General features: G+C 71.4%; 352 protein-coding genes, 4 tRNA genes and 7 pseudogenes (1 of these 363 cut by a window edge). 195 read left to right on the forward strand and 168 right to left on the reverse strand.

Annotated elements, in window-relative coordinates:
* The 5 genes from ACGFZS_RS08365 to ACGFZS_RS08385 all read left to right on the forward strand — a co-directional run.
* Positions 1-349: the 3' portion of a hypothetical protein gene (locus ACGFZS_RS08365; protein WP_393794443.1), read on the forward strand. Its footprint begins 113 nt before the window's first position; the window shows 349 of its 462 coding nt (coding positions 114-462); the start codon falls outside the window, past its left edge; its stop codon occupies positions 347-349.
* 188 nt (positions 350-537) lie between these two features.
* Positions 538-1,986 (forward strand): amino acid permease, encoded by a 1,449-nt coding sequence (locus ACGFZS_RS08370; RefSeq protein ID WP_393794444.1) that lies wholly within the window; start codon positions 538-540, stop codon positions 1,984-1,986.
* On the forward strand, positions 1,983-2,660 hold the full coding sequence (locus ACGFZS_RS08375) for an HAD hydrolase-like protein (protein WP_393794445.1): 678 nt from the start codon (positions 1,983-1,985) through the stop codon (positions 2,658-2,660). The genes ACGFZS_RS08370 and ACGFZS_RS08375 overlap by 4 nt, the downstream gene beginning before the upstream one ends.
* On the forward strand, positions 2,657-3,433 hold the full coding sequence (locus tag ACGFZS_RS08380; protein ID WP_393794446.1) for a cyclase family protein: 777 nt from the start codon (positions 2,657-2,659) through the stop codon (positions 3,431-3,433). Before ACGFZS_RS08375 ends, ACGFZS_RS08380 begins: the two co-directional genes overlap by 4 nt.
* 98 nt (positions 3,434-3,531) lie before the next feature.
* Positions 3,532-3,969 carry an Lrp/AsnC family transcriptional regulator gene (locus ACGFZS_RS08385; RefSeq protein ID WP_362337645.1) on the forward strand — a complete coding sequence of 146 codons (438 nt, stop codon included), beginning with the start codon at positions 3,532-3,534 and terminating at the stop codon, positions 3,967-3,969.
* Here the strand turns inward: ACGFZS_RS08385 and ACGFZS_RS08390 are convergent.
* Genes ACGFZS_RS08390 through ACGFZS_RS08400 form a run of 3 tightly spaced genes read right to left on the reverse strand, consistent with a single transcriptional unit; the run spans position 3,953 to position 7,888 of the window.
* Complete coding sequence (locus ACGFZS_RS08390) at positions 3,953-5,365, reverse strand: aspartate ammonia-lyase (RefSeq protein ID WP_393794447.1); 1,413 nt, start codon at positions 5,363-5,365, stop codon at positions 3,953-3,955. The two genes, ACGFZS_RS08385 and ACGFZS_RS08390, sit on opposite strands and share 17 nt — an antisense overlap.
* Positions 5,362-6,786 (reverse strand): aldehyde dehydrogenase family protein, encoded by a 1,425-nt coding sequence (locus ACGFZS_RS08395; RefSeq protein WP_393794448.1) that lies wholly within the window; start codon positions 6,784-6,786, stop codon positions 5,362-5,364. The genes ACGFZS_RS08390 and ACGFZS_RS08395 overlap by 4 nt, the downstream gene beginning before the upstream one ends.
* Positions 6,779-7,888: a homoserine dehydrogenase gene (locus ACGFZS_RS08400; RefSeq protein ID WP_393794449.1), complete on the reverse strand. Its 1,110-nt coding sequence runs from the start codon at positions 7,886-7,888 to the stop codon at positions 6,779-6,781. Before ACGFZS_RS08400 ends, ACGFZS_RS08395 begins: the two co-directional genes overlap by 8 nt.
* Positions 7,889-8,093: 205 nt before the next feature.
* Here ACGFZS_RS08400 and ACGFZS_RS08405 point away from each other — a divergent pair, with 205 nt between their 5' ends.
* The 3 genes from ACGFZS_RS08405 (at position 8,094) to ACGFZS_RS08415 (ending at position 10,673) form a co-directional block, all read left to right on the forward strand.
* The gene (locus tag ACGFZS_RS08405) at positions 8,094-8,903 is read left to right on the forward strand and encodes an IclR family transcriptional regulator C-terminal domain-containing protein (protein WP_393794450.1); all 810 of its coding nucleotides are present in this window, start codon (positions 8,094-8,096) and stop codon (positions 8,901-8,903) included.
* A 253-nt stretch (positions 8,904-9,156) separates the two neighbouring features.
* A complete protein-coding gene (locus tag ACGFZS_RS08410) occupies positions 9,157-9,747 on the forward strand; it encodes an RNA polymerase sigma factor (RefSeq protein ID WP_393794451.1) in 591 nt (196 codons plus the stop codon).
* Positions 9,744-10,673, forward strand: a complete 930-nt coding sequence (locus tag ACGFZS_RS08415; protein WP_393794452.1) for a hypothetical protein — start codon at positions 9,744-9,746, stop codon at positions 10,671-10,673. The genes ACGFZS_RS08410 and ACGFZS_RS08415 overlap by 4 nt, the downstream gene beginning before the upstream one ends.
* A 137-nt stretch (positions 10,674-10,810) precedes the next feature.
* Here the strand turns inward: ACGFZS_RS08415 and ACGFZS_RS08420 are convergent, their stop codons facing one another.
* A complete protein-coding gene (locus tag ACGFZS_RS08420) occupies positions 10,811-12,814 on the reverse strand; it encodes an FtsX-like permease family protein (RefSeq protein WP_393794453.1) in 2,004 nt (667 codons plus the stop codon).
* Positions 12,815-12,960: 146 nt separating this feature from the next.
* Positions 12,961-13,629: pseudogene (locus ACGFZS_RS08425) on the reverse strand (ABC transporter ATP-binding protein); the annotation flags it as partial.
* A 119-nt stretch (positions 13,630-13,748) separates the two neighbouring features.
* Between ACGFZS_RS08425 and ACGFZS_RS08430 the strand changes: the two are divergent.
* Together ACGFZS_RS08430 and ACGFZS_RS08435 are read left to right on the forward strand one after the other, a co-directional pair.
* Positions 13,749-15,068, forward strand: a complete 1,320-nt coding sequence (locus tag ACGFZS_RS08430; RefSeq protein ID WP_393794454.1) for a sensor histidine kinase — start codon at positions 13,749-13,751, stop codon at positions 15,066-15,068.
* A complete protein-coding gene (locus ACGFZS_RS08435) occupies positions 15,065-15,754 on the forward strand; it encodes a response regulator (RefSeq protein ID WP_393794455.1) in 690 nt (229 codons plus the stop codon). Before ACGFZS_RS08430 ends, ACGFZS_RS08435 begins: the two co-directional genes overlap by 4 nt.
* A 7-nt stretch (positions 15,755-15,761) precedes the next feature.
* On the opposite strand, the gene ACGFZS_RS08440 is transcribed toward ACGFZS_RS08435, so the two are convergent.
* On the reverse strand, positions 15,762-16,100 hold the full coding sequence (locus ACGFZS_RS08440; RefSeq protein WP_393794456.1) for a DUF4333 domain-containing protein: 339 nt from the start codon (positions 16,098-16,100) through the stop codon (positions 15,762-15,764).
* A gap of 449 nt (positions 16,101-16,549) precedes the next feature.
* Between ACGFZS_RS08440 and ACGFZS_RS08445 the strand changes: the two genes are divergently transcribed.
* Positions 16,550-18,544, forward strand: coding sequence for a protein kinase (locus ACGFZS_RS08445; protein WP_393794457.1), 1,995 nt, complete (start codon positions 16,550-16,552; stop codon positions 18,542-18,544).
* 17 nt (positions 18,545-18,561) lie between these two features.
* Here the strand turns inward: ACGFZS_RS08445 and ACGFZS_RS08450 are convergent, their stop codons facing one another.
* The 4 genes from ACGFZS_RS08450 to ACGFZS_RS08465 form a co-directional block, all read right to left on the reverse strand.
* Complete coding sequence (locus tag ACGFZS_RS08450; RefSeq protein WP_393794458.1) at positions 18,562-19,164, reverse strand: hypothetical protein; 603 nt, start codon at positions 19,162-19,164, stop codon at positions 18,562-18,564.
* Positions 19,151-19,654: a sigma-70 family RNA polymerase sigma factor gene (locus tag ACGFZS_RS08455; RefSeq protein ID WP_393794459.1), complete on the reverse strand. Its 504-nt coding sequence runs from the start codon at positions 19,652-19,654 to the stop codon at positions 19,151-19,153. The genes ACGFZS_RS08450 and ACGFZS_RS08455 overlap by 14 nt, the downstream gene beginning before the upstream one ends.
* Before the next feature lie 45 nt (positions 19,655-19,699).
* Positions 19,700-20,104, reverse strand: a complete 405-nt coding sequence (locus tag ACGFZS_RS08460) for a hypothetical protein (RefSeq protein ID WP_393794460.1) — start codon at positions 20,102-20,104, stop codon at positions 19,700-19,702.
* Positions 20,105-20,524: 420 nt separating this feature from the next.
* Positions 20,525-21,787, reverse strand: a complete 1,263-nt coding sequence (locus ACGFZS_RS08465) for an MFS transporter (protein WP_393794461.1) — start codon at positions 21,785-21,787, stop codon at positions 20,525-20,527.
* Positions 21,788-22,100: 313 nt separating this feature from the next.
* Between ACGFZS_RS08465 and ACGFZS_RS08470 the strand changes: the two are divergent.
* Positions 22,101-22,483 (forward strand): annotated as a pseudogene (locus ACGFZS_RS08470) (IS630 family transposase); the annotation flags it as partial.
* Here the strand turns inward: ACGFZS_RS08470 and ACGFZS_RS08475 are convergent.
* Positions 22,484-22,654 carry a hypothetical protein gene (locus ACGFZS_RS08475; protein WP_393794462.1) on the reverse strand — a complete coding sequence of 57 codons (171 nt, stop codon included), beginning with the start codon at positions 22,652-22,654 and terminating at the stop codon, positions 22,484-22,486.
* Between the two features lie 357 nt (positions 22,655-23,011).
* Here ACGFZS_RS08475 and ACGFZS_RS08480 point away from each other — a divergent pair, with 357 nt between their 5' ends.
* Positions 23,012-25,915: a SpoIIE family protein phosphatase gene (locus ACGFZS_RS08480; RefSeq protein ID WP_393794463.1), complete on the forward strand. Its 2,904-nt coding sequence runs from the start codon at positions 23,012-23,014 to the stop codon at positions 25,913-25,915.
* A gap of 88 nt (positions 25,916-26,003) precedes the next feature.
* On the opposite strand, the pseudogene ACGFZS_RS08485 reads toward ACGFZS_RS08480, so the two are convergent.
* Positions 26,004-26,153: pseudogene (locus tag ACGFZS_RS08485) on the reverse strand (DNA-binding response regulator); the annotation flags it as partial.
* 202 nt (positions 26,154-26,355) lie between these two features.
* Entirely contained in the window at positions 26,356-26,793 is a 438-nt protein-coding gene (locus ACGFZS_RS08490; RefSeq protein WP_393794464.1) for a cupin domain-containing protein, read from the reverse strand.
* Positions 26,794-27,415: 622 nt separating this feature from the next.
* Here ACGFZS_RS08490 and ACGFZS_RS08495 point away from each other — a divergent pair.
* From ACGFZS_RS08495 to ACGFZS_RS08505, 3 genes and pseudogenes are all read left to right on the forward strand, one after another.
* Positions 27,416-27,649: pseudogene (locus ACGFZS_RS08495) on the forward strand (conjugal transfer protein TraS); the annotation flags it as partial.
* Between the two features lie 1,056 nt (positions 27,650-28,705).
* Entirely contained in the window at positions 28,706-29,278 is a 573-nt protein-coding gene (locus ACGFZS_RS08500; protein WP_393794465.1) for a SigE family RNA polymerase sigma factor, read from the forward strand.
* A 68-nt stretch (positions 29,279-29,346) separates the two neighbouring features.
* Entirely contained in the window at positions 29,347-29,790 is a 444-nt protein-coding gene (locus ACGFZS_RS08505) for a hypothetical protein (RefSeq protein ID WP_393794466.1), read from the forward strand.
* Between the two features lie 742 nt (positions 29,791-30,532).
* Here the strand turns inward: ACGFZS_RS08505 and ACGFZS_RS08510 are convergent.
* Together ACGFZS_RS08510 and ACGFZS_RS08515 are read right to left on the reverse strand one after the other, a co-directional pair.
* A complete protein-coding gene (locus tag ACGFZS_RS08510) occupies positions 30,533-32,320 on the reverse strand; it encodes an ATP-binding protein (RefSeq protein ID WP_393794467.1) in 1,788 nt (595 codons plus the stop codon).
* Entirely contained in the window at positions 32,310-33,011 is a 702-nt protein-coding gene (locus ACGFZS_RS08515) for a response regulator transcription factor (RefSeq protein WP_393794468.1), read from the reverse strand. The genes ACGFZS_RS08510 and ACGFZS_RS08515 overlap by 11 nt, the downstream gene beginning before the upstream one ends.
* A 92-nt stretch (positions 33,012-33,103) precedes the next feature.
* Here ACGFZS_RS08515 and ACGFZS_RS08520 point away from each other — a divergent pair, with 92 nt between their 5' ends.
* The 12 genes and pseudogenes from ACGFZS_RS08520 to ACGFZS_RS08575 all read left to right on the forward strand — a co-directional run bounded on the left by ACGFZS_RS08520 (position 33,104) and on the right by ACGFZS_RS08575 (position 42,249).
* Positions 33,104-33,649 carry a hypothetical protein gene (locus ACGFZS_RS08520; protein ID WP_393794469.1) on the forward strand — a complete coding sequence of 182 codons (546 nt, stop codon included), beginning with the start codon at positions 33,104-33,106 and terminating at the stop codon, positions 33,647-33,649.
* A 1-nt stretch (position 33,650) separates the two neighbouring features.
* Positions 33,651-34,958: a hypothetical protein gene (locus tag ACGFZS_RS08525; RefSeq protein ID WP_393794470.1), complete on the forward strand. Its 1,308-nt coding sequence runs from the start codon at positions 33,651-33,653 to the stop codon at positions 34,956-34,958.
* Positions 34,955-35,665, forward strand: coding sequence for an ABC transporter ATP-binding protein (locus ACGFZS_RS08530; protein WP_393794471.1), 711 nt, complete (start codon positions 34,955-34,957; stop codon positions 35,663-35,665). The genes ACGFZS_RS08525 and ACGFZS_RS08530 overlap by 4 nt, the downstream gene beginning before the upstream one ends.
* Positions 35,662-36,909, forward strand: a complete 1,248-nt coding sequence (locus tag ACGFZS_RS08535) for an ABC transporter permease (RefSeq protein ID WP_393794472.1) — start codon at positions 35,662-35,664, stop codon at positions 36,907-36,909. The genes ACGFZS_RS08530 and ACGFZS_RS08535 overlap by 4 nt, the downstream gene beginning before the upstream one ends.
* A 104-nt stretch (positions 36,910-37,013) precedes the next feature.
* A pseudogene (locus tag ACGFZS_RS08540) lies at positions 37,014-37,301 on the forward strand (hypothetical protein); the annotation flags it as partial.
* Positions 37,302-37,378: 77 nt separating this feature from the next.
* The gene (locus ACGFZS_RS08545) at positions 37,379-37,807 is read left to right on the forward strand and encodes an arsenate reductase ArsC (RefSeq protein WP_393794473.1); all 429 of its coding nucleotides are present in this window, start codon (positions 37,379-37,381) and stop codon (positions 37,805-37,807) included.
* A gap of 268 nt (positions 37,808-38,075) precedes the next feature.
* Positions 38,076-38,720 (forward strand): RNA polymerase sigma factor, encoded by a 645-nt coding sequence (locus ACGFZS_RS08550; RefSeq protein WP_393794474.1) that lies wholly within the window; start codon positions 38,076-38,078, stop codon positions 38,718-38,720.
* Positions 38,717-39,790 carry a CU044_5270 family protein gene (locus ACGFZS_RS08555; protein ID WP_393794475.1) on the forward strand — a complete coding sequence of 358 codons (1,074 nt, stop codon included), beginning with the start codon at positions 38,717-38,719 and terminating at the stop codon, positions 39,788-39,790. Before ACGFZS_RS08550 ends, ACGFZS_RS08555 begins: the two co-directional genes overlap by 4 nt.
* Positions 39,791-39,847: 57 nt before the next feature.
* The gene (locus ACGFZS_RS08560; RefSeq protein WP_393794476.1) at positions 39,848-40,006 is read left to right on the forward strand and encodes a hypothetical protein; all 159 of its coding nucleotides are present in this window, start codon (positions 39,848-39,850) and stop codon (positions 40,004-40,006) included.
* A gap of 177 nt (positions 40,007-40,183) precedes the next feature.
* Positions 40,184-40,758: pseudogene (locus tag ACGFZS_RS08565) on the forward strand (flavodoxin family protein); the annotation flags it as partial.
* Positions 40,759-41,620: 862 nt separating this feature from the next.
* A complete protein-coding gene (locus tag ACGFZS_RS08570; RefSeq protein WP_393794477.1) occupies positions 41,621-41,842 on the forward strand; it encodes a type II toxin-antitoxin system VapB family antitoxin in 222 nt (73 codons plus the stop codon).
* Positions 41,839-42,249 (forward strand): PIN domain-containing protein, encoded by a 411-nt coding sequence (locus tag ACGFZS_RS08575; protein ID WP_393794478.1) that lies wholly within the window; start codon positions 41,839-41,841, stop codon positions 42,247-42,249. The genes ACGFZS_RS08570 and ACGFZS_RS08575 overlap by 4 nt, the downstream gene beginning before the upstream one ends.
* A 159-nt stretch (positions 42,250-42,408) precedes the next feature.
* Here the strand turns inward: ACGFZS_RS08575 and ACGFZS_RS08580 are convergent, their stop codons facing one another.
* From ACGFZS_RS08580 to ACGFZS_RS08590, 3 genes are all read right to left on the reverse strand, one after another.
* A complete protein-coding gene (locus tag ACGFZS_RS08580; RefSeq protein ID WP_393794479.1) occupies positions 42,409-42,855 on the reverse strand; it encodes a hypothetical protein in 447 nt (148 codons plus the stop codon).
* A gap of 104 nt (positions 42,856-42,959) precedes the next feature.
* On the reverse strand, positions 42,960-45,689 hold the full coding sequence (locus ACGFZS_RS08585) for a hypothetical protein (RefSeq protein ID WP_393794480.1): 2,730 nt from the start codon (positions 45,687-45,689) through the stop codon (positions 42,960-42,962).
* Between the two features lie 357 nt (positions 45,690-46,046).
* Positions 46,047-46,120: transfer RNA gene (locus ACGFZS_RS08590), tRNA-Gly, on the reverse strand.
* A 271-nt stretch (positions 46,121-46,391) separates the two neighbouring features.
* Here ACGFZS_RS08590 and ACGFZS_RS08595 point away from each other — a divergent pair.
* The 3 genes from ACGFZS_RS08595 to ACGFZS_RS08605 all read left to right on the forward strand — a co-directional run bounded on the left by ACGFZS_RS08595 (position 46,392) and on the right by ACGFZS_RS08605 (position 47,772).
* Positions 46,392-46,559: a hypothetical protein gene (locus ACGFZS_RS08595; RefSeq protein ID WP_355710238.1), complete on the forward strand. Its 168-nt coding sequence runs from the start codon at positions 46,392-46,394 to the stop codon at positions 46,557-46,559.
* A 126-nt stretch (positions 46,560-46,685) separates the two neighbouring features.
* A complete protein-coding gene (dcd, locus tag ACGFZS_RS08600) occupies positions 46,686-47,261 on the forward strand; it encodes a dCTP deaminase (protein WP_355710236.1) in 576 nt (191 codons plus the stop codon).
* A 10-nt stretch (positions 47,262-47,271) separates the two neighbouring features.
* A complete protein-coding gene (locus tag ACGFZS_RS08605) occupies positions 47,272-47,772 on the forward strand; it encodes a phosphoribosyltransferase (protein WP_393794481.1) in 501 nt (166 codons plus the stop codon).
* A 76-nt stretch (positions 47,773-47,848) separates the two neighbouring features.
* On the opposite strand, the gene ACGFZS_RS08610 is transcribed toward ACGFZS_RS08605, so the two are convergent.
* The 7 genes from ACGFZS_RS08610 to ACGFZS_RS08640 form a co-directional block, all read right to left on the reverse strand.
* A complete protein-coding gene (locus tag ACGFZS_RS08610) occupies positions 47,849-48,886 on the reverse strand; it encodes a Yip1 family protein (RefSeq protein ID WP_393794482.1) in 1,038 nt (345 codons plus the stop codon).
* A gap of 80 nt (positions 48,887-48,966) precedes the next feature.
* The gene (locus ACGFZS_RS08615; protein WP_393794483.1) at positions 48,967-50,391 is read right to left on the reverse strand and encodes an FG-GAP and VCBS repeat-containing protein; all 1,425 of its coding nucleotides are present in this window, start codon (positions 50,389-50,391) and stop codon (positions 48,967-48,969) included.
* A 2-nt stretch (positions 50,392-50,393) separates the two neighbouring features.
* Positions 50,394-51,842 (reverse strand): FG-GAP-like repeat-containing protein, encoded by a 1,449-nt coding sequence (locus ACGFZS_RS08620; RefSeq protein WP_393794484.1) that lies wholly within the window; start codon positions 51,840-51,842, stop codon positions 50,394-50,396.
* 50 nt (positions 51,843-51,892) lie between these two features.
* A complete protein-coding gene (locus ACGFZS_RS08625) occupies positions 51,893-53,362 on the reverse strand; it encodes an FG-GAP-like repeat-containing protein (protein WP_393794485.1) in 1,470 nt (489 codons plus the stop codon).
* A 162-nt stretch (positions 53,363-53,524) separates the two neighbouring features.
* A complete protein-coding gene (locus tag ACGFZS_RS08630) occupies positions 53,525-55,003 on the reverse strand; it encodes an FG-GAP and VCBS repeat-containing protein (RefSeq protein WP_393794486.1) in 1,479 nt (492 codons plus the stop codon).
* 161 nt (positions 55,004-55,164) lie between these two features.
* Positions 55,165-55,698, reverse strand: coding sequence for a GNAT family N-acetyltransferase (locus ACGFZS_RS08635; RefSeq protein ID WP_393794487.1), 534 nt, complete (start codon positions 55,696-55,698; stop codon positions 55,165-55,167).
* Between the two features lie 241 nt (positions 55,699-55,939).
* The gene (locus tag ACGFZS_RS08640; RefSeq protein WP_393794488.1) at positions 55,940-56,458 is read right to left on the reverse strand and encodes a hypothetical protein; all 519 of its coding nucleotides are present in this window, start codon (positions 56,456-56,458) and stop codon (positions 55,940-55,942) included.
* Between the two features lie 184 nt (positions 56,459-56,642).
* Between ACGFZS_RS08640 and ACGFZS_RS08645 the strand changes: the two genes are divergently transcribed.
* A complete protein-coding gene (locus tag ACGFZS_RS08645) occupies positions 56,643-56,966 on the forward strand; it encodes an antibiotic biosynthesis monooxygenase (protein ID WP_365679201.1) in 324 nt (107 codons plus the stop codon).
* A 14-nt stretch (positions 56,967-56,980) separates the two neighbouring features.
* Here ACGFZS_RS08645 and ACGFZS_RS08650 read toward each other — a convergent pair whose 3' ends face one another.
* From ACGFZS_RS08650 to ACGFZS_RS08665, 4 genes are all read right to left on the reverse strand, one after another.
* Complete coding sequence (locus ACGFZS_RS08650) at positions 56,981-57,478, reverse strand: DUF1877 family protein (RefSeq protein ID WP_393794489.1); 498 nt, start codon at positions 57,476-57,478, stop codon at positions 56,981-56,983.
* Between the two features lie 31 nt (positions 57,479-57,509).
* On the reverse strand, positions 57,510-58,712 hold the full coding sequence (locus ACGFZS_RS08655) for an NAD(P)/FAD-dependent oxidoreductase (protein WP_393794490.1): 1,203 nt from the start codon (positions 58,710-58,712) through the stop codon (positions 57,510-57,512).
* Positions 58,713-58,896: 184 nt separating this feature from the next.
* Entirely contained in the window at positions 58,897-59,841 is a 945-nt protein-coding gene (locus tag ACGFZS_RS08660) for an RNA polymerase sigma-70 factor (protein ID WP_393794491.1), read from the reverse strand.
* A 59-nt stretch (positions 59,842-59,900) separates the two neighbouring features.
* Positions 59,901-62,471: a tetratricopeptide repeat protein gene (locus ACGFZS_RS08665; protein ID WP_393794492.1), complete on the reverse strand. Its 2,571-nt coding sequence runs from the start codon at positions 62,469-62,471 to the stop codon at positions 59,901-59,903.
* A 172-nt stretch (positions 62,472-62,643) separates the two neighbouring features.
* Between ACGFZS_RS08665 and ACGFZS_RS08670 the strand changes: the two genes are divergently transcribed.
* Complete coding sequence (locus ACGFZS_RS08670; protein ID WP_393794493.1) at positions 62,644-63,198, forward strand: hypothetical protein; 555 nt, start codon at positions 62,644-62,646, stop codon at positions 63,196-63,198.
* 15 nt (positions 63,199-63,213) lie between these two features.
* On the forward strand, positions 63,214-63,639 hold the full coding sequence (locus ACGFZS_RS08675; RefSeq protein WP_393794494.1) for an HIT family protein: 426 nt from the start codon (positions 63,214-63,216) through the stop codon (positions 63,637-63,639).
* Here the strand turns inward: ACGFZS_RS08675 and ACGFZS_RS08680 are convergent.
* Positions 63,636-64,409 (reverse strand): SDR family NAD(P)-dependent oxidoreductase, encoded by a 774-nt coding sequence (locus ACGFZS_RS08680; protein WP_393794495.1) that lies wholly within the window; start codon positions 64,407-64,409, stop codon positions 63,636-63,638. The genes ACGFZS_RS08675 and ACGFZS_RS08680 overlap by 4 nt on opposite strands.
* A 76-nt stretch (positions 64,410-64,485) precedes the next feature.
* On the reverse strand, positions 64,486-65,859 hold the full coding sequence (locus tag ACGFZS_RS08685; protein ID WP_393794496.1) for a pyridoxal phosphate-dependent decarboxylase family protein: 1,374 nt from the start codon (positions 65,857-65,859) through the stop codon (positions 64,486-64,488).
* Between the two features lie 152 nt (positions 65,860-66,011).
* On the opposite strand from ACGFZS_RS08685, the gene ACGFZS_RS08690 reads away from it, so the two are divergent.
* From ACGFZS_RS08690 to ACGFZS_RS08705, 4 genes are all read left to right on the forward strand, one after another.
* Complete coding sequence (locus ACGFZS_RS08690; protein WP_393794497.1) at positions 66,012-66,503, forward strand: MarR family winged helix-turn-helix transcriptional regulator; 492 nt, start codon at positions 66,012-66,014, stop codon at positions 66,501-66,503.
* A gap of 81 nt (positions 66,504-66,584) precedes the next feature.
* Positions 66,585-67,274 carry an RNA polymerase sigma factor gene (locus ACGFZS_RS08695; protein WP_393794869.1) on the forward strand — a complete coding sequence of 230 codons (690 nt, stop codon included), beginning with the start codon at positions 66,585-66,587 and terminating at the stop codon, positions 67,272-67,274.
* Positions 67,271-68,365 carry a CU044_5270 family protein gene (locus ACGFZS_RS08700; protein WP_393794498.1) on the forward strand — a complete coding sequence of 365 codons (1,095 nt, stop codon included), beginning with the start codon at positions 67,271-67,273 and terminating at the stop codon, positions 68,363-68,365. The genes ACGFZS_RS08695 and ACGFZS_RS08700 overlap by 4 nt, the downstream gene beginning before the upstream one ends.
* A gap of 103 nt (positions 68,366-68,468) precedes the next feature.
* A complete protein-coding gene (locus tag ACGFZS_RS08705) occupies positions 68,469-70,865 on the forward strand; it encodes a SpoIIE family protein phosphatase (protein WP_393794499.1) in 2,397 nt (798 codons plus the stop codon).
* A 1-nt stretch (position 70,866) separates the two neighbouring features.
* On the opposite strand, the gene ACGFZS_RS08710 is transcribed toward ACGFZS_RS08705, so the two are convergent.
* Positions 70,867-71,277: a hypothetical protein gene (locus ACGFZS_RS08710; RefSeq protein ID WP_393794500.1), complete on the reverse strand. Its 411-nt coding sequence runs from the start codon at positions 71,275-71,277 to the stop codon at positions 70,867-70,869.
* A 417-nt stretch (positions 71,278-71,694) separates the two neighbouring features.
* Between ACGFZS_RS08710 and ACGFZS_RS08715 the strand changes: the two genes are divergently transcribed.
* The 3 genes from ACGFZS_RS08715 (at position 71,695) to pip (ending at position 75,738) form a co-directional block, all read left to right on the forward strand.
* A complete protein-coding gene (locus tag ACGFZS_RS08715; RefSeq protein ID WP_393794501.1) occupies positions 71,695-73,647 on the forward strand; it encodes a BTAD domain-containing putative transcriptional regulator in 1,953 nt (650 codons plus the stop codon).
* Positions 73,648-73,690: 43 nt separating this feature from the next.
* Entirely contained in the window at positions 73,691-74,608 is a 918-nt protein-coding gene (locus tag ACGFZS_RS08720) for a peptidoglycan-binding protein (protein WP_393794502.1), read from the forward strand.
* Positions 74,609-74,724: 116 nt separating this feature from the next.
* Positions 74,725-75,738 carry a prolyl aminopeptidase gene (gene pip, locus ACGFZS_RS08725; RefSeq protein ID WP_393794503.1) on the forward strand — a complete coding sequence of 338 codons (1,014 nt, stop codon included), beginning with the start codon at positions 74,725-74,727 and terminating at the stop codon, positions 75,736-75,738.
* 58 nt (positions 75,739-75,796) lie between these two features.
* Here the strand turns inward: pip and ACGFZS_RS08730 are convergent, their stop codons facing one another.
* On the reverse strand, positions 75,797-76,672 hold the full coding sequence (locus ACGFZS_RS08730; protein ID WP_393794504.1) for an LLM class flavin-dependent oxidoreductase: 876 nt from the start codon (positions 76,670-76,672) through the stop codon (positions 75,797-75,799).
* A gap of 22 nt (positions 76,673-76,694) precedes the next feature.
* Entirely contained in the window at positions 76,695-77,714 is a 1,020-nt protein-coding gene (locus tag ACGFZS_RS08735) for an aldo/keto reductase (protein ID WP_393794505.1), read from the reverse strand.
* 144 nt (positions 77,715-77,858) lie between these two features.
* On the opposite strand from ACGFZS_RS08735, the gene ACGFZS_RS08740 reads away from it, so the two are divergent.
* Positions 77,859-78,434, forward strand: coding sequence for a TetR/AcrR family transcriptional regulator (locus tag ACGFZS_RS08740; protein ID WP_393794506.1), 576 nt, complete (start codon positions 77,859-77,861; stop codon positions 78,432-78,434).
* Between the two features lie 48 nt (positions 78,435-78,482).
* Here the strand turns inward: ACGFZS_RS08740 and ACGFZS_RS08745 are convergent, their stop codons facing one another.
* From ACGFZS_RS08745 to ACGFZS_RS08775, 7 genes are all read right to left on the reverse strand, one after another.
* Positions 78,483-79,181: a 2'-5' RNA ligase family protein gene (locus ACGFZS_RS08745; RefSeq protein ID WP_393794507.1), complete on the reverse strand. Its 699-nt coding sequence runs from the start codon at positions 79,179-79,181 to the stop codon at positions 78,483-78,485.
* Positions 79,178-80,566, reverse strand: coding sequence for an extracellular solute-binding protein (locus ACGFZS_RS08750; RefSeq protein ID WP_393794508.1), 1,389 nt, complete (start codon positions 80,564-80,566; stop codon positions 79,178-79,180). The genes ACGFZS_RS08745 and ACGFZS_RS08750 overlap by 4 nt, the downstream gene beginning before the upstream one ends.
* A gap of 156 nt (positions 80,567-80,722) precedes the next feature.
* Positions 80,723-81,535, reverse strand: coding sequence for a carbohydrate ABC transporter permease (locus ACGFZS_RS08755; RefSeq protein ID WP_393794509.1), 813 nt, complete (start codon positions 81,533-81,535; stop codon positions 80,723-80,725).
* Positions 81,532-82,374 carry a carbohydrate ABC transporter permease gene (locus ACGFZS_RS08760; RefSeq protein WP_393794510.1) on the reverse strand — a complete coding sequence of 281 codons (843 nt, stop codon included), beginning with the start codon at positions 82,372-82,374 and terminating at the stop codon, positions 81,532-81,534. The genes ACGFZS_RS08755 and ACGFZS_RS08760 overlap by 4 nt, the downstream gene beginning before the upstream one ends.
* Positions 82,375-82,546: 172 nt before the next feature.
* A complete protein-coding gene (locus ACGFZS_RS08765) occupies positions 82,547-83,527 on the reverse strand; it encodes a LacI family DNA-binding transcriptional regulator (protein ID WP_393794511.1) in 981 nt (326 codons plus the stop codon).
* 28 nt (positions 83,528-83,555) lie between these two features.
* On the reverse strand, positions 83,556-84,293 hold the full coding sequence (locus ACGFZS_RS08770) for an HAD family hydrolase (RefSeq protein ID WP_393794512.1): 738 nt from the start codon (positions 84,291-84,293) through the stop codon (positions 83,556-83,558).
* Between the two features lie 173 nt (positions 84,294-84,466).
* A complete protein-coding gene (locus ACGFZS_RS08775) occupies positions 84,467-85,060 on the reverse strand; it encodes a TetR/AcrR family transcriptional regulator (protein ID WP_393794513.1) in 594 nt (197 codons plus the stop codon).
* 138 nt (positions 85,061-85,198) lie between these two features.
* On the opposite strand from ACGFZS_RS08775, the gene ACGFZS_RS08780 reads away from it, so the two are divergent.
* The 3 genes from ACGFZS_RS08780 to ACGFZS_RS08790 all read left to right on the forward strand — a co-directional run bounded on the left by ACGFZS_RS08780 (position 85,199) and on the right by ACGFZS_RS08790 (position 87,332).
* Positions 85,199-85,630 (forward strand): 4-oxalocrotonate tautomerase family protein, encoded by a 432-nt coding sequence (locus ACGFZS_RS08780; protein ID WP_393794514.1) that lies wholly within the window; start codon positions 85,199-85,201, stop codon positions 85,628-85,630.
* Positions 85,623-86,636 (forward strand): zinc-binding dehydrogenase, encoded by a 1,014-nt coding sequence (locus ACGFZS_RS08785; RefSeq protein ID WP_393794515.1) that lies wholly within the window; start codon positions 85,623-85,625, stop codon positions 86,634-86,636. Before ACGFZS_RS08780 ends, ACGFZS_RS08785 begins: the two co-directional genes overlap by 8 nt.
* Positions 86,637-86,702: 66 nt before the next feature.
* Positions 86,703-87,332 (forward strand): TOPRIM nucleotidyl transferase/hydrolase domain-containing protein, encoded by a 630-nt coding sequence (locus ACGFZS_RS08790; RefSeq protein WP_393794516.1) that lies wholly within the window; start codon positions 86,703-86,705, stop codon positions 87,330-87,332.
* A gap of 300 nt (positions 87,333-87,632) precedes the next feature.
* Here the strand turns inward: ACGFZS_RS08790 and ACGFZS_RS08795 are convergent, their stop codons facing one another.
* Complete coding sequence (locus tag ACGFZS_RS08795; RefSeq protein ID WP_393794517.1) at positions 87,633-88,484, reverse strand: LLM class F420-dependent oxidoreductase; 852 nt, start codon at positions 88,482-88,484, stop codon at positions 87,633-87,635.
* 286 nt (positions 88,485-88,770) lie between these two features.
* Between ACGFZS_RS08795 and ACGFZS_RS08800 the strand changes: the two are divergent.
* Positions 88,771-89,859: pseudogene (locus ACGFZS_RS08800) on the forward strand (right-handed parallel beta-helix repeat-containing protein); the annotation flags it as partial.
* 61 nt (positions 89,860-89,920) lie between these two features.
* Here ACGFZS_RS08800 and ACGFZS_RS08805 read toward each other — a convergent pair.
* Positions 89,921-90,970: a chitinase gene (locus ACGFZS_RS08805; protein WP_393794518.1), complete on the reverse strand. Its 1,050-nt coding sequence runs from the start codon at positions 90,968-90,970 to the stop codon at positions 89,921-89,923.
* Positions 90,971-91,216: 246 nt separating this feature from the next.
* On the opposite strand from ACGFZS_RS08805, the gene ACGFZS_RS08810 reads away from it, so the two are divergent.
* Positions 91,217-92,257, forward strand: a complete 1,041-nt coding sequence (locus ACGFZS_RS08810) for an NlpC/P60 family protein (protein WP_393794519.1) — start codon at positions 91,217-91,219, stop codon at positions 92,255-92,257.
* On the opposite strand, the gene ACGFZS_RS08815 is transcribed toward ACGFZS_RS08810, so the two are convergent.
* Positions 92,258-92,923: a response regulator gene (locus ACGFZS_RS08815; protein ID WP_393794870.1), complete on the reverse strand. Its 666-nt coding sequence runs from the start codon at positions 92,921-92,923 to the stop codon at positions 92,258-92,260. It abuts the gene before it with no gap.
* Between the two features lie 7 nt (positions 92,924-92,930).
* Positions 92,931-94,190: a sensor histidine kinase gene (locus ACGFZS_RS08820; RefSeq protein ID WP_393794520.1), complete on the reverse strand. Its 1,260-nt coding sequence runs from the start codon at positions 94,188-94,190 to the stop codon at positions 92,931-92,933.
* A gap of 179 nt (positions 94,191-94,369) precedes the next feature.
* Here ACGFZS_RS08820 and ACGFZS_RS08825 point away from each other — a divergent pair, with 179 nt between their 5' ends.
* Genes ACGFZS_RS08825 through ACGFZS_RS08835 form a run of 3 tightly spaced genes read left to right on the forward strand, consistent with a single transcriptional unit; the run spans position 94,370 to position 97,877 of the window.
* On the forward strand, positions 94,370-94,603 hold the full coding sequence (locus ACGFZS_RS08825; protein ID WP_393794521.1) for a hypothetical protein: 234 nt from the start codon (positions 94,370-94,372) through the stop codon (positions 94,601-94,603).
* Positions 94,600-95,361 carry an ABC transporter ATP-binding protein gene (locus ACGFZS_RS08830; protein WP_393536361.1) on the forward strand — a complete coding sequence of 254 codons (762 nt, stop codon included), beginning with the start codon at positions 94,600-94,602 and terminating at the stop codon, positions 95,359-95,361. Before ACGFZS_RS08825 ends, ACGFZS_RS08830 begins: the two co-directional genes overlap by 4 nt.
* A 5-nt stretch (positions 95,362-95,366) precedes the next feature.
* Positions 95,367-97,877, forward strand: coding sequence for an FtsX-like permease family protein (locus ACGFZS_RS08835; RefSeq protein WP_393794522.1), 2,511 nt, complete (start codon positions 95,367-95,369; stop codon positions 97,875-97,877).
* 121 nt (positions 97,878-97,998) lie between these two features.
* On the opposite strand, the gene gndA is transcribed toward ACGFZS_RS08835, so the two are convergent.
* The gene (gene gndA, locus ACGFZS_RS08840; protein WP_393794523.1) at positions 97,999-99,438 is read right to left on the reverse strand and encodes an NADP-dependent phosphogluconate dehydrogenase; all 1,440 of its coding nucleotides are present in this window, start codon (positions 99,436-99,438) and stop codon (positions 97,999-98,001) included.
* A gap of 174 nt (positions 99,439-99,612) precedes the next feature.
* Between gndA and ACGFZS_RS08845 the strand changes: the two genes are divergently transcribed.
* Together ACGFZS_RS08845 and ACGFZS_RS08850 are read left to right on the forward strand one after the other, a co-directional pair.
* On the forward strand, positions 99,613-100,413 hold the full coding sequence (locus ACGFZS_RS08845; RefSeq protein WP_393794524.1) for a M23 family metallopeptidase: 801 nt from the start codon (positions 99,613-99,615) through the stop codon (positions 100,411-100,413).
* Positions 100,307-101,206, forward strand: a complete 900-nt coding sequence (locus ACGFZS_RS08850) for a glycoside hydrolase family 26 protein (RefSeq protein WP_393794871.1) — start codon at positions 100,307-100,309, stop codon at positions 101,204-101,206. Before ACGFZS_RS08845 ends, ACGFZS_RS08850 begins: the two co-directional genes overlap by 107 nt.
* Here ACGFZS_RS08850 and ACGFZS_RS08855 read toward each other — a convergent pair.
* From ACGFZS_RS08855 to ACGFZS_RS08915, 13 genes are all read right to left on the reverse strand, one after another.
* A complete protein-coding gene (locus tag ACGFZS_RS08855) occupies positions 101,203-101,499 on the reverse strand; it encodes a hypothetical protein (RefSeq protein WP_393794525.1) in 297 nt (98 codons plus the stop codon). The two genes, ACGFZS_RS08850 and ACGFZS_RS08855, sit on opposite strands and share 4 nt — an antisense overlap.
* 69 nt (positions 101,500-101,568) lie before the next feature.
* A complete protein-coding gene (locus ACGFZS_RS08860; protein WP_393794526.1) occupies positions 101,569-102,894 on the reverse strand; it encodes an NADase-type glycan-binding domain-containing protein in 1,326 nt (441 codons plus the stop codon).
* Positions 102,891-103,451: a phage tail protein gene (locus ACGFZS_RS08865; RefSeq protein WP_393536349.1), complete on the reverse strand. Its 561-nt coding sequence runs from the start codon at positions 103,449-103,451 to the stop codon at positions 102,891-102,893. Before ACGFZS_RS08865 ends, ACGFZS_RS08860 begins: the two co-directional genes overlap by 4 nt.
* Entirely contained in the window at positions 103,448-105,409 is a 1,962-nt protein-coding gene (locus ACGFZS_RS08870; RefSeq protein ID WP_393794527.1) for a putative baseplate assembly protein, read from the reverse strand. The genes ACGFZS_RS08865 and ACGFZS_RS08870 overlap by 4 nt, the downstream gene beginning before the upstream one ends.
* Positions 105,410-105,415: 6 nt before the next feature.
* Positions 105,416-105,859, reverse strand: a complete 444-nt coding sequence (locus ACGFZS_RS08875) for a GPW/gp25 family protein (RefSeq protein ID WP_355721196.1) — start codon at positions 105,857-105,859, stop codon at positions 105,416-105,418.
* A 40-nt stretch (positions 105,860-105,899) separates the two neighbouring features.
* Entirely contained in the window at positions 105,900-107,810 is a 1,911-nt protein-coding gene (locus ACGFZS_RS08880; protein ID WP_393794528.1) for a VgrG-related protein, read from the reverse strand.
* A complete protein-coding gene (locus ACGFZS_RS08885) occupies positions 107,810-108,532 on the reverse strand; it encodes a LysM peptidoglycan-binding domain-containing protein (protein ID WP_393794529.1) in 723 nt (240 codons plus the stop codon). Before ACGFZS_RS08885 ends, ACGFZS_RS08880 begins: the two co-directional genes overlap by 1 nt.
* A gap of 26 nt (positions 108,533-108,558) precedes the next feature.
* Positions 108,559-108,981 carry a phage tail protein gene (locus tag ACGFZS_RS08890; RefSeq protein ID WP_393657582.1) on the reverse strand — a complete coding sequence of 141 codons (423 nt, stop codon included), beginning with the start codon at positions 108,979-108,981 and terminating at the stop codon, positions 108,559-108,561.
* Positions 108,982-109,036: 55 nt separating this feature from the next.
* The gene (locus ACGFZS_RS08895) at positions 109,037-109,429 is read right to left on the reverse strand and encodes a hypothetical protein (RefSeq protein WP_393794530.1); all 393 of its coding nucleotides are present in this window, start codon (positions 109,427-109,429) and stop codon (positions 109,037-109,039) included.
* Between the two features lie 2,904 nt (positions 109,430-112,333).
* On the reverse strand, positions 112,334-112,501 hold the full coding sequence (locus ACGFZS_RS08900; RefSeq protein ID WP_355721179.1) for a DUF6760 family protein: 168 nt from the start codon (positions 112,499-112,501) through the stop codon (positions 112,334-112,336).
* A complete protein-coding gene (locus ACGFZS_RS08905; RefSeq protein ID WP_393794531.1) occupies positions 112,498-112,965 on the reverse strand; it encodes a hypothetical protein in 468 nt (155 codons plus the stop codon). The genes ACGFZS_RS08900 and ACGFZS_RS08905 overlap by 4 nt, the downstream gene beginning before the upstream one ends.
* Positions 112,965-113,408 (reverse strand): phage tail protein, encoded by a 444-nt coding sequence (locus ACGFZS_RS08910; protein ID WP_355721173.1) that lies wholly within the window; start codon positions 113,406-113,408, stop codon positions 112,965-112,967. The genes ACGFZS_RS08905 and ACGFZS_RS08910 overlap by 1 nt, the downstream gene beginning before the upstream one ends.
* 64 nt (positions 113,409-113,472) lie before the next feature.
* Positions 113,473-115,053, reverse strand: a complete 1,581-nt coding sequence (locus ACGFZS_RS08915) for a phage tail sheath subtilisin-like domain-containing protein (RefSeq protein WP_393794532.1) — start codon at positions 115,051-115,053, stop codon at positions 113,473-113,475.
* Positions 115,054-115,290: 237 nt separating this feature from the next.
* On the opposite strand from ACGFZS_RS08915, the gene ACGFZS_RS08920 reads away from it, so the two are divergent.
* From ACGFZS_RS08920 to ACGFZS_RS08930, 3 genes are all read left to right on the forward strand, one after another.
* A complete protein-coding gene (locus tag ACGFZS_RS08920; protein WP_393794533.1) occupies positions 115,291-117,363 on the forward strand; it encodes a DUF4157 domain-containing protein in 2,073 nt (690 codons plus the stop codon).
* Between the two features lie 89 nt (positions 117,364-117,452).
* Positions 117,453-118,907 (forward strand): hydrolase, encoded by a 1,455-nt coding sequence (locus ACGFZS_RS08925; RefSeq protein WP_393794534.1) that lies wholly within the window; start codon positions 117,453-117,455, stop codon positions 118,905-118,907.
* Positions 118,904-120,346 (forward strand): RICIN domain-containing protein, encoded by a 1,443-nt coding sequence (locus tag ACGFZS_RS08930; protein ID WP_393794535.1) that lies wholly within the window; start codon positions 118,904-118,906, stop codon positions 120,344-120,346. The genes ACGFZS_RS08925 and ACGFZS_RS08930 overlap by 4 nt, the downstream gene beginning before the upstream one ends.
* Positions 120,347-120,434: 88 nt before the next feature.
* On the opposite strand, the gene ACGFZS_RS08935 is transcribed toward ACGFZS_RS08930, so the two are convergent.
* From ACGFZS_RS08935 to ACGFZS_RS08945, 3 genes are all read right to left on the reverse strand, one after another.
* Complete coding sequence (locus tag ACGFZS_RS08935) at positions 120,435-122,396, reverse strand: ATP-binding protein (protein ID WP_393794536.1); 1,962 nt, start codon at positions 122,394-122,396, stop codon at positions 120,435-120,437.
* Positions 122,393-123,052, reverse strand: a complete 660-nt coding sequence (locus ACGFZS_RS08940) for a DUF4255 domain-containing protein (RefSeq protein WP_355721157.1) — start codon at positions 123,050-123,052, stop codon at positions 122,393-122,395. The genes ACGFZS_RS08935 and ACGFZS_RS08940 overlap by 4 nt, the downstream gene beginning before the upstream one ends.
* A 124-nt stretch (positions 123,053-123,176) precedes the next feature.
* Entirely contained in the window at positions 123,177-123,779 is a 603-nt protein-coding gene (locus ACGFZS_RS08945; protein ID WP_355721154.1) for a response regulator transcription factor, read from the reverse strand.
* A 489-nt stretch (positions 123,780-124,268) separates the two neighbouring features.
* On the opposite strand from ACGFZS_RS08945, the gene ACGFZS_RS08950 reads away from it, so the two are divergent.
* Positions 124,269-126,992: a LuxR C-terminal-related transcriptional regulator gene (locus tag ACGFZS_RS08950; RefSeq protein ID WP_393794537.1), complete on the forward strand. Its 2,724-nt coding sequence runs from the start codon at positions 124,269-124,271 to the stop codon at positions 126,990-126,992.
* 28 nt (positions 126,993-127,020) lie between these two features.
* Here ACGFZS_RS08950 and ACGFZS_RS08955 read toward each other — a convergent pair whose 3' ends face one another.
* On the reverse strand, positions 127,021-128,256 hold the full coding sequence (locus ACGFZS_RS08955; RefSeq protein WP_393794538.1) for an amidohydrolase: 1,236 nt from the start codon (positions 128,254-128,256) through the stop codon (positions 127,021-127,023).
* 149 nt (positions 128,257-128,405) lie between these two features.
* Here ACGFZS_RS08955 and ACGFZS_RS08960 point away from each other — a divergent pair, with 149 nt between their 5' ends.
* Positions 128,406-128,627, forward strand: a complete 222-nt coding sequence (locus ACGFZS_RS08960; protein WP_355721146.1) for an antitoxin — start codon at positions 128,406-128,408, stop codon at positions 128,625-128,627.
* A gap of 13 nt (positions 128,628-128,640) precedes the next feature.
* On the opposite strand, the gene ACGFZS_RS08965 is transcribed toward ACGFZS_RS08960, so the two are convergent.
* The 3 genes from ACGFZS_RS08965 to ACGFZS_RS08975 form a co-directional block, all read right to left on the reverse strand.
* The gene (locus ACGFZS_RS08965; RefSeq protein ID WP_393536319.1) at positions 128,641-129,579 is read right to left on the reverse strand and encodes an MIP/aquaporin family protein; all 939 of its coding nucleotides are present in this window, start codon (positions 129,577-129,579) and stop codon (positions 128,641-128,643) included.
* A 129-nt stretch (positions 129,580-129,708) separates the two neighbouring features.
* A complete protein-coding gene (locus tag ACGFZS_RS08970) occupies positions 129,709-130,374 on the reverse strand; it encodes an SDR family NAD(P)-dependent oxidoreductase (protein WP_359211214.1) in 666 nt (221 codons plus the stop codon).
* Positions 130,375-130,500: 126 nt separating this feature from the next.
* A complete protein-coding gene (locus ACGFZS_RS08975) occupies positions 130,501-131,169 on the reverse strand; it encodes a hypothetical protein (RefSeq protein ID WP_393794539.1) in 669 nt (222 codons plus the stop codon).
* Positions 131,170-131,285: 116 nt separating this feature from the next.
* Here ACGFZS_RS08975 and ACGFZS_RS08980 point away from each other — a divergent pair, with 116 nt between their 5' ends.
* Positions 131,286-132,245 (forward strand): formylglycine-generating enzyme family protein, encoded by a 960-nt coding sequence (locus ACGFZS_RS08980; RefSeq protein ID WP_393794540.1) that lies wholly within the window; start codon positions 131,286-131,288, stop codon positions 132,243-132,245.
* Between the two features lie 13 nt (positions 132,246-132,258).
* Here ACGFZS_RS08980 and ACGFZS_RS08985 read toward each other — a convergent pair whose 3' ends face one another.
* From ACGFZS_RS08985 to ACGFZS_RS08995, 3 genes are all read right to left on the reverse strand, one after another.
* A complete protein-coding gene (locus ACGFZS_RS08985; protein WP_393794541.1) occupies positions 132,259-132,690 on the reverse strand; it encodes a hypothetical protein in 432 nt (143 codons plus the stop codon).
* Positions 132,691-132,738: 48 nt separating this feature from the next.
* On the reverse strand, positions 132,739-133,479 hold the full coding sequence (locus ACGFZS_RS08990) for a DUF4232 domain-containing protein (protein WP_393794542.1): 741 nt from the start codon (positions 133,477-133,479) through the stop codon (positions 132,739-132,741).
* A gap of 151 nt (positions 133,480-133,630) precedes the next feature.
* Entirely contained in the window at positions 133,631-134,359 is a 729-nt protein-coding gene (locus tag ACGFZS_RS08995; protein ID WP_393794543.1) for a DUF6445 family protein, read from the reverse strand.
* Positions 134,360-134,629: 270 nt separating this feature from the next.
* On the opposite strand from ACGFZS_RS08995, the gene ACGFZS_RS09000 reads away from it, so the two are divergent.
* Positions 134,630-135,382 (forward strand): DUF4142 domain-containing protein, encoded by a 753-nt coding sequence (locus tag ACGFZS_RS09000; RefSeq protein ID WP_393794544.1) that lies wholly within the window; start codon positions 134,630-134,632, stop codon positions 135,380-135,382.
* Position 135,383: 1 nt separating this feature from the next.
* Here ACGFZS_RS09000 and ACGFZS_RS09005 read toward each other — a convergent pair whose 3' ends face one another.
* Complete coding sequence (locus tag ACGFZS_RS09005; protein ID WP_393794545.1) at positions 135,384-137,030, reverse strand: glycoside hydrolase family 13 protein; 1,647 nt, start codon at positions 137,028-137,030, stop codon at positions 135,384-135,386.
* A gap of 285 nt (positions 137,031-137,315) precedes the next feature.
* On the opposite strand from ACGFZS_RS09005, the gene ACGFZS_RS09010 reads away from it, so the two are divergent.
* Positions 137,316-138,269 (forward strand): LAETG motif-containing sortase-dependent surface protein, encoded by a 954-nt coding sequence (locus ACGFZS_RS09010; protein WP_393794546.1) that lies wholly within the window; start codon positions 137,316-137,318, stop codon positions 138,267-138,269.
* A 114-nt stretch (positions 138,270-138,383) separates the two neighbouring features.
* Here the strand turns inward: ACGFZS_RS09010 and ACGFZS_RS09015 are convergent, their stop codons facing one another.
* Together ACGFZS_RS09015 and ACGFZS_RS09020 are read right to left on the reverse strand one after the other, a co-directional pair.
* Complete coding sequence (locus tag ACGFZS_RS09015) at positions 138,384-139,364, reverse strand: nucleoside hydrolase (RefSeq protein WP_393794547.1); 981 nt, start codon at positions 139,362-139,364, stop codon at positions 138,384-138,386.
* 153 nt (positions 139,365-139,517) lie between these two features.
* Positions 139,518-140,408: an SDR family oxidoreductase gene (locus ACGFZS_RS09020; protein WP_393794548.1), complete on the reverse strand. Its 891-nt coding sequence runs from the start codon at positions 140,406-140,408 to the stop codon at positions 139,518-139,520.
* Between the two features lie 95 nt (positions 140,409-140,503).
* Here ACGFZS_RS09020 and ACGFZS_RS09025 point away from each other — a divergent pair, with 95 nt between their 5' ends.
* Both ACGFZS_RS09025 and ACGFZS_RS09030 read left to right on the forward strand, forming a co-directional pair.
* Positions 140,504-141,076, forward strand: a complete 573-nt coding sequence (locus ACGFZS_RS09025) for a TetR/AcrR family transcriptional regulator (protein ID WP_393794549.1) — start codon at positions 140,504-140,506, stop codon at positions 141,074-141,076.
* A gap of 126 nt (positions 141,077-141,202) precedes the next feature.
* Entirely contained in the window at positions 141,203-141,988 is a 786-nt protein-coding gene (locus ACGFZS_RS09030) for a hypothetical protein (RefSeq protein ID WP_393794550.1), read from the forward strand.
* Position 141,989: 1 nt separating this feature from the next.
* Here ACGFZS_RS09030 and ACGFZS_RS09035 read toward each other — a convergent pair whose 3' ends face one another.
* From ACGFZS_RS09035 to ACGFZS_RS09050, 4 genes are all read right to left on the reverse strand, one after another.
* Positions 141,990-142,769 (reverse strand): TIGR03943 family putative permease subunit, encoded by a 780-nt coding sequence (locus ACGFZS_RS09035; protein WP_393794872.1) that lies wholly within the window; start codon positions 142,767-142,769, stop codon positions 141,990-141,992.
* Complete coding sequence (locus ACGFZS_RS09040) at positions 142,766-143,770, reverse strand: permease (RefSeq protein WP_393794551.1); 1,005 nt, start codon at positions 143,768-143,770, stop codon at positions 142,766-142,768. The genes ACGFZS_RS09035 and ACGFZS_RS09040 overlap by 4 nt, the downstream gene beginning before the upstream one ends.
* A 142-nt stretch (positions 143,771-143,912) precedes the next feature.
* Positions 143,913-145,520: an amidohydrolase gene (locus ACGFZS_RS09045; RefSeq protein WP_393794552.1), complete on the reverse strand. Its 1,608-nt coding sequence runs from the start codon at positions 145,518-145,520 to the stop codon at positions 143,913-143,915.
* Between the two features lie 433 nt (positions 145,521-145,953).
* Positions 145,954-147,297, reverse strand: coding sequence for a tetratricopeptide repeat protein (locus tag ACGFZS_RS09050; protein WP_393794553.1), 1,344 nt, complete (start codon positions 147,295-147,297; stop codon positions 145,954-145,956).
* A gap of 112 nt (positions 147,298-147,409) precedes the next feature.
* Here ACGFZS_RS09050 and ACGFZS_RS09055 point away from each other — a divergent pair, with 112 nt between their 5' ends.
* The 3 genes from ACGFZS_RS09055 to ACGFZS_RS09065 all read left to right on the forward strand — a co-directional run bounded on the left by ACGFZS_RS09055 (position 147,410) and on the right by ACGFZS_RS09065 (position 150,724).
* On the forward strand, positions 147,410-147,583 hold the full coding sequence (locus ACGFZS_RS09055; protein ID WP_393794554.1) for a hypothetical protein: 174 nt from the start codon (positions 147,410-147,412) through the stop codon (positions 147,581-147,583).
* 215 nt (positions 147,584-147,798) lie between these two features.
* Positions 147,799-148,563, forward strand: coding sequence for an NPP1 family protein (locus ACGFZS_RS09060; protein ID WP_393536283.1), 765 nt, complete (start codon positions 147,799-147,801; stop codon positions 148,561-148,563).
* A 190-nt stretch (positions 148,564-148,753) separates the two neighbouring features.
* A complete protein-coding gene (locus ACGFZS_RS09065; protein WP_393794555.1) occupies positions 148,754-150,724 on the forward strand; it encodes an Ig-like domain repeat protein in 1,971 nt (656 codons plus the stop codon).
* Between the two features lie 7 nt (positions 150,725-150,731).
* Here ACGFZS_RS09065 and ACGFZS_RS09070 read toward each other — a convergent pair whose 3' ends face one another.
* Positions 150,732-151,787 carry a hypothetical protein gene (locus ACGFZS_RS09070; RefSeq protein ID WP_393794556.1) on the reverse strand — a complete coding sequence of 352 codons (1,056 nt, stop codon included), beginning with the start codon at positions 151,785-151,787 and terminating at the stop codon, positions 150,732-150,734.
* Positions 151,788-152,168: 381 nt separating this feature from the next.
* Complete coding sequence (locus ACGFZS_RS09075) at positions 152,169-153,290, reverse strand: PP2C family protein-serine/threonine phosphatase (RefSeq protein ID WP_393794557.1); 1,122 nt, start codon at positions 153,288-153,290, stop codon at positions 152,169-152,171.
* A gap of 115 nt (positions 153,291-153,405) precedes the next feature.
* Between ACGFZS_RS09075 and ACGFZS_RS09080 the strand changes: the two genes are divergently transcribed.
* The 3 genes from ACGFZS_RS09080 (at position 153,406) to ACGFZS_RS09090 (ending at position 155,918) form a co-directional block, all read left to right on the forward strand.
* Positions 153,406-153,846: a hypothetical protein gene (locus ACGFZS_RS09080; RefSeq protein ID WP_393794558.1), complete on the forward strand. Its 441-nt coding sequence runs from the start codon at positions 153,406-153,408 to the stop codon at positions 153,844-153,846.
* 398 nt (positions 153,847-154,244) lie between these two features.
* Positions 154,245-155,213, forward strand: coding sequence for a hypothetical protein (locus ACGFZS_RS09085; protein WP_393794873.1), 969 nt, complete (start codon positions 154,245-154,247; stop codon positions 155,211-155,213).
* A gap of 114 nt (positions 155,214-155,327) precedes the next feature.
* Entirely contained in the window at positions 155,328-155,918 is a 591-nt protein-coding gene (locus tag ACGFZS_RS09090) for an HAD family acid phosphatase (protein WP_393794559.1), read from the forward strand.
* Here the strand turns inward: ACGFZS_RS09090 and ACGFZS_RS09095 are convergent.
* Positions 155,897-157,513 (reverse strand): PLP-dependent aminotransferase family protein, encoded by a 1,617-nt coding sequence (locus ACGFZS_RS09095; protein WP_393794560.1) that lies wholly within the window; start codon positions 157,511-157,513, stop codon positions 155,897-155,899. The genes ACGFZS_RS09090 and ACGFZS_RS09095 overlap by 22 nt on opposite strands.
* 92 nt (positions 157,514-157,605) lie before the next feature.
* Here ACGFZS_RS09095 and ACGFZS_RS09100 point away from each other — a divergent pair, with 92 nt between their 5' ends.
* Positions 157,606-158,394, forward strand: coding sequence for an alpha/beta fold hydrolase (locus ACGFZS_RS09100; RefSeq protein ID WP_393794561.1), 789 nt, complete (start codon positions 157,606-157,608; stop codon positions 158,392-158,394).
* Positions 158,395-158,508: 114 nt separating this feature from the next.
* Complete coding sequence (locus ACGFZS_RS09105; protein ID WP_393794562.1) at positions 158,509-160,455, forward strand: FUSC family protein; 1,947 nt, start codon at positions 158,509-158,511, stop codon at positions 160,453-160,455.
* A gap of 49 nt (positions 160,456-160,504) precedes the next feature.
* Here the strand turns inward: ACGFZS_RS09105 and ACGFZS_RS09110 are convergent, their stop codons facing one another.
* Positions 160,505-162,580 (reverse strand): PhoX family protein, encoded by a 2,076-nt coding sequence (locus ACGFZS_RS09110; protein ID WP_393794563.1) that lies wholly within the window; start codon positions 162,578-162,580, stop codon positions 160,505-160,507.
* A 254-nt stretch (positions 162,581-162,834) separates the two neighbouring features.
* Here ACGFZS_RS09110 and ACGFZS_RS09115 point away from each other — a divergent pair, with 254 nt between their 5' ends.
* The 4 genes from ACGFZS_RS09115 (at position 162,835) to ACGFZS_RS09130 (ending at position 169,096) form a co-directional block, all read left to right on the forward strand.
* A complete protein-coding gene (locus tag ACGFZS_RS09115) occupies positions 162,835-164,607 on the forward strand; it encodes a VWA domain-containing protein (protein ID WP_393794564.1) in 1,773 nt (590 codons plus the stop codon).
* A gap of 135 nt (positions 164,608-164,742) precedes the next feature.
* Positions 164,743-166,464, forward strand: coding sequence for a methionine--tRNA ligase (gene metG / locus ACGFZS_RS09120; RefSeq protein ID WP_393794565.1), 1,722 nt, complete (start codon positions 164,743-164,745; stop codon positions 166,462-166,464).
* A gap of 143 nt (positions 166,465-166,607) precedes the next feature.
* Entirely contained in the window at positions 166,608-168,098 is a 1,491-nt protein-coding gene (locus ACGFZS_RS09125; protein WP_393794566.1) for a polysaccharide pyruvyl transferase family protein, read from the forward strand.
* A gap of 74 nt (positions 168,099-168,172) precedes the next feature.
* Positions 168,173-169,096, forward strand: coding sequence for a hypothetical protein (locus ACGFZS_RS09130; RefSeq protein ID WP_393794567.1), 924 nt, complete (start codon positions 168,173-168,175; stop codon positions 169,094-169,096).
* Positions 169,097-169,120: 24 nt separating this feature from the next.
* Here the strand turns inward: ACGFZS_RS09130 and ACGFZS_RS09135 are convergent, their stop codons facing one another.
* Together ACGFZS_RS09135 and ACGFZS_RS09140 are read right to left on the reverse strand one after the other, a co-directional pair.
* On the reverse strand, positions 169,121-170,464 hold the full coding sequence (locus tag ACGFZS_RS09135) for a polysaccharide lyase family 1 protein (protein ID WP_393794568.1): 1,344 nt from the start codon (positions 170,462-170,464) through the stop codon (positions 169,121-169,123).
* 216 nt (positions 170,465-170,680) lie between these two features.
* Positions 170,681-171,805: an RNA-guided endonuclease InsQ/TnpB family protein gene (locus ACGFZS_RS09140; RefSeq protein WP_393794569.1), complete on the reverse strand. Its 1,125-nt coding sequence runs from the start codon at positions 171,803-171,805 to the stop codon at positions 170,681-170,683.
* 220 nt (positions 171,806-172,025) lie between these two features.
* Between ACGFZS_RS09140 and ACGFZS_RS09145 the strand changes: the two genes are divergently transcribed.
* Positions 172,026-172,502, forward strand: coding sequence for a hypothetical protein (locus tag ACGFZS_RS09145; RefSeq protein WP_393544542.1), 477 nt, complete (start codon positions 172,026-172,028; stop codon positions 172,500-172,502).
* A 70-nt stretch (positions 172,503-172,572) separates the two neighbouring features.
* Here the strand turns inward: ACGFZS_RS09145 and ACGFZS_RS09150 are convergent, their stop codons facing one another.
* From ACGFZS_RS09150 to aspS, 3 genes are all read right to left on the reverse strand, one after another.
* The gene (locus ACGFZS_RS09150; RefSeq protein WP_393794570.1) at positions 172,573-173,532 is read right to left on the reverse strand and encodes a dioxygenase; all 960 of its coding nucleotides are present in this window, start codon (positions 173,530-173,532) and stop codon (positions 172,573-172,575) included.
* A 189-nt stretch (positions 173,533-173,721) separates the two neighbouring features.
* Positions 173,722-174,663 (reverse strand): intradiol ring-cleavage dioxygenase, encoded by a 942-nt coding sequence (locus ACGFZS_RS09155; RefSeq protein ID WP_393794571.1) that lies wholly within the window; start codon positions 174,661-174,663, stop codon positions 173,722-173,724.
* A 140-nt stretch (positions 174,664-174,803) separates the two neighbouring features.
* Positions 174,804-176,567: an aspartate--tRNA ligase gene (gene aspS / locus ACGFZS_RS09160; RefSeq protein WP_393794572.1), complete on the reverse strand. Its 1,764-nt coding sequence runs from the start codon at positions 176,565-176,567 to the stop codon at positions 174,804-174,806.
* A gap of 157 nt (positions 176,568-176,724) precedes the next feature.
* Here aspS and ACGFZS_RS09165 point away from each other — a divergent pair, with 157 nt between their 5' ends.
* Positions 176,725-178,851, forward strand: coding sequence for a SpoIIE family protein phosphatase (locus tag ACGFZS_RS09165; RefSeq protein WP_393794573.1), 2,127 nt, complete (start codon positions 176,725-176,727; stop codon positions 178,849-178,851).
* On the opposite strand, the gene ACGFZS_RS09170 is transcribed toward ACGFZS_RS09165, so the two are convergent.
* The 4 genes from ACGFZS_RS09170 to ACGFZS_RS09185 all read right to left on the reverse strand — a co-directional run bounded on the left by ACGFZS_RS09170 (position 178,848) and on the right by ACGFZS_RS09185 (position 183,920).
* Complete coding sequence (locus ACGFZS_RS09170) at positions 178,848-179,879, reverse strand: AI-2E family transporter (RefSeq protein ID WP_393794574.1); 1,032 nt, start codon at positions 179,877-179,879, stop codon at positions 178,848-178,850. The genes ACGFZS_RS09165 and ACGFZS_RS09170 overlap by 4 nt on opposite strands.
* Positions 179,880-180,180: 301 nt before the next feature.
* On the reverse strand, positions 180,181-181,158 hold the full coding sequence (locus ACGFZS_RS09175) for a pirin family protein (protein ID WP_393794575.1): 978 nt from the start codon (positions 181,156-181,158) through the stop codon (positions 180,181-180,183).
* A gap of 113 nt (positions 181,159-181,271) precedes the next feature.
* The gene (locus ACGFZS_RS09180) at positions 181,272-183,218 is read right to left on the reverse strand and encodes an Ig-like domain repeat protein (protein ID WP_393794576.1); all 1,947 of its coding nucleotides are present in this window, start codon (positions 183,216-183,218) and stop codon (positions 181,272-181,274) included.
* Positions 183,219-183,437: 219 nt separating this feature from the next.
* Positions 183,438-183,920 (reverse strand): SseB family protein, encoded by a 483-nt coding sequence (locus tag ACGFZS_RS09185; RefSeq protein WP_390971809.1) that lies wholly within the window; start codon positions 183,918-183,920, stop codon positions 183,438-183,440.
* A 176-nt stretch (positions 183,921-184,096) separates the two neighbouring features.
* On the opposite strand from ACGFZS_RS09185, the gene ACGFZS_RS09190 reads away from it, so the two are divergent.
* The 4 genes from ACGFZS_RS09190 to ACGFZS_RS09205 all read left to right on the forward strand — a co-directional run bounded on the left by ACGFZS_RS09190 (position 184,097) and on the right by ACGFZS_RS09205 (position 188,842).
* Positions 184,097-185,923: an acyl-CoA dehydrogenase gene (locus tag ACGFZS_RS09190; protein WP_393544557.1), complete on the forward strand. Its 1,827-nt coding sequence runs from the start codon at positions 184,097-184,099 to the stop codon at positions 185,921-185,923.
* Positions 185,924-186,016: 93 nt separating this feature from the next.
* Positions 186,017-187,315: a M18 family aminopeptidase gene (locus ACGFZS_RS09195; protein WP_365679005.1), complete on the forward strand. Its 1,299-nt coding sequence runs from the start codon at positions 186,017-186,019 to the stop codon at positions 187,313-187,315.
* Between the two features lie 219 nt (positions 187,316-187,534).
* On the forward strand, positions 187,535-188,641 hold the full coding sequence (locus tag ACGFZS_RS09200; RefSeq protein WP_355714092.1) for a glycosyltransferase family 2 protein: 1,107 nt from the start codon (positions 187,535-187,537) through the stop codon (positions 188,639-188,641).
* A 42-nt stretch (positions 188,642-188,683) separates the two neighbouring features.
* Positions 188,684-188,842, forward strand: coding sequence for a hypothetical protein (locus ACGFZS_RS09205; RefSeq protein ID WP_294008171.1), 159 nt, complete (start codon positions 188,684-188,686; stop codon positions 188,840-188,842).
* A gap of 43 nt (positions 188,843-188,885) precedes the next feature.
* On the opposite strand, the gene ACGFZS_RS09210 is transcribed toward ACGFZS_RS09205, so the two are convergent.
* Positions 188,886-190,748: an NHL domain-containing thioredoxin family protein gene (locus ACGFZS_RS09210; protein WP_393794577.1), complete on the reverse strand. Its 1,863-nt coding sequence runs from the start codon at positions 190,746-190,748 to the stop codon at positions 188,886-188,888.
* Between the two features lie 66 nt (positions 190,749-190,814).
* A complete protein-coding gene (locus tag ACGFZS_RS09215; protein ID WP_359211342.1) occupies positions 190,815-191,207 on the reverse strand; it encodes a cupin domain-containing protein in 393 nt (130 codons plus the stop codon).
* A 53-nt stretch (positions 191,208-191,260) separates the two neighbouring features.
* On the opposite strand from ACGFZS_RS09215, the gene ACGFZS_RS09220 reads away from it, so the two are divergent.
* Together ACGFZS_RS09220 and ACGFZS_RS09225 are read left to right on the forward strand one after the other, a co-directional pair.
* Positions 191,261-192,259, forward strand: coding sequence for a GlxA family transcriptional regulator (locus ACGFZS_RS09220; RefSeq protein ID WP_393794578.1), 999 nt, complete (start codon positions 191,261-191,263; stop codon positions 192,257-192,259).
* Positions 192,256-192,750, forward strand: coding sequence for an LURP-one-related family protein (locus tag ACGFZS_RS09225; RefSeq protein WP_359211348.1), 495 nt, complete (start codon positions 192,256-192,258; stop codon positions 192,748-192,750). Before ACGFZS_RS09220 ends, ACGFZS_RS09225 begins: the two co-directional genes overlap by 4 nt.
* A gap of 18 nt (positions 192,751-192,768) precedes the next feature.
* Here the strand turns inward: ACGFZS_RS09225 and ACGFZS_RS09230 are convergent, their stop codons facing one another.
* Positions 192,769-193,566: a carbon-nitrogen family hydrolase gene (locus tag ACGFZS_RS09230; RefSeq protein WP_393794579.1), complete on the reverse strand. Its 798-nt coding sequence runs from the start codon at positions 193,564-193,566 to the stop codon at positions 192,769-192,771.
* A 182-nt stretch (positions 193,567-193,748) separates the two neighbouring features.
* Between ACGFZS_RS09230 and ACGFZS_RS09235 the strand changes: the two genes are divergently transcribed.
* Positions 193,749-194,573 (forward strand): maleylpyruvate isomerase family mycothiol-dependent enzyme, encoded by an 825-nt coding sequence (locus ACGFZS_RS09235; RefSeq protein WP_393794580.1) that lies wholly within the window; start codon positions 193,749-193,751, stop codon positions 194,571-194,573.
* A 56-nt stretch (positions 194,574-194,629) separates the two neighbouring features.
* Positions 194,630-195,394 carry an SAM-dependent methyltransferase gene (locus tag ACGFZS_RS09240; RefSeq protein ID WP_393794581.1) on the forward strand — a complete coding sequence of 255 codons (765 nt, stop codon included), beginning with the start codon at positions 194,630-194,632 and terminating at the stop codon, positions 195,392-195,394.
* Positions 195,395-195,533: 139 nt separating this feature from the next.
* On the opposite strand, the gene ACGFZS_RS09245 is transcribed toward ACGFZS_RS09240, so the two are convergent.
* Both ACGFZS_RS09245 and ACGFZS_RS09250 read right to left on the reverse strand, forming a co-directional pair.
* Positions 195,534-196,835 (reverse strand): nitrate/nitrite transporter, encoded by a 1,302-nt coding sequence (locus ACGFZS_RS09245; RefSeq protein ID WP_393794582.1) that lies wholly within the window; start codon positions 196,833-196,835, stop codon positions 195,534-195,536.
* Positions 196,832-197,482, reverse strand: a complete 651-nt coding sequence (locus ACGFZS_RS09250) for a GntR family transcriptional regulator (protein ID WP_393794583.1) — start codon at positions 197,480-197,482, stop codon at positions 196,832-196,834. The genes ACGFZS_RS09245 and ACGFZS_RS09250 overlap by 4 nt, the downstream gene beginning before the upstream one ends.
* Before the next feature lie 196 nt (positions 197,483-197,678).
* Between ACGFZS_RS09250 and ACGFZS_RS09255 the strand changes: the two genes are divergently transcribed.
* Together ACGFZS_RS09255 and ACGFZS_RS09260 are read left to right on the forward strand one after the other, a co-directional pair.
* The gene (locus ACGFZS_RS09255) at positions 197,679-198,578 is read left to right on the forward strand and encodes a D-alanyl-D-alanine carboxypeptidase family protein (protein WP_393794584.1); all 900 of its coding nucleotides are present in this window, start codon (positions 197,679-197,681) and stop codon (positions 198,576-198,578) included.
* Between the two features lie 175 nt (positions 198,579-198,753).
* Positions 198,754-199,710 carry a Bro-N domain-containing protein gene (locus tag ACGFZS_RS09260; RefSeq protein ID WP_393794585.1) on the forward strand — a complete coding sequence of 319 codons (957 nt, stop codon included), beginning with the start codon at positions 198,754-198,756 and terminating at the stop codon, positions 199,708-199,710.
* Positions 199,711-199,807: 97 nt separating this feature from the next.
* Here ACGFZS_RS09260 and ACGFZS_RS09265 read toward each other — a convergent pair whose 3' ends face one another.
* The 3 genes from ACGFZS_RS09265 to pdhA (ACGFZS_RS09275) are packed head-to-tail and all read right to left on the reverse strand — an operon-like array spanning position 199,808 to position 203,425.
* Complete coding sequence (locus ACGFZS_RS09265) at positions 199,808-201,232, reverse strand: dihydrolipoamide acetyltransferase family protein (RefSeq protein WP_393794586.1); 1,425 nt, start codon at positions 201,230-201,232, stop codon at positions 199,808-199,810.
* Between the two features lie 10 nt (positions 201,233-201,242).
* Positions 201,243-202,220 carry an alpha-ketoacid dehydrogenase subunit beta gene (locus ACGFZS_RS09270; RefSeq protein ID WP_359211374.1) on the reverse strand — a complete coding sequence of 326 codons (978 nt, stop codon included), beginning with the start codon at positions 202,218-202,220 and terminating at the stop codon, positions 201,243-201,245.
* Positions 202,221-202,222: 2 nt separating this feature from the next.
* Positions 202,223-203,425 carry a pyruvate dehydrogenase (acetyl-transferring) E1 component subunit alpha gene (pdhA, locus tag ACGFZS_RS09275; RefSeq protein WP_393794587.1) on the reverse strand — a complete coding sequence of 401 codons (1,203 nt, stop codon included), beginning with the start codon at positions 203,423-203,425 and terminating at the stop codon, positions 202,223-202,225.
* A 510-nt stretch (positions 203,426-203,935) separates the two neighbouring features.
* Here pdhA (ACGFZS_RS09275) and ACGFZS_RS09280 point away from each other — a divergent pair.
* Positions 203,936-204,979, forward strand: coding sequence for a phosphotransferase (locus ACGFZS_RS09280; protein ID WP_393794588.1), 1,044 nt, complete (start codon positions 203,936-203,938; stop codon positions 204,977-204,979).
* A gap of 52 nt (positions 204,980-205,031) precedes the next feature.
* Here ACGFZS_RS09280 and ACGFZS_RS09285 read toward each other — a convergent pair whose 3' ends face one another.
* Positions 205,032-206,618, reverse strand: a complete 1,587-nt coding sequence (locus ACGFZS_RS09285) for a protein kinase (protein ID WP_393657399.1) — start codon at positions 206,616-206,618, stop codon at positions 205,032-205,034.
* A 330-nt stretch (positions 206,619-206,948) separates the two neighbouring features.
* Between ACGFZS_RS09285 and ACGFZS_RS09290 the strand changes: the two genes are divergently transcribed.
* Positions 206,949-208,592: a protein kinase gene (locus ACGFZS_RS09290; RefSeq protein ID WP_393794589.1), complete on the forward strand. Its 1,644-nt coding sequence runs from the start codon at positions 206,949-206,951 to the stop codon at positions 208,590-208,592.
* Between the two features lie 109 nt (positions 208,593-208,701).
* Here ACGFZS_RS09290 and ACGFZS_RS09295 read toward each other — a convergent pair whose 3' ends face one another.
* The gene (locus tag ACGFZS_RS09295) at positions 208,702-209,244 is read right to left on the reverse strand and encodes a bacterial proteasome activator family protein (protein WP_355714143.1); all 543 of its coding nucleotides are present in this window, start codon (positions 209,242-209,244) and stop codon (positions 208,702-208,704) included.
* 185 nt (positions 209,245-209,429) lie between these two features.
* Here ACGFZS_RS09295 and ACGFZS_RS09300 point away from each other — a divergent pair, with 185 nt between their 5' ends.
* Positions 209,430-209,975, forward strand: a complete 546-nt coding sequence (locus tag ACGFZS_RS09300) for a hypothetical protein (protein ID WP_393794590.1) — start codon at positions 209,430-209,432, stop codon at positions 209,973-209,975.
* Positions 209,976-210,052: 77 nt separating this feature from the next.
* On the opposite strand, the gene ACGFZS_RS09305 is transcribed toward ACGFZS_RS09300, so the two are convergent.
* The 7 genes from ACGFZS_RS09305 to pdhA (ACGFZS_RS09335) form a co-directional block, all read right to left on the reverse strand.
* Complete coding sequence (locus tag ACGFZS_RS09305) at positions 210,053-211,033, reverse strand: NAD(P)H-quinone oxidoreductase (RefSeq protein WP_393794591.1); 981 nt, start codon at positions 211,031-211,033, stop codon at positions 210,053-210,055.
* 25 nt (positions 211,034-211,058) lie between these two features.
* Complete coding sequence (locus ACGFZS_RS09310) at positions 211,059-212,156, reverse strand: potassium channel family protein (protein ID WP_393794592.1); 1,098 nt, start codon at positions 212,154-212,156, stop codon at positions 211,059-211,061.
* Positions 212,153-213,565, reverse strand: a complete 1,413-nt coding sequence (locus ACGFZS_RS09315) for a molybdopterin molybdotransferase MoeA (RefSeq protein WP_393794593.1) — start codon at positions 213,563-213,565, stop codon at positions 212,153-212,155. The genes ACGFZS_RS09310 and ACGFZS_RS09315 overlap by 4 nt, the downstream gene beginning before the upstream one ends.
* Positions 213,562-214,518, reverse strand: a complete 957-nt coding sequence (locus ACGFZS_RS09320; RefSeq protein ID WP_393794594.1) for an NTP transferase domain-containing protein — start codon at positions 214,516-214,518, stop codon at positions 213,562-213,564. The genes ACGFZS_RS09315 and ACGFZS_RS09320 overlap by 4 nt, the downstream gene beginning before the upstream one ends.
* Positions 214,519-214,614: 96 nt before the next feature.
* Positions 214,615-215,922, reverse strand: coding sequence for a dihydrolipoamide acetyltransferase family protein (locus tag ACGFZS_RS09325; RefSeq protein WP_393794595.1), 1,308 nt, complete (start codon positions 215,920-215,922; stop codon positions 214,615-214,617).
* The gene (locus tag ACGFZS_RS09330) at positions 215,922-216,926 is read right to left on the reverse strand and encodes an alpha-ketoacid dehydrogenase subunit beta (protein WP_359211407.1); all 1,005 of its coding nucleotides are present in this window, start codon (positions 216,924-216,926) and stop codon (positions 215,922-215,924) included. The genes ACGFZS_RS09325 and ACGFZS_RS09330 overlap by 1 nt, the downstream gene beginning before the upstream one ends.
* The gene (gene pdhA, locus ACGFZS_RS09335) at positions 216,926-218,107 is read right to left on the reverse strand and encodes a pyruvate dehydrogenase (acetyl-transferring) E1 component subunit alpha (protein ID WP_393794596.1); all 1,182 of its coding nucleotides are present in this window, start codon (positions 218,105-218,107) and stop codon (positions 216,926-216,928) included. Before pdhA (ACGFZS_RS09335) ends, ACGFZS_RS09330 begins: the two co-directional genes overlap by 1 nt.
* Before the next feature lie 175 nt (positions 218,108-218,282).
* Here pdhA (ACGFZS_RS09335) and ACGFZS_RS09340 point away from each other — a divergent pair, with 175 nt between their 5' ends.
* On the forward strand, positions 218,283-218,786 hold the full coding sequence (locus ACGFZS_RS09340; protein WP_390971779.1) for a winged helix-turn-helix transcriptional regulator: 504 nt from the start codon (positions 218,283-218,285) through the stop codon (positions 218,784-218,786).
* A gap of 12 nt (positions 218,787-218,798) precedes the next feature.
* On the opposite strand, the gene ACGFZS_RS09345 is transcribed toward ACGFZS_RS09340, so the two are convergent.
* A complete protein-coding gene (locus ACGFZS_RS09345; RefSeq protein ID WP_365678958.1) occupies positions 218,799-219,386 on the reverse strand; it encodes a TetR/AcrR family transcriptional regulator in 588 nt (195 codons plus the stop codon).
* The gene (locus tag ACGFZS_RS09350) at positions 219,383-220,897 is read right to left on the reverse strand and encodes a 3-hydroxyacyl-CoA dehydrogenase (RefSeq protein WP_393794597.1); all 1,515 of its coding nucleotides are present in this window, start codon (positions 220,895-220,897) and stop codon (positions 219,383-219,385) included. The genes ACGFZS_RS09345 and ACGFZS_RS09350 overlap by 4 nt, the downstream gene beginning before the upstream one ends.
* A 148-nt stretch (positions 220,898-221,045) precedes the next feature.
* Between ACGFZS_RS09350 and paaN the strand changes: the two genes are divergently transcribed.
* Positions 221,046-222,737 (forward strand): phenylacetic acid degradation protein PaaN, encoded by a 1,692-nt coding sequence (gene paaN / locus ACGFZS_RS09355; protein ID WP_393794598.1) that lies wholly within the window; start codon positions 221,046-221,048, stop codon positions 222,735-222,737.
* 98 nt (positions 222,738-222,835) lie between these two features.
* On the opposite strand, the gene ACGFZS_RS09360 is transcribed toward paaN, so the two are convergent.
* The 4 genes from ACGFZS_RS09360 to pepN form a co-directional block, all read right to left on the reverse strand.
* Positions 222,836-223,570, reverse strand: coding sequence for a TrmH family RNA methyltransferase (locus tag ACGFZS_RS09360; RefSeq protein ID WP_393794599.1), 735 nt, complete (start codon positions 223,568-223,570; stop codon positions 222,836-222,838).
* Entirely contained in the window at positions 223,567-224,778 is a 1,212-nt protein-coding gene (locus ACGFZS_RS09365) for an HTTM domain-containing protein (RefSeq protein ID WP_393794600.1), read from the reverse strand. The genes ACGFZS_RS09360 and ACGFZS_RS09365 overlap by 4 nt, the downstream gene beginning before the upstream one ends.
* A complete protein-coding gene (locus ACGFZS_RS09370) occupies positions 224,775-225,557 on the reverse strand; it encodes a DUF5819 family protein (protein ID WP_393794601.1) in 783 nt (260 codons plus the stop codon). The genes ACGFZS_RS09365 and ACGFZS_RS09370 overlap by 4 nt, the downstream gene beginning before the upstream one ends.
* A gap of 487 nt (positions 225,558-226,044) precedes the next feature.
* Entirely contained in the window at positions 226,045-228,480 is a 2,436-nt protein-coding gene (gene pepN / locus ACGFZS_RS09375) for an aminopeptidase N (RefSeq protein ID WP_393794602.1), read from the reverse strand.
* A 196-nt stretch (positions 228,481-228,676) separates the two neighbouring features.
* On the opposite strand from pepN, the gene ACGFZS_RS09380 reads away from it, so the two are divergent.
* On the forward strand, positions 228,677-229,810 hold the full coding sequence (locus ACGFZS_RS09380; protein WP_393794603.1) for an acyl-CoA dehydrogenase family protein: 1,134 nt from the start codon (positions 228,677-228,679) through the stop codon (positions 229,808-229,810).
* 97 nt (positions 229,811-229,907) lie between these two features.
* Here the strand turns inward: ACGFZS_RS09380 and ACGFZS_RS09385 are convergent, their stop codons facing one another.
* The 5 genes from ACGFZS_RS09385 to ACGFZS_RS09405 all read right to left on the reverse strand — a co-directional run bounded on the left by ACGFZS_RS09385 (position 229,908) and on the right by ACGFZS_RS09405 (position 234,840).
* A complete protein-coding gene (locus tag ACGFZS_RS09385; RefSeq protein ID WP_359211640.1) occupies positions 229,908-230,237 on the reverse strand; it encodes a rhodanese-like domain-containing protein in 330 nt (109 codons plus the stop codon).
* 39 nt (positions 230,238-230,276) lie between these two features.
* Positions 230,277-231,089, reverse strand: a complete 813-nt coding sequence (locus tag ACGFZS_RS09390) for a hypothetical protein (protein WP_393794604.1) — start codon at positions 231,087-231,089, stop codon at positions 230,277-230,279.
* A gap of 101 nt (positions 231,090-231,190) precedes the next feature.
* Complete coding sequence (locus tag ACGFZS_RS09395; RefSeq protein ID WP_393794874.1) at positions 231,191-232,588, reverse strand: DUF2252 domain-containing protein; 1,398 nt, start codon at positions 232,586-232,588, stop codon at positions 231,191-231,193.
* A gap of 312 nt (positions 232,589-232,900) precedes the next feature.
* The gene (locus ACGFZS_RS09400) at positions 232,901-233,584 is read right to left on the reverse strand and encodes a response regulator transcription factor (RefSeq protein ID WP_393794875.1); all 684 of its coding nucleotides are present in this window, start codon (positions 233,582-233,584) and stop codon (positions 232,901-232,903) included.
* Positions 233,584-234,840 (reverse strand): sensor histidine kinase, encoded by a 1,257-nt coding sequence (locus tag ACGFZS_RS09405; protein WP_393794876.1) that lies wholly within the window; start codon positions 234,838-234,840, stop codon positions 233,584-233,586. The genes ACGFZS_RS09400 and ACGFZS_RS09405 overlap by 1 nt, the downstream gene beginning before the upstream one ends.
* 220 nt (positions 234,841-235,060) lie before the next feature.
* Between ACGFZS_RS09405 and ACGFZS_RS09410 the strand changes: the two genes are divergently transcribed.
* The 3 genes from ACGFZS_RS09410 (at position 235,061) to ACGFZS_RS09420 (ending at position 240,908) form a co-directional block, all read left to right on the forward strand.
* The gene (locus tag ACGFZS_RS09410) at positions 235,061-235,948 is read left to right on the forward strand and encodes an ATP-binding cassette domain-containing protein (RefSeq protein WP_393794605.1); all 888 of its coding nucleotides are present in this window, start codon (positions 235,061-235,063) and stop codon (positions 235,946-235,948) included.
* A complete protein-coding gene (locus ACGFZS_RS09415; protein ID WP_393794606.1) occupies positions 235,942-238,449 on the forward strand; it encodes an FtsX-like permease family protein in 2,508 nt (835 codons plus the stop codon). Before ACGFZS_RS09410 ends, ACGFZS_RS09415 begins: the two co-directional genes overlap by 7 nt.
* A 191-nt stretch (positions 238,450-238,640) precedes the next feature.
* Entirely contained in the window at positions 238,641-240,908 is a 2,268-nt protein-coding gene (locus ACGFZS_RS09420; protein WP_393794607.1) for a SpoIIE family protein phosphatase, read from the forward strand.
* A 41-nt stretch (positions 240,909-240,949) separates the two neighbouring features.
* Here the strand turns inward: ACGFZS_RS09420 and ACGFZS_RS09425 are convergent, their stop codons facing one another.
* Entirely contained in the window at positions 240,950-241,882 is a 933-nt protein-coding gene (locus tag ACGFZS_RS09425) for an NAD(P)H-binding protein (RefSeq protein WP_393794608.1), read from the reverse strand.
* A gap of 202 nt (positions 241,883-242,084) precedes the next feature.
* Positions 242,085-242,171, reverse strand: a tRNA-Leu gene (locus ACGFZS_RS09430).
* A gap of 386 nt (positions 242,172-242,557) precedes the next feature.
* Between ACGFZS_RS09430 and ACGFZS_RS09435 the strand changes: the two genes are divergently transcribed.
* The 6 genes from ACGFZS_RS09435 to pknB all read left to right on the forward strand — a co-directional run bounded on the left by ACGFZS_RS09435 (position 242,558) and on the right by pknB (position 250,723).
* Positions 242,558-243,433 (forward strand): FhaA domain-containing protein, encoded by an 876-nt coding sequence (locus ACGFZS_RS09435; protein ID WP_393794609.1) that lies wholly within the window; start codon positions 242,558-242,560, stop codon positions 243,431-243,433.
* 10 nt (positions 243,434-243,443) lie between these two features.
* Complete coding sequence (locus ACGFZS_RS09440; protein ID WP_046727648.1) at positions 243,444-243,965, forward strand: FHA domain-containing protein; 522 nt, start codon at positions 243,444-243,446, stop codon at positions 243,963-243,965.
* Positions 243,966-244,063: 98 nt separating this feature from the next.
* Positions 244,064-245,623 (forward strand): Stp1/IreP family PP2C-type Ser/Thr phosphatase, encoded by a 1,560-nt coding sequence (locus tag ACGFZS_RS09445; RefSeq protein ID WP_393544826.1) that lies wholly within the window; start codon positions 244,064-244,066, stop codon positions 245,621-245,623.
* Between the two features lie 27 nt (positions 245,624-245,650).
* On the forward strand, positions 245,651-247,093 hold the full coding sequence (locus ACGFZS_RS09450; protein WP_355712410.1) for an FtsW/RodA/SpoVE family cell cycle protein: 1,443 nt from the start codon (positions 245,651-245,653) through the stop codon (positions 247,091-247,093).
* Positions 247,090-248,574 (forward strand): peptidoglycan D,D-transpeptidase FtsI family protein, encoded by a 1,485-nt coding sequence (locus ACGFZS_RS09455; RefSeq protein ID WP_393794610.1) that lies wholly within the window; start codon positions 247,090-247,092, stop codon positions 248,572-248,574. Before ACGFZS_RS09450 ends, ACGFZS_RS09455 begins: the two co-directional genes overlap by 4 nt.
* 169 nt (positions 248,575-248,743) lie before the next feature.
* Positions 248,744-250,723: a Stk1 family PASTA domain-containing Ser/Thr kinase gene (gene pknB, locus ACGFZS_RS09460; protein ID WP_393794611.1), complete on the forward strand. Its 1,980-nt coding sequence runs from the start codon at positions 248,744-248,746 to the stop codon at positions 250,721-250,723.
* A 63-nt stretch (positions 250,724-250,786) separates the two neighbouring features.
* Here the strand turns inward: pknB and ACGFZS_RS09465 are convergent, their stop codons facing one another.
* The 7 genes from ACGFZS_RS09465 to ACGFZS_RS09495 all read right to left on the reverse strand — a co-directional run bounded on the left by ACGFZS_RS09465 (position 250,787) and on the right by ACGFZS_RS09495 (position 255,532).
* Positions 250,787-251,209 carry a hypothetical protein gene (locus ACGFZS_RS09465; protein WP_393794612.1) on the reverse strand — a complete coding sequence of 141 codons (423 nt, stop codon included), beginning with the start codon at positions 251,207-251,209 and terminating at the stop codon, positions 250,787-250,789.
* A 168-nt stretch (positions 251,210-251,377) separates the two neighbouring features.
* Positions 251,378-252,127, reverse strand: coding sequence for a class E sortase (locus tag ACGFZS_RS09470; RefSeq protein ID WP_393794613.1), 750 nt, complete (start codon positions 252,125-252,127; stop codon positions 251,378-251,380).
* Between the two features lie 19 nt (positions 252,128-252,146).
* A complete protein-coding gene (locus ACGFZS_RS09475) occupies positions 252,147-253,187 on the reverse strand; it encodes a class E sortase (RefSeq protein ID WP_393794614.1) in 1,041 nt (346 codons plus the stop codon).
* Entirely contained in the window at positions 253,184-253,822 is a 639-nt protein-coding gene (locus ACGFZS_RS09480) for an aminodeoxychorismate/anthranilate synthase component II (protein ID WP_094218623.1), read from the reverse strand. Before ACGFZS_RS09480 ends, ACGFZS_RS09475 begins: the two co-directional genes overlap by 4 nt.
* Complete coding sequence (locus tag ACGFZS_RS09485; protein ID WP_355712426.1) at positions 253,819-253,980, reverse strand: hypothetical protein; 162 nt, start codon at positions 253,978-253,980, stop codon at positions 253,819-253,821. Before ACGFZS_RS09485 ends, ACGFZS_RS09480 begins: the two co-directional genes overlap by 4 nt.
* 52 nt (positions 253,981-254,032) lie before the next feature.
* Entirely contained in the window at positions 254,033-254,719 is a 687-nt protein-coding gene (locus ACGFZS_RS09490) for a class E sortase (protein WP_365695049.1), read from the reverse strand.
* Positions 254,720-254,743: 24 nt separating this feature from the next.
* A complete protein-coding gene (locus tag ACGFZS_RS09495; RefSeq protein WP_393794615.1) occupies positions 254,744-255,532 on the reverse strand; it encodes a DUF881 domain-containing protein in 789 nt (262 codons plus the stop codon).
* 152 nt (positions 255,533-255,684) lie between these two features.
* Here ACGFZS_RS09495 and crgA point away from each other — a divergent pair, with 152 nt between their 5' ends.
* Entirely contained in the window at positions 255,685-255,939 is a 255-nt protein-coding gene (gene crgA / locus ACGFZS_RS09500) for a cell division protein CrgA (RefSeq protein WP_355712432.1), read from the forward strand.
* 264 nt (positions 255,940-256,203) lie between these two features.
* On the opposite strand, the gene ACGFZS_RS09505 is transcribed toward crgA, so the two are convergent.
* The gene (locus tag ACGFZS_RS09505; RefSeq protein ID WP_393794616.1) at positions 256,204-257,094 is read right to left on the reverse strand and encodes a rhomboid family intramembrane serine protease; all 891 of its coding nucleotides are present in this window, start codon (positions 257,092-257,094) and stop codon (positions 256,204-256,206) included.
* Positions 257,095-257,188: 94 nt separating this feature from the next.
* Positions 257,189-257,722: a peptidylprolyl isomerase gene (locus ACGFZS_RS09510; protein WP_365695052.1), complete on the reverse strand. Its 534-nt coding sequence runs from the start codon at positions 257,720-257,722 to the stop codon at positions 257,189-257,191.
* A gap of 328 nt (positions 257,723-258,050) precedes the next feature.
* Between ACGFZS_RS09510 and ACGFZS_RS09515 the strand changes: the two genes are divergently transcribed.
* Positions 258,051-258,746: a DUF5324 family protein gene (locus tag ACGFZS_RS09515; protein ID WP_393657313.1), complete on the forward strand. Its 696-nt coding sequence runs from the start codon at positions 258,051-258,053 to the stop codon at positions 258,744-258,746.
* 101 nt (positions 258,747-258,847) lie between these two features.
* Here the strand turns inward: ACGFZS_RS09515 and ACGFZS_RS09520 are convergent.
* Positions 258,848-258,920, reverse strand: a tRNA-Ala gene (locus ACGFZS_RS09520).
* Positions 258,921-259,062: 142 nt separating this feature from the next.
* Between ACGFZS_RS09520 and ACGFZS_RS09525 the strand changes: the two genes are divergently transcribed.
* Complete coding sequence (locus tag ACGFZS_RS09525; protein ID WP_089100435.1) at positions 259,063-259,611, forward strand: DNA-binding protein; 549 nt, start codon at positions 259,063-259,065, stop codon at positions 259,609-259,611.
* Between the two features lie 163 nt (positions 259,612-259,774).
* Positions 259,775-261,262 (forward strand): serine/threonine-protein kinase, encoded by a 1,488-nt coding sequence (locus ACGFZS_RS09530; protein WP_393794617.1) that lies wholly within the window; start codon positions 259,775-259,777, stop codon positions 261,260-261,262.
* Here the strand turns inward: ACGFZS_RS09530 and ACGFZS_RS09535 are convergent.
* Positions 261,226-262,569: a hypothetical protein gene (locus tag ACGFZS_RS09535; RefSeq protein ID WP_393794877.1), complete on the reverse strand. Its 1,344-nt coding sequence runs from the start codon at positions 262,567-262,569 to the stop codon at positions 261,226-261,228. The two genes, ACGFZS_RS09530 and ACGFZS_RS09535, sit on opposite strands and share 37 nt — an antisense overlap.
* A gap of 189 nt (positions 262,570-262,758) precedes the next feature.
* Positions 262,759-262,887, reverse strand: a complete 129-nt coding sequence (locus ACGFZS_RS09540) for a DLW-39 family protein (RefSeq protein ID WP_003999697.1) — start codon at positions 262,885-262,887, stop codon at positions 262,759-262,761.
* 350 nt (positions 262,888-263,237) lie between these two features.
* Here ACGFZS_RS09540 and ACGFZS_RS09545 point away from each other — a divergent pair, with 350 nt between their 5' ends.
* The 3 genes from ACGFZS_RS09545 (at position 263,238) to ACGFZS_RS09555 (ending at position 265,326) form a co-directional block, all read left to right on the forward strand.
* Positions 263,238-263,591 (forward strand): DUF6344 domain-containing protein, encoded by a 354-nt coding sequence (locus tag ACGFZS_RS09545; protein WP_393794618.1) that lies wholly within the window; start codon positions 263,238-263,240, stop codon positions 263,589-263,591.
* A 170-nt stretch (positions 263,592-263,761) separates the two neighbouring features.
* Positions 263,762-264,550 carry a GntR family transcriptional regulator gene (locus ACGFZS_RS09550; RefSeq protein WP_365695056.1) on the forward strand — a complete coding sequence of 263 codons (789 nt, stop codon included), beginning with the start codon at positions 263,762-263,764 and terminating at the stop codon, positions 264,548-264,550.
* On the forward strand, positions 264,547-265,326 hold the full coding sequence (locus ACGFZS_RS09555) for a glycosyltransferase family 2 protein (protein ID WP_393794619.1): 780 nt from the start codon (positions 264,547-264,549) through the stop codon (positions 265,324-265,326). Before ACGFZS_RS09550 ends, ACGFZS_RS09555 begins: the two co-directional genes overlap by 4 nt.
* A gap of 24 nt (positions 265,327-265,350) precedes the next feature.
* On the opposite strand, the gene ACGFZS_RS09560 is transcribed toward ACGFZS_RS09555, so the two are convergent.
* From ACGFZS_RS09560 to ACGFZS_RS09570, 3 genes are read right to left on the reverse strand one after another with little or no spacing between them, the layout of a single operon-like run.
* Entirely contained in the window at positions 265,351-266,280 is a 930-nt protein-coding gene (locus tag ACGFZS_RS09560; RefSeq protein ID WP_393794620.1) for an FkbM family methyltransferase, read from the reverse strand.
* 3 nt (positions 266,281-266,283) lie between these two features.
* Complete coding sequence (locus ACGFZS_RS09565; protein ID WP_355712452.1) at positions 266,284-266,487, reverse strand: ferredoxin; 204 nt, start codon at positions 266,485-266,487, stop codon at positions 266,284-266,286.
* 48 nt (positions 266,488-266,535) lie between these two features.
* Positions 266,536-267,747, reverse strand: coding sequence for an amidohydrolase family protein (locus ACGFZS_RS09570; protein WP_359211508.1), 1,212 nt, complete (start codon positions 267,745-267,747; stop codon positions 266,536-266,538).
* A gap of 194 nt (positions 267,748-267,941) precedes the next feature.
* Here ACGFZS_RS09570 and ACGFZS_RS09575 point away from each other — a divergent pair, with 194 nt between their 5' ends.
* From ACGFZS_RS09575 to ACGFZS_RS09585, 3 genes are all read left to right on the forward strand, one after another.
* Positions 267,942-268,391: a DoxX family membrane protein gene (locus tag ACGFZS_RS09575; protein ID WP_365695059.1), complete on the forward strand. Its 450-nt coding sequence runs from the start codon at positions 267,942-267,944 to the stop codon at positions 268,389-268,391.
* A gap of 75 nt (positions 268,392-268,466) precedes the next feature.
* Positions 268,467-268,937 (forward strand): hypothetical protein, encoded by a 471-nt coding sequence (locus ACGFZS_RS09580; protein ID WP_393794621.1) that lies wholly within the window; start codon positions 268,467-268,469, stop codon positions 268,935-268,937.
* A 432-nt stretch (positions 268,938-269,369) separates the two neighbouring features.
* A complete protein-coding gene (locus tag ACGFZS_RS09585) occupies positions 269,370-273,440 on the forward strand; it encodes an AAA family ATPase (RefSeq protein WP_393794622.1) in 4,071 nt (1,356 codons plus the stop codon).
* Positions 273,441-273,868: 428 nt separating this feature from the next.
* Here the strand turns inward: ACGFZS_RS09585 and ACGFZS_RS09590 are convergent, their stop codons facing one another.
* Together ACGFZS_RS09590 and ACGFZS_RS09595 are read right to left on the reverse strand one after the other, a co-directional pair.
* A complete protein-coding gene (locus ACGFZS_RS09590) occupies positions 273,869-275,254 on the reverse strand; it encodes a tyrosine-type recombinase/integrase (protein WP_393794623.1) in 1,386 nt (461 codons plus the stop codon).
* A gap of 460 nt (positions 275,255-275,714) precedes the next feature.
* A complete protein-coding gene (locus tag ACGFZS_RS09595; RefSeq protein ID WP_393794624.1) occupies positions 275,715-276,137 on the reverse strand; it encodes a helix-turn-helix domain-containing protein in 423 nt (140 codons plus the stop codon).
* A gap of 232 nt (positions 276,138-276,369) precedes the next feature.
* Here ACGFZS_RS09595 and ACGFZS_RS09600 point away from each other — a divergent pair, with 232 nt between their 5' ends.
* The 30 genes from ACGFZS_RS09600 to ACGFZS_RS09745 all read left to right on the forward strand — a co-directional run bounded on the left by ACGFZS_RS09600 (position 276,370) and on the right by ACGFZS_RS09745 (position 294,330).
* The gene (locus ACGFZS_RS09600; protein ID WP_393794625.1) at positions 276,370-276,861 is read left to right on the forward strand and encodes a hypothetical protein; all 492 of its coding nucleotides are present in this window, start codon (positions 276,370-276,372) and stop codon (positions 276,859-276,861) included.
* 83 nt (positions 276,862-276,944) lie between these two features.
* On the forward strand, positions 276,945-277,550 hold the full coding sequence (locus tag ACGFZS_RS09605; RefSeq protein ID WP_393794626.1) for an RNA polymerase sigma factor: 606 nt from the start codon (positions 276,945-276,947) through the stop codon (positions 277,548-277,550).
* The gene (locus ACGFZS_RS09610) at positions 277,547-278,326 is read left to right on the forward strand and encodes a BN159_2729 family protein (protein WP_393794627.1); all 780 of its coding nucleotides are present in this window, start codon (positions 277,547-277,549) and stop codon (positions 278,324-278,326) included. Before ACGFZS_RS09605 ends, ACGFZS_RS09610 begins: the two co-directional genes overlap by 4 nt.
* Positions 278,323-278,679, forward strand: coding sequence for a hypothetical protein (locus tag ACGFZS_RS09615; protein WP_393794628.1), 357 nt, complete (start codon positions 278,323-278,325; stop codon positions 278,677-278,679). Before ACGFZS_RS09610 ends, ACGFZS_RS09615 begins: the two co-directional genes overlap by 4 nt.
* Entirely contained in the window at positions 278,676-279,566 is an 891-nt protein-coding gene (locus ACGFZS_RS09620; RefSeq protein WP_393794629.1) for a hypothetical protein, read from the forward strand. The genes ACGFZS_RS09615 and ACGFZS_RS09620 overlap by 4 nt, the downstream gene beginning before the upstream one ends.
* Entirely contained in the window at positions 279,563-279,808 is a 246-nt protein-coding gene (locus ACGFZS_RS09625; protein WP_393794630.1) for a hypothetical protein, read from the forward strand. Before ACGFZS_RS09620 ends, ACGFZS_RS09625 begins: the two co-directional genes overlap by 4 nt.
* Entirely contained in the window at positions 279,805-280,107 is a 303-nt protein-coding gene (locus ACGFZS_RS09630; RefSeq protein WP_393794631.1) for a hypothetical protein, read from the forward strand. The genes ACGFZS_RS09625 and ACGFZS_RS09630 overlap by 4 nt, the downstream gene beginning before the upstream one ends.
* On the forward strand, positions 280,104-281,390 hold the full coding sequence (locus ACGFZS_RS09635) for an AAA family ATPase (protein WP_393794632.1): 1,287 nt from the start codon (positions 280,104-280,106) through the stop codon (positions 281,388-281,390). The genes ACGFZS_RS09630 and ACGFZS_RS09635 overlap by 4 nt, the downstream gene beginning before the upstream one ends.
* Positions 281,391-281,467: 77 nt before the next feature.
* Positions 281,468-282,934, forward strand: a complete 1,467-nt coding sequence (locus ACGFZS_RS09640; protein ID WP_393794633.1) for a UvrD-helicase domain-containing protein — start codon at positions 281,468-281,470, stop codon at positions 282,932-282,934.
* Complete coding sequence (locus ACGFZS_RS09645; RefSeq protein ID WP_393794634.1) at positions 282,931-283,248, forward strand: hypothetical protein; 318 nt, start codon at positions 282,931-282,933, stop codon at positions 283,246-283,248. The genes ACGFZS_RS09640 and ACGFZS_RS09645 overlap by 4 nt, the downstream gene beginning before the upstream one ends.
* Positions 283,245-283,712, forward strand: a complete 468-nt coding sequence (locus ACGFZS_RS09650; RefSeq protein ID WP_393794635.1) for a hypothetical protein — start codon at positions 283,245-283,247, stop codon at positions 283,710-283,712. Before ACGFZS_RS09645 ends, ACGFZS_RS09650 begins: the two co-directional genes overlap by 4 nt.
* A 97-nt stretch (positions 283,713-283,809) precedes the next feature.
* Positions 283,810-284,289 carry a WhiB family transcriptional regulator gene (locus ACGFZS_RS09655; RefSeq protein WP_393794636.1) on the forward strand — a complete coding sequence of 160 codons (480 nt, stop codon included), beginning with the start codon at positions 283,810-283,812 and terminating at the stop codon, positions 284,287-284,289.
* 77 nt (positions 284,290-284,366) lie between these two features.
* Complete coding sequence (locus ACGFZS_RS09660) at positions 284,367-285,437, forward strand: hypothetical protein (RefSeq protein WP_393794637.1); 1,071 nt, start codon at positions 284,367-284,369, stop codon at positions 285,435-285,437.
* A complete protein-coding gene (locus ACGFZS_RS09665; RefSeq protein WP_393794638.1) occupies positions 285,434-286,126 on the forward strand; it encodes a hypothetical protein in 693 nt (230 codons plus the stop codon). Before ACGFZS_RS09660 ends, ACGFZS_RS09665 begins: the two co-directional genes overlap by 4 nt.
* Positions 286,123-286,398 (forward strand): hypothetical protein, encoded by a 276-nt coding sequence (locus tag ACGFZS_RS09670; protein ID WP_393794639.1) that lies wholly within the window; start codon positions 286,123-286,125, stop codon positions 286,396-286,398. Before ACGFZS_RS09665 ends, ACGFZS_RS09670 begins: the two co-directional genes overlap by 4 nt.
* Positions 286,395-286,697: a hypothetical protein gene (locus ACGFZS_RS09675; RefSeq protein ID WP_393794640.1), complete on the forward strand. Its 303-nt coding sequence runs from the start codon at positions 286,395-286,397 to the stop codon at positions 286,695-286,697. Before ACGFZS_RS09670 ends, ACGFZS_RS09675 begins: the two co-directional genes overlap by 4 nt.
* On the forward strand, positions 286,694-286,909 hold the full coding sequence (locus tag ACGFZS_RS09680; RefSeq protein ID WP_393794641.1) for a hypothetical protein: 216 nt from the start codon (positions 286,694-286,696) through the stop codon (positions 286,907-286,909). The genes ACGFZS_RS09675 and ACGFZS_RS09680 overlap by 4 nt, the downstream gene beginning before the upstream one ends.
* A complete protein-coding gene (gene ssb / locus ACGFZS_RS09685) occupies positions 286,906-287,406 on the forward strand; it encodes a single-stranded DNA-binding protein (protein WP_393794642.1) in 501 nt (166 codons plus the stop codon). Before ACGFZS_RS09680 ends, ssb begins: the two co-directional genes overlap by 4 nt.
* A gap of 118 nt (positions 287,407-287,524) precedes the next feature.
* Positions 287,525-287,698, forward strand: coding sequence for a hypothetical protein (locus tag ACGFZS_RS09690; protein WP_393794643.1), 174 nt, complete (start codon positions 287,525-287,527; stop codon positions 287,696-287,698).
* A gap of 64 nt (positions 287,699-287,762) precedes the next feature.
* Positions 287,763-288,665 carry a hypothetical protein gene (locus tag ACGFZS_RS09695; protein ID WP_393794644.1) on the forward strand — a complete coding sequence of 301 codons (903 nt, stop codon included), beginning with the start codon at positions 287,763-287,765 and terminating at the stop codon, positions 288,663-288,665.
* Entirely contained in the window at positions 288,658-289,080 is a 423-nt protein-coding gene (locus tag ACGFZS_RS09700; protein ID WP_393794645.1) for a hypothetical protein, read from the forward strand. The genes ACGFZS_RS09695 and ACGFZS_RS09700 overlap by 8 nt, the downstream gene beginning before the upstream one ends.
* Positions 289,077-290,429, forward strand: a complete 1,353-nt coding sequence (locus ACGFZS_RS09705; protein WP_393794646.1) for a hypothetical protein — start codon at positions 289,077-289,079, stop codon at positions 290,427-290,429. The genes ACGFZS_RS09700 and ACGFZS_RS09705 overlap by 4 nt, the downstream gene beginning before the upstream one ends.
* A gap of 58 nt (positions 290,430-290,487) precedes the next feature.
* Entirely contained in the window at positions 290,488-291,135 is a 648-nt protein-coding gene (locus tag ACGFZS_RS09710) for a hypothetical protein (protein WP_393794647.1), read from the forward strand.
* Positions 291,135-291,404 (forward strand): hypothetical protein, encoded by a 270-nt coding sequence (locus ACGFZS_RS09715; RefSeq protein ID WP_393794648.1) that lies wholly within the window; start codon positions 291,135-291,137, stop codon positions 291,402-291,404. The genes ACGFZS_RS09710 and ACGFZS_RS09715 overlap by 1 nt, the downstream gene beginning before the upstream one ends.
* The gene (locus tag ACGFZS_RS09720) at positions 291,401-291,529 is read left to right on the forward strand and encodes a hypothetical protein (protein WP_393794649.1); all 129 of its coding nucleotides are present in this window, start codon (positions 291,401-291,403) and stop codon (positions 291,527-291,529) included. Before ACGFZS_RS09715 ends, ACGFZS_RS09720 begins: the two co-directional genes overlap by 4 nt.
* Positions 291,526-291,861, forward strand: a complete 336-nt coding sequence (locus ACGFZS_RS09725; protein WP_393794650.1) for a hypothetical protein — start codon at positions 291,526-291,528, stop codon at positions 291,859-291,861. Before ACGFZS_RS09720 ends, ACGFZS_RS09725 begins: the two co-directional genes overlap by 4 nt.
* Before the next feature lie 144 nt (positions 291,862-292,005).
* On the forward strand, positions 292,006-292,584 hold the full coding sequence (locus tag ACGFZS_RS09730; RefSeq protein ID WP_393794651.1) for a hypothetical protein: 579 nt from the start codon (positions 292,006-292,008) through the stop codon (positions 292,582-292,584).
* On the forward strand, positions 292,581-292,856 hold the full coding sequence (locus ACGFZS_RS09735; protein ID WP_393794652.1) for a hypothetical protein: 276 nt from the start codon (positions 292,581-292,583) through the stop codon (positions 292,854-292,856). Before ACGFZS_RS09730 ends, ACGFZS_RS09735 begins: the two co-directional genes overlap by 4 nt.
* A 2-nt stretch (positions 292,857-292,858) precedes the next feature.
* The gene (locus tag ACGFZS_RS09740; RefSeq protein ID WP_393794653.1) at positions 292,859-293,542 is read left to right on the forward strand and encodes a hypothetical protein; all 684 of its coding nucleotides are present in this window, start codon (positions 292,859-292,861) and stop codon (positions 293,540-293,542) included.
* 92 nt (positions 293,543-293,634) lie between these two features.
* Positions 293,635-294,330 (forward strand): hypothetical protein, encoded by a 696-nt coding sequence (locus ACGFZS_RS09745; protein WP_393794654.1) that lies wholly within the window; start codon positions 293,635-293,637, stop codon positions 294,328-294,330.
* 22 nt (positions 294,331-294,352) lie between these two features.
* On the opposite strand, the gene ACGFZS_RS09750 is transcribed toward ACGFZS_RS09745, so the two are convergent.
* The 3 genes from ACGFZS_RS09750 to ACGFZS_RS09760 form a co-directional block, all read right to left on the reverse strand.
* Positions 294,353-295,234: a trypsin-like peptidase domain-containing protein gene (locus tag ACGFZS_RS09750; protein WP_393794655.1), complete on the reverse strand. Its 882-nt coding sequence runs from the start codon at positions 295,232-295,234 to the stop codon at positions 294,353-294,355.
* A gap of 71 nt (positions 295,235-295,305) precedes the next feature.
* Positions 295,306-295,746, reverse strand: a complete 441-nt coding sequence (locus tag ACGFZS_RS09755) for a DUF6233 domain-containing protein (protein WP_393794656.1) — start codon at positions 295,744-295,746, stop codon at positions 295,306-295,308.
* Positions 295,747-295,802: 56 nt separating this feature from the next.
* Positions 295,803-296,033 carry a hypothetical protein gene (locus ACGFZS_RS09760; protein ID WP_393794657.1) on the reverse strand — a complete coding sequence of 77 codons (231 nt, stop codon included), beginning with the start codon at positions 296,031-296,033 and terminating at the stop codon, positions 295,803-295,805.
* A gap of 197 nt (positions 296,034-296,230) precedes the next feature.
* Between ACGFZS_RS09760 and ACGFZS_RS09765 the strand changes: the two genes are divergently transcribed.
* The 33 genes from ACGFZS_RS09765 to ACGFZS_RS09925 all read left to right on the forward strand — a co-directional run bounded on the left by ACGFZS_RS09765 (position 296,231) and on the right by ACGFZS_RS09925 (position 323,706).
* Positions 296,231-297,274: a DUF2637 domain-containing protein gene (locus ACGFZS_RS09765; RefSeq protein WP_393794658.1), complete on the forward strand. Its 1,044-nt coding sequence runs from the start codon at positions 296,231-296,233 to the stop codon at positions 297,272-297,274.
* Positions 297,275-297,286: 12 nt separating this feature from the next.
* Positions 297,287-297,439, forward strand: coding sequence for a hypothetical protein (locus tag ACGFZS_RS09770; RefSeq protein WP_393794659.1), 153 nt, complete (start codon positions 297,287-297,289; stop codon positions 297,437-297,439).
* Positions 297,440-297,450: 11 nt separating this feature from the next.
* On the forward strand, positions 297,451-297,984 hold the full coding sequence (locus ACGFZS_RS09775) for a hypothetical protein (RefSeq protein WP_393794660.1): 534 nt from the start codon (positions 297,451-297,453) through the stop codon (positions 297,982-297,984).
* Positions 297,981-298,628, forward strand: a complete 648-nt coding sequence (locus ACGFZS_RS09780; RefSeq protein WP_393794661.1) for a hypothetical protein — start codon at positions 297,981-297,983, stop codon at positions 298,626-298,628. The genes ACGFZS_RS09775 and ACGFZS_RS09780 overlap by 4 nt, the downstream gene beginning before the upstream one ends.
* Positions 298,629-298,789: 161 nt before the next feature.
* Positions 298,790-298,969: a hypothetical protein gene (locus ACGFZS_RS09785; protein ID WP_393794662.1), complete on the forward strand. Its 180-nt coding sequence runs from the start codon at positions 298,790-298,792 to the stop codon at positions 298,967-298,969.
* A 51-nt stretch (positions 298,970-299,020) separates the two neighbouring features.
* A complete protein-coding gene (locus tag ACGFZS_RS09790) occupies positions 299,021-299,314 on the forward strand; it encodes a hypothetical protein (protein WP_393794663.1) in 294 nt (97 codons plus the stop codon).
* Between the two features lie 348 nt (positions 299,315-299,662).
* Entirely contained in the window at positions 299,663-300,121 is a 459-nt protein-coding gene (locus tag ACGFZS_RS09795) for a hypothetical protein (protein ID WP_393794664.1), read from the forward strand.
* Positions 300,122-300,269: 148 nt separating this feature from the next.
* On the forward strand, positions 300,270-300,749 hold the full coding sequence (locus tag ACGFZS_RS09800) for a helix-turn-helix domain-containing protein (protein ID WP_393794665.1): 480 nt from the start codon (positions 300,270-300,272) through the stop codon (positions 300,747-300,749).
* Between the two features lie 10 nt (positions 300,750-300,759).
* The gene (locus ACGFZS_RS09805) at positions 300,760-302,052 is read left to right on the forward strand and encodes a PBSX family phage terminase large subunit (RefSeq protein ID WP_393794666.1); all 1,293 of its coding nucleotides are present in this window, start codon (positions 300,760-300,762) and stop codon (positions 302,050-302,052) included.
* Positions 302,049-302,225 carry a hypothetical protein gene (locus tag ACGFZS_RS09810; RefSeq protein ID WP_393794667.1) on the forward strand — a complete coding sequence of 59 codons (177 nt, stop codon included), beginning with the start codon at positions 302,049-302,051 and terminating at the stop codon, positions 302,223-302,225. Before ACGFZS_RS09805 ends, ACGFZS_RS09810 begins: the two co-directional genes overlap by 4 nt.
* The gene (locus tag ACGFZS_RS09815) at positions 302,209-303,816 is read left to right on the forward strand and encodes a capsid protein (protein WP_393794668.1); all 1,608 of its coding nucleotides are present in this window, start codon (positions 302,209-302,211) and stop codon (positions 303,814-303,816) included. Before ACGFZS_RS09810 ends, ACGFZS_RS09815 begins: the two co-directional genes overlap by 17 nt.
* A gap of 12 nt (positions 303,817-303,828) precedes the next feature.
* Positions 303,829-304,995: a phage minor capsid protein gene (locus tag ACGFZS_RS09820; RefSeq protein WP_393794669.1), complete on the forward strand. Its 1,167-nt coding sequence runs from the start codon at positions 303,829-303,831 to the stop codon at positions 304,993-304,995.
* 52 nt (positions 304,996-305,047) lie between these two features.
* Positions 305,048-305,860, forward strand: coding sequence for a hypothetical protein (locus tag ACGFZS_RS09825; protein WP_393794670.1), 813 nt, complete (start codon positions 305,048-305,050; stop codon positions 305,858-305,860).
* Between the two features lie 16 nt (positions 305,861-305,876).
* The gene (locus ACGFZS_RS09830) at positions 305,877-306,941 is read left to right on the forward strand and encodes a major capsid protein (RefSeq protein WP_393794671.1); all 1,065 of its coding nucleotides are present in this window, start codon (positions 305,877-305,879) and stop codon (positions 306,939-306,941) included.
* Between the two features lie 2 nt (positions 306,942-306,943).
* The gene (locus ACGFZS_RS09835) at positions 306,944-307,357 is read left to right on the forward strand and encodes a hypothetical protein (protein WP_393794672.1); all 414 of its coding nucleotides are present in this window, start codon (positions 306,944-306,946) and stop codon (positions 307,355-307,357) included.
* Entirely contained in the window at positions 307,354-307,920 is a 567-nt protein-coding gene (locus ACGFZS_RS09840; protein ID WP_393794673.1) for a hypothetical protein, read from the forward strand. The genes ACGFZS_RS09835 and ACGFZS_RS09840 overlap by 4 nt, the downstream gene beginning before the upstream one ends.
* Positions 307,921-307,936: 16 nt before the next feature.
* Positions 307,937-308,446, forward strand: a complete 510-nt coding sequence (locus tag ACGFZS_RS09845) for a hypothetical protein (RefSeq protein WP_393794674.1) — start codon at positions 307,937-307,939, stop codon at positions 308,444-308,446.
* A 63-nt stretch (positions 308,447-308,509) separates the two neighbouring features.
* The gene (locus ACGFZS_RS09850; protein ID WP_393794675.1) at positions 308,510-308,956 is read left to right on the forward strand and encodes a hypothetical protein; all 447 of its coding nucleotides are present in this window, start codon (positions 308,510-308,512) and stop codon (positions 308,954-308,956) included.
* A gap of 19 nt (positions 308,957-308,975) precedes the next feature.
* Positions 308,976-311,684, forward strand: a complete 2,709-nt coding sequence (locus tag ACGFZS_RS09855) for a hypothetical protein (RefSeq protein ID WP_393794676.1) — start codon at positions 308,976-308,978, stop codon at positions 311,682-311,684.
* 1 nt (position 311,685) lies between these two features.
* Entirely contained in the window at positions 311,686-312,360 is a 675-nt protein-coding gene (locus ACGFZS_RS09860) for a hypothetical protein (protein ID WP_393794677.1), read from the forward strand.
* Positions 312,354-312,674, forward strand: coding sequence for a hypothetical protein (locus ACGFZS_RS09865; RefSeq protein WP_393794678.1), 321 nt, complete (start codon positions 312,354-312,356; stop codon positions 312,672-312,674). Before ACGFZS_RS09860 ends, ACGFZS_RS09865 begins: the two co-directional genes overlap by 7 nt.
* A gap of 9 nt (positions 312,675-312,683) precedes the next feature.
* Entirely contained in the window at positions 312,684-313,034 is a 351-nt protein-coding gene (locus tag ACGFZS_RS09870; RefSeq protein WP_393794679.1) for a hypothetical protein, read from the forward strand.
* The gene (locus tag ACGFZS_RS09875) at positions 313,031-313,465 is read left to right on the forward strand and encodes a minor capsid protein (protein ID WP_393794680.1); all 435 of its coding nucleotides are present in this window, start codon (positions 313,031-313,033) and stop codon (positions 313,463-313,465) included. The genes ACGFZS_RS09870 and ACGFZS_RS09875 overlap by 4 nt, the downstream gene beginning before the upstream one ends.
* Positions 313,466-313,474: 9 nt before the next feature.
* Entirely contained in the window at positions 313,475-313,948 is a 474-nt protein-coding gene (locus ACGFZS_RS09880; protein ID WP_393794681.1) for a phage tail tube protein, read from the forward strand.
* Complete coding sequence (locus ACGFZS_RS09885; RefSeq protein WP_393794682.1) at positions 313,948-314,472, forward strand: hypothetical protein; 525 nt, start codon at positions 313,948-313,950, stop codon at positions 314,470-314,472. The genes ACGFZS_RS09880 and ACGFZS_RS09885 overlap by 1 nt, the downstream gene beginning before the upstream one ends.
* A 68-nt stretch (positions 314,473-314,540) precedes the next feature.
* Complete coding sequence (locus ACGFZS_RS09890; protein WP_393794683.1) at positions 314,541-314,672, forward strand: hypothetical protein; 132 nt, start codon at positions 314,541-314,543, stop codon at positions 314,670-314,672.
* A 3-nt stretch (positions 314,673-314,675) separates the two neighbouring features.
* Positions 314,676-317,945 carry a phage tail tape measure protein gene (locus ACGFZS_RS09895; protein ID WP_393794684.1) on the forward strand — a complete coding sequence of 1,090 codons (3,270 nt, stop codon included), beginning with the start codon at positions 314,676-314,678 and terminating at the stop codon, positions 317,943-317,945.
* A complete protein-coding gene (locus ACGFZS_RS09900) occupies positions 317,945-321,280 on the forward strand; it encodes a hypothetical protein (RefSeq protein WP_393794685.1) in 3,336 nt (1,111 codons plus the stop codon). The genes ACGFZS_RS09895 and ACGFZS_RS09900 overlap by 1 nt, the downstream gene beginning before the upstream one ends.
* Before the next feature lie 9 nt (positions 321,281-321,289).
* Positions 321,290-321,820, forward strand: coding sequence for a hypothetical protein (locus ACGFZS_RS09905; RefSeq protein WP_393794686.1), 531 nt, complete (start codon positions 321,290-321,292; stop codon positions 321,818-321,820).
* A 62-nt stretch (positions 321,821-321,882) separates the two neighbouring features.
* A complete protein-coding gene (locus ACGFZS_RS09910) occupies positions 321,883-322,347 on the forward strand; it encodes a hypothetical protein (RefSeq protein ID WP_393794687.1) in 465 nt (154 codons plus the stop codon).
* Positions 322,347-323,225 (forward strand): peptidoglycan-binding protein, encoded by an 879-nt coding sequence (locus ACGFZS_RS09915; protein ID WP_393794688.1) that lies wholly within the window; start codon positions 322,347-322,349, stop codon positions 323,223-323,225. Before ACGFZS_RS09910 ends, ACGFZS_RS09915 begins: the two co-directional genes overlap by 1 nt.
* Positions 323,226-323,230: 5 nt before the next feature.
* Positions 323,231-323,455, forward strand: a complete 225-nt coding sequence (locus ACGFZS_RS09920) for a hypothetical protein (protein WP_393794689.1) — start codon at positions 323,231-323,233, stop codon at positions 323,453-323,455.
* A 53-nt stretch (positions 323,456-323,508) separates the two neighbouring features.
* A complete protein-coding gene (locus ACGFZS_RS09925) occupies positions 323,509-323,706 on the forward strand; it encodes a hypothetical protein (RefSeq protein WP_393794878.1) in 198 nt (65 codons plus the stop codon).
* A 57-nt stretch (positions 323,707-323,763) separates the two neighbouring features.
* Here the strand turns inward: ACGFZS_RS09925 and ACGFZS_RS09930 are convergent, their stop codons facing one another.
* Genes ACGFZS_RS09930 through ACGFZS_RS09940 form a run of 3 tightly spaced genes read right to left on the reverse strand, consistent with a single transcriptional unit; the run spans position 323,764 to position 325,399 of the window.
* Positions 323,764-324,615: a helix-turn-helix domain-containing protein gene (locus ACGFZS_RS09930; protein ID WP_393794690.1), complete on the reverse strand. Its 852-nt coding sequence runs from the start codon at positions 324,613-324,615 to the stop codon at positions 323,764-323,766.
* Positions 324,616-324,639: 24 nt separating this feature from the next.
* Entirely contained in the window at positions 324,640-325,167 is a 528-nt protein-coding gene (locus ACGFZS_RS09935; protein ID WP_393794691.1) for a DUF6879 family protein, read from the reverse strand.
* Positions 325,139-325,399, reverse strand: coding sequence for a hypothetical protein (locus ACGFZS_RS09940; RefSeq protein ID WP_393794692.1), 261 nt, complete (start codon positions 325,397-325,399; stop codon positions 325,139-325,141). Before ACGFZS_RS09940 ends, ACGFZS_RS09935 begins: the two co-directional genes overlap by 29 nt.
* 225 nt (positions 325,400-325,624) lie before the next feature.
* On the opposite strand from ACGFZS_RS09940, the gene ACGFZS_RS09945 reads away from it, so the two are divergent.
* The gene (locus ACGFZS_RS09945; RefSeq protein WP_393794693.1) at positions 325,625-326,044 is read left to right on the forward strand and encodes a DUF6415 family natural product biosynthesis protein; all 420 of its coding nucleotides are present in this window, start codon (positions 325,625-325,627) and stop codon (positions 326,042-326,044) included.
* 688 nt (positions 326,045-326,732) lie between these two features.
* Here ACGFZS_RS09945 and ACGFZS_RS09950 read toward each other — a convergent pair.
* Positions 326,733-327,692 carry a hypothetical protein gene (locus ACGFZS_RS09950; protein WP_393794694.1) on the reverse strand — a complete coding sequence of 320 codons (960 nt, stop codon included), beginning with the start codon at positions 327,690-327,692 and terminating at the stop codon, positions 326,733-326,735.
* Between the two features lie 164 nt (positions 327,693-327,856).
* On the opposite strand from ACGFZS_RS09950, the gene ACGFZS_RS09955 reads away from it, so the two are divergent.
* Positions 327,857-328,024, forward strand: a complete 168-nt coding sequence (locus ACGFZS_RS09955) for a hypothetical protein (protein ID WP_393794695.1) — start codon at positions 327,857-327,859, stop codon at positions 328,022-328,024.
* 259 nt (positions 328,025-328,283) lie between these two features.
* Here the strand turns inward: ACGFZS_RS09955 and ACGFZS_RS09960 are convergent.
* The 9 genes from ACGFZS_RS09960 to dnaA all read right to left on the reverse strand — a co-directional run bounded on the left by ACGFZS_RS09960 (position 328,284) and on the right by dnaA (position 341,141).
* Positions 328,284-328,357: transfer RNA gene (locus tag ACGFZS_RS09960), tRNA-Ile, on the reverse strand.
* Between the two features lie 111 nt (positions 328,358-328,468).
* Positions 328,469-329,245 carry a DUF3566 domain-containing protein gene (locus tag ACGFZS_RS09965; protein WP_355712462.1) on the reverse strand — a complete coding sequence of 259 codons (777 nt, stop codon included), beginning with the start codon at positions 329,243-329,245 and terminating at the stop codon, positions 328,469-328,471.
* A gap of 18 nt (positions 329,246-329,263) precedes the next feature.
* Entirely contained in the window at positions 329,264-331,867 is a 2,604-nt protein-coding gene (gene gyrA, locus ACGFZS_RS09970; protein ID WP_393794696.1) for a DNA gyrase subunit A, read from the reverse strand.
* 42 nt (positions 331,868-331,909) lie between these two features.
* Positions 331,910-333,973 carry a DNA topoisomerase (ATP-hydrolyzing) subunit B gene (gyrB, locus tag ACGFZS_RS09975; protein ID WP_359211525.1) on the reverse strand — a complete coding sequence of 688 codons (2,064 nt, stop codon included), beginning with the start codon at positions 333,971-333,973 and terminating at the stop codon, positions 331,910-331,912.
* A gap of 374 nt (positions 333,974-334,347) precedes the next feature.
* The gene (locus ACGFZS_RS09980) at positions 334,348-334,875 is read right to left on the reverse strand and encodes a DUF721 domain-containing protein (RefSeq protein WP_393794697.1); all 528 of its coding nucleotides are present in this window, start codon (positions 334,873-334,875) and stop codon (positions 334,348-334,350) included.
* Positions 334,872-335,993, reverse strand: a complete 1,122-nt coding sequence (recF, locus tag ACGFZS_RS09985; RefSeq protein WP_393794698.1) for a DNA replication/repair protein RecF — start codon at positions 335,991-335,993, stop codon at positions 334,872-334,874. The genes ACGFZS_RS09980 and recF overlap by 4 nt, the downstream gene beginning before the upstream one ends.
* A gap of 40 nt (positions 335,994-336,033) precedes the next feature.
* On the reverse strand, positions 336,034-336,912 hold the full coding sequence (gnd, locus tag ACGFZS_RS09990; protein WP_393794699.1) for a phosphogluconate dehydrogenase (NAD(+)-dependent, decarboxylating): 879 nt from the start codon (positions 336,910-336,912) through the stop codon (positions 336,034-336,036).
* 177 nt (positions 336,913-337,089) lie between these two features.
* Complete coding sequence (gene dnaN, locus ACGFZS_RS09995; RefSeq protein ID WP_355712474.1) at positions 337,090-338,220, reverse strand: DNA polymerase III subunit beta; 1,131 nt, start codon at positions 338,218-338,220, stop codon at positions 337,090-337,092.
* 953 nt (positions 338,221-339,173) lie between these two features.
* The gene (gene dnaA, locus ACGFZS_RS10000; RefSeq protein ID WP_393794700.1) at positions 339,174-341,141 is read right to left on the reverse strand and encodes a chromosomal replication initiator protein DnaA; all 1,968 of its coding nucleotides are present in this window, start codon (positions 341,139-341,141) and stop codon (positions 339,174-339,176) included.
* Positions 341,142-341,514: 373 nt separating this feature from the next.
* On the opposite strand from dnaA, the gene rpmH reads away from it, so the two are divergent.
* The 9 genes from rpmH (at position 341,515) to ACGFZS_RS10045 (ending at position 348,522) form a co-directional block, all read left to right on the forward strand.
* Entirely contained in the window at positions 341,515-341,652 is a 138-nt protein-coding gene (gene rpmH, locus ACGFZS_RS10005) for a 50S ribosomal protein L34 (protein ID WP_015659252.1), read from the forward strand.
* A gap of 21 nt (positions 341,653-341,673) precedes the next feature.
* Positions 341,674-342,045: a ribonuclease P protein component gene (gene rnpA / locus ACGFZS_RS10010; RefSeq protein ID WP_089100455.1), complete on the forward strand. Its 372-nt coding sequence runs from the start codon at positions 341,674-341,676 to the stop codon at positions 342,043-342,045.
* Positions 342,042-342,407: a membrane protein insertion efficiency factor YidD gene (gene yidD / locus ACGFZS_RS10015; RefSeq protein WP_355712478.1), complete on the forward strand. Its 366-nt coding sequence runs from the start codon at positions 342,042-342,044 to the stop codon at positions 342,405-342,407. Before rnpA ends, yidD begins: the two co-directional genes overlap by 4 nt.
* Positions 342,408-342,410: 3 nt before the next feature.
* The gene (gene yidC, locus ACGFZS_RS10020) at positions 342,411-343,721 is read left to right on the forward strand and encodes a membrane protein insertase YidC (RefSeq protein ID WP_393794701.1); all 1,311 of its coding nucleotides are present in this window, start codon (positions 342,411-342,413) and stop codon (positions 343,719-343,721) included.
* Between the two features lie 15 nt (positions 343,722-343,736).
* Positions 343,737-344,249: a protein jag gene (locus tag ACGFZS_RS10025; RefSeq protein WP_393794702.1), complete on the forward strand. Its 513-nt coding sequence runs from the start codon at positions 343,737-343,739 to the stop codon at positions 344,247-344,249.
* 117 nt (positions 344,250-344,366) lie between these two features.
* Positions 344,367-345,083: a 16S rRNA (guanine(527)-N(7))-methyltransferase RsmG gene (gene rsmG / locus ACGFZS_RS10030; protein ID WP_393794703.1), complete on the forward strand. Its 717-nt coding sequence runs from the start codon at positions 344,367-344,369 to the stop codon at positions 345,081-345,083.
* Between the two features lie 298 nt (positions 345,084-345,381).
* Entirely contained in the window at positions 345,382-346,455 is a 1,074-nt protein-coding gene (locus ACGFZS_RS10035) for a ParA family protein (RefSeq protein WP_359211652.1), read from the forward strand.
* On the forward strand, positions 346,452-347,564 hold the full coding sequence (locus ACGFZS_RS10040) for a ParB/RepB/Spo0J family partition protein (RefSeq protein ID WP_393794704.1): 1,113 nt from the start codon (positions 346,452-346,454) through the stop codon (positions 347,562-347,564). The genes ACGFZS_RS10035 and ACGFZS_RS10040 overlap by 4 nt, the downstream gene beginning before the upstream one ends.
* A gap of 340 nt (positions 347,565-347,904) precedes the next feature.
* Positions 347,905-348,522 carry a GNAT family N-acetyltransferase gene (locus ACGFZS_RS10045; protein WP_355712488.1) on the forward strand — a complete coding sequence of 206 codons (618 nt, stop codon included), beginning with the start codon at positions 347,905-347,907 and terminating at the stop codon, positions 348,520-348,522.
* 104 nt (positions 348,523-348,626) lie between these two features.
* On the opposite strand, the gene trxA is transcribed toward ACGFZS_RS10045, so the two are convergent.
* The 7 genes from trxA to ACGFZS_RS10080 all read right to left on the reverse strand — a co-directional run bounded on the left by trxA (position 348,627) and on the right by ACGFZS_RS10080 (position 358,408).
* Positions 348,627-348,959, reverse strand: coding sequence for a thioredoxin (trxA, locus tag ACGFZS_RS10050; protein WP_089100462.1), 333 nt, complete (start codon positions 348,957-348,959; stop codon positions 348,627-348,629).
* A gap of 45 nt (positions 348,960-349,004) precedes the next feature.
* A complete protein-coding gene (gene trxB / locus ACGFZS_RS10055) occupies positions 349,005-349,973 on the reverse strand; it encodes a thioredoxin-disulfide reductase (RefSeq protein ID WP_393794705.1) in 969 nt (322 codons plus the stop codon).
* A 194-nt stretch (positions 349,974-350,167) separates the two neighbouring features.
* A complete protein-coding gene (locus ACGFZS_RS10060) occupies positions 350,168-351,064 on the reverse strand; it encodes an anti-sigma factor family protein (RefSeq protein ID WP_393794706.1) in 897 nt (298 codons plus the stop codon).
* A complete protein-coding gene (gene sigM, locus ACGFZS_RS10065) occupies positions 351,061-351,786 on the reverse strand; it encodes an RNA polymerase sigma factor SigM (protein WP_359211563.1) in 726 nt (241 codons plus the stop codon). Before sigM ends, ACGFZS_RS10060 begins: the two co-directional genes overlap by 4 nt.
* A 26-nt stretch (positions 351,787-351,812) precedes the next feature.
* Positions 351,813-353,534 (reverse strand): protein kinase family protein, encoded by a 1,722-nt coding sequence (locus tag ACGFZS_RS10070; RefSeq protein WP_393794707.1) that lies wholly within the window; start codon positions 353,532-353,534, stop codon positions 351,813-351,815.
* 118 nt (positions 353,535-353,652) lie between these two features.
* Positions 353,653-355,962 (reverse strand): murein biosynthesis integral membrane protein MurJ, encoded by a 2,310-nt coding sequence (murJ, locus tag ACGFZS_RS10075; protein ID WP_393794708.1) that lies wholly within the window; start codon positions 355,960-355,962, stop codon positions 353,653-353,655.
* A gap of 46 nt (positions 355,963-356,008) precedes the next feature.
* Complete coding sequence (locus tag ACGFZS_RS10080; protein WP_393794709.1) at positions 356,009-358,408, reverse strand: DUF6049 family protein; 2,400 nt, start codon at positions 358,406-358,408, stop codon at positions 356,009-356,011.
* Between the two features lie 287 nt (positions 358,409-358,695).
* Here ACGFZS_RS10080 and ACGFZS_RS10085 point away from each other — a divergent pair, with 287 nt between their 5' ends.
* Positions 358,696-360,138, forward strand: a complete 1,443-nt coding sequence (locus ACGFZS_RS10085; RefSeq protein ID WP_393794710.1) for a CCA tRNA nucleotidyltransferase — start codon at positions 358,696-358,698, stop codon at positions 360,136-360,138.
* 120 nt (positions 360,139-360,258) lie between these two features.
* Here the strand turns inward: ACGFZS_RS10085 and ACGFZS_RS10090 are convergent, their stop codons facing one another.
* The 4 genes from ACGFZS_RS10090 to ACGFZS_RS10105 form a co-directional block, all read right to left on the reverse strand.
* Positions 360,259-360,750 (reverse strand): hypothetical protein, encoded by a 492-nt coding sequence (locus tag ACGFZS_RS10090; protein WP_393794711.1) that lies wholly within the window; start codon positions 360,748-360,750, stop codon positions 360,259-360,261.
* Positions 360,751-360,868: 118 nt separating this feature from the next.
* Complete coding sequence (locus ACGFZS_RS10095; protein WP_393794712.1) at positions 360,869-362,131, reverse strand: MFS transporter; 1,263 nt, start codon at positions 362,129-362,131, stop codon at positions 360,869-360,871.
* A gap of 133 nt (positions 362,132-362,264) precedes the next feature.
* Positions 362,265-363,347, reverse strand: coding sequence for an inositol-3-phosphate synthase (locus tag ACGFZS_RS10100; protein ID WP_355712508.1), 1,083 nt, complete (start codon positions 363,345-363,347; stop codon positions 362,265-362,267).
* A 43-nt stretch (positions 363,348-363,390) separates the two neighbouring features.
* Positions 363,391-364,074 (reverse strand): helix-turn-helix transcriptional regulator, encoded by a 684-nt coding sequence (locus tag ACGFZS_RS10105; protein ID WP_365695081.1) that lies wholly within the window; start codon positions 364,072-364,074, stop codon positions 363,391-363,393.
* A 363-nt stretch (positions 364,075-364,437) separates the two neighbouring features.
* Here ACGFZS_RS10105 and ACGFZS_RS10110 point away from each other — a divergent pair, with 363 nt between their 5' ends.
* Both ACGFZS_RS10110 and ACGFZS_RS10115 read left to right on the forward strand, forming a co-directional pair.
* A complete protein-coding gene (locus tag ACGFZS_RS10110; RefSeq protein ID WP_393794713.1) occupies positions 364,438-367,080 on the forward strand; it encodes a transglycosylase domain-containing protein in 2,643 nt (880 codons plus the stop codon).
* A 131-nt stretch (positions 367,081-367,211) separates the two neighbouring features.
* Positions 367,212-368,711, forward strand: a complete 1,500-nt coding sequence (locus ACGFZS_RS10115; protein ID WP_393794714.1) for a glycosyltransferase family 87 protein — start codon at positions 367,212-367,214, stop codon at positions 368,709-368,711.
* 88 nt (positions 368,712-368,799) lie between these two features.
* Here the strand turns inward: ACGFZS_RS10115 and ACGFZS_RS10120 are convergent, their stop codons facing one another.
* The 3 genes from ACGFZS_RS10120 to ACGFZS_RS10130 form a co-directional block, all read right to left on the reverse strand.
* Positions 368,800-369,831: an alanine racemase gene (locus ACGFZS_RS10120; RefSeq protein ID WP_393657251.1), complete on the reverse strand. Its 1,032-nt coding sequence runs from the start codon at positions 369,829-369,831 to the stop codon at positions 368,800-368,802.
* Between the two features lie 66 nt (positions 369,832-369,897).
* Positions 369,898-371,019: a peptidoglycan bridge formation glycyltransferase FemX gene (gene femX, locus ACGFZS_RS10125; RefSeq protein WP_355712518.1), complete on the reverse strand. Its 1,122-nt coding sequence runs from the start codon at positions 371,017-371,019 to the stop codon at positions 369,898-369,900.
* Positions 371,020-371,184: 165 nt separating this feature from the next.
* Positions 371,185-371,487, reverse strand: coding sequence for a hypothetical protein (locus tag ACGFZS_RS10130; RefSeq protein WP_355712520.1), 303 nt, complete (start codon positions 371,485-371,487; stop codon positions 371,185-371,187).
* A gap of 264 nt (positions 371,488-371,751) precedes the next feature.
* On the opposite strand from ACGFZS_RS10130, the gene rpsF reads away from it, so the two are divergent.
* The 4 genes from rpsF to rplI all read left to right on the forward strand — a co-directional run bounded on the left by rpsF (position 371,752) and on the right by rplI (position 373,478).
* Positions 371,752-372,042, forward strand: coding sequence for a 30S ribosomal protein S6 (gene rpsF / locus ACGFZS_RS10135; protein WP_093500872.1), 291 nt, complete (start codon positions 371,752-371,754; stop codon positions 372,040-372,042).
* Between the two features lie 73 nt (positions 372,043-372,115).
* Positions 372,116-372,712 (forward strand): single-stranded DNA-binding protein, encoded by a 597-nt coding sequence (locus ACGFZS_RS10140; RefSeq protein ID WP_365695084.1) that lies wholly within the window; start codon positions 372,116-372,118, stop codon positions 372,710-372,712.
* 64 nt (positions 372,713-372,776) lie between these two features.
* Positions 372,777-373,013, forward strand: coding sequence for a 30S ribosomal protein S18 (rpsR, locus tag ACGFZS_RS10145; RefSeq protein WP_006381652.1), 237 nt, complete (start codon positions 372,777-372,779; stop codon positions 373,011-373,013).
* Between the two features lie 18 nt (positions 373,014-373,031).
* On the forward strand, positions 373,032-373,478 hold the full coding sequence (gene rplI, locus ACGFZS_RS10150) for a 50S ribosomal protein L9 (RefSeq protein WP_355712524.1): 447 nt from the start codon (positions 373,032-373,034) through the stop codon (positions 373,476-373,478).
* 181 nt (positions 373,479-373,659) lie between these two features.
* Here the strand turns inward: rplI and ACGFZS_RS10155 are convergent, their stop codons facing one another.
* Positions 373,660-374,997, reverse strand: a complete 1,338-nt coding sequence (locus ACGFZS_RS10155; protein WP_393794715.1) for an MATE family efflux transporter — start codon at positions 374,995-374,997, stop codon at positions 373,660-373,662.
* 459 nt (positions 374,998-375,456) lie between these two features.
* On the opposite strand from ACGFZS_RS10155, the gene dnaB reads away from it, so the two are divergent.
* Entirely contained in the window at positions 375,457-376,929 is a 1,473-nt protein-coding gene (gene dnaB, locus ACGFZS_RS10160) for a replicative DNA helicase (protein WP_359211609.1), read from the forward strand.
* Positions 376,930-376,976: 47 nt separating this feature from the next.
* On the opposite strand, the gene ACGFZS_RS10165 is transcribed toward dnaB, so the two are convergent.
* Entirely contained in the window at positions 376,977-378,110 is a 1,134-nt protein-coding gene (locus tag ACGFZS_RS10165; protein WP_393794716.1) for an FAD-dependent oxidoreductase, read from the reverse strand.
* 135 nt (positions 378,111-378,245) lie between these two features.
* Here ACGFZS_RS10165 and ACGFZS_RS10170 point away from each other — a divergent pair, with 135 nt between their 5' ends.
* Both ACGFZS_RS10170 and ACGFZS_RS10175 read left to right on the forward strand, forming a co-directional pair.
* On the forward strand, positions 378,246-378,950 hold the full coding sequence (locus tag ACGFZS_RS10170) for a TetR/AcrR family transcriptional regulator (protein ID WP_393794717.1): 705 nt from the start codon (positions 378,246-378,248) through the stop codon (positions 378,948-378,950).
* Positions 378,951-378,987: 37 nt separating this feature from the next.
* Positions 378,988-380,373 carry a serine hydrolase domain-containing protein gene (locus tag ACGFZS_RS10175; RefSeq protein ID WP_393794718.1) on the forward strand — a complete coding sequence of 462 codons (1,386 nt, stop codon included), beginning with the start codon at positions 378,988-378,990 and terminating at the stop codon, positions 380,371-380,373.
* The last annotated feature ends 124 nt before the right edge of the window (positions 380,374-380,497 follow it).

Here is a 380,497-nt window from a genome sequence, read left to right on the forward strand (position 1 = left end):
CGCGTGCGCGGCGGGCGACCTGGACGTACTACGCTCCGACGAGTCCTTCGCCCCGCTGCTGCGGGTCCTGGAGACCTCGCCCGAACTCGGGGACTTCGGCGTCTACGGCGACGTGTTCGAGGTGGCCCTCGGCGTGGAGAGCTTCACCGTACGGACCGGCGCCCGCCCCACCCTCGGCTCGGTCGGCGGCCGCTTCCTCTCCTCGACGCTCACGGTGACCACGTACGTCGAAGCCACAGTCGGCGACGACGAACTCGCCCTGCTCCTCGCCCGCCTCACCGACGTCCACCCCTGGGAGGTCCCGGTGATCGAACTCACCGCCCCCATGGACCTCGTCACCCGGGCCTGAGCCCCCTCCAGCTACTCCCCCGAGCCCGTCGCCGTACCGGACGACCGCTCCTGCCCGTGCGCGGCCACCCCTCGCGCACCCCGCACCCCTCACCCCCGAAAGTGGCCCGACCCCACCGCCATGCCCTGCCGATCACCCCCCACGCCCCGTCCTCCCCGCCCCGCCCCGCTCCCGCAGAGGAGACCGCCGTGTCCGTCTCAGCCGTACCGGAGAACCCTCCGACCGCCACCGGCCCCGCTCCGCAGCCGCCCTCCGAAGGCCTGCGCCGCACCATGCGCTCCCGCCATCTCGTCATGATCGCGATGGGCGGCGTCATCGGCTCCGGGCTCTTCCTCAGCACCGGATACACCGTCTCCCAGGCCGGTCCCCTCGGTGCCGTCCTCGCCTACCTGGTCGGCGCGTTCGTCGTCTGGCTGGTGATGGCCTGCCTCGGCGAACTCGCCGTCACCTACCCCGTCTCGGGCGCCTTCCACGTCTACGCCTCCCGCTCGATGGGCCCCGCCACCGGCTTCGCCACCGCCTGGCTGTACTGGCTGACCTGGGCCGTCGCCCTCGGCTCCGAGTTCACCGCGTGCGGGCTGCTGATGCAGCGCTGGTTCCCCGGGGTGAGCGTCTGGGTCTGGTGCGTGGTCTTCGCGGCCGTCGTCTTCGGCGTGAACGCCTTCTCGGCCCGCGTCTTCGGCGAGACCGAGTACTGGTTCTCGCTGGTCAAGGTGATCGCCGTGGTCACCCTCATCGTCCTCGGCGGCGCCGCCCTCTTCGGCTTCCACCCGCTCGCCTCCGGCGGCTCGCACCCCTTCCTCCTCCAGAACTTCGAAACCTCCCACGGCCTCTTCCCGAACGGCTTCTCCGGCGTCCTGGTCACCGTGCTCGCCGCGTTCTACGCCTTCTCCGGCTCCGAGCTGATCGGCGTCGCCGCCGGCGAGACCGAGAACCCGGCCGAGGCGGTACCCAAGGCGCTGCGCGTCACCGTCGTACGCCTGCTGGTCTTCTTCGTCGGCGCGATCACGGTGATCGCCGCGACCATCCCGTACGACAAGGTCGGCCTGGACGAGAGCCCGTTCGTCACCGTCTTCTCGTCCCTCGGCATCCCCTACGCCGCCGACGCCATGAACTTCGTGATCATCACCGCGCTGCTGTCGGCCGGCAACAGCGGCCTGTACTCCTGCGCCCGCATGCTGTTCTCCCTCGCGGAGGAGAAGCAGGCCCCGCAGGCGCTGCGCCGGCTCAGCCGCCGCGGCATCCCGCTGACCGCGCTGGCGCTCAGCATGCTCGGCGGCCTCGCCTCCCTGGTGAGCAGCGTCGCGGCACCCGAGACCGTCTACCTGGTGCTGGTGTCGATCGCCGGGTTCGCCGCCGTCGGCGTCTGGATGTCCATCGTCGCGGCCCAGTTCTTCCACCGCCGGGCCTTCGTCCGCGACGGCGGCGACCCGCGCACCCTGCCCTACCGCACGCCGTTCTACCCGGTCGTCCCCGTCCTCGCCTTCGTCCTGTGCCTCGCCTCGCTCATCGGCATCGCCCTGGACCCGGCGCAGGCGACGGCCCTGTACTTCGGCGTCCCGTTCGTGGCGGGCTGCTACCTCTACCACTGGCTGCGCCACGGCCGCCGCCGCACCGCCGCCGGGGCGGCCGCGTGAAGCCGCCCACCTGCGTCCTGCTCGACCTCGACGGCACCCTGGTGGACTCCGCCCCCGGCGTGACCGCCAGCGCCGCCGAGGCCCTGCGGGCGGTCGGCGCCCCGGTCCCCGACGCGCCCACCCTGCGCACCTTCGTCGGCCCGCCGATGTACGACACCTTCCGCGACGTCGTCGGCCTCCCCGAGCCCGCCGCGCGCGCCGCCCTCGCCGCCTACCGCGCGTCCTACGCCCGCACCGGCGCGTCCGCCGCCACCGTCTACGACGGGATACCCGAACTCCTCGACACCCTGACCGCGCGCGGGCTCCCGCTGGGCATCGCCACCTCCAAGGTGCAGGACCAGGCCGAGCTGATGGCCCGCCGCTTCGGCCTCGACTCCCGCCTCAGCACCGTCTGCGGGGTGTCCGACGAGGCCGGCCGTACGACGAAGCGGCTGGTGATCCGGGAGTGCGTCGCCCGGCTGCGGGCGGCCGGCGCGGACGTCAGCCGCCCGCTGATGGTCGGCGACCGCGCCTACGACATCGAGAGCGCCGCCGCCGAAGGGATCCCCGCCGTCCATGTGCGGTGGGGGTACGGCGGCCCCGAGGAGTCGGCGGGCGCCCTCGCGTCCGTCACCGAACCGGCCCAACTCGCCGACTTGTTGAACACCGCTGAGAAAGAGGACGAGCACGCATGACACCGGACACGGCCACCGCCACCGAACCGCCCCTCTGGGCCCTGCACCGGGAACTGATCGGCAAGACGGTCCGCACCGACCTCACGCACGCCTTCCACCCCGGCCAGCCGCACTTCCCGGCCTTCCCGGACGAGAAGCGCGAGATGCCCTTCGACATGTCCCGCGGCGACGGCTTCAACGTGCACCTGTACACGATCGTCGGACAGTGGGGCACCCACGTCGACCCGCCCGTGCACTTCGTCGACGGCGCCCGCACCCTGGACGAGATACCCGTCGACGAGATGATCCTGCCGCTCGTCGTCCTCGACATCACCGAGCGGGTCGACGCCGACCCGGACGCCGTACCGACGACGGCCGACGTGGCGGCCTGGGAGGCGCGCAACGGCCGTGTCCCGGAAGGGGCGTTCGTCGCGCTGCGCACCGGCTGGGGCCGCCGCTGGCCCGACCCGGCCGCCATGGCCAACAAGGACGCGGCGGGGGTGAGCCACTACCCGGGCTGGTCCGCCGAGGTCCTGACGTACCTCTTCGAGGAGGCCGGTGTCACCGCGATCGGGCACGAGCAGACCGACACCGACCCCGGACTGGCCACCTCCGCAGGGGACTTCAGCCTGGAGAGCTACGTGCTGGAACGGGACCGCTGGCAGATCGAGCTGATGGCCAACCTCGACCGGGTACCGGAGGCGGGCGCCCTGATCGTCGCCACCTGGCCCAAGCCGCAGGGCGGTTCGGGCTTCCCGGCCCGCGTCTTCGCCCTGCACCAGGCTGCCGGCTGAACCTCCGCCGCACCACCGTCTCCGGCGGCCGTCCCGAGGGATCCGGCCGCCGGAGCTTTCGCCCGTCCGGAGACCCGTGAGGAGAAAGGCACCGCGCCATGGACGCCATCGACGAGCAGATCATCACCGAACTCACCCGCAACGCCCGGATCTCCCACGCCGAACTGGGCCAGCGGGTACGGCTGTCCCGCAACGCCGTCCGCCAGCGCGTCGAACGCCTGGAGCGGCAGGGGCACATCGGCGGCTACACGATCGTCCGCCCGTCCCACGGGCCGGACAGCACGGTGGTCGCCGCGCACGTCCTCGTCTACCGCGAGGACCGGATGCGCGGCGGAGACGTCCTCGCCGCGCTCAAACGCATCCCCGAGGTGGTCTCCTGCGATGTCCTCAGCGGCCAGTTCGACCTGCTGGTCAGCGTGGAGGCGGCCTCCCTGGAACGCGTACAGGGCATCTGGGAGCAGATGGCCCAGATGCCCGGTGTACGGGACACGGTGACGGCGCTGGCGCTGTCCCGGGTGGTCAGCCGGCCGCGGTGACGTCCGCGGCCATGAGGCGCAGCGCGGTCGTACGGTCAAGCAGCCCGCGTCGTACGACGATGTCGGCGATGTCCGCCCCGGTCCGTGCCGCCTCCCGGGCCACGTCGGCGGCGGTCTCGTGGCCGATGCGCGGGGCGAGCGCCGTCACCGCACCGACGGTTCCGGCCGTTCCGGCGCCGGTGCGTGCGAGGTGCTCGCGGTTGGCGGTGATGCCCGCGACGCAGCGGGTGCGCAGCGCCGCGCAGCCGTGCGTCAGCCAGCCGATGTGCTGCAACAGCAGGTGCCCGATGAGCGGTTCGAAGGCGTTGAGCTGCAACTGCCCGTTGTCGGCGGCCATGGTGATCGCGACGTCCGCGCCGGCGGTCGCGAAGGCGATCTGGTTGACCATCTCGGGGATCACCGGGTTCACCTTGCCCGGCATCACCGACGAACCGGCTTGCAGGGCGGGCAGGTTGATCTCGGCGAGGCCCGCGTGCGGTCCGCTGGCGAGCAGCCGCAGATCGCTGCACACCTTCGACAGCTTCACCGCCGTACGCTTCAACACCCCCGACACCAGCAGGAACACGCCGGTGTCGGAGGTCGCCTCGACCAGGTCGGCGGCGGGCGTGAGGTCGAGTCCGGTCAGCGCCCGCAGGTGTCGTACGGCGGCTGCCGCGTAGCCCGGTTCGGCGGCGATGCCGGTGCCGATCGCGGTGGCGCCGAGGCTGGTCTCGGCCAGCAGCGGCAGGGTCTCGCCGATCCGCTGGACGTCCTCGGCGAGCGTGACGCCGAAGGCCGCGAACTCCCGGCCCAGCGTCATCGGCACGGCGTCCTGCAACTGGGTGCGGCCCACCTTCACGATGTCCGCGAACTCCTCGCCCTTTGCTCTGAACTCGGCGGAGAGAAGCGTGAGTTCGGCGGCCAGTTCGGTCAGTGCGGCGCTGATGGCGATCCGCAGGGCGGTGGGGTAGGTGTCGTTCGTGGACTGACAGCGGTTGACGTCGTCCAGCGGGTCGAGGTGCTCGTAGCGACCGCGCTCGTGGCCCAGGTGCTCCAGGGCGAGGTTGGCGATCACCTCGTTGGCGTTCATGTTGGTGCTGGTGCCCGCGCCGCCCTGGATGACGTCCACCCGGAACTGGTCGTGGTGCCGGCCCTCCGCGACGGCCCGGCAGGCCGCCGCGATCGCCCGCACCTTGTGCGGTTCCAGGACCCCGATCTCGCCGTTGGCGAGCGCCGCCGCGTGCTTGACCTGGGCCAGGGCCCGGACGAGAGGGGGGTGGGCGCCGACGGGAACCCCGCTGACCCGGAAGTTCTCCAGGGCCCGCGCGGTGTGCGCACCCCAGTAGGCCTCGGCGGGTACCGCCACGTCCCCGAGCGCGTCGGACTCGATCCGGAACCCGATGCCCGACTCGCTCACGCCGGCTCCCTGTTGAGGCAGACCACCTTCGGCTGGGTCATCTCCTCGTAGGCGAAGCGCACGCCCTCGCGGCCCATGCTGCCGTACTTGAAGCCGCCGAACGGCATCGCGTCGAAGCGGTAGTCGGAGGAGTCGTTGACCATCACGCCACCGGCCTCCAGCAGGTCGGCCGCGGCCATCGCCCGGTCCAGCGAGCCCGTGAAGACGCCCGCGTGCAGGCTGAAGTCGATCTCGTTGGCCCGCGCGACGGCCTCCTCGAAGGAGTCCACGGGCTGGAGCACGACGACCGGCGCGAACGCCTCGTCGCGCCAGATCGCCGAGGTGCCCGGCACGTCCTCCAGCACGGTCGGCGCGTACAGCGAGCCGTCCCGCTGGTGCCCGCACAGCAGCCGCGCGCCCTCGGCGAGCGCGGCCGTGACCGTGGCCTCGGCGGTGGCCGCCGCCTGCTCGCTGATCATCGGGCCGACGTCGGTGCCCACGTCCGCCGGGTCCCCGGCCCGCAGCCGCCGGGTCCGCTCGACGAAGGCGTCCCGGAACTCCGCGTACACCTCGCGCTCGACGAGGATCCGCTGGGTGCCGATGCAGTTCTGCCCGGCCGCCCAGAACGCCCCGGAGACACACGCCGCCACGGCCGCGTCTAGGTCGGCGTCCGCGAGCACCAGGACGGGGGCGTTGCCGCCCAGGTCCATCGCGAGTTTCTTCAGACCCGCGGTACGGGCGATGGCCTCGCCGGTACGGAACCCGCCGGTGAAGGACACCATCCGCACGTCCGGCGCCGCCACCACGGCCGCGCCCAGTTCGGCGCCGCCGTTGACGACGGTCACCACCTCCTCCGGCAGCCCGGCCTCGACCAGGGTGTCGACCAGCCGCAGCGCGGACAGCGGGGTGAGCAGGGACGGTTTGAGGACGACCGCGTTGCCGCCCGCGACCGCGGGGCCGAGCTTGTGCGCGACCAGGTTGAGCGGGTCGTTGTACGGGGTGACGGCCGCGATGACGCCCAGCGGCTCACGGGTGAACCAGCCCAGCCGGCCCTCCGATCCCGCGTACGCGTCGAAGGGCACCACCTCGCCCGCGTTGCGGCGGGCCTCGGCGGCGGACAGCCGCAGGGTGTTGACCGCGCGGCCGGTCTCCTTGCGGGCCTGGACCAGGGTCTTGCCCGCCTCGGCGACGATCAGCCGGGCGAACGACTCGGCCCGCTCCTCGATCAGCCGGGCCGCGCCGTCCAGCACGGCTGCACGGGCGGCGCGGGAGAGCCGACGGGCCGTCTCCCGCCCGGTACGGGCCCGCCGCAGCACGTCGTCCACGGCGGTGGCCGGGGTGAGGCAGACGGAGCCGATGGTCTCGCCGGTGTAGGGGTTGCGCACGGCAGCCATGCCGATGCTGCCGATGCTGAGGGAGGCGCTCAGGGCGGTGTCAGCCACGGCGGGCCTCCTGAAGGGGCTTGTTGTCGGCGACCGTGCCGACCGTGCCGACCGCACCGGCCATGGTCTGCTCATGGATGCCGATGACGTCCGACAGCAGGGCGTACGCCGTCTCCATGCGGCCGGCGCCGGGGCCGCCCACCGTCACGGTGCCCAGCAGGTCGGTGTGGAAGGCGACGGTGTTGACGGGCCCGGTGACCCCGGCGAGGGGGTGCCCGTCGGGCAGCGCGACCGGGGCGACCCGGGCCTCGACGGTGCCGTCCGGGCGGCGGGCGGCGGAGCCGACCAGCTTCCAGCGCAGCCCCTCGGCCGCGGCCCGGCGGACGTCCTCGGCGGCGAGGGCGGAGATCCCGGTGCAGGGCACGTCCGCGCGGGTCAGGTCGGCGCCCAGCACCTCGTTCGCGAGGATCATGACCTTCAGCTGGACGTCGTACCCCTCGACGTCGGCGGTCGGATCGGCCTCCGCGTACCCCAGGGCCTGGGCCTCGGCGACGGCGTCCGCGAAGGACAGGCCCGACTCCAGGCGGCCGAGGACGTAGTTGGAGGTGCCGTTCAGGACGCCCTCGAAGCCGGTCACGGCGAGGCCGCCGAACATCCGGCGGGCGGTGCGCAGCACGGGGGTGCCGGACATCACCGTGCCCTCGAACTCGAAGCACACCCCGTGCCGCCGGGCCAGTTCGCGCAGGGCCTGGCAGTGCAGGGCGACCGGTCCCTTGTTGGTGGTGCACACGTGCTTGCCGGCCTCGATCGCCCACCGCACGTGCGACAGCGCGGGCTCGCCGTCGGCGGGGTTGGTGAAGGTCGCCTCGGCCACGATGTCGGCGGGCACCTCGCGGATCACCCACTCGTTGCGGGGGTCCGCGCTGCCGCCGTCCATCGGGGAGAAGTCCAGTTCGCCGGGGGCGGCGGCGAGCAGCGGAGCCAGGTCGATCCCCTCCCCGTCGGTGCGGACCAGCGAGCCGGCCCGTAGGTCGGTGATGGCCACCACCCGCAGCGCGAAGCCGAGTTCGGCCTCCAGCGCGTCTCCACGGCCGGCGATCAGCTCCGCGAGCGCACGGTTCACGCCGCCGAATCCGATGAGCGCGAGGTCGTATCGGGTCATCCGGTCCTCCTTCTCCAGCGGCACCGCCCACTTGGCGGCCCGACCACGGACAGCCTCACGCGCGGGCCGGTCAGCGAAGCCATGCCGAAACGACCGGAAGACCTGCCGATGTGCACCGGACACATACCGCTCGTCCTGCGTCGCAGTCGCCGTGCCAGCCCGCTGACCACCGGCCCGCTGATCACCCGCTCGCTATAGTGCGAAGGTGACGACGAACGGCCCCACCCCCCGCCCATCCGGCATGGGGACGGCCTCCTCGCTGCGCATGGCCCTCCGGATGGTCAACACGGTCCTGGACCGGGAAACCTCCGGCCGGAACGGCTTCAACGTCAGCCGGCTCGCCGACGAGGTCGACGTGGAGCGCAGCAAGGCGTCACGCACCACCCAGGACCTGTGCGACAAGGGCTTCCTGGAGCGCCTCGACGACTCGACGCTCCGCGCCGGCAGCGCCTTCTTCACCACGGCGGCGTCCCTGCATCCCGGCCTGCTGGCCCGCAGCCGCCCGCTCCTGCGCCGCCTGGCCGTCCAGCACAGTGCGGGCGCACGGCTCTCCGTCCGCGACGGCGTCCAGGTCCGGCTGCTGCGCGCCGAGTCCGCCGCGGGTTTCGCCCAGGAGTGGCAGGGCGGGACGAGTCTCGTCACCCCGTGCTGGTGCACCGGCGCCGGCCGGGCGCTGCTCCTCGACCACACCGCCGAGGAGATCACCACCCTGCTTGAGGACTACGAGCTGATCGGCGTCGGCGGCCCCAACGCGGCCCACTCGGCGAGCGAGGTCGCCGCGGCCAACGACCGTGACCGCCTGCGCGGTGTCATCGCGGCGCACGGTGAGTTCGAACACGGCGTCACCGAGTACGCCATACCCGTACGCGACACCGCCGGACGCATCAGGGCCGCGGTGTCGGTCGTCGGCAGACAACAGGACCTGACGGTCCACGAGCGAACGATCCACACGGACCTCACGGCCGCCGCCACAGCACTGGCGAAGTACATCGACGGTGCGGACACACCGCCCTGACCCCGCCGAGCCGCGTTCCGAGGACCGCGGCCCGCACGAGTTCTTCGCCCGCGACGACATCCCGTCGGACAAGGAGCCACCGGCTCCGCGTCGCGAGGTACGGCACCACCACCGGCATCCGCTGGGACGACTCTGTTCGCGCGGCTTTCCCCGCGGATGCCAACGCGGGGCCGGGGCGGGGCGCGAACGCAACCGGCGCGGTGTGACAAGTACGGGGTGAGACCGTCGTCCGGCGGTCGGAGACGGAGCTTCCGTGGAATCGGAGCACGACACGTACGGCGATCGTGACAGTGACACCCAACTGTCCCTGTCGGCCGCGGATCCGGCGGCGTTCACGCCTCTGGTCGAGAGGTACTCGGTGGCGCTGCACGGCTACTTCGCGCGGCGGATGCCCGGCGCGGCGGACGATCTGCTGGCCGAGGCCTGGCTGCAGGCGTTCGCCGCGCGGCACACGTTCGACGCCTCGCGCGGGTCGGCGCGAGGCTGGCTGTTCGGGGTGGCCCGCAACGTCCTCGCCGGCACCGTGCGGCGGGCGGCGCGGACAGAGGCCCCGCCGGGGGATCAGGTCACCGACCCGTGGCAGGCGGTGGACCAGCGGCTGGACGCGGCGGCGCTGGCGCCCGCGCTGCGCGGCGCGCTGGCCGAACTGCCCGCAGAGGAACGGGAGGTGATGCTCCTCGTCAGCTGGGAGCAGCTGACGCCGGCCGAGGCGGCCGCCGCCGTGGGCATCCCGGCGGGGACGGCCCGTTCGCGGCTGCACCGGGCCCGGGGCCGGTTGCGCGAACGGCTCGCGCCGGCCCGCCGGGCGGGCCGGCGCCCTGCCGTGACAGGAGACCTGGCATGAGGACACACGACATGGAGGAGACGGGCGTGAGCGAGCGGCAGGCACTGATGGACTTCCCGGGCGGCACGGCGCTGCAGGCGGCGGGCCGGGTCGAGCCCCCGTCCGCGCAGGTGCTGGCCCGGGCGCTGGCGGCGGTCGAGGAAGCCGTGCGGGAGGACGTGGGCCGGGCCCTGCGGGAGGAGGTACGGCAGGACGCCATGGTGACGGTGACGCCGTCGCACAAGCGCCGTCGCGTCCTCGCCGTCCTGGCGTTGGCCGCGGTCGCGGCCGGCGTCACGGTGGTCGGCGTGAACACGGAAGCGGGTACCCGGCACGGGGCGCGGCCGCGGTCCGCATCGGTTTTCCTCAACGACGTCGCCGAGGTCGCCGCCACGCAGTCGGCCGGTTCGGGGAGGTACTGGAAGGTCGAGACCGATTCCGCCGAGTCGTACATCACGCGTTCCATGGACGCCACCTACGTCATCTCCGGCAAGACCCCCCGCAAGACCCGGTTTCCCGGCTGGCGGCTCGGGTCGAAGACCTACGACTGGAACGGTCTGGACCGGCTGACCACGAACCCGGCGCTGCTTCTGCGGCAGATCGAGACCACGACCAAGGCCTCCGCCGACCAGGACGAGGACGCGGGAACGCTCGGCTTCGTGCAGGCGACCACCCTCCTCGCCAACGCCCCCGCCGGCCCGCGACTGCGCAGCGGCCTGTTCCGGGCGCTGGCCGAACTGAAGGGCGTGACCGTCGTCGGCACCGCCAAGGACAGCGCCGGGCGCACCGGGACGGAGCTGGCCTACCACGGGGGCGTCGGCACCACCAAGGTGATCATCGCCCCGAAGACCGGCACCCTCCTGGAACTCACCGAGCCGTGGAGGACCGAGAAGGACCAGCGCCGGGCGACGTACCTGTCCACCGGCCTGACCGACACGATCGGCTGACGGACGACGCGGAACGGCGCACAGCCCCGCCCTGGACCGTGCGCCGTGGCCGCGGGGCCCCGCTCCGGCATGCCTCGCACGTGACGCAGGGCATTCGGGGCATTCGCCGGACGCGGGGGTCGTCGGCGCGGCTCCGGCTAGTCCGGGCGTGGGCCCGCTGCTCCCGCGACCGTGCGCAGCAGCGGGCGGCTCGCCGCGCTCGCGCCGGCCAGACCCGCGAAGCCCAGCGCCAGGCAGCCGGCGAGGAGCAGGGCACTACCGCCGTCCAGGTGCGGGGCGCCCCCGGCGAGCGTCAGCGGTGCCGCGCAGAACAGCCCCGTGAGTACCGCGCCGCCCGCGAGCACGGCGGCCGGCAGCACCGACTCCGTACGCCTGGCCGTGTCGAGGACCCGCAACGGCGTGCCCGCGAGGTGCAGCAGGCCGTACGTGCGGCGGCGGTCCAGGACGGAGGAGGCGGCCGTGATGGCCGTGGAGGCGATGGCGATGGCGAAGCTCGCACCGAGCACGGCCAGTGTCACGAGGTGGAAGTCGCGGTCGAACTGCCGCGACTGCCAGTCGACGTCCGGGCCCGTGAGCGGGTACTGGCCGGGCACGAGGCCGGTGAGTGCGGCGCGCGCCGCGTCCAGTCGGCCCGGGTCGGTGACGGTCGCGGTGACCTGACGCTCGCCGCGTCCGCCCGCGCCGGTGGCGACCCAGTCGTCGTCCGTGCCGACGGTGGCGTGGATGCCCGCGCGCTCCAGGCGTGCGGCGGCCTGCTGTCGTACGGCGGCGACGCGTTCCTTCGGCACGGACAGCGCGAGCTGGTCCGCACTGCCCCACGGTGAGCCGCCGCCGAGGCTGAACAGCGCGAAGAAACCGGCCACGAAGGCCGCCAGGGTCAGCGCCGACACCGCGCGCCACCCGGACTTCGGGTCGTCGAGCAGGCGGCGCCCCGCAAGGAGCGTCGCCGGTCGCCGCGCCGACCCGGCGACGAGAGCGCCGAGTACCCCGACCACCCAGGGACCGATGACCGACAGTGCGGCGAAGACGGCGGCGCAGCAGTACACCACCGCGTCGATGTCCATCGACCTGCCCTTGGACAGCAGCCCGTAGCCGGCCAGTACGGCGACGAACAGCAGTGCGCGTACGGCCTTCAGACGGGGGGTGCGCGAGCGGCGTACGACTCCGAGCGGGCCCACGACCACCTGCCGCAGCCCCGCCAGCGCGCTGGCCGCCACCATCAGCACCACGCCGGCGAGTACGGCGAGCAGGACTCCCGTACCGACCCAGAGATCGGAGACGTACCAACTGCCGCCCGCCAGGGGGACCTTGGCCGCGAGCGGCAGCAGCACCGCATAGCCCAGCGCGCCCGCGACGGCCCCCGCCGCGCCGGTCAGCACCGCCTCGGCCACCGCGATCCCCGCGATCCGGCCCGGCGCGGCGCCCAGCAGCCGCAGCGTGGCCAGCCGGGTGTCGCGACGGGAGACGGACAGCCTGGCCGAGGACGCGCCGAGCACGAGCAGCGGCACGATCAGCAGGGCCGTGGCGATCTTCACCAGAGCCTGGTACTGCACGCCGAGGCCGTCCACCGTGCGCTTCCCCGCGAAGTCCGCGACGGGCGTGGGCGTGACGATGTCCCCCGGACGGCGCGGGTCGGTGCCGCGCCGCACCGTCATCGCCGGGTCGTCGGCGCGATGCCCGACGACGGCCACCTTCTCGCCGGGGTCGACCAGCGCGGCGCGGCCGAGCGTGCCGGTCGTGCGGTTGGCGCCGGGCAGTCTGCCGAGCGCGGGCGAGGTCCATACCTCGCCCGGTTTCGGGAACCGCGGCATACCGGGAGGCGCGGGCGCCTCGCCGCTCCGACCCGGCAACGCCGCGACATCGACGACGGTCACGGGCTCACCGCCGATGAACGTGGTGCCCACCGCCTCGACGGCCACGGCGCGCGAGAGCCCGGCCTCGACGGGGGTGCGCCAGTCGGCGTGCGCGGCGCGTGAGCCGAAGCCGAGGTTGGCGCCGACGCACAGGAGCAGCAGGGTGGTGCAGATCGCCGCGGCGGCGACGGACAGCCCGGCCCCGAGCCGGCCGAGCCGGCCGCCGCCGCGGAGCAGCCGCCAGGTCAGTGTCCAGGTGGTGCGGTCCAGGGGCCTCGCAGTCCTCATCGCACGACTCCGCCGGTCACGGCGGCCGTTGCGTCGGCCGGCACGGCGGACGTCACGTCAGCCGTTGGGCCGGTTCCGGCCGGGCCCGCGTCAGCTTCTGAGTCCGCCTCTGCCCCCGCCCCCGCCCCGGCCCCCGCGTCCCGTACGATCCGCCCGTCCCGTACCTGCACCGTGCGGTCGCACCAGCGGGCCACCGCCCGGTCGTGGGTGACCACGACCAATGCGGTGTTCTGCCTCCTGGTGACCTCCGTCAGCATCCGGATCACGTCCTGTCCGGTGGCCTGGTCGAGCGCGCCCGTCGGCTCGTCGGCGAAGACGACCTGGGCGCCCGCGACCAACGCCCGGGCGAGCGCGACCCGTTGGGCCTGTCCGCCGGACAGCTGGCCGGGACGGCTGTCCTCCTTGCCCGCCAGGCCCAGCGGCGCGAACCACTGACGCGCGCGCCGCTCCGCCTCGCGGCGTGCGGTACCGCCGAGCATCAGCGGGAGCGCCACGTTCTCCACGGCCGGCAGTTCGGGCAGCAACTGCCCGAACTGGAAGACGAACCCGAAGCGGGTACGGCGCAGCTCGCTGCGGTGCGGCTCGCGCACCTGGTCGATGCGCTCGCCGTTCAGCAGCACCTGCCCGCTGTCGGGGCGCTCGATGTTCGCGAGGCAGTGCAGCAACGTCGACTTGCCGGACCCGGAGGGCCCCATCACGGCCAGCGACTCGCCCGCCCGCACGGCGATGTCCACGCCGTCGAGCGCACGGGTGGACCCGAAGGACTTGGTCAGTCCGATGCCGCTCAGCACGGGCGGCGAAGAGGTGTTGTTCATGCGGTCCAACATCCGCTTCCGGCAAGGCCCGTGGCCTCGGTCGGCCGACCGGTTCGGAGCCGCCGCGTCGTCCTTTCGGCCGAGGCCGTACGACGGGGGCCGCCCCTACGCTGCGGGATGTGCGAGACGCGAGAGACAGAGACGAAAACCCCCGGAACTCCCCGCCGCCCCACCGCACCGCCCTCGCCGCACTCGGGGTGGTCATGGCGCTGTTGTGGGTGGTCGACGTGGCCGGTGTCGCGTCCGGCGCCGGACTCGACGGCGACGGCGCGTGGTGGAGGCTGGCCCCGGGCGTCGTGGCGGCCGTCGCGCTGCTGCTGCCCGGCAGGCGTCTCGCGCCGGCCTGGAGCGCGGGTGCCGCGGTGCTCGCCTCCTGGACGGTGACGCTGGTCTTCTTCACGTCCGTGTCGTCGTCGCTGCCGGTCGGCTGGGGCCTGCTGGAGACGGTGTGCCTGCTGCTTCTGCTGATGCGCACCACGAGAGACGTACCGAAACCCTGGCTGTCCGCCACGCTGGGCACCGCACTCGCCTCCGCCGTGATCGCGGCCCCGATGCGGATGGACGACGAGAGCGGCAACGTCTACTTCTCGTTCCTCCTGATCTTCTTCACGGGCGGCGCGGTGGGCATCGGCTCCTACCTCCGCAGCCTCGACGAGCGCCGGAGCCGTGCCGTCACCGAGACGCGTCAGAACGAGCGTCTGGAACTCGCCCGCGAACTGCATGACTTCGTCGCCCACCACGTCACGGGCATCGTCGTCCAGGCCCAGGCGGCCCAGGCGATCCGCGAGATCGCACCCGAGCAGGTGGATCCGCTGCTGCGCGGCATCGAGCGGGCCGGGGGCGAGACCCTGCAGTCGATGCGCAAGCTGGTGCGCGTGCTGCGCGACGACAGCACACGGGCGGTACGGCCGGGGGAGCTGTACGCCGAACTGGGCGAACTGGTCGCCACGTTCTCCGAACACGACGCCCCCGCCACCCTCCATTTCGCCGCCGAGGCCCGGCAGGCGCGGCCGGCCCCCGAGGTGGAGACCTCCGTGCGCAACGTCGTGCGCGAGGCGCTGACGAACGTACGCCGCCACGCGCCGGGATCACCGTCCGTCTCCGTACGGGTCGCCCTGTCGGACGATGCCGACGATCACGGTGCTCAAGGCGCTCACGGCGCTCACGGCGACAGGGGCGACAGGGGCGACAGGGGCGACAGCGGCGATCGCGTGGCTGCCCGGCGGCTTCGGGTCGAGGTGCACAACGCGCCATCGCCCCGGCCGGTGGCGCCGAACGCCGAACCGCTCGGCGGGCGCGGCGGCCTCGGCCTCATCGGGCTGGCCGAACGCGCCGAGGCCGTCGGCGGCACGCTCCACGCGAGCCGGGCCGAGGACGGCGGCTGGCGCCTGACGGCGGAGTTCCCGCTGCGCGGCGCTGTGGCAGGATCCCCCGCATGACCAACGCCATCGGCAACGGACCTGCCGTCAGCGTCCTGATAGCCGACGACCAGGAAATGGTCCGCACGGGCTTCCGGTTGATCCTCCAGGCACAGCCCGGCATCGAGGTCGTGGGCGAGGCGGCCGACGGCGCGGAGTGCGTGGACCTGGCCAGGAGGCTGCGCCCCGACGTGTGCCTGGTCGACATCCGCATGCCGAAACTCGACGGGCTGGAGGTGACGCGGCTGCTCGCGGGTCCGAAGGCCGTCGATCCGCTGCGCGTGGTGGTCGTGACCACCTTCGACCAGGACGACTACGTCTACGGGGCGTTGAGCAACGGTGCCTGCGGGTTCCTGTTGAAGGACGCCGGCCCCGGACTGCTGGTGGAGGCCGTACGGGCGGCCGCGCGCGGCGACGCGCTCATCTCGCCCTCCGTGACCGTACGGCTCCTGAAGCGGATCGGTGAACAGCGGCCGCGGCCCGCCGGCGGCGGCGAGGTGTCCTCCGGCCCGCTGACGGAACGGGAGTTGGACGTGGCCCGGCTGGTCGCCGACGGACGGACCAATCAGGAGCTCTGCGCCGAGCTGTGCGTCACCCTCTCCACCGTCAAGTCCCATCTGACGAACATCCAGGTCAAGTTGGGGGTACGGAACCGCGTGGAGATCGCGGCCTGGGCGTGGCGCTGCGGCGTGGTCGGCGACCGCTGAACCCTGTTCACTTCTCCAGGCCGTAGTCGAAGCTCACCCGGTCGCCGTGCACTCCGGTCACGGAGATCAGCATCGTCTTGGTCTCGCCCTTGAAGACGGCGGTGCACCTCACGGTGTAGTCCATCTTCGCGCGCAGCCCGCTCGGGCAGCTCACGGACTGCGGGCCGTCCTGGACGAAGGGGATGCCGTAGTTCTCCTTGGCCAGCTTCTCGACCACCGTGCTCGGAACCGTGTGATCCGCGCCGTCCGCGGTGGCGACCGACGAGTTGTCGAACACGTTCCACGCCGTCACCACGCCTGCCGCCAGCACGGCCGCCGCGGCCAGGGCTATGACGATGCGCTTCATGGGGTGCTCCCTCGGTTCCTGTGACGGCCGGACCCTACCGGCTGTTCTCCACAGAGCCTCCTCTGCCACCTGCTCAACTTCCTCGGCACAAAGGCCGGTTGTGACTCCCGAGCCCCGGCCGAAAGGACGATGGCCGAGCGCTGCGCCCAAGCCGTCGTCCTTTCGGCCGAGGCTCGGGGGCCGCTACCGGCCGTTGTACCGAGGCAGTGACGCGCGCTGGGAGAGGAAGCTCTGCGGAGAAGAGCCGGTAGGAACCGGGCCGTCACAAGAGCCGAGGCTCCCCCGTGAAGCCCGGCCGCCCCGAACATCAACCAGCCCTTTTCACAAGGATGTTGGGATACTCTCACGCTGCCCGACATCAGTCGCCACACATCGCATACGTCACACACATCGCATACATCGCACACGTCGCACACGTCGCACATGTCACGCGAGAGTCCGGGATTCCCATGTCTGTCCCCCAACCCCGCCGGTCCGACGCACTCGCCTACGCGGCGGCCGGGATGGAACCTCCGCCGCCGGTCCCGCTCAGGAAGAACGACCCCGTTCGGGTCGGCCCGTACGTCCTGATGTCGGTGCTGGGCACTGGAGGGATGGGCCGGGTCTACCTGGGCCGGGACACCACCGGCGGTTCGGGCCTGGCCGCCGTCAAGGTGATCCGGCCCGAATACGCGGAGGACCCCCAGTTCCGCAAGCGCTTCGCACGCGAGGTCGGTGCACTGGACCGCGTCGAGGGGGCGCACATCGTACGACTGCTCGGCAGCGGCTGCGACGAGGACCTGGTGTGGGTGGCCACCGAGTACGTCCCCGGGCCCACCCTCGCCGAAGTCGTCGACGCGCGGGGGCCGATCGACGCGCCGGCCGCCTGGCGGCTGCTGGCCGACCTGGGGCGTGCGGTCGAAGCCATCTGGCGCGCGGGGATCGTCCATCGCGACCTCAAGCCGTCCAATGTGATCCTGGCCGCCGACGGCGCCCGGGTCATCGACTTCGGTGTCGTCCAGGCCACCGACGGCACCTCGATCACCGTCACGGGCCAGAACGTGGGAACGCCGGCCTTCATGTCCCCGGAGCAGGTCAGGGGCAAGGAGGTAACCGCCGCCTCGGACATCTTCGCGCTGGCCTCCGCCCTCGCCTACGCCGTCACCGGGCACGCGCCGTTCGGTGACGGCACGGGCGTCGACGTCCTGCACCGGGTCGCCTTCGAACCGCCGAAGGAACAGGTCCTCGACAAGGTCGCGGCCGTCGACACGGAACTGGCCGCGTTCATCCGCACCTGTCTGAGCAAGGAACCCGAAGCTCGCCCGTCACCGGAGACGGTGTTCCGGACCGCCATCGGGCACCAGCTGCCCGCGCCGGCCGAGCGGCCACCACGGTCCGCTCCGCAGCGGGCGCCCCTTCGCGACCGCCGCCCCGCCGCCCCCGCGCCGCCCATGCACCCGCCCGCCGCACCCGCTACTCCTGCCACGCCCGCCACTCCTGCCACGCCCGCTACTCCTGCCGCTCCTGCCCGGGGGAGGCGCAGAAGGCTCATCGTGGGCGCGGCAGCCGCAGCAACGGGTCTCGTGGCCGCCGCGGCCGTCACCGCGTCGCTGCTGTCGCCGGGCCACTCCAGCGCGACCGCCCACCCCGGACCCGGCGGGTCGCCGATCGTGACGGACAGCCCGTCCACCACGGCCGGCAGTTCGCGGAAGGACACACCGACCGCCAGCCCGTCGAAGGCGGACCAGGCGGTGCAGAAGTCACCGAGCGCGGCGGCCACGAAGGACTCCGCCGGCCAGGACTCCGGTACGGCGGACCTGCGCACCGCCGCCTGCCCCGCCGAGCTCGTGTCGGGGGCCACCGGCGCCTGCGTCAAGGCCCTGCAGCTTCTCCTGGGCGGTCACGGCCTCTATGTCCCGGTCGACGGGGAGTTCGACGCGGCGACCGTCGCCGCGGTGGAGGCATTCCAGACCGAGGCCGCCCTCACCGCCGACGGAAAGGCCGACGCACAGACCAAGAGACTCCTGTACGCCCTCCCCCGCGGAACCGTCCGGGCCGGCTCGGTCACGGTGACCGAGAGCGTCAACGCCACCTCGGTCGCCCGTTGCCTCGACAGCCGCGGGCCGAACCCCCAGGTGTGGGGGTGCGATGCCACGGCCGCCCAGAAGTGGGCGTTGTACCGCGTGGCCGGCCAGGACTCCCAGTACCTCGTCGTCAATCGGGGCAGCCATCTCTGTCTGGACGCCGACGCCGGCACGATCGGCCAGAACGGCCAGAAGGTCCGGACCACCAGCTGCGACGGACTCAGCGCCCAGCGATGGCGGCTCGGCAGCGGCGGAACGCTGGTCAGCGTCCCGGACGGCCTCTGCCTCGACGCCGACGCCCCCACCTCCGGACAGGACGGCCAGCCGGTACAGGGCTGGGGCTGCGCGGGCAGCGTCAACCAGGTGTGGAACTGGTCCTGAAATCTCTTCGGTACCCGTCAGCCCCTGTGGACGGTGATCGAGATGTACTGGGTCAGCTGGCGGACGGGGGCCGTGCTCCGGCAGCGTGCCCACAGCCTGGGCGCGCCGGCCACGGGGCCGGCCGGGATGGTGACCGTTGCCTCGAAGGATCCGGTGGCGAGCGCGTCGACCGAGAGCAGCGCGTACGTGGCGTCGGCCCTCGCGGTCGTCTGCGGCTGCGCCAGGGACTTCTCCTCCTCCATCGAAAGGACCAGCTTCGCGCCTCGCTCCCAGCGGATACCGAGGGAGACCGCGGCGCCCGGAGCGCAGCCCGTGCCGCGGAGTGTGACCGCCCCGCCGGGCACGCTCCGCGAGGGCGAGGCACGCAGAGACGGTGCGTCGGTGGTGGGACGGGGAGCGCCGGATGACGTCCGACCGGGGCTGCCGGCTCCGGAGCCCCCTGACCCGAGGGCCAGCGGCAGAACCACCAGGGCGCTGACGGTCACGGCGGCTACCGTCGCCATCTGCCGTGCCTTACGACGGCGCCGGGCACGTTGCCGCAACTGCCCGACCGGCGGTCGCCGGGCGGCCCGGGTGCCCTCCTCGACGAGGCGGCGCAGCCTGCTCTCAGGGTCGGCCATGGCGGGACAGAGCTCCTTCCGGATCGGCGGCCAGGTGGCGGGCCAGGTTCGCGCGGGCCCGGGCGAGCCTGCCCCGCACGGTGCTCACCGGCAGCCCCAGCTCCTCGGCGACCTGCTCGATCGGCAGGTCGAGCACGTCGTGCAGCAACAGGACCGGGCGCTGGTTCACCGGTACGCGGCGCAGCATCTCGGCGACGCCGGCCGTCTGCGCCGTGAGCTGAGGCTGAGGCTGGGGGCGTTGGGCGCCCAGGCGCAGCAGGGCCGCGGCACGGCGGCGCAGCCTGCGGATCTCACTGACCGCGAGGTTGATCGCGACCCGGCGCACCCACAGTTCGGGCACGTCGTACGCCTGGATCCGGGGCCAGCGGTCCAAGGCCCGGACGAAGGCCTCCTGCACGACGTCCTCGGCCTGTTCAAGACTGCCGGTGACCGAGAACAGCTGGCCGACCAGTCGCGAGTACGACGACTGGTAGAACTCCTCGAAGTCCATCGGACCGGCCGGCTCTCCCCGGTCACCGTCCTTGTCATGGTCCACTTACTTGGCGGGGGGCACCTGGACCATTTCCACGCGCTTCTGGGCAGGGGACAGCGCGAGCCAGGCAAGCTGGTCGGCGGTGGCCTCGCCCTTCGCCTTCAACTGTTCGACCAGTTGGTTCTCCTTGGCGATCTGGGCGGCGGTCGGGCCGGTGGTCGTCACCTTCACCGCGTACTGAAGCTGCAGGAGAAGCCTGTTCTCATCGACGTCCTCAGCCTTGGTCTTGGCCTCAGCCCTGGCCTCGGAGGCCTTACCGGCGGACGCCTGCGTCTTCACGTGCTGCTGGGCGGTGGCCTGCGGCTTGGTGGTGGCTCCGGGCGAGGCCAGCGCCGTCGAGGCGAACACGGCGCACAGGGCTGTGGCGGCGACGCCGAGGGCGGCGAATCCGATCATGCGATGCTGCATAGTCAGTCGATCCTTCGTAGGTGGGGTAGGCACGACGGCGGCGGCACGCAACGCGGGCGACGAGCCCGTCGCCGTCTCACCACCCCCACGCCACAGCCCCCGCCCAGCACACACCCCTCGGGTCTTCGTTATCGATCCGAGACACCTTGCGAGTAATTCGCCTTCCCCGTAAGGGAGATACCCGACCCCGACCCTGCGGAAATCCCGCAGCCGCCGGACTGGTGCGACCGGCGTGGGGCTCGTCGTCGTCCGTCATCTCATGCCGGCCCACCAGGGCGCCGTCGAGGGTGACCGAGCGGGGTCGGCGAGGCGATGGAGGGTGGCCGTGAACCGGGCACAGCGGTTCACGATGTAGTCGCGCCCCTCGCTTTCCTCCCGACGACCGCGGACTCTCCTCACCCGGGGCCGCCGGCCCCTCCTTCACACGGTCACGCGCGCGGAAGGCGTCGGCTCGGCCGCGTCGGCCGACACGCCCTTCAACCCGCGTACCTGCGGAAGGGCCAGCGGCAGCACCGCGGCGACCGTGATCAGCAGGGCAGCAGCCGCCAACGTCGTACGAAGTCCCAACGACTCGACCGCCGGGCCGGTGAGCAGGTAGGCGGCGGGTACGGGCAGTGTCTGGCCGAGCGTCGAGTACGACAGGGTCCGGCCCAGCAGGTCACCGGGAATGCGTTCCTGCAGCAGCGAGGCCCACACGATCACGGCGACCTCCAGGCCCGCCCCCGCCAGCAGGGCGGCAGCCACCAGCACGAGCACCGGTGTGCGCGCGGCTATCGCCGCCAGGGGCAGGGCCAGGGCCCCTGTCCCGGCACACACGGTGAACCCGGCACCGGAGGGCCGCCACACCAGTGCCAGCACCGCCCCGACGATCAGCCCGCCGGTGAACGCCGAGACGACGACTCCCCACAGCCCCGCACCGCCGAGGAACCGCTGCCCGTACAGGGGACCCAGCAGCTGATAGCCGGCCAGCCACGCGGGCCCGATCAACGCGGCCTGGCACACCATCACCCCCAGCCAGCGCCGGCACCACAGCTCGCGCCAGCCTTGACGCAGGTCGACGGCGAACCGCGTCCGGGACCGCACCGCTCGGGGCAGTGCCCCGGCTCGCGCGAACAGCAACGCCGACGCCGCGAAGGTGACCGCGTCCCAGCCGATCGCCCACGCCGGACCGGCCGCGGCGATCAGCACACCGCCCAGCGCCGGGCTCGCCGCCTTCCCGGTGTTCTGCCCGAACTTCAGCAGCGCGTTGGCGGTGTGCCGCTGTCCGGCGGGGACGGCCTCGGCGACGGCGCCGTCGGCCGCCGGGGCGAAGAACGCGCCCGCCGCCCCGCACACCCCGGCCGACACCGCCAGGTGCCACACCCGGGCCGCACCGGACACCAGCAGCACGACAGCGACCGCTTCGGCGAGAGCGCAGGCCAGGTTCGACCACACCACCACCCTGGACCGGTCGACTCGATCGCAGACCACTCCACCGACCGGCAACAGCGCGAGCTGCGCGACGACACCGGCCGCCAGCACCACGCCCAGGGCCCTCGGGCCACCGCCGACACCGAGCACCGCGAACGCGAGAGCGAGCGGAGCAACCGCCGAGCCCGTCCACGACAACAGCCGAGCAGTGAAGTGCAGCCGAAAGCCCCGGTGCCCCAGCAGCGCCCCTGCCCCCGAGTTCAGCGGCCACATCCCGACCAGTTCCCCGCTCCACCCCGGACCTCATGGAATCCCGGCGGCACATCCCCTCGGGAAGATCGCTGCGACTCTAGAGCAGCAGCACGGCCAGGGCCCACAACACCGCACCCTCCCGAGCAAGAACTTCCGCCAAGCAAACCCCAGCAAGCCCCACCCTCAACACAACCCACTCTTCACCACGAACTCGTCACCCACCAAAGCGACTTCACACCTACACCCCGCCGCGATAACGCTGACCACTTGAAAATCCGTCTCACCATTCGAGCCACCCGCTGCCACCGCCGCCAGAGCGACACCTTGAGGTTGTGGTCACCCCGAACGGCACCCTGCCGCCTACCACCGCACCCACGGCGTCCACTACTTCCACGGCTGCTACTCCGTCGGCGACGACACCCTCTGGGGCGTCAACCGCCGCAAGAAGGGAGCTGGCAGCACCCTGGCCGCGCTCAGGTCGATCCGCACGGCCCGCCCGGACGGCGCCCCGATCTACACATCCTGGGCCAACCCGATAGAAGCCCACTTCGGGCCGCTGCGGCAGTTCACCGTCGCCAACTCCCACCACCGCAACCACACCGTCCAGACCCGGGCCCTGCCCGGCACCCCGACGTCCTGGCCGCCCAGGGGAAGGAGCGTGCTCGCATCCGTAGCGAGAGGAGTTTGCGCTGGGGCGGACGACCAGCCGCCGCGTGATCAGTCGCTGACGTCCAACGTTGCGTGCTCGTGCACGCCGAGCCCGGCCAGCACCGAGCGCACCCGTTCCAATGCCGGGCCGCGATCGAGGCTCTCCTCACTCTCCAAGTCGAGATGACAGCGACCCACCCCGCTGCCCGCGCCCGTAATCTCGCCGTCCGGACCGAACACCGCGCTCCTCCCAGCCAACCCGGCGAACCATACCGGTCACAGCACTTGCGACGGCCGGCGTGTGGCCACGGCGCTGGAGCCCTCAGCTGGGGAAGCGACGGCGCTCGGAAGGCCACGTGATTGTTGACCTGGGCTTATGCAGTTCCCCTTGTCCTCGAAGAGGCCGAGGTCGAAGGCGCCCTCCGCGCGAGGCCACCACCGCGAATCGATCTTCGTAAACCGGTAGTACATCCTGATTCGCGAGATTTTCATGTGATGGTGCGCAGTTCGCGTGATAATAGACCTATAGCGGGAGTGCCTCCCCGGAGCGGCCTGACAGGGCGGTGCCCCGGTGACGGGGGCCTCCAGGCAAGGGAAGTGAGCAGGGTGTCGGTCGCCTGGGACCGCATCGGCGGACTCGTAGACGCTCATGAGCGCTTTCTGTCCGGTGCGCAGGTCGAAAGGGACGTACGCGGTCCGATCCTCGATTCCTGGAAGCGATGCAGGTCAGAAGGGGTCGAACCGCACGACGTGCTGCTGCCGTACACCCCTGACCTGGAGCTGGACGACCGTCTCATTCGTGCGATCGAGCCGGTGCTCAAGGATCTGACCGCGTCGTTCTCCAACATGAGCATGACGATCGCGCTCTGTGACGCGCAGGCCCGCATGGTCCAGCGGCACGGCGGTGGGCGTCAGCTGCTCCAGCGCCTCGACGAGATCAACTTCGCCCCTGGTTTCGACGCCTCGGAACGGGTCGCGGGCACCAACGGTGTCGGCACAGCACTGGCCGGGCGGGGCCCGATCTATCTCGCCGGCCGTGAGCACTTCTCCGACTGCCTGCAGCCGTTCAGCTGCGCGGGTGCCCCCATCCGCGACCCCCTCAGCGGGCGCATCGAGGCGGTCCTCGACCTCACCTGTCTGCGCGGCGACGGCGACCCCGCCATGCTGCGACTGGTGCGGGAGGCCGCCCGCGACATCGAGACCCGGCTGTTGGAACAGGCCACGGAGCGGGAACGGGCACTGCTCGCCGCGTATCGGCGGGCCTGCCGCGACACGGATGGCTCCAGTGGCCGGCCACGGCACGCCCCGCCCGCACTCTCAAGTTCCGACCCCGAGAACGGCCGCGTCGGCCAGGTCGACCTGGCGGTGCTGCGTGAGAAGGCCGAGGAACTCCTCGCCACACCGCAGCGCACCCTCGACACGGTGGCCCTTTCCGGCGGGCGGGAAGCCACGCTGCTGCGCCACGCGGTCACGGGAGCGGCAGGTGAGACGGGCGCGGTCGTCGAGGTCCGGCTCCTTGGCGGTCCGAGCCTGCGCCATGCCGGACTCACCGCGCCGACCAAGTCGGGGCGGCCGACGGCGCCGACCGCGATGCCCCTGACCGCCGTGCCGGCGACGCCCTCCTCGGTGCCGGGGCCGCACGTCCGAGTACTCCCACGTGCGGACGGACCGCCGCCCCCGTCGGCGGCAGCGGCTTCGCCCGCCCTCACCGTGGTCGGCCCGCAACCCCGGCCCCGGGCCGGAACCGAGGGGAACGGCAGTGCCTCCGGCTCGGTCGACGGCTGGGTGCTGCTCGTCGGCGAGCCCGGCGTCGGCAGGCTGGCCGTGCTGGCCCGCAAGCGTCTGGAACTGCTGCACGACGCCAGCGTGTGCATCGGAACAACCCTGGACGTCACCCGCACCGCGGAGGAACTGGCGGAGGTGACCGTCACCCGGTTCGCCGATCTGGTGGTCGTCGACCTGCCCGACTCCGTGCTGCTCGGTGACGAGCCCGAGCCGCTCGGCGGGCAGACGCCGCTGCGCCGGGTCGCGCTGGGCACCGTGCGCGAGGAACTGCCCGTGTACGGCGTCGGCGACCCCGTCCAGTACGTGCCCTCCACCCCACAGGCCCGCTGCCTGGAGACCGGGCAACCCGTACTCGAACCCGTCCTGGCCGACGCCGAGGGATGGATCGCCCAGGAACCGGCACGGTTCGGGCGGGCGCTCACGGTGGGCATCCACTCCCTGATCACGGTACCCCTGCAGGCCCGCGGCACGATCCTCGGCGTGGCGAGCTTCTACCGCTCCGAGAAACCCGCCCCCTTCGAGGACGACGACCTGTCCCTGGCCCAGGAACTGGTCGGCCGGGCCGCGATCTGTATCGACAACGCCCGCCGGTACACGCGTGAGCACAACACCGCCCTGGCGCTGCAGCGCAGCCTGCTGCCCCGCGGGCGGCCCGAGCAGAACGCCGTCGAGGCCGCCTACCGGTATCTGCCCGCGCAGGCCGGAGTGGGCGGCGACTGGTTCGACATCATCCCGCTGTCCGGCGCCCGGGTGGCACTCGTCGTCGGCGACGTGGTCGGCCACGGTCTGCACGCCGCCGCCACCATGGGCCGGCTGCGCACCGCCGTGCACAACTTCTCCGCCCTGGAGCTGCAGCCCGACGAGCTCCTCACCCAGCTGGACGACCTGGTCGGTGGCCTCGACCCGGCTGAGCCTTGGTCGGTGGAGCCCGGTCACCCGGACCCTGGAATCGTCGGCGCGACCTGCCTGTACGCCGTGTACGACCCGGTGTCCCGGAGGTGCACCCTCGCCCGTGCCGGGCACCCCCAGCCCGCGGTGGTCGGGCCCGACGGGTCGGTGGAGTTCGTGGACCTGCCCTCGGGGCCACCGCTGGGTCTCGGCGGCATGCCGTTCGGGACCGCCGAACTGGAGCTGGCCGAGGGCAGCCAACTGGTTCTCTACACCGACGGTCTGGTCGAGGACCGGTGCCGTGACATCGACACCGGCCTGGACAAGCTCCGCGCCGTCCTGGCAAGCGCCGGCCGGGAACCGGAGGAGACCTGCGAGGCGGTCCTGGACGCGCTGCTCCCCGCTCGGCCGGCCGACGACGTCGCCCTGCTCGTCGCCCGCACGCGCGCGATGGGCTCCGATCAGGTCGCCCAGTGGGACCTGCCCAGTGATCCGGCGGTCGTCTCCCGCTCCCGTGCGGCGGTCACCGCCCAGCTCACCGCCTGGGGGCTGGACGAGCTGGCCTTCGCCACCGAACTGGTCGCCAGTGAGCTGGTCACCAATGCCATCCGGCACGCCGTCGGCCCGCTCCGGCTACGGCTGCTCCGCGATCGCGCCCTCATCTGCGAGGTCTCGGACGGCAGCAGCACGCTGCCCCGGCTGCGCCGCGCCAGGAGCGAGGACGAGGGCGGGCGCGGTCTCTTCCTCGTCGCCCAGCTCACCGAACGGTGGGGCACCCGTTACACCAGCGAAGGAAAGACCATCTGGACGGAACTGCCCCTGCCGTGACGCCCGGACGCCGCTTTCACATCGAGCTCGGCGAACAGGCGCAGCCGATGCGTCCTCACCGTGGCCGTGGCCTCGGCGATCACGAGGTTCAGGGTTGCGTCTCTCCGCCGCGGACCAGACCGCTTTCGCAGGCAGTGACGACGAGTTGGGCGCGGTCGCGGGTGCCGAGTCCGGGCATGGCCCGGTTGGCGTGGGTCTTGACGGTCACCGGGGTGACGAAGAGGCGTCCGGCCGTCTCCCTCGCCGCCGAACAGCGGCTGCGGGATGGCCGCCATGCCTGACGTCACGCGAGGATGCCACCAGGACTTGCCGACGGGGCAGTCGTGTTCTGGAACAGCTCTTGCCAGAGCCGTGCCCGTCGAGTGCTCCAGGAGATCGTCTTGATCTTCTGCCATTTGTGCTGGTGGGTGTGGCAGCCCGCACCTTCTCGATCTCGTGGGTCAGCCCTCGGAGGGACGCGGGGCGCGCAGGTGGGCCCGTTCCGTCAACTCCTCCTCGTCGACCAACCTGAGCATCGGTTGACCCGGAGCGCACAGCATGGTCACCACGAACTTGGTCGGCGCGTCCGACAGGGCGTTGCCGTCCTGGTAGTGGATCACGTCACCGCCCGGCTCCCAGAACGTTCCACCGGCCTCGACCACACGCTCTGGCTCACCCTCGAGCTCGAACCGGAGCGCGCCCTCCATCACGTAGCCGAACGACGGGCCCGAGTGGCGATGCGGAGGGAGCCCGGGGTGGCCGGGAGGCCAGTCGACGAGGATGGTCATTCCCGAACCTCCTTCGGGAAAGAAGGGCGGAGTCACTTCCTGTAGCAACTTGACTTCGGGGGGCAAGGACACTTCGTGGGCGGTCCCGTGCTCTGGGTTCTTCGCTGACATGTGCTACACCTCCGTAAGCCTGCCTCGGAGTACGGTCATGCGTCGGCCACCGCATCCCGGACCGGAGGACGCAATCCTTCGGCGGCGACCAAGTTCGCCGGTTCCGGGCTCGCACAACCGGCTTCGCGACGAGGACAAGCCACAGCCTGCATCCGTGACAGGCCGTGTGCCTTCTGCCCTGCCCAAACGGTCTCCAGACCACCCTGCCTTCCACCGGCGGCCGCCACAATCCGGGAGCCGGCGGCATCGAGACCGCATCGCACCATCAGGCCGTCCGATCCCGGAGCGGTTCGGGGCGGCTCGGGCGTCGGTCAGCGCTGAGGCCGGCGGAGTCTCAATGGCCCAGTCAAGCCGACGGAGCGCCGTCCACGAGTGGTAGACGACGCCCTTGTCCTGCGGAGAGGCTTTGAGGTGCGGCCTCATCCTTGTCAGGCCGATCACGGGGACTCAGCGACGTCCACCAACTCGCCCTGGGCCTCGGCAAACCGTCCGGTGAGGTTCGGCGCTGATCGCTGATCGCTGATGTGCGTGCCTGCTGGTGTCAGCCGCTGATGTCAGCCGCGGCACGTGGCCTCGACACATGCGCCCCGCCTTGCCGTACCGCCGCCCCTCGGAAACCCTGATCACCTCCGACATCTGGGGCCTGCCCGACACCCAACGCCCCACCCCCATCGTCCTGTTCATCGACGAAGTCGCCGAACTCTTCCTCACCGCCACCCACAAGGACGAAGACCGCCGCGACGAGATGGTCACCCGGCTCGGCCGCGCCGCCGGCATCTACCTCCATCGCCCCGAGACACCCGGCCTCGCCGTCACAGGCGACACCTCCGGCGGCTGGTCCCGCATCCGCACCCCCTCCGGCACACGGGGCACACGCTGTCCACCCGATCGGGGGCCATGCTCAAGAACACCATTGGTCCGGGCCGGGCAGTCCTCCAAGAAGGCGGCGCCGATCTATCAGCACTCCGACGACGAGCGGTGGGAGGAGGTCACCGCCGGGCTGGCCGCCACGGTCCGTAAGGTGTGCGGGCCGCTGCCGTGCAGAGAGCGCCCGACAGGCCTTCTGGCACGGATCTGGCACGCGACAACTGATCATCGTGGACAGCAAAAAGGCCCAGGCCTATGACCTGGGGTTTCACTCTGGAGCGGGTGACGAGAACCGAACTCGCGCTCTCAGCTTGGGAAGCGACGGCGCTTGGTGCGCCGCATCGCTGCTGACCTGGTCGCCTGCTCTTTTGGGCACGCAATGGGCACGAGGCCGCGAGGAGGGCACTGTCGTGCCGACACCACCTGCGTGATCTCGGGGTTTCGGCAAGTCGCGGTGCAGATGAGTGCATGGCATTGCAGTCGCGCATGCCCACCGTTGCTCGGTCGCGATCCCGGAGATCACAAAAATTAGGCTCGCCCCCACAGACTCCGACTGGATACAGGGTTGGCGAGCATCCGCGCGGGTCGGAATCCGGACGGGCGGCTTGATGTCTTCGCCAAGGGCGCCGACGGCGCGGTCTGGCAATCTGGCAGAAGGCACCCACCGGCACCTGGCGCGAGGCATGGAACTGGCTGGGCGGCGCGCTGCGCAGCTGCCGCCCGCACGTGCCCGAGCACCTCACCGACCTCGACGACGGACTGCGTACGATGCAGGGCGTCGCTCCGGGATATGCCTGTCCCTCGAACCGCTTCTTCGCCCAGGCCGGCTTCGATGCCGTACTCCACCCCCGGGTCGCTGACGACGTGGTGGCGTCGGAGCGCGCTGTGCCCGTCACGGGCACTTGGCCGGGGCCGGCGGATTCGGATCGGGTGGCCCGGTCGCGGCGTAGCCCGGCCCGTCGGCTGTGACCCAGCTCTCATCTCCCTCGTGCAGCAGATGAAGGGGTTTCCCCGTCGAGGAGGGGTGACAGGAAGGGAGGAGCGTGTGGATCTGGCAACCGAGTGGAAGCTGGGCGCCGAGCGCGGCGGGACCGAGTCGATGGACATGGACTTTCCCGCTTTCGTCGCCGCCCGGTCCGCCGCCCTGTTCCGCGGCGCCCTCGTCTTGACGGGGAGCCGCGAGGCCGCGGAAGACCTGCTCCAGGAAACCCTGGAACGGACCTGCCGCAAGTGGCGCACGATCGCCGCCAAGGACGCCCCCGACGCCTATGTGCGGCGGATCATGGTGAACCTGGCGAACGACCGCTGGCGAAGATTCCGCCGCACGACCCCGCACCCCGACAGCGGCGGCGACCGGGCCGCTCCGGGGGACGAGTACGGGCAGATAGACAGCAGGGACCAGCTCGTTCGCGCTCTTCAGCAGTTGCCGATGCGTATGCGCACGGTCGTGGTCCTGCGGTACTTCCACGATCTGTCGGACGCGGAGATCGCGGCCGATCTGAACATCTCGGCGAGTACCGTACGGTCCCAGCTCGCCCGTGGGATCGAGAAGCTGAGAAGCCAGTTCCCCGCGCTCTCCGGCCCTTCACCGCAGCGGCCCACGGAAGGAAACCGATGACTTCACACGATGCACGGCCTTCCGGCCGTACCGGTTACACATCCTTCGAAGAGGAACTGGTGAACGCCATGAACGAATTCGCGAACTCCGCCGACGTGCCGTCCGTCGACACCGTCGGCATCGTGCGCAAGACCCGCCGCCGGCGCGTCACGGCCATCGCGAGTCTCGCAGCCGCCCTGATCGTGGCCGGCGGCGGCACTGCCCTGGCCACCGCCGTCACCAACGGCTCCCACGCCACGAAGCCCGCCGCCGCGACCGCCACGAGCACCGCGACCGGCAACGACGCCACCAACGTGCTGCTGAAGGGCAGCAAGTTCCCGCTTGAGTTCGCGGGCCTCGACCTGGAATTCGCCAAGCAACTGCTGCTGAAGGGCCGGCTCGAACTCGGCACGGTCGGCAAGGTGGACTGCGGCAAGAACGGCAAGCCGGGCTCGGTCCACTCGGTCGACCCGCACAGCCCGAAGACCGTGTCCATCGGCGCCACCATCAACCTGACCCTCTGCGCCGGCTGATCCAGGACGCCCCGGCCGCGACGGTTCAGTGCTGGGTGCCGGCGGACCAGAGGGTGGTGCCCTGGTAGACCACGCTGCCCGAAGTACAGGTAGGCGCCGTCGTGCCCGGAAGTCACTGAACTCCAGACACCCCAGGTGTCCTTGTCGTACACGACGAGGTTGCCGTCGGTCTGCATCGTCATGGTGGTCCGGCTGGTCTGCCAGGACTCGCCCGGCATCAGCTGCTGGTCATGCCGCACGGTCAGCGTCGTCCATTCGGGCGAGGCGGATGCCGTCCCGGCCGGGTCCGGGGCCGCCGCCTTGCCCGTAGGGGCCGTCGTCCTCATCGTCTCGGCGCCGCGTCCGGCGGAAGAGGCGCTGGGTGACGGCGGCGCAGCGGTCCGGGTGGGTGAGGACGAGGAAGCCGCCGCGGCACGTGCCCGGTGCGGGGACGGTGATGTCGAGGCAGCGGAGGTCGCGTACGGCTCGGCGATCGCTGTGCCGCTGGCCCCCGCACGGGGCTTCGTGTCGACGGCGGAGTCCGCGTCGAAGGCCGCGCGGGTGGCCAGCCCCGCGGTCACGAGGACGGCGGTCCCGGCGAGTTCTGACCTGCGGATACGCTGCCCTAGATGCTGTTTGCGGGGACTGGTTTCGCACCGCTGTCTACCGTGGTTGTCCGGTCTTGTGGGCACGCTATGGGCACGCCCCTGCAGGGCGGACGCCGGTGCGACTCTTCACTCACATCCGCACAACCAGTTGACCGTCAGTCGGAGGAGAGTGGCAGGCGCAGCGTGAAGACGGTCTCCGTGTTCGGGGTGCTGGTCACCGAGACCGTGCCGCCGTGGGCCTCGGTGAGCTGGCGGACGATGGCCAGGCCCAGGCCGCTTCCGCCGGTCTGGCGGCTGCGGGACTTGTCGGCGCGCCAGAAGCGGTCGAAGACGCGGGGCAGGTCGTCGGCGGCGATACCGGTGCCGGTGTCGGCGACCTCGATCAGGACCTGGTCGCCGGCCCGGCGGCAGCGCAGGGTGACGGCGCCTCCGGGAGGGGTGTGCCGGATGGCGTTGGACAGCAGGTTGCCGATGGTCTGGCGCAGGCGCACGGGGTCCGCCGTGAGGGTGGGGTCGCCCTCGGTACGGGTGATGAGCGTGACGTCGGCGGTTTCGACGCGGCCGCGGTGGGCGGCGGTCACCTGGTCGAGGAGTTCGCGCAGCCGTACCGGTTCGGGGTGCAGCCGGAACCGGCCCGCGTCGGCCTGCGCCAGGTGCTGGAGGTCGTCGACGATGTGCTGGAGCAGCAGGGCCTCCTCCAGCAGGGAGGCGACGAACGCCTCGTCGGAGGCGGCCAGGCCGTCCTGGGCCGCTTCCAGCCAGCTGCGGATCGTACTGAGCGGGGTGCGCAGTTCATGCGCGACATCGCTGACCATCGCCCTGCGCTGGACCTCCACGCGCTCGCGGCGCTCCGCCAGGTCGTTGAAGGCGGCGGCCAGATGACCGATCTCGTCGTTGGTGGTCACCGGTACCCGCAGATGGTGCTGGGCCGGGCGGCGGGCGGCGTCGGTCAGGGCGCGCAGGGGTCGGACCAGCCGGATGCCGACCATGACGGTGACGGCCACGGTGAGGACGAGGACGAGCGCGGCGATCCCGGCGACCCGCACCGTGTTGGCCGACGAGAGGTCGAAGCCGGCCGCGGCCGGCGTTCCGGCCGGGGTGGCGACGAACAACAGCGCGGGCTGGGCGACATACGGGGCGAGCTGCTCGCGGCGGGCGGTGTCGACGCACCGCTGGACGGCCTCGCCGCCCTTCCCGACGGGAGTGAAACTGAGATCGACCACCGCGGGGCCCATGTTCTGCCGTTTCAGACAGCCGGCGACCAGGGTGTTGAGCCGGTCGAGCGCCCGCTTCTCGGTCGTGGTCGGATCGTCGAGCACGTACAGGCCGCACACCTCGCCGGCCTTCCGCTGGGTGCTGTTGTCACCGGAGAGGACGAGGGAGGGCCTGCCGCTCGGCTCTTCGGTGACTCCGGCGGGGAAACCGGCGCCGCGCATGCAGGACTGCAACTTGAGCACTTGGAACCGCAGTTCCTTGCGCTCGGCTCCTGGCAGTCGGTACGGGCCGACCGCGCGCGGGTCGATGCCGTCCGCCTTGACGCCGGGCAGCAGTGCCGGATCGGCGCGCAGCGGATCGATCAGTGCCGAGGCCCTGGTGGGGAGGGTGGTCGCGGTGCCGGACGCGGCGATGGGCCGACGGTCCTGGGTGGTCAGGGTGATGTGGCGCCCGGTGCGCCCGGTCAGCCGCTTCAGAGTGGGTGTCACCCCGGACCAGTCGGTGTGGCCGGCGGCGTAGCCGATGAGGGTGTCGTAGATCTGGGCGTCGTCGGCGAGGACCTGGCCCTGCTCCTGCTGGATGGCGCTGGTGGTGGTGCGCGCGGCGAGCCAGGCGGTGGCCGCGACCGAGCACACGGCGATGGTGATCGACGCGACCAGCAGCCGGACCAGCAGACTCCGCCGCAACGGCAGCCGTTCCCCGGTGACTTCGGGTCCCTCAGTGTCCACGGCGGCCGTCGGCGAGACGGTAACCGACTCCGAACACCGTCTGGAGATAGACCGGTTGCCGGGGTACGGGCTCGATCTTCTTACGGAGGTTCAGAATGTGTACGTCGATGGTGCGTTCGGTGATGTAACGGTCGTCCCCGCGCGTGCGGGCCAGCAACTGGCGCCGGGTGAAGACCCGTTCCGGTTCGGCGGCCATCGCCGCGAGGACGTCGAACTCGCCCGGAGTGCAGGTCACTTGCCGGCCATCGATCTCGACGACATGGCGCACGGGGTCGACGGCGAGGGCGCCGACCCGCAGCACCGGGTCGCTCGCGGCGACGCCGGACGCCCGGGTCCGTCGTAGCAACGTCCGTATCCGGGCCATCAGTTCGCGTGGACTGTAGGGCTTCGTCAGGTAGTCGTCGGCGCCGAGGTCCAGGCCGAGCAGCAGGTCCTCCTCGGTGCTGCGGGCGGTCAGCATCAGCACCGGCAGGTCGCTCTCGCGACGCAGGACGCGGCATACGTCCAGACCGTCGACGACCGGCATCATCACGTCGAGGACCAGCAGGTCGGGCCGGTGGCGGCGGACCTCGTCGAGCGCCGCGCGTCCGTCGTGCACGAGCAGGGCGGTGTGCCCCTCCCGCTCCAGGTAGCGGCGGATCACCTCGGCCTGTTTGGTGTCGTCCTCGGCCACGAGGACACGGGCGTTCATGGGGGCCAGAGTAGGGGCGCCGAGATCGGGTCAGACGGCATTCTGACCGCGCTCTGACAGGATCGTCATAACTACGGGCCATGGTCTGCGCCATGTTGAACCTCTTCAATCGAGCGGCGGTGTTCACCTCCGTCGGCGCGGTCGGCCTGCTCGTCCTCACCGCCTGCGGGGGCGCCGGCGGCGGCGACGCGGACAGGAGCGGCAAGGGCGAGGTCGCCTCGCTCGACTCCCCGGCGGCGGGCGGTGGTTCGGCGAGCGCGAGCGCCGAACCCGACGCGGGCCGGCCGCAGATCCGGCTGGACAGCACCAACGCGGAAGTCAATCGGATGTACGACGCCTGGCTCGCGTGTCTGAAGGAGCACGGGGCGGCGGAGAAGTACAAGCGCAAGCCGAACGATCCCGCGGTGCTGGCCTGCAAGGGCAAGGAACCCCTCGATCCGCCGGAGCTGGACCCGGCCAAGAACCCGGACTACGCCGACGACACCCGCGCGATGGTCAAGTGCATGAAGGGTCACGGCATCAAGGCCCTGGTCGTGGACGGGCAGTGGGGCCTGGAGACCGGGGACGAGATCAACCGCCCCCACTACAACGACTACGTGATCGACTGCCAAGTGAAGGCCTTCGGTGGAGACAAGTGACGTGGGGATCAGTGACGCGGGGATCAGCGACGCGGGGATCAGCGACGACACCGCGGCCGCCCATCCGGCGGGCAGACGGCGGGTGACGGCTGGCAGACGGCGGGTGGTCATCGGGGCGGTGGCACTGGCGGTCGTCGTGGCGGGCGCGTTGACCGCGGCCGCGTGGCAGAACCGCGACGCGAAGCCGCACACCGCGGGCGGCGGCGCCGTGCGGGTCGCGACCGCCGTCGTGACCAGGAGCGACCTCTCCAACACCCAGACACTGGACGGGACCCTCGGATACGGCCGGACGACCACGGTGAAGGGCTCCAAGGCCGGCCTGATCACCTGGCTGCCTGCTGCGGGGACCACGATGCGGCGGGGCGAGCCGCTGTACCGGGTGGACAACGTGCCGGTGCCGGTCTTCTACGGCGGCACGCCGCTGTACCGGACCCTGGAGGCCAGGGGCACCACCGGGCCGGACGTCCGGACGGTGGCCGACAACCTCAAGGCACTCGGCTACGACATCGGCGTACAGCCCCCGGTGGGCACGTGGATCACCCCGCAGCCCGTGACGCAGTTGACGCCGGTGACGCCGGTGACTCCAACGACGCCGGACACCACCGGGAGCCTGCCGAGTGCATCGCCCTCCTCCTCAAGCGGCACCCCTTCCCCCGCCCCAGTCCAGGTCAAACGCGGCGACGGCGTCCTGACCGCCGGCCTCGTCGCCGCCGTCAAGCGGTGGCAGACCGCGGTCGGCATGCCGGCCACCGGTGTGCTGGGCGTGGGTGACGTGACCGTGCTGTCCGGTGCCGTACGGGTCGACGGCGTACAGGCGCAGCTCGCCGACGCGGCCGACGGGACTCTGATGACGGTCACCTCCACCGTCAAGTCGGTGACCGTCTCGGTGGACCCGTCCGAGGTGGGCTCGATGCGGCGCGGCGACACGGTGACGGTGAGCCTGCCCGACGCCTCCACGACCCGGGGCACCATCGCGTCCATCGGCGCCACCGTCCGCACCAGCGACGCGTCCAGCGGCGACGATGCCTCCGGGCAGCCCCGGATGACCGTCGGCATCACCCTGCGCGACACCGCGGCGGTGCGCGGACTCACCTCCGCACCGGTACAGGTGAAGTTCGCCTCGGAGACCCGCAAGGGCGTGCTCACCGTGCCCGTCGGCGCCCTGCTGGCGCTGCGCGAGGGCGGCTACGCGGTCCAGCTGCCCGGGGGCCGTCTGGTGGCGGTGAAGACCGGGATGTTCTCCAAGGGCGTGGTCGAGATCAGCGGCGCCGGCATCGGCGCCGGGACCAAGGTGGTGACGACCTCATGAGCGCGCGCCCCGTGCTGGCGGTGCGCGGCGCGAGCATGGTGTATCCCGGCGGGGTCACGGCGCTCCACGACGTCTCGCTCGCCGTCGAGCAGGGCGAACTGCTCGGCATCGTCGGCCCGTCCGGGTCCGGCAAATCGACCCTGCTGAACATCATGGGCACGTTGGACCGGCCGACCAGCGGCACCGTGGAGATCGGCGGCCAGGACGTCGCGCGGCTCTCCGACCGCAGGCTGTCGGCGCTGCGGGGGCGTCGACTCGGCTTCGTGTTCCAGCAGTTCCATCTCACCGACGGGCTGAGCGCCGCCGAGAACGTCGCCACCGGTCTGCTGTACGCCGGGGTGCCGCGCGGCAGGCGCCGCTCGCTGGCCCTGGAGGCGCTGGACCGGGTGGGGCTGGCCCACCGTGCCCGGCATCTGCCGCAGCAGCTCTCCGGCGGTGAGCGGCAGCGGGTGGCCATCGCCCGCGCGCTCGTCAACCGGCCCGTCCTGGTGCTCGCGGACGAGCCCACGGGGGCACTGGACACCGCCAACGGCGTGGCCGTACTGGATCTGCTGACCGCGTTGAACCGCGAGGGGACCACCATCGCGGTCATCACCCACGACCGGGACATCGCGGCCCAGTTGCCCCGCCGGGTGGAGATCCGCGACGGCCGCCTGCGCTCCGACATCCGCACCGACGCCCCCGCCCGTACGGAAAGCTGGTCATGACCATCACATCGACGCGGCACGCCGCCGACCGTCCCGGCGGCGGGGTCGCCGACAGCAGGCCGGTGCGGCTGGCACCGCTGGACGTCCTGGGCCTGGGGCTGCTGGGCATCCGGACCCGCAAGGTCCGGGCGGCCCTGTCCGCGCTGGGCATCTCGATCGGCATCGCCACCCTGATCGTCGTCACCGGGATCCCGGCGTCCAGTCAGAAGGCCCTGATGGAGAGGCTCTCCGCGCTGGGCACCAACATGCTCCAGGCCGTGCCCGCCCGCCAGGACCCACCGGTGCTGCTGCCGCCGGAATCGGTGGCCATGGCCCGCCGGATCGGGCCGGTCACGGTGGCCAGCGCGGTCGCCAACACCCATACGGACGTCTTCCGCAACGACCGCCTCGGCGCCGACGACTACACGGGGCTGACCGTCCTGGCCACCAAGCTCGACCTGCTCCGGGCGATCAACGCCGAGGTCGGCTCGGGCCGGTTCCTCACCGCGGACACGGAAAGGTTCCCCACGGCCGTCCTCGGCTCGGTCGCCGCCTCCCGTCTCGGCATCCCGAAGATCACCGCCGGGCAGCCAGCCCCGCAGATCTACATCGACCGCCGCTGGTTCACCGTCATCGGCATCCTGGACGAGACCCCCCTCGCACCGGACATCGACCGCTCGGTCCTGGTCGGCTGGGACGCCGCGCGCACCCTGCTGAAGTTCGACGGCCACCCCACGGTGATCTACCTGAAGGCCGAGGAGTCGCAGATCGAGGCCGTACGCGAGGTGCTGCCCGCCACCATCAACCCCGAACTGCCCGGCGTGGTCCAGGTCAGCCGCCCGTCCGACGCACTGGCCGCCAAACGGGCCACCGAGAGCACCTTCTCCGCCCTCTTCCTGGGACTCGCCGGGGTCGCCCTCCTCGTCGGCGGCATCGGAGTGGCCAACACCATGGTCATCTCCGTCCTCGAACGCCGCCGGGAGATCGGCCTGCGCCGTGCCCTGGGCGCCAACCGGGGCCAGATACGCGCCCAGTTCCTCACCGAGTCGGTCGTCCTGTCCGCACTCGGCGGCCTGGCCGGCACCGCACTCGGCACCCTGGCCACCGTCGCCTACGCCGCCCATCAGCACTGGCCGCCGGTCGTCCCCCTCACCTCGCTCACCGCCGGGTTCGCCGGCGCGATCCTGATCGGCATGCTCGCCGGCGTCTACCCCTCCCTCCGCGCCGCCCGCCTGACCCCGACGGAAGCCCTCGCAACGACCTAGCCGATGGCTGTCCGGCGGATCATGCCGCAGACGCGGGGTCTGACACGGCGTTCAAAGTCGGCAGATTGCCCTCAAAACCCCAGCAAGTTCCTCGCCAGGTGCGGGTGCCGAGCGCCCCGGGGGCCATCCTCCTGATCTCCGGCCTGGCCCGGGCCTGCCGCGACCGCTTCGCCCCGGTGACGGTCACGTCGTACATCGGCGCCGCGTACTGGTTCACGTCGTCCACGTCGTTCGCGAACCCGGCGGTGACGATCGGCCGCATCTTCACGGACACCTTCGCCGGCATCGCACCCGGGTCGGTCGCTCCGTTCACGGCCGCACAGGCCGGCGGCGCGGCACTCGGCCTGGTGCTCGTGGCAGCGATCTTCGGCCGCCCGGCTCCCGCACAGCCCGACACACCGACAGTTCACGACGAGCCCGAACTCACCGCCCCCGCACTCCCCCGAACCACCCCCAGGAAGACGTCACCATGCCCAGCGCTCCCGCCGCCGACCGCCCCTCCGTCCTCTTCGTCTGCGTCCACAACGCCGGCCGCTCCCAGATGGCCGCCGCCTTCCTCACCCACCTCGCCGGAGACGCCGTGGAGGTCCGCTCGGCCGGCTCCGCCCCCGCGGACACGGTCAACCCCGCCGTCGTCGAGGCGATGAGCGAGGTCGGCATCGACGTCTCCGCCGAGACCCCCAAGATCCTGACCACCGAGGCCGTCCGGGCATCGGACGTGGTGATCACGATGGGCTGCGGCGACACCTGCCCCGTCTTCCCCGGCAAGACCTACCTGGACTGGAAGCTGGACGACCCCGCCGGGCAGGGCGTGGCCGCCGTACGCCCCATCCGCGACGAGATCGAGCACCGCATCCGCACCCTGCTCGCCGACCTCGATACGCAGGCCAGGGCCTGACACACCCCACCACGTGAACTCCGACTGTGCGCATGCGACTTCACGGGCACACCCGGTGTCTGTGGTGCGGGCCGGGTTTCCTCCGCGGTGCCACCAGCCGCATCCGACGCCCAGGAGACGGACGCGGACCGGTGGGGGGACAGGCCGCGCCCACGCCCACGCCCCAAGTCGTCCGCTCGCGTCATGGCGCCCCGCGGTGACGGACCTGACCGGTCTGGATATGACATAGCTCACTGGAACTCGCTCACGCCGACCGGCAGTTGGAGACGTGACCACAGATATGCGAACCCGGGTGCGAGACGGAGATCCGGACGCCTTCGCGGCACTCTTCGACGAGTGTGCCCGCGCGGTGTACAACCACGCCTTCCGGCTGACCGCCGACTGGTCGCTGGCCGAGGACGTCATGTCGACGACCTTCATGGAGGCGTGGCGCCGCCATGCCTCGGTCGAAGCCGAAGGGGGCTCGCTCCGGCCGTGGCTGCTGGGCATCGCCACCAACGTCGCCCGCTCCCACCACCGCAGCAACCGCCGCTACCGCAACGCGGCAAGCGCCGCGGCCGCCGCGAACGCCGCCGAGGAACAGGTCGAGGACCACGCCGAGGAGACCGCCGGACGCCTGGACGACCGGCGCAGGATCAACGCCACGCTGGCCGCCCTCAGCCTGCTCAAGCGCCCCGAGCGCGAGGTCCTGACGCTGTGCCTGTGCGAGGGGATGGAGTACGCCGAAGCGGCCCGCGCCCTCGGCATCCCGGTCGGCACCGTCCGCTCCCGCCTCTCCCGCGCCCGCGCTCGACTGCGCAAACTCGCCGACGCCCGACTGCTCGAAGAAAAACGGGAACCCACCCGCATGAACCGGCAGATAACAGGTGATCGCGGATACGCGGTCCGGTCCGCACAGGAAGGAAACCGATGAACGCCAGCCCCTCACACCAGCCTCACCCGGCTGAGTGGACGGAGACGCAGAGCCTGCTGCCCTCCGCCGAGCGGGATCTGCCGGCGGGCCGCCACCAGTTCCACAAGGAGCAGATGATGGCCCAGATCCACGAAGACCTCCGCACCGCCACTGCCACGCGCATCGCGCCCGTGAAGCGCCCCAACCCGTTCCTGCGCCGTACGGTCCTGCTGCCCGCCGGGGCCTTCGCCCTGGCCGGCGCGGTCGTGGGCGGTCTCGCCCTCACCGGCGGCGGGGCGGACGACGGCAAGACCGCGCTGGCCACCGGCCCCGCACTGACCACCCGGGTCGGTGTCGCCGACACCAAGGGCGCCCCCGAACTCCTCGACCGCATCTCCCTGGCCGCCGCCGACACCTCCGTGCCCACCCCGCACAAGGGCCAGTACATCTACATCACCTCGAAGGTGGCCGACACCTACGTCAAGACCGTCGACGACAAGTCCGAGGTGGTCAGCGACGCGTTGCACTCCCGCCAGGTCTGGAACTCCCTCGACGGCAAGGACGGCTGGCTGATCGAGGCCGGCCAGACGGGCGACAACGGCATCACCCTGGCGAGCGAAGTACCGTACAGCGGGGCCTACGACGCCCTGGCCGAGCTGCCGACCGACCCCGAGGCGCTGCTGCGGCAGATCTACCGTGAGTCGGACGCCCACCGGGACGCCGAAGTCCCGCGCGACCAGGCCGCTTTCGTCGCCATCGGCGATCTGCTGACCGAGAGCTACCCGCCCGCCGAGGTCGGCGCCGCGCTCTACAAGGCCGCGGCCGGGATCCCCGGCGTCGTCGCGGTGGACGACGCGGTCGACGCCACGGGCCGGCACGGAATCGCGATCGCGCGGGAGAACCCCGCCGACGGCGAGCGCACCGAGTGGATCTTCGACAAGAAGAGCCTGAGGTTCCTCGGCGAACGCACCGTGGTGGTCAAGGCCGTGGCGGACAGCCAGTTCAAGGTCGGCACCGTCACACACACCAGCGCGATCACCGAGCGCGCGGTCGTCGACGCCAACAAGCAGGTCCCCGGACAGGCGAGCTGAATACGGGACGGAACCGCGACCGCCGCCTCGCTGGGCGCCCTGCTGGTGGCAGGACTGATGACGGGCGTCTCGGTGGCGGCCACGGGCTCCGGTCTCGGCGTGCGGACGGAGCCGACGGCCGCGGTCGTGGCGCCGGGTGGCTCCGCGCTCGACACGCGGACCGCGGGCTCCACCTTCCCGGCGACCGGGTCGCTCTGGACACCCGGGGCCGGGTGAATGAGGCACGGCAGGCCCCGGGCCGTGAACATGCCCCGGGGTCCATGGGCGCCGACCGGGGCGCGGACCAGCGGAGACCATTCGGAGGCGTTGTGGTGGCGGCTGCCGGGGTCGCCCCGCACCCTGGCGCAGTGCAACGCCGTGCGCAGGTCGGCGGCTGAGCTCTGAGAGGACCGTGTGACCGCTAGGCCGCCAGCAACCGAGACACCGCCGACCCGGTACGACGACCTGCTCGCCCTGGTGATCAACTGCGCCCTCAAGCGCTCGCCGGAGACAAGCAACACCCAGGGGCTGATCGACCGAAGTACCACCATCATGGAGGCGCAGGGAGTGCACGTCGACGTCGTCCGCGCCGTGGACCACGACATCGCCACCGGGGTGTGGCCCGACACGACCGAGCACGGCCGGGCGACAACAAAGCGGGTGATCGAACGCCTCTACGCCTGCTCCAGCCTGCTCAACGAAGCGGGCCACTACGCCTATTACGGCCGCGTCGGCGACTGCCTGATCACCGGCAACGAGGACGGCGTCAAGCACTGCGCCATGAACGTCCTCTACAGCCTGCAACACCTGGGCTACACCATCCCGCCCCAGGCGGACGCCGGATGGATCGGCGAGGCCGGCCCCGGCCCCTCCTACCTCGACCCCGGCTCGGGCGGCCCGGAGAACGACTTCACCAACCGCAACACCACCTTCATGACCTGGAACCGCTGCACCTGGCCCGGGCGATGAAGGACCTCGGAGGCAAGCCGCGGACGGCTGCCCGGTTCGGCGCCACCCGGTGAATCGCGACGCGCCGCCGAAGAGCAGCCGGGATCCACCGCACGCACCGGCCTCGGCACCGCCCGGCGCATACGCGGGGAGCCCCGGGCGGCCCCGGGACTCCCCCTCCGTGGCCGCCGCTTCCCCACACCACGGAGCCGCCCACCTGTTCGGAGACGAGCAGAACGAGAGTGGCACGCTCAGCGGCGGGCATCCCGAGCTTCGCGTGCCTGGTCAGGATTTCGTAAGCGTTCCGGCGCCACCGCCGGGGGGAACGGCAGGCTGAGGGCTCGAACACCGTCACACCGTCGACAGACGCGGTGAAGCCGCAGGCCAGCGGCATCCTTCAGCGTACGAGAGCAGTCCCTGTGCGGCACCCGCCAAGCACTCCTGCCCTCCGCGTGCCCGATCTCCGTGCGCTCAACGGCTCGAAATCCGCCGGAGACCCCTCGAAAAACAGCAACCCCAGGCCACTGGCCTGGGGCTTCATGGTGGAGCGGGTGACGAGAATCGAACTCGCGCTCTCAGCTTGGAAAGCGACGGCGCTTGGGCGGGCTACATGGCTTTGACCTGCATGGAAACCTTCCCACTACTGTGGTCGCGAGGGCCGGATCACACCACTGTTGACCGTAGGTGTCCGTTCTTATGGGCATGCCGCGGGCACGGACACCACCAGCAGCCGGACCACATGTACGCGCGACGCCTGCGCCGCCCGAACCGCATCGTCACCCCGGCTTGCCCGAAGTGTCCGTCGCGACTGCACACGCCGGGATCCGGCACTGAAACGTGGACCCGCGAATGTTGGTGACGTATTCTTCTATGTACATCATCAACATATGCGGGAGATGCCACATGTCTGTGACTCAGATCGACATCGACGACGACGCACTGGAACGGGCCATGGCTCTGGCCAAGGTCAGGACCAAGAAGGAGGCGGTCAATCTCGCTCTGCACTTCTACGCCGAGCAGCAGGAGCGTGCGGCACGCATCAGCCGCCACTTCGAGCGTGCGCATGAGTGGGGTGCCGTCGAAGACGCCGAACGCCTGCACCAAGCGGAGAAGAACAACCGGTGATCTATCTTCTCGACACGTCCGGCCTGGTCCGGCTGCTCCGCGATCCCAAACTGCAAGCGGCCTGGCACGACGCGATCGACGCAGGAGCCATCACGTCCTGCTACGTCCAGCGCGCCGAGTTTCTCCACAGTGCCCGGAACGGACGCGAGTACGACGAGATTGCGGAGATGTTTACCGATCTCTACCCCGACGTCTCGGTGCCGAAGAACGCGGGACGCTGGATCGGCTCGGTGCAACACCGCATGGCCCGGGCCGGGGAACATCGCAGCGCCTCGGCGGTGGACCTCCTCATCGCCGCCACTGCTGCCCACCACGGCTTGGTCGTCCTCCACGACGATGCCGACTACCGCGCTGTCGCCCGGCACGCATCCGACCTGAGCGAGCACAACGTCCACGACATCGCCTGAGGTGCCTGCGCTGCCCGACAAGTTACGAATGGGGAAGTTTCCCGAATGGGTGACTTAATGCTCCCGCGCGATGTACCCCAGCTCGGCCAGACAGTGGTAGCGATGTTCCCCGATGTGCTGGTCGCGTCGGGCACGGAACACCCTGCCCGGGCACGGACGTCACGGGCCCGTATGGCGGCCGACTCTCCGCTCGATGATGTGCAGGTCACGCCCTGCCTGGTAGACGTGGGAGTTTCCGCTCGCGTGCGCCGAGAAGCGCACCAAGCCGATAGACGACTGCTCACCGGGAGGAAGGGACTCGCGAGCCTCGCGCAGAGCTCGCTCCAGGGCTGGTGCCGCGGAGGGGGCGGTCGCCAGGAGAAGCATCATCCGCCCTTGCCACTCGCCAGCCAACCTGTCCTCGGCCTCGTCTTCGCCCTCACGCGCGAGAACGACCTGCTCCCGCGTCTCGTCGAGAGCGGCCTCGATGTCCTCGGCGTCGGCTGGCCGGAAACGCCGCCACAGCGCGACAACCCGGTCGCGCGTCGCGCCCCACGCCTCTGTGGCCATCAGTGCGACCACGGTCGTGCCAGCGGTCTGCGCGAACCACACCAACTGCGGATCCATTCGCTCCCCCGATCGCAACGTTCCCCCTGCGGCAGGCATACGGCTGAACCCCCGAGCGCTCAGGGAAAGTCCTGTGACTTCTCTCCTCATCTTCGGTGTCTCACCTACAAGTTGACCTGACCACTCGGAGTGCGGTGCATGCGCCGTCTCCTCAGCTCGAGTGCCGAGCCACGGTCTCCCGCGGCCTCCAGCGATTCCTCCAACACCTCGAAAGCGTCGAGGCATTCGCGCCGCAGGTTCGCCGGAAGGGTGATGGGGAGTCTTGCATAGACCGCGAGCGCTTCATTGACCTTGTCCGGTACTCCACCCGGATTCCTCCGTCCTTCCACACGTATCAGGGCGGCTCCACAGAGGAAACGGACCAGCGCGACCTCCGAAGCCACGACACCGAGTGTGGCCCGGGGACGGATCAGGTCGGCCGCAAGGTCTGCCGCCGAGCATGCCTCGTCCCATTGCTCGGCTCCGCCCCGCGCGACTGCGAGGTTGTACGTTGCCACGGCCAGAGCGGGCCGGTAATCCTGACGGCCTCTGTCAACCCGGCGTTGGTCCAGCGCGACCAGTTCCTCGGCGATGGGTACCAGCTTCTTCCGATGTCCCAACTCCCGGTAGCGCGCGAAGAGGTAGTGGAGTTGGCCTTTCAGCATGGGTTCGAAGCGGTCGGGCACGATCATGGCGAGCTTCCTCTCGATCGCCGCGGATGCCTCCAGGGACGCGAGTGCCTCGTCCGTCCGGCCTGTTCTCCACAGGGCCCTGCCGAAGGTGTCCAGGGCATTGGCGAGTACTGGAGAGTGAACGGCTCCCTGGGCCTCGGCCAGGCGTCTGCGGAGGTTGAGGGACTCCTCCGCAGCCTCGAGAGCCAAGGCATCGTTGCGCCAAGCGGCGGCTGCTCGGCTGAGGGCCGCCAGCGCCGTGGCGAGTGCCCCGGTATGGGTGTTCGGATCGGTCTTGTCGAGGTCCCTCAGGATGCGGACTGCTTCGTCGGCGGGTGCCAGTGCCTCCGACGCCCTGTCCAGGTGCACGGCCAGGCAGTTTCCAACATTGCCGAGCGTGACGGCCAGCCGGAGTTCGAACTCGCCAGGGGCATGGCGAGCGAGGCTCCGATAGTGGGAGACCGCCTCCCGTACGGCATCCAGAGCAGCTTGATGCGCTCCGGTCAAGGAGAGGTATTCGGAGAGATTGGACAGAGCGCCGGCGAGATGGGCGCGACAGTCCTCCGCACCGTCTGCCATGAGCCGCCGGAGCAGAGCGACAGCCGCCGCACCGTAGTCGACGGCTTCCACATAACGGCCTGCCTCACCGAGCGCTCCGCACAACGCGGCGTTCACGAGCGCCCGTTGGTCGTCGGGGAAGAGGTGCGCCTTGTCCGACAGCCAGGTGAGGAGGGCGACGTAGCCGGCAACGAGGTCGACGGGACGACGCTCCGCGAGAAGCTCGCACAAGTCGAGTACCAGCTCGCCGTCGGGGTTGGGCAGTTCGGTGAGAGCGACGATCGCGGCGCTCCCCGCCTCCAGACAGATCTCGGGGTGTTCGCGTAACAGGGGGATGAGATGTTCGCGTGCGACATGGGGCCATCGCTTGGCCGTCTCGGCCAGTGTGGTGAGCGCCGTACGTGTCCAGGGGGTGCCGCCTGGTTTCAGGAGAAGACCGAGTGCCTGAGTGCTCCACAGGTCCGCCGGGAACGCGCAGTCGTGCCCCGGGGTCATCAGCGCCAGAAAGTCCTCGTTGAGCCGGTCCGGGTAGAGCGGTTCGAGCACGGAGTCCGCTCGGCTCGGTGCGTAGCACACAGCGTGGTCTTTGATGAGCCTTCCCGGATGCTCCAACAACTCGACGGGGGCAGCCTTGAGAGCTGCTGTCCCGTCCGCGTACGACAACGGCCCCGTCAGCGCCGCGATGTACATGACCTGGGACATCGCGTTCGGGTCGGCCTTGAGCAGGCCACGTTCGTGCAGGCGCGCCCAATGGTCTCGCTCGCGTGCCAGGAGATAGGCCGAGAGCTTGTCGGGGTCGTCGGGCGCGGTGCTGTCCTGCACGGCCGCGAGGACGTTGGCGAGGGCGGACATGTGCAACGTCAGGACTTGATCGTAGGCGTTGTTGTCCTGAAGGCCGGAAGGAAAGCTGGAAAGGGGTGCGGCGGGGGCCTCAAGAACGGCGGCGAATTGCCGGACGGCCCCGGAGAAGAGAGACGCTCGGTCCGACGGCCGGCCAACGAGAGGTTCGAGCCGGAACGCTTCTGGCACCATGTCGAAATTTCTGACGACACGAGATTCGAGCATCTGCCACCACGTACCCGCCGACCGTGCCAGCAGCAATATCAGCACCGGCGCTGTTTCGGGGAAGGACATGTCGTGGATGAGCCGGAGCAGATTATCGGTCTCCCACTCCTGAGCGTAGTCGACCACGATCAGCGACCCTGAGGTGGTTCCAACCGGCGCGATCTCCGGTGCGGGACCAGTCGAGAAGGACGTTCGCGGGACCGCATGAAAGGCATTCCCCCCTTCCTGCCGCCATATGCGGGCGGCCTGAGCGGCCAACCGCGTCTTGCCCTGCCCCCCTGGCCCATGAATGAGCCGTAACGCGACATGCGGGAGTCCTCGACAGCTGTCCCGCCAAGAGAGCAGGGCGTCCAATTCGGCCTCCCGGCCGACGAACTCGACGATCTCATGCCGGGCTCGGAGCAACCGACTGGGCTGAGCGCGCGCCTCCTCGGCCGATGGTGTCTGCGAGGGCGGCGGCCACATCCTGAGCTCGTACGGCGCGCTCTCACCGTGCATCACCACATCTCCGCCTGCTTGCACGATGCGCGCGAAGTCCGAGGCCGATGCGTACTGCTCCACTGCAACACTCCGGGGGCGAGGGGGAGATCCGCAGATGTCACGGCATCCCTGGGCGCTGAGCACGGTACCCGTAAGTGAGTGGCTCAGTGGTGGCCTATTTCCCCAGTGTGGAGCGCGGCGCAAGGCTCAAGCAGCCGGCGATCTCCCGCACCCGTCTCCACTCTGTGGCCTTTAAGGCCGGACATGCCTTGCCCAAACGGTCCGGCGCAACGCTAAGGGACACGACCGTTTGCGAGGTCTGGTCCTCGTGGGCAACAGACGGCCGCGCCGAATGCGCGGAGGGCTTCTGGTGCGGTGCCTTCACCTACCGGTCTAGACAACAAAGAACCCCCGGGTCATCGACCTGGGGGTTTCTGCTGGAGCGGGTGACGAGAATCGAACTCGCGCTCTCAGCTTGGGAAGCTGATGTTCTACCATTAAACTACACCCGCGTAAGACGCCGACGGGGTCGGTGTCTGAACGCTCGCTCACTGTACCTCATGGTGGACCTTCGGTGCTGGGACCGTGGGGTTCGGCTGTGTTTCGGGGGTGTGATCGGGCTGCGGTGGGCCGGAGTTGGGGCGTACGGTGGGGATGTGGGAGAGGGTCCGGGTGGGCCGGAGTGCCGCCTGGAGAGCCGTCCCTTTGATCCCGTAATGTGGCTTTCCGTCGTCACGGCAGTAAGCCCGACGCGGCTCCTGGGGAAGGGACTCAAGGGACTTGATGGAACGCACCGTCGTCCGCTGTGCCGAAGGGCACGTGTTCAGCACCGCTTCGTTCCCGATGCAGCAGGCCGAGCGGCTCGGCCCCGGCCGGCTGGTCCGGTGTCCGAAGTGCGCCCGGCTTCGCAGTGTCGTGCCGGTCGCGCTCGAGAAGCATGAGCCGGCATAGATCGGCCTAGAGCGGCTTAGCGGCAGAGGCACGGCAGAAGTAGTAGCAGTAGGAAATCGCAGTCACGCAGGCGCGTGGGCTCGTCACGATTGTTGTGGGTCCGCGCGCCTTGCGTATCCTCGGGGCGTGCTTCTCTCAGACAAGGACATCCGGGCCGAGATCGACGCCGGGCGGGTACGGATCGATCCCTACGACGAATCCATGGTGCAGCCGTCGAGCATCGACGTGCGGCTGGACCGGTTCTTCCGGGTGTTCGAGAACCACCGGTACCCGCACATCGACCCCTCCGTCGAGCAGCCGGACCTGACCCGGCTGGTGGAGCCGGAGGGCGACGAGCCCTTCATCCTCCACCCCGGTGAGTTCGTGCTCGCGTCGACGTACGAGGTCATCTCGCTTCCCGACGATCTCGCCTCGCGGCTGGAGGGGAAGTCCTCGCTCGGGCGGCTCGGGCTCGTCACCCACTCCACCGCCGGGTTCATCGACCCGGGGTTCAGCGGGCACGTGACCCTGGAGCTCTCCAATCTCGCGACCCTTCCCATCAAGCTGTGGCCGGGCATGAAGATCGGGCAGCTGTGCATGTTCCGGCTCTCCTCCCCCGCCGAGCACTCCTACGGCAGCGAGCGCTACGGCTCCCGCTACCAGGGGCAGCGCGGTCCCACCGCCTCCCGCTCCTTCCTCAATTTCCATCGGACGCAGGTGTGAGGGGCCGGGCATGAGCGATGACGTACGGGAGAACCTGACCTACGAGCGGTTCGGCGTCGCCGTACGGGAGCTCGCGCAGGTCATCGCCGACGACGGGTACGAGCCGGACATAGTGCTCTCCATCGCGCGCGGCGGGGTGTTCGTCGCCGGCGGGCTCGCCTACGCCCTCGACTGCAAGAACCTGCATCTGGTGAACGTCGAGTTCTACACCGGGGTGGGGACGACCCTCGACATGCCGGTCATGCTCGCGCCCGTCCCCAACGCCATCGACTTCAGCGACAAGAAGGTGCTGATCACCGACGACGTCGCCGACACCGGCAAGACACTCAAGCTCGTCCGCGACTTCTGTCTGGACACGGTCGCCGAGGTGCGGTCCGCCGTGATCTATGAGAAGTCCCACTCCCTCGTGAAGTGCGAGTACGTGTGGAAGCGGACCGACGACTGGATCAACTTCCCGTGGAGTGTCGAACCGCCCGTGGTGAAGCGGACCGGGCAGGTTCTGGACGCGTGAGGTAGGTGCGCGGGGACACGAGAAGGGCCCCCGGCCGGGCAGCCGGGGGCCCTTCTCGTGTCGGCGGTGCGGGTGGTCAGAGCGTGCCGAGTTTCACGATCGACAGCAGGGCGATCAGCTGGATCGCCGACGCGCCCAGGGCCTTCGGCCAGGGCAGGTCGTGGGACTTGCCGACCATGAGGGTGAGCAGGGCGCCCGCCGCGATCCAGGTGACCCAGCCGAGGATCTGGACGAAGCCCGCGTCGCCGCCGAAGAACATCGCGAAGAGGAGCCGCGGCGCGTCGGTGATCGACATGATCAGCATGGAGAGGCCGACCGTGGGCTGCCAGGCGCCGTCGCCGCCCAGCTGACGGGCGAGGGTGTGGGTCACCACACCGAGCACGAACGCGGAGATCACCATCGCGATCGCCGTCACCAGGACGATCGGCACCGCGTTGGTGAGGGTGGCGTTGATCGCGTCCTTGCGGGCGCCGTCGAAGCCGAAGACGGCGAGCAGGCCGTAGAGGAAGGTGACGATGAGGGCGGGGGCCCACATCGCGTAGTCCCGCATCTGGAGGAAGGTCTGGTTCGGGGCGAGCACGATCCCCCGCAGCAGGTCCTTCCAGTGCAGGCGCGGCCCGATCGGACCGGACGGCGCCGCCGCCGAGCCGGCGTGGTAGGTCGCGCCCTGCGTGTAGGCGCCGGCCTCGTCGACCGAGAAGGCCTGGGTGTGGCCCGGCTGGTTCGCCGCGTACGGGTCGGGGCCGCCGGCGCCGTATCCGCCGCCGTAGCCGTGGTCGTCGCCGAAGTACTCCGGGCCGTCGCCGCCGCCCTGTCCCGGGTGGCCGCCGCGCGACTGCGCCTGCGGCCAGCCGGACGCGCCGCCCTGCTGCGGGTACGGCGGCCGCGGGGCCGACGGGTACCCGTACGACGGTCCGGCCGGCTGCCCGCCGAAGCTCTGCGGCGGCGCCTGCTGCCCGTACGCGGGTTGTTGCGGTCGCGCTTGCGGGGTCCGGTTGTCCCGGCCGCCGCGTCCGTTCCTGAATCCAGCCACGTCATCGAACGTACCTGGTCCCGGAGATCCGTGTGGCGGGCTCGGGCACCCGAGCCCGCCATTGCGGCAGAGCTGTGACATCCCCTAGGGGCCCCCTAGGGGCTCCTCAGGAGACGTCACAGGGCATCACGGAGCGTCTCAGGGCCGCCGCTTCGTGCGGGTCACCGCGCGAACAGGGAGCCCAGCTGCGACCCGGTGCCCGGCAGGCCGGCCTGCGCCGCGGTGAAGCTCACCGCGCCCGTCGTCGTCAGGCCCGAGGCGGAGCCGCGCAGGGCCCATACGGCGCCCCGTCCGCCGTTCTCGTGCCGGGCGCCGACCGCCAGATCGGCGCGACCGTCGCCGTCGAGGTCGGCCAGGTGGACGGCGCTGCCCCAGAAGTCGTCGGTCTCGTTGAGGTCGGGGACGCCGGGGGTGTTCTGGGTCCAGCGGGTCGCGCCCTCGCCCGTGAGGCCGGCGGCGGAGCCGCGCAGCAGCGTGACGGTGCCGGTCTGCGGGGACGTGGTGACCCCTTCGTAGGGCGTGCCGACCGCCACGTCCGCGTAGCCGTCGCCGTCGACGTCGCCGACGGAGAGCGCGGCGCCGAAGGAGGAGGTGCCCGGTGCCCGGGTGGCGCCGGGGACGCCGGGGCTGTCCTGGGTGAGGGACGCCTGCGGGGTGGGGCTCACGCCGTGGGCGCCGCCCAGGTAGGCGAGGACCCGGCCCGGCCCGACCTTGTCGCCGTAGACGAGGACGTCGGAGGTGACGATGTCGTCGTAGCCGTCCCCGTTGACGTCGCCGAGGACCGCCCGCTGCTTGCCGCCGTCCACCAGCATCCGCAGCGCCCTCGGCCGGGAGTCCGCGCCCAGGTACACCAGGTTGCCGTCGACGTACTCGCCGCTCCCGGTCTGGAACCTGCCGCTGATCACCAGGTCGTCGACGCCGTTGCCGTTGATGTCGCCCGCGGCCAGCGACCGGGAGCCGTAGCTTTCGCCGGTGGCCAGGGAGGGCACCACCCAGGTGCGGGACGCGGCTCCGTGGGTCTTGGTGAAGCCGCCCCGGAAGATCTGCACGTCGGCGCCGGTGCTGCCGACGGCCAGGTCGGCCCGGCCGTCCGCGGTGAAGTCGCCGACGGCCAGGGACATGCCGAAGCGCTGGTGGGAGGAGGCGGCCGGGTCGGGGACGGTACGGCCCCCGGACAGGCCCTTGCCGCTCCCCCAGAGGATCGTCACCGCCCCGGCGCCGCCGTTCTCGCCCGCGGCGCCGACGACCAGGTCCGCGTAGCCGTCCCGGTTCAGGTCCCCGGAGGCGAGCGCCGAGCCGAACGCGTCGCCCTTCTCTGCGGTGCCGGGGACGGCCGCCGAGTTCTGGGTGACGACCGTGCGACGGGAGGCCTTGATGCCGGACGCGGAGCCGTAGGTGACGACCACGGCACCGGCCCGCGCCCGGCCGCCGACCGTGGCGCCGGGGGCGGCGGTGGCGAGGTCGTGGTAGCCGTCGCCGTTGAAGTCGTCCGCGTAGCGGGCGGGCGCGGCGGAGGCGGGGGCGGTGAGCGGGACGAGGCCCGCGGTGAGGAGTGCGGCGAGGGTCGCCGCCGTACGGACGCGCATGGTCAGCCCTCCAGTACGTCGCCGAAGTAGGCGGTGCCGGACGGACCGCCCAGGGTGGTGCCGGTGAAGGTCTTGGAGCCGCTTGCCGTGACGCCGGCGGTGGTGGACTTGAAGAGCCAGACGGCGCCGGCGCCGCGGCCCTCGCCGTAGGCGCCCGCGACCAGTTCGGCACGGCCGTCGCGGTTGGCGTCGGTGAGACGGACCGAGGAGCCGAAGAAGTCCTGGGACTGGGCGGTGCCGGGCACGCCCGCGGTGTCCTGGGAGAAGAGCTTGGCGCCGCTGCCGGTCAGGCCGCTCGCCGAGCCGCGCAGCACGGTGACCGTGCCCGCCTGCTTCTTCGTGCCGAGCGTCTCGGCGTAGGCGCCGACGGCGATGTCCGCGTACCCGTCGCCGTTGACGTCCCCGGCGGACAGGCTCCAGCCGAAGCCGTCGTTCTTCTCGCCCTTCTCCGGGACGCCCGCCGTGTCCTGGGTGATGCGGACCGGCGTACGGCTGCTGAGGCCGCCGGCCGCGCCGTACGTCACGGTGACCGCGCCGCCGAGGCCGCCGTTGGGCTCGTCGGCCGACTTCTCCATGAAGTTGCCGGTGACGATGTCGCCGTACCCGTCCTTGTTGACGTCGGCGATGACCGCGTCGTAGCCGCCCGCGAGCTTCTTGCCGAGCTTGAGGGTGCCGCCGGTGGCGCCGGTCCCGGTGTAGAGGACGCTGCGGGTGCGGTAGCCGCCGGAGGAGGTCTCCTCCTGGCCCATGACCAGCAGGTCGGTCTTCCCGTCGGCGTTGACGTCGCCCGCGATCAGCTTGTCGGAGTAGATCGTGGTCTGGTCGACGGTGTCGATGCCGACCAGGGCGGCCGCCTTGCCCTTGCGGGTGAAGGGGCCGCGGAAGATGTTCAGGGACGGCGTGGAGTTGTTGCCGACGGCCAGGTCGGTGTGGCCGTCGCCGTCGAAGTCGCCCGCGGCGAGCGCCCAGCCGAGTTCGTTGCGGTACCTCGGCAGCGGGGAGGAGAGGTTGCTGGCGCCCTTGAGGCCGCTCGCGCCGCCCCAGAGCACGGTGACGTTGCCGTAGGAGTCGGTGGAGCCGATCCGCTCGCTGTGCACGCCCACGACCAGGTCGGTGTAGCCGTCGCCGTCCAGGTCGCCGGAGGTGAGCCGGTCACCGAAGTAGTCGCCGGAGGCCGGGTTGCCGGGGACGCCGGTGGTGGCCTGGCTGATGATCTGGCGCTTGGTGGTGTCGAGGCCGCTCTTGGTGCCGTAGACGACCGCCACGTAGCCGGCGCCGGACTTGCCGGAGACCTTGGCGATGGGCGCGGCGATCGCGAGGTCGCGGTAGCCGTCGCCGTTGAAGTCCCCGGACAGGCCCGAGGGGGCGGCGGAGGCGGTGGCGGCGGGCAGGGCGGTGAGCAGGCCGGTGGTGAGGGCCGTGGCGAGGAGCAGGGTGGTGCGCTTGTGCATGGATTTCCCCCGTGAGGCAGTGAGACGACGTGACATCCGGTGTTGGCGCGTCAGCCGGTGAGGCCCGCGCCGAACGCGCCGTACGTGCGGGACAGCCCGAAGGTGCCCGGGCCGAAGGACTTGGCACCGGTGGCGGTGATGCCGGAGGCGCTGCCGCGCAGGGCGGTGACCGCGCCGACGCCCCCGTCCTCGAAGCCGGCCGCGACGGTCAGGTCCGCCTTGCCGTCCTTGTTGACGTCCGAGAGCACGAGGTCCGAGCCGAAGTAGTCCATGGACTCGTTGGTGCCGGGGACCCCGGTGGTGTTCTGGGAGATCGTGCGGGCGCCGGTGCGGGAGACGCCGTCGGCCGAGCCGTTCATCAGGACGACGAGACCGGTGTCCTCGGCCGCGCCGATGTCCTTGAAGACGACGCCGATGGCGAGGTCGCCGTAGCCGTCGCCGTTGGTGTCCCCGATGGAGACGGCGCCGCCGAAGCCGTCACCCTCCTTGTCGGTGCCGGGGACGCCGGTGGCGGACTGGGTGAGCTCGGCCATGGGCGCGTCGCCGTTGACCGGGCCGCCCTTGCTGCCGCGGATGACGGTGACCTGGCCGCCGAGGGTGCCGGTGTGGTCGTCCTCCTTCGCGAAGACGTTGCCGATGGCGATCTCGTCGTAGCCGTCGCCGTCGATGTCGCCCAGGGCGAGGGAGGTGCCGCCGTTGAGCACGCGCGGCTTGGTCGTGACCACGCCGGTGGACGCGCCGAGGTAGGCGGCGCCCTTGGACCAGCTGCCCGACGGGTCCGAGGTGAGCGCGGTGCGGTAGGTGAGGACGAGGTCGGCCTTCTTGTCGCCGTTGGTGTCGCCCGCGGCGAGCGCGTCGATGCCGAACTCCGCCTTCTCCGGGGTGGGGACCTTCTGGGTGCCGCCGGTGGTGCCGGACTTCGTGAAGCCGCCCTTGACGATGTAGGCGTACGACCCGGCCGTGCCGGACGCCAGGTCCGCCTTGCCGTCGCCGTTGAAGTCGCCGGCGGCCAGGACCGAGCCCCAGGCCTCGTGCTTGGTCGCGGAGGGGTCCTTGACCGACGTGCCGTTCTTCAGGCCGCTCGCCGAGCCCCACAGGATGGTGACCGAACCGCCGTCGGTGTCCGTGCCGGTGTCCTCGCCGGGCGCGCCGACGGCGAGGTCGGTGTAGCCGTCCTTGTTGAAGTCGGCGACGGCGAGCGCGCGGCCGAAGAAGTCCTCGGTCTCGGCGGTGCCGGGGACACCTGTGGTGTTCTGGCTGACGATCGTGCGCTTGGCGGGGTTGAGTCCGGAGGAGCTGCCGTAGACCACGGCGACGTACCCGGCCATGTTCTTGCCGCCGACCTTGGCGTAGGGGGCGGCGAAGGCGACGTCGCCGTAACCGTCGTGGTTGAAGTCCGCCTTGTAGGCACGGGCCGTGGCGGCGGACGCGGCGGGGGCCGAGAGGGTCAGCAGTCCGCCGGTCAGCGCGGCGGCGGTGACGGTCGCGAGGGCGAGGCGACGACGGTGGTGTCCGTTCACGGGAGAGAACTCCTGAGGTCGGCGGCGTGAAGGGGGGGCGGAGGTGCGCGGGTCCGCAGGTTCGCGGAGGAGGCGTGCCGGCCGGCCTTCCCCGCACGCGGTACGGAGTACGAGTACGGGGTACGGGGTACGGGGAGGGCCGGCCGGCCGGTGGATCGTGGATCAGTTGGCGAACATGGCGCCGAACTGCGGGACGCCGGTCGTCGAGATGCCCACCTTGCTCGCGGCGAGGGCGCGCGATCCGGTCGTGGTGATCTTCGAGCCGTTGGACGGCAGGTAGGTCACCGCGCCGTCGCCGCCGTTCTCGTACGAGCCGACGACGAGGTCGGCGCGGCCGTCGCCGGTGACGTCGTCGAGCTTGACGTCGGCGCCGAAGAGGTCGTTCTTCTCGTCGTCGCCGGGGACGCCGGCCGTGCTCTGGGCGAAGGCCTGGGCGCCGGAGGCGAGGTTGATCCCGGTCTTCGCGCCGTACAGGACGGTGACCTGGCCGGTGTTGGTGTTGCTGCCGATGTCCTCGTTGGGCGTGGAGACGACCAGGTCGGCGTAGCCGTCGCCGTTGACGTCGCCGAGGTCGAGGTCCCAGCCGAAGCCGTCGCCCTTCTCGGAGGTGCCGGGGACGCTGCTGCTGTTCTGGTTGAACATGGTGGCCTTGGCCGGGCCGGAGGCACTGCCGTAGGTGATGGCCACCCGGCCCCCGTTGGCGGAGTCCGGGAAGACGGTCCCGCCGCTGCTGGCGTCCCAGGAGGCACCGCTGACGATGTCGCCGAAGCCGTCGCCGTTGATGTCGCCGACGCCGGTGACGATGCCGCTCTTGAGGGCCTTGGCGCCGGTGGCGGTCAGGCCGTTCGCGGTGCCCGGCAGCCAGTAGTTGGTGTTCCAGTGGTCGCTGGTCTTCGTCTCGTACCCGTCGACGATCAGGTCGGTACGGCCGTCGCCGTTGACGTCACCGGCGGTGAGGTGCATCGGGCCGTACGGGTAGGAGTCGGTGCCCGGCTGGATCGGCGGCTTGACGGTGTACCGGCCGCCGGGGGTGCCGTTGCTCGCGATGCCGCCCTTGAACACCCACAGGGTGGCGGCGGAGCTGCCGATGGCGAGGTCGGCCTTGCCGTCGCCGTCGAAGTCACCGGCGGCGAGGGTCTGTCCCCAGTAGTCGTGACCGCTCGGCGAGGGGTCCTTGAGGTCGACGCCCTTGCCGGTGAGCCCGCTCTTGGAGCCCCACAGCAGGGTGACGGTGCCGCCGTTGGTGTCGGTGCCGACCTTCTCGGTCGGGGAGGCGACGGCGAGGTCGTCGTAGCCGTCGGCGTTGAAGTCGGCGTACGCCAGGTCGTAGCCGAACTGGTCGCCGGCCTCGGCGGTGCCGGGGACGCCGGCGCTGTTCTGGCTGAGCGTGGTGCGCTTGGTGGTCGTGACGCCGGTGGCGGAGCCGTAGAGGGCGACGACCTGGCCGGCGCCCTTGTGGCCGCTGACGTAGGCGGTGGCCGCCGAGGTGGCGATGTCGCCGTAGCCGTCACCGTTGAAGTCGGCGTGTGCGACCTTGACGGAGTCCGCGGCCGATGCCGAAGCGGCCGAGAACGTGAGCAGACCGCCCGTCAGCGCGGCCGCGGTGGCCGTCGCGAGGGCGAGTCGCGGGAACGTGTGCATGCGGGTTGTCTCCTGCGGCATGCGGGGGCCGTCCGCACCCGGCGGACGCCCGGACTCGAAGCTGTCCGGCGCTCAGGAGACCCGCTCGAAGGGGTAAGGGTTGTACGTGAGTTCGATGAATTCTTGGGAGTGGCTGTGAGCCGTGGACCGGGAGGCGGTGTTCATCGGCCGGTCGGGGACCACAGGCCGAGCCACTGCTCGGCGTCCCAGGCCTCGAAGCGTTCCATCTCGGTGAATCCCAGTTTCGCCGCGAGACGCATCGAGGCGAGGTTGGCGGTCTGGGTGGTGAGCACCACCGGCTCGCCGGGAAGCGCGGCGGCGAGCCAGCCGAGTGCCGCCGCGCACGCCTCGCCGGCGTACCCGGATCCCCATGCCCGGCGCAGGAACAGGTAGCCGAGATCGGCCTTCCCCGCGGCAGCCGGGCGACGGTGTCCCGTCGTTCTCCTGAGCAGGATCTGGCCGATCATCGAGCCGTCGAGTTCGACGACGAAGCTCCCGGGCCACCGCTCGGGCACCCCGGGCAGCTCGCGCTCGAGTTCGTCACGCGGGCGGGGGCCGCCGAGGTAGGTGTGCACCTCCGGCGAGGCGAGCAGTTCGACGAACGCCGCACGGTCCCGGGCCTCGGGTTCACGGAGCACGAGCCGCTCGGTCCTGATCGGCTCGGGCGGCCAGGCCACGGATCCCAGGGCTTCCATCCGCGCACGCTAACAGTTCGGGCAGGCGACGGCGACCGGCCCCGGGGGCCGGCGGAGCCGATCGTCTGTGCTTTCAGCTCCCTGTGCCGCTGGGATTCTCCCGTGACAGCGCGCACTGCCTCCGAGGCCGCTGCCGTTCGTCCTCCGCCGGCACGGGCGGCTTGTGGCAGAGGGCGAGCGGTGGAGCCGGTGGGCCGTCCGTGGACGGCCCGGGCTTCGTGCGGGGTGGGGGTAGGAGCGGTCAGTGGTGGAGGTCGATGGTGAAGCGGCGCTTGCCCGTGCCGATCGTGTCGGCGTGGACCTGGCCGCGGGCCTCGCGGAACTCCCCGGTGCCGCCGGTGATCGCGTTGTCGAACGAGGGAGGAGGAATCGTCGGTTTGCCGTCGGTGAGGATGCCGAAGACCATCCCCTGTGCGGAGAGCTGGCCGCCCTGGAGCGTGTAGGTCACGACACACTCCTCCGCTCCGCCGTTCTCGACCGTGGTGGTGGTGCAGGTACCGTCGGTCTCGCCGACCTGGATCTTGTCGTTCCTGTCGAAGAGGAGCGAGCGGAAGACGGTCCGGTCGCCCTGGGCGGGGCCGCGGGTGCTGACGGGGAAGCGCGACTGCTGGACGAGGTGGCCGATGAGCGTGATGACGTGGTGTCCGCCCTTGGCGTGGACGGCATCGGTGTGCGTCGCGGCGTCCGCGCCGGAGGCGCAGGCGAGAAGCGTGACCAGCGCGGTGGCCGTGCCGAGACAGGCTGCCCTGATGGGGCGCATCGTGTGGCTCCTGAGGTTGAGGTTCACGGATGGTCAGGTGCCGCCTTCATAACCTCGGCTCCGCCACCACCCGGAACGCCCCGGCGCGACCCACCGTCAGATCCGACCGGTCGGACCAACCCTGGGCAGCGGGAGTACCGGTCGCTCACGCCCTCCTGATCACCCCTGCGGCAGGATGGGGTCCATGAGCGTAGTCAAGATCAATGTGCTGACCGTGCCCGCCGAGCAGCGGGAGGTGCTGGAGAAGCGGTTCGCGTCCCGGGCCCATGCCGTGGAGAACTCGGACGGGTTCGAGTGGTTCGAGTTGCTGCGGCCGGTCGAGGGGACCGAGCAGTACCTGGTGTACACGCGGTGGCGGGACGAGGAGGCGTTCCAGGCGTGGATGGAGGGGCCGATGAAGGACGCGCACCGGGGTGGTGCGGAGGGGGAGCGGCCGAAGCCGGCGGCGTCCGGGTCGACGCTGTGGTCGTTCGAGGTGGTGCAGTCGGCGGGGCCGAAGGGCGCGTAGTCGCGTAGGCGGGGTCAGGGTTCCGACTGGCATTTGACGACCGCGTCGCCGGAGTCGGCGGCCTGGCTGTAGAAGGCTCGGAGTTCGTGGTGGGCGGCGGCGAACGCGCCCCAGGTCCGGGGTTCCGCGGCGGTGCCGCCGTAGCGGGGCAGGAGGGTGTCGCGGGCGGCGTCCCAGAGGGCGTCGAAGTCGGCGGTCGTCAGGAAGCCGGCCACGCGGCGGGCCTGGGCGGCCGTCAGCACCAGCAGCGGCGGCCGGTGCGGGTCGGTGCGGAAGACGGGACGGCCGCCGAGCACCACCTGGGTGTGCGGGTGGTGCTCGCAACGGTGCGCGGGGGTGCCGGCGTAGATGCGCTCCTGGTCCGGGTAGCGCTGGTCCAGCACCTCCTCGCGGCGGCGGCCGACCCGTTGCCGGACGGTCTCCGCGTCGCTCTCGAAGAGCCGTTCCAGCCAGGCCGGGCTGTTGCGCAGTGCCGGGGCCGGCACCGCTCGCAGACGGAGGTACTCGCTCATGCCCTAAGGAGCGCACGGGGGCGCCCGGACATTACGCCGGAGTGCCGGCCGCCGCTACGGCCTGCGCAACCGCTTGCGGTACGACGCGGCGGCGCCGGGCCGGGATCCCGAGCAGCGGGTTGGCGACGCTCCAGGCCGCGCCCTTGCAGACCAGTTCCTTGTAGACGGCGGCGGTCCGGCCGGTCAGGGCGGCCCGTACGGCGCGGTCGTCGGCCGTGACGTACTGGATCAGCCCCTCCTTGCGGCCCAGGGAGATGCACTGGTTGAAGTAGCGGATCGGGGTGTTCGGGAGCTTGCCGCCGGTCAGGCGGGCCGCGATGGCGTCGGCGGCCTGCCAGGCCATGGGCACGCCCGAGGCGCAGGACATCCGCAGCGGCCTGCCGCCGGGGCCGGTCGCCGTCGCCGCGTCGCCGATCGCGTACACGTCCGGGTGCGAGACGGAGCGCATGGTCCCGTCGACGACGATCCGGCCGGCGTCGGTGACCTCAAGCGCGGTGGCCCCGGAGATCGGGTGGACGGCGAAGCCGGTGGTCCACACCGTGACCGCGGCGGGGAGCGTACCGCCCCCGGCGGTGCTGACCTGGCCGGCCGACACGGCGGTGACGGCGGTGTGTTCGTGCACCGTGACACCCAGCTTGTCGACGACCTTCCGCAGGTGCCCGCGCCCCTTGGGCGAGAGCCAGTCGCCGAGACCGGCGCGGGCCGCGAGGGCCACGTCGAGGTCCGGGCGGGCCTCGGCGATCTCGGTCGCGGCCTCCAGGCCGGTCAGGCCGCCGCCGACCACGACCACCGGCTCCCCGGCGCCCAGTGCGGCGAGCCGCTCGCGCAGCCGGAGCGCTCCGGGGCGGCTCGCGATCTCGTCGGCGTGCTCGGCGGTGCCGGGGACGCCCTGGTCGTGCCAGGCGCTGCCGAGGGCGTACACGAGGGTGTCGTACTCCAGCAGGTCCTCGGTGCCGTCCGCGGCGGCCACGGTGACCGTCTTCCGGTCGACGTCCACGGCGCTGACCCGCGCGAGCCGCAGCCCGACCCCGGTGCCCGCGAACATCTCGGCGAGGGGCCGGGGCCGCAGCTCCTGGCCGGTCGCGAGCTGGTGCATGCGGACGCGCTCGACGAAGTCGGGCTCGGCGTTGACGAGGGTGAGGGCGACGTCCTCGCGGCGCAGCCGCCTGGCGAGGCGGCCGGCCGCGCTGGCTCCGGTGTATCCGGCTCCGAGGACGACGATGCGGTGCTGCATGTCCGTACTCCTGTCATCCGGTTCTGAGGGTTCTTCCGGTTCTTCCGGCTTTTTCGGTTCTCGGGGTTCTTCGGGCTCTTCGAGTTCTTCGGGGAGCCGCCCCTTGAACCGGGCAGGCCGGCGTTTCCTGACAGGAGTGCGATGTGAAGCGGGTCACATGGACGAGAGGGGGGTGGTCGGGTGGTCAGAAGAGGCGGAGCAGGGGGGTGCCGTGGTCGGTGGCCGCCCACTGGCGGGTCGCGCGTTCCAGCTTGTCGGGGTTGACCTGGTTGCGGAACGCCGCGATGCCCTCGTCGGTGATCTCCAGGCACATGACGCCGAAGACCCGGCCGCCGACGACCGCCACCAGGGCCGGGCCACCGTTCGCGGACGTGAGGTAGAGGTCGACCGGGCCGCCGGCCAGGGCCCGCTGGGCCGGGCCCGGCTTGAAGAGGCCCCGCATGAACTTCGCGACCGCGACGGCGCCCTCGAACGCCCGGGCGCGGGCCGGGACCTTCCCGCCGCCGTCACCGACCGCGACGGCGTCCTCGGTGAGCAGCCGGACCAGCGGCTCGGTCCGGCCGCTGGTGGCGGCCGCGAGGAACTCCTCGATGATCCGCCGGGCGGCGGCCTCGTCCACCTCGGCGCGGGCCCTGCCCTCCGCGACGTGCTTCTTGGCCCGGTGGAAGATCTGCTGGCTGGCGGCCTCGGTGAGGTCGAGGATCCCGGCGATCTCCCGGTGCGGGTAGTCGAAGGCCTCCCGCAGCACGTAGACCGCGCGCTCGCTGGGCGTCAGGCGCTCCAGCAGGGCGAGCACGGCGTACGACACCGACTCGCGCCGTTCCGCGCTGTCGGCGGGGCCGAGCATCGGGTCGCCCGCCAGCAGCGGCTCGGGGAGCCACTCACCCACGTAGGTCTCGCGGCGGGCGCGGGCCGAGGTGAGCTGGTTGAGGCAGAGGTTGGTGAGCACCTTCGTCAGCCAGGCCTCGGGGACCTCGATCCGGTCGGTGTCGGTGGCCTGCCAGCGCAGATACGTCTCCTGCACGGCGTCCTCGGCCTCGCTCGCGGACCCGAGGAGGCGATAGGCGATCGCCTCCAGCCGGGGCCTGGAGCTCTCGAACCGGTCCACGTCGGTCATGGTCAGGGCCATGGGCGGGATCCTAGCCCGCGCCGTTTCCCGGGGAGCGGGGGCAGCCGGAGGAGGCGGGCTCAGTGGTGGTGGCCGTAGGAGGCGGTGGTGGTTCCGGCGCGGGCGGCGGCCTCGTCGGCGCGGCTCCTGGCGTGGGCGGCCTCGGCGGTGCGGCCGGTGCCGTCCAGGACGCGGGCGAGGTTGTTCCAGGTCAGGCTGGTGGCATGCCAGTTGTCGTCGTCACGGCGGATCCGGAGGCACTCCCGCAGGGCGGCTACGGCCAGGTCGGTGCGGCCCGCCGCGTGCAGTACGCAGCCGAGGCTGTTGAGGGAGTCGCCGTGCAGGAAACGGTTGCCGGTGGCGTGGTGGAGCACGCAGGCCCGGCGGAGCGTGGCGGCCGCCTCGTCGTACCGGCCCAGGGTGTCCAGCACCAGACCGAGGTTGTGCCAGGCCCGGCCCTCGTGGGAGACGTCACCGGTGTCGCGGAAGCGGTCGCGGGCCCGCCGGTGGGTGGCGGCGGACTCGTGCAGCAGGCCCGACCTGCGCTGCGCGAGACCGAGGTTGTTCCACGCGATGCCCTCGCCGGTCGCATCCCCGAGCGCGTGGAACAGGTCCGCCGCGTGGACGAGGGGTTCGACGGCCTCCTCGGACCGGTCGGCCCGCAGCAGCGCGTTGCCGAGGTGGTTGCAGACGGCCGCCTCCGCGTACCGGTCCGGTGACTTGCGCGCCCGTTCCCTGGCGGCGCGGCCGACGGCGACCCAGTCCTCGAAGAACCGCCGCTCGCGCAGGAACTCGGCGAGGTGCAGCGCGAGCGCCACGGTGCAGTCGGGGTCGAGTTCGTCCGGCCACTGGGTGGCCGCGACCAGGTTGACGCGCTCGGCATCGAGCCAGGCAACCGCCTCCGCCCGCTCCTCGAACGGGCCGGACGAGAAGTCGGACAACGGGCCGGACGAGGAGTCGGACGACAGATCGGACGAGGAGTCGAACGACGGGTCCGGCGACGGGTCGGGCACCGCGCCGGACGACGAGGCGAACGAGAAGTCGGACAACGGACCGGACGACGAGCCGAATGAGGAGTCGGACGACGGATCGGACGGGGAGTCGGACGACGGGCCCGACGACGGGTCGGACAACGGATCCGACGACGGGGCGGGCGACGGGCCCGACGACGGGGCGGACAGGGCGCCGGACAGCGAGCTCGGCAGTGGGTCTGTCGGCGGGCCTGGCTGGGGGTTGGCCGGGGGCGCCGCACGCAGCCGGCGGCAGGCCGCCTCGGTCTTGGTGCGGTAGTGGTCCCGTATCCGGCGGCGGGCCCGGCCGCCCTCCTCGACGAGCGTGGGGTCCTCGACGGCCAGCGCGCTCGCGTAGCCGCGGACCAGGTCGTGGATGCGCCAGCGGCCGGGGAACCCGTCGCCCGGCTCCTCCCCGGTGATCAGGTGGGCGCCCACGAGGTCGTCGAGGAGTTCCAGCGCCTCGGAGCGGGGCCGGCCGGTGGCCACCACCGCCGTCTCGGTGCTGAAGTCCGCGAACGGCACCTGGGCCAGCGCGCACAGCGACCGGGCCCGGTCCCGGGGCAGCCGGCGGAAGGACATGTCGAAGACCGGGGCGAGTTCGAGGACCCTGCCGTACTCGTCGACACCCCGGCTGGTCAGGACCCGGGTGGGGTCGGCGGCCGCGCGCAACTCCCCGACCAGGGACGGGAGCGGGTCGCCGACCCGGCGCCGGTGCAGCAGGGCGGTGGCGATCCGCAGGGCGAGCGGCATACGGCCGCAGAGCCGGGTCAGTTCGCGTACGGCCTCGGTCTCCTCCGGCGTCCACCCGTCCGCGGCGGCGGTGCGGCGGCGGACCGCCGGGGCGATCAGCCGGACGGAGTCGTCGGGGCTGAGGGGGCCGAGGGGTAACTCGACGGCCGTCAGCGACTCGTGGCACTCCCGGGTGGTGATCAGCACGCAGTGCAGACCGCTGGCGGGCAGCAGCGGTGAGACCTGCGCCGAGTCCGAGACGTTGTCGAGCACCAGCAGGACCCGTCGGCCGGCGTCGGCGAGAGCCGCCAGACGGCTCCGGTACGCGTCCAGCTGGTGGACCTCCTCCCCGAAGTGGCCGACCGGTTCGGAGCCGAGCCGGACGTCGCCGTCGCCGAGGGCGTGCAGCAGCGACGTCACCGCCCGGGTGGGGGTGACGGGGTGGTCGTCGTAGCCGGCGAGGTCGAGGAAGAGGGCACCGCCGGTGAACCAGCCCTCCTTGCGCGCCCGGTGCGCGGCCTTCAGGGCGAGCGCGGTCTTGCCCATCCCGCCGAGCCCGGTGACGACACAGACGACGGGTGTGTCCGGGGCGGGGTCGGCGGGCGGACAGAGCCGCGCCTCCAGCGCCGCCAGCTCCGCGGCCCGCCCGGTGAAGCCGGGCTGGGCCATCGGCAACGTGCAGGGCCCGGGACGCCCGGGAAGCTCCGGCCGCTCGGGACGCCCCGACCGCTCCGACCGCTCGGGGCGGCGCGGGCCGTGATTCACGATCATCTTCCCGACGACCTGACCCCGGAAGACACCTCGCCGGAAGTCGATGTGGTCGTCGCCGCGGCCCGGATCCGGGTCCCCGTCCGCGTCTCCGTCCCCGTGGGAGTCCGGTGTCCGGTCCTCGCCCTCCCGTGCCCGCACCTGTGGCCCCCCTCGCCCCGTATCCGCCAGGCTCGCACCGCTTTGAGGGGCTTCACGCTAGGGCATGCCCCGGGCGCCGCGGGACCGTTCCGCATCCTTCGCGCCGCACTTCTTTCGCACATCGCGTTCCTACGCTCCCGGTGCACCGTCCACCCAGCCCAGGGAGTCGTCCATGGCACTGATCATCGCCGCCGCAACACCGTTCCACGGCCATGTCCAGCCCGTCGTCACCGTCGCCGCGGACCTGGTGCGGCGCGGGCACGAGGTCGTCGTACTGACGGGGAGCCGGTTCGCCGAGGACGTGCGGGCCGCCGGCGCCCTGCACGTGGCGCTGCCGCCCGCCGCGGACTTCGACGACCGGCGGCTGGAGCTGTACTTCCCGGACCGCGCCGCCTTCCCGACGGGCCCGGCGCAGCTGGACTACAACATGAAGGGGGAAGGGGAACACGGGTGGCCCGAGGGCCAGGGCCAGGGCGAGGCAGAACCGCATGCCGCCGTCCGCCCCGCCCCCACCCCACCCGACCCCACCGGTCCCGCCAGGACCGCCGGTCTCGACGCGGCCGTGCGCGACGGCGGCCGAGGAACTCCGCACGAAGCTGCTGGCCCTGGGCGACGCGGTGCCCGCGCCCCGGATCACCGCCGTCTCCGCCACCCCGGCGACGGCGACCGCACCCGACGAGGACACCCGTTGAAGAGGACACCCGTTGCAGACGGCCCGACCTCGTGAAGGGATACTCACCTCATGCCGACGCTCTTTTCCCGGATCCTCGACGGAGAACTGCCCGCCCGGTTCGTCTGGCAGGACGCCGAGGTCGCCGCGTTCCTCAGCATCGCCCCGCTGACCCCCGGCCACACGCTGGTGGTGCCCCGGCGGGAGGTGGACCGGTGGACCGACGCGGACGGCGCGCTGCTCGCCCGCTGTGTCACCGTGGCGCAGGCGATCGGCCGCGGGGTGCGGCATGCCTGGGACGCGCCCCGGGCCGCCCTGGTCATCGCGGGCTTCGAGGTGCCGCATCTGCACATCCATGTCGCGCCCGCCTGGAGCATGGCCGACTTCGACTTCTCCCGGGCCCAGGTGGAGAAGGACGAGACCGTGATGGACGACGCGGCGTCCCGGCTGCGCACCGCGCTGCGCGAACTCGGCTTCGCCGAGCACGTGGCGTCCTAGAGCCCGGCGGCCAGTCTCCGCAGCACGGCGTCCGACACCGGCGCGGGCAGGGCCCGCAGGGTGCGCACCAGGGCCGCCGCGGGCCGGGGGAAGCACGCCTGCGCCGGTTCCCGCTCCAGGGCGCGTACGACGTGCCGGGCGGCCCGCTCCTGGCTGATCTGGAAGGGCTTGGGCAGGCCGTCGCCGCCGACCCGCTCGGTGGCGACGAAGCCGGGGTGGATCGAGGTGAACCGGACGCCGTGCGGGGCGAGTTCGACGCGCGCGGTGTCGAGGAGCGTGCGCACGGCCGCCTTCGCCGCCGAGTACGGCCCCTGCCGGGGGACGCCCATCAGCCCGGCCAGGGAGTTGGTGTGGGCGATCAGCCCGCCGCCGGCCTGCCCGCGCAGCTGCGTGATCAGCGGGACGAGGTAGTTGACGACCACGTCGTAGTTGAGCGCCATGATCCGCGAGACGTCCGCGACGCCCACCCGGTCCATGGACATGTCCGGGCCCTGACCGGCGTTGAGGAGGGCGATGTCGACGGAGCCGTACTCCGTGACGGCGGCGGCCACCACCCCGGCGGCGGCCGTCGCGTCCAGGGCGTCCGCGGGCAGGTCCAGGCAGTCGCTGCCCGCGGCCCGTATCTCCGCGGCCACGGCGGCGAGTTCGGCGGCGCGCCGGGCCGTGATGACGAACCGGTTGCCGCCGTCCGCGAGTTGACGTGCCACCTCGGCGCCGATGCCCGACGAGGCGCCGACGATCAGAACCGTCCGCCCGGTGATGCGTGCCATGGTGTCCCTCCGTCCGGCGCGTGCGGCGCACGCGACGCCAGGGTAGGCCGGGCGGGTGGGCGAAGAGTGGCTGCCGTCAGGCGGCCCGCGCCGTCCTGACCAACCGCTCGACTCTGCGGTGCAGTTGCTCGACGTGGTCCTCCGACTCCGGCTTCATGAGGACGCTGCGCAGGATCCGGGCGCCGTCCGCGTCCGCCGTGATCTTGGGGTGGCGGGTGGCGAAGGCGTCGCGGTCGGCCTTGAGGGTGCTGAGGAAGACCGGGTCGGGGCCGGTCATGCCGTCCGTGAGGACCCGGGCGGAGACGGCGTCGATCGCGGTGAGGGACGCGGGGTCGGTGGCCGGGAAGTAGGTGACGATGTCGAGCGACGGGCGCTGGTAGAGCTCCAGGGAGTCGGACGCCTCGATCAGGTCCGCCCAGCGCAGGGCGGCCCGCCGCCCGGCCGCCAGCACCCGGCCGAGGCCGTCGGGGGTGGGCGGGAGGAGCCGGAAGGTGAGCCAGAGGGCGGCCGCGGCGGCGCCGGCCCGGGAGCACTCCAGGCTGATCTCGCCGAGGTGGAGCTCGGTGGAGGTGAAGTAGGTGTAGGGCGAGTCGTGCAGGTAGAAGCGGCCCACGTCGGGGTCGCGGAAGAGGACGGCCCCGCAGCCGTAGGGCTGGAGTCCGTGCTTGTGCGGGTCGACGACGATCGAGTCGGCCCGGGCGAGGGCCCGCCACGGCTCGGGCGGGAGGCCCTCGGGGCCGTCGGCGCCGGCGAGGAGCGTGAAGAAGCCGCCGTAGGCCGCGTCCACGTGGACGCGGACGCCGTACCGCTCGGCGAGCGGCAGGATCTCGTGGACGGGGTCGACGGCGCCGAGTCCGGTGGTGCCGGTGGTGAGGACGACGGTGCCGACGTCTCCCGTCTCCAGCACTTCCTCCAGCGCGTCGAGGTCCATCCGGCCCCGGCCGTCGGTGCGGACGGGGTGGCTGGTCATGTCCAGGACGTGGCACATCCGGCCGTGGGTGTAGTGGGCGTCGGCGCTGTGCGCGATGCCCCGGCCGGGGTGGAGTTCGCGGGCGACGAAGAGGGCTTCGAGGTTGGCGATGGTGCCGCTGGTGGTGAGGTGGCCGAGGTGGGTGTCGTATTCGAACATCGCGGCGAGCCGGGCGACGGCCTCGCGTTCCATCGCCGCCGTCGCGGGGCCGCCGTCCAGGGCGTGGTTGTTGGGGTTGATCAGCATCGCGGTGAGGTGGCCGACCACCGCGGCGGGGTGCGGGGGCTTGAGCATCTGGCCCGCGTAGTGCGGGTGGAAGAAGGGGTAGTTGTCCTTCAGCCGGTCCGTGAACTCCTCGAAGACCGGTGCGAAACGGTCGTCGGCCACGTCGAGGGACGGGTGCGGCCGGTACGGGCCGAAGGTGTCGGCCCACTCCTGTATCGCGCCGGTGGCCCGGCCGAGCCAGTGCTGCAGATCCACGGGGTCCGCCTTCCTCTCGTTCGCGGGTGCTCGTCCCACCGTACGATTTCATTGACTAGTCAGCAATTGATTGCTCAGCGATTGAGACGGCAGTGACTGAGGTGGCAGTGACTGAAACGGCAGTAAGTGCCCTCGCAGTAAAGTCGCCGGCGATGAACTCCACCCCGCAGCACGACGACGAAGCCGCCGCCCGCGCCGCCAACAGCCCGCTCGTCCGGGACTTCGGGCTGCTGATCAAGTCCGCCACCCGGCTGGAGCAGCGCATCGACGGCGCGCTGCGCCGCGAGTGCGGGATCAGCCACACCATGCTGGAGGTGCTGATACGGCTCTGCCGCCGACCCGGCGAGGAGGTCTCCCAGCGGCAGCTGGCCGACGATCTGACGCTCACCAGCAGCGGCACCACCCGGCTGATCGACCGCATGGAGGAGGCCGGTCTGGTCCGGCGCGTGCCGTCCCCCGGGGACCGGCGGGTGGCGCTGGTGGAGCCGACCGGCGAGGGGCGCACGGTGTTCCTGGGAGCGGCGGCCGTGCACGCGCGGGTGGTCGAGGAGTTCTTCGTCCGGCCGCTGGCCGCCGACGACTACACCCGGCTGACCGCCGCGCTGGGCACGATCGACCGGGCGCTGCGGGAGCGGACCGGCTGACCGCTTGGCCGCAACGGGTGTGGTCCAGATCACGGGAAGTCGGTGTCGCGTGCCGGACAGCTCAGTGACGTGAGCACACATATGCGTACCCGGGTACGGGCCGGGGAGTCGAGCGCGTTCGCGGAGCTGTTCGACAGCTATGCCAACGCCGTCTACAACCATGCCTTCCGGCTCACCGCCGACCGGTCGGTCGCCGAGGACGTGATGGCGGCGACCTTCCTGGAGGCATGGCGGCTGCGCGAGCGGGTCGACCCCGAGGGCGGTTCGCTCCGTCCGTGGCTGCTGGGCATCGCCACCAACACCGCCCGCAACCAGTACCGGAGCAACCGCCGCTACCGGGCCGCCGCCCAGGCCGCCGCGGCGGCCGAACTCGCGGTGCCCGACCACGCGGACGAGGTGGCCGACCGGATCGACGGCCGGCGCCGCCTCGCCGCGGCCCTCACCGCCCTCGCCGGACTGCGCAGACCGGAGCGCGAGGTCGTCACGCTCTGCCTGGGCGAGGGCCTGGACTACGAGGCCGCGGCGGAGGCGCTCGGCATCCCCGTCGGCACGGTGGCCTCCCGGCTCTCCCGCGCCCGAAGAAAGCTGCGCCACCTCACCGACGCGCCGATCACGGCCGTAGCGCCCACCGGCGCATCGCCCGCCGGAGTACCGCCCGCCGGCGCACCGGCGAAAAAAGTTCGCGGAGATCGGGAAGGCGACCGCCCCGCCCGACAGACAAGAGGTGATCACACCCACGTGATCCGGCCCGCACAGGAAGGAAGACGATGACCGCGAACACCTCCCGGAACCACCCGGCCGAGGTGGACGGCGGCGCCGAGCGGCTGCTGTCCGCCACGGCGCGGGACCTGCCGCCGGGCCGCCACCAGTTCCACAAGGAGCGACTGATGGCCCAGATCCACGACCTGCGGCAGACGGAGTCCGCGGCGACGGCCCCCGCGAAGCAGCGGCGCCGCCGCCTTCCGCGACCGGTGATCGCGCTGCCCCTGACGGCGGCGGCGCTGGCCGCGGCGGTCGTCGCCGGACTGACCCTGTCCGGCAACAGCGACGGCGACGGCGTACGTGACTACGGCCCGGCCCTCACCACCAGCATCGGCGTGGCCAGCAGCAAGGGCGTACCGCAGCTCCTCGACCAGATCTCCCTGGCGGCCGCCAAGACCTCCCGCCCGGACGTCCGGCCCGGCCAGTACATCTACATCAGGTCCGAGTCGGCCGACACCTACGTCAGGCACGTCGGCGACACGGCCTCCCTGGCCAGCCACCCGCTGCACACCCGGCAGACCTGGATGTCCCCCGACGGCGCCAAGGGCTGGCTGATCGACCCGGCCGTCAACGACAGCCCCGAGGGCGAGACCCTGGACCGCCAGGAGTTCCAGGGCCAGACCCCCAAGCCGACCCTGAACGGCCCGTCGTACGACTACCTCACCCAGCTCACCACCGACCCCGACCAGCTGCTGGCCAAGATCTACAAGGAGACGAAGGGCCACGGGAACTCCCCCGACCAGGAGGCGTTCACCACCATCGGCGACCTGCTCGGCGAGAGCTACCCGCCGGCGGAGCTGTACCCGGCGCTGTTCAAGGCCGCCGAGAAGATCCCCGGTGTCGTCGTGGTCGACGACTCGACCGACGCGGTGGGCCGGCACGGTGTCGCGGTGGCCCGGCTCGACGAGACCAGCGGGCAGCGCGAGGAGTGGATCTTCGACAAGAAGACCCATGTCTTCCTCGGCGAACGCACGGTCCAGGTCCGCAAGAACAGCGGCGACGACGCGCTGATCACCCCCGGCACCATCCTCTTCACCAGCGCCGTCATGGAGCGCAGCGTCGTGGACGGCATCAGGCAGACCCCCTCCGCGAAGTCCTGACCGCCGCCCGTGCGCGAGGGTCCCCGGGGCCGCCGGTTGAGCGGGACGGGGCGCGGCGGGATCCTGGGAAGCGGGTGCGGACACAGGGACACCCGGAGGCACCATGGAGGGACGCGTACCGGAGGACCTGGCGGTCGTCGTCGACGCCGGTGGGGCGGTGCTGGTGTGGAGTGCGGGTGCCCGGCGGCTGCTCGGTTACGAGCCCGCCGAGGTCGTCGGCAGGCCGGCGCGGAGCCTGCTCGCCGCCGACCTGCCCGCCTCCGCCCGCCGCCATCTCGCCGCCGGGCACCGCTGGTCCACCGAGGTGGCGCTGCGGCACCGCGACGGCGACCGGGTCGTCGTACGCCTCCAGGGCATCCCGCTCGCGGACACCGGTCCCAGGCCGCTGTGGCTGGTGACCGGTGCCGCGCAGACCACCGTGGCCGGGCGCGACCAGCCCGGGGCGGCGGCCCTGTGGGACCTCACGCTCGCCCAGCTGCCGATGCCGGTGGCGATCTACGACCGCGAGGCGAGGTTCGTCGCCGCCAACGACGTCATGAGCCGGATCATGGGCCGGCCCGCGGCGGAGATGCGCGGACTGACCCTGTGGGAGATCGAGCCCAGCTTCCCCTTCGACGTGTACGACCGCCTCCAGCGGCAGGTGCTGCGCACCGGGCGGACGGTCTTCCACGAGCAGCACGGCCAGGCACCCGGCGAGACCCGGGAGCACTCCTGGTCGATGTACTTCTCCGCGCTGAAGGACGAGACGGGCACGGTGCAGGGTCTGTCCGCGATCGTCTTCGACACCACGGAGCAGTACTGGGCCCGCCGCCACCTGGCCGTCCTCAACGACGCCAGCATGCGCGTCGGCACCACCCTGGACGTGATCCGGACCGCCGAGGAACTGGCCGAGGTGGCGGTGGGCGGGTTCGCGGACTTCGTCACCGTCGACCTGCTGGAGTCCGTCGCCCTCGGGGACGAACCCGAGCCGCTGCCGCCGGGCCGGGCGGTCACCGTACGCCGTACCGCACAGCGGTCGGTGCTGCCGGGCTGCCCGGAGGCGGTGGCCGACCCCGGCGACCCGATCCGCTACCCGGCCGGGACCCCGCCGCTGCGGGCCCTGCTCGCGGGCCGCGGCACCCGGCACACCCCGGGCGAACCCGGGATGCGGGAGTGGATCACGTCGTCCCAGGCCCGTGCCGACTCGGTCGCCCGGCACATGATCCACTCGGTGCTGATGGTCCCGCTGCGCGCCCGCGGGGTCACCCTCGGCCTGGCGCACTTCCTGCGGCACCGCACGCCCGAGTCGTTCACCGAGGACGACCAGCGGCTCGCCGAGGAGATCGTCGCCCGGGCCGCGGTGAGCGTGGACAACGCCCGCCGCTACACCCGCGAGCGCCGCACCGCCCTGGCCCTGCAGCGCAGCCTGCTGCCCGGCCGGCCGCCGGGACTGGTGGCGACGGAGGTGGCCTACCGCTATCTGCCCACCGGGTCCGGCGAGGACGTCGGCGGCGACTGGTTCGACGTGATCCCGCTGTCCGGCGCCCGGGTCGCCCTGGTGGTCGGGGACGTGGTCGGGCACGGCATCCGCGCCTCCGCCACGATGGGCCGGCTGCGGACGGCGGTGCGCACCCTGGCCGACGTCGACCTGGCCCCCGACGAACTCCTCACCCAGCTCGACGACCTCGTGATCCGGCTCGACCGCGAGGAGGGCCCGGACGTGCCCGGCCGGGCCGAGGCGACGTCCGGCGAGGTCGGCGCGACCTGCCTGTACGCCGTCTACGACCCGGTGACCCGGCGCTGCACCATGGCCCGCGCCGGCCATCCGGCCCCGGCGCTGGTCCCGCCCGACGGCGCGGCCCGCCTCCTCGACCTCCCGGCCGGGCCGCCGCTGGGCCTGGGCGGCCTGCCCTTCGAGTCGGCCGAGGTGGAACTGGCGGAGGGCAGCGTGCTCGCCCTCTACACCGACGGCCTGGTGCGGACGGCCGGCCAGGACATGGAGGCGGGCGTGGGCCTGCTGTGCCGGGCGCTGGCCGATCCGGCCGCGCCCCTGGAGGAGACCTGCGACCACGTGCTGCGCACGGTCCTCACCGACCGCCCCGGCGACGACATCGTCCTGCTCCTCGCCCGCACCTCCGCCCTGGACACCGCGCAGGTCCGCACCTGGCAGCTCCCGAGGCACCCGGCCGCCGTCGCCGGGGCCCGCAAGATGGCGTGCGAGCAGCTGGAGACCTGGGGCCTGACGGACGCGTCCTTCGCCACGGAACTGATCGTCAGCGAGCTGGTCACCAACGCGGTCCGCTACGGCGACAGCCCGATCTCCCTGCGCCTGATCCGTGACACGTCCCTGATCTGCGAGGTCTCCGACGGCAGCAGCACGGCCCCGCATCTGCGCCGGGCCCGGGTCTACGACGAGGGCGGCCGGGGGCTGCTCCTGGTCGCCCAGATCGCGGAGCGCTGGGGCAGCCGCCAGACCCCGACCGGCAAGACGATCTGGGCGGAACAGCCGCTGCCCGCCTGACTCAGCGGGCCAGTGGGCGGTCCTGTCGCGGGGTGTCCAGCCCGGTCGACACGACGGCCGCCACGACGGCCGAGCCGATGAAACTCCCCACCATGACCAGCGCCACGCCGACCATGAAGAGCCCACTGGCGTCGTCCGACCAGTCCGCACCGGCGGCGACGGTGAGCCCGGCGGTCGTCCCCGCCACGGCGGCCGCGCTGTGCCCCCGCGCCGCCGCCCAGCCCACCGCCAGCAGCAGCGTCACCACCAGCCCCGCGACCTGCCACACCGCGTACGGCCCGCTCACCGACCCGTCGGCGGCCACGTCGTACTCCTGGTCCCACCCCAGCCAGCCGGCCCAGGCCGCCACCGCCACCCCGGCCGACACCGACGTCGGCACCAGCACCCGCAGAACAGATCTCTGAAGTCCCATGCCCCCAGCGTCACGGCCGGGGGCGGCCCCGCACAGAGCACGGATACTCAGACGGATCCGAGTACCTCAGGGCGCGCAGGCGACGTCCGGGCGGGACGGGACAGGGCGGGGCGAGGCGAGGCGGGGCGGGGCGGGGTGAACATGCCCGCGCCTGTTGTTCGTCCATTGCCGTTGCATTGTCATCAATTGAGTGTCCGTCACCCATCGGAGCCACTACCGTCGACGATCCGTCGGCACACGCGGACAACACCACGAGCGCGACCACGAGCCCGACCACGAAAAGCACCACGAACCGCGTGGAACAACACCCCGACAACGCGCAGGCAACGGACCATTGGTTGACTGCTTTGCCGAACCGTCACATGAACCCCGTACCAGCCCTTCGCGCCCGGTACCGCCCAGGAGGGCCCACCCCCGATGAACCACCGGCCCGGACAGGAGACGCGGTTCTGCCTGCTCGGGCCCGTCGAGGTGCTGAGGGACGGTGTCGCCCTCGATCTGGGGCCCCGCCAGCGCCGGTTGCTGCTCGTCCGGCTGCTCATCGAGGACGGCCGGCCCGTCTCCCAGGACACGATCCTGCGGGACCTGTGGCCCACGGACCGGCCGACGGGCGCCGCCTCCTCGGTGCGCGCCCACATCAGCCGGCTGCGCGCGGTCCTCGACCCGGCCCGGCAGGGCCCGTCCACCACGCTGGTGAGCAGCCCCGCCGGGTACGCGCTGAAGGTGCACCCCGAGGCACGCGACACCGCCCTGTTCGAGCAGGGCGTGAGCAGGGCACGCGAGGCCCTGAGGATCCGCCAACTGGTCCTCGCCCGGCGGGAGATCGACGCGGCGCTCGCGCTGTGGCGCGGTGAGGCGCTGGCCGAGGCCGGAGAGCACGCCTTCGCGATCCGCGAGCGCGCCCGGCTCGACGGCGCGCTGCACGACGCCAGGGAGCTGCGGGCCACGATCCTCGTCCAGCAGGGCGAGACGGAACAGGCGATCGACGTCGCCCAGAGCCTCGTGCTCAAGGCCCCGCTGCGGGAGACCTCCTGGGCGCTGCTGATGCGCGCGCTGTACACGGCCGGGCGGCCCGTCGAGGCGCTGAAGCAGTACGAGCGGTTCCGCGACATGCTCGCCACCGAGCTCGGCCTGGACCCCAGCCCCCAGCTCCGGGACCTGCACACCGCGATCCTGCGGCACGACGTCGTCGTCCTCGGCACCGCGGGCCTCACCTCCCACGCCCCGGCGCGCGACCTCACCGCCGCCAGCGTGCACCCGCGCCCGTCCTCCGTGACCGCGCCCTTCGTGGGCCGCGGCGAGGAGATGGCCCAACTCGCCGCCCTGCTGTCGGCCGCGACCGCCGACCGCCCCCAGTGGGCCGTCGTCAACGGGGAGCAGGGGTCCGGCAAGACCCGGCTGGTGGAGGAGATCTCCGCCAAGGCCGCCGCGGCCGGATTCACCGTCGCCCGCACCCTGGCCGGCCAGGCCCTCAGCGGCAACCGGGGGGTCAGCCAGACCTGCGCCGCCAAGCAGCTCCTGGACGCGCTGCGGCAGGACGGCAAGGACTCCGCCGAGGACCAGGACGCGCAGAAGGGCCCCCTGGCGGCGGTCGTACGGCAACTCACCCTGGGACCCACGCTGGTGGTCGCCGACGACCTGGACCAGGCGTCGCAGAGCTTCCACAAACTGATGCGCCGGCTCGCCCAGGTGCTCCGGGAGGCCCCGGTCCTCTTCGTGTGCACCATGCGCAACCCCGACGCCCCCGTCTCCAGCCTGCTGCTCGCCGAACTCGCCCTGCGCGGCGCGTCCTGGCTGCCCCTGCGACCGCTGACCGTCGGCGACGTGGCCGAACTCCTCGCGGCAAACGGCGAGCAGGCCCCGTCCGGGGCGGCCCAGGCCCTGCACCGACGGGCCGAGGGACACCCGTTCGCCCTGGCCGAGCTGCTCCGGCTGCCGCCGGACCGGCGTCTCGGGCCGGAGGCCCAGGTACCGGCCGGCGTACGCAACATCGTCCACGCCCGCCTGCTCGAACTGCCCGAACCGGCCCGCGCGATGCTCGCCTACGCCGCCGCCGACGAGGATCCGCTGGACCTCGGTCTGCTCGCCGACGTCCAGGGCCTCGCCCCCGACGAGCTGCTGCGTCTGATCGACGCCGCGGTGACCGCCCGGATCCTGGTCTGGGACGCCGACCCCGGCGCGCCCGGCACCGGCCGCTACCGACTGCCCGAGCTCCCGCGCGACGTGGTGCTGAGCACCCAGACCCCATCCTCCCGACAGCTTCGGCACGCCGCACTCGCCCGTGCGCTCGCGAGCCGTGCCGACGGCGATCCGGCCCGCCTGGACCGGCATCGCCACGCGGCGGGCCCGACGGCCCTCACCGCCCCATGACAAGACCACCCCCCTTTCCATCACACTCACCTCAGGAGTTGGGATGAGCACCAAGACGGGACCCCAGCGTTACCCCGGCGCCAGCCGCGCCAACTGGTACCAGGACGACTTCGGCGGTGACCCGATGCAGGTCAACGTCGTCGTCCTGCACACCACCGAGGGCTACAGCCTGCCCGGCTACGACGGCGGGGCCACCGCGCCGAATCTGACGGCGGTCCCCGATCTCGCCGCGAAGAAGCTGAAGTGGTACCAGCACTTCGACATCGAGACCTCCTCCCGGGCACTGGTCAATCTGAAGGGCGGGGTGGAGACCAACACCCTGAACGTGTGCCAGGTCGAGCTGACCGGCACCTGCGACCCGAAGACCCACGCCAAGTGGCAGGCCGCCGGCCACGACCACATCTACTGGCCGGACGCGCCGGACTGGGCCCTGCAGGGCGTCGCCCGGTTCCTGGCCTGGATGCACGAGCAGCACGGCGTACCGCTGTCCGGCCCGGCGTCCTGGCCCGCCTATCCCACGTCGTACGGCAGCAACGGCGGCCAGCGGATGACCGGCGCGCAGTGGAGCGACTTCAAGGGCGTCTGCGGGCACATGCACGTCCCCGAGAACGTCCACGGCGACCCCGGCGCGATCGACTTCGCCAGGATCATCAAGGACGCGAAGGCCGACCTGGACGTGGACGACGACACCCCGGTGACGAAGACACCCACCAAGCCGAAGGTCCCCGCCTTCCCGGGCCGCAAGTACTTCGCGGCCGGGGCCTCGAACGCCTATGTCCTCCAGCTCGGCAAGCAGCTGGTCAAGCGCGGTTTCGGCGATCACTACAAGGTCGGCCCGAGCAGATCCTGGGGCGAGGCCGACCGCCTCAACGTCCGCGACTTCCAGAAGTCCCGCAAGGAGCTCCGCGGCGACGCCGACGGCACCCCCGGCCCACTGACCTGGCGCCTCCTCTTCTCCTGACCCCCTCCGACGAAGGCCCGGGCCGGCAACCCGCAACCCGGGCCTTCGCCCTGCCCGCCCCGGCCGACTCGGGTATGGAGTAAGGCTGTTCCCGGCAGTCCTGGAGGGAGATCACCATGTCCGAGGAGTTCCCGCCCATCGAGCCCTACGCCCACGGCCTGCTCGACGTCGGCGAAGGCGACAGCGGCGGCGACGGTCACAGTGACGGCGGCGAGTGGATCTACTGGGAGACCAGTGGGAACCCGGAGGGGAAGGCCGCCCTGTGTGTGCACGGCGGCCCGGGCAGCGGAGGGCGCCGCTACGCCCGCAGGCAGTTCGACCCCGAGGTCTACCGGATCGTGCTCTTCGACCAACGCGGCTGCGGTGAGAGCCGCCCGCATGCCTCCGACCCCGCCGTGAGTCTCGCCCGCAACACCACCGACCACCTCATCGCCGACATGGAACGGCTGCGCGAGCACCTCGGCATCGAACGCTGGCTCCTCTACGGCGGTTCCTGGGGCTCCACGCTGATCCTCGCCTACGCCGAACGCCACCCGGAGCGGGTCTCCGAGATCGTCATCGCCGGTGTCACCATGACCCGCCCGGAGGAGATCGACTGGCTCTACCACGGCGTCGGCCGTCTGCTGCCCGGCCCCTGGGAGGCCTTCCGCGACGCCCTGCCGGCCACGGACCGCACCGGCAACCTCGTCACCGCCTACGACCGCCTGCTGAACAGCCCGGACGAGGCGGTCCGGGTCGCCGCCGCCCGTGCCTGGACCACCTGGGAGGATGCCGTCATCGCCCATGAGGCACTGGGCAGTCCCGGCGCCTACAGCGACCGCCCCGACGACTCCCTGATGGCCTTCGTCCGCATCTGCGCGCACTACTTCGCCCACGACGCCTGGCTGGAGGACGGTCAACTGCTGCGCGACGCCCACCGGTTGGCCGGGATCCCGGGGGTGCTGATCCACGGCCGGCTCGACCTGGGCAGCCCGCTGAAGACCGCGTGGGAGCTGGCCAAGGCCTGGCCGGACGCGGAACTCAAGGTGATCGACGACTCCGGCCACACCGGCAGTCCCACGATGCGGCAGACGATCCTGGCGGCGATCGCACGGTTCGGTGAGGGAGGAGAGGGAGGGGAGGTGAGGTGAGGTGAGGAGAGGGGTGTGAGGGAGCGGACCGTCGGGGGCGGGGGGCTTGCCCGCCGTGTCAGGCCGACTTGGCCATGAGTTCGTCGGCCACCCACCGGGCGACGCCCTGCGGGTAGGGCGCGGGCAGGCCGAGGACGAGGTGGTGGAAGCCTGCGTCGAGGGCCTCGGCGATGGCGGTGCGGGTGGTCTCCGGGTGGGTGTAGGAGACGGGGAGGTGCATGGAGCGGGTGATCTCGGCGGGGTCGCGGCCGAGTTCGGTGCAGTAGCGGTCGAGGAGGGCGCTGCGGCGGACGCAGTCCTCGATGTCGCCGCCGGGGATGTTCCAGAGGTCGGCGTGTTCGGCGACCACGCGCAGGGTCGCCGAGGAGCGGCCGCCGATCAGGATCGGCGGGTGGGGGCGCTGGACGGGTTTCGGGTTGGCGAACGCTCCGGTGAGGCGGTGGTGGGTGCCGTGGAAGTCGAAGGGCTCGGGGGCCGTCCACAGGCGGCGGATCAGGGCGCAGGACTCGGCGAGGCTCTCGACGGCCTGGGCGGGATCGGTGAAGGGCAGGCCGTACGCCGGGTATTCGCGCCGGGCCTCGGGCGGGTTCGGGCGTGAGCCGACGCCGATGCCGAAGTCGAGGCGGCCGTCGGAGACGACGTCGACGGTCGTGGCGATCTTGGCCAGTATCGCGGGCGGCCGGAAACGGTTGCTGGTCACCAGGATCCCCAGGCGCAGCCGCCGTGTCCGGGCGGCCAGGGCGGACAGCAGCGTCCAGCCTTCGTGGACCGGTCCGTCGGGGTCGCCGCCGATGGGCATGAGGTGGTCGAAGAGCCACGCGTGCTCGATCTCGGGGATCTCGTCCGCCTCCTGCCAGACCCGCAGGATGTCCTCGTAGGACACCTGCATCGGGGCGGTCATGATCCCGAAGCGGGGTGGTGAAGAGGGTGTCATGAGGGGGCCTCTCTGCCGTCGGTCAGCGGCGGCGCAGAGTCGGGTCGAGCAGGGCGGGCGGGGTGTCGAACTTCTCGTGGGCGGCCAGGTCGGTGCCGGGGGCGACGATCGCGTCGAGCGCGTCGAGGACGTCGGCGGAGAGCACGGTGTCGGCGGCGGCGAGCTGGGAGCGGAGGTGGTCGGGGGTGCGGGGGCCGATGAGGGCGCTGGTGACGCCGGGGTGGGCGGTGACGAAGCCGAGGGCGAGCTGGATCAGGGTCAGCCCTGCCTCGTCGGCGACGGCGGCCAGCCGCTCCACGGCGTCGAGCCGGGCCTGGTTGGCGGGCACGGTGAGGTCGAAGCGGTCGGGCAGGAACCGGGACCGGCTGGTGGCGATGGCACGGCCCCTGCGCACGGCGCCCGACAGCCAGCCCGAGGCCAGCGGGCTCCACACCAGCACGCCCATCCCGTACTCCTCGGTCACCGGGAGCACATGGGCCTCGGCGCCGCGCTGGAGTAGGGAGTAGCTGGGCTGTTCGGTGACGTACCGGCTCAGGTGGTGCTCGCGGGCGGCCCATTGGCCCTGCACGATGCGGTGGGCCGGGAAGGTCGAGGAGCCGAAGTAACGGATCTTTCCCGCGCGTTGCAGATCGGTCAGCGCCGAGAGGGTCTCCTCGTCGCTCGTGGCCGGGTCCCAGCGGTGTATCTGGTAGAGGTCCACGTGATCGACGCCGAGTCGCCGCAGGCTGTTCTCCAGCCCGGTGACCAGCCAACGCCGTGATCCGCCCCGGTGGTTGCGCTCCTCGCCCATCGGCATGCCCGCCTTCGTGGCCAGCACGATGTCGTCCCGGCGGCCGGCGATGGCCTTGCCCACCATCTCCTCCGACTCGCCCTCCCCGTACATGTCGGCGGTGTCGATCAGGTTGATCCCGGCGTCCAGGGCGGCGTCGACGATCGCGGTCGCCTCCTCCTGGCCGGTGCGCCCGATCGCGCCGAAGTTCATCGCGCCGAGCGCGAGCGCGCTGACCTGCACTCCGGTACGGCCCAAGGTGCGGTACTGCATGACCGGTCTCCTCGCATGACGTCCGCATAAACGGGACAGTGTTCCGTGAGAAGCGGGACGATGTCCCGTTTCACGTCTTCGACGATACGGAACACTGTCCCGTTTAGCAACGCCCCGATAGGGTGACGGCGGAGGGAGCGCACGATGAAGAACGAGGACCAGTCGGCCCGGCCCCGGCGGGCGGACGCCCGGCGCAACGAGACGACCCTGCTGGAAGCGGCCGCCGCGGCGTTCGTCGCCTCGGGCGTGGAGGCGCCGGTCCGCGACATCGCGGCCCGGGCGGGCGTCGGCACGGCCACCATCTACCGGCACTTCCCGACCCGCGCCGACCTGATCATCGCCGTCTACCGGCACCAGGTGGAGGCCTGCGCCGAGGCCGGGCCGGCCCTGCTGGCCGGCGCGCCGAGCCCGTACGACGCACTGCGCGGGTGGATCGACCTCTTCGTGGACTTCCTCGCCACCAAGCACGGTCTCGCCGCCGCCCTCCACTCCGACCAGGCGGGCTTCGACACCCTCCACACCTATTTCCTGGACCGCCTCGTCCCCGTCTGCACCCGGCTCCTCGACGCGGCGACCGAGTCCGGCGAGATCCGCTCCGACCTGACGGCGTACGAGCTGATGCGCGGCGTCGGCAACCTCTGCATCGGCGCCGAGAACGACCCGGGCTACGACGCCCGCCGCCTGGTCGGCATCCTGGTCACGGGGCTGAGCCGCAGGTGACGCGGGCGGCCCGGGGGGTCGGCCACGGTGCCTTCGGCTGCCGCGTCGTCAGCGCGGCAGGCGCCAGGTGTGGACGTGGTCCCAGGTCAGGGTCGTCCACCAGCGGCCCGTCCAGTCCTCGCTGGCGGTGCGGTAGAGGGTGACGGTGTCGCCCGGGAAGCTGTCCGGGAAGGGCACCGGCAGGCCCCGGACGTACTCGTCGGCCTCCTCCAGCAGGTCGGGTCGTACATACATGTCGTGGGACAGCAGGGACAGGTGCGGCCGGAAGGCGCTCGCGTCGAAGCTGTGGTCCGCCGGGTTCGGGGCCGGGGCCTGAAGGGGGACGACGGCCTCGTCGACCCGTGCGGCCAGTTCCGTGAACGCCGTGTTCGGGGTAGTGCCGTCCGCGAGGTGGGCGACGTCGTAGACCAGGCCGACGCCCTGCCGCCGTACCCCCGCGTTGTGGACGGTGAAGGCGGTGGCGCCGTTCAGGGCCCGGGTCACCGCGGCAGTGATCTCCGCCTCCGGGACCGGGATGTGCCGGCTGCCCACCAGGGTCGCGTGCGGCGGGAAGGCGCCCGCCGACACGAACCCGTACTGCGCCCGCAGCTGCCCCGTCACGGCGGTGACCGCGGCGCAGGTCGCGGGGTCGGGGCGGAGGTAGACGCCGTAGCGGTACGGGTCACCGGCGGCCCGGTCGAAGCGGGCCGCGGCCCTGACCTCGATGTCGATGTCGGTCAGTCCCGGCACGTGGCGCGTCTCAGTCACTGTCCTGCCTGCTTCCGGTAGTCCTGGATCTTCTCCGTCGCCGCCTTCTCGGCGGCCTTCAGCGCGCTGTCCAGCGGGACCTTCCCGCTGAACGCCTGCTGCATCTGGGGCACGACCACGTCCCGCACCCCCGGCATGGCCCCGCTGAGGCAGCCGGAGGTGGCCGTCGTCGCCGGGGTGTCGGCGAACTGCTTCGCGAGCACGGCGTACGGCTTGTTCTTCGCGAGGAACGCCTTCCAGGTCGCCGAGTCGTCGACGTCCGTGTTGATCGGCGCGTATCCGGAGGCCTCGGCGAACCGTTCCTGGGCCGGCGCGGAGGCCAGGTAGCTGATCAGCTTCCAGCTCGCCACCTGCTCGGCCGCGCTGTGCCCGGCCTGGTCCACCCACATCGCGGCCCCGCCGATCGCGGCCCCCGCGGAGGACGAGGAGAGCGGATACGGCAGCGCGGTGTAGCCCTTCATCCCCGCTTCGGCCAGACCGCCGATGGCACCGCTGGAGTTGAACATCATCGCGGTCTTGCCGGCGGCGAAGGCGGACAGCGCCGCGTTCCCGTCGGTGCCGGTGTCGAGGGCGACGCCGTCGGTGTACAGCTTGGCCATGGTCCCGATCGCGGTCCGCTGAGCCGCACCGGTCAGCGACGCGGCCGTGGCGCCGTCGCCCTTCCGGCCGTTGTCCGGCGTGCAGTACGGCTCCCCGGCGGCGGCCGTGAGCTGCTCGAACCACCAGTCGTCGAAGGGCTGGTCGATGCCCTTGACGGAGGGGACCGCGGAATGGATCCTGCGGGCGGCCGCGGCGACCCCGCTCAGCGTGCCGAGCGTCGACCGGTCCACGCCGGCCTTCGCCAGCAGCTTGTCGTTGACGTACAGCAGCGGCATCGACGTGTTCAGCGGTACGGCGAGCAGCTTGCCGTCGGCCGTGTAGTAACTGCGGGCGGCCGGGCGGAGCTTGTCGAGGTCGAGGTCCTTCGGATTGGCGGCCGCCATGGCCTGGGCGGAGACGGTCTGCCCGGCGTCGCGCAGATAGCCGGTGGTGATGTCGTTGGTGACCATGACCGACGGGGTGCCGCCGTTGCGGACGGCGGAGGTGTACTTGGCGACGGCGTCGGCGTAGCTGCCCTGGAAGGACGCCTTGACGACGATCTTCCCGCTGTTGGCCTTGTTGAAGGCGTCGATCTCCTTCTGGAAGGCCTCACCCGCCGGACCGCCGAGCCCGTGCCAGAGAGTGACGGTCACGGCTCCCTCGGCGGCGGCGAGGGCGGAGGGTCCGGGGGCGGCGCCGGAGGCCGTACCGCCGCCGTCGGAGCTTCCGCAGGCGGTGAGGGCGAGCGCGAGGGTGGTGGTGAGACAGGCGGCTGCGATGTGCGGTCGTCTGGGACGTACGGGCATGACGAACTTCCTTGTCTTGATACGAACGGTGTTCACAGCGCCCCGGCAGCGGCGCGGGACTGGGTCGGGACTGTGTCGGGACTGGATCGGGACTGTGTTTCGATGTATCGATGTTTCGATCTGCGGCCGGTCACGCGCAGGCCGTTCCGACGGCGCTCAGGTCGTGACCCTCGCCGCCAGCCCCCGCACCAGGAACCGCTGTCCGAACAGCACCAGCACCAGCGTCGGCAGCAGCACGAGCAGCGTCCCCGCGTAGATCACCGCCGGCGACGTCGCCTGGTCGACGACCAGTTGGGCCAGCCCCACCTGCACGGTCCGCCGGGTCGGCGAGTCCGTGATGAGCAGCGGCCAGAAGTACCCGTTCCACGCGGACAACGCGCACCACATCGCCGCGGTGATCAACTGCGGCCGGGCCATGGGCAGTACGACGTGCACCAGCGCCCGCACCTCCCCGCACCCGTCCAGCCGGGCCGCCTCCCACACCTCCCTCGGCAGCGCGAGGAACGCCTGCCGGAGCAGGAACACGGCGTATCCGGCGGCGAGATACGGCACGACGATCCCGAGCAGCGTGTCCCGCAGCCCCAGTGCCGTCGCCGTCTCGAAGTTGGGGATGACCAGGCTCTCCCCGGGGAACGCGAGCGTCGCCAGGACCAGGCCGAAGGCCAGCCCCCGCCCCCGCCACCGGGGAAACACCAGCGCGTACGCGGCCAGCGCGGCCGTGACCAGTTGCGCGGCCGACTGGAGCACCGTGACGGCCACGCTCACGCCGTACTGGCGGGCGAGCGGGGCCGAGTCCAGTGCCGTACGGAGGTTGCCCAGGGTCAGCCGGCCCGGCACCGGTATGAGGCGGCCCGCCACGACGTCCGACGGCGGCAGCAGCGCCGTGACGACGGTGACGTACACCGGGAAGGCGACGATCACCACCACCGTGGCGAGCCACGACCACCGCAGTACGGAGGAGAGTTTCACGCGGCCCACCTCCTCAGCACCCGGAACTGGACGGCGGTGACGGCGAGGACGAGCAGCAACAGCACCACCGCGAGCGTGGCGGCCGAGCCGACCTGGGGCAGCGCCTCGCCGAAGGCGCGCCGGTACAGCTCGTACACCAGGGTCGACGTCGCCCCGGCCGGTCCGCCCCGGGTCAGCACCTGGACCTGGGTGAACACCTGCAGTCCGCTGATGGTCTGGGTGACGAGGAGGAAGACCAGACTCGGGCGGAGCATCGGGACGATCACCGACCGGGCCAGCCGCAGCCCCGCCGCACCGTCCAGCGCCGCCGCCTCGATGACCGACTGGTCGAGCTGGGTCAGCGCGGCCAGCAGGACGAGGAAGGCGAAGCCGAACTCGTACCAGGCGGTGGCGATCGAGATCGCGAGGACGGCCCAGCCCGGCGAGCGCAGCCACTCCGGGCCGGTGATCCCGAGGTGGGCCAGCACCTCGTTGAGCGTGCCGACGGCCGGGGCGAACAGGCCCGCGAACACGGCCGCGGAGGCCGCCGCGGAGTAGGCGAAGGGCAGCGAGAGGAGCACCGACACCACGGCCCGCGGCCTGGCCGCCGCCCGGCGCAGCGGGAGTACGGCGGCGAGCGCGCCGCCGACCGAGAGCAGGACGCTGAGCCCGGCGATGGCGCCGGTGGCGAGCAGGGCCCGCCGCAGGTCGGGGTCGGTGACGAGGTCGACGTAGTGGGCGGCGCCGACGAAGACGGTCGGGTCGCCGAGGAGGTCGCTGTCGTACAGGCTCAGGACGACGCCCCGGACGACCGGCCAGTACGCGAAGACGAGCAGCAGTACGACGCACGGCAGGACCATGAGCGGCCCTGCCAGTCGGCCGCGGAGTCGGCGGCCGGCGCGAAGTGGAACGTTCCCAAGCATGTGTGGAACGTTCCCATTCGAGGCCGGACGAGGACAGCACCGGTTGGGTGAACAGTCGGCAAAATCCGGTCAGACGGCCCGACAGTCCGATGGCGGCCAGGTCAGCCGGTCACGCGGGCGTCGGCCGTGCCGTCGTGCGGCCCGTCACCAGGGAGCCCGGGAGCGACTCGTGGTGGTCCGGCGGCTGTTCGCCGTCCAGGAGTTGCACCAGCGCGTCCACGGCCCGGCTGCCGATCAGGCCGATCGGCTGGCGCCAGGTCGTCAGGCCGATCAGGGACGTCGCCAGCTCGCCGATACCGTCGTAACCGGTGACGGAGAGGTCCCCCGGCACATCCACGCCGCGCAGCCGGAACTGCTCCATGAGGGCGACCGCGTGCCGGTCGCTCGGGGCCATCACCGCGGTGATCCCGGGCCGCCGCAGCACCTCGGCCGCCATCGCGCCGGCCGACTCCCGGGGCCGCTCCCCGACCTCCAGCACCCGGGCCCCGCCCTCCCGCAGCCGCCGGACCATGGCCGCCGTACGCGGCCCCAGCGTCACGGACTTGCTGGTCGGCACCGTCACGACCGCGACCTCGCGGTGCCCCAGCTCCAGGACGTGGTCGGCCAGCGCCGTGCCGCCCTCGTCCTCGTCGCAGTAGACGCTGGTGATGCTCGGATGGGTCTCCGGACGCCCCGCCACCACGGTCGGCAGCCGCGCCGCGAAGGGGACGATCCGCTCGCTGGGCAGCAGCCCGCTGCACACGAGCAGCGCCTCGACGCGCAGCATCGCGAGGGTCTCCAGGGCGCGGTACTCGTCGCTCACCTCGAACCGGCCGGACCCGGTGGCGGTGACCACCCGGTAGCCGTGGAAGGCAGCGCGTTCCTGCATGGCCGTGAGGAGGTGGCCGTAGAAGGGAGTGGCCGCGTCCCGCACGAACGCGCCCACGGTGTACGTCCGGTGCGCCACCATCGCCCGTGCGGACGCGTTGACGACGTAACCGAGTTCCTGGGCGGCCCTGATGACCCGCTGCCGGGTCTCCTCCCCGACGCTCCCGCGCCCGGAGACGACACGGGAGACGACGGACTTGGACACCCCGGCCTGCCGGGCCACGTCTATGATCGTCGGGTTTCTCGGCCGGTCAGCCATCGATCAGCACACCCTCCGCGGCGAGCACCGCGGTGGCCGCGGCCGCGCCGGTCCACACATGGGCGCGCCAGCCGTGGGCCCGGGCGGCCTCGACGTTCTCCGTGCGGTCGTCGAAGAACACCACGTCCGACGGTGCCCGCCCGAGCCGTTCCCCGGCACCCCGGTAGACCTGCGGGTCGGGCTTCATCAGTCCGAGGTCGCAGGAGAAGACGAGCGTCTCGAAACGCCTGCTCCACCCGGCCCGCCGGACGGCCGCCGCCAGTGAGGCGGGGGCGTTGGAGAGGACCCCCAGGGGCGTTCCGCGCGCGGCGAGCCGGCCGAGCAGCGCGGCCGACTCGTCCGCGATCGCCGCCCATCCGTCCGAGTCGATCCGGTCCAGCCGCTCGACCCACTCCGCGTCCAGCGGACGCCCCAGCGCCGCACCGATCCGCCCCCAGTAGTCGGCGGCCGAACCGCCGAGGTCGTACGCGTCCCGATGGGCCCAGTACGGCTCCGCGAGCACGGACTCCGACACGTCGAGCGCGTCGGCCAGCGCGGTCAGGGCACGGCCGGAGGGGGCCAGGACACCGCCGAGGTCCCATACGACGATGGTCGACGACGGGGTCGACGACGGGGTCGACGACGGGGTCGGCGGCCGTAGGGCCGGCGGGAGATCCGGGGACAGGTCCGACGGCGGGTCAGCCGACAGGTCCGGCGGCAGATCCGGCGATTCACTTTGGGAACGTTCCACATCCGGATGATAGCGGCACGGCCGCCGAGTCCGTGTGGTGCGGGCGGAGTCTATCCATGCCCGGCGGCACGCCCTCGCGGCACGCCTCCGCGGACCGGACCCGCCAGGCCGGACCCGTCACCGTGGACCCGTCACCGTGGACCCGTCACCGTGGACCCGTCACGCCGGGCCCATCACGCCGGGCCGGTCAGCGCGGCGCCGATCAGTGTCTCGAGTTGGCGGGCCACCCGGTCCAGCGGCTCCGTATCCCGGCGGGCGCGGCACATCGCGATCGCGCCCTCGACCGAGGCGACGACGAGGGTCGCCAGTTCGGGGGCCCGGTCGGCGGCCCCATGGCTCCGCAGGGACTCGGCGAGCAGGCGCTCCCAGTTCTCGAACGCCTCGGCCGCGGCGAGGAGCGAGGGAGGGAGTTCGTCGCCCGCCGGCGGCTCCTCGACCGAGACGGCGAGGACGGGACAGCCGGCCCGGAAGCCGCTCGCCACGACGATCCCCCGCCACAGCTCCAGAAAGGCCCGCAGCCCGGCGACCGGCCCGGCGTCCAACTCCTTGCGCAGCAGCCGTTCCACGGACGTACCGGCGTACCGCACCGCCTCCGTCGCCAACTGCTGCTTGCCGTCGGGGAAGTAGTGGTACGTCGAACCGAGCGGCGCCCTGGCGTGTTTCGCCAGCTCACGGATGCTCGTGGCGTTCAGGCCGCGCCGGCTGATCAGATCGGCCGCACCGGCCACGACGCGCTCGCGCGACGGCGTCCCGCTGGACTCGGCCAAGTCCCCGCCCCCTTCCATCCCTCTTCCGCCCCCCTGGCTATAACGCTCGCTATAACCCTGGCTATAACGATCGTCATAGTCTAGCGTGACCTCCGCTTATAACGACTGTCATAACCCCGTCCCCCCAAGGAGGCACCCATGCCCCTGATCCGGCTCACCGCCCCCACCGGCTCCCTGACCGAGGCGGGCCGCCGCACCGTCCAACGCGACCTGGCCGCCGTACTCCTGCGCTGGGAGGGCGCTCCCGACACGCCGTTCTTCCGCGCCCAGGCCTGGAGCCACCTCGTCGAACTGCCCGAGGGCGCCCAGACCACCGCCGAGGACGACGCGCCCCGTTTCCTCGTGGACGTCACGGTCCCCGAGGGCGCGCTCTCCGAGCGCCGCAGGGCCGGACTGGTCGAGGACGCCACCCGGACCGTCCTCGAAGCGGCCGGGCTCACCGCGGCCGACGCCCTGCGGGTGTGGGTACTGGTCCACGAGCAGCCGGACGGCACCTGGGGCGCGGGGGGCTCGGTCGTCCGGTACGCCGACCTCGTGGCGCTGGCGAAGGGCGACCGGGCCGATGCGTGAACTGACCTACGTCGCCCGCGACACCGTGGAATGGCGTGAGGCACCGGACCCGAAGCTGCGCGGCGACGGGGAGGCGATCGTCGCCCCGGTCGCGGCGACGTCGTGCGACGTGGACACCGCGATCCTCGCGGGTCACGGCTTCCTGGACCCGCCGTTCGCCCTCGGCCACGAGTGCGTCGCGCGGGTCGTCGAGACCGGCGACTCCGTCGCCACCGTCTCCCCGGGCGACCTGGTCGTCGTCCCCTGGTCCGTCAACTGCGGTACCTGCGACCACTGCCGCTCCGGCCTCACCGCCCACTGCACGGCCGTACCGCACATGGCGATGTACGGCGCCCCGATCGGCGGCACCTGGGGCGGCCTCTTCTCCGACCTGGTCCGGGTGCCGTACGCGGACGCCATGCTCGTACCGCTGCCCGCCGACCTCGACCCGGTGGCGATGGCCTCGGCGAGCGACAACTGGTCGCTGTCCTGGCGCCTGGTGGCCCCGCACCTGAGGAGCCGGCCGGGAGCCCGGGTCCTGGTGGTGGCCCGCGGCAGCATCGGTCTCTACGTCGTCGACATCGCCCGCGCGCTGGGCGCCGCCACCGTCCTCTACGTCGACCCCGACCCCGGACACCGCGAGATCGCCCGGGGTTTCGGCGCCGCCACGGCGGAGACCCTGGAGTCGCCCGTCCACCACGGCTTCGACATCGCGGTGGAGGCGACGGGCCGGGTCGGCCAACTGGCCCTCGCCGTCAGGTCCCTCGCCCCGGAAGGCATCTGCGAGTCGGCCGGCAACCACTTCCGCCCCGGCGAACTCCCCCTCCTCGACATGTACCTCACCGGCGTGACGTTGCGCGTCGCCCGCGACAACGTCCGCGACCACATCCCCGACGCCCTCGCCCTGGCCCGCTCCGGCAAGGTCGACCCGGCGCGGGTCGTCTCCCACGTCCTGGACTGGGAACAGCTCCCGGAGGCCCTCCCGGAGAAGCACCTCAAGCCGGTCTTCGTACGGCACGCGGACTGACGTCGTCCGCCGGAGACACCGGATATTCCCTGGCATCGGCGCCGGAGAGCGGCGGAGACTCGTCCCATGGCGAACATGGGGGCGTTCCGGGAGGCGGTCGCCGGGTGGGCGGGCGGCGGGCCCGGGGATCCCGCGCGTGAGCTGGCCGAGCGGCTCGGGGTGCGGGTGGCCGTGCTCGTCGAGGGGCCCAGTGATGTCGCCGCCGTCGATGCGCTCGCGGCACGGCGGGGGCGGGATCTGGCGGGCGAGGGAGTCTGCGTCCTGTCGATGGGCGGGGCGATGAACGTCGGGCGGTTCGCCCGGTTCCTCGGGCCGCCCGGACTGGGGCTGCGGCTCACGGGACTGTGCGACGAGCGGGAGCGGCCCTACTACGCCCGGGGTCTGGAGCGGGCCGGTGCGGCACAGCACGGGTTCTTCGTCTGCGCCGCCGACCTGGAGGACGAGCTCATCCGCGCGCTCGGCCCGGCCCGGGTCGCGGAGGTGGTCCGGGCCGAGGGCGACGGACGCCCCCTGCTCACCTTCCTGAACCAGCCCGCCCAGCAGGGCCGCACCGCGCAGCAGCAGCTGCGCCGCTTCTTCGGCACGACGTCGGGACGGAAGATCCATTACGGCCGGGTCCTGGTCGAGGCGCTGGAACCGAACCGCGTACCCGCACCGCTCGACGACCTCCTCGACGGCCTACCCGCCACCCTCTGACCCGGGTCCGCGGGCCACCGCACCGACAGCCTGGCAACCCGGCAACCCGGCAACCCACCGATCCGGGCAGCCCGACACCCCGGCGACCCGCCAATCCAGGCACCTCGGCAACCCGGCACCACGGCAAAACCGGCGCCCTGGGGACCCCCGGCCCCCGGGCCACCCGATAGCCCAGGACCACGGCACCACGGGCAACCCGACGCCCCGATAACCCGGTCACCCCAACACCCCGGGGACCCCCGGCGCCCCGGGCAACCCGGTACCACGGAACCCCTAACCGCCGCCCCCGGCCCAGTCCCCCTAGCCCCCGATCCCCAGCGCCCCCGCCAGCGCCCGGTACCCCGGAAGCGGGTCCGAGCCGTCGGCGGTCAGAAGCTGCAGCGTCACGTGGTCGGCGCCGGCGTCGAGGTGGGCCCGTAGGCCCGCCGCCACCTCGGCCGGGCCGCCGTGCAGGATCAGGGCGTCGAAGAGGCGGTCGCTGCCGCCGTTCGCGAAGTCGGTGTCGTCGAAGCCGAGGCGACGCAGGTTGCCGACGTAGTTGCCGAGGCCCAGGTAGCGGCCGAGCGTGAGGTCGCCGGTGGCGCGGGCCCGGGCGCGGTCCGTCTCCAGGACCACCTTCTGCTCGGGGGCCAGCAGGGTGCCGGGGCCGAGGATCTCGCGAGCCTGGCGGGTGTGTTCCGGGGTGACGAGGTAGGGATGTGCGGCCGCCGAGCGGTCGGCGGCCAGCCGCAGGACGCGGGGGCCGAGCGCGGCCAGCGCCCGGCGCGCCACCGGTACGCCGCCCGCGTCGAGGACGTCCAGGTAGTCGTTGAGGGCCTGGTAGGGCCGTACGAACTCCTGGGTCATCTCGCGATGCCCGGCGCCGATGCCGAGCAGGAAGCGGTCCGGGTGGCGTTCGGCGATGCGCCGGTAGGCGTGGACGACCTCCTCCGCCGGGTTGGCCCAGATGTTCACGATGCCGGTGGCGAGGACGAGGCGCTCGGTGGCGTCTAGCAGCCGCTCGATCCCGGCCAGGTCCGCGACGGACGCGTTGCCCAGCCAGAGGGTGCCGTAGCCCAGGTTCTCCAGCGCGACCGCCAGTTCGGGCTCGGTCCTGTCGTGGCGCCACACACCGACGGCACCGAGGTCGATCTTGCCTGTGGTCTCTGTCATATCAGGGGCAACGGAGGGCCCACGGCACCTATTCCGATCACCATCGAAATACCGCGGGCGGGGACGCTCACGCGATCACACCTGCGAACACCCTTTACATACATGACTCTTGACGCGCCCACGACACCCTCTCTAGCTTCACGGAGAAAGCGCTTTCTGACCCTTCCGTATCTCGACACCCGCACCCGAACGGAGACGAACGATGCACGTGAGACCAGTCATCGCGGCCGTCGGCCTGCTCGCCGGCACGCTCGTCGCACTCTCCGGAACCCCCGCACAGGCCGCGTCCAGCGTGCTGTACGTGGCGCCGGGCGGCACCGACAGCGCGGCCGGCACCCAGTCGGCGCCGACCACCCTCTCCTCGGCGATCAGCCGGATCGCGGCCGGCGGCACGATCTACCTGCGCGGCGGGACGTACGCCTACTCGTCCACGGTGACCGTCCCGGCCGGTTCCAACGGCTCCTCCGGCGCGCTCACCACCCTGTCCGCCTACCCGGGCGAGACCCCGGTGCTCGACTTCTCGGCGCAGAGCGAGAGTTCGTCGAACCGGGGCATCCAGCTCTTCGCCAACTACTGGCACCTGTACGGCCTCACGGTCGAGCACGCGGGCGACAACGGCATCTACGTCGGCGGCAGCAACAACGTCGTCGAGCGCGTCGTGACCGCGTACAACCGGGACACCGGGCTGCAGCTCGGGCGGATCTCCTCCAGCACGTCGAGCAGCGCGTGGCCGGCGAACAACCTGGTCGTCAGCTCCGAGTCGCACGACAACGCCGACAGCGACGGCGAGGACGCGGACGGCTTCGCCGCCAAGCTGACCACGGGCACCGGGAACGTGTTCCGGTACGACGTCTCGCACAACAACATCGACGACGGCTGGGACCTGTACACGAAGACCGACACGGGCGCCATCGGCCCGGTCACCATCGAGTACTCGCTCTCCTACGGCAACGGCACGCTCAGCGACGGCAGTCAGAGCGGGGACGGCGACCGCAACGGCTTCAAGCTCGGCGGCGACGACATCGCCGTCAACCACGTGGTCCAGCACAACATCGCCTACGGCAACGGCCACCACGGGTTCACCTACAACAGCAACCCGGGCACGATGACCGTCTCCAACAACGTGGGCATCGACAACGCCGAGCGCAACTTCTCCTTCGACAAGGGGACTTCGGTGTTCCGGACCAACACCTCGTGCCGGTTCGCCGTCAGCGGCTCCAACGACAAGACCGTGGGCGACGCCGACAGCACGAACCAGTTCTGGACGGGCACCAACGGCTCCCGGTGCTCCTCCTACTCCGGTTCCCTCGGCTGGTCCTTCGCCTCCAGCGGCAAACTGAACGTCACCTTCGGCGGAACCGTCGTCAATCCCTGACCCGCACCCACCCCCACCTCGGCCCGGGCGTCCACACCCTGTGGATGCCCGGGCCGGGACGCTACCGGCGCGGGCCGGTGAAGCGGGCGAAGGTGTGGCTGAAGTACCAGGTGTCCTGGGCGATTCCGGAGCAGGAGTCGGAGCCGCCGGTGCCGACGCAGGTGCCGTTGTCGCGCTGGAGGGCCCAGAAGGAGAGGGTGTCGATGCCCTGGGCGGCGGCCCAGCGGGCGACGGTGGCGGCGTTCTGGGTGGTGAAGGTCTCGGCGGGGCCGTAGTCGTCGATGCCGGGCATCTCGGTGACGCCGACCATGCCCCACAGGTCCTTGGCGCTCTTGTGCGGGTAGAGGGCGTGCAGTTGGGCGTGGAGGCCGGTCGCCGCGGTCTTCGTGTCGGTGGCCATGTCGTGGGTGGCGCCGTCGTAGTAGTCGAAGGTCATGATGTTGACGACGTCGACGCGCGCGTGGTTGGCGACGGCGTTCTGGAGGACGGCGAGGCCGTCGGCCTCCAGGCCCTTGGTGGTCGTCGGCAGGGTGTAGGAGAACTGGAGCGGGCGGTGGGTGCGTTCGGCCCAGCGCTCGGCCTGGGCGATCGCCTTGTTGCGGCGGTCGATGCCCGCCGTGTTCGCGAGGGAGTCGGCCTCGACGTCGAGGTCGATGCGGCTGATGCCGTACGTCGTGACGAGCTTCTCGTAGACCCCGGCGATGGCGTCCACGTCGGTGCAGCTGTCGGCGAGTTCGGTGCCGGTGGTGTCCGCGCTGTAGCCGCCGAAGGAGGGGATGGCGTCGCCGCCGCGGGCCTGGAGGGTGGCGATGTCGGCGCCGAAGACGGAGGGGGAGACGGGCTGGGTGGCGTCGCCGTTCCAGTCGGCGGTGCAGGAGCCCGCGGCGGGGGCCTGGAGGAAGGCGAGGGTGAGGTACTTGTTGCCGGACCGGGCGGCGAGCGCGGCCGGGCTCTGGCCGGTCCAGGCCTCGAAGTAGGGGGCGGAGACGTGCGCGGGCAGGGGCTTCGCGCGGTGCTGGGCCGAGGCGTGCGCGGCGCCGGCCCCGAAGGCAACGAGCGCGGCGGACAGGGCGGTTGCGGTCAGGGCGTGCAGGGCACGGGTGGGTCTCATGGGCGCCCATATTTGGACTAGACCACTTAACTGTCAAGGTTCCTAACAGTCACCGGCGGGGCACCCCGTAACCCGGTCGGCGAAGAAGCCCTGTTGGAGACCCCTGGCAGATTTTTTTCATGCGGAGATTTGAACTGATCATTAGTGAGTCATTAATGTCTGATGCTCGTACTACTAGTTGACCCGCTAGCCGACCCGCCGGCTGACCCGTTGCTCGACTCATCCGCTCGGAAGGAGCTCGCCTCCGTGGCGTCCCACCGTCGTCCCAAGCAGCCGAGCCGCGCTCGCGTCACCGTGCTCACCACCGCCGCCGCGGCAGCCGTGGTCCTCTCCTCGCAGGCGGCCGAGGCCGCGCCCGCCGCCAAGCCCAAGAAGGACGAGGTCAAGTCCCGGGTCGACAAGCTGTACGAGGAGGCCGAGCAGGCCACCGAGAAGCTCAACGGGGCCAAGGAGAAGCAGGAGAAGCTGCAGAAGCAGATATCCGCGCTGCAGGACTCGGTCGCACGCGGCCAGGACGAGCTGAACGACCTGCGGGACGGCATCGGCAGCATGGCCACCGCCCAGTACCGCAGCGGCGGCATCGACCCGTCCCTGCAGCTGTTCCTCTCCTCCGACCCGGACAGCTACCTGGACAAGGCCTCCACCCTCGACCAGTTGAGCAGCCAGCAGGTCGAGACGCTGAAGAAGATCCAGGCCAAGCAGCGCGAACTGGCCCAGGAACGGGCCGAGGCCACCGGCAAGCTCAAGGACCTGGCCGCCACCCGGACCGAACTCGCGGAGAAGAAGAAGGAGGTCCAGGGCAAGCTCGCCGAGGCGCAGAAGCTGCTCAACAGCCTCACCGCCGCCGAGAAGGCCGCCCTCGCCGCCGACCAGGAGCGCGCCAGCCGCTCCTCCAGCGAGCGGGTGGACCTCGGCAGCGACACCTCCGCCACCGGCCGGGCCGCCGCCGCCTTCGCCGCCGCCAAGACGAAGATCGGCACCCCGTACGTCTACGGCGCCACCGGCCCGTCCTCCTTCGACTGCTCGGGCCTGACCTCCTGGGCCTACGCGCAGGCCGGGGTCTCCATCCCCCGTACCTCCGAGTCCCAGTCGACGATCGGCACCAAGATCTACTCGACGTCCGGCCTCCAGGTCGGCGACCTGGTCTTCTTCTTCAACGACCTGCACCACGTGGGCCTGTACGCGGGCAACGGGCAGATCCTGCACGCCCCGCGCACCGGCACCGTCGTCCGCTACGAGTCGATGAGCACCATCGGCGGACCGTTCATGTTCGGCGTCCGCGTCTAGCTACTGGCGCGAGCGCACGCGCGCGTCCTCCAGGTAGTGCAGGACCGCCGCCACCCGGCGGTCCACCCGGTCCGCCGGGGACAGGTCGAGCTTGGCGAAGATGGACCGGATGTGCTTGTGCACGGCGCCGTCGGTGACGACGAGCCGTTCCGCGATCGCCGAGTTGCCGAGGCCCTCGGCCATCAGGGCGAGCACATCGCGCTCGCGCGGGCTGAGCCGTTCCAGGCGGGTGTCCTGGCGGGAACGGGTGAAGAGCTGGGCGACGACCTCGGGGTCGATGGCCGTCCCGCCGGACGCCACCCGGTGCAGTGCGTCGAGGAACTCCTCGACCCGGCCCACCCGTTCCTTGAGCAGATAGCCGAGCCCGCCGACCCCGCCGGTGAGCAGCTGCGTCGCGAAGCTCTGCTCGACGTACGCCGACAGGACGAGAACGGCGAGCCCCGGGTGGCGGCGCCGGGCCTCGACGGCCGCGCGGATCCCCTCGTCGGTGTGGGTGGGCGGCATCCGGACGTCCAGGATCGCGATGTCCGGGCGGTGCGCGTCGATGGCGTCCAGGGCGGCCTCGGCCGTGCCAGCGGTGGCCGCCACGTCGAGGCCCTCGGCGCGCAGGAGGAGGGCGAGGCCCTCGCGGAGCAGCGGGTCGTCCTCGGCCATCACGATGCGCAGTGGCATGTCACATTCCACAGGGCAGTTCCACCTCCAGGTTCGTCGGCCCGCCCACCGGACTGGTCAGGCGCAGCATTCCGTCGTGCGCCGCGACCCGGCGCCGGATGCCGGTGAGCCCGGAGCCGCCGTCGGGGTCCGCGCCGCCCCGGCCGTCGTCGCTGACGGTCAGCCGGAGCCGTCCGCCCCGGGCCCGCACGGTGACCGAGGCCCGCTCCGCACCGCTGTGCTTGGCGACGTTGGTGAGGGCCTCGGCGACGACGAAGTAGGCGGTCGCCTCGACGGAGGCGGCACAGCGTTCGGGCGCGTCGACGTCGATCCGGCACGGCACCGGCGACTCGGCGGCCAGCCCCGACAGGGCCCCGGCGAGGCCCCGGTCGTCGAGCACCGGCGGCAGGATGCTCCGCGAGACCGTGCGCAGTTCGGCCAGCGCCTGCTCGGCGGCGGACTGGGCGCGCTCCAGGATCTCGTCGGCGCGGGACGGGTCGCGGGCCACCTGGCGGCGGGCGGCACCCAGCAGCACGGTGACCGAGACCAGCCGGTTCTGGGTGCCGTCGTGCAACGCCCGCTCGATGCGCCGCAGTTCGGTGGCGTGCGCGTCCAGGGCGGCGGCGCGGGTGGCGGTCAGTTCGGCGACCCGCAGGGAGAGGTCCTGGCCGGGCCCGGCGGCCAGCAGCCGTCGTCCGGGCTCCGCCTGGAGCCGGGCCATCCCGGGGGTCAGCCCGAGGATGACGGCGATCGACCCGACGCCGAACGCGCCGACGGCGAAGGCGTCCGGCCAGGAGTGCGCGACGCCGTAGCCGAAGGAGGTGGCGGTCGTGTCCTCGGGCGAGAACCGCCAGTACAGCGGGAAGAGCGTGTCCCGTACGGCGGACAGCGTCAGATAGACGCCGAGCAGCCCCAAAGCCAGCCCTGCGGTGGCGTGCCGGAGCAGCCAGCGCAGTTCGCGCCGGGTGGTGGGGTCGGCGAGCGCCGGCCGCAGCCGGGCGGGCGGCGGATCCGGGGCGATCACCTCGGGGCCGCGCCGCCCGAGCCGCTCCCGCTCCCGGCCGGCCAGGGCGTGCAGGGCGCGCAGCGCGAGGGGGGCGAGCGGCAGGCCCACGCCCAGCGGCGCGGTCACCGCCGTCACCGCGAGCAGAAGCAGCAGGCCGAACGCCGGGGCGGCCGTACCGAGCCCGCCGACCAGTTCGCCGAGCGCCCCGCCCGCGGCCCGCAGCGTCCGTGCGGCAAGGGCCTTGACGCCCTCGGCCCGCACACCCGTGGCAGCCATCGGCGCTCCTTCCTCCGTCGGCAACGACCCTAGGGCGTAGGGCAGTTGCACGGCGCCTCCAGCCCAGGAAAGTACAGCCTGCTGTACCCGGAACCGGGCGGCCCACGGGATCGGCCGAGGGGGGTCACGGTCCGTAGCGTCGGTGCCCTGATCCCAGGAAGCAGCGCCAGGAGGACCGTGTGACCGGCACCGACCCCTACCGTTTCACCAGCCCGCCGCCCCCGGCGGCGGATCCGGGCCGCGGCACGGACCTCACCCGCACCCTGCTCTGGTCCCTGCTGGTGCTCAGCGCGGCCGCCAACATGGCGACCTCGTACAGCGGTGTCACCCCCTGGGCGAACGTGGCCTGCGGAGTGGTGACCCTGCTCAGCGCGGGCGCCCTGGCGGTACGACGGCTGCGGGGCCGTCGATGAACACGACCGCGCACCCGGCCACGACCGACACCGCCCGGCGGGCCCCGGCGATCGCGCTGACCGGCGTCGGCAAGACGTACGCGGGCGGGGTACGGGCCCTGGACGACGTGTCGCTCACCGTGGAACACGGCACCTTCCTCGCCGTGATGGGACCTTCCGGCTCCGGCAAGAGCACGCTGATGCACTGCGCGGCCGGACTGGACACGCCGACCTCGGGCAGCGTCCGCGTCGACGGCCGGGAGATCGCCGGGCTGAACGAGACCAGGCGCACCGAACTCCGCCGGGAGCGCGTCGGTTTCGTCTTCCAGGCCTACAACCTGATCCCGTCCCTCTCGGTCGAGGACAACATCACGCTGCCGCTGCGGCTGGCCGGCCGCCGCCCCGACCGGGAGTGGATCGGCACCCTGGTCGAACGGGTCGGACTGGCCGACCGGCTCCACCACCGCCCCGCCGAACTCTCCGGCGGCCAGCAGCAACGAGCGGCCCTGGTACGGGCGTTGGCCACCCGACCGGCGGTCGTCTTCGCCGACGAGCCGACCGGCGCGCTCGACCTGCGCAGCGCCCACCAGGTCCTCGACCTGCTCCGGACGCTCGTCGACGACCTCGGCCAGACCGTCGTCATGGTCACCCACGACCCGGCCGCCGCGGCCCGCGCGCACACCGCGCTGGTGATGGCCGACGGCCGGGTGGTCGAGACCGTGGACCGCCCGGTGGCCGCGGAACTGGCGGCCCGGCTGGCCGCGTTGGGAGAGCACTGATCACCATGCTGCACTTCGCCCTGCGGATGGCCGCCCACCGGATCGCCTCGCTGCTCGCCGTGGCCTGCGCGGTCCTCGGCGGCGCGGCCCTGATCACCGCCACGGGGGTGCTCGCCGAGTCCGGTCTGCGCTCCCAGCTGCCGCCCGGGCGGCTCGGCGGCGCGGCCGTCGTGGTCGCCGCCGACCAGGAGTACCACCCGTCCGGCGACCTGCCGATCGCGCTGCCCGAGCGGGCCGCGGTCCCGGCCGCCCTCACCGCCCGGCTGGCGGGCCTGCCCGGCGTCACGGCGGCGGTCGGCGACCTCGGCCTCCCGGCCGCGCTGACCGACGCGCACGGCCGCCTCCTCCCGGTCGCCGACCAGGACCCGGCGACCGCGGGCCACGGCTGGTCCTCGACGAAGCTGCTCGACGCCCCGCGCGTCGAGGGCCGGGCCCCGACGGACGCGCACGAGGTGGCGGTGGACGCCTCGACCGGCCTGGCCGTCGGCGACCGGGTGCGCGTCGCCGCGGGCGGCCGCACCGCCACCGCCTACCGGGTGACGGCCCTGGTCCACGCCCCGGACGCGGGCATCTACTTCACGGACGCGACGGCGGCACGCCTCCACGCGAACACCGGCGCCGTCGACCTCATCGGCCTGCGTACCGCCCCCGGAGCCGAGCAGCGGGTCGCCTCGGAGGTCCGGGAGGCGGTCGCCGGTACCGGCCTGAAGGTCCTCACCGGGGCCGACCGGGGCGTGGCCGTCGCCCCGGGCGTCGGCTCGGCCCGCTCCCTGCTCGTGCTGCTCTCCGGTTCGCTCGCCGGGATCGTGCTGCTGATCACCGGGTTCGTCACGGCCGGCGCGCTGGGCGTGGCGATCGCGGGCCAGCGCCGGGACCTGGCGCTGATGCGGGCGGTCGGGGCGACACCCCGGCAGATCCGCCGGCTCGCGGCGGCCCAGTCCACCGCGGTGACGGCCGCCGCCCTGGTCCCCGGCATCGCCCTCGGCTACCTCCTCGCCGCCCGCTTCCGCACCCTCCTCGTCCACCGGGACGTGCTGCCGCCCCGACTCCCCCTCACCCTCAGCCCGTTGCCCGCCCTGGCCGCGGTCCTGCTGCTCGTCGCGACCGTCCGCCTCGCGGCCCGCTGCGCGGCCTGGCGCACCTCGAAGATGCCGGCCACCGAGGCGGTCGCCGAGTCCCGCAGCGAACCCCGCACCCCGTCCCGGGCCCGCACGGCCACCGGCCTGCTCCTGATCGCCGTCTCCCTCGTGCTGTCCGTCCCCCCGCTGCTGCAACGCACCCTGATCGGCGCCTCCGCCACCTCCATCGCGGGCATCGTCGCCGCGATCGGCCTGGCACTGGCGGGCCCCGCGCTGGTCCGCTCGGCGGGCGGGACGGTCGTACGACGGCTGCGCCCCGGGGTGTCCGCGCCGACCTGGCTGGCGATGTCCAACGTACGGGCGTACGCACAGCGCGTGACCGGGGTGATCAGCCCGCTCGCCATGGCCGTCGTGTTCGTGCTGACGTACACGCTCGCGCAGACCACGGTGCTGGCCGCGACCTCGGACGACACCCGCACGGGCACGCTCGCCGGGTACCGGCTGAGCGCGCCGGCGCTGGGCGGACTGCCGGCGGACACGCTCTCCGAGGTACGGCGGCTGCCGGGGGTGCGGGCGGCGGCGCCGGTCAATACGACCACCGTGGTGTGGCCGTACCGCATGTTCGGCGACACCGAGACCGAGTCGGCCGCCGCGCTGATCCTCACCCCGGCCGCGCGGGACGTCCTCGACCTGGGGGTGCGGGAGGGCAGCGTGTCCGGCCTGACCGGCGCGACGGTGGCCGTCAGCAGCGAGGTGGCGGGGCCGCGCGACGCCGGACTCGGCGCCCGTATCAAGCTGTTCCTCGGCGACGGCGCGCCCGTCGAGGCGAAGGTGGTGGCCGTGTACAGCCGTGGGCTCGGCTTCGGACCGGTCGTCCTCTCCCACGACCTGGCCGCCGGGCACACCACGTCCGGCCTCGACCAGAGCGTCCTGATCCGCACCGACGGCACGGCCACCGCCGGGCGCGGGCTCACCGCCCTGGCCGCCGCCCGCCCCGGCCTCGCCCTCTCGGACACGGCCCCCGACGCGGGCGCGGACACCCCGCCCGAGGTGTGGGTGAACCTCGCCGTCATCGTCGTCCTGCTCGGCTATCTGCTGCTCAGCATCGCCAACCGGCTGGTCGCGGCGACGGCCCAGCGCCGTACGGAGATCGCCGCGTTGCGCCTGGTCGGCACCACGCCCCGGCAGATCCTCGCGATGATGCGCCGGGAGGCCGGGGTGATCGCGGTCGCCGCGCTGGTGTCGGGGGCCGCGCTGTCCGCGGTGCCGCTGGCACTGCTGGGCCAGGGCTTCCTGGACCGGCCCTGGCCGGCGGGACCGACCTGGCTGGCACCGGCCGCCGCGGCGACGGTGATCGTCACGGCGTACGTCACGATCGAGCTGCCGACGAGGAGGGCGTTGCGGGTGCCGCCGGCGGAGGCCGTGAGAGCCCCGTAAGGGGCGCGGGGAACTGCGCGACAAGCCACGACGGCGCCGCGGACGGCTGAGCACCGTTCGATCCGTGACGGTCCGTCGTGGCTGATCGCGCAGTTCCCCGCGCCCCTGTCGGGGCGCTTGCTCAGCCCTCGGTTTCGGGGCAGCCCTCTATGGCCCAGTGGGTGTGGAAGGTGCCCTCCCGGTCCGTCCGCCGGTAGGTGTGCGCGCCGAAGTAGTCGCGCTGGCCCTGGAGCAGCGCCGCGGGCAACCGGTCGGCGCGCAGGGTGTCGTAGTGGGAGAGGGCCGCCGAGAACGCCGGGACGGGGATGCCTCGGCGGGCGGCGGAGGCCACGGTCTCGCGCCACGGCACCTGCGCGTCGGTGATCTCGCGGGCGAACTCCTCCTGGGCGAGCAGGCTGACGAGGTCGGGGTCGGCGCGGTAGGCCGCGCGGATGCGGTCGAGGAAGGAGGCGCGGATGATGCAGCCGCCGCGCCAGATCCGGGCGACCGCGCCGAGGTCGATCTTCCAGCCGTACTCGGCGGCGGCGTCCTGGATCATCGTCCAGCCCTGGTCGTAGGCGATGACCTTGGACGCGTACAGGGCGTGTTCGACGCGGGAGGCGAAGCGGTCGGCCTCGGTGGCGCTGAGCGGCGGGGTCGTGCCGCCGGGCAGTCCGGCGTAGGCGGCGCGCAGTTCGCGACGGCCGGAGGCGGCGCGGGCGAAGGTGGCCTGGGCGATCGCGGTGACCGGCGAGGCGAGGTCCAGCGCGGTCTGCACGGTCCAGCGCCCGGTGCCCTTCTGCCCGGCCGCGTCGGCGACGATGTCGACGAAGGGCGCGCCGGTGGCGGCGTCGACGTGGGCGAGGACGTCCGCCGTGATCTCGATGAGGTAGGAGCCGAGGCGGCCGCCGTTCCACTCGCGGAAGATGTCCGCGATCTCGGCGGGGGCGTAGCCGCCGACCTGGCGGAGCAGGTCGTAGGCCTCGGCGATGAGCTGCATGTCGGCGTACTCGATGCCGTTGTGGACCATCTTCACGAAGTGCCCGGCGCCGTCGGCGCCGACGTGCGTGGCGCAGGGCTCGCCGCCCACCTTCGCGCTGATGTCCTCGAACATCGGCCCGAGCACGGCGTACGACTCGGCGGAGCCGCCCGGCATGATGGACGGCCCGTTGAGCGCGCCCTCCTCGCCGCCGGAGACGCCGACACCCACGAAGTGCAGCCCCTTCTCGCGCAGCGCGGCCTCGCGGCGGCGGGTGTCGGCGAAGTGGGCGTTGCCGCCGTCGATGACGATGTCACCGGGTTCCAGGAGCGGCACGAACTCGTCGATGACGGCGTCGGTGGCGGCGCCCGCCTGCACCATGATCATGATGCGGCGGGGGCGTTCCAGGGCGGCGACGAACTCGGCGGCCGTCTCGGCGCCGACGAAGCTGCCCTCGTCCCCGTACTCCTCGACCAGCGCGCGGGTGCGGGCGGGGGTGCGGTTGTGGACGGCGACCGGGTAACCGTGCCGGGCGAAGTTCCGGGCCAGGTTGCGGCCCATCACGCCCAGGCCGGTCACGCCGATGGCTGCGGATGCGTTCACGGGGGACTCCGATCTGCGGACGAACGCTGACGTGCCCGGTGGTACGGGCGGACGGTGGGCGTCCGTTCAGCCCGCCGGGAGACCGGTGCCGATCCCGGACCCGAACGGGCGAAAGTCGCGGCTCCGGGCGTGTGTGTGCGGCCCGGGACCGTCCGGTCGTCCGAGGATCCGACAATGCGAACGGATGATCTACGACTTCTCACGGCCGCGCTCGTCCTCCTGCTGACCGGCGCGTTCCTCGCCACGCCCGCCAAGGCCGACCCCGGGGCCACCGAGCGCTGCGCCTTCGGAGCCCCCGGGGCCACGGATCCCGACCCGCCGGCCGGCATCGACGGCTGGACCGCGCCGACGGTCCGCTACCGGCTCTCCGCCGGCTACGGCGCCAAGGGCCGCCTGTGGAAACACCGGCACACCGGCCAGGACTTCGCGGTGGACGCCGGTACGCCCGTGTACGCCGTCGGCCCCGGCCAGGTGGTGACCACGTCCTGCGGAGACGGCTACGGCAACCAGATCGTCTTACGTCACCCGGACGGGTACTGGACGCAGTACGCCCATCTGTCCGTGATCCTCGTCCGCCCCGGACAGCGGGTCGCGGCGGGCGGGCGGATCGGCTCGGCCGGCGCGACCGGCAACGCGGACGGCCCCCACCTCCACTTCGAGGTCCGCACCAGCCCGTACCCGGGCTCCGCGGTGGCGCCGCTGCCCTGGCTGCGCGGGCACGGGGTCCAGGTCTCCGGCGATCCGGCGGGCCTCGCACAAAGTTCGAAGATGCCCGCACCGCGCCCACCGGCTCCCGGCAACGACCAGACTTCCCCTCATGGCTCGTTTGAGGTTCGTCCTCCTCATCACGATGGCCGTCCTCCTGCTGCTGCCGGTCTCCCGGCCGGAGACCCCACGGCCCGCCGCCCCCGGACCCTTCGGCGCGTACGTCGGCTACGGCGCCGAAGGGGTGCGGCGGGTGAGCGCGCTCGGTGACTGGCTGGGGCACGACGAGCCCCGGGTCGGCCACACCTACCTCCCGGGCGACGTGTGGCGGAACATCGAGGGCGCCCCGGACTTCGTACGGCTGTGGGCGCACTGGCGGCGGGCCGAGCCGGACCGCCTCCTCGTCCTGAACGTGCCGATGCTGGAGCGGACCGAGGACCACCTGCCCGACGCCGAGGTACGGCGGCAGCTGCGGCTCGGGGCGGGCGGGGCCTACGACGGCCACTTCCGCACGCTGGCCCGGCGGCTGGTCTCGGTCGGCGCGCCGGACACCGTCGTCGTCCTCGGCTGGGAGATGAACGGGGACACGTACACCCACCGCTGCGGGCCGGACCCGGCCGCCTGGAAGGCGTACTGGGTGCGGATCGTCACCGCGATGCGGTCGGTGCCGGGCGCGCGGTTCCGGTTCGACTTCACGCCGAACCGGGGGCGCGACGCCGTGCCCTGGACCCGCTGCTATCCCGGGGACCTCTTCGTGGACATCGTCGGGATGGACGCCTACGACTCCCCGCGCGGGCTCTCCTTCGAGGAACAGGTCGCGGAGCCGTACGGGCTGCGGGCCCAGGTCGACTTCGCCCGGGCCCACGGCAAACCCGTCTCGTATCCCGAGTGGGGGCTGTACGAGAACGGGGACGATCCGGCGTACCTGCGGGGCATGCTGGAGTGGTTCGCGGCCAACCGGCCGCTGTACCAGACCATCACCGACTACTGCCCGCACGGGGTGTGGGGCTGCCGGGGCAATCCCCGGTCGACGGCGGTCTACCGGTCGCTGATGCGGGGCTAGACCTGCTGCTGGCCCTGGCCCTGGCCTTGTGGGTTCGCCCCGCGCCGCCACTTCCGGACGCGGGCGAAGAGCCAGAGGCAGAGGCCGGTGATCAGCAGGCGCCCGACCAGGTCCAGAACGGCATCCGCCAGCCGCCCGGCGGAGAAGCCGCCGGAACCGAAGGCGAGGGAGAACAGGGCGCCGAGGAAATGCAGCAGCGCGTTGCCGACGAGGAAAAAGGCGATCGGGGTCAGCGGCACATCGCGCCAGCTTCTGCGCGCGGTGCGCCGCTTCCCCGTGTCGTCCCCGGTCATGGGCCGGATCCTCGCATCACTCCCTGTGGGACCTGCGGGGCGGGCCGCCGGGCCGGGCGGGTGCGGCCGTCAGGAGGAGCTGGCGCTCGACGGGCCGAACAACTCGATCTCGGCGATGGCGACCTGGGTCTTCGCCGAGGCCTGGTAGGAGGACTCGATCGTGAAGCGGACGGAGACGACGTCCGCGGCGCGCAGGTTGCGGGTCTGGCCGCCGACCATCTGGTCGAGGGTCAGCTCGCGGTCCTCGGTCTTGCCGTCGGCCGTCTTGATCGTCACCTTCACGCGGTGCGGCAGCGCCGACTTCTTGAGCTGGTCGAAGTGGTTCGACTCGCCCGAGGAGACGATGACGTTCAGGAGACGGGTCGGCTCGTCGAAACGGGCCTCGATCCACTCGCCCTCGCCGCCCTGGATCACGCCGGGGCCCCACCAGGTGTTGCTCACCTTGTCGAAGGCCAGGTCCGGCTTGTGCCCCGCGTACGAACGGGACGCGGTGATCCGGTCCGGGGAGACCTGCGCCCGCTGGGCGAAGTGGTCGCGGGTGGCGCTCACCGCGTTCGGGATGTTGAACGCCAGGACGGTGACGAGGGCGAGGACGACGGCCGCGACGATCCAGGTCAGCACGCGGTCGAAGGTGCGGCGCAGGCGGGGGCGGTCACCGGCCCAGGGGGTCTCGCGGTTGCGGAAGTCGAGGATGCGGCGCCACCAGGGGCGGGGGGCCGAGGGGGAGGTGCTGTCATGGCCGGCCATGGGCATGGCGCAGCGGGTGCAGAAGTGGCGGTCGGGGCGGTTGGGGGTGGCGCACCAGGGGCAGGGGGTGCCGCCGTGGGCGCCGAGGTCCTCGCCGGGCGTGCGGACGGAGGCGGGGCGCTGGGGGGTGGGGCGGCCGGGGAGGACGGGGGCGACGGAGGGGGCCGGGGGTGGGGTGGCGTCGGGGTCCTGTACGGGGACGAGGAGGCGGCGGGCCCGGTCGTGGGTGTCGTCGGCGTCTTCGCCTTCGGCGGGCGGCCCCTGTGGGGGCTGCGCTGCGTCGGCGGCTTGCGGTGTGGGGACGGTGGGGGCGTCGGGGGTCGTGGGTGCGGTGACGGCCGGTGGGGGCTGGTCGCGCAGTTCCCCGCGCCCCTCACGGGGCGCTGTGGTGGGCGGAGTTGAGAGGTTCCCCTGCTCCTCACGGGGCGCGGTCGTGGTCGTGGCGCGGACTTCTCGTTGCGGGAGGCCCGAGCCGCCGTCTCTCCGGGTGAAGGCGTCCCAGGCGGGGGCTGCGGTGGCCGGGGTCGGTTCGGGGGTCGGGGTGTCGCGGTTGCCGGTCCAGCTGAGGACGGCTCCGCAGGCGTCGCAGAAGGACTGGCCCGGTTCGGCGACCGTGCCGCACTCTGTGCAGTTCTGGGTGGTCGTCATGGCTGCGGGGTCCTTTCGGCGGACGCGGTCACCTGGACCGTGTAGGGCATGTGAGCGGGGCGGGCGGCGGCGACGAGGTGTTCCAGGCGGACCTCGTCGGCGGGGGTGGGGGCGGGCAGCGTGAGGTGGACGTGGAGGCGGGGGCGCGGGGTGCCGGGGAAGGCGCCGAGGGGGCGGGCGCTCCAGGTCGCGCCGCCGCTCTCGGTGATCTCCGGGGCGACGCCGAAGGCCAGCCGGACCGCCTCCGCGAGGCCCCGGCGGGTGCCGCGGATGCGATGCAGGTAGGCGGCCGCGGCGACGGCGGCACGCAGCAGCGGTTCCGGTTCGGTGCCGTCGGTCTCCGCGCCGACCCAGGTGCCCAGCCACTCGGCGAAGTCGAGGGGGGCGAGGGCCGGGTCGAAGTAGGTCGGGAGGCAGTCGAGGACGTTGGGGATGGGGGCGATCACGTCGTCGAGGCCGGCGACGAACCGCAGGGCGAGGTCGTCGTCGGCGAAGACCGCCGGGAGCATCGGGCCGATGGGGACGGAGGAGCCCAGGCCGTCGATGGAGCCCCTCATTCGCCGATCACCCGGACCCGGTGGTCGTAGGAGAAGACGAGGGAGGGGGCTTCGAGGTCGATGCGGTCGGTCGGGTCGCCGCGCTTGCCGGTGAGGGGGTCGGCGGGGTGGAGGACGACCTCGTCGACGAGTTCGACGCCGGGGACGCGCTGCAGGACCGCGAAGACCTCGCCGGACTGCACCGGGCGCCCGAACGGCCAGCCCTTGCCGTCCGCGCCGCCGGTCAGCGGGTCGAGGTGGCGGTAGAGGGCGTCGTGGGCCTGGCGGCGGACCCGGTCGACGTCCACCCCGCGGAAGGCGTGGACGGTGGCGACCACGGTGACGCCCTGGTAGAAGGGCGGGCCGACCGCCAGCCGGGTGCCGATCAGGCGGCGTTCGTCCAGGTGGCGGGTGATGCGGTCCAGCAGGGCGTCGCCGGGGACGAGTTGTTCGAAGCGGAGCCGGCCGCCGGGGTCGGGGACCGCCTGGGGCACCACCAGCACCCGTACCGCGTACGACCCGTACTCGGTCTCCTCGCCCTCCAGGCAGGTGATCCGGGCCGTCTCGGGGGCGGCGCGGCGGGCCAGCTCCTCGTAGTCGCGCAGGGTCACCGCCCGCTCCTGGGCGCGCAGGGTGATGGGGGCGCGGACCTTGGCCTCGGCGACCGTCTCGCCGTCCACTCCGCCGCGCGCGGCCTCGCGGTTGACGACCTCCGAGACGTACGGGATGGAGGAGCGGAGGATCTGTACGGCGCCCCGGGCCACGTTGCCGTCCCGGCCGCCGCCCGTGCGGTAGCGGCGGGCCCGGATCACCGCGCCCTTGGGGGCCACCGCGCCGTACTGGCGCAGGGAGCCGTCGGGTTCGCGGACCGCGGGGCCGAAGGCGATCTCGCCGGTGGTCGCGTCGAGGGTGAGGTGGCGGTCGTAGGGGCCGGAGGCCGCGAAGTGCGGGACGACCTGCCAGTCCAGCCAGCCGTCCTCGCCGTCGTGCTCGGCGGTCTGCAGGAGGAGCGGCGGGGTGTCGCCGACGACGGGGGCGTGGGCGAGCCGCAGCCGCTGGCCGGGCAGGCCGGTGGACTCGCCGAGCGCCTCGTCCTCGACGGTCTCCGCGTGGACGGCGCCGGTGGTGCCGCCGACCGTGCAGGCCTCGGCGAACCGGACCGTCGGGGAGGTGGTGTAGAAGGGCTGGTCGGAGTGGGGTTCGGTGACCCGGCAGCGCAGCCAGCCCGCCTCCCGGCCGCCGTTGCGGGAGAGCACGTGGCCGCCGGGGACGTGCAGCACGATCTCGCCGGGGCGGTTGAGTCCGCCGGTGCCGTCCCGGTCGACCTCGCACTCCCGCCAGCCGTCCTCCGTCCACGCCTCCCACACCAGCGGCGGCTGCCGCGGGTCCACGCCGACACCGTCGACCCGGCTGTCCAGGTCGAGGGCGACCGCGCAGTGCGGGACGGCCGCGGTCAGGCCGAGCAGCATGCAGTCACCGGGGTTCGGGGCCTCGGTGAAGCACAACAGGTCCTTGCCCTCGGCGAGTTCATGGGTGAGGTCGACGACCGCCGAACCGCGCTCCTGCTTCATCAGGTGCCGCAGCTCGCTCGGTACGACGGTCAGGGCGCGCTCGGTCGCGAAGACCACCGCCTCCTGCGTCTCGGTACGACGGGTCGCCACCTCGGTGCCGACCGGCACCGGCACCGGGTCCTCCTGGGCCGCCGACAGCCAGAACGTCACCTCGGTGCGGGCCGCGGAGGGCGGGAAGAGGGTGATGCCGACCAGGTCCAGGAAGGCCAGGTGGTTCTTCTCCGGGACCCGGTTGAGCCGGTACACGATCTGGTCGGCCATGTGCGCGACCGTCTCCACCAGCGTGATGCCGGGGTCGGAGACGTTGTGGTCGGTCCACTCCGGGGCGCGCTGCTGGATGTAACGCTTGGCGTCGTCGACGAACTGCTGGAAGCGGCGGTCGTCGAGGTTCGGGGAGGGCAGGGCCATCGGGGATCAGCGGTCGCTTTCCGAGGAGTCCGAGGAGGCGGGCGGCAGGTCCGGCTCGTCGTGGGAGGGGATGACGTAGAAGGGGAAGACGAGGCTGCGCGGGTTGTTGGTGCCGCGGACCGAGTAGCGGACGTCGATCATCAGCACGCTCGGGTCGGCACCGGTGGTGACCTCGACGTCCTCGACCTCGATCCGCGGCTCCCAGCGGTCGAGGCTGGCGTACACCTCGTGCTGGATCCGCCCGGCGGTCTGCTCGTTGACGGGCGCGAAGACCAGGTCGTGGATGGCGCAGCCGAACTCCGGCCGCATGGGGCGTTCGCCGGGCGCCGTGGAGAGCACCAGCCGGATCGCCTCCTCGACCTCCTTCTCGCCGCTGACCAGGGCGATACCGCCGGTGGGCCCGATGCGCAGCGGGAACGACCATCCGGAGCCGACGAACTGCTCTGCCATCAGTCCCGCACCCGCCCCTCCGGGAAGTCGTGGCGCCCGCTCATGCCGGGATCACCATCACGGTCAGACCGGCCATGGTCAGGTTGCCGAGGACCGGCACCTGCGGGGCCGTGATCGCCACGGTGGCCAGGGAGCCGAGCGCGAGGGCGCCGTTGCCGCGCAGCGAGGCGGCACCGGACGCCATCAGGTTCAGCGCGGCGGCGTTCACCGAGACCGCCCCCGTCGGCGCCTTGATGTCGACGAGTTCGGCGCTCTGCAGGGACAGCGGTCCCCCGCTCCTGATGCTGAGCGCGCCCTTCGCCCGCAGCGACAGACTGGTGCCCGCCTCGACCGACACCGCCCGGTTCCCCTTGATGGAGACGTCACCCTTGCTGTCCACGGTGATCTCGGTCTTGGTCCGGTCGAGGAACACGGTCAGTCTGCCGTCGCCGCTGGCCAGCCGGACGCCCTCCTTGCGGCCCTTCTGGTCGAGCAGGTCCATGTGGTTGCCGGACCGGTCGGAGACGGTGTGCCGGGTGGCCCGGCCGCGCATGCCGTCGTGCAGCGGGACGTCCTTGACCCGGGTCGGCTTGTCCTTGCCGTTGTAGAGGCCGCCGATGACGTACGCGTGGTCGAGGGTGCCCCGGTCGAAGGCGACCAGCACCTCGTCGCCGACGTCCATCGGGAACACCCCGCCGCCGCGCACCCCGCCCAGCTGCACGGACCGGGTCCAGTCGCTGACGTAGGTGTCGTCCAGCCAGGGGAACTTGACCTTCACCCGGCCCTGCTGCAGCGGATCCTGTACGTCGGTGACCAGCGCCGGGGCCACGCTGAGCTGCCGGTCGAGGCCGCCGTCCGCACCGCCGCCGGAGGCGACGCCGTACAGGGACCGCCACTGCCGGCCGCTGACCGTCACCCAGGTCTCGTAGTGCTTGGCGTCGCCGAAGACGTGCCGTACCGAGGTGACCGTGTACTTGCCGGCGAAGGGCGTGCCGACGTCCTTGAGCGCCACCGGCACCCCGGGCCGCAGCTGCGGATTGCCCCGCACCACGACCTCGACCTCGGCGAACCCGGACGTCACGTCGTCGGCGAGGGCGGCGGCCGCGAACTTCACCTCGGACTGCTTGTCGTAGGGGGTGCGGGTCTCCACCAGCTTGGCCGCCGGGAACTTGGCGTACGCGTCGCCGGGGGTGGCGCCGATGCTGTACCCCTGGTTGCCGTTGGCCCGGGAGGTCGCGGTGAGCGTCTTCTTCGTCGTCACGTCCCAGCCGCGGGACTCCACCGTGGCGACCTGGTCGGCGGCGGTGACGGCGGAGCGCAGCCGCAGGATGTCGTGGCCGGCCTCCAGGACGAAGGGGCTCTTGTCGCCGTCCGTGCTCGTCGAGGGCGCCCCGGAGGCGTCCTTCGGCTTCACGAACTGGAACTTGCCCTTCGCGTCGACCGACATGACCATCTCGTTCTCGTCGGCGAGCCGCGCGAGGAACTCCCAGTCGGTGACGTTGCTCTGGCTGATGAACTCGTAGACGGTCTTCGTCGCGTCGATCCGGCCGATCGGCACCCCGTCCTGCCCGGCCAGCTTGCGGGCGATGTCGGAGGCGGTCTGGTTGCGGTACGCGACCACCCGGCGCTGCCGCATCAGCCGGAAGCCCTTGTCGTAGCCGCGGATCACGGCGTAGCTGCCGGTGCCGTCGTACTCCGCCTCCATCGCGGTGACCTCGCCGGTCAGCAGCGGGCCCGCGGTGTCCAGGCCGTCGGACATCGGGGTGAGCACCACCTCGCTGCCGAACTTCACGCCCAGGTCGCCGAGGAGCTTGCGGTCCTTGTCGCGGAAGGTCAGCTGGAAGGCGGCCGGCACGCCGACGCCCTGGTCGACGTGGGCGTCCATCAGCGCGGACCCCCACACCGGGTCGGACTTCAGGTCCTTCCCGTTGATGGTCACCTTGATGATGTTCGAATAGGCGTACTTCACCATCAGTGCCGCACCTCCTCGGCGGCAGGCAGCACGAGTTCCGTCCCGGCGGTCAGCCGGTTCGGGTCGTCGATCCCGTTCGCGTCGGCGATCGCCCGCCAGGCGGACGCGTCGCCGTACTCCCGCCAGGCCAGCGCCTGCAGCGAGTCCCCGGCGACCACCCGGTGCACGCGCTGTGCGGTGAGCGCGCCGGAAGTGGGGTTCTGCCCGGGGGTCTTGGTCGGGATCTCCTGGAGTTGCAGACGGCAGGTGGCCCGGATGGGCATCCCGCTCGTCCCGAACAGGATGTAGGAGGCGTCGACCGAGGCGACGTACGCCGTGAACCGGGCCGTCGAGAACGACCCCCACTCGAACACCACCCACGGCGGCGACGGCCGCTTGTTCGCGATGCTCTGCGCGGTGACCTCGCAGCACGTCAGCAGCGACTCGACCTTCTTCAGCACCGAGTTCGCGGTCGGCTCGTCCGAGGAGTCCAGGAAGATCTCCACGCTCATCTGGCGCGGGTGCGCGCCGAGGAACTCCGGGAGCGGGCCGTCGCGTTCGACGGGCGCGTAGGAGGACTTCCAGTCGGCGCGGCGGCCGATGGTGAGCTGCGCCGGGTTGAAGTCGAAGTTGAAGGACTTCATGAGAGCGCCCGGGGTACGGCTGCCGCTCGGCGGGGGCTGGTGGATCTCCAGGGTGGCGCGCACGAGGCTCTTGCCGGCGCCCCGGCTGCTGCTGGCCATTGTCTTCCTCTGCCCTCTCGTCCCGCTCAGTCCGTGAAGCCGTGGTGGGTGATCTCCAGGACCTCGGTGGCCACGGCGGGGCTGGCCGGGTCGAGGGAGGGGCCCTGCCAGCTCACCGGCAGCACGTCGAGGAGGCCCCAGCGGGCGACCTCCGAGCCGTCGGCGCGCAGCGCCGTGATCTGGGCGGTGGGCCGCTTGATGCCCGTCTGCACGGAGGAGATCCACTTCGCGACCTTCGAGGTGTCCGGGGTCAGCGGTCGCGTCAGCCGGATGGTGGAGAAGGTGACCCGGGTCGGCAGCTGCCACACGAAGCCGTTGTTGCCGCCCTCCTGCCGCCGCTCGACCTCCACCTGCGACGACAGCCCCTCGCACCCGTTGAAGTAACCGAGGCTCTCGCCGTCGATGGAGAGGCTGAACCAGATCGTGGTTCCCGGGTCCTGGCGAGCCATCGGGGGCCTTTCTGTGGAGGAGGTGGCGTGGGCGGGCGGGGTGGAGCGGAGATGTTCAGGGGCGGAAGTCGCGGAGCTTGCCCACGCGTTCGCGGTCACGGCGGAGTTCGGTGCGGACGTGCCGGGTGATGCGGTCGATGATCCGGTGCACGAGCGCGTCGACCTGGTACTCCGTCAGAGCGCCGGGATCGAAGCCGCCCTCCTCCACCGCCCGGTACTCCGGGGGAAGGTCGTCGTTCGTGGCGCTGACGACGTGGCCCCCGGGCGGGGGTGGCGGCGGACCGTCGGGCGGCGACTGCCCGGGCGACTTGGTGACGGGGGCGGAGGGAGGCGGGGGCGTGGTGGCGACCGGCTCCTTCCTCAACGAGTTCTTGATTCCCGTGATCACCGGCGGGAGGGCTGTGGTGAGGGCGTCGCGCTGGATGGTGGGGAGGTTGAGGGGGGCCACGGGGAGGGGGACGGCGGAGGTGGAGAGCGGGGTGGCGGGGCGGAGCGGGACGGGGTGGGGGGTGGTTGCGGTTGCCGTTGCGGCTGTGGCTGTGGATCGGGTGGCGGCCGGTGGGGGCTGGTCGCGCTCACGCGGCGGTAGCCGCACGTCAGACCCTGCCCCGCGCCCCTGAAGGGGCGCCGCAGGCGGGGTGAGGGGAGAGGAGGACGGACGTCGCTGCACGAAAGGCGGCTGGCCGTCGACGGGGGCGGAGGCTCCGGTCTGGAACGGGGGTACGGCGAGAGGGGTGGGGGCGGTGGCGGGGGTGGTGCTCGGCGGGACGGGTACCTGGCGAGGCGCTTCGGGCGTCGGGTGCGGGACGGGGACGGCCGGCCGCTCTCCCGGGCCGCTCGTCGCCCGCCGCCGCTGGACGGACGGGACGGGAGTGGCCGGGACCGACAGGGGGGCGCCGAGACCGACGCGGGGGGCGGGGGCGGGGGTAGGCGAGGCCGTGGTCGGAAGGTCGGTCGGGGCGGGCTGCGGGTGCGTGTTCGGACGGGACGGCGCCTGATCCGTCGTCCGCCGCTGTACGGGCGCGGCCCCGAGGGCTCCGGCCCCCGCCGGACGGACGAGCGGCGCGCCGAGGCCCGGGCGAAGGGAGCCGGTCGGCGTCGCGGTACGCGGGACCGACGCGGAGGCCGAAGTGCCGCTCGACGGGGACAGGTTGGGGCCACGTGAGGATATCGGCGCCGATTCCGCCGGGGCTTCCCGCCCCGCGACGGCGGAGGCAGCGGGCAGCGCCACCGGCGAAGGACGACCGGTCACGGGAGTCTGGTCGGGCTCACGCCGGGACTTCGGCTGAACCGATGCGGCCGCGCGTTCCGCCGGACGGGACGCTTCCGGTACGGCGTCGGGGGCCACCACACGCTCCGCCACCCGCCGCTGCACCGCCGAAGCGCCGCTCGCGGAAGGCGGACCGGGCTCGCTCGGGCGCCTCGGTTCAGCCGACGCGGCCGCGCGTGCGTCCGGTACGACACCGGCAGCGGGCGCCGCGCTCCCCGCCACCCGCCGCTGCACGGAAGGGGCGGCGGCGGGACCGGCCACGGGGGCCTGGTCGGGCTCACGCCGGGACTTCGGCTCGGCCGATGAAGCCGCGCGTACTTCCGGTACCCGCCGCTGCACAGCCGACGGGCCGGTCGCAGAAGGCAGACCGGGCGGTTCAGCCGACGCGGTTGCGGGCGCCTCCGGCACCGCAGCAGCAGGGGGCGTCGCGCTCCCGGCCACCCGCCGCTGTACCACCGAAGGCCCGGTCGCAGAAGGCAGACCGGGCGGTTCAGCCGACGCGGTTGCGGGCGCTCCCGGCACGGCAGCAGCAGGAGGCGCCCCGCTCCCCGCCACCCGACGCTGCACCGCCGAAGGCGCAGTCGCGGAAGGCTGGCCAGGCTCACTCGGGCGCCTCGGTTCAGCCGACGCGGTTGCGCGTGCATCCGGTACGACATCGGCGGCGGGCGTCGTCGTGCTCTCGGGCACCCGGCGCTGCGCAGTCGGCTCTCGGCCGATGCTCTCGGCCGGGGTTGACGGTGGCCGTACGTGTGGGGTGGCGGTTGTGGTTCTGGAGACGGCCGGTGGGGGTTGAGTGCGCTCACGCGGCGGTAGCCGCACATCAGACACTGCCCCGCGCCCCTGAGGGGGCGCTGCAGGCGGGGTGGGGGGAGAGGAGGACGGACGTCGCTGTACGAAAGGCGGTTGGGCTCCGGCGCTGGTGGATGGCTGTGCGGGGGTGCTGGATACGGTCGGAGAAGTCGGCGTCCGCCGCTGTACCGGGGCCACGGCGGCGGGCGTTGCGGGCGCCGAGGGGGGCGTGGAACGGGCGGGAGGTGTCGTCGTAGGGGACATGGGTGCCGTAGTCCTGGAGGACGTGTGGTCGGCAATGTCCGGACGCGTCGCCGCTCGCTGTGCGGCGTCGTCCCCCGCTCGGTCGCCCTCCCCCGGCGCGGTCACCGCGCCGCCCTCGCTCGCCAGTGCCCTCGGTGCCGACGGCAGCGTCCGGCGCTGTACGGCCGTGACCGATGTGTTCGCCGGCGCGTGCGTGAGGGCGCTGCGCCGAGGCGCGACGGGAGGCGCCGGTGTGATGCGCGGTCCCGTGGCCGGAGCCGGAGCGACCGGAGCCGACTGCGGCGGCCACGCCACCGGAACGGCCCCGGAAACCGGAGCCGGACCCGCCGCCGTCGGCGGGGTGACCGACCGCTGGGCAGCAGGCGCCACCGGCCTCTGCCCCGTGCCCGTGACGACGTCGGCGTTGCTCTCGGTGGTCGGCAGAGGCCGCGGCACCGGCGCGGTCGCACCACCCCGCCGCCCCGCCAACGGCACCCGCTGCACCACCGGCGCCGCCCCAGAGGCCCTGGCAGTCCCGGCGGACCCGGCAGCCCCGGCGGTGGCCGGACCGACCGAACCGACCGCACCAACCGACCCGACCCGACCGACCGACCCGGCCGGAGAACCGGCCGACCCCGTCCTCGGACCGCTCCCGACCGCTCGCAGCGGTACCACCGGCAGCGGTGGGCCCGGAGGTCTCGTGGGGCCGGCCAACGGCATGGACTGCATGGGTCGTTCGAGGCCGGACAAGGCCCCCGCTCCCGTGCGCCCGGTCAGGCCGCCGCTCGCCAGGGACGCGCTGGACTCGCCGTCCAGGACCGCGTGTGAGCGCGTGCCCAGGAAGGAGGGGTTCTGCCAGGTGGGCAGGCGGCCGCCGAAGCCGGGGTCGGCGACCGGGCCGCCCGTTCCCAGCGCACGCTGGATCGGCGGCAGCCCCGGCCAGGCCGCCGCCACGACGGGACGCGGCGGCTCCTCGGCGGAAACCCCCGGCTCCACCCGCGTTTCCGGCGCGCGGTCCCGCCCCCGTACCCGATCCCAAAGCCCCACCGCTCAGCCCTCCGCCCCTGCGGAGGCCGCCCGGGTCACCAGGGACGCGATCTCCGCGGTGTAGCGGCGGCGGTCGGCGTGCTCCAGGTCCAGGATGTCCTCCAGGTTCCAGTGGAAGTGGTAGGCGACGTACGCGATCTCCTCGTGCAGCCGGTCGGTCGCGTACGTCACGATTCCCCCAGGCGGCTCCCGCCGAGTTCCACCTCGAAGGGCTCCGAGCAGTGCGGGCAGTTGACCGCGGCCCGGGTGTGGCCCTCCGCGTTGATCTGGCGGTAGAAGTCCTGCAGGAACGCCAGGTCGGAGGCGAACATGTTCTCCACGATGCCGTCGTGCATGAGCGGCAGCGTGCCGAGGCGGGTGATCACCCGGCCCAGCAGCACCACCGACAGGAACGCCGGGTTCTCCTGGACGCGGATGTCCCGCAGCGGGATCAGCTCGTCGCGCGCCGTGGACAGGCGCATCACGCCGTCCCGGTGGACGGTGCCCTGCTCGTCGACGTAGCCGCGCGGGAGCTGGAACGGGAACTCCGTGCGCAGCACCTCGCGGGGCGCCTCCTGCTGCGGGGGCGCCGTCATCGTCACCTCCGGGGCCGGGGGCGCCGCCACGCTCCCGGCCCTGCCGGCCGAACGCCTCATTACTCGATGACCAGTTCTTCGAACGTGATGGTCACCGACTCGGTCAGCGCCGACGCCTCGCCCGCCTTGACCGTGGAGGTGTCGATCTTGCTGCACCAGGCGTTGCGCAGGTTGTAGCGCTTCACCGGGGTGTTCTGGAAGTCCATCATGATGATGGTGGCGTTCTTGCGGGCCGTGGCCATCTGGCCGTTGATCGACTCGTTGATCCACTGGGTGAACGACGAGGACTGGGTCATACCGCGGATGACCGTGCAGGTGCCGTTCTTCTTCACGCCCGGCAGGTTGCGGACGTGGTTCTTCCCGTCCGGCGTGTTCTGCTGGTAGGTGATGACGTCCTGCTCCATCGACAGGCCGCTGACCTCGGCGAGGTACTCGACCATCACGCCGTCGATCTGCAGACCGAAATTGTGCGATGTGAGGGCGTCACCCGGCTGGAGACTCATCTCTGTTACTGCCCGTTCTGCTCAAAGTGCCTGGGAAACAAGGGGGTTGGGACCCGGGGGTCCGCTACTCCTGGAGCTCGCCGCTGCCGCTGGAGAACTGGGCGAGGCGGAAGATCACGAACTCGGCGGGCTTGACCGGCGCGATGCCGATCTCGCAGATCACGCGGCCGACGTCGACCGACTCCGGCGGGTTGGTCTCCTCGTCGCACTTGACGTAGTACGCCTCCTCGGGCCGCTGCCCGAACAGGGCGCCGCTGCGCCACTCGTTGACCAGGAAGGCGGAGATGTTGCGCCGGATACGGGCCCAGAGGTTGTGGTCGTTGGGCTCGAAGACCACCCACTGGGTGCCGATCAGGATCGACTCCTCCAGGTAGTTGAAGTACCGGCGGATGTTCAGGTAGCGCCAGGCCGGGTCGGAGGAGAGGGTGCGGGCGCCCCAGATGCGGATGCCGCGGCCCGGGAAGGCGCGGATGCAGTTCACGCCGATCGGGTTCAGGAGGTCCTGCTCGCCGCGGGTGATCTGGAGTTCGAGGTCGACCGCGCCGCGGATGACCTCGTTGGCGGGAGCCTTGTGGACACCGCGCTCGGCGTCGTTGCGGGCCCAGACGCCGGCCACGTGGCCGGACGGCGGGATCAGCCGGGAGGTGCCGGAGGCCGGGTCGAAGGTCTTGATCCAGGGGTAGTACAGGGCCGCGTACTTGGAGTCGTAGCCGGCCGTCTCCTGGCGCCAGACCCGGATCTGGCGGGCGTTGAGGCTCGGCGGCGGGTCGATGACCGCGACGCGGTCGCCCATCAGCTCGCAGTGCGCGATCAGGCCGAGCTGGACGGCCTTGACGGCCTCCAGGTCGATCGCGCCGCGCTGGTAGGCGGCCATCAGGTCGGGCACGGCCACCATGGACACCTCGTCGACGGCCTCCAGGCCGCCGAAGCCGGTGCGGTCGGCCGAGTCGCCGAGGTAGGTGGCCGGGCCGGGGTGGGAGCCGGCGTCCGCGACGGGGGGCGCGGACGCCGGGGTCGGGGTCGGGGCCACCAGGGCCACCGTCTGGTTCTCCGGACGGGCCAGCTGCGCGGCGGGCGCGGCCTCGGTCACGGTGATGAGCTTGGAGCGCTCCTTGACCTGGGTGACGACGTAGTTGCGGCCGCCCTTCTTCGCGGTCACGTCGAAGGTCTCGACGGGCTTGCCGCCGTCCTTGACGACCAGCTTGAAGCGCTCGGCGGGGCCCTCGCCCTCCGGGTCGGCGACCTCGACGCTCAGGTCGCCGGAGGCCACCGCGCTCACCGTGAAGGTGCCGAGCTGCCTGGCCTCGCCGGGCGGCAGCGCGGCCGGGGCGGCGGCGCTGCCCACGGCCGCCGGGGTGCCGGGGGCCGCCGCGCCCTCGGGCGAGCCGCCGACCCGGACGACATAGGCCGCCGTGCCGCCGTTGTTGAAGAAGCCGTAGACGGAGTGCGCGAGGTAGTACCCGTCGGTGAACTCACCGAAGGCCGCCACGTACTGCGTCCAGTTGGTCACCAGCGTCGGCTCGTTCAGCGGACCGGTCGGGGCCAGGCCCACGAAGGCCGCCACCGACGTGCCCACCCCCTCGATGGGGCGCGAGCCGCTGGCCACCTCCTCGACGTAGACGCCGGGCGACAGGTAGGACGGCATGCTCTGCTCTCCTCGGGGTACGAGACAGGAACAATCCCCACCCTCACGCGCGAAGCGCGTGCGCCGAAACGGCCTCCGGTGCCTGTCGGCGGGCAATCTCCTTGCCCTCAAGGGCAGTTCGCCGGGTCCCGCTGCCCCGGGGCACGATCGGTCTGCCCCTCGGGCTGCCCCCGTGGTCCTCCCGGTCCCGGGACCGGGGCGGTAAGGCTGGACCGGCCCGACGTGAGGGGAAACAGCGTGCGCGAACAGCAGTCCGGGGAACGGCAGGACCGCGGCCGGCGGCAGAGCCCGAGTGTCCCGCCGCCCGTCGGCACCACCGCACAGCGGATGCTGGCGCTCCAGCGCCGGGCCGGCAACGCGGCGGTGGCCCGTGCCGTCGAGGAGGAGCGGCACGAGCACGACGCCGGCTGCGGGCACGCCCAGCAGGACACCCCGGTCCAGCGCAGGGCGGTACTGGGTGTGCTGGGCACACCGGGACGTCCGGTCGACTCGGCGATCCGGGCCAAGGCCGAGCAGGGCATGGGCACCGACTTCAGCGACGTCGTCATGCACACCGGTCCCGAGGCGGAGGCTTCGGCGGCCGAGTTCGGGGCCCGCGCGTACACCTCCGGCCGGCACATCGTGGTCGGCGCGGGCGGCGCGGACGAGCACACCATGCTGCACGAGCTGGCGCATGCCTGGCAGCAGCAGAAGGGCCCGGTGGAGGGCACCGACACGGGCGCCGGGGTGCGGCTCTCCGACCCGAGCGACCGGCACGAGCAGGAGGCCGACTCCATCGCCCACCGGATCCGCAGCGGCGGCTCGGTGGCCGCGCCCACGGCCGCGCAGAGCCCGGCGGCGGCGACGGGCACGGGGGCCGTCCCGGTGGCCCGGATGCCGAAGGGCGGCAACAGCAGCAGTGGGGGCGGGGGTGGCGGCAGCGGCGGGAGCCGGATGCACCCGGCCGACGCGGGACAGCTCTTCGAGATCCTCGTCAACGGCCGTCAGGAGGTCGGCCGGTACGTCCGGGTCCGGTCCAACGGCCGGGAGGTCTTCGACACCGAGCGCCTCGGCCGAGTGGAGATCCGGCCCTCCAACGTCCTCGGGCCGCGCGCCCGGGTGGGCGGTATCCATCCACCGGGACAGCGGCGTCCGGCCGAGGAGAACCTCGCCGACCGCAGCCAGGTCTACCTGTCCGAGGCCGACGGGTCGGCGGCCCGCGCGCGGCTGCGCAGGGACCCCCGCGCGGCGGACGACATCGCCATCACGACGTTCGAGCCGGAACCCGAGCAGGACTACGAGACCTACGACCGCAACCGGGAGGACCTGCGCCGGCTCGGCGTACCGGTCCTCAACGACATGGACCTGAGCCGGGAGGATTCGGCGCAGCGGCTGCAGCACGTCGGCCCGGAGGCCAACCTGCACTTCCAGATGCCGCGCGTGCCCCGCGGCACCCGCGGCTACTCCACCCAGCAGCTGGTCCGCGACACCAACCGGCTGCCCGAGCGCATGGGCCGCAACGACGTGTCCGTGAGCATCACGACACCGCGTCCCGAGCAGTACGCGCGCCCGGGCGTGCACAACAGCTTCTACGGCCTGGAGAACCGCAACGCGGTCCCGCCCGGCATGCGGGTCGTCAGGGCGGGCCACGACCCCGACGAGAACCTGGAGGAGTACGGCTACCAGCACCGGATCTCCGGGAAGAACAAGAGCGCCGACGTGGCCGGCCGCCGCAAGACGTACTACATCGAGTCCGACCGGCGCAGCAACAGCCCCGAGGAGTACGAGGAGCCGCGGGACTACCGGGACCGCGAGGAGGCGGACGAGCGGCGCGCCCGCAGCCGCAGCCGCAGGCGCCGGACCAGCGAGTACGACGACCCCCGGGGCCGTAGCCGGAGCCGCAGCCGGCCGGCCCCCGCCCCCGAGGTGTACGACGACGAGGAGCTGTACGCCGCGCCGCCCCCGCCCCCGCGCGAGCGCAGCCGGAGCCGCAGCCGCAGCGTGCGGCGGGCCGAGCGCGGGCGGAGCCGGCCCCCCGTCACCCTGACCCAGGCCGACCTCGACAACTACGTCGAGTACGGCGGCGGGGACTACGAGGAGGAGCAGGCCCGTTCGCACCGGGCCCGCAGCCAGAGCCGCGCGGCACGCCGCCGCAGCCGCAGCCGGTACGCGGCGGAGCGCAACTACGCGGCGCCGTCCTCCCAGTACGACGAGCCGGTGAGCAGCCAGCAGGTGCACGACGAGGACTACGAGACGGACTACACCCGGGTCCGGCCGCGGGCCTCCCGGCGGCGCCGGACCGTGATCCTCGACTCCGACGACGAGTGGTGAACCCGGGGGCAACACGGGCGCGGGTCGGGGCAACCCGGCCTGCCCCGTGGGCTCCTGACCGCTCGCCGCGGGTCCCCTAGCGTCGTGCCGTGAGCCTGTGGACTTCCCTGGAACCCGCCTCCGCGACCGTCGACCCGGGCGCTTCGACACGCGTACGCCTGCGGCTGCGCAACACCGGAGACGTCGTCGACGAGTACCGCTTCGAACCGGTGGGCGCGCTCGCCCCCTGGACGACGATCGAGCCCCAGACGCTCCGGCTCTACCCGGGGACCACCGGCACGGTGGAGCTGACCTTCGCCCCGCCCCGCACCCCCGACGCGACGGCCGGACCCAATCCGTACGCCGTCCGCATCACCCCCACCGAGCACCCCGAGGCCGTCACCGTCCCCGAGGGCAACCTCACCATCACGCCCTTCACGGAGATGCGCGCGGAACTGGTTCCGCCCACCGTCAAGGGCCGGTTCCGGGGCCGCCCCAAGCTGGCCATCGACAACCTCGGCAACACCAAGCTGACCGCCTCCGTCAGCGGCAGTGACAACGGCGACCAGCTCGCCTACGACCTGCACCCCAGCAACGTCCAGATCGAACCGGGCCGGGCCGCCTTCGTCGACGCCACCCTGAAGCCGCGGAAGATCATCTGGTTCGGGCCGAAGGAGCAGCGGCCGTACCAGCTCACGGTGCAGCGGTCGGGGCTCAAGCCCGAGCCGGTGGACGGCACCTACATCCAGCGCGGGTTCCTGCCCCGCTGGCTGGCCACCCTCTTCGGCACCCTGACCGCCCTCGCCATCACCTTCGCCCTGATCTGGTTCGCCTACAAACCACCGGTCAAGAGCCAGCTCCAGGAGGTCCAGGCGGCAGGCGTGAGCAGCCTGGCGCCCAGCCCGACCGCGACCCCGACCCCGCCGCCGGCCCCCACCGAGACGCCCTCGACCGCGCCCGCCGACACCGGGAGCGGCGGCAATGACGGTGGCGGCAGTGGCAGTGGCGGTGGCGGGGGAGGCGGCGGGGGCGCGACGGCCACCGTGACCGCGAAGCCCAAGCAGGAGACGGCCGCGACCGCGGTGAACCGGCTCGCCGCCGACGACCCGGCCGGGCGGCACATCTGCTACCGCTCCTACGTCCAGGGCGCCGGCTGGCAGAAGCCCGTGTGCGACGGCACCATGTCCGGCACCGTCGGCAAGAACGTGCCGATCAAGGCCGTCAACCTCGCGGTGTACGGCGTCCAGGGCTCCGCCGCCAACTGGTTCCACTACGACCCGAACTCCACCAACGGCCAGGGCACGTGGTACCCGAACTGGACGGCGATCATCGCCGACGGCAAGGACAACTACATCGGCAGCACCAAGGCGTCCGACCCGTACATCGAGGGTTTCGCCTTCAACGTCGGCAGCGGCCACGGCTGCAACTACGCGAAGGTCCGCGACCACGACTGGGGCGACCAGTGGTGCAAGGGTTCGCGCAGTGACAACAACGACCTCGACTTCGTCGGCACCCTGGACAACACGCTCTGGCTGGAGGCCTTCAAGCTGACGGTGACGCCGTGACCTTGTGGACCTCGCTCGAACCCGCCTCCACGACCGTCGACCCGGGGTCCTCGACCCGGGTGCGGCTGCGGCTGCGCAACACCGGGGACGTCGTCGACGAGTACCGCTTCGAGCCGGTGGGCGCGCTCGCCCCCTGGACGACGATCGAGCCCCCGGCCCTGCGCCTCTACCCGGGCACGACGGGGACGGTGGAGCTGACCTTCGCCCCGCCCCGCACCTCCGACGCGACGGCCGGACCCAACCCGTACGCCGTCCGGATCACGCCCACCGAGCATCCCGAGGCCGTCACCGTCCCCGAGGGCAACCTCACCATCACGCCCTTCACGGAGGTCCGGGCAGAGCTGGTCCCGCCCACCGTCAAGGGCCGGTTCCGGGGCCGCCCCAAGCTGGCCATCGACAACCTCGGCAACACCAGGCTCACCGCCTCCGTCAGCGGAAGCGACAACGGCGACCAGCTCGCCTACGACCTGCACCCCAGCAACGTCCAGATCGAGCCCGGCCGCGCCGCCTTCGTCAAGGCCACGCTCAAGCCCCGGAAGATCATCTGGTTCGGGCCGAAGGAGCAGCGGCCGTACCAGCTCACCGTGCAGCGCGCGGGCGTCAATCCACAGCCTGTGGACGGCACCTACATCCAGCGCGGGTTCCTGCCCCGCTGGCTGGCCACCCTCTTCGGCACCCTGACCGCCCTCGCCATCACCTTCGCCCTGATCTGGTTCGCCTACAAACCACCGGTCAAGAGCCAGCTCCAGGAGGTCCAGGCGGCGAGCGTCAGCTCGCTCGCCCCCAGCCCCACGGCCAGCGCACCGCTGGCGGCGGCGCCGGCCCCCTCGCAGACGCCGGTGCAGCAGCAGCCGGAGAACGGCGGCGACGCGACACCGGACACGCAGTCCGGCGGGGGCGGCAGCCAGACCCAGCCGTCCCCCGAGGCGACCAAGAAGAAGACCCCGAAGCCGGTGGTGCCGGCCTACAGCGTGCTGCTGCGCAACGCGACCACCAAGAAGTGCGCGGACATCCCCGGCTACGACAAGGGGAGCAGCAACGGCCCGGTGCGGGAGTACACCTGCGACCAGACCAGCGCCGACAACCAGCTGTGGAACCTTGAGGTGCGGTACCCGAAGGGCGGTCCCGGCTCGGCCGCGCTCTTCCAGATCCGCAACGTCAAGGACCAGCTCTGCATGGACCTGCCCGACTACGGCTCGGCCAGGCTGTCCGCACCGATCACCGAGTACAAGTGCGACGGCACCAAGGCCGACAACCAGCTGTGGTGGATCGACAAGCAGCCCAGCGGCGACTACTGGATCCGCAACTTCGCCAGCAACAACCTCTGCCTGGACGTCGCCGGCTTCAGCACCGGCGTCAACGACACCAACCTGACCCTGTACTACTGCTCGAACGACGACGACCAGGAGTGGAAGATCGTCCACCCGTCCAACGACTGACACAACAACGCCCCGAACCGAAGCGCCCCGAAAGGGGCGCTGGGAACTGCGCGACCAGCCACGACGGCGCCGCAGCCAAAAACGGCGCTCACCCCCAGGTTCCGGGCACCAGCCGCCCCGCCTTCCGGTATTCCCGCCGCGCCCCTTCGAGCAGATCCGCCGCGCCCACAGCTCCTCCTCGGCCCGCCGCGAGGTAGGCGGCCGTCACCACCGCGCTCCGGATCGAACCGCCCGCCAGCTCGAACTCGGCGGCCAGTGAGCCCAGTTCGACGCCCTCCTCGCTCGGCACGTGGGCCAGCCCGTGCCGCCACAGCGCCAGCCGCTGCTCCCGGTCCGGGAACGGGAAGTCGATGACCAGGTCGAGGCGGCGGGTGAAGGCCTCGTCGATGTTGGCGCGCAGGTTGGTGGTGAGCAGCGCGATGCCGTCGAAGGCCTCCAGGCGCTGCAGGAGGTAGGCCGACTCCAGGTTGGCGTACCGGTCGTGGGCGTCCTTGACCTCGGACCGTTTGCCGAAGACGGCGTCGGCCTCGTCGAAGAGCAGCACGGCGTCGGTGCGGTCGGACTCGCTGAAGATGCGTTCCAGGTTCTTCTCGGTCTCGCCGACGTACTTGTCGACGACGGAGGACAACTGGACCACGTACAGGTCCAGTCCCAGCTCGGCGGCGACCACCTCCGCCGACAGGGTCTTGCCGGTGCCCGACTCGCCGGCGAACAGGCCCAGCACCCCGCGGCCCCGGCCGCCGCCCGCGCTCAGCCGCCAGTCGCCGAGGACGCGGTCGCGGTGCCGGGCGCGCAGCGCGAGTTCCCGCAGCTCGGTGAGCGGGCGTTCGGGCAGCACCAGGTCGCGCCAGTCGACGGCGGGCCGGATCCGGCGGGCGTGCTGTTCGAGCCCGGAGGCCGACTGCTGGCGGGCGGCCACCCGCAGATGCGCGGCGGCCAGCGGGGTCCCGTCGAACGCGGCGAGGTCCCGCGCGGCCCGGACGGCGCGCACCAGCCGGTCGCCGCCGAGGTGGTACGGGGCGACGGTCGCCGCGAGGTCGAACCCGAGGTCCCCGGGGAGTGCGGCGGCCCAGGCGTCCACGGCGGCGGCGCGCCGGGCGGGCACCTCCAGGACCAGCGGATCACGCCGGTCGCACCACTGGGGGTCGTACGGGTGCGGGGTCGTGACCAGCACGGTGACCTCCCCGGCCGCCGAGTCCAGCGCCTTGACCAGCTCCCCCGGTTTCGGCCGGTCGACGAGCACGGCCCGCCCGCTCAGCCGGGCCTCCCGCAACAGCTCCGGGACCTGCTCCTCGGTACCGGTGTAGTGCCAGGCGGCCAGGCCCGCGTACCGCAGCGCGGCCGTCGCGGAGCCGAGCCCGGCCCCCTCCCGCCGCTCCCGCAGATAGCCGAAGAGCGGGCCCCGGCCGATCCGCGCGCCCAGCCGCGCCACGAACTCCTCGTCGACGGCCTCCCCGTCGTACGACACCGCCCGCAGCCGGCCGGCGAGCGCCGCGTCCGGGGTGTCGTCGCCCAGGAGGTGGGCCAGCACCCGGTCGGGGACGCGCAACGAGCGGCTGAGGAAGGGCCGTTCGGGTTCCTCGACGGTGAGCAGGCCGAGCACGGTGAGCGGGGCGGTGGGGTGGAAGCGGGCGCGGGCCTCGGCGAGGTGGACGGGGAGGCCGTACAGGTCGAGGGCGAGGCCGACGGTGGCGCGGCGGCGCCCGACGTCGTCGTTGAGGTAGCCGTACAGCGGCTCGAAGGAGCGGTCGAGGTCCGGGGCGAGGGCGATCAGCAGGACCGCGGTGTCCAGGGGGGTGAGCCGGAGGCGGACGGCGAGGTCGGCGAGCCGGTCCGGGAAGTCCCCGTCCAGAGCGGGGAGTTCGGCCGGGTCCGCCGGGCGCAGCAGATGCTGTACCGCTTCCGCCGACAGATAGAGGCCGCGCAGCGGGTCGGTGGCGGTCGGGTCGTCGGCGGAGCGGTGGGCGACCAGGGCGGCGGTCCGCTCGCGCAGTTCGGAGAGCCGGGCGAGCAGCGGTGCGGCCGTCTCCACAGAGACGTCGAGGGTCACGCCCGGGTCCCCCGGGCCGCCTTGGCCTCCGCGATCTGCCCGGCCCGGTGGGCCCGCTCCTCCAGCACCGGGGCGGTCTCCTCCAGCCCGGCGCGGACGCGGACGGCGGCGCCCTCGGTGACGGGCGGTCCGGCGTCGTACTCCGGGTAGGCCGGGAAGGGCGCCGTGATGACGACGTCCAGGGACGGCTTGAGCTCACCGCCGAGCGCCGACCAGATCTCGGCGAGGGATCGGGCCTCGGACTGGATCCCGGCGCAGGAGAGGGGGATCGTCAGGCCCAGCGCGCCCAGCGACCCGGGCAGTTCGGAGGGATGGATCAGCTCTCTCGGGATCAGGGTCGCCAGCACCGCGCTGATCAGCCGGTGTTCGTCCTCCGGCCGCTTGGTCCACGCCGTCACCAGGTACGACAGCCGGAACCAGCGGGGCGGCTGGCGGCGCTTGACGACGACGTCCCGCTCGTCCCGGACGTCGATGTGCCCGCGCTGCCGCCGGGCCACGTCCTCGCGGATGTCGTACAGATAGCTGTTGATCACCGGGCCGTTGCGGCGGGCCGCCCAGTCCCGGGTCGGGGCGTCGAAGGAGACCTCGATGCCGGCGCCGGCCAGCGCACCGCCGGTCAGCAGGTTCCGCAGCACCTGGTCGACCTCGTGGATCACGCCGAACTCACCGCTCCCCGCTCACCTTTCGCCCAGCCTCCATCCTGCCGCCCACCGCGGGTGCCCCGCAGGCACCGCCGGGCAGACCCCGCTGCCCCCGAACCGGTGTCCGGTGCCCGTTCGGTCAGATGTAGCCTTCCCGGAGGGCATGGGCCACGGCGTGGGCCCGGTTGCGCAGATGCAGCCGGGTGGTCAGCCCGTGCATGACGTTCTTGACGGTGCGCTCGGAATAGGACAGCTTGCTGGCGATCTCACCGGTGTCGAGCCCCTCGGCGACCAGCCGCAGTACGTCCACCTCGCGGGCGGACAGCCCGGAGGCAGGCGCGCCCGGCCGGCCCGCCGCGTTACGGTGCAGCGTCCCGACCTGGTTGATGAGCCGGCCGAGCAGGTCGGCGGGCAGGTCCCCGTCGCCCCGCGCGGCCGCGAGCACGGCCTGCACCAGCCGGTGCTCGGTGGCCTCCTGGCGCCATACGATGGCACCGACCCCGCACTCGATCACATCGAGCAACTCGGTCTCGCGCAACGCCCCGACCACGAGCACGGCGCGCGCACCCTCACTGCGCACGACCCTGCGCAGCCGGGTCAGCTCCGGTTCGTCGAGGCTGTCGCTGATCAGCAGCGCGACGGTGCCGGGCCCGGTCTCGGACTCCTCCCGCAACTCGACCTCCGGGTGGCGCCGCAACTGGCTCAGCGCGCCCTCTCGCGAGATCGGGTCCGGTGCGTACACAGTGACGGGCGTGCGCCCGCCCGATACGACTGAGCTGTGGCTGAGCAACCGCTTCCCCTATGTCCACGTGCCGGCCACCCCTGAGGGAACGGTGACAGGCGGGAGTACCTCAGCCTGCTGTGCCCGATGGGGCACCGACAATCGTGGAGCACCACGAGAACGACCACGAGATGTTGGGGCGCCGGGTGGGGTGGCCGAGGGCTGTGGGGCCGGTGCGGCTGCGTCGTGGCTGGTCGCGCAGTTCCCCGCGCCCCCAAGAAAGTGGGTCCACTGGTCGTGCCCCGACAGGGGCGCGGGGAACTGCGCGAACGCCCCCCACCGGCCCGCACCGGCCCCACAACCGCAGGCATCCCGCCCAAATCCACAGCCCCGTACCAAATATGACGCCCCGGCAACAAACCCCACCCCCGCCCCCGCCTCCCCACAACCTCTCCCGCCCCCACCCCCTCTAACCCCCCGAACCCACACGCGCACCGCGAGGAGCCAGGAATGATCCATTCGTCCCCTGAACTCGCCGACGCCATGCACCTGTTGGCGGCGGAAGCCGACCGCGCGCGGACCGGCGGCGGCCGGCTCGTGCTGCTGCGGGGCGCCACCGGAACCGGCCGCACCACCGTCCTGGAGGCCGCCGCCGAACACGCGGCCGCCCTCGGGCTGAGAACGCTGCGCGCCCGCTGCTCCCCCGCCGACACCGCCATCTCCTTCGCCACGGTCCTGCAACTCCTCGGCCCGGTACCGGAGTTCGCCGACCTCGCGGTGGACGGCGACGAGCGGGCCACCGCCGCCGGACTCTGGCGGGTGCTGCGCTCCTACACCGAGGACTCCCCGCTGCTCGTCGCCGTCGACGACGTCCACCTCGCCGACGCCCCCTCGCACCGCTGGCTCGTGGAGTCCGCCCGGCACATCGACCGCTTACCGATCCTGCTCCTGGTCAGCGAGCGCAGCCAGTACGACCTGGCCCCGCCCGCCCCCGGCTTCGCCCACTCCCTGCCCCCGGCCCTGGTCCGCACCCACACCCTCGCCCCCCTCACCCCCGAGGCCGCGGCGGGCCGGGTGCGCGAGGCGTTCCCCGGCGCGGACCGGGCCTGGGTCGACGCCTGTGTGAGCGCCGCCGCCGGCAGCCCGCTGCTGCTGCGCGCCCTCCTCGACGACCTCGACGACACCCGGCACCCGCAGGTCCCCACCGCCACGGCCGCCCTCTACCCGGGCGCGTACCCGGCCGCCGTCCAGTGGTGGCTGGACAGCGCGGGCCCGGCCACCACCGAGGTGGCCCGCGCGCTCGCCGTCCTGGAGGAGGACACCGCCGGCGGTCTGCCGGAGCAGGACGTCACCCCGCTCCTCGCCGAACTGGCCGACGCCGACCCCACCCGGGTGGCCGGCTGGCTCACCGCCATGACCAACCTCGGCCTGCTCACGCCGGGTCCCGACGGCCGCCCGCACTACCCGCACCCGCTGCTGCGCGACGCGATCCTCTCCGGCGTCCCCGGCGCCGACCGCCGCGCCGCGCACCGGGCGATCGCCGAGGCGCTGCTGCACCAGGACGCGCCCGCCGAGGCCGTGGCCCGCCAACTGCTCTTCACCGGACCGGTGGAGGCCCCCTGGGCCCCGCTCCTGCTGCAGGACGCGGCCACCCTCGCCCTCTACGAGGGCCGCCAGGAGGACGCCGTCGCCTATCTGCGCCGCGCCCTGGAGGAACCCCTCCCCGACGAGCGCCGGCAGCGGCTGCTGACCGAGCTGGGCTCACTGGAGTACGCGGCGCCCCGCTCCACCGCCGCGATCCCCCGGCTCGCCGAGGCGGTCCGGCTGCCCGCCGCCCCGCAGGACCGGGTGCGCGCGGCCGTCGCCCTCGGCACCGCGCTGACCGGCCGGGGCCGCACCCGCAAGGCCGTCGAGGTACTGCGTTCCGTGGACGGTGAACTGGACGGCCACCCCGAGCTGGTGCGCACCCTGCACACCGCCTCCGTCCTCTTCTCCGACCAGGACCAGGAGATACGGCAGGAGCTCTACCAGCGGCTGTCCGAGACCGCCGACCGCTCCCCGGAGCTGGTCGGCACGGCCGGCCGGGCCCTGCTCGTGCGGCACGCGGCCGGCGCGGGCCTCACCTCCGCCCGGGACGCCATGCGGCAGCTGCGCACCCTGCTCGCCGAGCCCTCCGACCCGCTCACCGAGCCCTTCCTGGTCGGTACCGCGGCCACGGTCGCCCAGTGGGCCGACGAACTCGACGAGGCCGACCGGCTGGTGGACCGCGGTCTGGCCGGGCAGCGCCCCGACCTGCTGCACCCCATGCACCAGGCCCTGATCAACAACCGTACGGACATCGCGGCGGCCCGCGCCGACTACGCGTACCTGGCGGACGCGCCCGAGGCGGTCGCGCCGACCAACGTCCACGCGCACACCCTGATCGCGCTGGTGGAGACGGGCCGTACCGCGCAGGCCGAGCGGCTGGTCGCCGGGATCGACCTGGGGGAGGCGCCGGACTCCTGGGAGCTGAACCGGTTCCTGTACGCGCGGGGCGTGGTGCGGGCCGCCGCCGGTGATCCGGCCGCGGCGCTGCACGACTTCCTGGAGTGCGGCCGCCGGCAGTCGGCCCGGGAGGTGGTCAGCCCGGTGGTCACCCCGTGGCGTACGGCCGCCGCCGAGTGCCGGCTGGCCCTCGGCCGTCCGCTGGAGGCCATCGCGCTGGCCGAGGAGGAGTTGCGGCTGGCCCGGGTCTGGGGCACCCCGCGCACGGTGGGCCGGGCGCTGCGGGTGCTCGGTGCGGCGACCGTCGGCCGCCGCGGCCTGGAACTCGCCGAGCAGGCGGTGGCCTTGCTGCGGGACGCCCCCGACGCCGGCGCGGAGCCCACGGAGGCGCTGATCGCGCTCGGCCGCCGGCTGATCGCCGCCGGCGAGGCCGCCCGGGCCCGGGACTGTCTGCGCGAGGCCGCCGGGCACGCCGAACGGCTGGGCGCCGTACGGCTGGTGGAGCTGGCCGAGCGGACGCTGCGCGAGGGCGGCGCCCGCTCCCCCCGGCGCCGTACCGGTGCCGCCTCCCTCACCGGCAGCGAGCGGCGGATCGCCGAACTCGCCGCCGAGGGCCGCACCAACGGGGAGATCGCCGCCCTGCTCCATCTGGCCCGGCGCACCGTGGAGACCCATCTCACCCACACCTACAAGAAGTTGGGCATACGGCGGCGGGCGGATCTGCGCCCGGCCCTGGAGCAGGGCGCCTAGCCTCCGCACGGGTCGCCGGGGGCCGGGGTCAGGGGGCCAGCCAGTGGCCGGCGGCGGCCAGCAGAGCCCGTACGCCCGTCTCGATCGTCGGCTCCGGGACGGGGGCGAAGTGCGGGGAGTGGTTGGAGGGGATCTGCGGCGGGATGCCGTCGCGGATCAGGGCCTCCAGGTCGACGCCCTCGTACAGCTTGTGGTCGGCGCCGCCGACGAACCAGAAGACCGAGGGCGCGCCCAGGGCCGTACCGAAGGCGCCGAAGTCCTCGCTGTTGGGGACCGGTGAGGTCAGCTCGAAGGTGAGGCCCGGGAACGCGTCGGCCAGGGCGGCCTGGACGGAGCCGGTGGCGCCGGGGTCGTTGTGGGTGACCGGGAAGGAGTCGATGACGGCGATCTCCGGTTCCCTCGGCGCGGCGGAGGCGGCGGCCTCGGCCCGGACGATCCGCTCGATCGCGGCGAGGACCCGCTCCCGTACGACCTCGGTGGTGGACCGCACGTTGAGCTTCAGCTCGACGGTGTCCGGGATGATGTTCTCCTTGGTCCCGCCGTGGATCGAACCGACCGTGACGACGGCCTGCTGGTTCGCGCCCACCTCCCGGGAGACGACGGTCTGCAGCCGCAGCACCACGGCCGCCGCCAGCACCACCGGGTCGACGGTCGCCTCCGGCGTGGAGCCGTGCCCGCCCCGCCCGAACAGTGTGACCCGCAGGCTGTCCGCGCCCGCCATGAGCGCCCCCGCCCGGGTCCCGACCAGCCCCGCCGGGGCGGCCGCCACATGCTGGGCCAGGCACACGTCGGGCTGCGGGAACCGCTCGGCGAACCCGTCCGCGAGCATCTTCGGCGCCCCGCCGACCTCCTCGGCCGGCTGGAACACCGCCACCACGGTCCCCCGCCAGCCGTCCCGGGCGGCGGCCAGCTGCCCGGTCGCCCCCAGCAGCCACGCCACATGCATGTCGTGCCCGCACGCGTGCATCACCCCGTCGTTCTTCGAGGCGTACGGCAGCCCGGTCTCCTCGGTGACCGGCAGCGCGTCCATGTCGGCCCGCAGCAGGACGACCGGCCCGTCCCCGTTGGCCAGCACCCCGACCACGCCGGTGCCGCCGACGCCCTCGGTGACCTCCCAGCCCTGCTCCCGCAGCCGCTCCGCGACGACGGACGCGGTCCGCTCCTCCTGGAAGGACAGCTCCGGGTGCGCGTGCAGATCCTCGTAGAGCGCCCGCAGTTCGGGGAGCTTCCCGCTCAGGCCGGTCAGGAGGGGGCTGCTGCTCATGGCGTGTCTCCAGGGGTGGGTGGCTTGCCTGCCCGTCGAGTCTCCACCCTCGCCCACCGCGGGAAACGCCCGGGCGCTCCTTTCACGCCCCGCCCGGTACCCCGGGCGCCGTCTTGTCACCGCCGGCCGGTCCTGGGGACGATTTCGGCATGTTCGATGGAATGGACGGGCTGAAGAACCTGGCGGACAAGGCCAAGGACCTCGCCGAGGAACACGGTGACGTCATCGAGACCGGTCTGGAGAAGGCCGGCGACCTGGCCGACGAGCGGACCGACGGCAAGTACACCGAGCAGATCGACACCGGGGTGACCAAGGCGCAGCAGCTCGTGGAGCGCCTCGGCCGCCAGGCGGAGCCGCCGAAGGAGACGTGACCCCCGGCAGCGCTCAGTTCTCGTCCGTCTCGGGGCGGGTGCGCCCGGGCTCCGGCAACTCGCCCCGCTGGAGCCGGGCGTGCAGGGTGTCGCCGATGAACAGGTCGTAGATCAGCACGCCGATGACACCGCCGATCAGCGGGCCGACGATGGGGATCCACCAGTAGCCGCTGAACCACGCCCCGTCGCCGGGGAACGCGTAGCTCTTCCACCCGGCGAACCAGGTGAGCAGCCGCGGTCCGAAGTCGCGGGCGGGGTTGATGGCGTAGCCGGCGTTCGCGCCGTAGGACATGCCGATCGCGGCGACGACGAAGCCGACGACGAGCGGGCCCAGGTTGGCCCCTACGGCCGTGTTGCGCAGGTCGACGACGGCCACGATGAACATGACCAGGAAGGCCGTGCCGACGATCTGGTCGATCAGCGGCCCCCAGATCCCGCCGTGGAAGTAGGGCGCGGGGAAGGTGGCGAAGATGGAGAACGTGGCCTCCGTGTGCCCGCCGACCTTGGGCGGCTTGGAGGCGGCGTCGAACGCGTTGATCGCGTCGTGGTAGACGAGGTAGACCAGGGCGGCTCCGGCGAGGGCGCCGAGCACCTGGGACACCCAGAAGGGCACCACCTTCGCCCAGGGGAACTTGCGGCGGACGGCGAACGCCAGCGTCACCGCCGGGTTCAGATGGGCGCCGCTGACACCTCCGGCCACATAGACGCCGAAGGTCACGGCCAGGGCCCAGCCCCAGGTGATCAGGAGCCAGTCGCCGGCGGCCAGGAAGATCGTCGTGGGCGTCTCCGCGCGCCCGGACCCGGGCAGCGCCGCGACGGCCATCGCCACGACACCGCACCCGAACGAAATGAGGACGAACGTCCCCAGGAACTCTGCCAGGCACTCCCCGAGGAGCCCTCCACGGCTTCTGAGCTTGGAGGGCTTGAGGAGAGGAGAGATTTCCACAGCCATCGCTGGCCCCCTTAGCCATCCCTGGCTCCCCGTGGGGAGCAATCAGACCGAACACCATATTGACCTAAAAATGATGTTCGCGCAGATCGGCCATAAACGGGACGCCAAGAGGCCTTTTGTGGCGTTCGGTCACCCCTCCAGGTCGTCGGCGTAGTGCCGGAACCCGTGCCGGTCGCGGTGCATCTCCCAGAGCGTGTCGGCGAGCACGGCGGGGTCCTTGCGGGCGTGCCCGGCCACGATCGCGCCCGGGATCACCAGCTGCGCCACATGGATGCCCTCCCCGGCGAGCCGGTCGTGCAGCAGATGCCCGTAGGCGCTCTCGGCGGCGAAGGCGATGGAGGTCCCGGCCCGGTCGGGATGGGGGATGACGGCGGTGCCGCCGTTCACGAACAGCACGGTCCCGCGGCCCAGCTCGCGCATCCCGGGCAGCACCTGCTGCACGGCGGCGACCGGCCCGTACACGGAGAACTCGACCGGCCCGAGCAGGTCCGCGTGGGTGGTCTCCAGCACGGGAAGCATGAAGTCCCGCTGCGGCACCGGGCTGTACTGCAGGATCTCGACGGTCCCGAGTTCCTCGGCGGCCCGCGCCAGCGCCCCCGCGAGGGCCAGCGGGTCCCGTACGTCGGCGGCGAACCCGCGCGCGGAGACGCCGAGGCCGGACAGCTCACGGGCGAGGGCGTCCAGCCGCCGCCCGTCCCGGGCGACGAGCGCGACCTCGTACCCCTCCCGCCCGAACCGCCGGGCGACGGCGGCCCCCAGCCCGGGTCCGGCCCCCACGATGGCGATACTGCTCACGGCGTGACTCCTGACGGCTGAGGCGGCGGGACGCGCACCTGGAGGTGTCCGGGTGCACCTAGGTCCGTACCGCGCCACCCCGGACTTCACACGTGTCACGGGCCTGGGACAGGCGCCCTTCCCGGCTCAGTCCTCCGGCGGCTGGGCCTCGATCAGGCGTTCCGCGATGTCGTCCGCCCACGCCTGGGCCCACTGCCGCAGCTCGGTGATCGCCTCGTCGTCCAGACCGTAGGCCGCGAACTCCCGGTCGTCGATCCAGTCCGCGCCGGTCAGCCGGGACTGCAGGTCGGTGAGGTCGAAGGTGTCACGGGCGTGCCGGCGGCCGAGGTCCTCCAGGTCGGGGAGGGTCCAGCGGGCCGCGGCGGCGTGCACGACCAGGAGGTCCCGGGGCAGGCCGCGGTCGGTCAGCGTCCACACCCTCATGCCGACCACGTCCTCCAGGGACAGGGCCGGGCCGAGTTCCGTGCGGACCGGCGGGTGCCAGAGGACCTCCTTGAGGAGGACGACCTCGCCGTCCTCCTCCGAGACGGCGTCCGTGACGACGAGTTGGGCGGAGAGCGGGTCCGACTCGCGGATCCGCACCCGCCAGCCGCGTTCACGCAGGCCCGCCTCGACCGTCGTGGCGATCGTCCGCATCGGCGCCGGATGCTGCGTCGCCACCTCCACGGTCCGTCCGGCACGGTCGAACAGGCCGTGGGCCTGGGCCGCGTGGTCGCCGGCCAGCACCAGGGGGTACGCGGCGCCGACCGCCAGCAGGTCGGGCAGCAGACGGCTGTGCAGGTGGGTGACGTTCACGTGGCGGCCGCCGTACCGCGGGGGAGCGCGGAGGCCGAGGGGGGTGCCATGGGGCGATTATCGCCGGGGGCGGGTGCGGGTGCGGTGCGCACAGACACCTGCGGCACACTCCGCACATGGAGTCCACCCGTCCGCCGTCCGCGTGCTGCGCGCCCTCCGCCCGCGCGGAAGAGCTTCCCGTCCCCGTGCAGCCGTCCTCGTCCTCCCGGCCCCTTCCCGCTCCCGTCGGCGCGCGGCGGGAGGACAGGATGGTCGCGCTGCCCGGTGGGGAGTTCCTGATGGGGGCCGAGGACGCCGACGGGTTTCCGGCGGACGGTGAGGGGCCGGTGCGGGCGGTGCGGGTGGCGCCGTTCCTGGTGGACGCGTGCGCGGTGAGCAATGACGCGTACGCCGAGTTCGTCGCCGACACCGGCCATGTCACCGACGCCGAACGGCTGGGCTGGTCGTACGTCTTCGCCGGGTTCCTGCCCGCCGCGCTGCGCCGGGACGCGCCCCGGCCGCCGGAGACGCCCTGGTGGTGTGCGGTCGCGGGAGCCGCCTGGAACCGGCCGGCCGGACCGGGCAGCGGCCTCGACGGACTCGGCGACCATCCCGTCGTCCATGTCTCCTGGTACGACGCCGCCGCCTACGCCTCCTGGGCCGGCAAGCGGCTGCCCACCGAGGCGGAGTGGGAGTACGCGGCCCGCGGCGGTCTGGAGCAGGCCCGCTACCCGTGGGGGGACGAGCTGGACCCGGACGGCGAGTACCGGTGCAACATCTGGCGCGGCACCTTCCCGACCCGGAACACCGCCGCCGACGGCTATCGCGGCACCGCGCCCGTCGACGCGTTCGCGCCCAACGGCCACGGCCTGTACAACACGTCCGGCAACGTGTGGGAGTGGTGCGCCGACTGGTGGACGACCGAGCACGGCGGCCACGCCGCACCGGTCCACGGGGGCGCCCGCGTCATCCGCGGCGGCTCCCACCTCTGCCACGCCTCCTACTGCAACCGCTACCGGGTCGCCGCCCGCACCGCCAACACCCCCGACAGCTCCACCGGCCACACCGGCTTCCGCTGCGTCCGCGACGCGGGATGAACGACGGGCGCGGCTACGGACGTCCCGCCCTGTCCGGCGTGTCCGGCAGGTAGAGCGCCAGCGCCCAGATCACGAAGAAGTCGATGGCGATCATGATGAGCGCCCAGAGCGGGGCGTACGGCAGGAACATGAACTGGGCGATCATGCTCAGCGCGGCCAGGAAGATGCCGAGCCCGCGGGCCCAGCCGGGGGCGCCCTTGAGGAGGGCGGCGCCCGCGACGACACCGAGGGCGCCCAGGACCACCAGGATCCAGCCCCAGCCGGTGAGGCTGATCTTGTACACGTAGTCGTGGACGCGTGCGTACACGTCGTCGGTGGCGAGCGCGGAGATGCCCTGCAGAATGGCGAAGACGCCGTTCATCAGCAGGAGGACCCCCGCGAAGACGATCCCGTCGCCGGTCCGGCCGGCGCTCGGGGTCGGTGCCGGATGCGTCTGCTGTGTCATGGGTACGACGATCCGGCCGCCCTCGTACCCCCACCACGGGGATTACGCCTAACGGGTGACGGGGCCGACGTACGTCCCCGGGTGCGTCGCGCCGTCCTGGAGCACGATGGGTCCGCCCTGCCAGGGCAGGTCGTACGACGTGCGCTGGTTCGGCGCGGTGATGACCACCGTGCTCGGGCTGAACGCGTCGGAGTCGTCCGACTCCAGGTAGGTGATCGTGAAGTGGGCGGCGGTGCCGTTGGCGAGGGTGACCCGCTGCGGGGTGGCGCCGCTGCGCTGGAGCGACCACTGCTTACCGCTGTTGACCAGGTCGACGCCCGGGAAGCCGTACAGCGTGCAGGTGTGGCCGCTCTTGTTGGTGAGCGCCACGACGACGGCCTGCTGGTCGCCCTTGACCGCGCCCGCGGCGGCGTCGCCGCTCGCCCACGAGTAGTCGAGCTGGGAGGCCTGGCAGGCGGGCACCGAGCCGCCGGAGGTGGACGAGCCACCCGAGGCGGACGAGCCACCCGAGGTGGACGAACCGCCCGACGTGGACGAGCCCGAGGTGCCCGACGAGCCCGAGGTGCTGCCGGTGCCGGACCCGGTGCCGGAGCCGCCCTTCGCACCGCCCGTCGAGCCGGACGCCGTCGTGGAGTCGCCCGCGGCCGGGGCCGCCGAGCCGCCGTCGGCGCTGACGGAGCCGCTCGCGGTGCCGTTGCACGCGGTGAGCAGGGCCATCAGCGCGGCGGCACCGGTCAGCGCGGCGGCGGTCTTGCGCAGGTGCGGGCGGCGGTTGCGAAGGTGCGACATGGGGTCCCCCAGCGGTGGTGATCTCCCCGGCTCTCTGCCGGACACCCCTTTCGATGCGGCTCCCGGCGGGGAAGTTCGGAGATCGCCGTCACGGGCCCGTCGTGTTCGTGTCACGCCCGCTGTTACAGAACCCGGGGCATGGTCCGTCCGCTCACGCCATCCAGAAGAAGACCGCCGTCATCCGCTTCTCCTCCAGCGTCCTGCCCGTGTAACCGGTCGCGCTGTGCACGAGGTTGGCGTTGTAGAGGAGCAGCCGGTTGTACTTGTGCGGGACGCGGACGTCCTCCTCGAAGTGGTCGCCCGGGACGAACCGCGTGCCGAGGGCCTCGACGAGGTTGTTGTGCGGGGCCTGCACGATGTTCCCGCCGAGCCGGCCGCCGGGCAGCGACTGGCGGTAGAAGGCGGTGCCGCAGTCCTTGGCCACCCCGGGGTTGAGATACAGCACCGCCGCGTACCGGCACAGCGCCCGCGAGTCGGTGTGCGGGCGCGGCTCGCTCTCGCCCTCGCCGACGACCTGGACGCAGTTGTGGTTGAGGGTGCCGCCGCCGGGCGCCTGCTGCACCCACAGCTTCCCGGCGCCGGTCGCCTGCCTCACCAGCCCTTCCACGACGGCGAGTTCGGCGGGCTCCAGGCCGGGCATGGTGCGCAGCCCGGGCCAGGTCTCCGAGGTGTACGGGTACCCCTGGACCCAGTCGTCCTTGGCCAGGCACCGCTCGCGTACGGCGTCCGCGTCCGGGAGGACGTCGTCGAACACCCAGTAGTCACGGCCCTTGGTGGGCTTGCGGTAGGGCAGCACGGGCAGGGCGGGGGGCGCGGCGGGACCCCGGCGGCCCGCTCCGTTGGGCAGGCGCGGGACGCGGGGGGATGACTGTGGGGGCATGCGGCGAAGCTAGTCCGCCTCTTTGTCATGACCACTCCCACCAGGGGAAATCATCACCGTCCCCTGGCCAAGTCATGGCAGGAAAGGGCCTCCGGCAGAGCAGAGCCTCACAAGTTCTTTGCCAAACCAAAAGGTTCCCGGTGGCATCCCCATCCGTATTCATCGGCGTCCGACCCCCCGCCCCTGCGCGGGACCCCCGACCGGCAGGAGGCACCAGTGCGCTTTTCGCGGAACGCGACGGGAACGCTCTTCGTAGGTGGCGCCCTGAGCATGACCCTCGTCGCACTCGCCTACCCGAGCATGCTGGGCCTGAACACCGTGTCCAGCGACACGAACCGCATCATCGCCAACACCCAATGGGGCCCACTGACCGAGGGCGACCGGGACTTCGTGGTGAAGGTACGGGCGGCCGGGCTCTGGGAGTACCCCGTGGGGCAGCTCGGCCTGAAGAAGGGCCAGTCCCAGGCGGTCATCACCGCGAGCAAGCACCTGATCGACGGCCACGCGGCGCTGGACGCCAGCTGCCGCAAGATCGCGCCGATGCTCAACATCACCATCCCCGACCTGCCCTCGCCGCAGCAGCAGGGGTTCGTCAACACCCTGAGCGCGGACTCCGGCAAGAAGTTCGACACGGACTTCGCCAACATCCTGCGGGTGACGCACGGTTCGATCTTCAACACGATCGCGAAGATCCGCTCGACCACCCGGAACACCCTGGTCCGGATCCTGGCCGACCAGGCCAACGCCACGGTCCTCGACCACATCACGGTGATGGAGCAGACCGGCCTGGTCGACTTCCCGTCGGTGCTCTTCCAGGAGACGACCCCGCCGAAGCTGCCCGCCACCGACCTGACCCCGCCGCCCCCGGCCGCGGGCCAGCCCCAGGTGGTCCTCACCCCGCCGGTCAACAGCACGACCAGCCCGCCGGCCCTGCCCGGCGAGAGCGGCTTCAACGGCAGCGGTGCGAATGTCGGCACCGGGGCCGGGACCGGCGCGACCCCGGCCCCCAGCCCCACCGCCTGACTCAGGCGCCCAGCCACACCGTGGTGTCGGGCGGCAGCGTGCCGTCCAGCGGCAACGGCACGCTGGCCAGCAGTACTTCGCCCGGCGGCAGCGGCACCGGCGCGTGCGACACGTTCGTGACGCACCGCCAGCCCTCCGACCGGGCGAAGTGCAGGACCCCCTCGGGCGCCTCGCCCCAGGTCAGCGTCTCGCCGTCGAGCAGCTTGCGGCGCAGCCGCAGCGCGCCGCGGTAGAGCTCCAGCGTGGAGCCCTCCTTGCCGGCCTGCGCCTCCACCGCGTACGACGCGAACCACTCCGGCTGCGGCAGCCAGGCACCGCCGGACCCGAAGCCGTACGACGGACCGGTCGCCGTCCACGGCAGCGGCACCCGGCAGCCGTCGCGGCCCTTGCGGAGGTGGCCCGTCTGTTCCCAGATCGGGTCCCGCAGGACCGGCGCGGGCAGGTCGGCGGCCTCGGGCAGGCCGAGTTCCTCACCCTGGTAGACGTACGACGAACCGGGCAGCGCCAGCATCAGCAGGGTGGCCGCGCGGGCGCGCCGCAGCCCCTGGGCGGCATCGGTCCGCGGCACCCGTCCCCCTGAGAGCAGCCAGGCGTTCTCGTCGGTGCCCGGCGGCAGCACCAGCCGGGAGGCGTGCCGGACGACGTCGTGGTTGGAGAGCACCCAGGTGGCGGAGGCGCCGGCCGCGCGGGCGGTGGCGAGGGAGCCGGTGATGACCTCGCGCAGCGCACCCGCGTCCCAAGGAGTCTGCAGATACTCGAAGTTGAAGGCCTGGCCCAGTTCGTCCGGGCGCGCGTACAGGGCACGGCGGGCGTCCGGCACCCAGGCCTCGGCGACGGCCGTGCGGGGCGGGCTGTAGGCGTCGAAGATCGTGCGCCAGTCCCGGTAGATCTCGTGCACCTCGTCCCGGTCCCAGTAGGGGTGGGTGCCGGGCGGGACACGCTCCAGCGCCTCCTCGCCGGTGGCGCCGAACTCCGCCACGTCCCGCAGCGGTGCGGCGAGGTCCTTCACCAGGGCGTGGGCCACGTCGACCCGGAAGCCGTCCACGCCCCGGTCGGACCAGAAGCGCAGGGTGGTGCGGAAGTCGGCGCGGACCTCGTCGTGCGCCCAGTTCAGGTCGGGCTGCTCGGCGGCGAAGAGATGCAGGTACCACTCGCCGTCCGGAACCCTTCGCCAGGCGCTGCCGCCGAACACCGACTGCCAGTCGGAGGGCGGCAGTTCACCGTGCTCGCCGCGCCCCGGCCGGAAGACGTAGCGCTCCCGGGCCGCCGAGCCGGGGCCCGCGAGCAGGGCCTCCCGGAACCAGGGGTGCAGATGCGAGGTGTGGTTCGGGACGATGTCGACGATCACCTTCAGGCCCAGCCGGTGCGCCTCCGCGACCATCGCGTCGAAGTCGTCCAGGGTGCCGAGCCGCGGGTCGACGTCCCGGTGGTCGGCGACGTCGTAGCCGCCGTCGGCCAGTTCGGACGGGTAGAACGGGCTGAGCCACAGGGCGTCCACGCCGAGCGCGCCCAGATGGGCAAGCCGCTCGGTGACGCCCCTGAGATCGCCGAGCCCGTCGCCGTCCGCGTCGGCGAAGCTGCGCGGATACACCTGGTAGATCACGGCCTGACGCCACCAGTCGGGGTTCCTGGAGGAGAGGTCGACCACGCGCGTTCCTTTCGGACGGAGTGACACCGGTCGGGCGGAGAAGCGGAGAAGCGGGAAGACAGCAACCAGAAGCCTGTCCACAATGCCGCGAAAGGGAACCTTCACACCGCCCGGAGGGGATCGTTCCCTGTGTGAGGGAGTTGTGATGAGCCCCCAACGCCCCTTGCTTCACCGCAGGTTGACAGGGTTCGGCGCGCCCGACGACCATGGGCGCACGCTGTGGCGCATGTGACCAATGGGCCCAGTGCTTCTTCGCATTCCGCGAGCCTTCACGATGGGATATCCATGTCCATAGCCAGACATGTCACCGCGCGCCGCCTGCTGGGGACCGGCGTCGCGTCGTTCGCCCTGTGTGCCGTCTCCGTCGCCGGGGCGTCCGGCGCCTGGGCGCACGGCACGCCCGGCGGTGACGGCTGGAAGTCCGGCGGCCACTACAGCCCCGGCACCGGAGCCGGCACGGAGACCGGCACGGACAAGTGCCAGTTCTCGATCGACGGCTCGAACTTCTACGACTCGGTGAAGGTCGACGACCAGAACCTGAAGGTCACCGACGACGGCAAGGTCCACCTCAAGGTCCGCGCCGCCGGTGACGCCACGAGCTGCACCGCCTCGTTGGCCTCCTACATCGCCCACGGCCCCACCTTCGCCACCTCGGGGCAGCAGGTCTTCGTCGACTTCGACTCGGTGACGGTCAAGCAGGGCCAGACCGACTCCCTCGACATCGCGGTGCCGGACGCCGGCTGCTTCGCGCAGATCGACCTCTACCGGGGCGCGACGAAGTTCGACGGCGACAAGGACGCCAACGACGGTTTCGAGCACGGTGACCTGCCGGCCGGCCCGGACCACGCGGTCATCAAGGACAAGCTGATCGCCTCCTGGAACGGCGGCACGAAGGACTGCTCGACGAGCGAGTCGTCGTCCTCGCCGTCCCCGTCCCCGTCGGCCTCCGCCTCCGAGTCGACCCCGGCCGAGTCGTCGACCCCGCCGGCCTCGGACACCACGACCCCGGCGCCCTCCGAGTCCTCGGAGACCGGGACGGCCGGCGCCACCCCCTCCCCGTCCGACTCGACGACCGGCCCGGCGGCCGCCCCGAGCACCGACTCGGGCGGCGGCGGCGACCTCGCCCACACCGGCGCCAGCTCCAGCACCGGCTACCTGGCCGGCGGCGCGGCCGTGCTGCTGGCCGGCGGCGGCGCGATCGTCGTCGCGACGCGACGTCGTAAGGCGACCCGCGCCTAGTCCCTCCTGGACGCGATGCGTGTACGCGTGTGCCCCAGCCGTCCGTGACGGCTGGGGCACACGTGTAGGTAGTGGTGAGCCAGGCCCGCCAACCGGCTTCTCTCCTACCCCTTCTTACCCCTGCGCTCCTCCTACGGTCTCCAGGTACAGCTTCACGTACCGCTCGACGTCCACATCCAACGCCACGTCCACCATGGCCTGTTCACGTGTGCCACCGTGGATCTCGGCCTCGCCGGGGCGGGGCCGCCGGTCGACGATCGTCTGGCCCCGGGTCGGCCCCGGGGCCAGCGAGACCTCCACCGGCAGGCGGCGGGTGGTGAGACCGTCCGGATCGGCGACGGCGCACACCGCGCCCGCGTCCCCGAGGCCGCCGGCCGCGTCGTCGTTCTCCGGAGCGTCCGGGTCGGGGGCGGCGGGCCGGTGGGCGAGCAGCTCACCGGCGAGCCGGGCGCCCGGTTCCGTGCTCGCGCGCAGCCGTCGTACCTCCGCGCCCGGCACCACGACCCGCTGGAAGACGTCCAGGCCGTACATGGTGATCGGCACCCCGGCGGTGAGGAGTATCGCGGCGGCCTCGGGGTCGTGCCAGACGTTGAACTCGGCGACCGGGGTGGCGTTCCCGGTGGCGACCGCGCCGCCCATGAACACGATCCGCTCGATGTTGCGCGTCACCTCCGGGTGGGTGCGCAGCAGCAGGGCGATGTTGGTGAGCGGCGCGGTGGGGATCAGGGTGACCGGGCGGGGCGAGGCGAGGATCTCGCGCCGCAGCAGGCCGACGGCGTCGATGTCGGCGGGGCGCCGGGTGGGCGCGGGCAGCCCGAGGTCCCCCATCCCGTCCGCCCCGTGCACATGCCGGGCCGACCGCGCCGCCTCCAGGAGGGGCCGCTCGGCCCCGCGCGCGACGGGAACGTCCCCGGCCCCCGCCCGCTCCAGCACGGTCAGGGTGTTGCGCACCACCCCGTCCACGTCGGTGTTCCCGGCGACACAGGTCACCGCCCGCAGCTCCAGCCCCGGGTGGCGCACGGCGAGCAGCAGGGCGAGAGCGTCGTCGACACCGGTGTCACAGTCGATGATCACGGGGACGGGCTGACCGGACATGGGGGCTCCTTCGCGACAGGCGGCAAGGCAGCCAACCTAAAGGGGCGCGGGGCCGTACCAATATGCGGCCACCGCGACGCGGGCGCGACCGGCCACCGCGCGCCCGAAGCCGCCCCCAGTCCTCCCAGTCCCCCCAGTTCCCCGGGCCCCCGATCACTGTTCCGCGAAGTAGTGGCCCTCCTCCAGATCGGCCAGCAGCCCCGCCTCCGTCGGCTCCCACCCCAGCAGTTCCCGCGTCCGCCCGCTGCGCACCGGCACGTCCAGGGTCATAAACGCCCCGAAGAACCCGAAGTGCTCCGCGACCCGTTCGTCCGGGATCCGTTCCACCGGCACGCCCAGCCGCCGCCCGACCACCTCGGCGATCGCCCGTACCTCGACCCCCTCCTCGGCCGCCGCGTGCAGCTCCGCGCCCGCCGGCGCCTTCTCCAGCGCCAGCCGGTACAGCCGGGCGAGGTCCAGCGTGTGCACGGCGGACCACCGGTTCGTACCGTCCCCGACCTGGCCGGAGGCCCCCTTGGCCCGCGCGATCCGTATCAGCGTCGGCAGGAACCCGCTCCGGTCCCGGGTGCTGTGCACGACCGGCGGGATCCCGACGAGCACGGTGCGCACGCCCTGTCCGGCGAGTTCGCCGAGCAGGCGCCCCGCGGCGATCCGCGGATTGGCCGCGTACGCCTCGCCGAGGTGCTCGTTGCCGTCCCCGTGCCCCATGCCGATGCCCATGAGGGCCTTGCCGGTCCCGGCGAGCACCTCCCCGAAGGCCCGCACCACGGCCAGGTCGGTGGCCGCGGCACCGGCCATGTCCCCGGCGGCCATGGCCGTGTGGTCGAAGGCGAGATGGACGACGGCGTCGGCGTCGCCGGCGGCCGCCCGCAGCCCGTCCAGATCGTTCAGGTCCCCGCGACGCACCTCGGCGCCCAACCCCTTGACCACGGCGGCGGAGTTCTCCGACCGGGCGAGGCCGACGACCTCGTGCCCGGCCCGCAGCAGTTCGGGAACGACGGCGGAGGCGATGTGACCGCCCGCGCCGGTGACGAAAACACGCATGACGACTCTCCCGAGAGCGAGAAGAAAGTGATGTGACTCGGTACCGTCACCGTAGCACCGTGACGGTACCGAGTCACATCACTTAGAGTGTCCTCATGGCCCGATGGGAACCGAACGCGCGACTGCGCCTCGTACAAGCCGCGATCGACCTGTTCGGCGAGCAGGGATACGACAGCACCACCGTCGCCCAGATCGCCGAACGGGCCGGGCTGACGAAGACGACCTTCTTCCGGCACTTCCCCGACAAGCGCGAGGTGCTGTTCACGGGCCAGCAGGAGCACGGCCGCCTCCTCACGGAGGGCATCGAGGGCGCCCCCGCGTCCGCGACCCCGCTGGAGGCGGTCGCCGCGGGCCTGGACGCCCTGACCGCCTCCTTCACCCCCGAGCAACGCGCCTTCGCCCCCCGCCTCAGCGCGGTCATCGCCGGTCACCCCGAACTACGCGAACGCCTCGCCTTCAAGGAACTCAACCTCGCGGCCACCGCCACCGACGCCCTCCACCGCCGCGGCATCCCCGACCCCACCGCCACCCTCGCCGCCGGCCTGGCCGTCCGCGCCTTCGCCACCGCCTTCACCCACTGGACCACCCCCACGAACCACCAGCCCTTCCCCACCCTCGCCCGCCACGCCCTCGAAGAACTCCGCAGAGCGGCAGCGACCCTCACCTGATCCACCCGCGACGCGCGGGACTCACCCGGACGGACCGGAGCGGTGGTCGGTGGGGGCGGGGGGTGATGGCGTGGGGGTGTGAGGGTTCGCGTTCCGCTGCTCGCCTGCTCCCGGGGAGGTCCCGTCATGAGAGTCACCGCCTCCGGTCTGGTCGTCGCCGGTCTTCTCGCGGCCGTTTCCGCGTGTACGGCCGCCGGGCCGCCGGAGGCCGATGGTCCCGGCTCCGCCCCGGCCGCGAACGCGACGGCTGCCGAGCGGCCCGCCCCGACCGGCCCCGCGGCCGCGACCGGCACCCCGGTGCTCACCGTCGAGCAGGCGCAGGCCGCGCTGATCGGCGAGGCCGATCTGGGGGTGCCGTGGACGGCCACCGACGGCACGGCGACCTGGCGGGACGGCCTGCTGAAGGCGGCCACCGGACAGCCCGAGTGCCAGCGTCTGCTCGAATCGCTGTACACCGACGAACTCCTCGGCGCCCCGGCCGGCCCGCAGGCCGTCGCCGTCCTCGACGACGGCGACGACGAGGCCCAGCTCCGCTACCAGGTCGACGCGAGCCGCGCCGCCGACGTGGACCGGACCCTGGCCTGGCTGCGGACGCTGCCCGGTGTCTGCGGGCAGTTCGCCGCGCAGACGACCGGGGCCGGCACCACGGCCGTCCGGGTCACCGACGCCGGACTGCCCCAGGTCGGCGACGCCCGCCAGGGGCTGCGGGTCACCGTCACCGCGCAGGCCTCCCCGAACGACGATCCCACCACCCTCACCGTCGACGTCGCCGTCGTCCGGGTCGGCGACGACGCGATCGTCCTCACCGCCGGCGCCCTCGGCACCCTCCCGGACGACACCACCGAGCAGGCCCTCGGCATCGGCGTCCAGCGCCTCGCCCAGGTACGCGAACGGGGCCGGGCGCAGGCCTAGTTCACCGCGTCTCGTACGGGTCCGACGGCTGCCGCACGGTCTTCAGCGAGCCCGCGTCCAGCACCGGCGGCCAGGCCGTGTCCGAGCCGAGCTTCCCCTTCGGGTGCCAGGTGCCGGTCACCGTGACCCAGGTGTCCGTGGGCGGCGCGTCCTCGCCCCTGATCTCGACCTTGCTGGTGGTGGCGTCGGCGGCGCAGCAGGTGACCATCAGCCGGGTGAGGTACCAGGTGCCGTCGTCCGCGCCGTGCGTGACGAAGCCCGTCATCCGGACCGTACGACCCGTCAGCGACCGCCCGCTGTCGTAGATCGCCCGCGAGCTGAACGCGGCGAGCGTCAGCTCCAGCGGGTTCCCGGCCGGCAGCGCCGGGAAGGTCCCGACGCCCTGCGCGGCCCGCTGCGCCGCCTCGCGCCCCGCGCTGTACGAGCCGAGGGCCGGGGGAGGGAAGAGGAGCAGGGCGAGGGCCGGGAGGGTGAGCAGCCAGGCGATCCGGGGGCCGGCGGGGCCGTGGTGGTGACCGTGGGCCTCATCTTCCGGTTCTGCCGGTTCTGCCGGTTCTGCCGGTTCTGCCGGGGCGTTGTCGTCGTCCTCGGGGTCCGTGTGCGTACGGGTCCGCAGCACCGCCGTCGTGACGCCCAGCAGGATCAGGGCGATGCCGGACGCGATCAGGTACGGGCGCAGGGCGGCCTGGACGTAGCGGAGGTACAGGTCGCCGAAGAGCGTGATCCGCAGGGCCGCCGCGCCGACGAGGCAGAGCAGGACCGGGCCGCCGTACCGCCTCACAGCAGCCACCAGCCCACCAGGACGGACGAGGACAGGGCCACCAGCCAGGTCGCCGAGGAGAAGCGGAGCGCGAAGCCCCGGCCGAAGGTGCCCGCCTGGAGGGCGATCAGCTTCAGGTCGACCATCGGGCCCACCACCATGAACGCCAGCCGCGCCGTCGCCGGGAAGGCGCTGAGCGAGGCGGCCACGAAGGCGTCGGCCTCGCTGCACACGCACAGCACGACGGCGAGCAGGGCGAGCAGGGGCACGGCCGTCCAGGCGGAGCCGGTGAAGACGTCGAGGACCGACCTGGGTACGACGATGTTGAAGGTCGCCGCGGCCGCCGCGCCCAGCACGAGGAAGCCGCCGGCGTGCAGGAAGTCGTGCTGGAGGCCGGTGAGGAAGGCGCGGGGGCCGGAGGTCCGGGGGCCGTGCTCGGCGCGGGGCGGGCGGAGCCACTCGTCGCGCCCGAACCGTGCCCACAGCCAGCCCATCACCACCGCGGCGGCGAGGGAGGCGAGCAGCCGGGCCAGCACCATCATCGGCCGGCCGGGGAAGGCGATCGAGGTCGCGACCAGCACGACCGGGTTGATCGCGGGGGCGGAGAGGAGGAAGGCGAGGGCCGCGGCCGGGGCCACCCCGCGCCGCATCAGGCTGCCGGCCACGGGGACGGACGCGCACTCGCAGCCCGGCAGTACGACACCGGCGGCCCCCGCCAGCGGGACGGCGAGGGCCTGGTTGCGGGGGAGGAGCCGGGCGAAGACGCGTTCCGGGACGAAGGCGCCGATCGCCGCGGAGACGACGGTGCCGAGGAGGAGGAAGGGGACGCCCTGCACGGCGACCGCCGTGAACACGGTCCACCAGGCGGCCACCGGTGGGGTGTAGAGGTCGAGGGCGAGCGTCGGGCCCAGGAAGGAGACGACGGTCGCTGTCGCGAGCAGGGCGGTGCCGCCGAGGACCACGTGGACGACGGCCCGCGTCAGGAGACGCAGGCCGTCGGCGGTGGTCCGGTGGTTCTGCACATGGGGGACGCTAGTGATGGGGGCTGTTGGTTTGCAGAGAGACGGCTGTGTGTCGGGTGCGGGTCCGGTGGGGGCTGGTCGCGCCCACGCGGCGGAGCCGCACATCGCATACGGCCCCGCGCCCCTGTCGGGGCGCTGCCGCTCACGGGGTCACGACGGAACCGCCGATCACAGTCCGTACCGGCATCAGGTCACGCAGTTCGTCGCCGGAGGCGTTCGCCGGGTCGCGGTCCCAGACCGTGAAGTCCGCCCAGCGGCCCGGGGTCAGGGTGCCGCGGAGGTGGGACTCGCCGGTGAGGTGGGCTGCCTGGGTGGTGTGCAGGGCCACCGCCTCGTCGTAACCGATCGCGTGCTCGGGGCCCTTGACGCCGATGACGGTCTGGCGGGTCGTCATGCCCCACACCGAGCGCATCGCGCCGAACCGGCCGACCGGGAAGTCGGAGCCCGCGCTGACCTGGGCGCCGAGGTCGATCCAGCCGCGGGCGGGGAAGAGGCGGGCGACGCGTTCGGGGCCCCAGAAGACCTCCTCGACCTCGGCGGTGTCGTGCAGCAGCGGCTGCTGGATGGTGACGGGGATGCCGAGGGCGACGGCGCGGGCGCGCTGCTCGGGGCCGGCGAGGCCGCCGTGCTCCATGACCAGGGTGCCGGCGGGCAGGCCGGGGTTGCGGTCCAGGACGCGTTCGTAGACGTCGAGGAGGGTGCGGACCGCGCGGTCGCCGTAGGCGTGGGTGCCGACCCGCCAGCCGCGCCGGACCACCGCCTCGACCGCCTCGACCAGCGCGTCCGGCTCCCAGACCAGCATCCCGGAGTAGGAGTGGTCACAGGCGTACGGCTCTTCGGTGGCGCCGGCCTCCAGGCCGCCGTCGAGGCCGAACTTCACGCCCCACACCGACAGCCACGGGTCGGAGGTGTCGCGCCACTCCTCCATGACGTCGAGGAGGTCCTCCACCTGGGCGGCGCTGGTCAGGCCGAGGGCCGAGATCAGCGTCCGGACCCGGGTGTGCAGGGCGCCCGCGTCCCGGGCGGCCCGCAGCACGGCGTAGTCCTCGGGGGTGACCGCGCAGTCCCGGACGGTGCCGATGCCGGTGGCGGCGTAGTCGCGGGAGGCCAGCCGCAGTCCCTCGACGCGCCGGGCCCGGTCGGGGGCCGGGACCAGGTGCTCGACCAGGTGCAGGGCGTTGTCGATCAGCCGGCCGTCCAGCTTGCCGTCGGCGCCGCGGCCGATGGTGCCGCCCGGCGGTACGGGGGTGTCCTCGGTGAGGCCGGCGAGGCGCAGCGCGTAGTGGTTGACGACGTCGTTGTGGCCGCCGCGCTTGACCAGGACGGGGTGCCGGTCGGTGGCCGTGTCGAGTTCGGCGGCGGTGGGCATGCGGCGCTCGGCGAGGTTGAGTTCCTGCCAGTTGGTGGTGGTGCGGATCCACTCGCCCTCGGGGGTGACCGCGGCCCGCTGCCGGATCAGGTCGAGGAACTCGGGGATGGTCCGGGCCCGGTGGACGGGGACGTCCTGGGCACCGAGCGCGGCGAAGACCAGGTGGGTGTGGGTGTCGTCGAAGGCGGGCAGCACGGTGGCGCCGGGCAGGTCGTGGACCTCGGTGTGCTCCGTCACCAGGTGGTCGAGGCCGTGCGGGTCGGCGGACACGGCCGCGATCCGGTCGCCGCGCACCGCCAGCGCCCGCTGCGGGGCCTGGCCGGGCACCAGGGTGTGCACCGCGCCGGCGCGGATCAGCAGGTCGGCTCCGTGGTCGGTCATCGTCTTCTCCCTCAACTGCGGGCGTTTGGCTGACGAGACAGTTCTAGGAGCGGATCGCCGTTTCGCCGTCATACCGAGCGGCTCAGTGCAGAAAGTACGCCATCAGCGCGGCCGGTCATGCGGATCATGCGACACACACCGGACGAGACCGACCGGCGGATCACGGCCGCGCCGGTCACCGCCCACGGCGACCCTCAGCACCCACCGGCACGTCCGGTTCTGCGCGGCCACCACCGGCCCCCCGCCAACCTGGTCGTGGCCGTCGCCGTGGCGGACCTCGACGCCCTCTACGCCTTCCGCACCGGCACCGGCGGTCCGCTGGAGGGCATCACCGTCATCGACACCACTCCGCTGCCGGCGACCGTCGGACGTACCGGCCTGATCCGCCGCTCCGGCCAGGGGCAGGGGCAGGGGCAGGGGCAGCGGTGGCCGGTCACAGTGGTGGCTGGGCCGGGGCGGGGCCGAGGGTCGTGGTGCCCGGGGCCGTACGGTGGCCGAGGCCCGTGCGGTACGCGTCCAGGGCCGCCTCCACCCGGCCGGTGCGGCGCAGCAGGTCGCCGAGGAGCCGGCACAGGTCGGCGAGGTCGCCCGCCGCGCCCGCCCGTTCCAGCAGGCTGAGCGCCCGGACGTAGTGCTCCTCGGCCGCCTCGGTGTCCCGGGCGTCCTCGGCGATGATGCCGAGCAGCCGGTGGGCGGCGGCCGAATGGACCGCGCCACGCTCGGAGTTGAAGTCGCCGAGCACGTCGTTGAGGAGTGCGGCGGCCTCGTCGGACTTGCCCCGGCGGTGCAGTACGTCGGCGAGTTCGACGGCGGCCTGGCTGCGGTACAGGGCGGCCCGGGTCTCCGAGAGCATCGCGAGGGCGTCCCGCAACTCGCTCTCCGCGCGCTCCAGTTCGCCGTTCTGGGCGTAGACGTAGCCGCGCATCCAGTGGCAGTTGGCGAGTTCGGTGCGGAGCTGGAGCTGGCGGTAGAGCTCGGCGGCCTTGGCCAGGGAGGCGTCGGCCTCGGCGACCCGGCCCTCGGCGAGCAGGGTGCGGGCGACGGAGCGGTGCATCCGGGCGATCAGGGCGGGGTCCCCGGCCTGCGGGGCGAGGGCGAGGGCGAGTTCGGCGGCCTGGGCGGCGCGGGCGTGGGCGCCCATGTCCATGTACGGGCCGATGGCGGAGGCGTAGAGGAGCAGGAGGGCGTCCGGGTCGTGCAGACCGCTCCGGTTCAGTTCGTCGAGGGTGGTCTCAAGGAGGTAGACGGCATAACGAAGCTCACCGGCCAGGTAGTGCGAGACCGCCCGGCCGCGGATCGCCGGGACGCGCACCGGCAGCGGTTCGTCGGCCGTCCACAGCTCGGCCCGCTCGAAGAACTCCCTGGCCTGCCCCAACTCACCGGTGTCCAGGGCGCATTCGCCCATCCCCAGCAGCGCGGTGGCCTGCTCGACCGCCAGCCCGTGCGCCTCCGCCTCCTCGAACAGGTCGGCGTACTGGGCGGCGGCCTCCTCGGCCGCGCCCGTGGCCAGGGTGCGCTGGGCCTCGGTGAGCCGCAGCCTGAGGTCGGTGGCGAGATGGGCGGGGCGTCCGCTGGCCAGCTCCTCGAAGCCGACCCCGAGCCGCCCGGCGATGTGCCGCAGCGCCTCGTCCGAGGCCCGTACCCGGCCCGCCTCCAGCGTGGAGATGTAGGCGGGTGTGTAGGCCGGTTCGGCCAGCTGCCGCTGGGTCAGCCCCCGTTCGGTGCGCAGCTGCTGCACGCGCCGCCCTATGGTCTCCGGGTCGTCCCTTTCCTGCATGGTGCCACTCCCCCCAACTCCCCCTGAACCTCTTGCCGTTGAGCTCTGACTACCTCTAGGTTAAACCGCGAGTTAAACGTGCTTAACCCGCCCCTGTCGTTGCGAGGTCGCCGTGCTCGGACGCACATCCGCACGCCCCACCGCACGTTACTTCCGGAGCGTCACCGCGGCCGTCGTCGCGGTCGCCGCGCTCATCATCGCCGCCAACGCCGGTCCGGCCAGGGCGACCGACGACCCGGCCGGTTTCCCGGCTCCGGCCGCGGCCCGGCCCACCGCCACCCGCTAGCGGGCCCCGCGACGGCAAGCGCTCTCCGGCAGGAGCACCGCTCCCGCCCGTTCCTGTGAAAGCCCGTTGATCAGTTCGGCGAAATGCCGCCCTCCGTTTCACGGAAAGCCCTTCCATCGCACGCCTCGGAGCGCCAGTCTCTCTCCGACCCGGATGTCATGTCCGGGGCGAAAAAGACCGTACCAACCGCCCCGGACCGTCGACTGGAGCCCCCGATGTCCCGCACCAGGACCCACCGCCTCGGCCGAGCCGCCGCCGTCGTGGGCAGCGCCGCCGCGCTCACCCTCGCCCTCCCCTCCAGCGCCTTCGCGGGCGTGCTGCAGAACCTCCCGGAGAACGCGACCGCGTACGAGAAGAACTTCGAGCCGCTGTACGACTACGACACGGACAGCTGCTACCCGGCCGCCGCCATCGACCCGGACGGCAACCTCAACGGCGGCCTCAAGCCGACCGGTTCGGTCACCGGCAGCTGCCGCAGCGGCCACCTCGACCACGCCAACACCTACTCGCGGACCAAGTGCAACAACGGCTGGTGCGGGACCATCTACGCCAGCTACTTCGAGAAGGACGAGGCCTCCCCCGGCATCGGCCACCGCCACGACTGGGAGTGCATCGTCGTCTGGGTCAAGGAGGGCGACTCCACCCCGTCGTACCTGTCCGCCTCCCAGCACGGCGACTTCGAGACGGAGGCGGTCGCCGACGTCCCGATGAGCAGCCAGCGCGTCGAGGTCGTCTACCACAAGGACGGCCTGAGCACCCATGACTTCCGGTTCGCCAAGTGGGGCGAGACCCCGGAGAACGACGACGGCGCCTGGCACCAGGAGAACCTGCTCACCTGGGAGAACATGGCGTCCAACCTGCGGGACATCCTGAACGCCTCCGACTGGGGCGACGCGAACTTCCCGCTCCAGGACGCGAAGTTCGACGACCACCTCAACAAGGCCAAGCCGAGCGCCATCACCTTCGACCCGTACGCCTGACCAACTCCCGCCCCCCGCCGGTGCATCCCCCCGCCGGTGAATCCCGGATGCCGATTGTCAGTGGCATGACCTAGTCTTCGTTGCATCCGCCACACGCGGCCCACAGAGAACTCACACAAGAGGACTCGCACAGTCGTGGGCCGCGTCCCGTGGCGTCCACTCACATTCGATCCGGGGGGTTCGAATCAGCGTGCGTATGCGCACCGTCACGGCCGCCACCACTCTGGCCGTCCTCTTCAGCTCCGCCGCCCTGGCCGCCACTCCGGCCTACGCCGACACCAGCGGGCTCCTGCCGGTCAAGTCGCTCGGTGACATCGTCGTCGACGGCGCTCACCAGCAGGTCTTCCTCAGCGACCCGAGCAACGGCAAGATCGTCGTCACCGACTACTCCGGCAATGTGCTCAAGCAGCTCACCACCAACCTGTCCGGGGTCGACGGCCTCGAACTGTCCGCCGACTCCGGCACGCTCTACGCGGCCGTGCAGGACATGGACGCCATCGCCGTCATCGACACCGCGACGGACACCGAGACCACCCGCTACCCGGTCGGCGACAAGCCGCTGAGCGTCGCCCTCGCCGGCGGCAAGCTGTGGTTCGGCTACGGCGGTGCCGCCTCCGGCAACCTCGGATCGGTCGACCTCACCGGCGACCACACGGTCACCCTCGGCCAGGACAGCGGCTGGTACCAGGCGCCGCTCCTGGACGCCGCACCCGGCTCCGACGTCCTGGTCGCGGGCGCGGTCGGCCAGAGCCCGGTCGAACTGGCCTCCTACGACGTCTCGTCGGGCACCGCGAGCAAGCTGGCGAGCACCCGGGACGCCGGCAGCAACCTCGGCGACCTCCAGGTCACCCCCGACGGCAAGGACGTCGTGGTGGCCAGCGGAGCCCCGTACTACCACCAGGTCTTCAAGACCTCCGACCTCAACGAGGACGGCAAGTACACCAGCGTCAACTACCCGAACTCGGTCGCCATCGCGCCCGACGGCACGGTGGCGGGCGGCAGCGACGCCTCCTACGACGCGGACATCTACATCTTCCACCCGGGCAGCAGCGAGGCCGTCCGCAGCTACGACCTGCCGAACACCGGCGGCGGCAGCGGCTCCGACCTGGTCGCCACCGCGGGCCTGGCCTGGGCGCCGGACGCCTCCCGCCTGTTCGCGGTGACCTCCAACAGCCAGGGCGTGTACTCCCTGCGCGAGTACGACGCCCCCGGCAAGACGGCGACCGCCCTCACGGTGAACGCCCCGGCGACCGCGACCCGCGCCAAGCAGCTCACGGTCACCGGCACGCTCTCCTCGGCGGCCGCGCTGCCCGCGGGCACCCAGGTCACGGTCGTCCGCACCGACCTGGAGACCCCCGGCGGGAAGACCCTGCCCGCCGTGACCGTCGCGGCGGACGGGAGCTACTCCTTCAAGGACACCCCGCCCGCCGGCGGCAAGGTGACCTACCAGGTCTCCTACGCGGGCGACGCCGACCACGGCCCGAGCACCGCCAAGGACACCGTCGACGTCTCCCGCGCCAAGCCGACGCTGACGCTGAACAACAACGGCAAGGTGTACACGTACGGGAAGGACGTGAAGTTCACGGCCCATCTCGGCACGACGTACAAGAACCGCACGGTGGAGATCTGGGCCGACCCGTTCGGCTCGGACAAGCCCGACAAGCGGGTGAAGTCCGGCAAGGTCGACTCGCACGGCAACCTGTCCGTGGTCCTCGACCTCAAGCGGGACACCAAGGTCACCGCCAAGTTCACCGGCGACGCCCGCTGGCAGCCGCGCTCGGTGTCCAGCTCGGTGGGCGCGAAGGTCAGCATCTCCATGGCGGTCAGCCGCCAGTACAAGACGAAGTCGGCCTGGGGCCAGAAGTACTACGTCTTCCACAAGACCAAGAACCCGCTGTTCACGACCAAGATGCCGTACTACACCGGCCGTGCGCAGCGCTTCGACTTCCAGGTCTACTACCAGGGCAAGTGGTACTCGGACACCTCGCAGTACTTCGGGCTGGCCGGCAGCGGCCTCTCCCAGGTCGAGTTCACCGGCAGCCACAAGGACGACGTCGGCTGGCGCTTCCGGGTCCGCTCCGACTACATCAACGGCTCCTCCGGCGACACCGTCAACTCCACGACGTACGGCGCCTGGAAGTACTTCACCTTCACCAACTAGCGGCTGCTCAGCTGGTCTGAAGCTGCCTGAGGTGCTGCTGGACATGGTCCAGGGCACCCTCCCGGCGGCCCGGCACCCGCAGCCTCAACTCCGCGAGCGCGGGCCCGAGTTCACGGGCCCGCGCCGCGTCCTTGATGGCCCCCCACTGGTGGTGGGCCCGGTCCACGGCGGCCTCCACCTGCGGTGCGTCGGCGGGCTGGCCCGCGCCCAGCCGGACCTGCGCCACGGTCAGCCAGGCCCGGCAGCTGCGCACCGGGTCCCCGGCGAACATCGCGAGATCGGCCCGTACCTCGGACCAGTGCAGCGCGTCCTCGGAGGCGGGCCCGTGCGCCCGCGCGGCCGCCTCCTCCCACCGCGCGGCGAGCTCGTCCGCCTCCGCGTGCCGCCCGCCCCGCACGGCCGTGCTGATGGCGTCGTGCGGATCCCCGCCGTCGCCGGTGTGCGTGCTGAGCAGCACGCTGCTCGCGAGCTCCGCGCCGGTCCGGGCCAGCACCTGCTGGTGCAACTGCGCCAGCGGCGGCCGGTGCCCGCTGCGCAGCACGGTCGCCACGGCCTTCATGTACGACGGCGCCGCCACCTCCCGCCGGGCGGGCGGCGGGGCGATCCGCCCGTGCACGGCGTTGTTGCGCCCGGAGTCGAGCGGGGCGGTCCGCAACAGCTCCCAGGTCTCCTGGTCCGCGTGCAGATCGAGGACGAGGGTGGTGGCGCCGGCCGGCCGCAGCCGCAGCTCCTCCCGGATCCAGTGCCAGGGCAGCGCGGTGTACCGGACGGTGGCGGGCGTGGTCCGGGCCAGCGCGAGATGCGGCAGCCGCTGCTTGCGGTCCAGGTGCAGCTGCCCGGTGACGAAGAGGGTCAGCGGACCGGGGGCGGCCGCGGCGGCCCGCAGCCTGGTCAGCACGGCCTGCGGCTCCAGCGGGTCGGCGAGTTCGACCACGTTGGCGGTGTCGGTGCCGGAGAGTATCGCCGGGGGCACGGCCGCGAGCACGGGGAGCACGGAGGCCGCGTCCACCAGCCGCCCCTTCCCGTTCGGCGAGGCCGCGAGCAGCAGCACGGTTCCGGGCATCGCGCCCTCCCCCTTTGTTCACCGGCTTCACTTACGTCAGCACGGTAACCGCTGCGCCTGCAAAGCGGGGGCCACGGGGGAGGTTTGGGCCGGGTAACGACCGGTACGACCACCACCGGAGCGCCCCCGGACCACCCTTCCTGCCCCCGCTCCCCTTGACACCGTCCCCTCTCTCTCCGTTCTCTCTCCGTCTTTCCGCCGCGACGGTGCTCAGCCAAGTCGGTGCGGCTCGGCGGTGCCGAACTGCCGCTGCCGCCCGCCGTCGGTCTGCCGACCGGTTGCGGAGTGCCGCGCCGTCGTGGCTGGTCGCGGCCACGCGGCGGTAGCCGCATGTCGAATGCAGCCCCGCGCCCCTGACGGGGCGCTGCCGTGCCGCGGGCTCTACGGGGTCACGGTGCGGCGGATCGCGAAGATCGTGGTGTCGTCGGAGAGGTGGCCGTGGGTGTGGCGGAGTACGCCGTCGCGGATCCGGGCGACCAGGCGGGAGGGGTCGGGTGGGGGCGTAGGGGAGACCGCCCGGAGGAGGTCGTAGAACTCGCCGTCGCCGTTTCTGGATTCGGTCACGCCGTCGGTGGTGATGAGGAGGGTCTCGCCGGGGGCGAGGGTGACGGTGAGGGTGGGCGGCGGGCCGGACGTCGGCTGCAACTCGCCCATGCCCAGGGGGAGTCCGCCGCCCGGGGGCAGCGACCGTACGCCGCCGGAACTCACCGCCAGCGGCGGCTCGTGGCCGAAGTTGACCACCTCGACGACATCGGAGGCGCCCGGCGGGAAGCCCAGGAGGACCGCGGTGGCGAAGCGGTCGCCGTCGTCGTGGCCGAGGGCCACCGTATGGCCCCGGTGCCGGACCATCCGGGTCTCCAGCCGGTCGGCCACCGTCGCGAGGTCCCGCTCGTGGTAGCCCGCCTCCCGGAACGTGCCCAGCAGCGCCGCCGCCGTCTCCACCGCGCCCAGCCCCTTGCCCTGCACGTCCCCGACCAGCACCCGGGTGCCGTACCGGCCCGGCTGGATGTCGTAGAAGTCGCCGCCCACCCGGGCCTCCGTGTCGGCGGCGAGATACACCGCCGCGTGCTCCAGCCCCGCCCACCCCGGCGGCAGCGGGCGCAGCACGGTACGGCGGGTCGTCTCGGCGATGTCCCGCATGTGCAGCATCCGCCGTTCGCCGTTCTTGCGGACCGCGCAGGCCAGGATGGCCAGCAGACCGGCGAGCGCGACCAGGATGAAGTCGGGCAGCCCGGCCTGGTACTGGTGCGGCCAGGCGTGGTCCACGGCGATGTAGTCGAGGACCGCCAGCACCGCGAGGACCGCCGTCGCCCAGACCCCGCAGATCGCCGCCGCGATACCGGGCACCAGCACGATCCAGGAGATGATCCGGAACCGCTCCGTGGTGTTGAGGTCGACCGCCGTGATCCCGGCCATCAGAAGCAGCGGCGCCACCCAGGCGAAGCTCCTGCCCTGGGCCCGCAGCAGCTCCTTCCGCCGCCGCAGGGCCTGGTGGTCGATCACCTGGCCAGGGAAACACGGGCGGGGATCCCGCGCATTTCGTAGGGGTGGCCGACTTGCCACGGGGTACCCGCAGGTGTGCTCTGGAGGGTGGGGGCGAGGAGAGAGGAGCACGCTCATGGCTCAAGCGGCACCCACGTCCGGCGGCATGCCCCGGAGCGGCCGTACGCCCGACGTGTTCAGCGCGCAGGCGCACGCCAGGTCCCGGGTGGCCATCCCCGTCGTGACCGGCCTGATCTACGGCTACTGGGCCGCGGCCAACCGGCGCAGCGGCGGGCCCATCACCGGCTGGAACCTGCTGTTCGGCTTCCTGACGGCGCTCGTCTTCGCGGTGGTGCTGTTCGCCGTGCTGACCTGGGCCCCACGGCTGCGGCGGGAGCTGCACGCGGTGGTGTGGACGGCCTTCGTGGGCATCGCGTTCGGCTTCCTGTTCAGCCAGAGCGGGGACTCGGTCCTCACGTCCATCGCCATCTCGCTCGCGGTCGCGGCGGTGACCTTCATCCTGATGTTCTACCGGTTCTACACGCACGAGGACGCGGCCGGTAACCGGATCCGGTAGCGGCCCCGCAGCGGTACCGAGCGGCACGCATGGGCCCCGGCCACCGCGGCCGGGGCCCATACGTTCCCCTTGTCCCTCCACCCGTCGCCGAGGCCGCTCGCGGGCCCTCGGCGACGTCTGTGCGCGGCCTCTCGGGCCGCGGCGCCGGGCGGGGACTTCTCCCAGACCAGGAAACACCCGTTCGGGTCAGCCCTCCACCGGAGCCAGGCGCGGCAAGGGTTTCCGGGGGAGGGACGAGGGGCCGCGGCGACCCGGGGCCCCCGTGCCACCGTTCGGCTGGACCGTTCGGCTCGACTTGTCCCCGGTGAGGCACCCGAATGCAGGCGGTGAGGCCCCCGAATGCAGGCGCACCGCTCGCCTGACCGGCGCTCAGGGGCTTGCCTGGAAACGTGCCCCCAGTGCCCACCGGGCCCGCGCGGCCCGTACGGCCGCCCCGGCCCGTACGTCTTCGGCGCGCCCTGTCGGCCCTGCTGATCGCGCTGTCCTGCCTGCTGCTGCCGTTCGGCGCGCTGGCGGCCTGGGCCGCGTACGGGCTGGCGGACACCGGACAGTACGTCAGCACGATGGCGCCGCTCGCCGACGACCCGGACGTCCGGGACGCCGTCGCGGACACGGTCGGCGACGGCATCATGCGCGAGGTGGACATCGGCCCGCCGATGCAGGGCACGGTGGCGCCCTTCGTGCGCGAGGCGGTCCGCTCCTTCACCCAGACCCGGGCGTTCCGGCTGGCCTGGGACGCGGGCAACCGGGCCACCCACGACGCGATCCTGCGCGCGCTGCAGGGCGAGCGCGAGGGGGCGGTGACCGTGGACCTGGCCCCGGTCACCGCCCAGGTCAAGGACCAGCTCACCCAGGACCATGTGCCGCTCGCGGCCCGTATCCCGGTCCAGCACACGGCCGTCGCGGTGCTTCCGGCGGCCGAACTGGACCGGCTCCGGAAGGGGTTCCACGTGCTCGAAGTCGCCGGCTTCTGGCTCCCCGTCTCGGCCGTCGTCTTCGCGGCCGGCGGCATCGCGCTGGCCGTCCGCCGCCGCCGTGCCGTCACCGCGACCGCGCTGGGCACGGCCCTGGGCGGCGCCCTGCTCGGCGTCGCCCTCACCGTCGGCCGCGCGCTGACCCTGGCCGACCTGCCGTCCGACGTCTCGCACCCGGCCGCGGCGGCCGTCTACGACGCCCTGACGTCCACCCTGCGCACGGTCTCCTGGCTGCTGCTCGCCCTGGGCCTCGCGGTGGCCGCGCTGACCTGGCTGAGCGGATACGTCCGCCGGCGCCGGCCCGAGGTGCACGAACCGGACCCCGACACGCCCGATTCCCCTTCGCTCAGGGCGGATTCACAGAGTTCTGGCCAGAACATGACAGTCCTGTAACCGTGCGCTCCGCCGGCGGTCACGCGGCGGGCGCCCCGGCCGAGCACCGTGGCGGAACGACGGCCGCCGGTACGGAACACCGGTGGCCGACGTGAGCTGAGGAGCCCCCACCCGATGAACCGTCTCACCGCGCGCCGCGCCGCCGTTGCCGTGACGGCCGGCCTCGCCCTGTCGTTCGCCGCCGCCCTGCCCGCGCAGGCCGCGACCGTGACCGAGGCCCAGTGGCTGTCCGACGTCGCCGCCGTCACCGGCCCCGCGCAGACCTACATCGACGGCCGCGTCGCCGCCAACACCTCCGGTGCCAAGCTCGCGATCGTCCTCGACATCGACAACACCTCGCTGGAGACCTACTTCGAGGGCGCCGGCACCAGCACCCCCGCCACCCCGCCGGTGCTCGCCCTGGCCCAGGACGCGCACGCCAAGGGGGTCAGCGTGTTCTTCGTCAGCGCCCGCAGCAACCTGTTCAACGCGATCACCAAGTCCAACCTGACGTCGGTCGGCTACACGGTCGACGGACTCTACGCGCGCACGGTCGCCCAGCTGCTGACCGAGTCCGTCGCCGACTTCAAGACCTCCTCGCGCAAGACGATCGAGGCCAACGGCTACGACATCATCGCCAACATCGGCAACAACACGACCGACCTGACCGGCGGTTACGCCGACACCACCTACAAGCTGCCGGACTACGACGGCCTGCTGGACTGACCCTCCTGGCGGGGGTGCTCCGGACCGCGCGCCGCGAGGGCGGCCAGCGTCCGCAGCGCCCCCGCCAGTTCCGGCTCGCCCGCCGACGCGAGCCCGATCCGCACCGCGTCCGGCGTCCGCTTGGGATCGACGCGGAAGGCGGTTCCCGGGGTGATCGCGATCCCGAGCTCCGCCGCGGCCGCCGTGAAGCTGTCCGCCCGCCACGGCGCGGGCAGCTGCCACCAGGCGAAGTACCCGCGCGGATCGGCCCGTACGTCGAACCCGCCGAGCGCCTCGCGGACCAGCCCCTGCCGCCGTACGGCCTGCTCCCGCTTGGCCGCGACCAGCCGCGCCACGGTCCCGTCCCCGATCCACCGCACCGCCGCCTCCACCGCGAACGCCCCCGGCCCCCACCCCCCGGACCGCACAGCGGCAGCCACCGCACCGACCGGATCCAAAGACCCCGCCGACCCTGCGGATCCCACCGACCCCGCTGATCCCACCGACCCCGCTGATCCCGCCGATGTCTCCGGTCTTCCGGGTCCCCCCGGTCCCCCGAGCCTCCCCAGCCCTCCCGGTCCCCCCGGCCCCCCGAGCCTCCCCAGCCCTCCCGGTCCCCCCGGCCCCCCGAGCCTCCCCGGCCCTCCCGGTGCCCCCAGCCCTCCCGGCCCTCCCGGTCTTCTCGGTCTTCTCGGTCTTCTCGGCCCCTCCGGTACGACGACGAATCCCACGGTGAGTCCGGGTGCGACCCGCTTGGAGAGGGAGTCGACGACGTGGACGAGGTGGGGTGCGAGGGCGGCGAGCGGGGGCTCGGGGCTGGTGTGGAGGAACGACCAGACCCGGTCCTCGACGACCGGGAGGCCCAGGTCGCTCACCGCCCGGGCCAGTTCCAGGCGCCGCCCGGTGGTGATCGTCGCGGAGGTCGGATTGTGCAGGGCCGGCTGGAGGTAGAGCGCGGAGAGCGGGGCGGACCGGTGGGCGGCCAGGAGGGACTCGACGACGGGCCCCTCCTCGTCCGTCTGCACCGGGACGAGGGTGACGCCCAGTCGCCGCGCGACCTCCTTGACCAGGGGATACGTCAGCGGCTCCACGCCGACCCGGCCGCCCGGCCGGACCAGGGACGCCAGGGCGGCGGCGATCGCCTGCCGGGCGTTGCCGGTGAACAGGATCCGGCCGGGGTCGGGCCGCCAGTCACCGGTGGCGAGCAGCGCGGCCACCGCCTCCCGGGCCTCCGGGGTGCCGTCGGCGGCGCCGGGCCGCAGGGCCTCGGTGAGCACGTCGGGCCGGAGCAGGGGAGCGAGGGCGGGGGCCAGCAGCTCCGACTGGCCCGGCACGGACGGGTAGTTGAGCTCCAGGTTCACCCGGGCCCCGGCGTCCTCCACCAGCGACCGCCCCGGACCCGTGACCTCGGTGGCCCGCACGAAGGTGCCCCGCCCGACCTCGCCCACCACCAGCCCGCGCCGCACGAGTTCGGCGTAGACCCGCCCGGCGGTCGAGGCGGCGATGCCGTGCCGCCTCGCGAACGCCCGCTGCGGAGGCAGCCGTTGCCCCGTCCGCAGCCGCCCCCGCGCGATGTCCAGCGCGATCCGGTCGGCGATCCCCCGGAAGTCGTCCAAGGCCCCCACCTTCGTCACCCCCGTCACCCTCATTGCACCGAGAGCAAAGATCTTATTGCACCGACGAGTTGGGGCCGCCTAGGGTCGACCACATGCCCCCCTTCCTCGCATACGACGACAAAGACCCGCATACCTCCCGCACCCCCCTCCTCCTCGTCCACGGCCACCCCTTCGACCGCACCATGTGGCACCCCCAGCTGACGGCCTTCGCCGCCACCCGCCGCGTCATCGCCCCCGACCTGCGCGGCTACGGCGCCTCCCCGGTCACCCCCGGCAGCACCCCGCTCGCCCGCTTCGCGGCGGACCTGGCGGACCTCCTGGACGCGCTGTCCGTGCGGACCTGTGTCGTCGCCGGTCTCTCCATGGGCGGCCAGATCGCGATGGAGTGCTACGACCGCCTCGGCCCCGGGCGGGTCCGGGGCCTGGTCCTGGCCGACACCTTCGCCGCCCCGGAGACCCCGGAGGGAAAACGGGCCCGGAACGCCATGGCCGACCGGCTCCTGCGCGAGGGCATGCGCGGCTACGCCGACGAGGTCCTGGAGGAGATGGTCGCCCCCTACGCCCACCCGGACGTGAAGGCCCACGTCCACCGCATGATGACGGCCACCAACCCCGAGGGCGCGGCGGCCGCCCTGCGCGGCCGCGCCGAACGCCCCGACTACCGCCCCCTGCTGGCGAGGGCCGCCGTCCCCGCCCTGGTCGTGGTCGGCACGGACGACGAGTACACCCCCGTCTCCGACGCCGAGGAACTGCACGCCCTCCTCCCCGACGCCACCCTGCGGATCATCGACGCGGCCGCCCACCTGCCCAACCTGGAACAGCCCCAGGAGTTCAACCGGGCGCTGGGGGAGTTCCTGACGCGGGTGGACGAAGGACCCTGATCCCGGACAGGTGACGACGGCGCCCGGCCACAGAACCCGTCCGCGGCACCCCCGGCCGCCGGGCCCCGGTCGTGGATCTCACGCTCCACCGGCACGGGAGCCGATAATGGGCGCATGTCCCGCGAGTTCCCCATCGGCCTCACTCCTCCCGACTGGCTGGTAAGGAACCTCCGGCCCCAGCAGGCGGCCCCCCTCAACTGGGCGGCCCTGGCCCGCGCCGCCCTCGGTATGGCGCTGCCGCTCGCCGTCGGTCTCGCGGTGGGTCAGCCCGCGTACGGCGCGCTCGCGTCGATGGGCGCCCTCTCCGGGGTGATCGGCGACACCGCCGACGCCTACCGCATGCGGATCCTCAACATCGCGGTCCCCCAGCTCTTCGGCGCCGTCGGCGTCACCGTCGGCTCCCTGGTCTACGGCCAGGGCTGGCTGACGGTCGCCGTCATCACCGGCATCGCGCTGCTCTCCGGGATGATCTCGACGATCGGCGCGGTGTCCTCCGTGTCCGGCCTGCTCCTGCTGCTCAACTCCGTGATCGGCGCGGGCCTGCCGCTGCCCGGCGCCTGGTGGCTCACCCCGGTGCTGATGACCGGCGGCGGCCTGCTGGTCCTGCTCCTCGCCCTGCTGGCCTGGCCCTTGCGCTCGGGCGTCCCGGAACGCGCGGCGGTCGCCGCCACCTACCGCACGGTCGCCGACCTGCTCGCCGTGAGCGACTCGGGCGACGGCGAAGCGTACGACCGCGCCCGGCACACCGTCACCCAGTCGCTGAACCAGTCGTACGACCTGATCCTGGCCCGGCGCGCCCGCTACCGGGGCCAGAGCCGCGAACTCACCCGCATGCTCGCCCAGTTGAACGCGATCACCCCGGTGGTGGAGGCCGCCCCCGTCGTCCGGCTCGCCGGGAAGCCGATGCCGCCCGAGATCCCGGCGGCGGTACTGCACATCGCCGACGCCATCGAGACCGGCTACACCGGCCCGACAGGGCTCGACCTGCCCGAGCCGCACAGCGAGACCGGGCGAGCCGTCGACCACGCCCTGCGGCACGTCGCCGAGGTCGCCACCTCCCCGGACGTCGACCCGCGCGGCATCGACGACCGCCTCGGCCGCCCCGCCGCCCTGGGCATCCGCACCGCCCGCGCCGCCCGCAACGTCGTCCTGTCCGCCAACTCCTGGCGCTACGGCATCCGTCTCGCCCTGTGCATCGGCATCGCGCAGGCCCTGGTCTCCCTCGTCCCGGTCCCCCGCTCCTACTGGGTCGCCCTCACCATCACCTTCGTCCTCAAGCCCGACTTCGGCTCGGTCTTCTCCCGCGCCCTGCTGCGCGCGCTGGGCACGGTGGCCGGCCTGGTGCTGGCGGCGACGGTCCTCACCGTGGTCCCGCGCGGCTGGTGGGACGTACCGGTGATGATGGTCCTGGCCCCGCTGATCCCGGCGCTGACCCCGCGCGGCTACGGCTTCCAGACCGCCGCCATCACCCCGGTGATCCTGCTGCTCTCCGACCTCCTCAACCACCAGGGCACGGCGCTGCTCCTGCCCCGCCTCCTGGACTCCCTCATGGGCTGCGCGATCGCGCTGGTCGCGGGCTATCTCCTGTGGCCGGAGAGCTGGCGCACCCGCGTCGGCGACCGGCTCGCCGACGCGGTGGCGGACACGGCCGCGTACGTGGAGCTGGCGTTCAAGGACGGCGCGGACCCCGCCGCCCGCGCCCGGATGCGTCGCCGCCTCTACCGCGACCTGTCCACCATCCGTACGGAGTTCCAGCGCGCCCTGTCCGAACCCCCGCCCACCGGCCGCCGGGCCGCCGCCTGGTGGCCGCTGGTCGTCGCCGTGGAACGCATCGTCGACGCCACGACGGCGGCCCGGGTCCGGGTACGGCACGGAGCGCCGCCCCCGGCCCGGGCCGAGGTGGACCAGGTCGCCCTGCAACTGCGCGAGCTGGCGGAGGGCGTCCGCGAGGCGGAGACCCTGGTCGCCGTCCGCACCGACCTGGCGGGCCCGCCGGACAGCGTCCTGGAACCCCTGCGCCAGGAGGTGGCGGCGGCCAGAGCAATCGCCTCCCCCCACTGACTCCCTCTGACTCCCTCTGACTCCCTCTGAGCCCTCTGAGCCCTCTGCGTCAGACCCCGATGTCGCAGCCGTCCTTGCGCCACACCGCGACGACGGCGGGACGCACGATCTTCCCCGGCCCGTCGGGCCAGCTGCTCGCGGGGCTCTCCACGCTCGCGCCGGTGATCTCGCCGGGGTGCTGCACGGCGACCAGCACCCGCCGGTCCTGCACCAGCGGACCGCAGGTCTCGGCGCCGGTCGGCACGGTCAGGAACTGCTTGAGCTCACCGCGCCGGGAACCGCGCGTGGCCACGCCGAACAACCCGTCGTGCGAACCGAGCTGGTTGCCGTCGGTGGAGATCCACAGGTTGCCGTGCGGGTCGAAGGCCACGTTGTCCGGGCAGGAGATCGGGCTGACCTCGTCCTTCGGGAAACCGGCGAAGTAGGTCGCCGGGTCGTCCGGGTCACCGGCGACGAGGAACAGCGTCCAGGCGAACGACGTGCTCTCGGCGCGGTTCCAGCGCTCGGTCAGCTCCAGGATGTGCCCGTGCTTGTTGGCGTTGCGCGGGTTGGCCTCGTCGGCGGCGGCGTTCGCACCGACGCCCCGGTTGGTGTTGTTGGTGAGCGCGACGTACACCTTGCCGGTGGCGGGGCTGGGCTCGATGTCCTCGGGCCGGTCCATCTTGGTCGCGCCGACCTTGTCACCGGCGAGCCGGGTGAAGACGTAGACCTCCTCGGCGGTCATCCCCTCGACATGCGAGACGGCGCCCTTCGCGGTGGCGGTGGCCAGCGGGATCCACTCCCCGCTGCCGTCGAACTCGCCGTCGGCCGGCAGCTTGCCCGTGCCGTCGATCTCCGTCGTCGGGGAGTCCCCGGTGAGCCGGGCGACGTACAGCGTCCCCTCGTCGAGCAGCGTGGCGTTGTGCTCCCGCGCGGCCCGCCCGCCACCCCGCTTCATGCGCTTGCTGCCGACGAACTTGTAGAAGTAGTCGAACCGCTCGTCGTCACCGGTGTACACGACCGGCCGCCCGTCCTCCGTCAGCCGGACGGTGGCCCCTTCGTGCTTGAACCGCCCGAGCGCGGTCCGCTTGCGCGGGGTCGAGTCGGGGTCGTACGGGTCCAGCTCCACCACGTACCCGAACCGGTGCGACTCGTTGGGCTCCTGGGCGACGTCGAACCGCGGGTCGAACCGCTCCCACTTCCGCTCCGTGGCCCCGGTCCCCAGCCCGTACCGCTTGTCGGTGGTCCGGGTCCCGTTCGCGAAGTACTGGTTGAAGTTCTCCTCGCCGTGCAGCGTGGTGCCCCACGGGGTGGTGCCGCCGGAGCAGTTGTTGAGCGTGCCGAGGACCTTGCGCCCGGTCGGGTCGGCGGAGGTCCGGAGCAGCGCGGACCCGGCGGCGGGCCCGGTCAGCCGGAATTCGGTGGTGGCGGTGACCCGGCGGTTGAGCGGATGCCGGGGTACGGCGGTCAGCGCCCCCGTCCGCCGGTCCTCCTCGACCACGACGACACCGAGCCCGTGCGCGGCCCAGGCCACCTCGACCTGCTGCCGGGTGGGGTTGGCCGCGTCGTACCCACGGAACATCAGCACTTCATCGGTGTACTCGTGGTTGGCGACGAGGATCTGCCGCCGGTGCTCGCCGGGCAGCGGCAGCAGCGCGAGGAAGTCGTTGTTGTAGCCGAACTGCCCGGCCTGCGCGGCGGCGGTCTGGTTCTCCGGGTCGAAGGCCGGCGCACCCCGCAGGATGGGCTCGCCCCACCGGACCACGACGTTCTGGCCGTAGCCGTCGGGCACGGTCACGGCGTCGGCGGTGTTCGGGGCGACGGAGGCGAACCGGAGCCCACGGGCACCGCCGCCAGGTTTCGCCACGCCCGCTCCCGCCGCCGCTCCCGCCGCCGGTGCGGCCGCCGCGGGCCGCGCCGCACCGACGCTCACCCCACCCGCGACCACGGCCACCACGGCCGCCGCCCGCACCACGCTACGACGGCTCACGGCATCGGCGATGACATCACCGACGTAGGCGTTGGAGCTGGTGTTGGGTACCTCGTGGAAGCAGGCGTCACCGCATCGGAACCGACAGGTGAGGGAGGACCGCCCACCCGGATGCGACTGGGCGGGTGTCCCGACGATCGGCAGCAGTTTGCGCACTTTACTCTCCCCTTGCGATCTCTTGGTGTGAGCGTGACGTTAGGGGTGTGGTTGTGCACAGGAGGGGCCGCCGAATGAACGAACGATGAACTGAAGTGGACCGAGGGGGAGTTGACAGCCGACCGGAACTCGACCGCCGTACGCCCGACAGGAGTCATCGACCCTCCCCAAGATCGCAACCTGGGGCCGCTAACCTTACGTGTCCGTCCTGGCCAGCGGTTGACGGGTATCAACTCACGCGAAGGGTTGCGCACATGGGCATTCTCACTCTCCTGCGGAACGCATTCGGCCGGTCGCGAAAGCCGCGCCCCGCCGAGGCAGAGGGTGCAGACCAGCTCCCCTCGCAGCCGCAGCAGGAAGCACCGGCTCCGACCCCGGAGACCCCCACAGTGGTCCCGGAACCCCGCCCGGCGACAAACGAAGAGAACGACGTGAACGAGCACGACCTCGTCTCCGCCGCCTTCGACAACGTCACCGTGCCCAAGCAGGCAACCCGCACCATCGAACCCGACCTCGAGGCCAGGCCCGAGCCGGCAGCCGAGGCCGTCGAGGCCGAGGCCGAGCCGGTGACTGAAGTCGAGGCCCAAGCTGAGGTCGTCGAGGCTGAGGTCGAGGCCGAGGCCGAGCCGGTGGCCGAGGTCGAGGTGACGGCTGAAGCCGATGAGGCCAGGGCTGAGACCGAGGTCGCGGCCGAGGCGGAAGCTGAGGTCGTGGCCGAGACGGTTGTCGAGCCGAAGGCCGAGACGACGGCCGAGGCTGCGCTCGCGGCTGAGGCTGAAGTCGTGGCCGAGGCCGAGCCGGAAGCCGAAGCGGTCGCCGAGCCGGAGGCCGAGACAACGGCTGAAGCCGAGGCTGAGGCTGAGGTCGTAGCCGAGGCCGAGCCGGAAGCCGAGGTCGTCGCCGAGGCTGTGGCCGTGGCGGTTGTCGAGCCGGCGGCCGAGCCGGAGGGCGAGGCGGAGCCGGAGGCCGTGGTCGAGGCGGCTGCGGAGCCCGAGGCCGAGGCGGTCGCCGAGCCCGAGCCCGAGCCCGCTGCGGAGGCTGCTGCGGAGCCGACCGCCAAAACCGAAACCGAGCCGGAGCCGGAGCCGGAGGCCGACCCCGAGCCGGTCGCGGTGGCGGAGTCCACCACCGCTGTCGAGCCGGAGGCCGACCCCGCAACGGAAGCCGCACCGGAACCGACGGCCGAAGCCCAGCCGGTGACCGAAACCGCTCCCGAGCCGGTCGAGGCGGCGGCCGAGACCGACGCCTCGGAGCTGGAGCCTGTTGCCGCGGCCGCCGACGGCGAGGACGCCCCACAGGGGCCACCCGCACCCGACAACGAAACCGTCACGGGTGGTGCGGGTGGGAACGACACGGCCGAAGGCGAAGCCGAGGCCGCGGTCGGCGACGACGCCGCCGCCACCGCCCTCGCCAAGGCCGGCCTCGCCTCCGCCCGCGCCGCCACCTACCTCGTCCTCGACCGCTCCGCGAGCATGCGCCCGTACTACAAGGACGGCTCCGCGCAGGCCCTCGCCGACCAGACCCTCGCCCTCGCCACCCACCTCACCCCGGCCGGCGAGACCCCCACCGTGCACGTCGTCTTCTTCTCCACCGAGGTCGACGGCACCACCGACCTCACCCCCGCCTCCCCCGAGAACGCGGTCGACGAGGCGCACGCCGGCCTCGGCCGCATGGGCCGTACCAGCTACCACGCCGCCGTAGAGGCCGTACTCGCCCACTACGACAAGCACCACGACAAGCACCACGACCAGGACGCGACCCCGGCCACCCCCGCCCTGGTCGTCTTCCAGACCGACGGCGCCCCGGACGCGAAGACCCCCGCCACCCAGTCCCTCACGGACGCCGCGAAGTCCCACCCCGCCCTCTTCTTCTCCTTCGTCGCGTTCGGCGAGCACGAGAACAAGGCCTTCGACTACCTCCGCAAGCTGAAGACCGACAACACGGCCTTCTTCCACGCGGGCCCGACCCCCCTGGAGCTCACGGACGCGGAGCTCTACGACGGCCTCCTGATCGACTGGCGCCCGTAACCCTCTCCCCACCCCTCCCCACCCCGTGCCGCCCGCTTCTCACCCAATAAAACGGGAAGCGGGCGGCATACACATGTCGGCTACGATTTCAAGGTTCGCAATAGCAGCAACAGACCGACCTGGGAGCAGCCCCCGATGGCTCGACACCTCATCACCAGCGCCCTTCCGTACATCAACGGGATCAAGCACCTGGGCAACATGGTGGGGTCCATGCTCCCGGCGGACGTGTACTCCCGCTACCTCCGCCAGCGCGGCCACGAGGTCCTCTACATCTGCGCGACGGACGAGCACGGCACCCCCGCCGAGCTCGCGGCGAAGGAGCAGGGCATCCCCGTAGCGGACTTCTGCGCGCAGGCGCACGACGCGCAGAAGGCGGTCTACGACGGCTTCGCACTCGCGTTCGACTACTTCGGCCGGAGCTCCTCCCCCGAGAACCGCGAGATCACCCAGCACTTCGCCCGCCGCCTGAACGAGAACGGCTTCATCGAGGAGCGCGCGATCCGCCAGGTGTACAGCCCGGTGGACGGCCGTTTCCTCCCGGACCGCTACGTGGAGGGCACCTGCCCGCACTGCGGCTACGACAAGGCCCGCGGCGACCAGTGCGAGAACTGCACCCGCGTCCTGGACCCGACCGACCTGATCAACCCGCGTTCCGCGATCTCCGGCTCCACCGACCTGGAGATCCGCGAGACCAAGCACCTCTTCCTCCTCCAGTCCAAGCTGGAGAACGAGGTCCGCGAGTGGGTCGCGAAGCACGACAAGGACTGGCCGCAGCTGGCCTCCTCCATCGCCCACAAGTGGCTGACGGAGGGCCTGCACGACCGCGCCATCACCCGTGACCTCGACTGGGGCGTCCCGGTCCCGGCCGACACCTGGCCTGAGCTGGCGGCGGAGGGCAAGGTCTTCTACGTCTGGTTCGACGCACCGATCGAGTACATCGGCGCGACGAAGGAGTGGGCGGACGCAGCACCCGCCGGGGAGACCCGCGACTGGAAGTCCTGGTGGTACGACGTCGACACCGACGTCCGCTACACGGAGTTCATGGCGAAGGACAACGTCCCCTTCCACACGGTGATGTTCCCGGCCACCGAACTCGGCGTCCGCGAGCCGTGGAAGAAGGTCGACTTCGTCAAGGCCTTCAACTGGCTGACGTACTACGGCGGCAAGTTCTCCACCTCGCAGAAGCGCGGCGTCTTCACCGACCAGGCCCTCGACATCCTCCCCGCCGACTACTGGCGCTACTTCCTCATCGCCAACGCCCCCGAGTCGGACGACTCGTCCTTCACCTGGGAGCACTTCACGGCGACGGTGAACAAGGACCTGGCCGACACCCTCGGCAACTTCGTCAACCGCGTCCTCTCCTTCTCCCGCAAGCGCTTCGGCGACGACGTCCCGGCCGGCGGCGAGCCCGGCGAGGCGGAGACGAAGCTGGGCGAGCAGATCGCGGGCCTCCTCGCCGAGTACGAGGCGCAGATGGAGGCGCTCCAGTTCCGCAAGGCCGCCGCCGCCCTGCGCGCCCTGTGGTCGGCCGGCAACTCCTACCTGGAGGAGAAGGCCCCCTGGCTGGAGATCAAGACCGACAAGGACGGCGCGGCCCTCACCCTCCGCACGGCGATGAACCTGATTCACCTCTACTCGGTGGTCTCGGAGCCCTTCATCCCGGCGACGGCGAAGACCATGCGCGAGGCGTTCGCCCTGGCCGACGACACCGCGCCCTGGGTCACCGCCGACGAGGCCCGCGCGCTCACCTCCGTCCCGGCCGGCACCCCCTTCACGGTCCCCCCGGTCCTCTTCGCCAAGCTGACGGACGAGGACCTGGAGACGTACAAGGAGCGCTTCGGCGGCACGGACGCCTGAGCCCACACCCCCACCTCACCCCCACCCCACGCCGAGCCAGAGGCCCGGCGTGGGGTGGGGTGGGGTAAGTCTCAGGCAAGAGACCAAATCATTCTCTTACCTCTCCTTCACCTCGCATTTACCCGCGGGTTAGTGTGCCGTTCGTGAAACGCATCCTGATCCGTTCCGGAAAGAGCCCGTTCCGTGTCGCCACTCCGGCGGAGTTCATTCACCAGGACCTGATCGGGACGAACACGGGCAATCTCATCTTCAGCGACTCGGCGCACAAGATGCTGACCACCCCGGACACCGAGGTGACGTCCAACGGCATCCGCACCGACCCCTCGGCCACCCGTGCCGCGGAGATCAACGAGCGGTACGACGTCTTCGTCATCCCGCTCGCCAACGCCTTCCGCCCCACCTTCCAGGCCTCCCTGGACCGGCTCTCGACGCTCATCGAGCAGCTCACCATCCCGGTCGTGGTCTTCGGCGTGGGCGCCCAGGCCCCCGCGGACTACGACACCGCGTGGCTGAACCCCATGGCCGACTCGGTCCGCCGCTTCGCCCGCGCGGTCCTGGACCGCTCCGCCTCCATCGGCGTCCGCGGCGAACTGACCTCGGACTACCTCAAGAGCCTCGGCTTCAAGGACATCGACATCATCGGCTGCCCGTCGATGTTCCTGTACGGCGACTCCTTCCCGGAGATCCGGGCCACGGAGCTGACCGTCGGCTCCCGCATCGCCCTCAACCTCTCCCCGGACGCGATACCCGTCGGCGAGCTGTCGGGCATCGCCCGGCACGCGTGGGAGCGCTACCCCCACCTCACCTACTACGCGCAGAACACCGTCGACGCGGAACTGCTGATGTGGGGCGACACCACCCCCGAGTCCGGCCACCAGGACCCCTTCCCGCTCCAGCTCAGCCACGCCCTGCTCCAGGAGAACAAGGTCCGCATGCCGCTGGACCCGGCCACCTGGATCGACGAGCTGCGCGGCTACGACTTCGCCTACGGCACCCGGATCCACGGCAACGTCGCCGCCCTGCTGGCCGGCACCCCGAGCGTGGTCCTCACCCACGACTCGCGCACCCTCGAACTGTGCCGCTACTTCGACATCCCGCACCGCTCGCTCACCGAGCTGAGTGCCGACACCGACCCGCGGGACCTGTACGAGGACGCCGACTTCTCCGCGATGCTCAAGGGCCACGGTGAGCGCTTCGAGCGGATCACCGCCTTCCTCGACCGCAACGACCTCCAGAACACCTACACCCACGGCGACGGCGGCGCCGCCTTCGACGCCCGGCTGGCCGCCCTCGACCTGCCCGCGTCGATGCCGGTCTGGGACGGCGGGGACGACGGCCAGATGCGCTACCGGCTCAGCCGGCTGCGCGAGCGCATCACCGCGGCCGACGCCAGAGCCACCCGGCACGCCAGGGAGAACAGGGAACTGCGCGGCCGGCTGACCACCGCCGAGAAGAACGCGGCCGAGACCACCCGGCAGCTCAACGCCCTCCGCAAGGAGCTGACCGCCGCCACCAAGCAGCTGTCCGCCGTGGAACGCCAGCTCACCGGCATCGACAAGCGCGTCCTGGTCCGCATCGGCCCGGCCCTGCGCCGCCGCCTGCGCCGCTCGAAGGCCAGGTCCCGCACACACTGACCGAACGCGCGGGCCCTCTCCGGCGTCGAAGGAACGGACTCCGTCCTCGTCCACCTTCGTCCCGGGGGACCGCCATGACCACCCGAAAATCCCACACCACCCACACCACCCGAGCCACCCGCACCGCCCGAGCCAAACGCCTCACCGGTCTGCTCCTCACGCCCGTCCTGGGCGCCTGCCTCCTCGCCGGCTGCGACAGCGGTTCGCCGACCGACGACGGCCCCGCCCACTCGTCGCCCGCACAGGAACAGCGGGCCCGCCGGGTGGCCGACGCCTGGCGGGGATCCGCGGCGGCCACGGCTTGGAGCCGGGGATACCACCCGATGGCCGACGCGGTACGGATTCCGGAGTCCGGCTGGCACACCAAGGCGGACGAACAGGCGTACAGGACCAGGAACTTCCTCCTGCGGGCCGACCTGCCCACCGCCGCCCCGGACCAGGGGAAGGTGGAGTGGGCGACGGGCGGCACACTGGCCCGCCCCCTGTGGGGAGCGCGGAAGGCGTACCGCTCGTTCGCCCTCAACGACATGGAGGGCCCCCGGCTGACCGTGACCGGAGCCAAGCTCGGCAGCACGACGATCGCCACCAGCCGGGGACCGGCCACCGTACCCGCGTGGCTGTTCACGCTGAAGGGCTACGACACCCCGCTCAAGCGAGTCGCCGTAGCCCCGTCACCGCTGCCCCGCGCTCCCGTCGCGGAGGCTCCGCAGGGATCCGCCGACGGCCTCAACGCCGTCCCCGGCCTCACCGCCGTGGCGAAGGACGGCCGTTCCGTCACCGTGTGGGCCACCCACGGCGCCTGCGACGACGGCCCGGTCGTCCGGGCACTGGAGACGGCCGGGAGCGTCGTGCTGTACGCCTCCGTCGCGGGGGCCCGCAGCGGCTCCTGCACCGCCGATATGCTCGCCCAGAACGTCACGGTGAAGCTGCGCGAACCCCTCGGCCGGCGCATCCTCCTCGACGCCCTCACCGGCCGCCCGGTGCCGTACGGGACCTAGGGGCTCGTCCGCCTCAGGAAAGTCTCAGGAAAGCACCCCCGCCCCCGCCGACTTCGCCAGCTCCGCCGGCAGGTTCTTCGCGCTGCTCTCCAGGCCGGCCGTCAGGGCCGGGGTCCAGTTCACCGTCGTCTTGATCTTCTTGGAGTTCGCGGCGTTGTAGGCGGCGACCAGGTCGGTCGTGGTGCCGTTGACGAGGTTGCCGCTGCCCGCGATCGAGCCGGTGCCGTCGCCGCTGAGCAGCTTGGAGACCTTGATGGAGCTGGGCACGGTCCAGTAGTTGTTCTGGGCCACGACCTGCGCCTTGGCACGGGAGTTGATGCTGTACTGCAGCGCGTAGCCGTTGAGCGTCGTGACGTCGTAGACGTTGTTGTAGAGGTGCACCTGGCCGACGCGGGTCAGCGGGGCGCGCTGGACGATGCCCTTCCAGACGTTGTGGTGCAGGGTGACGCGCAGCTTGCCGCCGGGCTCGCTGTCGCTGCTGCCGATCAGCATCGTCTTGTCGTGGCTGGTGAACTGGTTCTGCTCGACGGTCACCAGGTCCGAGCTCTTGGTGATGTCGAGTTCGCCGTCGTGGACCTGGTACTCACGGCCGTAGTACTTCGGGTTGGTGCTGTCGAAGTGCCCGGCGTCGGTGAACGTGTTGTGGTCGGCCCAGACATGCGTGGCCCCGCGCAGCGTCACCGAGTCGTACTCGGAGTTCCAGTTGCCGCTGTCGCCGTCGGTCGGGTCCCACTGCGGGAAGCAGTCCTCGGTGTCGGAGAACGTCAGGTTGCGCACGATGACGTTGTCGACCTTCTGGATCTGCAGCATGCCACCGGTGATCCCGGCCTTGGTACCGGGGACACCGACGATCGTGGTGTTGGCCGGCACCTTGAAGACGATGTTCTTCGCCTGCTTGTCCTGGGCGGCGGCACGCGCCTTCTCCTGCGTCCCGGAGGGCAGCTTGGAACGGCCGTACGTCGACGGGTCGAAGGCCTTCAGATACGACGTCAGCGAGTAGCCCGTACCCGCCGCGTAGTCCGCGCAGGTCAGCTTCTTGCCGCTGTCGTCGGTGTTGGCGTCGATGGTGCCCTTCACCTTGATGATGCGCGCGGTGGTGTCGCTCACCGACCCCAGCGCCTTCACCAGCTGGGCCCGGGTGGACACCGTGAAGGTGTGCGCGGCATCGGCCTTCGCACCCCCGGTCGTCCCCGTACCCGACGAAGCCCAGCCGTCCTTCGCGGCCGGCGTCTGGTGATACAGATCCGTACCGGACGCGTTCGCGCTCAGCACGAGCGCCCCGGCCCCGACCCCCGCCGCCACCACGGCGGCGGAGACGACGAGAGTACGACGCTTGCGAAGAGACCGACGATGAGAGGCAGAGGCCACGGGGAGTCCTTACGTGCTGTCCGAAGTACTTGACGCGAGCCCGCTCCAGCGGGCTTCACTCCTCTGTGGTCACGCAGATCCAAAAGGTTGCCGTCACCTTCTCGGCCGTGGACGGTCGAGTTCGAGTTCTCGGCCGTCCACACCTCGTCGCGCTCCCGACTGCCCCCTACGACAGGGCGGTCACGGGTCGCATCCACCCAGCCCCCAGCGCGGATGTCAGGGAGAGAGTGCGGGTGCGGTGACGAACACCCACGCCGAGCGTGCGCGATCGCGCACGTTGACCCCGGCGACGACATCGGCGGGGCCAGCGAGCCCGCACCGACGACAGCAAAAACGGTCCCGGCCGGGCCGGTTGGCCCGCTCCGTGTGCCCGCAACGCGGACAGCGCTGCGAGGTGTAGGCCGCATCCACCTCAAGGAACGGCACCCCGGCCCTCTTCGCCTTGTAGGCGAGGAACTGCCCGAGCTGGTGAAAGGGCCATGAGGAGAAAGTGCCCCGCTGGTCGCGTCGTGGCCGTACCCGCTCGCGGATGCCGCCGAGTTCCTCGACGGCAATCCCGCGACCGGTGCGTTGCGCGACAAGCACGATCTCCTTGCTGATCCGGTGGTTCAACTGCGTGGCATGACGCTTCTCCTTCCCTGCGTGGCGGGCGAGGCGACGCGTGGTCGAACGGGTGCCCTTCCGCTGTAGTTCGGCGCGCTTTCGGGCCTGCCAACGCCGGCAACGGCCCAGCCGACGCCCCTGGAAATTGGAGCCGTCGCTGGTGGTGGCCAGGTTCACGATCCCCCGGTCCACCCCGATCCAGTCGACCGGCGCATACGCGTCCGGCTCCGGGACGTCACAGGTCGCGACCAGGAACCACTTCCCGCCCCGCCGCACCAGATCGCTCTCACCCTTGCGGTACTGCACAAGCGTCTTGAGCTGCTCCGGCGAGCAGGCGAAACGGAGCCCCTTCAGCCGCCCCTCCACCGTCCAGATCGACACCGTGCGCGCGTCGTACCGCCACGACAGACAACGATCGTCGAACGGCTGCGCAGCATCCGGACGGAAAACGACCGCGGAACCGCCACCACCGCGAACCCTCCGAGACCGGCCCCGCACGGCCGCGTAGGCGTCGACCACCTTCTTCACCACCCGCACCGCAGGCTGCGCCGACAACCCGAACCCGGCCTTCAGCTCCCAATACACCTCCCTCTGCAAGCCATTGCGGTCCCTCAGATTCCTGGCGACGGCGATCCGCGAGGCGTAGGTGGCAGCCCGGTTGCAGGCGCGCAGCGTCGCCTCCAGCGCCGACGCCTGCACGGACGTCGGCAACAGCTTCACCTGCACCACCAGCTTCATGGCACCGGACCGTAGTACGAGAACCGCACACACAACCGCAAAGCACCTGGAAGCCACCCGACCGAGCGGCGAGTCGGCCAGTTGTTCGCATTCCTCAACTGCGCGTGACAGATGCCCCGCTGAGCAAAGGGCGTGGCAGCTTCGGCATAATCAGGTGAACATTTCGGCAGGGCACCACCCGCGTCCCTGCATGCCCACGACACATCCGTATGGTTTCGCCATGGCACCCCCTGAGCTCATCCCGATCGCCTACGAGCCCCACGGCCGTACCGAGGCCATCGGTCACTACACCGGCGGCCAGTTCCTGGCGTCGGTCACCTACGCGTTCCCCGAGGGGTTCCGGCTCGACGAGGGCTGGGAGGAGCAGAAACGGCTCTACGCGGTGCTCCATCTCTTCGACGCCGAGGGCCACTACCGCGACTCGCAGATCTGGTGCGCGGGCAGCTGGGCCGAGCAGCAACTCGACCCGGACGGTGCCGACTCGGTGCTGTCCCGGGCGCGGGCGCGCCTCGCGACGATGCTGCGCAGCCTGCCCCGGCGGACGTACACGGACATAGCGATCCGCCCGTTCCAGCTCACCGTGGACGGCGTCTTCTTCGGCCTGGTCGCGAAGGAGGACGACGACGGCCCGTGGGCCGAGCTCTACCCGGACCACCTGGGCTTCAGCGAGCCCTGGGACGGCCGGTACGACACCTGACCGGCGCGTCCACGCCCCACTGCTCGGGGGCGGCCGGTACGACATCTGTCGTACCGGCCATCCCCTGGGATCAGCTCGCCGAGGCGGACGGTGAGGCCGAGGTGGACGGGGCCGGGCCGCCGCCGTCCTCGCCGTCGTTGGTGGCGTCGGAGTCGACGGTCATGGTGATCGAGCCCAGGACGCCCTTGGCGATGTCGTCCTTGCGGTAGCGGAGCTTCAGCAGGCCGCCCTGGGTGCCGGACTGGTCGTAGATGGTGTCCTCGGTGAGCGTGGTGCGCTCGGTGGTGTTGGTGACGTAGGGGTCGAGGGTGGTCGTGGCGATGACCGAGTCCTCGTCGAAGAAGAACTGGCCGGTGTGGCAGGTGTGCCCGCCCTCGTACCCGGCGTCGGTCCACTCGCCGTCGACGTGCACCTTGACGTGGACGTGCACGCAGCGGCCCCGGTACCAGCCCGGGAAGACCGTCTTGAAGGTGACATGGCCGTGCCGGTCGGTGCGCCAGGTGCCGCGCAGGTAGCGCTTGTCGTCGGTGGGGTCCTGGTGGCCGCCGCCACCGCCGGGCGGGGGTCCGGTCGGGGTGTCCGTGGGCGTACCGGTCGGGGAGTCGGTCGGCGCGGGGCCGCCACCGCCGCCGCCACCGCTGGACGCCTCGTAGCCCGAGTAGTAGCCGATGGCGTCGCAGTGCCAGATGTCCACCGCCGCGTTGCGCACCGGGCGGCAGGTCTCGGTGTCGATCACCCGCAGGGCGAGGGTCAGCGGGATGCCCGTCCGGTCCTCGGTGATGTCCTGGCGGATCTTGTCCGCGTCGATGTAGTAGGGGCCCTCGGTGGTCTCCGAGGTCAGCTGGTAGCAGTCCGCCGGCGGTTCCGGCCGGCGCCCGTGCCCCGGGCCTTTTCTCTCGCCGGCGACGGCGTTCACGGCGAACGCCCCGCCCAGACCCACCGCCGCGGCCGTGCTCGCGCCCACGACGACGACCTTGCGCCGGGTCGGGTCGTCCGGATTCCTCTGACTGAGCTTTCCGTTGTCTGTCATGCGGCTGGAAGTTAGGCAGGAAAGCTGGGAGCGAGCTGAGAAAGAGGCGCTCTTTTTCCAGCGCGGGGAATTAAGGCCGGAAACCACCGCCCGGCCCGTCGGACAAGTCTCGGAAAAGCAGCGGAAAAGGCGCCGTAACCGAGTACGACGCCTTTTCCGGGAGCACGGTGTGTCAGCTGGACGTGTGTGTCAGCTGGACGTGGCCGAGGCCGAGGCGCCCGGCTGGACCGCGTCGTCCGTGCCGTCGTGCGTCGCGTCGGGCTCGACGCCGACCGTGATGGACCCGCGGACGCCCTTCGCGATGTCCTTCTTGTGGTACTCCAGCTTGAGGAGACCGCCCTGGGTGCCGGACTGGTCGTAGATGGTGTCCTCGGTGAGCGTGGTGCGGGTGGTGGTGCTGGTGGAGTACGGCTCGACGGCGGCCGAGGCGATGACCGACTTCTCGTCGAAGAAGAACTGGCCGGTGTGGCAGGTGTGCCCGCCCTCGTAACCGGCGTCGGTCCACTCGCCGTCGACGTGCACCTTGACGTGGATGTGCACGCAGCGGCCCTGGTACCAGCCCGGGAAGATGGTCTTGAAGGTCACCCGGCCGTGCTTGTCGGTCTTCCAGGTGCCGCGCAGGTAGCGGGTGTCGCTGGTGGGGTCCTCGTGCTGGCCGCCACCGCCGGTGCCGCCGGAGGGCGCGCCGGACGGGGGCTCACCCGTGGGGGTGCCGGAGGGGGCGTCCGAGGGGGCGGAGCCGCTGCCCGTGGAGAGGCTCTCGTAGCCCGAGTAGATGCCGAGGGCGTCGCAGTGCCAGATGTCCACCGCCGCGTTGCGCACCGGGCGGCAGGTCTCGGAGTCGATCACCCGCAGGCTCAGGGTGAGCGGGATGCCCTCCTTGTCCTCGGTGATGTCCTGGCGGAGCTTGTCCGCGTCGATGTAGTAGGGGCCCTCGGTGGTCTCCGAGGTCAGCTTGTAGCAGGTCTCCGCCGCGCTGCTCGACGCGGTGGCGGTCGTCGTCCCGTCCGCGAAGGCGTTGGCGGCGAGGGTGCCGCCGACGCCCGCGACGGCCACGGCCGCGCCGCCCGCCACGACGACCTTGCGCCGCGTGAGATCCCGTTTGTGTGCCGGCTTCTGTGTTCCCGTCATGATCGGGACGCTAGGTAAGAACACTGTCCGGGCCATGGGAATGACCTGTGGCGGACCAAGAAATCTGAAGACACGGGCGGGCATAAAAAGAAGAGGGCCGGAAATCTACGGCGATTTCCGGCCCTCGTCCATGTCTCGGTTTACTTCGGCTGCGGCTTCCGGATGGAAAGGTGCAGCTCGCGCAGCCGGGTCTCCTCCAGCTCGGTCGGCGCGCCCATCATCAGGTCCTGGGCGTTGCCGTTGAGCGGGAAGGCGATGGTCTCGCGGATGTTCGGCTCGTCGGCGAGGAGCATCACGATGCGGTCCACGCCGGGGGCGATACCGCCGTGCGGCGGGGCGCCGAAGCGGAACGCGCGGAGCATGCCGGCGAACTTGTCCTCGACGGTCTCCCGGTCGTAGCCGGCGATCTCGAAGGCCTTGAGCATGATCTCGGGCTCGTGGTTCCGGATGGCGCCGGAGGACAGCTCGACGCCGTTGCAGACGATGTCGTACTGCCAGCCGAGGATGTCCAGCGGGTCCTGGGTCTCCAGGGCCTCCAGACCGCCCTGCGGCATGGAGAACGGGTTGTGCGAGAAGTCGATCGCGCCGGTGTCCTCGTCCTTCTCGTACATCGGGAAGTCGACGATCCAGCAGAACCGGAAGACGTTCTCCTCGAAGTGCCCGGCACGCTTGGCGGCCTCGACCCGCACCGCGCCCATGATCTTCGAGACCTCGTCGAACTCGCCGGCGCCGAAGAACACGGCGTGGCCGGCGGCCAGCTGGAGCCGCTTGGTGAGCTCGGCGACGTTGTCCTCGGTGAGGAACTTGGCGATCGGGCCGGACAGCGAGCCGTCCTCGGCGACGCGGACCCAGGCCAGGCCCTTGGCGCCCTGCGAGACCGCGAAGTCGCCGAGCTGGTCGAAGAACTTGCGGGGCTGCGCGGAGACGTCCGGCACCGGGAGCGCGCGCACGTGCTTGCCGGCGAAGGCCTTGAACTCCGAGCCCTCGAAGATGTCGGTGATGTCGACGAGCTCCAGCTGGGCGCGGAGGTCCGGCTTGTCGGAGCCGTACTTCAGCATCGCCTCGCGGAACGGGATCCGCGGGAACGGCGAGGTGACGTGGCGGCCGCCGCCGAACTCCTCGAACAGCTCGGTCATCAGCTGCTCGATGGGGCGGAAGACGTCCTCCTGCTCGACGAAGCTCATCTCGACGTCGAGCTGGTAGAACTCGCCGGGCGAGCGGTCGGCGCGGGCGTCCTCGTCGCGGAAGCAGGGCGCGATCTGGAAGTAGCGGTCGAAGCCGGAGATCATCAGCAGCTGCTTGAACTGCTGCGGGGCCTGCGGCAGGGCGTAGAACTTGCCCGGGTTCAGCCGGGAGGGCACCACGAAGTCACGGGCGCCCTCGGGGGAGGTCGCCGACAGGATCGGGGTCGCCATCTCGTTGAAGCCCAGCGCCGTCATCTTGTGGCGGATGGCCGAGATCACGGCCGTACGCAGCAGGATGTTGCGGTGCATGCGCTCGCGGCGCAGGTCCAGGAAGCGGTACTCCAGGCGCCGCTCCTCGTTGACCCCGTCCTCGGTGTTGATCGTGAACGGCAGCGGGGCGGCCGCGCCGAGCAGCTCGACCTCGCTCACCTCGACCTCGACCTCGCCGGTGGGCAGGTCGGCGTTGATGTTCTCGGTGCCGCGGGAGACGACCTTGCCGTCGATCCGTACGGTCGACTCCTTGCTGACCTTGTCCAGGGCCTCGTAGGCAGGCGTACCCGGACGCGCCACCAACTGGGTGATGCCGTAGTGATCGCGCAGATCGATGAAGAGGATGCCGCCCAGGTCGCGCCGATTGTGCAGCCAGCCACTCAGCCGGACGTCGGTGCCGACGTCAGAGGAGCGGAGCTCGCCGCAGGTGTGGGACCTGTACCGATGCATCGTGGTTCATCCAGCCTTCGCGGATCGGGGTGTGTTACCAGCCTGAAGTTTCACGTGAAACACCACCCAGCGTACCGGGCCCCCCAAGGCCGACTCTCCCCATTACCAGGTCGGTGATCGGTAGCATTTTCCGATCCGCTCTTCTTAAAGTGGGGCAATGCGAACTGGCGAGCCCCTGCCCGCCGTGGAGGACGTCCTCGCCGCCCTCGCGACCGGGCTGTGGCACTGGGACACCGCCACCGGGCTGGTCACCGCGGACGCGGAGGCGGCCCGGCTCATCGGGCTGCCGGCCGAGCCGTCCATCCTCTCGGAGGCCCTGGTCAGGTCCCGTTTCCACCCGGTCGACTGGAACGAGAACACCAGCATCACCCGGCTGGCCGCCATCGAGGGCACGCTCGGCGAGGTACGGCTGCGGGTCATGGACGAGCGGGGCCGGCTGATCCGTACCGTGCGCAGCCGTTTCCGACCGGTGTACGACTCCGAGGAGCGCGTGTACCGGGTGACGGGCACCATCCAGGAGGTCTCGGAGCCGTCCCCCGGCACCGCCGCCCGGCATCCGGTCACCGGTGACTGGCGGCGCTCCCGGGAGGCGTTCCTGCTGGACGCGGGCCGGGCGCTGGCGGAGGCACGGTCCACGGAGGAGGTGCTGCGGGTCGCGGCCGGTCTGTCGATGCCCGGGTTCTCCCCGGACGGGCTGGTCCTCTACGGCGCCAAGGGCGACCGGCTGCAGATACTCGGCCACCACGGGCAGCAGATCGACGAGGACAGCCCCTTCACCAGCATGCCGCTGGAGACGGACTACCCGGCGGCGGAGGTGGTGCGGACCGGTCAGGCCGTCTATCTCTCCTCCCCCGAGCAGTACCAGTCCCGCTATCCGGTGACCTGGCCGCTGGCCGAGCGGTTCGGCCGCCGGTCCTGGGCCTTTCTGCCGCTGACCGTGGCCGGGCGGACCATGGGCGCCTGGATGGCGGGCTTCACCTACCCGGTGTCGTTCACCCCCGACGAGCGGTCCGTGCTCACCACGGTGGCCCGGATGCTGGCGCAGGCCCTGTCCCGGGCCGGGATCGCCGACTCGGAGCGGGAGCTGACCGACGGCCTGCAGCGCTCCATGCTGCCCACGCTGGGCCCGGAGATCCCCGGCATGGACGCGGCCGCCCGCTACATACCGACCGGCGGCGGCCTCCAGGTGGGCGGCGACTGGTACGACATGATCCCGCTGCCCTCCGGCCGCTACGCCCTCGTCATCGGCGACGTCCAGGGGCATGACGTCCGCGCGGCGGGCCTGATGGGCCAGCTCCGGATCGCGCTGCGCGCCTACGCCTCCGAGGGCCACCGCCCGGACGCGGTCCTCTCCCGGGCCTCCCGCTTCCTGCACGGCATCACCTATGACATCGCCTACGACGAAGAGGGCGCCGACCTGCGCTTCGCGACCTGCCTGTACGTCGAGGTGGATCCGGTGACCGGGGTCCTGGAGATCGCCCGCGCGGGACATCTGGACCCGGCGATCCGGATGGCCGACGGCACGGTGCTGCGGCGGCCGACGGCGGGCGGGCTGCCGCTCGGCATCGACCCCGACGCCGACTACCCGACGACGCGGTTCGCCCTGGAACCCGGCGAGACGATGATGCTCTGCACCGACGGTCTGATCGAGACCGGCGGCCATGACATCGAGAGCGGCTGGCAGCGGGTCCGGGCGATCATGGAGGAGCACGACGGCGATCTGGAGAAGCTGGCCGACGCGCTGGTCCAGGCCGTGCACGGGCCCTTCTCCCACCACACCACCGGGCCGCTGGCCGACCGCCGCGAGGACGACATAGCGGTCCTGCTGCTCTCCCGGCCGGGCACCGGCCGGGGCGGCGAGCCGCTCGCCGTACGGCCCCGGGTGCGCCGCACCCTGCTCTCGGTGGCCCAGGACGAGCCCGAGCGGGTCGCCGAGGCCCGTCAGCACCTGCGCGAGCTGCTGCACGACTGGGGCTCGCCCGACCAGGTCGACTCGGCGGTGCTGCTGGTCTCCGAGATGCTCACGAACGTCCTGGTCCACACCGACACGGACGCCCTGCTGCTCGCCGAGGTCTCCGGCCGGGCGGCCCGGCGCCGGCTCCGCGTCGAGGTCACCGACGCCGGCGACGACCTGCCGCACAAGCGCCGCCCCGGCGAGCTGGCCTCCTCCGGCCGCGGCCTGGTCCTCATCGAGCTCCTGGCGGACGCCTGGGGCGTCGACCCGCGCGGCCAGGGCAAGAGCATCTGGTTCGAGCTGTACGAGGCCGAGGCCGACGCGCCTTAACCGGTCGCGTACCGGGTCCGCAGCTCGTGTACGACCCCGAAGGCGGCCGCGGTGAGCGGTACGGCCAGGAGCATGCCCAGGATCCCCGCGACCGAGGCGCCGGCCGTGATGGTCAGCATCACCACCGCCGGGTGCATCTGCACGGTCCGGCTCTGGATCATGGGCTGCAGCACGTGTCCCTCCAGTACCTGCACGGCGAGCACCACGCCGAGCGCCCACAGGGCGATGACGAAGCCGCGGTCGGCGAGGGCGACCAGCACGGCGACGGCTCCGGAGATGAAGGCGCCGAGGTAGGGGATGTAGGCGCCGACGAAGACGAGCGCGGCGAGCCCGACCGCCCCCGGTACCCGGAGGATCAGCAGGCCGACGGCGATGCAGGTGGCGTCGATGAGGGCGATGAGGGTGGTGCCGCGCATGAACCCCTCGATGCCCTCGAAGGCACGGCGGGCCATGGCCTCGACCATGTCGGCGCTGGCGCCGGGGGCCAGCGCCCTGATGGTGCCGACGACCCGGTCGGAGTCCCGCAGGAAGAAGAAGACGAGCAGCAGCGCGAGCACCGCGATGGCGAGGAACTCACCGGCCACGCTCACCCCGCTGATGACGTTGGAGGCCGCGGTCCCGCCGAACTTGGCGAGCAGCTCCCTCGCGCTCCCGGCCAGGTCGCCGACCGAGGTGCCGGCCGCCCCGAAGTGGGCGGCGAGCGACTTCGCGGCGTGCTTGAGGGAGGCGACGATCTCGTCGCCGGTGTCGATGAGCGCGGCGACGACGATGTAGACGGCACCGCCGACGACGGCCACCACCGCGACGCACGTGAGCGCGGCGGCGAGCGACCGCTGCACACCGACCCGCACGAGGCGCCGGTACAGGGGCCCGAGCAGGGCGGTCCCGAGCAGCGCCAGCAGCACCGACGTGACAGCCGTCCGGAACTCCACGCACAACCGGATCCCGACGTACCCCACCGCGGCCGCCAGCAGAATCACCGCACACCAGGCAGCGAACCGACGCACAGGCTCGGGCAACAGAGACACACGTCCAGCGGACCACACCCCCCCTCCCCCCGCCCTGCCCTACACCCCCTACCGAGTGAACCAACCCCCCACCCCCACCCCCTCCACCCACCACCCGACTCGGTCGACCAAGAAGCGAGACCGACGGCCGACGGCGACTCGGGCGACCGAGGAACGCGAGCACCGGCCAGCGCCTCGGGCGATCGAGAAGTGCGGCCGGCAGGCGGAGGGTGCTCAGGGGCGCCGGGAGGTTGTGGGGGAATGGGGCGAGGCCTGGCGTAGTGGTTACGGCAGGCCTCGGCTCGTGTGGGGTTCGTCGGGGTTATGCCTGCGGGCCGCTCTCCGTCATGCCGTGCACGGCGGGGATCGTGCCCAGGCGGCCCTTCTGGAAGTCCTCGAAGGCCTGCTGGAGCTCGTCCTTGGTGTTCATCACGAACGGGCCGTAGTGCGCCATCGGCTCACGGATCGGCTGTCCGCCCAGCAGCACGACCTCCATGTCCGGCGTGTTCGCGTCCTGCTTCTCGTCCGCGCGGACCGTCAGCGAGGAGCCCGCGCCGAAGACCGCCGTCTGGCCCAGGTGGACCGGCCGGCGCTCGGTGCCCACCGAGCCCTTGCCGGCCAGCACGTAGGCGAGGCCGTTGAAGTCCTCGCGCCAGGGCAGGGTGACCTCGGCGCCGGGGGCGAGGGTCGCGTGGATCATCGTGATCGGGGTGTGGGTGATGCCGGGACCGGCGTGGCCGTCCAGCTCGCCCGCGATGACGCGGAGCAGCGCGCCGCCGTCCGGGGACGTCAGCAGCTGCACCTGGCCGCCGCGGATGTCCTGGTACCTCGGCGCCATCATCTTGTCCTTGGCCGGGAGGTTCACCCACAGCTGGAGGCCGTGGAAGAGACCGCCGGACATGACCAGGGACTCCGGCGGGGCCTCGATGTGGAGGAGACCGGAACCGGCCGTCATCCACTGGGTGTCGCCGTTGGTGATGGTGCCGCCGCCGCCCTGGCTGTCCTGGTGGTCGAAGATGCCGTCGATGATGTAGGTGACGGTCTCGAAGCCACGGTGCGGGTGCCAGGGGGTGCCCTTGGGCTCGCCCGGCGCGTACTCCACCTCACCCATCTGGTCCATCATGATGAACGGGTCGAGATGGCGGTAGTTGATCCCCGCGAAGGCCCGGCGCACCGGGAAGCCCTCGCCCTCGAAACCGCTCGGCGCGGTCGTGACGGCGAGCACGGGACGGGCCACGGCGTCGGCCGGTGCGGCCACTCGGGGCAGGGTCAGCGGGTTCTCGACGGTCACTGCAGGCATGTTGGCTCCTCCTTGTGCGCCCACTTTAGTTGAGCGTTGAACTTTCTGCCACCCCTAACGGAGAAAGCCCGGAGGACATTCCCTCCGGGCCCCGGTCGTCTCCGAACGGTGGATCAGTTGCTGAAGTACAGGTACTTCCAGGCGCCGTACGTCGTGGAGTTCACGGTGTCGCCGGACGAGCCGTTGACGTACACCGACCGCACCCGCGCCCGGATACCGGACTCACCCGGCGCCCCGAGCCGGACGGCCGTCTTGCCGTTCGTGCCGAGCGCGAAGTACTCGGAGTCCGTCGTGTACCACGAGCCCTGGTAGTAGACCTGCAGGTCGAAGCGGAACTCGCGGCCCTTGTAGTAGGTCATGGCCGTGGTGAGCACCGGGTCGGTGTTCTTGTGGAACCAGTAGTACGACGTCGAGCCGATCTTCGCGGTCCGGTAGTGCTTGGAGACCGCGGTGGAGACCTTGACCCGCGCGTACGCCGTGGCCTTCACGGTCTTCGCCGTGTAACGGGCGTCCCCGTCGAAGACCGCGGTGACGGCCGTGTCGCGGGTCATGTCCACCCAGGCGGCGATGTTCCCGTGGGAGTCCACCCGGCCGGTCTTGATCAGCTTCTTCGGCTTGTCGGCCCCGAAGGGGTCCGAGTAGATCTTGACCGAGCGGTTCTTGTACGTCGTCCCCAGGTGCGCGGTGAACTTGACGTCGGCGCCGTAGTTGTACAGCTTGCCGTTGTTGTTCAGGCTCAGGCTCGTCGCCGCCCGGGACACTGCGACCTTGTCGGAGGCGGTGGCCGCGGTGTGCCCGGCGTCGCCCGCGTAGGCGACCTTGTAGGTGACCGTGCCGCCGGCCGGCGGGGTGTCGGTGAAGGAGTACGTGCCGTCCGCCTTGACCGTGACCGCGGCGAGCGCCTTGCCGTTCGGGCTCTCGACGTCGGTACGGGTGACGGAGAGCTTGGCCCCGGCGGGCAGCGCGACCGTCGCCGAGAGCTTGCCCGTGACGGTGAGCTTCTTGGCGCGGGGCGCCGAACTCGGGGCGTTCACCGTGAGCGTCGGGACGTTGAGCGTCGGCTGGGTGAGCGCCTTGAGCGTGTAGCCGCCGCTGCCCGGCACCAGCGCGAAGATCCGCGAGGAGTCCGGTGCCCAGCGCACGGTGGCGGCGTACCCGGAGCCGACGCTGTAGGTGCGCAGCGGCTTGGTGGCGTCGGGCCGGTAGACCGCGACCTTGCCGTCGCCCACCTGGGCGACCAGGCCGTCCGCCGCGACGTCGGCACCCCAGGCTCCGGGGTAGGAGCCGGCCTTGCTGAACCTGCCGTCGGCCCACGCGTCCCGGTCCGTGCCGTTGACCAGCACCTGGTCGGCACCGGGCACGAGGTCGATGTCCCCGATCCCGCTGTTCAGGGTGTAGTCGCTGAAGTACCAGGCGGTGAGCTTGGCGGTGCCGTCCGAGACGTCGAGTACCGCCATGGAGTCGCTGGAGCTGCCGGTGTCGGCGATGGCCAGCAGGCCCGGCCGGGTCGGGTCGGTGTCCAGCAGCCCCGGGTTCCAGATGCCGACCGAGGTGCCCTCGGTGGGGAACTGCTCCATCGCCACCGGGTCGGTCCCGCTCGCCGGGTCCACCGACGGGTCGACGGAGCCGATGTCGCCGTCCCACTGGTCGCCGTACGAGAACCACGCCTTGCCGCCCGCGAAGCCCAGGTGGCGGGGGCCGGTGTTTGTCGGGATGGCGTAGGTCGCCTTCACGTCCAGCGTCGCCGGGTCCAGCGCGAGGATCTGGTGGGTGTCGGGCAGGGCCGCGTACAGGGTGCTGCCGTCGTCCGACAGGGCCAGGTCGCTGACGCTGCCCAGACCGGTGTTCGAGTCGACCAGGGTGCCGTTGTAGTCGGAGGCGAGGATCCGGCCGTTCGCGGCGTCGCCGACGAACACCCGCTGGAGCGGGCCGTCCACGACGAGGCCGCCGACGTTGGTGACGGTGGTGGCGGCCGCCGAGGCGGTCCCCGCCGCCACGACGCTCAGCGCCGCCGAACTGAAGAGGACCGCGAGCGCCGTCGCGACCGAAGTGCTGCGCATGCGCACAGTGATGAACCCCCACTGAGAACCCGGGGTCGCCGGGTGGATGAGAGCGCCGCGCGGCACCCGGACGCGACCGCGGAAGAGCGGTGGCGCGCGGGGCGCGGCTGCCTGAGGGGCACCTTATGGCATTGGCTGTGACAATCCGGGAGCGGGTTTCCCCCGGGGGGAGGGGGGACGGCGGCCTCCGGCGATACATGCCGTCCAGCCGTGCACGACCTAGCCGTACATCCGGCGCATCGCGAAGTCGACCATCTGCTCGACGGCCTTCGCGTCGAAGACCATCCGGTGCTCGCCCTCCATGTCCAGGACGAAGCCGTACCCGGTCGGGAGCAGGTCGATGACCTCCGAGCCCGTGATCACGAAGTACTTGGACTCCTTGCCCGCGTACCGGCGCAGTTCCTTCAGCGAGGTGAACATCGGGATCACCGGCTGCTGGGTGTTGTGCAGCGCGAGGAAGCCGGGGTTGTCACCGCGCGGGCAGTAGACCTTCGACGTGGCGAAGACCTGCTGGAAGTCCTCGGCGGTCACCTGCCCCGTGGTGAACGCGCGCACCGCGTCCGCCAGCGACGGCGGGGACGGCTCGGGGTAGAGCGGGGGCTGCTGGCCGTATCCGCCGAGGCCGCCGCCCATGGGCTGCTGCGGCGAGGCGTACTGCTGCTGAGCAGCGCCACCGTCCATGGGCTGGCCGTATCCATACATGGGCGCAAGCCTACCGAGACACGCGGCCGCTGCGAGAAGGTAGACCCTTCTCACACTTCAGCCGATCGGGGTTGCATCTTATTACCGACGGGTAGCATCATCGGAGCTACTCGTTGGTATGTGAACGCTTGCGCGAGGATTCAGTGCCTCGCCGATCCGGATACGGAGCCGTCACCATGGGGCACTACAAGTCCAACCTCCGCGACATCGAATTCAACCTGTTCGAAGTACTCGGTCGCGACAAGCTGTACGGCACCGGCCCGTTCGGCGAGATGGACACCGACACCGCGAAGAGCGTCCTGGAGGAGCTGACCCGGCTCGCCGAGAACGAGCTCGCGGAGTCCTTCGCCGACGCCGACCGCAACCCGCCGGTCTTCGACCCGGAGACCAACACCGCGCCGGTCCCGGCGTCCTTCAAGAAGAGCTACAAGGCCTTCATGGACTCCGAGTACTGGCGCCTCGGCCTGCCCGAGGAGATCGGCGGCACCACCGCCCCGCCGTCGCTCATCTGGGCGTACGCGGAGCTGGTGCTCGGCGCCAACCCGGCCGTGTGGATGTACTCCTCCGGCCCGGCGTTCGCCCGGATCCTCTTCGACGAGGGCACCGAGGAGCAGAAGAAGTGGGCGCAGCTCGCCGTGGACCGCACCTGGGGTTCGACCATGGTGCTCACCGAGCCCGACGCGGGTTCGGACGTCGGCGCCGGCCGCACCAAGGCGGTCCGGCAGGAGGACGGCTCCTGGCACATCGAGGGCGTGAAGCGCTTCATCACCTCCGGTGAGCACGACATGGAGGAGAACATCCTCCACTACGTGCTGGCGCGTCCCGAGGGCGCCGGTCCCGGCACCAAGGGCCTCTCCCTCTTCCTGGTCCCCAAGTACCTCTTCGACTTCGAGACCGGCGAGCTGGGCGAGCGCAACGGCGTCTACGCCACCAACGTCGAGCACAAGATGGGCCTGAAGGCCTCCAACACCTGCGAGATGACCTTCGGCGACCGCCACCCGGCCAAGGGCTGGCTGATCGGCGACAAGCACGAGGGCATCCGCCAGATGTTCCGGATCATCGAGTTCGCCCGGATGATGGTCGGCACGAAGGCCATCTCCACGCTCTCGACCGGCTACCTCAACGCCCTCGAGTACGCCAAGGAGCGCGTCCAGGGTTCCGACCTCGCGGCCTTCGGCGACAAGACCGCGCCCAAGGTCACCATCACCCACCACCCCGACGTGCGCCGCTCGCTGATCACGCAGAAGGCGTACGCCGAGGGCATGCGCGCCCTCGTCCTCTACACCGCCTCCGTCCAGGACGCGATCGCGGTCAAGGAGGCGACCGGCGAGGACGCCTCCGCCGAGCACGCGCTGAACGACCTGCTCCTGCCCATCGTCAAGGGCTACGGCTCCGAGAAGGGCTACGAGCAGCTCGCCCAGTCGCTGCAGACCTTCGGCGGCTCCGGCTTCCTGCAGGAGTACCCGATCGAGCAGTACATCCGCGACGCCAAGATCGACACCCTGTACGAGGGCACCACCGCGATCCAGGGCCAGGACTTCTTCTTCCGGAAGATCGTCCGCAACCAGGGCGCGGCCCTCAACTCCCTCGCCGAGGACATCAAGAAGTTCCTCGCGCTCGGCACCGGCGGCGAGGACCTGGCGGGCGCCCGCGAGCACCTGGCGAAGGCGGCCGTCGAGCTGGAGGCGATCGTCGGCCTGATGCTGACCGACCTCGCGGCCACCGAGCAGGACGTCAAGAACATCTACAAGGTCGGCCTCAACACCAGCCGCCTGCTGCTCGCCTCCGGCGACGTGATCGTCGGCTACCTGCTGCTCAAGGGCGCCGCGATCGCCGCCGAGAAGCTGGAGACGGCGTCGAACAAGGACAAACCCTTCTACACCGGCAAGATCGCGGCGGCGAAGTTCTTCGCGGCCAACGTGCTGCCGGGCGTCACCCTGGCCCGCAAGGTCGCGGCCGATGTCGACCTCGACCTGATGGAGCTGGACGAGGCCGCTTTCTGATCGTTCCGATCGACCGAGTGTCGACCGAGTGTCCGTGGAGGCCCGCTCCCCGCTGGGGGGAGCGGGCCTCCGTACGTCGTTAAGGTGAACAACATGAGCGAATCCCCCCGCTTCGACCGCGGCCACACCGACGACCTGATGACCTTCCTCGCGGCGAGCCCGACGCCGTACCACGCCGTCGCCAACAGCGCCGAGCGGCTGGAGAAGGCCGGGTTCCGGCAGGTCGCCGAGACGGACGCCTGGGACGGGACGACGGGCGGCCGGTACGTGCTGCGCGGCGGCGCGATCATCGCCTGGTACGTCCCGGAGGGCGCCGCCCCCCACACGCCGTTCCGGATCGTCGGCGCGCACACCGACTCCCCGAACCTGCGGGTCAAGCCCCGTCCGGACACCGGCGGGCACGGCTTCCGCCAGGTCGCCGTGGAGATCTACGGCGGACCGCTCATGAACTCCTGGCTCGACCGGGACCTGGGCCTGGCCGGCCGGCTCAGCCTGCGGGACGGCTCCACCCGCCTGGTCGACGTGCACCGGCCGCTGCTGCGCGTCCCCCAGCTCGCCATCCACCTGGACCGTTCGGTCAGCAGCGACGGCCTCAAGCTCGACAAGCAGCGCCATCTGCAGCCGATCTGGGGCCTCGGCGACGACGTCCGCGACGGCGACCTCATCGCCTTCCTGGAACAGGAGGCGGGCCTGCCGGCCGGCTCGGTCACCGGCTGGGACCTGATGACCTACGCCGTCGAACCGCCGGCCTACCTGGGCCGCGACCAGGAGCTGCTGGCCGGGCCCCGGATGGACAACCTCCTCTCCGTGCACGCCGGTACGGCGGCCCTCGCGGCCGTGGCGGCGGGCGGCGCGGAGCCGGCGTACATCCCGGTGCTCGCCGCGTTCGACCACGAGGAGACCGGCTCCCAGTCGGACACCGGCGCGGACGGGCCGCTGCTCGGCACCGTCCTCGAGCGTTCGGTACTGGCGCGCGGCGGGTCGTACGAGGACCGGGCGAGAGCCTTCGCGGGCACCGTCTGTCTCTCCTCCGACACCGGTCACGCCGTCCACCCCAACTACGCCGAGCGGCACGACCCGACGCACCACCCGCGCGTCAACGGCGGCCCGATCCTCAAGGTCAACGTCAACAACCGCTACGCCACGGACGGTTCGGGCCGCGCGCTCTTCGCCGCCGCCTGCGAGCGGGCCGGGGTGCCCTTCCAGACCTTCGTCTCCAACAACTCGATGCCCTGCGGCACCACCATCGGCCCGATCACCGCGGCCCGCCACGGCATCCGGACCGTCGACATCGGCGCCGCCATCCTCTCCATGCACAGCGCCCGCGAACTGTGCGGCACCGACGACCCGTTCCTCCTCGCGAACGCGCTGGTGGCGTTCCTGGAGGGGTAGACGAACGGCACCATCACCCCGGGTCGGATACGGCGGTGGGTACGGCGCGTAAACGGACACAGCGTCACCCACAGGGTCATCACAGGCAACCGTGAGCAATCCGTTACAGGATTCAACTACCGCACTTGTAGGGGTTTCGTGAAGACTGTCGATCACTGACGGGTCCGGAATATCGCCTTCCGGGCCCACCGCGGCTTTCACGAACGGGGGGTACGAGCCGTGCGCCGTCACGCCGCGCGCCGCGCGCACGCCGCCCCGGAAGAACCCGGTGACAGACACCGTCTCGCCGTCCTGATCCCGGCCCACAACGAGCAGGAACGTATCGCCGACGCCATCGACGGCCTCTGGGAGCAGACCCGGCGCCCCGACCTGATCATCGTCGTCGCCGACAACTGCACCGACGACACCGCGGCCATCGCCACCGCGCACGGCGCCCAGGTCTTCCACACCCAGGACAACACCCACAAGAAGGCCGGCGCCCTCAACCAGGCCATCGCCTGGGTGCTGCCGCACATGGACGACCGCGACCTGCTGCTCGTGCAGGACGCCGACACCGTCCTCAACCCCTGGTTCGTCGAGACCGCGCTCGGCACCTTCAACCGCAAGGTCGGCGCCGTCGGCGGCGTCTTCTACGGCGAGGACGGCGGCGGCTTCCTCGGCCTGCTGCAGCGCATGGAGTTCCACCGCTACGCCTGGGAGCTGGAGCGCACCGGCGGCAAGGCCCAGGTCCTCACCGGCACCGGCACGATGTTCCGCGCCCGGGTGCTGCGCGAGGTCCGCGCGGCCCGCCGGGCCGGTGAACTCGGCGGCGGCACCGGCTACTACAGCCTCGCCTCGCTCACCGAGGACGACGAGATGACCAAGGCGGTCAAGACCCTCGGCTACCGGGCCATGTCCCCGGCGGGCTGCTCGGTCACCACCGAGGTCATGCCGTCCCTGCCCAAGCTGTGGCACCAGCGGCTGCGCTGGCAGCGCGGCGCCCTGGAGAACCTCCGCGACTACGGCTGGACCCGGGTCACCGCCCGCTACTTCATGCAGCAGTTCCTGATGGGCTTCGGCGCGCTCTCCTTCCTGATCTACCTGACCTACATGGCCGCGTACACCTCGCTGTACGGCTGGCCGGGCCTCTCGCCGTTCTGGACGGCGATCGGGCTGATCTTCGTCGTCGAGAAGACCGTCTCCGTACGGCGGGCGGGGCCGAAGGCCGTCCTGGTCGCCGCGCTGATGGTCCCCGAGATGCTCTACGACCTCTTCCAGCACGCCGTCTACTTCACCTCGCTGTGGGGGCTGGTGCGCCGCAGCGAGGAGAAGTGGGTGGCGACGTGAGTTTCCCTCAACCCTCGTATCGACCCTCGTAGGAGAAAAGCGATGTACGGCAGAGTGATTGGCGCGGGCACGGCGGGCGCGGGCGGTGCGACCCTGGCCGCCACCGGCCTCTGGATCAACAGCATGGCGATGGTCGTGGCGGCGACGACGCTGGTGGCGGCCGGGGTGGCGGTGTTCAAGCTGGTTCCGCGACGGCGGTAGCCGCAAATCGACACAGCCCCGCGCCCTTTACGGGGCGCTTCACTCAAGCGTCTTGATCCATTCCGGCCAGGACCAGCGGCAGTCGGTCGGCGCCTCCCTCCGTGACACGGACCGGAACTCCCCAGTCCTGCTGGTGCACATGGCAGGCCGGGTACTTTCCCCCAGTCTTCGACCGGGAGGTGCCCCCAGCCTCGTCGTCGTCGCAGCTCGCGGCCATCGCCGAGACGTGCAGGACGCCTTCCGGGACGGCCGGGTTCAGGTCCAGGTCTCTCGACAGGTCGGTGTCGGCGCCCTCACCCTTGAGCAGGAGGTCCGGCGGGGTCGAGGACACGAGCAGGCGCGTCGACGGGCCGTACCTCGTGTCCAGTTTCTGGCCCGCCGGGGCCTGGAAGACCACGTCCAGGCGGAGGCGGCCGGGGGTCACCTCGGTCGCCGCCCGCCGGGTACGGTGGGCGACCGACTCCACCCGGACGGCCTCCTCGGGCAGCCGCAGCCGGGTCAGGCGGTGCCGGGCCGACTCGACGACCACGATGTCGTCACCGGCCAGCACCGCGTCGCTCGGCTCTCTCAGGTCCGTGGCCAGCGTGGTGACCTCGCCGGTCGCGGGGTCGTAGCGGCGCAGCGCGTGGTTGTAGGTGTCGCTGACGGCGACCGAGCCGTCGGGGAGCGCCGTGACGCCCAGCGGGTGCTGGAGCAGGGCCTGTCCGGCGGCGCCGTCGCGGTGGCCGAAGTCGAAGAGCCCGGTGCCGACGGCGGTGTGGACGTGTCCGTCCGGGTCGACCCAGCGCAGGGCGCTCGTCTCGGAGTCGGCCAGCCAGAGGCGGTCCGGGGTGGCCGCGAGTCCGGACGGCTGGGCGAACCAGGCCTCGGCGGCCGGGCCGTCGACCAGCCCCTCGTTGGTGGTGCCGGCGGCGACGGCGACCGTCCGGTCCTCAGGGTCGTACGCCCACAGCTGGTGCACGCCCGCCATGGCGATCCACACCTTGCCGCCGAAGACCGCCACGTCCCAGGGCGAGGACAGGTCGATCCCGCGGGCCGGGCCGGAGGTCGGGGAGCCCTGCCACCACTGGCGGCCGGTGCCGGCGAGCGTGCTGACCTCGCCGGTGGCGGGGTCGAGGCGCCGTAGCGCGTGGTTGACGGTGTCGGCGACGACCACCGAGCCGTCGTCGAGGAGCGCCAGGCCCTGCGGCTCGCTGAAGGAGGCCTCGGCCGCCGGGCCGTCGGTGAAACCGCGGGTGCCGGAGCCGATCCGCCGCAGGACCGTCTCGGCGTCCTCGGCCAGCTCCACCAGCTGGTGCCGGGTGGTGTCACTGACCAGGAAGGTCCCGGAGGGCAGCAGCAGCGCCTTGCCGGGGAAGCGCAGGGCGGTCGGCTCGGGCTCCGGCGCCACGTACGGGCCGTCGCCGCGCCGCAGGGTGCCCTTCGCCTCGTGCTCCGCCTCCAGCTCCTCGACCAGCCGGGCGATCGCGTGCGCGTGCCCCTCCCCGGCGTGCTGGGCGACGACGTACCCCTCGGGGTCGATCACCACCAGCGTCGGCCAGGCCCGGACCGCGTACTGCTTCCAGGTGGCGAGCTCCGGGTCGTCGAGCACCGGGTGCTCCACCCCGTACCGCTCCACGGCGTCCATCACCGCCCGGTGCTCCGCCTCGTGCACGAACTTCGGCGAGTGCACCCCGATGATCACCACCGTGTCCCGATGCCGCTCCTCCAGCTCCCGCAGCTCGTCCAGGACGTGCAGGCAGTTGATGCAGCAGAAGGTCCAGAAGTCCAGGACGACGATGCGTCCGCGCAGGTCCGCGAGGCTGTACTGGCGGTCGCCGGTGTTCAGCCAGCCGCCCTTGCCGATCAGCTCGGGGGCACGGACGCGGGCACGGCGCCGGGTGGGGGCGGGGGATGTGTCGCTCATGGATCAAGAGTGCCACTCACCGCCGACCGTGCGATTTCGCCTGTGGACAACTCGACGAATCCCTGGTCAGCGCAGTGCGTGGCCCGTCGTCGCGTCCACGTGGTCCGGGATCTCGTCGTGGCGGTCGCCGACCGTGGAGGTGCCGGTCGGCTCGAAGAGGAGGATCGAGGCCGCGGACGGCGCCGTCGGCTTGTGCTCGGTGCCGCGGGGGACGGTGAAGACCGAGCCCCTGGGCAGGACGACCGTGCGCTCGCCGGCCGGCTCCCGCAGGGCGATGTGCAGCTCGCCCTCCAGGACCAGGAAGAACTCGTCGGTGTGGTCGTGGACGTGCCAGAGGTGCTCGCCCTCGACCTTGGCGACGCGGACGTCGTAGTCGTTGACGGCGGTGACGATACGGGGGCTCCACAGCTCCTCGAAGGAGCCGAGGGCGTGGGCGAGGGAGACGGGTTCGCTGCTCATGACGGTCATCCTGGGCCGTGGCCCGGCGCCGGCGTGAGTGCTAGAAATCGCATATGGCGCAAGGATCCTCGCAACCGACCCATCGGGTGGCCGTGATCGTCGACGCGGGCACCAATCCGTTCGAGGTGGGGGTGGCCACCGAGCTGTTCGGGCTGCCGCGGCCCGAGCTGGGGCTGACCGTGCCGCCGTACGAGGTGACGCTGTGCGCGCCCACGCGCGAGGTGCGCATGAACCACGGCTTCTTCACGCTGACCGGGGTGCCCGGTCTGGAGGCCGTGGACGCGGCGGACACGCTCGTCGTGCCCGGCCGGCCCGACAACGTCGTCCCGCGCGGTGCCGACGTCCTCGACGCCGTCCGGCGCGCGCACGCGCGGGGCGTGCGGGTGGTGAGCTTCTGCACCGGGACCTTCGCGCTCGCCGAGGCCGGGCTGCTGGACGGGCGGCCGGCCACCACCCACTGGCGCTGGGCGGACGCCTTCCGGGAGCTGCATCCACGGGTCCTGCTCCGGCCGGACGTGCTGTTCGTGGACGACGGCGACCTGCTCACCGCCTCCGGCAGCGCGGCCGCGCTCGATCTGGGGCTGCACATATGGCGGCAGGACCACGGCGCCGAGATCGCCAACACGGTGTCCCGGCGGCTGGTGTTCGCCTCGCACCGGGACGGCGGGCAACGGCAGTTCGTGGAGCGGCCGGTGCCCGAGGTGCCGGACGAGTCGCTCGGGCCGCTGCTGGCCTGGGCGCAGGAGCGGCTGGACGAACCGCTGACCGTGGCGGACCTGGCCGCGCGGGCCGCCGTCTCCCCCGCCACCCTGCACCGCCGGTTCCGCGCCCAGCTGGGCATCACCCCGCTGGCCTGGCTCACCGGCGAACGGGTGGCGCTGGCCTGCCGGCTGATCGAGCGCGGGGAGGAGCGCCTCGACGTGGTGGCGGCGCGCAGCGGGCTCGGTACCTCCGCGAACCTGCGCGCGCGTCTACGTCGCGAGACCGGACTCAGCCCCTCGGACTACCGCCGGCGTTTCGGACCGGTGGCCCGGGAAGGGGTACAGGCATGAGATTCCTGGTACGCGACCGGCTCCTCGGCTTCGGCGAGGACTACTGGATCGAGGACGAGCACGGCACCAAGGTGTTCCTCGTCGACGGCAAGGCCATGCGGCTGCGCGACACGTTCGAGCTGAAGGACACCCGCGGGCGGGTGCTCGTCGACATCCACCAGAAGATGTTCGCCCTGCGCGACACCATGGTGCTCGAACGGGACGGCGAGCCCCTGGCGACCATCCGGCGCAAGCGGCTCTCCCTGCTGCGCAACCACTACCGCGTGCGCCTGGTCGACGGCACCGAGCTGGACGTCAGCGGCAAGATCCTCGACCGCGAGTTCGCCGTCGAGTACGACGGTGAGCTGCTGGCCGTGGTCTCCCGGCGCTGGCTGCACGTGCGGGAGACCTACGGCGTCGACGTCGTACGGGACGACGCGGACCCGGCGCTGCTGATCGCGGTGGCGGTGTGCGTGATCCACCTCGCCGACAAGGAGCGGGAGGAGGACTGACGGAACGCGGGCGGAGGGCTAGTGGTGGTGCGGGGGTTCCAGGCCCAGCAGGCGGTCCTTGAGGGCCGGGAACTGTTCGCGGGTCGCGGCGACCCTGGCCGGGTCGAAGTCGACGGTGAGGATCTCCTCGCCGGCGCCCGCCTCGGCGAGTACCTCGCCCCAGGGATCGACCACGATCGAGTGACCCGCCTGGGGAACTCCGGCGTGTGTCCCGGCCGTTCCACACGCGAGCACGAACGCCTGGTTCTCGACCGCCCGTGCCTGGGCCAGCAGCGTCCAGTGCGCGCGTCGCCGTTCGGGCCAGCCCGCCGAGAGCACCATCGTCTCGGCGCCGGCGTCGACGAGTCCGCGGAAGAGTTCGGGGAATCGGAGGTCGTAGCAGGTGGCCACGCCCAGCGTGGTCTCCGGGAGCCGGACGGTCACCAGTTCCTGCCCGGCGCCCATCAGCACCGCCTCGCCCTTGTCGAAGCCGAAGCGGTGGATCTTGCGGTAGGCCGCGGCCAGCTCACCGGAGGGGGAGAAGACGAGAGCCGTGTTGTAGAGGGGGCCGTCAGGGTCCCGCTCGGGGATGGAGCCGGCGTGCAGCCAGACGCCCGCGTCGCTCGCCGCCTTGGCCATCGCCTCGTACGTCGGGCCTTCCAGCGGTTCGGCCTCGGTGGCGAACTCCTCGTAGGCGAACGCACCGGTCGTCCACAGCTCCGGCAGGACGACGAGGTCGGCGCCCGCTTGTTCGCGCACCAGTGCGGTCACCCGCCGCCGACGAGATTCGACCGATTCGTCATCGTTTACATCGATCTGGAGCAGCGAGGCGCGCACACTACCACCGTCCTGGCATTCGAGCCGTCCATACGGGCCTACGATCGTCACACGAAAGCACTGCCGGGGTGCCTCACAGCAGCGTAACTTAGCGTCTCAAGACACCCGCCGACAGCAGCCACCTCCCGCTGGCAGCGCCGCCACAACCTGCCCGAGTACCGACCGCCGAGGGGTCCCGTTCCGTGAGTCTGCATCCCACTCTCCAGCCCTACGCCGACGCCTGGACCCATTCCATCGAAGCGATATCGGAGCTGGTGACGCCCCTTGTCGAGGGCGAGTGGAACCGGCGGACGCCATGCCCGGGCTGGTCGGTGCGCGATGTCGTCTCCCATGTCATCGGCATGGACTGCGAGATGCTCGGCGACCCGCGCCCCATCCACACGCTGCCGCGCGACCTCTTCCACATCACCAACGAGCACCAGCGCTACATGGAGATGCAGGTCGACGCCCGCCGCCACCACACGGCGCCCGAGATGACCTCCGAGCTGGAGTACACGGTCATCCGCCGCAACCGCCAGCTGCGCAACGAGTCGCGCGAGCCGGGGCACCTGGTGCGCGGGCCGATGGGCAAGGAGATCACCCTCGAAGTGGCGATGCGCAACCGCGCGTTCGACGTGTGGGTGCACGAGCAGGACCTGCGGGCGGCCCTGGCCCGGCCCGGCAACCTCGACTCGCCGGGCGCGCAGGTCGCCCGGGACGTGCTGCTCACCGAGCTGCCGAGGGTGGTCGCCAACGACGCCGACGCGCCGCGCAGTTCGGCCGTGATCTTCGATGTGCACGGACCGGTCGAGTTCCTGCGCACCATCCGCATCGACATCCAGGGCCGCGGCACCCTGGAGACCACCCCGGCTCTCGGCCCCGCCGCCATCTTCACCCTCGACTGGGAGACCTACGTCCGTCTGGCCTGCGGCCGCACCACCCCGGACGCGGTCGCGGACCGGGTGAAGGCGGAGGGCGACCAGAAGCTGACGGCGGCGATCCTGCGGAACTTCGCGGTCACGCAGTAGCGGGGGCGCGGTAAATCGGTGTTCCGGGCCGGCCCCCGGGACCTACCGTGCCCGCCATGACAGTCGCCTCCGCACCGCATGACGATCTCCCGCCCCGGCTCACCCGTCTCACCTTCCACGGTCCCCTCTCCGAGGCCCGCGCGACCGGGATGGTCCGGCGCCTCGCCGCGACCCGTCCGTCCACCGTGCTGGACATCGGCTGCGGCTGGGGCGAGTTGATGCTCCGGCTGCTGGACGCGCTGCCGCGAGCACAGGGGCTCGGGGTGGATCTGCGGGAGGAGGATCTACGGCGCGGGCGGCGCAACGCGAAGGCACGGGGGCTCACGGAGCGGGTGCGGTTCGTCCGGGAGTCCGCCGTGGACACCCGGCGCGGCCCGGCCGACGTGGTGCTGTGCCTCGGGGCGCGGCACGCGCTGGGCGACGATCTCGTGCCGGCCCTGCGGGAGCTGCGGCGGCTGGTGGCCGACGGCGGGCGCGTCCTGCTCGGCGAGGGCTTCTGGCAGCGCACCCCGACGGAGGCGGAGCTGGCCCGGATGTGGCCGGGCGCCACGGTCGCCGACCACCACGACCTGGCCACCCTGACCGACCTCGCGGTGTCCGCCGGCTTCCGCCCGGAGTGGACCGAGACGGCGAACCCGGACGAGTGGGAGGAGTTCGAGTCCGCCTACCAGGCGGACACCGAGGTCTGGCTGGCGGCCAACCCCACTCACCCCATGGCCCCCGAGACCCGCACCCGCCTCGACACCCACCGCTCCGCCTGGCTGACCTACCGAGGCGTCCTGGGCCTGGCCTACCTGACCCTGATACCGACGAGCCCCTGACCCCCGACCACACACGGAAGGCCACCGGGCGGCAAAGATCCCGACCGCGCACGGCAAGCCGCCGACGGCGACCCGCCCCCACAGGTCGCTCAGCCTCTCTGCCGACTGGAAACGGGCGGTGCGCGGGTGGGAGAAAAACTCACGCAGGCACGTGCACCGTCTCCACCCGGCTCGCCACCAACCGCTCCCGCTCCCGCCGAACCGCCCGCCCCCGCAACCGCAGAATCTGACTCACCCCCAGCGCCTGCAGCACGAACACACACGAGAACGCCACCGAGTAGTTGTCATCGGTCGCGTCCAGCAACACACCCACCAGGAACAACGTCGTCATCGACGCCACGAATCCACCCATGTTGGTGATCCCCGACGCCGTCCCCTGCCGCTCCGGCGGATTCGCGGGCCGCGCGAAGTCGAACCCGATCATCGACGCCGGCCCGCACGCCCCCAGCACCGCGCACAACACCACCAGCAGCCACATCGGCGCATGCTGCGCCGGATACACGAGGGTCACCGCCCACACCGTCGCCGTCGCCCCGACCGTCCCCAGCGCGATCGGCAGCCGCGCCGTGTGGTGCCGGGCGACGATCTGGCCGTAGACCAGCCCGATCACCATGTTGGAGAGCACTACCAGGGTCAGCAGTTCGCCGGCCGTGGCCCGGGACAGCCCCTGTGCCTGGACCAGGAACGGCAGCCCCCACAGCAGCAGGAACACCATCGCCGGGAACTGGGTGGTGAAGTGCACCCACAGCCCGAGCCGGGTCCCCGGCTCCCGCCAGGACGCGGCGATCTGCTTCCGTACGTACGCCGCCCCCTGGTGCGGGAAGGGCTCGGGCTCGTACCCCTCGGGGTGGTCCTTCAGGAAGACCAGGACGAGGACCAGCACGACCGCGCCGGCCAGCGCGCTGCCGGCGAACGCCGGGGTCCAGCCGATGCCGTGCAGCAGCCGGGCCAGCACCAGGGTGGAGACGAGGTTGCCCGCCATGCCGACCAGACCGGCGAGCTGGGCGACCATCGGCCCGCGCCGCACCGGGAACCAGCGGGTGCCGAGCCGCAGCACGCTGATGAACGTCATCGCGTCCCCGCAGCCGAGCAGCGCGCGCGAGGCGAGCGCGGTGCCGTACGACGGCGAGAAGGCGAAGCCCAGCTGCCCCGCCGTGAACAGCACCGCGCCGATGCTCAGCACCTTCTTCGTGCCGAGCCGGTCGACCAGCAGGCCGACGGGTATCTGCATGCCGGCGTAGACCAGCAGCTGGAGGATGGAGAACGTCGACAGGGCCGAGGCGCCCACATGGAAGCGGTCGGCCGCGTCTAGACCGGCGACACCGAGGGACGTACGGAAGATGACGGCGACGAAGTAGACCGAGACGCCGATGCCCCAGACCGCGACGGCCCGGCGGCCGCCGGGGGGATCACCGGGCAGCGAGGTGCCGCTGCGGCTCATCGGACCTCACCCCGCGCCAGGTGCGCGAACCAGTCGACGTGCCGGTGCACCAGCGCCACCGCACCGTCGGCGTCCCCGGCGCGCAGCGCGGCCAGGATCTCCTCGTGCTCGGTGAGCGACTTGGCGATCCGGTCGGGGTGCGCGTGCATGATCGCGACGCCCATCCGGAGCTGGCGGTCGCGCAGCTGGTCGTAGAGGCGGGAGAGGATCTCGTTGCCGCCGTCGCGGACGATCTCGGCGTGGAAGCAGCGGTCCGTGACGGCCGCGGCGGCCAGGTCACCGGCGGCGGCCTCGGCCTTCTGCCGGTCGAGCAGGTCCTGCAGCCGCGCCACCAGCGCCGCCGACGCGGGTACGGCCTTGCGCACCGCGTGCTCCTCGACCAGCATCCGGGTCTCCACCACGTCCGCGATCTCCTGGGCGGAGACGGGCAGCACCATGGCGCCCTTCTTCGGATAGAGCCTGATCAGGCCCTCGACCTCCAGACGGAGCAGCGCCTCGCGGACCGGGGTGCGGGAGACCCCTACGGCCTCGGCCAGTTCGCCCTCGGTGAGGAGGGTGCCGCCCTCGTAGTGGCGGTCCAGGACACCTTGCTTGACATGGGAGTACACACGGTCGGCGGCGGGGGGCTGCTTGACGGCCAGGCTCATGTTCACAGCATAGATACAACACGTACGCAAGGCCCGTCTCGTCCACCATGCGGACGTGACATAAATCGCCCTCAGCAACCGCACAACCATCTGTGCTACTTACGTGTCACACACGTGCGGCCCCACTCGCTTCGGCACCCCCAACTCGGCCGCACGCCAGGGGCATTACGACTCGACTCGACTCGGGGTATTTCAGTTGATTACCGGTATTAAGGGCACCCGCCTCCGCAGGGCCGTCGCCGTCGCCGTCACGTCCGGCGCGATGCTCGCGACCGGGGCCCTCACCGCGGCGCCCGCGCAGGCCGTCACCAAGCCCTCGATCGTGGCCAAGGGCGGCTTCGTGATGAACAACGCGAACGCGAAGACGCTCTACACGAAGGCGGCGGACACCAAGCTGTCCACCGGTTCGACCACGAAGGTCATGACCGCCAAGGTCGTGCTCGCTCAGTCGAACCTGAACCTCGACAAGAAGGTCACGATCCAGAAGGCGTACAGCGACTACGTCGTCGCCAACAACGCCTCCCAGGCGCACCTGATCGTCGGCGACAAGGTCACCGTCCGCCAGCTGCTCTACGGGCTGATGCTGCCCTCCGGCTGCGACGCCGCCTACGCGCTCGCGGACACCTACGGCTCGGGCACCACCCGCGCCAAGCGCGTCGCCAACTTCATCGCCAAGATGAACACCGCCGCGAAGAACCTGGGGCTGACCCACACCCACTTCGACTCCTTCGACGGCATCGGCAACGGCAACAACTACTCGACGCCGCGCGACCTGACGAAGATCGCCAGCAGCGCGATGAAGAACTCCACGTTCCGCACGGTCGTCAAGACGAAGAAGTACACCGCCAAGACGATCACCAAGACCGGTTCCACCCGCACCATGGGCGCCTGGACCAACACCAACACGCTGCTCTCCAGCTACAGCGGCGCCATCGGCATCAAGACCGGCTCCGGCCCCGAGGCCAAGTACTGCCTCGTCTTCGCCGCGACCCGCAACGGCAAGACGGTCATCGGCACCGTCCTCGCCTCCTCCTCCATCTCCCAGCGCGCCACCGACGCCACGAAGCTCCTCAACTACGGCTTCGCGACGATCTGATCCCCCGCACCAACTCACCAAAGGCCCGCCGCACCCCATGCGGCGGGCTTTTGCCATACCAGGACGACGCACCGCAGCAGAACGCGAGTTCTTCCCTCGCATTCATGAACATCGCAGTATTTGACTGGCATATTCGATTTTCTCCGCCCTAGGTTCCGCGGCGGAGGTGGTTCCCATGAACGAACCCAACAAGCAAGCGAAACCCACCGGCCGCCACGAGGCCATCGACATCAGCGACTTCGTGTACGCGGCGACCGGAGCACGGGTACGACGGCTGACCATGCCGGACGGCGCTCATTGGTTCCCGGCAGTGGATGTCTGCAACCGCTTGGGGCACACCAACCCGCAGAAGGCCCTCTCCGACCATGTCCCAGACGACCATCGAGAGATTCTCGAGACCCTAACTGGAGGTTATGGTCTCAGCATTCCCGCAGGTAGAGAGTGGCGCCGAGACCTGAATGTCATCTCTCTCCAGGGTCTCATCCTTCTCGTCAACGCCTGCACCAAGCCCGCCTGCGCTCCGTTCAAACAGTGGGTCGCCGAAGTCATCGAGACCGTACAGCGAGACGGGTCTTACACCCTCGACAAGGCCGAAGTGCAGCTGGCCGAACCGGGCGGGCCGATCACGTACGCGATGCCGGAGCAGGTAGCCGAGGCCATCGTCCGGCTTGAGGCGCACAACCTTCAGCTGGACGAGCAGCTCGCAAATGGGCAGCGCGAGTCGATCGAGTTGCAGCGAGAGATGCTGGCCACGCAGAAGGCCACGTTGGCCGTACAACAGGCCATGGTCCGCGCGATGGAACGCATCGCGGACCGGCTCGACGCCCTCGTCCTCGAACGCCGTACGCCCCAGGACGGTCCCGCGGCCCTGCCGACGACCGAGTCCGTGCTCGCCGACTGGCGACGGCGGTTGTCGGTGACCGAGGACGTATGGACGGTGGCCGTCGTGATCGCCCCTGTCCTCGTCGAGAAGGGTGAGCTGCGCGAGCCGCTCGAATCCATCGCCGCGCGTACCGGCCTGACGGTGCACCGCGTCAACGAGTGTCTCCGTCTGCTGCGCAAGCACGCCTGCATTCACTCGCGGGGTGGGACGGAGGAGGGGGCGCCGGTCTACGTGCTCAACCAGCTCTGAAGGGAGTGGGCGGTCGCAATCCGACGTTGCGGCCGCCCACTGTCAGCCTATTCCCCCAGGCCGAGAGTCTCGCCCTTCTCTCCATACCCCGGGGGTCTCACCCCCAGGTGATCAGCCGCTTCGGCTGCTCCAGGATCGACGCGATGTCGGCGAGGACCTTGGAGCCGAGTTCGCCGTCGACCAGGCGGTGGTCGAAGCTGAGGGCGAGGGTGGTGACCTGGCGGGGCTTGACCTTGCCCTTGTGGACCCAGGGCTGGAGCTTGATGGCACCGACGGCGAGGATCGCCGCCTCGCCCGGGTTGAGGATCGGCGTGCCCGTGTCGATGCCGAAGACGCCGACGTTGGTGATGGTCACGGTGCCGCCCTGCATGGCGGCGGGTGACGTCTTGCCGTCCCTGGCCGTGCTGACCAGTTCGCCCAGCGACTCGGCGAGTTGCGGGAGCGTCTTGGCGTGGGCGTCCTTGATGTTCGGGACGATCAGGCCGCGCGGGGTGGCCGCGGCGATACCCAGGTTGACGTAGTGCTTGAGCACGATCTCCTGGTTCGCCTCGTCCCAGGACGCGTTGATGTCCGGGTTGCGCTTGATGGCGACCAGCAGGGCCTTGGCGATGAGCAGGAGGGGGTTCACCCGGAGGCCGTGCAGGTCCTTGTCCTGCTTCAGCTCCTCCACCAGCTTCATCGTGCGGGTCACGTCCACCGTCACGAACTCCGTGACGTGCGGTGCCGTGAACGCGGAGCCGACCATCGCCGCCGCCGTCGCCTTGCGGACGCCCTTGACGGGGACGCGGGTCTCGCGGGCCGTGTCGTACGACGTGGTGGCAGGGGCGGTGGGAGTGGCGGGGGCCACCGGTACGGCCGGCACCACCACCGGTTCGGGCACCGCCACCGCCGCGTGGACGTCGTCGCGCGTGATGATGCCGTCCGGGCCGGACGGGGTCACCGTGGCCAGGTCGACGCCCAGGTCCTTCGCCAGCTTGCGCACCGGCGGCTTCGCCAGCGGACGGGGCTGTTCCAGGGCGGCCGGGGCGGGAGCGGTGGTGGGTCCGTGGCCGTTCAGCTCGGTCTGGATCGACGCCTGGACGACCGCCTCGGCGACCGTGACGTCCGGGCCCTTGCGCGGGCGGCGCTTCGTGGAGGAGGCGGCCACGCCGTAACCGACGAGGACCGGCTGACGGCCCTCCGGCTTCTTCTCCGGCTCCGGCTCCGCGGCCGGGGCCGGGGCCAGAGCCGGGACCGCGGCCGGCGCTTCGCCGGGGGCGCCGCCCGCCACGTCCACCGCGATGATGGCCGTGCCCACGTCCACCGTGGTGCCCTCGGCGAAGCGGAGTTCGCGGACCACACCGTCGTAGGGGATGGGCAGTTCGACGGCCGCCTTCGCCGTCTCGACCTCGCACACCACCTGGCCGTCGGTGACCGTGTCGCCGGGCTGGACGTACCACTTGAGGATCTCGGCCTCGGTGAGCCCCTCGCCCACGTCCGGCATCTTGAATTCGCGTACGGACGCTTCCGTCATCGTCGTCACGACCCTCTCCTCAGTACGCCAGGGCACGGTCGACGGTGTCGAGCACCCGGTCCAGGCCCGGAAGGTACTCCTCCTCCAGACGGGCCGGCGGGTAGGGGGCGTGGTAGCCGCCCACCCGGAGCACCGGGGCCTCCAGGTGGTAGAAGCAGCGCTCGGTGATGCGGGCGGCGATCTCCGCGCCCGAGCCGAGGAACACCGGCGCCTCGTGGACCACGACCAGGCGGCGGGTCTTCTCCACCGAGGCCTGGATCGAGTCGAAGTCGAGGGGGGAGATGGAGCGCAGGTCCAGGACCTCCAGGGACTTGCCCTCCTCGGCGGCCGCGTCGGCGGCCTCCTGGCAGAGCTTCACCATCGGGCCGTAGGCGGCCAGGGTGAGGTCGGTGCCCTCGCGGACCACGCGTGCCTTGTGCAGCGGGCCGGGGATGGCCTCGGTGCTGACCTCGGCCTTGTCCCAGTAGCGGCGCTTGGGCTCGAAGTAGATCACCGGGTCGTCGCTCTGGATGGCCTGCTGCATCATCCAGTACGCGTCGGAGGCGTTGGAGGGGCTGACCACCTTCAGGCCGGCCACGTGCGCGAAGAGCGCCTCGGGGGACTCCGAGTGGTGCTCGACCGCGCCGATGCCGCCGCCGTAGGGAATGCGGACGACGACCGGCATCTTGACCTTGCCCAGCGAGCGGGCGTGCATCTTCGCGAGCTGGGTGACGATCTGGTCGTAGGCCGGGAAGACGAAGCCGTCGAACTGGATCTCCACCACCGGGCGGTAGCCGCGCAGGGCGAGGCCGATCGCGGTGCCGACGATGCCGGACTCGGCGAGCGGGGTGTCGATGACGCGGCTCTCGCCGAAGTCCTTCTGCAGGCCGTCGGTGACGCGGAAGACGCCGCCGAGCTTGCCGACGTCCTCACCCATGATGAGGACCTTGGGGTCCGCCTCCAGGGCGCGGCGCAGCGACTCGTTGATCGCCTTGGCCAGAGCCATCTTCTCCGCCATGATCAGGCCCCCTCTACGTCCGCGAACGACGCCTGGTAGGCGGCGAACTGGGCTCGTTCCTCGTCGACGAGCGCGTGCCCGTCCGCGTACACGTTCTCGAAGATGGCGAAGTTGTCCGGGTCCGGCATGGCTCGGACCACTTCGCGCACTCGCCTGCCCAACGCCTCGGACTCGGCCTCGAGTTCCGCGAAAAATCCCTCGTCCGCGTGGTTTGAGGTCTCCAGGTACCGGCGGAGGCGCAGGATCGGGTCCTTGGCCTCCCAGGCCAGCCGCTCCTCGTCGCCCCGGTAGCGGGAGGGGTCGTCGGAGGTGGTGTGGGCGCCCATGCGGTAGGTGTACGCCTCGACGAGCGTCGGGCCCTCGCCGCTGCGGGCGCGCTCCAGCGCCCACTTGGTGACCGCGAGGCAGGCCAGCACGTCGTTGCCGTCGACGCGGACGCCCGGGAAGCCGTAGCCCTGGGCGCGCTGGTAGAGCGGGACGCGGGTCTGCTTCTCGGTCGGCTCGGAGATCGCCCACTGGTTGTTCTGGCAGAAGAACACCACGGGGGCGTTGTAGACCGCGGAGAAGGTGAACGATTCGGCGACGTCGCCCTGGCTGCTCGCGCCGTCGCCGAAGTAGGCGATGACCGCGCTGTCCGCGCCGTCCTTGGCGATGCCCATCGCGTAGCCGGTGGCGTGCAGCGTCTGCGAGCCGATGACGATCGTGTAGAGGTGGAAGTTGTTGCTGTTGGGGTCCCAGCCGCCGTGGTTGACGCCGCGGAACATGCCCAGCAGGTTGGTCGGGTCGACCCCGCGGCACCAGGCGACGCCGTGCTCGCGGTAGGTCGGGAAGACGTAGTCGTCCTCGCGGGTGGCGCGTCCGGAGCCGATCTGGGCGGCCTCCTGGCCGAGCAGGGACGCCCACAGGCCCAGTTCGCCCTGGCGCTGCAGGGCGGTGGCCTCGGCGTCGAAGCGGCGGGTGAGCACCATGTCGCGGTACAGGCCGCGCAGGTCGTCGGGGGTGATCCCGGCGACGTAGGCGTCGTACTCGGCGTTCTTGACCCGCTTGCCCTCGGGGGTCAGCAGCTGCACGAGCTCGGGATCGGTGCTCTTCTTCGTGGTGGTGCGGCTGGTGGTGCGCTTGGTGCCGGTCTTGCTGCCGGTGGTACCGGCCTTGCCTGCGGCGCTGCGTCGCGGGCTGTCCGCGGCACTGCTGTCCACGCTCACGTGTGCTCCTCCGTCGGTCCGGCCCCCGGGGTTGCCGGGTGAACCAGTGCGGCTCACCTGCTTCCGACACCCATGGCACGGGGTGTGTGCCACTCGGCCGGGAACAGGCGTGACAGGTGCCCCGGCGAGCGCCCTGCAACATGCACGTTACCCAGTGCTCCACATTTCTGTGAAACCCCTCCTGACCTGCGATTTTGCTTGGAAATCCAAGTACTTTTTGCTTGGGTTTCCTAGTAAATCGTCGCAGGCCGGAAGGTCGCTGGTCAGAGCCTTGCAGGAGGCCGGAGCAACGGCACGGTATCCCGCCGGGCCACGTCACGGGAAGAGTCCGTGTGCGCGCCCGGCGACACCGAGCGCTCCGCCGGGACCATACGCCCCCGCGCGCGCCCCCGGGCCCATCTTTCGTACTTGCGTTCGCCGCAGTCCATCGCGTGACCGAATGCGACCGTCGGCGACTGCCTGTGACAACCCCCAGCTCACAGCCTCGCCCGGTGCCCTAGCATCTGCCGCGTGCCGCGCTTATGTGTACAACCCCCCGTCTCCCACGCGCCCCCTCTGGGCGCCCTGCTCCGGCTGTACGCCGCCGGTTCCGCGCTCGCCTGCGAGCCCGTCGAACAGGGTCTGCTCAACCGCGGCTACCGCCTCTGCACCACCCGCGGCCACTACTTCCTCAAGCACCACTTCGACCCCGACACCGCCGACCCGGCGGCCATCGAACGCCGCCATCTGGCCACCCAGCGGCTGGCCGCCCTCGGCGTCCCGGTCGCCCCGCCGCTGGCCCACCGCGAGGGCCGTACGGTCGCCGTCGTCGGCGGTCACGCCTACGCGCTGCACCCCTGGATCGACGGCCGGCACCGGCACGGCGGACAGCTCACGCGCGGGGAGTGCGCGCGGCTCGGTGCGCTCCTGGGCGCCGTGCACGCCTGCCTGGAGCGCGTGATGCCCCCCAAGGGGCGCACCCGCCCGGCCACCAGCCCCCACCCCGTGGAGAGCGCCGACCCGGCCGACACCTTCGCCCTCATCGACGACCTGCTCGGCCGGATCAGCGGCCACCACCCCGCCGACGCCTTCGACGAACTCGCCCGCCACCGGCTGCTGGAGCGCCGTGCCCTGCTCGAACAGCACGCCGGCCGGCGTCCGCCGCGCGGTGCCTCGGTGGGCTGGGTGCACGGCGACTTCCACCCGTTCAACCTGCTCTACAAGGGCGACGCCCCGGCCGCGATCGTGGACTGGGACCGGCTGGGCGTGCAGCCCCGCGCGGAGGAGGCCGTACGCGCCGCCGCGATCTTCTTCGTCCGCCCGGCGGGGGCGCTCGATCTACGGAAGGTGCGGGCGTACGCGCGGGCGTACCGGCGCGCGGCCGGGGCCACGCCCTCGGAACTCGCGGCGGCCGTGCACCGGGTGTGGTGGGAACGGCTCAACGACTTCTGGATGCTGCGCTGGCACTACGAGCGCGGCGACAACCGCGCGGACCCCCAGTTCCCGGCCGCCTCGGCGCTCGCCGTGTGGTGGACCGGGGAGTACGACGCGGTGTGCGACGCGTTCGTGACATGACCACGCCGCTTCTCGGACACGCCTCTCAGTTGCCGAAGGGCGTGGCCGTCCTTCAACCGCCGCCCACGCCGGTGCCGGCGATCGAGTTGCCGCCGTCGTCGCCGGTGCCGCCGTCCGTGCCGGTCGTGTCGGACGGCTGCGCGTCCGGGGAGCTCTCGGTGTCGGTCGGCTCCGAGGAGGTCGCGGGGTCGCTCGGCTCGTCGCTCGGCTCGCTGCTCTGCGTCTGGGACTGGGTGTACGTCGGGGTCGAGGACGGCGTGTACCCGTTGTCGTTGCCGGTGCCCGAGCCGCTGGTGTCGGTCTCGGTGTCCGTGGCGGTGTCGCTGGCCTCGTCGGAGGGGCTCGCGCTGGGCGTCTCGTCCTTGGTGGTCTGCGAGGTGGTGGGCGACTCGCTGGTGCCCGCGCCGCCGCCGTCGCCACCGCCGCCGTTCAGCGCCAGCGCGACGCCCGCCGCGATGGCGATCACCGCGAGGACGGCCAGGATCCACAGCTTGCCGCGGCCGCTGCCCCGGTTGCCGTGGCCCTCGAAACCGCCGTCGTCGCCGCCTCCGTAGCCGGACGGCAGGATCGGCTGCGGGATCTGCGTGGTCCCTGAGGCGGCCGTCGGGTGCTGCATCACGGTCGTACCGGCGAACCCGCCCGCCTGGGCGTTGCGGCCGTCGTGCACGGTGACCGGCCCGGTGTTCCAGGTGCCGGTGTGGGCGCCCTGGTCGTAGAGCATCTGCAGGCCGTACTGGACCAGGCCGCGCATCTCCTCGGCGGTCTGGAAACGGTCGTCGGGCTCCTTGGCGAGCGAGCGCATGACCAGGCCGTCCAGCTCCGGCGGGGCGGCGCCCTCGGAGCTCTGGGACGGCGGCACCGGGATGTCCTGGACGTGCTGGTAGACCACCGACAGCGGGGTCTCGCCGATGAACGGGGGCCGCAGCGAGAGGAGTTCGTAGAGCAGGCAGCCGGTGGCGTACAGGTCGGAGCGGTGGTCGACGGCCTTGCCGAGGGCCTGCTCCGGGGAGAGGTACTGGGGCGTGCCCATGACCATGCCGGTCTGCGTCATCGTCGTGGACGCGCCGTGCAGGGCGCGGGCGATGCCGAAGTCCATCACCTTGACCGAACCGGTCTGGGTGATGATCACGTTGGCCGGTTTGATGTCCCGGTGCACGATGCCGTGCTGGTGCGAGTAGGCCAGCGCCTCAAGCACACCGGAGACGATGATCAGGGCCTGCTCGGGGCCCGGCGCCTCCGCGTTGATCAGCAGGTCGCGGATGGTGTGGCCCTCGACCAGCTCCATCACGATGTACGGCACGGACTGGCCGCCGACGACGTCCTCGCCGGAGTCGTACACCGCCACGATCGCATGGTGGTTGAGGCCGGCGACCGACTGTGCCTCGCGGGTGAAACGGGCCTTGGAGACCGGATCCTCGGCGAGGTCGGCGCGGAGCAGCTTCACGGCCACGGTCCGCCCGAGGCGGACGTCCTCGGCCGCGAACACCTCGGCCATGCCGCCCCGCCCGAGCCGATGGGTCAGCCGGTACCGGCCGTCGCCGACCAGTCCCTGGTTGCCCCACATCTCCGGCGCGTCTGACATGCCGCCGCCAGTCGCCTCGGGGTCGGACGGGCCCTGGGCGCTGTGCGTCTGTGCCATCGGTCCTCGCCGTCGTTTCTGCCCGCGGTGCGCGCGGTGTTGTCACGGTCTCCGTCGGCCACGCTACAGCCTCAGCGCAAGCCCCAGGTCCGGGTTCCGTCCCGTGGACGGACCGGCCATCAAACCCGTACCACGCGCCGGCGTGCAAATTCTGTGTACCGGACGTACGGCCGCTGTAACGCTTCCGCGGCTCTTCCTTCGCGTACGGTCACGGAACGGGCACCGCGCTTGACGTGTCAGTGCCCTCGGGCAGACTTGGCCGGGAACTTTCCCAGGAATGGGACATTCGATCAACAAGGGTGCCTGAGTACCCAACGGGGGACGGGGAAAATGAGCCAGGACGGCGCTCACGGCCGTTATACGGGGCGGGCTCTGGCCGGCGGCCGCTACCAGCTGCGCGACCTGCTCGGCGAGGGCGGCATGGCCTCCGTGCACCTGGCGTACGACGCGGTCCTGGACCGTCAGGTCGCGATCAAGACCCTGCACACCGAACTCGGCCGGGAACAGGCCTTCCGCGAGCGCTTCCGCCGCGAGGCCCAGGCAGTGGCCAAGCTCACGCACACCAACATCGTCTCCGTCTTCGACACCGGAGAGGACGCGCTCGACGGCTCCACGATGCCGTACATCGTCATGGAGTACGTCGAGGGCCGTCCGCTCGGCTCGGTGCTGGAGGAGGACATACGGCAGTACGGCGCCATGCCCGCCGACAAGGCGCTGAAGATCACCGCCGATGTGCTGGCCGCGCTGGAGATCAGCCACGAGATGGGGCTGGTCCACCGCGACATCAAGCCCGGCAACGTGATGACGACCAAGCGCGGGGTCGTCAAGGTGATGGACTTCGGCATCGCCCGCGCCATGCAGTCCGGGGTCACCTCGATGACCCAGACCGGCATGGTCGTCGGCACCCCGCAGTACCTCTCCCCCGAACAGGCGCTGGGCCGCGGCGTGGACGCCCGCTCCGACCTCTACTCGGTCGGGATCATGCTGTTCCAGCTGGTCACCGGGCGGCTGCCGTTCGACGCGGACTCGCCGCTGGCGATCGCCTACGCGCATGTCCAGGAGGAGCCGGTCGCGGCCTCCTCGATCAACCGGGCCCTTCCCCCGGCCGTGGACGCGCTGGTCGCCCGCGCGCTGAAGAAGAACCCGAACGAGCGCTTCCCGACCGCCGAGTCCATGCGCGACGAGTGCCTTCGGGTGGCCGCCTCGCTCCAGCCGGCCGCGCCCAGCATCGTCCCGGGCGTCCCGCAGGCACAGAGCGGCTCGGGCGTCGGCTCCGCGGTGTTCCCGCCGGTCGGCCAGGCCACCCCGGCGCCCCCCGGACCGGTCCAGACGCCGTACCAGCCGACCCCGAACCCGTACGGCACCCCGGCCCCCGTCCCCGGCCCCGCTCCGGCCTACGGCTATCCGCAGCAGGCCGGCTACCGGACGCCGCCCGGATACGCCCAGCCCGCGCCGTCGACCCCGCCGCCGTACACGATCACGCCCACGGCCGCTTCCGCCGCCGTCGGCGGTGGGAAGGGCAACCGCCCGGTGGTCGTCGGGGCGATCGCGGTGTCGCTGATCGCGGTGGTCGGGCTGGTCGTCGCCCTGGCGCTGAACAACGGCGGCGGGGGCGACGACGACCAGGCAGGCGGTGGCGGCAGTTCCGCGAGCGCCTCGGCCTCGCACGCCTCGGGCTACCGCGGGCCGGACACCGCGAAGACCGTCGAGAAGACCGAGTGCACCGAGCCGCAGGAGTCGTACGACGACCCGGACAAGATCCAGGTCCCGAACTTCAAGTTCAAGTACATCAAGTCGGTCAAGGAGTGCTTCCAGGCCGCCGGCTGGCAGATGAAGATCGTCGACGTGGACGAGAACACCTACGGCGACGGCACGGTCATGGAGCAGTTCCCGTCCTCGGGCACGGACGTCGACCCGCAGGACATGCCGACCATCGAGCTCAAGGTGTCGACGGGCAACCCGGCCACCGGCTGAGGCGGGTCGCGGTACGCGCGGTAGCAGTAGGAGCGGTAGCGACAGCAGTAGTAAGGGCCCGGCGGTCGTCCGCCGGGCCCTTCGCCGTCTCGGGAGATCTACGGGAGATCTAGAGGTACGGCCCGCCGGAGCGGCCGGCCGGGCCCTGCTCGTCGCCCTCGTGGCCGCCGACGCCCGGCGGCAGCGCGCGCCGCATCTGCTCCAGCTGGGCGCGGGCCGCCATCTGCTGGGCGAACAGGGTCGTCTGGATCCCGTGGAAGAGGCCCTCCAGCCACCCCACCAGCTGGGCCTGCGCGATACGCAGCTCCGCGTCGGAGGGGGTCGAGTTCTCGGTGAACGGCAGCGAGAGGCGCTCCAGCTCCTCCACCAGCTCCGGCGCCAGACCGTCCTCCAGCTCCTTCACGGAGCTGGCGTGGATCTCCTTGAGCCGGACCCGGCTGGCCTCGTCGAGGGGAGCCGCGCGCACCTCCTCCAGAAGCTGCTTGATCATGCTGCCGATCCGCATGACCTTGGCGGGCTGTTCCACCATCTCCGTCACCGGGATCTCGCGGGAGTCCTCGTCCCCGTTGCCGCCACCGAGCGCCATCCCGTCCTGGCCCACGACCAGGATCTGCGGATTCTCGGGGGACCGTTCGTTCCTCGGCATCTCCATGCCGCCATTCTCTCGCACCCGTACACCTCACCACCTTGGTGCCCCCCGTTGAGGCTGATCCACCGCCCGGAGCCGCCCCGGACCGGCCGTAGTCCCATCGGCCGAATCAGAAATGCCGGGTTTGCCGCTGAATGTGAATCTGGAGTACGTCGGCTTGAACGACTGTGCTCCAGGAGGTCACCGACGTGACTCCAAGGCTGCGACCCACCCCCGACCGCCCCGACCGCGCACGGCTCGGGCCGGTCCGGCTGCCGGTCGTCCGGCTGCTGCTGGTCCTCGCGGCGGTCCTGCTGCCGTACGGCACGGCCGTCGCGTACGACCCCGAGCCCCTGCCCTCCGACTCCGCCAGCGCCTCGGTCACCCCCGAGCCGTCCCGGGCCGGAACCCTGGCCGGTGAGGGCAGGCTGCGGCCGGGGCGGCCGCAGGGACCGGCGGTGAAGGTCGAGGGGCAGGACGCGGACGACGACCCCGACGAGCAGGCGGTGACCTCACCGGAGCCGGGGCGGACCGGTGACGAGAGCCCGCCCGCCTCCTCCCGGCCGCCCGCCCAGGAGGCCGACCTGGCTCCCCCCAGCGCGTCCCCGTCGGCCACCGCCCACCAGGCCGTGGCCCACAGCCAGGAGGACGCCTCCGAGCCCGTACTGCACGTCCTCCCGCTGGGCAGCGGCCTGGTCCTGATCGGCCTGGGCCTCGGCCTCGCCTTCGTGGGCCTGCGGGTCCGGCGCGGCTGACAGGTCCGGCGCGGCTGACGGGCCCGGCGCGGCTGACGGGCCCGGCAGGCGCGGCAGGCGCTGACGGGCGCGGCAGGTCAGGAGGCGACGAGCAGGACCTTGCCGATGTGCTCGCTGGCCTCCACCGTCCGCTGGGCCTGCGCGGCCTCGGCCATCGGCAGCTCGCGGTCGACGATCGGGCGGACATGGCCCGCGGCGATCAACGGCCACACATGCTCCCGCGCCGCCGCGACGATGGTCGCCTTCTCGGCGAGCGGACGGGCCCGCAGCGAGGTCGCGCTGATCGCGGCCCGCTTGCCGAGCAGCGCGCCGATGTTCAGCTCGCCCTTGACCCCGCCCTGCAGCCCGATGATCGCGAGCCGCCCGTTGACGGCGAGGGCCCGCACGTTCCGGTCCAGGTACTTGGCGCCCATGTTGTCGAGGATGACGTCGGCGCCGGCGCCGTCGGTGGCCTGCTTCAGCTCGGCGACGAAGTCCTGCTCGCGGTAGTTGACGAGGATGTCCGCGCCGAGCCCGGCGCAGAACTCCAGCTTCTCCTTGGTACCCGCGGTGACCGCGACCCGGGCGCCGACCGCCTTGCCCAGCTGGATCGCCATGGTGCCGATGCCGCTGGAGCCGCCGTGCACGAGCAGCGTCTCCCCGGGGCGCAGATGGGAGATCATGAAGACGTTCGACCAGACCGTGCAGACCACCTCGGGCAGCGCGGCGGCCTGCTTGAGGTCCACGCCCTCGGGCACCGGCAGCAGCTGCCCCGCCGGGACCGCGACCTTCTCGGCGTATCCGCCGCCCGCGAGCAGCGCGCACACCTCGTCGCCGACGGACCAGCCGGAGACACCGGAGCCGAGCGCGATGATCCGCCCGGAGCACTCCAGACCGGGATAGGGGGACGCGCCCGGCGGCGGGTCGTAGAAGCCCTGCCGTTGCATGATGTCGGCGCGGTTGACCGCACTGGCCACCACCTCGACCAGCACCTCGCCCTCGGCCGGCACCGGATCGGGGACCTCGTCCCACACCAGCGCCTCGGGCCCACCAGGTTCGGGAATCGTGATCGCATGCATACGGCCGACGCTACTCCCTGCCTGTTCAGGCCCGGGGCAGCGGGCGAAGGTCGGGCGCGACGTGGTTTCCCGGGGAGGCGCGCACGATGGTGATCAGCCGGTCCGTGAGCTGGATGGTGCCGAGGGCCGGGTCGTCGTAGCCGAGCACCCGGTGGCCGCGGACGACGCTGACCACCAGGTCGGACGTCTCGCGCGGGCTCTTGCCGACCTCGGCCTTGACGGCCGGGCGTTCGACCAGGTCCAGGCCGCTGCCCTGCTGGATGAGGTCCTCCATGACCATGCCGGCGGCCGGGCTGAGCACGGACAGGCCCAGCAGGCGTCCGGCCGCGCTGGCGCTGGTGATGACGGCGTCGGCGCCGGACTGCTTGAGCAGCGGCGCGTTCTCCTCCTCGCGGACCGCGGCCACGATCTTCGCGCCCTTGTTGAGCTGCCGGGCCGTCAGTGTCACCAGCACGGCCGTGTCGTCGCGCTGGGTGGCGATGATGATCTGCCGGGCCCGCTGGACCTCGGCCCGGGTCAGCACCTCGCTGCGGGTCGCGTCACCTATGACACCCGCGTACCCGTCGGAGGTGGCCGCCTCGATCACCTTGGAGCTGGGGTCGACCACCACGACCTGCTCCTTCCTCAGCCCGGTGGCGCAGACGGTCTGGATCGCCGACCGCCCCTTCGTCCCGAACCCGACGACGACGGTGTGATCGCGCAAGGCGGACCTCCAGCGGTTCAGGCGCCATTCCTCCCGGGTGCGTTCGGTGAGGACCTCGAGCGTGGTGCCGACCAGGATGATCAGGAACAGCACGCGCAGTGGCGTGATGACGAAGATGTTGATGAGCCGGGCGCCGTCACTGACCGGGGTGATGTCGCCGTAGCCGGTGGTGGAGAGGGTGACGGTCGCGTAGTAGAAGGCGTCCAGGAGGTCGACGGAGCTGTCCGAGTTGTCGGTGTAGCCCTCGCGGTCGACCCAGACGATCAACGCGGTGGCGACCAGCACCAGCAGGGCCATGGACAGCCGTTTGGCGACCTGGCGGATCGGGCGCTCCACCACCTTCGTCGGGAGCTTCACCCGATGGGTCACCAGATGTTCGCCGGCCTGGCGGGCGATGGCGTCATGGCCCGGAAGTTTCACGTGAAACACACCCCGATCCCGGCGGACGCCCACGGTAGGTCAAGGAGTTCCGTCTCCTCGCCCTGGTGCGCACCGCCCGGCGGTACGACCGCGAGGGCATCGGCGGCGGCGATCCCGCGGAGCATCGCCGGGCCGTTGTAGTGCAGCGGGACGGCGGCGTCACCGCGCAGGACGACCGGGATGAGCCGGGTGTCGTAGGGGTGCCCGTGGGTGCCTTCCGTCAGCGGCAGCGCGTAGGGCTCGGGGGCCGGGCGGGCGGCGAGCGTGCGCAGCAGGGGTTCGGCGAGGGTGAGCAGGCCGGAGACGGCGGCGAGGGGGTTGCCGGGAAGGCCGACGAGGTGCTGGTTCGGCTTGGTGCGGGCCAGCAGCATGGGGTGGCCGGGGCGCACCTTGACGCCGTCGACGAGGAGTTCGGCGCCGAGGCGTTCCAGGGTGGGGTGGACATGGTCGACCGGGCCGGAGGCGGTGCCGCCGGTGGTGACGACGAGGTCGGCCGTCGACGCGTTGACCGCCTTGTACAGGGCCTTGGCGTCGTCGCCGAGCCGGCGTACGGCGGTCACCTCGGCGCCGAGCGCGCGCAGCCAGGGCGGCAGCATCGGGCCGAGCGCGTCCCGGATCAGTCCGTCGTGCGGGAGGCCCTCGGTGAGCAACTCGTCACCCAGGATCAGGACTTCGGCGCGGGGGCGGGGCACGGCGGTGACGGTGTCGTAGCCGGCGGCCGCGGCGAGGCCGAGGACGGCCGGGGTGACCAGGGTCCCGAGGGGCAGCAACTGGTCGCCGCTGCGGCACTCCTGGCCACGCGGGCGGATGTCCTGGCCGTGGACCGTGTCACGGGTGGCGTGCAGCCGGCCCTGGGCGTCGGTGCGGCCGTGCTCGCTGCGCAGCACGGCGGTGGTGTCCGCCGGGATCCGGGCGCCGGTGGCGATCCGGACCGCCTCGCCGTCGGTGAGCGGCTCGGGCTGCGCGTGCCCGGCCAGGACGCCCTCTTCGCGTACGTCCCAGGGGCCGGGACCGGCGACCGCCCAGCCGTCCATCGCGGAGGTGTCGAAGGAGGGCAGGTCGGTCAGCGCGTCCAGCGGAGCGGCCAGGACCAGGCCCAGGGCGTCGGCCAGCGGCACGGAGACGGGGGCGCGGCGGACGCCGGACCGGGCGGCGCGGGCGGCGATCTCGCGGGCCCGGGGCCAGGGGGTGGCCCGGCGGCGGTGGGCCGACGGGGCGCCGGGGGTGTGCTCGCCGTGGCGGTGGCCGACGTGGGTGTGGCCGCCGTGGGGGGTCGGTGCGGCAGCCCCGCCCTCCCGGGGCTCGCGCGGCTCCCTTGGCTCTCTCACGAGGGCGAGCGCCTCCTCGACGTCGAGATCGTCGTCGGTGTCCCCGACGGGCCCGCCGGCCCGGGTACCGGGGGCGGTCACCGGCCGGGCCCGGGCGCTGGGTCTTCGGCGGCGGGGGCGCCGGGAGCCGGGTCGGCGGGGGCGGGCTGCTCGGAAGCGGACTGCTCGGGGGCGGACTGCTCGGGGGCGTTCGCCTCCTCCGCCCAGCGCAGGGCCAGCGCGGCGGCCTTGCGGGCGGCCTCGGCGACCGCCTCGGGGCCGCCCTTGCCCTGTGCGGCCGCGTAGCCGACGAGGAACGTGGTCAGCGGGGCGGCCGGGCGGGCCACACCGTGCGCGGCGTCCCTGGCCACGTCGAGCAGCAGGTGGGTGTCGACCTCCAGGTCGATGCCCAGCTCGTCCTTGACTGCGGAGATCCATTCATCCAACACGTGCCCATGCTCCCTGATGCGTGCCCTGGCGTCGGCGATGTCGTCCCAGGTGTCGCAGTCGAAGGACGCGAGCGGGTCCGGGACACGGGTGAGATTCAGCGCGGCGGTCAGGCGCCGCAGGGGAAGGCCGGTGAGGCCGTCGCCGTTGGCCTCGGCGAGGGCCGACAGCGCGTGCCGGAGTGCGGTCGTGCGGTAGGCCGCCACGAGGGGCTGGTCGCGGCCGTCGGCGTCGGTGAGCAGCGCGCCGTCCGCGCCGGTCGTGTGCAGGGCCGCCAACAGCCGCTGCACCGTCGCCTCTTCGAGGAACGGAAGGTCCGCGGAGAGTACGACCGCGCGGTCGGCGGTGGTGTGGCGCAGGCCGGCGTCGAGGGCGGCGACCGGGCCGCCGCCCGGGGGGTCCTCGCGGGTCCAGTGGACCGGACGGGAGGTGGGGCGGGGAGTCGCGACGACGACGGTCCGCCGTGCGCGGGCGCAGGCCGCGAGGACGCGGTCGAGCAGGGGACGGCCGCCGACCCTGACGGACGGCTTGTCGGCCCCGCCGAGGCGCCTCGCGGCGCCGCCGGCCAACACGATCGCGTCGTAGGGCGGAGGGTCGGTGGCGGTCACCTTTCGAGTATGGGGGGCGTTCTGATCACGGGGAACCGATGGGGGGCGTGGGATGTGCAGGGTGTGGTTGCGTGCGCCCCTGGCGGGGCGCTGCGGCTAGAGCGTCCTGAGAAGGACCGTCGGGTTCTCCACGCAGTCGGCCACGTAGCGAAGGAAGCCGCCCGCTGTGCCGCCGTCGCAGACCCGGTGGTCGAAGGTCAGGGAGAGTTGGACGACCTGTCGGACCGCCAACTCGCCTTCGTGCACCCAGGGCTTGGGCACGATGCGGCCCACGCCCAGCATGGCCGCCTCGGGGTGGTTGATGATCGGGGTGGAGCCGTCGACGCCGAAGACGCCGTAGTTGTTCAGGGTGAAGGTGCCGCCGGTGAGGTCCACGGGGGTGAGGGTGCCGGCGTGGGCGGAGTCGGTCAGGCGGGCGAACTCCGCGGTCAGGGACTCGGCGTCACGGCCGTGGGCGTCGCGGACGACGGGGACGACCAGGCCCCGTTCGGTCTGGGCGGCGAAGCCGAGGTGGACGTGGTCGAGCCGGACGATCTCGCGGGCCTCGACGTCGACGTAGGAGTTCAGCTCGGGGTAGCGGGCCAGGGCGGCCGTGCAGATCCGGGCGAGGAGGGCGAGCAGGGAGATCTTCGGGCCCGCCGCCGCGTTCATCGCGGTGCGGGCGCGCATCAGCTCGGTCGCGTCGGCGTCCACCCAGCAGGTCGCGTCGGGGATCTCCCGGCGGCTGCGGGAGAGCTTGTCGGCGACCGCGCCCCGGATGCCCTTGAGGGGGGTGCGGTTGCCGACCGCCTTGGGAGCGATGGCGGCAGGGGCGGCGGCGCGGGCCGCGCCGACCCGTAGGGCGTCCTCGACGTCGGCGCGCAGGATCAGGCCGTCGGGGCCGGAGCCGGACAGCGCGCGCAGGTCCAGGTCGTTGTCCCGGGCGAGACGGCGGACCAGGGGGGAGATCACCGGGATGGGGCCTTCGGCGAGCGCGATGGGCGGTGTGGGCGGTTGCGCGCGGGGCGCCGTCTGCGCGACGGCGGTGTTCCGGTCCGCCGTGCCGTTGGCCCGCTCCGGGACGGAGGTGCGGACTCGGCGGCGGCGCGCCGGGGGCGCCCCCGTGCCGTAGCCCACCAGCACGTTGCCGGAGCCCTCCGCCTCGGGGACCGGGGTGGCCTCGCCGACGGCGACCGTCAGGAGCGGGGCGCCGACGGGCAGTTCGCTGCCCTCCTCGCCGAAGCGGGCGGTGACCACACCGCCGTAGGGGCAGGGCACCTCGACCATCGCCTTGGCCGTCTCGACCTCGACGACCGGCTGGTCGATCGCGACGACCTCGCCGACCTGGACCAGCCAGGTGACGATCACCGCCTCGGTGAGCCCCTCCCCGAGGTCGGGCAGTTTGAACTCCAGCACCTGTGCCATCAGCCCTCGGCCTCCCACTGCAGACGCGCCACCGCGTCCAGGATGCGGTCCACGCCGGGCAGGTGGTGGCGCTCCAGCATCGGCGGCGGATAAGGGATGTCGAACCCGGCCACGCGCAGCACCGGTGCCTCCAGATGGTGGAAGCAGCGCTCCGTGACCCGGGCCGCGATCTCCCCTCCCGGTCCGCCGAACCCGCCCGACTCGTGTACGACGACCGCTCGCCCGGTGCGCCGAACCGAGGCGCAGACCGTCTCGTCGTCGAACGGCACCAGGGAGCGCAGGTCGACGACTTCCAGGTCCCAGCCCTCCGCCTGGGCGGCCTCGGCGGCTTCGAGGCAGACCGGTACGGACGGGCCGTAGGTGATGAGTGTGGCGCTGCGCCCGGTTCGGCGCACCACCGCGCGGCCGATGGGTTCAACGTCCGTCGGATGCTCGGGGTTCCAGGAGTCCTTGGACCAGTACAGCCGCTTGGGTTCGAGGAAGACCACCGGGTCGTCGGAGGCGATGGCCTGGCGGAGGAGTCCGTAGGCGTCGGCGACGGTGGCGGGGGTGAGGACGTGCAGGCCGGGGGTGGCCATGTAGTAGGCCTCGGAGGAGTCGCTGTGGTGCTCGACGCCGCCGATGCCGCCGCCGTAGGGGATCCGGACGGTGATCGGCAGGGGCATCCGGCCCCGGGTGCGGTTGCGCATCCGGGAGACATGGCTGATGAGCTGCTCGAAGGCGGGGTAGGCGAAGGCGTCGAACTGCATCTCCACGACCGGGCGCAGTCCGTACATCGCCATGCCGACGGCGGTGCCGAGGATGCCGGCCTCGGCGAGGGGGGTGTCGGTGCAGCGGGTCTCGCCGAACTCCTTGGCGAGACCGTCGGTGACCCGGAAGACGCCGCCGAGGGTGCCGACGTCCTCGCCCAGGACGTGCACGGCGGGGTCGGCGGCCATCGCGTCGCGCATCGCGCGGGTGAGCGCCTGCGCCATCGTGGCGGGTTTGACGGCGACGGTCGTCATCAGTGGCCGCCTTCCCGGTGGTCGTCCTGCTCGGCGTCCTGTTCGGCGCCCTGTTCGGCGCCCTGTTCGGCGTCCAGTTCGGCCCGCAGCAGGGCGCGCTGTTCGCGCAGCTGGGAGGTGGTCTCGGCGTACACCTGGTCGAAGAGGTCCATGGGGTCGAGCTCGGGGTCGCGGTTCATGCGCTCGCGCAGGTCCGCGGCCATCGTCTCGGCGTCCTCGCGCGCGTCGCGGACGGTGTCCTCGTCGAGCAGCCCGCGGTCGGTCAACTCGCGCTCCAGGAGCAGGATCGGGTCGTGGTCGCGCCAGGCGTCGACCTCGGCGTCGCCGCGGTAGCGGGTGGCGTCGTCGGCGTTGGTGTGGGCCTCTATGCGGTAGGTCACCGCCTCGACCAGGGTGGGGCCGCCGCCCTCGCGCGCGCGTCGTACGGCGTCGGTGAGGACCTGGTGCACGGCGACCGCGTCGTTGCCGTCGACCAGGCGGCCCGGCATGCCGTATCCGACGGCCTTGTGGGCCAGGGAGGGGGCGGCGGTCTGCTTGGCGAGCGGGACGGAGATGGCGAAGCCGTTGTTCTGGACCAGGAAGACGACCGGGGCCTGCCAGACGGCGGCGAAGTTCAGCGCCTCGTGGAAGTCGCCCTCGCTGGTGCCGCCGTCGCCGACCATGGCGAGCGCGACCACGTCGTCGCCCAGGAGGCGGGCCGCGTGGGCGAGGCCGACGGCGTGCGGGAGCTGGGTGGCGAGCGGGGTGGAGAGGGGGGCCACGCGGTGGGCGTGGGGGTCGTAGCCGGTGTGCCAGTCGCCGCGCAGCAGAGTGAGCGCCTCGACGGGGTCCACGCCCCGGGCGACGACGGCGAGGGTGTCGCGGTAGCTGGGGAAGAGCCAGTCGCGTTCTTCGAGGGCGAGCGCGGCGGCGACCTCGCAGGCTTCCTGGCCGGTGCTGGACGGGTAGACGGCGAGGCGGCCCTGCTTGGTGAGGGCGGTCGCCTGGGCGTTGTACCTGCGGCCGCGGACGAGCTGGGCGTACAGCCGGCGCAGCAGCTCGGGGTCGGCCTTGGCGGCCGTCTCCGTTCCGAGGACGCGGTACGGGCGCTCGTCGGGCAGCAGTGGCGCGGGGTCCGTCCGGGGCTGCCAGGCGGGCGGCGGAGAAGGGCGGTATGCGCCCCGCTGCTCCATGACCGTCATGACGGCACCTCCTCATGGGGGTGGCTACGGGAGACGGATCGCCTGTGACCCGTCCCACCTACCGATTGTTCGGTCGTTGGCACATTTTGGCTACAGGCGGCATCAGGCTGTGGACAAACGGTTCTCCACAGCCTGGAATGAACGCAGTACGTCCATGACAGGAAGGCGGGGGGACATGGCACCTGAACAAATGGCCGAAGGCCCGCAGGACCGGGCGGCGCTGCCGCCCGCCCGCCCGCTGGACGCCATTGATCAGGACATCCTCCAGATCCTCCAGGCGGACGGCCGGGCGTCGATACGGTCGGTCGCCGAACGCGTCCATGTCTCGCGCGCCAACGCCTACGCGCGTATCAACCGTCTCATCGAGGACGGGGTGATCCGCGGTTTCGGCGCCCGGGTGGACCATGAGCGGGCGGGCCAGGGCACCTCGGCGTACATCACGCTGAAGATCGTCCAGAACACCTGGCGCACGGTCCGCGAGCAGCTCCGCCAGCTGCCCGGCGCCTCCCACATCGCGCTGGTGGGCGGCGACTTCGACGTGCTGCTCCTTGTGCACACGCCCGACAACCGGGCGCTGCGCGAGCTGGTGCTGACCCGGCTCCAGGCCATCCCCGAGGTGCTCAGCAGCCGCACACTGCTGGTCTTCGAGGAAGAGGACCTGGAACCGGGCGACAACTGACGTCAGGTGACGTCAGGCCGCGCGCAGACCGGAGAAGACCAGCCGGACGACCGCGTCGGCGACCTCGCGCTCGCTCGCGCCGCGTCCGTCCGGGCGGTACCACTCCACGATCGAGTTGACCATGCCGAAGACCAGCCGGGTGGCCAGCCGCACCTCGACATCGCCCCGTATGTCGCCCTCGGCGGCGGCCGCCTTCAGCAGGTCGGCCACCCGGTGGTCGAAGTCGCGGCGCCGCTCCAGCGCCCACCGCTCGGTGCCGGTGTTGCCGCGCACCCGCAGCAGCAGCGTCACATACGGCAGTTCGGTGATCAGCACCTCGACCATGCGCCGTACGACGTGCTCCAGGCGGTCGGCGGCGGGGCCGGTGCGCGCGTGCTCCTCGTCGAGGATCCCGAACAGGCCGTCCAGCGCCCGGCTGACCGCGCGGCGCAGCAGTTCCTCCTTGCCGGCGACGTGGTGGTAGATCGACGACTTGGAGATGCCGGCCGCCTTGGAGAGGTGCTCCATGGAGGTGCCGTCGTAGCCGCGCTCGTTGAAGACCTGGACGGCCACCGAGAGCAGGGTCTCGGGGGTGTAGGTGTCGCGCTTGGCGGTGGTCATGAGGCGCCCTCCCGCTTCTCGGTGGCGTAGGCGTGGCGGTAGAGCGCGAGGGAGGGCGCGTAGCGGCCGCTCGGATCGCGCAGGTGCAGGTCGTCGAGGAGGTCGTAGGCGAAGTCGCGGCCGAGGCGGCGGCTCCACTCGAAGGGGCCGAGCGGGTAGTTGACGCCCAGGCGCATCGCGGTGTCGATGTCCTCCTCGGTGGCGACGCCCTTGGCGACGGCGTCGTGCGCGAGGTCGACGATCCGGGCGACCGTGCGGGCGACGATCATGCCGGGGACGTCACCGATGACGCTGACCTGCTTGCCGAGCGCCTGGAAGAGACCGACGGCCTCGCTCAGGGTCTGGGGCAGGGTGTCGTGGCCCGCGGAGAGGGCGATGCGGGTGGCGCGGCGGTAGTCGAGGGCGAGGTCGAAGTAGACGACGTCCCGGAACTCGACGGAGGTCTGGCCGTCCGCGAGGACCAGCTGGCCGCCGCTGGGCAGCACCAGGCGGGTGCCGTGGTCCTCGTCCTCCTCGCGGACCTGGATGCCCGCCTCGCGGATCAGCGCGAGCAGCTCGGCGGCCGGGCCCAGGGTGCCCTCGGCGACGACATAGGGCGGCCGGTCGGCCGGCTCGGCGGTGTGCGGCTCGGGGCGCTCCTCGCCGTCCTCGTAGTCGTACCAGCCGTGGCCGGTCTTGCGGCCGAGGCGGCCGGACTCGACGAGCCGCCGCTGGGCCAGGGAGGGCGCGAAGCGGACGTCCTGGAAGAACGCCTGCCACACGGAGTGCGTGACGGACTCGTTGACGTCCTGGCCGATCAGGTCGGTCAGTTCGAAGGCGCCCATCTTGAAGCCGCCGCACTCGCGCAGCACCGCGTCGATGGTGGCCGGGTCGGCGGCCTGCGCCTCGTAGACCGCGAACGCCTCGGCGTAGAAGGGCCGCGCGATGCGGTTGACGATGAAACCGGGGGTGTCCGCGCTGGCGACCGGCGTCTTGCCCCAGGACCGGGCGGTCTCGTACGCGCGCGTGGCCGAGGTGACGTCGGTGGCGAACCCGGAGACCACCTCGACCAGCGGCAGCAGCGGGGCGGGGTTGAAGAAGTGCAGGCCCACGAGGCGGGAGGCGGCGCGCAGGCCGCCGCCGATGGCGGTGACCGAGAGGGAGGAGGTGTTGGTGGCGAGCAGACAGTCCTCGTCGACGATGTCTTCCAGGGCCCGGAACAGCTCCTGCTTGGCCTCCAGCCGCTCCACGACGGCCTCGACGACCAGTGCGCAGTCCGCGAGCCCGGTGAGTTCTTCGGCGGGCAGCAGCCGCGCGCGGGCCGCGTCCCGGGCGGCGGCCGTCATCCGGCCCTTCTCCACGAGCCGGTCGAGACGGGCGCCGATCGACGCGGCCGCGTCTTCGGCCCGCCCGGGGACGGTGTCGTACAGCCGTACGGGGTGGCCCGCCACGAGTGCGACCTGGGCGATGCCCTGGCCCATGGTGCCGGTGCCGACGACGCCCACGGGGCTGCTGAGGTCGAGTGCTGTCATGTGCGCGATCCTCCCGCACGGGGTTTTCCACAGATGCGGCAGGCCCCCTTGTCCCGACCGATCGTTCGGTTACTCTAACTCTGTCCGGCCGTTTCCGCCCAGGTCATGAGCTCGAAGGGGAGCTCATCAGACGAGGAGTTGGTCCCGCATGACCGCCGAACTCACCGTGCACGAGCTGATCGCCACGCACCGGCCCACGCTTGACCAGGCGCTTGAGGCGATCCGCACGCGCGCGTACTGGTCCCCCCACCCCGAGCACCCCAAGGCCTACGGCGAGCACGGCAGCCTGGACGCGGCGGCCGGCAAGGCCGCCTTCGACGCCCTTCTCGGCAACCGCCTCGACCTCGGCCAGCCCGGCACCGACGACTGGGTCGGCGGCGAGCTCTCGCCGTACGGCATCGAACTGGGCGTGACCTACCCGCACGCCGACGTCGACACACTGCTGCCGGCCATGAAGGCGGGGCAGCGCGCGTGGCGCGACGCGGGCGCGGAGGCGCGCGCGGTGGTCTGCCTGGAGATCCTCAAGCGGATCAGCGACCGCACGCACGAGTTCGCGCACGCGGTCATGCACACCAGCGGTCAGGCGTTCATGATGGCGTTCCAGGCGGGCGGCCCGCACGCCCAGGACCGCGGTCTGGAAGCAGTGGCGTACGCCTACGTGGAGCAGGTCCGCACCCCCGACACGGCCGAGTGGACCAAGCCGCAGGGCAAGCGCGACCCGCTCGCGCTGAGCAAGGCCTTCAAGCCGGTCCCGCGCGGCATCGCGCTGGTCATCGGCTGCAACACGTTCCCCACGTGGAACGGCTATCCGGGCCTGTTCGCCTCCCTGGCCACCGGCAACGCGGTCCTGGTCAAGCCGCACCCGCGCGCGGTGCTCCCGCTCGCCCTCACCGTCCAGGTGGCCCGCCAGGTCCTCGCCGAGGCCGGCTTCGACCCGAACCTGGTGGCGCTGACGGCGGAGCGGCCCGGCGAGGGCATCGCCAGGACGCTGGCGACCCGCCCCGAGATCAGGATCATCGACTACACCGGCTCCACCGCCTTCGGCGACTGGCTGGAGGCCAACGCCCGGCAGGCGCAGGTCTACACGGAGAAGGCCGGCGTCAACACGGTGCTGGTCGAGTCGACCGACAACTACCAGGGCATGCTCTCCAACCTGGCCTTCTCGCTGTCCCTGTACAGCGGCCAGATGTGCACCACCCCGCAGAACCTGCTGATCCCCCGCGACGGCATCCGCACGGAGGAGGGACCCCGGTCGTACGACGAGGTGGTCGCCGACCTCGCCCGCGCGGTCGACGGTCTGCTCGGCGACGACGCCCGCGCGAACGCGCTCCTCGGCGCGATCGTCAACCCCGACGTCAAGGCCCGCCTGGAGGCCGCCGCCGGGCTCGGCGAGGTCGCCCTCGCCTCCCGGGAGATCGCCAACCCGGAGTTCCCGGACGCGGTCGTGCGGACCCCGGTGATCGTCAAGCTGGACGGGGCCAAGCCGGACGACGAGGCCGCGTACATGAGCGAGTGCTTCGGCCCGGTCTCCTTCGCCGTCGCCGTCGACTCGGCCGCCGACGCCACGGAACTGCTGCGGCGGACGGTGCGGGACAAGGGCGCGATGACCGTCGGGGCGTACACGGTCGACGCCGACGTGGAGCGCGCCGTCGAGGAGGTCTGCCTGGAGGAGGCGGCGCAGCTGTCGCTGAACCTGGTGGGCGGGGTGTACGTCAACCAGACGGCGGCCTTCTCCGACTTCCACGGGTCGGGCGGCAACCCGGCGGCGAACGCCGCGCTGTGCGACGGGGCGTTCGTGGCGAACCGGTTCCGGGTGATCGAGGTACGCAGGGAGGCATAGCCGTTGGGGGTGGCTGGTCGCCGTGGAGAGCTGCGGGTGCGTGGGGGCTGGTCGCGCCCCCGCGGCGGCAGTCGCATATCAATGACAGCCCCGCGCCCCTACGGGGCGCTCCAGTGAAACAGGGTCATAGCCACGCTCGTCGCCAGGTTGTAGCTGCTCACCTGGGGGCGCATCGGCAGCCGGAGGAGATGGTCGGCACGCGCGCGCAGGTCTGGCGAGAGGCCCGTCCGCTCCGAGCCGAAGGCGAGGACGGCGTCGTCCGGAAGCTTGGTGCCGCGGATGTCCTCGCCCTCCGGGTCCAGGGCGAACACCGGGCCCGGCGGCAGTTCGGGGACCGTCAGGCGCTCGACCGCCGTGGCGAAGTGGAGGCCCGCGCCGCCCCGTACGACCGTGGGGTGCCAGGGGTCGAGGGTGCCGGTGGTGATGACGCCCGTCGTTCCGAAGCCCGCGGCCAGGCGGATCACGGCGCCCGCGTTGCCGAGGTTGCGGGGTTCGTCGAGGACGACGATCGGGGCGGTGCGCGGGAGGTGGGCCAGGGCGCGGAGGTTGGCCTCGCGGGACGGTCGTAGGGCCAGGGCGGCCACGGCCGTGGGGTGGGGCCGGGGGACGAGGGACGCGTAGGTCTCCGGCGGCACCTCCGTCAGCAGCGCGGCCAGCGCCTCCCGTACGTCCGGCGCCAGTTCGTCGGCCAGGGCCAGCGTCGCCGCGCGGTCCGTGGTGACCGCCACCGGCACCTCCGCGCCGAAGCGCAGGGCGTGCTTGAGGGCGTGGAAGCCGTCGAGCAGGACGGCGGAGCCGGCCCGCCGCGCCCAGTGGTCCAGGGGGTCGGTCATGCCCCGAAGCCTACGCGGGGCTGTTCGTCGGCCTCGGGGGAGCGCGGCACGGGCAGCGGCGGGTCGTCGCGGCGCAGGACACGGTCGCGTGCGCGGGCCGCCCAGCCGCCCAGCCGGTGCAGGAACGAGGTGGGCAGGAAGACCGAGTCCGCCGTGATCATGGCAAGGGAGAAGAAGGGCAGGCCGAGGACGATCGCGATCACCGCGTGCTCGGTCATCATCGCGGCCAGCAGCACGTTCTTGACCCGCCGGTTGAACAGCGTGAACGGGAAGGCGACCTGCACGATGACCGTCCCGTAGGTCACCAGCATCACCAGGGTGCCGTTGGCGGACAGCAGGTCGGCGAGGGCCGGCCAGGGCGAGAAGTAGTCCAGGTGGAGCGGGTAGTAGACGGCGGTGCCGTCCTGCCAGCGGGAGCCCTGGATCTTGTACCAGCCGGCGGTGGCGTAGATCAGACATGCCTCGGCCATGATCACGAACAGGGCGCCGTTGTGCAGGATGTTCGCGATGACGTCCAGCAGGATCCGGGGCTCGGCCGTGCGTGCCCGGCGGCCCACCGCCCACCACAGGGCGACACCCGCCCAGGTCGCCCAGAGCAGAGCCGGGATCAGCCAGCCGCCGCCCGTGCGGCCGGTGAGGGCCGCCACGGTCAGCACCAGTCCGGACACCGCCCACAGCGCGGGGCCGGCCCGGTCGGGGGCCACCGGCTCGCCGCGCGCGCGTGCCGCGTCCGCGCGGGCCGCCCGGCGCGCGTCCAGGGACCACACCTGGCCGCAGCGGGTGAACACCAGGTAGATGGACATCAGGTGCAGCACGTTGTCGCCGCCGTCGCCCATGAAGACGCTGCGGTTCTGCAGGGACAGCACCCCGACCATGAACATCAGGGACGTGGCGCGGGTGCGCCAGCCCACCAGCAGCAGCGCGCTGGACAGGACGGCCAGGAAGTAGAAGACCTCGAAGAACACCTGGCTGTCGGAGGACATCAGCGCCGTGAAGGCGTGGTTGTCCGATGTCAGCTGCTGGGCGAGGTCGAAGCTCCAGGTGCCGTCGGGGCCGTACATCTCCTGGCGGTGCGGGTACTCGCGCAGCAGGAACAGCAGCCAGGTGGCGGCGAAGCCGATGCGCACGACGGCCGTCTGGTACGGGCCGAGCGCCGACCCCGTGACCCGGGCGATGGCGCGGGACACGCACAGGGCGAAACGGCTCACCGCACACCCCCGTTCGCCTCGTCCGCGGTGACCGTCCACCAGGGCAGCTCCCGGTAGGCGGGGACGTCGGAGACCTTCTCACCGCTCCAGTCCGGCGGGGGCACGTTGGTGGTGCTGGAGCGCACCTGGACGCGTTCGATGGTGCCCTTCTCACTGGTCGCGTCCTGCTGGTACATGCGCATCACGACGATCCGGCGCAGGTACTGCTCGGACAGGGAGCCGCGCAGGCCCATCGGACGGTTGTCGGTGCCGTGCGTGCTGACGAAGAAGTCCCAGGCCCGGCGGAGCTCGTTCTGCACGGTGTGGCTCGGCAGCAGACTGCCGTCGATCTCCTTGCCGTCCTGGACCGACAGGTCGTTCCAGCCGGTGGTGGTCGTGGTGCCGTCCTGCATCATCACGTCGGCGCGCACCTGCACGGCGATGTTCTGCTGCAGGGGGTTGGGCGCGAAGAGCTTCCAGTTCTGCTCGAACTCCGGGTACACCCACTCCTCGATCGCCTTGCCGTGCTGCTTCGTCACGGTGTTCGCCGGCGCGACGCTCAGGAACACCATTCCGAGGTGGACACAGGCGGCGACCGCGACCAGGGCCAGGGCCAGGGCCGCGCCGACCTGGTAGCGGGGGGAGAGGGCGGCGACGCCGGTACGGGGGACGGGCGGCGGCGGGCCGACGGGCTCGCCGAGGACATGGGGGTCCACGGGGTCAGCGGGGTGGTCCGGACGCGTCCCGACCGGGCCCTGCGGCCCCTGCCGGGCGTCCGAGTCCCCGTCGTACGCGTCCATGCCGCCCCGTTCCCCGATTCCGCCAGGTCGTCCGGTCGGCCGATCCGGGACCGCCCGGTGTGCCGCTGCCCGGCACTCGCACGGAACGGTACTCAGCACCGGCCGTCGAGCGCAGCCCCGTGGCGGAGCCCGAGAACGTGGTCATCACCACTCCGGCCGGTGCGGGCGGCCCTCCCGGTCCGGGGCACCGGAGCCCTCCGGCCGAGGTCGGCGCAGGTCGTACGGCCTTCGGGCGGGGTCCGCCGGACCCGCATCGCGAGTTGTCCACAGGGCGCGGCGGAGGTTTTCCACAGCGGTTGATCCGCCGCCCCGGCCCGGCGACCATGGAATCACGCGAACCGAACGATCGGTTGAGGGGGGGTGGTGTCGGTGACGGAGTCCGAGACCGGAGGGATCGCGTGGGGCCGCCGCGGGCGAGGGGGTCGCGGGCGAAGAGGGGGAGCCGGGCTCGGCCGCTGAGCCGGCGCGGGTCTCCCCCTCCCCGGGGTCAGGCGCCCGCGGCCCGGGCGCCGAGCATGCGCAGGACGGCGTCCGAGCGCTCCAGGAGGTTGTTGCGGACCACGGGGGCCACGTCCTGGGCGGCCCGCCGGGCCTCCTCGACGAACTCGGGCCCGATCCCGTACGGCGGGAAGAGCTGGGAGGTGTACACCATCGCCGGGATCATGCCGCCCTGCTCCAGCTGGGGAATCGCGTCCAGGTAGCGCTCGGCGTAGGGGGCCAGCAGGGCGTCCTGGCCGGGGCGCCAGAAGGCGGCCGCCACCGGGCCGACCGACTGGACGGGCACCGTGCGGTCCACGACCAGCCGCTGCCAGGTCTCCGCCTTCGCGTCCGGATCGGGCAGGGCGGCCCGGACGGTGAGGGCGCGGACCCAGGCGTCGGGGTCGGGGTCGCGGTCGAGCAGGGCGGCGGACTCGGCGGTGACGTCGGCGCCGAGTTCGGCCTCGCGGGTCAGCGCGCGCCAGCGCAGGTCGACGTCGTCACCGGCCTGCTCGCGCAGCCAGGCGAGGTCCTCGGCGCCGGTCGCGGTGCGGGCGAGGCCGCGCAGGGCGACCTGGCGGCGGCCCGGGTCGGCGGCGAGCCGGCGGCAGACGGCGGCGACGGCCTCGGTCAGCGCGGGGCGCTCGGCGGCCGGGGCCCAGAGCTCGGCGATGTTGGTGACGAGGGTCAGGTAGGGCTCGATCACGGCGTCGGACGTCTCGGCCGCCAGCAGCTCGGTGAGGCTCCGTCCGGCCTCGGCAGCCGTGGCCTCGCCCGCCGTGAGCATGTCCCAGACGGTGGCGGCGGCCACGCCCCGGGAGATGGCGGTGGGCAGCCGGGACGCCGTGCGGAAGAGCGTGTCCCGGGTGGCGGGGTCCGGGCGAGTGGTGGCGAAGGTGAGGTCGTCGTCGTTGATCAGAAGGAGGTCGGCAGTGGCGGGAAGGCCGGTGACCGGGGTGCGGGGCTCGGTCACCTCGACGCGGACCAGGGCGGTGCGCTCCAGGGCGTCGCCGGCGCGGTCGTACGCGCCGACGGCCAGGACCTGCGGGCGCGGGGTGCCGTCGGCGACCAGGGTGACGGTGTCGCCGTCCTGCTCCAGGGTGAAGCGGTCGGTGCCGGCGGTCTCCAGCCAGGCCTTGCGCCAGGTGGCCAGGTCGCGGTCGCCGGCCTCGGCGAGGGCGTCGGTCAGGTCCTGGAGGGTGGTGGTGCCCCAGGCGTGGCGGGCGAAGTAGGCGGCCATGCCGGTCCGGAAACGGTCCTCGCCCACATAGGTCATGAGCTGCTGGAGGACGGAGGCGCCCTTGGGGTAGGTGATGTTGTCGAAGATCGACGCGGCCTGGGCCACGTCGTGGATGGGCTGGTGGATCGGGTGCGAGACCGGGCCCTGGTCGGAGAGGTAGGCCTTGAGCTTGCCGCCCGCGAGATGGCTCGCCCAGGCGTCGGTGTAGCGGGTGGCGTCCTCGGCGGCCCAGTGGCAGGCGAACTCGGCGAAGGCCTCGTTCAGCCAGAGGTCGTCCCACCAGCGCATGGTGACGATGTTGCCGAACCACATGTGCGCCATCTCGTGCAGCAGCACCAGCGCGAGCAGCTCACGCTCCGCGTGGGTCGGCGTGGCCCGCCGCAGGAAACCGTCCGACCAGGTCACACAGCCGTAGTTCTCCATCGCGCCGCCGAACTCCGGCATGAACACCTGGTCGTACCTGCGCTGCGGGAACGGCATCGCGAAGGCCTCGGCGAAGAAGGCGAGGCCCTGGGAGGTGAGGGTGAAGATCTCGTCGGCGTCGCGTTCCAGGATCTCGGCGAGCGAGCGACGGGCGTAGATGCCGAGGTCGTGGCCGTCGGCCTCGCGGCGGATCTCGTGGAAGGGGCCCGCGTTGACGACCGTGTTGTACACGGACAGCGGCGGGGTGTCCGGGAAGGCCCAGCTGCGGGCGGCGCCCTGCTCCTCGACGCGGGCGTCACCGGAGTTGCTGAGGACGGTCCAGGCGGCCGGGGCGGTGACCGTGAAGGCGTGCGGCGCCTTGAGGTCGGGCTGGTCGAAGCAGGCCCAGACGAAGCGGGCCTCGTCGGGTTCGAAGCTGGTCCAGACGTACACCTCGCCGTCGGCGGGGTCGACGGCCTTGTGCACGCCCTCGCCGGTGGCGGTGTCGGCCTGGACGCTCTCGACGCGCAGCACGTTGTGCGCGGCCAGGCCGGGCAGCGGGATCCGGCCGTCGCCGGAGGGGGTGAGGGGGGTGCCGTTCAGGGTGGCGGCGCGGACCTCGGCCGCGCAGTCGACGAAGGTCTCCGCGCCCGGCTCCCGGCAGGTGAAGGTCACCGTGGAGACACAGCGGACCTCCGGTCCCGCCGACAGGGCGGTGAGGTCGATGTCCACGTCGTACCGCTCGACCGCGATCAGTGCGGACCGGCGTTCGGCTTCCGTGCGGGTCAGGCTTCGGATCCCCATGTGTCCTCCCTCGTGTGTCCGTCCCCCATCGGCAGACAGCGGGCGTCAGCCTACGACGGAAAGAGCTGGTGATCGCAGATGTTTTCGGTTCCCTTCTTCTAGAACCTGTTCTATCTTGACGGCCCGTCAGATCGACCGTCGGGTCGGCTGTCGGATCGACCGTCAGATCACCGGATCCGCCGGAAGGAACAGGACCGTGGACTTCACCTTCAGCGAGGAGCAGTTGGCGGCGGCCGAGGCGGCGCGCGGGGTGTTCGCCGGGGTGGCGCCGGACGCGGTGCCCAGCCCGGCGCTGACCACCGGCGCCGTGGCCGAGGGCTTCGACCGGGAACTGTGGGACCGGCTGGCGGGCGCGGACCTGCTGAGTCTGCTGCCGGCCGAGGAGTACGGCGGGGCCGGCCTGGACGCCGTCGCGCTCTGCCTGGTGCTGCGGGAGTCGGCGAAGGTGCTGGCCCGGGTGCCGCTGCTGGAGACCAGCGCGGCCGTGGCGGCCGTACAGGCCTACGGCGAGAAGGAGTTGAAGGACCGGCTGCTGGTGCGGGCGGGGCGGGGCGAGCTGGTGCTGACCGTCGCCGCGAGCGGGCGCACCGGGCACGACCCGGCCGAACTGGCGGTCACCGCACGGCAGGACGGGCAGACGTGGGTGCTGGACGGGGTGCAGACGGCGGTGCCGTGGGCGTACGACGCCGATCTCGTCCTCGTACCCGCGCACACCGAGGCCGACCGGAGTGTGCTGGCGCTGGTGGCGCCGGGGAGCGAGGGGGTCGCGCTCGCCGGGCAGGTGTCGACCAGCGGGGAACGCCTCGGTGAGCTGCGGCTGGAGTCGGCGAGGGTCGCGGCGCGGGACGTGGTGACGGCGGAGGGGGCCTGGGAGTGGCTGCGGGAGCTGCTCGCGACCGGGACGTGTGCGCTGGCGCTCGGGCTGGGCGAGCGGGTGTTGCGGATGACCAGCGAGTACACCGGGAAGCGGGAGCAGTTCGGGTATCCGGTCGCCACGTTCCAGGCGGTGGCCGTGCAGGCCGCCGACCGGTACATCGACCTGCGGGCCATGGAGGCGACGCTGTGGCAGGCGGCGTGGCGGATCGCGTCGGGGGCGGCGGGGGCGCTGCCGACGGCCGGGGATGTGGCGGTGGCGAAGATCTGGGCGGCGGAGGGGGTGCGGCGGGTGGTGCAGACGGCGCAGCATCTGCACGGGGGGTTCGGGGCCGACACGGAGTATGTGCTGCACCGGTATCACGCCTGGGCGAAGCAGATCGAGCTGGCGCTCGGGGGTGCGGGGGCGTACGAGGAGGCGTTGGGGGATCTGCTCGCCGCGCATCCATTGGGATAAGGGCGATGAGGGACGGGAGCGTGCGGTCGCGCGTTCAGTGCCGGCCGGTGGGGGCTGGCCGCGCAGCTCCCCGCGCCCCTTTCGGGGCGCCGGGGTCTTAGAGGACGAACCCTTCCTCGCCCGCGTCCGTCACGACTGCTCGGCCCGCTGCCTGCCACACCTGCATGCCGCCGTCGACGTTGACGGCGTCGATGCCCTGCTGGACCAGGTACATCGTGACCTGGGCCGAGCGGCCGCCGGAGCGGCAGATGACGTTGACGCGGGCGTCCTGGGGGGCGGCCTCGGTGAACTCGCCGTAGCGGGCCATGAAATCGCTGATCGGGATGTGCAGGGCACCGGCGGCGTGGCCCGCCTGCCACTCGTCGTCCTCGCGGACGTCCAGCAGGAAGTCGCCGTCCTTGAGGTCCGCGACCTCGACCGTGGGCACACGCGCTGCGAAGTTCATGCGTCCGACGCTACCCGACGGCTACTCCTGGGCGAGCAGCGCGGCCAGCTCCGCCTCCCGCTCGGCGACGTCCTTGTGGAGCTTCTCGCCGATCTCGTCGAGGAGGGCGTCGGGGTCGTCGGGGGCGAGCCGGAGCAGACCGGCGATGGGGCCGTTCTCCAGCTCCTTGGCGACCAGGGTGAGGAGTTCCTTGCGCTCGGCGAGCCATTCGAGGCGGGCGTACAGCTCCTCGGCACGGCTCGGCTTGCGCTCGGGCGGGACCGGTCCGGCCGCCCACTCCTCGGCCAGCTCCCGCAGCAGGGTCTCGTCACCGCGGGCGTAGGCCGCGTTGACCCGGCTGAGGAACTCCTCGCGCCGCTGCTGCTCGGCCTCCTCCTGCGCCAGGTCGGGGTGGGCCTTGCGGGCCAGCTCGCGGTAGAGCCGGCGGGCCTCGTCGCTGGGCCGTACCCGCTGCGGGGGCCGCACCTCCTGCTCGGTGAGCATGGCCACGGCCTCCGGGAACAGGCCGTCGCTGTCCATCCAGCCGTGCAGCAGTTCCTCGACGCCGGGGATGGGCATGACCCGGGCCCGGGCCTCCTCGGCGGCGCGGATGTCCTCGGGGTCACCGCTGCGGGCGGCCTTCGCCTCGGCGATCCGCGCGTCCAGCTCCTCAAGACGGAGGTAGACGGGGCCGAGCTTCTGCTCGTGCAGGCGAGAGAAGTTCTCGACCTCGACACGGAAGGTCTCGACCGCGATCTCGTACTCGATCAAGGCCTGCTCGGCGGCCCGTACGGCACGCTCCAGGCGTTCCTCGGGCCGCGGTGCCTGGGACTGCTCAGCTTCCGGGGTCGTCACCCGACCAGACTAGGGGGTGTCGCCGTCCTCGGTGGCCGGGACCCACTCGGTGACCTGGTCCGGGCGGGCCCCGACCAGGTCCTCGGCGCCTGCGACGTACCTCACACCCCGAGCTCGGCCGCGATCCGTCCCGCCCGCACCGCGGTCACCAGCTCCTCGTGGTCCGCCTCGGTGCGGTCGGCGTAGGCCACCGCGAACGCGGCGATCGCCTCGTCCAGCTCCTCGTTCTTGCCGCAGTAGCCGGCGATCAGGCGCGGGTCGGCGCTGTGCGAGTGGGCGCGGGCCAGCAGCGCGCCGGTCATCCGGCCGTAGTCGTCGATCTGGTCGGGGGAGAGCGCGGCCGGGTCGACGCTGCCCTTGCGGTTGCGGAACTGACGGACCTGGAAGGGCCGGCCCTCCACCGTCGTCCAGCCGAGCAGGATGTCGCTGACCACCTGCATCCGCTTCTGGCCGAGGACCACGCGGCGGCCCTCGTGGTCCACGGCCGGCGCGTCGAAGCCGGCCGTCGCCAGGTGCGGGACCAGCGCGGACGTGCGGGCCTCCTTGACCTGGAGGATCAGCGGCTCGCCGCGGTGGTCGAGGAGGAGGACGACGTAGGAGCGGGTGCCGACGCTGCCGGTGCCGACGATCCGGAAGGCGACGTCGTGCGGGGTGTGCCGGGCGAGCAGCGGGTGGCGGTCCTCGGAGAGGGTGGTGACGTAGTGCTCCAGGGCCGCCGTGACCGCCTTCGCCTCCACGTCCGGGACCCGGCGCAGCACCGGCGCCGCGTCGACGAAGCGGCGGCCGCCGTCCTCGGTGGGCTCGGTGGAGCGGGCCGCGAACCGGCCGCTGGTGTTGGCCCGGGCCTTCTCCGAGACCCGGCGCAGGGTGCCGATCATGTCGTGGGCGTCGGAGTGGGAGACCAGTTCCTCGTCCGCGATGGCGTTCCACGCGTCCAGCACCGGGAGCCGGGCCAGCAGCCGCATGGTGCGGCGGTAGGCGCCGGCCGCGTCACCCGCCGCCTTGCGGCACATGTCCTCGTCGGCGCCCGCCTCCCGGCCGGCCAGCACCAGGGAGGCGGCGAGTCGCTTGAGGTCCCACTCCCAGGGGCCCAGCACCGTCTCGTCGAAGTCGTTCAGGTCGATGACCAGGTCGCCGCGCGGGTCGCCGTACAGACCGAAGTTGGCCGCGTGGGCGTCGCCGCATATCTGGGTGGCGATCCTGGTCATCGGGGTGCGGGCCAGGTCGTGCGCCATCAGTCCGGCCGAGCCGCGCAGGAACGCGAAGGGACTGGCCGCCATCCTGCCGACCCGTATCGGGATCAGCTCCGGGATGCGGTCCCGGTTGGACTCCTCGACGGCGCTCACCGCGTCGGGCCGGGAGCCGTCCAGGTCCAGGGCGGCGTGCGCGGTGCGCGGGACCGCCGAACGCAGCGCCTTGCCCTCCTCCTTGGGGGAACCCTGCGGGGGCCACTGCGCGAAGCCCTTCGGCGAGGGCAGCGTGCGCGCCCCGGCCGCCATCGGCTCTTCCCATCCGGTCACGTCGACCGCCTCCCCCGCACTCCGCACAACATCAACTCGTGGAGACGGTACAGGTGGGGGCCGGAACACGTCAGACCCTGTGGACAACTTCGGGGGGATTTGGGGGGGTGGTCGACCGTCGTCGTATGTCTGCGGGTGGGTGGGGGGCTGGTCGCGCAGTTCCCCGCGCCCCCAAGAAAGGTGGGTCCGCTGGTCCCACCTGTTTGGGGGCGCGGGGAACTGCGCGGGCAACCACGACGCACCCGCGGCCGAAACACCACAGCACGCCCCCGCCCCCCAAACCAGGAGACCTCACGCCCGCAGATACGCCAGTACTGCCAGCACCCTGCGATGCGTCTCCTCGGCCGGCGGCAGATCCAGCTTCGCCAGGATCGCCCCGATGTGTTTGCCGACCGCCGCCTCGGAGACCACCAGTTCCCGCGCGATCGCCCCGTTCGACTTCCCCTCGGCGACCAGCGCCAGCACCTCCCGCTCGCGCGGCGACAACCGTTCCAGCGGATCCCGTCGCCGGCGCAGCAGTTGTCGTACGACCTCGGGATCGACCACCGTCCCCCCGTCGGCCACCTCACCCAACGCCCCGACGAACTCGGCCACCTGCCCCACCCGGTCCTTGAGCAGGTAGCCGACGCCCGTGCCGTCCCCGGAGTCGAGGAGGTCGGCCGCGTAACTGCGCTGGACGTACTGGCTGAGGACGAGGATCGGCAGCGTCGGCCGCGCCGCGCGCAACCGCACCGCGGCGCGCAGGCCCTCGTCCTGGAAGCCGGGCGGCATCCGCACGTCCGTCACGACGACGTCGGGCGCGTGCTCCTCGACCGCGGCGACCAGCGCCTCCGCGTCGCCGACGGCCGCGGCCACCTCGTGCCCGAACCGGCCCAGCAGCCCGACGATCCCCTCGCGCAGCAGCACGCTGTCCTCGGCCAGGACCACGCGCAGCGCCCGGCCGGTCGGCGAAGACGAAGCCGAAGCCGAAGACATCAGGGACTGGTCGGACCGCACGGCAACTCCACACGCAGCAGGGTCGGTCCGCCCGGCGGACTGGACAGGGAGAGTCTCCCATCGAGCACCGACACCCGGTCCGCGAGCCCGGTCAGCCCGCTGCCCGCCGTGGCGTCCGCGCCGCCCCGCCCGTCGTCGCGCACCTCCAGGAACAGCCGGCCGTCCCGGTGCCCGCCGGTCACCTCGGCACGGCCCGCGCCACTGTGCCGGTCGACGTTGGCGAGCGCCTCGCGCACCACGAAGTACGCGGCCGCCTCCACGGACCGCGGCAGCCGCGCCGGAAGCCGGAAGGAGACGTCCACGGGAACGGCCGTGCGGTCCGCCGCGTCGGCCACGGCGGCGGCCAGACCGTGGTCGGCGAGCACCCGGGGATGGATGCCGTGGACGATCTCGCGCAGTTCGGCGAGCGCCTCCCCCGCCTCCCGCTGGGCCTTGGCGAGCTGGTCGGCGAACGGGCCCGGCGGGGCGTCCAGAAGAGCCAGGCCCAGCGTCATCGACAGGGCAACCAGGCGCTGTTGTGCCCCGTCGTGCAGATCGCGCTCGATTCGCCGCCGCTCCGCCTCGAACGCGTCCACCAACCGCGCCCGGGACCGCGCCAGTTCGACCACCCGTGCCCCCAACTCGGCCTCGCGCGGCGCGATCAGCAGCCGGGTCAGCCCGGCCCGCGCTCCGGCCGCCACGCCCAGCGCGTAACCCCCGAGGGCCAGCAGCATGAGCCCGGCCAGCGCGACCCCGAGGGCGGCCGGCCAGCCGGTGACCGTCCACACCTTCAGCACCTTCGTCTCCCGGCCGTCGCCCGCCGTGGCCAGCAGCAGCGGGGCGGCGGCCATCGACAGCGGGCAGACCAGGGCGAGGAGCACGGCAAGGGCGTCCACCGGCCAGAGCAGGCCCGCGAACAGCAGCGCGTGACCGAGTTCGCGCCAGGTCGCGCGCTCCCGCAGCCGGGTCGTGAGCCACGCGCGCAGTCCGGGCGCGGAGGGGCGCGCGTGCGGGTCGTACAGCCGCTCCCGGTCGACCAGCCGCAGCCGGTGCCGTTCGAGCCAGGCCACCGGAAGGCCCGCGAGCGCCGTCAGGAGCAGCAGCGGCAGCCCTACGAGGACGACGGCGAGCACCCCGCCGACCGTGACGGCGGCGGCCAGCCCCACGAGGAGTACGGCACCGGTCACCGCCCCCGTCAGCAGGTAGCCGGCGGCCCGCCACGGCCACGGGGAGAGCAGGAAGCCGGGCCCGGCCATGGCCTGCCAGACGCTGCGGGGAGGGGGCTGCATGCCGGCCACGGTAGGCGGCGGGCCCGCGCCCCGGCCATCCGTCCAGCGCCCGCACCGGGGGTATGCCTGGCCCTACCCCAGGTCTCGGTCCTGCCGCACTGCGCCACCCATGCCCCGGACGGTTTCGTGGAGCCCTCGCCCACATCACCGACAACCGCCGACCACCAGGGAAACGAGGCCAGGTTCCATGTCCGCCCTCAGACTGCGCTCCGTCAGCAGACGGCACGGCTCCGGAGCCGGCGCCGTCACCGCCCTCGACCAGGTCTCCCTGGACTTCCCCGAGGGCACCTTCACCTCCGTCATGGGCCCGTCCGGCTCCGGCAAGTCGACCCTCCTGCAGTGCGCCGCCGGGCTCGACCGGCCCACCTCCGGGTCGGTCCGGCTGGCCGGGACCGAGCTGACCGGGCTGAGCGAGACGAGGCTGACGCTGCTGCGCCGGGAGCGCGTCGGGTTCGTCTTCCAGGCGTACAACCTGCTGCCCGCGCTCACCGCCGAGCAGAACGTGGCGCTCCCGCTGCGGCTGGCGGGCAGGCGGGTGCCGAGGTCCCGGGTCCGCGAGGTGCTCGGCCAGGTCGGTCTCGCCGACCGCGCCCGGCACCGGCCGGCCGAGCTGTCCGGCGGTCAGCAGCAGCGGGTGGCGCTGGCCCGCGCCCTGATCACCCGCCCCGAGGTGCTGTTCGGCGACGAACCGACCGGCGCCCTGGACTCCCGGACCGGCCGCGAGGTGCTCACGCTGCTGCGGAACATGGTCGACGGCGAGGGCCGGACCACCGTCATGGTCACCCACGACCCGGTCGCCGCCTCCTACGCCGACCGCGTGGTCTTCCTCGTCGACGGCCGGGTCGACGGCGAACTCACCGGCGCACACCCCGACGCCATCGCCACCGCCATGACCAGCCTGGAAACCGCACCCGAGCCCGAGCCGGAGGCCCGGCCCAAACCGAAAGCCACCCCCGAGCCGAAAGCCCAGCCCAAGCCCAAGCCCAAGGCCACGCCCAAGCCCAAAGCCACGCCCAAGCCCAAAGCCGCCCCCGAGCCCCAGGTCACCCCCGAGCCCCAGGTCCGCCCATGCTGAGCGTCGCGCTGCGCACTCTCCGCGCCCGCTGGACCGGCTTCGTCGGCAGCTTCGTCGCGCTCGCGCTCGGCGTCGCCCTGCTCACCGTGATGGGCCTGGCGCTCGCCGCCACGCTGGACGCTCCGGACCGCGCCCCGGAGCGGTTCGCCGCCGCTCCCCTCGTCGTCAGGGGCGCCGACACCCTGCGGGTCGCCACCCCGATCGGCGACCGCACCCAGCCGCTGGCCGAACCGCGCGCCCTGCCCGCCACCACCGTCGCCGAGTTGAGGAGGCTCGGCCGGGTCACCCCCGACCGCTCCTTCGCCGTACGGGTGCCGGGCGGGCCCGGTGATCTGGTCGGTCACCCCTGGTCGGTGGCGGCGTTCGCGCCGTACGAGATCGTCTCGGGGCGGGCGCCCCGTACCGCCGACGAGGTCGTCGTCAGTGGGAGTTGGACACGGCCCGGCCGGCGGCTGGGCACGGACCGGGGCAGCGTCACGGTCGTCGGCACCGTCACCGACCGCGGCTTCGAGCACGCCGTCTTCTACACCGACGCCCGGGCCGCCCGGCTGGCGCCCCGAAGCACCCAGCTGGTGGTCGACGCGGACGTGACGGCCGTACGGAGCGCGGTGCGGGACGTCCCGGGCGTACGGGTCCTCACCGGGGACGGCCGCCGCTACGCCGATCCGGACCCCGACCGCGACCGGGCCGCGCTGACCGCGCTGAACGCCCTGTTCGGCACGGCCGGCGGGGTCACCGGGTTCGTGTCGGTGTTCGTGGTGGCGTCGACGTTCGCCTTCGCGGTCGCCCAGCGCCGCCGTGAGTTCGGCCTGCTGCGCACCGCCGGGGCGACGCCCGGGCAGCTGCGCCGGACGGTGCTCGCCGAGGCCCTGCTGGTCGGGGTGGTCGCCTCGGCGGCGGGCTGCGTGCTCGGCGGGTACGGCGCCCCCGTCCTCGTCCGCCGGACGGTGGACAGCGGTCTCGCCCCGGCCTGGTTCCGGATCCCCGGCCACGCCCGGCCGCACGAGTGGCCGTCCACGTGGCCGTCCACGTGGCCGTCCGCATGGACGCATGCCTGGCCGCATGCCTGGCCGTACTGCGCGGCCTTCGCGACCGGGCTGCTGGTCGCCCTGTGCGGGGCGCTCGCCGCGTCCTGGCGGGCGGGCCGGATTGGGCCGATGGCGGCGCTGCGCGAGGCGGACGTGGACAACCGGCCCATGACCCGGTCCCGTTGGGCGTTCGGCACCGGTCTGCTGCTGACCGCGGCCGTCCTGCTGTTCCTGGGCACGCCCGGCGACCTGTTGCACCGCAAGACCTATGTGACCCGGCCCATGCTCCTGATCACCGGGGTCGCGCTGCTCGCGCCCGTCGTGGTCCGCCCGCTGACCCGGCTGCTCACCTGGGCCCCGGCCCGGCTCCCGGGCGCCGGCGGCCTGCTGGTGCGGGAGCACGCGGCGGCCGCGGTCCGTCGTACGGCGGCCGTCGCGGCACCCGTGCTGGTCACCGTCGCCCTCACCGGCTCGCTGCTCGGCACCACCGCGACCCTGAACGCGGCGCGGGCCGCCGAGGTCCGCGACCGCACCGCCGCCGACTTCGTCGTCACGCCCCCGGGCGGGGACGGGTTCGACGCGGAGACGGTGCGGGCGCTGCGCGCGGTGCCCGGTGCCGAGGTGTCCGCGAGCGCGGGGAGCGCCGTGTACGTCCTGGAGGACGGGGTCGCCCTGATCAGGTCCGGGGCCAGGGCCGCCGATCCCGCCGCGCTGGCCGCCACCGCCCGCCTCCCGCTCGCCGCCGGCCGGACCGCCGACCTCGACGACGGCTCGATCATCGTCAACGAGGAGTGGGCGCGGCACACCGTGGGCGAGCGGGTGCGGGTGTGGCTGGGCGACGGCACCGAGCGGACCCTGCGCATCGCCGCCGTGCTGCGGACCGGCACCGGCGACAACGGGGTGTACGTCACCCCGGCCAACGCGGCCGGCGCGGCCGTCGACCGGGTCGACGTGGCCCTGCGGGACGGCGCGGACCCGGCCGCGGTGGCCGCCGGGCTGCGCGCGGCGCTCGGCGAGCGGGGCGGCCGGGTCCGTACCGCGGACCGGTGGATCGCGGCGGTCTCTCCGGGGACCGACCGCACCACCCGCCTCGGCTTCCTCCTCGTCCTCGGCATCGCGCTCCTCTACACCGGGATCTCCCTGGTCAACACGATGGTGATGGCCACCGCAGACCGGACCCGCGAACTGGCCCTGCTCCGGCTGGCCGGCGCCACCCGCGGGCAGGCACTGCGGCTGGTCGGCGCCGAGGCCCTCACGGTCGTCGCGGTGGGGGCGCTGCTGGGCCTGCTGGTCGCCGGCCTGGACCTGGCGGGCATCGCGGCGGCGCTGCGCCTGCAGTCGGCGCCGGCGCCGGTCAGGCTCCCCTGGCCGGCCCTCGGCGCGGCCGTCACCGCCTGCGCGCTCCTCGCCGTGACCGCGGCGGTCGTCCCGGCCGCCCGCACCCTGCGACACAGCACACCGGCCCCCGGCTGACCCGCCCCGGTCACCTCCTCCTGTCACCTCGGTTCCTGTCACTCCTGTTCCTGTCACTTCCGTTCCTTCTGTTGCCGACGCCGCCGACCGGGAGCGCACTATAGGGAGGAATAAGGAGGAAGCGGACACGACCGTGGATGGTCGCCGGAGGGCTCCTGTCCGGGGACGTGGCCCCTGTGGAGGTGTTTGCCATGCCCAGCGACGGCGCGTTCATGCTGGTCGGCGACAACGGGCGGGTGGTCGAGTGGTCCGCCTCGGCCGAGGAGGCCTTCGGCTGGTCGCGGCAGGAGGCCGTGGGCAGGCACATCGGCGAGCTGGTACGCGAGGGCGACGGCGCGGCCGGGATGGCGGCGCTCCGCGCGTCGGCGGTCGGTCTGGCCGTACGGCCGGTGCTCACCGATTCGGCGCTGGTGTGGGAGGTGCACGCGGCGGACGGCATCGACTGCGGGTGGACCCCGGCCGTCCTGGAGGCCCTGGCCGGCTGCTCGCCGATGATCTTCCACGTCCTCGACCGGGAACTGCGCATCGTCCGCACGAGCGGCGCGTGCGGACGGGAGCGGGAGCGTCCGGACGCCCTGCTCGGCGGGCTGTTCCCGGACGCCTACGATCTCGCCGCCCCCGAGGAGGAGGACGCGGTCGCCCGCCGGGTCCTGGCGACCGGGCGACCGGCTCTGGACCGCATCGTGCGGACCCGGCCGCCCGGCGGTTCCGGGCCTCGGCACTACTCCGTCTCCTACATCCGCCTGGAGGACGCCCGCCGGGACGTCATGGGGCTGATCGTCCTCGCCCTCGACGTCACCGACCGCATGCAGGCCATGCAGCGCCTGGAGATCCTGGAGGCGGTGCGCGGCAGCGTCGGCGAGCACCTGGACGTGATCGCCGTGTGCGAGGCGCTGATCGACGCGGTCGTGCCGGCGTTCTGCGGGATCGCGGTGGTCGAGGTGATCGAGGACGTCGTACGGGGCGACACCCCGCCCCTGGCGCCGGTCGACGGCGATGTGCCGCTGCTGCGCGCCGCCTTCCGCGGGGTGGTGTCGGCCCATCCCGTGGGCGGGGTGAGCCGGCTGCCCGACGGGACTCCGTTCGCGCGGGTGCTGGCCGATCTGCGGCCGAGGCTCGTCCCCGTGGACCACGACAGCCCCTGGATGTCGGCCGACCCGGCGCGCGCGGCGGCCATCGAGCAGTCGGCCGTGCACTCCCTGATCGTCGCCCCGCTCGCGCTGCGCGGTCGGGCGATGGGCGTGGTGAGTTTCTACCGGCACGGCACGGAGGAGCGCTTCGAGGAGCGGGACATCGCGCTCACGGCGGACGTGTGCGCGCACGCCGCGCTGTGCCTCGACAACGCACGGCGTTTCACGCGGGAGCGCACCATCGCCGCCACCATGAAGCGCCGGCTGCTGCCGCAGCAGCCCCGGGCGACCTCGGCGGTCGACCTCGCGCGTCTGCACATCCCCGGGCCCGGCGGGGGCGGCGCGTGGTCCGACGTCATCGAGCTGGCCGGCGCCCGGACCGCCCTGGTCCTCGGCGACGTCGCCGGGCGGGGGGTCGCCACGGCCACCACCATGGGCCAACTGCGCACCGTGATCCAGTCCTTGGCCGCCCTGGACCTGGAACCGGACGAGATGATGGCCCGGCTGAGCGACACCGCCGCCCGCCTCGCGGCCGAACGCGCCGCCCTCCCGGCCGGCGACAGCCTGCACGCCGAGCCGCTCACCGCCGGCTGTCTGATCGCGGTGTACGACGCGCTGGAGCAGCGCTGCACGATCGTGCGGGCCGGACTGTCGGACCCGTACGCGGTCTATCCGGGCGGCCGGGCGGCCGTGGTGGCCGTCCCGGAGGGCCCGGTCCTCGCCGGCGGCGGGCACGCCCCGTTCCCCGCGACCACGGTCGAGCTCCCCGAGGGCAGCGTTCTCGCGCTCGGCAACGAGGACCTGCTGGCGCCGTCCGGGCAGGTGCGCTCGCTGCTCACCGAAGCGGCGCCGGACCAGTCCCTGGACCAGGTGTGCGACTCGATCGCGTACGCGCTGCGGGACCGCCGCGAGACGGAGAAGATCCTGCTGCTGGCCAGGGCCAAGGCGTTCCCCGCCGACCGGGTGCTGGTACTGCCGCTGCCCGCGGAGAGCCGGGCGGCCCCGCTCGCCCGCGCCGCCACCCGCCGGCAGCTCGCGGCCTGGGACATCGGGGAGGAGGACGCCTTCACCGCGGAGCTCATCGTCAGCGAACTCGTCGGGAACGCGATCCGCCACGGCGCCCCGCCGCTGCGGCTGCGTCTCGTCCTGGACCGCCATCTGACCTGCGAGGTCAGCGACGCGGCCGAGTGCGCCCCGCACCTCAAGCACGCGCGCACCATCGACGAGGACGGCCGCGGCCTCTTCATCATCGCCAGCCTCGCCGACGCCTGGGGCACCCGCTACAACGGCGACGGCAAGACGGTCTGGGCCCAGCGATGCCCCAGCTGACCCCTTGGCCGCCCGCAGGTATGTCCGGACGGCCGGCGTCTTCAGCGGGTGAACAGCCCGGGGTTCTCGCGGACGAAGTCGGCGACTCCCGTGGCGGGCCGCCCAGTGATCTCCGCCATGCCGTCCGCCCGGCGGTCGTAGCGGCCGGCCGCGTGCAGGCGGGCCATGGTGGAGATGTGCTGGAGGACGTGGTCCGGCAGTCCCAGCGCCCCGAGATCGTCGTCGAGCCATTCCCGCAACGGGACGTCGGTGTGGCCGACCGTGCGGTGCAGGGCACCGGAGATCTCCGCGGCCAGAGCGGCGGCGTCCTGTGACCGGGGGCCAGTCAGCTCATAGGTGTGGCCGATGTGCCCGGCCGGATCGGCCAGGATCTCCTCGACGGCCGCGGCGACGTCACCGGCCGCGATCGGGGAGGTCCTCGCCGTGCCGAAGGGCCACCTGAGGGTGCTGTCCTCGGCGATCGAGGAGAACACGGCCCGGAAGAGCGGGTTCTCCAGGAAGACGGTGGGCCTGACCTCGACCACGGGCAGGCCCGACCAGTCGAGAACCTGCTCGACCAGCCACTGCTGACGGTGCTGATGCGACTCGGAGCCGCGGGTGGCGTCCATCTCGGAGACGGTCAGCTGCGACATGTTCACGAACACCTCCAGCCCTCCGTAGGCGCGCGCGACCGTCGCCGTGGTCACGGCGGCCGGCAGATAGTCCGCCGAGACGGCCATGCCGAAGTACATCCGCCCGCAGCCGTCGAGGGCGTCGGCGACGTCTCGGGCCCGCGTCAGGTCTCCGACCACGACGTCGGCGCCCGTCGCGCGCAGCGCCCGGGCCCGGTCGTCGTCCCGGTGCACCAGGGCACGGACCGGCAGGCCCCGGCGCCGCAGGCCTTGGACCACGGTCCTGCCGACGGCCCCGACGCTGCCCGCGGCACCGGTCACCAGCACGGGCCGCAGGCCTGCTTCCGGGTTGTACTCGTCCATGGGGGCAGCCTGCGATCCGCCCGGCCGGGCCGCAACCGGGGGTGACGTCCGGCCCCGGCGGCCTGGCACCGGGACAGGCCTCACACCCGTGAGATAGCTCACGGGCCAGGGCGGCCATCAGCCCCGACCGGGCTGTGCGTTCTCTCACACCCCCGGCCACGACGAAGAAGCCCCCCAGGTCCAGGACCTGAGGGGCTTCCAGTGGTGCGCGAGGGGGGAGTTGAACCCCCACGCCCTTGCGGGCACTGGAACCTGAATCCAGCGCGTCTGCCTATTCCGCCACCCGCGCATTGGGTGTGTCTTCCGGTTCCCGGCCCGTTGTTTCCTTCGGGCTGGCCCCTTCCGACATCCAGAACACTAGCACGTGGGGCAGGGTGGGTTCACATCACTTATGCCTGGGCAGCGCTCACCTGACGCCCGCGTACCGAGCAGTCGGCGTTCACGTATCAACCTCGTACCGGTCCAGCCCATCTCTCCAGGAGACGGATCGGGTCCACAGTCAGGTGCGGGACACTGGTCGTGCCCCACCTCTACGATCCATGGCAAGAGGAGCCCGCCGAGGAGTTCGAAGGAGGGCCGCTCGGGGAACCGGCTGATTGCCGGACGCGTAGATACGATCAGTGAGCGGTGACGGAAGCAGCCGCAGTACGGGCAAGGCGACAGAGGAGGTGCCCTGTGGGAGTCCTGAAGAAGTTCGAGCAGCGTCTCGAAGGTCTGGTCAACGGCACCTTCGCGAAGGTGTTCAAGTCCGAGGTCCAGCCCGTGGAGATCGCCGGAGCGCTGCAGCGCGAGTGCGACAACAACGCGACCATCTGGAACCGGGACCGGACCGTCGTACCCAATGACTTCATCGTGGAGCTGAGCGCCCCCGACTTCGAGCGGCTCAGCCCCTACTCCGGGCAGCTCGGCGACGAGCTCGCCGGGATGGTCCGCGACTACGCCAAGCAGCAGCGCTACACCTTCATGGGCCCGATCAAGGTCAACCTGGAGAAGGCCGACGACCTCGACACCGGCCTGTACCGGGTGCGCAGCCGCACGCTCGCCTCCTCCAGCAGCCAGCAGGCCCCGGAGCGCGCCCCCGCGGGCGGCGCCCCGCAGCGCCCCGGCGGCTACGGCCACCCGCAGGCCGGCGGCGCCGCGGCCCCGCCGATGCCGAGCGCACCGCCGCCCGGCGCCCCGCAGCGCCCCGGCGGCTACGGCTACCCGCAGCCCGCGGGCCAGCGGCCCGCCGGTCCCTCCGGGCCGGTCGGCGCCTCGGCGCCCGGCTCCCGTACCCGCTACTGGATCGAGATCAACGGCGCCCGCCATCAGATCTCCCGCGCGACGCTCGTGCTGGGCCGCAGCACCGAGGCCGACGTGCGGATCGACGACCCCGGCGTCTCCCGCCGGCACTGCGAGATCCGGACCGGAACGCCCTCGACGATCCAGGATCTCGGATCCACCAACGGCATCGTGGTGGACGGGCAGCACACCACCCGCGCTACGCTCCGCGACGGCTCGCGGATCGTCGTGGGCAGCACCACCATCATTTACCGGCAAGCCGAAGGGTGAAGCGGGGGCAATGTCAGAGCTGACCCTCACGGTCATGCGGCTGGGTTTCCTGGCCGTACTGTGGCTGTTCGTGATCGTGGCCGTGCAGGTCATCCGCAGCGACCTGTTCGGTACGCGCGTCACCCAGCGCGGATCGCGTAGGGAAGAAGGACGCCGGCAGCAGCCGGCCGCCCGGCAGCAGGCCGCGCCCCCGCAGCAGCGCGGCCAGCAGCCCGCGAGCGGCGGCCGGCGGCGCAACGCCCCCAGCAAGCTGGTCGTGAGCGAGGGAACCCTGACGGGGACGACGGTCGCGCTCCAGGGCCAGACCATCACCCTGGGCCGCGCCCACGACTCCACGATCGTGCTGGACGACGACTACGCCTCCAGCCGCCATGCCAGGATCTACCCGGACCGCGACGGCCAGTGGATCGTCGAGGACCTCGGGTCGACGAACGGCACGTACCTGGACCGGTCCCGGCTGACGACTCCCACACCGATCCCGCTGGGCGCACCGATCCGCATCGGCAAAACCGTCATCGAGCTGCGGAAGTAGTGCTACATCATGAGTAGGCGCGAGCGGAGCGAGCACGCGGCGGCGGACCGGACGCCGGTCCTTCGCGCGCTCCCGACCGGAGGGTGGGCACCGTGCGGATGTACCCGGAGCCGACGGGCGAGGTGCGCATGAGTCTGTCACTGCGCTTCGCCGCCGGATCGCACAAAGGCATGATCCGGGAGGGCAACGAGGACTCCGGTTACGCCGGTCCCCGCCTGCTCGCCATCGCCGACGGCATGGGCGGCCAGGCCGCCGGCGAGGTCGCCTCCTCCGAGGTGATCTCCACGCTGGTCACGCTCGACGACGACGTGCCGGGCTCGGACATCCTCACCTCCCTCGGCCACGCCGTGCAGCGGGCCAACGACCAGCTGCGCGCCATGGTCGAGGAGGACCCGCAGCTGGAGGGCATGGGGACCACCCTCACCGCCCTGCTGTGGACCGGCCAGCGCCTCGGCCTGGTGCACGTCGGCGACTCCCGCGCGTACCTGCTCCGTGACGGCGTGCTCACCCAGATCACCCAGGACCACACCTGGGTGCAGCGGCTCGTCGACGAGGGCCGGATCACCGAAGAGGAAGCCACCACCCACCCGCAGCGCTCCCTGCTGATGCGCGCGCTGGGCAGCGGCGAACACGTCGAGCCCGATCTCTCCATCCGCGAGGTCCGCGCCGGCGACCGCTACCTGATCTGCTCCGACGGCCTCTCCGGGGTGGTCTCCCACCAGACCCTGGAGGAGACCCTCGCCAGCTACCAGGGCCCGCAGGAGACCGTGCAGGAGCTGATCCAGCTCGCGCTGCGCGGCGGCGGCCCCGACAACATCACGGTCATCATCGCGGACGTCCTCGACCTGGACACCGGCGACACCCTCGCGGGGCAGCTCTCCGACACCCCGGTCGTGGTCGGCGCCGTCGCGGAGAACCAGCAGCACCTGCACGACAACGGCTTCATGCAGACCCCGGCCGGCCGGGCCGCCAACCTCGGCCGCCAGGGGCACGGCGGAGGCGGCGAGTTCGGCCCGCCCGGCTCCGGCGACACCACCGGGTACGTCCCGGCGGGCAGCTTCGGCGACTACACCGACGACGACTTCGTGAAGCCCCGCACGGGCCGGAAGTGGCTGAAGAGATCCTTCTTCGGCGTGCTCGCCCTCGCCGTCATCGGCGGGGGCCTGTACGGCGGCTGGCGCTGGACGCAGACGCAGTACTACGTCGGCGCCAACGGCGAGCACATCGCGCTGTACCAGGGCATCAGTCAGGACCTGGCCTGGGTGTCGCTGTCGAAGGTGGAGAAGGACCACCCCGAGATCGAACTCAAGTACCTGCCGCCGTACCAGCAGAAGCAGGTCAAGGCCACCATCGCCGAGGGTGGTCTCACCGACGCCCAGTCGAAGGTCCAGGAACTGGCCGTGCAGGCGTCCGCCTGCAAGAAGGAGTCGGAGCGCACCGCCGCCGAGTCCAAGACCAACTCCAAGACCGGCCAGGGCGAGGCCGGCGGCACCACGGGAACCACCAAGACCTCTCTCACGTCCAAGGCCTCGCCAAGCCCTTCGAACTCGGCGTCCTCCACGGCGTCACCGTCCCCGTCCCCCTCAGCGACCCCCAGCCCCGGCCCCACCCTCTCGGAGGATGAGCAGAAGGTCGTCTCGCTGTGCGGTAAGCAGTAGGCAAGCCGTGAGAGGCCCTGTCACACCATGAGCAGCACTACCAACAGTTCGACACACCACACGTCCACGATCGGTGCCATCGGCGCACCCAGCCGCCGCAACACCGAGCTGGCGCTCCTGGTGTTCGCCGTCGTCATCCCGGTGTTCGCCTACGCCAACGTGGGCCTGGCCATCGACGACAAGATCCCGGCGGGTCTGCTCAGCTACGGCCTGGGCCTCGGCCTGATGGCCGGCGTCGCCCATCTCGCCGTGCGGAAGTTCGCCGCGTACGCCGATCCGCTGCTGCTGCCCCTGGCCACGCTGCTCAACGGCCTGGGACTGGTGGTCATCTGGCGGCTCGACCAGTCGAAGCTGCTGCAGTCGCTGCCCAACTACTTCCAGGCCGCGCCCCGCCAGCTGCTCTACACCGCGCTGGGCATCGCCCTGTTCGTCGTCGTACTGATCTTCCTCAAGGACCACCGCGTCCTGCAGCGCTACACCTACATCTCGATGTTCGGCGCGCTGGTACTGCTCGTCCTGCCGCTCGTGCCCGGCCTCGGCGCCAACATCTACGGCGCCAAGATCTGGATCCGGGTGCCGGGACTCGGCTCCCTGCAGCCCGGTGAGTTCGCGAAGATCGCCCTGGCGATCTTCTTCGCCGGCTACCTCATGGTGAAGCGCGACGCCCTGGCGCTGGCCAGCCGCCGCTTCATCGGCCTGTACCTGCCGCGCGGCCGCGACCTCGGACCCATCCTGGTCGTCTGGCTGATGTCGATCCTCATCCTGGTCTTCGAGACCGACCTCGGTACCTCGCTGCTGTTCTTCGGAATGTTCGTCATCATGCTGTACGTCGCCACCGAGCGGACCAGCTGGATCGTCTTCGGTCTGCTGATGTCCGCGGCCGGCGCCGTCGGCGTGGCCAGCTTCGAACCGCACGTCCAGCAGCGCGTCCAGGCCTGGCTCGACCCGATGAAGGAGTACACGCTCAGCCAGCAGGGCGTGGCCGGCCACTCCGAGCAGTCGATGCAGGCGCTGTGGGCCTTCGGCTCCGGCGGCACCCTCGGCACCGGCCTCGGCCAGGGCCACTCCGACCTCATCCGGTTCGCCGCCAACTCCGACTTCATCCTCGCCACCTTCGGCGAGGAGATGGGCCTCGCCGGCATCATGGCGATCCTGCTGATCTACGGCCTGATCGTGGAGCGCGGTGTCCGTACCGCCCTCGCCGCCCGCGACCCCTTCGGCAAGCTGCTCGCCATCGGCCTGTCCGGGGCCTTCGCCCTGCAGGTCTTCGTCGTCGCCGGCGGTGTCATGGGGCTCATCCCGCTGACCGGTATGACCATGCCGTTCATGGCCTACGGCGGTTCCTCCGTACTCGCCAACTGGGCGCTGATCGGCATCCTCATCAGAATCAGCGACACCGCACGCCGCCCGGCGCCCGCCCCCGCCGGCAACCCCGACGCCGAGATGACCCAGGTGGTCCGCCCGTCATGAACAAGCCCCTGCGCCGGATCGCGCTCTTCTGCGGACTGCTGGTCCTCACCCTGCTGCTGCGGGACAACTGGCTCCAGTACGTCAAGGCCGACACCCTGAAGACGGACCCGAAGAACCGCCGCGTCACCATCGCCCGCTACTCCACCCCGCGCGGCGACATCATCGTCGACGGCAACCCGATCACCGGGTCCACGGCGTCCGGCTCCTCAGGACTCAACGACCTGAAGTACAAGCGCACGTACAAGAACGGCCCCATGTGGGCCCCCGTCACCGGCTACGCCTCCCAGGCCTTCGGCTCCAACCAGCTGGAGTCCCTGGAGGACGGCATCCTCACCGGCGACGACGACCGGCTCTTCTTCCGCAACACCCTGGACATGATCACGGGCAAGCAGAAGCAGGGCGGCAACGTCGTCACCACCCTGAACGCGGCCGCCCAGAGCGCCGCCTACAACGGGCTGAAGAAGCAGGGCGGCAAGGGCGCCGTCGTCGCCCTGGACCCCTCCACCGGCAAGATCCTGGCCCTCGCCTCCTACCCGTCGTACGACCCCTCGGTCTTCGCGGGCAACTCCAACACCGACGCGGCGGCCTGGAAGAAGCTGCAGAAGAAGTACGACCCGAACGACCCGATGCTGAACCGGGCACTGCGCGAGACCTACCCGCCGGGCTCCACCTTCAAGGTGGTCACCGCCGCGGCCGCGCTGCAGAACGGGCTGTACACCTCCGCGGACGAGGCCACCAAGTCGCCGCTGCCCTACGTCATGCCGGGCACCACCACCGAGCTGAAGAACGAGGGCAGCATCCCCTGCAAGAACGCGACCATGCGGATCGCGCTGCGGTACTCCTGCAACACCGTCTTCGGCAAGATCGGCGCCGACCTCGGCAACGACAAGATGCTCGCCGAGGCCAAGAAGTTCGGCTTCGACGAGGAGCAGTTCACCCCGGTCCGCTCCAGCGCCTCGGTCTTCTCCGACAACATGAACCAGTCGCAGACCGCGCTGTCCTCGATCGGCCAGTTCAACACCGCCGCGACCCCGCTGCAGATGGCCATGGTCGCCTCCGCGGTCGCCAACGACGGCAAGCTGATGAAGCCGTACATGATCGATAAGCTCCAGTCGTCGAGCGTGGACACCATCTCGCAGACCGAGCCCGAGGAGCTGAGCCAGCCGCTCTCCTCCGACAACGCCCAGATCCTCCAGTCGATGATGGAGACGGTCGTCAAGCAGGGCACGGGTACCAACGCGCAGATCAACGGCGTCACCGTCGGTGGCAAGACCGGTACCGCCCAGCACGGCGTGGAGAACAGCGAGAACCCGTACGCGTGGTTCATCTCGTACGCCAAGCTCCCCGACGGCAGCAAGCCCGTCGCCGTCGCCGTGGTGATCGAGGACGATCAGGCCAACCGTGACGACATCTCCGGCGGCGGCCTCGCGGCCCCGATCGCGAAGAGCGTGATGGAGGCGGTCATCGACTCCAAGAAGTGAGCCCGATCACGTTCCCTTCACATCGGTGCACGTTGCGATACCGGTCCTGTATCGGGTTACGGGCTTGGCCAGGTCACACAAACACAGCCGGGTACGGTAGGCCCGGACGGCAGCCTCCGGCCACACACCCGTGGCGGCCGGGACCGACGGAGAGGGCTGGTAGGTAGCTATGGAAGAGCCGCGTCGCCTCGGCGGCCGGTACGAGCTGGGCCACGTGCTCGGCCGTGGTGGCATGGCGGAGGTCTACTTCGCGCATGACACGCGGCTCGGTCGAGCGGTGGCCGTGAAGACGCTCCGCGTGGACCTCGCGCGTGATCCGTCCTTCCAGGCCCGGTTCCGCCGGGAGGCTCAGTCGGCCGCCTCGCTCAACCACCCCGCGATTGTCGCGGTCTACGACACGGGCGAGGATTACATCGACGGGGTCTCGATCCCGTACATCGTCATGGAGTACGTGGAGGGCTCGACCCTGCGCGAGCTGCTCCACTCCGGACGCAAGCTCCTGCCCGAGCGCGCGATGGAAATGACCATCGGCATCCTCCAGGGCCTGGAGTACGCGCACCGCAGCGGCATCGTCCACCGGGACATCAAGCCGGCGAACGTCATGCTGACGCGCAACGGCCAGGTCAAGGTGATGGACTTCGGCATCGCCCGCGCCATGGGCGACTCCGGCATGACGATGACCCAGACGGCGGCCGTGATCGGCACCGCCCAGTACCTGTCTCCCGAGCAGGCGAAGGGCGAGCAGGTCGACGCCCGCTCGGACCTCTACTCGACCGGCTGCCTCCTCTACGAGCTGCTGACGGTACGACCGCCCTTCGTGGGCGACTCCCCGGTGGCCGTCGCCTACCAGCACGTCCGCGAGGAACCGCAGCCCCCGTCGGTGTTCGACCCCGAGATCACCCCGGAGATGGACGCGATCGTCCTCCGGGCGCTGGTCAAGGACCCGAACTACCGCTACCAGTCGGCGGACGAGATGCGCGCCGACATCGAGGCCTGCCTCGACGGCCAGCCCGTCGCGGCCACCGCGGCCATGGGCTCGGTCGGCTACGGCTACCCGGACGACCAGGCGACCACCGCACTGCGCGCCGACGCCGGCGCGACCACCATGCTGCCGCCCATGAACCCGGACGACGGCGGCTACGGCTACGACGACCGCCCCGACCGCCGCCGCCAGCAGAAGAAGAACAACACCTCCACGATCCTCCTGATCGTCGCGGGCGTCCTGGTCCTGGTCGGCGCCATCCTGATCGGCAAGTGGGCCTTCGGGGGCGGCGGGGCCGGGAACGACACGGTCCAGATGCCGAACTTCGTCGGACAGACCCAGAAGACCGCCAAACAGATGGCCGTCAACAGCGACCTCAAACTGGCGTTCACGCAGAAGACCTGCGACGACCAGCCCAAGGGCAGTATCTGCTCACAGGACCCGACCGCCGACACCGAGGTCAAGAAGCAATCCACCGTCAATCTCGTCGTCTCGACGGGTGCGCCGAAGGTCACCGTCGACAACGTCGTGGGCAAGGACGTCGACGAGGCCTCCACGCAGCTGGAGAACAAGGGCTTCAAGGTCAAGATCAAGCAGACCGTGGTCAACCAGACCCCGGGCACGGTCCTGAGCCAGAACCCCGACGGCGGCAGCGAGGTGGAGAAGGGCTCGACCATCACCCTCGAGGTCGCCAAGGCCGAGGAGAAGTCCACGGTCCCCGACGTCAGCGGCAAGACCTGTGACGAGGCCAAGGCGCAGATGACGGCCAACAACCTCACCGGCAACTGCTCCGAGGTGGAGACCGACGACACCAACCTGGTCGGCAAGGTCGTCTCGACCGACCCGCAGGCCGGCACCCAGGTCGACAAGGACTCCACGGTCAACATCCAGATCGGCAAGGCCAAGCAGCAGACGGCCGTGCCGAGCGTGGTCACCCAGACCCTGAAGCAGGCCAGGCAGACCCTGCAGGCATCCGGCTTCACCAACATCCAGGTGAACGGCGACTCCAGCGACGACGCGATCGTCGCCAGCCAGGACCCGCAGGCCAACACCGGCGTCACCGACCCCGGCAGCACGACGATCACCCTCACCACCGTGAGCGTCGGCAACGGCAACAACGGCGGGAACAACGGCGGTACCAACTTCTTCGGCGGTACCGGCGGCTGAACACCGCACCGGACGGAAAACGTCCCGGCGTCCTCGTGGAGGACGCCGGGACGTTGTTCATTGTCAGGTCCAGTCGGTGCAGGAGTTGAGCTTGGTGTCGCCTTCGAAGCGCGCCACTTCCACCCCCGTCTCCGCGATACCGTTCGAGGTCTGCGCGGTGGTGCTGAGCGTGAGGGTTTCACCCGAACCCGCCGTGAGCGAGTGCCACGCCCACGTCGTCGTCGCGCTGCTCCCGACCGCCTTGCTGAGGAAACGGATCCGCACGTGGTGCCCGTCGGCGGAGGTGTCCGTGACCGACAGCGCGATCTTGAATTCCTGGTACGGCCACAGGTCTCCTGACGGCCGGGTCGCTCCCATGCTGCCCCGTGCCCCGGTGGTCGAGCAGCTGGCGGTGCCGCCCGCGGCGGCCGACGCCGGACTGGTGAACGCGATCGTGGCCACGGCCGCCGCGGTGCAGGCGAAGGCTATGCGCGAGCGATTTCTCATGTCTTCGTCCTCCTTGGTTCCGGTGGCCTCGCTTCTCCATGCCGAAGCCCCCCGTGATCTTTGCCAAGGGTTAACCAGGAGTCGATCGAACTCAAGCTTTTATTCGCACACTTGGTCGAAATTCAGTCACCCTGTCCGGGGCCCGTTCCCTGCCGAATCCGACAGTTCTCAGCGCAGTTCCTTCGGCGGGGTCCGCTTGCTGTCCACCTTCTGCACCCGCACCAGCTCGCCCCACACCACGTACCGGTAGCGGCTCGTGTAGACCGGGGTGCAGGTGGTGAGCGTGATGTAGTGGCCCGGCTTGGTCTTGCCGGACTCCTTGGGGATCTGGGAGAGGACCTTGACGTTGTACTTGGAGGTCTCGGGGAGGATGTCGTAGACCTTGTAGACGTACCAGTCGTCCCGCGTCTCGAAGACGACCGGGTCGCCCACCTTCACCTTGTCGATGTTGTGGAACTTGGCACCGTGGCCGTCGCGGTGCGCGGCGAGGGTGAAGTTGCCGGTCTTGCCGGTGGTGGGGAGGGTGGCCTTGGCAGGGTCGGTGTAGTAGCCGGCGACGCCGTCGTTGAGGACGTCCGTCGACGTGCCCTTCTCGACCAGCACCTCGCCGTTCCTCATGGAAGGGACGTGCAGGAAGCCGATGCCGTTCTTCGTGTTCAGCGCGCCGGGACCGGTGTCCTGCTGGGCCCAGGTGTCACGGACCTTGTCGCCCTCCCGGTCGGCCTTGCGGTCGGCGACGACGTTCGTCCACCACAGGGAGTAGACGACGAACAGGCCGAGCACCAGGCCCGCCGTGATCAGGAGTTCACCGAAGACGCTGACCGCCGTCGCGATCCGGCCGATCGGCCGACGGCCCGGTGCCGGGGCCACGTCCGGCGCGTCGGTCTGGTCTTCGGTGTCGTCGGCGGTCGCTGCCACTGTTCCTCTGCCTCTGCCCTTACTCGACGAGCGCGTCCGGCTTGCCCTTGCTGCGCGGGCGTTCCTCGACCATCTTGCCCCAGACGATCAACCGGTACTTGCTGGTGAACTCCGGCGTGCAGGTGGTGAGCGTGATGTAGCGGCCCGCCTTGGTGAAGCCCGACCCCTTCGGGATCGGGTCCAGCACACTCACGTTGCTGGGCGCCGTCACCGGAAGCATCGACGTCACCTTGTACACGAAGTACTCGTCCTGCGTCTCCACCACGACCGCGTCACCGGCCACCAGCTTGTTGATGTACCGGAACGGTTCGCCGTGCGTGTTGCGGTGCGCGGCCAGCCCGAAGTTACCGGTCTTGTCCTGCGGCATCGCGGTCTTCAGCACACCCTCGCCGTAGTGGCCCACCATGCCCTTGTCGAGGACCTTCTTGTTGCTGACGCCCTCGGCGATCGGCGCCACCACGTCCAGCTTGGGGATGTGGAGGATGGCGAAGCCCTGCCCGGGCGCGAAGACACCGGGCGCCCGCTTGCCGCTCGCCCAGTCCTTCTGGAGGCTGCTGGCCTCGCTGCCCGCCTGGGCGTGGGCGCGCACGTTCGTCCACCACAGCTGGTAGGTGACGAACAGCAGCATCAGCACGCCGGTGGTGATGAACACCTCGCCTATCGCCCGGCTCGCCACGACGGCCGGCGAGGGCTTGCGCAACCGCTCCCGGCGCCGGGCCTCCACCCGGGACAGGGCACGTCCCGACGCCTGGCTCTCCTGAGGTGCCGTCTCCGGTGCGCCGCCGTGGCGGCCACCGCGGCGCTTGGCGGCCTTTCTGCGGGCCGCGCGGCCGCCACCTGGGACTCTGGTGGCAGAAGAGGCTGCTGTGCCCGCAGAAGCCGATATGGGCGGCGGATCAGGGATCCGCAGGGCGACGGTCTCCTCGTCGATCGGCGGGAGATACGCCGTGGCCTCCCCGACCGGCGGAAGGTACGCCGTCTCCCCGAGCGCGCCGGAGCCCCCGTACGACTGATCCCCGTACGAGGTATCGGTCTCGCGCTCCGGGCGCAGCGCGGTCACGCCGTGGCCCTGCCCACCACCGGGGCGAGCCCCGCCGACCTCGCCACGGCCCCCTGGTCGCCGCACTCCACCAGCCAGTTGGCCAGCATCCGGTGCCCGTGCTCGGTCAGCACCGACTCGGGGTGGAACTGCACGCCCTCGACCGGGAGTTCACGGTGGCGCAGCCCCATGATGATCCCGTCGTGTGTGCGGGCGGTCACCTCCAGCTCGGCCGGGACCGTCGCCGGCTCGGCGGCCAGCGAGTGGTAGCGGGTCGCGGTGAAGGGCGTGGGCAGCCCCGCGAAGACCCCCCGGCCCTCGTGCTCCACCAGCGAGGTCTTCCCGTGCAGCAGCTCGGGCGCCCGGTCCACCACACCGCCGTACGCCACCTGCATCGACTGCATGCCGAGACACACACCGAAGACCGGAACGCCCGTGGCCGCGCAGTGGCGGACCATGTCCACGCACACGCCGGCCTCCTCCGGTGTCCCGGGACCGGGCGAGAGGAGAACGCCGTCGAAGCCGTCCTGGGCATGCGCCGTCGACACCTCGTCGTTGCGCAGCACCTCGCACTCGGCGCCCAGCTGGTACAGGTACTGGACCAGGTTGAAGACGAAGCTGTCGTAGTTGTCGACGACGAGAATCCGCGCGCTCACTGGTTGTCCACCGTCACATCGTTGAAGGGCAGCAGCGGTTCGGCCCAGGGGAAGACGTACTGGAAGAGGACGTAGATCACGGCCAGGACCAGCACGAGTGAGATCAACGCCCTCACCCACGCGTTCCCCGGCAGATGCCGCCAGATCCAGCCGTACATGCCGTCCCTTCCGTTCCACCACGGCACCAGAATCCCGCCGTACTGCACCAGACTAACGGCGCAGCGCCTTGGGTTTGCCTGCCTCCACAGGCTGTGTGGAGTCCAAGTGCGCCCAGACGATCAGCCGATGGCTGTGCCCCCATTCCGGATCGCACGTGGTCAGCGTGAGATAGCGCCCGGGACGCGTATACCCTGACTTACGTGGCACAGGGTCGATCACTTCAACGTCCGTCGGAACTGTTTTGTAGGGGCCTTTGTCGATCCGATACGTGAACCAGGTCGTGCCGTCCGTCAGTACGATCGCGTCCCCCACCCGCAGCTTCGGGAAGTCGAGGAACGGGTCGCCGTACGTGCGCCGATGGCCGGCGACCGCGAAGTTGCCCTCCTGGCCGAGCCGGGCGGTGCGGGCGTAGTGGGCGAGGCCCTTCTTCAGCACATCGGTCCCCGTGCCCTCCAGGACCGGCTTGTTCCACGTGAAACCGAACCGCGGGATGTACATGATCGCGAAAGGCCTGCCGTAGTGGTACGCGGCCGGCTCGGCGGGGGCGGCCGCGGAGGCCCCGGCCGTGGGGTGGACGGCGGCACTGTCCGACCACTGGCGCTGTAACTGGTCGATCTGGTCGTGCATCACGCTGTCGGCCTTCACACCGGTCCAGAACAGCACATACACGACAAAGAGCACTATGAGCGTGCCGACGGTGATACAGAGCTCGCTGACGGTCCTGACGATCACGCGCACCGGCGGCTCCAAAGGCCGAGCTGCTTACTCCACGGGCTTCGCGTAGTGCAGATCCACTGTGCCCGAGTAGCCCGGCAGAGTCACCGTCCCGTCCTCGGTGACTTTCCAGCCGAGACCGTAGACGTTGACGTACACCATGTAGTTCTGGATGGCCTCGGAGTCCGCGAGCGCCTGCTGCATCTTCGCGGGGTCCCCGACCGCCTGGATCTTGTACGGCGGTGAGTAGACGCGGCCCTGGAGGATCAGGGTGTTGCCCACACAGCGCACGGCGCTGGTGGAGATCAGCCGCTGGTCCATGACCTTGATCCCCTGGGCGCCGCTCTGCCAGAGGGCGTTCACCACGGCCTGCAGGTCCTGCTGGTGGATGACCAGGTAGTCGGGCTGCGGCTCGGGATAGCCGGGCAGCTTGGCGGTGGCGTTCGGCGGGGCGTCGTTGAGGGTGACGGTGATCGCCTTGCCGGTCAGCTTCTGCGTGCCGGCGTCCTTCTCCAGCCCGGTCAGCTTGTCGTCCTGGGCCTTGGTCGAGCCGTCGTCGCGTTCGGCGAGCTTCTCGTTCTGGTCACGGGTGCTCGCGTTGGACTCGTCCAGCTCCTTGTTCTTGCGGCTGCGCTCCTGGATCAGGTCGGACAGCTTCAGCAGGTTGTCGTCCGAGCGGATGTCGGTGCCCTTGGCCGTGTTGAAGCTGGTGAAGAAGAGCAGACCGGCGAGGGCGAAGACGCCCACGGTGAGAATCCGCACCGGCCGGAAGCCGCCCTTGCGGGCCGGCGCCGAACCCGTTGATCCGGTCGCGTTGGAGTCGGCAGAATTGCTCAACGTACCCTTATCTCCTTCAGCGCCACGGAAGCACTACGCTAACGGACGCCCGGGGGAGCGCTCAGTCTGCCCTTACTGTCCCCTTGTACGCTGCCCCGAGCCCGACCCAGTTACCTGCGCGGCCACGCAGCGCATCGACAGGAGAGACCCTCGTGCCGAAGTCACGTATCCGCAAGAAGGCCGACTACACGCCGCCCCCGGCGAAGCAGGCGACCGCCCTGAAGCTGAACAACCGAGCCTGGGTCGCGCCGGTGATGCTGGCCATGTTCCTCATCGGGCTGGCCTGGATCGTCGTCTTCTATGTGACCGACGGTTCACTGCCGATCGACAGCCTCGACAACTGGAACATCGTCGTGGGCTTCGGCTTCATCGCGGCCGGCTTCGGCGTCTCCACGCAGTGGAAGTAGCTCTGCCCAGGGTTATCCGCTGAGTTATCCACAGGCCTGTGCATGGACCTGGGGAAAAGAAGACGATCTGTGGATAACCCGCCAGGCGTTGACGCCGGTACGACTACCACAACACTCGCCGTAAAACTGTTCGCCCCCTCCCTGACCTGCGGGAACGCAAGTGAGTGGGAGGGGGCGCAGTTGTGCGCGCACGTTGTGCACAAGATCCGCCACGAACTGTGGACAACGGTTCGGCAACAGTGCAGCGAGCCGCCGTGATCGGGCTCAGGTGAGCTGGGCGGTACGGACGACCGTGAGTACGACGGCCAGGACCAGGACCAGCGCGCAGGTGCCGTACTGGATGAGGTTCCGCCGCTCGCGCGGGGCGTGCACCATCGCGTACCCGGTGATGACACCGGCGACCAGGCCGCCGATGTGGGCCTGCCAGGCGATACCGCCGCTGAAGGAGAAGATCAGGTTGATGACCAGCAGGGCGATGACCGGGCGCATGTCGTAGCGCAGGCGGCGCACCAGTACGGCGGTGGCGCCGAAGAGGCCGAAGATCGCGCCGGACGCGCCGAGAGAGGCCGAGGTCGGGGAGACCAGCAGATAGGTGAGCGCGCTGCCCGCGAGGCCGGAGACGAAGTAGAGCGTGAGGTAGCGGACCCGGCCGAGGGCCGCTTCCAGGGGGCCGCCGAGCCACCACAGGCTCATCATGTTGAACCCGATGTGCCAGATCTCCTGGTGCGCGAACATCGACGTCACCATGCGGTACCACTCGCCGTCGACCAGCCCCATGGTCGGGGCGTACGGCTTCGGCGGCCACTCGCCGATCAGGACGAGCTGGTCGGCGAGCGACGGCCGTACCTGGATGGCCAGGAACACCGCCAGGTTGATACCGATCAGGATCTTGGTGACCAGCCGCGGGTCCGCGGCGACCGTGCCGCCCGCGATGGTGCGGGGCCGGGACGCGGCCGGGGGCGGGCCGCTGTGGCCGGCGGTGGTGCCGCGGACGCACTCGGGGCACTGGAAGCCCACGGAGGCACTGACCATGCACTCGGGGCAGATGGGGCGCTCGCACCGGGTGCAGCGCACGCCGGTCTCGCGGTCCGGGTGCCGGTAGCACATGGGCAGGCTGTGGGCGTCCTGCGCGCTGCCTGCCGCCTGGTCCTCCATGGGGTCCCCTCGCTCGTGGTGGTCACCATTGTGCCCCGCACATCCTTACGGACGGGCGGGGCGTTTGGTTCCCTTCGGAGGCCGGTCCGGGACTTCAGCTCTCGCGCTTCTCGACGAGCACCGTCTCGACGACGACGTCCTTCTCGGGCCGCTTGTTCGGGCCGCTGACGGCGACGGAGGCGATCTTGTCCACGACCTTCTGGCTGTCCGCGTCGGTGACCTCGCCGAAGATGGTGTGCTTGCGGTTGAGGTGGGGTGCGGGGTTGACCGTGATGAAGAACTGCGAGCCGTTGGTGCGCGGGCCGGCGTTGGCCATGGCGAGCAGGTAGGGGCGGTCGAAGCGCAGGTCGGGGTGGAACTCGTCCTCGAACTTGTAGCCGGGGCCGCCGATGCCGGTGCCGAGCGGGTCGCCGCCCTGGATCATGAAGCCGCTGATCACCCGGTGGAAGACGGTGCCGTCGTAGAGGGGGGTGGCGGAGACGGTGCCGGTGGCGGGGTCGGTCCACTCGCGCTCGCCGAGGGCCAGCTCGACGAAGTTCTTGACGGTCTTGGGGGCGTGGTTCGGGAAAAGCCGGACCTCGATGTCGCCGAGGCTGGTCTTCAGAGTGGCGTAGAGCTGCTCGGCCACGGTCCGCCTTCCGTTGTGCTCATGTGCGCCCGGGTGTAACCCGGTGCTGGCTTGGACGGCACGATCCTCGCACGGTACGGCGGCTCTGTGGCCCGGCTGCGGCCTGCCGGCGGACATCCTCACGAATCGCTTGCCGAAACCCGGCGGAGTCCCCTCGTCCGGCCGGGGGCGCGCGGCGCCGATCCGTGGCATTGTCGTCGACAAGCCCCTCTTAGCTCTGGTTGCACCCGTATGCCCGCCCTCGCGCGCCGCCCGGCCCGTTGGCAGGCATGATCCCTAAAAGGGTGGAAAGTCGAAATACCGTACGCCACCGAGGAGGAGGAAACCCGTGACCCGCAAAGAGAGCGTGCGCGCCGCGACCAGTTCGGCGAAGGACAGCGTGCGGCACGCCGCGGAAGCGGTGGCGCCCTACGCCGACACGGCCAAGGAGCGTGCCGCGTACTACGCGCAGGAGGCACGCGTACGGCTCGCGCCCGTGGTGTCGCAGGCCGCCGAGCAGGCCCGCGTCCAGTACGACGCCCGTCTCGTGCCGCGCCTGGAGCAGGCCCGCACGCATGTGCCGCCGAAGGTGGACCAGGCCGCGCACGATGCGGCGGATCTGACCCGCAAGGCCGCCCGGCAGGCGGCCGACTACTCGCGTCCGAGGATCGAGCAGGCCGTGGCGGCGGCCGGGCCGGTCCGTGAGGAGGCCTCGGCGCGGGGTGCCGCCGCGCTGGCCGCGCTGCGCGGCAATGTCTCGGCGGAGGACATCGAGAAGCTGGCCCGCCGGAACCAGCGGCGCTCGGCGTACGGCCGTGCGTTCAAGGCGTTCGCCGTGTTCGGTCTGCTGGCCGGTGCGGGCCTCGCGGCCTGGAAGTGGTGGGACAAGCAGGCCAACCCCGACTGGCTGGTCGAGCCGCCCGCGGCCACGGAGGTTCCCGACGGCGGCCGCCTGGGCTCGGTGGACGGCAGCTCCCCGCTCGATCCCGAGGTCCAGGCCAAGGAGGCCGAGGAGCGGGCGAACCGGGACGGCAAGAAGCGCTGACCGGTCGTGTTCCACGTGAAACCAACGGCATGAACCGGCATGAACCGGCGTGAACAGAGAAACCCCCTGACCGCGTTTCCGCAGGTCAGGGGGTTTTGTTGTGGAGCCTAGGGGAGTCGAACCCCTGACATCCGCCATGCAAAGACGGCGCTCTACCAACTGAGCTAAGGCCCCGGCGCTCAACAGAGTACCGGGTCACCCCCCGTACCTCGCAAAAAGATTGGGGGTCCCCCCGGATGACCACGCTCCGTAAGATGCTCGACGAGGTTCGCTGTAGCGAACCGTGGATTTTTTGGGGAAGCGATGGGGAGACGCAATGGACGCCGCACAGCAGGAAGCCACCGCCAGAGCGCGGGAGCTGCAGCGGAACTGGTACGGAGAGCCGTTGGGGGCGCTCTTCCGTAAGCTCATCGACGACCTGGGGCTCAACCAGGCTCGTCTGGCGGCGGTCCTCGGACTGTCCGCGCCCATGCTGTCGCAGCTGATGAGCGGCCAGCGGGCGAAGATCGGCAACCCGGCCGTGGTCCAGCGGGTGCAGCTGCTCCAGGACCTGTCGGCGCAGGTCGCGGACGGCAGCGTGAGCGCGGCCGAGGCGACCGAGCGGATGGACGAGATCAAGAAGTCCCAGGGGGGCTCGGTGCTCAGCAACACCACACAGACGACGAGCGGTTCGGGAGCGCCGACGGTCAAGCGGGTGGTCCGCGAGATCCAGTCGCTGCTGCGCTCGGTGGCCGCCGCGGGCGACATCATCGACGCGGCCGACACGCTCGCCCCGACCCATCCGGAGCTGGCGGAGTTCCTCCGGGTGTACGGCGCCGGCCGTACCTCGGACGCGGTCACGCACTACCAGTCCCACCAGAGCTGAGCCACGGCCCGGCACACCGGAGGGGGTCCGGTGGACCGGGCGGGGCAAGGCCCTGGCAACGGGGGGACGCGAGAGGGGTCGTATCGCTCATCCGGGGGAAGCAAGGGGGGTAACAGGCAAGGGGGTGGCAGGGGGGACCCGAGGGGGAGGGGCACGGGCAGTCATGGGTGAGGTCTTCGCGGGCCGGTACGAACTGGCCGACCCGATCGGTCATGGCGGGGTGGGCGCCGTCTGGCGCGCCTGGGACCACCGGCGGAAACGCTATGTGGCGGCCAAGGTGCTCCAGCAGAGCGACGCCCACGCGCTCCTGCGTTTCGTGCGGGAGCAGGCGCTGCGCATCGACCACCCCCATGTCCTGGCTCCGGCCAGCTGGGCCGCCGACGACGACAAGGTCCTCTTCACCATGGACCTGGTCGCCGGCGGTTCGCTGGTCCATCTCGTCGGGGACTACGGGCCCCTGCCCCCGTCGTTCGTCTGCACGCTGCTCGACCAGCTTCTCTCCGGCCTCGGCGCGGTGCATGCCGAGGACGTGGTCCACCGGGACATCAAGCCCGCGAACATCCTGCTGGAGGCCACCGGCACCGCCCGTCCGCGCCTGCGGCTCTCCGACTTCGGCATCGCCATGCGGCTCGGCGAGGCCCGGCTGACCGAGACCAACCTCGTGGTCGGCACGCCGGGTTACATCGCCCCCGAACAACTGCTGGGCGCGGAGCCCGACTTCACGGCCGACCTGTTCGCCGTGGGCCTGGTCGCCCTGTATCTCCTGGAGGGGGCCAAGCCGGACGCCAAGGCGCTCGTCCAGTACTTCGCCGAACACGGCACCCCGGGGGCTCCCAAGGGCATCCCCGACCCGCTCTGGGAGGTCGTCGCCGGTCTCCTCCAGCCCGATCCCCGGTCCCGTTTCCGTACGGCCACGGGTGCCCGCAAGGCCCTTGCCCAGGCGAGGGAGCTCCTGCCGGAGACCGACGCCGACGACGAGTCGATCGAGATCTTCGACCAACTGGGCCCGCTGCCCTCGGGGTTCGCGACGGAGGGTCCCCTGCGGAGGGCGTCCGGGATCGACACGGGCACCGGCACGTCGGGTACGGGGTCGGGGTCGGGTTCGGGCGCCGGTCCCCGTCCCGGTTCGGGTTCGACGGTCGGAGAGCGGTCGTCCGCTCAGGCGGTCGCCCCGACGGGGCTCCCGGACGCTCCCCCGGCCCCCGCCGGCATGTCCGACACCGGCAGCTTCCGGCTCCCGCCTCCCCAGACCCAGACGCCGACGCCGACGCCGACGCCCCCCACCCCGGCCGCGGAACCACCCCGGCCGACACCGCCGTATCCGCCGTACGCCCTGCCGCAGCCGCAGCCGCAGCCGCAACCCCAACCGGCCGCCCCCGTCACGCAGTTCCACACTCCCTGGCCTCCCGCGCAGCCGCTTCCCCCGGTCCAGCCGGATGCCGACACGACCACCGCCACCTACACCACCCGGGACCCGCAGACGCCGCGGACGCCGGAGGCCGGGCAGGCCGCACCGGTGGGGGTGCGGACCCATGGGCGGCGTCGGCGCCGGGCCCGTCGCCCGGGGCCGCCCGCGAAGGCGGCCGTGCCCATGCTGCTGCTGGCGCTGGCCTGTTACGCGGTGGGTTTCTGGGCGTTGACGCGGATCTGAGTGCGGCGGGCGGTCAGGGTCCACACGCCGAGGACCAGCAGCAGGGCGGTGCCCGTGCCGATCCCGGCCACGGCGAGCGCCCGCATCGCGGTGTCGTCGCCGCCGGTCGCGGTCCCGAGGCTCCCCTGGTCCGACGACGCGTCGAAGAGGCCCGTCGGGACGGACGAACCGGCGTATTCGGGGCCGGAGTTCGGGGTGCCGTCGAGCCGGACGCGGAGGGTCACGCCGTACGGTCCCGGCCCGAAGGTGTCCGCCGTCTGCCCGGTGAGGTGGACGACGAGGTAGTAGGCGCCGGCGAAGCGGAGGGCGTTCTGTTCGCCGGAGACGGCGTACCGGTTGGCGTACGCCACGGGTGGCAGGGGGTCCAGGGAGGACGACTTCTGGGTGCCGTCGTAGCCGAGGGAGAGGTCGTCGACGTAGCCGCGGACCGGGTTGTAGAGGGAGAGGTTGAGCGCGGCGCTGACATAGCCGTGGGCGTCTCCGCCGGTGCTGCCGAGGTCGACGGTGGCGTGGAGCTGCCGGCCCCAGGTGACGGGGACCGCGTAGTAGAGGGTCTGGCCGGGGGTGATGCGGGTCTGCCAGACGCCCTGGTCGAGGGTGCGGGCCGTGCTGAAGCCGGCGCCGCCGGTGCGGCGGTGGGGGTCCGTGGTGAGCGGCTCGGGCGACGCGGAGTTCCAGGCCTCGGGGGCGGTGGTGGCGCCCGTGGCGGCCAGGGCGGGTTCGGTGGCGGGGGCGATCTCCAGGTCCCAGCTGCCCGGGGTCGTGGTCCGGGAGCCGGACACGGCGCGTTCGACGACCAGGTAGTAGGTGCCCGCGTCCTTGCAGAGCGCCCCGCCCGCCTCCCGGCGTCCGAGCGCGGTGATCGGGCGGGGGCTCAGTCCGGCGCCGAAGCGGGCGCTGTCGTAGTGGCAGGAGACCCCGTTGGCGTCCTCGACGGAGACCGTGATGCCGTCGCTGGCGGAGACGGTGGCGTCGGACGGCGGGACGGCGGTGACGGGGACGTACGCGTCGGTGGCGGCGGCGAGTTCGAGGCGGAAGTAGAGCTGCCCCTTGTCGGGGAGGGAGCTGCGGTAGGTCTCGCCGGGTTCCAGGGGTACGGCGTCCGCGGTGCCCTTCGCCCCGGTGACCGTGCGGGCGTCCGGGGCGAAGGCGTATCCGCTGCCGCCGTTCGCCCCGGCCGGGGAGGCCAGGGAGAGCAGAGAGGCCGGCAGCAGTGCCGCCAGCGCGAGGGCGGCTCCGAGGCGGGCTCCGAGAGGGGCCGCCCCGCCGGTGCCCCGTCGCCCCGCCGTCGTACGCCACCGCCGTATCACGCGCGCCCCCAGCCGTCGCCCGCCCGCCGCCGAAGTCCCGGGCCCGCCCCATACTGCCCCGCGCGCCCGCGCGCCACCCGGCAATCGGTACGACCGTCCGAAACACCCGCGTCGCGCCGGGGCCCGGAGAACGCAAAACCCCGACCGCGAGGCGGCCGGGGTCTCAGTGTCGTCTGTTGTCGGTACTCACGAACCCGTGGGCACGGAGTCAGTCGCCTCCGTCCACAGATCCTGCTCGGCGCGATCCGCCTGGATCTGGCGGTACACGAGGAGCCCGCCGATGGCGGCCAGTGCGACCAGGAGAAGCTTCTTCACCGCGCGACCTCGTCTCTTCCTTGACGTAGGGGACCTCTGGCGCCCGACTATACACACCGACCGATACCGATCGGTGACCTGGCTTCCGGCCCGCATCCGGCCTCAACTCCGGCCTCCGGCAAGGTGTTGCGCGCGGCCGGGGCCGTTCCGATCGGAGGGTGATCACACCCCCACGGACGGTTACTTTGGCCCCTCTCGCCTGCTTTTAGGAGTTTTCTGACCTTCCTGCGTCCAACCGGGTGGTGTTCATCTGAACATCGACGCGCCACGGGTCGACGTCCCCCACTTCGCGATCCCCATACACATCATGAGGAAAGTACGCAAATCGCCCAACCCGAAAGTGAGGGGCCATGGCCCGGAACGCCAAGGTCATGAAGCTGTGGACCGCCATCGTCACCGCCTTCCTCGCGCTGTGCACGGCGCTCGGATTCGTCTCCGCCACCACCGCCGCCGCGGTACCGCAGACCGAGACCCCGCGCAACAGCAGCGGCGACGAGCACGGCAGCGAACAGGTCCCCGACCGGGTCAGGATCCCCGCACAGACTCACTGGCTCTGGTCCCAGGCCAGGTCCCTGCCCCCCACGATGAAGCAGCGCATCCGGGCCGAGGCCCACGGCAAGACCCCCAGCTGCCGCCACCGGTCCCTCGACACGACCGAGTCGGAGACCGCGGCCGAGACCCCCTCGGAACAGCTCGACTGCTGACCCGCACAGCCGGCTGAGACGCAAACGGCGCAAGGGCGACTTGCGTACGTACCAGCGCCTACTGCGACAGAGACCCGCGACCGGGAACCGGCCGCGGGTCTTCGCACGTCCGGGGCCGCGGGCGGCCGCCCGACTCATCAAGTCCTCTTGAGGAGTCGTAGCCTGAGAGCGTGCCCAAGGCCTACGAGGAGATCGCCGACGATCTCCGCCGCGCCATCCGGGACGGCGCGCTCAAGCCCGGTGCCCGGCTGCCCTCGGAGGCGGAGCTGGCCCGGCGGCACGGCCGCAGCGTGCCCACGGTGCAGAACGCGCTCCGGCTGCTGAGCGCGGAGGGCCTGATCGACAAGCGGCACGGCACCGGCACCTTCGTGCGCCGTCCGCGCACCCGCGCCGTCCGTGACAACACCCGGCACCAGTGGGAGAAGAACCGCGCCCGGATGCCGGAGGCCGCCCGTGCCGAGACCGGCGCGACCGAGCACGACACCGGACTGGTCCTCGACGACCTGGTGTTCTTCGCCCGGTACCGCGAGCTGACCGCGCCCAGCGACCTCGCGGACGCGTTCGGGGTGCCGGAGGGCACCGTGCTGCTGGAACGCACCTACCGGACCCGGCACGCGGCCGAGAGGGGCCCCTTCAGCCTGGTGACCTCCTACCTCGTCCGTGACATGGTCGCGGCGAACCCGGCGCTCCTGGACGAGACCAACGAACCCTGGCCGGGCGGCACCCAGAACCAGCTGCACACCGTCGGCGTCGAGGTCGGCCGTGTCGAGGAGCGCTTCACCGCCCGCCCGCCGACGCCCGAGGAGGCCCGGGAGCTGGATCTGCCGTCCGGCACCTCGGTGATCCTGCTGCACAAGACCTCGTACGACGTCCACGACCGCATCGTGGACATCACCCTCGTCACGCTCCCCGGCGACCGCACGGAGCTGCTCTTCACCACATACCTGGAAAGGTGGTGAGCGCTGCCGTGAGCCGGCGCGCCACTGTCGTCACCGTCGTCACCGCGGTGCACGCCCCGTCGGCCCGCTTCCTGCCGGAGGCCTACGCGTCGCTGTGCGAGCAGCGGCTGCCGGACGGCTGGGAGTGGCGGTGGCTGGTGCAGGAGGACGGATACGGCGACGAGGTGCGCCCGTACGTCCCCGACGACGCCCGGGTGTCGTTCCGGCAGGGCCGGGCCGGTGGTCCCGGTGTCGCGCGCACCATCGCGCTGGCCCGGGCCGAGGGGCCGTACGTCAGGATCCTCGACGCCGACGACCGGCTGCCGCCGGGCGCGCTGGCCCGTGATCTGGCCGTGCTGGAGGGCGACCCGGCCGTCGGCTGGGCCACCTCACGGGTCCTGGACCTGCTGCCCGACGGCTCCACGGCAGGTTTCCCGGGCGATCCGCAGGAGGGCCCGATCGAGCGCGGAGCCGTGCTCGACCACTGGACGGCGAACGACTTCCGCGCCCCGGTCCACCCGGCCTCCCTCTTCGTCCGCCGCGAGCTGCTGCTGGCCCTCGGCGGCTGGATGGCGCTGCCCGCCTCCGAGGACACCGGGCTGCTGCTCGCGCTGAACGCGGTCAGCCGGGGCTGGTTCTCGGCGGCGACCGGGCTGCTCTACCGCAAGTGGGAGGGCCAGGTCACCGGCCAGGCCGCGCACACCGACCCGGTGGAGCGGGGGGCCCGGATGGCCGTCGTCGAGGCGCGGGCGCGGGCACTGGCCGACTTCGGGTGGCAGTACCCGCCGGGCCGCTAGCGCCCAGGGCAGGGTCGCTGGCGGTCAGGGCAGGGTCGGCGCGTCCACCCGGGAGAAGACCAGGTCGCTCTCCTCGGTCACCGGCCCGTCCCAGCGGACCGGGACCACCGGCTCGCCGTGCAGCGCCCGGGGGTAGCTGTCGGCCGCGTAGCTGTTGGCGAGCCGGTAGACGTGGTAGCCCGCGTCGGTCATGGTGCGCAGCAGGTCGTCCGCCGAGTCGCCGAGCTGGGCCATGCGGTCGGGGGTGACCTCGACGGTGAGCTCGGCGTCCGGGCGCAGCTTCTCCAGCAGCGGGGCGAGTCCGCGGACCACCGCGCCCTCGGCGCCCTCGACGTCGATCTTGACGACCCGGGCGGTCTCGATCTCCTGCGGCAGCAGCAGCTCGGGCAGCGGTACCGCCTCGATGTCGAAGGTGGACTCGGCCGGGCCGTCCCACGGGACGATGCTGTTGGCGCCCATGTTGCGGGAGCTGGCGAGCACGAAGGTCAGGGTGCGGTGGGTGTCGGAGATGGCGGCGTTGACTGCGCGGATGTTCCGGCAGCCGTTGAGCGCGCCCTGCTGTTCGAGGCGGCGGTGGAAGGCGGGGGAGGCCTCGACGGCCACGACCCGGCCTCGGTCGCCGACGAGTCGCGAGGCGAGCACGCTGAAGACGCCGATGTTGGCGCCGACGTCGACGAAGCAGTCCCCCGGTGCCAGCCGGGCGCGCAGCCAGCGGGTCATGTGCGGTTCCCACACCCCGAAGAGGTAGAGATAGCGCTGGATGAGGTCCTGGGTGTCGACCGCGAACCGGGCGCCGGAGCGCGTCTCGACGACGCGCCGCCGGGGGTGGTCGCGCAGGTAGGGGTTGAGCGCGCGGGCCGCGCGGGCCTTGCCCCAGGGCACCGGTGAGTCGCGGACGTAGCGGCGGCCGAGCGTGGCCAGGAGTTCGGTGAGTTCCGTACGGGTGTCGCTCATCCGCTAGTCAGTGATCCTTCTGCCGTCGATCCGGATCGCCTGGGACGGGCAGCGCTCGGCGATGTCCCGGATCAGTTCGTCGTCCCCGGACTCCTCCCGTCCGGGCAGGACGAAACCGTACCCGTCCTCGAAGCCGAACACGGCGGGCGCCCGGAAGGCGCACTCACCCGACCCGTAGCAGACGTCGGCGTCCACGGAGACCTTCATGCCGGGTCCCCTGCCCCGCAGGGGACCCGCTGAACCGGTCGTGTCCGGTCAGGTGAAGGGCAGCTCCAGCATCCGGATCGCGTTGCCGCGCAGCAGCTTGTAGGCCACCTCCGGGGCCAGTCCGCCCACGTGCTCCTGGGCCACCCGCTTGGTCTCCGGCCAGGTCGAGTCGACGTGCGGGTAGTCCGTCTCGAAGGTCGCGTTGTCCACGCCGACGGTCTCGATCGCCTCGATGCCGTGCTTGTCGCGGAAGAAGCAGCAGAAGATCTGCCGGTAGTAGTACGTCGACGGCGGCTCCGGGATCAGGTCCTTCACCCCGCCCCAGGCGCGGTGCTCCTCCCAGACGTCGTCGGCGCGCTCCAGGGCGTACGGGATCCAGCCCATCTGGCCCTCGCTGTAGGCGAGCTTCAGCCGGGGGAAGCGCACCAGGACCCCGGAGAAGAGGAAGTCCATCATCGAGGCCATGGCGTTGTTGAAGCTCAGCGAGGCCTGGACGGCGGGCGGGGCGTCGGGGGAGGCGGCGGGCATCTGCGAGCTGCTGCCGATGTGCATGTTGACGACCGTCCCGGTCTCCTCGCAGGCCGCGAAGAACGGGTCCCAGTAGCCGGAGTGGATGGACGGCAGGCCCAGATAGGTGGGGATCTCGCTGAAGGTGACGGCCCGGACGCCCCGTGCGGCGTTGCGCCGGATCTCGGCGACGGCCAGGTCGATGTCCCACAGCGGGATCAGGCACAGCGGGATCAGCCGGCCGCCGCTGTCCCCGCACCACTCCTCGACCATCCAGTCGTTGTAGGCGCGGACGCAGGCCAGCGCGACCTCCTTGTCGTCGGCCTCGGCGAAGGTCTGTCCGCAGAAGCGGGGGAAGGTCGGGAAGCAGAGGGAGGCCTCGACATGGTTGATGTCCATGTCCTTGAGCCGTTCCTTCGGGTCCCAGCAGCCGGGCCGCATCTGCTCCCGGGTGATGCCGTCGAGCGTCATCTCGTCCCGGGAGAACCCGACGGCCGCGATGATCCGCTTGTACGGGAAGAGCAGGCCCTCGTACTCCCACCAGTCGGTGAGCTGGCCCGCGGGGTCCGTGGTGAACCGGTACTTGCCGCCGATGTAGGCGAGTTCGCCGATCCCCGCGGTGAAGGGCTTGGGCCCCTTGTCGCGGTACTTGCCCGGCAGCCACCTCTCGAAGAGGTGCGCGGGCTCGATCACGTGGTCGTCCACGCTGACGACCCTCGGCAGATCCTGGGTGCCGGTCGCGTCCACTGCCATGCCTACCCCCTGCTGCCTGCGGAGATTCCGTTATATCTGACGACCCATCAGATTTGGCGTCGACATTCAGGCTAGGCCCAGCGGCCGGGACCAGCAAGGGCCGCCGGAAACACGTCCACCCCCTTGCGGGCCGCGCCGCCATCCGCTGAACTGACGATCCGTCAGATATGCACGGGGATCCGGGGAGGTGCGGGATGCGATCAGCCTTGCTGAGCGGTGCCGAATGGTTCGCGGTGCTCCGCATCGGGCTCGGGCTGTGGTGGCTGGAGAGCTGGCGGCACAAGGACAAGAAGCAGTGGTTCGGCGGCGGGGGCATCCGCTGGGCGGCCGGCATCGCGGAGAAACACCGCTGGCCCGTGGTCCGCCGGGGCTTCGACACGGTCGTCGCACCGCGCCCCCGGCTGATGGCCTACGTCGTGGCGTACGCGGAACTCGCCCTGGGCCTCGGCCTGGTCTCCGGCTTCCTCACCCCGATCGCCCTGGTGGCCGGCCTCCTGCTCAACCTGGTCTACCTGGTCCTCATGATCCACGACTGGGCGGAGCAGGGGCAGAACCTGATGATGGCCCTGATCTCCCTGGTCGGCCTGTTCGCGATCTGCTGGCAGAGCTGGTCCCTGGACTCCGCGCTGGGACTGTTCGGCTAGCTCACCACGCCGTATGGCTGGAGTCTTCGCGCCCGGCGTGGCACCCTGCCCGCGCCCGGCAGCGAGGAGGCGGAGATGACTGATCCCTCGACCGAGACGCTCAGGAAACTGCACTCCGCGCGTGCGCGCAGTGCGTACGAGCGTGCCGCGGCCGTCTGCCGCCATGCGGGGATCGCCCCCGACGCGGCCCAGACGGTCCCGACGAGCCCGGTCGGCCGGGCGGCCAACGCGCTGCGGCTGTCGGCCCAGTCGCTCGCCGCCCTGGCCGGCATCGCGCCCGGCACCGCACCCGACCCGGCGGCGGACGCCCGCTGTGCCCGCAACGCGGCCGCCACCGCGGCGCTGGCCGCACAGGTGGCCGCTGCCCTCGACGACCGCCCCGAGGCGTCCGCGGCCCTGGCGGCCGCCCTCACCGCGTCCCGGGCGGCGGCGGTGGCGGCCGCCGGAACGGCGGCGGGGCAGGACACGGCGCTGAACACCGCTGCCGACGACGCGGAGGAACGCGCGGTCGAGGCGGCGCGTACGGCGGGCTGGCTGCGGGACTGAGAACAGGTCGCTGCGCGGGCCGGTACGGCGGCCCATCCGAGGCCCGGACCGACCCTGGAAGCCCGGCCGCACCCCGGGTGAACGGTGATCCCGTGCCGTTCGGCACCGGTCCCTCCCCACGTGGGGACCGGTGCCGAACGGCGCGGGTGGCGTCGGACCCCGCCTGCGGACGGGCGGCCTGCCCAGTCGGAGAGAGCGGCTGCCGTCGTCGCGCCACTCCGGCAGGTGATCGCCGCAGGAAGCTGACCGAGAACGTGCGGTGCCGTGAACCGTCTCTGCGGATGCTGAGCTGGTCGGCCTGTCGGGCGACGCCCGATTGCCGCGGTGCTGTGGCGAAATCCTGCCAGTCGAGGAGTACATCTGAGGAGGCCATGACGTCCGGTCCAAGGCTTCGCCGCAGGTCAGCCGTATAAAGTGAGTTTTCCGGTCCGGATGTCCAGCAGCGGGGGAAGTAAGGGGTGGAGAGCCTTGGGTCCCGACGCAGGGGCACGCACAGCCTTCGCGGAACGACTCGCGCTGCTGTACAAGGAGGCCGGTAACCCTCCGCTCAAACGCGTCGCCGAGGCGGTCGACCGACTGCACCGGGTCGACGAGCGGGGCCGGCCGGTGCGGGTCTCCGCCCAGCGGATCAGTGACTGGCGCCGGGCGAAGAACGTCCCCGCGCAGTTCGCCGCGCTCTCCGCCGTGCTCCATGTCCTCGTCCCGCAGGCCCGCCGCGCCCAGCCGGCACCGGTCTCCTCGGGGCTCTACGACCTGGCCCAGTGGCAGAAGCTGTGGGAGCGGGCGGTGGCCGACCCGGTCGGCGAGCCGGACGCACCGGAGGCGGCGGAGGAGACGGAGGCGCCGCCGGTCGACAGCGTCTGCCCGTACCGCGGTCTGGCCTCCTACCGCCGTGAGGACGCCCGTTGGTTCTTCGGCCGCGAACGCAGCACCGACGCGCTGGTCGCCCAGCTCCACTCGGCGGAGGACGGCGGCGGTCCGGTCATGCTGGTCGGCGCCTCGGGGGCGGGAAAGTCCTCGCTGCTGAACGCCGGTCTGGTCACCGCGCTGCAGAACGGCGCCCTGGCCGACGAGGAGGGGCGCCCGCGCGAGATCCTCCAGCTCGTGCCGGGAGCGGATCCGGTCAAGGAGCTGACCCGACGGATACCCGAGCTGGCCGATCTGGCGGACCTGGACGACCGGGAGGCCGTCCGGGCAGCGGTCACGGCGTGGGCCCGGCGTGAGGCCGGGGATGTTTCACGTGAAACATGGCCGTCGGGATCCGACACGACCCGTACAGCCGGTCCGGCCCGTACAGCCGGTCCGGCCCGACCGGTCCTGATCGTGGACCAGTTCGAGGAGACCTTCACCCTCTGCGCCGACGAGACGGACCGGCGCACCTTCGTCCAGCTCCTGCACACGGCCAGCACCTCCGCCGATGCCGACGAACCCGCTCCCGCCCTGGTCGTCCTCGGCATCCGTGCCGACTTCTACGAGCAGTGCCTCGGCTACCCCGAGCTGGCCGACGCGCTCCAGCAGCGCCCCATGGTGCTCGGTCCGCTGACCACCGTCGAACTGCGCGAGGCCGTGGCCGGTCCCGCCAAGGCGGTGGGGCTGGAACTGGAGCCGGGGCTCGCCGAACTGATCGTCCGTGAGGTGAGCGCCGACGGCCCCCGTGGCGCCCATGACGCGGGTGTCCTCCCGCTGCTCTCGCACGCCCTGCTCGCCACCTGGCAGCGCCGCAAGGCGGGCCGGCTGACGCTGGCCGGCTATCGCGCGGCCGGCGGTATCCAGGGCGCCGTCGCCGCGACCGCGGAACGCGCCTGGTCCAGCCTCGACCCGGCCGCCCGCACCGCCGCCCGGCTGCTGTTGCTGCGTCTGGTCCGGCTCGGCGAGGACACCCAGGCGACCCGCAGGCGCGGCACCCGGCGCCAGCTGGCCGCCGAGTCCACCGACCCGGTCAAGACGGAGGAGTCACTCGAAGCCCTGGTCCGCGCCCGGCTGGTGACGCTGGACGCGGACACGGTGGAGATCACCCACGAGGCGCTGCTGCACGCCTGGCCCCGGCTGCGCGAGTGGCTCGACGAGGACCGCAACGGCAATCTGCTGCGCCAGCGCCTGGAGGAGGACGGCCGGGCCTGGGACGAGTCGCACCACGACGCGGCGCTGCTCTACCGGGGTTCACGGCTCGAACAGGCCCACACCTGGGCCAAGTCGGCCGACGACACCTTCCTGACCCGCAGCGCGGTGGAGTTCCTGGCGGCCGCGGTGCGGCTGCGCCGTCGTACCGTGTGGATCAGCCGGACCGCCGTGGCAGCGCTCGTCGTGCTGGCGATCCTGGCGGCCGGCTCCGCCGTGGTCGCCCGGCAGCAGCGGGACGACGCGATGTTCGAGCAGGTGGTGGCCGAGGCCGACCGGTTCCAGTACGCGGACCCGTCGCTGTCCGCCCAGCTCGACCTGGTCGCGCACCACCTGCGCCCGGACGACGAGGGCGCCGCCAACCGCCTGATATCCATCGTCAACGCCCCGCTGGCCACCCCGCTGCTCGGCCACACCGGAGCGGTCTACCTCACCAGCTTCAGCCCCGACGGCAAGGTCCTGGCCACCGCCGCCTACGACCGCACGGTCCGGCTGTGGGACGTGAGCGACCCGACCCGGCCGAAGGCGCTCGGCAGACCACTGCTCGGCCACACGAGCTGGGTCTCCAGCGCGGTCTTCAGCCCGGACGGCCGCACCCTGGCCAGCGCGGGCGACGACGGCACCGTACGCCTGTGGAACGTCGCCGACCCCAAGCACCCGGCGGCCCTGGGCGCCCCGCTGACCGGCCACAACGGCACGATCTACCTGGTCGCCTTCAGTCCGGACGGCCGCACCCTGGCCACCGCCGACGAGGACCACACCGTCCACCTGTGGGACGTACGCGACCCGCGCCACCCCTCGTCGCTGGGCACCCTGACCGGCCACACGGAGGGCGTCCGCTCCCTCGCCTTCAGCCCCGACGGCCACACGCTGGCGACCGGCAGCGACGACAACACGATCCTCCTGTACGACGTCTCCGACCCCCGGCAGCCCCGGCGGGTGGGCGCTCCGCTGACCGGGCACGCCGCGACCGTGCACTCCGTGGCCTTCAGCCCGGACGGCAGGACCCTCGCGAGCGGCAGCAAGGACGACACCGTACGGCTGTGGGACGTCTCCGACCGGGCGCACGCCAAGGCGCTCGGCGGGCCGCTCACCGGCCACACCGGGCCCGTCTGGTCGGTGGCCTTCAGCCCCGACGGCTCCATGCTCGCCGCGGGCAGCGCGGACTCCACGGCCAGCCTGTGGAACGTCGGCAACCCGGCCTTCCCGTCCCAGGTGGGCGAGCCGCTCGCGGGCAGCAGCGGCGAGATGTACGCCGTCGGCTGGAGCCCCGACGGGCACACCCTCGCCACCGGCAGCGGGGACGGCAAGGTGCGGCTCTGGTCGATCCCGGGGTCCGACATGATCGGCGAGGCGGGGGCGTTCAGCCCCGACGGGCGCGTCCTGGCCACCGGCGGCAACGACAGCAGGATGCGGCTGTGGAACATCATGGACCCGGCCCGGCCCACGGCGCTCGGTGAGCCGTTCCGGACCGGCTGGCGCGACCTGCGGTCGATGGTGTTCACCCGTGACGGCCGCACGCTGGTCATCCTCACCGGCGAGAACAACGTCAACTGGGTGCAGCTCTGGAACGTCTCCGACCCCGCGCATCCCGCCCAGTACGGCGCGCCCGTCCGGCTGAACACCCGGTACGCGGGCGCCGAGGCGCTGGCGCTGAGCCCCGACGGGCGGACCGTGGCCGCCGACTACGACGACCGCACGGTGCAGCTCCTGGACATCTCCGACCCGGCCCACCCCAGGCGCCTCGGCGCGCCCCTCAAGGGCCACACCGGCTATGTGAACGCGCTCGCCTTCAGCCCGGACGGCAGGACCCTGGCCAGCGGCAGCGCGGACGGCACGGTCCGCCTCTGGAACGTCTCCGACCGGACGCACGCCAAGGCGCTCGGCGCCCCTCTCACCGGCCACCTGGGCCCCATCAACACGCTCGCCTACAGCCCCGACGGGGCCACCCTCGCCAGCGGCAGCGACGACGACACGGTCCGCCTCTGGAACGTCTCCGATCCCGCCCGTGCGAGCCGTCTGGGCCCGGTCCTCACCGGCCACACCGAGGCGGTCGTCTCCCTGACCTTCAGCCGGGACGGCAGGATCCTGGCCAGCGGCGGCAACGACAACACGGTCCGCCTCTGGAACGTGTCGTCCCCGTCCTCCGCCCACCCCATCGGCCAGTCCATGAGCCCCAACGCCAAGACCGGCAACTTCCTCTCCTTCGGCCCGCAGAGCGACATGCTGGGCGTCTCCAGCGGCGCCGGCACGGTCCGGCTGTGGAGCCTGGACGTCACCGAAGCCGTCACCCGCATCTGCTCGGTCACCCGCAACGTCCTGACCCGCGAGAAGTGGCAGGAGTACCTCCCCCGCCTCGCCTACGACCCGCCCTGCAGCGACTGAACCACCCCCACATCTGACACCGCTTGAGTGATCCCGATCACAACTGCTCACCACGGCGAAGAAGTTGGCTCCCCCCGCACAGGCCACCTTGTTACGCTGACCACAACCCGGTCGCTGGTGCATCCCCCGTCGCCAGCGACCGGGCCTTTTCATGCCCACCGCCGCCCCTCCCGCCCCACGAACGCCAAAAACCCCCGATCCATCCGGACCGGGGGTCTTCGTACTGGTGGGGCTAACAGGATTTGAACCTGTGGCCTCATCCTTATCAGGACCCGACTCACAAAATTCGATCTTCGCAGGTCAGGGAACCAGCTGGCCCGAACCCCATCTACGTCCGTCTACATCCCCTGGCATCCCCTCACCCCTGTCGAGCGTACGCCGCTCCTGGGGTAGTTCTGGGGTAGCGATGGGGTAGCTTCCGGCGCAGGTCAAGCCACCAGCCGGAGGCGCCGACCGTCCACTTGCCGGTCCTCAAGGGCCGCCAGGACCTGACCCGCGTAGTCGGCCGCCGCGTGCGTGTACTGCCACGTGACCTCGCCCGCGCGCTCGTGCCCGAGGACTTCCTGAGCCACAGCCTCCGGCACTCCCCGGTCGTGCAAACGGGACGCGTATGTGTGCCGCTGGTCGTGGAATTCGGGCCACCACTGCTGTTTGACTTTTTCCTCCATCGTCTTCCGGCCGGTCTCCGGGTCGATGACTTCTACCTTGATCTTCTTCTTCCGGACGCGCGCAATGCCCGCGTCCTGAATTGACTTGATCCACTGCCGGTAATAGGTCGTCCGGCGGAGCGGCGCGCGGTACGGCTCGCCCGGGCCCCCGTTCATCTTGCTCCCCCGGCGGACGGAATTCCGGCCTCGGAACACCAGCTCGGCTTCGCACAGCCCATCGCTGTCCGGGTCGGAGCGGTTCAGGCTCGGCGGGTCGTTCTGCATGTGGTGGCGCAGAACGCCCCAGGCGCGCGCGGTGAGGGGAACCGTGCGCAGGCCCGCGTCGCTCTTCGGGTAGGCCTTCCTCTTGATGCGGCCACCCTGCTCGATGAGGACCTCGCGCACCTGGATGCGCCGGCCGACGAGGTCGACGTTGCAGCCCCGGAGCCCGGCGATCTCACCCCAGCGCAGTCCGGTCTCCTGGGCCACGATCTGGACCACCCGCATGTGCTTCGGCAGACAGCGACGCACCCGGCGCAGCTGCGCGTACGACGGGCCACGCCGGTCCTCGGGATGTTGCTTCTTGATCGTAGGGAGCTTGACGCCGTCGGCCGGGTTGTAGGGGAGGCGTCGGTCGAGCTTCGCGGCCTCCAACATCCGATCGAGGACCTGGAAGGCCTTCACGACCGAGCTGGCCGCAAGCGGGCCGCCGTTGCCGTCCCAGATCGAGTTGACCCAGTTCTGGATGTCGAGCCAGGTGAGGTCGAAGAGCTGCCAGCTACCGAAGGCCGGCTCGACGTGGTTGCGCCATGAGCGGAGGTCGCGGTCCTCGGTGTTCTCCTCCAGCCGCGGTTGCTGACTGGGCCACCACAGCTTGTGCCAGGCGCAGAGCGTGATCCCGCCGCGGGCCGGATCGATCCATCGGCGCTGCCGGATCTCGGTGCGGGTCTGCTCCAGTGCAGCGTTGGCTTCGTCCCAAGTTGGCCGGAAGAGGCTGCGGACCCTCCCGGATGGGTCGGTGAATCGCCCTTCCCAAGAGCCGATGTGGTCGTCGGTCGGCGGCCGGCCGCCGGGGTGCCGCCTCAGGCAGGCGGGGCAACCGCACCTCTTGCTCGGGCTGGGCCTGGGGTTGTTGGTGACCCGGGGAAGGGTCGACTTGCGCACCATGCGGGGCGTACTCCTGATCAGAGAGTGTGTGCGCCGGCGGTGACCGCGAAGGGCAGCTCGATGGGCTCGCCGCAGAAGCAGCGGAGGCCGGCACCTGGGACGTCAGGCACGCCGAGGTCGATCGTCAGGATCGCGTGAAGCTCTCTGATCAGGTCGTGAGGGTGGGTGCCCCTGCGGACGAGGATGGTCACCTCGCGTGGGTCCCAGATGGCGATCCGTGGGAGGTCGTCGACCTCAGCAAGGAGAGTGCACACAGGTGTCCCCCAGGTGGTGCGGCAGCACTGAATGGACCGCTCCGGGAGGACAGCGGGTGACCGATGGTACCCACATGTGCACATGGTGTGGAGATCGTTTGAGCGAATGAACTGCGGTTTGTTTTCCGCTATCTGAAACCCGGTCAGCCACCTCATTTCCGGACAAAAAAACAGGTCGCCCTCAGTTAGGCAACCCTTACCGGCCGCTACGAGACGCGACTGACCGTGAGCTGAGCCTCGGCATACCGGACAACGTCACGCTGCCGCTCCACCGGCAGTTCGCGATAGATCCGCAGCAGCCGCGCCTCGCGCTCCGCGTCACCCCCTCCGGGCACCGCCCTCCCGACCGCGGCGAACATCTGCGCTGGCGTGACGTCCTTCCCCCAGTCGTCACGAAGCACGCGAACAAGGTCGCGCAGCACGTCGGATCCGACCCGCGACGTGCCCCTGGTCCGCCTCATCCAGGCGTTGAGCGTCGCGTAGGGGATGCCGGCCTCGGCTGCCAGGTCTTTCGGAGTCCGGCCGGGCCTCTTTTCGGTGAGGCGCCCAAGCAGTGCCGCCAGGTCCTCGCCCTGGGAGGCGGGAGCCTCGGCGGGATGTTCGCCGGGGTCGTTCTGGTGGCTGGTCACGCCATGAGGATCGGCTATCGGCATCTACATGCGCAAGTAGATCGCAGATCGATGACCTGTATTTGACGGTGCTTGGGGGCATCTACATGACCCCTGTGCACCCCTCTGCGCCGCAAACACACCCCTGTGAACCCCTCTTGACCCGATACACATCTACACGTAGATTGTAGATACCGCAGGCCAGCAAGGCCTACGGGGTTCATCGATTCGGCCATGCGCCGGAGGTTTCACCATGCGACGACTGGAACAAGGTGCCCCGCTGCGGGCCGCCATGAAGGCGGCCGGGCTGGACATCGGCCGCCTCGCCGCCAAGACGAAGGAAGCAGATCCCGACCGGACAGGCCTGAGCAGGGCTCTGGTCGGCTTCATCGTCGGCACGGGCAAGACGGCTCGCGAGGACTGCAGCGACCACGCCGCCGGCCTCATCGCGGCCGCCCTCGATAAGCCGGTCAAGGACCTCTTTGAGGGGCAGCCTCTTTTTTTTGACGAGGGATCTACGTCTACACGTAGATCGCAGATCAAGCCTCGGAGGACGGCGCTCCCGGAGCAGCTCATGGATCAGCGGGAGCTGGCTCGATTCCTGCGCAAGTCGCCGTCCTGGATCGACAAGCAGATCACGGCGGCGAAGGAGCGCGACGAGTTGTGGCCGGGCCTGATCTACGTCGGCCACAGCCGGCGCTTCAACCCGCACGAGGTTCTCGCCGGCATGCAGCAGAGCGCCTGATTCACGCCGAGAGGCCGCCCCGGATGCGACCCGGAACGGCCTCAGCACCAACCAAAAACCCACCTGAGAGAAGGGATCTGGCTGTGTCTTCCCAGGCTAACGCCAAGATCAGCACCACGGGAGGCCGGGCACCGGCCGCCCTGGTGGCTCAGGCCGTCGCGGGTGACCGCGCCGCCTTCGCCACCCTCTACAACGACCATCACGGCGAGGTGTACCGCTACCTCGTTGCGCGGACGAAGGACCGGCAGCTGGCCGAGGACCTGGCCCAGGAGACGTTCCTGCGGGCCCTCCGCCGGATCGACACCTTCAAGCACCTGCCGACCACCGCTGGCTTCGTCGGCTGGCTGTTCGTCATCGCCCGGAACCTGCACCTGGACCACCTCAAGCTGTTCCGTACGAGCCACGAGGTCTCGGTGGCGGAGCCGTTCCGGACGGACGTCGGGGAACACAGCGCCGAGGAGTCCGCACTCCGCGACCTGGACATCGTCGAGGCGCGGGAAGCCGTGACCGCCGCGATGACTCGCCTCAACCCGTACCAGCGAGAGGCCATCCGCCTGCGCTTCTTCGAGGAGTTGTCCGTGCCCGAGGCCGCTGCCCGGATGGGCAAGGGAGTCGGTGCGGTGAAGACCCTGACGTTCCGCGCCATGCGCGTCATGGAGCAGGCCCTCGTCGAAGGGGCTGCAGCATGAACAAGATCTTCCCGCACGCTGTGAAGGTCGTCCGCGCGGCGATCGCGTCCAGCGGCAACGACCCGGCGGCCGCCATCGTGCACGCCCTCAACGCGGCCGGCATGCTGGTCGACCCCGAGAAGTCGTACGGCGCCGTCGTGGACCGTGCCCAGGCCGACCGCCCGCGCGAGCACCAGGAGCAGCCCGACCTCCCCGCGCGGCGCCGGCCTCAGGCCACCGAGCTGGAGGAGCAGGCCCTGGCCTGGGATCAGGCCTGCGCGTGGGCGCGCGACGTCGCGGGCCGCATCAAGGCCGAAGTCGGCCAGCACCCGGCCTTCCAGAACCTCCAGGTGGACGGCGACCGGATCCTGGTTGCCCTGCACATCGTGAACCAGGCCCAGTGGGCCGAGTGGCGCAGGTACCTCGGGATCCAGCGCGATGGGGCCTCCCTCCCGTACATGGTCGCGGGCGACGGCTACCGCGACGGGGTCCGGGTGTCGGTCGTGGCGTACGACCTGCCGGAGGCCCGGGCACACGCCCTGCGGACCGCGAAGGCCCCGTTCGAGCTGGAGGGGATCGTCTACGACCTGGCGCTCCCGCAGCGGGACGCCGAGGGCGATGTCTGGTACTTCCAGGGGCAGCAGGCCGAGAGCGGGATGCCGCTGCTGTCGATGGACGGCCGGCCGGAGCGTTGCTCGCTGGCGAACCTGATCCAGCAGAAGGGCCCGCTGACGCCCGTCACGGAGTCCCCGTCACCGCAGGCCACACCCGTCACGACGGGCGGTGAGTCCGCATGACGAATCAGGCTCCCGTACAGGCGGCCGTCGTGCAGATGTTGATCGCGAAGCGCCCCCGCTTGGGCCAGCTGCCGATCTCGTGGACGCTTCACAACGACGGCACCATCTCCGTAGACCAGGCGTGGAACGCCACCAAGCCCAGCGATGTCGTCGAAATCGCCCAGGAACTCGCGAGGGCGCTGCGCGGCGGCAAGGTCGACATCGGCGAGGAGCGGAAGCACACCACCTCTGGCCGCATGTACCGGGCCCACCGTGTCACGGGCGCCCAGAACGGCGTGCACATCCACTTCCAGGCCTTCGAGTACCTGGACGGGCACGGCGACGAGCTCCCCGAGGCCGGTGAGACCGCATGAGCGAGCCGATCCGTGACGCCGAGACTGCCGTCCGTGAGCTGGGCGCCCTGCCGATGCCCTCCGGCCCCGCCCGGCTCACGCCCGAGCAGCGCGCCAAGATCGCCGAGCAGATCGGCGACGTACAGCCCGCCACCCCCGGGCTCCTGGCCGCCTTCGGACAGTCCGTGCTCAACCGGCGTGAGCACCAGCACCCGGAGTGGGAGGACCTGTTCTGCATGAACCTCTCCTCCTGGATGGGGGAGCGGATGGCGCCGGTCCTCCGCCGCCTGATCGACGCCGAGGCCGAGATCGACGCGCTGAAGACCGCCCAGGAGAAGAGCAGCCGCGAGGCCGACGCCACTCCGACCGACTTCTTCGGCCCCGGCCGGGTGTACGTCCGGGACCTGCCGTTCCGGGCGCCGGAGGACACGCTCCAGTTCGAGTGCGTGGGCATCGGTGCGCACCCGTCGAAGGACGGCGCGCTCAGGGCCTTCGGCTTCGAGCGGCCGGGCGCCGGCCGCCCGTGGGTGTCCGCGTCACAGCGTGCGGAGGAGTGGGCAGAGGGCTGGGTTGACCTCGGCCCCGTCCGGCCGGACGGGCTGACGCGGACCTTCGCGGCCGTGCAGGCGCTCCGCGAGGACGAGGCCTCCGAGCCCGCGCTCACCATCTACTGCGCGGTCTGGGACACGGTTCCTCTCGGCCAGTACACCTCGGAGTCCGAGGCCCGGCGGCACGCCGAGGACCACGCTCGCCGTGATCTCCCCACCGGCGCCTTCGACTGGATCGTCGACGAGGAGGACGGCGTCGCCGAGCTGGTCGCCACCGTCGACGGCGACGAGGGCCCGACCGGCTACGTCGTCACCGCCCTGGAGATCGCCTCCAAGTACGACCCGGAGGCGGAGGAGTGAAGCGACGCAAGCACCACGGCCGCGAGCAGACCCGCAACGATCGTTCCTACGCGCTCGTGTTCACGGTCGCGGACCCCGCCCGCGAGACCGGCGAGAGCACCACGAGCGACCGGCGTCAGGCGTACCGCCGAGCCCGCCAGCTCGCCCGGCAGAAGCGGCTGATCCGCTTCACGGTGTATCTCGGCCGCGGGCAGCAGGAGGACCTCACTGCCTCGGTCGTTCAGGAGGTCGAGGCCAAGTGAGCGCCTACACCACCGCCTTCCAGGCCCTCACCGGCGGCCGGGCCCTGCGCCCGGACGAGGCCGCGCGGCTGCTCGCCGACCTCCGCACCGAGACCGGTGCGGAGTTGGTGACCGCCGCGGAGAAGCAGCTGGAGCACGACCCTGACTTCCTCCGGGGCCCGAAGGACACCGAGGCCGAGTGGCGTCGGAAGCGCCGCAAGTACGGCGCCGCGATGGACGCCATCGGCCGCCTCCGCCGCCTCGCCTCCACGTCCCTCCCCAACGTCCCGCACCAGCGCAACAACCGGAGCACGTCATGACCACCTTCACCTTCGCGCCGGCCACCCGCGAGACCGCCAAGGCCCGCATCGCCCTCCAGGGCCCCGGCGGCTCCGGCAAGACCAAGACGGCCCTCCGCATGGCCGAGCGCCTGGCCGACGGCGGCGCCATCGGCGTCGTCGACACCGAGCGCGGCTCCGCCAAGAAGTACGCCATCGTCCCGGGCCGCCCGGACCTGGGAGGCCACAAGTTCGGCCACATGCCCATGGCGTTCTGCTCGCCCGAGAACCTCATCGCGGCCGTCCGCGCCGCCGAGGAGGCCCGAATCGCCGTCCTCATCGTCGACTCCTGGTCCCACTTCTGGGCGGGCAAGGGCGGACTCCTCGCTCGCGTTGAGGAGGAGTCGCAGAAGTCGTCGAACAGGGGCGGGAAGTTCACCGCCTGGGCGCCGGTCAACGACCTCGAACAGGACATGCTCGACGCCCTGTTGAACTTCCCCGGGCACGTCATCGTCACCATGCGGACGAAGAACGACTACTCGATGGAAGGCAAGACGGTCACCAAGGTCGGCGTCAAGACGGTCCAACGCGAGGGCTCGGAGTACGAGTTCGACGTCGTGATCGACATGATCCAGGGCACCGGAACCGTCACGAAGACCCGGTACGAGCCGCTCTACAACGCGAGCGTGCACCACCCGGGCGAGGACTTCGCCGAGGTGATCCTGGAGCAGCTCGGCCAGGGCGTCGACCCCGTCCAGGCCATCGTGGACGAACTGGTCCGCGAGGGGCTTACGTACGACCGGGCGCTGGAGCTGTACGGCCAGGCTCAGTCCCGTCGCCTCCTCGGCGCTGACCTGCTGCACCCGAAGACGGGCGAGACCGCGAAGCTCGGGGACGTGATCAAGGAGTACGGGCAGGCCGTCAAGCCCGTCACGACGGGCGTCACGGTCGCGTCGCTGTCGGCCTCGGACGCCGAGGCCGCTGCCGCCGCGTACTCCGGCGGCCCGGAGCCGTCCGACGACATGCCGCACGACGGGACGGCCGGCCGTCCGGCCGCGCAGGCGCCGACCCCCGTCACGGCCCCGCAGATGCGCATGATGCACGCCTGCTTCGCGAAGGTCGGCCTCGGGGCGAAGGAGGCCCGCGCCGAACGGCTCCGGGTGACCTCGGTCATCATCGGCCGCTCGATCGGCTCCGCGAACGAGCTGACCAAGGACGAGGCGCAGACGCTCCTCGACACGCTCACGAACTTCGGTGACCGCGAGAACGGGGCCGCCGACTTCGCCGCCATGGTCGACGGCCTCGCCCAGCAGCCCGTCGGCTGATTCACCACTGACCGCGGGCCCGCCCCGACCCCATGCGGGGCGGTCCCGCACCCCCAGAAAGGAGGTGCACCACAGTGGTGAACCCGACCCTTGAGCAGGCCGACGCGATCGAGACGTACGGCGACGGGCTGGACCTAGTCCTCCAGGCAGGCGCGGGCTGCGGCAAGTCCTCGACGCTGAAGCTCATCGCCCGGTCCGACCGGCGGCGCCGGATGACCTACGTCGCCTACAACAGCGCCATCGCCGCGGAAGCCCGCCGCAGCTTCCCGTCCAACGTCATGGCGAAGACTGGCCATGGCCTCGCCTTCGACCAGCGGTTCGGCGCGCGGCTCCAGCGCCCCCGCCAGACCGCGCACCAGGCCGCGCAGGCCCTCAACGTCCGTTCGATCCTCGGCATCATCGGCGCGACCCCGACGATCCTCACGGACCGCGGCGGCATGAAGGCCATGACCTCGAAGATCATCATGCGGATGACGCTGGACACGGTCGAGCGCTTCTGCCACAGCGCGGACGACGAGATCGTCCAGAAGCACGTGCCGCACTTCGACGGCCTGAAGAAGGCCCGTGGCGAGGTCGTGAAGCTGGTCCTGCCAGTGGCCCGGGCCGCCTGGGCGGACCTCCAGGACGACGAGTCGGTGCTCAACCTGAGCCACGACCACTACCTGAAGATGTGGGCGCTCTCGAAGCCCACCATCCCGACGGATGTGGTCCTGCTGGACGAGGCGCAGGACACCAACGACGTCCTCTCCGCCGTCCTCCTCGCCCAGGAGCACGCGCAGCGCATCGCCGTCGGCGACTCCGCCCAGCAGATCTACAGCTGGCGCGGCGCCAACGACGCACTGCGGAAGTTCGCCGACGAACTCGCTTGCCCCGAACTGACGTTGAGCCAGTCGTTCCGATTCGGCCCGGCCATCGCCGCCCGCGCGAACATCTGGCTGCGCCTGATCGACGCTCCACTCCGCCTCACCGGCTGGGAGGCCGCCGAGTCCACGGTCGCCCAGCTCGACTCCCCGGACGCGATCCTCTGCCGCACCAACGCGGGCGCCATGGGCATCGTCATGGAAGGCCTCGCGGCCGGCCGGAAAGTTGCGCTGGTCGGTGGTGGCAGCGCCATCAAGCAGCTCGCCTGGGCCGCCGAGGCGCTCCAGGGTGGCAAGCCGACGGACCACCCCGAGTTGATGGCGTTCACGAGCTGGGACGACGTCCGCCAGTACGCCGCCGAGGAGGACGGCTCGCTGGAGGTCCTCGTCAAACTCATCGATGAGCACGGCCCCGAGCGGATCGTTTCCGCTGCGGACGGGTTGGTCTCGGAGCAGCAGGCCGAGCTGGTCGTGTCGACGGCGCACAAGGCGAAGGGCCGGGAGTGGCCGGCCGTCCGCATCCACGCGGATTTCCGGGCTCCGAAGGCCGACCAGAAGACCGGCCTGGTCGTCCTCCCCCGGGAAGAGGCCCGCCTGGCGTACGTCGCCGTGACCCGGGCGCGCGAGCAGCTCGACGACACCGCCCTCGACTGGGTCCGCACCGTGACGGCGGTGAGCGAATGAGCCTCGTCGAACAGACCGGCCGCGCTCGCGCCAGCCGTGCCTGCCGCTGGTGCGGCCCGCAGGTCGAGACCATCGTCTACGAGGTCCGTGACACCGAAACCGGCGGCATCGGCAGCGAGGCCATGTGCCTCACCTGTGGAAAGCACCAGTACCGGTGGGGGTGCGAGCGGCTGTTCTGGGCCGAGGAGACCCGCAAGGAACTCGTCCGGGACGTCCTCGTGACCACCTGGCTCGCTGCGCAGGTCATCCGGCTTGTCGAGCAGGCCTTGGCCAACTCCGAGCAGCTCAGCCTCTTCAGGGTGGTGAGCGCGTGACCACCGCCTGGATCTCCGTCCCCGGGATGACCTTCCCGACGGTGTGGCTGGCCACGCCCGACGGGCTGGTCTCGCTGGACCTGATTGCCATCGAGCGGGCGATGAACGGCAGTAGGAAGGGCTGGACGCTCGACGAGGACGAGGCTCAGTACGCGGCCCGCCTGATGCTCGACCGGAAGGTCCCCTACTCGATCATCGCGACGCGCGTGGGAGTGAACACCGACAAGCTGCGGGCTTGGTTCCCCGGCGAGATCGAGCCTGCCAAGGCCTTCATGGCCCGTGGCGGCCCTCGTCCGGCTCGGTCGGCTGAAGCCGCGTGCGGAACGCGCAGTGGCTACACCCGGCATCAGCGGCTCGGTGAGCAGACGTGTCCCCCGTGCAGGGCGGCGAACGCGCTGGCCGACCGGCATTACCGGAAGACCGGCACCTACAAGGGCGCCCCGACCTTGGCGGTGGCCTCGTGACGCCCGTCGACGCCCGTCACCGCGACACCAGTTCGGTGCGCGAACCGTTTGATCATGCCAGGTCATTCACGGCTGGCATCCGAAAGGAGTGGTCGTGATGGAGCGCGAATGGGAACTCCAGGCCGCGTGCCGGACGGTCAAGCCGGACGTCTTCTTCTCCGACGCCCGTACCGCAAAGTCCCAGGCCAAGGCGATCTGCAAGGCGTGCCCCGTTCGGGAGGCCTGCTTGGACGCGACGCTGGAACGCGAGCGAGCAGTCCCGAGGGCGCTTCGGACCGGAACCTTCGCGGCGCTGAGCGGTCAACAGCGCTGGGACCTGGACCGTGCCCGCCAGGCCGCTGCCGAGGAGGAGCATGCGGCGCCGGCCGAAAGGCCCCAGGAGGCCGAGCAGCCCAGGCAGCCCGAGCGGCGGAAGAGCGCGGCTGGACGCCCGCTCGCGGAGTGCGGGACCAGGTCGGCCTACCAGAGGCATCTCCAGCGGAATGAGCCGGTCGATCCCGCGTGCCGGGCCGCGAACGCCCGCAGCGGCGTGGAGTACCGCAGGACCGGTTCCTCGAAGGTTCCTGCCGCCCGATAGCCGCCGGTGGCTCGGCGGATGTGACCGGCCCCCGGGCCACCGGTCAGCAAGCAGCACGACGACCAGGAAGAGGGCGAGTGAGCACCGAGGCTGTGACCTGGGCGATGGACGACGCCCCGATGCTGCGGACCGAGAAAGACCGGCCCGACAGCACGGCGCGGCACGTCCTCCAGGTCCTCGCCGAGCACGCCCGCCCCGACGGCTCCAACGCGCACCCTTCGATCCTGCGGATCCAGTACCGGACCGGCTACGACGAGCGGACCGTGCAGCGCGCCGAGCGCCGCCTGGAGGCCGGTGGCCTCATCAAGCGGACCGGCACCCGGCAGGGCCGCCCGGTGTGGAAGCTCCAGATGCACATGCGGCGGCCGGAGTTCGACTGGGCGGAGCTGGAGGCGGAGGCCGAGGACGGGCGGAAGCAGGCTGCGGAGCGTCAGCGGCGTGCCCGGCAGAAGCGTGTCACGCAGTCAGAAGCCGTGACCGTCACGTCGTCTGAGTCCGTGACGGTCACGCACTCAGACGACGTGACAGAGGGGGGTGTCACGCACTCAGAGTCCGTGAGTCACGCACTCCCGATGCGTGACGTCACGCACTCTGCGTCCGAATGTCACGCACTCAGTGCCCCCCTAACCGTCATTAACCACCAGGGGAACCACCAGGAACCGTTCGCGGGTCCCGCCGACTCGTCCGGTCCCGCCGCCACACCCACCCCCGGTGACACAGGAGACGCACCAGACGAGGTCCTCGACGGCGAGCCCGTCGACGACGACCAGGCCGACGTCGCCGACGCCCCGGTCACCGCGCAGACGATCGTCGCCGAGTGGCTGGAGCGCTGCGCCGAGCGCCCACCGTCGGCCGTCATCGGCCAGATGGCCAAGCAGATTCGGGTGCTCCTCGATGAGGACCGCATCCACCCCGACCACATCCGTCGCGGCATCGCGCACTGGATGCGCAAGGGCCTCCACCCCGCGACGCTCCCCAGCGTCGTCAACGAGGTCATGAACGCCCCCGCGGCCCCGGCTGGCGCCCGTACGCCTGGCCAGCAGCCCGCCAACTCCCTCTACGACCAGGCGACCGGCACGACCGTCTTCGACCGCGCCCGTGCCCGTGCCGCCGCCCGCACCGCCGCCCAGGAAGGACAAGGCCAGTGACCCAGGACGAAGCGATCTTGCTGCTCGAATACGTCGCCGCGGCCTGCCCCGCGCAGCGCATCGGCGAGTTCACCCCCGACGTCTGGGGCGAGCTGTTCGCCCCGTACAGCCTCGACGAGGCGCGCACCGCGGTCCTCGTCGTCGCCCGCCAGCAGCCGTTCGTCGCCCCGGCCGACGTGATCACCGAGATCAAGGCCCGCCGTGCCGAGCGCATCGAGCTGGCGAACATCGTCATCGACGGCGACCCGACCCACACCGGCGCGCAGTCCGCCGCCGCCCTCCGCGAGATCATCCGAGCCGCTGGAGACGGCCTCACGGGCCCCAGCAGCATCGCCACGGCCCTCGGGACCGCTGATCGTCTCGCACTGCCCCCAGGCGCCGATCATGGCCCGTACGAGGGCCGTGCAGCCGCTGCCCGGGCCGCCATCGGCAAGATGCCCGCCGGACGCGACCTCTCCGCGGACCCTCGCGGCCGTGCCTGCCGCCGCTGCGGAGCCGCCCCCGGCGCCAGCTGCACCACCGGCGGTCGCCGGCGCCAGGACGTCCACCCGGTGCGCCTGGAGGACACCCAGCGCGCGGCCGCCGGCCTCCCCCTGCTTGACCAGGACCAGGCCGCGGCCAGCATCAAGGCCGCCTCCGCCGCGGCTCTCGCCCGTGACGACCAGGAGCAGGAGGCCGAGGCGTCATGACGTTCCGTCGCCCGTACCGGTTCGCCGCGATGGCCGTGCAGTGCACCTGGTGCCGCGCGCGCCCGGGCGCCCTGTGCACTAACCAGCGCGGTACCGAGGACCGCCGCCGGGATGTGCACTCCGCCCGCGTCATCGAATTCGCCAAGGTCATGTCAACCCAGTGCCCCGAGCGCATCTGCCAGGCCCGCGCCGACCAGCCCTGCACCCTCACCCCCGACGTCCACCAGGCCCGCATCACCGCGGCCTCCCGACCGACCACCACCGCGCCATGAAGCGACTCCCGTGCCGAGACTGCCACCGCCCCATCCTCTGGACCACCACCGAGGCCGGGAAGCGCCTCGCCGTCGACCCCGAGCCCAACGAGCTGGGCAACGCTGCCGTCTGGCGCGACGGAACCGGCGCCGTCCGATCCCGCCGCCCCTCGGCCGAGCTCCCCCTCACCGGCTGGGAGCGGCTCCACATGCCCCACGTCGCCACCTGCCCCAACCGCGTCCAGCAACCCACGCTCCCCGGCGCACTCCCGGACGGCGTGACAAGCCTCGACGCCCACCGCCGAAAGAAGCGCCCATGAAGAAGTGCCGCTTCTGCCCCCGCCGACTCCTCACGAAGGAGTCCAAAGACCGCGGCTACGGCCTCCGCTGCGGTCGCAAGAACGGTCTGATCCCGCCCGCGACGCCCCGCCGTGCACGCGCGCTGACGCCCGTCACACCCGTCACGACGCCCACCGTCCACCCCGGCCAGACCGCCATCCCCATCCAGCCCCAACTCCCCACGGAGGAATGACCTTGCTGCCCACCCTCACCGGCGTCGGCCGACTCACCGGCGACCCCGAACTCCGCTTCACCCAGGCCCAGAAGGCCGTGGTCAGCGTGTCCCTGGCCTTCAACTCCCGCCGCCTGAACAAGCAGACGAACGAGTGGGAGGACGGCGACACCTTCTTCGTCCGCGGCACCGCCTGGGAGCGCCTCGCCGAGAACGTCGCCGAGACCCTCGCCAAGGGCATGGAGGTGATCGTCACCGGCGACCTCCGCACCGAGCGCTGGGAGAAGGACGGCCAGAAGCACGAGCGGCCGGCGCTCCTCATCCGCTCCATCGCACCCAACCTCGCGTACTCGGTCGCGAAGGTCTCGAAGGACGCCGCGAGCCAGCAGAACGGCGGCCAGGGCGGACAACGCACGGCCCAGCAGGGACAGCAACAGCGCCGCTCCGGACCGCCCCCGCAAGACGACCCCTGGGCCGTCGACAACGCCCAGGGCTACTCCGCAGAGCCCCCGTTCTGATGCGCAGAACCCTCGCCGCCATCGCGGCCACCACCGTCCTCCTCACCGCCTGCCACTACACCGGCACCGCAGTACCCACCCCCTCACCAGCCCCCGCACCCATCGCACCGGAGCACTGATGGCCGTCCTCCTCCGACTCGGCGACACCGACGACCTCGCCGAGATCGTCGAAGGACTCATCGCCGGAGCCGACGCCAAGCAAGCCGAGGCACCCGCAACCGCCGCACGCTGGCGCGACCTCGCCCACAACATCGGCAACAGCCTCGACCTCCTCCCCCAACCCACCAAGTAACCACCCACAGCGGACAGGGACCCCACGCAGGGACCCGCCCCGGCAACCACACCGGAGCATGTCCATGACCAACAACCACACCCGCGGGAACCAGGAACCGGAACCGGTTCGTACCCGGTTCGCGCGCCTGTTGCGCAGGCCGACGCCCGTCACGACGCCCCCTCAGACCGGCGCCGCGCGCATCCTCCGCCTCACGCAGGACCTGACCACCGCCCTGAGCGACGTGGCCCGGTGGAAGGAACATTCCGAGGCCTTCGCCCGAGACGCCGAGTCGTACGAGCGGGCGCGGGACAGCGCGTACCGCGAGCGCGCGCAGCTCCTCGCCTGGCTCGCCGCGCTGCACCCCGCGACCACCGTGATCACCGACTCGCCGGACGCTGGCGAGGACGGCTGGCAGCTGCTGTACCTCGTGGCCGGCGGCTGGCAGATGTCCTGGTACATCTCCCCGGCCGACGCCGAGTTGTTCCGGCACGTGACCGTCGTGGACGTCACGGACGAGCGGGCGCAGTGGGACGGGCACGGCAGTGAGCAGCGGGACGAGCGGATCCGCAGCCACACGCGGCTCCTGGCGCTCGATGTCCTCGGCGCTGGCGCCTCGGTGACGGGCGTCGTGACGGCCCCGCAGGCCTCCCGGAGCGAGGTGTTGCGCGAGGCCTTCGAGGTGGCCCGGGAGGAGGGCAAGCGGCTCGACTACGAGGGGTTCACCGGGAAGGCCGCGGGCGCGCGCCGTGTCGCGTTCCAGCTGCGTCGCATGATCACCCTCGGCCAGCCCACGACCTCCGAGGAGGCGACGGACACCGCCGGCGACCTCCAGGAGGTACGGGCGCGCTACCGCAGCACCGTCCTCCATGAGGTCTGGGAGGCCCTGCGGGACGCCGAGAACGGCCCGCTCCTCGACGGCATGACCGTCGTCAACGGGCTGATGGAGAAGGCCGGCGCGGCCGAGGCGGAGGCCCACAGTGCCTGAGCAGCCCTACAGCTACACCGACCCGCAGGCCCGCCGACTGACGCTGAGAACAGCCACCGACCTGAGCGACCGCCCATACGTCTGGCTGGAGGCCGAGAAGCTCACCGGCCGCACCGTCACCGTCACCAGCGTGTGGCTTCGCCCTGAACAGGCGGTCACCCTCCGCAAGCATCTGTCCGCAGGGGCCAGGTACGAGACCCTCGACCACACCGGCGACAAGCTGCTCGTCCGGGCGGGCGCCGAGACCGTGGTCGAAGTGACTCGACGGCCAGTCAGCGGCGAGGCATCCGCGACGGTCCGTGTCAGCGTCCCGAGCCACCGACTGTCCGAGTTGCGGGCCGCCGTGGCGGCAACAGCCGAGCAGGCGCAGAGGCGTGACGCCGCCCGGGCGCAGCAGGGCGGGGCGCAGTCGTGATCAACATCGCCTTCGCAGACGTCGAGACCACCCACCTCTCCGCCGAGATCGGCGAAGCCTGGGAAGTCGCCGTCATCCTCCGCGAGTTCGAGGACGACCAGCACATGGACACCGAGTACGTCTGGGAGTTCTCCATCGACCCGGAGACGGTCGACCCCGAGGCCCTGGCCGTCGGCCGCTGGCACGACCGCCACCAGCTGCCCGCGCGCACCACCGCGGCCGCGTTCACCGGCACCATCCCGGCCGTCATTATGAGCCGCGCCGAGGCTGTCGAGGCGATCACCCGAGTCCTGTCCGGCGCCGTCCTCGTCGGCAGCAACCCCGCCTTCGACGACCGCTTCCTCCGCAAGCTCGTCGGCCCCGGCAACGCCCAGTGGCACTACCGGCCGTACGACATCGTCCAACTCGCCGCCGCCAAGATCGGCGCGCAGCAGGCCGGCCCCCTGCCCTGGCCCACGCACGCCATGTCCCGCGCGGTCGGCGTCGAGCCGCCATCCAAGGACGCCGCGCACACCGCGCTCGGCGACGCCCGCTGGGCCCGCGACGTCCACGACGCCGCCATGGTCAAGGAGAAGATCCCGCTGACCTGGGAAGGCCGCGCACAGCACGCGATCGGCCTGTACACCCGGACCGCTGTCGAGCTGGAGGACGCCCGCCGCGACCTGGCCCGACAAGCCCAGGAGATGGCGACCTGGCGAGCCACGGCGAACACCCTCGACGCTGGAGCTCCCGGCACCCCGCGCGACAGGGCAGAACACGCCGAGGCCTCGATCGAGCGGGCCGAGAAGCTCGCCTCCCAGTGGTCCGTCCTCCGCGCGTACGGCGGCGCGGCGACCGAGCTGCGCGCCGTCCTCGGCGGCAAGGAGCCCCAGCAGCTGCCCGAAGGGTTCCGCACCGACACCCTCGTCGCCGCCCAGTGCACCGTCTGCGAGGACACCTTCGACGAGGAGGAGTCGCACACCGTCTTCTTCAAGACCGTCGACGAGGCCCATCAGGTCCTGCGCGGCTACGGCTGGACGATCCTCGCCGACGGCCGCGCCGTCTGCGACCACGAGGACGACGAGCACCAGGCGCTCCGCGATGACGCCCCGTCACAGCCCGTCAACGCTGGTCAGGGCACCCTCGACGACTCCGACGCCGACGGCCAGGAGGACGACGAGCCCGAGGAGACCGGCAACTCCGACGCCGACGTCCTCGACCTGATCGCCGAGATCGCCGGACACCTCACCGACGCCACCGACGGCAACGAGTACCACGCCGTCGGCCTCATCGCCGACCTCGCCAACGGCCGTACGACCGTCGCCGACGCGCGCACCGAGCTGGCCACGCTCACCTTCCGCCACGTCTGACCGGCCCGGCCGCCCGCGCAGACACCGCGGGCAGCCGGCCATCACCCAGGAGCAGCACATGTCCATGGACGACCGCCCCAAGCACCTCGACGCCCTCCTCACCCACGTCGCCGACAACCTCCCCGACGAGGAGACCGAGAGCGCCCGCGCTCAGCTCGCCCCGTTGGCCGCGAAGTTCCGCGAGGTACAGGCCCAGGAGCGCGCCAAGCTGCGCGGCGCCACCCTCGGAGCCGCCGCCGAGCACCTGCGCAACGTCCTCTTCCCCAAGGTCTACGACGACGCCGGACAGCGCACCGCCGAGGGCGTGACCCGGGCCGCTGGCGAACTCCAGCGCCTGATCGCCGACCCCGCCGTCCCGACGATCACCTGGCCGTCCCAGCGCGCCCTCGACGAGGCCACCTTCGACGTCCCGATCTCCAGCTCCATCCGCTACGCCGTGCGCGGTCGTCAGGACGTGCCGGACGAGTACAACGAGACCCGCACCATCGCCCCGACCGAGATCACCCTCACCTACCGGGCCATGCCCGACAGCCAGCTCGGCCGCGTCCACGCGTACGTCAAGGGCTGGTGGATGCACAACGGTGCCCGCGTCCACTCCGAAGCCGTCGGCCGGCACTTCCACGGTGACCTCGCCGGGTGGCCGGACTGGCTCGCCGACGAGGCCCGGAAGCACGACCCGGCCGCGACCGCCGAGGAGCAGTCCTGATGTCCAACTCGATCACCACCCTGTACGCCGTCTGCTGCCTCATCAGCGTCGCCAACACCGTCTTCCGCCTCATCCGCCCCCGCTACAACACCCGTTGGAGCCTCGGCCTCAGCGTCATCACCAACGCGATCATGTGCGTCAGCGCGATCATGCACGAGGTCTGGCCGTGGGACCTCGTCAGCCTCATCACCACGCTGGTCCTCATCGGCCTCTGGGTCGCCGTGCCCTCGAAGAAGACGCCCGCGCGCGACCCCGAGCAGCCGTCATGACGACCGTCGCCTTCGTCCTCCTGGTCCTCTCCGTCGGCGGCCCGCTCTGCGGCCACCAGTTCGTCCTCCCGGCGCTCGCCCGGAGCGTCGCCCGGGCCGCCCGCGCCCGCCGGCGGCAGCGGTGACCGCCCACCGTCGTACGGCCCGCGCCCTCCTCGGGGGCGCGGGCCTCGCCGCCGCCTCCACGGCGTACGCGGCCGACACCGCCCACGAGGTCCTGGCCGGGCTCGGCGCGTACACCGCGCTGCTGCTGGCCTGGTGCGCGCGCGGCTACTTCGCCGCGCAGCGTCGGCAGCTCGCCGAGGCCGACTGGGAGCGGCGCCATGTAGCCGGTGAGCGGCCCGCGCCGTTGGTTCCGTGCTGCACCCTCGCGCGGCACAGCGACGGTACGGCGCACGACCGGCGGTGCACGGACCCCTTCCACCGCCTCACCACCACCTCCTGGAGCAGCCGATGAACTGTCCGCCCCCCCGCCCGCGCGGGCGCCGACGCCGAGCACGAGCAGCTGCTCCGCAACTTCCGCCGCGCCCGCACCGACTCCGAAGCCCTCGCCGCCCTGCTGCAGCAGACCGAGGGCTACCTGTCCGCGCTGCATGGCTCCGTGGCCCGGCACGACAACCTCGCTGCGAACCTCGGCTGCGCGGGCTGCGAGCTGCGCGACTCGATCCGAGCCGTCCTCCTCGCTCTCTCCGATCCGGCTGCCCGGCGGGCCTACGCCACGGTTGTACGTACCACTGCGATCCGCGAGGCCGAGGCCCGCAACGCGATTGCCGCGCTCGGCCCCAAGGCATCGAGCCCGGCCACCGCGCCGCGCCTCCTCGCCTGCGGGTTCTGCTACGAGGAGCAGGGCGAGGAGGTTCACCCGCACCCCGAGTGCCCGATCGGCTCGACTGGGTCCGCACTGCGCGAGCAGCTCGCTGCCGTGCTCGCCCGCTTCGGCGACGTCGACCAGTACGCCATGGCGGACGCCGTTCTGGCCGAGATCCTGCCCAACACCCGCATCCTCGCGAGCCTCGCCCGGACTGCGGACGCCGACATCAACCGCGTCATCGACCTCTTCGGCCGGTGGACGCAGGCCGGGCCGCCGCCCCTCGGGACGTCCATGTCCCGTTGGTGGGACCAGCGCCTGGTCGAACTGCGCGCGGCCATCCTCGGCCCTGGCCTCACCGAGCAGTCATGACGGTCCGGCTGTCGATCCTCGGCGACGACGGAGAGTGGCACGAGGTGCCCGGCATCACCACCGTCGAGCTGCACCAGGAGGAGCCCGAGACGCTGCCGGACGACGCGTACTGGCGGCGGCACGACGCCCTCGACGCCCTGCACTTCGCGATGACCGCGCACGCGGACGCCCGTCGGTCGAAGGTCATCGACCAGGACGGCAACCCCGTCCGCCCTCGCCAGGACCGGCCCGCCTGGCAATCCCCGTACGGGCCACCGCCGAGGAGGCGCTGACTATGACGATCGCTGTGGACTTCGACGGTGTCATCCACCAGTACTCGCGAGGCTGGCAGGACGGCAGCATCTACGACCCGCCCATGCCCGGCGCCCTCGACGGCCTCCGCACCCTCATGGAGGGCGACGCGGTCTTCATCTTCACCACGCGCGAGCCCGAGCAGGTCGCCGCCTGGCTCACGGAGCACGGTCTCGCCACCACCACCGACGACCGCTGCCCGTGCCCCAACGGTCTGTACCGCATCCCGGACGAGTGCTCGACCTGCAAGGGGAGCGGCTACCTCACGTTCTGGAACCAGCGCGGCCAGCTGCTGGTCACGAACCGGAAGCTCGCCGCCGTGGCCTACCTCGACGACCGGGCGGTCCGCTTCACCGACTGGGACCAGGCCCTCACCGACCTGCTCCCTCCGTCGGCACCCGAACCCGCCTCGACCGGGAATTGCGAGCACTGCCCTGACGGACACACGCCCGCCGACCAGGGATCCCAGCCGTGGGGCGTGTACGTAGCCGATGGCCGCGATGGTGACGGACAGCCCACCCACCTGATCGTCACGCGCGCTGGTGGTGCGCACGTCGCCGAGTCCGACGCCGAGTGGATCCGTCAGCGTCTCAACCCAGCCGGGATCCCGCGCGAGCCTCAGCCGCAGCCGTTCACCGGCACCGGGCGTCTGGGCCGAGGGGCCTGACCCCTGCATGCGAGAGGGGCGCGCTTCACGTCTCGCCAGACCAGCGCGCCCCCGGCAGTGATCACCGTACCCCGCCCGCCACAGGAGCCACGATGACCACCGCCGACAACCTCCAGACCGTGATCAACCACTGGACCGACCTCCAGCAGGCGCTCGGCACCACCCAGGCCGACACCTGGCCCCCCGTCATGGGCATCGCCCGCCTCCACGACCACCTCAAGGCCACCGAGGAGGCCACAGAGCTGCGCGCCCTGGAGCGCTCCCCCGAGCAGCTCGGCACCACCGCCGCGCCCCTCCGCATCGAGATCCTCGACACCATGGCCGCGATCGACCGGCGCCTGGTCGACGCGGCCGACGTCATCGCCGACCACGTCCAGCGCCCGGCAGTCACCCGCGCGGTACGGTCGGCCGGCCCCGGCGACGACATCGCCCTCCAGCTCCGGACGCTGATCCTGAAGGACGAGGCGGACGAGCGCCGCTGGTCCTTCACCGACCCCCGACGCCGCACCGCGCCGTTCGCCGCCGCATGGCTTCTGGCCCGTCATGACGGGGCTCCCGGCCCCTTCGCCAAGCTCACTCCGCTCCACCAGGAAGCCATCGCCACGGCCGCCCGCTGGGCCGCCGGACAGATCGAGCAGGCCCTGGAGATGACCCGGCGCACGCAGGTCCTGGAGCGCCCGTGCCCGCACTGCCGGGGACAGCTGCGGGTCGAGGGCGGCGACGGCCAAGTGCCCACCGTCCTCTGCCAGGGATGTGGGCGGAGGTGGACCGGCAACGCGGCAGCGTAACGGCGTTGAAGCCAGATAAGCGTTACAGAGCCGTCGGTTGCTCCGGCTCATCCACCGGCGGCTTTCCTTGCTCGCTCCCGGGGGGCATCAGCTTCGCCCCGCCGACGGCTACGGCTGCCTCCAACGTCTCGCGGATGGCCCGAGCGTTGAACGCCACCCCCAGGTTCAGCTCCTGGGCGATCTTGACGTGAGGAGCAGTGGCTACCTCGACGGGAAGGTGAGCCTGCCTGAGCATCGTCTTGGCGATGATGCCGACGAGCGCGAGACGGTCTCCAAACGCAAATCCGCCGCCAACCGTTCGGTACGAGCCGTCAGACAGCAGGAACACCGGGCTACCGCTGCTCCCTCCGAACACCGAACCGTCCACGAGGAACGCTGGATCTCCGCCCATATCGAGGTCAAGCGGTGTGGCCGTGATACCGCGTCTCACGATCGGCGTGAAGTGCTTTGGGTCTCGGTGACCATTGGGGTAGCCGACGAAGGTGATCTCCTCGATGGCGTCGGCGTAGAAGTCCTTCATGTCGGTGGCGAGCATCGTCAGGTTGATGGTCCGGACGAAGCAGCGTTCGACGATGGTCGGCCACAGCGGTCCCAGAGGGATCACGGCCACATCGACGGCGGGATTGGGATGACCAACGATGCTGTCTGGCGCGAACTGGACCAGAACCTCTTTACCCAAGTCGGGCTCGTCAGCATTCGGCTTCTTCTGAATGAAGCGCGCTGTCAAGCCCGCTGCGTCCGCGACCACGTGCTTATTCGTGACTAGGGCCGGATAGGTCCGGTCGCCGTCGCATTCCGGATGCATCAGGAAGCCCGTGCCGTGCGTTCCAATGCCGGAGGTGGTGATCCGGTCTATGCGGGCGGTACAGAAGAGCAACTGTCTGCCCAGAGTGTCCACGTTCATTGGCGTAGCTTCGCACCCTACGGCAGAAGATCGTTGGCGATGTCGGGAATTTTCCTAACCGAAAGCGCTGGTCATGCGACGTCGATGCCCAACTCGGTGTCCGGCCGGCAGGTGTCGCAGGCCTGGAAGCCTCGGGGGTCGTTGACGAGGACCTGGCGGGCGAGGCCGGCCTCGATGGGCCGGCCGGAGGTGAATCCCTTGGCGCAGTTGCTGGTGTGGATGAGCGCGGCCGTCGAGGCCTTGGCGGTTCGCTCGGCAATGAAGCTGCCCGGGGGCCGGCCGTGAGTCCGGCGGTCGGCCCCCGGATCGCGGCGGTCCCCCGGTGGGCGCTTGGGTGCCGATATGACGGGCCGCGGGATGGCCCGGCGCTCGGCGCGGGCGAGCGCGGCCCGGACGGCGTCGTGCTGGAGGCGGAGGTAGGTACCGACGATCTCGTGGTCGGTCATCTGCTGGTCGAGGTGCGCGAGGATCACGCGCAGGCGCGCGGGGTCCGGCGGCAGCATCTCGCTCATGCGTTCGATTCTAGGGTGAGAGTCCCGCTCCGGCACCCCCGCCGGACTGGCTCCGGCTACTCGGCGTACCGCACCGCGCGCTTCACGGCCTGCTCCAGGTCGTACCGCGACATGGTCACGTCCTCGCGGCCTGCGTACTCGGTCAACGCGGCCTGGAAGACTGCCGCCGCCTCGCGCCACCGCACGCGCTGCGCGTCATACGCCTCGCCGTCGAGCCCGGCGAGCGCCGCGCGCGCCTCCTCGGCGGAACGTTCCAGCTTGATCAATTCGTCGGGGATGTCTGCCACGACCGGATCCTAAGCTGACGCCCCCATGACGCCCGTCAACGCCCCCGCTCGTTGAACCCGTAGCACCGCCTACGCACCGCGCGGTACCGTCATGGACGGCAGATGCCCCCCGTAGGGCGTCACCTCCAAACAGAACGAGCCCCGGCCAGGAGACTGCAACTCCCGCCGAGGCTCTGACCACAGGAGAGTGACCTCCTATGGCTGAGCTGCACCCTAGTGCGCCCACGCCCAACCCGACCACCCCGACGCCCGTACGCCGACTCGGCGGCAGCGTCCGCGCCGCCTGGTTCGCCGTCCTCGTGATGATGCTCGCCGCAGCCGCCTGGTCCATCAGCGCCAAGCTGACCGCCTGGGGCATGAGCGGCAAGCTCGCTCTCGCCCTGTCGCTGATGTTCGACTTGGCCGGCCTGCTCTGCGCCCAGTACGCCCGCCGCGCCATCGAGCGCGGCACGCCCGCCGGCCTTGCCCGCCTCGCCGTCCTCGTCTTCGTCACCGTCTCCGGACTCCTGAACTGGGACCACGGCCAGGACGTCGGCGGCATCGTCGGCGGCATCGGCCTCGCCTCGATCAGCTTCGCCGTCGAGCTGCTCTTCGAGCTGCACCGTCGGGATGTCCGCGACGAGCAGCGTGCCGCCCGCGGTCTGGTCGCCGAGCGCATGCCGCACATCCCACTGCTCGCCTGGGTGATGTTCACGGGCGACTCCTGGAAGGCGCTGCGCAGGGCGGTCCGCGTCCGGCTCGACAACCTCGACACCGTCCAGGCCCCCGTCACGACGGCCGTGACCAGCGTCGACAGGATCACGGAGCAGCCCGTGACGGCCCCCGTCATCGCGCCCGTGACGGCCCCGACCGCGCCCCCGGCGCTGCCCAGCGGCCCGACGCTCCCGCCCACGCCGCCGCCCGCGCGCAAGGCCCCGCCGCGCCCGCCAGTGGTACCGGCCAGCGCGCGCTTCCTGCCGGTCATGTGCCGCCAGGCGCTCCCGCCCGCCCCTGCGGCCCCGCCCGCAGGGGCCCAGGCGCCGATCCGGTACAGCGACCCGCGCTGCGCCGTCATCCGTGGGCTGTACAACACCCAGCCGCCGACCAGGCCGGGCACCAAGGCCATGCGCGCCGCGATCGTCGCCGCAGGTTTTGAAGACCCCTCCGACGGCTTCGTCCGAGGCACCCTGCGCAAGGAAGTCGAGCGCTACGAGCCTCACTTGGAGCACCTGCCCTCCGCGCCGTTCGCCATCGGCGCGTAGCCGCCCGCTGCCGTGACCGCCGTCTTCGGCGTGCTCTGCGCTGCGTGCGCGCTCCTCGCGCTCGCCGGTCTCGCCCTCGTGGTGCCCCGCGACGTCCCCCCGATCACCGGGACGTGCGCCTTCATCCTCACCCTCGCCGCGCTCGCCGTGGCCATCCTCCGCTGAGGACCCCAGCAATGCACCTGGCCCTGCCGCCCCTCAACATCCCCACCTACAGCCTCGTCTCCCTCGGCGGAGTCACCGTCGGACTCAGCTTGCTCGCCTGGGACTTCACCCGCTGGTGGACCAGCCACAAGAAGAAGCTCGCCCTCCGAGCCCTCCGCGACCTCGCCCCGCAGCTCCTGTGCCTGGCATACGGCGCACTCCTCATCCTGTCCGCCGGCGGCATCATCGGGGCCTCCGCCGACTGGTCCCTGTGGGGCACCAACCAAGTCGGCGACGTGATCCTGGTCTACGGCCTCGGCGGGACCACGCCCACCGTCACCCGGGCCACCCACCTTGCGCTCACCCCCGGCGGACACGCGGCCGTCATCATCATCACCGTCGTCATCGTCGCCGTCTGCTCCAAGCGCGGCTTCCGCTGGGACTTCGTCCGCCAGGTCCTCGCCGGTATCAGCCTGGGCCTGGCATCCAGCGTCGCGGGCGCGATCGGGTTCGCCGTCGCGCCGTCGGTCTCGTGGGCCGGCGACTACATCATGGGGCTGCTGTGAAGGCCCGCGACGAGCAGCCGGCCGAGCCCGTCGAGGTCGACCAGGAGGACGCGGGGGAGGACGACGAGCAGGGCGGCCGCGCCCCCGTCGTCGTCCTCTCCGTGCTCGGCCTGGTGGGCGCCTGGCGCCTGGTCGTCGCCGTCCCCGAGGTGGCCTACGTCGTCGTCGGGAGCCTCGGCACCATCGGCGTGCAGAAGGTCCGGGCGTGGCAGGCCGCGCGCGGCGACGGCGCCGACGGCGAGGTCGAGGAGGCCGAGCCGCCGGACGTTGGCGAGGCACTCCGGCGTCTCGTCGGCGACGACAAGGGCGTCCTCCTCACCGTCCTCCGCGACGACCTGAAGCTCCCCGACACCAAGGCCGTGAAGGCGCTCCTGGAGGCCGAGGACATTCCCTGGAAGGCCTCGCGCACGCGACTGGGGAATGGGCCGGCCGTACGTAAGGAGGCCATCCCGGCCGCCCCCTCTCCCGTTGTCGGCCATCCCCATGGGGACGGTTGTTGTTGCAGCTCAGGCGACAACAACAACGGCAACAACGGCGACGGGGAGGGGCCCGGAGAGAGGATCCGTGTAGAGCGCACCGATGGCGGGATGCGGATCATCGACCTCCTGGAGACCTACTTCACCGGGAAGGACGGCGACCGATGATCCGACGCCTCCTTGCCGCCCTCGGCTACGAGCAGCAGCCGCTCTACTACTGCGCCAGCTGCGGCGGCTACTACCCCATCAGCCACTTCGAGTGACTCACCCCGAGGGCCCCGTCGCGGATCTCCACCCGCGGCGGGGCCCTCGTGCGTCATCCTGACTGCATGCCGACCGTCATCCGGGCCACCGGGGAAGCCAAGGACATGACCCTCGACGAACTCGCGGCCTTCGTCGAGGAGGCGCTTAAGGCCGGCGTCTCCGGCGACCGTCCCGTCCGCGCCGAACTGTCGTACAGCGGGAAGATCAAGCAGGTGGAGATTGCCCTCACCGAGGACGACGACTGACCGCCCGGCCCACGTGATCCAACCGTTTGACATAGCCAGGATGATGGAGCGATGAGCGAACGCTTCAGGTATCGCGGCCCGGCCGTCATCGATGGCGTGCAGTTCGCCATCGTGCTCCTCCAAGAAGACACCGGCGCTGGCGAGAGCCTGCGAACCTGGTCAGGCATGTCGTCCTTCGTCGTGAGCGCCGCGCCAGACGGTTTCACCGGGAACCTGGGCAGTGACGGCCCCGTGAGGATCGAGCTTCCCGAGGGACGGAAGGGCCTGGTGCTCATCACGGACATCCAGTTCGACGGCCGAGCCTGGACCGTACATCTCCAGGGCACGGGCCCGGCGCCGGCATGAGTGAGTCGCACCCCGTCGACTCCGCAGGGCCGGGCGCATGCTGTGTCTCCTGGGGGCACTCCGCTTGCGCTCTCCCGCGAGGCCACGACCCAGAGGCCGAGGTACGGGTGCACCGCCAGTTCGAGCCGTCCGAGCACGCGGTCACCGTGCGGGAGGCGTTCCTGTTCGGCGACGGCCTGACGCCCAGTGAGTTGCGGATCCGGATGGAGGAGTGGGGCGAGTAGCCCGTCACGGCGCCGTTGACGCCCGTCACGACGGGTCGAACGGTCACGGAACTGCCACAACCGGCTCACACTGCCCCAGGCGCCCGCGATGATGCCTCCTCAGGACATAAGCCCAGGGGGGACCATGCGCATCCGCCACACCATCGCCGCCGTCGCCATCGCGGCCGCCGCTCTCACCGCCTGCTCCAGCACCACCGACCAGGCCGACACGAAGCCGAAGGCCACCTCGAGCCCGGCGCCGGCCAAGGCCGCCGGCCTCACCGCGAAGGCGGCCGCCGCCCAGCTCGCCGATGCGACCGGCGTGACCGATCTGGGGAACCCGTCCGACAACACCAGCGGATGCGCCAGCGGCTCCGAGTGGGACTGCACGCAGCTGATCACGACGGACACCGTGTCGATCTACGAGTACAAGTCCCCGGCGGTGGCCGCGCACTGGGTCAAGGCCATGAAGAAGACGGGAGACTGGCGGCAGGTCGGTCGGTTCGCGCTCGCCTGGACGGCCCGGGACCAGGACCTCACTTCGGACGACCGGCGCGCCGAGCTGGTGACCGCGCTGAAGAAGGCCACCGCCAGCGAGGCGTGACGTGACCTAGTTGCTTTCCAGGTCAGCGTGATCCATCCTGGGCGCAAGTCCGGCGTGCCCGGACACAAAAACTCATGATCGCGCCATCGAGCGCACCACAGGAGGCCCGCCACCGCGCGGGCCTCCGCCATGTCCAGGGGGTGAACCCATGGGCAGCTCGAACCCCGTCACCGACGCCGAACGGCAGCGCGTCCGCGAACTGCACGCCGCAGGCAAGGGCCGCAACGAGATCGCCAACGAACTCGGGCGCTCCGGCCGCACGATCAGCGAGATCGCCAAGGGCCTCGGACTCTCCTTCGCTCGGGCCGCCGAGGTGCGGCAGGCCACCGAGATCCGCCAGGCAGACCTTGCAGCACTGCGAGCCCAGCTAGCTCTGGATCTCACGCACGACGCCATGAAGCTCCGCGAGCAGATGTGGCAGCCCGCCAAGATCTACAACTTCGGCGGCAAGGACAACGAGTACAACGAGCGTGATGTGCCCGAGCCTCCGGCCGATGCCAAGCGGACCTTGATGGGTGCCGCAGGTATGGCCATTGACCGGTCGCTGAAGCTCGCCCCGCCCGAGCAGGACACCGAGGGCCTGGCCGCCGTCGACGCCTGGCTGAAGGGGATGATGGGCGGCAGCTGAGGGGGACGTCTTGGTTCAGCCCCTCGTCGGCAAGCAGCTGCGCGCCACCTCCCTCGCGACCGCCCGCGGCAACCTCTGGGAAGGCGCCGTCCGGTCCTCCAAGACCGTGTCGTCGATCCTGGTGTGGCTGAAGTACGTCCGCACCGGCCCGCCCGGCGCCCTGCTCATGGTCGGGAAGACCGAGCGCACCCTGAAGCGCAACATCCTGGACGTCATCGTCGAGATGGTTGGCGTGAAGCGCTGCAAGTACAAGGCGGGCGCGGGCGAGGTCATCATCTTCGGCCGCACCATCTACGTGGCCGGCGCAAACGATGAGCGGGCCGCCGACAAGATCAAGGGCATGACCCTCGCGGGTGCGTACTGCGACGAGGTCACCACCTTCCCCGAGAGCTTCTTCTCGATGCTCGGCACCCGCCTCAGCGTCGAGGGCGCGCAGTGGTTCGGCACCACGAACCCCGAGGGCCCGAACCACTGGCTGAAGAAGAAGTTCCTGGACCGCGCGCGCCTGCACCTGCGCCGGGACGGGTCGGTCGTCGAGTCCTCGGACCCGAAGGCGCTGGACCTCCACCGGTTCTCGTTCTCCCTGGACGACAACCCGTACCTGCCGCCGGCCTACGTCGCGAACCTCAAGCTGGAGTACCAGGGCCTCTTTTACAAGCGGTTCGTCCTCGGCGAGTGGTGCCTGGCCGAGGGCGTCGTCTACGACATGTTCGACGAGGCCCGGCACGTCGTCGACGTGATCCCCGAGGTCCGGCACTGGATGTGCGTGGGCCTGGACTACGGCACGATCAACCCGTTCTCCGCGCTCCTGGTGGGTGTCGGCACGGACGACCGGCTGTACGTGGCGAGCGAGTACCGGCACGACTCCCGGGCCGAGCGCCGGCAGCTGACGGACGCCCAGTACAGCGTGGCCATACGGGAGTGGCTGGCCACCTACCGGCACCGGGGCGGTGAGGGCGTCACCCCTCAGTGGATCTTCGTGGACCCGAGCGCCGCATCGTTCATGACCCAGCTCTGGTCCGACGGAGTCCAGGGCGTGGCCAAGGCCGACAACGAGGTCAAGGACGGCATCCGCAGCGTCAGCGTGGCGCTCGGCTCCAACCTCCTCCACGTCCACCGCTCGTGCACCGGTCTACTCGCCGAGCTGCCGTCGTACGCCTGGGACGAGAAAGCCGCGAAGGCCGGCGAGGACAAGCCGCTGAAGGTGGACGACCACTCCGTGGACGCCCTGCGGTACGCCCTGCACTCCTCGGCGCACGAATGGCGCCACATGGTCCGCGCAAACCTGGAGGTAGCCGCGTGAAGGTCGAGGTGCTCCTCCGTACCGAGGGCCAACTGGCCGCTGTAGTCGGCGAGGCCGAGGGCGAGACCTGGCCCGAGATGCAGACCGCGCTCCCCGCGCTGCTGCGGGGCCTGGCCGACACCATCGAGAAGCGAGACGAGACCGGGGAGGTACCCGATGCCGCTCCCCACTAAGAGCGTTCGCTGGCCGCCGGTCCACCCCGCCATCCAGGCCGACATGGCCGACTGGTCCGCCTGGTTCTCCGCGAACCCGGACCGACTCTCCTACCGGTACCGCAACCGGCACCGCGACGCAGCACGCTTCGGGCCCCCGGAGAACCGCCCGAGCCAGTACCGGGGCGGCGTGGTCGGCCGCGTCGCCCGCTGGTTCTGGGGCGAGCCCACCCCGCTCGGCGAGAAGCGCGCCAACCTCCACATGCCGCTCGCCCGGGACATCGCACGCACGTCGTCCGACCTGCTGTACTCCGAGCCGCCCACCCTGAAGGCCGAGAACAAGGCCACCCAGGAACGCCTCGAAGCGCTCATGGACCTCGGGATGAAGCGCACCCTGATCGCGTCCGGCGAGACCGGATCCGCGCTCGGCGGCGCGTACCTGCGAATCGTCTGGGACGACGCAATCCGGCCCGGCCCGTGGATCAGCATGGTCCACGCGGACGGCGCCGCACCGACCTTCGCGCACGGCGACATCCTCAGGTCGGTCACCTTCTGGACGGTCATCGTCTGCGACGGGCAGCGCGTCGTACGGCACCTGGAGCGGCACGAGCCCGGCCTGATCCTGCACGGCGTCTACGACGGCACCGAGGAGAACCTCGGCAAGCCGCTTCCGCTGGAGGCCTTCGCCGAGACGAAGGATCTGCTGCCGGTCCGGCAGCTGCCGGCTGGGATGGAGAAGCGGCTCGCGGTCTCGTACATCCCGAACACGATGTTCGCGCCAGACTGGCGGGACATCCCCGGTGCGGCCGGGCTCGGCACCTCGGACTACCAGGGCGCCGAGACGTTCCTGTCGTCGATCGACGAGACGTACACCAGCTGGATGCGGGACATCCGCCTCGCCAAGAGCCGGATCATCGTCCCGTCCGGCTACCTGCTCAACCTCGGGCCCGGGCAGGGCGCGGTGTGGGAAGACCGCGACGTCTACGCGCCGATGAACGTCCCCCCGACGTCGGACCAGCAGATCACCCTGAACCAGTTCATGATCCGGCACGAGGAACACCGGGCCACGATCGAGGAATTGGTCAGCAAGGTCATCCGGAACGCGGGCTACAGCGGCGGCACCTTCGGCGACGACTCCGCCGGCCAAGCCGTCACCGCGACCGAGATCAAGGCGCGGACCGCACGGTCGATGACCACGCGCGCTCGGAAGGCGGAGCTGGCCGCGACCGGCATCGCGGACATCGTCGAGAGCCTACTCATGCTGGAGTCCAGCGGCATGTTCCCGGGCGTAACCGGGGTCGAGGTCGAGCGCCCCGACGTCGACTTCCAGGACAGCGTCCAGGACGACATCAAGACCCTCGCCGAGACCGCGGCTCTGCTGCAGCAGGCCGAGGCCGCCTCTACTCAGGCGAAGGTGGAGCTGCTGCACCCCGACTGGACCGAGACGGAGCAGCGCGAGGAGGTCGACCGGATCCTGAAGGAGGCCGGGCGCCTCGTCGAGGATCCGCTCACGCTCGGCGCGGACCGGCCGCCCTTCGGCGGACAGCCGGAGGACGGCGGCCAGGGCGCGGGTGACGGTGCGGCGGCCGCCGGTGGTGCGGCCACGGAGTAGCGGGAGGACCTGATGCCGGTCAGTCCCGACATGGCCGAGGATCTGGCGGCCGCAGTCTCCACGCTGTACGAGCAGGCCGAACTCGCGCTCATTGAGAAGGTGACGCAGGCCCTCGCCGAAGGCCTCGACAGCCCGCTGTGGGCCGAGCTGAAACTGCACGCAATCGGCAACCTCCGCACGGCGATCGAGGAGATCATCGCCGTGCTCCAGGTCGACTCGGCCGGCGCGATCCATCAGGCGCTCACCGAGGCGTACGACCGCGGGCAGCAGGCTGCCATCGTGGAGCTGGGCGCGCTCGCCACGGGGCCCGCCCTGGCGGCTGCCGAGGCGCTGCCCACGGCGCCCGCCGTCGACCGCCTGGCCGCCGCCCTGGTCCAGGAGACCGGCCCGGTGCACGCCCGGATCCTGCGGGCGGGCCTGGACGTCTACCGGCAGGTGGTCGCGCACGTCACCTCAGCGCCGCTGCTCGGAGCCACGACCCGACGCGAGGCTGCGGGCCGTGCGCTCCAGCAGTTCGCGGCCCGCGGCGTGACCGGCTTCGTTGACCGGTCCGGCCGGGCCTGGAACATGACCTCGTACGTCGAGATGGCCACCCGATCCGCGCTCGGGCGCGCGGCCGTGCAGGCGCACGCGGACCGCCTAGCGGCCGCCGGCGTCGACTTGGTCCTCGTATCGGACTCGCCCGAGGAGTGCGAGCGCTGCCGCCCCTGGGAGGGGAAGGTGCTGCGGCGCGATGGCCCCTCGGGCGCAGACGAGGTGGAGGTCGAGCACACCACCGAGGACGACCGCATGGTCCGCGTCCGCGTGGCCGGCAGCCTCCCGGAGGCGCGGGCGGCCGGCCTGCTTCACCCGAACTGCCGCCACTCGATCTCGATCTACCTGCCGGGGGTGACCCGGCCGCGACCGAAGCCTCCGGCCCGGGCTACGTACGAGCAGTCGCAGAAGCAGCGCGCCCTTGAGCGGCAGGTGCGTGCGTGGAAGCGGCGCGCGGCCGCAGCCGTCGACGATGCCACCCGCACGCGGGCGACCGCGCGGGTGCGCGATTACCAGGGCCGCATCCGGCAGCTGGTCGCGGACACCGGCCTGCCGCGCAAGAGCCACCGCGAGCAGATCGACGTGCCCGCGAAGCCAGCCACCGCAACCCGGCCCGCCGCTCCGGCGCGCCGGGCAGTGCGCTGACGAGACTTCCGGCCGCCGCACGGCGCCGGGCAACCCGAAACGGGAGATCAACATGCAGGTCCCTTTCAAGCGTTCGCGCGCCTTCAAGCACCCGCTGGCGACGCACTCCGCGCTGGACGTACTGGGCTACCGCCGCAACGGCGCGCCGATCTACGCCATCGCGGGTGGCAACGGCGAGGGCGAAGGAGGCTCAGGCTCCGGAAGCCAGGGCGGCGCCGGTGACGGCGGCCAGGGTGGCGCCGGAGACGGCGGCGCGGCCGGCGGCGACGGCGGTCAGGGCGCAGGCCAGGGCGGGCAACAGTCCGGGAAGGAGTCCGGCCAGTCCGGATCCGGCTCGGGCGACGGCACCGACTGGGAAGCCAAGTACCGCGAGACGCTCGGCCACTCCCGCGAGTGGGAGAAGCGTGCCAAGGCCAACTCGGGCGCCGCCGAGGAGCTGGAAAAGCTCAAGGCCGCGAACATGACCGAGCAGGAGAAGGCCGTCGCTGCGGCAGAGAAGGCAGGCCGCACGGCCGCCACCACCGAGTCGGCAGTCGAGATCGAGAAGCTCACCGGGCAGCTCCGGGAGCTGACCGTCCGCGACGCCGTTCGCGAGCGCGCCGAGAAGCACGGCGCGAAGTCGTCCGCCCTGCTCGACTCCGTGAGCTTCCGGCAGAAGATCGCCGACCTCGACCCGACCGCGAAGACCTTCGGGGCCAACCTCGACGACGCGATCAAGGCCGCAGTCAAGGACAACCCGACCGCCTTCACCGCCCAGGGCGCCGGTAAGAGCGGCGCGGACCTGTCCGGCGGCACCGGAGAAGGCGGCGTCAAGAAGCGCGCCGGATCGCTCGCCGGCGCGATCGAGAGCCACTACCAGACCTGACCATCAGGAGTAACCCATGCCCGTGACGCTCGCCCAGGCGCAGCTCAACACCCAGGCGGACATCGACTTCGCCGTCATCGACAACCTCCGCCGCAACAGCTGGCTGTTCAACAACATGGTCTGGGACGACACGGTCACCCCGGGCACGGGCGGCGACAGCCTGACCTACGGCTACACCCGGCTGCTCGCGCCGTCCTCGGCGTCGTTCCGCCGGTTCAACGAGGAGTACGTCCCGAACCAGGCCTCGCGCGAGCGCAAGACCGTGGAGCTCCACCCGCTGGGTGGCGCGTTCACCGTCGACCGCAAGCTGGCCCGCCTTGGCCCGGCCGCCTCCAACGAGATCAGCTTCCAGCTCGCGCAGAAGCTGACCTCGATGCGGACCCGTTTCCAGCAGGAACTGATCCTCGGCGACACCGCCGTCGACGACGCCGGCTTCGACGGCCTCGACAAGGCCCTGACTGGGCAGTCCACGGAGTTCCTGCCGATCAACGAGGGCGTCACTGCGGGATACCTCGACTGGTCGCCAGCCACGGTGAACACCGAGGACCTCGCCATGTCGGCCTTCGACGCCTTCGACGACTTCCTGTCCCGGATCATGGGCTCTCAGACCGGGTCCGGCGACACCGGCGCCGACGGCTCGATCCCGGCCGGAGTGAAGGCCGTCCTGGGCAACACCAAGAGCATCTCCCGCATCAAGTCCCTGGCCCGGCGCGCCTCGCAGTTCACCTCCGAGCGCAACAGCCTGGGCATGCTGATCGAGCGGTACGGCGACTGGGTCCTGGTCGACCTCGGCGACCGTGCCGACGGCGCGTCTCCGATCATCCCGATCCAGACCCGCGACGCGGACGGCGCGGGCGGCGGCGGCAACATCACCGGCCTGACCGACATCTACGCGGTGTCGCTCGGCCTGGACGCCTTCCACGGCGCCTCGATGGCCTCCACCCCGCTCGTGGAGACCTACCTGCCCGACTTCTCGCAGCCGGGCGCGGTCAAGACGGGCGAGGTCGAGATGGGCCCCGTCGCGGCCGTCCTCCGCAACACCAAGAGCTGCGGCGTCCTGCGCAACGTGAAGGTGCGGTGACCATGAACCGGTACAAGATCGAGGCTCCGGTCCGGTCGTTCTCCGGCGAGTCGGTCGGCGTCCAGTTCACCAGGGGCACCGGCTACGTCGACGACTCCACGAAGGACGGGAGGGCCGCCCTGGAGTACTTCCGTCGGCACCACTACGGCGTCGCCCTGGCCGACGAGAAGACCGAGGAGGAGCGCGTCCAGGAGATGGTCACGGGCGCGCCCGCGCAGCGTGGTCCGATCGCTCCGGACGAGCCGTTCGACCCGGCGAAGCACAGCGTCGACGAGGTCCTGGCCCACCTGGGCGAAGCCGACCTCTCCGAGGCGACCCGCGTCCTGGACGCGGAGGCCGCCGCGACGAAGCCGCGCGTCGGCATCACCAGCAAGCGCGAGGACATCCTCGCCGCGAAGGGAGGTGCCGGGCAGTGACGCTCCTCGGCGCATACAAGGGGAACCCCCGCAACGACCTCGGCTGGCTCAACACAGCCGGCCGCCCCGACCCGGAGGCGACGTTCCACCGGGCCAACCTGCCGCGCGTCGGCCTGGACGACGTCGCGACCGCCGCGACCGGCGTCCTGTGCTCGGTCGCCCTGTACCTCCAGGACGGCGATCTGATCGCCAACCTGACGTTCATCAGCGGCGGCACCGCGGGCGGCACGCTGACGAACCAGATCGCGGCTCTGTACAACGGCGCGGGCGCGCTGCTCGCCCAGTCCGCGGACAAGACGAGCGAGGCCTGGGCAGCGGATACCGCGAAGACGTTCGCCCTGGCGACCGCACAGCGGATCACGAAGTCGGGGATCTACTACGCGGCGCTGGCGATCGCCGCGTCCACGGTGCCGACGCTGGTCGGCTCCACGGCCGCCAAGCCGTTCCTGACGGGCGAGGGCAACCTGGCCCAGACGTCTGGCTCCGGCATCGGCGCCACCGCCCCGGCAACGATCGCCACGCCCGCCTTCAAGCGGGCCGTGCCGCTCGTCATCGCGACCTGATCGGGGGGACTGATCCATGCCTCTCTCCGCGAGTCTCGCGATCTCGGCCTTCGCCGAGCTCAGCCAGGCGATCGACCTGGGCACCGGGCGCGTGCCCCAGTCCCTGAGCCGCTCAGCCCAGCTCACCACGGGCACGGGCGCGGGCAAGGCCGACAAGGTCTTCTCCGACCGGCGCACGCTCGCCGCGTCGGGGACCGAGGACCTCGACCTCGCCGGTGTCCTCTTGGATGCGTTCGGTGCGGCGATCACCTTCGTCCGGATCAAGGGCCTGTTCATCGCGGCCGCTGCGGGCAACACGAACAACGTGGTGGTCGGCGCCGCCGCGTCGAACCCATGGGCCGCGCTGCTCAGCGCGACCGGCACCGTCACGCTCCGGCCGGGCGCCGCCTGCGGCTTCCTCGCGGGCTCTGCGGACGCCACGGCGTACGCGGTGACCGCGAGCACAGCAGACCTGCTGAAGGTCGCCAACTCGGGCGCCGGCACGTCGGTCACGTACGACATCCACATCGTCGGCGCGTCCGCGTAGCCGACCGTCTGCGGCAAGGGGGCTCTTCGGGGCCCCCTTCCGCATTCCTGGAGGACTCCCACGATGGCGAACATCGTCTTCAACATCGCCCTTGGGCGCGTGGCGCAGTACGCCTCGCTGCCCCTCACGAACGACGCGCTGATCATGGTGCCGATCGAGACGTCCGGGATCGTCGCCGACTCCACGATGCGCGACTACGCGGACCTTTCGACCCTGCTCGCCGGGGCTAGCAACGAGCAGACGACCATGGGCCGCAAGACCCTGGCGAGCGTGACGGCCACGGTCGACAACACCAACGACCGCGTGAACATCGACTGCGCGGACGTCACCTGGACCGCCGCCACTGGCAACGCGATCAGCGCGGTGGTCATCTGCTACGACCCGGACACCACAACGGGCACGGACAGCGACCTGATCCCGCTGACCAAGCACGACGTGACCATGACCCCGGACGGCAGCGACTTCACGCTGACCATCTCGGACTTCGCGCGGGCCTCGTCCGCCGCCTGACGCCCCGGGAGGTCGTCCCATGGCGCGGATGTGGACGTGCGGCTTCGAACTCCAGTCGACCTCGGCGGAGTTCGGCGTCAACAGCGGCGTGATCGTCACCGGCTCGCCAGCCATCTCCACCACCGTGCACCGCGCGGGCACGGCCTCCCTGCGGATCAACCCTTCAGCGGCGACCTGCTTCGTCGAGCACCAGATCACGACCGGCGTCGTAATGCGGACGATGCACCGTCTCTACCTGCGGGTGGACACGCTGCCGTCGACCGCGACGAACATCTACGGCATCGGCCAGAGCGGGTACTTCCCGGCGCTGCTACGGCTCCAGACCGACGGCACGCTGGTCCTCCGCGACGGCTTCACCGAGACCACCCTCACGGGCACCTCGGCCGCGCTCACCCTCGGCCGCTGGTACCGGATCGAGCTGGACTACACCGACGTCTCCGGCACCCTCACCAGCGGGGTCTCGGCCTTCAAGGGCTACCTCGACGGCACCCTGTTCGCGGACACGCTGTGCAGCAACATCAACGGCTTCAGCCGCGTCCGTATGGGCGTGCAGCTCGCTGCGTCGGCCGACTTCTACATCGACGATGTCGCGATCAACGACACCACCGGCAGCGTCCAGACCGGCCTCCCGGGGCCCGGCTCGGTCGTGCACCTCCGCCCCAACGCGGCGGGCGACAACAACGGCTGGGCGACCGCGGTGGGCGGGACCGCCGGCACCGCGAACAACTACACCCGCGTCTCCGAGCGCACTCCGGACGACGCGACCTCGTACAACCAGACCTCGGTGTCCGGCACGACGACCATCGACGACTTCAACGTCGAGGACTCGGCGACCGCAGGCATCGGCGCGAGCGACACGATCACGCTCGTCCAGGTCGGCGGCCGCGTCGCCTCCGACAGCACCAGCACGGCCAGCATCGTCTACCGGATCAAGGGGCAGGCGTCCGGGACCGTCACGGAGTCTGCGTCCGTGACAGTGGCCAACACCAGCTGGTCCGTGCACGCCGGCCAGAGCCCGCGCCCGTACCAGCTGACCGCGTACACCAACCCGCAGACGAGCACGGCCTGGACGCCGTCGACCCTGGACACGCTCCAGATCGGCTACCGGGGCGACGTCTCCCAGACCACCGTCCGCCGCGTCAGCACGCTGTGGGCGCTGGTGGAGTACGTACCCACGACCAGCGCAGCCCTGACTCTGGCCTCGGAGACGGACACCGGGCAGGCGCTGGGCAAGGCCAAGACCAAGACGCTCGGCATTCCGGCAGAGACCGACGCCGGGCAGGACCTGGCCCGCCGTAAGACCAAGACGCTCGGCATTCCAGCGGAGACCGACACCGCACAGGCCGTCGGCCGCCGCAAGAGCCAGGTCCTCGGCACCGCGACGGAGATGAGCACTGCGCAGGCGCTCGGCCGCAGCAAGGTCCGGAGCCTTGCGCTGGCCGCCGAGACGACCACCGCGCTGGCGCCCGGGCGCGCGCGGGCCCGGGCGCTGGCGCCCGCAGGGGAGTCGGGCGCCAGCCAGGCTCTGGGCCGGGCGAAGCGCAGCAGCCTCGCCCTGGGCACCGAGACGAACGCGGCCCGGCCGCTCACCGGCGGGAAGCGTCTGGCGCTCGGCACCGCGACCGAGACGGCAACCGCCACAGTGCTCGGGCGCACGAAGAGCACCACGCTGCTTGCGGCAGGCGAGAGCACCGCCGCATCGGCGCTGACACCGGCCTCCGGTCTGGTCCTCGCTGCAGAGACGAGCACCGCCCGGCCGCTGAGCCGGACCAAGACCCACGCCCTGGGCGTGGCGGATGAGGTAGGGGAGGCTCGGCCACTCGGCCGGGCCCGGGCCCGCGGTCTCCCCGTGGCGGAGGAGACCGCGGCCGCCCGCCTGCTCACCGGCACGCACCGCCAGGCGCTCGCCCCGGCCGCCGAGACCGAGACGGTCCAGCCGCTCAGCTGGCGCCGGTCGCAGGCTCTCCAGGCCGCCGAGGAGACGGCAGAGGCGCGCGTCGTGGTCGGCGGTGCGGCGGGCGCGCTCGGCGTCGCGGTCGAGGAGGACCAGGCCCAGGCACTCCGGCGACACAAGGCGCTGCCGCTGGGGCTCGCGGGGACGGCCGAGACCGCGCGGCCGATGACCGGCGCCAAGACCACTGTGTTGCCGCCAGCCGGGGAAGTGTCCACGGCCTGGCCGCCCGTCGGGACCAAGAGACTCGCCCTCGGCACAGCCGTCGAGACGGCCACGGCCCAACGACTGCTGGTCCCCGGCGCCATCGCGGCGGCCGGCGAAGTGTCCATGGCGCTGGCGGTCGGCGCGGCCAAGGCGCGGGCGCTGCCCTGGAGCAGCGAGACGGCCACGGCGCTGCCGCTCGGCCGCCGTATCGCGCGGCAGCTGCCCGGCGCCCTGGAGGTCGCCGAGGCCCGGCCTGTGGGCCAGCTGAAGGCGCGCGCCATCGTCCTGGCGGGCGAGAGCGTCGAGGCCCGTCCCCTGGTCGCAGGGAAACAGCGCGCGCTCGGCGTGGCGGTCGAATCGTCCTCGGCTCTGATCGGCCCGTACGTCCGCCTCACCCCGGCCGTCGACCGGGACCAGGCGCTCGTCCTGGTCGGTCAGCGACAGCGGCCGGCCGACCACCTCGCCTCCAGCACGTCCGGCCCGCAGCTCACCCCGAGCACGAGCGGGCCCGCCCTGGCGGCATCCGCGAGCGGCCCGCAGCTGGCGGCCACCACTACCGGAGGAGGCTGACGTGCCCGACGTCGGAGATCTAGTCACCGCCCGCCTGGCGGTGGACCCTGCCGACAACACCACTGCGGCGGCGCTGCTGGTGACGGGCCCTGACGGGGGCGTCACGACGCCCGTCGTGACGGGGGCCGACGGCGGCGCGACGTGGACGGCCCCGGTGACGTACACGCTGGCTGGTCTGTGGCGGCTGTCCTGGACGGTGACCGGTACCGGGGCAGGTGTCCAGCACGAGGTGGTCTCCGTGGCCCCGGCGCCCGCGCTGATGACGGACGTCCGCTCGTACGCGACGACCACACAGCTCGCGACCAAGCTGAAGGCGGCACCCCCGCTGGACGCGGTCGACCTGCTGGAGCGCGCGACCCGGCTGCTCGACAGCGACTTCCTGCTGTCGGCCGTGTACGACGTCGACTCCGACGGCATGCCGACCGACCCGGTCGTTGCCGCGGCCTTCGCTGACGCGGTGTGCAGCCAGGTGGAGTTCTGGGGTGAGGTCGGTGTCGAGACGGACATCTCCGGCCCGCTCCAGGGCGTCGTCATCGGCTCTGTGCAGCTCCAGTACGGCGCCGGCGACAACCGCTCGGGGCCGTCGTACTACGCGCCCGGGCTCACCCGCGCGCTGGCCAGCATCCCGGCCGACAAGATCAGGTGGGCGGCGCTCTCCGGCGGCTGCCCATGGTGAGAATCCCGCGCCGCTTCCTGATCCACACGATCACGGTCGAGGCCTACCTCGGCAGGACCAGCAAGGGCGACCGGTACGCGGCCGGGCGCGAGGTTGCCTGCCTGGTCGACGAGCAGACCCGCCTCGTCCGGGGCCCGGATGGCGACGAGGTGACGTCCACGTCGACCGCGTACGCCGGGCCCGAGGAGCAGGCCATCCCGCCGGCGTCCCGCGTGACCCTGCCGTCCGGCCGGATCACGAAGGTGATCCTCGCGAAGCGTAGGGACGGCGGTCGGCTCGGCACCCCCAACCACACGGAAATCCAGCTGGAGTAGGAGGCCGTCGTGCCGCAGAACTTCCGCATCCGATTCGACACTTCGGCCGTCCAGCGGGAGATGCGGCAGGGCGCCGCCCGCGGCCTCCTCCTCGGCGCCGAGCACGTACTCCAGCAGTCCCAGGAGGTCGTCCCGCTGGACGAGAGCCCGCTGATGCAGTCGGGCGCCGCGAGCGTGGACGCGCCGTCGCTGACCGGCATGGTCAGCTACGACACCCCGTACGCCGTCGTCCAGCACGAGCGCCTGGACTTCCGGCACGCGCCCGGGCGAACGGCCAAGTACCTGGAAGGCCCCCTCAACGCGAGCCGCCAGGAGGTCCTCCAGATCATCGCCGCGCAGGTGCGTCGGGCGCTGAGGTGACCGGCTACACCAGCAGCCTCTTGGACGGCATCGCCAGTCTCCTCGCGGGGGCCGGCGTTGGCGCCTGGAGGCCCGACGACGTGATCGGCCCGGGCGAGACCGGGATCTACCGGGCTGTCATGCCGGACACGCCGGACCGGGCCCTGTGCCTGACCGCTTATCCGGTCACCGACGACGACACGACCGACGCGATCACGGGCGTGCAGGTGCGCATGCGCGCGGGCCCGGCTGCGGACGGGGTCGACGACCTGGCGGACGTCGTCTTCGACCTGCTGCACAACCGCCAGCACTACGAGGTTGGCGGCATCCACGTGGCCCTGTCGTGGCGGCAGTCCCAGGCCTGGATCGGCCAGGACACCAAAGGCCGCCTGGAGCTGGCCGCGAACTACTACTTCCGGACCGTGCGGTCCGGCACGTACCTGATCGACTAGGAGGACCGCATGAGCACACCCACCCCGATCACTGCCCTGGCGCGCCGGTGGCGGCTGGAGCTGGACATGTCCGCCACGAAGGACGGCAGCGACTGGCAGCTCGTCCCGGGCGTGACGAGCTTCGATCCGACCGCCGACCCGAACATCGAGGACTCCAGCGACTACGACTCGGACGGCTGGGCGGGCAACACCAAGACCGGCCAGGCCTGGGAGCTGGGCGTCACGATCAACCGCCGGATCAACGACCAGGTGAAGGTCTACCACCCGACCCACGAGGCACTCCGGGCGGCGGGATACACGTTCGGCAGCAACTCCCAGGTCCACATCCGGTACTACGACCGCAACGGCCTGCCGGAGGCCTACGAGGGCACCGCGATCGTCGCCTGGAAGCCATCCGGCGGCGAGTACACCGCCCTGGACCAGGTCGAGCTCACCCTCACCGGCGACGGCCCGCTGCTGCTCATCACGAACCCGGCCGCGTGATGGCAGGCACAGCCACCTTCGAGGCGCTCGACGACTTCCTGGACGACTACCTCGAACTCCCGGTGCGCGGCCGGGACGGCGAGGTCCGGACGTACCGGATCGAGGACCCGTCCGCTGAGGACGGCATCAAGATCGAGCGCATCACCTCGCTGGCTGCCCGGCTAGCCGCCGGCGGGACGGCTCCCGAGTCGCCCGTCCTGGACGACGAGGCGGAACTGGACCTGTACCGGGCATGCCTGGGTGCCGCGTACGAGGACCTCCGCGCCGACCTGTCCTGGGGCGCGTTCAAGCACGTCGCGCTGACCTCGATGTTCTGGGTCACTACCGACCGCGAGACGGCCCTGCAGTTCTGGCGGACGGGCCAGCAGCCGGGAAAAGCACCGAACCGGGCGGCTCGGAGGCAGGCGTCGCGCGGCTCCTCGGAGTCGGCTGCGGCGAACGGGACCCCGTCACCGGCCTCTACGAGTGGTACGAGGGCGGGATCCCAGCGCCGAAGGAGGAGCAAGGGCCGACCCCAGACCTGAGCTGGCACAACCTCCTCTCCCTCTGGCCGCTCATCGAGGCTGACCTCCACTCCGAGTACGGCATCGACGTGGACTCCGGCATCCTCCAGCGCCGCTCCTGGCGCTGGCTCCAGGCCCGCATCTACGGCCTGCTCTCCTGCGAGTCCCGGCTCCAACGGCACTTCGCCCCACCTCCCGACCAGCCCCAACGCAGGAGGTGAGCCGTGGCCCTGACCGTCGGCGAACTCAACGCGATCATGACCGTCGACGACCGGGCCGTGGATCCTGCTCTGCGACGTACAGAGCAGGCCATCCGCACCGCCGGCCAGACGATGGGCGACGACGCGCAGAGGGCCGGGCAGACAGCCGGGCAGCAGCTCGGCGATGGAGTCGTCCGGGGCTCGGACGGCCGCCTCAGGGACCTTCGCGGGCGTTTCGTCCAGGCCGGACGAGACGCCGGGCAGGGCCTCGGAGATGGGGTCCGGCAAGGTTCTCGGGACGTCGATGACGCTGCTGGCGACGCGGGTGACGACGCCAGCGACAGCTTCGTCCAGCGGATGCGCGGCCGCGCCACGGAGGGCATGGGCGAGCTGGGCGGCTCCCTCCGCGAGATGCTCCTCACGCGCCTTGGCCCGGCAGCTCTGGGCGCGGCGATCGGCGGTGCGCTGATGGCCGGCATCAGCGACGCCATGGAGCAGCAGCAGATCACCGGTCGTCTTGCTGCGCAGCTGGGCAAGACCCCGGCGGAGGCTCGGCGGTACGGGCAGATCGCGGGTCAGCTCTACGCGGACGCAGTGACCGAGGATTTCCAGGGCGCGACCGAGGTCATCAGCGCAGTGATGCGCGCCGGGATCATGCCGGAGAGCGCGACCAACAAGCAGATCCAGTCGATCGCGGCGAACGTCTCCGACCTGGCGAACACCTTCGAGTTGGACCTGGGGCAGACGGCCAACGCGATCGGCCAGATGATCAAGACCGGGCTGGCGAAGGACGGCACTGAGGCTGTCGATGCGCTCACCCGCGGTCTCCAGAAGATGGGGCCGCGCGCGGACGACATCGCCGACACCTTCAACGAGTACTCGACGATCTTCCGGCAGATGGGCATCGACGCCACCACGGCAACGGGCCTGCTCAGCCAGGGCATGAAGGCTGGCGCCCGCGACACGGATGTGGTCGCGGACAGCTTGAAGGAGTTCGTCCTGATCACCCAGGGCGGCGGCAAACAGGTCGACGCAGCCTTCAAGACGATCGGCCTCAACGGCAAGGAGATGCAGAAGGCGTTCATCGAGGGCGGCCCCAAGGCACGTAAAGCTCTTGACCTCGTCTTCGACCGGCTCCGCAGCCTGAAGGACCCGGCCGAGCGCAACGCCACCGCTCTGACCCTGTTCGGTACCAAGAGCGAGGACACTCAGAAGGCGCTCATGGCGCTCGACCCGTCCTCCGCCGTCAACGCCCTGGGCCAAGTCGGCGGCGCCGCCGACAAGATGGGCAACTCGCTCCGCGACAACGCCTCGACCAAGGTTGAGCAGTTCAAGCGCGGCATTCAGCAGGGCATCGTCGACTTCCTCGGCAACACCGTCGTGCCCGCGCTGCAGACCTTCAAAGACAAGGCCGGCGGCCTGATCGGCGGGGTCTGGGACGAGGCCGGGAAGGGCAACAAGAACGCCGCGGACCGCGTGATCGCGTTCTTCCCCCTGCTCTATCAGCGCCTGGTCGAGAAGGGGAAGGAGCTGATCCCCCGGCTGGGCGGGATGATCTCGAACGCCTTCCAGGGGCTCGCCCAGTGGATCATGGCCAACCCCGAGCAGGCGCTCAAGCTCAGCCTGATCGCGGTCGGGATCGTCGCCGGCATCCTGCTCCTGCCCGTACTGGTCGCCGCGTCCATCGTGGCGGCCGCCAGCACCATGGCCATCAGCTTCGCGAACGGGCTGATCACCTCGTTCAACCAGCAGCTGCCACGCTGGTGGAACGCGTTCAAGGCCTGGCACGTCCAGAAGGCCTCCGAAGTCGGAGGCTTCCTGGCCAGCATCGGTACGGCCTTCACCACCTGGTTCAGCGGCCTGTGGTCCCGGTACATCGCCGGGCCCGTCAGCCGGGGCTTCGCCTCGTTCATCGCGTTCCTGCGGGCCATCCCCGGCCGCGCCGTGGCCGCCCTGGCGGCGATGGGCGGTCTGCTTGCGGGGGTGGCCACCCGGGCGTGGGCACTCTTCCAGTCGGCTTCGTCCGCGAAGGCCTCGTCGTTCATCGGCTGGGTGCGGGGCATCCCTGGCCGGATCTCCGCCGGTGTGGGCTCCCTGGGCTCCCTGCTGACGCAGAAGGGCGTCAACGTCGTCCAGGGCCTCTGGAACGGCATCGCCTCGATGGGCGGCTGGATCAAGTCCAAGCTGTACAGCTGGGCGCGTTCGTCGATCCCGGGGCCGATCGCGAAGGCGCTCGGCATCGCCTCGCCTTCCAAGGTCACCAAGGCCCAAGGCCGTTGGATCGCCCGCGGCCTGGTCGACGGCCTCACCGGCTCCACGAAGCAGATCAAGGCCGCGTCCAACAAGATCGCCGACATCATCACCGACGGGCTCAATCCCGGGAAGAAGCGCTCGCGGGCCCTGGACTCCCTCGGGGCCGGCACGAAGAAGCTGCTGTCGCTGGCCAACCAGGAGACGAAGGTCGCGGCCCGACTGAAGACCGCGACCACGAAGCTCAACGACCAGATCAAGGCCCGCGACAAGCTGGCCTCCGACGTCAAGAGCGGCATCCTCGCCTCGGCGGACATCACCCAGCAGGACACCGGTGGCTGGCCGCAGACCGCCGAGTCCATCCTCGCCGGGCTGAAGTCCGACACGGCCGCCGCGCAGGCCTTCGCGAAGAACCTGGCCACGCTCAAGAAGAAGGGCGTGCGGGCGGACTTGATCTCGCAGATCGCCCAGGCCGGAGTTGAGCAGGGGTCCTCGGCGGCGGCTGCCCTGGCGAGCGCCGACGCGAGCCAGATCAAGCAGATCAACGCCCAACAGGCCACGCTCGTGAAGGCCGCCGGCCAGGCGGGGACGACTGCCGGGGACGCGATGTACGGGGCCGGTATCCAGGCTTCGAAGGGGCTGGTCGCGGGTCTGAAGGCACAGCAGAAGCACATCGAGGCCCAGATGCTGGCGATCGCCAAGGGCATGTCCAAGGCGATCCGCAAGGCTCTCGGGATCAAGAGCCCCAGCAAGGTCATGGCCCTGGTCGGACACCACACCGCGCAGGGCCTGATCAAGGGCGTGGAGGGGCAGCGCGCCGCGGTCAACCGGTCCATGGCCTCCCTCGTGGAGACGCCGGCGTCGGGCTCGTGGGACATGGCCTCGTCGCGTGCCCGCGCTGCGGCCTCGCAGAAGGTCGTGCTGGAGCTGCGGTCGTCGGGCCGGGCTGAGGACGACTACCTGATCGGCCGTGTCCGGCGCGGCATTCGGAACAAGGGCGGCGGCGACGTCGGCCTGGTGCTCGCAGGGCGGAGGTCGAGCTGATGGCGTTCCCTGAGGATCCGCTTGGCGCGCGGACCAAGATCAAGATCGGAGGGGTGTGGACCGACGTCACGCAGTACGCGCTGACGCGGGACATCATCACGCACACCCGGGGGCGCACGGGCGAGGGGCAGGCGGTCGATCCGGCCTCCTGCTCCCTCACCCTCAGGTCCCCGAACGGCCTGTTCTCGCCGCAGAACCCGCGCTCCCCGTACTACCAGTTGATCGGCCGTAACACCCCGATGCGGGTGTCGGTGCAGGCGGGGCAGCAGCGTCTCCTCCTGCCCGACGACGCGCCCAACGCCCGCGCCACCACCCCGAGCAGCACGGCCCTGAACATCGCCGGGAACCTCGACGCGCGGATCGAGGTGTCCCTGGTCAACTGGCAGGCAGGCACCGAGGTCGAGCTGTTCGGCAAGTACCTGCTCACGGGCAACCAGCGGTCCTGGATGTTCTCCATCGGCGCCAGCGGTCTGCTTACTGTGCGAGTGAGCACCGATGGCAACGCGGTCGCCGGGTACCTGTCCACGGCGCCGGTGTCAGTCCCGCCGTCGGGACGGCTCGCTCTGCGCGTGACCCGCGACAACACGACCGGTGCCACGACCTTCTACACGGCGCCTTCGATCAGCGGTACGTGGGTGCAGCTCGGTAACTCGATCACGCTGCCGACTGGCGCCATCTTCGCGTCGACCGCACCGCTGACCGTGGGCGATATCGACACGCTCGGCTTCACACCTCCGGACGGCTCGGTCTACGTGGCGCAGCTGCGCAACGGGATCAACGGCACGGTGGTCGCGAGCGTCGACTTCACCGCCCCGGCGATTGGTGCGACGTCGTTCGTGGACACCACCGGCTTGACGTGGACGCTCGCCAACGGGGCCGCCATCAGCAACGAGAGGGTGCGGTTCTCCGGCGAGTACTCGGACTGGCCGCCACGCTGGAGCGGCGGCGGTCGGCTGATCACGGTGGAGGGCGCGGGCGCGGGCATTCTGCGGCGCCTCAACCAGGGAAAGAAACCCCTCGCGAGCACGCTGCGGCGTCGCGTCCCCTCCTACAGCCCCGTCGCCTACTGGCCGATGGAGGAGGGCTCGGACGCCACCCAGGCGTACAGCCCGATCGCTGGAGTGCGGCCGATGACGGCCAGCGCCTTCGAGTGGGCTGCGGACGACACCCTGCCCGGCTCGTCGCCACTGCCTGTGCTTCAGGTCGGGGCCTCCTTCGTAGCGCTGGTGCCGTCGGTCGCCGCGGGCACGTGGCAGGTCGAGCTGGTCTACAACCTCGACGCCATGCCGGCCGCGCTCACGACCCTCTTCGAGGTGCGGACGACCGGCACCGCGCGGCGCGTGCGCGCCCGCGTGGCGACGAACCAGGTCCTGATCGACGGCCTGGACGCAGATGACGTGTCCGTCTTCTCGGCGACCGGGACGGCCCCCCAGTTCAACGGGTCGTGGGCCAGGCTCCAGATCAAGGCCGTCCAGAGCGGCGCCAACGTGCAGTACGTCGCCCGCTGGATCGTCATCGGCGGCAGCGGCTTCGCGGTGAGTACGACCGTCGCCGCGTCCCCCGGGTACGTGCTCGACGTCCGGTCCAGCTTCGGCACCGGCCTCGACGGGATGCGGTGGGGGCACCTCGCCGTCTTCAACTCGGAGACGGACGCGCCCTTCAACAGCGCCGACCAGGCGTTCAACGGGGAGACCGCCGGAACTCGCCTGCGCAGGCTGAGCGTTGAGGAGAGCCTGCCCATCACGGTGACGGGAGTCATCGCCGACCAGGCGCGTATGGGGCCGCAGCGCCCCGCGACGCTCCTGGAGCAGGTGGAGCAGTGCGAGGCGGCCGACGGCGGGATCCTCGTCGAGGACCGTGAACGCCTTGGTCTGCGGTATCGCAGCCGGACGTCGCAGCTCAACCAGACCCCTGCCCTGACGCTGTCGTACGGGCAGCGGGGCCTCGCCGCGCTGGAGCCGTCGCCCGACGATGTCGACGTCCGCAACGACATCACAGTGACCCGAATCGGCGGCTCCTCCGGCCGGGCCGAACTCCTCACTGGCCCCATGTCCGTTCAGGATCCGCCGGACGGCATCGGACGCTACGACGATGCCGTCGATCTGAACCTGTACCGCGACTACCAGGCCGAGCCCATGGCCTGGTGGCTGGTGTATCAGGGCACCTGGGACGAGGCCCGCTACCCCACGGTCACGATCCTGCTGCACCGGGCACCCGAGCTGATCCCTGCGATCCTCGACCTGTCCGAGGGCGACCTGATCCGCATCACCGACCTGCCGGACTTCCTGCCGCCGGGGCCGCTCGACCTCCTGGTCCAGGGCTACAGCGAGCAGCTGCGCCCGCGGGCCTGGCGGATCGACCTCGTGTGCGTGCCCGCTGGCCCGTACCAGGTGGGCGTGGTCGAGGACAGCGTGGCTGGCCGTGTCGACGCGAACCCGGGCGGGAGCCTCCTCGCAGTCTCGGCAACGGCCGTGGACACGCAGTTGGTCGTCCACACCCCGGCCGCCGGCGCCTCGTACCTGCCAGTGCCGTTCATCACCTCCAGCGGGCCTGTCCCGACCTATGCCGCAGAGTTCCCGTTCGATGTCCGTGTCGCGGGCGAGGTCATCCGGGTCACGGGGTGCGTACCTGCTCTGTGGGATCAGTTCGCGCGGACGGTGTCGAACGGATGGGGCACGCCGGACATCGGCGGGAGCTGGGCGCTGACGGGGACGGCAGCGGACTTCTCGGTCGGCAGTGGCGTCGGATCGGTCGCCCAGCCGTCGACGGGTGTTGCGCACCTGACGCTCACCCCGGCCGTGAGCGCGGACGTCGACCTGTATGTGGATGTGGCCGCCTCGGTCCTCGCCGCGGGCGCCAGCCTGTTCACCGGTCCCCTGCTGCGGGCCGTCGACAACAACAATCACTACGCGGCCCGCGTGGAGTTCACCACGGCGGCCGGTGTCCTCCTGACCATCCGCAAGCGTGTGGCGGGGACCGAGACTCAGCTCGGTACGTTCACCAGCACCCTGACCCACACCGCAGGGACCTTCTACCGGGTGCGGTTCCAGGCAGCTGGCACCACGCTGCGGGCGAAGATCTGGGCGGTGGGTCCTGAGCCCGCGCAGTGGCAGATCACGGTCACGGACTCGTCGCTGACGGCCGCCGCCAACGTGGGCACCAGGTCGTTCGCGAACACCGGCTCGACGGCAGTGTCGCCGGTGATGCGGTTCGACAACTTGCTCATCCTCACGCCGCAGCTGATGACCGTGCAACGGTCCGTCAACGGCGTCCCCAAGGCCCAGGCGGCTGGCGCTGAGGTTCGTCTCCAGCGGGCAGCCGTTGTCGCCCTATAGGAGGGGTCTGTGACGTTTATCGAGTTCCCAGTCTGGCAGCCGGGAATGATCATTACCGAGGCGCGGGCCAACTCGGCAGCGCTCGTCGGCAGGACCATTTTCAAGGCCACCCGAGACACCAACCAGACGATCCCGAGCACGTCGAGCGGAAACCCGGACGTCGCCAACGCGATGTCCTGGGAGACGGTGTCGGTCGACGACCTCAGCGGTTGGTCCTCGGGCTCACCAACCCGGTACACCTGCACGCTCGCGGGCTGGTACAAGGTCTTCGCCAAGGTCTCGTTCAACGCCACGGCCACCGCCGGCACGGCCAGAGCGGTCGGCGTGTTCGACAACGGGACCTTGCTCGCCGGCGGCCACTTCCGCAGCGCGCTGGCCGCGTCCAACGCGGTCCACACCGAGGCTGGCTGGATCACCGTCCTGATGGCGGTGGGGGACTACCTCCAGGTCGCCCCTGGGCACGTCACCGGCTCCGCCCTCGACACAGCCACGGGCGGCACCCGGCCGGTCCTGGAGATCGAGTTCGCCCGTCCCGCCTGATCCGCCCTCACCCGCGCCCCGAGCCGTCCGGCCCGGGGCTTTCTCATGCCCTGGAGGCGTGCATGTCCCAGCCCGTCGATCCTGCGGTCGAGCGAATGCTCGGCAACTTCCGGTACGACCACCTCCCAGCCGCGCTCCAGGAGGTGAGCCGCACCTTCCACGACGCGGCACACCGCCTGGCCGTGACGCTCACTGGCCCGGAGGTGACCAAGGCCCTCGACGAACTGTGGGCCGCGAAGAACTGGGCGGTCCTCGCCGCTAGCACGGCGGTCCTCGAGGGAGCCCCGGCAGCCGCGGCGGCGCCCCAGCTCGGCGACGTCGTCATCGTTCCCGTGGACCCGGCCGAGAACAACGGCAGCGCCGAGGCCCCGGCCGTCGTGACCGCGGTCTGGTCGGCCACGACCATCAACGCGCGGGTCCTGAACGACGGCCCGGTCATCGGCTGGCGAACGTCCCTCGTCTACCGCGAGGACCTCGACGGCATCGAGGGCGTGCCCATGGTGTGGACCCGAAAGGGGTGTGCGTGATGGCTACTCCGCTGTCCGCCGACGCGCTCGTCGCCGCGCTGAAGGCCGAGGGCGTCACCGTCGTGGAGCACGACGACTGGCGCACCCACAACCGGTCCGGACACGGCGCCTGGGGGCCGGTGAACGGCGTGATCATCCACCACACCGTCACCTCCGGCAGCGCCGCCACCGTCGCCATCTGCTACGACGGGTACAGCTCGCTGCCTGGGCCGCTCTGCCACGGCGTTATCACCAAGGACGGCAAGGTCCACCTCGTCGGCAACGGCCGCGCGAACCATGCCGGCAGCGGCGACGGCGATGTCCTCCAGGCCGTCATCGAGGAGCGCGCCACTCTGCCGGCGCCGAACGAGAACGACACCGACGGCAACGTCCACTTCTACGGCTTCGAGTGCGAGAACCTCGGCGACGGCAAGGACCCCTGGCCCGACGTCCAGCTGGACGCCATGGTCCGGGCGTCCGCTGCGCTGTGCCGGGCGCACGGCTGGAGCGCGCGGTCCGTGATCGGTCACAAGGAGTGGACCAGCACCAAGGTCGACCCCAAGGGCTTCGGGATGGCCGACTTCCGTACCCGGGTCGCCACCCGCCTCGGGACGAAGGTCGCCACGACGCCCACCACCCCGACTTACCAGCCATTCCCCGGCGCCAGCTGGTTCCGGAAGAACCCGAAGTCACCGGTCGTCACGGCGATGGGGAAGCGGCTGGTCGCGAACGGCTGCTCGGCGTACGCCTCCGGCCCGGGCCCGCAGTGGACCGAGGCCGACCGGCAGTCCTACGCGAAGTGGCAGCGGAGGCTCGGCTACACCGGCTCCTCGGCCGACGGCTGGCCGGGCGCGAAGTCCTGGGCCGCTCTCAAGGTCCCGTTCACCAAGGAGGTCTGATCACCATGTTGGAGTCCACGAAGCGCACCGTCCGGACGGTGCTCCAGAGCGCGATCGGTATCGCCGTCGTGCTGCCGGCCGTCGTCGATGCCTCGGGCGTCCCCGAGGCGCTGCCCTGGGTGGCCGGTGCCCTGGCCGTCGCGGGCGGCTTCGCCCGGGTGATGGCGGTCCCCGGCGTCCAGGCCCTGCTCCCGAGCTGGCTCCGCACCGACTCGGCGGCACGCGAGTGACTCCTCCCGAGAGCACAACGATCGCGTTGGAGCTGGCCGAACTGCGGCGCACGATGGAGGTCGGGTTCACCGAGCAGCGCGGCCAGCTCGCGCTCCTGGTCCAGCGCGGCGACCAGACGGACAAGCAGCTCGCCGACCTGGAGAAGCGTATGGACGCCATGGAGCGGAGCAAGTGGCCTCTTCCAAGCATCGCCGCTCTGACGGGCGTTGGAGCGCTCGTCGTGACCTTGTGGCAGGCCACCGCCCGATGACGAATCGTTGCCCCCTTCCGCCTGCGGGCGGGAGGGGGCCTTTCGTCATGCCCAGATTCAGTGCAGCGCCTCGATGGCCTTGACGATCAGCGCGCGAGCCTCGGCGCCGTACACCGCCATGCTGCGGAGCCGCTCGAAGGTCGTCAGGTACTGCTCGACCTCGGCGGGCTGGGTGACCGTCACCTCCGCAGAGACCAGCTCCACCGTGACCCGACGGTCGTCGTAGATGTGGAAGGTCTCCTCAGGCCAGTGGGTCCGCCGGACCGTCATCGGGACGATCCCGAGGGATACCGCGGGCAGGGCGCCGGCCGTGAGGAGGTAGCCGAGCTGGGCGCCCATCGCGTCCGCGTCGGAGACCTGGCAGTGCAGTACGGACTCTTCGACGACCACGACGAAGCTGTGGCCCTGCTCGTGGATGATGCGGGAGCGCTCTACTCGGGCTCGCGCGGCCTCGGCGATGTCTTCTGGAGGCAGGCCGTGGACGTTGGCGGCGATCCCGAGGACGGCCTGTACGTAGCCCTCGGTCTGGAGCAGGCCGGGCACGAGGCCGGCCGAGTACATCCGGTGGCACTCCGTCTCCTGGAAGGCCACTGTGCGGCTCTCCTGGAGGTGTCGCAGGCCGGCCCGGACCTGGTCTCGCCACTGCCTGTACATCGACTCGGCGGTGATGGACTGGACGACGAGTTCTTGTGCGAGGGGTGTGGCGTTCGTGGCCGAGCACCAGCTGCGGATGTCGTTGGCGGAGGGGCCGGTGAGAGCGTTCTCGATGCGGGAGGTCTTGGAGTAGTGCCAGCCGCACTCAGCAGCCAGTTGCACGACCGTCAGGCCAGCTTCCTTGCGGAGGTCGCGTAGCCGATGTGCGACGGCTTCACGGGCGGCCTGGGCGGAGGAGGACGGCGAGGCGGGCATGAGCTGGCTGCTGGTGCTTCCTGGTCAGTGGATGTCGTACTGGACGTGTGGGGTGGCGCGGGACCAGACGGTGTTGAAGGCCTCCGAGCAGAGCTTCGCGGCGCTGGGCTCATCGGAGATCTCGTGGCCGATCATGGCGCCGTTGCCGGAGAAGTAGCCCCAGCGGATCACGGTGTCGTCGAAGAGCCAGAAGTCGTTGCCGGGCAGGGCGATGTCCGAGGCGCGCCGGCGGGGCAGCCACCGCACGTCCTCACCCGCCTGAAGGTTGACGTTGGTGGAGGCGTGCTCGTAGCGGATGTAGTCGGAGACGGGTTCGGACACGATGCGGGCCCGGCGCACGGTGATGCCGCGGGCACGCGCCTGTGAGACGAGGGCGACCCAGGGAGCCCAATCTGGGGAGGCTGGGTCGACGTCGAGCTGGCCGGTCTCCAGCCAGGCCTGGAAGTCTTCAGCTTCCGCAGCGACGCCGTACTGGTCCCGCATCTCCAGGTGCACGGCCGAGCGCGTGCACTGGGACATGAGGTCAGCGATCGTCGGTTCGCTCGACGACATCGCACGCCTCCCTGATCATGTGCACCATCCTGGCGGGGATCCGGATCACTCCCTCGCCTTCCGGGATCCCGACCGCGTGCCCTGGTACCTGGAACGCCGCGCACTCCGCCTCAAGCTTGGGGCCGGGCTTCCAGCCCTGGAAGACGAGTTCCTTGTTCTCCTGGTCGACCCAGACGGTCGGGCTGTCCGCCGTCTTCGTGTCGGGGTCGATCCCGATGAACCGTAGCGTCATGGCCAACTCCAGCCGCTAGATGTGCAGTTCTTTGCGTCAGGTTCATGCAGCAGGCTCATCAGGTCAAGACCGCCGACCCGTAAGGACCACCGACAGGTGGGTCTTCCTGCAAAGATCTGCACATCCCTGGCTGTGCTGCACATCACCCTCTTAGCGTCGGGAGGTACGACAAAACCCCGGCGAGGCGGTCACCTCCCGGGGCATGGCCGACTACGAGGAGTCGACATGCCGCACGGTACAGCTCCCAGCCCCGACACGGCAGACACCGACCGGCTGCCGCCGGACATCCAGACGATGCGCAAGACCGCGCACCGGTTCCTCGCCCCCGACGCCCGCCCAATCCCCAACGGCGAGGTCGACACGCTGCGGGTGGCGCTGCGCGGGCAGATCGAGGAACTCATCCCCACCATCGAGGCGATGACCCGCACATTCCCGGACGGCGACTTCCCCAGCGCGTGCGCGCTGGCAGGTGTCAGGGAAGCCCGCATGCGGCTCGGCCTGATCCCCGGCTACAACAGCCCCGGCCAGATGACCGTGTCGATGAAACTCGCCCGGTCCGTGACGGCCCTGTGCGACCACTACGAGAACCTCAACGGCCAGCAGGGAGCCCGCCCCCAGGAGAGCGCCGCGCCTGGCAAGCCGTGAACCCTGGCTTCGTCCGCGCGGGCGAGCTGTTGCCCATGCCTGGGCGGCGCCCCGGGAAGCGTCGCCTCAGCGGCAGCGCGTGCGCCTGGTGTGGCCGGACGCCGCTCACCAAGGGTGAGGTCGATCTGGGGCCGCGGCTGCTCGTGGCCGATGGCGAGCTGGTGCGCTGGCTGCCCAAAGGCTGTGGTTCCTGTGTCGGCAAGCAGGCCACGCAGGCCTACCGGCGGCACGTCACGTCGTGCGCGCGGTGCCTGGACCGTGCCCCTTGCCCGGATGCAGGAGCGCTGCACGACCTCGCGCTGAAGTACGGCTAGGCCCCTGCTGCCGCTGAAGTACCGGCAGCAGGACCGGCGGCCGTCTCCCACCCCGACGGGAGCGGCCTCGGTGGTGGAGCGGTGTGATGTGTGTCCGCTGGCTCCGCAAGTGCTCGCCGAAAGGCTGAGCGCGGCCGCCCCGTCCTCCGTAATGGAGGGCGGGGCGGTTTCGTCTCTTCTGCAGTGGTTCCCCCCGTCACTCAAGGACAGGGGGAACCACCCTTCCGGCCGAGCACCTCCCGAGTACCCGACCGGGCTTGCCATGGGGCTGTGTGTCAGACGGAACCGGCAGGTCCGCCTCCCCTGCGGGCACTCTACCCACCGTCACCAGCCGTCTACACCACCTGTAGATGGCGTGCACACGAACGTGGTCCTTAGGGCAGGTCAGACTCGCGGGAGGCACCCCACCAGGCCATCACCTGATACAGCGTCTCCATCCCGAGAGCCTCCCGAACCGCGGCCAACTCCTTAGCCACCACTCGGTCGCTGAGGCCCACTCGGGGGCCGACCTGCTGCTGCGAGTGGCCGGCCGTCAGCTCGTGCAGGATCCGCCGCTGACGGCCCGTCGTGACGGTCGTCGGGGCCGCGTCCTGCCAGCATCTGGCTCGGTTCCAGAGCATGAGGAAGACCTCGCGCGCCCACATGACGGCGCTGCGGTCGAACACGTGCCAGCCGGCGTCCCCCTCGCCGTCGATGACGTGGTTGTCGATGAAGAGGTGCCGACCGTCGACGAGCACCAGGCGCGGGAACGGGCCGGAGAGGAGACGGACTCCGGCGCCCGCTGCGGTGATCTGCTCGACGTAGTCCCGGGTGGGCGCGTGGGCGTCCGCACCTGCGGGGTAGAGGGTGCGCATCTGGACCCCGCGGGCGAGGACGGTCTGGCTCCGCTGGATGCCGAGACGGACGACGGCGGGGTCGCGGGTCTCCGGCTGGCCGGGCTGGGCCGTGTAGAGCTCGCTGGATGCCTCGCCGACGACCTGCCCGATCCGAGTGTTCATGGCGGCCTTGTCGGCGAGGAACTCGCTCCCCGGGCCACCGTAGTAGCGGTGGGGGTCGAAGTGGGCGGCGAGCTGGTCGGTGAGGTCGGGGAGCTCGGCCAGGCGGGTGGCGGCCTGGGAGAGGGCGGCCCGCTCTCGGGCGACGATGCGCTGCGCCGCGACGCGGGGGTCCAGCGGCAGGTAGCGGCCAGGATGTTGAGGGTCGGGGGCGATGAACTCGCCGTCGAGCAGCCGCTCCACGGGGAGGCCGCCGGGGTCGCCGCCGTGGGCGACGAGTTCGTAGGCCGCGATGTCGTCGGGGAGGAGTGCCGGCTGGTCGCCTTGGCCGGTGCCCATTTCGCTCACTTACGCCCCCCGATGGTCGTGCAGGATCTCGCGCGCGCAGATATATGCACGCCCTTCTCCTTGGTTCTCCCCCAGACGCGTGCCAGCCTAAAGCGACCGCCCGGTTGGTTACGGGCCGGATGACACGCGTCACATCCCTACGCGAGGAGCCGCAGATGAGGAGCACGGCACAGCGGGTAGCCGCCGCGATTCTGTTGGTCGCGCTGGCCACGCTCGCCCCGGCCGCTGCCGCCCAGGCCGCGACGCCGGACTCCCAGAGCACGTCGACGGCCGCCGGCGAGACCACGGCTGCAGCCACTCTCCTGGATCCCGGCTGGGGCTGAGCCTCTGCCGCCCGAACTCCGGCCGGGTACTCGGGAGGTCCCGTCCGGACAGCAGCGCCCCCTGTCGCTTGAGTCGGCAGGGGGCGCGCTGCTGTCCACAGTAGAGGCCGTTCGTCCCGTTTGGCAGCAGCAGGTTCTTGCAAGGGGGCGGGGTCTGGCACAAGTTACGGGGTAGTACTGGGGTACCAAGATCCGCAAATGTAGACGGCCGGTAGATCGCGATGATCTACCGGCCGTCTGACCTGGCACTATGCCACTGTGGGGCTAACAGGATTTGAACCTGTGGCCTCATCCTTATCAGGGATGCGCTCTAACCAACTGAGCTATAGCCCCGCCGCGCTCTGCGGTGTGTGTCCCGCGCGCTGACCCCTGAAGATTAGCGCACGACCGGGGCAGTCCCAAAATCGGTTGTCGGGGGACCTTCAGGAGAGGTTTGAACTCCGGTTACTCGTCCTCGGCCAAGGTCAGCTCGATGCCGCCGACGAAGCCCGCGGAGAGGTTGTAGATGAACGCGCCGAGGGTCGCCAGCGCCGTCGCGAGGACGACGTCGATGACCGCGATGATCGCCGTGAACGTCAGGACGTGCGGGAGGGAAAGGAACGACTGGAGGTCGAAGCCGTTCGACTCGTTCGAACCGGTCGCCTCCGAGATCGTGCCGCCGACCGTCGAGAAGACGCCCATCGCGTCCAGGACCATCCACAGCACCGCCGACGCCACGATCGAGCAGATGCCGAGCGCGATGGAGAGCAGGAAGCTGACCTTCATCACCGACCAGGGGTCGGCCTTGGCGACCCGCAGGCGGGCCTTGCGGGTGCGGGGGGCGGTGCGCTGCCCGGCACCGGTGCGCGGGCGTCGTACGGCCCCCGTGGGCGCCTGCGCCGCGGTCTGCGCCGCCGGGTAGGCCTGCGGCGGGTGGTAGGGCCCGGCGGGCTGCTCCTGGTGCCGCTCCCCGGGCAGCGGGGAAGGGGCCTGCTGGCCGGGCGCCGGCTGGGCGCCCGGCGCGGCCGGGCCTCGGGTGTCGGTCACGGTTCCCCCCTGGGATCCCTGCGCGTCCGGCGCGGGCGCCTTCGTGGGCGCCTTGATCGCCTTCAGCTGGGTCGTGTGCGTGTCCGGCGGCTGCGGCGTACCGCCCCCGTCGGACGCGGCGGAGCCACGGGCGCCGCCGTCCGCATCCGTACCCGTCGAGGTACCCGCCGACCCGGCGCCCGTGGCTCCGCTCACGATGACTCTCTCCTCGTGCTACTCGGCCGAGGGCGCCTCACCCTCGTCCGTACCGCTGGTCTCGAGACCCTCGGCGGTCTCGGCGGTCTCGTCCACGGTGTCGTCACCGTCGACTTCCTCCGCCTCGCTGCCGGCCTCGGCGTTACGTGCGATACCGACGACGGCATCGCGCTTGCCCAGGTTGATCAGTTGGACGCCCATGGTGTCACGGCCCGTCTCCCTGACCTCGCTGACTCGCGTGCGAATCACACCGCCGGACAGGCTGATGGCGAGGATCTCGTCGTTCTCCTCGACAATCAGCGCACCGACGAGCGAACCACGGTCCTCCACGATCTTGGCGGCCTTGATGCCGAGGCCGCCGCGGCCCTGGACGCGGTACTCGTCGACACGGGTCCGCTTCGCGTACCCCCCGTCGGTGGCAGTGAACACGAACGTACCGGGTCGAACAACATTCATCGACAGAAGTTCATCGCCCTCGCGGAAACTCATGCCCTTGACACCGGAGGTGGCCCGGCCCATGGGGCGCAGCGAGTCGTCGGAGGCGGTGAACCTGATCGACTGTGCCTTCTTGCTGATCAGAAGGAGATCGTCGTCCGCCGAGACCAGTTCGGCGCCGATCAGTTCGTCGTCGGAACCGTCCTCGCGCTCACGCAGGTTGATCGCGATCACACCGCCGGTGCGGGGCGAATCGTAATCCTTCAGAGGCGTCTTCTTGACCAGACCGCCCTTGGTGGCCAGCACCAGGTAGGACGCCGCGTCGTAGTCCCGGATCGCGAGGATCTCGGCGATCGCCTCGTCCGGCTGGAAGGCCAGCAGGTTGGCCACGTGCTGACCGCGCGCGTCCCGGCCGGCGTCCGGCAGCTCGTACGCCTTGGCCCGGTACACCCGGCCCTTGTTGGTGAAGAACAGCAGCCAGTGGTGCGTGGTGGAGACGAAGAAGTGGTCGACGATGTCGTCTTCCTTCAGCTTCGTACCGCGCACGCCCTTGCCGCCGCGCTTCTGCGCCCGGTAGTCGACCGTCTTGGTCCGCTTGACGTAACCGCCGCGCGAGACCGTGACGACGATGTCCTCCTCGGCGATCAGGTCCTCGATGGACATGTCACCGTCGTAGGGCACCAGCATGGTCTTGCGGTCGTCGCCGAACTTCTCCACGATCGCGGCCAGCTCGGCGCTGACGATCCCGCGCTGGCGGACCGGCGAGGCCAGGATCTCGTTGTACTCGGTGATCTTCGCCTGGAGCTCGTCGTGCTCCTGGATGATCTTCTGGCGCTCCAGGGCGGCCAGCCGGCGCAGCTGCATCTCGAGGATGGCGTTGGCCTGGATCTCGTCGATCTCCAGGAGCTCCATCAACCCGGTACGCGCGATCTCGACCGTGTCGCTGGCCCGGATCAGCGCGATGACCTCGTCGATCGCGTCCAGCGCCTTGAGCAGACCGCGCAGGATGTGCGCCCGCTCCTCGGCCTTGCGCAGCCGGAACTTCGTACGGCGGACGATGACCTCGATCTGGTGCGTCACCCAGTGCCGGATGAACGCGTCCAGGGAGAGCGTGCGCGGCACGCCGTCGACCAGCGCCAGCATGTTGGCGCCGAAGTTGGTCTGCAGGTCGGTGTGCTTGTAGAGGTTGTTGAGGACGACCTTGGCGACCGCGTCCCGCTTCAGCACGATGACGAGCCGCTGGCCGGTACGCGACGAGGTCTCGTCACGGACGTCCGCGATGCCGCCGACCTTGCCGTCCTTCACCAGGTCGGCGATCTTCTGCGCGAGGTTGTCCGGGTTGACCTGGTAGGGCAGCTCCGTGACCACCAGGCACTGGCGGTTCTGGATCTCCTCGACCTCGACGACCGCGCGCATGGTGATCGAGCCGCGGCCCGTGCGGTAGGCCTCCTCGATGCCCTTGCGGCCGACGACCAGCGCGCCGGTCGGGAAGTCGGGGCCCTTGATGCGCTCGATCAGCGCGTCCAGCAGGTCCTCGTGCGAGGCCTCCGGGTTCTCCAGGTACCACTGGGCGCCGGCCGCGACCTCGCGCAGGTTGTGCGGCGGGATGTTGGTCGCCATGCCGACCGCGATCCCGGCCGAGCCGTTGATCAGCAGGTTCGGGAAACGGGCGGGCAGGACGGTCGGCTCCTGGGAGCGGCCGTCGTAGTTGTCCGTGAAGTCGACGGTCTCCTCGTCGATGTCGCGGACCATCTCCATCGACAGCGGCGCCATCTTGCACTCGGTGTAGCGCATGGCGGCCGCCGGGTCGTTGCCCGGGGAGCCGAAGTTGCCGTTGGAGTCGACCAGCGGCATGCGCATCGACCAGGGCTGGGCGAGGCGGACCAGGGCGTCGTAGATGGAGGAGTCGCCGTGCGGGTGGTAGTTGCCCATGACGTCGCCGACGACACGGGCGCACTTGTAGAAGCCGCGCTCGGGGCGGTAGCCGCCGTCGTACATCGCGTACAGCACGCGCCGGTGGACGGGCTTGAGACCGTCCCGGACGTCGGGCAGCGCGCGGGAGACGATGACGGACATCGCGTAGTCGAGGTACGAGCGCTGCATCTCCGTCTCGAGCCCGACGGGCTCGATGCGCATCACGACGTCGCCGCCCTCTTCGGGGGTGACGGGAGTGTTCTCGTCGGCCATTGCTGGTGAAGATCCTTCCTGGTGCGGTCAGCTGAGACCGACTCAGATGTCGAGGAAGCGGACGTCCTTGGCGTTGCGCTGGATGAACTGGCGGCGGGCCTCGACGTCCTCGCCCATCAGGACCGAGAACAGGTCGTCGGCCTGCGCGGCGTCGTCGAGGGTGACCTGGCCGAGGACCCGGTGGTCGACGTCCATGGTGGTCACGCGCAGCTCCTCGGCGTTCATCTCGCCGAGACCCTTGAAGCGCTGGATCGAGTCCTCCTTGACGCGCTTGCCGCGCTGCCGCCCCAGCTCCAGCAGGGCGTCGCGCTCGCGGTCGGAGTACGCGTACTCGACCTCGTCCCGGCCCCACTTGATCTTGTAGAGCGGGGGACGGGACAGGTACACGTGCCCCTGCTCCACCAGGTCGCGCATGAAGCGGAACAGGAAGGTCAGCAGCAGGGTGTTGATGTGCTGGCCGTCGACGTCGGCGTCCGCCATCAGGATGATCTTGTGATAGCGGAGCTTCGAGATGTCGAAGTCCTCGTGCACACCGGTGCCGAAGGCGGAGATCAGCGCCTGGATCTCCTGGTTCTGCAGGATCTTGTCGATCCGCGCCTTCTCGACATTGAGGATCTTGCCGCGGATCGGGAGGATCGCCTGGTACTGCGGGTTGCGGCCGGACTTGGCCGAACCGCCGGCGGAGTCACCCTCGACGATGAAGATCTCGCACTTGGTCGGGTCGTTCGACTGGCAGTCGCTCAGCTTGCCCGGCAGCGAAGCCGACTCCAGCAGCCCCTTGCGGCGGGTCAGGTCACGGGCCTTGCGGGCCGCCACGCGCGCGGTGGCCGCCTGGATGCCCTTGCGGACGATGTCCGCGGCCTCCACCGGGTACCGGTCCAGCCAGTCGTTGAGGTGCTCGTAGACCGCCTTCTGCACGAAGGTCTTGGCCTCCGTGTTGCCCAGCTTGGTCTTCGTCTGGCCCTCGAACTGCGGCTCGCTCAGCTTCACCGAGATGATCGCGGTCAGACCCTCACGGATGTCGTCACCGGTGAGGTTGTCGTCCTTCTCGCGGAGCAGCTTCTTGTCGCGCGCGTACTTGTTGATCAGCGAGGTGAGCGCCGCGCGGAAGCCCTCCTCGTGCGTACCGCCCTCATGCGTGTGGATGATGTTGGCGAACGAGTACACGCCCTCGCTGTAGCCGCTGTTCCACTGCATGGCGACCTCGAGGGACAGGCTCTTGTCCTTGTCCTCCGCCTCCAGGTCGATGACGGTCGGGTGCACCACGTCCCCCTTGCGGGAGTTGAGGTACTTCACGAAGTCGACGATGCCGCCCTCGTAGTGGTACGTGACCGTCTTGACCTCGGACTTCTCGTCCGCGCCGGCCTCGTCCGCCCCGGCGACGGCCTTCGCCGACTCACGCTCGTCGGTGAGCCGGATCGTCAGGCCCTTGTTGAGGAACGCCATCTCCTGGAAACGCCGCGACAGCGTCTCGAAGGAGTACTCGGTGGTCTCGAAGATGTCCGGGTCCGCCCAGAACGTGACCGAGGTGCCGGTCTCGCCCGTCTCCTCGTGCTGCGCCAGCGGAGCCGTCGGGACGCCCAGCTTGTAGTCCTGCGTCCAGCGGTGGCCGTCGGTCCTGATCTCGACCGAGACCCGGGACGACAGGGCGTTCACGACGGAGACGCCGACGCCGTGCAGACCACCGGAGACCGCGTAGCCGCCGCCGCCGAACTTGCCGCCCGCGTGCAGCACGGTCAGCACCACCTCGACGGCCGGCTTGCCCTCGGACGCCACGATGCCGACCGGGATGCCACGGCCGTTGTCCACGACGCGCACGCCGCCGTCGGCCAGGATCGTCACGTCGATGGTGTCCGCGTGGCCCGCCAGAGCCTCGTCGACTGAGTTGTCCACGACCTCGTACACGAGGTGGTGCAGACCGCGCTCGCCGGTGGAGCCGATGTACATACCGGGTCGCTTGCGGACCGCGTCCAGCCCTTCGAGGACGGTGATCGCGCTGGCGTCGTAGGAGGCGGTGACCTCACCGTTCGCGCCGGCGTCGGTGGACGGGATGTTCTCGTTGGGGTTGCCGGAATCGGCCACGAAGCGCCCTTTCTGGCACAGCACGAGCCGGGCTCGTCGGCGGGTTGCCGGAGCGGCTGCGGCATGTTGCGTTGGTAAGCCTTGATCAGCGTTGCTCAGCTTTTCCCGGACGGTCCCCACGTTTGGGGCGGGATTGGCTTCCAGTCTACCGGTAGCGCCGACAGTGATGGGGGTTTGCCGGTACCTGAGTCCGCATGTGCCGCCCTGAACCCGCCTGTGCCGACTCCCGATATACGGATGGGGGCTCAAAGAGGCTCACGGCGGCACTCAGCGCTTCCGGCTGTCAACCCTTGGCTACTCCGGGGTCAGGTCGCGATTCGCATCCGCGTGCGGTTGTACGACGATCAGCCGAGCGGGCCGTACGACGGCTCCCAGCTCGGCTGATGGCGTGACGTAAGTCACCCGTAGGTGTCGCCGGGGCCGATGCTCCCGGGGGCGCGCAGCGGGCCGTAGCGCCGGACCGGACCGCCCGGATTGAGCACCTTGATCAGGCGTACGGTGCCGTGCCCCAGGTCCTCGTTCAGGCGCGCGACCAGCGCGGGCGCGAGGTGGCGCAGCTGGGTCGCCCAGGCCGTCGAGTCGCACTGCACGACGAGGACCCGCTCGTCCTCGTCGTACCGCTGCGGCACGCAGTGCTTGGCCAGGTCGTCGCCGACGATCTGCGGCCAGCGGCCCATCACCCCGCCGACCGCGGCCGGCGTCTCCCAGCCGCGTTCGGTGATCAGCCGGTTGATGGCGGACCCGAGCGCCATGGGGTCACGGCCGTCGGCGCGCGCGCCGGAGCGCAGGCCACCGCGCCGCGCCTGCTTCTTCTGCTGCGCCGCCTCGCCCCGCGCGCGTGCCGCCTCTTTCGCCGCGCGCAGCGCCACGCGCGCGAGGTCCACGCCCGAAGGCTCCTTCTCGGGGGCCGACCCGTCGGTGCTCACGCGCGCTCCACCGTCCCGTCGGCCACCGTGTACCGGGTGCCGGTGAGCAGGTGCGGTACGTCGTCGTCCACCGCGGCGGTGACCAGCACCTGCTCGCCCGGGGCGACCAGCTCCGCCAGCCGCTCCCGGCGCCGGGCGTCCAGCTCGGCGAACACGTCGTCGAGCACCAGCACAGGCTCGTTGCCCTCGGCGCGCAGCAGGTCGTACGAGGCCAGCCGCAGCGCCAGCGCGTACGACCAGGACTCGCCGTGCGAGGCGTACCCCTTGGCGGGCAGCTGCCCCAGCCTGAGCACCAGGTCGTCGCGGTGCGGGCCGACCAGGGTCACCCCCCGCTCGATCTCCTTCTTGCGGGCGTCCGCCAGGGCCGCCGTCAGCTGGGCGTACAGGTCCTCACGGGTGTGGGCCTCGCCGGGCGCGGACGGCTTGTACTCCAGCGCGATCGGACCGCCGCCCGGCGCCAGCTGCTCGTACGCCTTGTCGGCGAGGGGCTGGATCGCGGCGACCAGGTCGAGCCGCTGCGCGAGCAGCTCGGCGCCGACCCGCGCGAGGTGCTGGTCCCACACGTCGAGCGTGGACAGGTCCATGGTCCGGCCGCCGTGCCGCCGCGCGAGGGCCGCGGTCTTCAGCAGGGTGTTGCGCTGCTTCAGCACCCGCTCGTAGTCGGACCGCACGCCCGCCATCCGCGGCGACCGCGCGGTGATCAGCTCGTCGAGGAAGCGCCGCCGTTCGCCCGGGTCGCCCTTCACCAGCGCGAGGTCCTCGGGCGCGAACAGCACGGTCCGTACGATGCCCAGCACGTCCCGGGGCCTGACCTGCGAGGACCTGTTGATGCGGGCCCGGTTGGCCTTGCCGGGGTTGAGCTCCAGCTCGACCAGCTGCTGCCGCTCGCCCTGCCGGACCTGGGCGCGGATGATCGCGCGGTCGGCGCCCATGCGGACCAGCGGGGCGTCGGAGGAGACACGGTGGCTGCCGAGGGTGGCGAGATAGCCGACGGCCTCGACGAGGTTGGTCTTGCCCTGGCCGTTGGGGCCGACGAAGGCGGTGACGCCCGGGTCGAGCGGGACCTCGACCCGGGCGTAGGAGCGGAAGTCGGCCAGCGACAGATGCGTGACGTGCATGGTGGTGCGCCGACCTCCCCGTTGGCTGCTACTGCTCGGTCTACTGCTTGGTCTCTACGGCGTGACCGCCGAACTGGTTGCGCAGCGCGGCGATCATCTTCATCTGCGGCGAGTCCTCCTGCCGGGAGGCGAACCTCGCGAACAGCGAGGCGGTGATCGCGGGCAGCGGCACCGCGTTGTCTATGGCGGCCTCCACGGTCCACCGGCCCTCGCCGGAGTCCTGCGCGAACCCCTTCAGCCTGTCCAGGTGCTCGTCCTCGGCGAGGGCGTTCACCGCGAGGTCCAGCAGCCAGGAACGGATGACCGTGCCCTCCTGCCAGGAGCGGAAGACCTCGCGCACGTCCGTGACGGAGTCGACCTTCTCCAGGAGCTCCCAGCCCTCGGCGTAGGCCTGCATCATCGCGTACTCGATGCCGTTGTGGACCATCTTCGCGAAGTGGCCCGCGCCGACCTTGCCGGCGTGCACCGAACCGAACTCGCCCTCGGGCTTCAGCGCGTCGAAGACCGGCCGCACCTGCTCGACGTGCGCGGTGTCACCGCCGTACATCAGCGCGTAGCCGTTCTCCAGGCCCCAGACGCCGCCGGAGACCCCGCAGTCGACGAAGCCGATCCCCTTGGCCGCCAGTTCCTCGGCGTGCCGCTCGTCGTCCGTCCAGCGGGAGTTGCCGCCGTCGACGACCACGTCACCGGGTTCGAGCAGTTCGGCCAGCTCGTCGATCGTGGACTGGGTCGGCGCCCCGGCCGGGACCATCACCCACACCACGCGCGGGGCGCTGAGCTTGCCCACAAGCTCTTCCAGGCTGTGGACATCGGCGAGGTCCGGGTTGCGGTCGTATCCGACGACGGTGTGGCCCGCGCGGCGGATCCGCTCGCGCATGTTGCCGCCCATCTTGCCGAGGCCGACGAGACCGAGATCCATCAGTTGGTTCCTTAGGTAGCGGTGTGGCAGGAGGGGCACTTTCGTACCCACGTCCGAGCCTAATCCCGGGCCTTTGCGCACAGTTGTGGGCATAGGCGCTCACCTGGGGAAACCCACCCCGCGAGGGTGCCGGGTACCCACAGGGGGAGCCCGGCACCGTGCACAGCTGTGGACAACTCAGCCGCTGAGGCGCACCGGCATGATCAGGTACTTGTAGGCCTCGTCCGACTCCGCGTCGAGCGCGGGCTTTCCGCTCAGCAGCGCCGGCTTCGTGGACGTCGTGAACGACAGCTGGGCCACCGGCGAGTCGATCGCGCTCAGGCCGTCGAGCAGGAAGGTCGGGTTGAAGGCGATGGAGACGTCGTCGCCCTCCAGCTGCGCGTCGACCCGCTCCACAGCCTGTGCGTCGTCGCTGGAACCGGCCTCCAGGATCAGCACGCCCTGCTCGAAGCTGAGCCGCACCGGGGTGTTCCGCTCGGCGACCAGGGCGACACGCTTGACGGCCTCCACGAAGGGGGCGGTCTCGATCACGGCCACGGAGTTGAACTCGGTCGGGAACAGCGACCGGTACTTCGGCAGGTCGCCCTCGAGCAGCCGCGTGGTGGTACGACGGCCCGCGCCCTCGAAACCGATGAGCCCCTCGCCCGCGCCGGAGCCGGAGAGCGCCAGGATGACGCTGTCGCCGCTCGTGAGCGCCTTGGCGGTGTCCAGGAGCGTCTTGGCGGGCACCAGGGCGACCGCGGAGGCCTCCGGGTTCTCCGGCTTCCACAGGAACTCGCGGACCGCGAAGCGGTAGCGGTCGGTGGAGGCCAGGGTGACCGTGTCGCCCTCGATCTCGATCCGCACACCGGTGAGGACCGGCAGGGTGTCGTCACGGCCGGCGGCGATGGCGACCTGGGAGACGGCGGAGGCGAAGACCTCGCCGGGGACCGTGCCCGTCGCGTTCGGCATCTGCGGCAGGGAGGGGTACTCCTCCACCGGCAGGGTGTGCAGCGTGAACCGGGAGGATCCACAGACCACCGTCGCCCGTACACCGTCTGTGGAAATCTCCACCGGCCGGTTGGGCAGGGCCCGGCAGATGTCGGCGAGCAGCCGGCCGGAGACCAGGACCGTGCCCTCCTCCTCGACCTCGGTCTCGACGCTGACCCGCGCGGAGACCTCGTAGTCGAAGCTCGACAGGCTCAGCTGGCCGTCCTCGGCCTTCAGGAGCAGGCCGGCGAGGACCGGCGCCGGCGGACGGGCCGGGAGGCTGCGTGCCGCCCAGGCCACTGCCTCCGCGAGTACGTCGCGTTCCACCCGGATCTTCACCGTAAGCCCGCCTCCTGCTGTTGCCGGGGCTTCTCGCCCTGCTGCGTCTTCGTCGTCTGTCCCGGTGTCGTCGGCCCCTGGGAGGGGAAGAACACCGGGGACCAGTCTGACGCACCGCACTGACAGCTGGTGCCCGTCGGGGTCAAGTCGTGACGAGGCGCGGTCAGAGGCCGAAGAGCGAGTTGTGCACAGGGCCCTCTTCGAAACGGATTCCCAGCTCTCTCTAGTTGTCAGTAGTAGTAGGGGCTGTGGATACCGTGGATAACCTCGTTTGCCCAGCTCAGGGGCTAGATTTTGTCCACTGCCCCTGTGGGTGGAGCCGGTGGACAACTGGGCGTCTCTGTGGAGAACAGAAAGTTCTGCACACACCGTGCACAGCCCGAGGGCACTTCTCCCCAACGCCGTCCCCAGCTTTACCCACCTTTCCCACAGGCCAACCCGGCACCTTCGTGTGACGCCTTTCACTCGACTCGGTGAGGAGGCGCGTCGCGTTGCCGAACAGTGGACAGCGGTGTGGAGAAGCTGGGGATCGCTGGGGACAACCGCCCCTCAGCCTGTGGGTTGCCGGTGGACAACTTCATGCACACCCTGTGGACGCCGTCGTCGTCCACAACCTGTGGAGATCCTTCGTCCACGATTCCACAGCCCCTTGAGCTGCCCTGATGCTCTTTCAGCCCCCAGCCTGTGGACGACGTTCGGGACAACTTCACAGTCCCCAGGGTGTGGACGCAAGAAAGTCGGCAAATCTGTGGAGGACGGCCGTAACCAGGCCTGTAATCGAACAGCGGGGGGCGTTTGCCTGCGACCCCGTCCGGGGAACGCGCCCCGTCAGGGGCGCGGGGAACTGCGCGACAAGCCCCCACCGAGCCCGCAGCGGACCACTCCCGAATCGCCCTCAGACAGCAAAAGGCGCCCCAGGGATCTCTCCCGAGGGCGCCCCGAACGTCGTACAGCTACCCGTTCTTGATCCGGTTCGTCAGCTCCGTCACCTGGTTGTAGATCGACCGCCGCTCCGCCATCAGCGCCCGGATCTTCCGGTCGGCGTGCATCACGGTCGTGTGGTCCCGGTTGCCGAACTGGGCCCCGATCTTCGGCAGCGACAGATCCGTCAGCTCCCGGCACAGGTACATGGCGATCTGGCGCGCCGTGACCAGTTGCCGGCCGCGCGAGCTGCCGCACAGGTCCTCGACGGTGAGGCCGAAGTAGTCGGCGGTCGACGCCATGATGGCCGTCGCGGTGATCTCGGGCGTCGTGTCCTGCCCGCCCGGGATCAGGTCCTTGAGGACGATCTCCGTCAGCCCGAGGTCGACCGGCTGCCGGTTGAGCGACGCGAAGGCCGTCACCCGGATCAGCGCGCCCTCCAGCTCACGGATGTTGCGGGAGATGCGGGAGGCGATGAACTCCAGCACCTCCGGCGGGGCGTTGAGCTGCTCCTGCACCGCCTTCTTGCGGAGGATCGCGATCCGCGTCTCCAGCTCCGGCGGCTGGACGTCGGTGATCAGGCCCCACTCGAAACGGTTCCGGAGCCGGTCCTCCAGGGTGACCAGCTGCTTGGGCGGCCGGTCGCTGGACAGCACGATCTGCTTGTTCGCGTTGTGGAGTGTGTTGAAGGTGTGGAAGAACTCCTCCTGCGTCGACTCCTTGTCCGCGAGGAACTGGATGTCGTCGACGAGCAGGATGTCCATCTCGCGGTAGCGCTTGCGGAAGCTGTCGCCCTTGCCGTCGCGGATCGAGTTGATGAACTCGTTGGTGAACTCCTCGGAGCTCACGTACCGCACGCGCGTGCCCGGGTAGAGGCTCCGCGCGTAGTGCCCGATCGCGTGCAGCAGGTGCGTCTTGCCGAGCCCTGACTCCCCGTAGATGAAGAGCGGGTTGTACGCCTTCGCGGGCGCCTCGGCGACGGCGACTGCGGCCGCGTGGGCGAAACGGTTGGACGCGCCGATGACGAACGTGTCGAAGAGGTACTTGGGGTTCAGGCGGGCGGTCGGTTCGCCCGGCCCGCCGGCCGGCGCGGGCTTGGCGCCCAGCGGGCCGGGACCGCCGGCGCTCGGCAGGTCCGCCCGTCCGGGTCCGCCCCGGTGGCCCTGACCCGTCCCGCCCGAGGGCTCGGCCCGCTCACGGCGGCCGACGTCGCGCTGGTCGTACTCGGACCGGTCGTAGTCCGGTCGCTTGTCGTAGTCCGGCCGGTTGTCGTACTCGGGTCGCTTGTCGTACTCGGATCGCTTGTCGTAGTCGGCGCGCGGCGGCTCGTAGTCCGTGCGCTGCTGCTCGTACTCGGCGCGCTGTTGCTCGTACGGCGGCCGGTCCATCGGCTGCTGCGGGCGGTACTCCTGGGAGTAGGAGTCGCCGTAACCGTCGGAGCGGTAGGAGTCCTGGGACGGCGAGGCATAGGGGTCGCGCTCGGGGAAGCCGAGCCGGGGCTGCTGCCAGCCGTACTCGTCCTGCCCGGGGCGCGGCCAGGCGCCGGGTTCGGGGCGCTGGTACTCGGAGGGGTAGGCGGGACGGGCGGTCGGGAGCTGGTCGCGGCCGCCCTGGTCCTCGGCGCGGTGGCGGCCGTAGCCGCCGTCGTACGGTGCCGGGGGAAGCTCGGGCTCTTCGTAACGCTGCTGCTGCAGGGGAGGCGCCGGCGGGGCCGGGGGTTCGCCCGCGGACTCGTCCACGGTGATCGCGATGCGGATCGGGCGCCCGCACTCACGGCTCAGGGTCTCGCTGACGATGGGGGCGAGACGGCCCTCCAGTACGTTCTTCGCAAATTCGTTCGGTACGGCGAGCAGAGCGGTGTCCGCGACCAGCGCGAGCGGCTGGCAGCGTCGGATCCAGTGCTCGTCCTTCGACTCCACACCCTGACCGCGGCCCTCACCGAGGAGCTGCTCCAGTACTCGTGGCCACACTGCGGCAAGATCGGCAGGTACGTCAGCCACAGGGCACGCTCTCTCACAGGTCCCACGAACGTGTGGTTCGAGGACGGGTCGGGATGAATATCGGGTCGGGCGGGGATAAAGGAACGAATCGGAGTCCAGCCACGGTAGTCAGCGTGGCGGGTGCGGTTCAAGTTGTTGTCCCCAGCCTGTGGATAGTGTCTCTCGGTCACTGCTGGTTTGACCGAATGGCGTAGCCCCGCGTACCGTAACCAGGTCGAGTTGTCGATGGCTGCTGCCGCCTGCCTCCGATGGGCACAGATCGCTGAAGGTGATCGGGAAGCGGTGCACTCGGGCGTGATGCGAGCTACTCGTGGGCGCACGGTGACAGCCAGGACGGCACCCGCCACACCGATTTGATTTCTGGAGCCCCCGAGTGAGCAAGCGCACCTTCCAGCCGAACAACCGTCGTCGCGCGAAGACCCACGGCTTCCGCCTGCGGATGCGTACCCGTGCCGGCCGCGCGATTCTCGCGAACCGTCGTGCAAAGGGTCGCGCCAGCCTGTCCGCCTGATCCCGGTCAGGTCATGACGTCGTGCTGCCTACCGAGCATCGGCTGAGGCGGCGCGAGGACTTCGCGACCGCGGTACGACGGGGTCGTCGGGCAGGCCGCCCGTCCCTCGTCGTCCACCTTCGTAGCGGTGCCACGGACCCGCACGCGCCTGGGGAGAGCGCTCCCCCGACGCGTGCGGGTTTCGTCGTGAGCAAGGCCGTGGGTGGTGCCGTGGTGCGCAACACGGTGAAGCGCAGACTGCGTCATCTGATGCGCGAGCGAGTCGCCCTGTTTCCCCCCGGTAGCCTGGTAGTCGTACGAGCGCTGCCCGGAGCGGGTGACGCCGACCATGCACAGCTGGCCCGAGACCTGGATGCCGCCATCGAGCGGCTGCTGGGAGGGGGCGCGCGATGAAGTACCCACTACTGGCTCTGATCAAGCTGTACCAGTGGACGATCAGTCCGCTGCTCGGGCCGGTGTGCAAGTACTACCCGTCTTGCTCCCACTACGGCTACACGGCCATCGACCGGCACGGTGCGATCAAGGGAACGGCACTGACCGCCTGGCGCATCCTGCGGTGCAATCCGTGGTCGCTCGGCGGTGTGGACCATGTCCCGCCGCGCAAGCGCCCGCGGTGGCACGAAATGCTGCGTGACGCCTGGCGTGCACGCAGGGGCGGGCCCTCCGCCGCCGACTCGGCCACCGAAGCGAAGGCTCCCACCGAGCTTCCTTCGAGCCCGGCCGCAGAGACTTCGTCCCATGCCCAAGGAGCATGATTAGTGGACACGATTGCCAGCTTGTTCAGCTTCATCACGACACCCGTTTCATGGGTCATCGTCCAGTTCCACTCGGTGTACGGGAAGATCTTCGGTCCCGACACGGGCTGGGCCTGGGGCTTGTCCATCGTGTCCCTGGTGATCCTGATCCGCATCTGCCTGATCCCGCTCTTCGTGAAGCAGATCAAGGCGACCCGGGCCATGCAGACGCTGCAGCCCGAGATGAAGAAGATCCAGGAGCGCTACAAGAACGACAAGCAGCGCCAGTCCGAAGAGATGATGAAGCTGTACAAGGAGTCGGGTACCAACCCGCTCTCCTCGTGCCTTCCCATCCTGGCGCAGTCGCCGTTCTTCTTCGCCCTGTACCACGTGCTCAACGGCATCGCGTCGAACCAGACCATCGGCGTGATCAATGAGTCCTTGCTGGCCAGTGCCCAGAAGGCGCACATCTTCGGTGCCCCGCTCGCCGCGAAGTTCACGGACGGTTCCGCGAAGGTGGAGGCGCTCGGTGCCTCGCTCACCGACGTCCGGGTCGTCACCGCGATCATGATCGTCCTGATGTCGGCGTCGCAGTTCTACACGCAGCGCCAGCTGATGACGAAGAACGTCGACACCACGGTGAAGACGCCGTTCATGCAGCAGCAGAAGATGCTGATGTACGTCTTCCCGGTCATGTTCGCCGTCTTCGGTATCAACTTCCCGGTCGGTGTCCTCGTCTACTGGCTGACCACCAACGTGTGGACCATGGGCCAGCAGATGTACGTCATCCGCAACAACCCGACCCCGGGTTCCAAGGCTCAGGCCGCCTACCTGGAGCGCCTCACCCATCACGTCACGCACCACGGCAAGACCCGGCGCCGCAGTGAGAAGACGATCATCAAGGCGATCGTCGCCAAGGGCCGTGACCGCAACGAGTTCGAGCGCGGTTTCATCAACGCGCTGACCAAGTCGGGCCTGGTGGCCCAGGCCGACGGCACCGTGGTGAAGGGCGAGGCCCAGGCCGCCACGCTGACCGAGGACGGCGTCGCGACCACCGCCGCCGCCAAGCGCCAGCAGCCCAAGCGCCAGACCAAGGCCCAGCGGCAGTCCGGCGGCACGAAGGCGGCCGGCGACTCCCCGTCGGATGCCTCGGACTCTTCGGACTCTTCGGACCCTTCGGAGAAGACCACCTCGCTGGAGAAGTCCGACGAGCCGCAGGACGCCAAGCCCGCCGCCCAGCAGCCCCCGAAGGGCGGCTCCAACGGCCGCAGCAGGGCTCAGTCCGGTCAGCGCAAGGGCGGTCCGCAGCGCCCCAAGTCCCCGTCCAAGAAGTAAGAAGGAGCCCATCCCGTGACGGAAGGCACCACCTCCGCCGCTGCCGAGGGTGCAGACACCCTGACCCGCCTGGAGCAGGAGGGCGAGATCGCGGCGGACTATCTCGAAGGTCTGCTGGACATCGCCGACCTCGACGGCGACATCGACATGGATGTCGAGGCAGACCGCGCCTCTGTGTCGATCATCAGCGACTCGAGCGGCCGCGACCTGCAGAAGCTGGTCGGCCGCGACGGCGAGGTGCTGGAGGCGCTCCAGGAGCTGACCCGCCTCGCCGTGCACCGGGAGACCGGCGACCGCAGCCGGTTGATGCTCGACATCGCTGGCTACCGTGCCAAGAAGCGCGCCGAGCTCTCCGAGCTGGGCGCCAAGGCCGCCGCCGAGGTCAAGAACACCGGTGAGCCCGTGAAGCTCAAGCCGATGACCCCGTTCGAGCGCAAGGTCGTGCACGACGCGGTCAAGTCCGCCGGACTGCGCAGCGAGTCGGAGGGCGAGGAGCCGCAGCGGTTCGTCGTCGTACTGCCCGCCTGATCGGTCCCCACGTTGTACCGGCCCCGTCTGTTGAGCAGGCGGGGCCGAACTTTGTCAGCCTGGTAGTTCTGGTGGCCGGCGCGCTGAGCGCCGGCGCTGTACGGAAGGACGGTCCCCGTGACGGAGGCTGCGGAGCTCCCCCCGGCGCCCGAACAGGCGCGGGAAGTCTTCGGCGAGCGCTTCGCCGATGCGGTCCGCTACGCGGAGCTGCTCGCCGAGGCAGGTGTGCAGCGTGGTCTGATCGGCCCACGGGAAGTGCCACGCCTGTGGGAGCGGCATCTGCTGAACTGCGCGGTGCTCTCGGAGGCCGTCCCCGAAGGGGTGACGGTGTGCGATGTGGGCTCCGGTGCCGGCCTGCCGGGCATCCCCCTGGCTCTGGTCCGGGACGACCTCAACATCACCCTGCTGGAGCCACTGCTGCGCCGCACCAACTTCCTCACCGAGGTCGTCGAGCTGCTGGGCCTGAGTCATGTGACCGTCGTGCGTGGCCGGGCCGAGGAGGTCATGGGCAGTCTGCCCCCGGTGCATGTGGTGACGGCCCGTGCCGTGGCTCCGCTGGACCGGCTGGCCACCTGGGGCATTCCGCTGCTGCGTCCCTACGGCGAGATGCTCGCCCTCAAGGGGGACACGGCGGAGGAGGAGCTGAAGGCGGCGTCCACCGCTCTGACGAAGCTCGGTGCGGTGTCCACGTCCATCCTGCATGTGGGTGAAGGTGTGGTGGATCCGCTCTCCACCGTGGTGCGGGTGGAGGTCGGGGAGAGCCCGGGCGGGGTGCGCTTCGCGGCCAAGCGGGCGAAGGCGGCTCGTACGGGACGGGCACGTAGGCGCCGCTGATCCGTCCTGCGGACGAGACGTACTCCACACAAGCTGCCAAACCTACGCATGACGGAGTGTCGCGGCTTTTCGGTCGCGCTCGCTGTGCATCGTGTTTCACGTGAAACGTCGCTCACTGCTGCACGGCATCATCGGTCGGACTCGCGCCGCGGCCGAACCACGCGACCGAAAATCTCTCGGAGCCCTCGGAGAGGGAGCCTCTGGTGACACTCCGTCCCCCTTGAGGGGCAGGGAGATGTCCACAGAGGTGGATTTCTCCACAGAACAACAGGCCTCACTGGTTCGCGACCCCGAAGACATGGGAGGCTCTGTTCATTGCGAGCCTGAAGTCGAGGAGAGTGAATCCTTGCGGTCCGACGCCAACATCGCGGGACCGATGACCGATCCGGTCCCCGGTCCCCGTACCGAGTCGATGGGGGCGGATGTTTCACGTGAAACACCGCCTCCTATGGACGACACTCCCATCGGTCGTGCTGCCCAACTCGCGGTGGAGGCTCTGGGCCGCGCCGGCGAAGGACTGCCACGTCCGGAGCAGACCAGAGTCATGGTGGTTGCCAACCAGAAGGGCGGCGTGGGCAAGACGACGACCACCGTCAACCTTGCCGCGTCGCTGGCTCTGCACGGCGCCCGCGTTCTGGTGATCGACCTCGACCCTCAGGGCAATGCGTCCACAGCGCTGGGGATCGACCACCACGCCGAAGTTCCGTCCATCTACGACGTGTTGGTCGAGAGCAAGCCCCTGGCGGAAGTTGTCCAGCCGGTGGTGGACGTCGAAGGTCTCTTCTGCGCCCCCGCCACGATCGATCTCGCCGGTGCGGAGATCGAGCTGGTGTCCCTGGTGGCACGGGAGAGCCGGCTTCAGCGGGCGATCCTGGCGTACGAGCAGCCGCTGGACTACATCCTCATCGACTGCCCGCCCTCACTCGGCCTGCTGACGGTCAACGCGCTCGTCGCGGGCGCCGAGGTGCTCATCCCGATCCAGTGCGAGTACTACGCACTGGAGGGCCTGGGCCAGCTGCTGCGCAACGTCGACCTGGTACGGGGGCACCTCAACCCCAACCTGCATGTGTCGACCATCCTGCTCACCATGTACGACGGCCGGACGCGCCTTGCCTCCCAGGTCGCGGACGAGGTGCGCAGCCACTTCGGTGACGAGGTGCTGCGGACGAGCATTCCCCGCTCGGTCCGCATCTCCGAGGCGCCGAGCTACGGGCAGACGGTACTGACCTACGATCCTGGATCGAGCGGTGCCCTCTCCTATCTTGAGGCGGCCAGAGAAATCGCGCTGAAGGGCATCGGAGTCAGCTACGACCCGACGCAGGCCCATATCGGCGCCCAGACGAACCCGAGCATGGTGGAGGGGATCCAGTGAGCGAGCGACGGAGGGGGCTGGGACGCGGTCTCGGCGCACTGATCCCAGCTGCACCGACCGAGAAGACCCCGGCTCAGACGGCAGTGGGGGGTGCGGCATCCCCGTCCCCCGCGGCGGTCCCGGTGCTGACGACCGACCGTGGTGTCGCCGCGGCCAAGGTGACGACACTGCCGCCGGTTTCGCATGAAACCGAGGAGCCGTCGGTGTTCGGCGGAGCCGCGGAGATGCCCGCTGCTCCGATGGGCGCCCACTTCGCGGAGATCCCTCTCGATGACATCGCGCCGAACCCGCGCCAGCCGCGTGAGGTGTTCGACGAGGACGCTCTGCAGGAGCTGGTCACCTCCATCCAGGAGGTCGGCCTTCTCCAGCCCGTCGTCGTACGGCAGTTGGGTCCCTCGCGCTATGAGCTCATCATGGGCGAGCGGCGCTGGCGGGCCTGCCGTGAGGCCGGCCTGGAGGCGATCCCGGCGATCGTCCGCGCGACGGACGACGAGAAGCTCCTTCTGGACGCGCTGCTGGAGAACCTGCACCGGGCCCAGCTGAACCCGCTGGAAGAGGCCGCCGCCTACGACCAGCTGCTGAAGGACTTCAACTGCACGCACGACCAGCTGGCCGACCGCATCGGACGGTCCCGCCCGCAGGTCTCCAACACCCTGCGGCTGCTGAAGCTCTCGCCGGCGGTCCAGCGCCGGGTGGCCGCCGGAGTCCTGTCCGCCGGGCACGCCCGGGCGCTCCTCTCCGTCGACGACTCGGAGGAGCAGGACCGGCTGGCCCACCGGATCGTGGCCGAGGGGCTGTCGGTACGGGCCGTCGAGGAGATCGTGACCCTGATGGGTTCGCGGCCCCAGGCGACGACGCGGGCCAAGGGTCCGCGGGCCGGCGCCCGGGTCTCCCCGGCGCTGACCGACCTGGCGACCCGGCTCTCGGACCGCTTCGAGACCCGGGTGAAGGTCGACCTGGGTCAGAAGAAGGGCAAGATCACCGTCGAGTTCGCCTCGATGGAAGACCTTGAGCGGATCCTCGGCACGCTCGCTCCGGGCGAGGGGCCGGTCCTGCACCAGGGCCTCCACGACGGCGACTCCACGGGCTCCGAGGAGTCCGAGGACTGACCGACCCGGGTGGTTTCCCGCTCGGTCGATCTCCTGTCGTTCAGAGAGCGGATCGTGTTCCGGTGTGTACCGGAACACGATCCGCTCTTTGCTTTCTGGCAGTTTCGATGGAATCGCTGTGTGGATACGATGCGTTCGGGTATGGCGCATCCACCCGGCAGCCGGCAGCACCTCCGAGGGAGAGGCAAAGGGCCATGCGAACGATGAGCCGCACCGGCCTGGTGAGCGCCGGCCTGGGACTGGGCGCGACCGTCGGCTTCGTCGGCAGTCTGCTCAGGGAACGCAGCGCTCTGACAGCCGCTCGCGATGCCGCGGGCGAAGGAAGCGAGGAACAGCCTTCATGGGGCGTCGGCTCGTACCGCTCACCCTGGACAACCTTCAGGACCTTCCCCAGCGCTGTCGCTCGTGTGTCTTCTGGGAACTGGACCCCGTCAGCGGCGAAGCAGCGGTAAGGGCGGGTAGGGCCGCCCTGGAAAAGGAAGCCTGGATCTCCGCCGTCCTGCTCGACTGGGGATCGTGCGGCCGGGTGGTCTATGTCGACGACATACCGGTCGGCTTTGTGCTCTACGCCCCGCCTGCCTATGTCCCGCGGTCCACGGCGTTCCCCACGAGCCCGGTCTCACCGGACGCCGTCCAGCTGATGACCGGCTTCATCATGCCCGGCTATCAGGGGCAGGGGCTTGGACGGGTGATGGTCCAGACGGTTGCCAAGGATCTGCTGCGGCGGGGCTTCAAGGCGATCGAGGCCTTCGGCGATGCCCGCTACAAGGAGCCGGCCTGTCTGCTGCCCGCGGATCATCTGCTCGCCGTGGGCTTCAAGACGGTCCGGCAGCACCCCTCGCACCCTCGGCTACGGCTGGAGCTGCGGACGACGCTTTCCTGGAAGGAAGACGTGGAGCTGGCGCTCGACCGGCTTCTGGGGGCCGTACAGAAGGAACCGGTGCTGCGACCCCTGTAGGTGCTCCGGAGGCCGCCTGCCCAAGCAGAGCGGTCCGGGGCTCGCCCGCTCAAGCGAATGGGCCAACCCCGAGGGGTTGGCCCATTCGTGTTTCACGTGAAACATCACTCGGCGATGAAGTCCTCAAGGTCGCGGACGAGCGCGGCCTTCGGCTTGGCACCGACGATGGTCTTGGCGACCTCGCCACCCTGGTAGACGTTCAGGGTCGGGATCGACATGACGCCGTACTTGGCCGCCGTGTTCGGGTTCTCGTCGATGTTCAGCTTGACGATCTCGATCTTCTCGCCGTGCTCGGCGGCGATCGCCTCAAGCGACGGGGCGATCTGGCGGCACGGGCCGCACCACTCGGCCCAGAAGTCGACCAGGACGGGCTTGTCGCTCTTGAGGACGACCTCTTCGAAGTCGGCGTCGGTCACATGCTTCAGAGTGCCGGCCACGGCGGGCTCCTTTACTTGATCGTGCGGTGGGGCGGAAGGGGAGGATCAGGCGGTGGTCTTCTCGAGCTCGGCCTTCTCCTCGTCCGCGAGGGCGGAGAGGAAACGCTCGGCATCGAGAGCAGCGGAGCAGCCGGTACCGGCCGCGGTGATCGCCTGGCGGTAGGTGTGGTCCACCACGTCACCGGCGGCGAACACACCCGTCAGGTTGGTGTGCGTCGAGGGCGAGGCGACCTTGAGGTAGCCCTCCTCGTCGAGGTCCAGCTGGCCCTTGAAGAGCTCGGTGCGCGGGTCATGGCCGATCGCGATGAACAGGCCGGTCACCGGCAGGTCGGAGAGCTCCCCGGTCTTGACGTTGCGCAGCTTCAGGCCGGCCAGCTTCTGGTCGCCCTGGACCTCGGCGACCTCGCTGTCCCAGGCGAACTTGATCTTCGGGTCGGCGACAGCGCGCTCCTGCATCGCCTTGGAGGCGCGCAGGGTGTTCCGGCGGTGGACGATCGTCACGGACTTGGCGAAGCGGGAGAGGAAGGTGGCTTCCTCCATCGCGGTGTCGCCGCCGCCGATCACGGCGATGTCCTGCTCCTTGAAGAAGAAGCCGTCACAGGTGGCACACCAGGAGACACCGCGGCCGGAGAGCGCGTCCTCGTTCGGCAGGCCCAGCTTGCGGTGCTGGGAGCCGGTGGTGACGATGACGGCCTTGGCCTTGTGGACCGTGCCCGCGGTGTCGGTGACGGTCTTGATCTCACCGGTCAGGTCGACGGAGACGATGTCGTCCGGAACGAGTTCGGCGCCGAAGCGCTCGGCCTGCGCCCGCATGTTGTCCATGAGGTCGGGACCCATGATGCCGTCGCGGAAGCCCGGGAAGTTCTCCACCTCGGTGGTGTTCATCAGCGCACCGCCCGCGGTGACGGCACCCTCGAACACGAGGGGCTTCAGCGACGCGCGCGCGGTGTAGAGCGCCGCCGTGTAGCCGGCGGGCCCGGAGCCGATGATGATCACGTTACGGACGTCGCTCACGGCTTGGTTCCTCGTCTCTGGTCTACGTCATTCGACCGGTGGGAGTTTCTGTCAGAAGCTCTCACCCCACCCAACGGATCCTACGGGGCGCGCATTCCCGGTGTGTCCGGGCACACGGGCATCCCACACCGTACGGATTTCCACGCCGGGACGAGACGATGCGTCCCCTGCTCCAGGGGACGCATCGAGGCCGCTCAGGACTTCGCCAGAGACTCCTTGAGGAGGACCTTGCCGGGGGAGGCGGGCGATGTGCCGACGCAGGAGGCGTCGACGAGGAACGCCGTCACCCGGGAGGCGTCGTCGGGGTCGGGGAGCACGACGAGGTAGGCGTCCTTGCCCTCGTAGGTCCCCTCCTTCGCGCCGAGGACGCTGCCGCTCTGGCTGATGCCGTTGCGGACACAGGATGGCACCGACCCCGGGGGCTGGATCAAGGTGTTCAGGTTGTCCGTCGGGCTGGGTCCGACGGACTGGCCATCGATGCTGTACGGCTTCTGAGAGCCTCGCTGTGTGCCCGTCCGCGTACCGAGGAGGTCCTTCACCTGGCTGTGCAGGGTGCTCTCGGAGAAGGTCCCGGCGGAGTCGGTGGGCTTGCCCTGAGCCGTCGGCGATCCGCTGCCGCCGAGCGACTGGAGAAGGAAGGAACCGGCGCCCAGGACGGCGGCGGTGAAGACGGCGCCGAGGACGACGGTCCGGCGGCGCCTGCCGCGGGCATGTCCGCGGTCACGGTGGTCCTTGCGGCCGGGGCCGGTCGAGGCGCTCGGGTGGCCGGCGGGCCGGTCCACGGAAGTCGATGCGAGGGTCGATGTTTCACGTGAAACATGTGCCTCGGGTGTCGGCGCGGTGAGCAGGGCCTCGGCGGCGAGGGCGGCGTCGATCCGGGCCGCGACATCGGCCGGCATCCGCGGCGGACCGGGCAGGGCGCCCAGCAGACCCCGGATCTCCTCCAGCGAGGTGTGGACGTCGGCACAGAGCTCGCACTCGTCCAGGTGCCGTCGTACCTCTTCGGTCCGGGCGGGCGGCAGCAGGCCTTCGGTGAGGTCGGAGATCTCCGCGACGTCCGGGTGCCCGGTCGTGTCTGTCGTCGACGTCACGCTCGCCCACCTCCGCCCTTCACTGCGGCCGAATCACTCGGCCCGGTGTCCTGTGGGCCGCCGTCCTGGGGCCCCGCTGCAGGTGGGACGGATGTCCCCTCCGCCCGGTTCCGTGCCGGGTCCGGGTCGTTTTCGGCACCGGTGTTTTCCGGCCGTAGATGGGTGAGCAAGGGCAGGAGTCTGGCTCTGCCGCGAGCGCAGCGGCTCTTCACCGTCCCGGTGGGCACCTCGAGGATCCGGGCCGCCTCCGCCACCGGATAGCCCTGCATGTCGACCAGGACGAGAGCGGCACGCTGGTCGTAGGGCAGCGTGCCGAGGGCTTCGAGCAGCTGGCGGTGCAGATCGTTCCGCTCGGCGGGAGCGGAGGCCGATTCATGCGGCTCCAGCAGTTGCTCCAGCCGCTCGGTGTCGTCGACGGGGGCGGTCTTGCGGGAGGCCGCCTTGCGGGCCCGGTCGAGGCAGGCGTTCACCGTGATCCGGTGCAGCCACGTTGTGACGGCCGACTGGCCCCGGAAGGTGTGGGCGGCCCGGTAGGCGGACACCAGGGCGTCCTGGACGGCGTCAGCGGCCTCCTCGCGGTCCCCCAGGGTCCGCAGCGCGACCGCCCACAGCCGGTCCCGGTGCCGCCGCACGATCTCACCGAAGGCATCGGGGTCGCCCTCCACATGGCGGGCGAGCAACTCCTGGTCGCTCGCCCCGCCGTATCCGGCACCCTCCGCCATCTGCCCCCTCCGCCTACGGTGAGACGTCAGCCTGTGAACTTCACTTCGGTGATGGCCTGCTTGTAGCCGGCTCCCGAGTACGCGGCGGGGTCCTCTCCCGACTTCGGTACAGCGGTGATCCACACGAGCACGTACTGGCTCTTCACCTTCTTGCTGACCTTCACCGAGGCGGTGTTGCCGCTGGTCGTCACACTCCCGATCTTCGTCATCGAGTCAAGCGACGACGGGGTCAGCGAGTCGGCCGCGTACAGCTCGACCGTTGTGTGATCGCCAGCGTAGCGAAGCCCGATGCTCGCCGTGCTGACTTCCCGGTCGGAACCGAGGTCGTACACGATGCCCACACCCGGCTTGTACGGCGCCAGCTCGGGACCCTCGTTGAAGGTCTTCGTCCGCCAGTAGGTCGAGGTGCTGCCGTCGTAGGTCAGCTTCACGTCGCCCGGGTGCTGGGCACCGCCCTCGGCGACGTACTCCTCGGCGCCCGCGATCTTTATCGCGGCGGCGGGCGTGGGGCTGGCGCTGTTCTTGTCGCCGTCGTCCGTCGTCTGGGTGTTGTTGGTGTCGTCGGACGAACCGCCCTGGTTCATCAGGGCGTCCGCGAGCTGCCAGCTGCCCAGGCCCAGGGCGGCGATGAGGAGGGCCGAGACGGCCCACTTCAAGGCCTTGCCGGTACGGCTCTGGAGCGGGGGCGGCGGGGCCTGGAGCGGCTGCGTCACGCCGGGGGGCGTGGGGCGGCCGTAGGTGCCCTGCTGATACGTGGTGCGCTGGTAGTCGGGTGGCGTGGTGAAGGCCGGCTCCGGCGGCCGGATGCGGGGCATCTCGCCGATCGCCTTCACCAGCTCCTCCGGCGTGGTGCACGCGGACTCGTGGCGGGAGGCGGTGGCGCCGTCGTTGACGAGGGCGCGCATGGCGAGCTCGGACAGCCCGCGGTGGACACCGGCACGCACCTGGTCGGGTGCGATCAGACCGACGTCCTTGGGCAGCCCCGGCAGACCGTAGGCGTCGCTCTGGTACGGCCAGCGCTGGGTCAGCGCCGCGTACAGCAGGGCGCCGATCGCCTCGGTGTCGGTGCGCTGCGGGGTGTCGGAACTGATACCGCGCAGCGCCGCGTTCACCGCGAGCCCGCGGATGCGCCACTGGCCCGTGGAGGTGCGCAGCACGGCGTTGGGGTTGAGGCGCAGATGCGCCAGCCCCTCGCGGTGCGCGGCCGCCATCGCCGAGGCGATCTGACTGACCATCTGGTAGGCGTCGTGCGGCTCCAGCGGGCCGGCCGCGAGCAACGTGCTCAGCTCGGTGGCGTCCGGCAGCCACTCGTGCACGACATAGGCGAGGTCGTTCTCCTCGACGGCGTCCAGGACCTGCACGAACCGCGGGTCGCCCAGCAGGGCCGCGGAACGGGCGGCGGCCAGCACCGCACGGGTCCGTGGATGGTCGGCGGGCAGGACGTGGACTCCGACGGCACGCCGGAGTTTTTCGTCGACCGCACGCCAACTGCTGAATCCGTCCAGACGGGTGACGCACTCCTCGAGGCGATAGCGTCTGGCGAGCTTGTGCCCGCTGTGCAGTTCGGGAGGTGAGGTCTTCTTCCCGGGGCCCGCGGCCGTGCCGCTCCCCTGTGCCTCGTCGCTGTCCGTGTCCCGCTCCGGGTTCTTGGCCACCCCGTCGGCCGTGGACTGGTCCGCCTTGGCGGTCAGCGGCTCGTCACCGCTGTTGTCTGCCACGTCGACGGCAGCCGTGCTCCGTTCCGCCACCGTCGTTCCTGCCTCCCCATCCGTTGCACGCTGTCCGACGCCGAAACCAATTGTGCCCACAGTCCCCCGCCATGCACGACACGCGGCGGCGAACGATGGTTGTGCGCTTGCCCCCGCTTCAGCGGCCCAGACGCCCGCGCACCATACCCACGAGGGAGTTGAGCTCCTCGATGCGCATGCGGCGCGCGGCGACGTAGAAGACGCCGAGCAGCACGGCTCCACCGACCACCAGTGCGGCGAAGGAACCGATCACACCCTGCCCCAGAGTGTGACCGATGCCGTAGCAGGCCGCACCACTGAGCAGCGCGGCCGGTACGGAGGCGATGCACAGTCTGGCGTACGTGCGGATCACCCGGGTGCCGTCCAGGTCGCCGCCGAGCCGCTTGCGCAGCCGCCGCCAGGCGACCCCGACACCGATTGCGTAGGCCAGTCCGTAGGAGGCGGCCATGCCCGCCACCGCCCAGCGGGCCGGCAGCAGGACGTAACAGGCGACCGAGGCGCCCGCGTTGACGGCGGCGACGATGACCGTGTTGTAGAAGGGGGTGCGGGTGTCCTCGTACGCGTAGAAGGCGCGCAGGACGACGTACTGCACCGAGTAGGGGATCAGGCCGAGGGCGAAGGCCATCAGCATGAAGCCCATGTTCGTGGCCTCGCTGATGCCCGAGGAACCGAAGATCAGGGTGCACATCGGGATGCCGAGGGCCAGGAAGCCGAAGGCGATGGGCACGATCGCGACGGCGGTCGTCCTGAGCCCCTGGGAGATGTCGTCGCGGACGGCGCCCCCGTCGTTCTCGGCGGCCGATCGGGAGATGCGGGGCAGCAGGGCGGCCATCAGGGAGACCGTGATGATGGCCTGCGGCAGGCCCCAGATCAGCTGGGCGTTCGCGTAGGCGGCGAAACCGGTGCCGTCGACCGGGGAGTGCTTGCCGGCCGAGGTGGACAGCTGGGAGACGACCAGGGCGCCCGCCTGGTTGGCGAGGACGAACAGCACGGTCCACTTGGCGAGGGTGGCGGCCTTGCCGAGGCCGTGGCCCTTCCAGTCGAAGCGCAGCCGGATCCGGAAGCCGGTCTCGCGCAGGTAGGGGATCATCGCCAGGGACTGGACCACCAGGCCGAGCAGCACGCCGAGGCCGAGCAGCCGCTGGCCCTCCGGCGGGATCGTGGTGACCTTCATCCCGGAGTGGGAGGCGGTGCCGTACACCCAGATGAACAGGCCGAGGGTGACGATGATGACGATGTTGTTGAGGACCGGGGTCCACATCATCGCGCCGAACTTGCCCCGCGCGTTGAGGATCTGACCCATCACCACGTGGATGCCCATGAAGAAGATCGAGGGCAGGAAGTAGCGGACGAAGGTCACGCCGACCTCGTTGGCCGCCGGGTCGCTGGCGACCGAGTCGGACAGCAGGCGGATGAGGAAGGGCGCGGCCGCGATGGTGGCCGCGGTGAGCAGGCCCAGCGCCACCATCACGAGGGTCAGCAGCCGGTTGGCGAACGCCTCGCCGCCGTCCTCGTCCTCCTTCATGGCCCGCACCAGCTGCGGCACGAACACGGAGTTGAGGCCGCCGCCGACGGTCAGGATGTAGATCATCGTCGGCAGCTGGTAGGCGACCTGGAACGTGTCACCGAGCAGGCCCACGCCGAGCGCGGAGACGATCAGCGCGGAGCGGACGAAGCCGGTGAGGCGGGAGACCATCGTGCCCGCCGCCATCACGGCACTGGACTTCAGCAGCCCCGTGGCCTTCCCGCCCTTTTTCGCGGGCGCGGCCGCCGGGGTCTCGGCCCGGGCGGGTGCCGGGGGTGCCACGGGCGCGGCGCCGAGGTTCAGGGTCTGGTCGGCCGCGGGCGTCGCGGCCTGCGACGGGTAGTGCGGGGCCGACGGAGGGCCGACGGGGGCGCCGGCCGGGCCCGGTACCGCCGGGGGCTCGGACGGCAGCCGCCCGACGCCCTGCTGCGGATCCCGGTAGCCGCCCTGCTGCTGGTCCCGGAAGAGGTGCGCGAAGGCGTCCGGTTCGTGGCGCTCCTCGCCGGAGTGCGTGACCAGGTCGTCCACGCCGACGAACTGGGTCGTGCGCGGGTCGTCGCCGTACGGCAGGTACTGGGCCGGGCGCTCCGGCTCGGGCGCCGGGGTCTGGGCCCACACGTGCGGGTCGGGGGCGTAGGGGGACTGGGCGGGCTGGCCGTAGAGCGGCTGCTGCGGGTAGGTGCCCGGGGGCGGCGGGGGGTGCGCGGCGCGGTCGTAGAGCGCCTCGGCGACCGGGTCCTGGGCGGAGAGGTCCTGTGCCCGGTAGGGGTCCTGGTCGTAGGCGTCCTGGAGGTACATGTCAGCCGCGTGCTGCGGCGGGACCTGGCCGGGCTCCGGCGGCGGCTCGGGGTAGCCCGAACCGGCCGCGCCCTGGCCGCGTTCACCGTCGTACGGCGCGTTCATGGTTACCCCACCTCATCGTCCCGGGCCACACCGGCCACGACTTCGCTCAACGGTCCACTCTCTCACCCGTTTCCGACGGGTCGGCGCTTTCCGGTGCGGTGTCCGGTGTCGGGTCACTCGGCTGCTCCGGGTCGTCTTCCCCGGGCCGGGCCACGGACTCCTGTGGGAGACGATCGTCACGGGTGCCGGGGTTCTCCGGTCCGTCGGTGCCCTCGGGGCCGTCGGACTCGGGGGCGTCCGGGGCGGCGCCGCCGGCCTCGTCGGGACCGTCGCTCTCCTCGGCCTGGCGGGCGGTCGCCCGCTTGCGGTGCGTGTACATCCGGAAGCCGGCGAGCACCAGCAGTAGCACACCGCCGCCGATGACCAGCATCACGGTAGGGGTGACCTCGGTGACCTTGACGTCGAACTTGACCGGGTCGCCGTACTCCTGGCCGTCCTCGGTGTAGAGCTGGGCGGTGACCTCCACCCGGCCGTTGGCATTGGCCGAGGTGGAGAACTTCACGGACTGGCTGTGGCCGCCGGAGACCTCGACCTGCTGCTCGTAGTAGGGCTTGCCGCCGATCTCCAGTCGCGTCGGCATCGACGAGGTGAGCCGCAGGACGAGGTGGTCGACGCCCTGGACGAGGTTGTTCTGGACCGTGACCGGGATGGTGGCGCTGCGGCCGGAGAGCTTGGTCTCGGACTTGTCGATCAGCTTGACCTGGCCGATGAGGTCGTCGAGCCAGGACTCCACGCCCGTGCGGAAGGTGTCCGCCTCGCTGCCGCGGCCCCGCCACGACGTGGACATCTCACGGTTTATGGCCCGCCCGAAGGGGGTCACCACCCGGGACTCGTCGGTGAGGATCACCTGGAAGTTGTCGAGCTTGTCCTGGGTGCGGGCGATCTGCTCGAAGGCCGTCCGGGGCAGCTCCTGCTTGCGCAGCGAGGACGGGTAGGCCGACGACGACGGGATCTTCGTGGTCGCGCCCGGGTCGGGCTTGTCCTGCGCGGCCGAGGCGAGGTCCTGGAACTGCGACCAGTTGCTGTCCTGCAGCGCGGTGATCGCCGTCGCCATCGCCTGGGCCTGGCTCGCCGACGGCATCCGCTGCGGGGCGACGACGATGCTGCGCTGCTCGCCGGTCTGGGTGTTCAGTGCCAGGCTCTGGGCGAGGAACTTCTGCACGGAGAGAACGGCCGAGTCGGCGTTGGTCAGATCGCCCTCGAACGCCGTGGACAGCCGAGCGTCCGCGACCACCGCCGTCGTGCCGCCACCGATCGGACGTGCCGCCGAGGGCGTGTAGGTCAGCCCGCCGGTCTCCTGGAGGCTGTCACTGCGGGCGATCACCTTGTCGGCGCCCGCCGAGGTGGCGACCTTGATGATCGACGGGTCGACGGCGCCGTCCACGGGCCATGCGAAGTCCGTGTCGGCTGTGACGTGCAACACGGTCTTCACGGTGGTCGCGGCGACGTCGGTGGCGTCCTTGAGGTGGCTCAGTGAGCCGGTCACGCTGGTGCCGTTGTGGGCGAGGGAGGCCAGGTCCGGGTCGGCGAAGGGGAGAGCCACGACCTCCCGGTCCGCCACCGCGTCCTGGAGGTCGGAGAGGAACTGCTTGGCCACCGCCTGATGGGTGCCGGCCGTGGTGCTGTCGCCGGCGCCCTGGATCCGGTAGTTGCGGGTCATCGCGTCGACGGAGGCCAGCAGGTCCGGGTCGATCACCCAGGTGACGTCCAGTTCCTTGCCGAGCGCCAGCATCTGCGCCAGCCGGCCGCCGGGCGAGATCTCCTTGGCGAGGTCGTCGTTGAGGAAGACCGGCGTCTGCAGCTCGCCCGCCCCCGTCCGCGCCGTCACATGGACGGTGGAGATCAGCGGCCAGAGATACGTCGTCTTCGTCTTCGTGTCGGCCTCGGAGGACTGCCACGGCAGGAACGTCCGCTGGATGCCGAGCACCTGGTCCCACTGCTGTGCGGAGGTCTGGCCGGACACCGAGACGCCGAACTGGTACACGCCGTCCTGGCCGAGATCGAGTTTGTCGACCGGTACGGAGATGCTGAAGTGCTCGGCGACCCCCGGGGAGAGCGAGTCGAAGTCCTCGGCGTACTTGTCGCCGACGTCGGTGCCCAGGCTCGCCTGGAGGTCGTCGGAGTGCTGGGCGGCCGTGTCGATCGCCGACCGCGTGCTGAGCAGCGCACCCACCCGCAGGTCCACATGGGCGTCCGTGACGGCCTGCTTGCCGTTGTTGGTCACCGTGCCGGACACGGTCAGCGTTTCCCCGTCACTGGGGGCGCTGGGACTGAGCGAGTCCAGGGCGACGGACACCGTGTCCGAGCCGGCCGCCTGGGCCGGCGTCGCGGCCGGCAGCTGCATCAGTCCGGCCAGCAGGGGCGCGCCGGCGAGCAGTGCCCCGGTGCGCCGCAGCCAGCGGCGGGCAGGTGAGGGCGTCCCCTGGAAGTCTGCCGCCTCGGCCACGCGCTCGTCCGTCCCTAGTCGTCGTCAGTGGTCGTCGGAATGTGCGTCCACGCATGGTAACGAGGTGCGCTGAACGGAAGTGCCGCGGTCTGCTCCGCAAGATCGGGAAAGAACACCGGCCCGTCCCCTATGTTTCAGTATCGCCAGAGGATTCCTGTAAGCGCCGAGCGCTGTTCTTGCACTGGTATGGAGTGAGCTGTCCCACTCCTTTTGCACGGCCCCGCACAGGGCCGCTGCCGGAATATGGCGGCGCTTCGGGCGGCCCGGGCCACGTACCCTTTTCTGTTGTGCCGAACGCCAATGAAGACACTCCTACTGCCCTGAGCCAAGCGCAGCAGCGCGCGGTGAGCGAACTGCTGCGGGTGGCCCCCGTCGCCGACGACCTCGCCCGTCGATTTCAGGAGGCCGGGTTCCTGCTTGCCCTGGTCGGCGGCTCGGTCCGGGACGCGCTGCTGGGCCGGCTCGGCAACGATCTGGACTTCACCACCGACGCCCGCCCCGAGGACGTACTGAAGATCATCCGGCCCTGGGCGGATGCCGTCTGGGAGGTCGGTATCGCTTTCGGCACGGTCGGGGCGCAGAAGGACGGCTACCAGATCGAGGTGACCACCTACCGGTCCGAGGCCTACGACCGCACCTCGCGCAAGCCGGAGGTGTCGTACGGGAACTCCATCGAGGAGGACCTCGTCCGGCGTGACTTCACGGTCAACGCGATGGCGGTGGCCCTGCCGGAGAAGGAGTTCATCGACCCGCACGGCGGCCTCGAGGACCTGGCACTACGCGTGCTCCGCACCCCGGGGACGCCCGAGGAATCCTTCTCGGACGACCCGCTGCGGATGATGCGCGCCGCCCGCTTCGCCGCGCAGCTCGACTTCGAGGTCGCCCCCGAGGTCGTCGCGGCGATGAAGGACATGGCCGGACGCCTGGAGATCGTCTCGGCCGAGCGGATCCGGGACGAGCTGAACAAGCTGGTCCTCTCCGCCCACCCCCGCAAGGGGCTGACGCTGCTCGTCGACACCGGCCTGGCCGACCATGTCCTGCCCGAGCTGCCCGCCCTGCGTCTGGAGAGCGACGAGCACCACCGGCACAAGGACGTCTACGACCACACCCTGATCGTCCTGGAGCAGGCGATGGCGCTGGAGGGGGACGGTCCCGACCTCACCCTCCGGCTGGCCGCGCTGCTGCACGACATCGGCAAGCCGCGCACCCGTCGCTTCGAGAACGACGGCCGCGTCTCCTTCCACCACCACGAGGTGGTCGGGGCGAAGATGACCAAGAAGCGCATGACGGCCTTGAAGTACTCCAACGAGCTCGTGAAGGACGTCTCGCGACTTGTCGAACTTCATCTGCGCTTCCACGGCTATGGCACCGGCGAGTGGACGGACTCGGCGGTCCGTCGCTACGTCCGTGACGCGGGCCCGCTGCTGGACCGCCTGCACAAGCTGACCCGGTCCGACTGCACCACCCGCAACAAGCGCAGGGCCGCGGCTCTCTCCCGCGCCTACGACGGCCTGGAGCAGCGGATCACCGAGCTCCAGGAGCGGGAGGAGCTGGACGCGATCCGCCCGGACCTCGACGGCAACCAGATCATGGAGATCCTGGGAGTCCGGCCCGGTCCGGAGGTCGGTCAGGCCTACAAGCACATGCTGGAGCTCCGGCTGGAGAACGGGCCGATGGAGCACGATGCCGCAGTGGCCGCGCTCAAGGAGTGGTGGGCCGAGCAGGGCTGAGAGTGCGGAACGGCGTCATGTTTCACGTGAAACACGACGCCGCCGGGACGCTGGGGCGCCGAGACGGGATGAGGGGCGATGTTTCACGTGAAACATCGCCCCTCTCCACTATCTACGTCCCTACTTCGAGTAGTCCTTCAGGCAGAGCAGGAAGTCGTCGCTGCTCTTCGTCTCCATGTAGGCGTACTGGAAGTCCTTGGCCTTGGTCTCGCAGGAGATCTGGGCGCTGGCACTGGTGAAGGTGCCGTCGATCTTGGCCAGGACCACGTACTGCGCCTTGGAGGAGCCGCAGTCCACGACTTCGAGGTCCGGGTTGCTGTCGCTGGTGCTGCCGCGGTGCATGCAGTCCCCGACCTTCGCGGTGTCGGCGTCGTTGCGGCTCGCCAGGTAGCCGCCGACGGCCGCGACCACGGCGACCGCGACGATGACGATGTTCTTGATCGTCTTCGGCTTGAGCTTGCGCTGCGGCTGCGGAGCCATCGGCGCGTACGGACCGCCCTGCTGCGGGAAGCCCGGCTGGGGCGGGTAGGGAGGCTGTCCCTGCGGCGGGTAGGGCGCCTGCGTCTGCGGCGGGTACGGAGCCTGGCCCTGGGATGGCGGCGGAGTTGTCACGGTGGAAGTCCCCCTGGAGAACATCAGTGCGCAATGCGCGAGTTAAGACCCGCGTAAGTTAGCCGTTGCCACTGACACTGCTGTGAGCAGGCGGCATTCCGTGACTCCGCTGTGATCCTCAGCGGCGTTCAAAGCGGGCCATAGCCCCTGCAACCGCCGCGTAGATCAGGGCGACCGTGATGACGAGAGCGGCGGAGCGGCCGTCCGGCGGGAGCATCAGGGCGGCCACGCCGGCGGCTCCGACGAAGGCGACGTTGAAGAGGACGTCGTACACGGAGAAGATCCGGCCGCGGAAGGCGTCGTCGACCGACGACTGCACGATGGTGTCCGTGGCGATCTTCGCGCCCTGGGTGACGAGTCCCAGGACGAAGGCGGCGACGAGCATGGGGCCGGTCGTGAAGGGGAGCCCCAGGGCGGGCTCCAGTACGGCGGCGGACGTGGCACAGACGACGATCCAGCGCCCGGGGCCGAGCCGCCCCGCGGCCCAGGGCGTCACCACGGCCGCGGTGAAGAAGCCCGCGCCGGAGATCCCCAGCGCCACCCCCAGCAGACCGAGCCCCTCGTCCGGGTCGGAGGAGAGGGCGTAACGGCACAGCATCAGCACCAGGACGAGCAGGGCGCCGTAGCAGAAGCGCATCGCGGTCATCGTGAGCAGCGCCCAGACCGCCTCCCGCCGTCGGGGCGCGGCGAGGTGCCGTATCGCCGCCAGCAGGTCACGTGCCGTGGTGATCACCGCCGTCCCCAGGCTCGGCTGCGCCGGTTGCCGGTCGGGGCCGAGGAGCCCCGGGGCCATGGTCAGGGAGGTGAGCGCCGCGGCCAGGTACAGCGCGGCGCCCAGCAGCACCACCGCGGCATCGGAGTCCGAGGCCAGCAGCCGGACGGCGAAGGCGAGGCCGCCGCCGGCCGTCGCGGCGAGGGTTCCGGCGGTCGGGGACAGCGAGTTGGCCAGCACCAGCCGGTCGGTGTCGACCACGCGAGGGAGCGCGGCGGACAGACCCGAAAGGACGAAGCGGTTGACGGCCGTGACGCACAGGGCGGAGGCGTAGAAGAGCCAGTCGGGGACGTGGCTGATCATCAGCACGGCGGTCACCGCGGCCAGCAGGGCGCGCAGCAGATTGCCGTAGAGGAAGACCTGCCGGCGGCGCCAGCGGTCCAGCAGGACACCCGCGAAGGGGCCCACGAGGGAGTACGGGAGGAGCAGGACCGCCATGGCCGAGGCGATCGCGGCCGGTGAGGTCTGCTTCTCCGGGGAGAAGACGACGTAGGCGGCGAGCGCGACCTGGTAGACGCCGTCGGCGCCCTGGGAGAGCAGGCGTACGGCGAGCAGACGGCGGAAGTCCCGCAGGCGCAGCAGGACACGCAGGTCGCGGACGACGGGCATGGTGCACAGCCTCACACAGGGGACCGCCCCAAGGGGAAGGGTCCCCGGGTCGGATGACCCGGGGACCCTCAGAGCCCTGGCAGGAGCGATTTTTGGCGAGCTTCAGAGCCTCGGCGCGCGGTGCTGCGTCGGGCTAGCGCTCGACGTCGCCGCGGATGAACTTCTCCACGTTCTCGCGGGCCTCGTCGTCGAAGTACTGGACCGGCGGGGACTTCATGAAGTAGCTCGACGCGGAGAGGATCGGGCCACCGATACCGCGGTCCTTGGCGATCTTCGCGGCGCGCAGGGCGTCGATGATGACACCCGCGGAGTTCGGGGAGTCCCAGACCTCGAGCTTGTACTCCAGGTTCAGCGGGACGTCACCGAAGGCGCGGCCCTCCAGGCGGACGTAGGCCCACTTGCGGTCGTCCAGCCAGGCGACGTAGTCGGACGGGCCGATGTGGACGTTCTTCTCGCCGAGGTCCCGGTCGGGGATCTGGGAGGTGACGGCCTGCGTCTTGGAGATCTTCTTGGACTCGAGGCGGTCCCGCTCGAGCATGTTCTTGAAGTCCATGTTGCCGCCGACGTTCAGCTGCATCGTGCGGTCCAGGACGACACCCCGGTCCTCGAACAGCTTCGCCATGACGCGGTGCGTGATGGTGGCGCCGACCTGCGACTTGATGTCGTCACCGACGATCGGGACACCGGCCTCGGTGAACTTGTCCGCCCACTCCTTGGTGCCGGCGATGAAGACCGGGAGGGCGTTGACGAAGGCGACCTTGGCGTCGATGGCGCACTGGGCGTAGAACTTCGCCGCTTCCTCGGAGCCGACCGGCAGGTAGCAGACGAGGACGTCGACCTGCTTCTTCTTGAGGATCTTCACGACGTCGACCGGCTCGGCCGCGGACTCCTCGATGGTCTCGCGGTAGTACTTACCGAGACCGTCCAGGGTGTGGCCGCGTCGTACCTTCACACCGGTGTTCGGGACGTCGCAGATCTTGATGGTGTTGTTCTCGGAGGCGCCGATGGCGTCCGCCAGGTCCAGGCCGACCTTCTTGGCGTCCACGTCGAAGGCGGCGACGAACTCGATGTCCTTGACGTGGTAGTCGCCGAACTGGACATGCATCAGGCCGGGGACCTTGGACGCCGGGTCGGCGTCCTTGTAGTACTCGACTCCCTGCACCAGCGACGCGGCGCAGTTGCCGACGCCGACGATGGCTACGCGAACCGAACCCATTCCGGTTGCTCCCTGTGTGTACGAGTGAGGCCCTGAGCGGGTCTCACGTGGCGGTGTCGCCGGGCGTATCCGGCCGGAGGGAATCCCCGGACCGGGGCAGGACGCCCGGCGTTCCATTGGTGGTGTTCTGCTGAGCGGACCCCCCGGAGGCAGGACCCTTCAGGTCCCGTCCGGCCCGCTCGCTCTCGATGAGCTCGTTCAGCCAGCGCACTTCGCGCTCCACGGACTCCATCCCGTGGCGCTGGAGCTCAAGCGTGTAGTCGTCGAGGCGCTCCCGGGTGCGCGCCAGCGAGGCGCGCATCTTCTCCAGGCGCTCCTCCAGCCGGCTGCGACGGCCCTCCAGCACGCGCATCCGCACATCGCGCGAGGTCTGCCCGAAGAAGGCGAACCGGGCGGCGAAGTGCTCGTCCTCGTACGCGTCGGGGCCGGTCTGGGAGAGGAGCTCCTCGAAATGCTCCTTACCTTCCGCCGTCAACCGGTAGACGATCTTGGCGCGGCGGCCGGAGAGCGGCGCGGCGAGGGCGTCCTCGGCGGTGTTTCCCGGTTCCTCGATCAACCAGCCGTTGGCGACCAGCGTCTTGAGGCAGGGGTAGAGCGTCCCGTAGCTGAACGCACGGAACACACCCAGTGAGGTGTTCAGCCGTTTCCGCAGCTCATAGCCGTGCATCGGGGACTCGCGGAGCAGGCCGAGCACGGCGAACTCAAGGATGCCGGAGCGCCGGCTCATGGTCGCCTCCTCTCGTCCGCGTCTCGCTTATCTCGCTCTGATGTATCGACTCGATACATCCCGACGATAGATCGGGCTGACCCATGCGACAAGAGGAACGACGGTGAACGGGATCACATCACCGATTCGCAGGAGGCAACTTGCCTGATTTGGTGTGAACTTCGGGGCTCGGCGGGTTTTGGCGGTGCGTAGTCTGTGCGGCATGCAAACCACCGGGAACCGAGTGACGCCTGGGGGGCGTCCCTGTCCCCGGTGCAGTACGGGTGAATGCAGGACCGACCACATCCGTACTTCGGGGGGACCGGAAACCAGCCGCCGTTTCCAGGCGCGCACGGGTGCGCCTGCCCGAGGAGTAATCGTTCGATGAGCGAGCACCGTCGCAAACCGCCGCAGCCGCAGGGAGGCGGACGTGCCGCGGCCCGACGCGGCCAGTCCGACCCGACCTCCGGCCGCCGTGCGGCACCGCGAGGCGCCACCGGGTCTCCTTCCGACTCCTATGGGTCCCGTTCCTACGGGTCGGACTCCCAAGGCTCGGGTGGTGAAGAGCGCCCCTACGGCAGTCGTGCAGACGCACGCCGGGCGGCGCAGAGAAACACTGGAGGCCGCCGCAGAGCGCCCGACAACGGGAACCGTGGCCCGGGAGGTCCTGCCGGGCCCGGACGTGGCAGAGGCCGGGCGTCGTCGGCGCCGGGCAAGAAGCGTCTGATCGACTACCCCAGAGCCAACCGGTTCGGCTGGCGCCGCTGGGTCCCCTCCTGGAAGCTCGTCTCCGGGCTGTGCATCACTTTCTTCGGCAGCCTGGTGGCGTTGGTCGGCGTCAGCTACGCCATGGTGACCATCCCCAACGAGAACGACGCGGCCAAGTCCCAGAACAACGTCTACTACTGGTCCAACGGCGATCAGATGGTCGCGACGGGCGCCGGTGCGAACCGGCAGAACGTCACGATCGACCAGATCCCCGAGGCCATGCAGGACGCGGTGATCTCGGCCGAGAACAAGAGCTTCTACTCGGACTCGGGCGTCGACCCCATGGGTATCGCCCGTGCCCTGGTCAACATGGCCCGGGGTGGTGAGACGCAGGGTGGTTCGACGATCACCCAGCAGTTCGTCAAGAACACCTACCTCAGCCAGGACCAGACCGTCAGCCGCAAGTTCAAGGAGATGTTCATCTCCATCAAGGTGGGCACCAAGCTCACCAAGCAGCAGATCCTGCAGGGCTACCTGAACACCTCGTACTTCGGCCGTGGCGCGTACGGCATCCAGGCCGCCGCCCAGACCTACTACGGCGTGGACGCGAAGGACCTCACCCCGAGCCAGTGCGCGGTCCTTGCCTCGCTGCTCAAGGGCGCGACCTACTACGACCCCGCGGGCAACCCGGACATCGACCCCGCGGCCACCAAGGAAGCCAACTACAAGCGCTCCCATGAACGCTGGGCCTGGATCCTCGAAGAGATGCACAAGGACCAGCACCTCACCGACGCCCAGTACCAGCAGGCCACCAAGAAGTACCCGCTGCCCCAGGGCCGCAAGGCGACCAAGGGCATGACCGGCCAGATCAGCTACCTCGCCGACACGGCCAAGAAGTACGTCCTCGCGCACTCCAACGTCACGGAGGCGCAGTTCGACAAGGGCGGCTTCCAGATCTACACGACCTTCCAGAAGGACAAGGTCAACGCGCTGACCGCGGCCGTGCAGAAGGTCCAGAAGGCGCGGCTGGATCCGAAGAACCGGGACAAGGACAAGTACGTCCAGTTCGGTGCGGCGTCGGTGGTGCCCAACGACGGCGCGATCGTCGCCCTGTACGGCGGCGCCGGCTACGAGAACAACCACTTCACCAACAACGCCGACACCTCCGGTGTCCCCGTCGGTTCGACGTGGAAGCCGTTCGTGCTGGCCGCGGCCATGGAGTACGGGACCTACAAGACCGACGGTGTCGGGGTGTCGCCGCTGAGCAAGTACAACGGCAACGACAACCTGAAGGTGCAGCGGCCCGACGGTACGTACTACCTGAACAAGGACAACTCGATCTTCCGGCAGCGGAACGAGAGCGACCACGCCTGGGGCTACATCTCCCTGCGCAAGGCGATGGAGCAGTCGATCAACACGCCGTTCGTGCAGCTCGGCGTGGATGTCGGGATGACGAAGGTGCGGGACGTCGCCCAGGCGTCCGGAATCCTGCCCGACAGCATGTCGCAGGACCTGAACCCGTCGTTCGCCATCGGTACCTCCACCCCGAGCGCGATCCGCATGGCCGACGCCTATGCGACCTTCGCCGCCTCGGGCAAGCACACGGACCCGTACTCGGTGACCGCGGTCAAGCTGGACGGGCAGCCGCTGAGCGGCTTCAGTAAGCCGAAGGTGGTCACGGCGATGCCCTCGAACGTGGCGAACAACGTCACGGACACGCTGGAGAACGTGATCCAGAACGGTACGGGTACCAACGCCAAGGCCCTGGGCCGTACGGCGGCGGGCAAGACCGGTACCACCGACAGCAACAAGTCGGCCTGGTTCGTCGGCTACACCCGGCAGCTGGCGACGTCGGTGGCGATGTTCCGTGAGAACCCGAAGGACGCGGAACTGCTCTCCATGAACGGTACGGCCGGCGTGGAATCCATCCACGGTGGTGACATCCCGACCTCGGTGTGGACCGAGTACATGCAGGCCGCGCTGAAGAACACCAACGATCTGGGCTTCCCCGACGCGACCAAGATCGGTGAGGTCGCGGACGAGTCGGGGGCTCCCTCCCCGACTCCGACCATCAGCATCACGCCGAGCGAGACGCCCAGCGAGACGCCGAGCGCCACGCCCAGCGAGACGGCCACCTCGCCGTCGCCCAGTGCGACCGAGACCTGCCAGTTCGCCTGGAACTGCTCGACCGACGGCGGTGACACCGGCAGCACCTCCGGTACCACGTCCTCGCCGTCGGCCACGGAGACGACCAGCGAAGGCAACACCAGAGGCAATGCCAACGGCGGAGGGAATCTCTTCGGCGGATCGACCGGCTAGCCGTGAGGCCTGACCGGTAGGTGACCTTTTCGCCCGCCGTAGTGTGTTTCACGTGAAACATGGGCCGCCGCACCCGACGAGGTGCGGCGGCCCTCGGCGTATTCCTAGAGAGGTACGGCAGGATGGGCCCCATGCCCAGTGCAGAGACGACGCCCGTGAGCGTGCGCGAGCCGGAGCCGGTGCGGCCGACCAGGGAAGACGCGGTCGCCGCCGCCGGGAGTGAGCTGATCGGTGGCCCCATCGGGCGGCGTGCGCTGCTCGGGACGTCCTGGTGGACGCCGCTACGGGTGGTGGTCCTCGTGGCGATCGGCATGTTCGCCCTGGGCCTGATCCAGAAGGCGCCCTGCTACAACGGCGGCTGGTTCTTCGGCGCGAGTTCCCAGTACACCCACGCCTGCTACTCGGACATTCCGCACCTCTACCAGGGGCGGGGCTTCGCCGACGGCCTGGTGCCGTACTTCGACAAGCTCCCGGGCGACATGGACTACCTCGAATACCCGGTGCTGACCGGTGTGTTCATGGAGGTCGCCGCCTGGCTCACACCGGGCAGCGGCAGCATCCAGCTCCAGGAGCAGGTGTACTGGTTCGTCAATGCCGGGATGCTGATGGTCTGCGCCGCCGTCATCGCGGTGTGCGTGGTCCGTACGCACCGCCGGCGCCCCTGGGACGGTCTGCTGGTCGCGCTGGCGCCCGCCTTCGCGCTGACCGCCACCATCAACTGGGACCTCCTGGCGGTCGCTCTGACGGCCGCGGCGATGCTGATGTGGTCCCGGAGTCGTCCCCTCGCCTTCGGCGTCCTCCTGGGCCTTGCCACGGCTGCCAAGCTGTATCCCGTGTTCCTGCTGGGGCCGCTGTTCCTGCTGTGCTGGCGTGCTGGCAAATGGCGGGAGTTCCTCGTCGCCTTCGGCGGCGCGGCGGGCGCCTGGCTCGTGGTGAACCTGCCGGTGATGATCTTCGCCTTCGACGGCTGGTCGAAGTTCTACACGTTCAGCCAGGAGCGGGGCGTCGACTTCGGATCCTTCTGGCTGATCTGGGCACAGAACACCACCACCCCGCCGTCCACCGGCTTCGTGAACAACGCGGCCATGATCCTGGTGCTGCTCTGCTTCGTGGGCATCGCCGCCCTGTCGCTGACCGCCCCGCGCCGGCCGCGCTTCGCCCAGCTGGCCTTCCTGGTGGTGGCGGCCTTCATCCTCACCAACAAGGTCTACTCCCCGCAGTACGTCCTGTGGCTGGTGCCGCTGGCCGTCCTCGCCAGGCCCAAGTGGCGGGACTTCCTGATCTGGCAGGCGTGCGAGGTGGCGTACTTTCTGGGGATCTGGATGTACCTCGCGTACACGACCAGCGGAGACGCCCACAAGGGCCTGCCGACCCACGGCTACCACTGGGCGATCGCCGTGCACCTGCTGGGCACGCTCTACCTGTGCGCGATGGTCGTACGCGACATCCTCATGCCCGAACGGGACGTGGTGCGCCGCTCCGGTGACGACGACCCCTCGGGCGGGGTGCTGGACGGCGCGGAGGACGTCTTCGTGCTCGGCGGTGCCACCCGTCCCCCGCGCCACGCCGCCCACTTCGAGGGGCCGCAGGTGGAATGGGGAAGCCGGTCCTCCGAGGACGGTTCGCTCTGAGCGAACAGCCCCGATCAGCCTGGTGCCTGCCGTGAGAAAGGGCCGTACACGGAGTCCGTGTACGGCCCTTTCGGCGTTCCGGGGACCGTCAGCGGTCCACGATGCGGTCGAACTGGGTGGTGGTGTGCCGCAGATGGGCCACCAGCTCCTCGCCCACCTTGGGCTCCGGGGCCTCCATCGGCACGAAGAGGATCGACACCTGCATGTGCGGGGGCTCCGCGAACCAGCGCTGCTTGCCGCCCCAGACGAACGGAGAAAGGTTCCGGTTCACCGTGGCCAGACCGGCCCGTGCGACGCCCTTGGCGCGCGGCATGACGCCGTGCAGGGCCTTCGGGGCCTCCAGGCCCACCCCGTGCGACGTACCGCCCGCCACGACCACCAGGTAGCCGTCCGAGGCCGCCTTCTGCTGCCGGTAGCCGAACCGGTCGCCCTTGGCGACGCGGCTGACGTCCAGGACGGCCCCCCGGTACTCGGTGGCGTCATGGTCCCCCAGCCACAGCCGGGTGCCGATCCGGGCCCGGAAGCGGGTCTGCGGGAACTGCTGCTGCAGCCGGGCAAGTTCGTCGGCCTTGAGGTGGCTGACGAACATGGTGTGCAGCGGCAGCCGGGCCGCGCGCAGCCGGTCCATCCAGCCGATGACCTCCTCGACGGCGTCCGAGCCGTCGGTGCGGTCCAGCGGCAGATGGATGGCGAAGCCCTCCAGGCGGACGTTCTCTATGGCCGAGTGCAGCTGCGGCAGGTCCTGCTCGCTGATGCCGTGCCGCTTCATCGTGGACATCACCTCGATGACCACACGGGCGCCCACCAGGCCGTACACGCCGTCGATCGAGGACACCGACCGGATGACGCGGTCGGGCAGCGGAACGGGCTCCTCGCCGCGCCGGTAGGGCGTCAGCACCAGCAGGTCGCCGCCGAACCAGTCCTTTATGCGCGCGGCCTCGTACGTCGTGCCGACGGCGAGGATGTCCGAGCCCAGACGCGTGGCCTCCTCCGCCAGGCGTTCGTGCCCGAAGCCGTAGCCGTTGCCCTTGCAGACCGGGACCAGCCCCGGGAACTGCTCCTGCACGTGCTTGTGGTGCGCCCGCCAGCGCGCGGTGTCGACGTAGAGCGTGAGCGCCATGGCCGGACCTGGTACCTCTCTGGATGGCTGGGGTGTGTCAGGGCTATAGAAGCACGGAGCGTGACGTCAGCGGCGCGACATGTAGATGTCGAGAGCCTTGTGGAGCAGCTTGTTCAGCGGGAAGTCCCACTCGCCGAGGTACTCGGCGGCCTGGCCGCCCGTGCCCACCTTGAACTGGATCAGGCCGAAGAGGTGGTCCGTCTCGTCCAGCGAGTCCGAGATGCCGCGCAGGTCGTAGACGGTGGCGCCGAGCGCGTAGGCGTCGCGCAGCATCCGCCACTGCATGGCGTTGGAGGGCCGCACCTCGCGGCCGATGTTGTCCGAGGCGCCGTAGGAGTACCAGACGTGCCCGCCGACGATCAGCATGGTCGCCGCGGACAGGTTCACCCCGTTGTGCCGGGCGAAGTACAGCCGCATCCGGTTCGGGTCCTCGGTGTTGAGGGCCGTCCACATGCGCTGGAAGTACGACAGCGGGCGCGGCCGGAAGTGGTCGCGCACAGCCGTGATCTCGTACAGCCGCTGCCATTCCGCGAGGTCCTGGTAGCCGCCCTGGACGACCTCGACGCCGGCCTTCTCGGCCTTCTTGATGTTGCGTCGCCACAGCTGGTTGAAGTTCTTGTGGACGTCTTCCAGGGAACGGTTGGCCAGCGGCACCTGGTAGACGTAGCGCGGCTGGACGTCGCCGAAGCCGGCGCCGCCGTCCTCGCCCTGCTGCCAGCCCATCCGGCGCAGCTTGTCGGCCACCTCGAAGGCGCGCGGCTCGATGAAGTCGGCCTCGATGTCGCGCAGCCGCTTCACGTCCGGGTTCTGGATACCGGCCTTGATGGAGTTGGCCTCCCAGCGCCGGATGATCACCGGCGGGCCCATCTTCACCGAGAACGCGCCCTGCTGCTTGAGGTGGGCCAGCATCGGCTGGATCCACTCGTCGAGATTCGGCGCGAACCAGTTGATGACCGGGCCCTCGGGCAGATAGGCGAGGTAGCGCTTGATCTTGGGCAGCTGGCGGTACAGCACCAGGCCGGCGCCGACCATCTCGCCGGTGCGCTCGTCGAACCAGCCGAGGTTCTCCGAACGCCACTCCGCCTTGACATCGGCCCAGGCCGGGACCTGCATGTGGCTAGCCGCCGGCAGGCTCTGGATGTAGGCCAGATGCTGTTCGCGGCTGATGGTCCTCAGGGTCAGGCTCATGTCGGGGCGCTCCTCGGGCTGGTGTGTCCCCATGGGTACAGGGGCTCCGGCTCTCGCGCCGAAGCCTACTGCGCCTGGCTCGCGGCCCGACCGGGCGTACGGCACCAACGTCCCGGCCCTCGAAAGGCCGGGACGTTCCGCTGTGCTGCGGGAGGTGCCGGACGGCTACCCGAACAGCCCGCCGTGCGCCATACCGATGAAGAAACCGACGCCCGCGGCACCGAGACCCAGGATCAGACCGAAGCGCTCGCGCGTGGTGATCGAGATCCACTGCCCGTACAGACCGGTGAGGATGCCGATCAGGCCGGTCCAGGAGCTGAGCAGGTGCAGGCTGTGGAAGAACGAGGTGAAGAAGGCGACCAGCCCGAGCACCAGCGTCACTGCCATCAGTGAGTCCTGGAGCGGATGGGGCTTGCCGTCTGTGGCGAACAGGGATCCGGCGGTGTTGGGTCGCAATGCCTGTGCCATAGGGCACCTCCTGCGGAAGGCGGCGCATCGTAGCGCCGTACACACCCGATGTGTACAGATTGAGGGGCCCGGCCACCGGATTTCAACCGGAAGCACGTGTGCGGGTACTCTGTACCGTCTGCACCGGTGTCTGCCCAGGCCGCGGCCGGGGATCCCGAGGGAACCCCCCGAATGTCAGTGGCGGCCGATACCGTTGCGTACGCATCACAACCCTCCTGCCACGGAACGACCGTGGCCGCTGAGTCCAAAGGAGGTGGGTTCCACATGCGTCACTACGAGGTGATGGTCATCCTCGACCCCGATCTGGAGGAGCGCGCTGTCGCCCCCCTGATCGAGAACTTCCTCTCCGTCGTCCGTGAGGGCAACGGCAAGGTGGAGAAGGTCGACACCTGGGGCCGTCGTCGTCTCTCGTACGAGATCAAGAAGAAGCCCGAGGGCATCTACTCGGTCATCGACCTGCAGGCCGAGCCTGTGGTCGTGAAGGAGCTCGACCGCCAGATGAACCTGAACGAGTCGGTCCTCCGGACCAAGGTCCTCCGCCCCGAGACCCACTGAGCTTCCCGCTCAGCTGATCTCGGGTTTCGAGTAGCAACAAGCAGCCAGCAGCAAACCCGCCGAGAGGTTCCCCATGGCAGGCGAGACCGTCATCACGGTCGTCGGCAATCTTGTCGACGACCCCGAGCTGCGCTTCACCCCGTCCGGTGCGGCGGTCGCGAAGTTCCGCGTCGCGTCCACTCCCCGCACCTTCGACCGCCAGACGAACGAGTGGAAGGACGGCGAAAGCCTCTTCCTCACCTGCTCGGTCTGGCGGCAGGCGGCGGAGAACGTCGCCGAGTCGCTCCAGCGAGGCATGCGCGTCATCGTGCAGGGCCGACTGAAGCAGCGGTCCTACGAGGACCGTGAGGGTGTCAAGCGCACGGTCTACGAACTGGACGTCGAGGAAGTCGGCGCCAGCCTGCGAAGCGCCACGGCCAAGGTCACCAAGACCGCTGGCGGTCAGGGCGGTCGCGGTGGCCAGGGCGGTTACGGCGGCGGTGGCGGCCAGGGTGGCGGCGGCTGGGGCGGCGGCCCCGGTGGCGGCCAGCAGGGCGGCGCTCCCAACGACGACCCCTGGGCCTCCGGCGCTCCCGCCGGCGGCGGCAACCAGGGCGGCGGCGGTTGGGGCGGCGGCTCCGGCAACTCCGGCGGCAGCGGCGGCGGCTACTCGGACGAGCCCCCGTTCTAAGGGCCACAGGCCCGAAGAGCCAAGGGCTCGCATCCCCACTTCTTGATCACACAGGAGAAACACCATGGCGAAGCCGCCTGTGCGCAAGCCTAAGAAGAAGGTCTGCGCTTTCTGCAAGGACAAGGTCCAGTACGTGGACTACAAGGACACGAACATGCTGCGGAAGTTCATTTCCGACCGCGGCAAGATCCGTGCCCGCCGCGTGACCGGCAACTGCACGCAGCACCAGCGTGACGTCGCCACGGCCGTCAAGAACAGCCGTGAGATGGCGCTGCTGCCCTACACGTCCACCGCGCGCTAAGGGAAGGGTGACCGAAACATGAAGATCATCCTCACCCACGAGGTCTCTGGCCTCGGTGCGGCCGGCGACGTCGTCGACGTCAAGGACGGCTACGCTCGCAACTACCTGATCCCGCGGAAGTTCGCTATCCGCTGGACCAAGGGTGGCGAGAAGGACGTCGAGCAGATCCGTCGTGCTCGCAAGATCCACGAGATCCAGACCATCGAGCAGGCCAACCAGGTGAAGGCCCAGCTCGAGGGCGTCAAGGTTCGCCTGGCCGTGCGTGCCGGCGACGCCGGTCGCCTCTTCGGTTCCGTCACCCAGGCCGACATCGCTTCGGCGATCAAGGCTGCCGGTGGCCCCGAGGTCGACAAGCGCCGCATCGAGGTCTCCTCGGCGATCAAGACCCTGGGCGCCCACGCGACGTCCGTGCGTCTGCACCCCGAGGTTGCCGCCACGGTCAGCATCGAGGTCGTCGCGGCCTGACGCTGCGCTCGGCTTGAGCAGTAACTGAAAGGGGCCGCACCCTTCATGGGTGCGGCCCCTTTTGCTTGGCCCATGGCGGTGTGGTGGTGGCCTGTCCATGGCGGTGTGGAACCGAGGGTGTTTCACGTGAAACGTGACAGCCCGCGTTGTTTCACGTGAAACCGCCGACTGGACGCATCGGTCAGCGCGTTGCGCCTGTCACGATCCACCGGCCCGAGCGGGCCCGCAGCCACAGGGTGGCCATCCGCACGGCCATCATCAGCGTCATGGCGCCCCAGAGGGCGGTGAGCCCACCGCCGAGGACGGGAACGAGCAGCGCCACCGGCGTGAAGACCGCAAGAGTCACGACCATGGCGCCGGCGAGATACGGTCCGTCTCCGGCCCCCATGAGGACTCCGTCGAGGACGAACACCACGCCGGAGATCGGCTGGGAGACCGCCACGATGAGCAGCGCGGGCAGTGCGGTGTCCGTCACGGCGGGGTCGCTGGTGAACAGCGGGAGGAAGAGCGGTCGGGCGGCCACCACCAGCAGGCCCAGAGCCACTCCGGTGGCGATGCCCCACTGGACCATGCGCCGGCAGGCCTCGCGGGCGCCCTCGGTGTCTTCCGCACCGAGGTAGCGGCCGATGATGGACTGTCCGGCGATCGCGATCGCGTCCAGCGCGAAGGCCAGCAGGCTCCACAGCGACAGCACGATCTGGTGGGCGGCGATGTCGGCATCGCCCAGCCGGGCCGCCACCGCCGTGGCGATCATGAGGATGGCTCGCAGGGAGAGCGTCCGGACGAGCAGCGGCACGCCGGCCTGTGCCGAGGCCCGGATCCCGGCCACGTCGGGGCGCAGGGACGCTCCGTGCCTGCGGGCGCCACGGACCACGACGACCAGATAGACCGCCGCCATCGCGCACTGGGCGATGACGGTGCCCCAGGCGGAGCCGGCGATGCCCAGTCCGGCTCCGTAGACGAGCCCCGCGTTGAGTCCGGCGTTGGCGACGAAGCCCGCGACGGCGACATACAGCGGGGTCCGGGTGTTCTGCAGGCCGCGCAGGACGCCGGTGGCGGCGAGCACCACCAGCATGGCCGGGATGCCGAGGGAGGAGATCCGCAGATAGGTCGTCGCATAGGGGGCCGCGGTGGCTGACGCGCCGAAGAGCTCCACGATGCCGGGGGCCAGGGGCAGGACGACGGCGATGACGCCGGCGCCGAGCAGCAGCGCCAGCCAGATGCCGTCCATGCCCTGGCGGATCGCCGCCTGGAGATCGCCGGCACCGACTCGGCGGGCGACGGCCGCCGTGGTGGCGTACGCGAGGAAGACGAAGACGCTCACCGCGGTGGTGAGGAGGGCCGAGGCGACCCCGAGACCGGCGAGCTGCGCGGTACCGAGATGGCCGACGATCGCGCTGTCGGCCATGACGAAAAGCGGCTCGGCGACGAGTGCGCCGAAGGCCGGGACGGCCAGCGTGACGATCTCTCGGTCGTGCCGCCGTCGAGTGGCCTGGGGGATCGCGGGAGCCTGTGGCATGGGCGCTAATCTAATCGTCCACAGGTAAGAGATGCAATTACCCAATGCCCCTTACTGATGTGTGTAGGGGCCGTGCTTTCGCGCGCCGTTCGAAGCGATCTTGGTCCGACTGGGAAAGTTTTTCTTCTGCACAGCCGGTGGATGGCAAAGGTGCAGGTCAGGGCAGCTCGTGGCGGGAGATCGAGGGCTTGTTCACAGGGCTGTCCACCGTGTCGTGCACAGGTTTTGGCGGGTTCTCCACAGCATACGGGCCGTCGTCCACATGGCCTGTGGATAACCAGATTGGCTGACGGTGCCCGCGGGCCTAACGTGGTCCGGCGCCCACTCCTTCTCACGGCCTCGGAAACCTCACAAAACCGACGCGTCCAGAACCGGAACAAGGCGACCCAGTTGTCAGTGCCGTGCCGTAGAAAAGAGGACACGGCGAGGTCCGCCGGGCGGACGGGAGGAGGTGGCTCGGTGAGCATTTCCGAGCCCTTGGACGATCCGTGGGCCGAAGCCGGTCCCAGTGATCGTCTGCCCGCCTCCCGCCGTCGCGGTGAGGGCGGCCGAGGCCGGGACGACCGGCACGACCGGGGCCGGGAGGACGGCGACTGGGAGGGGGGCGCCACCTTCGAACGGGTTCCCCCGCAGGACCTGGACGCCGAACAGTCCGTGCTCGGCGGCATGCTGCTCTCGAAGGACGCCATCGCCGACGTCGTCGAGATCCTCAAGGGCCACGACTTCTACAAGCCCGCGCACGAGACGATCTACCAGGCGATCCTCGACGTCTACGCCAAGGGCGAGCCGGCCGACCCCATCACCATCGCCGCCGAGCTCACCAAGCGCGGCGAGATCAACAAGGTCGGCGGCGCCTCCTATCTGCACACCCTCGTCCAGACGGTGCCGACGGCGGCGAACGCCGAGTACTACGCGGAGATCGTCCACGAGCGGGCCGTGCTGCGCCGCCTGGTCGAGGCCGGCACGCGCATCACGCAGATGGGATACGCGGCCGACGGCGACATCGACGAGATCGTCAACAGCGCCCAGGCGGAGATCTACGCCGTCACCGAGCAGCGGACCAGTGAGGACTACCTGCCGCTCGGCGACATCATGGAGGGCGCCCTCGACGAGATCGAGGCGATCGGCTCCCGCACCGGCGAGATGACCGGCGTGCCCACCGGCTTCACGGACCTGGACTCGCTCACCAACGGCCTGCACCCGGGCCAGATGATCGTCATCGCCGCGCGTCCCGCCATGGGCAAGTCGACCCTCGCGCTGGACTTCGCGCGGGCCGCCTCCATCAAGAACAACCTGCCCAGCGTCATCTTCTCCCTCGAAATGGGCCGCAACGAGATCGCGATGCGTCTGCTGTCCGCCGAGGCCCGGGTCGCCCTGCACCACATGCGCTCCGGCACGATGACCGACGAGGACTGGACCCGGCTGGCCCGCCGGATGCCGGACGTCTCGGCCGCCCCGCTCTACATCGACGACTCGCCGAACCTGTCGATGATGGAGATCCGCGCCAAGTGCCGCCGGCTCAAGCAGCGCAACGACATCAAGCTCGTGATCATCGACTATCTGCAGCTGATGCAGTCCGGCGGCAAGCGCTCCGAGAGCCGTCAGCAGGAGGTCTCGGACATGTCCCGAAACCTCAAGCTGCTGGCCAAGGAGCTGGAGGTCCCGGTGATCGCGCTCTCGCAGCTGAACCGTGGACCCGAGCAGCGCACCGACAAGAAGCCGATGGTGTCCGACCTGCGTGAGTCCGGCTCCATCGAGCAGGACGCGGACATGGTCATCCTGCTCCACCGCGAGGACGCCTACGAGAAGGAGTCACCGCGCGCGGGCGAGGCGGACATCATTGTCGGCAAGCACCGAAACGGCCCGACGGCGACGATCACCGTGGCCTTCCAGGGCCACTACTCCCGTTTCGTGGACATGGCGCAGACCTGATCCCGCTCCGCCTCGGCCGCTCCGCCTCGGCCGCTCGGCGCCGTCGCTCAGCCGGCCTGCCCGTGGCCGGTGAAGAGGCTGACGAAGTGGTGCGGGGCGCCGACGCCGAGGAGGACCTCGTGGAGGTCGTCGCCCTCGACGGCGGCCGCGGCGCTGCGCGGGAACATGGCCTGCTCGAACTCGGCGAGGGCGGTCTCGACGTCGTCGGGGTGTGCGGCGAGGGCCTGGCCGAGTTCGGCGCCGTCGAGCATGGCGAGGTTGGCGCCCTCACCGTTGGGGGCGGTGAGGTGGGCGGCGTCGCCGATGAGGGTCACCCCGGGCACCCGCTCCCAGCGGTGTTCGGTGGGCAGGGCGTGGTGCGGACGCAGCCGCGGCGGAGTGTCGGTGTCGGTGATCAGGGCGGTGAGTTCCGGCGCCCAGCCGTCGAACTCCGCGGCGATCCGCGCCGTGGCCGAGGCGGTGTCGCCGAAGTCGATGGCGTCGAACCAGTCCAGCGGCTTGCACAGCGCCACGTAGGCGTGCAGGGTGCCGCCGCTCTCCCGGTGTGCCAGGATGCCCTTCCTCGGCGCGAGTGCGAAGAGCGCCCCGCCGCCGACGGCCTTCGCGCCGGCGGGGTGCCGGGTGTCGCCGTCGAACAGGTAGGTCTCCACGGAGGACCTGCCGGCGTACCGGGGGGTGGCGGTGGACAGCAGCGGCCGGACCCTTGACCACGCGCCGTCCGCGCCGACCAGGAGTTCCGTGTCGACGGTGGTGCCGTTCTCGAAGGTCACCTCGTGCCGGCCCGCGCCGAGGGAGCGGGTGCCGGTGACCCGGTGGCCCCAGCGGACGGTGTCGGCCGGGAGCGAGGCGAGCAGGATTCGCCGCAGTTCGCCGCGCAGGGCTTCGGGGCGGCCGCCCGTGCCGTCGTCGGCCTCCTCGTGCAGGACCGTCCCGTCCCGGTCCAGGATCCGCATCGCCTGGCGGCCCTCCAGGACGATGCCGCGGAATTCCTCCATCAGACCGGCGGCCCGCAGGGCGACCTGCCCGTTGTGGTCGTGGATGTCGAGCATCCCGCCCTGCGCACGGGCCGCCGGGGAGGGGTCCGCCTCGTAGACGGTGGCCGGGATGCCGTGGAGGTGCAGGACCCGGGCGAGTGTCAGTCCTCCGAGTCCCGCGCCGATGATCGTGACCGGAGTGGTCATGGTGGTTCCTTCCTGACCATGGACGGCCGGGCGGGCGCCAGGCCCCTGGAACGGTGTTCCAGCGCATCCACGATGGAACGAGGTTCCAGAGCTTGTCAAGGTGGAACGGTGTTCCACGGTGCCTAGAATGGCCGCATGGCAACGAAGGCGCGTCGTCCGGAACGACGGCAGGAACCGCTCTCCCGCGAGCGCATCGTCGGCGCGGCCGTCGAACTCCTCGACACCGTGGGCGAGAGCGGTCTCACCTTCCGGGTGCTGGCGGAACACCTCGCGACCGGCCCGGGGGCGATCTACTGGCACGTCACGGGCAAGGCCGAACTCCTGGCCGCCGCCACCGAGGCCGTCGTCGCCACGATCGCCGACGACGCCACCGACGCGACGCCCCAGGAGGCGATCCGCGACCTGGCGCTCGGGGTGTTCGACGCGATCGACGCCCACCCGTGGGTCGGCGCACAGCTTGCCCGCACCTCGTGGCAGTCGCCGATGCTGGGCGTCTTCGAACGCATCGGACGGCAGGTGCAGGCGCTCCAGGTGCCCGAGGCCGCCCAGTTCACCGCGGCGTCCGCGTTGCTGAACTACATCCTCGGTGTCGCGGGCCAGAACGCCGTCAACACCCTGACGCTCCGGCCGGACACGAACCGCACCGACTTCCTCGACGCCGTGGCGACCGAGTGGGCACAGCTCGACCCCGACCAGTACGGGTTCACCCGGAACATCGCCGGCCAGTTGCGCGAGCATGACGACCGAGCCGAGTTCGTCGCGGGCATCGACCTCATCCTCGCCGGGATCACCGCTCGCCGGCGGTCGGCCGACGCCGCCTGGCCACCGCCGTCGAAATGAACTCGACGCCGGTCCGCCCACCGGGTGGACTGGGCCCATGACGACATCCCAGGAAGAGCTGCTCCCCGCGACCCGACGGGCGCTGCTGCATCGCATCGCCGTGGCCCAGGCCGAAGGACGGGCGCCGTCACTGGTGGCGGCGGTCGTGCGGGGCGGGCGGGCCGTCTGGCACGGGGCGCGGACCTCGGTGGACGGGCACGGACCGGACCAGAACGTGCAGTACCGGATCGGCTCGATCACCAAGACCTTCACGGCCGTTCTGGTGCTCCGGCTGCGCGACGAGGGGCTGCTCGACCTCGGCGATCCGCTGGAGAAGCACCTGCCGGGCACCGGCGCGGGGGAGGCGACCATCGCCGAACTCCTCGCGCACACCGGCGGGCTGGCCGCCGAGTCGCCCGCGCCGTGGTGGGAGCGCACCCCGGGCTCGCTGCGGCCGGAGCTGAGCGATGTCCTCGGCGAACAGCCCCTCCTGCACCCTGCCGGCCGCCGGTTCCACTACTCCAACCCCGGCTACACCCTGCTCGGCGCGCTGGTCGAGGAGCTCCGCGGTGCCCCCTGGGAGGAGGTGCTCCGGCGGGAGGTGCTCGAACCGCTGGGCCTGGGCCGCACGAGCGCCCAGCCGCAGGCGCCGCACGCCGGCGGCTGGGCGGTGCACCCCTGGGCCGACGCGATGCTCCCGGAGCCGCTGGAGGACCTCGGCCGGATGGCGCCCGCGGGGCAGCTCTGGTCGACCACCGGCGATCTGGCCCGCTTCGCCGTGTTCCTGGCGGCCGGCGACGACCGGGTGCTGAGTGCCGAGTCGGTGCGGGAGATGCGCACCCCGGCGGCCCCCGCCGAGCCCGCCGATGTTCTGGACGGCGCCACCTATGGCCTCGGCCTGCAGATCCAGCGCCGGGACGGCAGGCTGCTCGTCGGGCACTCCGGCTCACTGCCCGGCTTCCTGGCCAACCTCACCATCAGCGTGGACGACGATGTGGCGGCCGTGGCCCTGGCGAACTGCACCTCCGGCCCGCTGCTGTCCTCCGTCGGCGCCGACCTCGTCCGTATCGTCGCGGAGGCCGAGCCACGCATCCCCGAGCCCTGGCGCCCGCTGGCCCAGGTCGACCCGTCCGCCCTGGAGTTGGCGGGCCAGTGGTACTGGGGCACCCATGCCTTCGTGCTGCGGGTGACGGCCGACGGGCAGGTGTCGCTGGGCCCGCTGTCGGGCGCCGGCCGCCGTGCGCGCTTCCGGGCCGAGGGCGACGGCACCTGGACCGGTCTGGAGGGGTACTACGCCGGAGAGCTTCTACGGCCCGTACGGCGCCCGGACGGCAGCGTGAGCCACCTGGACCTCGGATCGTTCGTGTTCACCCGTCAGCCGTACGAGGACGCGTCTTCCGTGCCCGGCGGAGTGGACCCCGAGGGGTGGCGGGGGATCGGCTGACGGTCGACGAGGGTGGGGGGGGGGGGGGGGGGGTTGAAAACCCCCCCCCCCCCCCCCCCCTCACAAAGCCACACAACTAACCACCAGCGCACCCCCGCACCACAGCCCCACCTCAAAACCGGGG

Source organism: Streptomyces sp. NPDC048288 (assembly GCF_043201555.1).
In the GTDB taxonomy this organism is placed as follows: Bacteria; Actinomycetota; Actinomycetes; order Streptomycetales; family Streptomycetaceae; genus Streptomyces.

Excerpts from the sequence above, each read along its gene's own strand:
- ACGFZS_RS08380 (WP_393794446.1), top strand. The coding sequence starts at position 2,657 with ATGACACCGGACACGGCCACCGCCACCGAACCGCCCCTCTGGGCCCTG.
- ACGFZS_RS08385 (WP_362337645.1), top strand. The coding sequence starts at position 3,532 with ATGGACGCCATCGACGAGCAGATCATCACCGAACTCACCCGCAACGCC.
- ACGFZS_RS08400 (WP_393794449.1), bottom strand. The coding sequence starts at position 7,888 with ATGACCCGATACGACCTCGCGCTCATCGGATTCGGCGGCGTGAACCGT.
- ACGFZS_RS08415 (WP_393794452.1), top strand. The coding sequence starts at position 9,744 with ATGAGGACACACGACATGGAGGAGACGGGCGTGAGCGAGCGGCAGGCA.
- ACGFZS_RS08420 (WP_393794453.1), bottom strand. The coding sequence starts at position 12,814 with ATGAGGACTGCGAGGCCCCTGGACCGCACCACCTGGACACTGACCTGG.
- ACGFZS_RS08435 (WP_393794455.1), top strand. The coding sequence starts at position 15,065 with ATGACCAACGCCATCGGCAACGGACCTGCCGTCAGCGTCCTGATAGCC.
- ACGFZS_RS08440 (WP_393794456.1), bottom strand. The coding sequence starts at position 16,100 with ATGAAGCGCATCGTCATAGCCCTGGCCGCGGCGGCCGTGCTGGCGGCA.
- ACGFZS_RS08445 (WP_393794457.1), top strand. The coding sequence starts at position 16,550 with ATGTCTGTCCCCCAACCCCGCCGGTCCGACGCACTCGCCTACGCGGCG.
- ACGFZS_RS08450 (WP_393794458.1), bottom strand. The coding sequence starts at position 19,164 with ATGGCCGACCCTGAGAGCAGGCTGCGCCGCCTCGTCGAGGAGGGCACC.
- ACGFZS_RS08455 (WP_393794459.1), bottom strand. The coding sequence starts at position 19,654 with ATGGACTTCGAGGAGTTCTACCAGTCGTCGTACTCGCGACTGGTCGGC.
- ACGFZS_RS08460 (WP_393794460.1), bottom strand. The coding sequence starts at position 20,104 with ATGCAGCATCGCATGATCGGATTCGCCGCCCTCGGCGTCGCCGCCACA.
- ACGFZS_RS08465 (WP_393794461.1), bottom strand. The coding sequence starts at position 21,787 with ATGTGGCCGCTGAACTCGGGGGCAGGGGCGCTGCTGGGGCACCGGGGC.
- ACGFZS_RS08490 (WP_393794464.1), bottom strand. The coding sequence starts at position 26,793 with ATGTCAGCGAAGAACCCAGAGCACGGGACCGCCCACGAAGTGTCCTTG.
- ACGFZS_RS08505 (WP_393794466.1), top strand. The coding sequence starts at position 29,347 with ATGAACGAATTCGCGAACTCCGCCGACGTGCCGTCCGTCGACACCGTC.
- ACGFZS_RS08515 (WP_393794468.1), bottom strand. The coding sequence starts at position 33,011 with ATGAACGCCCGTGTCCTCGTGGCCGAGGACGACACCAAACAGGCCGAG.
- ACGFZS_RS08520 (WP_393794469.1), top strand. The coding sequence starts at position 33,104 with ATGTTGAACCTCTTCAATCGAGCGGCGGTGTTCACCTCCGTCGGCGCG.
- ACGFZS_RS08530 (WP_393794471.1), top strand. The coding sequence starts at position 34,955 with ATGAGCGCGCGCCCCGTGCTGGCGGTGCGCGGCGCGAGCATGGTGTAT.
- ACGFZS_RS08535 (WP_393794472.1), top strand. The coding sequence starts at position 35,662 with ATGACCATCACATCGACGCGGCACGCCGCCGACCGTCCCGGCGGCGGG.
- ACGFZS_RS08545 (WP_393794473.1), top strand. The coding sequence starts at position 37,379 with ATGCCCAGCGCTCCCGCCGCCGACCGCCCCTCCGTCCTCTTCGTCTGC.
- ACGFZS_RS08555 (WP_393794475.1), top strand. The coding sequence starts at position 38,717 with ATGAACGCCAGCCCCTCACACCAGCCTCACCCGGCTGAGTGGACGGAG.
- ACGFZS_RS08560 (WP_393794476.1), top strand. The coding sequence starts at position 39,848 with ATGACGGGCGTCTCGGTGGCGGCCACGGGCTCCGGTCTCGGCGTGCGG.
- ACGFZS_RS08570 (WP_393794477.1), top strand. The coding sequence starts at position 41,621 with ATGTCTGTGACTCAGATCGACATCGACGACGACGCACTGGAACGGGCC.
- ACGFZS_RS08580 (WP_393794479.1), bottom strand. The coding sequence starts at position 42,855 with ATGGATCCGCAGTTGGTGTGGTTCGCGCAGACCGCTGGCACGACCGTG.
- ACGFZS_RS08595 (WP_355710238.1), top strand. The coding sequence starts at position 46,392 with ATGGAACGCACCGTCGTCCGCTGTGCCGAAGGGCACGTGTTCAGCACC.
- ACGFZS_RS08605 (WP_393794481.1), top strand. The coding sequence starts at position 47,272 with ATGAGCGATGACGTACGGGAGAACCTGACCTACGAGCGGTTCGGCGTC.
- ACGFZS_RS08610 (WP_393794482.1), bottom strand. The coding sequence starts at position 48,886 with ATGTCACAGCTCTGCCGCAATGGCGGGCTCGGGTGCCCGAGCCCGCCA.
- ACGFZS_RS08615 (WP_393794483.1), bottom strand. The coding sequence starts at position 50,391 with ATGCGCGTCCGTACGGCGGCGACCCTCGCCGCACTCCTCACCGCGGGC.
- ACGFZS_RS08620 (WP_393794484.1), bottom strand. The coding sequence starts at position 51,842 with ATGCACAAGCGCACCACCCTGCTCCTCGCCACGGCCCTCACCACCGGC.
- ACGFZS_RS08630 (WP_393794486.1), bottom strand. The coding sequence starts at position 55,003 with ATGCACACGTTCCCGCGACTCGCCCTCGCGACGGCCACCGCGGCCGCG.
- ACGFZS_RS08635 (WP_393794487.1), bottom strand. The coding sequence starts at position 55,698 with ATGGAAGCCCTGGGATCCGTGGCCTGGCCGCCCGAGCCGATCAGGACC.
- ACGFZS_RS08640 (WP_393794488.1), bottom strand. The coding sequence starts at position 56,458 with ATGCGCCCCATCAGGGCAGCCTGTCTCGGCACGGCCACCGCGCTGGTC.
- ACGFZS_RS08645 (WP_365679201.1), top strand. The coding sequence starts at position 56,643 with ATGAGCGTAGTCAAGATCAATGTGCTGACCGTGCCCGCCGAGCAGCGG.
- ACGFZS_RS08650 (WP_393794489.1), bottom strand. The coding sequence starts at position 57,478 with ATGAGCGAGTACCTCCGTCTGCGAGCGGTGCCGGCCCCGGCACTGCGC.
- ACGFZS_RS08655 (WP_393794490.1), bottom strand. The coding sequence starts at position 58,712 with ATGCAGCACCGCATCGTCGTCCTCGGAGCCGGATACACCGGAGCCAGC.
- ACGFZS_RS08660 (WP_393794491.1), bottom strand. The coding sequence starts at position 59,841 with ATGGCCCTGACCATGACCGACGTGGACCGGTTCGAGAGCTCCAGGCCC.
- ACGFZS_RS08670 (WP_393794493.1), top strand. The coding sequence starts at position 62,644 with ATGGCACTGATCATCGCCGCCGCAACACCGTTCCACGGCCATGTCCAG.
- ACGFZS_RS08675 (WP_393794494.1), top strand. The coding sequence starts at position 63,214 with ATGCCGACGCTCTTTTCCCGGATCCTCGACGGAGAACTGCCCGCCCGG.
- ACGFZS_RS08680 (WP_393794495.1), bottom strand. The coding sequence starts at position 64,409 with ATGGCACGCATCACCGGGCGGACGGTTCTGATCGTCGGCGCCTCGTCG.
- ACGFZS_RS08690 (WP_393794497.1), top strand. The coding sequence starts at position 66,012 with ATGAACTCCACCCCGCAGCACGACGACGAAGCCGCCGCCCGCGCCGCC.
- ACGFZS_RS08695 (WP_393794869.1), top strand. The coding sequence starts at position 66,585 with ATGCGTACCCGGGTACGGGCCGGGGAGTCGAGCGCGTTCGCGGAGCTG.
- ACGFZS_RS08700 (WP_393794498.1), top strand. The coding sequence starts at position 67,271 with ATGACCGCGAACACCTCCCGGAACCACCCGGCCGAGGTGGACGGCGGC.
- ACGFZS_RS08705 (WP_393794499.1), top strand. The coding sequence starts at position 68,469 with ATGGAGGGACGCGTACCGGAGGACCTGGCGGTCGTCGTCGACGCCGGT.
- ACGFZS_RS08710 (WP_393794500.1), bottom strand. The coding sequence starts at position 71,277 with ATGGGACTTCAGAGATCTGTTCTGCGGGTGCTGGTGCCGACGTCGGTG.
- ACGFZS_RS08715 (WP_393794501.1), top strand. The coding sequence starts at position 71,695 with ATGAACCACCGGCCCGGACAGGAGACGCGGTTCTGCCTGCTCGGGCCC.
- ACGFZS_RS08720 (WP_393794502.1), top strand. The coding sequence starts at position 73,691 with ATGAGCACCAAGACGGGACCCCAGCGTTACCCCGGCGCCAGCCGCGCC.
- pip (WP_393794503.1), top strand. The coding sequence starts at position 74,725 with ATGTCCGAGGAGTTCCCGCCCATCGAGCCCTACGCCCACGGCCTGCTC.
- ACGFZS_RS08730 (WP_393794504.1), bottom strand. The coding sequence starts at position 76,672 with ATGACACCCTCTTCACCACCCCGCTTCGGGATCATGACCGCCCCGATG.
- ACGFZS_RS08735 (WP_393794505.1), bottom strand. The coding sequence starts at position 77,714 with ATGCAGTACCGCACCTTGGGCCGTACCGGAGTGCAGGTCAGCGCGCTC.
- ACGFZS_RS08740 (WP_393794506.1), top strand. The coding sequence starts at position 77,859 with ATGAAGAACGAGGACCAGTCGGCCCGGCCCCGGCGGGCGGACGCCCGG.
- ACGFZS_RS08750 (WP_393794508.1), bottom strand. The coding sequence starts at position 80,566 with ATGCCCGTACGTCCCAGACGACCGCACATCGCAGCCGCCTGTCTCACC.
- ACGFZS_RS08760 (WP_393794510.1), bottom strand. The coding sequence starts at position 82,374 with ATGGTCCTGCCGTGCGTCGTACTGCTGCTCGTCTTCGCGTACTGGCCG.
- ACGFZS_RS08780 (WP_393794514.1), top strand. The coding sequence starts at position 85,199 with ATGCCCCTGATCCGGCTCACCGCCCCCACCGGCTCCCTGACCGAGGCG.
- ACGFZS_RS08785 (WP_393794515.1), top strand. The coding sequence starts at position 85,623 with ATGCGTGAACTGACCTACGTCGCCCGCGACACCGTGGAATGGCGTGAG.
- ACGFZS_RS08790 (WP_393794516.1), top strand. The coding sequence starts at position 86,703 with ATGGCGAACATGGGGGCGTTCCGGGAGGCGGTCGCCGGGTGGGCGGGC.
- ACGFZS_RS08795 (WP_393794517.1), bottom strand. The coding sequence starts at position 88,484 with ATGACAGAGACCACAGGCAAGATCGACCTCGGTGCCGTCGGTGTGTGG.
- ACGFZS_RS08805 (WP_393794518.1), bottom strand. The coding sequence starts at position 90,970 with ATGAGACCCACCCGTGCCCTGCACGCCCTGACCGCAACCGCCCTGTCC.
- ACGFZS_RS08820 (WP_393794520.1), bottom strand. The coding sequence starts at position 94,190 with ATGGCTGCCACGGGTGTGCGGGCCGAGGGCGTCAAGGCCCTTGCCGCA.
- ACGFZS_RS08830 (WP_393536361.1), top strand. The coding sequence starts at position 94,600 with ATGAACACGACCGCGCACCCGGCCACGACCGACACCGCCCGGCGGGCC.
- ACGFZS_RS08835 (WP_393794522.1), top strand. The coding sequence starts at position 95,367 with ATGCTGCACTTCGCCCTGCGGATGGCCGCCCACCGGATCGCCTCGCTG.
- ACGFZS_RS08845 (WP_393794524.1), top strand. The coding sequence starts at position 99,613 with ATGCGAACGGATGATCTACGACTTCTCACGGCCGCGCTCGTCCTCCTG.
- ACGFZS_RS08855 (WP_393794525.1), bottom strand. The coding sequence starts at position 101,499 with ATGACCGGGGACGACACGGGGAAGCGGCGCACCGCGCGCAGAAGCTGG.
- ACGFZS_RS08860 (WP_393794526.1), bottom strand. The coding sequence starts at position 102,894 with ATGACGACCACCCAGAACTGCACAGAGTGCGGCACGGTCGCCGAACCG.
- ACGFZS_RS08865 (WP_393536349.1), bottom strand. The coding sequence starts at position 103,451 with ATGAGGGGCTCCATCGACGGCCTGGGCTCCTCCGTCCCCATCGGCCCG.
- ACGFZS_RS08870 (WP_393794527.1), bottom strand. The coding sequence starts at position 105,409 with ATGGCCCTGCCCTCCCCGAACCTCGACGACCGCCGCTTCCAGCAGTTC.
- ACGFZS_RS08875 (WP_355721196.1), bottom strand. The coding sequence starts at position 105,859 with ATGGCAGAGCAGTTCGTCGGCTCCGGATGGTCGTTCCCGCTGCGCATC.
- ACGFZS_RS08880 (WP_393794528.1), bottom strand. The coding sequence starts at position 107,810 with ATGGTGAAGTACGCCTATTCGAACATCATCAAGGTGACCATCAACGGG.
- ACGFZS_RS08885 (WP_393794529.1), bottom strand. The coding sequence starts at position 108,532 with ATGGCCAGCAGCAGCCGGGGCGCCGGCAAGAGCCTCGTGCGCGCCACC.
- ACGFZS_RS08890 (WP_393657582.1), bottom strand. The coding sequence starts at position 108,981 with ATGGCTCGCCAGGACCCGGGAACCACGATCTGGTTCAGCCTCTCCATC.
- ACGFZS_RS08905 (WP_393794531.1), bottom strand. The coding sequence starts at position 112,965 with ATGAGGCGTTCGGCCGGCAGGGCCGGGAGCGTGGCGGCGCCCCCGGCC.
- ACGFZS_RS08910 (WP_355721173.1), bottom strand. The coding sequence starts at position 113,408 with ATGAGTCTCCAGCCGGGTGACGCCCTCACATCGCACAATTTCGGTCTG.
- ACGFZS_RS08915 (WP_393794532.1), bottom strand. The coding sequence starts at position 115,053 with ATGCCGTCCTACCTGTCGCCCGGCGTCTACGTCGAGGAGGTGGCCAGC.
- ACGFZS_RS08950 (WP_393794537.1), top strand. The coding sequence starts at position 124,269 with ATGATCCATTCGTCCCCTGAACTCGCCGACGCCATGCACCTGTTGGCG.
- ACGFZS_RS08955 (WP_393794538.1), bottom strand. The coding sequence starts at position 128,256 with ATGAGCAGCAGCCCCCTCCTGACCGGCCTGAGCGGGAAGCTCCCCGAA.
- ACGFZS_RS08960 (WP_355721146.1), top strand. The coding sequence starts at position 128,406 with ATGTTCGATGGAATGGACGGGCTGAAGAACCTGGCGGACAAGGCCAAG.
- ACGFZS_RS08965 (WP_393536319.1), bottom strand. The coding sequence starts at position 129,579 with ATGGCTGTGGAAATCTCTCCTCTCCTCAAGCCCTCCAAGCTCAGAAGC.
- ACGFZS_RS08980 (WP_393794540.1), top strand. The coding sequence starts at position 131,286 with ATGGAGTCCACCCGTCCGCCGTCCGCGTGCTGCGCGCCCTCCGCCCGC.
- ACGFZS_RS08985 (WP_393794541.1), bottom strand. The coding sequence starts at position 132,690 with ATGACACAGCAGACGCATCCGGCACCGACCCCGAGCGCCGGCCGGACC.
- ACGFZS_RS08990 (WP_393794542.1), bottom strand. The coding sequence starts at position 133,479 with ATGTCGCACCTTCGCAACCGCCGCCCGCACCTGCGCAAGACCGCCGCC.
- ACGFZS_RS08995 (WP_393794543.1), bottom strand. The coding sequence starts at position 134,359 with ATGCCCCCACAGTCATCCCCCCGCGTCCCGCGCCTGCCCAACGGAGCG.
- ACGFZS_RS09000 (WP_393794544.1), top strand. The coding sequence starts at position 134,630 with ATGACCCTCGTCGCACTCGCCTACCCGAGCATGCTGGGCCTGAACACC.
- ACGFZS_RS09010 (WP_393794546.1), top strand. The coding sequence starts at position 137,316 with ATGTCCATAGCCAGACATGTCACCGCGCGCCGCCTGCTGGGGACCGGC.
- ACGFZS_RS09015 (WP_393794547.1), bottom strand. The coding sequence starts at position 139,364 with ATGTCCGGTCAGCCCGTCCCCGTGATCATCGACTGTGACACCGGTGTC.
- ACGFZS_RS09020 (WP_393794548.1), bottom strand. The coding sequence starts at position 140,408 with ATGCGTGTTTTCGTCACCGGCGCGGGCGGTCACATCGCCTCCGCCGTC.
- ACGFZS_RS09025 (WP_393794549.1), top strand. The coding sequence starts at position 140,504 with ATGGCCCGATGGGAACCGAACGCGCGACTGCGCCTCGTACAAGCCGCG.
- ACGFZS_RS09030 (WP_393794550.1), top strand. The coding sequence starts at position 141,203 with ATGAGAGTCACCGCCTCCGGTCTGGTCGTCGCCGGTCTTCTCGCGGCC.
- ACGFZS_RS09045 (WP_393794552.1), bottom strand. The coding sequence starts at position 145,520 with ATGACCGACCACGGAGCCGACCTGCTGATCCGCGCCGGCGCGGTGCAC.
- ACGFZS_RS09050 (WP_393794553.1), bottom strand. The coding sequence starts at position 147,297 with ATGCAGGAAAGGGACGACCCGGAGACCATAGGGCGGCGCGTGCAGCAG.
- ACGFZS_RS09060 (WP_393536283.1), top strand. The coding sequence starts at position 147,799 with ATGTCCCGCACCAGGACCCACCGCCTCGGCCGAGCCGCCGCCGTCGTG.
- ACGFZS_RS09070 (WP_393794556.1), bottom strand. The coding sequence starts at position 151,787 with ATGCCCGGAACCGTGCTGCTGCTCGCGGCCTCGCCGAACGGGAAGGGG.
- ACGFZS_RS09080 (WP_393794558.1), top strand. The coding sequence starts at position 153,406 with ATGGCTCAAGCGGCACCCACGTCCGGCGGCATGCCCCGGAGCGGCCGT.
- ACGFZS_RS09090 (WP_393794559.1), top strand. The coding sequence starts at position 155,328 with ATGAACCGTCTCACCGCGCGCCGCGCCGCCGTTGCCGTGACGGCCGGC.
- ACGFZS_RS09100 (WP_393794561.1), top strand. The coding sequence starts at position 157,606 with ATGCCCCCCTTCCTCGCATACGACGACAAAGACCCGCATACCTCCCGC.
- ACGFZS_RS09105 (WP_393794562.1), top strand. The coding sequence starts at position 158,509 with ATGTCCCGCGAGTTCCCCATCGGCCTCACTCCTCCCGACTGGCTGGTA.
- ACGFZS_RS09115 (WP_393794564.1), top strand. The coding sequence starts at position 162,835 with ATGGGCATTCTCACTCTCCTGCGGAACGCATTCGGCCGGTCGCGAAAG.
- metG (WP_393794565.1), top strand. The coding sequence starts at position 164,743 with ATGGCTCGACACCTCATCACCAGCGCCCTTCCGTACATCAACGGGATC.
- ACGFZS_RS09130 (WP_393794567.1), top strand. The coding sequence starts at position 168,173 with ATGACCACCCGAAAATCCCACACCACCCACACCACCCGAGCCACCCGC.
- ACGFZS_RS09140 (WP_393794569.1), bottom strand. The coding sequence starts at position 171,805 with ATGAAGCTGGTGGTGCAGGTGAAGCTGTTGCCGACGTCCGTGCAGGCG.
- ACGFZS_RS09145 (WP_393544542.1), top strand. The coding sequence starts at position 172,026 with ATGGCACCCCCTGAGCTCATCCCGATCGCCTACGAGCCCCACGGCCGT.
- ACGFZS_RS09150 (WP_393794570.1), bottom strand. The coding sequence starts at position 173,532 with ATGACAGACAACGGAAAGCTCAGTCAGAGGAATCCGGACGACCCGACC.
- ACGFZS_RS09155 (WP_393794571.1), bottom strand. The coding sequence starts at position 174,663 with ATGACGGGAACACAGAAGCCGGCACACAAACGGGATCTCACGCGGCGC.
- aspS (WP_393794572.1), bottom strand. The coding sequence starts at position 176,567 with ATGCATCGGTACAGGTCCCACACCTGCGGCGAGCTCCGCTCCTCTGAC.
- ACGFZS_RS09165 (WP_393794573.1), top strand. The coding sequence starts at position 176,725 with ATGCGAACTGGCGAGCCCCTGCCCGCCGTGGAGGACGTCCTCGCCGCC.
- ACGFZS_RS09175 (WP_393794575.1), bottom strand. The coding sequence starts at position 181,158 with ATGCCTGCAGTGACCGTCGAGAACCCGCTGACCCTGCCCCGAGTGGCC.
- ACGFZS_RS09180 (WP_393794576.1), bottom strand. The coding sequence starts at position 183,218 with ATGCGCAGCACTTCGGTCGCGACGGCGCTCGCGGTCCTCTTCAGTTCG.
- ACGFZS_RS09185 (WP_390971809.1), bottom strand. The coding sequence starts at position 183,920 with ATGTATGGATACGGCCAGCCCATGGACGGTGGCGCTGCTCAGCAGCAG.
- ACGFZS_RS09190 (WP_393544557.1), top strand. The coding sequence starts at position 184,097 with ATGGGGCACTACAAGTCCAACCTCCGCGACATCGAATTCAACCTGTTC.
- ACGFZS_RS09195 (WP_365679005.1), top strand. The coding sequence starts at position 186,017 with ATGAGCGAATCCCCCCGCTTCGACCGCGGCCACACCGACGACCTGATG.
- ACGFZS_RS09205 (WP_294008171.1), top strand. The coding sequence starts at position 188,684 with ATGTACGGCAGAGTGATTGGCGCGGGCACGGCGGGCGCGGGCGGTGCG.
- ACGFZS_RS09210 (WP_393794577.1), bottom strand. The coding sequence starts at position 190,748 with ATGAGCGACACATCCCCCGCCCCCACCCGGCGCCGTGCCCGCGTCCGT.
- ACGFZS_RS09215 (WP_359211342.1), bottom strand. The coding sequence starts at position 191,207 with ATGAGCAGCGAACCCGTCTCCCTCGCCCACGCCCTCGGCTCCTTCGAG.
- ACGFZS_RS09220 (WP_393794578.1), top strand. The coding sequence starts at position 191,261 with ATGGCGCAAGGATCCTCGCAACCGACCCATCGGGTGGCCGTGATCGTC.
- ACGFZS_RS09225 (WP_359211348.1), top strand. The coding sequence starts at position 192,256 with ATGAGATTCCTGGTACGCGACCGGCTCCTCGGCTTCGGCGAGGACTAC.
- ACGFZS_RS09240 (WP_393794581.1), top strand. The coding sequence starts at position 194,630 with ATGACAGTCGCCTCCGCACCGCATGACGATCTCCCGCCCCGGCTCACC.
- ACGFZS_RS09245 (WP_393794582.1), bottom strand. The coding sequence starts at position 196,835 with ATGAGCCGCAGCGGCACCTCGCTGCCCGGTGATCCCCCCGGCGGCCGC.
- ACGFZS_RS09250 (WP_393794583.1), bottom strand. The coding sequence starts at position 197,482 with ATGAGCCTGGCCGTCAAGCAGCCCCCCGCCGCCGACCGTGTGTACTCC.
- ACGFZS_RS09260 (WP_393794585.1), top strand. The coding sequence starts at position 198,754 with ATGAACGAACCCAACAAGCAAGCGAAACCCACCGGCCGCCACGAGGCC.
- ACGFZS_RS09270 (WP_359211374.1), bottom strand. The coding sequence starts at position 202,220 with ATGGCGGAGAAGATGGCTCTGGCCAAGGCGATCAACGAGTCGCTGCGC.
- ACGFZS_RS09285 (WP_393657399.1), bottom strand. The coding sequence starts at position 206,618 with ATGGCACAGACGCACAGCGCCCAGGGCCCGTCCGACCCCGAGGCGACT.
- ACGFZS_RS09290 (WP_393794589.1), top strand. The coding sequence starts at position 206,949 with ATGAGCCAGGACGGCGCTCACGGCCGTTATACGGGGCGGGCTCTGGCC.
- ACGFZS_RS09295 (WP_355714143.1), bottom strand. The coding sequence starts at position 209,244 with ATGGAGATGCCGAGGAACGAACGGTCCCCCGAGAATCCGCAGATCCTG.
- ACGFZS_RS09305 (WP_393794591.1), bottom strand. The coding sequence starts at position 211,033 with ATGCATGCGATCACGATTCCCGAACCTGGTGGGCCCGAGGCGCTGGTG.
- ACGFZS_RS09325 (WP_393794595.1), bottom strand. The coding sequence starts at position 215,922 with ATGGCACAGGTGCTGGAGTTCAAACTGCCCGACCTCGGGGAGGGGCTC.
- ACGFZS_RS09330 (WP_359211407.1), bottom strand. The coding sequence starts at position 216,926 with ATGACGACCGTCGCCGTCAAACCCGCCACGATGGCGCAGGCGCTCACC.
- pdhA (WP_393794596.1), bottom strand. The coding sequence starts at position 218,107 with ATGACGGTCATGGAGCAGCGGGGCGCATACCGCCCTTCTCCGCCGCCC.
- ACGFZS_RS09340 (WP_390971779.1), top strand. The coding sequence starts at position 218,283 with ATGGCACCTGAACAAATGGCCGAAGGCCCGCAGGACCGGGCGGCGCTG.
- ACGFZS_RS09345 (WP_365678958.1), bottom strand. The coding sequence starts at position 219,386 with ATGACCACCGCCAAGCGCGACACCTACACCCCCGAGACCCTGCTCTCG.
- ACGFZS_RS09350 (WP_393794597.1), bottom strand. The coding sequence starts at position 220,897 with ATGACAGCACTCGACCTCAGCAGCCCCGTGGGCGTCGTCGGCACCGGC.
- paaN (WP_393794598.1), top strand. The coding sequence starts at position 221,046 with ATGACCGCCGAACTCACCGTGCACGAGCTGATCGCCACGCACCGGCCC.
- ACGFZS_RS09360 (WP_393794599.1), bottom strand. The coding sequence starts at position 223,570 with ATGACCGACCCCCTGGACCACTGGGCGCGGCGGGCCGGCTCCGCCGTC.
- ACGFZS_RS09370 (WP_393794601.1), bottom strand. The coding sequence starts at position 225,557 with ATGGACGCGTACGACGGGGACTCGGACGCCCGGCAGGGGCCGCAGGGC.
- pepN (WP_393794602.1), bottom strand. The coding sequence starts at position 228,480 with ATGGGGATCCGAAGCCTGACCCGCACGGAAGCCGAACGCCGGTCCGCA.
- ACGFZS_RS09395 (WP_393794874.1), bottom strand. The coding sequence starts at position 232,588 with ATGGCGGCCGGGGCGCGCACGCTGCCCTCGCCGAAGGGCTTCGCGCAG.
- ACGFZS_RS09400 (WP_393794875.1), bottom strand. The coding sequence starts at position 233,584 with ATGTCTTCGGCTTCGGCTTCGTCTTCGCCGACCGGCCGGGCGCTGCGC.
- ACGFZS_RS09405 (WP_393794876.1), bottom strand. The coding sequence starts at position 234,840 with ATGGCCGGGCCCGGCTTCCTGCTCTCCCCGTGGCCGTGGCGGGCCGCC.
- ACGFZS_RS09410 (WP_393794605.1), top strand. The coding sequence starts at position 235,061 with ATGTCCGCCCTCAGACTGCGCTCCGTCAGCAGACGGCACGGCTCCGGA.
- ACGFZS_RS09415 (WP_393794606.1), top strand. The coding sequence starts at position 235,942 with ATGCTGAGCGTCGCGCTGCGCACTCTCCGCGCCCGCTGGACCGGCTTC.
- ACGFZS_RS09420 (WP_393794607.1), top strand. The coding sequence starts at position 238,641 with ATGCCCAGCGACGGCGCGTTCATGCTGGTCGGCGACAACGGGCGGGTG.
- ACGFZS_RS09425 (WP_393794608.1), bottom strand. The coding sequence starts at position 241,882 with ATGGACGAGTACAACCCGGAAGCAGGCCTGCGGCCCGTGCTGGTGACC.
- ACGFZS_RS09440 (WP_046727648.1), top strand. The coding sequence starts at position 243,444 with ATGTCAGAGCTGACCCTCACGGTCATGCGGCTGGGTTTCCTGGCCGTA.
- ACGFZS_RS09445 (WP_393544826.1), top strand. The coding sequence starts at position 244,064 with ATGTACCCGGAGCCGACGGGCGAGGTGCGCATGAGTCTGTCACTGCGC.
- ACGFZS_RS09450 (WP_355712410.1), top strand. The coding sequence starts at position 245,651 with ATGAGCAGCACTACCAACAGTTCGACACACCACACGTCCACGATCGGT.
- ACGFZS_RS09455 (WP_393794610.1), top strand. The coding sequence starts at position 247,090 with ATGAACAAGCCCCTGCGCCGGATCGCGCTCTTCTGCGGACTGCTGGTC.
- pknB (WP_393794611.1), top strand. The coding sequence starts at position 248,744 with ATGGAAGAGCCGCGTCGCCTCGGCGGCCGGTACGAGCTGGGCCACGTG.
- ACGFZS_RS09465 (WP_393794612.1), bottom strand. The coding sequence starts at position 251,209 with ATGAGAAATCGCTCGCGCATAGCCTTCGCCTGCACCGCGGCGGCCGTG.
- ACGFZS_RS09485 (WP_355712426.1), bottom strand. The coding sequence starts at position 253,980 with ATGTACGGCTGGATCTGGCGGCATCTGCCGGGGAACGCGTGGGTGAGG.
- ACGFZS_RS09505 (WP_393794616.1), bottom strand. The coding sequence starts at position 257,094 with ATGGAGGACCAGGCGGCAGGCAGCGCGCAGGACGCCCACAGCCTGCCC.
- ACGFZS_RS09525 (WP_089100435.1), top strand. The coding sequence starts at position 259,063 with ATGGACGCCGCACAGCAGGAAGCCACCGCCAGAGCGCGGGAGCTGCAG.
- ACGFZS_RS09530 (WP_393794617.1), top strand. The coding sequence starts at position 259,775 with ATGGGTGAGGTCTTCGCGGGCCGGTACGAACTGGCCGACCCGATCGGT.
- ACGFZS_RS09545 (WP_393794618.1), top strand. The coding sequence starts at position 263,238 with ATGGCCCGGAACGCCAAGGTCATGAAGCTGTGGACCGCCATCGTCACC.
- ACGFZS_RS09560 (WP_393794620.1), bottom strand. The coding sequence starts at position 266,280 with ATGAGCGACACCCGTACGGAACTCACCGAACTCCTGGCCACGCTCGGC.
- ACGFZS_RS09565 (WP_355712452.1), bottom strand. The coding sequence starts at position 266,487 with ATGAAGGTCTCCGTGGACGCCGACGTCTGCTACGGGTCGGGTGAGTGC.
- ACGFZS_RS09570 (WP_359211508.1), bottom strand. The coding sequence starts at position 267,747 with ATGGCAGTGGACGCGACCGGCACCCAGGATCTGCCGAGGGTCGTCAGC.
- ACGFZS_RS09575 (WP_365695059.1), top strand. The coding sequence starts at position 267,942 with ATGCGATCAGCCTTGCTGAGCGGTGCCGAATGGTTCGCGGTGCTCCGC.
- ACGFZS_RS09580 (WP_393794621.1), top strand. The coding sequence starts at position 268,467 with ATGACTGATCCCTCGACCGAGACGCTCAGGAAACTGCACTCCGCGCGT.
- ACGFZS_RS09585 (WP_393794622.1), top strand. The coding sequence starts at position 269,370 with ATGTCCAGCAGCGGGGGAAGTAAGGGGTGGAGAGCCTTGGGTCCCGAC.
- ACGFZS_RS09590 (WP_393794623.1), bottom strand. The coding sequence starts at position 275,254 with ATGGTGCGCAAGTCGACCCTTCCCCGGGTCACCAACAACCCCAGGCCC.
- ACGFZS_RS09600 (WP_393794625.1), top strand. The coding sequence starts at position 276,370 with ATGCGACGACTGGAACAAGGTGCCCCGCTGCGGGCCGCCATGAAGGCG.
- ACGFZS_RS09610 (WP_393794627.1), top strand. The coding sequence starts at position 277,547 with ATGAACAAGATCTTCCCGCACGCTGTGAAGGTCGTCCGCGCGGCGATC.
- ACGFZS_RS09615 (WP_393794628.1), top strand. The coding sequence starts at position 278,323 with ATGACGAATCAGGCTCCCGTACAGGCGGCCGTCGTGCAGATGTTGATC.
- ACGFZS_RS09620 (WP_393794629.1), top strand. The coding sequence starts at position 278,676 with ATGAGCGAGCCGATCCGTGACGCCGAGACTGCCGTCCGTGAGCTGGGC.
- ACGFZS_RS09635 (WP_393794632.1), top strand. The coding sequence starts at position 280,104 with ATGACCACCTTCACCTTCGCGCCGGCCACCCGCGAGACCGCCAAGGCC.
- ACGFZS_RS09645 (WP_393794634.1), top strand. The coding sequence starts at position 282,931 with ATGAGCCTCGTCGAACAGACCGGCCGCGCTCGCGCCAGCCGTGCCTGC.
- ACGFZS_RS09655 (WP_393794636.1), top strand. The coding sequence starts at position 283,810 with ATGGAGCGCGAATGGGAACTCCAGGCCGCGTGCCGGACGGTCAAGCCG.
- ACGFZS_RS09670 (WP_393794639.1), top strand. The coding sequence starts at position 286,123 with ATGACGTTCCGTCGCCCGTACCGGTTCGCCGCGATGGCCGTGCAGTGC.
- ACGFZS_RS09675 (WP_393794640.1), top strand. The coding sequence starts at position 286,395 with ATGAAGCGACTCCCGTGCCGAGACTGCCACCGCCCCATCCTCTGGACC.
- ACGFZS_RS09680 (WP_393794641.1), top strand. The coding sequence starts at position 286,694 with ATGAAGAAGTGCCGCTTCTGCCCCCGCCGACTCCTCACGAAGGAGTCC.
- ssb (WP_393794642.1), top strand. The coding sequence starts at position 286,906 with ATGACCTTGCTGCCCACCCTCACCGGCGTCGGCCGACTCACCGGCGAC.
- ACGFZS_RS09690 (WP_393794643.1), top strand. The coding sequence starts at position 287,525 with ATGGCCGTCCTCCTCCGACTCGGCGACACCGACGACCTCGCCGAGATC.
- ACGFZS_RS09695 (WP_393794644.1), top strand. The coding sequence starts at position 287,763 with ATGACCAACAACCACACCCGCGGGAACCAGGAACCGGAACCGGTTCGT.
- ACGFZS_RS09710 (WP_393794647.1), top strand. The coding sequence starts at position 290,488 with ATGTCCATGGACGACCGCCCCAAGCACCTCGACGCCCTCCTCACCCAC.
- ACGFZS_RS09715 (WP_393794648.1), top strand. The coding sequence starts at position 291,135 with ATGTCCAACTCGATCACCACCCTGTACGCCGTCTGCTGCCTCATCAGC.
- ACGFZS_RS09720 (WP_393794649.1), top strand. The coding sequence starts at position 291,401 with ATGACGACCGTCGCCTTCGTCCTCCTGGTCCTCTCCGTCGGCGGCCCG.
- ACGFZS_RS09735 (WP_393794652.1), top strand. The coding sequence starts at position 292,581 with ATGACGGTCCGGCTGTCGATCCTCGGCGACGACGGAGAGTGGCACGAG.
- ACGFZS_RS09740 (WP_393794653.1), top strand. The coding sequence starts at position 292,859 with ATGACGATCGCTGTGGACTTCGACGGTGTCATCCACCAGTACTCGCGA.
- ACGFZS_RS09745 (WP_393794654.1), top strand. The coding sequence starts at position 293,635 with ATGACCACCGCCGACAACCTCCAGACCGTGATCAACCACTGGACCGAC.
- ACGFZS_RS09750 (WP_393794655.1), bottom strand. The coding sequence starts at position 295,234 with ATGAACGTGGACACTCTGGGCAGACAGTTGCTCTTCTGTACCGCCCGC.
- ACGFZS_RS09755 (WP_393794656.1), bottom strand. The coding sequence starts at position 295,746 with ATGAGCGAGATGCTGCCGCCGGACCCCGCGCGCCTGCGCGTGATCCTC.
- ACGFZS_RS09765 (WP_393794658.1), top strand. The coding sequence starts at position 296,231 with ATGGCTGAGCTGCACCCTAGTGCGCCCACGCCCAACCCGACCACCCCG.
- ACGFZS_RS09775 (WP_393794660.1), top strand. The coding sequence starts at position 297,451 with ATGCACCTGGCCCTGCCGCCCCTCAACATCCCCACCTACAGCCTCGTC.
- ACGFZS_RS09785 (WP_393794662.1), top strand. The coding sequence starts at position 298,790 with ATGCCGACCGTCATCCGGGCCACCGGGGAAGCCAAGGACATGACCCTC.
- ACGFZS_RS09790 (WP_393794663.1), top strand. The coding sequence starts at position 299,021 with ATGAGCGAACGCTTCAGGTATCGCGGCCCGGCCGTCATCGATGGCGTG.
- ACGFZS_RS09795 (WP_393794664.1), top strand. The coding sequence starts at position 299,663 with ATGCGCATCCGCCACACCATCGCCGCCGTCGCCATCGCGGCCGCCGCT.
- ACGFZS_RS09800 (WP_393794665.1), top strand. The coding sequence starts at position 300,270 with ATGGGCAGCTCGAACCCCGTCACCGACGCCGAACGGCAGCGCGTCCGC.
- ACGFZS_RS09815 (WP_393794668.1), top strand. The coding sequence starts at position 302,209 with ATGCCGCTCCCCACTAAGAGCGTTCGCTGGCCGCCGGTCCACCCCGCC.
- ACGFZS_RS09820 (WP_393794669.1), top strand. The coding sequence starts at position 303,829 with ATGCCGGTCAGTCCCGACATGGCCGAGGATCTGGCGGCCGCAGTCTCC.
- ACGFZS_RS09825 (WP_393794670.1), top strand. The coding sequence starts at position 305,048 with ATGCAGGTCCCTTTCAAGCGTTCGCGCGCCTTCAAGCACCCGCTGGCG.
- ACGFZS_RS09830 (WP_393794671.1), top strand. The coding sequence starts at position 305,877 with ATGCCCGTGACGCTCGCCCAGGCGCAGCTCAACACCCAGGCGGACATC.
- ACGFZS_RS09835 (WP_393794672.1), top strand. The coding sequence starts at position 306,944 with ATGAACCGGTACAAGATCGAGGCTCCGGTCCGGTCGTTCTCCGGCGAG.
- ACGFZS_RS09845 (WP_393794674.1), top strand. The coding sequence starts at position 307,937 with ATGCCTCTCTCCGCGAGTCTCGCGATCTCGGCCTTCGCCGAGCTCAGC.
- ACGFZS_RS09850 (WP_393794675.1), top strand. The coding sequence starts at position 308,510 with ATGGCGAACATCGTCTTCAACATCGCCCTTGGGCGCGTGGCGCAGTAC.
- ACGFZS_RS09855 (WP_393794676.1), top strand. The coding sequence starts at position 308,976 with ATGGCGCGGATGTGGACGTGCGGCTTCGAACTCCAGTCGACCTCGGCG.
- ACGFZS_RS09865 (WP_393794678.1), top strand. The coding sequence starts at position 312,354 with ATGGTGAGAATCCCGCGCCGCTTCCTGATCCACACGATCACGGTCGAG.
- ACGFZS_RS09880 (WP_393794681.1), top strand. The coding sequence starts at position 313,475 with ATGAGCACACCCACCCCGATCACTGCCCTGGCGCGCCGGTGGCGGCTG.
- ACGFZS_RS09885 (WP_393794682.1), top strand. The coding sequence starts at position 313,948 with ATGGCAGGCACAGCCACCTTCGAGGCGCTCGACGACTTCCTGGACGAC.
- ACGFZS_RS09900 (WP_393794685.1), top strand. The coding sequence starts at position 317,945 with ATGGCGTTCCCTGAGGATCCGCTTGGCGCGCGGACCAAGATCAAGATC.
- ACGFZS_RS09910 (WP_393794687.1), top strand. The coding sequence starts at position 321,883 with ATGTCCCAGCCCGTCGATCCTGCGGTCGAGCGAATGCTCGGCAACTTC.
- ACGFZS_RS09915 (WP_393794688.1), top strand. The coding sequence starts at position 322,347 with ATGGCTACTCCGCTGTCCGCCGACGCGCTCGTCGCCGCGCTGAAGGCC.
- ACGFZS_RS09920 (WP_393794689.1), top strand. The coding sequence starts at position 323,231 with ATGTTGGAGTCCACGAAGCGCACCGTCCGGACGGTGCTCCAGAGCGCG.
- ACGFZS_RS09925 (WP_393794878.1), top strand. The coding sequence starts at position 323,509 with ATGGAGGTCGGGTTCACCGAGCAGCGCGGCCAGCTCGCGCTCCTGGTC.
- ACGFZS_RS09930 (WP_393794690.1), bottom strand. The coding sequence starts at position 324,615 with ATGCCCGCCTCGCCGTCCTCCTCCGCCCAGGCCGCCCGTGAAGCCGTC.
- ACGFZS_RS09935 (WP_393794691.1), bottom strand. The coding sequence starts at position 325,167 with ATGTCGTCGAGCGAACCGACGATCGCTGACCTCATGTCCCAGTGCACG.
- ACGFZS_RS09940 (WP_393794692.1), bottom strand. The coding sequence starts at position 325,399 with ATGACGCTACGGTTCATCGGGATCGACCCCGACACGAAGACGGCGGAC.
- ACGFZS_RS09945 (WP_393794693.1), top strand. The coding sequence starts at position 325,625 with ATGCCGCACGGTACAGCTCCCAGCCCCGACACGGCAGACACCGACCGG.
- ACGFZS_RS09950 (WP_393794694.1), bottom strand. The coding sequence starts at position 327,692 with ATGGGCACCGGCCAAGGCGACCAGCCGGCACTCCTCCCCGACGACATC.
- ACGFZS_RS09955 (WP_393794695.1), top strand. The coding sequence starts at position 327,857 with ATGAGGAGCACGGCACAGCGGGTAGCCGCCGCGATTCTGTTGGTCGCG.
- gyrA (WP_393794696.1), bottom strand. The coding sequence starts at position 331,867 with ATGGCCGACGAGAACACTCCCGTCACCCCCGAAGAGGGCGGCGACGTC.
- recF (WP_393794698.1), bottom strand. The coding sequence starts at position 335,993 with ATGCACGTCACGCATCTGTCGCTGGCCGACTTCCGCTCCTACGCCCGG.
- gnd (WP_393794699.1), bottom strand. The coding sequence starts at position 336,912 with ATGGATCTCGGTCTCGTCGGCCTCGGCAAGATGGGCGGCAACATGCGC.
- yidD (WP_355712478.1), top strand. The coding sequence starts at position 342,042 with ATGAAGTACCCACTACTGGCTCTGATCAAGCTGTACCAGTGGACGATC.
- ACGFZS_RS10035 (WP_359211652.1), top strand. The coding sequence starts at position 345,382 with ATGGGAGGCTCTGTTCATTGCGAGCCTGAAGTCGAGGAGAGTGAATCC.
- ACGFZS_RS10045 (WP_355712488.1), top strand. The coding sequence starts at position 347,905 with ATGGGGCGTCGGCTCGTACCGCTCACCCTGGACAACCTTCAGGACCTT.
- sigM (WP_359211563.1), bottom strand. The coding sequence starts at position 351,786 with ATGGCGGAGGGTGCCGGATACGGCGGGGCGAGCGACCAGGAGTTGCTC.
- murJ (WP_393794708.1), bottom strand. The coding sequence starts at position 355,962 with ATGAACGCGCCGTACGACGGTGAACGCGGCCAGGGCGCGGCCGGTTCG.
- ACGFZS_RS10095 (WP_393794712.1), bottom strand. The coding sequence starts at position 362,131 with ATGCCCGTCGTCCGCGACCTGCGTGTCCTGCTGCGCCTGCGGGACTTC.
- ACGFZS_RS10100 (WP_355712508.1), bottom strand. The coding sequence starts at position 363,347 with ATGGGTTCGGTTCGCGTAGCCATCGTCGGCGTCGGCAACTGCGCCGCG.
- ACGFZS_RS10105 (WP_365695081.1), bottom strand. The coding sequence starts at position 364,074 with ATGAGCCGGCGCTCCGGCATCCTTGAGTTCGCCGTGCTCGGCCTGCTC.
- ACGFZS_RS10110 (WP_393794713.1), top strand. The coding sequence starts at position 364,438 with ATGAGCGAGCACCGTCGCAAACCGCCGCAGCCGCAGGGAGGCGGACGT.
- ACGFZS_RS10115 (WP_393794714.1), top strand. The coding sequence starts at position 367,212 with ATGCCCAGTGCAGAGACGACGCCCGTGAGCGTGCGCGAGCCGGAGCCG.
- ACGFZS_RS10120 (WP_393657251.1), bottom strand. The coding sequence starts at position 369,831 with ATGGCGCTCACGCTCTACGTCGACACCGCGCGCTGGCGGGCGCACCAC.
- femX (WP_355712518.1), bottom strand. The coding sequence starts at position 371,019 with ATGAGCCTGACCCTGAGGACCATCAGCCGCGAACAGCATCTGGCCTAC.
- ACGFZS_RS10130 (WP_355712520.1), bottom strand. The coding sequence starts at position 371,487 with ATGGCACAGGCATTGCGACCCAACACCGCCGGATCCCTGTTCGCCACA.
- rpsF (WP_093500872.1), top strand. The coding sequence starts at position 371,752 with ATGCGTCACTACGAGGTGATGGTCATCCTCGACCCCGATCTGGAGGAG.
- ACGFZS_RS10140 (WP_365695084.1), top strand. The coding sequence starts at position 372,116 with ATGGCAGGCGAGACCGTCATCACGGTCGTCGGCAATCTTGTCGACGAC.
- rpsR (WP_006381652.1), top strand. The coding sequence starts at position 372,777 with ATGGCGAAGCCGCCTGTGCGCAAGCCTAAGAAGAAGGTCTGCGCTTTC.
- rplI (WP_355712524.1), top strand. The coding sequence starts at position 373,032 with ATGAAGATCATCCTCACCCACGAGGTCTCTGGCCTCGGTGCGGCCGGC.
- ACGFZS_RS10155 (WP_393794715.1), bottom strand. The coding sequence starts at position 374,997 with ATGCCACAGGCTCCCGCGATCCCCCAGGCCACTCGACGGCGGCACGAC.
- ACGFZS_RS10165 (WP_393794716.1), bottom strand. The coding sequence starts at position 378,110 with ATGACCACTCCGGTCACGATCATCGGCGCGGGACTCGGAGGACTGACA.
- ACGFZS_RS10170 (WP_393794717.1), top strand. The coding sequence starts at position 378,246 with ATGGCAACGAAGGCGCGTCGTCCGGAACGACGGCAGGAACCGCTCTCC.
- ACGFZS_RS10175 (WP_393794718.1), top strand. The coding sequence starts at position 378,988 with ATGACGACATCCCAGGAAGAGCTGCTCCCCGCGACCCGACGGGCGCTG.